The following is a 334864-nucleotide window of genomic DNA, read 5'->3' as shown; positions in this document are numbered from 1 at the left end:
CACAGAAGTTAAGCCCACCAGCGCCGATGGTACTGCTAACGCGGGAGAGTAGGCCGCCGCCAGTTTTTATTTTATTTTTAAAAATCCTTTATCATTACGATAAAGGATTTTTTTTTTGCTTTATACTATACCCAACGAATAAAGCAGATCTAATCCACAACTCAAGAATACCCAAACAATGAGTAATGAGCAATCAGTAATGAGTAATCGGAAATGGTTCTCAAAGTAATATTCATTACAATCCTTTCTATATGATACGCTCTCCTTTATTCTTTATCTGTTTCCTTTATCTAAAATCTATTATCTAAGCGTAAGGCTAAAGCCATTGGATTATTCTTTTTATTACTGATAGGCCTAGGGCATTACTATTCTTTTCCCATAGCCTATTGTCATCCTGTAAGGATCTTTAGTAACTATAAGGCTATGCAGTAAGCTTCCGTAAATAGCTGAATAAAATTACGAATCCCATTGTCTGGATCCCAACGGGATGACAAAGTGTGAGGAGTACTGCACATTAAAGTATCATACAAATGTTTATCATTCATGGTAGATTATTCATTAATCATGAGAAGCAGTTTCCATTATCCATCAAACAAATACATATCCATCAAAATAATTATTTAATTCTATTTTCTAATCTTATTGTTCCCATGCTTTTTTTGTATTCGAATATTTCCTATTTCTATTAAAATTTAATCTTTTTTTTCAAATATGAAAGTATAACTTCAATTATATCAGTGATATTTTAGTATTTGTTCTTATTTTTTATTAGTATACTATTAAATACTGTTAAAATATTATATTTGATTTCAAAATATTAAATATAATTATGAATAGAACTATTGTTAAGGCGGGGCTTCTTTCATCATTATTTCTTTGCTTTACTGGATTGTCTGCCCAGAAGACAGATTCTACTAAGGTTGGAAAAATTGATGAAGTTGTTGTAACAGCCTATGGAGTAAAAAAAGAAAAGAAAACCTTGGGATATTCTTTCCAAGATGTAAAAGGACAAGCCCTCGTTGATGCAAAAGAAACGAATGTTACTAATGCCTTAGTTGGTAAAGTAGCAGGAATGCAAGTAATTAAAGGTGGGTTTGGTCCTGCATCATCATCAAGGATCAATCTAAGAGGTTTTAACTCTCTTACAGGAGACAGCCAACCTCTGATTGTAGTGGATGGAGTTCCATTGAGTAACGGTATGGGGGTAAAAGCCAAGCAGAATAATGGTTATTATAATAACGATTTTTGGAACCCTGATTTGGATATGGGAAATGGGCTGAATGATATTAATGCAGAAGATATAGAAAGTATCTCTGTCCTTAAAGGAGGTGCAGCTTCTGCACTATATGGAGCCCGGGGTGGAAATGGTGTTATTCTGATTACAACAAAAACTGGAAAGAAGAAAGGCGGCATAGGAATTACTTATTCTACCAATTTAGGTTTTGAAACTATTTTTATGAAGCCAGATATGCAGACAAGTTTTGGTCTGGGCCAAAATGGTGTTGTGAATCCTGCTAATAGTGAGAATACAAGTTCATGGGGTCCCGCATTGGACGGAACTAATATGAAGCGATATGATAACCTGAGTAATTTTTTTAAAACAGGAATCAATTCTCAGCATACTTTGAATTTTCAGGAAAACCTGGGAGAAGGGACTAGCTTATATACATCTATGAATTATTTAAATGATAATAGTCAAATTCCTAATTCCAAATTTGAGAGATTCAACTTCATGGCGAAAATGAATTCTGTTTTTGGAAAAGAAAAAAGATGGACATCGGAAGTAAAGGTACAATACATTAGTAGTAAGGCAAGGAATAGACCTGCTGGCGGAAGAGGGGATGGAAATTATTATTCTAATATTCTCTTGATGCCACAGAATATTGATATTCGTGATTATCGTGAAGGACAAACACAAAACAATATAAAATCGAATTGGATTAGCCCCAATGGTATAAACCCTTACTGGTCCGCATATAACAGTCTTAATGCCGATAAAAAAGATCGTGCGCTGTTAAATAGTTATCTTAAATACCAGTTTAATGACTGGTTGAGTGCAGATGTAAGGCTTGGGACTGATTTTTATGCTTTAAATGCAGATGCCAGAGTATGGACAGGTTCATCACGAAGAAACTCTTATTCCACAAGTGAAGAGAAGTTTTATGAGAACAATTATATCGCAAACCTTACTGCTAAAAAAGATAACTTATTTGGAAAATGGGGTGGTTCTCTTGCATTGTATGGACAACTAATGGAGACAAGAACTAAAGCTCTTTATTTCAGTACTCAAAATTTAATTGTTCCCAATGTTTTTAGTGTAAATAATACAAGTGATCTTGCAAGTAGTGCGAATAATGAGGTTGATCTTTGGAAGAAGATTAATTCCGTTTTTGCAGCTTTGGAAATTAATTATGACGGATATTGGTTTATTAATGCTACGTTCAGGAATGACTGGTCTTCAACTTTAAATGTAGAAAACAGATCATATTCTTATCCTTCTTTAAGTACATCTTTGGTTTTAACAGAAATGTTGCATAAACTAAATGGTACAACTTCTAAAGTATTAACGTTTGCAAAGCTTCGTGGAGCTTATGCCGTAACCGGAAATTCTTTAAATCCTTACGAACTATATAATATTTATAAACTTGCGGCTGACCCCACAGGACATGCCGTTTTAGGTAGATTAAAATCTCTATATGATGCCTCTGTACAAGCTGAAAAATTAAAGAGCTTTGAAGTAGGGGCTGATCTTAAGTTTTTTAATAGAGTTTCTCTGGATGTAAGTTATTTTTTTAACACAGCAACAAGACAATTAATTAATCTACCTATGAATCCTCTTTCAGGGTATGAGGATATGAAAATTAATGGCGGGAAACTTGAAAATAGTGGAATTGAAGTAGTGTTGAATACTGATATTTTTAAAAATGAAAACTTTAACTGGAATGTAAATGCCAATTTTTCAAAACTAAAAAGTGAGATAAAAGACATTTATGGCTCTCTTTCTAAATATCCTTTGAGAGGTGGGGGCTATGATAATGTTACATTTTTTGCAGAAGTAGGTCAGCCTTATGGAGCCATTTATGGAACAAAATTTTTAAGAGTGGAGGATCCTAATAATCCTAATTTTGGAAAATTAATTGTAGGAGCAAACGGATTACCCCAGGCTACTCCCGATCAGTATTATTTAGGAGATCAAAATCCGCGCATGTTATTTGGACTTACCAATAGTTTTAATTATAAAAATATTGGACTTTCTTTTCAGATTGATGGTCGTATTGGTGGCAAATTTTATTCAGGTACCCAATCAGCTTTACAAAAAGTAGGACTTGCAGAAGATACAGCTCCGGGAGGAAGAAGAGATAATTTTGTTCTTGATGCAGTAGTACAGCAACCTGGTGGCGGATATGCATCCAATACAAAAGAAATTACACAACAAGATTACTGGGCAGCGGTAACAACAGGAAACTTGGGAATCACAGAACAGAATATTTATGATGCTACGAATATCAGATTAAGAAATATTCAGGTATCATACAGTTTTCCTAAGAATTTATTTCAAAAATTTGCACTTCAAAGTGCCAAGGTTGCTTTCACAGCAAATAATGTATGGATGTTGTATAGTAAAGCAAAAGGTATTGATCCCGAATCAGTATTTGCTATCAACTCCAATGCTGTAGGATTTGAAAATCTTTCATTTCCAACTACCAGATCTTATTTATTCACTATTACACTAGGCTTTTAATATCAATAATAACATTATGAAAAAATATATTTTATCTTTCATAGCACTTGCTACGGTTCTTGCTTCATGTAGCGATTTTGAAGACATGAATAACGATCCTTATGCGGTTGATATTAATAGTGCTGAACCGGAGTATTTCTTGAATAATTCTATCTTGGGTGCTCAACAAGATCCCAATATTGCTGAACGTACTTTTGTTTTGTATTGGAAAACGGCAGCAAGACAACATCTGACCACAGGAATTGCAGGGGGTTCATATGATGACTCCTGGACAGTAGAATATTGGAAAGGAATTTCAGAATGGCTGAATAATGCCAATGCAACTATTGATATCGTCAACGAAAAGAAAGCTATAGGACAGGGTAAACCTTACTATGATAATCTTACCCAGGTAGCTAGAATCTGGAGAGCTTATTTAATGAGTGAATTTTCTGATAATTTTGGTCCCCAACCTATTCAGGCATTTAAAAAAGTAAATCCTGGGTTTAATTCTGAAAAAGAGGTCTATTATTTTATTTTAGAAGAATTAAAGGATGCGGCGGCTAAAATGGATGTTAACCAACCTGCTCCTTCCAATCCCAGTGCTTATGATATGGCCTATGGATTTAAATGGAGCCAATGGGTGAAGTATGCCAACTCCATGAGAATGAGAATTGCCATGAGAATATCAGAGGTGGATCCTGCAAAAGCAAAAGCTGAGTTTGAAAATGCGGCCAATTCTAATATGTTCATCAGTACAAGTGATGATAATTTTAAAGTTAAAGAAGATACAGGGTGGAATCCTTTATCAGGGGTAATGTCCAGAGAATGGAACTCTCAGATTTTATCGGCGACTCTAAATAATATGTACATTGGTTTAGGAGGCGTTAACTCTACAGATCAATTGCCGGCTGCACAGCAGACATCGGTAAAAGCTTCCGATTATATTGGAATAAAATATGATGAACAATTCTCCACATTAACCAATGATCCAAGTGCAGGATACTGGCTGGATGGGCTTCCTAATAAAATAGACCCAAGGGCTTATAAAACATTTTATATTCCTGGAGACCTTACCAACCCAATTTATTCACTTTATCCTACCTATACCAGCCAGGCTACTACCAATAAAGGGGATCTTACGTTTGCGAACGGATCTAAGGTTACAATCAATACAGTAAATACCTGGAATACGACTACAATAGGGAATTGGGGTGTAAAAGGACAGAGAAACGGATTAAGAGGCGTTATTGGGTGTATGCCTGCTTTAGGGAAACAATATAGAGAAGGCAAGAACTCTAGAATTTTCTTTGCAAGCTGGGAAACGTATTTCCTGATGGCGGAAGCTGCACTGAAAGGTTGGTCTGTCCCTATGAGTGATGTAGCTGCTTATAATAAAGGGATCCAGGATAGTTTTGCCTATAATGGAGTATCGCAATTTTATACTCAGTATATTGCTTCAACAGATTATAATCGTGACGGAACTTCTGTTGCTTACACACATGTAACAGAGCCAGGAGCCAGCCATACCATGAACTATAAAGATCCTTCTACAGGCAATATGGTTTCTGTTGAGATTAAATATCCAGTAAATACCATTTACAAAAACGGTTCGGTGAGAAATGATAAGCTTACGAAAATCATCACTCAAAAATATATTGCCAATATGCCTTGGCTTCCGTTGGAGTCCTGGAGCGATCAAAGAAGACTGGGGTTACCTTTCTTTGAAAATCCTGCGATAGAAACACCGTTGGTTAATTTACCTAATCTGAATTCAGGAAATTATATGACAAACTCTATTCAAAATTTCCCTCAAAGGTTGAGATATCCGAGTACCTTCAGGAATACGGATCAAGATGGGTATACAAAAGCCGTACAGTTACTGGGCGGGCAAGATGCAGTGCTTACCCCTCTTTGGTGGGCAAAACACTAAATTGAATCTGTTTTAAAAAGAAACCTTTCCAAATCTTGGAAAGGTTTCTTTTTTTGGATATAATGATAGATGCAACTTTATTTCTTAAAAGTGAGCATTCTCAATTATCCGTTACATTAATTTGCAACGATGGTGAAAACTATTCGTGCACTATAGGTGTTTGCTGGAACCGTTACAGAAACACCGGCTAGTTGCAATATTAAGTTGATATCTGCAAAAGTTATACTATTAGCCAGCCCTAAAACACCACTAAAGGAAAAAGTTACAAAAGTTACATCGGCTGTTTGTGATATTGGAATATAGGTGGTTCCTCCGTTGATACTAGATGTACAAAAGAGACAAACTCCATGTATAGCTGTTGTTCCGCCGGTTCTTTTTGCAGCAAGGGTCAGAGAACTATTCCAGGGATTGGGGGTATAGCGCATGGTCATCTTTGCACCGGAGCTTGAAAGCAGGTTGAGAAAAGAACCCGGCAATGTTCCGGATAGTGTTATTTGATTAGTACCGGGAGTACCAGAATTATCATAAGTTCCTGCATAATTACTTCCAGCCTCGGTAATGACGGGTATACTGGCATTCCAGTTTCCGGAGACATTTACAACCTGTGCCTTTATAAAGCTGCTGCTGAGTATAAGGATAATATAGATCAATCTTTTTATACAGATTTTTCGGAGAAATTGACAATTCATTTTCATACTTCATTTTTTATTCTGTGATGGTATAGACTATGGTAAGGGTTGCATTGGCTCGGGTAGCTAAGTTGGCATAAGTATTGGGAACCAGAGAAATTGTCAGTCGATGCCCGTTATTGGCTCCGTTGCCAGTAAAAGCCCCTCCAATTCCACTTATGATGGTAACCGGAGTGTTGGTTAAAGTAACTTGTGCCGAAGGAGTTCCTAATGTTCCGCCTCCTGCTCCGGAAGCTGCTGCTGCCTGTAATCTGATATCTACTCCCGTAATGAGAGTGCCACTAATAGCTGCTGTAATTTTTCTGGTAAGACCTCCACTGGCAATAGCAGAAGTATAGTTAATCCATTTTGATGTATTGGGCGTTGGATTACCAATTGGGTTTCCAGCTTCAGTAGGTGCTGTGAAGCTTAAAGCAATGTTTCCGGTAGGTTCTATGTCCATTAAGGTAACAACAGGTAAGGTTAAAGTAACATTAGTCTGAGAATATAATAAGCCGGACAAAATAAAAGCTGTTGATAATATGGCGCGTTTCAGAATCATTTCTTATTTTTTATTTCATTATATCCTACTTTTAAGGATTCCTGTTGATACTTGATTTCTATCTGCTGTTTGACGATCTGGATATTTAATTTTTTTATTTCCGAGGGTTTCAAAGTGAATTGAAATTGATCTGTTGAAATTTTATATCGTTTATCAAGTCCATTCCTATAAAGTTTTACCGTCCAATCTCCTGGTCTTAGATAAGTAAAATCAAAATCTTCTCCTACAAAACAAATCTTACGATAAATCTGGCTATCTCCAACTGCTTCTACAATAATACTTTCTTTTTTCTTCTTCCCTTTTTTAGATTGTAGCACTTCATCTGTAAGGCTTTTATTTTCTGTTTCCAAAAGCTGAACCTGCCCTTGTATATTGGCAGCTGTTGTTATTCCGAAATTAAAAACATTTTCTTTGTTGATAAGAGGCAGTGATGCTGGAAAAACTACATTGGGAATGTCATTGATTTCTGTGGTTGAGCGGTCTATCTCAAGAAAATAATTACCAGGAATTACATTCTTAAATACATAATTTCCATCTTTGTCTGTTATGCATAAATAACTGCCCAGCATTAATCTTATGCCTTCAGTCTTTTTTATCCCCAGGTTACCAACATTTCCGGATAAGGATATATATTCAGCAGTTCTTTGTACCGGAATATTAAGCCGCCATGTATAACGCATTGAAAATATAAAATCTTTATCTCCAATTTGTCCCCTTTGCAATGAGTATCTCCCCGAAAGATCAAGCTCATTGCCGGGAAATAATCGTTGATGAAACAGAAGTTCAAACAAGTTTCTGTCTTTAAAATATTCCTCAGGGATGTAGTTGTTTTGGTAAAATAAACTTAAACTGGTTTTATCTGAAAATTTGCTGATGATTCTCGCTCCATAATAAAGTTGTTTTTGATTTTGCAGCTGATATCTGGAAGTGATTGCATAACTGCCAAAGAGACTAAAAGACGTCTTAAATTTTTCAAATGAGAGATTGGCGGCATACAAACTTGAATGGCCATTAAATCCGGTCAGATAATTGTCTGTATTACCAAACTGTCCTTCAAGGTTAATCTGAAATATTCCGATACGCTGATCTATGCTCACTCTGAAGAAACGTTCATAATAATCAAACTGCTTAGGCTCTAAGCGGTCCTGATATTTTTGAAAACCATGATTGATGATGATAGAACCATTGGAGAGATATTTATACTGTATCCCATACTGCAGGTATTTTCTGTAAGGAGCAGCCAGAAATAAGGTATCTCTCTGGAAGTTCTTGGCATCCTGCATATAATTGCCGATAACATTCAGTTTCTTAGTCAGTCTGTATTGAAGGTATCCACTGAAAGTATTGGTATTGGTAAAATATCCTGCAAACCGAGGGCTAGCCTTCATATAGGTTAAATTCCCGTTGAATTTTTCAAAATTCACCTCTGCCTGTGCCATATAAGCTGTTCCTTCAGCTCTTTTTGTTGTACTGTAGGCGAATTCTCCGGAGAGATTAATATGTTTTGAAATTTTGAATTTTCCTTTTGTATAAGGAAGGTGAGCTTCGGAGTTTATGCCTGCATTTCTAGCGTTTGGTTCTTCTTTCATAGGCATTTTATACAGATACCCAACCGAAATTTCAGATTCTTTACGAATTTTAAATGCAGAATAAACATTAAATTCATCTTTAATGTCTCTGAAAAATCTTGGACGGTTATAAAAACCTCCTATACTTAACCTATTGAAATGATACCGGATTTCTGCACCACGGCCATATCTTGCAAACTCAGTTAAGTAGGATGCAGAGTAGGTTTTATCTCCTAAATGTACAAATAGATTATCTCTTTTATAGTTTACAAAATACTCTTCGTACTGAGTAAAAGTATTGAGTTCAATAGGATTGTGTGTAGCTGCATGAAATTCAATCTGATTTTTATTTTCCTTATCCAGTGATCCTTTACCATAGATTTCGCCTTGAAAGCCGTCATTATATACTCCCATATTCTTCATTCCGATAAAGGATAATGATGCTGCAACGGGAAACCTGTGATAGATATCCTGATTGGCAGGCTGTACAGATATGACCTGAGTACTTATGTAGATCGTTTGATCTTCCTTAGGGTTATCTTTTGAATGTACCGAAAGATTTAGGTTTTGAAATTCATTCTGCCCCAGTTCTGGATTAGTAGCTTTATGTATTGTAATGACTTTCGATTCGTTGGGGCTCAGAATAATAGATGGATCGTGGTCAACAATAGCATTTTTACTTTCCAGAATAAGATTTTCTGTGATGTTACCATTGTTTTTTAGAAGAAAAGAAGCACGGATGGTTTCTCCGGCTCTTGTAAATTCTGGTGACTCCAATACTGTTAGGGAGAGCTTTCTGCTTGCGGAAACTGTAATCTTAGATGTTTTTGTGGAAGACAATCCGTTAGAACGGTCTGTAATATTTAATGTAATAAAATATTCTCCTTGTACCGTTTCTGTTGAAATCCGTAATGGGACAAGATATACTGAAGTTTCTTGAGGGGAGATCACAAATTCTCCTTTTTCTAGAATAGGAGTGATAAGTGAACTTGAGGTGATAACAGAAATATCATATACTTTATTCTCAGTCGAATTATTTTGTAGGGTGAATGGAATAGAAGTAGACATTCCCGGTATTAAGCTATCTTTTTTACTGACCAATCGGGTTGGTTGTTGTTGAGAAAAAGCGAATAACGGGAATAGTATAACAATAAATAATGTCCAGGTTTTAATCATTTTTTACTTCTAGTTCCACATTGAGCGCAAAAGCGTTCTCGTCTTCATCCGTTGCTATAACAGTAGCTTTGTACTGAGCGGGTGGCACTTTACTGATATCAATGTAAAAAGTTTTAGAAGTAGAAGGCAGCAGACCCATTTTTAAGCTTGAAAAGGTTCCTATTTTTTCTCCTGTTTTACGGTTATAGATTTCAATGGATGCTGTGGGTTTACAATAAAGATTTCCATTGTTGGCGATCGCTATTTTTACCGTTTGTTTTCCTTCTTCTTTCTCTACTTTGATATTTTCGAATCTAAGGTCCGGTTTGGCCTTTTCCGTATCATAATCTGTAATGACCTGAATAGCATATCGTACCACAGAGGTAATACTCACGCCAGGTTCCTTGTCACTTGGCTTTATATCTTCTACAGGCTCCACAATGATAACACTCCAATAGCTGCCAGGATCTATTACCTGGTTAGGAACGGTAATTTCATAAAGTACTTCTGTCTTTTCTTTAGCTTTCAGCGTTACCAGATTGGTATTGAGTTTTATCCAATCTCCATTACTCCTTTTTTGAGTATGTAATTCTGTGTAATTAATAGTACCATCGGCATGGTAAGAAAAATCCTGTAAAAATAATTTTACAGTCTGTGGGCTGCCGCCCGTATTTTCAATGGCTATTTTTCCTTTATAAACTTTGCCGTTTTCTATCTTATAGGAATGCGTAAGCCCATTAAGAACCACAATGCCGGCATGTAAAAAGCTGAACTGCAAAATCAAAGTGATTAAAAAAAGAATACGCTTTATCATCATATAAAGTTTTGAGGTTTATTATTTAATAATATAAAAACAGGAAGAAACTGGAACACAATTTCTTCTTGTTTTTGAAATACAGAATTGAATATTTAGAATTCTAATTGTCTATTAAGGTATAGACAACAGTAGCTGTAATAGATGGTTTTGCCAATAAATCCGAATAATTTGCTACACCACCAGGTCCGCTTCCAGCAGCCAGTGCGTATGTAAGGTTATGTCCGTTATTAGCACCATTTCCTGTATAAGCACTTCCAATACCGGAAATAATCGTCTGGTCATCAGCACTTAAGGTTAAAAGCCCAGCAGATGTTCCTAAAGCTCCTGCTCCTGCACCTGTAGGAGCAGCGGCTGTTACGTGTACATCTATTCCAGGAATAATAGCATTAAGTTTTACACTTACACTACGGGAAGGTTTAGTATCAGATTTGATAGTGGAATAATTTAGCCACAGCGTAGTGTTGGCTGCACTGGGTAGAATAGGGCTCCCTGCTTCAGTAGGAGCCGTAAATCCTAACGTGATATTTTTCGTAGCAGCAGGTTCAATGTCTACAAGAGCAACTTCAGGAACCGAAATGGTGATCGTATGGCTGTCTGTATTGGAATCCTGAGCACTTAAATTTCCGGATATGGCAGCTGCAAATAAAGACATTGCAACCGTTAATTTTAATTTATTCATGATCTTAATATTAGTTGAGTGAAAGTAATGAAAAATCAATAAATTATGAAATAAATGTATGATAATTTTTATATTATTGATTATTTTTCTATTGTAATGAAATATAATTGAAAAATATTTCACTTTTTATGCGCGAAAAATCCTGTACGTTGGTACAGGATTTATAATGCTTTGTTGAAAGAAATTTTTATGCCCAATGTGGATCTGAAACAGAAATTTTACCTGTTTCTATTCTTCCTGCAAAGTGCCAGCTATGCTCTTCTGAGGTTATTATTACATCATACCAGCCTTTGTATGGGCTTAGGTCAATCACTATTTTCTCTTCCGGTTTCTGGATAGTAATTGTTTTTTTATTTTTTGTATATAGATTTTCCAGAGTAATATTGCCTTTTTTACCGTTTTTAATAATTACCTCAACCTGATTTTTTGAAGTATTATTAATCAAAAGAACCTCAAATGGTGAAGCATTGTTCCCTTTAAACTTTCGGAAGAAACCATTAGGACCAAAAACTTCATAATCATAGGCTCCTGTTTGCGATGCCGGATGAGATAGTTCTTTTCCGGAGTATAAAGCATAAGAAAAATAATAATTATTGTCGTTCAATCGGGTTCTGTCATAAAGATGAAGCGGAACACCGTTTTCTTTTAAATTGGTCATTGTAATTTTACCTGCTTCCAGATTCACATGAAAGTTGTAAGGAAGAGGATTGGAGGGTTTTATTCCCTTCTCCTGAATTTCAAGCAAATCATTCTTCAGCTCATTCTCAGCATACCACTTCAACTGAGGAACAGGTTTGTTTTTTGCGGCATTGATGGTTGTAGCATAATCTTTTTGATCCAGATAATCCATTTGCGGAGCTTTAATATTGGGAGAATTAAAGGCTGAAGTAAGATCACCGCAGATTGCTCTTCTCCATTCACTGATATTGTCTACATGAACATTTTTATTGAATTTTTTCATGATGAACTTCTCCAGAAACTGCAATACAGATGTATGATCTGAAACTTCAGAATTCACAAAACCTCCTTTCGTCCATGGGGAAGCAACAATCATAGGCACCCTGTAACCCAATCCCACCGTTCCTTCTGCTTTTTCATAGTCTTTTAAGGTTGGATCAGACATATATTCCTGATCTTTGCTCACATATTCCACTCCGTTTTTTCCGTTGATATCAACCGGCTGGCTTGGATTTAATGGTGGGGCAAAAGGAATTACATGATCAAAATATCCGTCATTTTCATCATAATTGATAATAAAAATTGTTTTTTTCCACATCTCAGGATTCTTGGTCAGGATATTGAGAACCTCAGAAATATACCATGCACCATACCAAGGGGATCCCGGGTGATCTGAGAAATGCTCCGGAGCTACCAGCCAGGAGACTAATGGTAGTTTTTTCTCTTCTACATCCTTACGGAATTGGAAAAGTACATCGCCTTTCGGTACAACTAGTCTTTCTCCATATTCATCTTTTCCAATTTCCAGATTGTGATAATCAGGATCATTAGCATTGGTAGTAAAGGCTTTTTCGTGGAGATTTTTCTCCTGTTGGGAAAGTTTTGAATAATTATCCGGATGGTATTTCACCTGATCTTCCTGAAGTTCGGTAATGATAGCTTCCAGTCTTTCTTTCTGATTGGGTTTTTTCAGGATTTCCTGCTTCAGCGAAGCAATGATGTTGGGAATATGCTGATAATATCCTTTTGAGAACTTTACATTAAATTTTGAAAACCATTCAATCGGATTATCTGTAAAATTGCTTAACCATGCTTCCTGCTCACCCGATAATCCTTTTGGAAGACTGATTTCATTCTGATAAATACGCCATGAAACATTTTGCTCTTCTAAAATCTCAGGGAAGCTTTTCCATTTGGCTTGTCTGGCTTTATCATAATCAATATCATCATTTACCACATTCGCTTTCGATTTACCATTTTGTTGTTCTCTCAAAGTTCCGGACCAATGGAAAAGCCTGTTCGGAGTAGTCCCCGTCATGGAAGAACAGAAATATTGGTCAAATATGGTAAAAGCATCCGCAAGCTGATAGTAGAATGGAAGATCTTCACGATTGTAATATCCTAAGGTAAGTGGAATATTTTTATAATTTTCATTCCCTGAAGCTTTTGCCTGAAGCCACTGGTCATACTTTCCTTTATTGAAAGCCTGTTGCTGGTTTTCCCATGAATGCGGAAGCGAGCTCATCCAGGTTGATTTAGTATTTCTCAGATCCAGACGGGCCGGAGCTGCATATTTCCCGGTTTTTTCCTTTTGAAAAAAAGCAGAATGCCCATCCTGTTTAATAAAAGTCCTTTTATCCAGAAACCCACGAACTCCTTTAAGTGCTCCAAAAGCATGATCGAAAGAACGGTTTTCCTGCATCAGAATAACAATATGTTCTGCATCATAAAAAGTGGATTGTGCAGCCGGATCTATAGCCAAAGCCTTTAGAATAGCCGGATGTAAAACACTTGAGCTTCCTAATCCAGCCATTAAAATACTTGATTTTTCTAAAAATTCTCTTCTATTCATGATCTATCGTAATAAGAAAGAAACCGCAAGTTAATAGGATTTTCCTGCGATTTCTTTGTTAGGTATAAAAATAAGTCAGATTTCTATTGTAGCCACCAAGGTTTGGAGTTAATATTATCATTTCCTCCATATTGAGCTGTAAGAGCAGCCTTTAAGTTAGCACTGTTGTAATTGTATTCAGACTGCGGATATCTGAATCTGAATGGAGCCGACACACCAGATTGTAAAGGATAATTAGGGTATCCTGTTCTCAGATAGTCATAATAAGAAGTCCATTGTGACTGGTGGAACATAATCATGTATTTTTGAGTGATGATTTTTTCCACCTGTTCCTGTAGTGGAGCAGAAGTATTGTATACTACCAAAGGTGTTGCCAGATACTGATTTACATCAAAACCTGTAAAATACTGCCCCGGATTTTTTACATACGTCTGATAAAAGCTAAAACTTGCTTTGATTGCATTGTCATAATGTGTCTTTGCTGATCCGGAAATCCATCCTCTGGCTGCGGCTTCAGCCAGAATAAACTCCAGTTCTGAATAACTTAAAACTGAAGAAGGTTCATTGGTTGGATCCTTATAAAAACGGTCGTTTACCTTAGAAATATTTTTTGCTGTGATTAATTTAGCATTTTCAGAATAAGTTGAAATAGGGTCTCCACCGTTGTAGCCTGTAAAATCTGTAATGGCTTTTCCGGCTTCTTTAGCTCCGGTAGTCTGAGATGCAAATGTAAATAAACGCGGGTCTTGTCTGTCTTTAAATAGATTAATGAAGTAGTCTGCCATATACAAACTAGATCCATATCCACTGTTGTTGAACATAGAATATCGGCTGTCTGCTGCGTCAGCAAATTTAAGCTCACCATTGTCTGATATAGAGGTCATCAAAGGCTGGCTTCCTGCAATAGAGGCAAATTCTGTTGCAATATTGTAGCTTCCCACCGTTGTTTTTTTAGATAAGGTGATGAGAATTTTCAGGCGGAATGAGTTGATTAATTTCTTCCATTTTGAAGCATCACCGTTGAAAATAATATCCCCTTCAATTTTATCATTGGTGTTAATAAGATCATTTGCTTCTTTTAACTCTGATAAAATTCCGGCCATTACTACATCCTGACTATCATATTTAGGCTGTGTAATACCTGACTCACCTTTTACTGCTTCCGTATAAGGAATACTTCCCACCCGTAAGCTGGTAGTAAAAAAGTGATAAGCTCTTATGAATTTACCGATAGCTATATAATTTTTATTCTTAATCTTGTCTGCCTCCTGCATCATTTTTACCGTGTTCAGAAGCGATTTTGAATACACATCAAAAGAGGCTTCATTCCATTTCATATACTGATATTTATTTTCCCCATCCGTACCAATCATCATTCTGGAAGCATACATATTATCCCCATCCACCTGAAATGTAGCTCTGGAAACATAGGTTAAAAGGTATTTAGGATCAATGCTGGCCTGGTCATTAGGATTTTCATTGATTTTATCAAGATTAGACTCACAGGAAGCTAAAATAAACAGTACTGCTGCAACTACTGATTGTATCAGCCATTTAGCTGTTTTGCCTTTAAGCCCGTTCGTATTGATATTATTTTTCATTGTATTAACTTACTTTTTAATTAAAACTTAAGGTTAAATCCGATTCCGAACCATCTGCTTGAAGGATCCTGAATATCATTCGTAATATCTTCTGTTCTACCTGTTTTGATCTGGAAATCCGGATCCGAATAAAGGTTTTTAGACTTTTTCCACATGGCCAGATTGTAAGCTGAGATATTAGCAGTGAAACCTTTAATCATTCCTTTTGGATTCAGTAATGAAGAGAAGTCATATTCCAATACCACTGATCTTAGCTTGATAAAGGTTCTGTCGAATACATTGGCAAATTCTTCACTTTCATCTTCAGTTACACGGGCCTGGTAAGGATAGTTCTGTGCCCAATCCTGGAAGTTGATAGGCTTGGTATGCTGGGTATAAAGACCTGTTGTGGGGTCATAGTTTACTCCGTTCGGTACAAAATAATACTTTCCAGGATTTGCATACTCAATATCTCTGTAAGCCACGGAATTCGGGTGTTTTCCTCCCCACCACATTTTCTCAACAACCTGAGATCTCATAATTCCACCGATACTTCCGTCAATTCCGATATTTAGGGATACTTTTTTATACTTGAAGGTATTGTTAAAACCAAAAGTCCAGTCCGGGTTGAAATGTCCCAGATTACTTGGGGCATTGGCTCTTGTTGGCATTCCTGATTTAGCATCCAGAATTACCTGTCCGTCCGGAGATTTTTGCCATGTATAATCATAATAGCTGTCCATTCTTTCTCCTAACTTAATATTCTTGTAGTTAGGCATGTTATTATAGATAGAAGTCAGCTTTTGTTCATAGGTACTCCAGTTGATTAATGTTTTCCAGGTGAAATCAGTTGTCTTTATCGGAACAATTCCCAGGGAAATTTCAAATCCTTTTGTTGTGTATTCGTTTCCATTTATATATTGTGAGATAAAACCGGATGATTCAGCACTTGGAAACTCCAGGATGTTGTTATAATCAAGCGTTCTGAAATAAGTAGCATCTAAAGTAATTCTGTTATTGAAGAGACCGGCACTTAATCCCAATTCATAAGATTTTGTCTGCTCAGGTTTTAAAGTATTTTCTACATTTAAAGTGCTAGGATATAGATAAGTTGGGTTACCATTAAAGCTAATACCTTTATTATTCGAATAATAGTTTCTGATGGAATAAGGCTGGAAATCGTAAGCTACTTTCGCCCATGAAGCGGAAAGTTTTAGCATATTGATAGCCTCCGGCATTTTTACCAGATTGGAAATCACAGCACTGATGGATGCAGAAGGGTAGAAGTAAGATCTGTTGGCTTTTGGTAGAGTAGAAGACCAGTCGTTACGCCCGGAAATATTGATGAAGAAAGCATTGTATAATCCAATATCAATAGTAGAATAAGCACTGTAGATTAGTTTTTCTTTCAGATAAGTAAAGTTTTTGAGTGCTCCAATGGAATTCTCAAATGAGTATATTTCTGGGATTCTTAAACCATCTGTAGATCTTTCATTTTTGTTGTTCTTATAGTAAAAAGCAGAACCTCCGGCATTGATTGTGAAATCAAAATTCTCTGATATCTTTTTCTTATAGGTTGCCAGTACATCATAGTTCAGGTTCCATGTTTTCAAATCATTCACTATATATCCGCCACTTCTTGGGGTATTGTAATTGAAATAAGAATAAGGGCTGAATGTTTCAGATTTGCTGTGATTTTCAACAAGGGAAATCTTTCCTTTTACTGAAAAATCTTTTGTTGCCTTATACTCTAATCCCGTTTGGGCATTAATGATGTTGGTTCTGTTCTGATTCTTATAATACTCAGCTCCGAACCATGGGTTATTGTACCATGCATAATTCCAGTTAGCCTGTGCTACCCCTTCTTTTCCGGGAATCCACATGTGATTTCTTAAGGCTTTTCCGTCTACATCAGCCCCCATCCAGATTAGGATAGTATACATGTGCCCACTAGGGTTGTAATCGTAGTTGGGAACGTTAGGAGTAAAAGCTTGATTGAAATTAAATTTTGTATCAAAGATGAATTTTTCTCCCAAATGATTTACAGAAGAGAAATTGATTCCATATTTCTGCAGGTAAGAGTTGGGAACCCTGTCATCATAATTCATGAAATTCCCTGAAAACCTGTAGATGTCTTTGTTATTTCGATAGCTGATCGCGAAATTATTATTGTTGATAATGGCAGGTTTCAAGAAGGTATCCAAATTGTCGTGGTATTTCCAGTCGATTGGAACCCTTTCATATCTTGCTTTATCATTATACTGAGTTCCTGTCACAGCTCCATACCAAGGAATAACCTGTCCGGTTGCTTTATCTCTGATCGGACTGTTCCATTGGGCAATCTTCAGACCGGGAACAAACTTTGGCCCCCAGATCATATCTCCGTCATTCACACCACCATCGGCTCCATCCCAGAATTCATATTTCCCTTGAGAACCATTGCCATATTCGGTCTGGGTTTTTGGAAGATTGGTAAATCCTCCTGTAATCATGGTGTTTTGAGAAAATTCTACAGAGAAGCCTTTCTTTTTAGCACTTTTTGTAGTAATCAGAATTGCTCCATATCGTCCTCTTGAGCCATAAAGAGCAGAAGCCGTTGCTCCTTTCAGTACGTTGATATTTTCTATATTGTTAGGATCTAAATTCTGGAAAACTTCTTTTTCTACAATTACCCCATCAATCACAAATACCAGATTGGAGTTTCCTCTTAAAGTAAATTGTGGAGCCTGCTGCATTCCCGTTGGGTTAGAAACATTCAGACCGGCTACCTGTCCTGAGAATAAATTTCCAATACTTGGGGTGGTAATAGTTTCAAACTGTTTGGTTCCTACTTCCTGGGTAGAATATCCAATTTTTTCCTTTTTCTTGGCAATTCCCAATGCGGTTATAACAACGCCTTCAATCTGTTTCTCATTGGTCTTTTTCAACACAACGGAATACTGTTTTTTTGAAGAAACTTCCACAGTATACACAGAAAAATCAGGGGAAAAGAATTCCAGAATATCTTTGGGGTTCGCTGAAATAGTAAAATTCCCATTTTCATCTGTTGTAGCAGTTTTCCCTGTGTTCTTATCGGTAATATTTACGCCTGAAACAGTAGTGCCATTTTCAGATTTTACGTTTCCGGAAACGGCAATCTCCTGAGCTGTAATATATAAGGGAAGTAAAAAAACTGCAAACGTGGCTAATGTTTTCTTCATTCTTTTTGATTGCAAATTTAGCCCGTCAGTATTACGTGAATTTTAAGTTCATATTAAAATAAAAACACAATTTATGTATATTTTAACAGGAATAATTAATAAAATAGTAAAATGGAGTAGGGTTTTGTAAAGTGATTTTTGTTTCATTACTATGCTGGAAGCTGGATGCCAGAGGTTGGGCGTTTTTTGAACTCAGAAAATAACTGGAACATATGCTATTAGCTTTTAATCATAAGTCTATTATTAAAAATAGTAACCTTATAGCAACTTCAAACTTCCTGCATCCAGCTTCCTTTCTTTTTAAAACCTACTCAGAATTCCCCAATGAATCTTGATATCATTAAATTTGAATGGATTTCCAAACTCATTACCATTCGATAGCTGGAAACTCATCAACCCGATTGGAATGAAGAAATTAAAACCGAGTCCCACACTGTAGAGCTTAGGTTTTACATTCAATGATTTGTTATTGAGCTGTCCATATTGTCCAAAGAGGTCAAAGAAAGCCTGATTGCCGATGAGATACCGATATTCCAGACTTCCGTAATAATAAAAGTCGGCGGCGAGAGAGTTTTCATTAAAGCCCCGCATAGAATTCCAGCCTCCGAAGCGGTAAAGCTCGTTGGCAGAAAACTCAATTTTAGAATCCATCATGGCGCCTTCTGCTTTGATGTTGAGGAAATGGTTCCCTGAAATATGATAATTATGTTCTCCGGAGAAATAAAACTGGTTTTGGGCTGCTTTTATATTTCCTTTGGTATAAGTTGTTGTTAAATAATCGTATCCGGCATTGATTCTTGTTTTGTAAAGAAAAAGATCAATATCGGTGGGCTCGGTCATTTCAAACCAAATCCCGATCCCTTTTTTGTTATAGTCTTTTCCGATAGCGTATAAAGAGTCTATAACAGTTGAGGTTTCTAATGTGGCACGAAGCCCGATTTTGTTACGGTTATTGATATGGTAATAAAATGCAGGAAGGAATTTTACATTGGCAAACGTAGAATCCTGTCTGTAGATGTTGACCTTTGTATTCATCCCCACATTGGATTTAAAAAGATAAGGAATGTCTACCTGGAGATCAAAGTTCTGTCCTTTATCGGGGTTTCTCTGCCAGTATAAATTAACCGTCTCGAAACCATTGAACATATTTCTGAAATTCACATTCATGGTACCATTTAAGGTGAACTTATCCGTTTTATCATTTCCAAACCCAATGACCCCATCAAAGGTATTGGTCTTTTTCTTCTGTAAAAACAGATAAATATTGGTAGAATCTTTGGTGAATAAGGTCTGTGGCTGCCGTTCCAGCATCACGAAAGGATGGCTTTGAAAATTTTTGTTGATGGCCAGCAGGTTTTTTTCATCATAATTCTTTCCCTTGAATTCTTTTTCAAGATTTTTGATGAATCTTTTAGGAACTCTTTCGTACCCTTTTACGACAAATCCATTGATCGTTCTTTTATCATTCTTATTGATATCAAGCTCAATAATAGGATAACCATTTTTCTGACCTTTGTATTTTGACTTTATCCTGCTGAAAGAATACCCATCATCAATATAACTTTTATTGATGCTTTTCTTGGTAGAATCTAAATTCTTCGTGAAAAAATCCCTCTGGATCTTCAGCTTCTGAACAATAGAATCAGAAAGATTTACGTAGGTTTCATTAAGGTTTTTTCCTTTGTCAAAAAAAATCTCTGTACTGTCACCTTTTACTTTTACGTCTTTCAGCTGAGTGAAAAAATAATTATTTTGGGCTAAAGAATCCAGAAATTTTACAGCAGAGGCAGAATCTTTTACTTTTTTCCTAGCCTTTGTTTCTGTATCAATAAGCCAATACTGTTTCTTCTGCGCTTGTGTAAAAACGCAGAACAGGACAAAAAATATTTTTAAAAATAACTTCAATTGGTGATTCCGAATATAAGTTGAAGGCTTGTGAAAAATATAAAAGATTCTTCACTGCATTTCATTCCGTTCAGAATGGCAATGCATTTTATCAATCAACTAGTTTTTATCCAGTTTATTATATTTCTTCATTAAATTCTCGTAAGTTCCCTGAGGAAGAATCCATTTCAAAGGTACTCCGATTTTCTGCCCGAATTTACCAAAATAATAATGAGCTTTCCATTTATTCTTTCCTAAAAGTTTTTCAATGTATTCTGCTACCTCCAATGGTTCAGTTCCGTCATCTACATGGGAATTCATCAAGGCATACACTTTATCGAATACATTTTTATAAGGCTGAGAAACCTGGGCAATCACTCTGTTTTCTGCAATGTTGGTTTTAATATCACCCAAATGCAGAGAGCATACCTCAATATTCCAAGGATACACTTCATACCTCATTGCTTCCGTTACTTTATCCAGAGCAGATTTTGAAGCAGAGTAAAATCCACGGAATGGCAATCCCATTTCACTTCCGATACTGGATACATTGATGATTTTTCCGAATTGCTGTGTTCTCATTGTTGGAAGAATGGCGCTCATCATCTGAACAGGGCCGGCCAGATTAAGACTGAAAAGTTTAAGGATATCTTCCTTGGTAGAATCTTCTACAGCACCTACCATTCCCATTCCTGCATTATTGATAAGAACATCAATTCTGGTTTCGGTTTTCAGTACCTCAGCAATAGCATTTCGAACTGCATTGTTGTCTGTAACATCTGTCGGAATAGATCTGAAATACTGGCTTTCTGTATGTTTTCGGCTTAAACCGTATACTTTGTGTCCTTTTTTACCGAAGTATTCGGCCAAAGCAAATCCAATTCCTGATGAAGTTCCTGTAATGATAATGGTCATTTAATTCGTACTATTTTATGAGTTTTATTTTTCCTATCTGTTAATAATCTGTTTTTGATTATCTGTGAGCAGGGAAAATCTATTTTCAGCAAATGTAAAAAAAGAAAAGGGAAGTATGTTATTTATTAGTCTGGAATACTTCATTGGGAAAGATGTAAATCTGTTGTTTCATTATAGTCTATTGTCTCAGTTGGGTTATAAACTTAAAATAAAGTTAATATCAGTTCTGAATAGAATATCAATAGAATAATTATTTTATTCATTTATAGTATTGAAAATAAGAGGAATAATTTCAGGGTAACGAATCCAGTATTGGTGAAAAACTAAAATTTCTTAATAAAAACATAAGAAAATCTTAATGTAATGGCAGGCAGGGCTGTTCTAATTTTGCGTCTAATTAAAAAGGATGTCATGAATGTATTTAAAATCCCTGTCTCAGTAGCATACTTAACGGGTAGGGTATTACTTATTGGTGCAATTTCAGCTTCACCGATGTTCCTCTCTCAAAAAAAAGACAGCTTAAAAGAAAAATCCATTGACGAGATTGTTGTTGTAGGATACGGAACGCAGAAAAAAAGCAAGGTTTCCGGTGCTGTTGCGGAGGCTTCACTGGATAAACTTACTTCCAGGTCTTTATCCGGAGTAGGAGAAGTTCTTCAAGGAAAAGCTCCTGGAGTAACGGTGGTGAACGAAGGCGGAGATCCTAATGGTTCCCCAAAAGTGAATATCCGTGGTTTAGGAGGGATTAACGGAGAAACTCCTCTTTATGTAGTAGATGGAGTGGTTTTTAACGGAACACCATCCATTAACCCGAATGATATTCAGGATATCTCTGTTCTTAAAGATGCTTCTGCAGCCATTTATGGTGCAAGATCTTCAGGAGGGGTTATTCTTATTACCACTAAAAGAGGAAAAAAGGGGAATCTTACGGTAGATTTTGATGTAAAATACGGAATTAATCAGGCATGGAGATTGAAAGAATCTTTAAATGCTGCCGAATTTCAGGATGTAATGTATCAGGCATTTAGCAATGCAGACAAACTTAGCAATTTACCGAAAGCTTTCAACCCTGCTTTATATCCGGAAGGAAGAATTACCCAAACAGATTGGATGAAGGAAATCTTCAGAACAGGAACCATTCAGGAATATAATATGAACCTTAGTGGCGGAAATGAAAAGTCCCGATACTTTGTAGGGATGAATCATAGAAACCTTGAAGGTATTCTTTTAAATACCCAGGCAAAAAGATATAACTTCAGAGTTAATTCTGAACATAAAGTAAAAGATTGGTTAACCATCGGAGAAAATATGTACTACAATTACTCAGATGGAAATACCGCAGATACCAAGAGTGGTTACACAGGAGCTTTAGTAGCGGCAATGTATTATCCACCAAATGTACCTGTTTATACTCCCTCAGGAGCTTTTTCAGGATTACCGATTGATGTGGCAGGCGGATACGGAGATATGATTAACCCGGTTGCTTATCTTAAAAGAATAAGCTTGAGAAATCCTACTCATGAGATTTTGATTAATCCTTATGCAGAGATTACTTTAGCAAAAGATTTAAAATTCAGATCTAACTTTTCGCAAACCTTTAAACTTGGAAATGTAAAAAACTTTACATACAGGGTTCTTGAGATCGGAAAGATCTTTGATTCCAATAATCTGGAATATCAATCCAACAATTCGTCTACTGCTTTGGCAGAACAGCTCCTAACATATAAAATTGCTGCGGGTAAACATAATTTTGATTTCCTTGGTGGTTTTACTTTCCAGAAAACGATTGAGGAAGGATTCCTGGCAAAGTCTTATGATTTCAGAAGTGAGGCTGAAGTTTTCCAACATCTGCAGAATGCAGCGGATACCAACAAGGAAGTTTCCAGTTATAAATACAAACAGGCTTTGGTATCTTATCTTGCAAGAGTAAACTATGATTATGCCGGAAAATATATTGTGAGTGTATTGGGAAGAAGAGACGGATCTTCTTTGGTAGCCAAGCAGAATCGTTTTGCCAATTATTATGCCCTTTCAGGTGCATGGGTAGTTTCTAAAGAAAACTTTATGCAGGATATTTCATGGCTTTCAAGCTTAAAGCTAAGAGGAAGTTATGGTATCCTGGGGAATCTGGGAGGTATTTCTCCACAGGCGGTAAATCCGCTAATGACCAGAGATAACAATATTATTTTCGGGCAGGATCCTTCTCAGAATATTGCTTATTATGCCACTACACGTCCCAATCCGGATCTGAAATGGGGAAAATCTGAGCAAACCAACTTTGGGGTAGATGCTTCATTCCTGCAAAACAGTCTTTCTTTACAGTTTGATTACTTTGTGAAGAATTCCAAAGATCAGATCTTCAAAGTAAATTTGCCAAGTACATCTACTTATAATGACCAGTATGTAAATGCCGGATTATTTCAGGATAAAGGATATGAATTAGGAATTAATTATAACAGCAAAAAGTCCGGAGATTTCACCTATTCCATTGGAGCAACTTTTAGTCAACTAAAAAATACGGTGAAGCAGTTGGCAGATGTAGATGAGATATTTATCAACGATAATGGAGTGAGGGGAGTGTTGAAACCTACCCGCGTAAAAATTGGAGACCCTCTTTATTCTTTTTATGGCTATAAAACAGACGGAATATTCCAGTCTGAAGCAGAAATTAAAAACTATAAAGATGCAAACGGACAGATGATTCAGCCCAATGCTAAACCGGGAGACATTAAATTCCTGAAAAAGGAAGGAAATACAGGAACTCTCAATAACAAGGATTTTGTAAATCTGGGAAGCCCATATCCTAAGTTCTCTTACGGATTCTCTTATAATATGACATGGAAAAACTTTGACCTGAATGTATTCTTCCAGGGAGTATATGGAAATAAAATTTTCAACGGGTTAAAGTTTATCTCTTTGAATCCCGGGGGAACAGGGCAGAACTACAATATGGAAAGAGATATTCTTAATGCATGGACGCCGCAAAACACCAATACCAATATTCCAAGACTGGCACAGGGAGATCCAAGTGGTAACTATTCCAAAGTATCGGATTTCTACGTAGAAGATGGTTCTTATCTAAGACTTAAAAATCTTACTATCGGATATTCATTACCACAGGAACTTTACAGAAAATTGGATGTGAATAAAGTGAGAATTTACATCACTACTAACAACTTATTCACCATAACAAAATATACAGGTTTCGATCCTGAAGTAGGAATGAATTCTTATGGTGTAGATACAGGTAGATATCCTCAGGCCCGTTCATTCATATTCGGAGTGGAAGTAGGATTATAATTTAAAATCAAAAAAGTAAAAAAATGAAATTTTTCAATAAAATATTTTTAGTATCAGGAATATCCGCCATACTTCTGTCATGTACAGGAGAATTGGATGTTCAGCCGGAAGGAACGCCTACAGAAGCCAGTTTCTGGAAAACAGAAAATGATCTGATTACTGGTGCTAATGCCATGTACAAACCTTTGTTTGATAGTGAGTTTTACGGAAGAGGGCTTTTCTGGTTCATCAATGCAAGTGATGATATGGTTACCGGAAGAATAAGAGGTGAAGCAGACAATGCTAAAAACTTCAGCAGTAACTATATCGCAGCAGGTGATCTTGAAACCCAGTGGAATAAAAGATACAATGTAATTGGGGTAGCTAACCGTGTCATCCGTAATATTGATAATATCCAGACTTCCGTGGCAATTAAAAACCAATATCTGGGAGAAGCTTTATTCATGAGCGGTAGAATGTATTTTGAGTTAGCCTCTAACTATGGTAATGAAAAAGCTGGAATTCCTATTATAGACCGTACTAAAGAGCCGGATCCTAATCCAATCCCAAGAGCGGCAAATGTGAAGATGAATTACGACTATATCGTGGCTGATCTGAAAAAAGCAGCAGAATTATTGCCAAGCCAGGCAGAACTTCCAGCAAAAGATTATGGAAGGCCACATAAAGCAGCTGCATGGGCATTGCTTGCTAAAGTATATCTGTTTATGAAAGATTGGAATAACGCAGAATACTGGGCAAATGAGGTGATGACAAAAGGAAACAGAAATCTTCTGGGTAATTATGCAGATGTTTTCAAGGCTGAAAATAACTTCAGTACAGAATATATCTGGTCTGTTACCAGTACTCCTAAATTTACGGGAGTTGGAAGTATTCTTCCTGGGGTAATGCTTGAAAATAAAGGTTGGGGAGATTATAACGGCTGGGGATATTTTCAGCCCACAAAAGAATTGTATGATGAGTTTGAAGCCGGAGATCTTAGGAGAAATGTAACTATTCTTAAAGAGGGAGATCAGTTTACCTTTAATGGACAGGTAAGAACGTATAGTACATCGAATTCAGCTACAAAAGCTCAGTTTAATAAATATATGGATCCTTTCAAATATCCATTGAAATCTGGACATGTTAATGGAAATGGAGATTATCCTTGTACAGATCTTGCCGTTCCCATTATGCGTTATGCTGAGGTAATCCTTATTAAGGCTGAAGCTTTAATTATGCAGGGTAAATCAGCAGATACGGAGATCAATATGATCAGGAAACGCGCAGGTTTAGCTCCTAAAACGGGTTGTACATTGGCAGATCTGAAACATGAAAGGCGTTGTGAACTTGCCGGCGAGTGGGCAGACAGACACAGGGATCTTGTACGTTGGGGAGACGCACAGGCAACATATGCCAAAGCACTTCACGGAATGGATGGAAAAGAAGTTTGGGCACCAAGAAACTTCAATCCGGCTGTTCATAATGTTTGGGCGGTTCCGCAGGCTGAGATTGTGAACAGCCACGGTGTGATTAAACAAAACGAAGGTTGGTAAAATTGTAACCTTATATATTATCTACTATATCATTGCAGGAACTCTGTGATGATATAGTCTTTTTAAAAGGGAGTATGGAATATTGATGTTTACGGCTATGTGAGCTATTCTATTCATCCTAATAAAAACTATAAAAATTGACGAATGAAATTATCAAAAATATTGGGTTTGCTGGCCCTTGCTGTTTTTTCTGAAAATCAAGCACAGAATTATTTGAATTATAATGTAGGGAATGCTCACTCTCACAATGATTATATGCAGGAGATCCCTTTTTGGCAGGCATATTATGCCAACTTTGGATCCATTGAAGCAGATGTTTTTCTGGTGAAAGGAAAGCTTTGGGTAGCCCATACAGAAAAGGAACTTTCTGCAGACAGAACACTGGAAAATCTTTATCTGGATAATATTTCAAAACAGATAAAACTGAACAAAGGGAATATTTATAAAGATACAAGCAAAAAGCTCCAACTATTGATTGATATTAAGCAGGATTATAAGACCACTCTGGCTGCATTAGTCAATATATTGAAAAAATATCCTGAAATTACGGGTAATTCGGGGGTGAAAATTGTAATTACAGGTGGGAGACCTCAACCAGGAGATTTTAAAAACTATCCCAATTATCTTTATTTTGATGGTGATCTGACTAAAGACTATTCTGCCGATCAGTTAAAAAGAATCGGAATGTTCAGCGCAGATTTACCGGAACTTGTAAAATGGAATGGAAAAGGAATTCCAAGAGATGAAGAAACGGAGAAAATCAAAAAAGCTGTAGATAAAGCACATGCCCAACAAAAACCAATGCGTTTTTATGGCGCTCCTGATTTTCCTAATGCGTGGGTGAACCTGATGGATGTGGGTGTGGATTATATCAATACCGATCATATTCCGGATCTTAAAAAATTCATGAATACCATTCCAAAGAATTTCTATAAAAACACTAAAGAATATGCTACCTACACGCCAACCTATAAAACGGATGGTATCAGCAAAAAAGTAAAAAATGTAATCCTTTTGATTCCGGATGGAACTTCCTTACCACAATATTATGCGGCCTTTACAGCCAATAAAGGAAAACTGAATGTTTTCAATATGAAATCTACAGGATTATCCAAAACCAATTCATCCAATGCCTATGTTACCGATTCAGCACCGGGATCTACAGCATTTGCGACAGGGGTGAAGACTAAAAATACATTTGTAGGGGTAGATGGTACTGGTAAAGCTATTGCACAGATTCCGGATATTATTGCTGCCAAAGGGTTGGTTTCAGGACTGATCTCTACTGGTGATGTAACAGATGCCACTCCGGCAGATTTTTACGCACATTCTGATAACAGGAATAGCTCTGAACCTATTCTGAAAGATTTTGCTGCTTCTAAAGCTAAAATTCTCATCGGAGGACCAACCAGTGGATTGACTCAAGAAACTGAACAAAAATTAAAAGAGGCTAAAGTAGATATTTATCAAAGCCTGAAATCAGCGGAGAAAATCAATAACAGAACTTTGATTATTGATCCTTTGGCTTCACAAAGAATGACTAATGGAAGAGGGAACTGGCTGGCAGATGCTTTTGATGTAACCTTAAATGATCTGAAGAACAATAAAAAAGGATTTTTTATGATGGTGGAAGCCTCACAAACCGATGGTGGCGGACACAGTAACAATATAGAACAATTGGTTACCGAGCTATTGGACTTCGATCATGTGGTAGGGAAAGCTATGAAATTTGCAGATGAAAATAAAGAAACACTCGTGGTAGTTGTGGGAGATCATGAAACAGGTGGTTTAACGCTTTTGGATGGAAGTCTGAAAGACGGTTGGATATTCGGAAATTTCAGTACCAACGATCACACTTCTATTCCATCAAGTGTTTTTGCCTACGGTCCTAATTCCAAAGAATTTACAGGATTGTTTGAAAATACAGAAATTTTCAACAAAATCATGGCAGCTTATGGTATTGAAAAATAGTTGAATACCTATTCTTGGTAATACATGTCGTCGTCTTTAAGGGCGACATTTTTGTTTGTTATTCTCTGATTTAGCAGATGAATAAAAATCGGCGTAATCAGCTAGCATAAAAAAAGCTGCCCCAAAAGAGAGGCAGCTTCATGGTGACAATTTATATTTAACTACACTAAAAATTAGTTTTTACAATCAGCTCTGCCAGTTCAGCATTTACAAAATCAACAGGCATAATCCCATAAGATCCTTTTGTGTTGGTTTGGAAGAATGTTTTAAGTTTCGGATTAATAGCATTGGAAACGCTAGGAATGCTTGGAATTCCGAATATTCCCGGTTTATAACCACTTGTGAAATTGATGAAAAGTCTGTCACTATTGCTGTTTTTAGCTTCATTAAACAGATTGGAAATTCCGTTCCATTTATCATCATTATTGGTTACTTTATAATAATCCTGAACCTTAAGCTGAGCACCTGGATTATTAATCTCAAAAGTTGTATTATCTGCCCATGAAGTAGCATTAATTCCTTTAGCAGTTCCGGCTGAAAATCGTCTAAGTAGTCTGATTTTTCCTCTTACTTCTCCCAGGGTTGGAATGTTTGTTCCAAGATCCCATTTTGAGATTTTTTTTTGGATATAAGAATCAAAAGTACTTTCGAAAGATCTTGTTGTATTGGATGCATTATATTCTTCCTTTACAGACATGATGATGGTTTCAGACGGATGACTTTCAAGAAATGCATAACAGGCATTCAAAACATCATCAAAATTTAAATTCTGATAAATAGCACCATGATGGATCGTAAATGAATTATCAATATGTCTGCAACGAATATCCAGGAATCGAACTCCTGCATTCAGCTGTTCAGCAATACTGAGGTCTTGTGTTTTCGCTGTACCTGTTACTACAGGGGCATCTATGCGCGCTCCGGAATCATGTGTCCCGGGAATTGAAATTTTTGAAATTGAAATATTATCCTGTAATCCAGCCATCCAGCTGTTCATTTCCACAGGAAGCAGAGATGCCGATTTATAGCTTGCTTTGCTCACAGATGTAAGACCTGTTTCATTAGAATCCCTTTCTACCACTCCTTCAGAACAGGAAAAGAAAACCGTTGCAGTGGCAATACTAAGCGTAAAGTTTTTTACATATTTCATTGGGTACTTGAACATAGTTTATATTTTAATTGTATTTAAAATTAAGAATATGTCAAGCAATAAGGAGTTAATTTAACTTTAAAAGATAATTAAGTTGTTGGGTGCGGATGAGGCGGGAAGCTAGGAGCTGGAAGAGGGGAGTGCTCTAAGTCAGTAAGGAGATATGTTTGTTTTATAAACGTTACTGCTAAATCAAATGTTTAGCATATGTTTTATGGAGTAAATGACTTCATGCTTCCCCCTTAAAACACAAAATCTTCCTTCGAATCCGGAATTTTGAACCTATGTTCTCCTATTCTGAAATCATCCATTTTAATAAGAGTCTTAAGTTTATGAATAAATTCCTTGTGAAAGTTTTCCGGTATTTTAGCATTATCATCACATGATGAATACTCTTTGTCTACAATAACTTTTCCTGTAGAAAAATTGACTTCATTGGTAAAATCAAAACCGCAGTTATCTGCAAAATTATCATACGAACCTATCAGATAAAAATCACTATTTTGGAATCTGAAGGTATGTTTATTAATCTGGGTGTGTCTTGAATTGGTGGAAAAATGTTGCTCTACCACCAAACAATTATTTTTTATTTGAATGGTAAGGATATTATCATCAGGATAAAACCCCATTCCGCTTGAATGAAGCAGAGTAGTATTCTCTTTCCAGATCTTAAGCTGGCCCTGTTCGTTTTTCAGAATGTAGAAAACTCTTTTATAATCTTTTTTTCCGGGAGCTCTTTCGTAATCGGATGCTGTTTTATCTGTGTCAAATACAAGAACCGTTTCATCTTTTCCGTCTTTATCCAAATCACCTTTTATCTCAGTCACTTTTTTATAGTTTTTCGGAACAGAAAAATCATTCAGGTTTTGAGCGTAAAAATCTGAAATAATAAAAAGGAAAATAAAAAGAAAAAGTTTTTTCATAACAACATTGAAATTACAGACCTGTGTCATCTTTCTCTACCAATCCTATGTCTTCCAGATTGCAAAGGCAACCTTTAATGCTTTTATAAATTCCTGTAATATCTGTTGATTTTCCTTTGCTGTCTATAACTGTGATTCCTGTAGAAAGTGATCCATCTTCGGCATAGTAAGATTTGAAAAGTGAATAGGTGTAACCATTATTTAAAAAGGTAAGATATTCCAGATCCATTCCTGCATTTTGTTTCCCACCACCTCTGTGATAAGATTTGTATTTGAATTGTTTCCAGCTGTCTTTATTTCTTTCCGAAGGAAATTCCATTTCTACATGGTCTTTACTCCCGAATCGGTACTGAATATATTCATTCCCTTTATCCTTTACCAATGTCATTTTTTTTCCGGCTTTGGTATCAAAGGAATAAATAACTTCTTCATTAGATCTCAGATATTGTGACCAAAGAACGGTAGGAATCAGGAACAATAGTAAGATTAGATATTTCATGGCTATGGCATTTTATATATGCAGTAATTTGGAATAAGGATCATTCACCCATTCTCAAATTACCACATTTTCAAATTAATTAGTCGTTACACTGGCAAGATCTTCCCAGAACATCGGGTAAGATTTTTCCACTACATCTTCATCTTCAATATAAAGCTCTCCAATCAGGCAGTAAGGCGCAAAGCTCATAGCCATCCTATGATCCTGATATGTTTTGATTGAAATTTGATCTTCCGGTTCTCCGAAACTCACTGAGTTAATGGTTAAATCAGTAATTTCTGTTTCAGTACCCAGTTTCTTAAGTTCATTATATAAAGCCTGAAGTCTGTCTGTTTCTTTTACTCGTAATGTTCCCAATCCTGAAATTTCAAAAGGAATTTTTAATGCCGCAGCTGTTACACAAAGAGTTTGTGCAATATCCGGGCAGTTGTTCATATCAAGAATGATTTTTTCAGGGAAAGAAAAATCTGGCTGAGGTTGCAAAGTCAGTTGATGTTCAGCTTCAGAATAGGTTGTTTTAATTCCGAAGAAATCCTCATAAATTTTTGCAATGGCAGAATCACCTTGAGTAGATTCTTTGTAGAAGCTTTTCAGATGAATGGTTTCTCTTCCCAAAGCACAAATAGAGTAGAAGTAAGAAGCGGAGCTCCAGTCACTTTCCACTTCATAGCCTTTTGTGGAAGATTTATGATTAGGTTTGAAAGGTTGTACTTTAATGGTATTGCCTTCAAAGCTGTTTTTAATTCCAAATCTTGTCAGGATATCAAGCGTCATTTCAATATAAGATCTTGAAGTAACCTCACCCACAAGGTTAATCTCCAACCCATTTTCAAGTTTTCCTGCAATAAGAAGAAGAGAAGTGATAAACTGGCTGGAAATATTCGCCGGAACATTTACAGAAGTCTGTGTAATCTTTTTTCCGGTAATTTTTAAAGGGGGGAACCCTTCATTTTCCATATACTCAATTTCAACACCAAGATCTTTCAAGGCATTTACCAGATTTTTGATGGGTCTTTCTTTCATTCTTCCGGAACCGGTAAGGATGGTTGTTTTTCCTTCCTGGATAGAGTAGTAGGAGGTAAGAAAACGCATAGCTGTTCCTGCATGGTGAATGTCCACCACATCCGTAGCCTCAGACAATGCCTTTTTCAGTAGTTGGGTATCCTGAGAATTGGATAAATTCCCGATTTTTATATTACTAAACAGGCTTTCCAGAATCAATAAACGATTCGAAATACTTTTCGAACCGCTAATCTGTATTGTTTTATTTCCTATTAATGTTGATTTTTCTAGCTTCTTCATTATTTCTTCATATTTCAATCCTGATACCAGATTTCAGACCTTTATATCTGTATCTGAAATCCGGAATCTTATTTTAATTTTTCATTATTCTGATGCCGCTCCTTATCGCGGTCAGTTTTGATTTTCATTTTTCTGTCAAAAGCATCCTGTAGATTAACTCCAGTTTGGTTAGCCAGACATAAGGTTACAAAAAGAACATCAGCCAGTTCTTCACCAAGATCCTTATTTTTATCACTTTCCTTTTCGCTTTGCTCACCGTATCTTCTGGCGATGATTCTGGCTACTTCACCTACTTCCTCAGTCAGCATAGCCATATTGGTAAGTTCATTAAAATATCTTACACCAATGGTCTTGATCCATTCGTCAACCTGCTGTTGTAATTGAGTAATTTCCATTATTGATAAGCTCCGATCGTAGGATTAGTAGTTCTTGATTCATTCACAATATCAAACGGAACAGTTCCTGCTACAGTAGTATTGCCTTTTCCTTTGGCGGGAGACGTTGTTTTTACTCTTAAATTCATTTTGGCCATGAAATAGTTCATAAACTGTGGATCTTCATTTTTAATGCTCTGCACCACATTTATATTATTATCGAAGGTAAAGCCTGCTTCGGAAGTACTTGAGTATTTTAACAGACAGTTTTGAATGAAATATTCAAATTGCTGTCCCGGTGTTTGTTCAAACTGAACCGAATTTTCACGATCAGAATATACAATACTGTTGTATAAGTTAAATTGTTGTAAAGCACCTTGCTCTGTCTGCCCGGCAGCGTTTTTCCACTCATTTGTTACGAAAATTCCTTTTCTGTCAAAGGATTCCATAGATTTAGAATAGTTGGTAACTGTAGCATGGGTATAGTTGTGCTTCCCCCCCTTGAAAATCCCGATACATGATAAACCACAGTTATTCATTACTAAATTTTTGGCAGTCACGGTAGAATTTACAGCATACATACCATATTCAAAGAAAGTATGAATGAATGAATTGTTGATATTGGCTGTTGTCTGGTTCATTTCAAGACCTCTGGTTCCGCCAAATAGTCTTGCATGGTTCATATTAAGGATAGAATTGGGTTCCATTTTGATGGAGTTCCAGTTTTTAGAAATCGTATCATAATAAGGATCATTTCTGTCACCACGAAGAATAACCTGTTTGTCCAGAGTTCCGTTAATATTTAAAACTGCATTTGACGAAACCTTCATTCCGCTGTTTTTATGAAAATATACCTTTGTACCAGGGTCTATATCTAAAGTTACATTCTTATCCAGGGTAAGATTTCCGTAGATAATCTTCGCTTTATTATTGGCCCATGTGGTAGAACTTGTAATCACATTAGGATTGGTAGGAGTCTCAATAAAGAACTCCGCATCCTGAACTACCGAGAACAAAGTAACATGCTGTTGTCCGGCAGGACCGGTGAAAATCACTTTGTCTTCAGCAATAGCTTCAGGTCCTGTTGCCTGAGGGGCAATTTCTACATATATATATAGGCTGTCTTTTTTTCTTAGCGGAACATCCTTAAAATCATATCCCGGTTTTCCATCTACATTAATTCTATATAATGAGGTGGCCCCTTTCTCAAGATTTACTCTTGGGATCAGAATATCTTTATCTTCATTATTATATACTTTTACTACATAGGTTTCTGAACGTACCTGATGATAAACCGTATCGCAGAATACTGTGTCTCTTGAAAACCTTAGCTGTTGGGAAGGAGCATCAAAGGTAATATCATCCTTATTACATGATACTGCTACAAGGAGCATCCAGAAAGAAAAAGCCAGTAATAATTTGAATTTCATTGAAATTAATGTTTAGTAAGTTCCAAATTTAACGAAAATACTTTGAATTTCTTATCATGAAAAAAATATTGAATTCAGTATTTGGAAATTAGAAAAAAAGTTGTACTTTTGCAACCTAAAATTAGCAGAGAAATATCCATTACTATTTCGAAAGCAAACTTTAATTTTTTAAAAATAGCATTATGAAAAACGGAATCCACCCAGAAAATTATAGACTTGTTGTTTTCAAAGATATGAGTAACGACGAGGTGTTTCTTTGCAAATCTACTGCAGAAACAAAAGATACTATCGAGTTCGAAGGACAAGAGTATCCTCTAATCAAAATGGAAATCTCTTCAACTTCTCACCCTTTTTACACAGGTAAAGTTAAGTTAGTTGACACTGCAGGTAGAGTTGATAAGTTCATGAACAAATACAAAAAATTCGCTAAGTAATTTTTGTATATTCAAAATATTAAAGCCTTTCAATTTTTTGAAAGGCTTTTTTGTGTTCAATATTTATTATTCTTATAAAATTTCCAGCCAAATATTTAGTCTTCCATTCCCTGTCTATTATCTATCCGTCTATTATCTTTTGTCTTCTCTCCCAACTTCCCCCATCTTTTTGTATTTTTGTTTTTAGGTAGTGAAGGTTTGGCTTTAGGTCCCTGTCTTCTACCTTTTAACCCCTAACTTCTAAAAAATGCAATTAGTATTTTCAGACGCACAATATTGGGAAGACTTTCTTCCGCTTACCTTTACCCGACCGGTTGCAGCCATGCGATGCGGAATTCTTACCTTTTCTGAAAGATGGCAGAGAATTCTGGAGAATACCGAAGTTTCTTATTTTACGGAAATGTATCTTCAGGATAAATTTAAAGCGCCGGAAGAAAAAGAAAGTCTTTTTTTAGTTCCAAACTTTATCCCTACAGCATCTGTTATTCAGCAGATCAAAGATCTTAAGCAGGGGGAAGCTTTAGTCTATGAAGACGAATTGGTAGCGGCGAAGATCAATATGAAAGGATTTTCTCTTCATCAGATAGAAAAAATGACGGACATTAAAGAAGAACTTATCTTCTTTAAAAAACCGAAAGATTTATTTACCTATAACCACCACGCGATTGATTTCGATTTTGACTTACTGACCAAAGGAAGAACTTCTCAGGAATTGTCTTCGACTAATGGTTTTCTGGGTGATAAAAAAGATCTTTTTATTGAAGAAGGAGCTTCCATAGAATTTTCAACGATCAATACAAAAACCGGTAAAATCTATATCGGTAAAAATACAGAGGTGATGGAAGGTTGCCATCTTCGGGGGCCTATTGCACTTTGTGATGATTCTAAATTTAACTTAGGTGCTAAAATCTATGGAGCGACTACCATTGGTCCGCATTGTAAAGTAGGAGGAGAAGTGAACAATATTATTATTTTCGGATACTCCAGCAAAGGACATGAAGGTTTTGTAGGAAATTCTGTGGTTGGCGAATGGTGCAACTTTGGTGCAGATACCAATTCTTCCAATATGAAAAATAACTATGGAAATGTAAGATTCTGGAACTACAGAACCAAAGCTTTTGAAGATACAGGTTTACAGTTTGCAGGCTTGATTATGGGTGACCACTCTAAAACAGCCATCAACACGCAACTGAATACCGGAACTGTAATTGGAGTAGCCTCCAATATCTTCAAACCCGGTTTTCCACCCAACCTTGTGGAAAACTTTTCTTGGGGCGGCTTAAAAGATGATGAAAGATTCAGATTAGATAAAGTCTATGAGGTAGCTGAAAGAGCAATGGCCAGAAGAAAAGTGGCTTTAACGGAAGAAGATAAGGCTATTTTGAAGTATGTTTTTGAGACGTATTAATAAATAAAACCTCCGATTTCGGAGGTTTTATTTATTAATACTATTCAATTTTCCTGATCCATTTCATACAAATGGAAAACAGTACCAGAATAAGAATGTAAAGTTTGTTTATCTCAGTCAATAACTGATAAAAAATAAAAACTTCAAAAATATTTGAAGTTTTTTTATTTTTGATGTAATAGATTGTAAAGACTGGTTGTCTTACCTATAAGAAACAAAACTCATGACCCAAGAAACTTTCAAGAATACGGTGTTTATTCTCAAAGACGAGATGTATCGTTTTGCGAAGCGATTCGTTATGAGTAGTGATGAGGCAGAAGATGTAGTGCAGGATATCATGATGAAGTTCTGGCAGAAGAGGGATGAACTGGAGCAGTTTGGGAACTTAAAATCCTATGCGCTGAAGTCTGTCCGGAACGAATGCCTGAACCGCCTGAAGCATCACGATGTGAAGATAGGCTTTGCGGATATGCAGCTTCACCGGTCGGAACTTTACAGTATGGACGTTGATAACCTTAAAGAATATATTATAGGATTTATTAATCAACTTCCCGAAAAACAGAAGCTGGTGATCCACTTGAAAGATGTAGAAGAGTACGATGTTTCCGAAATTTCTGAAATGCTGGAAATGGAGGAAAATGCAGTAAGGGTAAACCTTATGCGGGCAAGACAAAAAGTAAAAGAACAAATCTCACAACTGATGAGCTATGAAAAAAGATCAATTACAAGATAAATACGACGAAATCTTCCGGGATATAAAGGAAGAAAAAATGGAATGGAGCTTTGATGATTTCCTTCAGCAGGCAGAAAACACAACCTCTGAAGAAAACACAACGCCTATTATTCCTCTTGAAGAAAATAAAAAGCCCTCATTTCCCAAATGGTTCTGGATGGCCGCCAGTGTAACGCTGGTTTTTGGGATCGGATTTTTCCTTAAAACTAATTCCGAAGCAGGAGTTCAGGATAAGGAAAGTATTGTGAAAAATGAAGTATTGAAGCAGAAGTCCAGCTTTATTGAAGAAAACAATAATCACAAGGACCAGGTGGCAGTGAATCATACCGATTCTATTTCAGGGGTTAAAAAAGATTCTATCTTTCAGGAAAATAATGTAGCTGAAAAAGATGTTATGGATGAAATCTTACCGAAAAGAGGAAGACTTAAAAAGGAAAGAAAGCCAAGATATGCAGACAACTCCTCTTTTAAAAATAATACCTCTAAAGATTCTACAGGCTATGAAAATTCTTACGTTATTGTAAACGGTAAAAGAATAGACAATGTAGAAGAAGCTATTAATGTAACAAAATACTCATTCCAGATATTTGCAAATAACGTTAGTGAAAAATTGGCACAGCCTACGGTGGTAGAAGATGATTATTAATCTGAAAAACAGTTGCCATCATTAACTTAAAAAATAAAATTGACTCATGAAAAAACTATTCATAATATTCGCTCTTGCTTTTACCCATTTCTTTAATGTATATGGACAAAAAGATAAATTTGACCAGCTTTTTGATAAATATCAGGAAGTAGAGGGAGTAACTTCCATTAAGATTGCAAAACCTATGTTCGGGATGCTCAGCAGTCTTAATATTGATGATTCCCAGCTGGATCAGATTAAACCGTTATTGTCAAAGATCAACGGACTTAAGATTCTGATTACGGAAAATCCGGAAAAGGGAAATACTGCTGAAGGGCGTAAGGTTCAGACTAACATGTCTCAGTTAAGTAAAGATATTTCTTCTTATTTAAAGAATCTGAACTACAACGAAATCATGTCCGTGAATAATGCCGGAGCTAAAGTAAAATTCCTTTCTGCAGAAGCTAAAAATGGTATTTTGGATGATCTGCTGTTAAGCATCGATGGTGGAAGCGGAGAAAGCATATTTGTAATGCTTGATGGGAAATTGTCTATGGATGATGTAAGCAAGATTATTAACTCCAGTGAGACTAAAAAGAACTCGATTTCCAGCACAAGAAGTAATGCGACTTCAAATAGTAATTCATCTTACCTTAATGGTGAAGCCAGAAATGTAGGTAATTTTTCAGGTATTCAGGTAAGTACGGGTGTAAACGTAATCTTTAAACAGGAAAAACCAACCAGTGTAAAAGTGATTGCCGATTCAGATAAGTTAGAGTATATCATTACCAAGGTGGAAAATGGTGTTTTGAGAATTTATATTGATAATAAAGGAGTAAGAAATCTGAGATTTAAAAATTTAAGTGTTAATGTATCTTCTCCAAGAATGGAAAGTATTGATGCTTCATCAGGTTCTAACCTTACCATCGTAAATTCTATTCAGGAAAAAAATATGAAAATTGATGCTTCATCCGGCTCCAATATTACCGGAGATTTCAAAATTTCAAATGCCGCAACCATTTCAGTATCTTCAGGATCAAACATCAGAGCAGGAATTACAGCCGGTAATATTGGGATTAAAAGTTCAAGCGGTTCTAATATCAGTTTGAGTGGAAAAGCAGATTCAGGAACTATTGATATCAGCAGTGGAGCATTATGTAAAGCTGACGATCTGAAATTTACTTACCTTGAAACGGAAGCAACTTCCGGGGGAAATCTTACCGTAAATGTATCGGATAAATTAAAAGTAAGAGCATCTTCAGGTGGATCTGTCAGATATAGAGGAAGACCGGAAATAGATGCTAATATCAGTAAAACATCAGGCGGACTACTAAGACCAATGGATTAAAATAATCACCATGAAAACGCTCAGAATTATTTTCTTATCACTTTTGATAATAGGTGCCCTTCAGTCTTGTATTGTTTCAGAAAAACCAAATATGGATTTCTTTTCAGACTCTAAGTATGACTTTAAGGAAGCTAAGTTTACAAGTTTTAATGTGCCGTTATTGCTGGCTAAGCCATATATTAAAAAGGCTTTGAAGAAAGAAGGAGAAAGTGAAGAACTTATTAACCTTATTAAAAAGGTTTCGAAAATAAAGGTTCTTACCGTAGAAAATGGGAGTAAAGAAATGCTTAATGATTATGCTAAGTTTTTGAACAATAATCAATACGAAGACTGGGCTACCATAAAACATAACGGCGAAAATGTGAATCTGCGTGTAAAGCAAAAGGGTGAAGCTATTAAAAACATGCTGATTACAGTGAATTCAGATAAGGAATTGGTCTTTGTAGATGTAAAAGGGAGCTTTACTCCTGACGATATTTCAAAAATGATCAATGCCGTTTCAGATAAATAGAAAAATGATTAAAACCTCATATTATTCTTTAATCATCAAGAAAAATTAATTGTCGCAAGTAGTTTCAGACATACTAAATTTATTTTGTAAAGGAAAACCGTTCTTAAAAAGAGCGGTTTTTCGATTTAACTTATTGATTATTAATTTTTATTTAAACTATTAAAAATGATTTTCATATGTCATTAAAATAGCCTAATTTTGCAAAGAAAGTAAAGATGTCTATTCATAACAAAATTGTAGAGACAGCCATCACTTTCGATGACGTTCTTCTAGTCCCTTCTTATTCAGAAGTTTTACCTAACCAGGTTTCATTAAAATCAAGACTTACCGACAAAATAACGCTGAATGTTCCGATAGTTTCCGCTGCAATGGACACTGTTACTGAAGGTGATTTAGCTATTGCCCTGGCAAGAGTTGGAGGTTTAGGCTTTATCCACAAAAACATGACGATTGCCGAGCAGGCAGCACAGGTGAACCGAGTAAAACGTTCCGAAAACGGGATGATCTCAGATCCGGTTACCCTATCAAAAGACTACACTTTAGGACAGGCTAAAGAGATGATGGCTAAGTTCAAAATCTCAGGACTTCCTGTAGTGGATGCTGATAATGTTCTTATCGGAATTATTACCAACAGAGATGTAAAATATCAGGAAAATCTTGATGTGAAAGTAGAGGAGATCATGACGAAAGAAAACCTGATCACTTCAGACAAAGATACCAATCTTGAAAAAGCAAAAGAAATCCTTCTTAGAAGCAGAGTTGAGAAATTACCTATCGTAGATAAGGATAACAAGCTTGTAGGTTTAATTACTATTAAAGATATCGATAATCAACTAGAATATCCAAATGCCAATAAAGACCAGAACGGCCGTCTTATCGTGGGTGCCGGAGTGGGAGTGGGAGAAGATACTTTAGACAGAATTGAAGCTTTAGTGCAGGCTGGAGTGGATATTATAGCGATTGACTCTGCTCATGGGCATTCTAAAGGTGTTTTAGATAAAATTTCTGAAATCAGAAAAGCATATCCAACTTTAGATATCGTAGGAGGAAATATCGTAACCGCTGAAGCAGCTGCAGATCTTATCAAAGCAGGAGCTAATGTTCTTAAAGTAGGTGTTGGTCCAGGTTCAATCTGTACAACCAGAGTAGTTGCCGGAGTTGGGGTGCCTCAATTATCAGCAATTTATAATGTTTACGAATATGCTAAATCTCAAAACGTAGCTGTTATTGCAGATGGTGGGATCAAGCTTTCCGGAGATATTGTAAAAGCTATTGCAAGTGGAGCAGGAGCAGTAATGCTAGGATCCCTGTTAGCAGGTACAGACGAAGCACCGGGAGAAGAAATTATTTTCCAGGGAAGAAAATTCAAGTCTTACCAGGGAATGGGAAGTCTTTCTGCCATGAAGAGAGGAGGAAAAGAAAGATATTTCCAAAGTGAAGCTAAGAAATTCGTTCCTGAAGGAATTGAAGGAAGAGTACCACACAAAGGAAAACTAGAAGATGTGATTTTCCAGTTAACCGGAGGTTTAAGAGCCGGTATGGGATATTGTGGAGCTAAAGATATTGAAGCTTTACAAAAAGATTCCAAATTGGTAATGATTACAGGAAGCGGATTGAAAGAATCACACCCGCATGATGTAATTATTACACAGGAAGCTCCAAACTATTCTTTATAAAGAGTATTCATAATATAGAAAAGACTGTCTTATCATAAGGCAGTCTTTTTTTATTCGATTTTAAAATATCCTATTTATTTTTTTACAAATTTAAACTCATGAGATTGCATCCCCCGGGTTTTGATTTTTAATACATAAACACCTGATGTAAGCTGTGAAACATTCACTTTTGAATCAAATACTTCAGACCTTATAAGTCTTCCGTCAATATTGTAAATCTGTATAACTTGTCCATCATTAATCCCTGAAATTTGGATGAAATCTGAAACAGGATTAGGGAAAACTTGAATTTTACCTTTAGAAACTTCTTGTATTCCAAGTGCGGGACCCTGTACGTCACCGGTCATTGTAGAATTGCCAGTTGTAAGATTTCCATTACAGTCTCCGTTTGTTACAGTTGTATTTTCAATCCAGATTCCGGCATTATTGCCTGGAGGTATGGAGAGAGAGTTATTTCCTGTGGAGTTGTAATAAATTAAAAAAGGGCTAGTAAACGTTCCGTCTCCTTCATCACCAAGAAATTCCCATCTTGTAAGGGTATTGTTCCATTGAATTTTAAACTCACAGTTCCCCAATCCGCTACAAGGCTGCTGATCGTTAATAGGGGTTGTCATATAAATGTTTTTATTAAAAGCATCTACTCCTATTTTGTTGAAGGTAAAATTCTGATCTTCAAACAGATTATGACACCCGTTAAAAGTGATTGTCTGGGCTGAAGCTGAGCATACAAGCACCAGACATAGTAAGTAGAGAAATTTCATAGTTTTTAATTTTGTGATGGATATACTCCGGTTAATGCAATAATACATTTCAGAGTAAGAAATGGTGGTCTGTTTTCGTGAGCCTGATTTCCTCCGGTATTGTTCAGCATTGTACTCTTCATTGTAGTATTTGCTGCTGCATCTGAATATTCTTTATCCAGAACTTTTGTATTGGCAGGAAGGCTTCCAGTAGGGGCATTTTGGTTACCGTCGGTAGTCACTGCATTTACTGTGTGGTTGTGTGCAGGTATTTGTGTTACTGTTAAGGTGACACTTTCAGCACCGCCAATCTGTCCCATCGTGTAAGTTGTTGGTCCTCCGGGAGCCTGCCCATTGTGAACAAGCACTCTTCCTCTCATGTCTGGTAAAGCAAATGTTGTAATACCATTTCCTCCATAAGTAGTTCCTAAAAGGGAAAAAAGAGCTTGATTTTGAGCAATTGGCAGAATTTGTCCATTACATTCAGCCCAGTTCTTTGGGACAAAAGTATAAGGAACAAAAGCTATTTGTCCTAAAAAAGGCTCGCTTGCCTGAGCTTTTAGTGCAGGAGCTAATATACCGCTAAGCACTAATGTGCATGCTAAAAATAAGTTTTTCATGATAATTGATTTTTACTGGTATAAATGTAAAAAGAAAAAACCTTTCAGATTGAACTAAAAGGTTTGAATTTATTAATGGTTTTTGTGATTTCTATAGATATTTTCTCTAGGAATTTAGCAAATCATGATAATTTGTAATATGCAGATAGCCTTCTTCTTTGATGCTTACTTCCAATTGGTGCTTAACTGCAATATCATAGATTTCTTTTGGATACATACTTCCTTTTTCGCTAAGGGTTTTGCTCATATTCTTGAGTAGGTTCAGATGTAGAATGAGGTCTTCTCTCGTTTTTTGTGCGAGTTCCTGCATCAGTTTTTCAATTCTTTCATCTGTAATGTGCTGTTGCATGCGCTGCGGGTATGCCTCCAGATTATAAGCGGCCTGAAAATCTTCTTCAAAACCATATTTTCTGATGAAATCAATGGCCAGGCTTGTTGCCTGTTCCCTGTCATGGCTTCTGCCAATACTGGCATGCTGGTCTCCGAAAATAATTTCTTCAGCAATTCCTCCGGCAAGATAGATTTTGATTTTATTCAGAAGGCTTTCCTTAGTATCATGGATCTGGTGTGGGAAAGTAAAACCGGCTGCATAGCTGCTTGCTACCTTACTTTTAAGCTGTAATGGGGCAAAGCCTGTGTATAGCATGTAAGAGACCGCATGTCCACATTCATGAACACTGATGTTGGCTACAGCATCTTGTTGGTTGGCTTGTCGTATACTGTCAATTCTACCCAGATAAGGAATTTCAATGATTCTTTTACCAATCTTTCCTGCAATAATTTTCTTCTCCTGAAGGTAATTGATCTCGATGTTCTTATCATCATGGATAATGGCTTCAAATAAGAACTTGCTGAGGTTGGTATCCAAAATATCCACAACACTGCTGAATACAGGGCGAACTCCCTGAACCGGAAATACACCGTTCCTGTAGATAAGCTCATTAATAGCTTTATTTATTTTTAAAGAAACTCCGAATTTTGTTTTTGTTTGATGCTTCAGGTTATTGATCTCCCGTTGAATCAGCTTGTGAAAGTCTTCGGTTTTTAATGAAAAATAAATCAGATGAATATTCCCGAATCTGGCTACCTGCTCAGGACGAAATTTTCTGGCTAAAGCATTTTTAATATCAACAACCGTTATTTTTTTAGTGAACGCATGGAAAATATTGGCATCCACATCTGCTTCACTGGTTTCTTTTGACATCTGAAAGGCTTCATCCAGGTTTCCACTGATGATGATAAGCATTTTGCTGTAATCCACAGGTTCATAGATTTTCTTTTCTTTCTGCTTTTTTCGGATCAGTTTAATCATGTCTTCCTCTTTCATATCAATAATGCTCATCACATCATCATCCATGCTGAGGTATTTTTTTAATTCTTTGGCATCCCATAAGTTCAGGTACGGATTTTCATCCAGTTCCGTCTCTCCGTTCAGCTTTCGTCTGTCATTTTCTTTTTTTCGGAAAAGGTAAGAGAATAAATAGTGTTCAAGATCTTCCCGTTCTCTTTTACTCAGGCGTCCATCACTTAAAAGCTCCCAAAAATCAGTGAACTTGGTTTGTGGAACCGGAATACCATCCGGATCTATAGTATTGAAACGCTGGATCTCGTCGAAAAGGGCGATGCTTGGCTTCTCATCACTTAGTCCATTACTTTGTAAGATGTCGGAAACACTTTTACTCCATGAAGTTTCATCCGTATTGCTTAGTTCAATCTCCACAAAACGGTTTTGAAAATCAAGAAAACGAACCATTTTTCTTACCAGGTCGGTTTTTCCTACTCCGGTCATTCCCCATAGATTAATAACCACGGGGCGGGTTAGGATTTCAGGCATTAGATACCAGATCTGAAGATATTCCATGATATCATCGATGATCTTATCTATGCCAATAAACTCTTTTTTAAGATAAGCCTTACAATCGTCCAGCTTTTTCTTTTTCTTCTGGATTTCTTCTTTATCAATAATCATGGATGAAAAATACATTATTTTTTTAGATTATCCTTGAAATCCTCAACCCTGAAATCAGTTAGAGCATTTCCCTTTTCAATTTTTTCTTTAGAATATAATCTGAAGTCGTTTTCTGTTTTTTCTAAAAGATAGTCGTAAGGTCCAACATGAGAAATTAGTTTTACCAGAACCGGTGAGATTTCAAGGCAGATAAATAAGCCCATGATAAAAGTGGCTGCCAATCCTATGATGGCTGAGTTTTTACCGAGTTCGTCCAAAGCCTGAAGTCGGGCAGCAAAACCGTTAAATTTATCTTCAAAGGTTTCTGTAGACTTTCTTTCCGTTTCAAGGTTGGTATATACTTTTGAAATTTCCTGATCCAGATATTCCAGTCTTGGAGCTACCTGTTTTTGATAGTTTTCAAGATCCTGTCTGCGCTGCTCCTTCAATTGTTGTTTGCGCTTAGCATTCGGCCCGAATCCTTCTTTTCCACTGGTTAAACCAGACTCTTTTCCCAAAATTTCCTTTTCAAGTTCTACAGAAGCAGAATCATATGATTGTTGATATAGGGCCGTTTTTTCTGCGATTTGTTTCTTCTCTGTTTCAAAAGGGCCGCTCTGTTGAAGAATTCTTCCGCTCATTTCACCCTGAAGTTGTTTTTTATTTCTTTGAATAATGGTGTTCAGCTGCTTATTCACCTCCTTTTCAAAGATTTTAAGTTCTAAAGGTTTTGAAATAATAATCCCTAAAAATGTAGCAAGGATTAAACGGGGAATAGACATCAGAATCTGATTCCACCAGGTTCCGGTTTTTTTGATGGAAGACACAATATAACGGTCGAGATTAAAGATCATTAATCCCCACAGAATTCCAAACCCTAACGCTGCCCAGATATTATCAAATACTGTATACATGGCATAACCTGCCGATAAAGTAGCAAACACGGCGGTGAAAAGCACAATACCTCCAATACCGGAAAACTTATTCCATTCACTTGGAGTTTTTCTTAAAATATGAATGTTCCCGCCAGAGCACACCATCAGGAACTTCTGGAACCAATTTATTTTATGATTCGTTTGATTTATAGTTTGTTGGTTTGTTTTCATTATAGAAAATTTATACAAATGTAGTATTAAAAATCATACCAATGTAAAAGATAGTATTATGTTTTACCAAGTAATTTAACTGTTGGCTTTAAATACATTGCTGAAATAGTGGTGTTATTAATTAAAAAAAATATTTGTTTTGTGTGTCTTTGTATAAATTTATTATCTGGAAATAAGTGATTTATATGTTTTTTCATGTGGTAGTGAAAAAAATAAGAGTAATTGCTTGGAGAATTTATAAAATATTTTACTTTTGCAATAAGGGGAAGTTAGACAATATATTTATGACCTATGCGGTATAAAGATACAGGCCATTGAAACCCTGTCTTCCCCTTTTAATTAAAAAAACAAATAATGACCAGAAAAGATTTCCTTACACTAGGCTCTCTAGGTGTATTCTATTTGCTATTTCCAAGCAATCTGTATTCCAAAGTTACCTCTAAAAGTTGTTTGGCTGATGATGTTAATGCACTGCTAAAATCTGCCTCCGACTTAAAAAAGCAGCAAAAATTTGAGGAAGCAAAAAAAATCTATCAAAAAATCATCTTGCAATTTCCTAATGAAATAAGAGCTTATGATGGTATGCGTAAAGTCTTATTATCGCAAAAAAATAAGGAATGGGAAGTAATACTGATGTTTAAAGCAGCTTTACTGATAACACCCGATAATATTGAGCTTCAGCAGCGTCTCAACAAAGAATATGTAAATGCTGCGACCGGAAATAAAAAAATAGTAAAACTTATCGGTTCCAGTGGACGCTTATTAACTGATGTTAAAAGGCAATATGAGAACCCAACTCAAAAGAGGTTTAGAAATGTGAATATGCAGGAACAATACTCTAAAGTATGCAGACTGGTAGAGTGGGATGCTGATATTGGAAGCCTTCACAAAAACGCAAAGTTTAAAGCCTATAAAAAAGAGCAGTATCAAAAACAAAAACATAGATTTGATCATCTTACGACAGACGAATTAAATACTGAATTGAATACATTATTGGCAAAGCCTTTTTCTAAAGACAGAGAGCAGCATATTCGTCAACTTTATAATCTAAGTTTTAAAAAAATGCGGAAAGAAAAAAATCCTGAAGCATTAAATAAGGCATTAACCTATTACAATACTGTAGATAAAAAAGATCCTTTATTTTTAAAATATATTCGGGATCTAGCGCGATTCCAGAAAAAACATGATGTTTTAATTCAGATTGAGAATCAAAATAATGCTCTAAAGAAAACATTCTGGTCTGCTTTATCGCTATTAGATGCCTACATGAAAAAAGCAGAGTATCAAAAAAGTGCTGTATCTACTGAAACTATAGGACTTATGAAGTTTTTAGAAGAAAACATAGATGCACCAGATAAACGATTTGAAGTTAATACCCGTAAAATCAAGCTTGATATTATGGGTAATCAACTTGATGCTGCTAAAGACAAAATACTTCTTCAATGTAAAAATATGTATGGTGCTTTCAATACACATATGATTGACCGTATAAATGTTCTGATTGCAAAATACTATTCGAAAAAGGGAGATTCAGAGGGAAAAAAAAGGATATTGAATATTGTGGTTGATCCAAGACAGTATATTGATCATACAGACTCTCTTATTAAATCAATTGCTTTAATGAATCAGAACAGGATCTCCAAGGGAGTTTATAATCAAAATTTACAAAAACTAATAAGCCAGTCATGAAAGTAAAATATACTGCTTCTTTTTTTCTGCTCCTTGTTGGAAAGCTTTTTTATTCTCAGATAATGATTACAGAGGTGTATTGGAATACTCCCTATAATGAAAAACTGAAGTTTACTAAGAAAATTAATGGGGTTCCTAACGGTGAGCTGATTGATGCTATAAAACACCATAGAGGAGAATTTGTAGAGATCTATAATTACAGCGATAGAGATCTAAATCTTAAAAATTGGACTTTAAATGATTATCAGGGTTCATTTCAATTACCAGATAAGATTATTAAAAGTGGGCAGTTTGTGGTAATTGCCTATAGTACTCTTCCTGGCAATACAACTCCTTTTTCAGAGTATTTTACTACCACTGCTGGAAAAGAGGATCAAATCATTCTTCAGGATAAGATTATTATCAGAAATAAGAGAGAAACGTTGTCTCTAAAATATGTTACTAATGATGGAGTAGGAAAAATATTAAGCTCAATGGCATGGGATTTCAGAAGTGAACCTAAACCTAATTTTATTGCAAATTTAGGAGCAAATCCATCACAGTTTTATACTGTCAATTCAATTCAATATCATCCTGATCCAGGATCTACACTGGATCCAAACGTACAACTTGAACCTGATGCCCTAACCTATTATCAAGCAGTTCCTAATCCGTTAGCAGCTAATTTTGTTCCACCTATTCAAAAGTATGAAGAATTAGTTAAAAATATGCTTCAGGAATCTTTTTCTCGTTTGGATTGGGGAGATAATGTTGATGAATTGATTAATAAGACCTGCCCTATTTCAATTGAACAGGTTTCTCAAACCCCAACAACTCCTAATAACCCTGTAAGACAATGTTTTTCATATGATGCTGCCGGAAATTTTGTGAATACAAATTGTGGAAAGAATGTTTTAATTCCTCCAATAGAGTTAATTCCACATGATTTGGAAGAGATAAAGAATAATATTAAAATATTCCCTAATCCTACAAAAGCTTCGGAGCAATATAACGTGACGGTATCATGGTCTGGTCCGGCATTGAATAATATCCAGAGCGTACAGGTTTTTAATTCAACAGGTTCACTTATTCATAATTTTAATTTTACACCAACTCAAGGTATTACTACAATTTCCTTTAGCCTGCAGAATCAGCTTCCAGGAACTTTTGTTGTCAATTTTGTTTTAATTAATGGGCAGGTAATATCTAAAAATGTTTTAAGATGGTAATTTCACAAACAATAAAATTAAAGATATATTCTTTTCTATTCTTCTTTATATCATATCACTCAATATTTGCTCAAGAGAATAAGACTATTGAGATTCCTTTGAAATATAGCACTGATGGTTATGCCGAGAATAATCCTATGCAGAAAGATATAGCTTCTAAAACAACAGGGTCTAATATACTTACACCTTCGGTACAGGCGGAAATGGGTACAAGTGAAACAGGTGCTCTTACTTATACGTTACCTATAGAAGTTTTTAAAGGATTAAATAATTTTCAACCCAATGTAGCTTTAGCTTATAATAGTCAGAATAGCAATGGACAGGCTGGATGGGGTTGGAACATCGTAGGGCTTTCTGCGATTACGATAGGTGGAAAAAGTAAAGAGATTGATGGAATTACCATAGGGCCTCAATATGATGGTAAAGATCCTTATTATCTGGATGGGCAGAGGTTAATAAAAATTAATGAAACTACCTTTGCCACAGAAAAATTTTCAAAAGTTAAAATTACAAAACCTACATCCGGTGAATATAAATTTATTGTTCAGTATACAGATGGTAAAATTGCAAAATATAAAGAGTTAGTTTCTCAACAGTTTTATATTTCTACAATTGTTGATGCTTTTAACAATGAAATACATTATTCTTATCAGGTAGAAAATAATGTTCCGGTCATAACCAAAATATCATATGGAGGCAGTAATGCTGAGGATGATAAATACTTTGTAAATTTCCTTTATAAAGCACGAAAGAGAAATATTCAGATATTTAGAAAAGGAGTTTCTTATCTCACCAATAAAGTCCTTTATGAAATCAATACAGGATCTTCCAGTGTGCCATTATACAGAAAATATGTTCTTTCTCATGATTATATTGAAGATAATAGTGCAGAACGTTTAAGAAATGTGGTTGTAAGTAATGAAAATGGAGAGAATCTCAAGCCACTTACTTTTAATTATAACACTACTACACAAGGGCTAATAGAATGGGGTGCAGGCAGATGGGATGGACTTGTTGGAGCAGCTACTGGTTTAGGAAGTGTTACTGTAGGCGATTTTACCAATAAAAGATATGCATATCCCATTTTTCAGGTTAGGCAGAAGAATGGATATGATATTAGTGATGGAGGCACTTTTTCCTATTCTGTAAATGTTGAGAAAAATAATTCAGGAACAATATTGTATTCTGGAAAAGTTTTGGATCTGAATAACAGAATAACAGAAAAAGATCAATTAATTGTGGTGAACGAGTCTTCTATAGATACCGGGGATTATAACAGTCCAAATTCTGCTGCAAATCAGCAGCTAAAGGACCAGGTTGTCTTTGGAATAAAGAATATGGTGACCGGAGATCTGCGAAAAGTAACAGTTCCTGTAAAGGGAGGACTCGTGGAAGTACAGAACTATATATCACCAGATCCTTATGATCCTTATAGTCAAGGGTCTTATGAAACATCCTATACACGCGATGAAACAAGAAGAGAGTATGTTCAGGCTGATTTTAATAATGATGGACTTATAGATTTTTTAATTATAGAGCCACAAAACCTTAATAGAGGAAATCGTATATATCTGGCAGAAATTGGAAAACAGAATTCCAGTACGGCAATTGATCTTAACCCACTTATTTTAAGTGAAACTTTAGCTTTTCACGGTAAAGATATTTATCCGGTAGAATTTGATGGAGATGGTCTTCCAGAATTACTGGTTGTAGATAAATATAGTGCAAAATATTCGGTTTATAAAATCAACTTTGGAACAAATAGTTTGGATACATTAGTTGCTAATGAACAGCTCTATAATTTTGGAAGTAAAACACCTATTTTTCTTGGGGACTTCAATGGTGATGGTTTAACTGATTTTTTAACTCCACAAGTGGTTTATGAAATCCCTGAAGATGATAATTTAGGATTTAAAATGGGGGAAATCTACTACAGGATGCAGAATGAACCTTTATTTTGGTGGAAGTATACAGGAAATGGAGCAACATATATTAAAAATCAGGAAGATTATACAGAACAAAAAATTGCCTATCTAAAACCATCACAGAATAATTATATAAAGAGAACTACTTTTTGGCAAAAATTCTGGAATGGGCAACCTGATTCATATGAATTTACACGGTATGCAACTAACAGTATAATTATTACAGATTTTAATAATGACGGACGTTCAGATATTATTACTGTTAATAAAATTGGTAAGATAAAATATAATTCGAGTGGAAATTTATGGGATGTACCAGTACACAACTTACCTAATATTTTAACGCGAAGGGTTTCACTCCTTAAATTTGAAGATTTCTATTCAACACTTACTAATAGGGTCAATTTTTATGAGAATAAAAATCTGCAAGGAGGCACATTTAAGCAATTATCTACACTTCCTATAGAAAACCATGCAATTTCTCCACTATCACTTATTGTTGCAGCATCTAGTTTTAATTATCTTAATATATTTAGGTCTGGAATTGATATTTTTGATCCAATTGTACATCAATATAATTCTATTGGGATCAGTAATGATAATTTTTTAGAAAAACAGATTCAGGAAGTAAATAATGGGTCAGATGTTTTACAAAAGGTTTATTATGAGAGTATGGATCTTCCACGAGTTGAGGGAGCCTCTTATGATGAAAGTAGACTGACTTATACTTACAAATCACAAGAGCAGTTAAAATATCCTTATTTTGTACATAAAGCTAATCCAATGCTTTATTTGGTTAATAGGATTCATACTGTATTTGATGATAAAATCCTTACAAAAGAATACCGATATGAAAATGGAATACAGCATCTTGAAGGAAAAGGATTCAGAGGATTTCAGAAAACTTATGCCAGTGATGCTTATGAATCTGAATTGAAGAATGGAAAGTATATTAATAAAAATCCGGTAAAAGCGGTTTTCTGGAATATTGAGACAAGAGATCCGGAAATGGATAATGCTGTTGTAAAATCTACCTATGGTGGTATTAATAAATTTTTTATTGAAAATACAACAATCAATAAAAAGTTTGATAAAGGAAATCATCAGTATCTTATTATGCCTGTGGAAGAGAATTCCAAAGACATTCTTAAAGATGTTATGATCAGTAAAAAATATAATTATGATGAAGCTGATGATCTGAAATTAAAAAGTGCAAGTACAGATTATAATGGAATTGGTTTTTCTGTTTCAAAATTTACATATAAACCGGAATTCTCTAGCGGAGATCATTATTTCTATGGAAAGATGGCATCTGTTGAAAATATAGTTTCTAAAGATGGATTGTCACTTTCTACCAAAGAAGAATCTGATTATTTTCCAAACGGAAATGTTTCAGAGTCCAGAAAATATAGTAACCAGGCTAATATGGCACCTGTTGTCACTTCTTATACTTACGATGGAATTGGTAATCTGAAAACCCAGACATTATCTACCTCAGGAATAGCAGCTCAAACTACCTCGTATGACTATGAAGGAACCAATCGTTATGTGAATAAGACAACGACTCCTGACGGATTATTTTCTACAGCAAATATAAATTCATTCGGAAGGACGGTATCTGAAGTTTCTTCACTTGGTTTATCTACATCTTATCAATATGATAGCTGGGGAAATATAACGGAAATAACAGATTTTCTGGGTAAAAAAACAAACATATGGAAATCTGTTGCAGATGCTTCTTCAGGAGGCTTATATAATCTTCATAAAAAGAGAGAAGGTGGTGCAGAGACCATTGTAACCTTTGATAAGTTTGACAAAGAAATTCAGACCAAGACACAGTCTGTAAATGGCAAATGGGTTATTCAGAAAACAGAATATGATATTTTCGGAAAAAAGATCAAGTCATCTGAACCTTTTTTTGAAGGCGAAACAATAAAATGGAATACGGTAGAATATGATGAACTCAACCGTCCTGTAAAAAATATTGCATTTACCGGAAAGGTAATTACAACATGTTATGAGAAACTAAAGGTTACGGTAGATGATGGTTACAAAAAAACATCTAAAACTGTAGATGCAATGGGACATGTTGTAAGACAGCAGGATCATGGAGGTGTTTTAACCTATTTATACTACCCTAACGGTACTTTAAAGGAAACCAATTATGAAGGCATCAAAACGAGTTTTGAAATTGATGCCTGGGGAAATAAATCTAAAATTAAAGATCCTTCTGCGGGAACTTTTACCTATGAATATGATAATTTAAGCCGTATTATTAAGGAGACAACACCTAAAGGTTATACATTATATACATATGATGATTTAGGAAGACCTCTTACAGAAAAAACGTACGGAAATACAGCTGCAGAGAACACCAATATAGAAAAAAAATACACCTATAATGGGCAGACAAAACTTCCTGAAACCATTACAGGAACAAGCAATGGTAATACATTTACCTATACCACTTATTATGATCAGTATTTCAGAATAAAAGGGAAGAAAGAAGAAACACCTGCTTTTACCTATACGTCATCTACTACATTTGATGCCTTGGGAAGAGCAGATACTGTAGATATTAATACTAAATTTTCAGGATACTATTCCTCTTCATCTGTAAAAAATATATATGATAGTAATGGTATACTGATACAGCAGAATGATGCTGTAAAAAATACTGCGATCTGGCATATATCATCAGTAAATGCAAAAGGGCAAACTACTCAGATGGAGTATGGCAATGGGTATACAATTACCAACCAATATAATCCAAATGATTTTTCTCTTACTCAGATAAAGCATCAGAATACCAACAACGGAACATCAGTTCTGGATATTGATTATAATTACGATGTAAATAAAGGGGTACTCAACTGGCGCAGAAATAATACTTTCGGAAAAAAAGAAGACTTTACTTATGATAAGCTGAACCGTCTCCTTACAGAAGCGGTAAACGGAGTCTTATCTAATGAGTATACTTATGATAAAAGAGGAAGAATAACTTCCAATACAGAATTAGGAAAATATAATTATAACGAAACAGATTATAAATTACAAAGTATTGATTTTAATACCGCAGGGCAGAATGTAAGTGCCCAGAGAGGATTTGCTTCTATTGCTTATAATGCATTCAAAGCACCAATAAAAATAAGTCTTGCGGGTAAAGAAGATCTGAATTTTGAGTACAATATTCTGAAAACCCGTTACTCCATGTTTTCTAATTCAGGAAAACAAAAGTTTTATACCTCTGATTTTGCTGTAGAATTTACAAATATTCCAAATAAAGGTGCTGGAACACTTGAGATAACAACATATATCACAGGGGATCCTTATTCTGCTAATTATATAAAGAAAGATTATATAACATTAGGAGGGTCAGTAGACCGCTCGGAAAACTATTTCCTGCACAGAGATAATCTCGGAAGTATTCTTGCTATTACCAAAGCAGATGGAGCTACTGTTGAAAAACGTTTCTTTGATGCCTGGGGGAATCTTAAAGAGCTTGTAGATGTAAACGGGCAAAAAATTACAGATGCAGTACAGCTTGCTTCAGGAGATATATTTTTAGATAGAGGGTATACAGGACATGAGCATTTGTGGAAAACCGGGCTTATCAATATGAACGCCCGTCTGTATGATCCTGTTCTCAGAAAGTTTTTAAGTCCGGATAATCTGGTTCAGGACCCGTTCAATACGCAGAGTTATGACAGATTTGGATATGTTTATAATAACCCTTTATTGTATGTGGATGTAGACGGAAATGAAGCGATAACCTTAGGTGTAGCTGTTATTATTGGTATCGCAGTTGCTATTACAACAAAAGCAATTATGAACATGATCAACGGCATACCATTCTGGTATGGAATGGGGAAAGCTGCAGTCATGGGAGGAATTTCAGGTGCTATCAGTTTTGGAATAGGATCGGCTGCTACCTCTACTTTTGGAACCATTGTGAGTGTAGGTAAGGCTCTTTTTGAAGCGGGTGCTCATGCTTTAACCAGTGGAGTAATGGCTTCTATAGGAGGTGAGTTTGGAGGAGCCGCTTTTATGAGCGGAGCGATTTCTTCCTTAATGTCTAGTGGAATACAGGCTTTAGGTACTAATTTTGGATTAAGTAAAACATCAAATAAGACTGTTTATAATAATTTTGGAAAAGAATATATGAAAGCGGTTATGGTTACTACCGGAGGACTAAGTGGCGGTATTTCTTCTACCATTGCAGGTGGAAATTTTTGGGATGGGTTTAGACAAGGTATTATCACCGCAGGATTAAACCACGTGGCGCATTTAACAACAGATTTTATACAGAGAGAAACGAGACAAGGAAACTTACAAGCTATAAAAAAACAATATCCTAAATTCTATGAAGTTCTAGAAAAATTACCACAGTTTTTAGAAGCCAATCCTAAAGTATTATCTACTTTGGCTGAAGATACAGGATTTACAAAAGAACAAGTTTTAAACTTTTTAGATATTAAAAGTCCTGAAGGACAGGTTATTGCTTTAGCTCAGATGAAAAATTTAGGGCAATCAGCCTATCCGAAAAGTTATATCAATGCAGATTTGGTAAAAACATTTGAAACTTTACAAACTCCCGCATATATACAAGGTACTTCATTCTTATTAGCGGTAACAACTTTACACGAATTTGTTCACTGGGGAAGAGCCTATAATATATTATCTAGTGATGCTCCACGTGGTCAAGATTATGGTAATTATTGGGAGCAACGAACTTTTGGAATGATAACTGGAATAAACCAAGCAACAATTAATTTATCATATAAATATGGATGGAAGTTTTAAAGTTTTAAAAATTAGTATCTTGTTATGTCTTTTTGTAGGATGTAATACTATAAACAAACAAGAACAGATAGGAAGAAATATCATCAATGATAATGCAGATTTATTCATTTCTAATTTATACAGTTCGCCAGATAAAACAGTTCCTATTATCATAATAAAAAAAGTAGGACATAGTGATTTTTTTGCAGAAATGTGCCAATCTTTAGAAGGGTTGAGCGGCTCAGAGTCCGTAAATAATTGCAAAAAAGATTTTTATGAAAAAATAAATAAAGAAGGATTTACGATAAATGAGAATACTAAATATTTGCAATTTGATATAGATAAATTCACATCTAAACAAACTGTTAGATTTGAGAATAATGAAAAAGATATTAAAGAAAAAGAATATATAGAAGTAATTTTTTCAAATATATATATTGATAATGAAAAAGGAAAAGCATTCATAATAGTTCAAGATATAGATCTATTTAATGGAAGATATGGAGGCAAAACTGATGTTTATTTTTTTGAAAAGAAAAACTCTAAGTGGTTTTATATGAAAAAAGAGATGTTGCTTACCGCATAATTAATATGGCTAATCACCAGTGGACTTAATCACCTAGGGCATTTAGCTGGTGCAGCAATAGAGTATAAAAATAGATTAAATAGATTTTTAATCGAAAATGGGATTATGTCATATGATCCTGCTACTGAAGAAAGCCTGAAAAAAATAATTGCATTATTTACGACTGATGGTCAATGGGTAAATAGATATGGAGCGACTGAGGCTTTAAAAATAACAGAATTTTGGGCTCATAGTACAATTGATAGAATGACTAATTCGAGTATGAAAGATTCACATGCGTTTGGAAGATATTTTCCATCTTTGTACTTTTTCTCATTGACATCAATTAAACCATAAGTTATTATGAAAAATATAGTATTAAATTATCTTATTCTAATAGTTATAGCTATTAATCCAGATGATTTTGAATTAAAAATATTAACTAAAAGAGTTGAAAGTAAATTTCTGAAAATTGAGATGAAAAATAATAGCGACATACCTTTAATTTTCTATTATGGAGATTACTATACAGAGTATACTGTTGTTAATCAGGATAAAGTAGAAATTCCTAGCCAACCTCTTAGTATTTATTCCGGTGAGGATTATTTGGATTATCAATATGATTATAGTAGTTCTTTAATAAAAAAAACAATGAACAATTATAAACTATCATTTAAAGAAGCATTAATGTATTTACATTATAAAAATAGTTATAAAATTATATTACCTAACGAAGCTCAAATCTTAGATTTACCGATCATTTCTAAGAATGCTATTTCATCATATAAAATAGATTCTACAAAATGTATATATATTACTTCAAATACAACTTTTTCTAATAAATTTCTTCCAGAGCTAATCAAAGATTCTTTACGAAAAAAGAATATTTTAATAATTAATCCTAATATTAGTTTAAAAAAAATGGATATTAACATTTCTAAGTTTTTTAGAGAAAAAGAAAATAATTATATAAGATAGTTTTTTCACCAAAGTCTGCATAACAATGATAAGAAAATCATAACATCTCATAAAGGTTTAAAGAAGTAGTATTGTCTTAAAAGAAAGTGTATAGTGATGAAATAATATATATCTAAAGTTTGCTTTTCTCTAAAAAAATATTAAACTTCTCATTATATAAAAATGTAAACTTCCCTAAAAATGTATCCATTTAAATTTAGAGTTTTTGATTAAAAAAACTTTAAATTTAAATATGAAAAAGAGTAAGTATTCAGAGAATCAGGTTTTTGGGATTCTCAAAGAACAGGAACATGGTAAGAGTGTCATAGAAATATGCCGTGAACATGGCATTACTCAAGGTACTTTTTATCGTTGGAAGAGTAAATATTCTGGTATAGAAAGTTTTGATATTTAAAGACTTATAGATCTGAAGTCCGAAAATTCTAAGTTTAAGAAACTTTATGCAGAACGTTGTTTAAAGATTGAAGCTTTAAAAGATGTTCTGTCAAAAAAGTGGTAAAGCCTTCTGGACAGCGTGAAATTGTCAACTGTTGATAACAATAAATTATTAGATCTGGTCATAAATAATACTGTCTGTAATTCTCCTGCTTGGGGAATAACGAATCCTATTAATGGGAAAATTATACTAGCACCAAGACTATTGGACACCATAGAGGATAATTTTACAGCTGCATCTGTAATTATTCATGAACAATCATTACTGTAATTTCCAAATGGAGGCTTTTGCAAGGAAATAGCTACATTGCACAAGAAATGAATGAATTATCCGCATATAATAAAGCTGCACAATGGACAGGCTCTATGGATAAACAGGGATATAGACATGCTGAAAATATTTCATGGTATTTTTTCCAGTTATTAAGACGTTAAATTAAAATTATGAGAAAAATATTTTTATTACCATTTTGTTTTTTATTTATCTTTTGTTCTAATCAAATGAAACTAAATAAAGGAAAAGAAATCGATATATTTTTAAAAGAAGGAATATATAATCTTAATACTGAAAATAAAATAAAGTATAACATTATAAATAATACGAATAATTTCTATATCATTGACCCCAATGGGTTTTACGGTTCATCATATACTTTAGAAAATGGAGAAAAAATGATTCCAATTAGGTACTTCAGTAAGGGATATTATAACCGTTTTAATGACAATGATTGCAAAAAAGATTTGATTATTTTAAAGCCTAAAGAATCTAAAAATGTTGCATTAAGTTTAAATGGAGATGATAATAGTTTATATAATTATACAAAAGGGAAGGTATATGCATATCATGTGAGCTCTCTTCATAATAAATACAATGCAACAATTTTTGGCTGTAATCAATATATAGATAATTTAGAAAAAAAAGGTTATAAAGTACTACAAGATAGTATTGTTGCTAAAATACCCATAGTTCCTTAATTGTAATTAAAGGGTATAAAATTTATGATGGGATGTTAAAAGGTAAAGTAAAACTTATATCTAATAGATAGCTTTATACTCATGCTTCTAAAGCATGCGTAAGTAATGAAATAGACGATGCGGATACTAATACTTTTGGTATCCGCTTTTTTAATAGTTAAAATAGCTTTATGTGGAATAGTAAATTGAAAACCAAGATTAAAGGATAGTATCTCTGGTTTGGATATATTTAGGTAATAATATAAAAAAGTAATAGTTCCGCTAGATTGGATGACCTGGCAGTAGAATCTGTTATTAATGAATTTATATTAAGGTGATTAATCTAAAAATTATTTCTATTTTAGAATTACTTTTGAGCTAAGAGCGAATAAACGTAATATTTTATTTTTACGTGTTATAATAGATATTGGGTTAATTTATTTTTCAAACTGTACAAGCTTATGAAATCAATTATTATCTCCTTTTTTGTTCTGATATCTATTTCCTGTTTTGGGCAGGAAGTCAATACAAAATATATCTATAAACTGAATCTTGATAACATCAATACAGGAGAAGCTATTTTTGAAATCACAAATCCTGATAAATGACCAATTAAAGTTCCGGAGCAGATTGACAATAATGCCTTGGTGCTAACTGCATTTCAAAAAAGTGATACTGAAGATGGAGTATATGATGATATGGATTTTCCAAGGAATCATTTTGACTGTTTTACAGAACCATGTTTTCCTTACAGTTTTTTACTGAAAAAGAATGAAACAAAGCAATATAAATTCAGCCTGCTAAGCAGTACTTATTCTCTGGGAAAAAAAATGGTATCGTTTTATGGTTTCCTTAGAAACAAGAGTTTGTAAAAACTGTGATTATATAAGTAGCGATTGGATCTATTTTAAAAAATGATTTTAATTAAAATTCAGAAAATAAAGTATGAAACAGATCCTGCTCCTAATAGTTTTTATGATGTGCTTAAGCTGTACCCCAAAAGGAGTAACTCTTAACTTTTGCGATTCAGTATATGATGCAAATAAAAACTCCTGCCTTGTGGTCAGAAATAATACAGATGTAAAATACATTTTTTATCCGCTTTCATTTATTAATAATGCAGGATGGGGATATTTAGGGGGAAGTATATTAATAACTGATAAAGAAAGTAAAGAACCTACCGTAAATACAGTTTATATTGATAGAGAGCAGCCGAGAGGAAAAGAAATGGATCAATTTATATGTAATGCACACAAAGATTCTTTACTATGGAAAAAACTTTTGGCTCAGGGTGTTAAGATTGATTATTGGGGAACAAAGACATTTAAAGTCATTACAAAATCAAAATTTGTTTTGGCTCCCGATGATCAAAAAGAAACTCTCAAAGAAAATTTCAATTTTTAAAAAGGACCTTGAGTCTTCAGGTAGTTATTATACTTTTGATAAAAAGAAGGAATATTTTATTCAGATAGAATTAAATTTTGACAGTACTGAGATAAAAAAATACTTACCAAAGAACAGTTAGACTCTTTGAAAAAAAACAATATTAAAATATTTCATGGTGTTTTAAAAACAAAGAAAATTCCATTCATATTAGATTAAGTAATTTTGTGATTGTCCATCAAATTATCTACTTCAACCGATCCGGATTCTGTTTCAAAAAGCTCTCCCAGCCGGAATAGGACTTGGTATCGGCTATTGTTCCTGAATTAAAATGATGGCATACAGCAACAGCAAGGCCATCCGAGGCATCTAAATATTTTGTTGGAAACTCCTTTAGATTAAGAAGATTCTGAAGCATTCCTGCTACCTGTTCTTTGCTGGCATTACCATTTCCGGTGATGGCCATCTTAATTTTTTTAGGGGAATATTCAGTGATGGGAACATTTCTATATAGGCTTGCAGCCATAGCGACGCCTTGCGCACGCCCTAATTTCAGCATACTCTGTACGTTTTTTCCAAAGAAAGGTGCTTCAAGAGCTACTTCGTCAGGGTGATATTCGTCAATTAATGCCAATGTCTTTTCAAAAATATATTTTAGTTTGGTCTCATGATTGGGGTATTTTTTCAGGATAAGTTCATGAATAGAAACCATCTCCATTTTACCTTTTTTAACGGAAATAAGACCAAATCCCATAATAGTTGTTCCGGGATCAATACCTAAAATTATCTTCTCTGCAATCATTGGGGTCAAAGATAGGACTTTATAAAATAATAATGGGGTAAAGACGAAGAGATGATAGATGAATAGATAATAGAGATAGGTTGCTATCTGTAGGAATTGGGGGAATAAAATAGGAAAGGTTTTATATTGTTTCTGTAAAGGTTTTCTCCGCAATAGGAACCCATTTTCCATCATGTCTTAATAATAAAATTTTATCAACTAGAAATTTCGTTTTGTATTCTTTGTGTTGATATTTTTCCCAGGCTTTAAGATAATTTTCCCAACTCAAATCTCTGTAGCCTACAGTCATATGAGGAGTGAAAGAATATTTTGCAAACCTAAACTGTTGTTTTACCCTGTTGTAAAGATCTGTTAAGTGAATATTATCTTCAGGATGCACAAAGATCACCGGATTTTTGGGATTGGGGAAACTCCCGAAGCCATTCAATTCCATTTCAAATGGTGGAAGATTGGTATTAATTTTCTGAAAAGCAACGTGAATATCTTCCTCTAATTCCGGTTCTCTGGAGAAAGGTGGAAAAAGAGTAATGTGAGCATCATTTTTTAATGCTTTGGAGTTATGGAAAGAAATAGCCAGATCTTGTTTAAACTCCTTTATCTGCTCAATGATTTCCTCAGGCGGATAGATTGCTATGAAGTACATCTTTTTCATAAGTATAAAAATAATTTACTGTATTCAAAGCCCAAAAAACTAATGTCCTGATCTAAGCTGATTAAGGGTGCTTTCAAGATGGTCTGTAATCTTCTTCACTTCAATATGCGGTTTGAAGACTAAACCTTTTCCTTTTTCTTCATCTGCAATATTAGAAAGAATAATAACAGAAGTCTTCGTTTCAGGATAATAGATATTCAGTGAAGGAGAACCTTTTATATACCCACTGTGAAAATAAGAATTGGGCTTGCCGATGTTCAACATGATTCCGTAGGCATAGCCCATTTTTCCAAAGATTGCATGGCGTCTTTCTGCACTTTTTGCCATGAAGAGTTTAAGCATTTCCGGTTTCAGAATTTTTCCGCCATACAACGCATTGTTCCATGTATGAAGATCCTGAATGGTAGAAAGAATTCCACCGGCAGGAGTACCTATTTCCTTTCCGCCTAATCTTTTAGGCATATTGGGAACTTCCTCGAACTTACTGGCATTTCCCAAATAAGCTGATGCGAAATTACTTCCTTTAAAAACATCTCCGGTTGAAGACTGAGTCATACCTGCCTTTTTGAATAGTTCTAAAGCATTGTCATCATATGATTTTCCGGATACGGTTTCTACGATTTTTCCTAAGGCATTAAAACCGTCGTTGGAGTAGAAAAAATCTGTCCCGCTTTTAAACATCAGTTTTCCTCCCATCATATTAAGCCCTGAAGTATGGTTCAGAAGCTGATGAATCGTAATATTTTCATATTCCTTGATCTGGAACTCCTTTACATATTTAGAAACTTTATCCGTAACATCTAATTTTCCCTGTTCCATCTGAAGCAAGACCATAACGGCCGTGAACTGCTTGCTTACAGATCCTATCGCAAAAATGGTACTGCTGTCTATTTTAACTTTTCTCTTAAAATCCGAATACCCGTTTTCCTTTCTGTAAAGAGGAAGAGAATCTTTAAAAACGGCTATACTTCCATTAAAATGATACTTTTTGAATACAGAATCAATCTGCTGCTCTAAAAGTGTTTTCTGAAAAGCGGTGATGGTAGAATCAACAATTGCTTTTTTATCAACGGGAGGTGGTGGAGTTTCTGTTTTACATGATAATACTAAAAAACAAAAAGAAATAAGGAACATTAAATTTTTGATCACGGGTGTTTATTTTTTTGAGATTAAAATTGATACTCTTAAAGATACTGAAATTTTTAAGAGCGTTGTAGGATGCAAAATGCGTGCTAAGAAGGGAAAATTCGGGTATTTAATCTATATTTAATGGTTCTTTGAAGACTATTCAATACATTTGAATAAATTATACATTATCCCACCATCATGAAAGAACATCTGAAAAATGATTCAGTAAACATAAGCCATCTATTAGATATTATAAAAAAGCAAGGAGCAGAATATCTGAATTCTCTTGCAGACAGACCTACATCCGTCAACAATCCTTTTGTAGCGGAACCGGTAAGCCTGCCGGAGTATGGTTATGGAACCGAAGACGTAATCAATATATTCAACGAAAGGTTTGAATCTATCATGGTAGCATCTTCCGGCCCAAGATATCTGGGATTTGTAACCGGAGGCACTACACCGGCATCTATTGCCGGAGACTGGCTGACTACCATTTATGACCAGAATACCCAATCTACAAAAGGACAGGGAGATATTTCTGCAAATGTAGAATTTGAAACCATCAAACTTATTCTGGAGCTACTGGAACTTCCGGATAATTTTCTGGGTGGCTTTGTCACTGGTGCAACAATGTCTAATTTTACCTGTCTGGCAGTTGCCCGCCAATGGTTAGGGAAAGAAAAAGGGCGAGACATTGCTAAAGAAGGAGTTTCTGAAACAATGAAAGTTCTGACTGCAACTCCTCATTCATCCTCTGTAAAGTCACTGTCTCTTTTAGGAATAGGCAGCAATAATATGATCATGGTTAAAACTGATGGAAATGATCGTGAAGCTATTTCTATTAACGATCTTGAAGAACAGATCATACAACTGAACAATGAACCGTTTATACTTATCTCCAGTGGTGGAACCGTAAATACTGTTGATTTTGATGATTTCATGGAGATCAAAAAACTGAAAGAAAAATATAACTTCTGGTGGCATATTGATGCTGCTTTTGGCGGCTTTGCAGCTTGTTCAGAACATTATAAACACCTTGTTGAAGGTTGGGAACATGCCGACAGTATTACGGTAGACTGTCATAAATGGCTGAATGTTCCTTACGAAAGTGCCCTGTTTTTAGTAAAGGAACAATACAAGACTTTACAGGTAGAAACTTTTCAGAACTCCAATGCTCCTTATTTGGTAGATCCTTTGGCTGACTTCAATTATTTAGATTTTCTTCCTGAGAACTCAAGACGGCTAAAAGCTCTTCCGGCATGGTTTTCTTTAATGGCTTATGGAAAAGAAGGCTATAAGGAAATTGTAGAAAATAATGTTGCATTGGCCAGAAATTTTGGAAGACTTATTGAAAACAGTAATGATTTTCAACTCTTAGCGCCGGTGCGTCTCAATACGGTATGTTTCACCCTGAAAGATGATACAAAGCAGGACGAGGTAGGGAAATTTCTTAAAATGCTTAATAGTACAGGGAAAGTTTTTATGACACCCACTTTCTATAATCAGCATAAAGGGATCCGGGCAGCTTTTGTTAATTGGAAAACCAATGAAACAGATGTTCAGCTGATCTTTGAAACGATGAACAGCACCATTACACAGTTAAAGTAAAATTGTATTGCGACGTATGCACGAATAAACTCATTGTGCATTGATATTCTATGTTTTGATGTGGTTTAGAAATTCTAAACCACATAAAGACAAAGGCTTATAAGTTTGTAGGATTCATTTTATTGGTTCATTTGTGGCTAAAAATATCATTTATAGATTATTTTGGAATCAGGTCGCAGAACCAAAAAATATATTCTTCATCTTGGTCTTCCGGGTTAGACTTTGGTTTTGGATATGTTTTTTTCACGGTTTTTCCAATTTCAAACTGAACCGGACTTCTAAAAATCGGCCCATCAAAAGTAAACGTATGAAATTCCCCATTTTCTCCACAAGGATCTACATTTTCAGGGAGATCATTAAGGAACTGCTGGTCAATAATTCTTCCTGCAAAACTTTTGTCTAAATACGTTCCATTCACACAGGTTACAATTGTTTTGAATCCCAATTTTAGAAATTCCCGGATGAGGTCTGAGGTATTTTGTTTCCAAAGAGGAAATATAGCCTGCATTCCAATGGTGCTTAATTGTTTTTCTCTATATAAACGGAGGTCTTCCAGAAAAATATCTCCAAAAATAGAATGGGTAATACCCTGAGCCTGTATTTCAGCCATTGTTATATTCATGATTTCCTGATATTCTTCCATAGATGGCTCCTTTGGAAGCTCCATTTTAGTAAGGGGAATGCCAAGAAGAGAGGCCTGCTGTTCCAATAGAAGAACATGAACCCCATGCATAGAAATCCTTTGAAACTCTTTATTGATGCTGGTTAATAGAGTTTCTACTTCATATTGATTTTCCTGTACTATTTTATAAAGAGCCAACGCAGAATCTTTTCCGCTGCTCCAGTTGAATAAGGCTTTAGGCTTCATTACTCTAAGTTTCTGTTAATACTGCAATTTTATGACAAAATTTGTAACATTTCAGTGATTTATAGAGTCTAATTAGTATAATAGACTTGAAAACACTCAAAATTAGACAGATTTAAAATAAAACACATGAAAAATCTATTGGTTGGGACAGCTGTCCTATTTTTCACTGGAATCGCGACACCTTTATTTTCGCAAAAAGCGGAAGCTCCAAAATTTGTAAGCAACACAGAGGGAGTAAAAGAATACACGCTGGGTAATGGGATGAAAGTTCTTTTAATTCCGGACGCTTCACAAAGTAATATGGTGGTGAACATTATTTACAATGTAGGCTCTAAGCACGAAGGTTATGGAGAAAAAGGAATGGCCCACTTACTGGAGCATATGTTATTTAAAAGCACTAAAAAATTAGGTGATATAAAGAAACAATTGTCAGATAAAGGAGGGGATGCCAATGGTACTACCTGGTATGACAGAACAAATTATTATGAAATTTTCCCTTCAAGTGATGAAAATCTGAAGTGGGCTTTAGAAATGGAAGCCGACAGAATGGTGAATGCTACTATTCTTCAAACAGATCTGGATAAAGAATTCTCTGTAGTAAGAAATGAATTTGAGATTGGGGAGAATAACCCAGGGTCAGTTCTAATGGAGCGTATTGTATCTACTGCTTATTTATGGCATAACTACGGAAACAGTACCATCGGAAGTAAGGAAGATATTGAAAGAGTAAAGGCGCCAACCCTTAGAAAATTCTATGAAAAACATTATCAACCGGACAATGCTACATTGGTTGTAGCAGGTAAATTTGATGAAAAGCAGGCTTTGAATTATATTTCCCAATACTTTGCTGTGATTCCGAGACCTTCAAGAGTTTTAGATCAGACTTATACTGTTGAGCCGGCTCAGGATGGAGAACGTTTTGTAGAGTTGAAGCGTTCGGGAGACAGTAAAATTGTGGGAGCATTATATCATACAGCACCTTATGCAGATAAAGACTATGCAGCATTAGATGCGTTATCAGAAATTTTAACAGCAGACCCTTCAGGGTACTTATATAAAGCAATGATTGATTCTCATAAAGCAGCTTCTGTTTATTCTTATCAACCAACGGTAAGAGATGCCGCATTTATGTATTTCGGTTTGGAAGTTCCCGCTGATAAAGATGTAAAAGCAGTGGAAAGTGAGTTCAGAACAGAGCTGGATAAAGTTTCAACCATTAAGTATACAGAGCAGGATGTTACAAGAGCAAAGGCTAAAATTTTAAAGCAAATTGAGAACACAAAAAATAATACCATCAATTTTGCAATTGGACTTACGGAGATTGTAGGTGCTGGAAGTTACAAATTAGGAATGCTGTATCGTGATAATGTTGAAAAATTAACTTTGGCTGATATCCAAAGGGTTGCTGATAAATATTTTAAAACCAATAACAGAACGGTAGGAGTATTTGTACCTGCTAAAGATGAAAAAAGAGTTAAAAACCTTGAATATTCTGATGACCAGATTGCTAGCCTGACTAAAGATTATAAGGGAAAAGCGTTAGAAAAAGAAGTAGCTCCTTTTGAAGCAAGCGTTAAAAACCTAAAAGCTAATCTTACGGAAGGGAAATTAAGCAACGGGATGAAATATGGCGTTATCAAGAAAGAAATTAAAGGCGGAAAAGTATTGGGAAGTTTCCGTTTCCCTGTAAGTAATGCTAAAGACTTAGGCGGGAAAGTTCAGATAGGAGCTTTAATGGCTCAGGTTATGAAAACAGGAACTAAATCTCATACCAAAGAGCAGATTCAGGATATGCTGGATCAGTGGAAATCTTCCATCAGTTTCTCATTCAAAGGGCAAACGTTATCTGCTAACGTAAATACATACAAAGAGCATTTACCGAAAGTAATGGATCTGATGAAAGAAATCCTTACAGAATCTAACTTCCCGGAAGCAGAATTAGCAAAAACTGTTAATGAATACAATACCTATCTGGAAGGTTCTTTAAATGATCCACAGGCATTAGCATTTACAGAAATTGGAAAAATTACAGAAAACTATCCTAAAGAAAGTATTTTCTATACTCCATCTTTCAAAGAGCAGATTGAGGCTAATAAAACAATCAAAAGACAGGAACTTGTAGATTTTTACAATAAAATTATTGGAAGTAATAATGGAGTAGGAACCATGATTGGAGATCTGGATTCTAAAACAGCGTCTACTTTAATGGAAAATACATTCGGGAAATGGAACTCCAAATCTAACTATGAACAAATTAAGCCTGAGCTTTTTGCGACTAAAAAAGAAGATAAGATTTATTTAACTCCGGATAAAGAAAACGGAGCTGCTGTAGGTAAGATTAGCTTCTCTATGGATAGAAATAGTCCTGATTATCCAGCGCTGTTGATTGCTAATGAAATGTTGGGCAGTGGAGGATTCATGACGGCAAGAATCCCTATGAGACTTCGTGAAAAAGAAGGAATCAGTTATGGCGCAGGTTCATATATGGCGGTTCCGGCAGATAATAATGTGGCATCTTGGGGTTGGTATGCATTCTTTAATCCAACTAAGAAAGATGCAGTAAACAAAGCATTAAAAGAAGAAGTAAATAAAGCTGTAAAAGAAGGATTTACTGAGGAAGAATTTAAATCTAACCTAACTTCTTGGTTAACTTCAAGAAAAACAAGTTTAGGGAATGAGAGTACATTGATGGGACTTGTCAACTCTCAGCTTCAGTATGGTATTCCTTTAGAAGATTATGATACATTGGAAGCGAAAGTTTCGGCTTTAAAAGTAAATCAAGTGAATGATGTTATTAAAAAATATATTAGTGAAGATAAGCTGACTTCTGTTTTTGCAGGAGATTTCAACAAGAAATAATTCCCAATATATATAAAGTAAAACCGCAGAATCATCTGCGGTTTTTTACTTTTTAAGAAAGTCTCACTGCTTATATGGCTAAAAATAACTTCCAGCCTCCCTATCCCAGTTTAACATCTATCTCTTATTCTGAACTTCTCTGATGGGAATAAAATCACCATTGAAGTAATCAATTTTTATTTCAAAAGGAGTAATGGGATTGCTGGTGAATGATACTCCAATGCTTCCTCCATAGGGGAATGCAGGGGCAACCATTAGATTGGATGCATTTGGGTTTGTTTTTATTTTTCCAACAAAATAATAATCGTTGTCTCTCTTTTCAGCTTTTGTAAATAGGTTTTCTATGGAAAGATAAATGTATAGCTCACCTTTATAGATAATGGCGTAGATGTCATCTTTTTTGATTTCCTTTTCTTCACCATTTACCGTTTCATAGATTCTTACAATTTTCGGGGCATTCCCATAAAACTTTACTCGAGAAAGGTCTTTGTTAGGCTGCTGATTTTTTAAGGATTGATAATCATTGTAAACCCCATCTTTCAATTCAGAAGTATGGAAGATGCTGATAGATTCCTTAGAAATTCTATCAAAGTCTTTAATTTGCTCATAAGTGTAGTGTTTATCAGAACTGTTTTTTTTAGAAGCATTTGTAGCGATAAAATCTACAAGAAATTCACTTCCTTTCTGCAGAATTTCTTTGGTAACATCAGACTTGGCTTTATGGTCTATAACCTGATTGGCCTGGTCTAATAAAGAATAAGTGCCATCTTCATTTTTTGAGAATAAAAATGCCTGAAAATAACAATAGCCATGAACAGCCATTTCAGCAAAGGACAATTGTCTGAGATATAAAACTAAAGTTCCGTTTTCTGCATTTTCCCCATTGAGGCTATTTAAGACCTCTTGAAATTGGTCGGAAAGAGGTTTAGAAGCAACTAAATTAGCAGGATTATTTAAAAGTCCCTTTCGAACAGTTCCTAATGAAGTGGTATCAACCCTGCGGTCAATCAGCTTTATGGTTTTATAGTAACTCTTCTCCAGTTTTTTTGTAGGAAGGCTTATGGTAAATTCTTCAGATTGCTTTTGTGCTGATATCATTACCATAAAGCACAGAGCAGATAGAAATAAAAGTCTGTTGAAATAGTTTTTCATTATTATTGTTTTTTGTGATGGGATAAGGTAGGAACTTATCGCCGATAGGCTACAATAGCTCCGTTTTCAAAGTAATAATCAGAACCAAATAATTCTTCTGCGTAGATCTCCGGTAGAAAATAGGAATCGATCTTATTTTCTTTTTGGTATTGTTCAAACTCTTTTCTCGTAATTTCTTCACCATCCAAAAAATAAATGAAGTCCTTATTTTTAGGAAGAAAAGGAATCCTTTTTGTCTGATCCAGGTTAAGATTCAGAGTATCATCTTCCTTAATATGTTTCTTATTAACAAAAAGAAAATATTTATTAGCATTCAGCTCTCCATTTTGAGGGTCTGTTCCTTCAAAAACGAATATGTTATTCATCCTGACATTATCAACCGGAATATTGATATAGTTCTTAAATGCATGCTCGGATTTGAATCTTTTAAATGGGGTAAGAATGGCAATAGATTGATATTGGATGGGGTTTTCTGCATCTCCTGAAGGCTTTACTTCCAATTTTCTGGTTATTACAGGTTCAGGATAATCATAGTCTCCATCTCCTGATCTGGGAGAGATCCAAACCATTCCCTGAATTTCCGCAACACCCAAGGTATCAATCTTCCTTTTTTGTGCGTTGAGGTTTGAGGTAAATAAAATGGAGAGAAAGATTCCACCGGCTATTTTTCTAAAAGGAAGCTGAAAAAAATGGTATTGGGTTTTTGCTTTTTCTTCCGGAATATATAATCGATTTGCCTGAATTCTTCCACAAACAGATGGATTGGATTGTAATAATATTTTAATCTCATCATCCGTTTTAGCCGCAAGGTCATATACTTTCTTTGAACAAAGATCACAAAAGCTTCCACCGGGAATTTCCTGCATATTTTCCCGGGCAGCGGAGCAAGGCTCTTTAATTTGAAATTCCTTTTTCATGAGTGTTAGTTTTGTTAGATTAAAAATACAAAAAAACCTCAAAGAAATTCCTTGAGGTTTGAATTATAATTTTACAGTTAGTGACATGTCTACATATTTCTTCTGTACTTACCACCCACTTCAAATAAAGCATTGGTGATTTGTCCCAGAGAACAGTATTTCACGGCATCCATCATTACATTAAATAAATTCTGCTGATTGATGGCTGCATGTTGTAATGTTTTTAAGGCAGTTTCTGACTTGTCTTCATTAGATTTTTGGAAATTATGAAGGGTTTCAATCTGAACCTGCTTTTCCTCCTCAGTTGAACGGATAACTTCCCCCGGACGAACCGTTGGTGAACCATCTTTTCCTAAGAAAGTATTTACTCCGATGATGGGATACTCTCCGGTATGTTTCAACCATTCATAATGCATAGATTCTTCTTGGATTTTTGAACGTTGATACATGGTTTCCATGGCACCAAGAACACCACCTCTTTCAGTAATTCTGTCGAATTCTGCATAAACAGCTTCTTCAACTAAATCCGTTAGTTCTTCAATAATAAATGAACCTTGCAGCGGATTTTCATTTTTAGCCAATCCTAATTCTTTATTAATAATCAGCTGAATTGCCATTGCTCTTCTTACAGATTGCTCAGTGGGAGTTGTAATGGCCTCGTCATAAGCATTGGTGTGAAGTGAATTACAGTTATCATAGATGGCATAAAGTGCCTGAAGTGTAGTTCTGATATCATTGAAATCAATTTCCTGAGCGTGAAGCGAACGTCCTGAAGTTTGGATGTGGTATTTTAACATCTGGCTTCTTTCGTCTGCACCATATTTCAGTTTCATAGCTTTTGCCCAGATTCTTCTTGCTACACGTCCGATCACTGAATATTCAGGGTCGATACCGTTAGAGAAGAAGAAGGATAAGTTTGGCGCAAAATCATTGATATCCATTCCTCTTGACAGATAGTATTCCACATAAGTGAAACCATTAGCCAGTGTAAATGCCAACTGAGAAACCGGATTTGCTCCAGCTTCTGCAATGTGATATCCTGAAATTGAAACCGAATAGAAGTTTCTTACTTTTTCTGTGATGAAATATTCCTGAACATCCCCCATTAATCTTAAGGCAAATTCAGTAGAGAAAATACAGGTATTTTGAGCTTGATCTTCTTTTAAAATATCTGCCTGAACAGTTCCACGAACAGTTGCAATAGTTTTAGCCTTAATTTCAGCATAAGCTTCAGCAGGAATCACTTCATCTCCCGTTAAACCTAATAGTTTTAACCCTAAACCATTATTGGAAGGAGGTAATTCCCCGTTATATTTTGGTCTTTCTAAACCTTTATCATCGAATTTTGCTTTTAAAGCTTTCTCAACATTAGCTTCAAGCTTGTGTTCAGCAATATATTTCTCAACATTCTGGTCGATGGCAGCATTCATAAAGAAAGCTAATAACATCGGTGCAGGTCCGTTGATGGTCATAGAAACTGAAGTCATTGCATTCACCAAATCAAATCCGGAATACAATTTTTTAGCATCATCCAACGTCGCAATAGAAACTCCTGCATTTCCAATTTTACCATAAATATCTGGTGGAAGAGCAGGGTCTTGTCCGTATAAAGTTACAGAGTCAAAAGCTGTTGATAAACGTTTTGCATCCATTTCTGCCGAAACATAGTGGAATCTTCTGTTGGTTCTTTCCGGTCCGCCTTCTCCGGCAAACATTCTGGTTGGATCTTCTCCAGTTCTTTTGAAAGGATAAATTCCCGCAGTGTATGGAAATCCTCCCGGAAGATTTTCCTGACCTTTCCATTTAATCAAATCACCCCAATCAGTATATTTGGGCAATGATATTTTTGGAATTTTTAAATGAGATAAAGATTCGGTTGAAGTCTCAACCTTAATTTCTTTTCCACGAACGAAATAAGAATAAAACTCAGCTTTGAAAGCCTGTTTCGTATCATCCCAATTTTTCAGGAAATCAATATTCTCCTGTTGAAGATCTTTTTCTGCTTTCTGATATTCAGCATCTAAAGTTTCATTTGAAAGGAAACTTTTTACGCCTTCAATGTGATACATTTTTCTTGCTAATTCAGCCTGTTTTTCAACGTTGGCGTCGTATTGCCTGTTGTTTTCAACGATTTCAGAAAGGTAACGTACTCTTTTTGGAGGAATAATCGTTACTTCGTCTGTAATTTCCTGCTCTACAAAACCTCGCAAGTTTAAATCAGAATATTTCTCATTAACTTTCTCAACTAATCGGTTGTATAACTCAGTGGTTCCGTGGTCGTTGAACTGAGATGCTTTTGTTGCATACACCGGCATATCATCTAATGGGCTTTCCCACAACAAATGGTTTCTCTGGAACTGCTTTCTTACGGCCTGAAGTGCATCTAAAGCACCACGTTTATCAGACTTGTTTAAAGCAACCAAATCTGCATAATCCAACATGTCGATTTTTTCCAACTGTGTAGAAGCTCCATATTCAGGAGTCATCACGTACATGGAAACGTCTGCAAAATCTGATACTTCCGAACCTGATTGGCCAATACCGGAAGTTTCCAAAATAATCACATCAGGATAAGCCAGTTTCAATACATTTAAAGCAGAATGAATGAACGGAGAAACGGAAACGTTGTTTTCTCTCGTCGCCATCGAACGCATATAAACTCTTGGATCATTGATTGCATTCATACGAATTCTGTCTCCCAAAAGCGCTCCTCCGGTTTTCTTTTTCGAAGGGTCAATCGAAATGATGGCAATTTTTTTACCTGGATTTGAACGTAGAAAGCGTCTTACCAATTCGTCTGTCAAAGAAGATTTTCCGGCTCCTCCTGTACCCGTAATACCAATAATTGGGATATTTAAATCTTTTGATTTCTCATCAATCGCTTTTACCAATTCAGGTTTTTCGTCTGAAAAGTTTTCAACGGCAGAAATGATTTTAGCAATGCTTGTAGAATTTTCAAAGCTGATTGAATCTAAATCACTTGCTGTAACCTCTTTTCCTGTTGCGAAATCTGATCTTTTCACTAAATCGTCGATCATTCCCTGTAATCCAAGTTCGCGGCCGTCATCGGGAGAATAAATTCTGTCGATTCCGTAAGACATGATATCTTCGATTTCTTCAGGCAGGATGACACCACCGCCACCACCAAAAATTTTGATCTGTGGTGAGTTTTTTTCTCTTAAAAGGTCATAGATATATTTGAAATATTCATTGTGACCTCCCTGGTATGAAGTTAATGCAATCGCATTGGCATCTTCCTGGATCGCTGTGTTTACAACTTCCTCAGCTGATTTGTCATGTCCTAAGTGAATCACTTCACATCCAGTTCCCTGAATGACACGACGCATAATATTGATTGCAGCATCATGTCCGTCAAATAATGACGCTGCTGTTACGATTCTTACCTTGTTGGTTGGAGTATATTTTTGGGTTTCCATAAAAATTCTAGAAAGTTTCTAAGTTTTCAAATATAATAATAAAAAAACAACCTCGTGTTTGATTTTATAATATTGATTATCATTCGCTTGTGTGGCGTTATTTAATAAAATGATTCCGTTTTTAGGTTTAAGAATTTGAAAGGCGAAAGGTTCGGTGGTTGCAGAATCAAAAATGACTTACAGATTTCGTTTAGAAATTGACATATCCTTCATTAATCTGATATCAGTTAAAGTAACTAAAAACTTATGACTGGAAGCTGGAAGAAGGAGGCCAGAGGTTATTTTAGTTATACTGACTACAGTTACAACTAAATTACCTTAAATAAGAGAAACAGCGATTGTTTATGAGCTTCATAACTTCCAGCTCCCAACTTCAAACCAACCTAAATCAGGAATTTTTATCCCGAACTGAGATTCATTACTCAAATTAAAATCTCTACTTTTGCATCATATTTTACAGACATGCAAAAAGCTTTGATATATTTCGCGTTGGGGACCGTAGTAAGCTTCCTTATCAATTATTTCCTTTTAAGTTCAGATAATATCGGTCTGGAATTTTATTATGCCGTTGCTTTTGGAGCTGCCTGGGGTATTGCTTATTATCTGGATACTCCGGATTTTACACTGCCTAAAAAATTAGGACTATCTTTTGTAGTGATGGCTATTCTGGTGCTGACAGGAACTTTAATTTTTAAACTTGAACTGGCCATTCCATCCATTCTGAAGTTTTCCATGGTGTTTGTAGCCTATTATGTAATAGCAAGTTTTAGGGCAACTAAGTCATTAAGAAAATAAAAAAAGAGGCAGTCAAATTTGACTGCCTCTTTTTTATTTAATGAATCGTCATGAAGCTTACCAGAGCCAGGCCTACAAGTAAGAACATGAATGCGAAAAAATTTATGGCTAATAATATCATACCCACTATAATGCTTACCAATCCGTGTGCACGATAAACCCGTCGGTGAGCAATAAAGAAATATCCCATACTGTATATGGTAATGATAGTCATTACTAAATAAAGAATTGCGTTTAGAGATTTAATTTCTGTTAGTTTTGTCACTTTTCCAAACAGGAATATCAATAAAATGGTAAGTAATAAGAAAGAGAAATAATGCAGGGTGAAAATTCCATGGTCAAAATACCACCATTTTTTCTTATTGTGAAACACCCATAAGAAGAATGCAAACAAAGGAAGATAAATGAAAAGAGCTTTAGGAAGATTGTGAAATGATTTTTCTATCATATTGTTTAATAGCTCTTTTTTGGTAATACCGTGGTCTTTTAATTCGAAGTATTTATGAACAATTGGTTTCTCTACAAAATCAAAGAATTTCGGATTTTTAGCCATAGCTGAATCATAGGACTTTTTTGTTTTATAGTTTCCATCACCGGAATCTATTGTTTTGTTCATATCCAGCATTGTTTCCAGATTGGCAGAATCAGGAATCATTTCTAGTTTTTCAATAGCAAGAGAATCTTCTTCAGTCAGTATTTTTTTAGCTTTTATACTGTCTATTATTTTCTGTGTTCCAATAGCTTTAGTAGGTTTCATAATTTTTACAAGACCTGTTTCACCTTGTTTTTCATTATGTTTTTCACTGGATCCTATATTTACCATAGGAAATAGTGCAAATACAAAAAATGTAATAAAACTGATAAAAATATAAAGTTTTACAGGAGGTACAAACTTTTGTCTTTTACCATCAAGATAAGTGGTTGTAAGTTTTCCAGGGCTGAAAAGTAAATTTTTTACGGTTCCCCAGAACTGACCATCATAATGGGTGAAATCTTCAATAAAATGGGTGAACAGAAAATAGAAAGGCTGCCGTCTTTCTGTATTTTCCTGTCCGCATTGAGGGCAGAATCTTTCCTCTACTTGATGCCCACAGTTCAGGCAGGTTTTGTCTTCTCGGATCTTTCCGTGGCTCATGGTACTTGTTTGTGCGACAAAGATAATTATTTCGGGAAATAAACAATTATATCGATAGGCTTTTGAGGAAATCTTTAAAGAAAAGTTAAAATTGAATAAAATAATTATTAGTGAACGATTAAGTTCGTTATATAAAATAACTGTGTAAGTTGTATTCTAAGGAATCTCTGCTTGTAAGATAATATTTTACATTTGAAGGAAGCTATGTAATGGCTGATTCAGTATTTATTGCTGGCAAAAAAGTGTTGCTTGCAATTGAAATCAATAACCATATAAACTATGAAGACTATATCTAAATTGAAGATTGTCAATTTAATATACGGGATAATTATTCTAACTGTTTTTATATCCATGTTGATATATGGATTGAGTAAGCCTTTGCAGTTTTCAGACTGTAAAATAGAGGTGGGGCTGGATAAGATGTCCTGTCATGATATAATGTGGATATTCTATGGGTATTCAAAAGGATTTCCTGTTATTCTGGGAGCTTTTGAAGTACTTAGAGCGATTCTGACTTTATTTAACAGGACAAGGATTTTTGGATGTTTTCTATTATCAGCAATGTTGATCAACATAATCATCCAGGATTATATATATGAAATCCATGCACTGGGTACAGCCATCTACTATCAGGTTCTCATTATTGGAATCCTAATGTTTTGATTCGGCCAAATTAAAAGAAGTGATCCGTGTATTATTCAAGCCTGATAAAAGAGGGTTTTCTTTTGTGACAGTGGGAATAGCCCTTGTTTTCATCTTTTTATTGAAATTTTTTGGAAACAATTTTTTTTAACTAAGGCTTCCTTTTATTGATTTCAAAAATATTATCCTATTGAATATCTGAATGCCGTTTTAGAGAGGAAAGGTAATAAAGAAAGAGTTGAGGGAATAGACTCTTGCTTTATCATCTCTGTGTTTTTAGAACCTTCTAAACGTTTTTTTTCATCGCCACAACATTTTACAAGTTTTATGCCAAAAGTATAAATAGTGTTAAAATCTATTGCTAGAGGGCTGATTATCCGATATTCTATAGATTAAATGAAATATGTTTTTGGGTTACAAAAATAATTTGTACCTTTGCACACCCTTTTAGGGGTAAATTATGTTTAATCTTTAACTAAAACGTGTGAATACATTAAGTTACAAAACTGTTTCAGCGAACAAAGCTACTGCTAATAAAGAATGGGTTGTGGTAGACGCTGAAGGACAGCCGTTAGGAAGACTAGCTTCTACGGTTGCAAAGATTTTGAGAGGTAAGCACAAAACGAACTTTACACCTCACGTAGATTGTGGTGATAACGTTATCGTTTTGAATGCTGGGAAAATTACGCTTTCCGGAAACAAGTGGGCTGATAAGACTTATATCTGGCATACAGGATACCCTGGTGGACAGAAGTCTATGACTGCGGCTGAACTTCAAAAGAAAGATTCTTTAAAGGTATTAGAGAAGTCTGTAAAAGGTATGTTACCTAAAAACAGATTAGGTGCTGCTATCCTTAAGAACCTTTATTTATATGAAGGAACTGAGCACAAACATGAAGCTCAACAGCCTAAAACAATTAATGTTAACGAATTTAAATAATTAATTATGTCTATAGTTCACAAAATCGGAAGAAGAAAAACTTCTGTAGCAAGAGTTTATGTAAGACCAGGTTCTGGAAACATTACAGTAAACGGTAAAGATGCTAAAGAATATTTCTCTACAGACGTGATGGTTTACAAATTAAACCAACCGTTCATCCTTTCTGAGACTGTTGGTCAGTATGACGTTACCGTAAACGTATTCGGTGGTGGTAATACAGGTCAGGCAGAAGCTATCAGATTAGGTATTTCAAGAGCTTTATGCGAAATCAACGCTGAGTTCAGATTAGCATTAAAGCCAGCTGGTTTACTTACAAGAGACGCAAGAATGGTGGAAAGAAAGAAGCCAGGTCAGAAAAAAGCAAGAAAGAGATTCCAATTCTCAAAACGTTAAGATTTCTCGTTGGCAGATGGCTTATGGCTATTGGCTACAGGAATGTATTAAATTTTTTTTAAACTTAATCTCGGCGAAAAGCCAATTGCCAAAAGCAAAAAGCAAACCGCCAATTGCCCGTTACGTTTAGCATCCAAACGCTTCTCCCATCTAAAGAAGTTGTTGATTGTTTAAAAGACGGAAAGTAAACTAACAAAAACAGAAAACATGGCAAAAGCAAATGTAAAAGACCTTTTAGAGGCTGGCGTACACTTCGGTCACATGACTAGAAAGTGGAATCCAAATATGGCTCCATACATTTTTATGGAGAAGAACGGTATTCACATTGTAGACTTACATAAAACAGCAGTTAAATTAGATGAAGCGTGCAGCGCTTTAGAAAAGTTAACTTCTGCAGGTAAAAAAGTTCTTTTCGTAGCTACTAAGAAGCAAGCGAAAGAAGTGGTTGCAAAACACGCTTCTGAACTTAATATGCCTTATATTACAGAAAGATGGCCTGGAGGTATGTTAACGAACTTCGTTACTATCAGAAAGGCGGTAAAGAAGATGAACTCTATCGACAAAATGAAAAAAGACGGTACGTTCGAAACTTTATCTAAAAAAGAAAGATTACAAGTTGACAGACAAAGAGCTAACTTAGAGAAAAACTTAGGTTCTATCTCTGACATGGTTAGACTTCCTTCTGCAATTTTTGTAGTTGATATCTTAAGAGAACACATCGCGGTAACTGAAGCTAAGAAACTTGGTATTCCAGTTTTCGGTATCGTTGATACAAACTCTGATCCTAGAAAAGTAGATTTCGTTATCCCAGGAAACGATGATGCTTCTAAATCTATCGATATGATCTTGAGCATTGTTTCTGATTCTATCAAAGAAGGTCAGTCTCAAAGAAAAGCTGATAAAGAAAAATCTAAAGAAGAAGGAGAAAAAGTATCTGCTGATACAGATGCTGATTTCGATGCAGAATAATTAAAGATTTTCTTTAATATAGGAAAAACGCTGGATTTCGGTCCAGCGTTTTTTTGTTTTATATAGGGGTTCACAGATTTTGCTGATGACGGCAGATTAATGAGGTATTTTATAATCCCATGCAAGCCTCAATAATGATTTTAAATAGTGGTTACGATGTTCTTTTGGTATGGATAGAGAAATGTATAATAGCGCTATGATATGACAGAAATTAATTACATTTAGAGTGTCGGAAAAATATTTATAAACAAAGCCCCCACAAGTTACTGTGAGGGCTTATTTTTAGTTAGATACTTTGATATTGTATGAACTTGTAATAAACTTTGTAGACTGATAAGATGAGTTACACAACATTCCCGATAGCCTGTAGCTTTGATTTTTAGGAACCATTACAGCTCCGATTTTTCCAGCTCCAATTGGAACCTTTTTAAAATATCCGTTACCACTGATGGTAAGAACCATATTGCAGCGAGATGAATTTTCTACCGAAAGGGAGGTTCTGGGATTGGTAGGATCTGCTTCGTTAAGAAGATCTGTAAGAACTTCAGCTGTTTCAGATTTGTAAGTCTTCATCAGTTCATTATATTCTCTCTCTGTATTAGCTGCACTACTACCGCTGGAGTTAGTAGGATAGGGATTTCTAATGGGATAACCACCATAATTAACACTACAACTGGTAAGGATCATTGAAATCCCGGTAAGAACTAATAACTTTTTCATACCCGCTTATTTTTTTGCTTTTCTTTTTCTTAATGGTTTATCAGGTGGAGCTTTTATCACAGAGACTTGTTGAGTTCCTGGCTGGCCCGGATTGTCTATGGTTACAAAGATACTTCTTTTTATATCTTTCTGAGAGAAGTACTTCATATCACAAACATTACTGTTCAGTGTATAAAAGCCTTTATTCACGATAATGAAGTTTTCTCCGTGAGCGGGAACTGCAAGATTATAGTACTCTTTTCCTTCTATCCTGAGAACAATATTACAGTCTGAATTATTCTTAAATAAAAGAATAGATTCTTTTTTGGTAACATCTTCATTAAGCATTGTATTTAAGAGCTGTACGGTTTTCTCCTTATGCTTTGCAGATGTTTCGGCAATTAAGCGCTTAAATTCTTCCGCTTCATTAGAATTGGGATCTTTCATAGCGTTTTTGGGAATATCTGCAATAACAGGTCTGGCCTCCATGGGTTTGGCAGCATGTGCTCCCTTCGTCCACTCAGAGTTTTTTAAAGCAATAAGTTTAGGTTTCAGCACACTCTTTTTAGGATCGTCAGGGTGTGCGGTCTTAAGATATTCTTCAATTTCCTTGATATTTACGCTTTTTAAGATGTCTTTACTGCTTTTTTGTGCGTATGTAAAGCCGGGGGTAAGGAAAGTGAAAAATAAAATCGTCAAAATTTTTTTTTTCATCAATAGTGTTTGTTTATTTCATCAGTTGATCCGGAATTTTATATAGGTTATTGTTTTTCCTTTCGCTGAGAATAGTTCTTCATAATACGTTTTGATGTCTCTCAAATGTTCTGTATTAGGATCATATTCCGGGGCTCCGTAGATATCATGATGAGCTGAAATGATTTCATGTCCTGCTCCCTGTAAATATCCCAGTGTATACCCGTGAAGGAATTCCGAGTCCGTTTTCAGGTGGATAATTCCTCCTGGTTTCAGGAATTTTTTATAACGGGCTAAAAAGTCCGGGTGTGTCAATCTATGTTTTGTTCTTTTATATTTAATTTGGGGATCCGGGAAGGTAATCCAGATTTCATCCACTTCATTTTCAGCAAAGAAATATTCTACAAGTTCAATCTGTGTTCTTAAAAAAGCCACATTGTTCATATTGTTTTCCACAGCCTCTTTTGCTCCAAACCAGAATCTTGCTCCTTTAATATCAACCCCAATAAAGTTCTTTTCAGGAAATGTTTTGGCCAGTCCAACAGAATATTCTCCTTTTCCACAGCCTAGTTCCAGAACAATTGGGTTGTTATTTTTAAAGAAATTCTCTCTCCATTTTCCTTTAAGTTCAAAGCCTTCTAAAGCCTCTTCTCTTGTAGGTTGAATTACATTCGGTAATATCTTGTTTTCTGCAAATCTTGCTAATTTATTCTTGCCCATGAGTCATTTATAAAATGACTGCAAAAGTAATAAAATTTACACAGAATTGAGGCCTTTTAAAGCTAAAAGACCTATGGTGAAACTATTATATTGTTTTGATTATTTTGCTGTTGCGCTGCCTAAGGCAACCATGATTGGTTTTTGAATGGTTTTTTGTGATGCATATTGTGCACCACAAACCAAACTTGTAAAAAGATACTGGCCTTTTTCCACTACAATTGAGTTGTCTTTATGAGCTGGAACAGCGAGCCTGTACTTTGTATTTCCTACTCCTTCCATTCTTACAATAATATTACAGTCAGATTGATTTTGAATGAGAACAATACATTCTTTAGCATTGGGATCATTATCAAATAAAGAATTAAGGATTTTGACGGTTTTGTTTTGATGCTCAATGGGAGAGATATTCATCAGCATATTGAATTCCTCTGCTTCTGCATTGGGAACAGCTGCATTGGCTGCTGCGTTAACAACAAAAGTATTGTTTGCGTTGCTGGGTGTATAAGTTTCTGTTGATTTTTTGGCTGCAAGTTCAGCTTTATATTTGGCGATCTGTTTCTGTTTGATAATGGCATTCATTTCATCAAAAGTGATCTTGGTGGAAGGGCGCCTTCTTAATAAGGCCAGCATTTCCTGCATATCTTTTACTTTTTGATCTTCAGGATGGGCATTTTTGATGTATTCCTTCATCATTTCCATAACCCGGGGCTTCAATACAGATCTTCGGGGATCATCAGGATGAGCATCTCTTAAGAATGCGTTGATTTCATAGATATTATTGCTTTTCAGAATTTCGCTGTAATCTTTTCCCTTCTTTTGGGCAGACACGCCGAAAAACAAGACCGTGGCAAGAAGTAAAAGTATTTTTTTCATTAATATAATATTAAGTTAAAAATTTGGTACTTTTTCTTAATTTGTGTTTGGGTCAATTAGTCTTTACTAGGATAACGAAATAGTATTGTTTTTATTTTAAACACGTGATCGTGATATAAAATTAAGCATATTTTTGAATATAAACGAAATGTATTCTGTAAAATGTGAATGATTGATAATGAATGATTCTGTTTGCCATAAAAAAATCCATGTAAAGCTACATGGATTTATATATATTTTAATTGTTATTTTTCGGTTTGTTGAGTTTGTTGGGGAGCTACAACTTCCTGAAGATGCGAGTTCCTTAATCTCTTCTGATAGATAGGCATATACTTTTCAATAGGAATTTTTATAGCTTCAAAGTTTCCTGCCAGTATATAAGGCTGTATATTTTCCGAAGTATATACAAATTGTAAAAAGTTATCAATTAGGTTTTCCGGAATCTTAAACTTCGCAAAATAATCTTTTCCTAAATAGTTTTTAACCTGAGTGACCGAGCTATTCATCCTCTCATAAGCCTGATAACGCTGCTTTTTCTTTCTTTCGCCGGAAAGCATATCATAAATACTTTCAAGGCTGAAAGTAAGACCTCCATCCCTTAATCCTGCAACAGGAAGCTCCGGAGGTGTTCCATCTCCCTTAGGCTCAGGAAGTCCGATAACTTTTTTAATGGCCAGTGCTTTATCTTCTTTTCTGAGAGAGTTTACATCATATCTGAGGTTTCCTGTAGGCTTGAATCTGCTGAGTACAATTTCCTGGATCTCATAATAAGCTATTTTCAGTTCTACAAGATTTTTCTGCGCTAATAACTGAGGGGTCATCTTAATATCCTTTCTTTCCGTAACAATGGACGTAAAACGAATAACATCTCCGGGGTTAGCCGGGACATTGAAATTACCGTTGTAGTCAGCAAGTACAGTTTTTTGTGTATTGAGATTGGTAACATATACCTGGTTAAGATAAAGGATGGAGTTATCTCGTAGAAATACCTCCCCGGAATATATTTGAGCATTGATTTTTGCCAGAAAAATCAGTAGCAACAGAGTAAACAGTTTCTTCATATAATTGGCAAAATTACATAGAAATACAGCAATTTGTGCTTAGTTAGATAAGGAATAGTGGTTAAAGTTATATTAAACTTTAGTATTCAATTGTTAATGAATGTTATAAATATATTTCCGACCCGGATACGATCCGGGATATATAATAAAAGGTTGAAAAAAATTACTCTCTTTCAACCTTTTATATGTTTTATCTGTGTCTTACCAACAACCAGCTTGAATGCTTTATTGAAACCGTGGATCCGTATTCTGTCCAGCTGATAAAGTACCAATAAGTGGCTGTAGGAGTATATCTGCCTCCAACTTTTCCATCCCAGATATACCGGTTCTCACGAGTTCCTCTGAAAAGTTCTGCTCCGTATCGGTCAAAGATCCTGAATACAAGATTATCGTGGGACATTAAGGCGGAATAATCTATCGTTTCGTTGAGTCCATCTCCATTGGGAGTAATGGTATTGATAAGGTTAATAATCGCAAATTCCTTTTTCACTTCTGCGCACATTTTAGAGTCTCTTACCACCACATAATGGGCGCCTCTTGGTACATCATAGAAAATATTTGAAGTCTGCCATATCACCCCATCCAAAGAGTATTCATAAGGTGGGGTACCGCCACTAGCACCAATTTTCACTGTTGTGCCATCAATTTCAATGGAAGTGATGATTGGGATTGTGTATTCAGTAACATTCACACTCTGTTTGTAAGTACATCCGTTAGAGGTAAGTTCCACCCAATAGCTTCCGGCAGATACATTAGTAATGGAAGGCGTAGTTGCTCCTGTACTCCATAAGTATTTATCAAATCCTGGCCCTGCATTCAGTGTTGTTGTCGTTTTAGGGCAAATCATCTGATCTATAAGAAGGGCTGATGTTTTAGGGATTTTAATGGTGATTTTAATAGAAGCCACTTCCGGACAACTTCCATTTTTTTCAAAACGGATATAAAACGTTTGTGGTGTTGTAATATTTACTGTTGCCGCTAATGGGTTGGTATTGTTCTGGGCATCAGCTAAGCTTCCATGAAAAGTAAAAGTAACATTCGGATCCACAATAAACATAGGAATAAACTGGGCAAGGTTTACTGTTTTTATCCCATCCAGATCATCATCACATACATTTTCTGTTACGGATTGGCTTGCTAGCTTTATTTTGTCACCAATACTGAATTTTAAAGGTTTAATAACAGGAGGACATCCGTCAGGAGAATCTACTCGGATGTAAATTGTAGTAGTTGTGGTATAACTCCAGTTATTGGGAAGGGTGATAGTGTTTCCTGCATTGGCATCTGCTAAATTTGCATAGTATCTAACTGTAAAATAATTAGGATTGTTAAGGATAGTTGGTGTAATGTTAGAGAGAATGATGTTTACAGTTCCATCAAAATTATCATCACAGAATGTACCATTGTAATTATCTGGTACTGTAGCTTTATTATAAAGAGATAGTGTTATTTGAGCAATGCTTTTACACCCAAGTGTGTTTTTGAGTACAGCATAAATGGTGGTACCATTTGCTGCTGAATAAACATTAGGAGCAGTAATTAGAGCTGCCGGGTTTTCTGTTTGCGCATCTGCCAGGGTAGGATAATAGGTTTTAGTAACAGGGCTGTTTGTAGTTACACTGGCAGTTGTAAGGTCAAATGTTCCTTTTCCATTTACATCGCAGGCAAATAATACTGCATTGGTAGGAATAATAGCTTTAATATTGATGTTTACAGTTACCGTTTCGCAATCAGGAAAGTCAGGGTCATTTCCACAGAAAGTATAGGAAAATGTATCACTTCCTGCTGTGCCGGGAGTATTGACGGTATAGGTAATGATTCCGGTGGTAGGATTTATCACTGCTGTACCTAGCGCTGGCGGAGTGGTGATGGCTACAGTAGAGGGTACAGGTATTTGTGATGAATTACTGAAGGTTGGAGTAATGATTTGCGAAGTACATACATCATAAGCTGTAGCAGTCAGTTTTGTACAATTTGTTACTTTAAACTGTTCAGTAACCAAAGGAGCACAGCTTCCCATTGTTACAGAGCAGGTATAATAACCGGATTGTGTAGGAGTGATGGAGGAATTGTTTGCTCCTGAAATTGCTATTCCGTTTCTATACCATTGGTAGGTGTCATAAATAATGGGATCTACAGTAAGTTCAATTCCAGGAATACAAGATCCTCCGGATTTTAAAATAACGGGTTGTGTAGGAAAGCCTGCGAAGAAACCTCCATATCCCACGGCATCACTCCCAGCTGTGATTCCTGCAGTAATGGCTTTACTGGAAACTATCGTTATAGTTCCTGTAATATTGGGAATTCCATAAGTAACCCAGTTGTTGGTGCCTGTCATATTGTAAGGCCCTGTAGAGGCAGGTGGAGTACCTCCATTTACGGTAACTATAGCTCCTTTTTCTGTAATAAGATTCAGTTTTGTGGGAATATTAAGAACTCCGGATGGGTTTATATTGGAATGAACAAAATTTTCGTTGATAAAACCCAACTCGTTAATTTGTTTGGGAAGATAACAGTTTAAAGCAGGAATAAAATTGAAACCTCCGGTAGCCACTTCACTCACTGTATTTGAATCTCCTGCTAAAATCTGGTAAACATAGGCATTCTTAGATGTTTTGATATATAAATTGTAATGACCACCTCCCTGAAGACTGTACTTAGTATCAGGAATAACAAAATATTTTCCGGTATTCAGTGTAGCGATAGGTAATAATTCATTATTTACGTAAATCTGGGTATTGTCCTGGGTAGCAATAACTACGGCTCCTTCCATATTGGCTCCAATACTTCCGTTGCCTTTAACGAGAGCAAATTCACTTCCGAGCCTGTCAACAGGTACGGCCTGATCCATTAAAATATCAGAACTGGTGGGGAAATTTCCCGCATACTGGCCATTGAAGTTTCCATTGGTGACATTAATCGGTTTATTTGAGGTGATTTTAGCTCCTATAAACCCATCGAAGTTTCCGGGACTATTTCCAATACCGTCAAGAATATAGGATTGTCCTTTGTTTAAAGCGATGTTTATGGTAGGATTGGTTGCTCCTGTAGTCCCGTTTGAGAACTGTACAAGCGGACTGTAGCCCGTAATGGTAACAGTTGTATTATCTTCTGTTGCCAGAATGCTGGTCATAAAATTCAGGATATCATTATTTACACTGATAGGAACCGATGCTGCAAAGAAGCTTTTTCCCGTTGAAGGAATTCCTTTAGAAGTAATAATTTCTGCATGATTAAATACTGAAAATCTTAAGTTCGCATAAAATGGAAATTCTGCCTTCAGATACAATCCTTTTGTGGTAGGAGTAAATAAATCTGTCTGCTGAGTGGTGATGATATAATTTCTTAAAACATCAAATTTCTGCGGATTATTTTTACTGATATTTACTGTTCCGATCAGAACATTATTGTTATAGATATTCACCGGAAACGGAGTTGTTCGGCTGGTAGACAAATAGAGTTTCTGATAAGGAGAGGGGGCGCCAGACCTGTCTATCATTGGAGCAAACCAATGTTCCCTGTCTAATTGCGCAAAAGTAGAGGCGAATATATAAAATATAAATAAAAAAGATAGAATTTTCTTCATTCAGTGATGGTATTTATCACAAATTTAATAATAAAAAGCATTGATATATTGAAAATGTAATAAAAAAACCACGATTTTAAAATCGTGGTTTTGAATGTTATAAATCTGGATGATTATTCTCTGTTTTTTACCATAATCCAGCCAGTATATTTTATTTCTGTTTTTTCTTTGTTAGATTCATTCCATGAAACGTGATACCAGTATGTACCTGTTACAAGCTTTTTGTCGAAGTGTCTTCCGTCCCACTTGTAATTGTTGAATTTATTTCCGGTAAATATCATATTTCCGTATCTGTCATAGATGACAAAGCTAAGGTTCTCTTTATAACCAAGATCACTATAATCGATATAATCATTGATGTTATCTCCATTAGGAGTGATAGCATTCAATAAATTAGGAACTGTAACTTCTGCCGAAATAGGGGTACAGTTATAAGCATCTTTTACGTAGAATCTATGCTGGCCTCTGCTTAATCCTGTGAAAGAATTAGAATCTTGCCAGTTGGTAGTTCCATCCACAGAATATTTGTAAGGAGCTTTACCACCTGCCACAATTACTGTAGCGGTTGTGTTATTAATTTCAATTTGTTGAATAACAGGATCCTGTGCTTTTCTTACTCTTACTACCTGTGTAAGGAAGCATCCGTTTTTCTCAAGAATTACAGTGTATTCACCTACACCTACGCCTCTGATTCCTGAGCTAGTTGCTCCTGTGCTCCATTGATAAGAATCATATCCAGTACCTGCTTCCAGATCTGTTTTATCATCAATACAGATATATTTATCTACAAGGATAGGAGATTTTTTGATAGGAAGTGGAACAAGCTCAATTTTAGCAGTAGCAGTACACCCTTGGTCAGTAGTAATCTTCACATATACAAATCCTCCTGTTGCAGGATAGTTAGCTGCAGCTGTGGCTGAGATTTCATTGATTCCTGCTGTAAGATCCTTTAATGTGCGGTAATATTTTTTTATGGCATTTCCGTAATCTGTAACGTTAGCTTTTGTCAGGTCAAAATAAGCATAAGGTGCTACATCATACCAACAAGCTTTAATAGTGGCATCCTTCACAATGAAAGGTACAACGATCAGATCCAGGGTAACTTCTTCACAGTCCATAAAGTCTGCAGAATCACCACAGAATGTATACACAATTTTATCTGTTCCTTCAAAATTAGGTTTTGGGGTATAAGTAATTGTACCGTCTGGATTTATTACCGCTGTTCCATTAGCAGGAGGGGTAAGAATCTTTATCGTACTTATTACCGGAGTCTGTGTTGACGAAGTGAACGTTGGAGTAATGATCTTGGTAGAACAAGCCGGTTCTTCTTTAGTAGTCTTCTTTAAACAGTTAGTTACTTTATAAGGAGCTGTTACAATTGATTGACATGCTCCCATTGTTACCTTTACAGTATAATAACCAGGTTGTGTTGGCGAATAGGTAAAAGTAGTTGCACCAGAAATAGGAGCGTCATTAAGAAACCACTGGTAGGTATCATAACCTTCCTCTACTTGCAGAATAATTCCAGGAACACAGTCTCCTGATTTTTTATTAATAAAAGGGGTTGATGAAAATCCTGCAAAATATCCGCCATATCCAGCTGAACTGTATCCTCCGTTAATTCCGGCAGTTACTGCTTTATTAGAGGTAATGGTAAGGTTTGGGGGGAAGTTCACTACTGAATAGGTTACCCATTGAGAATTTCCTGTTAAAGGATAGGGTCCCTCAGCTGCTGTAGGTGGAACACCATTTACCATTACAGTAGCTCCAGCTTCAGTTAATATATTAAGCTTTAATTTGATAGTAGAAGTACCGATGCCTGGCATTTCATTGATTTTACCAATTTCATCAATTTTTCTTGGTAAGAAACAGTTCAATGGTGGAATATAATTGAATCCATTGGTTGCATCACTATTATCAATTCCAATAAATTGATAAAGGTATACATTCTTGGATGTGGAAATAAACATGTTAGAATGAGCTCCACCAGATTGAGATGCATAGCTTGGCTCATTGATTCTATACCAACCACCCTCATTTAGAGTGGCAACAGGTGTGCCTGATCCGTTGATGTATACTTGAGTATTATCTTCAGTGGCAATGATAAGACCTCCTTCCATATTGGAGTCTGGCTGTGTAGATCTGGTCTTTACCATTGCAAATGTATTTCCTAATTTGTCTACAGGTACAGCCTGGTCAAGAATAGGATCAGAACCATCTAGCGTAGCATTAGGATCGGTAAGAGGTGTTGGGGTTGAAAAATTACCATTACAGCTACCGTTGGTAAGTGTTACTGGTTTACTTGTTTCAATTTTAGCACCAATGAAACCTTTGCTATTAGCAACTGCATCCTCTACTTTTCCTGCAAAAATAAAAGATTGCCCTTTATTTAAAACAAACGAATGGCTGAAACCAGGAGGATTACCGTTAACAAATTTCAGACCTGGGGTTTTCCAGGTTACGGTAACAGTGGTATTGTCTTCAGTGGCAAGAATTCCTGCTGTAAAATTATCTGTGCTGGCACCTGATGATGTAGGTGTTCTTGTATTGGGGCTGGTCGCCACATAAAACTTAGTACCGATACCCGCTCTACCCTTACTGGTAATAATTTCACCATGGGAACCGTTGGCAAGTCGTAAACTACAATAGAAAGGTCTTTCTGCTTTTAAATAAAGCCCTTTTGAACCTACAACAAAAGCATCGGTAGTACCGTCAGCAGAGATAAGGGTTTCATCCACATCAAATGTTTTGGGGTCTCCTTTAGCGATGGTAACGGTACCGATTACGATATTGTTACTGAGTATTTGTACAGCAAAAGGGGTGGTAGAATCGGTAGATAGATATACCTTATTTTCGAAACCTCCAACAGGGTTCGTATAATAAGGAGCTATCCAGTGTTCAGTATCCCTTTGCGCAAAGAGAGTATTAATGGTAAAAAAAATTAATACCAAACTGAGTAGAATTCTTTTCATGTGTATGGAATTAGGATTTCTACAAAATTAAAATAAAAAATCAAATACCTTTAATAAAATGTAAATAAATGTTTGAAATTATTCTCTATTTTTAATTAAAAGCCATCCTGGATATGAAACTGGTAATTGGGTATCTGGTTCAATCCATTTTATGACATACCAATAAGTTCCTGTAGGGAGACTTCTTCCATTTGATTTTCCGTCCCAGATATAATTTTTGTCAGAAGATTTATATACTGGGTTTCCATATCGATCAGAAACTTCTATGGATACATTCTGCTTTATTCCTAATTCTGAATAGTTCAGGATATCATTAATACCATCTCCATTTGGAGTAATGGTATTGATAAGGTTAACAATCAGGAAGTTTTTGGTTACGTGGCGGCATCCATCCGAACCTAGTACATATACGGTATGAGTACCTCTGGATAATCCTGTAAAAACATTGGAAGACTGATAATCAAAGCCATTTAATGAATACCTGTAAGGAGGAGTTCCGCCTGTTACATAAACAGTTGCTGTAGTACCGGAAACCTCTATTTTAGAAATAACAGGAGACTGAGCGGTGTTAACTTTTACATGTTGACGGTATACGCAACCGTTAAATCCAAGATCTACATAATAACTTCCGGCAGAAGCGCTAATACTTGGGGTGATTGCTCCATTGCTCCATAAGTACGATGAAAAGCCAGGCCCTGCATCTAAAAGAATTTTTTCATTGGAACAAACGATCTGATCCTGAAGTGTGGCAGATTTTTTAGGTGTTTTTAAAGAAAGTGTTAAAATACCCATATTAGAACATGCTGTATTACTTTGGAATCTTATATAGAAGACGCCTCCTGCAGAAGTAATAACTTGTGATGCCGAGATGGGATTAGTTCCAGCCTGGGCATCGGCTGCGGAAGCGTGGAATGATAAAATAACAGCCGGATCAACGGTAAACAAACCTTTATAATCATTCAGGTTTACAGGTTCAGAACCGTTAATATCATTATCACAAACATCAGCGTTAGCATTATTTGTAATCAAAGGAACTTTATTTCCTATGGTAAAATTGATCTGTCCAAAAACCGGCGGACAACTTCCTGTATTCCCTGTTGCTCTTACATACACTGTTGTATTCGCTGTATAAGTCCAGTTGGTAGGAAGTGTATTGTTATTTCCAGCAATGGCATCAGCCTGGTTAAGGTAATATTTTACAGTAGAAATAGCTGAATTGGCAACTATTTGTGGCGTAACATTATCAAAGTTGATATGTACACTTCCATCAACATCATTTCCACAGCTATTAGCATTGAAATTAGTAGTGTTGATAACAGGTATAGGGAATGTATTTAAGGTAATAGTAGCTACTTTTGAACATCCATAAGAGGTTACATTGGCATATACATTTCCGGCAGGTCCTGTGTAATTCAGCGGATTGGCAATAGGACCTGTTAAATTAGCATTGGTGAAATAATCAACTGTAAATCCGGGAGTTGAAGTGATGCTAGCAGCCTTCAGGTTGTAAGTTCCGTTTCCATTAGCATCTGCACAGGAAAATTGAACATCATTTGTAACTTTCAGTACATGAGTATTTACTACAATTTTAAAATATTCAAAGGCAGCAGGATTACCATTTCCTTGAATATAATAAGTAAATGTATCAGTGAAATCTGTAGTCATACCCGCATTTGGAGTATAAGTAATTTGTCCTGTTGTTGGATTGATGGAAACAGTTCCATTGATAGGTTGCGCCATAATACTTGTATTGGCCGGAACTACAGATTGAGTTGAATTGCTAAATGCCGGGGTAATTACTTTTGTGTTACATGAACCAATATCATAAGTTGTGGTTGTGATAGGTGGGCAAGTTGCGTAATCATATTCTGCCGTAAGTCTGGTTTCACAGTTGTTTTTGGTGATTTCACAGGTATAGATCCCGGATCCGTATAAGTCTGGATTGATAGTAGGGGTTGTAGTACCAAGGATTTCCACACCGTTACGATACCATTTATATAGATCATAACCAGGCTCTACCTGTAAAAGCACACCGTTATAGCAGTCTCCTGTTTTAGTAATCACCGGAATGGACGAGAACCCTGCAAAGTATCCGCCATATCCTACCGCTCCGTTTCCTGCTGCAATACCTGCAGTGACAGGTTGGGTTGAATTGACCGTAATGTTACCTGTCACTCCCAATATGGAATAAGTTTCCCAATCTGGGTTTCCCGTTACGGAATAAGGACCGTTTCCTGCAGCAATCGGATTTCCGTTTACTGTTACAATTGCTCCTTTCTGTGTAATGATATTCAGTCTTGTGGTGAAAGAATCACTTCCAATTTTGTTGATAATTCCTATCTCGTCTATTTTTGTTGGCATGAAGCAGCTTACAGGAGGGATAAAATTCATTCCTCCCGAGGCAAATTCATTTCCACTTACTGCTCCTGATAACAACTGGTATACATAAACGTTCTTAGTAGCAGAAATATTCATGTTATAATGACCATTTCCCTGATTTATATATTTATTACTGGAAACAAGATAATGCTTCCCTGCATTAAGGATAACAGGTGATCCGGTTCCGTTAAAAGTAATCTGTGTATTGTCTTCTGTAGCAACAATTACTGCACTTTCCATTTGAGAAGTAACCCCTCCGTTACCTTTTACCATTACAAAGCTCTTTCCCAGTCTGTCTACCGGAACAGACTGATCCATCAATACATCATTATTGGTTACATTTACGTAAGCACCGTTAAAATTTCCATTCGTAACTGTGATGGGTTTTGTAGATGTAATCTTGGCTCCAATCAGACCCGTTTTATTTATATTCTTTTGAGAACTTACAACATCAAGAATGTAAGACTGGCCTTTATTGAGAGTAAATATTTTCGTTGAGGAAGTAGTTCCATTTGAAAAAAGAAGAGAAGGATCATACCCTGAAATTTCCACTGTGGTATTGTTTTCGGTTGCGGTAACACCAATAGTAGAATTCATATAGGTGGCAGAACCTGCAATAGGAGCCATGCCAGCATAGAAAGTAGTCCCCAAAGCTGCTGCTCCTTTGGAAGTCAGGATTTCAGCCTGATTTTGAAGTGAGAATCTGTAATTCGCAAAGAACTTCTTAGCTCCCTTCACGTTAAGCCCCATAGAATTTGGGGTGAATAGCTGAGACTGAGAAGTGGCAATTAAAAAATTATTCGGTACTGATACTGATATAGGGTTGTTTTTGCTTACCTGTACTGTAGTGTAAAGCGTATTATTATTGAAAACCTGTACGGAAAATGGAGTGGATTCGTCTGTAGATAGATACAAAAATCCTTGAAGTTGGTTAACATTAGCTTTTGCTGCCATTGGAGCAAACCAGTGTTCTGTATCCAATTGGGCATTAACTAATAAACAAAAAAAAGTGCAAAAAGCGAGTAGAAATTTTTTCATGCGTTACTATAAGGGCCGCAAATCTAAGTATTAATAATCACAATTTTATACAAAAAAAACTTGGTTTTCTGGTTTACTGTATAATTGTTGAATATTTAAAATTTACGTCATTTAGTGTTCATATTTGCTAATGTTTTTTCATAAAAAATCCCGATGAAAATTCACCGGGATTATATATTTTAAAAAGTTGAATTATAAGCTTACTCTTATAAATCCTGTTACTTTTAGATCTGCATTTACAGATTTTACATAGTCAGCAACTGAGATACTAGAATCTTTAATGAAATCTTGGTGTACCAAAGTGTTGTCTTTGTAGAATCTCTGCATTTTACCTTTCAAGATATTGTCGATAATGTTTGCAGGCTTACCTTCTTCAGTAAGTTTGTGTCTTTCGATCTCTAATTCTTTGTCAATAGTTTCTTGAGAAACTTTAGTTTCGTCAAGAGCGATAGGGTTCATCGCAGCAGCTTGCATAGAAACAGATTTAGCAACTTCATCAGCTCCGTCTACTTTTGCAGAAAGTGAAGTGATAGCAGCAATTTTGTTTCCAGCGTGGATATAAGCTCCTAGGAATGGTCCTTCGATTCTTTCGAATGTACCAATTTCGATTTTTTCACCGATAACACCTGTCTGCTCAATTAATTTTTCAGCAACAGTCATTCCGTGGAAATCTGTAGCTAATAATTCTTCTTTAGTAGCAGCGAAGATCGCCATTTCAGCTAATTCGTAAGCTAGCTCGATGAAAGCTTCGTTTTTACCAACGAAGTCAGTCTCACAGTTTAAAGAGATAATAGCACCTAAAGTGTTATCTTCATTTACTCTTGCGATTACAGCTCCTTCAGTAGATTCTCTGTCAGCTCTATTAGCAGCAACTTTTTGTCCTTTTTTTCTAAGGATATCTACCGCTTTTTCGAAATCTCCTTCAGCTTCAACTAGAGCTTTTTTGCAGTCCATCATACCTGCACCTGTTTGGTTTCTTAATTTAGCTACGTCTGCAGCAACTGGTGTATAAGACATAATATCTATTATTTTTTATTTAAGATTAGTATTAATTTTTAGCTTAATTTTAAAGCAGTGCAAAGATAATGATTTTAATGATAAACTAAAAAACGACTTTTCACGTTATTAATATATTTAATACTATTTTAAAGATTTGATTAATGAAAAAAATCTTCCTTCTCCTTTTTATATGCATTTTTTCCCTTGGTTTTTCTCAGAAAAAGAAAAAAACAAAATCTAAAGCTGTTGTGGAAAAAGAAACCGTGATTATTTACACGGAGCAGGAAGCTGAAATCTCAAAAGAGACAAGAGTGATTGCAGGCTTCATTAAGCAAAACCCTGGACATGCCCGAACTGACTTCTTTAAAAAAAGGCTGATGGAAATTATCATGGCAGATAATTCGCCTGAAGCTAAACCTACAATAAAACCGATCAGTAAAGAGAAAATTGAAAATATTGTTAAAAATAATGAGCTGAACAGTGGTAAAGTAATAGCAGCTAATAAAGCATCCACTGCAAATAATACTAAGAATACAGATAAAGTAAATAATGCCATCAATGCATTGAAAGAAGAAAGGCTGGCAAACTATGCTTCGACGGGTGCTGTAAAAAGCGCTGGTTCTTCAGCTAAATCGGAACCTAGCGAAGCAAATAAAAAAACAGCAGCCATGCTTACCCATATTTTTAATAATGATATTAATAAAAATGAGGCTTATATCAATATTAAAAACAGATCAAGCTGTAATCTGATCGTGAAAATAAGTGGTAAAAAATATTATAATTTAAGTGTTCCTGCCAAAGGAGAAAACTTTATTTTGATTGATAAAGGAGAATATGTTTTGACTACAATGGTATGTGATGCAAAATATTCTTCACTGAAGAAAATAACTCAGGATGTAGAGATTGCTCTCAATGTTGCTGATTAAAGAAGAAGAAAACTAAAATAAAAAAGGTTAAGAAATTTTCTTAACCTTTTTTATTTTTTATCCTTTAAACTGACCCATCGCAATGAATTTATCCTGTCTCTGGGTTTCAAGCTCCTGTCCTGTAAATTTGGAGAAAGCTTTGATATTTTGTAAAATTGAATTTTTCAAGTTCAAATAAGTGGTCTCCTGATCGTAGTGAGCACCTCCAAGCGGTTCCTCAATAATTCCGTCAATGAACTTCTCTCTTAAAGCATCCTGTGGAGTAAGGTTTAATGCATTAGCTGCATCTTCCTTGTGATCCCAGTTTCTCCATAAGATAGAAGAGCAACTTTCTGGAGCAATTACTGTATACCATGTGTTTTCTAGCATGTATACTTTATTACCTACACCTATTCCTAATGCTCCACCACTTGCTCCTTCTCCAATGATGTAAGTGAAGATCGGAGTCTTAAGCTGAACCATTTCAAAAATATTTCTTGCAATAGCTTCACCCTGTCCTCTTTCTTCAGCTTCTAATCCTGGATAAGCTCCCGGTGTATCCACTAAAGTTACTACAGGAATGTTAAATTTCTCAGCAAGCTTCATTAGTCTTAAAGCTTTTCTGTATCCTTCAGGATTGGGCATCCCAAATCTTCTGTGCTGTCTTTCCTTTGTAGTTCTCCCTTTTTGAGTCCCTATAATCATCACTCTCTGACCATCTAGGGTAATCAATCCTCCAATCATTGCCGGGTCATCAGCGAAATTTCTGTCTCCATGAAGTTCTAAGAAACTGCCTTTGTCTGCCATCCCATGAATATAGTCCAAAGTATAAGGACGATCCGGGTGGCGGGACAGTTGTACTCTTTGCCAAGGTGTAAGATTGCTATAGATTTCTTTTTTCTTTTCTAAAATCTTATCCTCAATCTGGCTGCATGCTAATTTTACATCAACACCACTTTCTTCTCCTACTAAAGAACACGTCTGGTATTGGTCCATCAATTCTTTGATAGGAAGTTCGAAACTTAAATATTCCATTTCTTGAAGTAAATTAAATCTTTCAAATGTATGAAAAATTATGGTAATTCTATTTAAAATTATTTATAGCATTGCTTATTCTGGCGATACTTTCCTCTTTTCCAATGATTTCCAGAATGTCCGGAACATCAGGCCCTTTCAATTCTCCTACTAAAGATAAACGAAGTGGCATCATTACTTTACCCATTCCCAAATCTTTGTTTTCCGCAAAATCATGCATAGCTTGCTTTAATGTCTCTGCAGCAAAGTCTGTAGATGCAAATATTGTAGCTAATTCTCCTAAAATAGCAGATGTTTCGTCATTCCATGCTTTTTTAGATGCTTTCTCATCGTAAGAGGTTGGAGCTTCAAAGAAAAACCTCCCGTTTTCATAGATGTCTTTCGGAAAAGTAGCTCTTTCCTTCATCAGAGGAATTACTTTTAATAGCTTTTCATCTGAAGCATTGGAAAGATCAAGGCCTGAATTTTTAATCAGGTGAAGAAGCTCTTCATCTGATTTCATCTGAATATACTGATGGTTGAACCATTCAGATTTTTCTTTATTGAATCTGGCACCTGCTTTGTGTACTTTATGAAGATCAAATTCTTTAGCCATTTCATCCAAAGAAAGAACTTCTTTATCATCTGCCGGAGACCATCCTAATAATGCTACCATATTAATGAATGCATCAGGAAGATATCCGTTTTCTCTGTATCCTTTGGAAACAATTCCTGTTGCAGGATCTTTGAAATCAAGCGGGAATACCGGGAATCCGAATTTATCCCCGTCTCTTTTACTTAGTTTTCCTTTTCCTTCCGGTTTCAGAATTAAAGAAAGGTGTGCAAATTGTGGAGCTTCCCAACCCATTGCTTCGTATAATAAAGTATGTAATCCCAAAGATGGTAACCATTCTTCACCACGGATTACGTGAGAAATTTCCATTTCGTGGTCATCAATGATGTTGGCGAAGTGGTAAGTTGGCATTCCGTCATTTTTTACCAGAACTTTATCATCTAATGTATTGGTGTTTACAGCTGATTTTCCACGGATAATGTCTTCAAGATTCAATATTCTGTCTACAGGCATTTTGAATCTTACCACATAAGGAGTTTTTTCATCCAATAATTTCTGAACTTCCTCTTCAGAAAGAGCAAGACTGTTTCTTAAATGGTTTCTGGTTTTATTATCATAAGAGAAAACATCTCCTTTTACTTCGTATTCTGCACGAACAGCATCCAGTTCTTCTGCCGTATCGAAAGCGATGTAAGCATAATCTGTTTTTAAGATCTGCTCTGTGTATCTGTCATAGATATCTCTTCTTTCAGATTGTCTGTAAGGGGCAAATTTTCCTCCTTTCTTAGGACTTTCATCAGGGATAATTCCACACCATTCTAAAGCTTCCTCAATGTATTCCTCAGCTCCTTCTACATATCTTGCGGTATCTGTATCTTCAATTCTCAATACAAATTCTCCCCCTTGATTTTTTGCAAAAAGGTAATCATATAATGCAGTTCTTACGCCTCCCAAATGTAAAGGTCCGGTAGGACTTGGAGCAAAACGTACTCTTACTTTCTCCATTTCAATTTTAATTTTTGCAAATTTACTTAAAATTATGCGTTTAGGAGATGATTTCTGACCGTGTATTTTCCGATTTTTACTTTTAAACCTGTTGTACATTTAGCATAAATTGATTTTTATTTTCTAAATCAGAAAGTTTTAGGCTTCTAATTTATTTACCGGATTTGTAAGGCTGCAAGTTTTTGTCAGTTCTTTTTTCATTTTTTTCTAAATGGACAAGAGGGATATTAAAATAAATTTCTGAGTTAAGCTTCAATTATTTTTGTTGAAAGAAATCCAGAGTCAATGCTTTTTGTTGAAATTTCTTTGAAGTAGAGAAAAGAAATTCGTTAATATTTTGTATTAAGAAAAAGGAAAGTTCTTACCATTGAATCTTTGTTAGCTGTGCGAGGTACTTTTGGAGGATAGATAGCAAAAAAATGATTTTTATTATATATCTTTATATATTAAAATATATCAATTAAATCATGAGAAAAAATTTATTTGTAATGTTTGGTCTATTTGCAAGTATTTGCATTATGGCCCAAAGTTTTACACGAGGTACTAATTTGATAAAAGATAGAAGGTATGAATCTCAAAATGGACAGTATTTTCTGACTTTTCAAAATGATGGAAATTTGGTGGTTTACAATCGTAGAAACCAACCGAAATGGGATTCTAAAACACAAGGCGAGGGTACGAGAGCAATTTTTCAGGACGATGGCAATCTTGTAGTTTATAATTACTCAGGAAATGCTGTATTTAGTACAAATACAGTTAATAAAAATGCGACCAGTCTTGAAATGCAGGACGACGGTAATCTGGTAATTTATAATAGAAGAAGAAATGCATTGTGGTCTTCTAATGATAATTCTAATGGAAATTCTAATTGGAATTCTAATAATACCGGAAGCTATAGTAGAGGTAATATTTACAAAGGATTTAGATTTGTAAAAGGCGAAAAGATATATTCTGAAGATTATAACTATTACTTAATTTTCCAAACAGATGGTAATTTAGTAATGTATAGTAATGGAAATAAAAAAGATATCTGGTCTACTGCAACGGCAGGAAGAGGGCGAAGCGCTATTTTTCAGGACGATGGAAATCTGGTAGTTTATGACTCTTCAAATAGGTCTGTATACAGTACAGGGGTAAGTTCATCAAATATTGATAGACTTTCAGTTCAGAATGATGGTAATATTGTGATATACAACAATAATGGCAGTATAGTTTGGGCAAATAAAAAATAAATATAGAAAATAGACTGACCGAAAGGTCAGTCTATTTTTTTGTTCGAACTTTATTGTAGTTTGATGAATATATTTTATTTCACAGGTTTTACTTTTTACAAAAACTAATTTTGTAACCTCATGAAATTATCTTTTCCCATATATTGATCCAATCTTTTGTTTCATTTTCCAGGGAATAATTTTCTAAAACAAATTGTGATGCTTTTTTACCCTTTTCAAAAAAGAGATTTGAATTTTTATTATATTCTAAGGCATAATTTTCTATTTTTTCAACGAAATCAATAATATTACCTTCCTCGATTCGGCAAGAAAATTCTTCTTTGAAATATTCTTTACCACCTTGCCCGGTATATCCGATTACGAAACATCCACAAGACATTGCTTCTATAGGAGGGAGTCCAAAACCTTCTCTATGATTGAAGCTTAAGAAAAAAACAGATTCTTTTAAATGTTGTGCAACTGCTTGTTCATCCATATTATCAATCGGGAAAAACTCCCAATCATTCAATTTTTTTCGTGCCTTTAAAATATTAATAATTTGCAAAGAATCTTCAGAAAGTTTCCTTGGCATAAAAGCAATTTTCCGCTTTTTTTTATCACCAAAATTAAAAACCTGAGTATCAATTCCTAAACGAATTCTATATAAATTATGTGAAGGAAATACAGTGTCAAAATACCTTTGTGCATTTTCAGATGCTACAATAGTTCCAATACAATTTTTATTTAAATAAGGATTCTCTTCACTATAATCATATCCATAACCCTGGAAAGTGTAGTAGCAATTTTGGTTAAGTATTACATACTGATTATTGGGAATGGTTTTATGAAATGATTTCCCATATATTTCCGGAAAGACAAATAGAGCATCTTTCTCTATTTGGTGTGAAAAAAAACGGTGAAATAATAGTTTTAATTTTTCATAAAAACTATTTTTATGATTTTTAGAGTTACTGCTATTTTCTATATTTTTTATAAGTTCATAATGATAAGAAATTTTTGTGAAAGGGTACCAAATGTTATCTTTTTTCTTCTTTTTTTTAAGTAAGACAGCAGCATTATAACCATGACTGTTCAGAATATTTACATATTTATAAATTTGTTTTATACCTCCAAACGGTACAGAAACTGATGGGCAAATAAAATATATTTTTCTTTTTTTCATAATAAAATGAATGCTTTTTTTGAATAAATGTCATGAGTAATTCTTTTCGCGTAAATATGTTTTTGCTAAAGAAAAGTCTCTCTTTTTAATACTTTGTGTGCTGGTTTTCTTTGCTTATTATTATATATTACCGTATTCCTTAAGCACGGAAGCGGTTTTGTTATGTATTATAAAACTCCTGAGCGAATGCCATTTCGATCCACGTTTTTATTAAAGTTGTATCTAGCAACAATCCTATCAGCATCATGATAAATATAATTAACAGATGTGAAATATTCGGGTAATCCAAAGGTAAAAGATAACAAACTTATTACTATCATAATTTGTAATAAATGCTTAATTTCGTTTCCTTAATTACTAAGGTCCGACAAAATAATAAATTTAAAATGGGAATTAAAAGATTTTTTAAAAATAAAATAAGGGATAATAAATTCATCAAAAACAAAAGAAAAATTGGAATTAAGCATTTAGACCTTGACTTTTTTAGAAATTATGAATTTAGTTTAAAGACTAATTCCCACAACCCTGAAGTTTCTATTATTATTCCTGTCTATAATCAAATCAGATATACCCTCAACTGTCTTTATACGATTGAGCAATATGATAAAAATATTTCCAAAGAAATTATTATTATTAACGACAACAGTTCAGATGAAACGTTGGAGTTTTTAAATAAAATTCAAGGGATTACGGTTATAAATAATACTGAAAATCTAGGCTTTCTAAGAAATGTAAATAAAGGAATTCAAGCGTCAAACGGGAAATATATCTATTTATTAAATAATGATACCGAGGTTCAGGAAAATTATTTAAGCTCACTGATCAATGTTTTTGATACCAAAGAAAATGTAGGAGCGGTGGGTTCAAAAATGATTTTTGCCGATAATACTTTACAGGAAGCTGGCTGCCTGATTTTCAAAGGCTGCGAAATTGTAAACCTGGGAAGGTTTAATTCCATTGACCATCCTTCATTTAATTTTTTAAGAAAAGTTGATTATTGCTCAGGATGTAGTTTGTTGTTTAAAAGAATTGATACAACAGGAAATTTAAATCTTCTGGATGAGGAATTCTTACCGGCCTATTATGAAGAAACAGACTTTTGTCAGCGGTTAAAATATGTACAGGGATTGGATATTTACTACCAGCCAAAATCTGAGATTTTACATTTTGAAAATATAAGCTACACAGGAAAAGACAGTAACAAAGAGATATTGCTTGAAAAAAATGCTAAGAAATTTAAAGAAAGATGGAACTCAAGGTTCGAGGGAGATAAGTTTTTAGAAATTAATAATAAAAAGCATTTAAATGTTTATAAAAATTATCAGAAGCCTACTATTCTTTTTCTGGAGGAGTCTATGCCTAAATATGACCAGGATAGCGGTTCGAGGAGACTGGATGAAATTTTTAAAATCCTGATAGCCCAGAATCATAAGATCTTATTGGGAATTCCGGAATTTAATGATACTGATAAAAAATATATAGAATATTGTGAATCTCTTGGAATAGAGGTATTCCAGGATTATGTTACGCCCAAAAATAAGATCGTTAAAATTAATGACCAAATCATTGAAAAGTTACCTCTCATTGATTTAATATGGATTTTCAGACCCCACGGTTTTAAAAATTGGCATAAGGTTCTTAAAAAACATATCACAAAACAAAAACTTATCTACGATATGGTGGATCTGCATTACTTGCGTGTTGAAAGAGAGAGAGAGTATATGCCGACTACTCCGAAAATGGAGAAGAGAAACCAAAAGACTAAAGAGCTGGAATATTCAGCAATGCGAAACTCTGATGCTGTGGCAGCGATTAGTGATGTGGAGAAGGGGATTGTCTCTCAAAATGGAATAGATATCAATAAAGTACACGTGGTAAGTAATTTCCATACGGTAGAGCAGGTTAATAAAAACGGATTTGCAGATAGGAAAGGATTATTATTTATTGGAGGGTTCAGGCATCTTCCTAATTTAGATGCATTGAAATTTCTTGTTGAAGATATAATGCCTTTGGTATGGAAAAAAGATGATACTATTTTTGTAAATGTAATTGGACCTGAGTTATCAGAAGAACTTACAAATAAATATAATTCGGATAAAATCAGGATATTGGGGTATCAGGAAACTGTTGATGAATGGTTTGATTCATCCAGGGTATTTGTAGCTCCTTTACGATACGGAGCAGGAGTTAAAGGTAAAATAGGTCAGGCTCTGGAATATGAGCTCCCCATTGTAACAACACCAATAGGAGTGGAGGGTATGAATCTTCAGCATGATACGCACGCACTGGTAAGTGATATTAATGATGCAGAAACCTTTGCCAATAATATTCTGGAACTTTATTCTAATGAGAGACTTTGGAGTACACTTAAAAATAATTCAAAGGAGGCTTTACATCCTTTTTCGAGGGAAGTACAAGGGAAAAATGTTCTTAATTTAATAGCAAGTTTATATAAAAAATAAGCTCTGTGAAAATAAAATAAGATTCGGGATTGAAGATTTATAATGTAGAGTACAATGCAGCGCTTCATCATTATCTAAAAACACATTAATGATATGTGTCTGGTGTACAGTTTTCGCGAAAGAAATGCAAAAGAAATTAGAAGCTATTGGATTTGAAGTGAAAGTTAATAAAAAGAGAAGTATTGTCGAAGGAATTTTAGGAGATAATAATATTGTCTTTATTTCAACGAAATTATAAAAATGAAAAGGAGATTTTAAAATCTCCTTTTGTTTTTGAAAATATTCAGAATAAATAAAATCTGTGATCTTACAGGATACTTGGCCTTGATCAATTTTACTTTTTCAGCATATATTTTTTCAATTTCTTTGATGTTATTTTTTATAATTTCATGATGATGCGGCTGAGACTTAAGATAAAGCTGATTCTTTTTATAACTGCTGGTCAGACGCTTTATATATTTTGATAGCCCTTTAAAATCTTGGATGAGCCCAAATGTACGTTTAAGAAATAATAAAGACCGGTCATTTTTATCAAAAAATACACCTCCAATTTGTTGATGGTTATGAATCCTGTAGTAAAAGAGTTTTTCATCAAGCATTGCGAAAGAATCTTTTTGAACAGCAATAAAAGCAATCCATTCATCATGATGAAGACCTTCAGAGTCCGGAATGGGCATAATTTCCTTTAAAAAAGACTTTCGTAAAGACATTGATGCTCCTGTTGCAATATTGGTTACTTTAGAAAGAGTTTCCTTTATACTGAAGTTTTTATCAGCTGATTTGGCAATAGTGGGAAGATCCCAGAAAGAATACATTTCCTTTCTTTCACCATCATCGGTAATGCAATAACCATTTGTAGCTATTACATTGATATTTTCATGTTTTTTAAAGTAATCTAAATGTATCTTAACTTTATGGTCAACCCATATATCATCCTGATCACTTAGGAAAATAAATTCATTGTTACACAGAGAAATGGCTTTTTCAAAATTTTTTACACTCCGAAGATTATTTTTATTAGTATAGATTTTGAAAATGCTGGGGTATTGGTCCTGGTAAGAATTTAAAATAGAAATAGTAGAGTCTGTAGAGCCGTCATCACATATAATAATTTCATCTATTGGAACGGTTTGGTTCAGAATAGAATCGAGCTGATATTTTATATATTTTTCTCCGTTGTAGGTACAAAGAGCAACTGAGGTTTTCATGGAGACTTATTTATTAGATTGACTGAATAAAATTTGGATCCAATTACTAAACGAATATCTCTGATAAATTTCTTCAGAAGATTCACTATAATCCTCTGCCAGGAAATTGGTAATTTCAGACATATTATCATCATTCAGCAGAAATATATTACTAGGATTATAAAATCTATATCCCTTCACTAATTCATTATTAGTAATTAATTTTTTTCTGTACCCTACAGCCTCAAAAACCCTGAAAGAAAGTCCTTTATGAATAGTGTTTTGAAAGTCAAGAATAATTTTTGAAGCTTTGGCATTTTTCATGTTTTCCTCAAAACTCATTCCGGTTCTTGTGAAATTTATAGGATATTCCCGATACTTCTTGATATGCTTTTCTTTAGTATAGATTACATTGATATTGGTTTTCAGGTTTTTTTCCTGAAATAATATAGAAAGATTGCAAAGCTCTTCAATACGATCCTTCATAAAAGTTCCTACGAAGAAAAGATCCTGTTTTGCCTCCTGCTTTTCGGACAAATAATCAAAATAAAAATTGTGGATATGCTTTGTCTGCGGATATCTTATGGTGTCTCTTTCATCAAATACAAAAAAGCTGTCAAAATATTTTATAGTATTTTCAGCCAAAGGAAACCTCTGCATTCCGTCCCACTGGTAAGCCACTGTATAAGTACTTTTTTCCTGAATTTTGGACAGAACATTCTTACTGAAAAGGTCAGGGCGTACCACAAGGGCATAATCTGCATGGCTGATTTTATCAAGAAAAAACAGCTGGGGTTGTTCCTTTTTTTCGGCTAACATTTTGGCTTTAAAGGTCCTGTTGTTGCTGAATGCCTTTTTATAAATATGAATTAAAGACTCTTCTGCACTCAGTTTTACTTGCGAGCAATCATGCTCTACAGTAAAAACTTTAAAACCAAGATACTCAAGATTTTTTTTAAAAACCTTTGGTAGCCCAAAATGATTAGGGACAGCTAATATGATACTTTTATCTTTAAAGTCGTTCATTGTTATATTGAATATCCTGCTTTAGAAAAATAAGGTCTCCAGAAATCTTTCTCCTTATTCCATCTATGGCAGCCAAAAGGAAGTTCTCCTTTATTGATGTTCATTGCTTTCTCCTGTTTATTCTCAATTGAGAAGAGACAGGCTTCTTTATAATTAGGTTTAGAAAAAATTATACCATTTCTTTCAGGCTCGATACTAAAAAACACGTCTTCGGCGTAAAATTGACCTGTATTTTCAGGTTTTAAGTAAATTTGTACTACCTTCGGAAGGTTTTCAAGAACTTCTATAAACTTTTCTCTTTTTCTTAAAGATAGTCCTCCATTCCCTACAGTATTATAAAGAAGAGATTTATCTTTTTGCCATTTCCCATTCCCTTTAAAGTTGGTCATTCCTTTAAACTTAGCAATGGTTTTATCAAAAAATAATTTTAAAAAAGGAATATGTTCCGAACTCCGTATCCAGGGAGCACCAATATAATCGTAGTTTTTTTTGCACCAATTTATAAGATCATCTTTAAATACAAAACAGTCAGATTGATAAATTAGTATATATTTTTCTGAAAAACTTTTATAAAAATTTACGTCCATCATGAGTTGATTGTATCCAAAAATATTTTTGAAATAACGGTCATCAAAACCAATGAATGAAGCATTGAAATCTTTATAGGCATCAAGAGGAAGACTTTTAGGATGTATAAAAGTGATTTTGTAACTTCCTAAAATATGAAATACCTGACTGAATGAAATCAAATCATCACGATCAGGTATTTCTTTATATATTGGAATAATAATATCTACCAAAGTTTATTTTGTGAAGGCTAAAATTGTTTTTTCAATAATTTTTACACAATCCAATAATTGCTCTTCTGTAATTACCAATGGTGGTGCTAATCTGATGATGTTACCATGTGTTGGTTTTGCAAGTAATCCGTTTTCTTTTAATTGTAAACAAAGATTCCATGCAGTAGAACTTTCTGGAGTATCATTGATTAGTATAGCATTTAACAGTCCTTTTCCTCTTACTTTGGTAATAAGATCTGTCTTTTCAATAAGTTTATTGATTTCAGCTCTGAAAAGCTGACCCAGTTCTTCTGCTCTTTCAGATAATTTTTCATCAGCTACAACATCTAATGCTGCTACGGCTACTGCACAGGCAATTGGATTTCCTCCGAATGTAGAACCGTGTTGTCCTGGCTTAATCACATTCATGATTTCATCATTCGCCAATACTGCAGATACTGGATACATTCCTCCTGAAAGTGCTTTTCCTAGAATTAGAATGTCTGGCTGTACATTTTCGTGATGACAAGCAATCAGTCTTCCTGTTCTTGCAATACCTGTCTGTACTTCATCCGCAATGAAAAGAACATTATATTTTTTACATAGTTCAGAAGTATTTTTAAGGAAATTCTCATCCGGAACATATACTCCTGCCTCACCCTGAATAGGCTCTACAAGGAATGCAGCAATATTTTCTGCCTCTCTGCTTAATACTTCTTCCAATGCTGCAATATCATTGTACGGAATTTTGATAAAGCCCGGTGTAAAAGGTCCATAATTTTGGTTAGCATCCGGGTCGTTGGAGAAAGAAACAATAGTGGTTGTTCTTCCATGGAAGTTATTTTCACAAACGATGATTTTTGCTGCGTTTTCTGAAATTCCTTTTACTTCATAACTCCATTTTCTAGCCAATTTTACAGCGGTTTCTACTGCTTCAGCTCCAGAGTTCATTGGTAATACTTTATCAAACCCGAAAAGAGTGGTGATTTTCTGTTCGTATTCTCCTAATTTAGAGTTATAGAATGCTCTTGAAGTTAAGGCTAACTTTTGAGATTGCTCTACTAAAGCTCCTACGATTTTAGGATGGGAATGTCCTTGGTTTACAGCAGAATATGCTGAAAGAAAATCATAATATCTTTTGCCCTCTACATCCCAAACGAAAACACCTTCTCCGCGGTCCAGAACTACTGGCAGTGGATGATAATTGTGTGCTCCATGTTTGTCTTCAAGGTCAATAAAATATTGTGAGTTTTTTGTTTGTTCTGCTGTTGACATATTGTTGGTTTTTTACAAATTTACATAATATTAATGAGATTAATAAACAAAAGTAGAGTCGTGCTAAAGGCTGTAATTAAAGTGTATTTTGAGGCTAAATGAGCTTATAGCGGAAATGTTTTCTTAACGGATAAACTGTTGTAGGTATTCTATCTTTTAAAAAGTAGGTTAAATATGGCTACAAATCATACATTTTTTTAAGGAATCAGATTTTTTCTCAAATACTTTCTCTTCGTCTTTATTTTCAATTTTTTTGGATGAGCTGAAATAGGTAAGCATGAAAACAGCGGCAAAACTAAGCACAAAATAGAGTAGAATGGTACCTGTAATTCCGATAAATATCCATTTTAATGTCTTGTTCATGATTTATTTTTTTTACACAAACATTTTTTCTTATAAATAATAAGCAAAAAACTCTCTAAAAACAGAATAAAAGTCCCTTACCTCAAAATAGGCAGGACTTGAACTTTCAATATTTTTAAAATGGTGTTCCCTGAACAGTTTTTTGATTCTGGTCTGATGATAAAACTGTGATACAGAGATAACATTTTTATACTGTAAGCTATCAGCGATTTTTATAGTATTGAGAACGGTCTTCTCTGTATTATCCCCAAAGTTATCCACAAGAATATTATGAGCAGGAATTTTATTTTTGATCAGATATTTTTTCATTTCGGTACCTTCCCAATAGCCTTCCTTACCCAAACCACCGCTTACCAATATATTTTTAATCTGTTTTTTCTGATACAGTTCAATGCTTTTATCCAGTCTTGCTTGCAATCTTGGGGAAAGGCTTCCGTCTTCATTTACTTTATTCCCGAAGACTACGGCAAGATCAGCTTTTTGTTTAGGATCTGTAAGACCATCATAAGTAATATACAGAGAATGAATGATAAACCAGGAGAGGGCTGCAACCAGAATAGATTTTAAAATTTTGTTCAGCATATCTTTGAATGTATACAAAAATAAAAAACTGCCTCATATTGAAGCAGTTTAAAGTTTTTTATTTTAAGATAATCTTAGTGATTATCATATTTTCTATCCATTACAAAATCTTCCATAAATTTTGTAGTGTAATTTCCTGCAAGATAATCTTCGTTATCCATCAGTTGTCTGTGGAAAGGAATGGTAGTTTTTACTCCTTCAATATAGAATTCCTCAAGGGCACGTCTCATTTTTGCAATAGCTTCCTCACGGGTTTGAGCCGTTGTGATAAGCTTGGCAATCATAGAGTCGTAGTTAGAAGGGATTGTATATCCGGAATACACGTGAGTATCTACTCTGATTCCGTGTCCGCCAGGGATGTTTAATCCTGTGATTTTTCCTGGAGACGGTCTGAAGTCTGCATAAGGGTCTTCAGCGTTGATTCTACACTCGATTGAATGTAATTTAGGATAATAGTTGATTCCTGAAATAGGAGTTCCTGCAGCAAGAAGAATTTGTTCTCTGATTAGGTCATAATCAATTACCTGCTCAGTAATAGGGTGCTCTACCTGGATTCTTGTATTCATTTCCATGAAATAGAAATTTCTGTGTTTGTCTACAAGGAATTCGATAGTTCCTACTCCTTCGTATCCGATGAATTCAGCAGCTTTTACAGCAGCGTTACCCATTTTCTCACGAAGTTCGTCAGTCATGAACGGAGAAGGTGTTTCTTCTGTTAATTTCTGGTTTCTTCTCTGTACGGAACAGTCTCTTTCAGAAAGGTGACAAGCTTTACCGAATTGGTCACCAGCAACCTGAATCTCAATGTGTCTAGGCTCTTCAATCAGTTTTTCCATATACATACCTCCGTTTCCAAAGGCCGCTACAGCTTCCTGAATGGCAGACTCCCAGTGATCTTTAAGGTCTTCAGCTTTCCAAACAGCTCTCATCCCTTTACCACCACCGCCGGCAGTTGCTTTAATCATTACAGGGTATCCTGTTTCTTCAGCAACTTTTACAGCGTGCTCATAAGATTCGATCAAACCGTCAGAACCCGGTACACAAGGTACACCAGCAGCTTTCATGGTAGCCTTAGCATTTGCTTTGTCTCCCATTTTTTCAATCTGCTCTGGAGAAGCTCCAATGAACTTAATCCCGTTCTTCTGGCAGATTCTTGAGAAGTTAGCATTTTCAGATAAGAATCCATAACCTGGGTGAATTGCGTCAGCGTTTGTAATTTCCGCAGCAGCAATAATGTTAGGGATTTTAAGGTATGAGTCTTTGCTCATCGCAGGGCCAATACAAACCGCTTCATCAGCAAATCTTACATGAAGACTGTCTTTATCTGCTGTAGAGTATACCGCAACAGTTTTGATCCCCATTTCTTTACAAGTACGTAAAATACGCATTGCAATTTCGCCACGATTGGCTATTAATATTTTTTTGAACATCTCTCCGAAATTTTAAATTATAAATTTTGAATTTTAAATTATTTTAAATGAAAAAAGATTCATCTAAAATTTATAATCTTTAATCTAAAATTCCTTAAGATGGATCTACTAAGAATAATGGTTGGTCGTATTCTACAGGAGTAGCATCGTCAACTAAAATTTTAACGATTTTTCCACTGATTTCAGATTCAATCTGGTTGAATAACTTCATTGCTTCAATTACGCAAACTACTTTACCAACAGAAACCTCGTCACCTACATTTACGAATACGTCTTTATCCGGAGATGGTTTTCTGTAGAATGTTCCAATCATTGGAGATTTGATTGTTACATATTTGCTATCATCAGATGCAGCGTCAGCTTTCTCTGCAGGAGCAGCAGCCGGAGTTGCAACAGGGGCCGGAGCAGCTACCGCTTGTGGAGCCGTGTGATATACTGCAGGCTGTGCATAAACAGCTTCGCTTCCAGCTAATGGAGTTTTAATAGTGATTTCGAAATCCTTAGTCTTGTATTTTACTTCTGAAACTTCAGCCTTAGATACAAACTTAATAAGATTCTGTATGTCTTTAATGTCCATAAATTTGATATTTGATTTGATGTCAAAGATACCAAAAAAACGCAAAAAACAACAAAAAACCGCCAAATTTTATCAAAATTGGGCGGTTTTTGTATTAAAATGAGGCTTTTTCAATGAAAAGCAACTCTTAGTTTTCTTCAGTAGCAGCTACTTCTTTTTCCAATACTACTTTACCTCTGTAGTAAAGTTTTCCTTCATGCCAGTGAGCTCTGTGGTATAGGTGAAGCTCTCCTGTTGTTGCATCTTTAGCTAATTGAGGAACTACAGCTTTGTAGTGAGTTCTTCTCTTATCTCTTCTTGTAGACGATTGTCTTCTCTTTGGATGTGCCATTTTCTAATAACTTTTTTAATTGATGAGCGATGAGATTCATCATCTCATCATATTTAAATTATTCTATTTAATTATTGTCTCTTAATTTTCTTAAAGCCTCCCATCTAGGGTCACTTTCATGTTCTTCTTCTTCAGCTTCCTCAATATCTTTCGGACTGAACTGGTCAAGAATTTTGATATCTTCATCACTTACATTCGGTGAAATCTTTTTCATCGGGATAGAAAGCATCACATTTTCGTAGATCAAATGAGCTACGTTGAAAGCATGCTCTGCAGTAGGAATCGTAATAACATCTTCATTGCTGTCATCGTATTCTTCCCCGAAATTCACCAGAATCTTGATTTCATTCTCAATAGGATAGTCGAAGTCTTCATTTGTAATATCACAAACCAATTCAACCAAACCTTTTATCTTAATCTCAAACTCCAGAAAAGTAGTGTGTTTGTCTAATAAGACATTCACTCCTATTCTAGGATTTGTAAATTCCTGCTCAGTGTCAAATAATTGAAAGAACGTTTTATCTATCTCAAACTTGAACTCGTGTTTTCCGTTTTTAAGTCCGGAAAAGCTTACGTCATAGTTTCTTAACTTGTCCATAAAATGAGTGTGCAAAAATATGCATTTTTTTTATAATAACAAATAAAATCTAAAACAAATTAATTTAAAATTTGTTTTAACGGATTATCCTTCAGTTTCCTCAGGTAGATCCTCATCAATTCCATTATCAACAGCCATTTTTCTAGGCTGAAGGCGGGTGCTCATCAGTTCACTATATTCACTTCTGTTGTTGAAAATCTTAATAGCAGTGAAGATAGCTTCCGTAAAACTCTGTTCATCAGCGATATTTTTCCCCGCAATATCATAGGCAACTCCATGATCCGGAGAAGTTCTTATAAAAGGAAGCCCTGCCGTATAATTTACTCCTTCTTCATAAGCTAGTGTCTTGAACGGAGCTAATCCCTGATCGTGATACATTGCTAAAACCCCATCAAAGTTTCTGTATTTGTTCGGTTGGAAGAAACTGTCTGCCGGGAAAGGTCCGAATGCCAGAATTCCATTATCTGAAAGTTCCTGAATGGCCGGGCTGATGATTTCTATTTCTTCAGTTCCGATAACTCCGCCATCTCCTGCATGTGGATTCAACCCTAATACTGCAATCTTCGGTTTCTGAATGCAGAAATCTTCAATAAGCGTCTGATTCAATACCCTGATCTGTTTTTTGATTTTCTCTTTGGAAATATTCTCTGCAATCTTCGCAATAGGAATATGATGGGTAGATACGGCTACTTTAAGATCTTCAGTTACCAGAAACATCAATCCTTTTTTACTGAATTTTTCTTCAAAATATCCAGTGTGTCCGGCATGCTTAAAGCCCATTTTTACCATTTCATCCTTGTTGATAGGAGCTGTTACCAGAACATCAATATCTCCTTTCATTAAAGCTTCAGTTGCTGCTTCCAAAGAATCAATCGCCATTTGGGTAGACTCTTCAGTAGGTACTCCCAGTTCAACGTTGACATTTTCCTTGGTAAGATTTACCATGTTCAGCTTGCCGGGCTGTGCCTGAGAAGCTTCATTTACATAGTTGAAATTAAGATTCAGCTTGAAAATGTTTTTCTGATAAGTGAATAATTTCCCCGAACCAAAAATTACAGGAGTGAAAAAATCTGTAATGGTTTTGTCTTTCAGAGACTTCATAATGATCTCCGGACCGATGCCATTGAAATCACCGATTGAAATTCCTACTCGTACTTTATGGTTTTTTGGGCTCATTTTGATTATCTTTGAAGATTATAATTTACAAATTTAGCAAAAAATAATATGTTCACAGGAATTATTGAAGCAGTTGGTGTTATTGAAAAGATTGAAGAGAAAGGAAGCAACATTGATTTCACCCTGACATGCCCTTTTACAAACGAACTTAAAATTGATCAAAGTCTTGCTCACAACGGATGTTGTCTTACTGTGGTTGAGATTAAGGACAACCAATATGTAGTAACAGCCATCAGCGAAACACTTGAAAAAACCAACCTTGGAAAATGGGAAGTGGGAAGTGTTGTCAATCTTGAGCGTTGCATGAAAATGGATGGAAGACTGGATGGTCACATCGTTCAGGGACATGTTGATAAAACAGGTGAGGTAGTAGGAATTGAAAATAAAGACGGAAGCTATTTTATTACGATGAAATATGAAGGTGACGGAAATTTTGTAACCGTGCCTCAAGGTTCTATTACCGTAAATGGAATCAGTTTAACCGTAGCAAAAAGTGAAGATACTCAGTTCTCGGTAGCTATTATCCCTTACACATGGGAATTTACCAATATGAAGCATCTGAAAATTGGTGATAAAGTGAATCTGGAATTTGACATCATTGGTAAGTATATTGCTAGGTTAATTAAAAAGTAGGATGTCGTTAAATAAATATAAAGGATATAGTTTAAGGAACCGTGTGTTTTTTGGTTTCTTATTGGTATGCTTTTTAAGTGTTGTGGCAACATCACTGGTTCCTTATTTTGTATTGAGGAATAATTCTCTGCAACAGAGTAACATCGATATGCAGGAGAAGACCAATGCAGTAATGAGATATCTGGATTATGCCGTAAGCCGCACATTGGTAGAGACCAAAGATCTGCCGAAGGTTTTAGGGAATAAGATCTTTGAGATCGCAGATATCAACCAGCATGATATTGTTATTTATGATCTGAAAGGAAATTATGTACTTTCCAATAAAGATGAAAGTCTGATCGATCAGAAAACACTTTCTATGGAAATTATCAACAAAATCCTGTCCACGGATGCAAGAGTTGATATGACAAGATATGATGCTGCCAAAGATGCAAAGCTTACCTCGTCATATCTTCTGTTGAAAAACAATGAACTGGAGCCCATCGGTATTGTTTATATTCCTTTATATCATAACGAATCTGCTTACCTGGAAGTATTACATCAGTATGTAAAATATATTCTTTTAGTAGATATATTTCTTATCCTGTTTAGTATATGGATAAGCTGGGTGACTTCTAATAGTCTGGCGAAAACCATTACGAAATTCTCTGATATGATTACGCGTATTACATTGTTTGAAAATGAAATGCGTCCTATCAGATATTATAAAAATGACGAATTGAATGCTCTGGCAAGAGCGTATAACAGAATGATTCTGCAAATTCAGGATCAAAAAGAAAGGCTAAGGTTTAAAGCATCTGAAGAAGCGTGGAGAGAGATGGCAAAGCAGGTTGCCCATGAAGTGAAAAACCCGCTTACTCCTATGAAGCTTACTATTCAGAATTTTGAAAGAAAATTTGATCCCGAAGATCCGAATATCAAAGAAAGAGTAAAGCAGATGAGTAAAACAATGGTGGATCAGATTGATCTGATTGCTACCGTGGCTTCTGCATTCTCAGAATTTGCCAAGCTTCCTGAGAAAAATAATGAAGTTATCAATCTGAATACAGAAGTAGAAGATATTCTTCGTGTATTTAATGATGACAGTATCTTCATGCATGCCAACAAGAGTAATATTATGATTAATATGGATAGAATTTATCTTTCCAGAATCATTACCAATCTTGTTACCAATGCCAAGCAGGCAGAAAGTGATGAGAGAAAATTAATTATCAATGTAGATGTGGAACAGCATCAGCGAAGAGTGATTGTCTCTGTTCAGGATAACGGTGTCGGTATTCCAGAAAGTATGTATGAAAGAATTTTTGAGCCTAATTTCACCTCTAAAACCAGCGGAATGGGACTTGGATTATCCATGGTAAGAAAGATGATTGAAGACTATAAAGGAGAGATCTCAGTAAAATCAGAAGTTGGGAAAGGGTCTACATTCATCATTACATTGCCTACCAATTTATAGTGAAGCCTTTTATATTTAAGCAATTTGAAATCCAACAATCCAAAGACGTCTTCCGGGTAGGAACAGACGGGGTTTTGCTTGGTGCCTTAGCTAATGTTGAGTTTGCTTCTCATGTTTTGGAAGTAGGTACTGGAACAGGGTTGATCTCATTGATGTTAGCTCAAAGGAATCTGCAGGCAGATTTTTTAGGATTGGATATTAATGAAGACGCTGCTGCCCTTACAGAACTTAATTTTGAAAATGCCCCTTTCCGTGCGAGGCTGAAAAATATTCATCAGGATTTTAAAACTTTTGATACCGAAGAAAAGTTTGATCTGATCGTTTCAAACCCACCTTACTTTGAAGAATCCGGATCTGATAAAGATAAAATTGCTCGCCAGACGGTAGAGTTGAATTTCAGACAGCTTATCGCTCAATCTGTACAACTATTATCTGAACACGGACTTCTTTCAGTAATTATTCCGGTGGAGGCCGGAGCAATCTTTATTTTAATTGCTGAAGAAAATAATCTGTTTCTGAACAGAAGAGTTCATATCAAAGGCATTGAAAATTCCAAAACAAAAAGATTGGTGCTGGAGTTTTCTTTAACGAAAAAAAATCTTCTGGAATCTGAATTTATTATAGAAAAAAGTCCGAGGAAATACTCGGACCAATATCTTGAACTCACTAAAGAGTTTCATGTTTTTAAAGAGGTTGGAAATTAGAAAAAACGGTTCTGTGATTTCTAAATCTTTTTGTTCTTATTCAAATAATTCGGCAGTATCTAGTACGGATACTTTTCCATCTTCACATCTGATTGCTTCACCAGGGAAGTTCTGAATCATATGATAATCGTGAGTTGCCATTACTACAGCAGCGCCATTTTCAAGGGCAACCTGCTTTAATAAAGTCATAATTTCGTTAGAGGTTTCAGGGTCAAGGTTTCCTGTTGGCTCATCCGCAAGAATAAGGTCTGGGTGGTTAAGAAGGGCTCTTGCGATAGCGATACGCTGCTGCTCTCCTCCGGAAAGTTCATGTGGCATTTTATGCTTTTTGCTCTTCATGTTCACACTTCCCAATACTTCATTGATTCTGTCTTCCATTTTTGTTTTATCGTTCCAGCCAGTAGCTTCCAAAACGAATTTTAAGTTCTTTTCAACAGTCCTGTCGGAAAGTAATTGAAAATCTTGGAATACAATGCCTAATTTTCTTCTTAGGTTAGGAATGTCAGATGGTTTTAGTTTTGCCAGCTCAAATCCTACCACGGATCCGTGTCCTGAAGCTAATGGAATATGTCCATAAAGCGTTTTCAGAAGGGAGCTTTTTCCGGAACCTGTTTTTCCAATAAGGTAGCAGAATCTACCCTTTTTAATATTTAGATTTACATCAGAAAGAACAGTAAAGTTTTTTTGGGCAATTTTTGCATGCTGTAAACTTATAATATTGTCTCCGGAGATATTTGTATGTGGCATAATTTAATTTTAAAGGCTATTTCTAACAAAAAATTTTCAATCTTTAAAAATAGAAAAAAGAAGTCTATTTGACTCTAATTTTAATAAATTTTAACAACAAAAAATGCCTGAAAAGAAACTTTCCAAGCATGTTTTGTATATGATAATAAAAAGATTATCTCTTAGCGCGTGCAGCACTTACAGTTAAACTCTTTCTGCCTTTAGCTCTTCTCGCAGCCAAAACTCTTCTTCCATTTGGCGTAGACATTCTTTCTCTGAAACCGTGTTTGTTTCTCTTTTTTCTTTCTGATGGCTGGAATGTTCTTTTACTCATTACTATATGTTTAAATCGTAATTAATCTATTAATTTTCAGGTTGCAAAGATATAGAAATTTTTATAAGATACAAATTTTAATAATCTTTTTTTGAAAATATTTGGAATGTTTTTTAATCAAATACTTACAAAGCTTGATTGGAAACCAAATTCCAGATGCAAAAATAATATTTAAATGATTTATATAAAAGCTCTATCTTTGAAAACTTAAATTTTAACGAAAATAAACACAAGATGTTTACACCAGCAGAACTTTTAGAGATCAATACATTACTAACACCTGAAAACAAAATAGTTATTCTTACCCACTATAATCCGGATGGTGATGCTATTGGTTCCAGTCTGGGATTGAAACATTATTTAAAGGCAAAAGGAATTTATGCTGAGGTTATTGTACCTAACGATTTTCCAAAGTTTCTGAAATGGATGCCGGAATCTAAGAAAGTGATTATTGCAGAATATAAAAGAAAACTGGCTGCTGATATGATTGCAGCAGCAGATGTTATTTTCTGTCTTGATTTTAATTCGCCTTCAAGAATCGGATTATTGGGAGACTGGCTGATAAAGGCTCAGGGAAAGAAAATCCTTATTGACCATCACCAACAGCCGGAGTCATTTGATTTTGTGTATTCAGATACGGTAATTCCTGCTACTTCACAGATGATTTATCATTTCATTGAAGCTATGGAAGATGAGAAACTGGTGAATCAAGATATTGCAGAATGTTTATATACCGGAATTATGACGGATACAGGAGGTTTCCGTTTCCGCTCAACAAGCGCTAATACCCATAGAATTATTGCTAACTTAATTGAAAAAGGAGCAGATCCTGCGATGATTACTTCCAATACCTGGGATACGAATACGGTTTCCCGTCTTCATTTGCTTGCCTTGGTTTTAGGAAGAATAGAGGTGGTGAATGATGGTAGTGTGGCTATTTTAAGCCTTACAAGAAACGAACTTAAAGAATTTGGTTTCCAGAAAGGAGACACAGAAGGTTTCGTAAATTATGGATTAAGTATTGCCGGAGTGAAAATGTCTGCATTCTTTATGGAAGATCTTTATGAAGATTTTATCAAGATCTCATTCAGAAGTAAAGATGATGTAGATGTAAACCAATTCTCCAGAAAATACTTTAACGGTGGCGGACATATTAATGCAGCAGGTGGTAAATCCAATGACTCTCTGCCGGGAACTATTGAGATTTTCAAAGCAAGACTGATCGAAGAAAATTTGTAAAAGAGAAGCAAGCTAAAGAGAAGCAAGTAAATCAACTTTGATAGACTCTCAAACCCTTTCATACTAAGACCTCAAACCTTAGTATATCCCTTTTCCTCAAGTTCCATACAAGTATATTCGTATACCTGTTGAAACATTTCATCTATATACTTCTTGTTAAAAAGACTGAATTTCGTCATTTTAGGCGGGTCTAGAAATATATTGCAGTATTTTACTTTGGAATAGACTGATTTTGCAATGGCTAAATGGAGAATCCTGTCAAATTCTTTCATCAGGCTCATCTTATTGAGTTCATCATAACTTATTGAATTGACATGAGAGGCAATCAGAAAATCACATTTATCCATAATGGGTTCAATGGGAAGATTGTCAAGAACACCGCCATCTACGTATATTTTCCCACCCATTCTTACCGGAGGCAGGATAAAAGGAACACTTGATGAAGCCAGAAGTGGTGTGAATAGCTCACCTTCAGAGAAGAAATCAACAATGCCATGCGTCATTTCCGTTGTGGCAATGTAAACAGGGATTTTCAGGATGTTAAAATTGTCTTCTGGGAAATAGTCTCTGAAAAGTTTTAGAATAAAATTAGAACTAAAAATTCCATTTTTTGATAATTTCAAGGCAGACCGTGAAAAAAAAGAAGTTTGCTTTACGATTTCCATCATTTCGCCCGGCGTTTTTCCAAACGAATAAAAAGCAGCAATAATAGAGCCTGCACTGGTTCCTGAAATAATATGTGGTTTAAGGTTATATTCTTCCAGTGCTTTCAATACGGCGATATGCGCAATTCCACGCATTCCTCCGCCTGAAAGTGTAAGTCCGATAACCGGAGGTTTCGGAGGTGTCTTTTTTTTAAACGAGAATATTCCCATTGAGAAAATTATACCTTACTAATATACAGGATTTTTCTCAATGTCTATGGTTCATCACATTTGGAATCAACCTTAATGAAAAGTGCATTAAATTCATTGTTCATCTTTTCATCATGAGAAACTCTCTGTATTTTATCATTAGCACAATTACCCCAGCCAAAAGTAATCAGGTCAATGATTGCATAGTCTCTATTGTCTGTGGAGTTGAGTTGCTCATTATACTCATCCATTACATGTTGTGGATTGCCGTTAGTTTTGCTCATTTCTTCTCTGAGTTTTCTCCACTCTGCAAACATTTGGTCATCAGTAGAATTTAAAGCTTTTGAAAAAGTTTTACATTTGTTGTCTTTAAGCAGAATTGCTGGATTGGAGTAGGCTTGAACCTCAATTTTCAATTTCTCATAATATTGAATAAGTTCTTCATATCTTTTCTTTTTAATATCCTGCCAGTAAGGGGTATTTACAACCTTCAGGTTTTGAATCTGAGCTTTTCTTTCTGTAAAATCCTTATCAAGCTTTGCCAGAATTTTATCATGATTATTTCTTATTTCCGTAAGACTTTTAAGATTGTAGACAGATTGGGTGTCAAGCAAAGAACCGCTTAGCTCAAACCAGAGTTTATAAGTACCTTCAATTTCTTCTTTGGAGTATTTATTACTATCAAAATATCCTTTGTTATCACATAATTCTGTTACAAACTGAAATACTTCCTGTTTAGGCAGATCGGAGGCTAAAGTGTCTGTTTTTTTGGATGATACCTGAGCAGAGTCTGTAGGCTTGGCGTTGGATGTTGGCTGTTTATCCTTTTTGCAGCTTAAGAATGCAAGAAGAAAGATAGAAGTGATGGCAATTCTCATGTTTTTACAATACTAATTTCTTCGGAAGATTGTGAAGGAGTTCCGTGTTAATGATTTCGGCACAAATGCCCGGTTTTTCCCAATGACCATTGTGGCCACAATCTAATATGTAGGATTTGATATTCGTTCTGTCCGGAAGATTTTTAATTGTAGTCTCTGTTTTTACTGCATTATCATGTTTGCCGGCCAGAACCAGAATTTTGGCTTCCAGATTTTGCATGATATGTTTTTTATCCGTTCTTTCCACCATACCTTTTACACAGGCAAGAGCTCCCATATTGTTGGTAGAAAGTGCGGTTTCCAGTGCGGTTTCAATTTTCCCTTCCAGAATGTCTCTTTCATTAGGATTGAATAGATTTGGAACTCCTGCTCTGGCATAATGGGAGAAAGCATCTTTAATAATCCTATAGCTTTTGATACGCTGTTGTTTTTTCTCTTCATCATCAGCAAAATAAGTAGAGAAGAAAAGGGTTACACTTTTTAGGGATTCAGGGTATTTTTCTGCAAAAGCCAGAGATGCATATCCACCCATAGAGTGTCCTAATAGATGAACTTTTTCTAGATTTTGAGCATCTAGAACTTTTTTTACTTCATCAGCCATAAGTTCCATGGTGTGAATTTCCCCCAGTATCTCAGATTGTCCGTGCCCGGGAAGATCAATTTTTAAAAGGGAGAAATCTTTGGAAAGATGAGGTTCCATATCACTCCAAATGGATAGGTTTTCCATAAAACCGTGGAGGAGTACTAACGTTTCTTTTCCATTTCCTTTTCTTTCAAAGTTCAGCATGATTCCAAAATTTTAGTGGTTAACCTTTCAAATGTAAACAAAAAAGAGCATTTTAAAAATGCCCTTTCTCTTTTATTGAGTTAATTCTTTATAAACCTTTGTTTCCCAAGGTTTGATATCCGTTACTCCATAACGCTCTTTTTTAGAGATAGCCAGATTATCCAACATATCTACAAAATTTTTGTAGTTGGCTTCATCAGTAGGTTTGATTATTACTGTAAAATTTTCCGGTTTAGGAGCGTTTTTATAGGCTTCAGAAATAATTTTTGAAACTTTTATTCCGCTGAAATCTGTTTCTTGTAGGTTGCTTGTATTTAAATCGGTCGCATTGCTTTGATGATAAAAAATACGATTGTCTTTTCCCAAAATAAATGTAATCTGATTTTTATCTCCAATTACAGTTTCAATTGGTCTGGGATTAGGGTCTTTCGCGGGAAGTCCCAAATCCATCACGTTGGGTTTTGTAAAATTGGTAGTGAACATAAAGAAAGTGATCAGCAGAAACCCCAGGTCTACCATAGGAGTCATGTCTACTCTGATTAATTTTTTCTTTTGCTTGCTGCCTTGCTTTTCTTGTGCAATAACTTCTGCCATAATTCATATTTTAAATTGTTAAACGGTATTTGATGAAAACTTTGAAAACCCGATCGTGATTTTGAAAAATTGATACAAAGTTGATGCCTAAAATTTAAAATATGTAATGAATTTTCATTTTTATTGAGTGGTTGTACTTAAATGATGTTAAAAATCATTGTTGAATATGTTGAATCTGAATAATTTGCTTTAGTTTCGAAAATGAAAAACTCACACCGGAGAAGTGTGAGTTTTAAAATTTTATATAAAATTATTTATTTGCTTTTTTTGAAGTAATTAACTCCACATTCCAGGAACTTTTTAAAATCATCCTTCGGCATATATCCGGAAACAGGAGTGTTGATAACTTTTCCGTCAGGAGTGATTAACACGTAGTGAGGCTGGGAATTGTTATTGAAGTTAACCTGTTGGAATAAACTCCATCTGTCCCCAATTGTTTTCACCTTTTTGATCTGTCCGTCTCCAAGATCAATCTTTGTTTTTTGATCTTCAGGAAGCTCTTCTTTGTCATCTACATATAAAGAAGCTAAGACAACATCGTTCTGAAGAATCGGTAAGATATCCGGTTCGCTCCATACAAACTCTTCCATTTTTCTACAGTTTTCACAACCGTAACCCGTGAAGTCAATTAAGATTGGCTTGTTTTCCTTTTTTGCAATTTCTATCGCTTTAAAGAAATCATGTTCCGGATGCATTCCCAAAATACCATCTTTTTCATCGTGGAAATAGCTAACATTCAATGGAGGCAGAATGCCACTTAATAACTGAAGTTTTGGACGGTCAGATGGAATTAATCCTTGGATCAGATAGATTACAAAACCAAATCCTAATACTCCTAATATTTTTCTGGTGATTGAAACTTTAGGTTTTTTATCATCATGTGGAAACTTGATTAATCCGAATAAATATAAAGCCAATCCTAAAGCTACAATAATCCAGATGGCAATGAATAGTTCTCTTTTTAAGAAGAAAGTCTTCGATACAAGGTCTGCTTTTGATAAGAATTTTAAAGCTAGAGCCAATTCTACGAAACCTAAAACCACTTTTACCGTATTCATCCATCCTCCAGATTTTGGAAGACTTTGTAATGCTTGTGGGAATAAAGCTAATAATCCAAAAATAATAGCCCATGCTAATCCAAATCCTGCCAAAGCAAATGTCAATAGCATTGGTACATTCGAAGAACCGGTTACAGCGCTTCCTAGTAAACTTCCTAAGATAGGTCCTGTACAAGAGAAAGAAACAATTACCAGCGTTAATGCCATAAAGAAAATACCGATGATACCACCAGCTTCCTCAGCTTTTGAAGACTTATTGGCAATAGAGCTAGGTAAAGTAATATCATAATACCCGAAGAAACTTCCGGCAAAGAAGATAAATATAATAAAGAAGGCAATATTCAGCCATACACTTGTAGAGATCTCATTGAAGATGTTTCCTGCAATTCCATCAATAATGTGGAAAGGAATACTCAATAAAACGAAAATAAGAAGAATGAAAAACCCATAGATCAAAGCATCTCTTTTACCTTTTGCCTTATCCTTACTTCCTTTGGTGAAGAATGAAACCGTTAAAGGAATCATCGGGAAAACGCATGGTGTCAATAAGGCGATTAGACCACCAATGAAACCTAAGAATAAATAAGTCCAGTAGTTTTCATCTACCTTTGTGGAAGCCGTTCCGCAATCTGTTAATGGTTTTTTGAAATCCAATGTTTCAATTTTCAGCTGCTTAGGGTCCAGTGTTGAGGTTTCAGCAATAGTAACCTCTGTTTTAGTTGGATTTTCAGTAACTGTTTCAACAGCTTTTACAGAATCTTTTGCTGGTTTTGCTGTTTCTTCAGGAGTAGCTTCTTCCGTTGCTCCTTTTGGAGTAACCTTTTGATTAAATTCTAAAGTATTCGGTGCAAGACAAACTCTGTCATCACAAGTCTGATATGTAATTTCAGAAGTAACATCCGCCGGTTTTGTAGGATCCTTTAGCTTGAATTTCTGTTTGAAACCAGCACTATTGGAATAAAAAACAATAGTTCCCCCGAAAGCTTCAGAGAATTCTTCGTGTTTCTTACCTACTTCGGTGAATTTTCCGATCAGTTCAATATTCTTTCCTGAAACTTTGTACTCAGTAGGAATTCCTGTGTCTTCAGGAAGGTCTTTGGAGTAAATGTGCCATCCTTTTTCCATGGTGGCATTCAAAACCGCTTCATACTGGTTGTTGCCCAGATCGTTGATGGTAAACTTAAACTTTACAGGATTTTTAATCTGTGCATTAATTCCTGTTGCTAAAAAGAGTAGAATTAATAAAAGCCAATTTCTAAATTTCATTTTTCGTTTCATTAAAAATTTTGAGAATACGCTCTGTTTTCTCATCCTTTGCATATCTTCTATCCTGTCTGAAAGGAATGATTCCAAGTACGGAATTCTTACCGTCAGACAATATCCAAATTTTTTGCCTCGCTAAAATAGATAATTTTTCGTCCCTAAAAAATTTAGAAACTTTCTTTTTCCCCGAAAAACCGGTCGGGTAAAACTCATCACCTTCCTTGTGTTTTCTTAAATGCAGTGGAAACTGAATTTTTTCAGCATCAAAATCCCATTCCATATTTTTATTGATTCCATCAATGTCTTCCATAGAATCCTGAAGGTTGATACTGATCTGGTTTCCTGAGAAATCAAAACGGTCAATCAGAGTGATTTCTTGTATGTTTTCAGTTTCTTTGTTTATTTCAATAAAGATTAATTCATCTCTGTTAACAATCAGCTGATATTCTTTTGAAAAAAAAGAACTATTGTTTTCTGCCTTAAAAATTTTGGGGATTTCTTCTTCCTGATTGAACCCATATTTTTTTAAAATCTCAAACTTAACAAAATCGCTTTCCTGATCCAGCTTTTCCTTTGATAAAGTTTTGTGGTCTTTGTTAAATACGATAAGTTTATTTTCTATCTCCTGAATCTGTTTTTGAATAAAATCTTTAGTCTGGTTCAGGTATGAAGAACTTTTTTTAAAGTTTTCCAGAAAATGATCGTTAGTTTCCTGTAATTTCGGAACAATTTCATTTCTGATCTTGTTTCTCAGATAATCACTCTTTTTATTGGAAAGATCTTCCCGGAATTCAATATTGTTTTCTTCTGCAAATTGATAAATTTCCTGTTTGGAGAATTGTAAAAGCGGACGAAGAATATGATTGTCATTAGCAGGAATGCCACTCAAACCATTAATTCCTGCAGCTTTGGAAAGATTGATGATAAATGTTTCCAGCTGATCGTTCAGATGATGGGCAGTAACCAGAAATTCCAGTTTTTCCTTTTCCTTAATTTCCTTAAAAAAAGCATACCTAAGTTCTCTTGCCCAAAGCTGAATAGAATTTTCCGGTTTTTTATCTTTTTCCGAAACTTCATATAGATGGAACCTGATATGATTTTTCTCACAAAAATCCTGTACCACTTTTTGATCCAGATCCGAATCTTCACCCCGGAGTTTATAATTGATGTGAGCTATCTGAAATGAGTACTCTGAATTCTGTTTTTCATTCCTCAAACCCTGGAACAGGGAGGCTAGAACCATAGAGTCAGCACCTCCGCTCACGGCTAAAAGATAGCTGTGATTTTCAGTTTGGTGAATAAGATTTTCTAATTGTTTTCTGAAACTTGATTTTTTCAACATAGGTGTTGAGAATTTCTTTTATACAAAGATAATCCATATAATTCAATTGAATTTCCCTAACTTTGAGTTGTCTAAAAATGATTACGTATGAAGATTTTTAAAATTTTAGCGGTTTCTGCAATGGCGTTGGGGATGACCTCTTGTGTGAGCAAGAAGCAGTATGATGCCTTAAGCACAAACTATAAGCAGTGTATTGAAAATATAGGTGAAAGACAAAGAGAAATTCAGGATTTGAAATCTCAGAACTCTGCATTGACAGGTGAAAATAATTTATTAAAAAGCCAACATGATGCTTTAAAATCATCACTGGATGCATGCCTTTCCAATACAGGAAAAAGCTCTGCTAATATTGACAAGCTTGTGGGAGAAATCAATGCTTCCAATTCATATATCAAGCAGTTAATTTCCAGCAATGCTAAAAACGATAGCTTAAACCTTGCGTTGTCTAACAAACTGAAGAGATCTTTAGATAATGTATCAGATGAAGATGTACAGGTGAAAGTATTGAAAGGAGTGGTAATGATCTCCCTTTCAGACAAAATGTTATACAAAACAGGAGATTATAATATTTTACCAGCAGCTCAAGAGGTGCTAGGTAAGGTAGCGAAAGTAATCAATGACTATGATAAATATTCAGTATTGATTGAAGGAAATACAGATAATGCTTCGTTGAATTCTGCAAACCTGCCAAGAGACAACTGGGATCTTTCTGCATTAAGAGGTACCTCTGTTGCTAAGGTTCTTCAGACTCAGTTCGGAGTAGATCCTGCAAGAATTACAGCAGGAGGTCGTTCCGAGTACAACCCGAAAGCTACTAATATGAGCGTTTCCGGAAGAGCAGAAAACAGAAGAACAGAAATCATCATTATGCCTAAGCTGGATGAGTTTATGAAGCTAATGGATATTACTCCAAAGAAATAATGAAACTATAATAAAAAATAAATCCCGAAGAAATTCGGGATTTATTTTTTTAATCAAATTAATTCTTCTTTTTTCAAAAGAGAAATAATTCTCCGTAAAAAATGATTGGATATTTCAGTCTTGTTTTTTTTTGCAGAAGACTGTGTACTTCCTTTTGGAGGTACATTTTTTTGATTCTCATGGTTAGTTTGTGGTTGATCTTCTGCAATCATTTTGTTTTCTAGTGTTTTTACCCCTTCGTTCTCTTTGCAAACTTAGAATTAATACTACAGAAAAAACATCCGTATTTTCCCGGTATTTTGTATGGGATTTTTCCCTAGTGTTAGATTATTGAATTCTCTAAAATACTTTGTTTTAAATATAATTATCTGATTAATAAAAGAAATCGTATATTTAAATCTCTATATAGGGAGATAAAAACAGAGGTATCCGAAAATCTTAAAGAGTAGGAAATTAATACTAAACAAAATAATTATGAAAAATTCAAAAAAACTTTCAAGAGAAGAAATGAAAAATGTACAAGGTGCTGCCTTAGCTTGTAACCCGATGATAATTTGTCAAAAAACCAGTGACTGCTGCCCGGGATGGGTATGTGCTTCAAAAGGAAGATATTGTGTGGCTTTATAATGATTTTCTCTACCTCAGAGAAAATATATCTAAGAAAAGAGAGATTAGTTTCTCTCTTTTTTGTATCTTATATTGAACGAAGCCCAGGGTCAAAAAAGTTTTAAAATCCCTAAATTTGTTTAAATTAAAATGGTATGAGTTTTTTTGAAGAAAAGAATCCTGAAATGGATAGATATTTGGAAGCACACGCTTCCTCAGAATCCGAAATTCTGAAAAAGCTGAGAAGAGAAACTTATCAGAAAACTACACAGCCTCATATGATTTCAGGATATCAGCAGGGAAGATTGCTGACGATCATCTCCCAGATGCTTCAACCTAAAAGCATTCTTGAAATCGGTACATTTACCGGATATGCTACTTTGTGCCTGGCTTCAGGATTGGCAAAAGATGGTAGAATAACTACCTTGGATGTGAATGAAGATCTGGCTTATCTGCCGAAGAAATATTTTGAATCCAGTGAATATGCTGCTCAGATTGATTTTAAACTTCAGGATGCCAAAGAGTTTTTAAAAGAAACAAATGAGTTTTTTGATTTAATTTTTGTAGATGCCGATAAAGAAAATTATGCCGAATATTTCAAACTGATAAAACCTCATACAAAGTCGGGATCAGTAGTGATGTTTGATAATGTTCTTTGGTATGGGAAGGTGCTGGAAGAAAATCCAAAGCTGAAATCTACACAGTCTATTCAGGAATTGAATGATTTAGCGGCAAAAGACGAAGATTTTGAAAATCTTATTTTACCTTTGCGTGATGGAGTCAACTTCCTTCGCAGGAAGTAATTAAAAGAAAAGAGTAAGAGATTTAGAAATGACATTATTGCTTAGTTTCTAAATCTCTTAATTTTCCTAATTTCTAAATGAATAAAATGAATAAAGGAATTTGTATCGTAACAGTAGCGCCGGTTCGTGCGGAAGGTTCTGATAAGGCTGAAATTGTTACAGAAATATTGTTTGGAGAAAGTGTAGATATTTTAGAAGTGAATAAAAACTGGACTAGAATAAAAATGCACTATGACGGCTATGAAGGATGGATGGATACCAAGCAGCTAAAAACAGTAACAGATGAAGAACTGGCCAATAGAAAAGTGACTGTAGTGACGGAAGATTTTTCTTCTGTATTGATGAAAGACGGTAAAACTTTACTATCAATGGGGTCTGAAGTGGACTTTCCTGTGGTAGCCTCAAGAAGAAGCCATGATGTGAGGGAAAGTGTTGCTCTTACTGCTAAAGAATTCCTTAATGTGCCTTATTTATGGGGTGGTAAAAGTTTTTTTGCCGTAGACTGCTCCGGATTTACTCAATTGGTTTACAAAGTTCATGGTATTAAGATTCCAAGAGATGCTTCGCAGCAGGCAGAAGTAGGAGAGGCTCTTACTTTTGTAGAAGAAACCAGGCCCGGAGATCTTGCCTTCTTTGAAAATGCTGATGGGAAGATTATCCATGTGGGTATAATGCTCGAGAATCAGAAGATTATTCATGCCTCAGGAAAAGTGAGAATTGATACTTTGGATTCTACCGGAATCTTTAATGAAGAAATGAATAAGCATACTCATAAATTGAGAGTTCTTAAAAGTGTTATTTAAAACATGAAAACTTCCAGCATGTTATTAATTGTGAATACTCTTTTACTGGTTGTAATATGGGTTTTCATTTCGGGAAAGTAAAATAAAGTCTAACGACTAGATCTATCAGAATTGAATTTACTTTATAATATATTTATCAGTCTTCTCATTTTTGGAATGAAGGTTTTCTCATTATTTAATGATAAAACTAAAAAAGGCGTTGATGGAAGAAAACAGTCTTTGGATAAGGTTAAATCTGCTTTTTCAAAAACAGATAAGGTGATCTGGATGCATGCCGCCAGTTTAGGCGAATATGAACAGGGACTGCCTGTGTTGGAGAAACTTAAAAGTCAATTTTCCGATCATAAAATTCTGATAACGTTCTTTTCTCCGTCAGGATATGAAAATGTAATTAAAAAGAAACATATTGCAGATGTGATTTGCTATCTGCCGTTTGATAAAAAGAATACTGTAAGAGAATTTATATCCCAATTTGATATTAAACTATTTTTTACGGTGAAGTATGATTATTGGTATAATCTGCTTGAAGCACTTAAAGAAAAAAATGCAAAGATCTATGTGATTTCTGCCTTGTTCTATGAGAGGCAGTCGTTTTTTACCTCTTACGGAAAATGGTTTGTAAAGGAGCTAAAGGAGAATGTAGATTGGTTCTTTCATCAGACTCAATTTTCACTTGCTTTGGCTAAAAGCGTGGGCTTGGTAAAATCTTCTGTAACTGGAGATACCAGGTTTGACAGGGTAAAACAACTAAGAAACCGTAATAATCATGTGGATTATATTGAGGATTTTATAGGTGGTCATAAAGCAATTGTTTTCGGGAGTTCATGGCAGGCGGAAGAGAAAATTGCAGAAATGGTTTCTCGTAAAAATAATGCGGTCAAAATAATTATTGCACCTCATGATTTGAAGAGAGTAGAGCATCTGAAAAATATCTTTCCCGATGCTTTATTATATAGTGAGATCAAAGATTCCCTACCTGTAAATTTAAACTCTCAAATCTTAATTATTAATAGTATAGGATTGTTGTCTAAACTGTATTCCTATGCTGATGCAGCAGTTGTTGGTGGTGGGTTTCATGATGCAGGACTTCATAATATCCTTGAGGCTGCCACATTCGGAGTTCCGGTTATCTTTGGAAATCATTATAAAAAGAATCCTGAAGCAGATGATCTTATCAACAAGAATGGCGGTAGATCTTTTGCAGACGAATATACTGCAGCAGAATTCGTTTTATTCCTCGCTAATGAAGATAATGAGGAAGAGCTTGCAGAAATGTCTGAGAATGCGGTGAATTTCGTTGATGAGAAACCTAATTCTACAGAGATGATCCTTCAGGAAATTCTATCTTAAGAATCCCTGGCTTTTTATATCCTTCATGATTTGTTCAATGTTGTCAGGAATGTTGTCAGATTCAAACCAGTTCAGATCAAGACCATTATTGATACATAGCTTTTGCAGATAATGGTTTTCGGATATTTTTTGCTGTATGGTTTTTAAAAGGTCATCAAATTCCATCCAGTAATCTTCATCCAGCTTCTTAATTAAGGTTAGGGATTTGAATATCTTATTGATGATATAAATGTAAAGTTTATAAACATTATCAAACCGCTGTCTGCTCAGATCATTATTGTAATCTAAAATCTTATCAACCATCAGCAGATTCAGTGAAACTTCTCCGAATTTGTCCGTTGTTATTTTGATATGCTCAGTGATTTCTGCACTTATTTTTCGGATAATGGTCAGGAAATATTTAGTATTACCAATATATTTCGAGGCTAAAATAATTTTTTCTTCTACATTTTCTTCCATTGCATTTCTCTTATCATCGGTATTTTCCGGATCAATAAGTTCGAAATACAGTTTCTTTGATAATAATTTATCCTTTCTCAGAAGCCTGAAAATAAGTTTATCCTTTTCTGTGCTGGAAAAAGCACTCAGCGCTGCTTTAAATTCTTTTGAATACTCCATTAATTAAATATTTTTGAATATTTCAGGAATCCGTTAACAGCCCAGTTTGCTGTATAATACAATGATTTTAAAGTGGAGAATCCCATAAAATCTTTATATACCAGATATTGATCTTTAATGATGTTTTTTTTCTTTCTGGAAACACTGTTCTCACGCATTCTATACTTCGCCATTGTTTTGTTGATAGGCATACCTTCCGGAATTACTTTAAGGAGATTTAGCCACATGACGTGGTCCTCGCGCTTACTTTTTACCGGAAATAGAAACTTTCCAACCCTTTTGGTATCATACATCGTAGAAACAGGAGCCAGTCGGCATGTCTTCAACAGATTAGAAAATGTAACCACTTTATCTGCAAGAAAATCTTTTAATATAGGTTGAAGATGCTCATCACACCTTGAATAATTACAGTATACAAGTTCAGCATTGTGTTCATGCATATAATTAGTCATGGTCTCAAGGTATTCAGGATACCAGTAGTCATCAGAATCCAAAAAGGCAATATATCGGCCTTGGGCTCTTTCAAGGCTATTATTTCTTGCATTTCCTGCACCACCGTTTTTCTCCAGAATCTGAAGCTTGATTCTCGGATCATTATATTTCCTGATAATTTCAACCGTATTGTCTTTAGAAAGGTCATCAGTAATCAGCCATTCCCAGTTTTCATAGGTTTGGCTAAGGACAGATTGTATCGTTTCCTCTATAAAATCAGCAGAATTGTAGCAGGGAGTGATAATGGAGACCAGGTCTTTCATTCGTGTGGTAAAATATTATGTAAAATTATAAAAATCTTTTTTCATACAGGTGCCATGAAGCAATTCCTACTCCAATAACAACAAACATGCATAGAATGCTAATGATATAAGGATTGTAGTTGGCAAAAAGGCCCAAAGTTGCAAATACTCTGATGATAGGGAAGTGGAAGATATAAATTCCGTACGTGAAATCCCCATATTTTCCGAAATTATTCAGGAACTTGAAGGAGTAGGCAATATACAGAACAATAATACTAATCATTATGGGTGAGAAAAGCTTTATTTCAAAAATAAGATCAATCCAAACCGTAACGATAGCAGTGATGAAAAGAATATTTTTATATTGAATAAACTTATCAAAGTGAAAATACAGAAGCATTCCGCCGATAAAATAACATAATGAGCCAGGAAGCTGTCTGGAAAGTGCTGCTTTTCCGGCCATTTCGAAATAATTCAGATAAACCAGAGAAAGAAAATACAGTACGATCAGGCTAATGGTACGGTATTTATTGTTTTTCCCAAACAGTAAAAACATGAGCGGAACGGCTATATAAAAGCACATTTCGATCTTAAGCGTCCATAGTGCTCCGTTTACAGCCTGGTTTCCAAATACACCCGGAAGCCACGGAGCCTTAAAGTTGAGGAATATTGAGTTCCAGAACAGGTATTTATAAACCTGTGTATTACCAAAATATTCAGAGATAGGTAGGGTGCTTACCAAGCTTAGGAGGGTAGCACAAAGAAATACAACAAGTAAGTAAGCAGGAACAATTCTATTGAATCTTTTTTTTGCATAACTTTTTAGACTGGAAGACCTTTCGTAGCTTCTTGCAATTAAGAATCCACTTACAATGAAAAACGAGAAAACTGCGAGTTCAACAGGGCTATGTGTTAAAAAAGAAAGCTTTTCAGAAGCACTTAAAGCACCCAAATGTCCCACAAATACAATAAAAGCGAGGAGAACACGGATGAAGTCAAAATTGTTTTTCGTTATATCTTGCATTTTTTTTCTTTACTACAAAAATAACTTTTTTAATAAAACAGAGGTGTTTTCGAATGTTCAATATTTGTTAAATAAAGGCAATATGGTCTCTTTTAGTTTTAAAATATGTATAAATAAAAGCTGATAAAATAATTTTTCATAAAAAATAGTAATATAAATCAAAAAAATTATAATTTTAGCCCTTGAAAAAATTGATCTATGAAGAAATTAGCACTACTATTTTTTGGTTTATCATTATTGGTAACCACCGGATGTAATAATAGCAACGAAATTGTTATAGAAGAACCGATTATTGGATTCTGGCAACCGCAAAAAGAGGTGGTTACTACTGTTGAGGTAGGTGAGCAACCAATTTCAGATGTGATTACTTATACCGACTGTCAGAAACAATCCAGATGGTGGTTCAGTACAGAGACAACCGGGAAAAGAATAGATGTGGAGGATCCTATTACGGGAACGGCTTGTAATATTTTACCTGATAAAAACTTTACCTACTCGTATGACAAGAGCAGTAAGGCTCTTCAATTGAAATATCAGGGAGTGGTAGCGCCAGAAAATACAAAAGTTGTTACCCTGGATGCAACTACGCTCAACTTATCAATAAGAGTAGAAACCGAAGATCCTACAATATACAAAACAAGAACTGTTACGTTTAAAAGGGTAAGCCCTAAACCTTAATAGTATACTTCAGGATATAGTAAATAAAGGTCTCATCTTCGGGTGGGACCTTTCTGTTTAACGGGGAATTGCAATTCATCATAAATTAAATTTCTATTTCCTTTAAAATCATTATTTTTGTGAGTCTTGTTTAAAAGAAAAACAATTCAATATTAAAGTCTAACATATAACATATATATAAAGTGTTTTACGATCATCAGCAGATAGAAAAAAAGTGGCAGAAATACTGGGAGGACAATCAAACCTATAAAACCTCCAATAATACCGATAAACCTAAATTTTATGTACTCGATATGTTTCCGTACCCATCCGGAGCAGGACTTCACGTAGGACATCCACTGGGGTATATTGCGTCAGATATCTATGCGAGATATAAAAGACACCAAGGGTTTAACGTTCTCCATCCGGTAGGTTATGACAGCTTTGGGCTTCCTGCTGAGCAGTATGCAATCCAGACAGGGCAGCATCCGGCAATCACTACAGAACAAAATATCAACAGATACGAAGAGCAGTTAAGAAAAATCGGATTCTCATTCGATTGGAGCAGAGAAGTAAGAACTTCTGATGCATCTTATTATAAATGGACACAGTGGATCTTTATTGAACTGTATCATTCTTGGTATAATAAAAATACAGATAAGGCAGAAGCTATTGATACCTTAATCCAACATTTTGAACAAAAAGGTACAGAAGGCTTAAATGCCAATCAAAATGATGAATTAAATTTCACTGCAGAAGAATGGGCTAGTGCTTCCGATATTGATAAAGAAGATATCTTATTAAACTATCGTCTTTCGTACAGAGCAGAGACTACTGTAAACTGGTGTCCTGCATTGGGAACCGTTTTAGCGAATGATGAGATAAAAGACGGGAAATCTGAAAGAGGAGGATTCCCTGTATTCCAAAAGAAAATGATGCAGTGGAGTATGAGAATCTCTGCATATTCTGAAAGATTACTACAAGGTCTCTCTACATTAGACTGGCCACAACCTTTGAAAGATTCTCAGGAATACTGGATCGGAAAATCTCAGGGAGCGCAGGTTCAGTTCCAGGTAGAAGGTCATGATGAGGTTGTTGAAGTTTTCACAACAAGACCTGATACCATTTTTGGAGCAACCTTTATGGTATTGGCACCGGAAAATCCTTTAGTAGATACTATTACTACAGCTGCTCAAAAAGTAGAAGTAGATACTTATATAGAAGAAACTTCCAAAAAAACCGAGAGAGATAGAATGTCTGACGTGAAAAACGTTAGCGGAGCTTTCACGGGAAGTTATGCAATTAATCCGTTCAGCGGAGAAAAAATGCCAATCTATATTTCAGATTATGTATTGATGGGCTATGGAACGGGAGCAGTAATGGCAGTTCCTGCACATGACGAGCGTGATCACAGATTTGCAAAGAAATTTAATTTAGAAATTAAAAAAGTTGTAGAAACAGAAGAAGACGTTCAGGAAAACTCTTTCGATTCTAAAGACTCTGTTTGTGTAAACTCAGATTTCTTAAACGGACTAAGTTATAATGATGCCAAGTCAAAAATAATTTCAGAAATTGAAACGAAAGGTATCGGTCACGGAACTACGAATTACAGACAGCGTGATGCCATTTTCTCAAGACAGCGTTATTGGGGAGAACCGGTTCCTATATATTATAAGGATGGAATGCCATACACGTTGCCAGTTTCTGCGTTACCATTGGAACTTCCTGAAGTTGAAAAATATTTACCAACTGAAGATGGAGATCCACCATTAGGAAATGCTAAAACATTTGCATGGGATGAGGTAAACCAGAAGGTGGTTTCTACAGATTTAATTGATGATAAAATTATTTTCCCATTAGAATTATCTACAATGCCGGGTTGGGCTGGAAGCTCTTGGTATTTCCTTAGATATATGGATCCACAAAATGATGGAGAGTTCTCTGCAAAGAATCTTTCAGACTATTGGGGACAGGTAGACTTATATATAGGAGGTAGTGAGCACGCAACCGGTCACTTATTGTATTCCCGCTTCTGGAATATGTTCTTAAAAGACAGAGGGTATATCAATCATGATGAACCTTTCCAGAAATTAATCAATCAGGGAATGATCTTGGGGATGAGTGCATTCGTGTACAGAATTGACGGTACTAATAAATATGTATCTAAAAATTTAGCGAGCGAATACCAGACTCAACAGATCCATGTTGATGTAGCCTTATTAAAGGGAACATCTGATGAATTGGATACTGAAGCATTCAAAGCATGGAGACCAGACTATGCAGATGCAGAATTTATTTTGGAAGATGGAAAATACATCACAGACCGTGAAGTAGAGAAAATGTCCAAGTCTAAATACAATGTAGTAAACCCTGATGACATCTGTGAAGAATATGGAGCTGACGGATTAAGACTGTATGAAATGTTCTTAGGACCATTAGAGCAATCCAAGCCTTGGAATACACAAGGGCTAAGTGGAGTATATGGTTTTCTTAAAAAATTCTGGAACCTTTATTTCAACGGAGATGTATTTGAAATTTCTGAAGAAGAACCTACAAAAGCGGAATATAAAGTTTTACATACCTTAATAAAGAAAGTAGTTTACGATATTGAAAACTTCTCTTTCAATACTTCAGTATCATCATTTATGATTGCTGTAAATGAACTTCAGAAATTAAAATGTAACAAGCGCAATATTTTAGAACCTTTAGCCGTTATCATCTCTCCATATGCACCGCATATCTGTGAAGAATTGTGGAGTTTATTAGGACATGATACATCTATCGAATTCGAGAAGTTTCCGGCATTAAACGAAGATTATCTGATTGAAGATGAAATTGAATATCCGGTAAGCGTAAATGGTAGAATGAAGTTCAAAATTTCTCTTTCAGCTCAATTATCTGCTAAGGAGGTAGAAGATTTGGTGATTTCAAATGAGAAAATGCAACAGATTTTGGAGGGTAAAACTCCTAAAAAAATCATTGTAGTCCCTCACCGTATTGTGAATATCGTAATTTAAAAAAAAATTAACATTGGGAAATTAAAAAAAATGGGTGTCTTATTTTTATGATTTTTTAACTCAAATGTTAAATTTGGAAAAAATAAATAAAATAATTAAGAATAATTATTATATCGAAATCGTATTAAATTTTCTTTATCAAAAAAAAGCAAAATGTTTAATTAAGACTCTTGCATTTTAATTAATTTTGCCTTTAATTTACACCCTGTAAAATTTTAAAACAATATAATTTAGTTAAATATGGAAATGAATGTTTCAAAAAATGATGAGCAAGTAGTTGCTAGAAAGGCAGGAGGTTTAAATCCAGCTGTTATTATTCCTATTCTATTTGCTATAGGAGTATGTATTTATTTATTTGTTCTTGGTAGCCCAGGAAACTTTAAAGACGCAGACAAACTAGGAAGTGGATCTGTAGCTTTTTCAAGCATTGAAGGAAAAGACATTCACCCAGAGTCGTTTTTAGGTATTATCTACAAAGGAGGGGTTATTGTACCAATCTTGATTACTTTCATGATTACAGTAATTGTTTTCTCTTTTGAAAGATATTTCGTTCTTGGTAAAGCTGCTGGAAAAGGAAACTTAGATAACTTCGTAGTACAAGTAAGAAGCTTACTAAACCAAAACAAAATTGACGAAGCTATCGAAGAGTGTGACAGACAACAAGGTTCTGTTGGAAACGTAGTAAAAGAAGGTCTTACTACTTACAAAGCTCTAGCTCACGATAACACATTAAATAAAGAGCAGAAAATGGTAGCGCTTAACAAAGCTATCGAAGAAGCTACAACTCTTGAGATGCCAATGCTTGAGAAAAACATGATGATCCTTTCTACTTTAGGTACAGTTGCAACGTTAGTAGCACTACTAGGAACGGTAATCGGGATGATCAAGGCGTTCTTTGCATTAGGTTCAGGAGGTGGTACACCAGATGCTGCTGCTCTATCTACAGGTATCTCTGAGGCCTTGATTAACACGGCATTAGGTATTGGTACTTCAGCTATCGCTATTATCCTTTATAACTTCTTTACATCTAAAATTGATGGATTAACTTATAAGATCGATGAGATCTCTATGAGCATCCAGCAGTCTTTCGCTGAATTCAACTAAGAATTTGCAAGATATTTGCATTAGCAATTAAAAGAAGTTTAATTAAAAATATTTTATAATAATGGCGAGAGTCAAACCTAAAAGACATGGAGTAGTGACGGACATGACCGCAATGTGTGACGTTGCGTTCCTACTTCTTACGTTCTTTATCTTGACCACTCAGTTTAAAAAACCTGACGTGGAGCAGATCAAACCGCCATCTTCAATTTCGGAAAAATTGCTTCCTGATGCTAGTTTAATGACTATCAACGCTACTCCGGATGGAAAATTCTATTTCCAACCAGTAGAAAACGCATCAGAAAGAGTTGCTCTTTTGGATAAAATGGGAAAAAAGTATGGTATTACTTTTGACAATAACCAAAAAGCTGCATTCCAGAAAGTTCAGGCAATTGGAGTTCCAATGAACCAACTAAAAGGTTATTTGGACATGCCTGCAGATGAGCAGAAAAATTATAAGAGTCCTACAGGTATTCCTATGGACAGTACAAATAAGCAGTTAATTGACTGGGTAAAAGAAAGTTTGAGCGTTAACCCTGACTACAAGTTAGCAATTAAAGGAGACGTTACAACTCAATACCCTAAAGTTAAAGGCCTGTTTGAGGGTTTAAGAGATATTGATTTTCTTAAATTTTGGTTGATTACATCACAAGAAGGTAAACCTAACGAATAATATCGATAGAAATGGCAGAAGTACAAGTACAAGAGAAAGGCGGCAAGGGCGGCAAGGTCCGTTCCAAGAAGCAAAGTACCAGAGTCGATATGACTCCGATGGTGGACTTGGGTTTTCTATTGATTACCTTCTTTATGTTCACAACTACATTCAGTAAACCGAATGTTATGGACTTAGGTCTTCCGGCAAAACCAAAGCCAGATGCTCCTAAACCTCCACCAACAGAAATTAAACTTTCTAACTCAATTTCTATCTTATTAGGAAAAGGTAATAAAGTGTTTTGGCACCAGCAGGATGCTACTTCCTTGAATGACCAAACTCTTATGGAAACTAGTTTTGATAGAGAAGGAATTAGAAAAGTAATTCAGCAGGCAAAATCTAGAGCTGCAGATCAAACGAAATTTACCGTGATCATTAAGCCAACTGACGATGCTGTATATAAGAACTTTGTTGATATTCTTGACGAAATGGCAATTACTAAGAGCGAACAATACGGGGTTACCGATGTGAAAGCTTGGGAAAAAGCTGTTTATGATAAGAAAGTAGGAGGTGCTGCTGCACCGGCTGCTACAAAGTAATTTAACCATAAAATTGTTATATCTAATCTATGGCAGATGAAAATGTATACGGTCAGAATCTTACTCTAGACGAAATCGTATTTGAAAATAGAAACAAGGAATATGGTGCCTATGATCTTAGACATCAGTATCCGAGACTTTTAACAAAGTCATTTATTATCGGAACAGCATTATTCCTTTTGGCAGCTTTATCGCCGTTCATCTATCTTACGATCAAGAATCTTACAGCTCCGCCTAAGCAAGAAGTAAAGGCAGAACTTGTAGATATCCTTGAAGAAGAACCGATTATTGACCAGCCTAAAGAAGAAGAACCACCTCCACCACCTCCACCACCAAAAGAGGAGGAGAAAATTGAGGTAATTCAGAACGTTGTTCCTGAGCCTGTAAAAGCTCCGAAGATTGAAACTCCACCACCACCAATTTCTAAGCAGTTGGAAACTACAACTGGTTTGAATAATCAGGAGGGAGTTAAAGCTCCGGCTTATACACCACCACCGCCACCACCATCTACAGGTACTAAAGCTAGTACAGTAGAAGTGAAAGCGAATAACCCTAACGAAATCTACAAAGATGTAGACCAATCTGCAGAATATCCTGGAGGTATGGGTGCATTAAGAAAATTCTTAGGAGAAAACTTCGATACTTCATTAATGGAAGGAGGTGAAGGTACCCTTAAAGCTAAGCTTAAGTTCGTTGTAGAAAAAGATGGAACTGTTTCTGCAGTTACTATTGAAGAGAAATCTCCAAATAGCGACTTCAACAATGAAGCAATTCGTGTAGTTAAGAAACTTAAAAAGTGGACTCCTGCTAAGAGAAATGGGGAAAGCGTAAGATCTTACTATAGCGTACCATTTACTATGAACTTTGAATAATTAGACTTATTTATTCAGAATATAAATAAAAAGAGAAGCATATGCTTCTCTTTTTATTTTTTTTGGTATTTTTGTTACATGATGTTCAATTGGTTATCCCTGGTTACGGGATTGTTTTATATCGTTTTAGGAATTGTAGTCATTATCTATAAATTCTTTTTTACTATTTTGGAGCCTGCTATTGCTTATGCTTTAGGAGCAGTGCTTGTTATATATGGTATATTCAGAATCTATAGGGCTGTTTCTAAAATCAAAAAATCTAAAGATGAAGAATAGTTTTAAAATTGCACTTGTCTTTGTAATAGGTATTATGATGACAGGCTGCAAAAAAGAGGATAAATCTCCTTCCTATAATAAAGGTGATCTTACGATTTTTACAGATGAATCTTTTCAAAGTGTTACAGAAGCATTAGCGGATGGTTATATGATTAATTATCCTGAAACGCGTATTAAAGTAGAGACAAAAAAAGAAGATTTAGGCTTTTTGGATCTATTGCATGGCAATGCTAAGGTAATTGTAATGTCTAGAAACCTTAATCCCGAAGAAATAAAAACTTACGAAGAAAGAACAGACCTGAAGTTTCTTCCTGCTAAATTTGCAGCAGATGCTGTCGTTTTTGTAGTTCCAAAAGACTCACCAAAAGAAAGTATTTCAATGGATGAGATCAATAGTGGACTTCTTTCAGATAGCAAAGATTTTATTTTCGACGGAACCAACTCCAGTAATCTGAACTTTGTGGCTGAGAAATTAAAAAAACAGCCTAAAGAGCTTAAGTATTCCATTATTCCTGGAAATCAGAAGATTATTGAGGTGCTGGGAGAATATCCTAATAAAATAGGTGTTATTGGACTTAATACTTTTAGCCGTCCTTATGATAAAACTTCTGAGAAGCTGAGAGAAATGGTTAAAGTTCTTCCGGTGGTGGATAAAGGAAAAGCGTACAATGCAGATTTTGACGGACTCCGTTCTATGGAATATCCGTTTACAAGAGTTCTTTATTTTCTGGAAAACGAGGGCAATTTCAATATTGCTAACGGATTTATTAGATTTTCATGTACTCATTTAGGACAGAAAATTGTTCAAAAAGAAGGTTTACAGCCTTACAATCTGTACAAAAGAGAGGTGCAGATGCGTTAAAAATGATTAAATTCACAATTTACCCTTATACAAAATATTTTGGTCTGAAAATTGTGTAGCATATAACTCAATTATTAGAAAATATAAAATGAAAGATATAATGAATATGAATGTAAAGAAGATTGCTTTTGGAGCAGCCGTGGTATTTTTTACCGGTTTTGCCTCTGCACAGACATTGCAGGATGGTATTAACAGTATAGACAGTGATAAATTTGCTCAGGCAAAAACGAACTTCACTGATATGATCGCTAAAGAGCCAACAGCTGAAAATTATTTCTATTTAGGAAATACTTTCTTAAAGCAAGGAGAACCAGATTATGCAAAGGCTACTGAAAACTTTAATAAAGGATTGGCTGCAGATGCAAAAAGCTTTGTTAACAAAATTGGTTTAGCTACCGTAAAGCTTGGAAAAGGCGATAAAAGTGCTGTTGCTGAAATTCAAAAAATCGTAACCGATTCTAAAGAGAAAGATGCTGAAGTATTATTTAGAGCAGCAGAAGCTTTAACTTTATTTGAAAAGAACAGTTCTCCGGATCTTGCTATTCAATTCCTGACTAAAGCAATTGAAAAAGCTGAGAAAAAAGGAGTTCCTGCACATTACTATTATACATTAGGAGATGCTTACAGATTGAAAAGATCTCCAGGTGATGCTATGAGTGCTTATGACAAAGCATTACCATTAGCTAAAAATAAAGCTTCTGTTTATACAAGAATGGCTACATTATGGATGGCTGCTCAGATATGGCAGAAAGCTAAAGAAAGTGTAGATAAAGCAATCGCTGTAGATCCTACTTATGCACCGGCATACAAAGCATTGGCTGGATATGATATCAGATACCAACAAAATGCTAAGGCTACACAAGACCTTATCAACTATACAAAATATGCTGACGAAGATCCGTATACTCAATTAGAAATTGCAAAATTATACTTCACTAACGAAGATTATGTAAATTCTAAAGCTGTATTGGATAAGATTTTTGATAAAATTGATGATCCTATTAAGTTTAAATTAAGAGCTTATCAGGCTTATGCAGATGGAAATTATGCAGATGCAAAACAGAATATGGATACTTTCGTTGCTCAGGCTGACAAATCAAGAGTATTGCCTGCTGACCAAGGTTTACAAGGACTTATCGCTGCAGGATTAGCAAAAGACGAAAAAGATGCTGCTAAAAAATCTGCTCTAACAACAGAATCTCAGCAAAAAATTGCTATTGCTAAAGCGGCAAAAGACGAAACAATGAAGTGGGATTTAGAATTGGCAAACATTGCTGGAGGTGGTGGTGCTTCTCAAGCAGAAGCTGATAAAGGACCTACTAACCCTGCTATCGAAGCATTGAAGAAACAAGTAGCTGCTAACAACCAGGATTCTGATGCTTTATTCAAATTAGCAACAGCTTATCAGGATGCTAAAAACTGGAACGGAGCAATTCTTACGTGGCAGAAAATGTCAGCACTTCTTCCTGATTGGGCACCGGCTTATTACAGCCAGGGGTATTCTTACCAACAGGCAGGAAACAATGATGCTGCTAAATTAGCTTATGAAAAGTTCATCAGTACTGTAAAGCCTGCTGAACAGGAAGCTAACAAGCAGACTCTTGCTTACGCTTACTTTGCGGTAGCTTATATGAGTAAAGATTCTGATGTGGCAAAAGCAAAAGATTATGTTGCTAAATCTTTACAGTTAGATCCAACTTATCAGGATGCTGTAAAATTAAACGCAGAGATCAACAAGTAATTTAAAATTTAAATTATAGATATTAAAACTTCCCATTCGTAATGTTTGGGAAGTTTTTATTTTAAACCTTATCTTTGATACTATGAAAACAGATATACTTGCTTTTGGTGCACATCCTGATGATGTAGAATTGGGATGCGGAGGAACAATTGCCAAAATGGTTGCTGAGGGAAAAAAATGTGTTGTGGTAGATCTCACAAGAGGAGAACTCGGAACAAGAGGTACAGATGAAACAAGAAAATCAGAAGCGGCAGATGCTGCAAAAATCCTTGGGCTCTCCGCAAGAGAGAACCTGGGAATGAAAGATGGATTTTTGGTAAATTCTGAAGAATACCAAATGAGGATTGTAAAAATGATCCGCAAATACAGGCCGGAAATCGTCTTAGCTAATGCAATTGACGATAGACATCCAGACCATGCAAAAGGAGCGAAATTAGTATCAGATGCGTGCTTTTTGTCCGGGCTGAGAAAAATTGAGACGGTAGTGGAGGGAGAAACTCAGGAAGTGTGGAGACCCAAGCATGTTTTTCACTATATTCAGTGGAAAGATATCAAACCGGAGTTCGTTATAGACATTTCAGAGTTCCTGGATAAAAAGATTGCTTCATGTATGGCTTATAAAACTCAGTTTTATGACCCAACTTCTAAGGAACCTCAAACCCCAATTACTACAAAAGACTTTTTTGAAAGTTTAACGTACCGTGCCCAGGATTTAGGTCGATTATCGGGAGTTACTTATGCTGAGGGATTTACGTCAGAAAGATTAATTTCTTTGAAAAATTTTGACGGAATTGTTTGGTAGTTGAGGAAATTGTCCTATATTTGCACTCAGAAAACGGTGATTGTAGCTCAGTTGGTTAGAGCGTCGGATTGTGGTTCCGAAGGTCGGGGGTTCGAGACCCCTCATTCACCCAAAGAAAGTACACTTTTTGAAAGTGTACTTTTTTATTTTATACCAGTTTGAGTAAAAAATATTTCTTTTTTTTCCCTTTTTTCATAATAACTTTTTCCCTTGCTTCGCTTATATTCTTCAGGTCATAGGTGGAAAATGGTTTTTTCGTAATTCTTTAAACAGATTCTGGATATAGTCATCAAAACTTTTATATTTGGTTGACTAATCATGAGATCATATCTTTTTAAACTACTTCGCTTCAAAAACTAATTATTATGAAAAAACTTTTTACAATCATTATTGTCTTATTGGCAATGAAATTTTATTCTCAGTCGAGTCCCCAGTCCTATTACAAACGCATGTTTGATGCTAAGGGGTTCAATATATGGTTGAGTAGTTCAGGCAGTTCAAACCAACTTGAGTTTGCATGGGCTGTGCCTGCTCATATGGAAGCGTTGGTATTGATGTATGAAAAAACTAAAGAAAAGCCATATGCAGAAACGCTAATAAAATGTATGGGAAATACTATCAGCAGAAGGAATGATCTTAGACATCAGATTGGTCTGGCTCCAATCTACGATCATCAAGGAAACTTAGGTGCGGCTTGGTCAAATAATCATTATAATAAAAAGGCGGATTCAGGAAAAGCTTATTCCCACTTGGTTCATAGCACTAATATCATGTATCCCATGGCTAAATTTGCTGGAATAATTAAAAATGACCAATCACTTCAAAGTTTAGTTGCAGACACAGTTGCAGGTAGCCGTTATTATGGGATGAACTATAATGCTATTGCAGATGATCTTATACAACGGATAAAAGAAACACTTTTTTATCACAAAGATCAATGGCATACTGAACCTATTCCTAATTCTAGCGATCGTATAGGCTATTATAAGGAGCGAAATGCACCCGATGAATTAAATTATCCGAATGTAATTTTACCCTTTAATATGCAAAGCTCTGCTGGAAGAGTACTGGTACATATGTTTAGAGCAACAAAGGATAGTATTTATGTGACACAGCTTAATCAAATTGCCAACTTTATAAAATCTAATACCCATTTTAATCCTCTTCTGGGTTCAAATATCTGGACCTATTGGAAGTTTGATGATTTACGGGAAGATGTATCCCATGCTAATCTGACGGCAAGTTTCCCTTACGAATGTCATAAGTATGGTATTGTAAAAGATGGAATTCCTATTTACACCACTTCTGATATGGAAGCTTATTATAAAACGTTTACAAAAGATATCTATATATCTCCTTTAGTCATAAAAAACGGAGTCAACTATAATGACGAAAACTGGGATATAAAGGATGATGAAATAGTACCGCCAAATCCACCTACTCGTCCCAGATACGGAACCTATCCTGCTTATATGTGGCTTTATTTATCAGAATATGATGATCAAACGTTGTATCAGACGGTAGCTGATCTGCAGGCTGCTAAACATTATTATGACAGTATAACTGTAGATGAATCTTCTATAACATTGGCACTAATGTCAAATTTTGAAAATTTAATTGTACCTGTCAATACCGACCATAAATATGGAAGAAATTCTGATTGGAGAGGAGTTGCGAAGGGCAATTTTGATGGAGATAATGAAGAAGAATTTGTGGTTATCAGAAGTATTGATGGGATGATGGAAACTTTGGAACCTTATAATAAAGGTTTTCGTCCGGTTACCAACAATAAAATATACAGTGGTTCCAATAATTGGAAAGGTCTGGCTGCAGGGGACTTTTTTGGAGACAGTAAAAGTGAGATTATTGCATTAAATGATCATGCAGATGCTAATGAAAATGGTTTTTATGTTTTAAAAATTGAAAATAACAGCCTAGTCGAACAGGCCAGATATACAGGATATGGAGCCCAATCGGAATGGGCGGGTATTACCGCCGGAAATTTTATCAGTGGGGGTAAAGATGATTTTATTGCAGTTAGGAATTTTGATAAAGAAATTTTTGTCTACCAGTTTAATGGAACAAGCCCTCAATTAGTTCATGCTAATCCCCTCAATTTGTCGGCAAATTCTAAAATCAAAGCAATTGCATCTGGTAATCTTGATAGTGATGCAAAAGATGAGATCGTATTGCTTGTTGATGCTGGAGCTGCTGATTCTTTGTATAATGGGATACATGTTTATGATGTAGATGATAATGGTGTATTGACAGAAATTGCCAAATCTACGGAATGGGGCCCAGATTCAGATTGGAAGGGACTAGCTGTAGGAGACCTTGATGGTGATGGAGTGGGAGAAATTGTTGCTCAGAGGAATTTTGATGGGTTCTATAGGGTCTTTCAGTTAAATGGAAATGGTTTATCTAATGATGGTGCTGAAAACTTTCCTATTATGCAGATTGAGGATAATATTATGTGTTTGGGGAAGTTTGATTCAAGCTCCAAAAATGAAGAATTGGTTACCCTTAGAAAAGATGGTGGTATCGTTATGTTTTCTTCTACCAAGGTTGTAAATAATGAAAATAATAGTAGTAGAGAAAATAAAAATTCAGATCCTTGTCAGGATGAACTTCCAAGCCAGTTATTTAGTTTTCTGAAGCCATGATTCGCTATCAGCGGAAGTGTAAAATATATAATAATATCAATTGGAACGGGCTTTTGCCCGTTTTTTTAATATAATAAGTCTTTAAAAGGTTTTAGCTAAAAGATACTATTAAAACGATCAGATTGAAAATTTTCACTGCTTTTCTTGATATTCGTCATAAAAACTCAATTTGATACAATATGATTTTTAAATTTCACTATATTTAAACACACTAAGTTCAAATATGGATATAAAAGTCACTGTAAAACAGTTGGGCAGGAAGCATCCTGTTCTTTCGGAACAAAAAATTGAAATCGCTTACGAAGATTCAGTTATCTCTTTAGAAAATTTATTAAAGCTAATCGTTGAGCAGCAGGTCGCAGAGTTTAATGCCAAATCATTTGACGTTGAAGATGAAGATTTTCCTAAAAATCCAGCATATAATTATCTGAACATTCTTACAGATACCGGTAAGGTAGGCTTTGGAAGTATTTATAACCTTAAAAAAGCAGACGTGCAAAAAGCAAAGGATAATGCCATTCAGGCATTTGAAGATGGGATGTTCGCGGTTTTTTATCATGATGAACAACTTGAAAGCCTTGACCAAACAATAGATTTGAATCTACAACACCCATTTACCTTTATCAGGCTTGCATTTCTTGCAGGCAGTTATTGGTAATCAAACTATATTAACAAACAAAATACATGGAAATCACAGAAAAATTAGAATCGAAAAAACTCATTCAAAACTTTTATGAAAAACAGCGGAAAGACTTATTGGAACATTCGGAGCAGGGTGTTCCGTCTTCACTTTTTCCGGATAGACCAATCCTTACAAAAGAAGTAGCAGAATTAGGCAGATTGCTGAAGGGTAAACCTAATTATTTTGAAAGAATAAATTTAGGTTCAAAAGAAGCTGAAAAACTCAAAGAATATATCAAACCTGATATTTGGGAAGATCAGGATTACTATAACTTATTAGTTTATCTCTTTGGAGAAAATGCTGAACTTGTAAAAGGTACATGGAATAAGATGCCCTACAAAATGTATCAGAATAGCTATTCAAGACGTTCTTTCCGCGCTCCTCATCGTGAAGATTATATACTGCTTAACCAGGTTAACTTTATACGGGAGCTAATGATATTCCCTTGTATTTATTCTTATAACGGCGACCAGAATTTTGATTTGTCTTTAGAAGAACAGATTATTTATGATAATGAATTTATCCACAATTCAAGTCGTTTTTACATTTGGTCTGCAGCAATAGATGCTGGAAATGCAGCAATCTATCAATTGATTGAAGATATTATTTTCAATAAAGATCCGGAAGGAAAAGTTTCCCTGAATATTATTAAAGCTTTACTCAATAGCAAACAGAAAAAATGTTGGGAACTGGTAGAAAAACTTTTACTGGCAGCACAGAGACAGGAAGGCTTACGTCAAACCATACTAGAGGCTTTGGATGAAACAAGTGTTGGTGCATTGGAGTACATGATCAATGTGATTATTGACCAAAAGCTCACTCGTTTCTCGTCTGTTGTAAGAGCTATAGATACATGGACCGGCTTGGGCTGGGAGGCAGAAAAAGAATCTGTAGTAAAAAATATTCTGTTATCGGCAGACCATTACTTTAAAAATCCGGGAGAGATTCCGGAAGCGATGAAAAGCAAGAATAATAATGAAGTGTATATGGCACTTTGGGTACAAGGGGTAAAGGATGTTGAAAAAACGGTTCCTTATCTGCATCAGCTTTTTGATATGGGTGATGTGGAGAAGAAATGTCTGGCTATTAAATTTGCCATAGAAACTGCAGATCCTTATATTCAGATGCCATTGTATTATAAAGCAGTTTTAGAAGGGAATATTGAAGTATTAGCTTTTGCTGGCTATCCAATGTCTATGCTGTTAAGTAACAATACAGATTCCAAATTCTTTATCAATAATCCAGATTATCCGGACTTTTTTGAAAAACTGCATGAACTGACATTAAAGACAGAAATAAAAGAGAAAAAATTTGAAGGGAAAATATTCTCATGGCTGAATGCAGCATTCAAAAAAAGTGACCTGTATGCGTCTATGTTTTATCTGGTTGGAGAAGATAGTGATAAACTTGATATTGTTCTTTCTTATTTTGATCAGTTTGATCTTTCATTGCGGGAGTTATTAACCCGAAATATATTACGTGAATTTTACTGTTATTCTTTGTCGTATGCAGTAGGAAAAAAGAAATTGAAAGTAACTGCTTTTCAAAAAGAGTTTGCTTTTAAGATTTTGAAAGATAGGGGAGAAGCTTTAATTGCGTCGGGAATCAATGTGTTGCTGCAAGATCCTTTAAATAAAGAAGAAATCATGGTTTTCTTTGATCTCTTTAAAAGAAAAGGAGGTGTCCTTCGAAAAAAACTTATAGAACTTGTTATTCAGCAGAATGATAATGTTATTACTCCATTAGTTGAAGAATTAATGGGAAAAGGGGATCTGGAGCAACGCGCAGCCTCATTAGATATTATGCTTCAGCTTCAAAAAGAAAAAAGAGTATCCGCTCAGATTGCCAACTGGACAAAACAATATGCTGAAAGATCAAAAATAACGGAAAGAGAGCAGGGATTACTGGATCAGATTAATCCATCCGGAGATAATACCGTACTTTCTGAAGAAAATGGCTATGGTTTTTATGACCCTAATGTTGTATCAAAGTTTGATCTACCAAAAGTAGAATCGGATTCAATATATTCACAGGCTACTAAAAATGATAAATATGGGTTTACAAAGCCTATGGATGATATAAAAGTTGAAATAAAAAAGCTTAATGATCTATTCTTACAGTATAAAGATCACGAATACGAATCTGATGAATGGGATGGCTCTATAACCACTTTACTGATGGGGAATACTTTCCGTCAGATCAAAAGGAATACAGAAGGTTTTACCAAGGAACAATTAGCAGCAAACTATCCCCTGCATGAAGTTTGGGAGCAATGGTATCTGAATTCAGGTTTACAGCCGAGAGATCTGTTTTTATTGACATTGGCTGAAAGCTGTGACAGAAAAATTTTCAGGGATTTTATGGAGGATTATGTATTCTATTACAAAGATCTTTTAATAAACCCAATGAAAGGGAGGTTTGCATGGGAGAATCCAATCATTATCATTCTGAATTCATTAAAAGAAAAATTTATATTCGAAGAACGAATAGATTTCGCATTAGATGCTGCCAGTACGCTCTTTGCCAATCTTCCTGAAAGCGTTATTAACTATAAAGGAAAAGATAGTAATGATTATTATTACCAGGACCAGGGTAATGGTTGGCAAAAGCTTGATTTTTTCATGCCTTTCTTGTATGCTATTCCCAGAGTAGGCCTTACCGATGAACAGCATATCAAGCAATGGAATTTATACCGATGGATGCAGTATAACGGATTGAAAGAAAACATTAGCAAATCTGTTCCTAACTTCTATTTCTTCTGTAAAGCTTATGAATTAAAACTCATTACAAAAGAAGAGTTATATGAAGGAATTCTGACTGCTGATTCTGCGATCAGAGAACTTACAACCGTTAAAACCAATTATTATAACAAGGAAAAATATCTGGAGCTATTTCCTTTTCTGAGACCTATGATTACCGAAATACAGGATAAGTTCCTTGATATAGAACTCATCCGGGGAGATTCCAATACAGCTGTTTCTCATTTTGTACAACAGTTTCAGACCATATATGGAGCCAATCGTTTTGCTCAGATTCTGAAAGCGCTGGGTAAATCAGGGTTATATGCTAATTATATATACAACTATGGTAATGAAAGTATGACCAAGCAAAAGCTCTTCTCAAAATTAATTTCAGAATGCTATCCTTTAGAAAGTGATACACAGAAGGTGTTTGATGAAATCATGAAGAAAGAGAAGATTTCAGAGCTCCGATTGATTCAGGCAGCAGTATATGCACCGCAATGGCAGCCATTGGTGAGTAGTTATTTAGGTTGGAAAGGACTGGATTCAGCAATTTGGTGGATGCATGCTCATACTAAAACCGGTGCTTATGAAGAGCAGAATGCAAAACTAGAAAGTGAGGTGGCAAAATATTCATCAGTAGATATCCAGGAATTTAAAGATGGAGCTGTGGATAAAGACTGGTTTACAAAAGCCAATAAAGAACTTGGTAAAGCCCGTTGGGAAATGTTATATGAGTCTGCAAAATATATATCGGATGGGAACGGTCACCGAAGAGCAAGACTTTATTCCGATACCTTGTCCGGAAGCTTAAAGATCAAAGAAGTTACGGCTAAAGTAAAAGAAAAACGTGATCAGGATTATCTTCGTGTGTATGGACTGGTTCCCTTAAGCAAAACAAATCCAGAGAAAGATGTATTGAGCAGATATGAGTACATTCAGCAGTTTAAAAAAGAAAGCAGGGAGTTTGGTTCTATGAAACAATCGAGTGAAGCTCTGGCAATCCGTGTCGCCCTTGAGAATTTGGCTAGAAATGCCGGGTATCCAGATCCGATAAGACTTACCTGGGCAATGGAAACCAAACAAATTCAAACTCTTTTATCTAAAGAAACCCAAGTGACTATTGATGGGGTAACTGTGGGCTTAATGATAGAAGATAACGGAAAAGCAGAGCTGGTAGTTTTTAGAGATGATAAACAGTTGAAATCTATTCCGCCAAAAATTAAGAAGGATAAAGCCATTGTGGAATTAACCAATAACCGCAAAATTATGCGGGAACAGTGGACTCGTTCTAGAAAAGGATTGGAAGAAGCCATGATAAGAGGTGACGAATTTTTCTTAAAAGAAATTAAAACCCTTTTTGAACACCCTGTTATTGTTAAGCATTTAGATAAGTTGGTATTTATTTCCAATGATGATAAAATAGGTTTCTATCATGACGGAAGCCTTGTGAATGTGCATGGAGAGATTCAGGAATTAAATAAAGATAACACTTTACGTGTTGCACATTGTGTAGACTTGTATGAGCATTCCGTATGGAGCGAGTATCAGCATCATTGCTTTAAAGAAAAACTGATCCAACCCTTTAAACAGATATTCAGAGAACTCTATGTTCCTACACCTGATGAATTGAAAGAAAAATCTATTTCCCGTAGGTATGCAGGACATCAGATTCAGCCAAAACAGACATTGGCGTTGCTTAAAACAAGAGGCTGGAAGGTTGATTATGAAGAAGGATTACAGAAAGTGTATCATAAAGAAGGCTTCCAGGTGAAACTTTATGCAATGGCAGATTGGTTTTCACCTGCAGATATAGAAAGTCCAACCCTGGAAACAATAGAATTTCATTCATTAAAGGATTACAAGAATATTCCTTTTGAGGAAATTAATCCAAGGCTATTCTCGGAAGTAATGCGGGATGTAGATCTGGTGGTTTCTGTAGCACATGTAGGAAGTGTAGATCCTGAAGCCAGCCATTCATCCATGGAAATGAGGGCGGTATTGATGAAGGAAACTGCACGTCTGTTCAAGCTGGATAATGTGAAAATTGAAGGCTCGCATGTACTGATAAAAGGACAAATGGCAGAATACAGTGTACATTTAGGAAGTGCGATTGTTCATCAGACTCCGGGAAGATATTTATCCATTCTTCCGGTACATTCCCAACACAGAGGAAGATTATTCCTGCCTTTTGCGGATGATGATCCAAAATCAGCAGAAGTATTATCTAAGGTTTTGTTGTTAGCTAAGGATAATGAGATACAAGATCCCACCATATTATCGCAGATAAAACGAGAGTATGTATAAATTAAAAACAAAACGGTATGCTTTTAAAGCGTACCGTTTTTTGTATATAAATTGAATAAATAATTATTGTTAGCTGAAGGAAAATTTCTAATCTTAAAGACATAAAAAAAGCATCCTTTTCAGATGCTTGTGTTTTTAGATATTCTTTTTTAAACTTCGTCGTCAGAATCTATAGTGTAAGATCTGCTTTTGAAATCTTTGTCATGTTTTTCTGAAATTACATCCTCACCCTTTTCATTAATGATGAAATCTGTGGACTCATTAAACATCTCCTGAAAACTCTTAAAATCTTCCTTGTAAAGGTAAATTTTATGCTTCTCGAATGTAGCTTCCCCATTCTCTCCGAAATTCTTCTTACTCTCAGTGATTGTAAGATAATAATCTCCCGCTTTCGTCTCGCGCACATCAAAGAAATAAGTTCTTCTCCCTGCTTTTAACACCTTAGTGAAAATCTCATTTTCATGGCGTTCCTTGTATTCACTCATTGTTAGATATTTTTTAATCTTGTTAAGAACAAATATAAAAGAATTCTTTTAATCACAAAATTTTTTTTATGATTTATTTAACAATTAGGAATGAAACAGCTATGCAGTTACAGAATTGGTAATTTCGGTAAGGTTGATAATCTGGTGTGCTTTTTGAGCGCTAGACTCTCTGTGTGTGATAATTATGGATGTCGCATTACCAATTTTTTGTTCAATGTTTTCAAGGATATTCTGCTCTGTTTCGGTGTCTAAAGCAGACAGAGAATCGTCAAAAATAATGATATTTGGGTCCTTAATCAGGGCTCTGGCAATGCAAATTCTTTGCTTTTGTCCCCCCGAAAGCATCACCCCGCGTTCACCAACAAGTGTTTTATATTGTTCCTTAAACTCCACAATATTTTTGTGAACATCTGCGATCTGAGCATACTCAATTACTTTTTCGTGTGATGGATGATCTATGGCAAATCCGATGTTGTTTTCAATAGAATCGGAGAATAAATAGCTTTCCTGAGGAATGTATCCGATGAAGTTTCTGTAGTTGTGCAGATTATGTTCTTTCAGATTTTTTCCATCAATCAGAATTTCTCCTTCAGTAGGATCTATCAGTCTGCATAAAAGAAGAGCAATGGTAGACTTTCCACTTCCGGTTTTTCCCATAATGGCAAGGGATTCTCCGGCTTTAATTTTAAAACTTAAATTATCCAGTGCTCTGATCCCTGTATTGGGATACACATAAGAGACATTTCTGAATTCGATTTCCCCTTTAATAGGATACGTTTCAAAATTGGTATTAACAATCTCAGATTTTTTATCCATAAATTCATTGATCCTTTGCATAGAAGCTTCAGCTCTCTGATTCACGGAAGTTACCCAGCCTACCATAGAGAATGGGAAGATTAGGGTATTGATATACATGAAGAAATCAGCAATTTTACCAATGCTTAGCTCTCCAGCAATATATTTTGTTCCTCCAATCCAGATAACGGCAACATTCAATAAGCCGATAACAAACAAGATAATGGTAAAGAAATAAGCTTCTGTTTTGGCAAGATCCAATGCTTTGTTCTGGTAATCGGTTACTTTAATTCCGTAGTTTTTTTCAATGTATTTTTCTCTCGCGAAAAACTTTACAACACGAATTCCTGAAAAGCTGTCCTGCACAAAAGTTGAAATAGCAGACTGGCTTTTTTGCATGATCTTCGACTTTTTATTGATGATTGAGCTTACTTTATAAATAGCAAAAGATAAAATAGGAAGTGGAAGTAAAGTCCACAAAGTCATGGAAGCATCTGTTTTTACCATATAAATTGCCGTAATCAGAACAAGAACAATAAGGTTGGCCACATACATTACGCCTGGACCAAGATACATTCTTACCGCCACAACATCTTCACTTAATCTGTTCATTAAATCTCCGATGGTAGTCTGTTTATAATCCGTTAAAGATAAATCCTGATAATGTCTGTAAATCCTATTCTTTAATTCATACTCAATTCTTCTGGAGGCCACAATAATCGTCTGTCGCATCATAAAAGTGAAGAATCCGGTTAAAAGTGAACAGCCTACAATGATTCCAACATAGATAAGCACCTGTTGATTGAAACCGAGGTTTCCGCTTTTGGTAAGTTCATCTACAGATTTTCCTACAAACTGAACTTTATATATATTGAAAAAATTACTGGCAATGATAAATAATACCCCCCAAAACAAAAGTATTTTGTGTTTCAAAAAATAGGGGTTTAAGGTTTTTAGAGCTTTCATATAGTTTTACAAAATTACAAAAATGTCATCAGACTACGAATTCCATCAATTTTAAATTTTGTATCTTTGCACTCATTAAAAAGCTCTTTGAATGTTAGGAAGACGACAAATTCGTGAAAAAGTAGTACAGGCGGTGTATTCATACTACCAGAACCCTGTAAAATTTGATGTTTTAGAGAAAAACATGTTCGCTGGAATAGAGAAAATCTATTATCTCTATATCTATCAGCTTAATTTTTTAGTAGGACTTAAAGACTTAGCAGAACATCAGATTGAAATCGGGAAGAACAAGTATCTTAAAACCGATGCAGACATCAATCCTAACCAAAAATTCATCAACAACCAGGTATTGCTTAAGCTGGAGGAAAATCCAGAAAGATTGTTCTTCACAGGTCAGCACAAGCAGCTGAAATGGGATATGCATGATGATTTATTGGTAAAGACCTTCCAAAGAATTACTGCGGGAAAACGTTATCAGGATTTCATGAAAGAAGAAGGATATTCTTTTGAAGAAGATCAGAAGTTTATCGGGAAATTATTTTTAAGATATATTGCTGAAAATGATGATTTCCACGATTATCTTGGAGATAAAGAACTTTCATGGTATGATGACATCCATATTGCCAATTCCATGGTACAGAAAACAATTGGATTCCTAAGAGAAGATGAAGAAAGCAGAACTTTAATCAAAATGATTAAAGATGAAGACGACAAGAGTTTTGCAGCTAAATTATTGAAAGATACCCTGAACAACTGGGAAAACAACGAGAAAAAGCTGGAAGAAAGATTGGAAAACTGGGATCTTGAAAGAATTTCCCTGATGGACAAAGTGATCTTGTCAACTGCTATTTCAGAGCTTGATAACTTCGCCTTCACGCCTTCAAGAGTAATTATTAATGAATATATCGAGATCGCAAAAGTGTTTGCTACAGACCGTTCGAATATCTTCATTAATGGTATTTTAGATAAATATTGTAAAGATCAAAATAGAATATAAAATGAAAAAGACGTTATCAATTATCGCCTTGTCAATTATAGGCTTTGGATTAGTTTCATGTAAGAAAGAAAACAAAGAAACTCAAAGCCCTGAAGCTGTAGCTACTGATTCTACAGCTGTAGGAACTCCAGTAACAGCTGACTCTGCTGCTACATCTGTAACAGGAGAAGCTCCTGCGGCACCAGTTTCTAACCAACCATCTACTTCTATCGCTTTATCTGAAAGCAACTTCGATTTTGGAAAAATTAAAAAAGGAGATAAAGTAGAGCACGTTTATGAAGTTACCAATACAGGAAAAAATCCATTGGTGATTTCTGAAGTAAAGCCTGGATGCGGATGTACTGCTCCTGATTTTACAAAAGAACCTATTATGCCTGGTAAAAAAGGAAAAATTACATTGCATTTCGACTCTTCAAGCTTTGATGGCAACGTTCAGAAGTATGCAGATGTTTTTGCAAACGTAGAAAAGTCTCCAATCAAATTAACGTTCACTGCGAACATTCAACCATAATTTTTAAAATATGTTGACATTATTTTTACAGGCACAGCCACAGGGTTCTTCATCTATGATGCTGATCATGATGGGTGTGATGTTTGTAGGGTTTTATTTCCTGATGATTAGACCTCAGATGAAGAAGCAAAAGCAGGAAAAAAACTTTCAGGAAACCCTTAAAGTAGGAACTAGAGTAGTCCTTACTTCTGGTCTTCACGGAAGAATTGCTCAGGTTCAGGATGACGGTTTTGTAATCGAAACATTATCCGGAAAACTGAAATTTGAAAAAGCAGCTGTCTCCAGAGAAATGACAGAAAGCCGTTTCGGAGATAAAGCAAAAACTGCTGATAAACCAGCGGATAAAAAAGAGACAGAAACTGAAGAAAAGAAATAATTTAATTCAGTCTGAAAATATTTAGCTGCGGCGGGTGAACGAAGTTCACCCGCCGCAATTTTTTTATATAGCTTTCATTTATTATAAGCAGAACATTACAATAAATATCAATGTCATTGACTACATCTCGTAAACAATGGCTTTTTATTCTGAAAATAAGATACTACATAAACCGATTTGTGAAAGCATCAGTAAAATTAATATTCAATAAAAAATTATCTTTGCCATATGAATCAAAACACAAGCAAAACTGTTCTCATTTTAGGAGCCAATTCAGATGTAGCAAAACAATGCATTATCCAATACCTTGAAAAAGGATTTTCTGTAATGGCGGCTTCCAGAAATACAAAATCACTGGAAGATTTTATTAGATCCAATAATCTGGATCAGAATAAAGTGACGGTGCTGTATTTTGATGCTGCAGATTTTGATTCTCATCAACAGTTTTATAACGAACTTGCTGTAAAGCCTCATATCGCTGTGTATTCTGCAGGTTTTCTTGTGGATAATCAAAAGGCTTTGAGAGATTTTAAAGGAGCCAAACAAATGATGGAGGTTAATTACATGGGCGGAGTGTCTATTCTGAGCATTATTGCTATGGATGAAAGCAATAAAAATCTGGAAAGAATCATCGGACTATCTTCATTATCCGGAGTAAGAGGAAGAAAAAGTAATTTTGTTTACGGAAGTACCAAGGCTGCATTCACTCAATATCTGGCGGGATTAAGACAGGAGCTAGCATCCAGAAAAATAACTGTTAATGCCTTAGTGATAGGCTATATTCGCACAAAGATCAATGAAGGGCTGGAACTTAATGAGTCCTTAATTATGGAGCCTGATTATGTAGCGAAATACATTGTGAATGCGGGGAATTCCTTTACCATTGTTCCTAATTTTAAATGGAAAATTATTTATCATATCCTGAGGCTTTTACCAGAAAGCTTAGCAGCAAAATTACCATAATTCTTTAATTTTTACGGTTCAAAATTTATTTTCAGGAAAGATTTTTTTTCTGAAAAAGAGACTTCGGTATTTTTTTTGTAATGATAGCCCCGAATTATTCTTCCTGGCAAGATTCAATTTCTAAAATAATCATTGAGTAAGCAGAAATAATCTGTTCTGCTGTCAATCTATTGTAATGCATATAATTATTGATTTTAACTTCCAAAGAGTTAAGGTTGATTTTTTCTGAAAAAAAATATGTTTTCTATTCAGATTCATTTTAAAATTTTGTACTTAAGGAAAGAATATCTGTAATGGTATATAAAAATAAGTAGTATAAAAAATGGACGATTTACAATTGAACAACATTCAAAAACATTGGGATACCTTGATAACTTCAGCCATTTCATGGGCTCCGAGAATCTTTACTGCAGTTATTTCTGCATTATTGATTTACCTGATCGGGTCATGGATGATAAGGATGATTAAGAAACTTGTTGCAAAAGGTTTCAAAAAACGTAATATGGAAGCTTCTTTACAGCACTTCCTTCTTAATATTATCAATTGGGGACTTAATATTCTTCTCTTCATTGTAGTAGTTACACAATTGGGAGTGCAGACTTCAGCCTTTGTAGCCATGATTGGTGCTGCAGGTTTGGCTGTAGGTCTGGCTTTGCAGGGTTCTTTGACCAACTTTGCAGGTGGAATTCTGATTCTGTTATTAAAGCCATTTAAAATAGGAGATTTTATTTCCACCAATTCAGGAGTTTCAGGAACAGTGGAGGCTATTGATATTTTTCATACAAAACTGATTACACCACAAAATCAATTAATTATTATTCCTAATGGAGTGGTTTCCAACAATAGCATTACCAATTTTACACAGTTAGGAACAAGAAGAACATCATTGGATATCGGAATTGCTTATGATGCAGATCTTAAACATACGAAAGAAGTTTTGATGAAAGTAATTCAAAAGAATCAATATGCTCTTTCTGAGCCAGCACCTCAGGTAGTGGTAACAGCACTTGGTGATAGTGCAATTAATTTATCAGTAAGAGTGAGTGCTACTATTGAAAACTTCTGGAAAATGAATGAAGATCTTATTATTGATTGTAAAGAAGCCTTAGACCAGGCCGGAATCGGGATTCCTTTTCCTCAGAGAGATATACATGTTTACAATAAATAATTATCTGTCAAGATTTAAAATTATAATAAAAACTCCTGTATTACTTAAATGCAGGAGTTTTTTTATAAGAATTATTCTTTATTTTTCTTGCTTTGAGTATTGTTCAAGGAAACTTGTGAAAGTTTTATAATCACTTCCTTTAAAGTCTGTTTCGGTAAAAATAAAATTAAGATTGTTATTAAGAATACTTAGAATAAGGTATTTATCAACGAATTTATAGCTGGTTTTACTCCAAACGGTACCTATTGTACTCAATGAATTCTCCATCGTAATATTCTCTTTATCAAGAATTATAAAACTGGTATTCTCATTTTTTCGTTTAAAATCATTGATTTGTTCTTCAATAGATTGATAAAACTTCTTTTTTTTGGTAAAATATTGATAAAGAAGTAAGAAAATATAGCCAAGGAAAATAACTCCTGCATATCTAAAGACAGTAGAAGCAGGATTATTCTGAATAAAATTTAAAGAAGAAAATCCAAGTGACAGAAATAAGATAGCATAAAATATTGCTTTTTTAAGTTCTGTAAACCCTTTTTTCCATGTATGGTGAAAGAAAAATTTTTGGTGCTCTCGTTCCCTATTTTCATTAAAAGGAACTTTCAGTTTAATAGATTCATCCATTGGTTAAAGTTTTGAGAGTAAAAGTATAGAAATTAATCAATATTCTATTCTTTACTTCAATGTCTTTACTATACAAATCTCCTTTCCTAAAAAGGTTTTAAGCTGTTTTTTCTGTTTTTTCAGATTATTATGAGCTGTCAATTTGTTTTTTACCAAATGGCAATTGTTTTTACATTCTACTTTTATACCTTTATCTTTCCACAATCTGTGGATAAAATAATATGGAAGAACTTTTTAATTACATCCAAAAATTTGGATTGCTGAATGCACAGGATGAGTTTCTAATTGCAGAAGGTATTCAGGAAATTTCTGTAAAAAAGGGTGAGATTTTTGTAGAAGCAGGGAAAGTAAGCCAAAAGATTGCATTTGTAAAGAAAGGGGTATTTCGTTCTTTGTATTATAATAAAGAGGGAGATGATTTTACCCGTTATTTTATCTATGAAGGCCGGTTTATCGGAGATTTTCAAGGATTTACAGATCAGCTTCCTGCTCATGAATATATAGAAGCTATTACGGATGCTGTTTTACTTGTTATTGATCTCAGTCATTTTAAAATATTAGAGGAGAAAATTGCAATATGGCCTGTCTTATTTGCCAGAATTCATGGGTTTGTTGCGGAAAATAAGCTTAAAGTCGCAAGCATTATGCTCAATCAGGATGCAAAATCCAGATACATTCACTTTCTAAATCATTATCCGGGACTTGCCAATAGAGTTCCACAGTCTATGTTAGCTTCTTATCTTGGGGTGACTCCTTCTTCATTGAGCAGGATCAGGAGGAATATTAATGAGTAATGCGGTCTCTTAAAGTAGAAAATAAGTGTAAGGATTAGAATGTAACTTCTATAGATCTTATTTTTCTAGCAAAATTAAATATATGAATTGGTAATAGTCAATGGGGATAGGCTTTAGCCCCTTCGTTCAGTCATTTTAAAATCTTCCATCGGCTTTAGCCAAAACCCAGTCAATACGATTCATATTAAAAATACAAGGCTAGAACCAATTCTTGTCTCCTATTTATAAATATCTCTCTTGTATATTCACACCAATACGTTTTTGTCAAATGGCAATGGCCTCTTTTTCAAACTGCCATAGCTTTGTACCATAAAAATAATGATATGGATATTGTATTAGGACTTCAATGGGGAGATGAGGGAAAAGGAAAGTTTATTGATCTTATCAGTGAAAATTATGATATTGCAGCCCGCTTCAATGGCGGTTCGAATGCTGGACATAGTATTGAAAGAAACGGGAAAAGAATAACCCTTAAAATGATTCCTTCAGGAATTTTTATGCAAAGAGTGCAGAATGTTATTGGGACAGGAACTGTTCTTGATCCGATAAGCTTTAAAAATGAAATTCTGAATTTAAAGAAGTTCGATGAAGCCCTTCAGCCTGAGAAAAATCTTATTATTTCTAAAAAGGCTCATTTTGTATTACCTACTTATAAGCTTCTGGATGTTTTCATGGAAGAAAGTCCGGCTTACACCACTATAGGAACAACAAAGAATGGTATTGCTCAGGCCTATTCAAATAAAATTTTAAGACAGAATGTAAGAATTGGGGATATGTATTCACCGGACTTTAAAGAAAGGATAGAGCGTATTCTGGAAAGAGATTACCAGTTTTTGTCTGAAGGTGGGATGGAATTACCATCTTTACAATCAATTCGTGAAGAGTTTTTTGATGCGGTTGAGTTTTTAAAGCAATTCAATTGTACAGAAACTGAACTATTCCTGAATAGAGCTGTAAAGGATGGAAAAACTATTTTAGCAGAAGGATCCCAGGCTGCATTGTTGGATATCGATCATGGAACATATCCTTATGTAACCTCTTCTTCAACAACTGCTTCCGGGGCTTGCAGCGGATTGGGAATTTCTCCGAAAAAGATCGGTGAGATTTATGGTATTGCCAAAGCGTACTGTACAAGGGTAGGAAACGGAATATTTCCAACGGAGTTGTTTGATGAGATGGGTGAGAAAATCAGAACAAAGGGCAATGAGTTTGGTTCCAACACTGGTCGTCCGAGAAGAACCGGATGGTTGGATCTTCCTGCTTTACGATATGCTGTAATGATTAATGGGGTTACTCAATTGGTTCTGACTAAAGCAGACGTTTTAAGTGGATTAAAATCAGTTGCAGTCTGTACTCATTATGAATTGGAAGACGGAACTATTGAAACTACTGCCGGAACCCTTCCTGAAAATGCAAAACCAATATTCAAATGGCTGAATGGCTGGGAAGCAGATTTTTCAGTAATTAAAGATCCTTCAGCGCTTCCAAAAGAGGTAAAAGATTTTCTTACTTTTCTGGAAACAGAACTTGAAATTCCTGTGGGCTATCTTTCTACAGGGCCGGGAAGAGAAGAGATGTTGAAGATGAAATAATTTTCCCGACAACTATTGTTGATCTGTAAAAGGAATTTTGTTTTTTATATAATTGAATTTAGAAGTCGTTATGATTCCAATCGTAGCATCAGTTGTATACTTCTTCGAGACAATAATGTACTTGTTCTCCTCGTAACAATGTTGAATAACTTCAATAGGAATTAACTCATTATTTTCAAAGGTAATATATCCTGGATAAGACTCACAATGAAAGCGTCCGGGATCACCTTCAAATTTTATAAAAAGGTCAGCGGCATCTTCCTGAGCGAAGGGGAACCCGTTGACTTCTACTAAAGTAATCTTATTTTCTTTCAGCATTCTTTGGAAATCATGTTTTATAAGTGCTTTACTGCCTATAGTACAAATAATAGTTAATGAAAGAAATACTCCAAATATGGATAGATATTTTGAAGATTTTTCTTTAGCATCATTTATTGTGTTGGGAGGATAGTATATTACTTTTTTTAATAGTACCAGTATTATAGATATCACAATTCCTAAAGCTGATACATAGTTAATTAAAGAAAGGAGCTGAATAAGGGTTTTCATAATAAAAAAGCGGGGCAAATGCCCCGCTTTAAATTTATGCTTTTAAATCTAATTTTAACTCTAATTCATCGAGCTGTACATCAGCAATAGAAGCTGGCGCATCAATCATAACATCACGTCCGGAGTTGTTCTTAGGGAATGCAATATAATCTCTGATTACTTCATTTCCATCCAGAATAGCTACTAAACGGTCAAATCCGAATGCTAGCCCGCCGTGTGGTGGAGCTCCGTATTTAAATGCGTTCATTAAGAATCCAAACTGAGCTTCCGCTTCTTCTTTTGAGAATCCTAACAGGTCAAACATTTTTGATTGAAGATCTCTGTCAAAAATTCTGATAGATCCACCTCCGATTTCGTTACCGTTAAGTACCATATCGTAAGCGTTGGCTCTTGCTTTTCCAGGATCAGTTTCCAATAAATGGATATCTTCTGGTTTTGGAGAAGTGAAAGGGTGGTGCATTGCGTGGTATCTTTCAGAGTCTTCATCCCATTCCAATAGAGGGAAGTCAACAACCCAAAGTGGTGCAAATACGTTGCCTTTTCTTAATCCCAAACGGTTACCAAGCTCCATTCTCAATGCAGAAAGCTGAGCTCTTACTTTGTTCTCGTTTCCGGAAAGAATCAACATTAAATCTCCTTCCTTAGCCCCGAACTTTTCGATGATCTTTGTTAAATCTTCTTCATTATAGAATTTATTTACTGATGAGGTCTTCACGCCGTCATTCTGGAATTTAGCCCAAACCATACCTGAAGCCCCGATCTGTGGACGTTTTACCCAATCCACAAGCTCATCAATTTGCTTTCTTGTATACTCTGCACATCCTTCTACATTGATTCCGACAACCAATTCTGCTTCATCAAATATTTTAAAGTCTTTTCCTTTTACTAGCTCGTTAAGTTCTACGAATTCCATTCCGAAACGGATGTCCGGTTTATCATTTCCGTATTTCTGCATTGCCTCTGCATATGTCATTCTTGGGAAATCACCGAATTCCTGCCCTGTAATATCTTTAATAAGAGTTTTAGTCATTCCTTCGAAAACGTTCATTACATCTTCCTGTTCTACAAAAGCCATCTCACAGTCGATTTGTGTAAATTCCGGTTGTCTGTCTGCTCTTAAATCCTCATCACGGAAACATTTTACAATCTGGAAATATTTATCCATTCCACCTACCATCAAAAGCTGTTTGAAAGTTTGTGGAGACTGTGGCAATGCATAAAACTGTCCTGGGTTCATTCTGCTTGGAACCACGAAGTCTCTTGCTCCTTCCGGAGTAGATTTAATTAAAACAGGAGTTTCTACTTCAATAAAACCTTCATCTGATAAATAATTTCTTACCTTTTGAGCCATTTTGTGACGGAAGATCAACTTATCTTTTACCGGATTTCTTCTGATATCCAGATAACGGTATTTCATTCTTAATTCCTCTCCACCGTCTGTTTCATCTTCAATAGTGAAGGGAGGAAGCTGAGAATCATTTAGGATCGTTAATTTTTCAACTAAAAGTTCAATTTCTCCTGTAGGAATATTAGGATTCTTACTTACTCTTTCAATAACTCTTCCGGTAGCCTGGATAACAAATTCACGGCCTAATTTTTTAGCTTCTTCCATCAGTTGTGCAGAAGAACGCTCCTGATCAAAGACCAGCTGGGTAATTCCGTAACGATCTCGAAGATCTACCCAAATCATAAATCCTTTATCACGGATAGTCTGTACCCATCCAGATAGTGTAACTTCTTCATTCAGATTTTTCAGAGATAGTTCTCCGTTGGTGTGTGATCGAAACATAATTATTTGTTTAAAGTTCAATGTTTAAGGTTCTATTTTGAACCCTGAATTTTTCGTTGGCAAAGATAAGATTTTTGCAGGTTTTATAAATAAAAAAACTTCTGATTAATTTTTATTGCCAATTGCTAAGACTTACTACAAACCAGATTTGTATTTTTGAGGATATATAAATTATAAACAGAGCAATGACTAAATATATTGACTTTTTTAAAAAAGCCTTTCGTGGAGAAGAAACCGATTTTACGAAGATAAATATCAGAAGTGCTGTTCTGCTTCTGGCCATTCCGATGATGCTGGAAATGGCTATGGAGTCGGTGTTTGCATTGGTAGATCTGTATTTTGTGGGGCATCTGAAAGAGAGTGGTTTCGCGATTCAGACTGTAGGGCTTACAGAGTCTGTGCTTTCCATCATGTACTCTATTGCAATTGGAATGAGTATGGCGGCAACAGCAATGGTATCGAGAAGAATTGGGGAGAAAAACCCGGAACAGGCTTCCCGAAGTGCAGCCCAGGTATTGCTGGTGTCATTTGCGATAACGCTTGTTTTAAGTATTCTAGGTGTTGTTTATGCGGAAGAAATTCTGATCCTGATGGGATCAAGACCGGAAGCCGCTGCTTATGGAAAAGACTTTACGAGAATTATGATGGGAAGCAGTACAATCATTATGCTTTTATTCCTTATTAACGGGATTTTTAGAGGAGCGGGAAATGCAATGATTGCAATGAAAAGTTTATGGATTGCCAATATTGCGAACATTATTCTCTGTCCTCTTCTGATTAAAGGCTTTGGACCTATTCCAGCAATGGGCCTTACCGGAGCAGCTTTGGCAACTACTATTGGGAGAAGTATTGGGGTGATCTACCAACTGTACCATCTTTTGGTGGCAGATACACAAATCCGGATTAAACTCCCTTATTTTAAAGCAGATTATAGTTTAATTAAATCTATCATAAAAATTGCTACTCCCGGAATTTTTCAGTTTGTGATCGCTTCATGTAGCTGGATCTTTCTAGCAGAACTGGTAGCCACTACAGGTGGTGAAAATGCTTCTGCAGGTTATCAGACAGCCCTAAGGTTAATGATGTTCTTTATACTTCCAGCCTGGGGATTAAGTAATGCAGCATCTACATTAGTGGGACAGAATATGGGAGCGAATGAAATGGTAAGAGCAGAGCAGTCTGTCATGAAAACAGTGAAATATAATGTGATCTTCATGTTGATTGTAAGCTTAATATTTGTGCTTTTCGGTAATTTTTTAGTGAGTTTCTTTACTCAGGAAATAGAAATTAAGAATTTTGCTAAAAATGCGCTTCATATTATGAGTATAGGTTTTGTTTTCTATGGAATCGGAATGGTAATGATTAATGCATTCAACGGAGCAGGAGATACCTGGACACCAACATGGGTGAATCTTTTCGGATTCTGGCTGTTTCAGATTCCTTTAGCTTTTTTCCTTTCAAAATATCTGGAAATGGGACCAAAAGGAGTATTTATTTCAATCCCTGCAGCAGAAACGCTGATTACCATAGTTGCTTTTATTCTGTTCAGAAAAGGAAAATGGAAAACGATTAAAGTATAAGAGCAGGAAGCGGGGAGATGGAAGTAGGAAGTTTAAAATACAAATGGTCATCTTTTCATATAATAGATTTATCAAAGGAATTTAGAATTAATGACTGGCAGTACTCCCATCTTCCAGCTCCCATTTTCCTTTCTTATGAAAATTTAACAGCTTAAATGGTTGGATATTAATGATGTATTCCCTAAATTCGTAATAACAACAAATACTTATTACTATGGGAAAAGGAGACAAAAAATCAAGAAGAGGTAAAATTAATTCCGGAAATTACGGAAAAAGAAGACCAAGAAAGGCTTCAAAATCTTTTGCAGCATCTGAAGATAAATCTAAAAAGTAATGATATAAAAAGGGCGGAAAAAATTTTCTCCGCCCTTTTTTATTAAAAATTAAATTAATTATTTTCCAAAAATATTTCCAAGGATGTTTCCTAGCCCGCCACCTTGTTGCTGTTGGTTTCCGCTACCACCCAGTACACTTCCTAAGATATCATTCAAAGGATTTCCTGATGATTGAGCTTGTCCATTGCCCAAAACACTTCCGAGGATGTCATTTAATGGGTTAGATTGTTGAGACTGTGCCTGATTAGAGGCATTTCCTAAGATGCCTCCCAAAAGATCACCTAAACCTCCTGCTCCAACATTACTTTGTTGTTTTTGTTGGCCGATATATCCCATAACAACCGGTGCCAGCATTGCAAGAATAGGTCCTATCTTATCTATTGAAATTCCAGTATTTTGTGATAACTGATTTTCTACTGTGCTCTTTTGTCCACCAAAAATATGGTCAAGGATAGATCCACCCTCAGCCTGTCTGGCTTCAATTTGTGAAGGATCGTTTAAGATGCTTCCGTTATGATCTTTGTCTAAAGCACTGTTTAACGCTTCAGCTTCCTTGGCATCCTGAGATTTATTTCTTAGGTAAGAAATGATAAGAGGAGTGGCTACTGCTAATAAAGCAATTACCTGATTTCTATTGATTCCGAATTTGTTTTCAGCCTGTTCAGCAACCTGGTTGCTAGTGTTCCCTGTAAGTAGGTCTATTAAGCTCATTTTTTGTGTTTATTAAAGTATTAATTGATTCAAAGTTATCAAAAAATATGTCTCACAAAATTTTTCGGATTCATAATTATTGTTAAAGTTTTCTGATCTCTGTTTTAGAAGACTTTACTCCTTTTTTAATGAAAGATATGGTTTAATTAAAAAAAGAAATTAATCAACAATAAAGTATAAAATTACGAATTCATTCTTAGTTCTTTACGATGGGAACATTAGAACATGCTTCTCCGAACATCAGAGATTTTACAATAGGTTTTAGCTGTTCTACCAGTTCTATATATGCATTTTCAGGAATTTCCTTATCTGAACATCCTTTTACCAGAACTCTTTTTCCTCTCATATCTCCGAAGTCATAAGTCTGGATTGCATTATGCATTAGGATAACTTCCAAATCCTCGCGGTTTCCAAACACAATTTTTTTAGTGACATCAGTTAATTTTGCAGTAAGTACAAAATAAGCCCAAAGCGGAATAATCGTGTCTACAGAATTGTATATATAGATGTATGAATCTTTATATTCTTCCACGTTGATGGCTTCCACCTTTTCACGGAAATCTTTTTCTTTCAGGATCATTTCCTGAAAAAGAAAATCTTTAAGGTCAATACCTTTTCTTTCCCCTTTTGGAAGTAAAGTGGTAAGGTCAAAATTCACAAGGCCGCTTTCAGCAACTTTATTTCGGATTTCAAATTCTTCTGACATTTTTATCATTATCTTTGAACAAATTTACGAATTAAGATCAATATACATTTTAATTTGTTCTCTATCCTTACTATAGAGATTGCCCATGATTCGAAAGAGCAGGCTGTTTCTGATGGTTATTAAAACAAATAAAGATTTCGAAAGAAATGAAATATTACATTATTGCAGGAGAAGCTTCCGGTGATCTTCATGGAAGCAATTTGATGAAATCCCTCAAACAAAAGGAGCCAGAGGCGGAATTCAGGTTTTGGGGCGGTGATCTGATGAAAGCTCAGGGCGGGACACTGGTGAAACATTATCGTGATCTGGCATTCATGGGATTTCTGGAAGTAGTCATGAATCTGAGAACGATTTTAAATAATATTAAATTCTGCAAAGAAGATATTCAGAACAACAGACCTGATGTTTTAATTCTGGTAGATTATCCTGGCTTTAATCTAAGGATAGCTAGATTTGCTAAAGAATTGGGTATTAAGGTTGTTTATTATATTTCACCACAGCTTTGGGCCTGGAAAGAAGGTAGAGTAGAGATTATCAAGAAATATGTGGATGAAATGATGGTCATTCTTCCGTTCGAGGAAGACTTTTACAGAAAACATGGGGTTCATTCACACTTTGTAGGGCATCCTTTATTGGATGCAATCTCTGATTTAAAGGAAATCAGTATTGATGGTTTTAAAAAAGAAAATGAACTGAACGAAAAGGAAATTATTGCACTTTTACCGGGTTCAAGAAAACAGGAAGTGGAGAAAATGCTTGAAATCATGCTTTCCGTAAGGCCGCACTTTAAAGACTATCAGTTCGTAATTGCCGGAGCACCAAGCCTGCCTAAGGAATTTTATGAGAAATATGTGGATGATAATGTACACTTTGTTTCGAATAGAACGTATGATCTGTTGAGATGCTCCAAAGCAGCTCTGGTAACCTCCGGAACTGCTACTTTAGAAACCGCTCTGCTGAATATTCCTGAAGTGGTATGTTATCGTGGAAGTGCTGTTTCTTACGCCATTGCCAAAAGATTAGTTAAAAATATCAACTATATTTCGTTAGTGAATCTTATCATGGATAGAGAAGTGGTGAAAGAACTTATCCAAAGTGATCTCAATACTAAGAATCTGGTGGATGAGCTCAATAAAATTTTAGAAGGAGGGAAAAGAGAACAGGTCCTGAATGACTATAGCCTTTTGAGAGAAAAGCTTGGTGGCAAAGGGGCCAGCGATCATGCTGCTGAGGTGATTTTAAAAGTCTGAGACGAATTCCGGAAATATAATTCCTTCATTACCATGAAACATCTAAAGAATTTTCTATTATTAATTGCCTGTACAATTTTTTCAATAAGTTTTGCTCAGAAAGAAGCTGTATTGAAAGATAAAGTTCAGATATTCTATTATGGTTGGTATGGAAACCAGAAAACTGATGGCGACCTGCAGCATTGGAATCATGAAATTATCCCTCATTGGAGCAACCCTAAATGGAATAATCTCGGAAATTACAAAGGAGGGGAAGATATTGGGGCCAACTTTTATCCGGCATTGGGTAATTACAGTTCTAATGATAGAACGGTCATAGAAAAACACATGAAGATGATGAAAGAGGCTGGTGTAGGTGTTGTGGTGGTAAGCTGGCTGGGAAAAGATTCTTTTACCGATAAAAGTGTGATGCAGTATCTGGATATTGCTGACCGTTTTAATTTAAAAATAGCCTTTCATATAGAACCGTTCTATAAATCTGTTACAGAACTTAAAGATCAGCTTTCTTATCTTGTGAAAACATATGCTCATCATCATGCCTTTTACAAAAAAGATGGAAAACCTTTGTATTATGTATATGACAGTTATAAAATAGCTCCGGAAGAGTGGTCGAAACTGCTTTCTAAAAACGGAGAGAAAACAATACGTAATACAGAATTAGATGGCTATTACATCGGTTTATGGGTAGAGAAAAATGATTCAGCTTTTTTTGATACTTCCGGTTTTGATGGTTTCTACACTTATTTTGCCAGTGAAGGTTTTGTTTTTGGAAGCACAACTTCTAATTGGGAGTATATGGCTCAATATGCAAAAGATCATCATCTTATTTTTATCCCATGCGTGGGCCCAGGCTATTCAGATACTAGAATCAGACCTTGGAATGAAGCTAATTTTAAAAGCAGAGAAGATGGAAAATATTATGAAAGAATGTTTGATGCAGCCATTAAAATTAACCCTGAATTTATAGGAATTACTTCATTTAACGAATGGCATGAGGGAACACAGATAGAACCTGCAATTCCTAAAAAGATAAAAGGATTCATCTACGAAAACTATGGAAAAGATCCATGGATGTACATCAAAGAAACAAAGCGTTTAGCAGATAAGTTTTTGAAAGGAAAGTAAAACTTTTTATCTAAACGTAATTTCATAGCAAAAAAATAAGCGCCCTGTTAATCTCTTTGAAGATAGCAGGGTGTTTTATTTAGTAATTACAGTGATAACAATCAGATGCTCAATTTCTTATCTTGGTGATATATTTAATTGGAATTGAATAAGGAACCCCTATTGATCTTAGTTATATGCTTTATCCTTGGAATTTTTTTTCAGGATTATTTCTTATTGGGAAAAGAAGGGATTTATGGTGTGGCTATCATTGAAACTGGAATTTTAATTTCTATATTCTTCAATACTTATTTTTTACATAAAACCAGGGTTATTTTGTTTGGGGCACTTTTCTTCGGAATGGGTTTAGTTTTTCATTTCTTTAATAATCCTTCTCCAAAAGTTAATATCTCTGCGAATAAAAGGGAGACAATTATTTTTAAAATTTCCCAGAAATTAAATTCAACAGAAAAATATAAAAAGTATGAAGGAATAGCTCAACTAGGAAAAAAAAGTTTTAATTCAATTATTTATATTCCGAAAAATCATAAAGAATTAGATTATAAGAATTATTATAAAGCTGAAGCCTATATCACACAGCCTCGGCAGCCCCAATACGATTTTCAATTCAATTATGCGAAATATCTTAAACGAAAGGATATTGACTATCAAATTTATCTTTCGAAAGATTTTTCTGCTGTAGAACGGAATGATTTAAGTTCTGCTGAACAAATCCGGCAATACAGACTCAACGTTTTACAGAAAATAGATAAAACAGATATGTCCGGAACTACTCAGACATTTTTGAAAGGAATTATCCTGGCAGACCGAACAGAAATGGATATGGGTACTGTACAAGATTTCAACCGATCTGGGCTGGTGCACTTATTAGCTATTTCCGGAACTCATATTGTGATTATTTTCGGACTTTTTTATTTTTTAATGGTCCGTTGTATTCCTTTGCAATTCAGGAAATATTCAATTATTTTAAGTTTGATGTTTATTTGGTTGTTTGCTTTATTTATCGGCTTTGGAAATTCGGTGCTTAGGTCATGTATCATGTTAAGTGTGTATTTTATTTTTGTCTTATTACAGAGAAAACCAGATTTACTGCACTCGTTGGCATTGTCAGCATTTGTTATTTTAATTCTTGACACTCAGCAGCTTTTTGATGTGGGTTTTCAGCTTAGTTTTTTGGCGGTATTAGGAATTTTTTGGTTGAATCAGCCACTTTTAAAATATTTTCCAAGAGCAGATAATTATTTAAAAAAACTAATCTTTAATACCATTACAATATCCTTGTCAGCCCAGTTGGCAACGCTTCCGTTGGTCCTGTATTATTTTCACCAGTTTTCATTTGTTTCGATTATTGCCAATATTATTATTGTTCCTTTTTCTGAAGTGATTATTGTGTTTTCATTTTTGATGACCTTTCTTATTGCCTTTGGTCTGGATTTCAGTTTTATTAATAAATTGTATGATGGAGTTATACAAATACTTCTGAAGGTTATTCACTGGTTTGCCGGAGCAGATATGGTATTAATTAAAAGTATTCCGATGAATCTGATTGAAGTATTAGCCATCTCAATGGCAATATATTTGTTAAGAGCATTGATTTTAAAAATAAACTTTAAAAATTCAATGAATTTCATAATCACTATTTTGGTGTTCTTGATGATAAGAATCGGATGTAATATTGTTGAAAATCAGAAGGAAGAAGTACTTTTGTATTCCTTTCATAAGAATAAAATCCTCTCCATAAAGAAAGGAAATAATGTCTGTTTTTGGATTCCTGATAGGGTAGATAGAGAAAAGGTTTTACAATATATCATTGAACCTTATTGTTCTTTCAGAAGAATAGATCAATTTGAAATAAAACGGATTCCTTTTTCAACTAAAAAAATAGTTTTTGGAGATCAGATTTATGATATGGAATAAAGATTTATGATTTTTTTGTTTTCCTTTATTAACAACATGCAGGGCTCTTATTTAGAAAGGTTACAAACTGTCTAATTGTGAGATTTCTCACTTTTCGATATTGTTAACATTTCTTAATTTTGTGGGAAATTCAAATTTAAACTTATATGGCAGGTTTAACGAGTTCTACGATAGGTAGAAAATACGCTATGGCATTATCAGCTATGTTTTTGCTGGTTTTTCTTATACTGCATTTGACAACCAATTTGTTATCAGTTCTAAACAGGGATGCATTTAATACAGCATCTGAGTTTATGGGCTATAATCCTTTTGTGCAGTTCTTAATGCAGCCTATTCTTGGTTTTGCAGTAATATTCCATTTTGCGATGGGATTTGTATTGGAGATCAAGAATAATAAAGCGCGTCCAATAAAGTATGCATCAAACAATGCTGCTGTAAATTCTTCATGGATGTCCAGAAATATGATTATTTCGGGGGCAGTTGTGTTGGCTTTCTTGGCGCTTCACTTATATGATTTCTGGTTACATGAAATCAATTATAAGTATGTAGAGGGAATAGCTCCTGATTCAGAACGTTTCTGGCCAGAGCTTCATGAGAAGTTTGCTGACCTTTGGAGAGTCGCTTTATATGTGATCTCTTTTATACTATTGGGCTTACACTTAGCTCACGGATTTCAGTCTTCATTCCAGTCTATCGGAGCAAGACATCCAAAATACACGCCTGTGATTAAGGCTTTCGGAACATGGTATTCTATCCTTATTCCGGCAGGATTTATCATCGTGGCAGTTTTTCATTTTATAACTCAATAATATCAATATACTAGTATGAGTAAATTAGATTCAAGAATTCCAGCGGGTCCTCTTAAAGACAAGTGGAAAAATCATAAAGATCATATGAACCTTGTTGCACCAAACAACAGAGATAAGATTGATATTATTGTTGTAGGTACAGGTTTAGCAGGAGGTTCTGCTGCAGCTACTTTAGCTGAGCAAGGATATAATGTAAAAGCATTCTGCTATCAGGATTCTCCAAGAAGAGCACACTCTATTGCAGCTCAAGGAGGGATTAATGCAGCTAAGAATTACCAAGGAGATGGTGACTCTACCTACAGATTATTCTATGATACCATTAAAGGTGGTGACTATAGAGCAAGAGAGGCTAACGTTTACCGATTAGCTGAAGTTTCTGCAAATATTATTGACCAGTGTGTTTCTCAGGGAGTTCCTTTCGGTAGAGATTATGGCGGTCAGCTAGATAACCGTTCATTTGGTGGGGTTCAGGTAAAAAGAACGTTCTATGCAAAAGGACAAACAGGACAACAGTTATTATTAGGTGCATATTCTTCAATGAGCCGTCAGATCGGTAAAGGAAGAATCAAGATGTACAATCGTCATGAAATGCTTGACCTAGTAATTGTTGACGGAAAAGCAAGAGGAATTATCGCAAGAAACCTTGTAACAGGTGAAATTGAAAGACACTCTGCTCACGCAGTTGTTATTGCTTCAGGAGGTTATGGAAACGTATATTTCCTTTCTACCAATGCAATGGGATCTAACGTTTCTGCTGCTTGGAAAATCCATAAAAAAGGAGCTTACTTCGCAAACCCTTGCTACGTACAGATTCACCCTACTTGTATTCCGGTTCACGGAACTCAGCAGTCTAAATTAACTTTGATGTCTGAATCATTAAGAAACTCAGGAAGAATCTGGGTTCCTAAAAAGATTGAAGATTCAGTAGCCATCAGAGAAGGTAAATTAAGACCTGAAAACATTAAAGAAGAAGATAGAGATTACTATTTAGAAAGAAGATATCCTGCATTCGGTAACCTTGTACCGAGAGACGTTGCTTCAAGAGCAGCTAAAGAAAGATGTGATGCTGGATACGGAATCGAAAATAATGATACTCAGGAAGGTGTTTACCTGGATTTCTCTACAGAGATCATGAAAAAAGGTAAAGAAGCCGCTATTGAAAAACATATTCACAATCCTACAGATCAGCAGATCTATGATCTTGGTAAGAGCTGGGTTGAGGAGAAATATGGTAACCTATTCGTAATGTACGAAAAGATTACTGCTGATGATCCTTACAAAACTCCAATGAAGATCTATCCTGCAGTTCACTATACAATGGGTGGTGTATGGGTTGATTATAACCTTCAGTCTACAATTCCGGGATGTTTCGTAATTGGTGAAGCAAACTTTTCTGATCACGGAGCTAACAGACTTGGAGCATCTGCATTGATGCAAGGTCTTGCAGACGGATATTTCGTATTACCTTATACAATCGCAGATTACCTTTCTGCAGATATCAGAACAGGAGCAATTCCTACCAACTCAGCAGCGTTTGACGAAGCTGAAAAAGAAATTAAAGATAAAGTTGATTTCTTCATTAATAATAAAGGAACTCATTCAGTAGACCACTTCCACAAGAAATTGGGACACATTATGTGGAATAAAGTAGGAATGGGTAGAACTCCGGAAGGGTTAAAAGAAGCAATCAAAGAAATTGAAGAAGTAAGAAACGACTTCTGGAAGAACGTAAAAGTTCCTGGTGAAGGAGAAGGAATGAACACTGAGCTTGAAAAAGCATTCAGAGTAGCAGACTTCCTTGAATTAGGACAATTAATGGCTATCGATGCGCTAAACAGAGAAGAATCTTGTGGTGGTCACTTCCGTTGGGATCACGCTACTCCGGACGGGGAAGCGGAAAGAGACGACGTAAACTTCAAATACGTTGGAGCTTGGGAATATCAGGGAGCAGATATCAATGCGGAAGTGTTGCATAAAGAAGAACTGATCTACGACAACATCGAGGTTAAAACTAGAAGTTACAAATAATCTCCAACCTATAAATATAACATTATGAGTGCAAAAAAAGGCTTACATCTTACGCTGAAAATTTGGAGACAAAAAAATAATAAATCTAAAGGTCAGTTTGAGACCTACAAAATATCAGATGTATCTACAGATTCTTCATTTTTGGAGATGTTGGATATCCTGAACGAAAATTTAATTAACGAAGGTAAAGAACCTATCGCTTTCGATCACGACTGTCGTGAAGGTATCTGCGGTATGTGTTCTCTTTACATCAACGGTAGAGCCCATGGTCCTGATACAGGTATTACTACCTGTCAGCTTCACATGAGAATGTTCAAAGATGGAGAAACTATCGTTATTGAACCTTGGAGAAGTGCTGCTTTCCCTGTTATTAAAGACTTAATGGTAGACAGAAGCGCATTTGACAGAGTAATGGCCGCAGGTGGTTTCATTTCTGTGAACACTTCAGGAAATACATTGGATGCTAACGCTATTCCTGTTCCTAAAGAAGATGCAGACAAAGCAATGGATGCTGCTGCCTGTATCGGATGTGGAGCTTGTGTGGCTACATGTAAAAACGGATCAGCAATGCTATTCGTGGGAGCTAAAGTTTCTCAGTATGCATTACTCCCTCAAGGTAGAGTAGAAGCTAAGAGAAGAGTTCTAAACATGGTGAAAGCTATGGACGAAGAAGGATTCGGAAACTGCTCAAACACTGGTGCTTGTGAAGTTGAGTGTCCTAAAGGTATTTCTCTTGAGAATATCGCAAGAATGAACAGAGAATACATGTCTGCTCTTGTAGATCAAGGATAGAATTGATTCAAAATACTTAAAAATCGCCCTCGTTTCGGGGGCGATTTTTTTTATATAGGCTGTTTAGCTGTTAAAGTTTGTTAACTTATTAACAGATCTTAGGTTTACTTTGCTGAATAAGTATATATTTGGAGGGCAGTTGAGTGATGTAAAAGTACATCATATCCATTGTTTTTACCAGTAAAAAATTGATTGATAAAATAATTGAACATCACTTTCTACTGGTAGTAATAAAATTTTTAAAAAAAATTATCAGTGTGAATTAACATGCCCTAAAAAGCGTATTTTTGTGTAATATTAAAAATTGAAATGAAAAAATATCTTTTATTGTTTATCATTGCGATCTTCGTGATGTCTTGTTCAAAAAAAGTAGAAGTAAAAGGAAAAATTACAGGAAGCTCACCATTAGAAAGAATCGAATTTGTAGAAGCTTCCGGAGTAGGAACACTACCTTTAATTAATATCGGTCTTGATAAAGAGGGTAACTTTTCAGGAAGCTTTGAAGCTCCTAAAGACGGAATGTATGTTATCAATTATGCTAACAAACAAAACCTGATCTACCTTGAAGGAGGACAAAAAGTAAATATCTCAGGAAATGCAATGACATTCCCTAACGAATATGTTATTACAGGAGATGCTAAAAAGAATAACGATTTCCTTACAGCCTCTCAGAAGTTCTTAGGCGAATATGGTAATAAAATTGACCTGAGACAATTAATGGCCGGAGATGAATCAGCTTTCGTTAAAGGGATGCAAAAAGTAGAAGCAGACATCAATAAAAATGTTGATGATCTTGCAGCTAAAAATAATCCTAGCAAAGCACTTTTGGAATGGAAGAAAAACGATATTAAAGTAACCGTTCTTAACCTTCTTGCCAATTATGAAATGTCTCACGGTGCTATGGCAGGTAATCCGTCTTATAAACCTTCCAAGGCTTTAACGGACTATCAGGCTAAACTGGATAATGATAAAGAGGCTATGGTGAAAACTATTCCACTTTACAGACAATATCTTCTTGTGAAAATGACTCCTGATTTCCAGAAATATGCAGAAGCAAACAGTAAAAATAAAACTGGAATTACCACTTCAGAAATGTTTGCTAAATATTTAAGCACTAAAAAAGATATTTCCCAAACAGCGAAAGATTATCTTTTAGCATTTGTAATGGCTCAGGCTGATATCCATCCAACTACTACAACTGCAAATATTGATAAAATCAAAAAATTAATTGATACGGATATCAAAGACGCTACCATCAAAAATGATCTGTTAAAAATGCAGATGGCAATTACAGGTCTTAAAATCGGAGAAGTAGCTCCGGAAGCTGCTTTAGTAAAACAGGATGGAAAAGCATACAAGCTTTCTGAAAATAAAGGAAAACCTTATATGCTATTCTTCTATGCTTCATGGAATCCTTATATTGGAGAAGCTACAGTACCGGTTTTAAAAGAAGTTGTTAATTTCTACAAAACCAAAATGAACTTTGTTTTTGTAAACGTAGATGATACAAAAGATCAGTTTATTAAAACTAGCAATTCATTATTAAAAGGTATTCAAGGAGTAAATGTATACGGAGAAAAAGGAATGGAGTCTGATATTGCTAAAAAATATGGAGTATACGGATTTAAATTACCTTGCTTTGTTATTGTTGATAAAGATGGAAAAATTGCCAGTAGATCATTTGTAAACCTTGGTGAGCAGGAACTGGTAACTATTTTAGATAAACTAACAGGGCTTTCAGCTCCAAAAGTAGATCCAAATGCACAGGTGCAGCCACAATTGCAGATTGATCCTGCTGCACAACAGCAAGCAAATCCTCAGCCAGCACCTACAAAATAATAAACTTTAATATAGATCAGAACCTTATCCTCGGATAAGGTTTTTTTTATTGTATTTTTGCAAAGTGAAACTTTTAAAGTTTCGATTAGGAAAAATAGAAAATTTTAGAATGAGCAGAAAGAATAAGAAAAATTTAGTTCTTGAAAATATAAAGCTGTTAACTGCCGGAGCAAAAGGAGTGGCAATCGGGAAAACGGAAGATGGTAAAACAGTATTGGTTTCAGGGGCAATTCCGGGAGATATTGTCAATGTAAGAGTGAAAAAAGCCAAATCCAAATATTATGAAGGAGAAGCGGTAGAGGTCTTGGAAAAGTCTCCTTTCAGAACAGAACCAAAATGTGTTCACTTTGGAACTTGTGGAGGATGCAAATGGCAAAATATGAGCTATGAAAAGCAGCTTGATTTCAAACAGGAAGAAGTATATAACAATATCAAAAGAATTGGTGGGATTGAAGATTTTGAAACCGTATCAATCCTGGGCTCACAAGAGCAATATTTCTATAGAAACAAAATGGAGTTTTCTTTCTCCAATGCAAGATGGCTTACTCAATATGAAATCAGCTCTGAGGAAAATTTTGGAAGTAAAGACGCCTTAGGATTCCATATTCCAGGAATGTGGAGTAAGATTTTAGACCTTAAAGAATGTTTCCTGCAGGAAGATCCTTCTAATGCCATCAGACTGGCAGTAAAAGAATATGCTGTTGAGAACGGATTGGATTTCTTTGATGTAAGAAACCATGAAGGATTCCTGAGAACCTTAATGATGAGACAAAACTCTAAAGGAGAATGGATGGTATTATTCCAGCTTTTTAGAGAAGAAAAAGAAAACCGAGAGAAGCTTTTTGCATATATCCTTGAGAAATTTCCACAGATCAAAACATTGGTGTATGCTATTAATCCAAAAGCCAATGACTCTATCTACGACCTGGATATTAATGTATATTTTGGTGAAGGATATTTAATGGAAGAAATGGATGGCCTGAAGTTTAAAATCGGACCGAAATCATTCTTCCAGACCAATTATAAGCAAGCGTTGGAATTATACAGAAAGACACTTGAATTTGCAGACCTAAAAGGTGATGAAGTAGTATATGACCTATATACCGGAACAGGAACCATTGCTCAGTATGTGGCAAGAAACGCAAAACAGGTAATCGGAATAGAATCTGTTCAGGAAGCTATTGATGCAGCTATTGAACATGCTGAATTAAATGGTCTTACCAATACAACTTTCTATTGTGGAGATATGAAAAATGTCTTTAATGATGAATTTATGGAGAACCATCCAAAAGCAGACGTTTTGATTACTGATCCGCCAAGAGATGGTATGCACCAAAAAGTAGTTGAGCAAATCTTAAAATTAGCTCCGGAAAAAGTAGTCTATGTAAGTTGTAACTCAGCAACACAGGCTAGAGATCTGGCATTGATGAAAGAACATTATACAGTAGTAAAAATATTACCGGTAGACATGTTCCCACAAACTCATCACGTAGAAAATATAGCATTGCTGGTTAAAAAATAATTTAATTAAATTTGAGTTTAAATCTTAATATGAAATGCCAGTTCCATCTGACTAAAAAAAATATACAAATGAAATATTTTAAATTTCTCATAATGCTTTGCCTGGTGGGAATGTTCTATTCCTGCGGGAGTGATGATGATATTTGTGAAAGCGGTGAAGGAACTCCAAGAATGAAGGTTGCCTTCAGATCAGCAGAATCTGGTAAAGAAACAACGCTTGACTCATTATCTGTAGTGGTAGACTATGGTTCTGGAAAGGTAGATCTTGGATGGCAGACAAAAATAGATTCAAGGCTTATTCCTTTAAGAGTAGATAATTCGCCTTATACGGATATTTACTTTAAAACCTCTACTAAAAGCAAAGAAGCAAAAGTAAGAGTTAAATATACCACTCAGGCAACATATGTGTCTCCGGGATGTGGCGCTAAAAAGACATATGAGAATGTAAGCTCAGAATTAATAACTCCTGATCCTGTTCAAAGCGTGGAAAACGGACAAAATCAAATATTGAATGAAGACAAGACTAATCTTTACCTTGTTTTGTAGCCTGTTCGGGATCTTAACGTGGGCACAGGAAGAAAAAAAGAAAGAAGTAAAAAAAACTCACTGGAAATATGAACCTAATTTTATGGTTGGGTTCGATGTATTGAATGCCGGAGTAGGATTTTTTTCAGACAGAAAACTATACCAGGGATTTATTTCTTCCAAAATTAATGGAAGTGTTCATGCCATTGCAGAAGCAGGGTTTGAAAAAAATATATACCAGAAAAATGGTTATGATGCTAAAGCGAATGGCCCTTTTGTTAAACTTGGTGCATTCTATATGCTGGCTAAGGATAAAGAAAATGAATTCAATGGGTTTTATGCAGGCGGAAAAGTAGCTGGATCATTTTATAATCAGGAATATATGGCTATTCCTGTTAGAGGGTATGGCGGAAGTAGCTCTTCAGTAGCTTTTCCAGCATCATCACAATCTTCTTTCTGGCTGGAAGGAACTTTGGGAGGAAGAGTGCAGTTATTTGACTCTAATTTTTATATAGATGTCAATTTACAGCCGCGTTATTTAGCTTATACTTCTAAACAGGATAATATTTCTCCAATGATTATTCCGGGGTTTGGAAAAAGCTCTTCAAAATTTAATATGGGATTCGCGTGGAATATCGCCTATAAATTCTAATGAATATTCAATAACGAATTTATTATTTATCATATCAATAAGCCTTGGGAAATTTCCCAAGGCTTATTTGTTTTTTATATACGGATTATCATTAAGGGAGCTGTATCATGTTGGAAACATTTTAAATTAATCCTTTAAAGTTGTCAGCATGAATTAATAAAAAGAGGTTAGTTTCAGAATTTAGTTTAATATATAAATAGTCTCGTAAGTATTATGAAGGTTTACCGTAAAAAATATTCTTAATATATAATCTGGTAGATTAAATCATAAAAAAATAGAATTGATAATAATAATAAAAATGACTCTTAAACGTTAAAAATAAATGGAGTTATAGTTGTAAAAAGTAATAATATTTTATAAAGTATTTAATTCGTTAAAAATTAATATTGGTGCTAAATACTAGTGAATTTGTATTATTTTGTTTTATTTTTTATTTTCAATCATATAGGTTAATGTTGTTTAATTTTTTCAAAAAAACATTTTAATGAATATATTATAATGAAAAAATGATTAGATTTGTGTAAATATTAAAATATTAGCTTATGGAATAAAATTATTTTTTTTACTACAGATTTTCTGTAAATCATGAGGTTTTAGAATTGTGAATCAGCCTCATAAAATTCGAAATACTATAATTCTTAATTATCGTTATCATTATTAAATTTTAAAAAATATGAGTGGACTTTTACTCTGTAAAATGAGCCGGCCTTTTAAGGTGCTCATTGCATTGCTCTGTATGGTCATCGGATTGTCCATACAGGCACAAACCATTACAATTGGTACCGGAACATCAACCCAAAAGTATCCTTTAGGGGTTAATTATGGTTTTGAACGTTCCGCTGCAATTTACACCGCTGCAGAAATTGCAGCAGCAGGAGGAACAGCAGGAAGTATTCTATCCTTAGGATGGAATTCTACCGCAGCTGTAAATCTTGCAAGACCAGTAAAAATTTATATAAAACCAGTAGGAACTACTACAGTCATGACATCGCAAAACTGGGGTACTGCAACTTCCGGAGCTACTTTGTTGTTTAGTGGAACTACCGGGCTTATACCCGCAGGATGGTACACCATTCCTTTGCAGCTTCCTTTTACTTATAATGGAGTAGATAACCTTATGGTACTTGTTGAAACCAATTATGGAGGGGGGGGAACTAGCAGTGGTGCATCCAAGCTTACCTATTCTAATGTTACGAATGGGCATATGTATATTCAGACTGATACGAATCCACCAACCACTCAAACTGGTACGTTGACTAATAACAGGCCGGATATTCAGCTTACTTTTGGTACACCACCAGCATGTTTACCGATGCCTCCAGGTGGGTCATTAAGTACAGGAACAATTACTGCAACAGATGCTGTAATAAATTGGACTGCTTATGTACCAGCTCCGGCACAAGGGTATGATATATTTTATAACACAACGAACGTGCCACCAGTAGCAGGGTCTACACCTAATTTAACGGTTCCGCCGGGAGCGCCTACTGCTACTATCAGTCCATTAACTCCATTAACAACTTACTATGTGTGGGTAAGGGCAAAATGTAGTGCAACTGAACAAAGTGAATGGTCTACATCGCTAGCTTTTGCTACACCAGCAACTTGTCCGGCTATGCCTTCCAGTGGATCTATAACAATGGGGACGATTACACCTACTACAGCGGTGATTAATTGGACTTCATTTGGTTACACACCGGCAGAAGGATTTGATATCTATTATAATACCACCGGAGCTGCACCTAACGCGAATACTCCGCCAATGCAAAATGTTCCATCAGGGTTGACGGCATTATTAAGCCCTTTGCTTCCTGATACAACCTATTATGTATGGGTAAGAGCAAGATGTAGTGCAACAGACCAAAGTACTTGGAACATTACTCCAAAACCATTTGTAACACCACCTACATGTCTGCCGGTTCCCGTTGTTGCCCCCGCAGTAACAGCAGGCTCAGTAGTATCAATGACATCTAATAGTGCAGTTGTTAACTGGCCAGCATCACCTTCTGCACCAGCAGGTGGGTATGAGGTTTATTATAGTACGACTAATACTCCACCAGTAGCTGGTACGCCGGCTTCACCAGGAGCTGTTGTTTCTGGAACTACGGCTACTTTATCTCCTTTAGTTGCTGGGACTACTTATTATTGGTGGGTAAGAGGAATTTGTTCTCCTACCGACAAAAGTAAATGGGTTCAAGGACCTCAGTTTGAACTAGGACAAATAGGTTTTGGTACTGCTGTTAAAAGTACTGAGCTTCCAGTGAATTCAAACTGGGGATATAATTATTCTCAGCAAATTTATAAAGCTTCGGAAGTATTAGCGGCTGTTGGAACGGCTAAATTCATTACTGAACTTAAATTCTATGTAGAAAATCCTGCTCCTGATCAGCCTAAATATAATGAGTGGGTTGTTTACATGGGGAATACGACACAGAATAATTTTGCAACAACATCAAGCTGGGTACCATTCTCTTCATTGAAACAGGTTTGGTCAGGAACTTTACCAACTATGACGTCAGGAACTTGGGTTACTATACCGTTGACAAGTCCTTTACTCTGGGATGGAACAAGTAATATTGTGGTTGCTGTAGACGAAAATGTACCAAACTATTCATCAACTCCATATGCTACTTGGAGAGCTTTCGCCGGAGGAACTCCTGAAAGAGGACTGCAGTATAGAAATGATAGTACTAATCCTGATCCTGCTTCTCCACCATCAGGTACCAAGCAGGCAAATATTCCACAGATTGTCCTTAAAGCTATAGAGCTGGTAGCATGTACAACAGCACCTCCTACTAATATTAAAGTAAATAGTATTACAGCAAGTACAGCTATTGTTTCATGGACACCTTCTATAGGAGCTACTTATAAATTACAATATAGACCATCTGCGGGTGGACCTTGGAAGGTAATTGATATAACAACTCCATTAACAAGCAGCTGGCCATTGTTTAATTTGACAGATGGAACTCAATATGAGGTGCAAATTGCAACGATCTGTAGTGGTACACAAGGGGCATTCTCTTCAAGTACTCTGTTTTCAACACCGGCTCTTACTTATTGTACTAATGTTCCTGGTAACGGTACACCAAGCGGATATATCAGTAAGGTAGTAGTTACTCCAACAAATGGTCCGTTAATGGCTAGTAATTCAGGATATGATGGCTATAAAGACTATTCTGCTGATCCTACAAGATTGGTTACTTTTGTTAGAGGTACATCAGGCAATAAAATCAGTATTACAAAATTCTGGCCTGGAAGTACATCCAGCTATGGAGTAGGAGTATGGATTGATCTAAACAGAAATGGTGTTTTTGAACCAGCTGAAAGAGTAGTGAATGCAACAAGCAGTACTACCAATCCTGTTGGAACAGCCGCCGCTGGCTTTAAAATAGAACTTCCTCCTAATATTGCTACTTATGATGGTACTCTTCTTACCCGTATGCGTGTCGTAATGATGGATGGTACTGTTAATGCTCCATGTGGATCATTTGGATCATTTAATGTAGGAGAAGTGGAAGACTATGCAGTAAGACTGATTGATCAACCAGTATGTACAACGGCTCCGCCAACAAACATTACAGTTTCAAACGTTACTGATATAAGTGCTACATTCTCTTGGTTAGCTGCTACAGGAGCAACCTATAAATTACAATATAGAAAAAAACAAGGTCCTGGTAATACATGGATTACGGTTAATCCAGTACTGGCTCCTGGAAATATCTATACAGTACCAACTACAAGTCCTTTAACAGAACAAACTGAGTATGAAGTTCAGGTTGCTACAATCTGTAATGGTGTATCAGGTTCTTTCTCTGCATTAGTGCCATTTAAGACATTGCCATTACAGTATTGTCCTGTAACGGGTAGTGGAGATAACGATCATATTTCAAATGTTACGGTTGTTTCTTCTAACTCAGGAGTGCCGCCTATGAGCAACACTACTGTTCAGAATTCTTATACCAGTTATTCAACTCCGGCAACCCTTATTACTTTAGATGCAGGTTCTAATGATAACAAAATTATTGTTGCAAAAGGATGGACCGGATCAACAGGTAATGATGCAGTAGCAGTTTGGATTGACTTTGACAGAAATGGACAGTTTGATGCTGCTGAAAGAATTCTTGGTTCTGCAGCGAGTACAACTACACCAGTTACTACATTGTTTAATGTTCCTAACGCACCTCCTGCTTATATAGGACAATACACAACTACAATGAGAGTTGTATTGAAACGTTCAACAGGTACTACTATTCCTACGGCATGTACCAATGCTATTGACGGAGAAGTTGAAGATTATGCTGTAAGAATCAGACCATGTAGTAATGTAGCTCCAGCTTTACCTACTTTTAGTACTGTAACTCATACAACAGCTGTCGTTAATTTGACAGGTGGTGCTAATACAGTAACTTATTTGGTACGATACAGAGTAGCAGGTACCGGTACATGGACACAAGTATATGCTTCTGCAGTATTAGGAAACGTTCCGCTTACTCTTATAGGATTAAGCCCGGCAACAACTTATGAAGTTGAAGTCGCTGCAGTTTGTGGAGGGACAACAGGTACACCTACAGCAATTAAGACATTTACAACAAGATGTGATCCTACGCCTCCAACAATAACAATAAGCAATATTACCCCAACAAGTGCTTTGATTACTTGGAACCCGGTAGTAAATAGTGCTATTTATAAGATGAGATGGAGAAAAGTTGGTGCTCCAGCTTGGAGTGCTGATATCAATCTTCCAAGCTCAGGTAATACATACCAGTTAAATAACCTGGAATCATTTGTTACTTATGAGGTTCAGATTGCCAATCAATGTGCCGGTGAGCCTGACTGGAATGATTTCTCAAATTCTAAAGTATTTACAACGGTAAGAATATGTGAAATTGCACCTCCAGGATTAACGATTACACAATTATTACCTACATCTGCAGAGATTACATGGGATGCGTATCCAGGAGCAACATATCTCCTTAGATACAGAAAAGTAGGTATTCCAAGCTGGACAGAAGTTCCTACAGCAGTTAATACTATTATCCTGAATGGACTTGTAGAAATGACGAAGTATGAAATGCAGGTAGTAAACATCTGTAACGGAACACCAGGAACGTATACCCCGCCTTACTACTTTACAACACCTACGGTAATTTACTGTAAAATGGAATCAGAAAATTCAGCAGGTGAGTATATTTCCAAAGTAACTGTTATTCCAAATGGAAAACCAAAAATGGAAAAAGAATCAAAAGGATCAAGCTATACAGATTATACAGGAGATCCTAAAGCATTGATTGAGTTAATCCAAGGTTCTACAGATAATGAGATCATTATCGAGAAAAAATGGTTAGGAAAAACTTATAATGAAGGAATTGCAGTTTGGATTGATTTCAATAGAAATGGGGAGTTTGATATTTACGAAAAAATATTTACTTCAGCTCCAAATACAACAACTCCTGTATCAGGTAAATTTAGTGTACCGGCAGATGCTTTTGTAAGTACAACAGACTACAAATATGTTGTAATGAGAGTGGCAATGGAAAGAGATGGTATTCCTGTAAACTGTGTAAATGTTAAGAATGGAGAAGTGGAGGACTATACGGTAAGAATTTCTAAACCGGGAGTGCCTAATCCAATTAACCAGACAGATATCCTGATCTATCCTAACCCTGTAAGTTCAGTATTGTATGTGAAAAATATCAGCAAAAAAGCTAAATATAAAATTTACAATGCTGCAGGACAGATTATCGTTGAAGGTATTTTATTAAATAATGAAATTAATGTAACCAAATTGATTAATGGAGTTTATGTAATAGATATCGATGACAATGGTAATACTGCTCAAAGGAAATTTATTAAAGAATAAATAATCTAAATTTCAAATAGAATAAGCCTTCATTTCTGAAGGCTTATTTTTTTTTGCTCAAATTTTTAATTGCTAATAAAATAAATCAACAATTGTTGAAATTTTTACTAAAATATGTATTAATTGTTTAATTTTTCAATCAATATAATGTTTTATTAGTGATTTTATATGTGGTTGGTGTTTTTATGTTGTTTGTTGATAATGAAATGAGTAGGTTTGTGAGATTAATACAAAGTTTTGAGAAATATTATGAAGAAAATTTTTACTTCTTTCTTTTTCTTTAGTTTGTTGGTAATGCTCCATGCCCAATGGACTCCTACGACATTCAAAGGAAAAGCAATTCGGGAAAACTCACAAGCTAAAAGCTTTTATTCTTTGGACATTTCCCTGTTAAGATCTCAATTAGAGAATGCACAGGAAGCAGGTCGGGATGCAAAACCGGTCACCATATCTTTGCCCACTCTAAGTGGGAAAATTGAAAAATTTACGGTGTATAGTTTCCCGGTTATAGTAAGGGAATTAGCAGATCAGTATCAGTTGGGTTCTTATGTGGGAATAGGAATAGATGATCCTTCAAAATATTTACGCTTTAGCCTGGCACCTAATGATTTTCAGTCCATGATTATATCTGGTGAAGGATATGAATTTATAGAACCTGCTAATGGAGATAAAACAATCTATGAAGTACATCCGAAAACTGAAGGTGGAAAAAATGGTTTTGTGTGTTCAACTGTGGAAAAAGAAATAGATAAACAGGAAATAGAAAAATTATATAAAGCAGGAAGTTCCTTTGCCAATCAATCAAATAATTTTGCTAAATCTGCTGACAGAAAGTATAGAACATTGAGACTGGCGATGTCTGTTACAGGAGAGTATACTCAGTTTCATGGAGGAACAGTAGCAGGTGCTTTAACTGCTATTAATGCTACACTTACCAGAGTGAATGGAGTTTTTGAAAAGGATTTTGCACTTCATTTAAATCTACAGAATTATCCGAATGTAATTTATACAAATCCAAATACTGATCCATATACAGGTGTACCCACCGGAGGGAATGCTCCCAATTCCTGGAGTACAGAATTACAACAAACCTTAACTGCTAATGTTGGAAATGCCAATTATGATATAGGTCATTTATTTGGGGCAACTGGTGGAGGTGGAATGGCTGGCTGCATAGGTTGTATCTGTTTGGATCCGGGGTCTTCAAATCCATCAACAGGGAATGGTAAAGGATCAGGATATACTTCTCCATCAAATGGAGGGCCACAGGGAGATACATTTGATATCGATTTTGTTGCTCATGAAATAGGGCATCAATTAGGGGGCAATCATACTTTTATGTATCAGTTTCAGACACCAAATGTGCAGTTTGAGCCAGGATCTGGAACTACCATTATGGCTTATGCCGGGATAGCAAATGGAAATGCTGCAGGGGCGGGTATTTTTCCTTCTCCTGGAGGTACATTTGATATACAGCCAAATAGTGATGCCTATTTTCTTAGAAACAGTATCAATCAGATTCAGACTGTTTTAACTACAGGAACATGTGATATTGAAACGCCAATTACCAATACTCCTCCGGTAATTGGAACGCTCCCAACATATAATATTCCGAAAGGAACAGCTTTTGTTTTAACAGCTTCTGTTACAGATGCTGAAAATGATCCCATGACCTATACCTGGGAGCAGGCAGATGCAATGATTAGTGGCGGGCCTTCCATTGATAATATTAATTTAGGAAATACAACTACCGGTGCATCGTTCAGATCATTGATGCCATCTACAGTTCCAACTCGCTATTTTCCCAGACTTTCTTCAGTATTGGCAGGAACATTACATGATTCAGGTGCCTGGGAAGCGGTATCTACTGTAGCAAGAACAACAACCTTTTCTCTGACTGTCAGAGATAATCATCCTGTTGCAAACCAGCAACAGACACAGAGTGCGGTGCAAACCATTATTGTTGGTAACAACGGTCCTTTTATTGTAAATCCTACCACTGTTTATAATAATGGTCCAACAAACGTAACATGGAATGTTGTAGGTACCAATGTGGCACCTTATAATGCTGCCAATGTAAAAATAGATTTTACAACCGATAATGGAGTAACATGGAATGTAGTTTCTGCTTCAACACCTAATGACGGAAGTGAATCTTTAGACTTTAGTTCCTTTCCTTTAATAGTTGGTGGTATTGCTAAAATCAGAGTAAGTGCCATCAATAATGTTTTTTACGCAATAGGTAACGCTCCAATAGATACACTGCCAATCTGTACTTCTAATCCTCCGGGAGGGGTAGTGGCTAATACAGTAACACAAAATTCTGCAACAATCACCTGGAATGCCTCATTTAATGCTACCTATATTGTACAGTATCGAATTGCAGGAACTACTGCGTGGACAACTTATACACCAAACCCTATTACAAATACGGTAACGCTTACAGGGTTAGCAGCAGGAACACACTATGAAGTGCAGATCGCTAATATCTGTTCAGGGGTAACCGGAAATTTCTCAGCACCTATGGTCTTCATAACCCCTTATTGTACAGCAACCTCGAGCAATACAGATAATGGCTATATCTCAAATGTAACAGTAGCTGCTACGAGTTCTTATACCATGAGTAATACCTCCGGAGCCAATAATTATACGGATTATTCTGCAAATGCTGCAAAGCTGATTACTGTGGTTAGAGGAACTAACAATAATACAATTTCGGTTTCCAAATCCTGGCCTGCCGCTATGAGTGACAAAGCTGTAAGTGTTTGGATCGATTTTAATAAGAATGGTACTTTTGAAACGACTGAAAGAATTTTAAATATATCTAATAATACAGTAACTCCTGTAACAACAACATTTCAGGTGCCTGCAGGAGCTTATGCAGGGCCGCTTACAACCCGTATGAGGGTTCTTCTGAGAGACGCTAATAATCCCAATCCATGTACATCTTTTACGAATGGTGAAGTTGAAGATTACGCAGTGAAAATTATTGATATGCCAACATGTACCAATGCAGCACCATCTAATATTACGATCACTAATCTTACCCCTAATTCAGCAAATGTATCATGGGCTGCAACTACAGGTGCTGTATATGTTTTAAGACACAGAAAAATTGGAAATCCAACATGGACGACCATAGATCCTGTACCAGCCCCTGGAAACAACTATACTATTTCAGGGTTAACAGAGCAGACCCAATATGAAGTTCAGGTGGCTACTAAATGTAACGGAGCTGCACAAGGGCAATTCTCTCCTTCACAGCAATTTACTACTCCTGTATTATCATATTGCCCAATGACAGGTACCGGAGCGAATGATCATATTTCAAATGTAACGGTCACTCCGGTAAACCTTGGATTGCCGGTAATGAATAATAACTCTGCGCAAACCAATTATATAAGTTATACAACTCCGGCTACTCTGATAACGCTTGAAATAGGTTCTACAGATAATAAAATTTCTGTTGTTAAAAGTTGGACCGGATCTACAGGAAATGTAGCTGTTACAGCGTGGATTGATTTTAACCGAGATGGCACATTTGATAATTCAGAAAGGATTCTTAATGCGGCGGCAAGTACAACTGCTGTTGTCGATGCTAAATTTGGAGTTCCCGCAGGAGCTTATTCCGGTCCATTAACAACTACAATGAGAGTAGCCCTGAAACGAAGCAATGCGCCTGTAATGTGCCAGAATGCAGTGGATGGGGAAGTAGAAGATTATGTAGTACGATTAAGACCATGCAGTACGGATACTCCAACAGGTCTTACTGTTAATACAATAACTCATAATTCTGCAATCATTAATTGGACTGCAGCAGCGAATAATCTTACTTATCTTTTACAATATAGAGTACAGGGAACTCCTACATGGACTGATGTATACATGACCAGTGTTACACATACATTGAATAACCTGTTGCCTTCTACTACTTATGAAGTACAGGTTGCAGCAAATTGTGGAAAAACACCGGGAATATTTACTGCTGTCAGTACATTTACTACAAGATGTGATCCTGCTCCTCCAAGTGTTACAGTGGGTAATATTACAACTCATTCTGCAGTGGTTACCTGGAACACGGCAGTAGTGAATGTAAAATATAAACTGAGATGGAGAAAAGTAGGGGTTACAGGTTGGCCTAATCCTGAAATTAATCTTCCTGCTGCACCTATAAATAACTATACATTAGCAGGGTTAGACCCATATACTACCTATGAAATACAGATTGCCAATCAATGTATCAATGAGACCATCTGGAATTCTTATTCAAACTCTGTAGTATTTACAACAGAAAGAACCTGTGAACTTCCACCACCAGGATTAACGATTACTCAGCTATTACCTACATCAGCAGACATCAAATGGGATCCTTTCCCGGGATCGACTTATATTCTCAGATATAGAAAAGTGGGTATTCTAAGCTGGACTAGTATTCCGGTGGCTACCAATAGTTATACCTTAACAGGATTGTTGGAGCTTACAAAATACGAAATGCAGGTTGCCAACGTCTGTAACTGGACAACAGGAACATTTACATTGCCTTACTACTTTACAACTCCTACAATAACGTATTGTAAAATGACCTCAGGAAGTGCTTCAAGCGAATATATTGCTAAAGTTACTGTAAGGCCGAATGGTAAATCGGTGATGGAAAATGCTTCAGGAGCTTCAACGTATACAGATTATTCCGGAGTTCCAAAGACCTTTATTGAATTAATTCAGGGATCTACGGATAATGAAATCATTATTGAAAAAAAATGGATAGGAACCAGCCGTGATGAAGGAATTGCTGTATGGATTGACTTCAACAGAAATGGAGAATTTGATATTGATGAAAGAATATTCACTTCCCCACCTAATACAACAAGTCCTGTTACAGGTAGATTCAGTGTGCCGGCAGATGCTTTTGTGAGTACAACAGATTACAAATATGTAGTGATGCGGGTAGCGATGCAGAGAGATGGAATTCCGGTAAATTGTCTGAAATTTAATAATGGGGAAGTAGAGGATTATTCTGTAAGAATATCCAGAAAATATACTCCTAATCTTCTTAATCAAACGGATATTCTCATCTATCCTAACCCTGCAAGTTCGGTGTTGTACGTAAAAAATATCAGCAAGAAAGCAAAATATAAAATCTACAATACAGCAGGGCAGATTGTTGTAGAAGGGATTATATTGAATAATCAGCTTAATGTCAGCAGGCTTATCAATGGTGTGTATGTAATAGATATTGATGATAATGGAAATACCGCACAAAAGAAGTTTATTAAAGAATAATATATTGAAAAAAGCCCTCAGAAATGAGGGCTTTTTGTATTTAAAAGTTTGTGAAAATTCTAACGGTTTTTATTCAATAGCAAAAATGATCTTTTCAGTCTGTTCTTTCAGCTCTTCCAGATTGGTATTATTATAAATGATACAGTCTGCCATTTTAATTTTATCCCTTTCAGGCATTTGTTTTTCCATAACAGCTTCTACCTCACGGTAGGTTTTGTTATCCCTATCCATCACCCTTTTGATTCGGATGTTATCCTCTGCTGTTACCAAAAGAGATTTATAGCATTGTCTGTTAAGTCTTAACTCAAATAATAACGCAGTTTCTTTAAACACGAGATATTTGGTCTGCTGCTTTACCCATTGTTCAAAATCAATACGTACAGCAGGGTGAATAATCTCATTTAATTGCTGAAGAAGATCTTCATTACTGAAAACCTTACCTGCTACAATCTTTCTGTCGTATAGGCCGTTTTCATCATAAGATTCTTCGCCCAGAAGTTCTTTGATCTTAATTTTCAGCTCTTCATTATCATTGACAATATCTTTCGCCCGGTCATCAGAATAATAAACCGGAAAACCGAATTCTTCAATAAATTTAGCAACTGTAGTTTTTCCTGAACCAATTCCTCCGGTTAGCCCAATAATCTTGGGTGCGGGTGGCTCGGCCTGTTGGCCCTCTGAATGTAATTCCTCCATAATTAAAAATTAATAACCAAAAACATCATTAAAACTGAACGTTTCGTCAAGTCTTACTCCTTTTTCAGTCATTTTTAGACTAGCTAGCTCATTGTGAGCATCATGTTCAAAGAATAATAAATACTCATTATCCACACACTGTTTAAGGAATTTTCCTTTTTCTTCCAGTGTTAAAAGAGGTCTTGTATCATATCCCATCACATATACCTGATTGATATGGCCTGCAGTAGGAATAAGGTCAGCTGCAAAAACAATCGTTTTTTCCTGATACTGAATGACCGGAAGCATTTGCTTTTCCGTATGTCCGTCTACAAAGATAACATCCATTTTCAGATCCGGAGCAAAACCATAATTTCCGGTAGTAGGAAGCGGTAAAAAGTTGAGCTGTCCACTTTCCTGTATAGGCATAATGTTTTCCTTTAGAAAACTTGCTTTTTCTCTTGCATTAGGCTCTGTAGCCCACTGCCAGTGGTTTTCATTCGTCCAGAACTGTGCGTTTTTAAAAGCAGGTCTGTATCCTGTTCTGTCATCATTCCATTCTATAGCGCCGCCACAGTGGTCAAAGTGAAGGTGAGTAAGGAATACATCTGTGATATCTTCCTTTACAAAACCATATTTTTTTAAATTTTTATCTAAAGTATCATCTCCCCAAAGCGAATAATGCCCGAAGAATTTATCATCCTGTTTGTTGCCCAGACCACAGTCTACAAGGATCAATTTTTTTCCATCCTCTATAAGCAGGGAACGGGTTCCCAGTTCGATTAAGTTTTTTTCGTCTGCCGGATTGGTTTTTTCCCACAAACTCTTTGGGACGACACCAAACATAGCACCGCCGTCCAGTTTAAATTTTCCACATTGTATTGGATATAACTTCATATATATTTTGATTTATTTCTTTATTAATTTCATTTTCTCAGCAATTTTCTGAGCTTGAGCATCCGATTGTTCCAGATGCGAAATGATATTGTTAAAATCACTCTCCTTCCGGTTCTGAGATAGCTTTTGTTTGATGAATATTTCCGTTGGAATCACTTTAATCCCAAAAGCTCCCTTCATTTCCTTTTCCACAAATTCCTGTCCCATATCTTTTACCATCATAGGGCACTGTTGGAATTTTTCATATTTTGAGGTTAACTTTTCTAAATGAGTATACAGCTCATCATGATTCATCAACTCCACTTTTCCATAAATCTGTACCGCTTCATAGTTCCATGTAGAAACATTGATGTGGTCGTACCAGCTGCTGGATATATAAGTATGGGCACCTAAAAAGTCACACAACACTTCATCTCCGTTTTTTAGGCTTTTGGCCTGTGGATTAGCTCTGGAAATATGAGTTTCAATATAAGAATTTTCCGGATCACTTTCATTCAACATCATCATGGAATGGGTAGCACGGATTTTATCAACAGAAGAAATGAGCAATGCAAAGGAATTTTCCTTGATGATTTCTCTCATCACATCCATATCTTCACTTCTGTACAATTTAGGAACAAACATAAATTAGCAACTATTCTTTATAACTTTAAACTCAAAACTTTAAACCAGAAAGCCAGAACTTTATACTAAAAAAGCTCTCCCGGATTCCTTGGCCTTGAAATACTTAAATGCTGATAAGCTTTATCAGTAACCTCTCTACCTCTCGGGGTCCTGATGATAAACCCTTCCTGAATCAAAAACGGTTCATATACTTCCTCCAACGTTTCAGGATTTTCTCCGATGGATGTTGCCAAAGCTGAAATTCCCACGGGTTTTCCTTTAAAGTTTTCAATCATGACACGCATGATCTTATTATCCATTTCATCCAATCCAAACTCATCCACGTTGAGAGAATTTAAAGCATATTTCGTAATATTGATCTCAATTTCACCATTCCCTTTAATTTCAGCAAAGTCACGCACCCTTCTCAGTAATGCGTTGGCAATTCTTGGGGTTCCACGGCTTCTTCTGGCAATTTCAATGGCAGCATCTTCATAAATCACTACACCTAAAACTCTTGCACTTCTCTGAATAATTACAGACAACAGTTCAATAGAGTAGTATTCCAGTCTGCTTTGAATACCGAATCTTGCAAGCATTGGTTTGGTCAGCATTCCGCTTCTGGTGGTTGCCCCCACTAGCGTAAAAGGATTCAGTCCGATTTGTACACTTCTTGCGTTAGGACCTGTTTCCAGCATGATATCAATCTTGTAATCCTCCATTGCTGAATACAGATATTCTTCCACAACCGGAGAAAGACGGTGAATCTCATCAATGAAAAGAACATCATTTTCCTCAAGATTGGTCAATAAACCGGCTAAACTTCCAGGTTTATCCAATACAGGACCGGAAGTAATCTTACAGTTTACCCCAAGTTCATTGGCAATAATATTGGCTAAAGTTGTTTTTCCCAAACCTGGAGGACCATGTAAAAGAACATGGTCTAGCGCACCACCACGTCTTTTGGCAGCAGTAACAAAAACCTCAAGATTTTCCAGCGTCTTTCTTTGTCCCGCAAAATCTTTAAAGCTTTGGGGACGAATTTGTTCTTCCTGCATCAACTCCTCCCGAGAGTAGTTTTCCTTATCTGGATGTAAAAAATCTGGCATTAATTCATTTCATTTACCTCAAAGATAGCAAATTTAGGCTAAGATTGAAATGAAGATTGAGAAAAGGTGAATTTGAAACTGAGATTAAGATAAAGCCTGAGGTTTAGACTGAGACTAAGAGCTAAATTGAGATATTTTAAGTATTTTTGAGAGGAAAATTAAAAGTTGATTGATTTCATTTTGAACATGCCGTTTGTTGTATTCAAATTGCAGATAGAGATTATTCACTTTCTAACCTTTAACCTAAATAAATGAAATTAATAGGCCCATTTAAGCAGGTTGTAACACTTGCCAATCTTCCATTAAGAGGAAAACTTACTGACGAACAATTAGAAATTATTGTAGATGGAGGAATAATTGTTGAAAATGATACCATTCATAGAATTGGTGATTTTGAAACTTTAAAAAATGAAAATTCAACAATAGAAATAGAAACCATTGAAGGGGAACAGGTGGTTCTTCCTGCTTTTGTAGATTCACATACCCATATTTGCTTCGGAGGAAACCGTGCTAATGATTTTGCGATGCGTAATGCAGGAAAAACTTATCTGGAGATTGCTGAAAGTGGTGGTGGAATCTGGAGTTCTGTACAACATACAAGAAATGCTTCAGAAGAAGAATTATTGAAAACATTGCTGGAAAGAGTTAAGTTTCTTGTTGATCTGGGAATTACAACCATTGAAGTAAAAAGTGGGTATGGATTAGATGTGGAAAACGAATTGAAGATGCTTCGTATCATCAAAAAGGCTCAGGAATCAACAAAGGCTACTTTAGTTCCTACATGTCTTTCTGCTCACTTAAAACCAAGAGATTTTGAAGGCAGTAATCCGGAATACCTAAACTATATACTTACCGAAATTCTTCCCAAAGTAAAAGAAGAGAACCTTGCCAAGCGTGTAGATATCTTTATTGAGAAATCAGCCTTCCAGCCTGAAGAAAGCAAAGAGTTTTTGCTTAAAACTAAAGATTTAGGTTTTGAGATAACTGTTCATGCAGACCAGTTTACACCGGGAAGTTCAAGAATTGCAGTAGAAGTAGGAGCCAAATCAGCAGACCACTTGGAAGCAACCATTGATGAAGATATAGATTTTCTTGCCCAGTCTGATACTGTTGCTACAGCACTTCCTGGAGCAAGCTTAGGATTAGGTGAAAAATTTACACCAGCAAGAAAACTATTAGATGCAGGAGCTATTGTAGCCATTGCAAGTGACTGGAATCCGGGATCGGCACCTATGGGAAATTTAATTACACAAGCTTCAATTTTAGCTACATTCCAGAAGTTGACAACAGCTGAGGTACTAGCAGGAATGACTTACCGTGCTGCTTATGCTCTTAATCTTGAAGACAGAGGAAAGCTGGGGACAGGTAAAAAAGCAGATTTTGTGACTTATAAAACCAATAATTTTCAGAACGTTCTTTACAATCAGGGAAGCCTTAAGGCTGAAAACGTTTATATTGATGGAAAGAAGGTTGATTAAAATATAAAAAATTAATCACAATGGAAGAAAAGCAGAATTATAAAAGTTTTTGGGAGTGGTTTTTAACAAAGGAAAAAGATTTCTATAAGATTGTTGAAAAAGGTGGTCAGGAAGCTATTGAAAAAGATTTTTTTGATAGTATAGCTCCCAAGCTCAGCCAGATTAATGAAGGATATTATTTTCTGACCGGGATGAGCGAAGATTCCACTGCAGAATTGATTCTTACTGCAGATGGAGAGATCAGGAATGTTGTTTTTATTGAAGAACTTATTGCAACAGCTCCTAAACTCGATCATTGGAAGTTTACTGCGTTAAAACCCGCAATGGATATAAAGAATGTAAACGTCACAATGGGTGATTACACGTTTACAAAGGATAATATTTTTTTCTACTCCAACGAACAGGAAGAGTATCCTGATGAGATTGATTTGGTTTTTGTTTACGAAGGAAATACCGAAAATAAAGATGCTATCACAACAGGTATTTGTATCTTTTTAGATAACTTTTTAGGAGAATTAAATTTTGCCACTCAGATTGATACGTTTATTGTAGTTGGAAGAGACCAGGCCAAAAAAGAACTTGTTCCCATTGAAAAGCTGAAAGACTTCCTTTCATGGAGAGAAAGGGAATTTACAGAAAAATATCAAAGTGTAATACGAGCTGAGGTTGAAGATGAATTTTCTATTCTCAGAGCTTCTTTGGATGATGAAAAGCCTCTTATTGCCTGTATGAATCTTCCTTTACTGAATTATGATGCAAAAGCTTCTTATCCATGGATCTCGGTGCTGAAATTTCATTATAACGGAGAGAATAATGACGGGCTTCCTGAAAAAGAAGATTTTGAAAAACTAGGTGATATCGAAGATAAAGCAGTTGAAGAATTAAAAGAGAAAGGATATTTGTATATAGGCAGGGAAACTGCAGATAACATCAAGGAAAGCTATTTTGCAGGAAAGGATTTCAGAGTGATCTCTAAAGTTTTTAAAACCATAAAAGACAGCAATCCTGAATATAAAATCTCATTCAGTGTCTTTAAAGATAAATACTGGCAGTATTTTAAATATTATAATAACGCTGTTTAATATTTATTCAATACAATACATTCAAAATAAAAAATGTGGGAGATTCTTTCTTCCACATTTTTTATGGATAATATCCAGAAGCTTAGAAAGAATCAATGAATTCTTTGTATAATGTGTAAAAGGAGTTTTTTTATCTAAACAATATTAATTAGTTTTACTGGATAGAATGATGTGACTAAAATTGAATTTTAAAGGATTATGTTTCAAAATATTTGGCAGGGTAGATTAGATGGAGAAGAACTTCTTTTCCACAGGCTATTTCAGAGAGTAAAAGAAGAACAGAATTATGACAATATTTTAACGAATGATTTCGTTTTGCATGGTTTTGCTGTGGACGAAGGAGTCAGGAGGAATAAAGGTCGTCAGGGTGCTAAGGATGCTCCCAACCTGATCCGGAAAAATATGTCTAATTTTCCTGTGACTCTTCCCAATTTCTCAATGCTGGATTTTGGAAACGTTACCTGTGAAGATGGTAATCTGGAGAATACTCAGAATAACCTTGCCAAGAATGTCTCAAAAGTCCTATTGAAAGGCGGGAAATCCCTTGTTTTAGGAGGCGGACATGAAGTAACCTATGCTCATTATTTAGGCATTAAGACAGCCTTTCCGGAGCAAAAAATAGGAATTATCAATATCGATGCCCACTTTGATAACAGGCAGCCGGAAAAAGGAGTAGGACCAAGTTCAGGGACAGGATTCTGGCAAATTGCTCAGGAAGGGCCTATCAATTCCCTTCACATCGGGATTCAGAGAAACTCTAATACTTTAAAACTCTTTGATACAGCGCATCAGTATGGAATGAAGTATATTCTTTCAGACGAATTATTCTTTGAAAACCTTCCATCCGTTTATCAGCGTATTGATGACCTGTTGGAGAATGTAGATTTTGCCTATCTCACCATTTGTATGGATGTTTTTAATGCATCTATCGCTCCGGGGGTTTCAGCTTCAGCTTATAATGGTATCTTTGCAGACGCAACCTTTATGCATTTTTACAGGCATATCTTAAAAAATAAAAAACTGGTTGCACTGGATGTAGCAGAAGTTAATCCGTCGTTCGATATTCAGGACAGAACGGCAAGACTGGCAGCTTGTCTGGTGAATGAATGGCTAATGATTTAATAAGATAAAGCTATATTCTTCCGATAGAGAAAATCATTCTTTTATTGACCCTTAAGGAATAGAATTTGCTGACCTTATCGTGCTTTTAAAATAAAAGCGCTCATAAATTCATTAGCTGAATTTAAAACAGAAATTATATTATGGAACAATTAATTGAAAGCAAGCTTATTAAAGCAGATGAAGTGTTTTCAGTGTGGCGAAAAGTGCCGTTTGAAGAAAAGCAGAAGTTAATCGCAAAAGCCGCAGAAATATTAAAAAATAATTCAGAAAAATTTGGAAGGATCATTACTACTGAGATGAATAAGCCCATTTCAGAATCTATTGCTGAGGTGGAGAAATGTGCTTTAATGATGAATTATTATGCCGATGCTGAAAATATCCTAAAACCTGAAAAAATAGAATCCGAATTTGCATATTCCGAAGTTCATTACGCTCCAAAAGGAGTAATCCTGGGAGTAATGCCTTGGAATTTTCCTTTCTGGCAAGTGTTGAGGTTTGCTGTTCCTGCAATGTTGGCAGGGAATACAGTGGTTTTAAAACATGCTTCAATTTGTTTCGGAAGTGGAAATGCAATAGAAGAAGTGCTTTTGGAAGCAGGTTTTCCCGTAGGTGTGTTCCAGAATCTTGAAGTTGGACACAAAGCCGTAAAAGAAATCCTTGAACATGAGGCTGTAAAAGGGGTAAGTCTTACAGGAAGTGGAAAAGCAGGTGGAGAAGTAGCTTCCATTGCTGGTTTAAATATCAAAAAATCTTTACTTGAGCTAGGAGGAAGTGATGCATTTATCATTTTTGAGGATGGAGATCTTGAAGCAGCTGCAAAAGCAGGCGCGAAATCAAGACTTCAAAATTGCGGACAAACCTGTACTGCAGCTAAAAGATTTATCCTTGATGAAAAGATAGAAGATCAATTTTTACCCCTCTTCATTGAAGAATATAAAAAATACGAAATCGGAGATCCTTTCAATAAAGAAACCAAATTAGCTGGGATGGCAAGACCAGACTTAGCGGATGAGTTGGAAGCTCAATTCAATAGAGCGTTGGAAAATGGTGCCGAAATCATCCTTCCTTTGGAAAGAGTTTCAGAAAATGAATTCAAACCCGGTTTAATCAGAGTTCAGGAAGGTAATCCAATCCTAAAAGAAGAGCTTTTCGGTCCTCTTGGAATGGTGATGATTGCAAAAGATGCTCAAGAAGCATTACAAATCGCTAATGATATTCCTTTCGGACTTTCAAACTCAGTTTGGACTCAGAATAAAGAGCGCCAGTTATTCTTTATCGAAAATCTTGAATCAGGTACAGTTAATATCAACAGAATGACCAGTTCTGACCCGCGCTTCCCTTTCGGTGGCTCCAAGGCTTCAGGATATGGAACAGAACTTTCTTTACTGGCTTTAAAAGAGTTTGTAACAGCAAAGACGATCGTAGGTAACTAAAAACTATATAAATTTGATTTGAGGAATCTCAGAGATTTTTCACTTACCTTATAAAAACAAAAACTCCTGAAAATTAATTTTCAGGAGTTTTTGTATGCTTTGACAAAAAGTAATTTTGCTTATTGCTTATTGCTTATTGCTTATTGCTTATACTGTCGTTAATCTCAAAGTATTGGTCTTACCACCTTCATAAGACGGTGTCGCATTGATATTGATAACGAAATCACCCGTTTCGATATAACCGTAGTTATGTGTTAACATATTTACCTGAATAATCGTCTCATCAGTAGACTTCTTCATATCGTAATAGTAAGCGTGAACACCCCAAAGAAGATTCAGCATAGTAATTACTCTTTTGTTTCCACTGTATACAATAATCTGAGAGTTTGGTCTGTGAGCTGCAAGCTGGAATGCTGTATATCCCGAGTGAGTCAACGTTACAATCGCAGAAACGTTTGTTGTTTTTGCAATTCTTACTGCTGCAAGACATACCCTGTTGGTAATAAATCTCTCATCAATACAGTTATAGTCCTTTTCAATCGGTTCGTTTTTGTGTTGGTAGAAGTGAGTGGTTTCAATGTTTTTCACAATTTTAGCCATGTTTTCTACCACCTGTACCGGATATCTACCTACAGAAGTTTCACCTGAAAGCATTACCGCATCAGCACCGTCCAATACAGAGTTAGCCACATCATTTACTTCCGCTCTGGTTGGTGTTAAGCTGTTAATCATCGTTTCCATCATCTGAGTCGCGATAATTACTGGCTTAGAATAGAATCTTGCTTTCTCTACCAGATTTTTCTGGATAGCAGGAACTTCTTCCATTGGAACTTCAACTCCTAGGTCACCACGGGCAACCATTAGTCCGTCACACTCCAATAAGATTTCTTCAATATTTTTAACCCCTTCAGGCTTTTCAATCTTCGCGATAATCGGAGTTTTGAATTTACCGTTTGGATGTTTTGCAATTAATTCTTTCAGGTCAATGATGTCTTGTGCATGACGTACGAAAGAAAGAGCAATCCAGTCTACTTCCATGTCCATCATGAAATTAGCATCCTGAATATCTTTTTCCGTTAATGCAGGAAGAGATACCTGTGTATTAGGAAGGTTAACACCTTTTTTAGAACTTAGAGGACCTCCTTGGATTGTTTTAGCCTTTACAGTATCTACTTCGTTGGTTTCAATAACCTCCAATACCAGCTTACCATCATCGATAAGGATTCTCTCCCCAACTTTTACGTCCTGTGGAAACTGTTGGTAAGTCATGTATACCTTAGTAGAATCTCCCTCTATCTTTTCATTGGTGAAGGTAAGAATATCACCAGGATTCAGGTAAGAACCTTCTTTTACAACACCTACTCTTAGTTTAGGCCCTTGAAGGTCACCTAAAATACCCACCGAATAACCGTACTCGTTGTTTAGTTCTCTAATTATTTCAATATTCTTTCGAACTAAGTCGTAATCTGCATGGGAAAAATTTATTCTGAAAATATCAACACCTGCCTTCATTAGATCTAACATTACCTCCTTCGATGATGAAGCAGGCCCTAGTGTTGCAATAATTTTTGTCTTCTTTAAATACTTATTCATAATACTGGATAATTTGATAAAGTTCCTCTTCAGAACTCAGTGTATAATCTTGAATCGGAAACACAAGATTTTCAGGGAGCAAAATTACGGAAAAATCAGGAAACTGTTCCGAACTATGCAAAATATATTCTACATCTACCTGATTATTTAATAAAAATTTAATGTTTTCTTCTTCTGTAAAGAGCTCGGTTTGAACTTTTTTTTGTTTACTTTCAGAAGATTTATTGGAAATAAAGGTGAAACAGGTCTTGGAAAACTTGTGATAGGCCTCAAACCTTGGAAAAAGATAATCATAATAATCTCCATGAAAGACCATGTCTTTTTTTCTTGAGAAACTGAGATTATTAAGTTGATTTATTTTATAGAAAAACTCATGAGCAGGTATATCTTTAGCTAATCTTACCAATCCTATGGCAATATCTTCAAATTCTATATCATCAAGATCATAAAGTTTTTGAATTTCCAAGTATATTTTCTTTTTTATTTAAAATATAAAAAGCCCTTTGTGCTGCCTTTTCTTCAGCCTTTTTCTTGGAGGTTTCTGTTGCATTGGCAATCTTTTCATCTCCAAGCCATACATGACAACGGAACATGATTGCTTTATTAGCCTGTATTTCCTCGCAGGTTTCGTACTTTATATTTACCTTCTTCTTCTGGCTCCATTCGAGAAGGAGACCTTTATAGCTGACAATTTTATTCTCAAGTTTGTTAATCTCGGAAGGTGTTAAAAGTTTTTCCAGAATGATTTTTTTACAAGCATCATAGTGGAAATCCAAATAAACAGCACCAATTAAGGCTTCAAATAAATTTCCGGAGATATTTTCACCTAGAGCTGAAGAATTATTCTGCTTTTGCAGAAGATCTGTAAGCTTAAGGTCTTCCCCTAATTTATTAAGATTTTTCCTATTAACAATCTTAGATTTCATTTGGGTCAGATATCCTTCATTAGCCTGAGGATAAGTCTGGAACAAATGACAAGAAATAATTGTACCCAAAACAGAGTCTCCCAAAAATTCAAGCCTTTCGTAATTACTGTCTTGATTTTTAGAAGAATTTTTTAAAGAAAAAGCCTCTCGGTAAAGAGCAATATTTTGTACCTCTGTACCTAAAACTCGTGTAAGCTCGGTACTGAGAAAATAATCTCTTTCCGTTAATTGTCTTTTTCTTTTTTTGAGAAGGAATTTAGAAAAGTATTTCTGTAACTCCATTCATTGAATTTAGATTTTCTTAAATAGAACGCAAGCGTTATGCCCGCCAAATCCAAAAGTATTGCTCATGGCTACTTTTACATCTTTCTTCACAGCTGTATTAAACGTAAAGTTTAGTCGGCTGTCTATCTTTTCATCATCAGTAAAATGGTTGATGGTAGGAGGAACAATACCATGAATAATAGTTCCTAATGCAGCAATAGCTTCAATAACACCGGCAGCTCCTAAAAGATGACCTGTCATTGATTTTGTAGAATTGATCTGAATGTCAAAAGCATGCTCGCCCAATAATTTCGAAATTGCGTTGGATTCTGCGATATCTCCTAATGGAGTAGAGGTACCATGCATATTGATATGATCTACTTCATCAGCAGTTAAACCTGCATCTTCCAAACAGTTTTTCATTACCAGATAAGCGCCAAGGCCTTCAGGATGTGGAGCTGTCATATGATATGCATCTGCACTCATACCGCCTCCTAATAATTCTGCATAAATTGTGGCACCACGTTTTACAGCGTGCTCATATTCTTCAAGAACAATACATCCAGCACCTTCACCTAATACAAATCCATCTCTGTCTTTGTCGAAAGGTCTTGAAGCTGTTGTAGGATCATCATTTCTTGTAGAAAGTGCCATCATTGCATTAAATCCACCAACACCACTTGCTGTTACGGCTGCTTCAGAGCCTCCGCACACAATAACGTCTGCTTTTCCCAATTGGATAAGCATCTTGGAATCAATTAAAGCGTTAGCTGAAGAAGCACATGCAGATACTGTTGTATAATTCGGTCCATGGAAACCATATTCAATTGAGATTTGACCAGGGGTCATATCTGCAATCATTTTAGGAATAAAGAAAGGATTGAATCTAGGAATGTCCGTATTGGCCCATCCTAAAACTTCCGTTTCAAATGTTTCCAGACCTCCGATTCCGGAGCCCCAAATTACACCCACTCTGTTTTTATCTACATTATCTTCAATAATACCAGAATGTTCTACAGCTTCTCTAGCAGCAACAAGTCCCAATTGAGTATTTCGGTCCATCTTTTTAGCTTCTTTCTTATCGAAATGCTGTAATGGATCGAAATTTTTCACCTCACAAGCGAACTTGGTTTTAAAGTTTGTGGCATCAAAAAGAGTAATCGGAGCGGCTCCGCTCTCACCTTTTACAAGATTTTCCCAGTATTCTTTTGCATTATTTCCGATTGGTGTTATTGCTCCAAAACCTGTTACAACTACTCTTTTTAATTCCATAAACTTTGTTTAATTTCTTTTTTGTTGAAGAATATTATTTATTTACTACTTCTTCGATGTAAGCGATAGCGTGCCCTACAGTAGTAATTTTTTCAGCTTGATCATCAGGGATTTGAATGTTGAATTCTTTTTCAAATTCCATGATTAACTCAACTGTATCTAGTGAATCTGCTCCTAAATCGTTAGTGAAGCTAGCTTCAGGAGTTACTTCTGTTTCTTCAACGTCAAGCTTATCAGCGATGATAGCTTTTACTCTTGATGCAATGTCTGACATAGTAAATTATTTTTTTTAATTGTTAGATGGTGCAAATATATAAAATTCTTGACGATAAAACATTTTTTTACTCTTTTTTGTGGAGAGATGGCTTTCATTTTAGATCCTAAAAGTTTAGTGTTTTAGTTTTCAGCTATTTAGATTTAATTGTATATAAGCTGTTTATGTTTAATTACAGGTAAGTTGCTCTCTTTCTCAGATCAGTTGTTTTAAATAGAGAATAGTTTTTGCCAATATTGGAAAGATATTAGATAAAAACAAGCCTCTTTTTTCCTATATTCCTGTTACTTTACGTTTTTCTTGCAGTTCGTTTCTTATAAAGTTGTATCTATAGTGATTTTAAGGGAAATGGAACTTAATGACAGAGAGTATAGAAAAGTATTTCGGAGTGGGGATATTTATCTTGTCTGAAAAAATCAACTCTTAAAATTCTTGAAAAGCCAGACAAGGAGATCATCTTTAAATCTGTATCCATAAGGTTTTATGATTAGATCTTACAACAGATGAAAGCTAATGAATGTTTTGTAATAGAAGTGAAATTAAGCCCCTTGTTTTTAGAGAGTTGTCAAATGCTGCCCATTTGATTTATTTTCCAAAAGATCCTTATATTATAATAAGGATCTTTTGGAAAATAAATCACCTGACCTGGCTCTGTTGAAACAGAGAGAAGCGGTATTACTTTTATTTGGATATGATTACTCATTAAAAAATATTGTGTATGATATTTCTGAGCCTTATAAGATTAATCTTGATGAGTTCATGATGAAAAATTATCATTTTAATGTGAAACCTGAGCAGTTTGCTTATCTTAATTAGGAAGAAGTCTTGCCACTTTTAAAAGAGATTTTAAAAAAAATGGAACGACACCCGGAAAATGGCTTCTTCAAAAAAGATTACAGGAAGCACAATATCTCTTGGAAAAAGGGAAAAAGCTTTTGAAATTTATCTCGACCTTGGATTTGAAGATCTCCCTCATTTTTCAGTTACCTTTAAAAAACAGTTTGGTTGTCACCTACTAAATGGTCAGTATAATATCTATTTTATTATTAATCAATTTGTTATTGTTTTTACTATTGTAGATAGTATGCCATTAGAAATATGCAAATTAAGCAGAAGTTCAAGGAGTGCTGTTTGTAGGTAAAACTACCTTACCAGTCCGGATAGAGGTTTTTGCGCCTCACAAAATAATACTTATTACGGTTATAAATTACATGAAGTGTGTACCATAGATTGGATTTTCACTGATTTTGACTTAACACAGGCCTCCGCGCATGGCCTTCATTATTTAAAAGATATAAAGCAGCTGTATCAAAATTGTACAATATTAAGGGAGAAAGGCTATCTAAGCATTGATCATCAAAGAGACTTATTTACTTATAACCAGATTAATATTGAAGTACCTATGCGAAAAAATCAATATGGATATCAGCCACATCCTTATGCTTTTAGATAATCAAGAAAGTGTATCGAGACCTTATTCTCTCAATTATGTGATCAATTTATAATTAGAAGAAACTAGGCTAAATCATTCGATGGATTCAAAAACAGAGTATTATCTAAGATAATGGCCCTGACTGTTATACAATGAATTAATAAGCTAAACAATATAAACATTAACAATTTAAAAACTGGAATTGCTTAAATGCACCACGGATTTAATTAACACTGCTTGAGTGTTATGCTGTGTATGTACTACATAAATACAACATGTCTGTAAGAATTATACCAAATCACCTTGAAAGACAAATGGCAATCATTGTCCACAGAGATTAATTTATCATATCAATTTTATTAAGGTAGAAGTCTCTGTTTTTGTCATTATAAATGATATTATATGTTTTTTTTAATAAGAAAAACCAATTTTAGTGATATAATTTGAATTCTGATCTAATTTTAAATTATTAATATTAACATATTGTTTTTCAGTTGATTGTGTTGTTGATGTAGATTTGAGATAGTGTGTTTTTTGCATGTTATTTGAATTTACAATTTACTTTGCATCAAGAAAATAATTTAGATAATCAGCTTATATTATCGTAACCCAATGTGATTATTTATAGGAAAAAATAATCTTTTTCCAACACAAATAATGTTATACAACATATATCAAATTATAAGTCAATTAACTAATTGAAAAACAATAATTTAAACAACAATTTAGATGAAAAAAAAGATTTTATTAACCACAACAATTGTTATTTCTTCCATTGCATATGCTCAGGTAGGAATTAATACAACAACACCTAAAGCAACACTAGATGTGATAGCAGCACCTTCAGATCTTACAAAAACAGACGGATTTATAGCACCCCGATTAACCGGAGCTGAACTGAAGGCGAAAGATACGAATTATGATATCCCGCAAACCGGAACTATTGTTTACGTTACGCAAGCATTATTGCCTGTAGATACGACAACAAAGACTGCAAATGTGACTAATATAGGGTACTATTATTTTGATGGTGTTATATGGCAGACTTTAAAAGGTTCAACAGCGGGAGAACCCTGGAGAGTATCAGGAACTACCAATGAAGCCATTAGTAATGCTCAAAACATTTATCAGACTGGAAAAGTAGCTATTGGCACAAATCCAGGAGCAACACCTAATAGTAATCTTAATGTTTTTGAAAATAATAGTTCAGGAGGAACTGGTTCTTCTTTTGGTATTCAAAATCAAATGGTTTCAAATAAACAAGGAGCGAAATCTGGAATTGATACGGAAGTACATGATATTGCAGTAAATGGTGGAGGTACTCTATATGGTATTTCAAACTTAACTCGCAGCTCAGCAATTGTAGGTGATTTGTCGATTAGTGATATGAGGGCGGTCAGTAGTGTTGCCTCACCTTCTGCTGGTAGCGGAAAAACGGCTAATATTAGCTGGCTATATGGGTATAAGAATGATATAAGATTGAGCGGAACTGGAACATTCAATATTCCTCAGGTACGGGGACTTATTACTCAATTTTCACCCAACATTACCGGAACTTTTAATTCAACTTCATCAATAGAGGTTATAGGATCTTATACTGACTTTATAGGATCTGGAACCTATAATATTTCAAGATTAGCTGGATTGGCAATTACTACGGGTAATAATAACGGGACAAAAAATATTCAGAATTCCTTTGGGGTTTTCATCGGTCGTTATCGGTTTACTGGGGATACTGCAGCAAATGCCTATAATCTGTATTCTCAGGGAGCAGATACCAAAAATTATTTTGAAGGAAGAGTTGGTATTGGGATTAGTGCCCCATCTGCACCACTTCACGTTGTAAAACAAGCTTCAGATCTTACTCCGGCATTAATTGAAGGTTGTAATGACTTTGCAGATAATGCGGCCGCGATTTCTGCAGGCTTACCAATTGGTGCATTATATAGAACTGGAGATTTTGTAAAAGTAGTGCACTAATTCTGTGTTATCTCCTAACTACTTAAAATATATATTGATTAATATTGGTTGTGTTTTTCATAATAATGTCTTTAATAACAGTCATCTTGGTGGCTGTTATTAAAAGATATTGAACTCAGATGTGATGGTTAAAGTAAATAATAAAAAGAAAGTTGACTATTGGATGTACTTCTATGTTTTTAGTATTATAGTAGTGTTGTCAATATTTGTTATCGTGTATTTACTTCGTATGAGTTTCCTATACTTATATAGTATTCAATCTATTGCTATTCTATTAATTCTTTTTCTCTTATTTCTCTTGCTTAATATCAGATATATTGAATTTGAGAACTCCGGAGCTGTATTAAGCATAAAAGAATATCATCCGATAAGTATAACAATGCTGCCAAAACTTTACAGACAAGTGGAAATCCCATTAACTGAGATTTATTCCACGGAAATCCAAAAAAAATCACAGAAATTATTACTTTCTATTAAAAGTAATACTACCGGAAAAATTATAACCAAGGTTTTTATACTGCAATATTTAGGTGATGATAATTTACAGAAGATCAATGACTCTCTAAAATACTCATCCTTGTAATTTTTTAAAAGAAAAATATGGAAAGCTTTAGGAATATACATATAGGAAACTGTATAAACAGACGCATAAAAGAAACAGAAACAGATATTTCAAGAATATGCAATTTTTTTAAACTACCAGAAACAGTTATTCAAGAAATGCTTGTTCAAGAATCTATAGATTCGGAATTCCTTCTTAAGTGGAGTAAGGTATTGGATTACGATTTTTTTCGTTTATACTCTCAGCATTTGATTTTATATTCCCCTCCAACTTCTTCAAAATATCAAGTGAAAATAAAAAACAAAAAATATACTTCACTTCAGTTTAAAAAAAGTTTATATACTCGGGAGATTATTGATTTTATTCTGGAGCAGTTGACATTAAAAGAGAAAACAGAGCAACAAATCATCAGTGATTATAAAATCCCCAAAAGCACACTGCATAGATGGAAAATCAAATATAAAAAATAATATGAGGCCTGATTACAAACGTATTTACAACGATATAATAATAAAGAAGTATCCGCAGAAAAAAGAAGAGTGCCAATTCATATTGCAAAAAGAAGAGCTGTCTCTAATGGATGTTATAAAGCTAAATCAAAAAATATTTTGTAAAAAAGAAAACAATATTGGCAATCAAAAACATCGCTCTTATGACAAATCTTTTATTATAGAAGTCCTAAGTTATCAGAAAAAAGTCAGAATTACTAATAAAGAACTATCTGCTCATTTTAAAATCAGTAGAAATACGATTACGAAATGGAGAAAAATATTTCAGGTATAATTTTTTTTAATAGCTTTAGAATTTATTTGTTAATATGGTAAATAGGAGATGGTGTAGGTGAATAATGGTGTTTCTTTTCAAACTATTATAATAAGACTAAACTACTATGCTATTAAAAAAAATACAGCTTTTATTTTTAACGGTTTTTGTTTTCGTAAGCTTTTTAGGACAAAAATATACTCTCAAACAAATAGATAGCCTGGGACAGAACGCGGCTTATAATATTGCAGATAAAAGGATAGCTTTACAACAGCTTTTTAAATATGATGCTCTTGTCAATAAAAAAGGTAGCGAAAAAAATAAAATTCGTATTATGTTTTATATTGCAATTGTTTATAGTGAGCTTGGAGAATTTGAAAAGTTAATAGAGTATTCATTAAAAATGGAAGATTGTGCTCATAAACTCAATGATCCTTTTAATGAGATATTTGCTATTCGTATGAGAGCAATATCTTATTCATCTCTGGGAGTTTTTAATAAAGCTGAAAGTCTTTTTAAACAAGCACAAGAAAAAACTTCAATATTAAAAGGTGATAAATTATTTGCAGAAAGAGGATTATTGTTTGGTGATTTAGCTTATCTCAAAAGGGAAATGAGAGCTCCTAATGATACTATATTAGCATATCGCAGAAAAAGTTTGAATTGCTATGAAAAAATTCAAAACAAAGAAAAAAGAGAGGTTTCATTAACTTCAGCATATTCTAATGTTGGATTTGATTTTTCAGAAGCAAATCAACCTGATTCGGCTCTTTATTATTGTCACAAAGCACTAAAGCTTTCCATTTCAAGAAAAGATACTGTAAGGCAGGGCTCTATTTCTGGGAATATAGGACGTGTTTATTATGAAAACAATAATCAAGATAGTGCACTCTTTTATCTAAAAAAAGCTTTGCCTCTAATGGAGCAAAATAAATCTTATTTATTAAAAAATGTTTATGATGACCTTGCTCTTGTTTACGAAAAACAAAAAGATTATAAAAATTCTTTGTACTACAGGAATAAATATAAAAAACTTGATGATAGTCTACGTAATACCGAAAAGAAAGCTGTCAATAAAGAATCCATACAGGCTAATGAAAAAAACAAACAGCAAGCCAATCGATTTTATTTTATTTTAGGAGGTGTTTTAGTAATATTATTAATCATTATATATTTTGCTACAAGGTATTTTATAGGGTATCAGAAGGAAAGAAAAGAAAAAAAACAAAAAGAAGCAGTAATTTCCGATCTGGAAGATAAAGTAAATGATGCTTTTGAAGAGGTAATTCAGTTGGCGAAGTCAGATGATCCTGCTTTTCTTCCCAGATTTAAAGAAGTTTACCCTGATTTTTACAAAAAATTATCGGAAACATATCCTTTTCTTACTTCTGGACAACTTAAATTTTGTGCATTACTTCGTCTGAACTTCTCCACTAAAGAAATTGCTCATTATAACCATTTGACGATTCGGGGAATTGAAATCAAAAAAAACAGATTGAGAAAACAGTTAGATATTTCATCTTTTGAAGATCTTAATAACTGGATGATGAAATTCTAAGCAATAAAATAACAAAAAAAAGAACTTCTAAGACGAAGTTCTTTTTTTATTATGAGTGGAGTTGGAGGGATTCGAACCCTCGTCCAAACAAGCAATACATAAGCTTTCTACATGCCCGAAGATAAAACAGACCCATTGTTTTATGCTTATCTTTTAGAGTTCGGATACAATTTTGGGAACAATTTTGAATCGAAAATTTATGGCATCAGTTAGTTTTTTTAATAGGGGTAAAGTTGAAAACAAGTACAGTACAATTTGGGTACGATTAAGAGATAAGGAGATAGATGTAAAAGTGCCTATCTCACACTTAAAGTGTAAACCAAAAGATTGGAAAAATGGTAAATGTGTGATAAGTTCACGAAATACAGATATTGATTTAGGTGAATTGAATATAGAACTTATTAGACTTGAGACAAAAATAATTTCAGATTATACAAGTTTTAAACCTGAAATAGATGTAAAAGGTTGGCTTGAAGCTACTGTCTGCCCCCAAAAGGTTGTTTCAGAAAAAGATGAACCACAATCTGACAATGTACTTTTATTTATAGATGATTACATTAGCTTGAAGAAAGCTATTGTAAGTGAATCAACTATTAAGAAAGCAAATGTTGTTAAGCAATTGATAAAACGCTATTGCGATGACGTAAGAGCAAGAAAGAAGACATTTAAACATTTGAAGTTTTCTGATTTAGACAATTCCTTTAGAATTGATTTTGAGAAGTATTGTTTGCGAGAGAACTATAAAACATCAACTACTTACCGAAATCTCAAATTTCTGAAGATGATTTGTAGGGTTGCTGAGTCTCTTGATTTAGAAGTTCATAAGCATGCTTTTTTGTGGACTTTTGATATTGAAAAAGCTTCTAGGAATGTCCCTAAATCTATTTACTTGACTTTTGATGAATTGGATAAAATTGAACGAACAATAATGCCTAATGAGCACCTAGACAATGCAAAAGATTGGCTTCTTATAGCTTGCTATACAGGACAGAGAGTTAGTGATTATTTAAGGTTTAATTCCAGTATGATTATACACGATGATGAAAATCAAGCATACATTGAGTTTAATCAAATTAAAACGGGAACTAAAATGCAAATTCCAGTACTGCAAAAAGTTCAAAATATTCTACTGAAAAGAGAAGGAGAATTTCCACGTAAAATATCTGATGTAAATCTTAATCTATACATTAAAGATGTTTGTGAACTAGCTGGTATAGATGAGGTCTTATATAACGGAAAGGTTATGACAATTGAAAGGGAAGACAAAAGTAAGATAACACGAAAGGTATTTGGAAACTATCCAAAATTTCAGCTTGTAACTTCTCACATTGGGCGTAAAAGCTTTGCTACAAATTTCTACGAGAAAATTCCAATAACCTACTTATTAAACTTTACTGGGCATAAGACGGAAAGGCAATTGCTAGCTTATATAAGTAAAACTGATGTTGAAAAAGCAAAGTCAACAGCAAAAATTTTTAAAAGTTTAGGTTTCTAAATCAATCGTAGTTTTACTACACTTTTTGAATTTTTTCAATATTTGTATATGTGGTATTATTCATTTATCTATATTTGGTGATATAAACACAAATACCACAGTATTAATGAGAAAGAATATTTCCAATTCTGAAAAGATTTCAGAGAACCATATAGCAGGCATTAACCGTGTGGTTAAACTTGATATTGTGGTTGAAGGGAAATCTATCAGTCATTTTAAACACTTCCGTTTACAGCAAAGTGCCAGAACACATCACTATTTTGAACTGACTTTAGCTCATGATTCATTAGGTGAGGTACAGAACCATAATCTTGAAGAAGCTCAACAATTTTTAGGAAAACGAATTACGGTAACTTTCAAATATAAAGACTACGAAGATGAAACTCCTGAAAGAACATTTGTAGGAGTGATTACAAAAGTTGCATTTAGCCAGGAGCAAATGAGCCTTGGTAATATTGTACTTAAAGGATACAGCCCCACAATTCTGATGGATTCAGCTCCTCACACTCAGAGTTTTGGAGGGAGTCAATCTGTAAATACTTCCATCATAGCTGACAGAATAATCAAGGAAGCATTAGGAACGAGTAAATTTGACTTTAGAATTGAAACCCAGAATAAAGGTTACATCAATTACAGTGCACAGTATTGCGAAACACATTACAATTACCTGACAAGATTGGCAGAAGCTTACGGTGAACAGTTTTACTATGATGGGTACATACTACATTTTGGAAAACTCCCTCCATCTGAAAAGCCTATACAGCTTATCTATGGAAGCAATGTTACAGATGTACAGGTAGAATTAAAAGCAGTACATACAAAACCTGAATACTTTGGCTATAATAGTAGTAGTCATGCTAAAATGCTGGGCTCTAATGATAACATTAAACACTTAGGGAATTTATCAGCCAAAGCCTATGAGCTAAATGACAATATTTTTAAAACAAGGTCTCTTACTCCTACCCCTGTCAATGCAAATATGTTTTTAGATGTGGATGATTCCCAAAAAAGCGCAAGAGGAAGTAAAGCTGTAGAAGTCTTTACCATATCTGGAAGTACAACTGTTCCTTTTTTATATATAGGCTGTGTAGCAGACATAGACATGAGAAATCAGGACGGCAATGAGACCTCTCACTTCACTACATTGATGATGACAGAAGTAAGCCACGAGATTGATGCAAGAGGCTATTATACTGGAAGTTTTGAAGCTATAGCTGAGGGAACAGGCTTTATGCCTAAACCAGTGTTTATAATGCCTAAAGCAGAGCCACAGGTGGCAACTGTAATTTCTAATATAGACCCTTTGAATCAAGGCAGAATACAAGTGCAGTTTGACTGGCAGTTAAATGATACAACCCATTTTATCAGAATGATGAGTCCAGATGCTGGTGGCACCGATGCAGTAAGTCAGAATAGAGGCTTTGTGGCCGTTCCAGAAATAGGAGACCAAGTAATGGTCAATTTTGAATACCATAACCCAGATTTTCCCTTTGCAATGGGTGGAATGTTCCACGGTGGTGTAGGCTTGGGAGGTGGTATGGATAACCGTGTAAAATCCCTACAGACCAGAAGTGGGCACAGATTAGTGTTTACAGAGGATGAAAGTATCTTATTGACTGATAAAAGTGGTAACGAATTGAGATTTGATACAAAGGGAAGCAATATCAACATTACTGCTCCTGAAACCATAACCATAAAATCAAAGAACCTGAAGTTTGATATTGAGGAGAATATTGAAACCAAAGCAGGAAAGAATATGGATACCAATGTCGGGCAAAATATCAAGATTATTGCAAAACAAGAGATAAGCCAAGACAGTGGTAAGAAAACTATTATCAATGCTGGAACTAATACTGAAATATCAGCAAAAGCCCACCTAGACCTATATGGTAAAGAAAAATTCATTGGATATACAGATGGACAGACAGAATTTGGAGCAAAGGACAGAATGCATGTGTATGGGGCTAACTCATTATTGACTGCTAAAGATAAGATTGAGTATAAAGCCCCTCAAATGAACAAGCTTCCTCAAAATGGGGAGTTTGATTATACTAAAGAGAAACAAATTGTAAGTGCTCAATGGATGGATGCAGATATGAATAAAGAAATTACAATGGCATCTTATGATGAAGAAATAAGTTTATTGGTTTATACCAGAAACTATGAAGAAGGAGAATCAATTACACTAACTGTATATGAAGTTGATGATAAAGACATAAATAACGGGGAAAAAGAAATAACTCTTAAGGGTAATGTTAAAAAAGATGGCTTTGCAGAGCTAAAGAGAAGTGTAAAAGTAGAAAAACAACAAGCTTAATTCTAAAGTAATGGGAGATACTAAAATATTGGCTATACGTGAATTGAAAGATACTAAACCTGTTAAGATTGTCCAGAGAGAAATCTATTTAACCTTTGATGATGGAATACAGGCAGGAACAGAAGAGGTCTTACAATTACTAAAGGAAAAAGGAATCAAAGGAACATTTTTCTTAACAGGGATACATTTATATTACTTTATTGAGAAGAGTAAGGATAGAAAAAAAGCTTTAGATATATTAAAAGATATATATGAGAATCATGTTATAGGTAACCATAGCTATTCACATGTAAATGATTTTTATAAAAATGCCTATAAGGAAGGGATTAAATATAAAGGAGATGGAAGTAAGCCAGAAGATAAAAGAAGTGTGTTTACTGATTTTACAAAATGTAAAGAGCAAATTTTGTATTACTTAGATGAAATTTATGGAAAAGGAGTTATAAAGAATAGGAACGTTCCTTTATCTAAAAACCAGACAATCCCTCTGGCCAGATTTCCAGGTAGAAATACTTGGCACACTAAAGAATTTGTAGATATTGATTCCGATAATAGTAAGGATACAAAAGATGAGGCTAAAGAATTATTTGAAAAAAGAGGCTATCAAGTGTATGGCTGGGACTGTGAATGGAATATAAAGAGTTGGGATTTTAAAAATGCTTCTGTTGCAAAGGTTCAGGAAAAAGTTAATAATAAAACTATGGATTTTGGAAACGATGATGATATTCACCCCTACTATGATATGTACTCGAAACAATATATTGGATTTGATAGGGTTTCAGAATCTTGGGAGACTGTTCGTGATGAACTATTAGATATGTCCTATTATGGGGGATTATGGGATGCTGTTGGAAAGAAAAATGGGAAAGTTATTTTGTTAATGCACGAAAGAGCATTCAGAAATGGAAAATTAGTTAATGGAGTTGTAGATTTGAAAAACAAAGATGAAGTAAACAAATTGGGGCAACTCATTGATTATTTTCAAAAACGAAAAGCAGATTTTAAAACATTAGATAAATACTAACTATGAAAAAGATATTTTTAAGAATATTATTACTTCTTTGTACTGTTTTATTTTTTGTAGGATTGTATTTTTATCCGTTTGAAACTAATAAACAGTGTGGGGAGCTCTCATTATGCTGGGTTAAATTTGGTGTATATGAGTATGATTATGACTCAGAGGTAGGTAAGGCTTATTTTGGTAAAGATATCCAGTTTTATAGAAAGGTTGGAGGTTTCTGGGAGTATGTGGGATTGAAAGAAATAGATTGTCATAAAAAACAATAAAATCATGTCTCAATATATAACAGATACCACCCAGCTAAAATGTGATAAAGGAGCTTCACCAACTCCACTCACGGTAACAAGTCAGTCTTTTATGAAGATTGAAGGAAAACTACAGGCGACAGAAGAAGATAAACAACCTAATGCTAACATAAAACCTTTTGGAATGTGTAGTGTTTTAAGGTCTTCCTGCTCACCTTCACCCATTAAGTGGGAGAATACTTCTGAATTTGAAATTGAAGACAAAAAAGAGCTCTTAGATAGCTCTACATGCCAGTGCTCTGTCGGAGGTAAAATATCAGTTGTAAAGTCAGCTCAGAGTTTTGTTGAGGAGTAAAAAAACAGTCTGGTTTTTTAGCTGAAAAAAATCTTCCATTTGTAATGGGAAGTACAATGAATATCAGTGACTTAAATAAAAAACAAAGTTCCGAAGTTGTTACAGGTATACGAATATTAAAATTCCCTCTAAAAATGAGGGAATTATTCTTTCAAAAAACACCATAAAAGGTTTATGCCTGTCTTTCGATTTATAAAGAATTTTGCTCGGTTACACAAATCTTACAATTTGGAATAGACTGAATCTCTTTAAAGTATTTGTCATATCTCCTGTTTAATGGAACCATTTTTACAAAATCTTTCATTTCAGTAGTGGCTAGCTCATCAAATCGTTTTTCCAGAATTTCACCCAGAGATTTACCAATTAATTCTTTTAGATGAGGATTGATAAAATAATTGATTGTGAACTTTCCAGTTTCATCACAATTTAACCCAATCTTACAAAACGGAGTTATAAATTCCTCACATCTAAAGCAGTTTCCTAAGTTTGGGATTTCAGTATGATTGCACTCGATTCTGGCTCTTAAATCCTCAGTCTCTAAAAGGCTTTGAATTTCAATTAAAAATCCCTTTAATTTATTATAGTGCTCTTTTGTTGTTTTGTTGGATTTTTGAGTCTCTAAAGTGGTAAATTTGATAAGCTTTGAATTATGATAATTCTCTTCAAAAAAATGAGCAAACAAATCTGGATTCAAATCAGGTATTTCTTTCTTCGTTTCCAGAAAAACAAAAACTACAAGTTTCTCAATATATTTACCCGTTGAAAACCTACATTTTGCAAGTGCTGTTTTGTTTTCCAGAATTTGGGTACGAGTTGGATAAACTTTGTTATTGGTTACATTCCCTTTTTTATCAATCCCATTCCAAGCCAGAAAATCTAATACAACCTTTTGAAAAGGTACAGAGTTGATAAAATTGTAACGGAGAACAGTGATAATATCACTTTCGTTATTATCAGTTGGAAACAACCAATTAAATTTATCATGAAATCTATTCCTTATCATAATTGTTCGGTTTTCTCTGATTGGTTACAATGGCTCCAATTATTCCTATACCAACGAAGAGAATAACAATAATAAGAACTGTATTATCACTACCATTATTGCTGTTTTTTTGGTAGCCAGTGTCTTTCTTAATGTAGCTCCCATCTGGTTGCTGATTATAATAATCATCAACATTAACCCTTTCTCCTTGAAAAGAAGGTCTATTGTCATCTGGTGAACTGAATGGGTCAACATCACTATTTTGAGTGTTTGTTTGTACGTTTCCAGACTGATTATAGCTTCTGTTTTCAGGAGCTGGTGCAGGTTGGTAAACATCTTCAAATTTTGCTACTTCGAGGTTTTCAACCATTTCCTGAGACTTTTCTAACTTTTGCCCAATTTTACTGGGTTTATTGTTTTTCAAAATCTCATCAACAGCCCTTACACTCTCACTTTGAGTTTCTTTCATACCAATTACTGGGTCAATTCCAGAGGCTGACTGGTTGTAATAGTCTTGCTGGGTTTGTGCATTGGTAAGACCTGCAAACAACAGTAATGATAATAATAACTTTTTCATATTCAATGATTTTAAAATTATTATTCTTTGTCTAAAGTAATGTTATTAATACCATTAATCCATTGAATTTTAGTGGCATTAACCTTTTTGAACTTGTAAGAACCACTAGAAGCACCTACTGTAATAACAAAGTTATAATCGATATCTGTTATTGTCTCATCCACCTTTGCTGTTTGTCCCGCAGATTTTGTCTGTTCTAATACCGTTTTGTAGCTCGTATAAGGCGTAAGCAATATAAAGTCTTCATTTGAAAATTTGAAATACTGGGTTGTAGTTCCAGATATAACCCATGTTCCAATTATCCAGCTTGGGGGTGAGAAGAATTTACTTTGTATAGGATTGTTTTGTTGTGGTGGTGTGTTGTCTTCGTTGTTAGAGCAACTAAGAGCGAAGAGAGAAAGTGCCAGAAATGACAATAGTAAAATCTTTTTCATAAGTGAAATCTTTAAAAAATATCACTCAATCCCGAAAAGTGAAAGGTTATAAAATGCAGAAAGCACGGGATTAAACCATACTTGCAAGGGGAGGCTCTGACAAAGCCAAACAACACAAATAGGAATAACCCGTGCCATATAGCACGAGTCATAAACTATTTATTCTGTGTTGTTTTTTGAACTGTCAGATTCCCCAAACAAAATAAAAGCTATGCTTCTTTTTTTCGATAATGTTACTGCAAACATACAAAAAATGTATATTTATTGTTCAATAAAATAAACAATCATGGAAGAAAACTCAGTATTTGCTTCAGATAAAGAGTATCTAAATTATGACATGCAGAACAGTGTTATTACTAATGAGTATGTTAAATTAGCTGAAGAAAAAAGTAAATTATTATCAAAAACGATTTAAAAAAAATTATTGCTGAAAACAAACTAATACTACAAAATGATTTGAATGCTAATTTCGAATCATTTTATGAAAAAGTTGTCGAGCATGCAGGTAATTCAATTATGGCTGACTATATTAAAGATAAACCTTTTGAGGTTAAAATTTTTGTTAGAAGTTATTTTTGTTCCACAAACCGTCATCTGGATAACTATGATAACGAAGTAAAAGATTTATTATAGAATTAAAACCCAACTATTATTGGGTTTTAATTTGTTTTTTAGCGTTAAAAAACGACTGTATATTTGCTGTCTCACCTCCGTACTCCTCTAATAGTATTTCTGAAAGATATTTTCTAATTGTAGTTGGAGAAACCTTGGTCTCTTCCTGTATGTCTTTAATTTTAAACTTTCTTCCCTCACTGAGTAACCCAGCAAAAGAATCGCTTACTAACTGCTTTTTTTGTACCCCTCTGTGTTTATTAATATAGATTCGAACAAGGCTCCGTTTTTGATTTGCATCTAATATTAGTGTAGGGTCAAAGAAGAACCTTTTTTTAGCATTATCTATAGGTAACCATTTTTCTCTTTTATCCAGGATAGTTTTACATATACTTTTTATTTCACTATCATTCATTGTTGGTCTACAGCATGATTTATTTACTATTCTCATGAATTCGATTAATCTTCCGCTTTGTATATTAGGATTTAGAGCAAGTATCTTAATTGCAATGCCTGATAGGATATGATTTCTTTTTCCATTATTAATATTTCTAGGAATTTTAACTGTAGCATAATAAAGTTTTTCCTCTTTTAAGTCACAGACCCCATTTTCATCGTAAATTATTTGAATTTTGGATTTCTTCTCTTCTAAGTTATCATATCTGATACGGTTATTTTTATCATTCCATTGATAACTATTAATAAAACTATATTTGGTAATGGAATGATTATTTTCTTCCTGAATATCAATAGCATCATCGGTAGACAGAAAACTACAGTCAATAGCCTGCGCATGCTCATTATAATATATATCTGGGTCAAAAGAAAGAATATTGAGTCTATTTATATTATTAGTCTTAGGGTCAAAAGGGATTTGTAGTTTCTCTGCTATCCATACAAAAGCCTCTTTAAAGTTAGATTTATTCACTCCTAATACCTTAACAAGACAACCGAAGCCTGTGCCACTTACACTTTTCCAGTGGGCTGTAAAGTATTCGGAATTAAACTGAAAGTTTAAATCATTATCAATGTCAAAATAGATGTAGCCAGTAGACTGAATTACGCTTTCTAATTTCTTACAACCATTAGTAGTAAAGTTCCAGAGAATGGATGGAATATAAGACTGTTTTATGTCATCATATTCTTTTGTTCCTTTTTCTAAGGTTTTAAGTTTTAGAATTTCTTTAATTTCAGGTCTTGAGCTATCTTTAATATACTTTATTACCTGCTGTAGATTTTCAAATGTTGAGTTTGAATGACTTGTTTTTACGTTTGCGAATTTTCTGAACATATCTGTGTTTTTATAAATTTTACAGTTACAAAAATAGTTCAGTTTTTGAGGGATTTTTGAGGGATTTTTATACTTTATTTTGGGTTAATTTGTTGTATTTCAATTTGTTATTTAGATTATTGTGGGATATTGTTTTTATTGGTCTAAAATATTGACGAGAGCTGTAATTTCTGAACCTTTTTTTACAACTCTTGAGGCAACATCTTTATTTAAATCGCTTATTCCATTAGAGATTTTTTTAGAATTGAAACTAACTTTATCTTTCCCGTTTGTAGTTACTAAGAATCTTTGAGAAATTAGGTCATAAAAAATCATAGGTTTCGAAGAAAATTTCTCTTTGAGAAATCGTATTAGATAGTAGAAATCAGGAAGAGAATTAAGTTTCAGTTCAATTTTGGTTTCTCCTGCATAATTAATTTTTAGAATTTCAAAAAAATCATTTTGTGAAATGTGCTTGTTAAATAGGTCGTATGATTTAAACTCATTGTACAGTTTTTCAACAAAAGCCAAGTTCAGACCAAAGATAGTTCTAAGGTTGTCAACTTTAACTACAGAAGTGATATGCTTACCATATTCATTTTTAAGCATATTTATGATTCCTGTGTGTGCATCATTGATTATATTAATAGTAATCCTTTGAATGTTATTTAAAGGTATAGAAAAATCCTCTTTATCATTTAATTGTTCTGAAAACCGAGAAATGCAATTCTCTAAAGATAAGATTGTATTTTCATAGTATATCTTTTGACTCAACTCTGTATTATAATCTCTAAAGTGATTGGCAACAGTTTTAATGAAATCACACTGATAGAATTCTATTTCTGAAACTAATAAAGCTTTATACTTTTGAATGATGTAGTCGATGTCGTACTGAGAGATAAATTGGTCATAATTTATAGCAGAAAAATCATAATGTTCTGAATCTCCCTCAATAGCTTCGTCATCTATTAATAGGTAATATTTTTTATTAAGTTCGACTTCATTATCCTGAAAGTTTATTTTAGAGATAATAAAATTATTTACCTTTTCAAGTGTATTTATAAAAATCATATTGCAAATTACTGATTTATAATTTTCTTAACCTTTTGAACAGTTCCTAAGCTAACGTTGCATAGCTTGGCGGTATCTCTCAAAGATTGTCCTTTCTTTAGATACTTTACAACCTCTTTATACTTATCTAAAACCTGTTCATCACTTTCAACCGAACCTTTTACCCTACCTTTGTAAACCCCCTTAGCTATGGCAAGTTTTATGCCCTCTTGTTGCCTTTCCAGTAAGGTTTCTCGTTCCATCTGGGCTATGTTTGCCATCACTGAAATGATTAGTCTAAAAGCTGAATTTATCTTACCATTAACTAAGCTTTCAATGCCCAAGTTATCGACTTTCAAAATAATTTTTTTGTCATTTAGAAGTTCCAAGGTAGTGAGAATGTCAAAAAGATTTCGTCCTAATCGGTCAATTGAATTTACAGTTATGTAATCTATTAAACCAGCTTCTATGTCTTCAAGCATCTTTTTTCCCTCTGGTCTTTGGCTGAATGGTGTAGCCCCACTAATGATGTCAATGTAAAGTTTTTCATTAGGGTGGCTTTTCTGTAATTGTCTTGCTGTATTCTGGTTTCCAGTAGAAACTCTAATATATCTTGCTTTCATTTGATTATGGTATAAAGCACCCTGATGACAGGGTGCAGGGTTGTTATTAATTTCTGAAATAATGACCATTTGAACATGAATAGTCAAACATGAAATTATATGCTGTTTTCTGCCAGTCTATGAAGATGTATGAGGGCAGATTTTCGGGAATGCTGCCATCTTGTTCTAACATTTCTTGTGCAAAGTCTTCATCTGAATTAAATTCACCAGAATAAGAATCCGAAACCTTATCTAAAAGCTCCTCTGTATCTTTACAATAACTACCAATGCAATCTACGTAGGCTTCAATGATTTCAAATTCTAAGCCTGAATTGTTTATTTTCTCTGCAATTTCGTAAATGTCCTCTGAAATGTGACATTCACTTATTAACCCTTGATTGATAAAGAATTTTGGGAATTCATAATCCTGAAACATAAATTCGGGGTCTCCTTCATCATTGTGAAGTTCTTTCATAGCCTCGTAAAGTTCATTGTAATCCGAATAATCTGAAAGGTTGAGCCACTCTCCAAAGATGCTTCCTTCGTTGTACTTTTTGTAGCTCCCTACGTAGATACTACAATTGTCAAGACAATTTTGTAAATTTGCCATGTTGATGAATTTTAATTTAACGGTTGAACATTTATTAACGTTTGCCTTGATGTGCTCCAACACATTCAAGGCTTTTTTTTATTTATTCAAATGTACAACATTTTTCTAACTGTACCAAATTTAGGATATGTGTTTTTAGTACATTTTATAACTTTTATATCATGTTATTAACAAACTTTTATTGTATCACGTTTAGACTTTAGTCTAAATATATTATTTGTCTAAAAAATAAATTTCAGGAAATTTATAAATATGAGTTCTGTAAAGCTCATAACAAAAAACTCATGTTAAAAAATGGGGGGAGTATACAAAGAAAAAAGAAATGATGGGGGGGTGTTTTCTATATAACTACTGTAGTTACTTAAACTCAAGATATTTCATTATACTAGGTGTGAATAATTTATAAAACATTCTTAGAATGAAACAAATCAACCGCTATTACTCTTCTTCCAATTCATCACTATTATCGAATGAAGTTTCCTGTTCGCTATCTAAATACTCATCTGAAGTATTATATTCAGGGCTGTAACTAGGAGTAGTACTGTATGAGCAATCGCCTTTGTTTAATAAAGTAATGTTATAGTCATACCCAGCATCACTAGTAAAAGAGCAAGAGCCACTTGATATATCCTGTGGAGTAAAATGTGAATCATCTAGCCAACCACCGTTTGGCCAATTGATTTTAACCAGTTCATCGTTTTCAACTTCTACAGTCAAAGTATATGTACTCGAAGTACCTGTATTGTAATAGTAGTAATCAATTTCAGCACAGTAAGTGCCATTCATAGTTGAGTCACCATAATTAGATTCACTCTCGCTAGCTTCTGTAGTATAATAGTTACTTACAGATGAATTTTTGCTTCCCTTGGAGCATGAATATAATGCAAAAATTATTATAAAAAAATAAACTCTCATGGCTTGGTTATTAGTTATTATAAATTATTTCTTTAATATCTTTATGTCATTTTTTAATTTTTCAAACATACTTTTTAATTTATAGAAAACCAAAATTGGGGTTTCTAATTCCTTTGCATTTACGTTTCCAGCAAATTCCCCATATAGCTAGAATATTTTTCCAGTCAATCATAAAATTAATAGAATGCAAGAGCAAGAAATTAGATTGCCAGACATAAAATGATTTATTTCAAATGTACTTGCAGAATAGTATTGTACTTATTAAAACTTGTAATATTTAACTGCAAGTATAAAATGTTTACTGATACTGAAATATGGATTTTTTTTTTATACATATAGTAATTCGTAAAAAGTAATTTATAGGGTAGGTGTGTAACTAGAATTACCCTGAGGAAATTATCTAGTAAATCTAATTTATTAAAAAAAATATTATAATTTAATTCTATATTTGAATATAAACTAACTACCATGAAAATTAAATCCATTGATGAAAAATTTAATGAATGTTGCTATATCTTATCTAAAGAAGATATTTATGAATTTGACAAAAGAGATAATGGTGCAATAAATAATGTTATTTCAAGGATTAACAAGCATTGTTACGGTGTAAATCTATACGAGGGTGACCCGACATTTGCTGAGATGTACTATATTAATCATGATTCAGATTTACGAGGTGATTTAATACGTTTAGATATACGAGACCCAGATTATTTTCATTTGTTGTTACAATTTTGCATTTTATTATCTGACAATTACCAAGAGTTAGATGAAATTAATGCTTTCAATATTTTTCAAACAAAATTGCGCGGATTTCTTGAAAAACTAGGATTTTTTACTGTTACTGATTTTGAACTTGCCAAATATAAGGATAGGAATTTAGCAATGATGGCAAAATCTCCAATTTTCCACGTAAGAACTATTGATAAAACAGAGTTCTATCAAATGCTTTTTAATTTTGACTCAAGTCAATCTGATAATGAGGATTGTGATTATGTTTATTTGATGGTTAACGAGGACACTTCGCTAATCAAAATAGGAACAAGTAAAAAACCTCAGTATAGAGAAAAGACCCTGCATTCACAAGAGCCTAAAATAAATCTTATTGCTAAATGGAAATGTGACAAAAAGATTGAGCGACAGCTTCATGAAATGTTTGCAGATAAACGAGTTCGTGGAGAGTGGTTTAGATTAACATTTAGAGATTTAAAGAGAATTGAAGATTTTATGTCTATCAATATTCAAACTTAAATATGAATATGTTAAGATAATGACATTCTAAATATTTTATCACATATTAAGCTAAAATAATACATGAAAAAAATAAAAAAACTGAAATTACATAATTTTAGAAAATTTAAAAATTTAGAGATAGATTTTGATGATGACCTCAATCTGCTTATAGGAGATAATGAGGCTGGAAAATCATCAATTTTAACAGCTATTGACCTAGTGCTAAGTGGAAGTAGAACAAAAGTAGAGAATATTGGATTAGAAAACTTGTTTAATAAAGATATTATTAGGGAGTTTTTAAGTTCTGAAAGAAATAATAATTATTTACCTAAACTGTTTCTAGAATTATATCTTGATGAACAAAATAATGACAGAACATCTGGGAGGAACAATAGCGATAATGTTGAATCTGATGGATTAAGACTTAATATTTTTCCTAATGATGAATATTCGAAATATATTAAAGAGATTCTAGAAAATCCAGATTGTGTATTTCCTTTTGAATTTTATACAATATCCTTTACTACTTTTAGTGACATTTCATACAATAGTTTTGTTAAACATTTAAAGCATATATTTATTGATAACTCCTCTATGAACAATGAGTATGCGATGAAAGAATATGTAAAAGATATTTACAATAGTTCATTGACTAATACACTTGAAAAATATAAGCATCATCATCAATACAGGCATCATAAAGAACAATTTAAAAAAAATGTTTTAAAGGATTTAAATGATAGAATTGGTGACTATAATTTTTCGTTGAAGAATAACTCTAAATCAAATTTAGATAATGACTTAACAATTTATGAAAATGAAATTTCTATAGATAATAAAGGAAAAGGGAAACAAGCTATTATTAAAACTGAATTAGCACTAAGTAGAAATGTTCAAGATTTAGATGTGTTGTTAATTGAAGAGCCTGAAAATCATTTAAGTCATGTAAATACAAGATTATTAATTGAAAAGATTAAAGATTCTAATAGTAAACAAATATTCATAACCACTCACAGTAATTTGATTTCTACAAGATTAGACTTGAGGAAATCAATACTTTTAAATAGTACAGATAATAAAGCTATAAAGCTAACCTCACTTCCAAAAGAAACAGCCCAGTTTTTTATTAAAGCACCCGATAATAATATTTTAGAATTTATACTTGCACGTAAAAATATTTTGGTAGAAGGAGATGCTGAGTTTATGCTGATAGACAAATTTTCACAAAAACACCTTAATAATAATTTACATCGTTTGGAGATTAATGTTTTATCTGTGGATGGGACAAGTTTTTCTCATTATTTAGAAATAGCAAAACTTCTAAATATTAAAACCTGTGTTATTACTGATAATGATGGCCAGACTAAAGGGGAAATGGATGAAAATTTTGCAAAATATGCTTCAGAAAATATCAAAGTTTATTTTGATGTAGATACAGAAAGAAAGACTTTTGAAATTTGTTTATATCAAGATAATACTGCTTTATGTGATAAACTATTTATAACACCAAAAAGGAAATTGTCTATCCAAGATTATATGCTTAAAAATAAAACAGAGTCAGCGTATAAATTGTTGCTTGATGGGAGTAATATAGAAGTTCCTACTTATATTAAAGATGCATTAAGATGGATAAGTCAATAATTCTTTCTGTTGCTGGTTCTGGAAAAACATATTTTCTTGTAGAAAAAACTAATCTTCATCAAAATTTTTTGTTGATTACTTATACAAATAGTGGAGTTGAAAGTATAAGAAGCGAAGTAATAGCAAAATATGGTTACTTACCCAATAATATTAGAGTATTAAATTTCTTCTCTTTCTTATATACTTTCTGTTATAAACCATATTTAAGCGACAAGTATAATGTTAAAGGCATCACTTGGCAATCGCCAAAAAGTATATATGATAATGGTTTTACAAATAAATTTAGATTTTTGTATGGTAATAGGCTATCTAAATTGATTAATACAGAATGTATAGAAGATGTTAAAAAAAGAATTGAAAAATATTTTGATTCTGTATTCATTGATGAAATTCAAGATTTTGCATCGAGTGATTTTAATTTTATTGTTAATTTAATAGAAGGTAATTATAACGTAAACCTTGTAGGGGATTTTTATCAACATACTTTTGATACCAGTAGGGATAAGAATATCAATAAAAATTTATATAAGAACGAAGTTAATTTTCTAAAATACTTTGAACAAAAAGGATTTAGTAAAAATACGGAGTCTCTTGTAAAAAGTAGAAGATGTAGTAAAAATGTGTGTGATTTTATTAGGAATAAGTTGGGTGTTAATATTGAATCATTAAATGAATTTGATACTGAAATAAAATTGCTGGAAAATGAAAATGAAATCCAAGATGTAGTTTCTAATAACCAAATAGTAAAATTATTTTTAACAAGACACTATAATTACAGGTGTATTTCGAATAATTGGGGAAATTGTAAAGGTTTAACTTTCGAAAATGTTTGCGTAGTAATTAATAATGAAATATTGGTTCAATTTTATAATGATAAATTTATTTTTAAATCTAATATTACAAAAAATAAATTTTATGTGGCTTGCTCAAGAACTAAAGGAAAATTATATTTTGTATCGGATAAAAAAATGAAGTTATATAAAAAATAATTATACCTCTTAATTTAATAAGATATAAATTCTATATATCATTCATCTGATATTCTAAATAAGTTATTTTATAATGTTTTCTGCTATTGTAAGTTTTTAAACAAACTAAAGATTAAATTCTCATTTCTATGAAGATAATTATTGCAGTTACGGTTTTCCGTAGTCTAAATAACACACAAATTTATATTTTTAACAGTTAACAACATTAGATTGTCAATGTTTTGCGTATGCGAATAGTTTGATTTGAATGATAGTGCTATTTGTCAAATTCTTAGAGATAATTAATTACATATATTTGTTAATATGAACTTTTAAAATTAATAACTGAATGGGTGAAAAATCGAAATTTATTGGTGAAACTGGTGAAAAAACAGTTGAAAATTTTCTTAAATTAATTGGCTGGGAAACAGCTTCAAAAGGAATTGAGTTTGCATGTATAAAAAATGAAGAACATAAGAAAGACCGTACGCATGGTTTAGACTTCTTTTTTTCCTATGCATCTCCTTTAGTTGATGGTGTATTGAAAAAAATATCGATTTCAGTAAAGTTTACAGATAATCAGTATAGCAGTTTACCTTCTAAGTTTAAGGAGTATTTTTTTGATTTAGTCACAAGTATGGAATGTTTTAGATTCTCAGAACAATCAAAAAATCTTTTATCTTCCGTAACATCACCATATACTACTTCTGAAAACATAGGTCTTTTATTTTGGCTTTCAAATGAAAATAGTGTACATGATGAGATTATTCCTAAGCTAAGTTCTGTTCAGCTACCTAATACATTTAACTATGATAGTTTTTACATCGTAGATAATAGAAGAATGGAGTTTGTTTTTACTAGTATCACTTTTGCACAAAATTACAGTCAATCTTCAGAATTGTTTTTTTTCTATCCCGATACAGGGAAAAATATTAATCCAACAATAAAAAGAAACTTTGGGAATATATTACCAATAGAATATATTAACGGAAGTATTTTACCCATTAGGCTTGAAAATAATCAAGATTCTTCAACAAAATTAATCTTGAGCACTATTGATAGTTTTAATATTGAAGATTTGAAAAGACTAATTTCATTATCGCAAGATTTAACAAAATCATGGCCTAGTGATGTGATAATAGCTTTTCCTGATTTTAATGTTGCAAGACACACTCAAGATGTGGCAACTGCAAAGTCTTCTTTTGAAGATATAAAGTTTATAAAAAATGTAAAAGTTGTATCTTATTATTCTGATTCTAAATCATTACAGGCATGAGGCATGAACATAAAGAAATAAGCAAAATATTGCCATACGGAGAGTTGCTTAGAGGTTTCGCAAATCAAGGATATTTGGTGAAATCAGATTTAAAACGTTTTTTAAGAGATAGAGGAATCTTTTTCAATACTTCTGAAAAGGAATTTTTGGTACCCTGTGTTTCGACTTTATTATTAAGTCCTTCAGAATTTGATGAATTAAGGGAATATCAAAATACAAAAGAAGATAATTATAAAAAAAATACAAGCCGAATAAATTGTAGCTCGGATTTTAAAATAATGGACGCTCTTGATAATATTAACTTTGCAAATATTATTCCTAAAGAAGGTGTCAGTTTCCGACTTTTTAAAGAGCCTACTATTACAATAAATCCTTACAATAAAGATAAGGCGACTATCGAATATGAAATAGAGCGTAATGATTTAAACAAAAGTTGGTATGAATCAACAAATATTTTCAAGGGGGAAATTGAAATTGAGAAAATTTCGGATACTGAAATTAAGCTAACTAAATCTTATACGTCTAATGAAAGTAATTTTGTTGGAGAAAATATTTTAAAGTGTACAATCAGTCACTTTAAAGAGAAAAAGATTGTTGAGAAGGAGCAACAATTAAAAAAAATATTATTTAGTGATTTTGAAAATGCTGATAGAATTGTCTTTTTTTATCGTTTATCTGCAAATATGCAAGATTCAGTATTTCAGTTTAAAGATATTGTAAATTTGGAGTTTAGACCCGAAATAGGTAAAAATTTACCTTCGGAAATAGAGTGGATGTTAAATAAAAGTGAACTAAAAATTAGAGGGAAGCAAATCCACGATACATTTTTTATAAAAGATAATAAATTTCACGAGAATTTACAGTTTTGGGAAATTGAGTCCTCATTTACATTTAAATTAGAAAAGTATGAAGGTACTTGTAATATTGTTTTTGGATTTAGAGATTATCTGATAAAAGGAGATAATGCTGAATTTGAATTGAATATTTCTAATTTTAGTTTATATAATGGTTCTGAATATTCTAGCAAGGATAAGTTGCTGATAAAAAATAAGTTACTTAGGCAAATTGAAAAAAGTAAGGATTTAGTATATACTAATTTCTTAAATTATATTAAAGAAAAAGGAGTTGCATTAAAATAAGTTTACTTTGTCATGGATATATCAAACCCAGTAATTATTTTAGATGATACTGTAAAAGATTTAGAATTATTTAAATCTAAGAATGAATTTAAGATATGTAAACCTGAAATCTTCAAATATGGAATAATGGTTGAAGAGGTTCCTGGACACATTAAGGAGGCTGATTTTGATTATCTTCAGAGTAAACTCCCTGCTTATTTTCAACTTTATTCAGACTTTATTAAAGTAGAATCAGAAAGAATTTGTAATCTTTCAAAAGATGATAGAAAGAAAAAATTAATTTCAGAAATAGTAGGTGTTTCGTTTGGAATTAAATATACTGTTGAATTGTTAAACACTTCTCCTAATAAATTTAAAAAAATAGGAGTTCCCATTAAAGGAAAATATTTAGACTACTCTGTTATAGATGGTAACAAAGAATATGAGCTTGAAACAAAAGGAACGGTAGGTAATTCATATGTTCCATTTAAAAATGACATTTTAGCAAAAAAAAGTAGCCAATCAAATAAAAAGGTTTTCTTAAGATTTGGAACAATTGCAATGATAAATAATAGCAATGATTCTAAAAAAACAAAGTGTGTTATTGTTGACGACCCTCCAAATGAGGATAATCTTATTAATGATAATGATACTTTTGAAACTCAACTTTTTAATTATGGTGTATTTTTGAGTTACATTTTGGATTCAAAGTATTATAATAAATATATAAAACCTTTAAGAAATAGACAACTTAGGAGAGTAAGAATTAATCAAAAGAAATTTTTTACAACATATACTTTTGAAGGAAAAGAATTTTATGGTGAATGTTTTGACTATAGATTGATTCGTGGTGAATTAGATACATTTAAATATTCTGATAATATTGATAACTTATTAGAGGCAAAGACTGAACAGTACGGTAAGAATAAATTTTTTATAGGTTTACATTTAGATGTGATAAAAGCTATTAATAAAAAGAATATAAATTATTTAAAAAAATATAAATCTGAATGGACCTATCAAGAAAAGGAAAATTTGCTAAAGTTTCTAGATATTGATGGCATTTTGATTGTAAAGTCTGTCGATGGAGTAGATGAACAATTAGAGCATAAATTTCCTGAAGAAGAAGTTGCTAAAAGGTTAAAATATTCATATAATCAGCAGCTTGGTTTAACTCATTTATGTGGTGCCCCTTGTAGAAGTAGAGAAATAAAAGGTAAGCCATGTGAGATTAAAACCTTTCGAGAATTCTGTCATTTTCATAGGTGATTTTTCTTCAATATGATTATAACCGCCTATGTTTATTAGATGAATTAGTAATTAATTAATTTGATAGTTATAATCAAATTGAATAACTTTAAAATAGATTAAGTATTATGACAACATATTAAAAACTCAACCAAATGGGTTAAGTTTTTAATGTATGTATTCTTAGTGATTAATTTTTATTTGAAAGTATTATTTCCCTCACGCATAAAAACTATTCCTATCTTAATATCTAATAGGTTTCCTTTACACAAACCGTATAGAGCTTTGATAATGATTACTTCTTTTTATTCAACTCTGTTGTCAATAGGGTTGTCATTGATTGTAGAACAACTGCACGGAGTATAATGTTTGATTATTTGAAAGAAACGAGCATTATTTCAAGGCTTAAATAACTATTTTATATATTTGTATTCATAATTAAATTGTATTCCGTTAATCAGAAGATTATGTAAAAATGTTTGGGAACAATTTCGGACACAAAAACAAAAGAGAGAAAATGTAATTATTTAGAAATAAATAAGTTACATCTTCTCTTTAGCTTAAAAAGTGGAGTTGGAGGGATTCGAACCCTCGTCCAAACAAGCAATACATAAGATTTCTACATGCTTATTCTACTATTGGTTTTCGACGGAAAGCAGAGAGTAGACACCCAACTTCCAGCTTATCTTCTAAAGTTTTCGAGTTTCAGCCGAAGCATCTGAAACCTTATTCCCGCATTCCTATATCCCAGAATCAAACGCCGCAGAACAGAGCATTTGTGGAATATCTTGCTTCCTTACTATCTTCAGGAAAACGCTTGATCTACTATACTTCGATATTAAGCTGCAAGAGCGAACTCTTCGTTGCCAGTTAAAGTTGTGTAGCAAGGGATTATAGAGATCGCGCTACGGTTCTCTGCATGCTTACTTACCCATTGGTCTTGCTGTCGAAACCAGTCAACCCCATGAATAAAGTGAATGCAAAGATAGAGCTTTTTGTTTATATTTCATTACTATGGATAATTTTAATGAAAAGAAGGTGTGAAATAAATGTATTGAAGATATTAGAGCTTGAATATTTTAGTTATTGTGGATAAAAATATTATCATGTGATAATAGCCATTAATACTTAGTTTTTTTAAATAAATGAGATTGATTGATGATTGTTTGTAGTAATATATTTTGTGATGTAAAAAAAAATGTCTAGTTTTGCAATCCAAAATGAGATGTAAAATATGTTAATAATTCCAGTAAAAGATGGTGAATCCATCGACAGAGCTTTAAAAAAATACAAGAGAAAATTTGATAAAACAGGTACTGTTCGTCAATTAAGATCTAGACAAGCTTTTATCAAGCCTTCTGTAACTTTGAGACAATCTAAGTTGAAAGCTGCTTACAAACAAAGAGCACTTAGCAAGGAAGAGCAGGCTTAAGATTTTTTTCTTAACCATATATTAATTCACTTCTTAAATTCTTATATTTGAGGAGTGAATTTTTATTTTTATACCCTATGATGCTGGAAAAGTTTTTAGAATATTTACAATTCGAAAAAAGATATTCTCCCCATACGATTACAAGCTACAAAAAAGACCTTGAAGACTTTTCCCATTTCTTTCTCCGAACAGAATCTTCCGAAGATATTTCTAAAGCCGATAAAAAGATCATCAGAAACTTTATCGTTGATTTAAGCGAAAATAATATTTCCAAAAGAAGTATCAATAGAAAACTCTCATCACTCAGAAGTTTTTATCTTTTCCTCTTAAAGATAGGCGAAATTAAGGTTTCTCCTACCGAGGGGATCTCTTCCCTGAAATTTTATGCAGAAAAGCAGATTCCTATGTCTGAAGAGGAAATGACAGATCTTAATGATAGGATTTTCGAACAGCAGCATAATGTCCTGGAAAAATGCATTATGGAAGTGCTTTATCAAACCGGGATGAGAAAAGCTGAGCTTTGTGGCCTGATATTTGAGAATGTTGATATAATAGGAAATGAATTGAAAGTAATAGGAAAGGGGAATAAAGAAAGAGTAATTCCTATTTCTGAAGATCTGTCTGAGCTTCTCAAAAGCTATTTGGAAATAAGAAATCCACAGGCAGAATATCAATCCTGTTTTTTTGTCAATAAGAAAGGGAAAAAACTCAATGAAAAATTTGTTTATGTTGTAGTTAATAAGTACCTTAGTTTTATAACAACAAAAGAAAAAAAAAGTCCTCATATCCTTCGTCATAGCTTTGCTACTCACGTGTTGGACAATGGGGCGGAGATCTCCAAAGTAAAAAAAATATTAGGGCATTCCAGTCTTGCCAGTACTCAAGTCTATACGAATGCTAATATTGAACAATTGAAAAAAGTGTTTAATCAAGCTCATCCTCGAGCATCAAAAAAAGAAGAATTATGAAGATCACAGTTCAATCAATTGGTTTAACTCCACACGAACCACTAGAATCACACATCGAGAAAAAAGTAGGTAAACTAGATACATTCTATGATAAAATTCAAGAGTGTAAAGTATTTCTAAAAGTAGAAAATAACGCTGATAAAGTGAATAAGACAGCTGAGATTATTTTGGCGGTTCCGGGTGACGATATCGTAGTAAAGAAGACTTCTGCAAGTTTTGAAGAAAGTTTGGACCTTTGTGTTGATACAGCTAAAAAGCTATTAATCAAGAAAAAAGAAATGGCGTAGAAAAAAAAGTTAAAAAAAGTTTATAAAATATTTGAGAATTCAAAAAATCCGTTCTATATTTGCACTCGCAAAAAAGGAACAGCGATCTTTTGAATTCTTTTTTATTAAATGCCTCCATAGCTCAGTTGGCCAGAGCACGTGATTTGTAATCTCGGGGTCGTGGGTTCGAATCCCTCTGGAGGCTCAATTTAATATAAAATATCTGGGGAGATTCCAGAGTGGCTAAATGGGACTGACTGTAACTCAGTTGCTTCGGCTTCGTAGGTTCGAATCCTGCTCTCCCCACTATATTTTTTAAAAAAAAGTTTGCAAGATTAAAAAATAATTCTTAGTTTTGCACAGCGTTTACCAATGGTTTTGGAAACAAAATTGCGGAAGTAGCTCAGTTGGTAGAGCGTCAGCCTTCCAAGCTGAATGTCGCGGGTTCGACCCCCGTCTTCCGCTCAACAAAAATCAATATTAAAGTTGATTTTTTTAACACTGAAATTTGTAGAGTAGAGTTTCTCAATCACTTTCAGTCTAATAGTTAAATTGCCTCCATAGCTCAGTTGGCCAGAGCACGTGATTTGTAATCTCGGGGTCGTGGGTTCGAATCCCTCTGGAGGCTCAATTTAATATAAAATATCTGGGGAGATTCCAGAGTGGCTAAATGGGACTGACTGTAACTCAGTTGCTTCGGCTTCGTAGGTTCGAATCCTGCTCTCCCCACTATATTTTATATTAGAAAAAAGTTTGCAGAATTAAAAATTAATTCTTAGTTTTGCAAAGCGTTTACCAATAATTTTGGAAACAAAATTGCGGAAGTAGCTCAGTTGGTAGAGCGTCAGCCTTCCAAGCTGAATGTCGCGGGTTCGACCCCCGTCTTCCGCTCAATAAAAATCACGCTATTCAGTGTGATTTTTTTACTTAATGCCGACTTAGCTCAGCGGTAGAGTGCTTCCTTGGTAAGGAAGAGGTCACGGGTTCAAGTCCCGTAGTTGGCTCTTGAATCTCCCGAATCTCTTCGGGAATTTTTTTTTGGACTAAATTCTAAATACTACTCATTGATGAAAATACTAACTTTCTAAAAAAAGGAATTTATTAAATCAATATTAGATCAAACAATCTTAAAATAAATAATCCGATTTTAGAATTATAGAGAGCTAGTAAAGAAAAAAAGTTATACAGTTGTTTAAAAATTAGTAAAGAAATTCCGTTTTTAAACTGCTAGAATATAAAAGCTAAATCCTGAATTTTCATAGTTGGAAAATCCTAGAGTATCCTATTCTCCTTAAGTTTTGTCACCGTTCGATAATCATCATAAAAATTTTCGCTAAATTCGTGTAAAATAATTTTTGATGAATATTCTTTTATTAGAAGACGATCTTATTCTTTCTGCAGAACTTTGCCGATTTTTAGAATCCAATAATTTCACCTGTGATAAAATCTATGATGGAGAGACTTTTCTTCGTCAGATTAAAAATAATTCCTACGATCTATATCTACTCGATATCAACGTTCCCAAAATAAACGGGCTGGATGTCTGCCAGACCATTCGTTCTTTTGATAAAAGCACACCTATCATTATCATATCAGCCTATGGAGACATTTCTGATAAAAAAGATGCCTTTACCCGATTGGCTGATGATTACTTGGTAAAGCCTTTCCAGTTTGAAGAACTTCTTTTAAGGATCAATTCCCTGTTGAGAAGAAAAATGCCTTCAGATACTTCCGATCAGGATATTATCAGAGTAGATGACCTTATCATCAACAAAACGGAACAGAAAGTGTATCGTAGTGGAAATGAAATAACGCTTACCTTAAAAGAGTTCCAGTTATTGGTTTATCTGGCAGAAGCGCAGGGTAGAACTGTTTCCAAACAACAGATTACTGAACATGTATGGGAACATAACTTTAATACCAATACCAATACGGTAGAGGTGTACATCAATTTCTTAAGAAAAAAAATCGATAAAGATTTTAAAATAAAATTAATCCATACCCGTTCAGGTTTCGGATATTACTTAAGTCCATTATAAATGTCTTTAAAAAGAAAGATAGCCTTAACAATCAGTATCGCCTTTTCATTGCTTTTTGGAATGGTGATGGCGGTCATTTATTTATCTTTCAACGATTTCAGAAGAGATGAATTTAAAGAAAGATTCAGACAGAGACTGGAATTTACTACCCACTTTATTTCAAAGTCTAAAGATTTTGAGGAAGAGGCACCCATTTTTTTCAATGAAAACTCAGATAATATTCTTTTGAATGAAAAGATTTTAATCTTTAATGAACAGAAAGAACTTATCTACAGCACCATTAAAGACCGAAATGTAACCTGGGACAGCGCAATGCTTAAGGAACTGGATAAAAAGAAGATTATTTATACCGAAAAAACAGTTCCGGAGATTTATGCTGCACTGAGAAACATTAATGGGGAGAATTATTATATCCTTACCAGCGCCTTTGATACGAACGGAAAATCAAAGTTGGGTTTCCTGAAATACCTTTTGATTACTGCTTATGCCATGAGTACACTTCTGATAGGATTTTTCAGTTATTACTTTGTAGAGAAGTTTCTTCGTCCTTTAGAAGATCTGAATAAGGAGATTTCAGAAGTAACGGCCCATAAATTAACCACTCAGATTCCAGTACAGGACTCTAATGATGAAGTGAATGTTCTTGCAAAATCTTTCAACACAATGATTGTACGGCTTAATGATGTATTTCAGTCGCAAAAGGATTTTACGGCGAGTGCTTCCCACGAAATCAGAACACCTATCACCAGAATGGCCTTTCAATTGGAAAACCTGATTAAATTTGAAAAACATTCTCCAAAGACGCTGTCTTCATTGCAGCAAATCCAGCGGGACGTATACCAATTGTCAGATTTAACAAATTCACTATTGTTACTTACGAAATTTGACAAAGAAAATATTCAAAGTATTTATGAGGATGTGAGAATAGATGAAGTAATTTTTGAAGCCTTTGAAGGAGTGGAGAAAAGTTATCCTGATCTTAAACTGGATTTTCTCATTGCTGAAGAAACTTCTGAAAATGCTTTTCTTACCATTAGCGGCATCCAATCATTATTAGTGATTGTCTTTATTAATTTATTTAAAAATGCGGCTGTATATTCTGATCATACAGAAGTGAAATTATTAATAACTGAAACAAGTACTAATCTTAGTGTTGATGTGATTTCCCATGGTGATATCATTTCAGAAGACGAACAGGTTAAGTTATTTGAAGCTTTTACAAGAGGAAATAATGCCCAGAATATTTCAGGTTCCGGTTTAGGGCTAAGAATTGTTAAAAGAATTTTGGAATATCATGATGCTGAAATTATGTATTCTTCTCCTGGTGAGTACATGAATAAATTTACTGTAATTTTTAAAAAATAAATTTTCAGAATTATTTACTATTCAAAAACTGTTACAATTTTTGTTAAACTTTGGATTGAATTTTCTAGAAAAAAATCAACCATTGGAGAGAAATTTTAGGTATCAAACTTCTTTAATCCCATTCGAAATAGCCTGTTTAATGCGATTTTAATATTTTTTTAAGCCTCATTTAAGTTTCTTTTAATCACATCCGAGCAATTTTGTAATTCAAAAAGAAAATAATGAACAGAATTGCAGTGCTGTGCCTGGCCGTTTCCTCATTCATGGCGGCACAACAGCAAATGTCTCTTTTGGATTGTGAAGAAGCTTTCCAGAAGAACAATCTCCAGCTGCTCGCCGAACAATACAACATCAATATAGCTGATGCTGATATTCTGCAGGCTAAAATCTGGGAATTGCCACAGTTGAGCGGACAATTCAATGCTTACAACCCTCAGGATAAAAAAATTTTTGATGTAGGACATTCAAAAGGAGCAGGTATTACCCAGTTAATTTATATGGGTGGTAAAAAGAAAAATGAAATTGCTTTTGCGAAATCTAACAAAGAATTGGCACAGCTTCAGTTTTCCCAACTTCTTGTTGATCTGAGAGCGCAACTTCGTACCACTTATTTTAACCTTTACTACGAAAAATTAAAGCTTGAAAATACCGATAAACAATTAGGGTATATGAATGACCTGTTAAGTGCCTATCGTGTACAGTCAGCCAAAGGAAATGTTTCCCTTAAAGATGCGGTGAGGCTGCAAAGTCTGGTTATTCAGCTGAATCATGACAAGCTTGAGATCAATAAAAACATCCTTGGATTTGAACAGAATTTAAAAGTTCTTACCGGAATTTCAGAAGATATAGAGCCTTTGATGCCTGAATCTGAAGCCAAAGAAGCGCTGGCTACACAGCCTTTTGGAGATGAAGAAGAACTCAAAAGTAAGGCGTTGGAAAATAATGCAGATTATCGATATAATTTAAAGTTAATTGATAACAGTAAACTTTATGCTCAATGGCAAAAATCATTGAACGTACCGGACATTAACGTTGGAGCTGCTTGGGATCAGGCAGGAGGAACTTTTAATAATGAAGCCAATCTGACATTGGGAATTCCTTTACCATTATGGAGAGTGAATCAGGGAAATGTAGAAAAAGCCAACTATGCTATCCAGCAGAACCAAAAAAATGCAGATCTTCAGAGACTGACCCTTGAAACAAAGGTACAGGCCGCTTATAAAACCTGGAAAGCGCAATACGATCAGCTTGCGGATATCAAAACAACAGATCTTCAGAATATGGAGCTGGTGTATAATGGGATGGTGGCCAACTTTAGAAAAGGAAATGTCAATCTTATTGAATTTACAGATTTTATGGACAGTTACCGGGAAACGGCACTTCAAATTTATGATATGAAGAATGAGATCATGCAGGCAGCAGAACAACTTAACCAATTAGTACAAACGAAAATCTTCTATTAAACAATGAAAACTTATATTATCTCTGTATTAATGATTTTATCATTGATGGCCTGCTCAAAAAAAGAGGAAGAGAAAACCAATCAGGCAAAAAAAGGGTTCGAACTTAGTAATACCATGCTGAATTCTATTTCCCTGGCAAAGGTTGTAAAAAAGAATATAGAAGATGAATATAACTTTTATGGGAAAATCTCTGCAGACAAGAATAGCTATATAGACGTTTATCCACTGGTAGGCGGAAATGTGATGAGTGTAAATGTAGAGCTTGGAGATTATGTTAAAAAAGGTCAGGTATTAGCAACCATCAGAAGTACAGAACTTGCCGAAATTCAAAAAGATGTGAGCGATGCTAAAACTGACCTTGTGGTTGCTAAAAATAACGTTAGGGTTGCCAAAGAACTTTATGAAGGAAAACTGAATACGGAGAGAGATGTGCTGGAAGCTAAAAGCCAGTTACAAAAAGCAGAAGACCAATTACAGAGAGCAGCAGCGGTAAGCACTGTTTATAATGTGAAATCAGGAAATATATACAGTGTAGTAGCGCCTATTAACGGATATATTGTTCAGAAAAGTATCAATAAGGATATGCAGCTGAGAAGTGACCGGAGTGATAATATTTTCGACGTAGCTAATACTACCAATGTATGGGCCATCATGAATGTTAACGAATCGGATATCGAAAAGATCAGCCTTGGAATGAAAGCGCAAGTATCTACACTTTCTTATCCGGACAAAGTTTTTGATGGGAAAATTGATAAAATATTTAAAATCATCGATCCACAAACCAATGCCATGCAGGCAAGAGTAGTCTTGGATAATGCTAATGGATTATTGATTCCGGATAGTAAAGCCACCATAAAAGTTTCCAGCCTGGAAAGTAATACAATGTTAACAGTTCCTTCTAAAGCTGTAATTTTTGACGATAACAAAAGTTTTGTAGTTGTTTTTAAATCCAGAACTGATGTGAAAATAAGAGAAGTCAAAGTACAGAAACAGGTAGGTGATGTTACTTATATCGCAGAGGGTCTTAAAGAAGGAGAAGAAGTAATTACCAATAATCAGCTTTTGATATACCGTTCCCTGAACAGCTGAAAATTATAGTGATTTAAAATAAATTCTTTCAACGGCTTTTTTAGGTCATCAATGTATCTATCATGAATAAATTCATAAAAAATATAATCGGATTTTCATTAAAGAATAAAGCATTTACCTTTATCTGGGTGGCTATTTTAGCGGTTGCCGGATTTATAAGTTTCAAAAACATGCCTATTGAAGCTTTTCCGGATGTTACCAATACCCAGATTGTAATCATTACCCAATGGAATGGACGTAGTGCAGAAGAAGTAGAACGTTTTGTTACTACACCCATAGAATTGGCAATGAGCCCGGTTCAGAAGAAAACCAGTGTGAGAAGTACCACTATGTTTGGACTTTCCATTGTTAAAATTCTGTTTGATGATGGGGTGGATGATACTTTTGCCAGAAATCAGGTCAATAACCAATTAAGAACCATTAGCCTTCCTGACGAGGTAGACCCTGAAGTGCAGCCACCCTACGGGCCAACCGGAGAAATTTTCAGATATACACTGGAAAGTAAAACAAAAGATTCCCGTACATTACTTACTCTGCAAAATTGGGTGATAGACCGTGCCCTAAGAGGTGTGCCCGGAGTTGCGGATATCAACGTTTTCGGTGGACAGGACAAAGTATTTGAATTAAGTATTGATCCCAGAGCACTGGATAAATATAACCTGACGCCGCTTCAGGTATATGATGCCGTTACCAAGAGTAACCTGAATGTTGGAGGAGATGTAATTGAGAAAAACGGACAGGCTTATGTGGTAAGAGGAATAGGGTTGGTAAAATCTATTACTGATATCGGAAATATTACCATTCAGAATGACAGTGGAAACCCTGTTCTGGTAAAAAATGTAGCAGAAGTTCATGAAAGCTCCATGCCTAGAGTAGGGCAGGCAGCTCTGAATCATCACGATGATACTGTCGAAGGAATTGTGGTGATGAGAAAAGGGGAGAACCCAAGAGAAGTTCTGGTAGGGGTAAAAGCTAAAATTAAAGAACTGAACGAAAAGATTCTTCCGAAAGATGTAAAAATGGTGACTTTCTATGATCGGGATAACCTGATGGATTTCACTACACACACGGTAATGCACAACTTAATTGAAGGAATTGTATTGGTAACCGTAATCGTTCTGATCTTTATGGCGGATTGGAGAACTACATTAATTGTTTCTATCATCATTCCTTTATCCTTATTGTTTGCCTTTTTATGTTTAAAACTGGCGGGGATGAGTGCCAACCTGCTTTCTTTAGGAGCTGTAGACTTCGGGATTATTATTGACGGAGCCGTCGTCATGGTGGAAGGCCTCTTTGTAATGCTCGACCACAAAGCACATCGATATGGAATGGAAAAATTCAACAAACTGGCAAAAGGAGGTTGGATTAAACAAACCGGAACCGGTTTGGGAAAAGCAATCTTCTTCTCTAAGTTAATTATCATTACTTCCTTAATCCCGATCTTCTCATTCCAGAAAGTGGAAGGGAAAATGTTCTCGCCTTTAGCTTTTACTTTAGGATTTGCACTGATAGGAGCATTGATATTTACGTTAACGCTTGTTCCGGTACTTTCTCACATCCTTTTAAATAAAAATGTAAGAGAGAAAAATAATCCGTTTGTTAATTTCTGGGACAGAATGGTGTTAAAAGGCTTCAACGTAACCTTTAAACATAAAAAGATGAGTATGATTGTAGCCATCTCATTCCTTGCAGTGACATTATTCTCCGGGAAATTCCTTGGAACCGAATTCTTGCCACAACTTAATGAAGGTTCTCTTTGGATTACTGCAGAAATGCCAATGAGCTCATCATTGAAAGAATCTCTGAAGACTGCGGATCTTCTGAAGAAAGACATTATGAGTTTCTCTGAAGTAACGGATGTTCTGGCACAAACGGGAAGAAGTAATGACGGTACAGACCCGAACGGATTCGGATTTGTGCAGTTTGCCGTAAACCTTAAACCAAGAGAAGAATGGAAACGAAAGATCACCTACGATGAACTTATTAATGAAATTGATCAAAAGCTGAGAAGCTATCAGGGGATTACATTCAATTATTCTCAACCGATCTCAGATAACGTGGCAGAGGCCGTAGCCGGTTTTAAAGCAGAAAACGGAATTAAGATCTATGGAGATAATTTAGAAACCCTGGATAAATTAGCGCATGAGGTTTTATCAAAAATTAAAGATGTTGAAGGAGTAAAAGATCCTGGGATCATTAAAAATATCGGTCAACCGGAAGTTAGTGTGGTATTAGACAGAGATAAAATGGCTGCTTACGGAGTGATGCCGGTAGATGCACAGGCTGTACTGGAAATGGCCTTTGGAGGTAAAACCGCTTCTGAAATGTTTGATGGAGAAAGAAAATTCCCAATCCGTCTCCGTTATTCCCAGGAATACAGAACCAATGAAAATGATATTGCAGCTTTAATGGTGCCTACCCAGGATGGAGCAAAAATCCCTTTAAAAGAGATCAGTACTATTGTTAAAGATAACGGAGCTGCCTTTATTTACAGAGATAATATCAAAAGATATATCGGAGTAAAATTCTCAATCCGTGACCGTGATTTGGGAAGTACCATTGCAGATGCTCAGAAGAAAGTAACAACTATTGATTTTCCGGATGGATATTCTGTAGGTTGGACAGGGCAGTTTGAAAACCAGCAGCGTGCTTCACACAGATTGGCACAAGTGGTTCCGGTAAGTATCCTGATGATCTTTTTCCTTCTGTTTATCCTGTTTGGAAATATGAAAGACTCTCTTCTGGTATTGGCGAATGTTCCATTTGCCCTGATCGGAGGTATTATTGCTTTACATGTTACCGGAATGAATTTCGGAATTTCTGCAGGGGTAGGAATGATTGCACTTCTTGGAATATGTATACAGAATGGAGTGATTTTGATTACAGAATTCCATCAGAATGTTAAAAACGGACTGGATATAGATAATGCCATACTAAGTGGAGTAAAATCAAGAACAAGGCCTGTAATTATGACCGCGCTTATGGCGTCTATAGGATTGATGCCGGCAGCCTTATCTACAGGGATTGGGTCTGAATCTCAAAAGCCTTTAGCTATTGTAATTATTGGTGGATTGATAACTGCCACTGTACTTACGCTGCTTATTTTTCCGATCATTTTCTGGATTTTTAACAGGATTAAAAGGGTAAATCACATCTGATTATCTTTCATTTTATATATTAATTGAGCCTGAAATATTCTGTATTTCAGGCTTTTCTGTAAAAGGTACGGTAAAAGGTTTCAGAAAGATTTTTTCAATCCGGAAAAATGTGTAAATTTGCAGTCTCAATGCATCGAAATATAAGGTTTGTCCTTCATTGGATGAGAATATTGAAAGTTTTTTGAATAAAAAGTTTTTGGTATTTAAAAATTCATTATATTTGCACACCGAAAATTTGAAAAACAATAAATAAATAATTTTAAATCATGGCAAAGGAAACGTTTAATCGTAACAAACCACACTTGAACATTGGTACTATTGGTCACGTTGACCATGGTAAAACTACTCTTACAGCTGCTATTTCTGCTGTATTAGCTAGCAAAGGTCTTGCTGAGAAAAAAGACTTCTCTTCAATTGACTCTGCTCCAGAAGAAAAAGAAAGAGGGATCACTATCAATACTGCTCACATCGAGTACGAAACTGTAAAAAGACACTATGCTCACGTTGACTGTCCAGGTCACGCCGACTATGTTAAGAACATGGTAACTGGTGCTGCTCAGATGGATGGAGCTATCGTAGTATGTGCTGCAACTGATGGTCCAATGCCTCAAACTAGAGAACATATCCTACTTTGCCGTCAGGTAAACGTACCTAAGATCGTTGTTTTCATGAACAAAGTTGACATGGTGGATGATCCAGAATTGTTAGAGCTTGTTGAAATGGAACTTAGAGATCTTTTAGCTACTTATGACTTTGATGGAGATAACTCTCCAGTAATCCAAGGTTCAGCTCTTGGAGCACTTACTGCAGCTACTAACGGTGACTCAGAAGATAAGTGGTTCAAAACTGTTGAAGCATTAATGGATGCAGTTGATGAGTGGATTGATGAGCCAGTAAGAGATACTGATAAGCCATTCTTGATGCCAATTGAAGACGTATTCTCTATTACAGGTAGAGGTACTGTAGCAACTGGTAGAATCGAGGCTGGTGTAATCAACACTGGAGATCCAGTTGATATCGTTGGTATGGGTGAAGAAAAATTAACTTCTACAATTACAGGAGTTGAGATGTTCAGAAAAATCCTAGACAGAGGTGAAGCTGGTGATAACGTAGGTCTATTGTTGAGAGGTATTGAAAAAACTGACATCAAGAGAGGTATGGTTATCGCTAAGAAAGATTCTGTGAAGCCACACAAAAAATTCAAAGCATCTGTTTATATCCTTTCTAAAGAAGAAGGTGGACGTCACACTCCATTCCACAACAAGTACCGTCCTCAGTTCTACGTAAGAACTACTGACGTTACAGGTGAGATCTTCTTACCAGAAGGTGTAGAAATGGTAATGCCTGGTGATAACTTAGAGATCACTGTAGAATTGTTACAACCAATCGCTCTTAACGAGGGTCTTAGATTCGCGATCAGAGAAGGTGGTAGAACAGTTGGTTCAGGTCAGGTTACTGAAATCTTAGACTAATCATCTTAAAATAAATAAAGCTTCCGAAAGGAAACTCTCGGAAGCTTTTTAACTACGGGCATCGTCCAATGGTAGGATACCGGTCTCCAAAACCGTTGATCAGGGTTCGAATCCTTGTGCCCGTGCAAATATAAATTATGAGTTCATTTGTCGATTTTTTAAAAGGTTCTTATAACGAATTCAGACATAAAGTTGAATGGCCAAAATGGGCTGACCTTCAGTCTTCTACAATTGTAGTGACTATTGCGACAGTGATTCTGGCATTATTTACATTTGGAGTTGATGAATTGTTTTCTAAAGCAATCAGTAACATCATTGGAATGCTAATCAACTTGTTCAATTAATTATAAAAGTATTTTCCCAAAATGAGCGAATTGAAATGGTATGTGCTGAAAGCTATCAGCGGACAGGAAAATAAAGTGAAAAACTATATTGAGACAGAAATCAAACGTTTAGGGTTTGAGCAGTACGTTACTCAAGTGGTTATTCCTATGGAAAAGGTTATTCAAATTAGAAACGGTAAAAAAGTTCCTAAAGAAAGACCTTACTATCCTGGATACTTAATGATTGAAGCTGAGCTGATGGGAGAGATTCCTCACGTTATCAAAAACATCCCTGGAGTTATTTCTTTTTTAAGTTTAACAAAAGGTGGAGATCCTGTTCCAATGAGAAAATCAGAAGTGAACAGAATGCTTGGAAGAATGGATGAACTTTCAGAATTTGCAAGCGATGTTGAGATTCCATATGTAGTAGGAGAAAACGTAAAAGTGATCGATGGTCCTTTCAACGGATTCAATGGTACAATTGAAAAGATTCTTGAAGACAAAAAGAAAATTGAAGTTTCTGTATTGATCTTCGGTAGAAAAACTCCAATGGAACTAAGCTACATGCAAGTAGAAAAAGTATAATATTTACTATATAAAATATAAAAAGACTGCTATTAAGTGGTCTTTTTTGTTTGTACTACTATCCCGCAATTATGGAATATAAGTGATGAATAATAGGATATCTATGTTGGCTGAATTTAGGAGTGTAGATAATGCCAATAACTTACTAAAAGAGTACTGAGCTGCTCCTTATTCCATCCTTTGGCTTATCCATACTCTCTATATTATAATGAATGCAATGTATCAAATTTGAGTGTCTCTTACGATGTTTCTTTCTGAAATAATTCATTATTGAAAAAAAGTAGCCAGTTTTTGTTTGTTTTATTTAATTTTTTATAAATTTTAAATGATTTTTTTATTAAAAATATAAATAATGAACTTTTGTTAATTGCTTCTATATAAGACTTTATATGCATTTAATATTCACTTTCAGGGGATAATGTGTGTTTTCCTTTGTATTTAACGAGATTTCTGATAAAGAATTCACTTTTGATGGCATACTTATTGTAACTTATTCGGCTATCAACCTATAAAACTTATTGTTTTTCTCATTCAGTGCACTATTTACAGATGCACAGTATATTTTTTGTGTTTTTAAATTAAAAACCTGAAATGTGATTAATGAGGTACGGTGAATAGAAATTTATAGCAAACACATAACCGAAAAATGACAAAAACTATTTCGATGATCCTTTCATTAGGTTCAGCAGTATTTATTAATGCTCAAGTTGGAATTAATACTTCAAAGCCGGAAAAGGAACTTACTGTGAACGGAACGATGAAGACGTCTGGTATTGTTTTCAAAAAACCAATAGAAAAATTGGGAGCAGATGAAAATTATACTTTTATTATCAAATCTCCGGCACCGGAAAATAAAATTACGGCTTACAATGATTCCTTTGTCCCGAATTCCCCGGCTCCCATCAATATCATTCAGTTTAAAATTGCCTGTGATCCTGCAAATAAGGACTGGGTAAGGGAGTTTGATACAAAAATCAATTCTAGTAAATTTCTGGTAGTAATTTCTTCATTCGGATTTACTCAGCCTGTAAGAACGAATACTGCAGACTGGCTAACCCCGGTTCCTCAGATATTTGCCTATTCAACAGGCGGAACTTGGAAGCTAAAGGCTGATTACGAAGGATTTTCTCCAACTTCAAATTTACCCACCGGAGAATGGACTTTAAATTTGTTGGTGTATGACAGATCTTATGCAAAAGAACTCAACTCAACTCAGGATCTCAGATCTTCTACAACCGGTGCTGCGGCAACTCCATTAATTCAATAAAACAATAAAATGAAAAAAATTATATCGCTACTCTTTGTAGCTGCTGCCACGTTAGGTTTGAAAGCTCAGGTAGGAATTAATACTGTAAATCCAAAAGGTACTCTGGATGTAGAAGGTGAAACTCTGGTAGAATCTTATTTAATTGATACTGAAAATGCAACAGCAAGAGGAAATTATTTACTTCTTACCCGCTCAAAAGATTCTTCTCCCGTAGGAAAATTGAAGCTTCTTGATATTACACTTCGAAATGTAGCACCAGTAAATATGTATACTGTAGTGTTGAAAAATGTAAAACAGGATGAAGTAATTAACCTGAATACAGGTTTAGATGCTGACAAATATGTGGTGGCAATTACAGGAGCTGTTTTTAGTGATGCTGTTTCTGCTACAACAACAGCTACTTCAAGATTGTATGGTGCTTACTCTACTGAAGTGACTAAAGTACAGCAGGGAGGAAAAAACTATCAGGCTATTAACTTAAGTTTTAAAGGGGCAGGTACTGTGAATGCACAAAACGGAAGCTGGACATTGACGTTAAATGTATTTGAAAAATCTCTGGTAAAAGACTGGGGAACATTCGAAGGTTCGGTATCAGCAGCAGCTTCTTATTCCGGAGTATCAACTAACACGCCTCTTGGGCTTCAATAATAAAACATGATAAGAAAGATTTATATTACAATGATGATAGGACTGGGCGTATTCTTGAATGCTCAGACCGGTAAAGTAGGAATCAAAACAGATAAACCTACGGAAACACTGGATGTAAACGGAAAAACATATACCAATTCCTTGTATCTAAGAAATCCAGGAGAACCTACAATGACTGGGGGAAGTTTTCTGGCAACATCGGAAAATGCATTGCAAATCTATGATCCGAATTTAGAAAGTAGTGGGTTATTCAATTATATCAAACTTAGCCTTACCAACGTGTCAGGAGACGGAATTACAGATTATGATACTAAAATAGACGCCAATAATTTCCTGGTTGTGCTTCATAATTATTCTTTCAAACTTAGTAATGGTATTACTAACGTGATGCTTGATTATGGGAACAATGGAGTGAATGATAATAAGCAAGGATCTCCTGATGTAGTAGCATTTAAAAGTAACGGAACCTGGCATATCAAGGCAAAATTTACAGACAGCAGAATTATTGCCAATACATCTGCCGGCCCAGTAAGAGATTATAACAATTTTACAGTAGATCTTTATTTGATGGCCTATAAAAGATTGATCACAAAGCACAATATTAATGATGTTAATGCTGATCTTGGAGGAACTAACGGTTCTGCGCAAACGATTAATAAACCATCCGGTTTTTAATATAGCAAAAATACATTTGATTTTAAGAAACCAGACTATTGAAAACGATAGTCTGGTTTCTTATTTAAATTAAATAATGTGCTGTTTTGGGTATTATATAATTTATTTTATAGGAGATAGCAACAAGAAAATGATTAAATCCTTTTTTATAAACAGTTTATCTGATGTTTACGGAAAGTGAATGGAATTAAATTTAATTTTTTTTTATATTATTTTTTTTAAAACTTTTTAAAAATCAGCAATATCCGTTTGTAGTTTCAAAAATATTTTATACTTTTGCAGTCCAAAAAGTAGGTTTGTCATAAGTGAGTGCGATAACCTACTGAATAATAAATGCTTCCAAACTCATTAATTATTCAAATTTAAAAAACAAACAATGGCTAAGAAAGTCTTTAAAATGGTAAAACTTCAGGTGAAAGGTGGCGCAGCTAACCCTTCTCCACCAGTAGGTCCAGCATTGGGTTCTGCAGGTGTGAACATCATGGAGTTTTGTAAGCAATTTAACGGAAGAACCCAAGATAAGCCAGGGCAAGTTTTACCTGTAGTAATTACAGTATACGAAGACAAATCTTTTGAATTCGTTATTAAAACTCCACCTGCAGCAATTCAGTTAATGGATGCGGCTAAGATCAAGGGAGGTTCTGGTGAACCAAACAGAAACAAAGTAGGTGCTGTAACTTGGGAACAAGTAAAGAAAATCGCTGAAGATAAAATGGCGGATCTTAACTGTTTTACAATGGACTCTGCAGTTTCTATGGTTGCAGGTACTGCTAGATCTATGGGATTAAGAGTAACAGGAACTAAACCAACTTTTAACGCTTAAAACTATTAGAAATGGCAAAATTGACTAAAAAGCAAAAGGAAGCTTTAAGCAAAGTAGAAAAAGGAAGAATCTATAACCTTGAAGAAGGTTCAGCTCTTGTAAAAGAAGTGAACACTGCAAAGTTTGATGCTTCTGTAGATATCGCTGTAAGATTAGGTGTAGACCCAAGAAAAGCAAACCAAATGGTAAGAGGTGTTGTATCTCTTCCTCACGGTACTGGTAAAGATGTTAAAGTTTTGGCTTTAGTAACTCCAGATAAAGAAGCAGAAGCTAAAGCTGCTGGTGCTGACTATGTAGGTCTTGACGAATATTTACAAAAAATTAAAGATGGTTGGACTGACGTTGACGTTATCGTTACGATGCCAGCTGTAATGGGTAAATTAGGTCCATTAGGTAGAGTATTAGGTCCAAGAGGTTTAATGCCTAACCCTAAATCAGGAACTGTAACAATGGAAATTGGTAAAGCAGTAACTGAAGTGAAAGCAGGTAAAATTGATTTCAAAGTAGACAAGTATGGTATCATCCACGCTGGTATTGGTAAAGTATCTTTCGATGCTGCTAAGATCAAAGAAAATGCGCAGGAATTGATCTCTACATTGATCAAAATGAAGCCAACTGCTGCTAAAGGAACTTATGTGAAGTCTATCTATTTGTCTTCTACAATGAGCCCAGGTATTGCAATTGATACTAAATCTGTTAACTAATAATAATCCTTAAGACAATGACAAAAGACCAAAAAGTTGTAGCAATACAAGAGATCAAAGATTTGCTTCAGGATGCAAAAGTAGTATACGTAGCAGATTTAGACGGTTTGAACGCTGGTAAATCTTCTGATTTTAGAAGACAAGCTTTCAAGCAAAATATCAAAGTAAAAGTTGTAAAAAATACACTTTTGCAAAAAGCAATGGAACAAATTGAAGGAGTAGATTACTCTGAAATGTTCCCATCTTTCAAGGGAAACTCAGCATTAATGATTGCTGAAACAGCTAACGCTCCTGCGAAACTTATCCAAGGATTCAGAAAGAAAGAAGAAAAGCCAGCTTTAAAGTCTGCTTTTGTTCAAGAAACTTTCTACTTAGGTGACAATAACCTAGATATGTTGGCTAACATCAAGTCTAGAGAAGAAATGATCGGTGAAATCATCGGATTACTTCAGTCTCCAATCCAGAGAGTTGTTTCTGCTCTTCAAAACAAACCTGAAACTGTAGAAGCTAAAGCTGAAGAAGCTGCTCCTGCCGTTGAAGAAACTCCGGCTGCTGAAGCTCCAGAAGCTGCTGCAGAAAGCACTGAAGAAACAAGTGCTGAATAATTATACTCAAAAAATTAAATAAATAATCAACAAAAACATTACAACAATGTCAGATTTAAAAAATTTAGCTGAAACGCTAGTAAACCTAACTGTAAAAGACGTAAACGAATTAGCTGCTATCCTTAAGGATGAGTACGGAATTGAGCCAGCTGCTGCTGCTGTAGTTGTTGCTGCAGGTGGTGCAGGTGAAGCTGCTGAAGAAAAGACTGAATTCGACGTAATTCTTAAGTCTGCAGGTGCTTCTAAATTAGCTATCGTTAAATTAGTAAAAGATTTAACTGGTGCTGGTCTTAAAGAAGCTAAAGATATCGTAGACGGTGCTCCTGCTCCATTAAAGCAAGGTGTATCTAAAGACGAAGCTGAAGCTCTTAAGAAGCAATTAGAAGAAGCTGGTGCTGAAGTAGAATTGAAATAATTTCAATTTTATATAAATATAAGAAGCCTGAGCAATTTGCTCAGGCTTTTTTGTTGTTAGTATGAAATAAAATATGCACTTTATTTACAAATGTATTTGAATATTTTTATAGTGTATAATCTTATATTTTATTATTATTGTTTATTTGATAATTATTGACGTTATATTTTAATTTATTTCATTGTATTGAGTGATTTATGTAATTTTTTTTTATTAAAATGTTGTTTTGTTTGAAAAAGTATTATATTTGTACTAATAAAAAAACACAACAATTGGATAGAAATTATTTTCTTTCCTATGGTCAAATAGCATTTCTTCTGCTATTGTCGGCTATAGGAAAACTAAATACAAACATTATGTTTGTCGAAGTAGGCAAAACCGAGTTGCTGCACTATACAGATATTAATAATACTGACCTTTACCCATATTTATTTGGCGCATTTTCACAGGAGCTTGTGAGTTCACTGGAATGTAGTGTTTATCATCATGCAAACATTAATGATGATTTTCCACATACTGCTTTTGAAAACTCTTTACAAAGTAATGTGCCAATTGTGAATGGCAAAAATTATTTTCTTTTATCTATGAGTGAGCTAAAGTCTATTTTTGTCTGGAATAAATGGAGAGTGGTAAGTTTTGCTGTTCATACAGATGTATTGGGTATAATAAAGCAGGTTAAGAGGTTTTATATCAACTCTGTTAAACTCATTGATGGTTTTAAATTTATCATTAAGATCCCTGATAAACTGATTAGTGCCTCTATAAAATAATATTTCTGATTTTTTACGGTTCCTTGCGGAGTTTCATTTACAATTTTAAATGAAATAGTTATTGAACTGTCCTTTCTAAAAAAAACAAATACAAAAAAACAACAAATATCAACTAAGAATGAAAAACAAATTATTCACTCTAGCACTTTTATCTGTCGGGTTTTCTATATCTGCACAGGTTGGGATTAATACAGGGCAGCCTCAGGCTAGTCTTGACGTGATGGGTTTTCCATCAGATACTAATAAACTTGACGGTATTATTGCCCCAAGACTTACAGGAGTACAGCTGAAAGCTAAGAACTATACAGTTGCTCAAACAGGAGCTATAGTATATGTTACTGCTGCAGAAACAGCTCCTACCGGACAAACTGTAGATGTTATAACACCCGGTTACTATTATTTTGATGGTACAAAATGGGGGAACTTAAATGCAGATTGGCGTACAGTAGGAAATAGTGGTACAGCAGCTACCTCTTCAACGTTAGGAAAAGATATTTCTAGCGGGAATTATCTGGGAACAAGTGATGGGCAAAACCTGGTATTGGCTACTCAAAAAAATGTAAAAGCAATACTTGATGTAAACGGAACGCTGCAAGGTGGAAATGCTAATGATGCAGCAGGACCTTATGCTGCTTTTTCCTGGGGGTCAAACAATACAACCAATTCAACATCATCCAATATTGCCATTGGAAGGAATAATACTGCTACTGCCATTAACGCTAATTTCCCGGCTTTAGCTATTGGGGCCAATAATTCTGCTACCAGTGGGGCAAAGATCATTGGAAATTTAAATACGGCATCAGGAGCTAATCATCTTGTATTTGGGAATTCTAATACCATAAGTGGTGTAGCAGGACTTACATTAGGGAATCAACATATCAACAAAGGCGGAATAGCTATAGGGAGTGGAAATACAGTAGACCCAAATAGCATTGCAGTGGGCTCTGCAAGTTCAGCTACAGCAGGACAATCTATAGCAATTGGATTTTCAGCGATGGCAGGATCCGGTCAATCGGTATACGCTAATAAATCACATACTTTTTTTAATATAACAAACGGAACAGATACAATTGTTGGAATTAACATGATTCCTACGGCGGATACTGCAACGGGAGCAGCGCTTCAAATGAAGGGTATTGCTGCATCCGGAACAACCTGTTCCAGTAAGGAAGAAGGAGCAATCCGATATAATACAACTGCAAAAAAACATGAAGGTTGTGATGGAACAAACTGGAGAGCTTTTTATTAATTGAAAAATAAACACAAACTTTATAAAACAATAAAAAATGACCAAAAAATTATTCGAAAAACTAGCTGTAGTGCTTATGACATTCGTGATGTCTATCACGGTACTGGCACAACAGGGTTATGAGCCTATCCGTGGGATGGGTGTGGATGCCAAACCGGTAAACAATTCCGGAATTTGCTTAGCATGTTATAACGGAAGTATGAATCCGGTGGTGGATGCCAGTCTGGATAACAGTGTTAATATGGGGAATTTTGCTTCTTTAATAAGTGGAAACGGAATCTCTGTGAAAAATAACAATACAGTTTATCCTGCCGGTTATATTACCGGATTTAATGTGGATCTTGGAACAAGCTTTATTACGATTGACCTTTTAAGCTCATTAAGAATCAGTACTTATAAGAATGGAGTTCTTCAGGAAACCACTACAAACAGTACGCTTTTATCAGTACCGGCATTCGGGGGAAGCAAGAACAGAATATTCTTACATTTTAAGACTTCCAAAGAGTTTGATGAAGTGAGATTGTACCAAACCAATGTTCTTTCTGTATTCAGTGCACTGAATGTGTATTATGCATTTGCATTTGATCCGGCCAGAGTACCGGTAGACAACAATGGAATTTGTGATGATATCATTGCAGGAAGTGGTGTAGATGGTAACGTGTCTGGAAGCAGCAGTTTCCTTGCTCCGCTTTCTTATGTTCAGAACAAAGAGAATATAGGTGACGGAAATAAAAATTCTTTCGGGAAAATAGTTCTTCCTATAGGATTATTAGGCTCTTACTCAGTAGGTGTTTTAGATAAAAATCAGGTATATCCTGCAGGAAACAGAACTGGATTTGTAATTGAGCCTGACGATCAAGGGAAGTTATTAAGCGCTGAATTTTTAAAAAATATTACGATTGAAACCTATTTATTTGGAGAAAAACAAGAGTCCAAACAATTATCAGATGGAGGTGGATTGATTAATATTAAAGTTCTAGGATACGGTTCAGGGAAACAAAAAGTAACTTTAACAACCACCAAACCTTTTAATGAAATAAGATTAAAAATTACTCAGACAGTAGGGTTCAACTTGGGAGCACTTAAAGTATATTACGCTTTCGAAGAGCCGATTTCTTGTGAATGTGATGATAAAATTCAGACTAGCGGTTCAGCGGTACCTGGAAATTTAGTAACAGGATCAAGCTGGACGTCAGGGCCTGGATTCTTAGGGATTATTTTAGCTAAAATGACAAATCCGGAAGCTATTGTGGATAACAATCCATCCAATTATGCAACAGCAACAGTTCCAGCTGCATCTATCTTCAGTATTTTCTCGGCATTTGCAACAGTAAGCAGTAATACTATATTGCCTGCTAATACAATGACCGGATTTACTGTGGAAAAAGCAGGAAACCTTCTTGGGGTAAGCGTACTTGAAAATATTACGGTAACATTATATAATGGAAACTCTGTAACAGATACTTTTACAAGCTCGGGAAGCCTTATCAGTGGGAATTTCTTTACTACGGATTCCAATAAATTTTATGTAGGTGGAAAGGCTACAAAACCTTTTAACAGAATGAAAATTACCTTCAACAGTGGTACAGCTGTTCGTATTCCTCAGAATTATTATATCTATAATGCATTTGCCAGTAAAGATGATGATAATGATGGAGTTCCAAACTGCTTCGACCGTTGTCCTAATGGTGATGACAGTATCGATAATAATGGTAATGGTATTCCGGATTGTGCAGAAGGATGTACAGTAGTGAATGATAAATCGCCAACATTAGATACAGATGGTGACGGTGTTGTAGATGCTTGTGATTTTGACTCTGACAATGATGGCATTCCGGATTCAATAGAAGATTTTGATAAGAATGCTAAATTTGAAGATGATGATTTGGAAGGAGATATCTTAATTACTCCTGTCTTGGGAGATGCTATTCCAAATTATCGTGATTTGGATTCTGATAACGATGGAATTTTAGATCTATTTGAATCAGGTATTCCAGTCTCAGTGATTAACCAGATCGATGCAGATCATAATGGTATTATTGATAGTGGTGTTGCAGTAGGTAAAAATGGTTTAGCAGATGTATTGGAAACATATCCGGATTCCGGAACTTTAAAATATCCAATTAGAAATGTAGATGGAGATAATACTCCTGATTTCCTTGATATTACTTCTGACGGTTCAGACTTTGATCTGTATAAGATAGGAAAAGGTAACCTTGATACATTGGGTGGAGGATTTATCTCTACAATTAATGATGGTGATAAAGATGGTATTCAGGCAGTAGTAGATACAGACCTTGTGAAGAGAGGAGCACCGAATTCTCCACTTTCACCATATGCTTCATTGTTGAAAAATGCATTGACAACTACAGCAAAAGCTGCCGGAACTTCAGAAATAAAAGAAGCTGCTAATGATGTGAAGATTTACCCTAACCCTGTTAAAGCTGGAGAAAGCCTTATGGTGACAGCTTCAGAAGAAGGAACTTACACATTGTTCTCAGCGGAAGGAAAAATGGTGAAGTCTGATAAATTCTCTGCACGTACAGGTATTGATACTACTTCATTGCCTACAGGAATTTATATCATTAAGATTGAAACCAAATCAACAGTGAAATCTTATAAGGTTATTGTAAAATAATTTTGTAACTTCATAATAAGGCGAAGGCTGCTCGTTTCGGGCAGCCTTTTTATTTTAACAGCTTAAAAATGAGACGATTTATTTGTAATTGTGGATAACTTTTTGTATATTTGCCCCTCTTTTGGCGCGAAACATTGTTTGTAAATTTATAAAATACTGAAAATCAACTCTTTCATTGTGTAATAACATGGAGGGGATTTCGTGTTTATAGATATTACGGGTAATACCGTCTCAAAAGTAAGAAAAATATTTTGCATTACGCTGTGAAAAGATATACCAGTGTTGCAGTTAGAAAGAGCCAAGTACAACGTTAAAAGATCCTAAGGTCCTTCGTGAAGCGCCAAAAACACTTTTACCTTTTTACTTTTACCTTGTTTCTTGTTCTTTTCTGATATTTTTAAATGAATCAAAATATTTTTTTAACCCTTTCTTAAAAGTTTTATGAGTAAAACAAAATCAACAACTCAAGGAAATCCGAGAATTAATTTCTCATCAGCGAAAGGAAAAATTGTAACTCCAGACTTCTTGGACATCCAAATCGAGTCTTTCAGAGAATTTTTCCAGCTTGATACACTTCCTGAAGCCAGAAAGACAGAAGCTCTTTACAAGACTTTCCAAGAGAATTTCCCAATTACGGATTCAAGAAACCAATTCGTATTAGAATTCTTAGACTATCTGGTAGATTCTCCACGTTATTCAATTGATGAGTGTGTGGAAAGAGGACTTACTTATTCAGTTCCTCTAAAAGCAAGACTTAAACTGTACTGTACTGACCCGGAACACGAAGATTTCCAAACAGTGGTTCAGGATGTATATTTAGGTCCGGTTCCTTACATGACGCCAAGTGGATCTTTCATCATCAACGGTGCTGAAAGAGTTATTGTTACGCAGCTTCACCGTTCACCTGGTGTATTCTTCGGACAAACTTACCACGCTAACGGAACCAAACTTTACTATTCAAGAATTATCCCTTTCAAAGGATCTTGGATGGAATTTACAACGGATATCAACAGCGTAATGTACGCGTATATCGACCGTAAGAAAAAATTACCATTAACAACTTTATTAAGAGCTATCGGTTATGAATCTGATAAGGATATCCTTCAGATCTTCGACCTTGCCGAAGAAGTGAAAGTTTCTAAAGCGGCCCTTAAAAAAGTAGAAGGGAGAACATTGGCTGCGAGAGTATTGAACACTTGGTTCGAAGACTTCGTAGACGAAGATACAGGTGAGGTAGTTTCTATCGAAAGAAACGAAATCATCTTGGATAGAGAAACGATCCTGGAAAAAGAACACTTAGATCTTATCTTGGACGCTGGTGTGAAATCTATCTTGATCCACAAAGAAAACAGCAATGAATTCTCTATTATCCAGAATACATTACAAAAAGACCCTACTAACTCTGAGAAAGAAGCAGTAGAGTACATCTATCGTCAGTTAAGAAACGCAGATCCACCAGATGAGGAAACTGCAAGAGGAATCATTGAAAAATTATTCTTCTCTGAGCAGAGATACTCTTTAGGTGAAGTAGGACGTTACAGACTAAACAAAAAGTTAGGTCTTAACATCCCAACTACAACTGAAGTTCTTACAAAAGAAGATATTATTGCAATCGTAAGACACTTAATTGAACTGGTAAACTCTAAAGCGGAGGTGGATGACATCGACCACTTATCAAACAGAAGAATTAAAACTGTTGGTGAGCAATTAGCAGGGCAGTTCGGTGTAGGTCTTTCAAGAATTGCAAGAACAATCAAAGAGAGAATGAACGTTAGAGATAACGAAATCTTTACTCCACTTGATCTTGTTAATGCTAAGACGTTAACATCTGTTATTAACTCATTCTTCGGTACCAACCAGCTATCTCAGTTCATGGACCAAACCAACCCACTATCAGAGATCACTCACAAGAGAAGATTATCTGCACTAGGGCCTGGTGGTTTATCAAGAGAAAGAGCAGGTTTCGAGGTTCGTGACGTTCACCATACTCACTACGGAAGAATTTGTCCGATTGAAACTCCGGAAGGACCAAACATCGGTTTGATTTCATCGTTAGGTATTTATGCAAAAATCAACAACCTTGGTTTCATCGAAACTCCATATAGAAAAGTAGAAGGGGGTAAGATTGATCTTAACGCTGCTCCTATTTATCTGAATGCAGAAGACGAAGAAGATAAAGTAATTGCTCAGGCAAACGTTGAATTGAGTGATAATGGAGACTTCTTAACAGACAGAATTATTGCAAGATTGGATGGTGACTATCCAGTAGTTGAGCCTGCTCAGGTTAACCTTATCGATGTAGCTCCAAACCAGATCTCAGGTATTTCCGCTTCATTGATTCCTTTCTTGGAGCATGATGATGCGAACCGTGCATTGATGGGATCTAACATGATGCGTCAGGCCGTTCCTCTATTGAAGCCACAGGCTCCAGTTGTTGGTACAGGGCTTGAGCAACAAGTTGCAAGAGATTCAAGAATCTTAATTAACGCTGAAGGTACAGGTACTGTAGAGTACGTAGATGCTGACAGAATCGTTATTAAATATGAAAGAAGCGAAGACGAAGATTTAGTACAATTTGAGTCTGCTACTAAAACATACAAACTTACTAAGTTCAGAAAAACCAACCAGAGTACAACAATTACCCTAAGACCAAACGTAAGAGTAGGTGATGTAGTGGAGAAAGGACAAGTACTTTGCGACGGTTATGCTACTGAAAAAGGAGAATTAGCTCTTGGTAGAAACTTAGTAGTAGCGTTCATGCCTTGGAAAGGGTACAACTTTGAGGATGCAATCGTAATCAACGAAAAAGTTGTACGTGAAGACTGGTTTACTTCCATCCACGTAGATGAATATTCACTAGAAGTTCGTGATACTAAATTAGGTATGGAAGAACTTACAGCAGATATTCCAAACGTATCTGAAGAAGCTACCAAAGATCTTGACGAGAACGGTATGATCAGAATCGGTGCTGAAGTGAAGCCTGGAGATATCATGATTGGTAAAATTACTCCAAAAGGTGAATCTGACCCGACTCCTGAAGAAAAACTTCTTAGAGCAATCTTCGGTGATAAAGCTGGTGATGTAAAAGATGCATCATTAAAAGCTGACTCTTCATTAAGAGGAGTTGTTATCAACAAGAAATTGTTCTCTAGAAACATTAAAGACAAAAAGAAAAGAACTGAAGAAAAACTTAGACTTGAAGAAATTGAAAACACTTACAAGGCTAAATTTGATGAGTTGAGAAATACTTTAATTGAAAAATTAAATACACTGGTAAGTGGTAAAACTTCTCAAGGGGTACAAAATGACCTTGACGAAGAAATCATCGGTAAAGGTGTGAAATTTACTCACAAGTTATTAACTTCAGTTGAAGATTATGTAAATGTTAGTGGTGCAGACTGGACAGTAGACGCTGACAAGAATGAATTGATCAAACAATTAATTCACAATTACAAAATCAAATATAACGACATCCAAGGAGTTAAAAACCGTGAGAAATTTGCTATTTCAATCGGAGATGAGCTTCCAGCAGGTATCATGAAGTTGGCTAAAGTTTACATCGCTAAGAAACGTAAACTGAATGTAGGAGATAAGATGGCAGGACGTCACGGTAACAAAGGTATCGTTTCAAGAATCGTTCGTGAAGAAGATATGCCATTCCTGGAAGACGGAACACCAGTAGATATCGTATTGAATCCACTAGGGGTACCTTCTCGTATGAACATCGGTCAGATCTATGAAACAGTTCTTGGATGGGCTGGTCAGAAACTGGGAATGAAGTTCGCTACACCAATCTTTGACGGAGCAACTCTTGATCAGATTACTGAGTACACTGAGAAAGCAGGTCTTCCTAAATTCGGTCACACTCACCTTTATGATGGTGGTACCGGAGAAAGATTTACACAGGCTGCTACAGTGGGTGTTATCTACATGCTGAAACTAGGACACATGGTTGATGATAAAATGCACGCACGTTCTATTGGTCCTTACTCATTGATTACTCAGCAGCCGTTAGGAGGTAAAGCTCAGTTCGGTGGTCAGAGATTCGGAGAGATGGAGGTTTGGGCACTTGAAGCATTCGGTGCATCTAACATCTTGAGAGAGATCCTTACTGTGAAGTCAGATGACGTGATTGGTAGAGCAAAAACTTATGAAGCAATTGCAAAAGGTGAATCGATGCCTGAACCAGGTATTCCGGAATCATTCAACGTATTACTTCACGAGTTACAAGGTCTTGGATTAGACGTAAGATTGGAAGAGTAAGATATCAGATGTCAGACACAAGATGTCAGACTATGGCACTCTAAGAATTTTATAATCCTTGAATTTGGAATGATGATTTCGTCTGAAATCTGAAATCTGAAATCTAAAATCTAAAAAAAATTATGTCAAATAAAAATAAATCAAGTAGATTTAATAAAATAACCATCGGTCTAGCTTCACCGGAGTCTATTTTACAAGACTCAAGAGGGGAGGTTTTAAAGCCGGAAACTATTAACTACAGAACTCACAAGCCTGAAAGAGACGGGCTATTCTGTGAGAAAATTTTTGGTCCTGTAAAGGATTACGAATGTGCTTGTGGTAAATACAAGAGAATTCGTTACAAAGGGATCGTTTGTGACCGTTGTGGAGTAGAAGTTACTGAGAAAAAAGTAAGAAGAGAGAGAATCGGGCATATCAACCTTGTAGTTCCAATTGCACACATTTGGTATTTCCGTTCATTACCAAACAAAATCGGATACCTTCTTGGAATTCCTTCTAAGAAATTAGATATGATCATCTACTACGAAAGATATGTAGTGATTCAACAAGGTATTGCTAAGAAATTAGACGGTTCTGATTTTGAGAACATGGAATTCCTTACAGAAGAAGAGTACCTTGATATCATGGAAACTCTTCCTGTAGAAAACCAGTATCTTGATGATTCTGATCCAAACAAATTCATCGCCAGAATGGGTGCTGAAGCTGTAGAAGATCTATTAAAAAGAATTGATCTTGATGCATTGTCTTTCGACTTGAGACACAAAGCTCACAATGAAGGTTCTAAGCAAAGAAGAACTGAAGCTCTTAAGAGATTGAACGTTGTAGAAGCATTAAGAGGTGCCAATACAAGAATGATCAACAGACCAGAGTGGATGATTATGCGTGTACTTCCTGTTATCCCACCAGAACTAAGACCATTGGTTCCGTTGGATGGAGGACGTTTCGCAACTTCTGACTTAAATGACCTTTATAGAAGAGTTATCATCAGAAATAACCGTTTGAAGAGATTATTGGAGATCAAAGCTCCTGAAGTAATCTTGAGAAACGAGAAGCGTATGCTTCAGGAATCAGTAGATTCATTATTTGATAACACAAGAAAATCTTCTGCAGTAAAATCTGAATCAAACAGACCATTGAAATCACTTTCTGATTCATTGAAAGGTAAGCAGGGTCGTTTCCGTCAGAACCTACTAGGGAAAAGGGTTGACTACTCTGCGCGTTCGGTAATTGTTGTAGGTCCAAACTTACAGCTTCACGAGTGTGGTATTCCTAAAGATATGGCAGCTGAATTGTACAAACCATTCATCATTAGAAAACTAATTGAGAGAGGAATTGTAAAAACAGTAAAATCTGCGAAGAGAATTATCGATAGAAAAGAACCAGTAGTTTATGATATCCTAGAAAACGTGATGAAAGGTCACCCGGTACTATTGAACAGGGCACCTACTCTTCACAGACTTGGTATTCAGGCTTTCCAACCTAAGATGATCGAAGGTAAAGCTATCCAACTACACCCGTTAGTAACTACGGCCTTCAATGCCGATTTCGATGGTGACCAGATGGCGGTACACTTACCGTTAGGACCAGAAGCAATCCTTGAAGCTCAGTTATTGATGTTAGGTTCTCAAAACATCTTGAACCCTGCAAACGGTTCTCCAATTACAGTACCATCTCAGGACATGGTTCTTGGTCTTTATTTCATGACTAAAGAATTGAGCTCTACAGAGGATATGAAAGTAAAAGGAGAAGGTCTTGCATTCTATTCTCCTGAAGAAGCGGAAATTGCTTATGCAGAAGGTAGAGTTTCATTAAATGCTAAGGTAAGATGTAGACTACCAGTTAAAGAAGATGGAGTAATCGTAACAAGATTGATCGAAACTTCTGTAGGTAGAATCTTATTCAACCAAATCGTACCTAAGCAGTCAGGATATATTAATGAGCTTCTTACTAAGAAATCATTAAGAAACGTTATCGGTAAGATCCTTGCTGATACGGATTTCCCTACAACTGTGAAGTTCTTGGATGCAATGAAAGATCTAGGGTACTCAAACGCATTCAAAGGAGGTCTATCGTTCTCTCTTGGAGATATCGTAGTACCTGTAGAGAAAAAGCAGATGATTGCTACTTCAATTGAAACTGTAGACGAAATTAGAGCTAACTATAACATGGGTCTAATTACCGATACAGAACGTTATAACCAGGTAATCGACGTTTGGACTAACACCAACGCCGGATTAACTGAAATGATCATGAGCAGAATGAAAACTGACCAAGGTGGTTTCAACTCTGTATACATGATGCTTGATTCTGGGGCGAGGGGTTCTAAGGAGCAGATCCGTCAGTTATCAGGGATGAGAGGATTGATGGCGAAACCGCAAAAAGCTGGTTCTACCGGTGCGGAGATCATCGAAAACCCGATCCTTGCAAACTTTAAGGAAGGTCTTTCCATCTTGGAATACTTTATCTCTACCCACGGTGCTCGTAAGGGTCTTGCGGATACCGCTCTTAAAACTGCCGATGCTGGTTACTTAACCAGAAGATTGGTAGATGTTGCACAGGACGTTATCGTTACAGAAGATGACTGTGGAACGCTGAGAGGAACAGAAGTTACTGCACTTAAGAAAAATGACGAGATTGTTGAGAAAATCTCTGAAAGAATCTTAGGTAGAGTATCTCTTCACAATATTTATGATCCTGAAAGTGATGAATTAATTGCTGAAGCTGACCAAGTAATTACTGAGCAATTAGCTAAGAAAATTGAGGCAGCAGGATTAGAAGCTGTTGAAGTACGTTCACCACTTACATGTGAAGCTAAAAAAGGTATCTGTGCGAAATGTTACGGTAGAAACTTAGCAACAGGTAAGATGATCCACATGGGTGAGGCAGTAGGTGTTATCGGTGCACAGTCAATTGGGGAACCAGGAACTCAGCTTACGTTGAGAACCTTCCACCAAGGGGGTACCGCAGGTAACGTTTCTGAAAATCCATCTATTGTTGCAAGAAGAGACGGTATCGTAGAAATGGATGAAGTAAGAACTATTACTTCTGAAGATGAAAACGGTAATACAGCTGAGGTTGTAGTTTCTCGTTCAACAGAATTTAGATTGGTTGCTGATAATGAGTCTAAAACTCCATTAATGGTAGCTAACGTACCTTACGGATCTATATTATCTGTTAAACCAGGTGATAAAGTGAAGAAAGGAGATACTATCTGTAGATGGGATCCGTATAACGCGGTTATCATTGCTGAAACTTCAGGTAAGGTAGAATACGAGGATATCATCCAAGGTATTTCATTCCAACTTGAAATTGACGAACAGACAGGATTTGAAGAGAAAGTAATCTCTGAATCTAGAAATAAGAAAGCCGTACCTACCCTTAAGGTGGTAGACTCTAAAGGTGTTGAGCAAAAAGCTTACAACTTACCGGTAGGAGCCCACTTAATGGTAAACGATGGTGAGAAAATTAAGGCTGGTAAAGTCCTAATCAAAATCCCAAGAAAATCTGCGAAAGCAGGGGATATCACCGGAGGTCTTCCGAGAGTTACCGAATTATTCGAAGCAAGAAACCCTTCAAACCCAGCAGTTGTTACTGAAATCGACGGGGTAGTTTCTTACGGAAAAATTAAGAGAGGTAACCGTGAATTGATCGTTGAGGCTAAAACTGGAGAAAGAAAAATTTATTTAGTTAAATTATCTAACCAGATCTTAGTACAGGAGAATGACTTCGTTAGAGCTGGTTCGCCACTTTCTGACGGTTCAATCACTCCAGACGATATCTTAAGAATTAAAGGTCCAACAGCTGTTCAGGAATACTTAGTAAATGAGATCCAGGAAGTTTACCGTCTACAAGGGGTAAAAATCGACGACAAGCACTTCGAAATCATCGTAAGACAGATGATGACAAAAGTATCTATCGTGGATGGAGGTGATACTCAATTCCTAGAAGGAGCTCTTGAACATAAGTATGACTTCTTGGAAGAGAACAACAGAGTGTTCGGTCTTAAAGTAGTGGTTGATGCTGGTGATTCTAAAGAATTCAGACCAGGTCAGATGATTACTGCAAGAGAATTAAGAGATGAAAACTCTAAATTGAAACGTGAAGATCAAAGGTTAGTAGAAGTAAGAGAAGCTCTTCCTGCTACTGCAACTCCTGTACTACAGGGTATTACAAGAGCAGCACTTCAAACGAAATCGTTCATGTCTGCAGCATCGTTCCAGGAAACCACTAAGGTTCTTAACGAGGCAGCAGTTGCTGGTAAAGTGGACGCTCTGGGTGGTCTTAAAGAAAATGTAATTGTAGGACACAGAATTCCTGCAGGTACAGGTCTTAAAGAGTATCAGAATGTTATCGTAGGTTCTAAGAAAGAATTCGAAGACCTTAACTAAAATTAATGATTTGAAATTTGGGGTTTGAAATTATTTTTATATTTTCACAATCTCAAATTTCGAATTTTAAAAACATAATTTATAACAATGGACAACAATCAAAATCCACAAGACGGAAACATCAACATCGAATTAAACGAAATGGTAGCTGCTGGTATCTATGCTAACTTAGCGTTAGTAAACCACTCTCCATCTGAATTTGTAGTAGACTTTATTCAGTTGATGCCAGGTGTTCAGCAGGCTAAAGTAAGATCAAGAGTAATTCTTGCTCCACTTCACGCTAAAAGAGTATTAAGCGCTCTTCAACAGAACATCGCTAACTACGAGCAGCAGTTCGGAGAAATCAAAGAAGTTGAGCCTTTCGTATTAGGAGGAAACAACGTACAAGCTTAAGATTTTTCTTACAATAAAATAAGAATGCCCTGGTTTTTTACCAGGGCATTTTTTATGTGATATTTTGGAGGGAATGAATATCGATTTAAAGGGTAGTTTATTAATTCATCAATTTGTTCTTTTTATATTTTTTGTGTTTTTCGGAATACTTTTTCACATTGATTTTAAAAATGTAATAAATTTAATGTTGATAGGCTTTATTAATTTTAAATATAAATTGGCAATATGTTCTTGATGTAATATAAGTAATTTGATTTTATGTAATTATATTTACGGATAATTTATGAAAACTGAAAAACGTTTTATTGTTATTATGTGTTTTTGCATTAAAATAAATTCAATAGAAAATATATTTATAAACCAATTTGAATAAAAAACTATTTTTTATCTTTTTATGTATTCCGGTGATCATGTTATTTAATAATATGGCTTACAAGGTTGTTTTTCATGTGAAAAGAAAACTATATGAACATACACAGTATAATATTACCCGGCATCCTTTAAAGAAATCACAAACTGTATGCTTTACAGAAGATGATCTTGTAAAAGCAGAATGGAAAGAAGATAAAGAATTTGTACTTAACGGATTTTCTTATGATGTAGTTCGGGTGAGCAAGAGTAATGGGAAAAAACTCTTTTTCTGTTACCTTGATAAAAAAGACATTATCATCAACTCATTGGTGGATCTTTCGAAAAAATTAACCGTTAAAAAAAGAAATCTGAGAACTCAGATTGATCTTCCAGGCCATAAGAAAGTTCTGCTTAAAACATCCCGTTTTACTATTCTCGCTGGGAAGGGATTTTCCATTTTTTTAACGCTGGATTTAAGTACAATCCCCAATCACTATTACCTATTAGAAAGTACTCATTATTTATCCATTAGTATTCCGCCTCCGGAGAATCACTTTGTCTAAAGTGAATATAATATTAATGATAACTAATTTTTAAATAATGAAAAAATATATATGCATAGCAGCAATGTTAGGTTGCGCTATCACTCATGCTCAACAGGTGCAGGAAGGATCAATTGATGAAGTAAACATTCTTGGTAGAAAGAAAATAAAACAGGAACGTGCAGAATTCAAAAGACATGGACAATCTGTAGAAACGCTTTCCGAAGAAGATCTTAACAGGAATAACCCTGCAGCAATTGACCAAACATTGTCAACAATGCCAGGGCTTCAGGTAGATAAACGAACCAACTTCGGTGGACAAAGACTTGTGCTTCGTGGATATGGAAACGATCAGAAGTTTAATAACTGGGGAGTGAAAGCTTACTGGAATAATATGCCGCTAACCAACGCTGAAGGAGTGACTGTCCTTGATGATGTTGACTTCGCTTATGTAACCAATGTTGAAGTTATCAAAGGTCCGGCAGCAACAATGTACGGTGGCGGAGTTGGAGGAGCAGTCCGTTTTTATACCCGTCCTGATTTTACGAAAGGAGTATCTATTTCTGAAAACGCCATGTTCGGAGCATTTAAAACATTCCAGTCAAGAACACAATTGAATGTTTCTGATGAGAATTACTCTGTAAGTGCAGCATACGGACACCTTGAAACGGATGGATACAGACCAAATGGTGGCGGATTGAAAAATTTCTTTAATGTGAATGGTACTGTTAAGCTCGGGAAAAAAGATCAGTTAAGTTTCTTTGCAAGCCAGGCTTATTCCTATGAGCATACTTCAGGCCAGATTTCATACGATGATTATTATGCGGGAATTGATAATGGGAATCCTGCCTATATCCGAAAAAACTCAGGAACGAAAATAAAATCAACAAGAGTAGGATTGAGTAATATGGTAAGTCTTACTTCTAATTTAAGAAACTATACCACTTTATTTTATTATAATGCAAATACGGAAAGTGTTTCAGCTGGAGCCTATGGAGTTACAAGCTCTCCGAATGTAGGATTGCGTTCCACTTTTACATTAAAGAATGAGTTTAAGGATTTTGAAAACCGTTTAGATTTTGGAGCAGAAATACAAAATTCAGTATCTACTACTTCAAGCTATCGATTTACCGGTTCTGAAACTGAACCTTTGCAGACAACAGGGATGAGTGGAGCTTCCTATTTTAAATATAATAACAATCAATCCACTTACTTTGTGATAGACTATCTTACCTATAAACCTTGGGGATTAACGTTATTGGCTGGTTTAAGTGCTAATAGAACAAATTATGATAGAAAAGATCTTTATGCATTACCAGGTTTGATCGCCGGCCGTAAAGACCAGTCATTCAACAAGAAATATGACATGGCATACACCCCTCACTTTGCTTTACAGAAAGAATGGAAGTATCAGATCTTTAATTTGAGCTATAGTGAAGGGTATAATTCTCCTACCGCAGCTTCATCATTTATTACTGCTACAAACATGACGAATGATGATTTAAAACCTGAGCGCGCAAGAATGTTTGATTTCAGTGTACATGGGCTTTTACTCAATACAAAGTTAGATTATCGTATTTCTGCATTTAGAATTGACTATTCTGATAAACTTACACAACTGGTTATCCCTAATAGCATTACTCCGGGGCAAACCTACTGGACTAATACCGGAAGTCAGAAAAATACGGGACTTGAGTTTAGTGTCGGATATCAGTACAGATCAGAGAATTCATTTATTGAAAGAGTGGTTCCGTTTGTAAATCTTTCTTATTACGATGCTAAGTATAAGGATTTTACAACAATAGTGGGAGGAAGAAAGGAAACTTATGATCACAAAACTGTTGTGGGAGTTCCGAGAAATAAATATGCTCTAGGCTTGGATATTTATACTAAGCCAGGTTTTTATCTTTTAAATACCTTTAATTATCTGGGACAAGTGTATACTGATTTTAAAAATGAGAAACCACCAGTAAAAGGTTTTGGGTTGCTAAATGCAAAATTAGGATATAAAAAGACCTTTGGTAAGTTTGATGTAGATCTTTATGTGATGGGAAATAACCTTACCAATCAGATCAATTATACTTTTTTATTCTTAGGAAATAATATCAATGATTCTGATACCGGTAGTGGTTACCCTAAAGGAGTCAGTACAGATCTTAATCCGGGTCCTAATAAATCTTACTTCTTTTATGGATTCAATGTGAAATACAGATTCTGACCTTAAAAATAGGACCTTACAAAAACTGTTTCATTTTTATGGAACAGTTTTTTTTATCACAAATTGTTAATACAGTGAATTATTTTATGGTAAATATTCACATAAAGGAGTTTTTGGATTGTTTTTATTTATTAATAATGAAAATTTTTTGTTTTTTATTAAATAGTTAATCCTGTTTTATATATTTGTTTCAAAATATTGAAGGAAAAAGGATATGAATAATCAATTTATTATTCAGAAATTCGGGTTCTTAGGAAACGATTTTCTGGATGAGTTTCAGAAGCATGCTGTTTTAGCAGATATAAAATCAAAGACTGAAATAGTGAGGGAAGGGCAGAAAAATAAGTATGTCCCTTTTTTGATCAAAGGATCCATAAAAGTTTTTACACTTAACGATGGAAGAGAGCTTATCTATTATTATATCAGAGAAAGTGATAGCTGCCTGATGACCTTTTCATCTATTTTTACGGATTATATAAGCAGGGTATATGCTGTTGCAGAAGAAGATTCCGAAGCATTGTTGGTTCCTGTTTCCATTATACATGAATGGCTGTTGAGGTTTCCTGAGATTAATAAATTATTTTATCGTGAATATGACAGGCGATTTTCAGAAGTAATGAACATGGTGAACGATGCTGTTTTTCACCGCCTGGATAAAAGAGTTCTTAATTATATCAAGCAGCAAATTTCCGTCACGGGGCACAATCCCATAAAAATTACTCACAGGGAAATTGCCAATAATCTTGGAACTTCCAGAGAAGTGGTAAGCAGGGTTTTGAAAAAAATTGAAAGTGATGGAGAGATTCTGCAAACAAAAGAAGGGATTAAAGTGGCTGTAAATGAAAATGTTAGATTAGTCTAATTTATATTGTTTTAAAACTTTTATATTTATGATTGATAAAAACTATTTTCTTGGTGACTTTTATCACATATTTTTGAATTGATAAGACGATAGATTTGTTATATCATAATTTAATGCGAATCGTAATATGACAAAAGCTCTCTTATTTTTGTCGGTACTTTCATCAGTTTTTGCTTTTGCACAGGAAGATCTGCTGAAAGATATTGATACTGTAAAAACCAATACAGATACCTCACAACCTGCATTCAAAGCCTTGCAGATTGTGACCGGACAATCCACTAAACTTGCTGCCAAAAAAGAATGGTATATGATTGTTGCCCATCGGTTTGGCGATGTAAGCGCCGGGTTTAAGGATTTTTTCGGACTGGATAATGCTTCTACTAAACTGGGGGTTATCTACGGAGTTACAGATGCCATATCTTTAAGCCTGTCCCGGGAAACCAATATGAAAACTTTTGAAGGTGGCATTAAGTATAGATTGGTAAAACAAAATGAGAGCTTTCCGGTAGATGTTGTTGGCTATCATGTAATGGGTGCCAATACAGCCATGGATAAAGATACATATCCACATCTTAGATTCAGTGACAGACTGTCTTATCTTACACAGGCTCTCATTTCTAGAAGATTTAGTGATAAATTTTCATTACAGTTTACCCCTTCATATGTACATAAGAATCTTTATGAACCTACTATAGAAGATAAAAACCAATTTCTTGCCGGTCTTGGTGGCCGATATAAAATCTCAAAAAGAATTTCTGTAAATGCAGAATATTTTGTGAATTTCGACAATCACAGTTTTTATAAAAATCCCTTGTCATTAGGTGTGGATATAGAAACCGGGGGACATGTTTTTCAGCTTTTATTTACAAACTCCCAGATCAATTCAGATATCGGATATCTTACGAATGCATCCGGAAATTGGGGAAAAGGACACATTTTCTTTGGGTTTAACCTTTACAGAGTTTTTTAATATGAGAAAAGTAATATACCTCCTAGTCATATCATTTGCAGCAACCATTATTGCATGTGAAAGCAGAACCTATGAAGAAATTTCAGAAAATACCCCTGTCATATTACCTGTAAAATATACAACAGATATAAAGCCGATTATTGATAATAACTGTATTGGCTGCCATTCTGCAGGAAGTTTTAAACCCTTAGCGACTTACGACCAGGCAAAGAATAATATAGACGGGATTTTAGACAGGATTCAAAGAGCAAACGGAGACCCACAGAAAATGCCTAAAGGTGGTTCATTATCTGCCACTCAGATTAATACTTTCATTAAGTGGAAAGCTGATGGATTAACCGAAAACTAAAAATATTTGATATGAAAAAACTAACACTATTAAGCGTAATCCTGTTTTTTGCCGGTTACGCTTCAGCCCAGAAATACAGTTCCAAAACCGGTAAACTAACATTTGAAGCATCAGTACCTCTTTTTGATGATATTTATGCTCAGGATGATGCCAATCTGGTTATTCTTAATGCTGACACCGGAGAAATGGCATCTGTTTCTGTTGTAAAAAACTTCCATTTTAAAACCAAATTAATGGAAGAACATTTTAATGAAAGCTATGCAGAATCTGCTAAATTTCCTAAAACCACATTTAAAGGAAAAGTTATAGGCTTCGATAAGTCAAAACTTACTGCCAGTCCACAGAAATATACGGTTCAGGGAACTTTAAACTTTCATGGAGTAGATAAAGCGATAACCTCTGTAGCTTCAATGTATGCAAAGGATGGAAAGATTTATATGCAGGGAAGTTTTGTAGCAAAACCGGCAGATTATAAAGTGACCATACCTAAAGTGGTTACTAAAAAAATTGCCGAAAATGTAAATGTTGAATATAATTATATACTGATAAAATGAGAAACCTGATTATAGCAGTAAGTATATTTCTGGGATCTTTTTTATTGGCCCAGGAGAAAGCAAAATCAATATTTGATATTGCCAGAAGTGGAACGGTTTCCGAAGTAAAAGAGCTGATGAAGCAGAATCCTGATATCATCAATCAACCCAATGAAAATGGGTTTTCACCTCTTATTCTCGCTTGCTACAGAGGAAATATAGAAGTAGCTGAATTTTTAATAGACCATGTAAAGGACGTAAACTATAAAAGCAGAGAAGGAACAGCATTGGCAGGTCTTTCTGTGAAATACAACAAAAAGTTGGTTGAAGATTTACTAAAGAAAAATGCAGATCCCAATATTGCAGATGATACAGGTTCTACACCGCTATTTTGGGCAGTAAAATTCGGGAATAAAGAACTCATTGAACTTCTGCTTAAATATAAAGCTGATAAATCAATAAAAGATTCAATGGGGATGACCCCTTTTGAATATGCCTTACAGACTCACAAGGAAGAAATTATTAACATCTTAAAAAAATGATATGAAAAAAACTTTACTTACATTAAGTATAGCCCTTGCCAACTTTGCATGGGCTCAGTTTTCGTCAGGAACGGTAGCTCTTCCGGTTACCGGTATGACGGTGAAATTAGATACAACCCCTACAGGAGTAACACTCACATTAACCGGGGAGAGCAATTCCATGCTTGGAATTGGGTTTGGAACTACAGGTATGGGTTCGGGGTCTGATGGATTTATTTATAATTCTACAGCGAACAGAGATTATACATTTATAGGAAAGACAATGCCCAACGCAGATCCCAGCCAGGATTGGACGGAGACATCAAATACAGTATCCGGAAGTATTAGAACTATTGTAGCAACAAGAAGTCTTTCCGGAGGGGCTGGTGATTTTGCAATTCCGAATGCTGCAGGAACAATTAATATCTTTTATGCACGTAAGAGCGACAATATCCTAGGATATCATGATGCAGGAAGAAGTTATGCAACTTTAACAATGACTTCCAGTACTCTATCAACAAATGAAGTTGCTGCTGCTAACAAGAAGGTCAGTCTTTATCCTAATCCAGCTAAGACCACTGTAAATTTCAAAAATATTGATAGGATAAGTGCTCTTGATGTTTATGATGCAACAGGTAGAAAAGTGAAATCTGTAAAACCGGATGGCGAAAATATCAGTGTTGAAGATCTTAAGCCGGGAATTTATTATTTTGAAATCAAATTAAAAGATGGAAATCTGTCTTATGAAAAGTTAATCAAAGAATAAAAAAACACATCCAAATATTTTTAACCATACCTCTGACTTTTCAGAGGTATTATTCTTTTATGTATTGATAATAAATTTTAATATCCTTTATTTAAGGGTGTTGCCTGGTTTTTTTTATATTTGTGTAGTAAGCGGATGCCCATGAAAGTTACTTGTGAAAAATACAATCCATTCTGGAAGAATCAGTTTGAATCCATTAAAAATGAACTCGAAAAAAGCATTGGCTTTTTACATCCTACAATAGAGCATATTGGAAGTACTTCTGTAGAAGAACTATCAGCAAAACCCATTATAGACATTATGATTGGGGTGAAAGATGAGTCCGAACTCGATAAATTTCCCCTATTATTACAAGGAAAGGATTATGTGTATTATGAAAAGTACAATGAAGATATGCCGTATCGCCGCTTTTTCATTAAGTTGACAGCTAAGCCTCAGAACCTGGGATTTCCGGAAATTATTCATTCGGAAGATGAAATTCCGGGAGAACTTCACAACCATAATCTTCGGATAGCCCATATCCATACCATTCCTGTTTCATCTGAGCATTGGCTTCGCCATATTGCATTCCGGGATTATCTTCGTGCCCATCCTGAAGTAAAAGAAGAATATCAGCAATTAAAAGAAAAGCTTAGTACAATGGAATGGTTGGATGGCAATGATTATAATGATGGAAAAGATCCGTTTATAAAAAGAGAAGAAAAGAATGCTGTTCAGTGGTATTTAAATAATCAGAAACCTTAATACTTTGTTCAATGAGAAAAGACTTAAAAGAGATAGCCAGTCAGTTTGCAAAATCCACAATACTGAATGATTTTATAGAATATGGTGGAGTTGCTGCAGCTATTGAAACAGCAGATGGAAATGTATACACAGGAATCAGTATTGATACAGCATGTTCCATGGGATTTTGTGCTGAACATAGCGCTGTAGCAGAAATGCTGAAGAACGGAGAACGTTATATCAAAGCTGTAGTTGCAGTAGGAAATGATGGAAATGCAGTTCCTCCTTGTGGACGTTGCAGAGAATTGATGAGCCAGCTTTCCAAACAAAATCTGAATGCCATAATAGAAGTGAAAAACGGAGTATTTGTAACCCTGAAAGAATTAATGCCTTACGACTGGAAAGAAGATCTTGACAGAGAATGGTAATTGTAGAATGATAATTTTAAAATAAAGATCCATGGAGTTTAAAACCTTAGCCAATGTTGAATTAGATGAGCTTTTAGCAGTATTCAATCTTTCTTTTTCCGACTATATTGTTCCTTTTCATCTTACAAAGGAAGTACTTTCGGCAAAAATTGTTGCTGAAAAATTAGATATGAATATTTCAGTAGGTGCTTTTGAAGAAGGGAAATTAGTAAGTTTTATTCTTCAGGCTGAAAAGCTGGAGAATGGGCAGAAAATTATTTATAATGGCGGAACTGGGGTAATACCCGAAAGCCGAGGAAAAGGATTGGTAAGAAAAATGTATGATTTTATCATTCCTGTTTTAAAAGAAAAAGGTGCAGATATATTGCTGCTTGAAGTCATTGAAGAAAATGTTGCAGCGATAAGGGCTTATAAAAATTTAGGCTTTAGCATCGTAAGAAAATTGCTTTGTTTTAAAGGGAATATCAATTCAGAGGCAGAAAGCTCTACAATCACAATAAAAGAAATGAAGGATTTTCAATGGGATAATCTACTTTCTTTCTGGGATATTGAACCTTCATGGCAGGGATCTATTTATGTATTGAATCCTATGCCGGATACTTATAAAACACTGGGAGCGTATTCGGAAGGAAATTTAGTAGGATATATCATTTACAATCCTGGTGCAAGAAAGGTGCTTCAGATTGCGGTACATAAAGATTATAGAAAGCAAGGGATAGGTTCCGGACTTTTTACGGCTATTGCTGATGGGAAAGCCATCGCTATCAATAATGTAGATGATACTTCTAAAGAAACAGATGTATTTCTTGATAAAAAAATAGGCCTTCAAAATTGGTTATCACAATTTGAAATGATACGCAGGATTTAATCAATACTTTCATATACATTAAAAAATAAAGAGGTTTTAATATACTTTTAATCTCTTAAACTTTTAAGGGAGCAGTAGAGAATGTAACTTTGCCGAAAATTTTTAAATAATGAAGCGAGGAATACACTTTTTACTGCTGTTTCTTTCCTTAACAGTTTTTGCTCAGCAAGGAACTACAGATACAGCTCAGGTAGTAGTTGCAGGCCGCCTGAACAGCATTGAAGCCCAGTCGAAACCTTATATTATCATGATTTCTACCGATGGTTTTCGATATGATTATGCTAAAAAATATAATGCCGAAAATCTGCTGAAACTTTCTGATAACGGAGTAAAGGCAGAAGCTATGATTCCAAGCTATCCGAGTATTACTTTTCCCAATCACTGGAGTCTTATCACCGGACTTTATCCTTCTCATCATGGTTTAATTGATAACTTTTTCTATGATTATAAGAGAAAGGAAACGTATGCAATGAGTAATAAAAAAAATGCAGAAGACGGAAGCTGGTACGGCGGAATTCCACTTTGGGGATTAGCTGAGAAACAGGGAATGGTATCTGCATCCTTAATGTGGGTAGGATCTGCCAGCGATGCAGGAGGAATGAGACCTACCTATTACTATCCCTATCATGAAAAATTTACACCATACGAAAAAGTAGAAAAGGTTGTAAACTGGCTGAAGCTGCCTGAAGATCAAAGACCCCATTTTATCTCATTATACTTCCCGGAAGTAGATGGAAGCGGACATCACTTTGGTCCGGATACCAAAGAAACAGAAACTGCTGTTCATCTGATTGATCAGGCCATTGGAGATCTTGTCCAGAAAGTAAATGATTTAGGATTAAAAAATGTCAACTTTGTTTTTGTTTCAGACCACGGAATGATTAAGGTTGATGGTGGAGCTCCTTTGGAAATTCCAGCTCTTCTTTTTGATAAAAACAGATTCGATTTTTACAATTCCCAAACCCTTTTAAGAGTATATGTTAAAAATCCGGATGAGGTAAAAGCTGTTTATAAAGAATTAAAAGCTCATAAAACAGAGGACTACGAAGTGTATTTAGATAAAAAATTACCAAGATACCTGCATTTTGCTGCAAGAGATGATAAGTACAACAGGATAGGTCAGATTCTTCTCCTTCCTAAAGCTCCGAAAATATTTTTGGAAAAAGGAAAGAAAACTTCCGTAGGGAAACATGGATACAATCCAAGAACAGTTCCTGAAATGAAAGCAACTTTCTATGCCTGGGGACCGGAGTTTAAAAATAATATGGAAATTGGAGAATTTACCAATATCAATATTTACCCTTTGGTTGCTGAGGTTTTAGGATTAAAGATTGAACAACCTATTGATGGAAAACTGAAGGTTTTAGAAAAAATATTAAAAGAGAAGAAATAGAATAATTTTAATTGGATACTATCGCAATGCAGAAGTTTATTGCGATTTTTTTATAAATTTTCAGATAAGTTTCGGCGCACCTTTGGTGCGCCGAAACTGTTTATATTACAATGTTTTTCCGATAATAAATATATAAGTATTAATTAAAACAATTATAGATTAGATTATTGATGATCTTTAGGTTAATTTTTTACCATTACTATATTGATTTTTTTTATATCTTTAAAAGTGAATTATTTCGAGTTTTATGAAAATCTTTACCAGTATAATAATAATGCTCTTGATTTGCTGTAAATCCTCTGTTAAAACGGGTTTTGTAAGTAATGATATGGAAAATAAGTACGCCAGAAAATTGAGCCCGGATAATCGGTTTATTCTTTTTTATCAGTTTGAAGATAACCCTCTTGAGCCTGGAAGGTGGCTTACCTATTATGTAAAAGAAGCCAAAACGAATATTTTTAAAAAAGATAAAACAAAAATCCTTGCAGATTCCATTTATTGGAAACCTGATAACGTTCTTGTCATCATACCTTACCGTAAAATGATAAAAACAGAACTGGAAGTAGACGAAAAAGAAAATGACAATCAAATTTTAATACCTATAAGATAACCACACATGGAAAAAAACTACATCAGAAATGGGGCAATTGTAATAAGCGCTGTTTTTTTATTGAATGCTTGTCAGCATTTCAATACACAAGCAGATACAAGCCGCCCGCCGTCGTCCAATGCAGACGGAATAGTTAAGCAGAAAGAAAAAGAATCAGCGGAACAGGATAAAATTAAAGTTTCAGCTGATAAAAAAGTCTATGCTCAGGTACAGAAAGAACAAAACCTGAAAAAGATACTTGCTTATAATGATCCGAAGTTTAATAAAGTTTTTGAAAACATTGGTGATGGAGCTGAAGAAATTCAGCTTAGAAAGGAATTGTTGATGAGTATGGCAAAACCTGGAGAAATGGTCATGGGACACCGTGCCGATAAAAAATTAAGAGAACAGGAAACAGGAGTTAAAGAGAAAAAAGGGATTGAAGAGATGGCAGAGTACAGACGTCAGATCACAATGCCGATTGGTACCAATAAAATGCTTTATGAAGATGGGAATTTGCTGAAAGAATATAACAAAGCGCTTAACAGTGCTACTCTTAAACAAGCTAAACAGAAATCTTCCATTGCTGCTAAAAACGGAGCTTATTCTATCAACAACGTTGTGTTTACAGAAAGAGGTCCTAATAATATTCCGGGGAGAGACAGGAGTATCGTAGTCTCACCTCTGAACCCTGATAAATGGTATGTAGGATCAGTAGGTGGTGGAGTCTGGATTACTGACAACGCCGGAACAACCTGGAAAAATACTACAGATTTTGCCGTTCCTAACCTGGCTACTTCTACGATTGCCATTTCTCCGCAAAACCCGAATGTTGTTTATGCTGGAACTGGAGAGCCATTTGGTAATTTAGATAAGATTACAGGAACAGGTCTTATAAAATCTACAGATGCAGGAGAGCATTGGACAAGATTACAGAATACTGCTGCTTTTGGTGATGTAGGAAGGTTATTGGTAAACCCAGCCAATTCAAATAACCTGTTAGTAGCTACTTCAAAAGGGATATACGTAACTCAGGATGGTGGAACTACATGGAATCAGACCTTTACAGGGTCAACTGTCAATGGAACTGCTTATGTTTCTACCCAAGATCTTGTTGCAACCAGCGATTTCAGTGCTATATATGCTTCTGTTAATACTTTAGGCGTTCTTAAATCTACAGATGGAGGGACTACCTGGACAAAAGTATTTGATGCACTGGCTCTTAATAAAGCAATAAAAAGAATTGAGATTGCTGTATCTCCGGTTAATCAGAGTAAAATTTATCTGAGCTGCCAGGAAGGTGCAACTACAGGAATATATATGTCTGCCAACGCAGGAACCAGCTTTCAGGCTCTAACTTATAAAACCGGAAACAGTAAGGAAATCCTTGGAGATCAGGGATGGTATGATAATGCCGTTACAGCCCATCCGTTTAATGAAAATATTATTTATGTAGGTGGAGTTTCTGTGGCAAAGGTTACCGTAGATACTACGGATAACTCATACAATGTACTTTCCATTGCAAGTGGCTATAATACAGCCTACCTTAACACGGCTGTGCATCCTGATCAGCACGGTATCGTTTGTCAGGTTAATCCGGCAAACCCTGCACAATTTAGATTATTGTTGACTAATGACGGTGGAGTGTATTCCACGCAATATAAAACAAACCCGGGAGAAACTCAGGGAGATTGGAGTAACCCTGTAACAGGGCTTAATACAACACAGTTCTACGGTGCAGACAAAAAGAACGGGGCAGATGCTTATGTCACAGGAGCTCAGGATAACGGATCATCAGCTACCATTACAGCTCCTTCCTCAAGCACTTCAAACTACTTATCTTTATTGGGTGGAGACGGCTTTGAGGCCCTTTGGAACTATAATAAGCCTAATGAAATGATATTTGGTTCTCAGTACAATAACTTTGTAAGAACAGAGCAGGGAGTAAGTACCACAGGCCGTTTTACAGCCAGAAATGCAGACTATGGATCGACATCATCTCCATTCTATTCAAAATTAGCCAACGCTAATAATAACCCGGATGTTGTATTTACAGTGTCCTCTAAAGGGGTTTGGAAATCTCCGGATTTCGGTAGAACATGGGGGTTAACAACCTTTACAGCAGCCAACAACGGAACATGGAATGGAAATGCTTCATTTGCCACTGTTAAAGTGTCTGTAGCAAATCCTGATGTAGTTTGGGCCGGTTCTGCTGCTTCAGGAGGAACGGGAACAACGTATAAGATCAACGTTTCAAAAGATAATGGATCTACCTTTACTAAAACAACAGGTAATCTGCCAACCACAGGTAACTATTATATCAGTGGAATTTCTCCATCAAATACAACGGAAGCCAGAGCATATGTAATGTTCTCCGTAGCCGCTCAGCCGAAAGTGGTAAAAACCAATGATTTTGGTGCAACATGGACAGATATTTCAGGGTACAGTACAGGATCTACCTCTACAGGTTTCCCGGATGTTCCTGTACATAGCTTAATTGAAATGCCATTTGATGATAAAATCCTTTGGGCAGGAACAGATATTGGTATATTTGAAACCGTAGATAGCGGTGCAACATGGTCTCTTGTAACCACTATGCCTCCCGTTTCTATCTGGAATATGAAAATTGTGAATGACCAGGTGGTTCTTGCTACCCACGGTAGAGGAGTCTGGACAGCCACTATTCCTGAACTAGCAACCTATGTGATGCCTGAATATGTAGCACGCCCAATTATAAAAAGTGTAAATCAGGTAGCTATTCATGATACAAAAGCCAAAGCCGTCTTTAATTATACAAATCCACAAATTACGAGTCTGAAAGTGTATGTTGATAATACTTATGTATCAACAATTTCCAGCACTCAGCCTAATACCGATTATACATTTACTACAACATCCACTTTATCTGAAGGGATTCACTCTATTTCAGTTACCGGAGTGTATGCTAACGGAACCAAGGAAACAATCAAGGATACAAAATCTTTGGATATTATCAACTTTAACAGTGGAGCATCTGCTATTAATGTTCCTGCCTTTACTACCAATGATGTGTATATTGGAACTGGCAAATTTGTAGTAGATAATGTATCTAATAAATTTACTTATAATGTGTTGAATAATGTTGGACATCCATATGCAAATTCCACGAATTATCAGACTTATATAAAAACTCCGGTGATTATAGGACCTGCATCTGCAATGACAATGAGACATATGGCCCTTACAGAAGCAGAATATGATTTTGCTTATGTAGAAGGATCTAAAGATCTGGTTAATTGGACTACCCTGGGCGTTTATGATGAAAAATCATTCAGTAACTGGAACAATGGTGGAGCTGCTCTTCCGGCAGCTAGTGTGAACGAAACATTATTCCAGAACAGTTCTTTAAATTTAGGAGCATTTGCCCCTGGTGATGAAATTGCAGTAAGACTTCGCTTGGTAAGTGATCCGGAGGTTGCTTCTTATGGATGGCTTATTAAATCTATAGTTCCTACTTCTTCTCTTGGAGTAAAAGATATTGTGAAATCAGAAGAAGGAATCAGGTTGGTACCTAACCCGGCAGATGATGTTACAGGTATTATGCTTCCTTCCAATAATAAAGGCGATGTAGATGTTTATGTGTATGATGCTTCCGGCAGACAGGTAATGTCTCTGAAAAAGCAAAAAGGGCCAAAAATTGATATGGATGTAAAAAGTCTTACAAAAGGACTTTATCTGGTACTTGTAAAAACAGGTACAGAGAATAAAGCTCTGAAATTGATTAAAAACTAATTATTACCCTTATTTTTAAACAGGCAGACCTTTAAAAGTCTGCCTGTTGTTTTCTAACAATTTTATGAGTACTAAAATTTCAGTTTCCTGTTATCAACCTCCAGTCTAAAACTTAGAAGCAAATTCTTTAGCGAAATCTTCCAGTTTAATCTTTCCTGTAACAGGAGAGCCATGCTCAATAAAATCTTTTTGTACGGTTCCCGTTTTCATTCCTAGCCCCATTTCAACATACAATTCAGCCATATCCTGTGGTAAACCAGCCTGCAGCATTCCGTTTAAAGAATCTTTATCTGAGAATTCCACCCAAGGAAGAGCAGGTTTTTCAATAGAAGCACCCAATACTTTGGCAAAATCAGAAGCTTTTCGGGAGTCGCTTATAATATATCGGATATTTTTTCCAGTCTCATTTTTCACCAATTCCTCTGCAGCTGCTTGGGCAATATCTTCTGGATGTACCACTGGAATTTCTGTGTTTTCAGGATAATTACCACCAATAATTCCTGCATTTTTAATCAATGGAATGTCATTGTAGAAATTAGTATAAAAATAACCTGCTCTTAAGAAAGTAAATGAGGTGTTGTCAAGCTCATGATAAAGCTTTTCGATATGATGAAGCCCTTTGATAGGTCCGTTTTCTACAGGAGATCCGGCTCCAACACTGCTTAACATTACCGCTCTTTTTACTCCGGCATTTTTTAATGCTTCAGCATAATTCTTACCAGCATTGATGGTATTCTGAACAATATTCTCAGCACTGATGGCAGGTGGTGTCATCACAAATACTGCATCTGCTCCACTAAATGTCCGGGTTAAGAAATCAACATCTGTAATAGACCCGATAGCAGGTTTTGCTCCTAAAGATTCAATGTCTTGTTTTCGTTCTTCATTGCTGCTGATAACAGTGATATCATGTCCTTGTTCTGCCAATTGCTTTGTTAAAGGTTTAGCAACGTTTCCTAGTGATCCTGTGATTATAATTTTCATATGTAAATTTTTATTGTTTTTTATTGGTCATCTGTAATCGCTGAATATTAATTACTTTGTATGAATAGATTAAGTGTCTGCGATTTCATAATAAATATTTTTTTATTTCCTGAGACAAAGTTATATTTGTACTTACTTTTATACAAGTACTTACCCTAAAGTATGTAACTATGACAGCAATTAAAGAAAATTCAACCATTCAGGAGAATAAGAAGACTGTACAGGATTGTCCCGTAATGTATGTTATGGAAAGAATTGGCGGATTCTGGAAACCTATTATTCTGTTTAATCTTTCTACAGGAGAGAAAAGATACAGCGAATTGAAAAAAGCCATTCCTGCGGTAACGGAAAAAATGCTGATTCAGCATCTTAAACAATTGGAGTCAGATGGTCTCGTCATCAGAACAGCAAAACCTGTAGTGCCGCCTCACGTTACATATAAACTGAGTGAAGCAGGTAATGAACTTGCTCCTGTTATTGATGCAATGGCGGCATGGGCTTTTCATGATATGGAAAGGAATGATAACAAAGGTGCTGATGGAAACAAATATATGATAGATAAAAATCAGAATAGCTTTGGCCAAAACCTTGAACAATAAAAAAGAGGTTCTTCAATTTGAAGAACCTCTTTTTGTTATATCCTATAGACAGATTATAATGACTGCATGTCAATCACGAAACGATATCTTACGTCACTTTTCAGCATTCTTTCATAAGCTTCATTAATATCCTGCATCTTAATCATCTCAATTTCCGAAACAATATTATGTTCCCCGCAGAAATCTAATAATTCCTGAGTTTCAGCAATACCACCAATCACTGATCCTGCTACTGATTTTCTTCCCAAAATCATCGGAACTGTATTCAAAATAGGCTCCAGACCACCTAGATATCCTACAAGAACATGTGTTCCGCTGATATTTAAAGTAGTTACATAAGGATTCACATCGTGCACATAAGGAACTGTGTCAATAATCACATCAAATTTCCCTTTTACAGACTTCATCTGTTCTTCATCTGTAGAAATAATAACATGATCGGCTCCTAATTGTTTAGCATCTTCAGTTTTTCCGGGAGTTCTTGAAAATAAAGTTACTTCAGCACCTAAACCTTTTGCAAGTTTAATGGCCATGTGCCCCAATCCACCTAAACCAACAACGGCTACTTTAGAATTTGGACCTACATTCCAGTGTCTCAAAGGAGACCATGTTGTAATTCCAGCACAAAGAAGAGGTGCTACAGCAGCTAGATCAAGGTTTTCCGGAACTTTTAAAACATGATGAGAATCTACCACTACCTTTTGGGAATACCCCCCAAAAGTATGACCTCCCGTATGCTTGTCTTTTCCATTATAGGTACCGGTGAATCCGTTTTCACAATATTGTTCAAGATCATGTTGACAGCTGTTGCAGTGTCCGCAAGAATCTACGATACATCCTACACCTGCAAGATCACCTACTTTAAATTTAGAGACCTCACTTCCTACCTTTGTAATTCTTCCTACAATTTCATGTCCGGGAACAGCAGGGTAGATCGTTCCGCCCCAGTCGTTTCTTGCCGTATGAAGATCAGAATGGCATACTCCGCAATATAGAATTTCAATTTCTACATCTTTGGAGGTTACCTCTCTTCTTTCAATATTCATTTCTTTCAGGTCTGCTGTGATAGACTCAGCCCCATAAGCTTTTACTGTAAATGTATTCATTTGATTATTTATGTTATTTGAATTAATAAGTTGATGCTATAAATTGTTATATTCTTCATCCGTTACAGGTTCCAGCCATTCCACAATCCCATTCTGTGTATTGGTATTGATTGCAATATGAGTGAATTCGCTGTTAGGGGCAGCCCCATGCCAATGAATTATATTCGGAAGGATATTTACGATATCTCCGGGATGTAAGATCTGTGCAGGGCTTCCTTTTTCCTGATAATATCCGGTTCCTGAAGTTACGATTAAAATCTGTCCGCCACCGTGGGAATGCCAGTTATTTCTGCATCCGGGTTCAAAGACTACATTTCCGATCTGGCAGTTGAGCTGATCTGCATTAGGTTTCAGAATCTGAACCCAAGCCTTTCCTCCGGAAAAATAATCCGATGGAGCTTGTTCACCCTTTGGAAAAATATTGGTATTAAAAGTTTTCATAACGGTACAAAATTCGAAACTTTCCGGTAAACTGAACTTATACAGATTACCGAATTACTTACCAATTTTACATACACGATATCTGTTATGCAGGAAATTGGTAATTTTGAACTGTAAAAAATATACTTCATGGAAAATCAGGAGGTTGAAATCTATAACAGCGTTTCGGAATATAATAAAATGGCCAATCATGAAACATTGCATCCATTGGTAAATGTGATTGATTTTTCCAAATCAGATCCCATCTGCCAGTACAGAAGAAAATTTGGTTTTTATACCGTTTTTCTGAAAGATGTGATGTGTGGAGACATGCAGTATGGAAAACATAGCTACGATTATCAGGAAGGCACATTGGTTTTCATTGCACCTGGGCAGACGTATGGGATTTACAATCAGGGAAAGTCTGTTCAGCCGGCTGGTTTTGCATTGATTTTCCATCCCGATCTTTTAAAAGGAACGAATCTTGGAAAAAATATAAAAGATTATAATTTCTTTTCCTATGATGTGCATGAGGCATTGCACCTTTCAGAAAAGGAAAGAGAAATTATTCTGGACTGTTTCAAAAATATAAAACATGAACTTGGGCAATCCATTGACAAGCACAGTAAGTCATTAATTGTAAATAATATTGAACTGTTTCTGAATTATTGTATGCGTTTTTATGACCGACAGTTTATCACCAGGGACCATATCAATCAAGGAGTGATTGGGAAATTTGAGAACCTTGTTGATGTGTATTTAAAATCGGATGACCCTAAAAATATAGGTTTTCCTATGGTGAATTACTTTGCAGAAAAACTGAATCTCTCAGCGAATTATTTCGGAGACCTTATCAAAAAAGAATTAGGAATTTCCCCTCAGGAACTTATTCACAATAAACTCATCGATATCGCTAAAGAACAGATCTTAGATCAAGGAAAATCAATTAGTGAGATTTCCTATGATCTGGGCTTTAAATATCCACAGCACTTTACAAGATTATTCAAAACCAAAGTAGGCGTTTCCCCAAGTGAATATAAATCCTTGAATTGAGTTTAAATGCAAATATTTTTCACAAGCATCACCAATTTATTGGTGGAAATTCGTGTATTCATTTGTGTTATTAGTGTTTATTAATCATATAAATTTTCTGTTCTCAAAAAACAGAATTATCTTTAGTGTAAAGTTTTTACAGTTTAAAAAATGAGCTCACAACATATAGAAACGGTGGTTCTCAATACCAAATTTGGAAAAATTACAGCGTTCAAAGAAAATGGAGTCATCAGGGCAAAGAGTATTCGGTATGCCTGTTCCGAAAGATTTCAAAGACCTGTTCCGGTAGAGCATTTTATTTTTGACAGCAGACTCAAGGATAAAACTCCGGTCTGTCCACAGAAACTCAGTCCGCTTGTGGAAAAAATGATTGGTGTAACACCTGTTGAAGAATTTGAACCGGATGAATCTACCCAATATCTTTCTATAACCCGGCCTGAAAATATCAACGAAAAAGATAAACTTCCGGTGGTTGTCTGGATTCATGGAGGCTCTCATGAAATTGGATGTGGCGATCTTCCGACTGCAGACCCTGCAGAATGGGTAAAAGAACAGCATATCATTGTTGTTACAGTTTCCTATCGCCTGGGACTCTTTGGCTTTTTAGGCGGCGATGAAAAAAGACCTCCTAATTTAGGACTTTTGGATATGATTGAAGCTTTGAAATGGATTAAAACCAATATTGCAGACTTTGGAGGTGATCCGGAAAATGTAACTCTGCTTGGTCAGTCTTCAGGTGGTGATGCAATTGCCCATCTGATGATATCTGAAGGGGTAAACGGACTATTTCAGCGGGTCATTATTCAAAGTGCTCCTCTTGGATTACGTCATAAAAGACAGAAAATGTCAGCTGAGTTTTTGATGAAAACAGAAGAGATTAAAGATGAGGTTGATGTTTATAAAATGATGGATAATTATGGAAAATTAGTTCCTTCTGTCATTAAATATGGCCTGAAGGCAGCCATGCCTTTTGGTACTCAGTATGGATTTCAGCCTTTATGCAGCGAAGAAGAATCTGTTGGGAAATGGAGAGAAAACGCAAAAAAATATGATGTGCTGATTGGTTTGAATAATGATGAAACAGCATTCTATCTCAAAACTTCAGAAGCTTTAAATAAATACTTTGGAAAAGGATGGGGACTGAAAATCATGGATAAAACGGTTGAAAAAACTACAGAATTCATCTATGGAACTCCCGCCAGACAATTTGCAGAAAATCATGCAAAAGGTGGCGGAAATGTCTATTTATTCAGAATACATTCCAACCTAAAAGAGAATGCTATTGGAGCTCCTCATTGTATTGATCTTCCTTTAATTTTCGGCAACGAATCAGCCTGGAAATACTCAGAAATGCTGAAGAATATTCCCTGGGAGCGTATTCATGAACATGGAACAATGCTCAGAGCACTTTGGGCTGAATTTGTCAGAACCGGGAAAATTTCAGATCAATCGGGACGACCGGAAATTCTAAAAATAGAAAAAATAGAATCGTAAATAAATGTGAGGAAATACTTCTTAATTTTAATACTATTGTGTTTATTTTGATGATTTAATTGTCTTATTTGGTTGTTTTATAGTTGGTTATAAATTGTAATGAAGTTTTTTTATTATATTTATAAAACTAAATTCTAAAATATTAAACTATGAAATCAACAAAACTTCAAAACGCAAGAAAAATTAACAGAGAGGAACTTAAACACTTAAAAGGAGGAATCATTATCAGAGACAGAGTATGCTGTTTTTATAACGAAGACAATTACTGTTGTGAGTGGGCTCAGGATCCATGGAGTTGCCGTGGCATTAAATGCTAATATTCTGTATCATACAAAAGTGAAGCGGCTGTATCAAAAGTCATAAAGCATTCTGAGAGAAACGAAGAATCTCTAAAAACTTAAAGATTAATATTCTTTATCATGTTCAGAATCATGCTTTTGAGACAGTTGCTTTTATATACTATTTTTATTCAGCAACCCAGACGCTTACATTTCCGGCAGGAACAGGAAAATCTCCCCAGCCATTTTCATCAATGCTTATTTTATTTTTGAACCTTTTTAATAGATCTTTAAATTTCTTTCCTGCATAATGTTTTCCAACTTCCATAGGTTTATTATAAGAATCCTTATTGCTGAGCACTACAGCACATCCTGAGTGCATATCATCTCCGTCACGTACCCACCCGAGACAGTTGGAGTCCTCAAAATAGTCCCGTTGCTCACCATAGGCATGATCTTTTCTTGCCTTTAGAAGTTCTTCAATACCATCTACTTTCGGCATAAATATTTCCTGATCATTTCCTTCTCTATCTTTATCAATATAATGAGTTCCATATAAATCCGGATAAAAAACACATGGATAACCATCTTTTCGCAATAAAATTAAAGCATAGGCAATGGGCTTGAACCAAGGTTCTACCGGAGCTTCAAGAGCCTGAAGTGGTTGAGTATCATGATTGGCAACAAGACTTACGGCATGGAGTGGATCAGCCTGCGTAAGAGTCTCATCAAAAATTCTACTGAGGTCATAAGATGCACCTTCTTTGGATGCATTATGAAAATTATTCTGCAGTGAGCTGTCAAAAAGGCTCATGCAGCCTTCGGTGACTTCAATATATTTTTGAAGCAGATGAAGATATCCGGGAGCCCAATATTCACCCACGGCAAAAATATTTTTCTCAGAATTGGAGCGGAGTAGGGTAAGCCATTCCTTATAAAAATCAAAAGAAATATGTTTTAAAGCATCAAGACGAACTCCATCAAAATCGGTTTCATCAAAATACCATTTAGCCCAAGTGTTAAGTTCTTCCCGTACAAAAGGATTTCTGTGCTCAATATCATTATACATCAGGTAATCATAATTTCCTTTCTCATCATGAATCATTTCCTCCCAATCGTCACCATATTCAGACCGTATTTTATAAATATGAGATTCCATACCTTCTGCATAATCTACACCACTGAAACAGGTGAAGTTCCATTCAAAATCAGAATACTTTTTTCCTCTTCCGGGAAACGTAAACTTAGTATAGGATTCTATTTCTAAAACATCAGAAATCACTTTTTCCCTGTTGTTTTCATCCACCTTTACTACTTTGAATTTTTCCAGTTCATCGCCTCCTGCCTTATGACCTAATACAATGTCTACAATAACTTCTATATTTTGTCTTTTTAAAGCTTCAATGGCTTTTAAATACTCTTTTTTAGTGCCATATTTAGTAGGGATGGTTCCTTTCTGATCAAATTCTCCAAGGTCATAAAGATCATAGGTATCATATCCTACCGAATATCCGCCATTGGTTCCTTTATAGGCAGGAGGAAACCATACAGAAGTTATTCCCAGTTTAGCCAGATATCTCGCCTGTTTTTCGGCTTCTTTCCATAGTTTTCCATCGCCTTCAGAATACCAGTGGAAAAACTGAATCATTGTTGGGTTCATATAATTTGCTGATTTGGTGAATACAAGTTAGCAAAAAAATATTACCTATTCATTTTCGAATTCTTTAAACGGGATTTTTAGTTGAACGGAAACGAGTTTTTTTTCTTCCGTATTCAACTGGGAAAGAGACAACCCAAGCAAGCGAACCGCTTTATCAAAAGGACGAAGCTCCCAAAGTTTTTTTCCTGTATTGAAATATTCTTCCGGAGACGTAAAATACTCTTCTCTGGTTATACTTCTTGTGAAAAGCGAAAAATCCTTATACTTAATTTTTAAGGTTAAAGTTCTTCCAAGAATATTGTTTTTCTGTAACCGCTGATGGAGTTCCTGGCTCAGACTTTCCAGTTTTTCATTGATTTGCTGTTCGTCAAAAAGATCTTCAAAAAAAGTTCTTTCTACGGCTACACTTTTCTGAATCCGATGAGGTTTTACTTCAGAAGTATGAATGCCACGAACTACATTGTAATAATGCTTTCCGGATTTTCCGAAGATTCTTACCAGATCTTCCAGGGATCTTTTCTTTAAATCTTTGCCTTTATAAATGCCTAAACTAAACATTTTGTTAGCCGTAACCTTTCCAACTCCATAAAATTTTTCCACAGGTAATTCTTCAAGGAAGCTTTCCATTTTATCAGGATGGATGGTTTTCTGGCCATTAGGTTTGTTGATGTCGGAAGCTACTTTGGCCAAAAATTTATTGACAGAAATTCCTGCAGAGGCAGTAAGACCTGTTTGTTCAAATATTTTCTGACGAATCTCTCTTGCAATCTGATTGGCAGACTCTATTCCTTTTTTATTTTCGGTGACATCAAGATAGGCTTCATCCAGAGATAATGGCTCTACAAGATCAGTATACTCATAAAAGATCTCGCGGATCATTTTTGAAATCTCCTTATATCGGGCAAAGCGAGGCGGAACAAAGATCAGATCCGGACATTTCTCTTTGGCTGTTTTACTGGGCATGGCAGAGCGAACTCCGTATTTCCGGGCCTCATAACTTGCTGCAGCTACTACACCCCGGTGCTGGCCCCCTACAGCAATAGCTTTTCCTTTCAATGCAGGATTGTCATGCTGCTCCACAGAAGCATAAAATGCATCCATATCCACGTGAATAATTTTACGAAGTGGCAAAGAAAAATCCATATTACAAAGATATGGATTCCTGTATTTATAGAAGGAAAGCTAGAAGCTGGAAGAGGAAAGTTAATAAGGTCGATAGGGAAAAGTATGACCAATTGATTGAAAAGTGATTAAATGGTAGAATAGTAATAAATAACATGTCAATCACTCCCATCTTCCAGCCTCTATCTTCTTACCCTTTCAGTCTCATGGTAAGAAGATGAGGTTCAAAACCCGCTTTTTCATAAGCTTTTACAGCTGATTCATTTTCAGCATACACATCCAGTCTCACTTCTGAGATATTTCTGGACTTTGCCCAATTAATCAGTTCATCGGTAATTATTTTATTAATTCCTTTTCCTCTGTACTCGGGTTTCACATACATAAATCCTAAGTAAGCATAACTTTCAAACTTGTAGTAGTTTTTTTCAGTCTGTTTGATGAGTGCGTAGCCTGAAGCTACAATTTCATCATTTTCTTCTACAACAATTAAAGTAGCATCCGGAGATTTAATAAAATGGCTTAAATCATAATAATGGATTTCTCCATCAATCAGTGTACTGTTAAAAGGTCTTTCTGCAGAAACAATTCCCTGCTCAAAAGTTAAAAGGATCTCTAAATCCTGTACTGTGGCTTCTCTTGTGATCATGGTGTAAAAAGTAAGTGAAGTTTAAACATTCCAATTTTATAGGATGTTTAAACTTCAAGTTTTTTTTAAATTAAAAAATTATTTTAAAAGTTTATCTATGGTTTGCTGAATCTCAGGATCTTCCGGAGAAATAGCATAATATTTGGCAATAGCCGATTTCTGATCGATAATCATATATCTTGGAATCCAGTTCAGGTCTACATAATTATTGAAATCATTTTTCCAGCCTGATGCAAACCAATAGTTATCTTTTTCCTTCATATTGAATCTTACAAGGCTCTTATCGAATCCTTCTTTAGATCTTTCCAGAGATAAGAAAACAAAGTCAACATTAGGGTTGTTTTTTTCTAAGAGTTCAGCTTTTGGTAATGCCTGAAGACAGTCTCTGCACCATCCGGCCCAAAAGTCGATGACTAAAACTTTTCCTTTATGCTGATCCAGAATTTCCTGGATGGTAATTGTTTTTCCTTCCTCATCTTCCAGCTTTTGCTTTAGGGCTTCTTTGGAAAATCCGGTTTTAAGAGCAGTAGGAACTTTTTGTGAATAGCTTAAGCCAAACAGACCTGCCATAAAAATGAATAACAGCTTTCTCATTTTACAATTTCATTTACACAAAACTAAGGAATGTGTTGCAATCTGAGTTTGATTTTTTATGAATTAGGAAAAATTTATATTATTGAAGATTTCTATTGATAGTTTTTAATTAAGCCTTTCACTACTGTAATTACATTCGGCATGGCTTTATTGGCTGCATTCAAAACTTCTTCGTGAGAAACGGCGAAAGCAATATCCGGTCCGCCAAGATCGGTAATCACGGAAATACAGAATACATCCATTCCCATGTGTCTGGCAACAATTACTTCAGGAACGGTGCTCATTCCCACCATATCACCGCCAATGGCTTTAATCATTCCATATTCGGCAGGCGTTTCAAAAGTAGGGCCTTGCAGGGCAACGTAGATTCCCTGATGGATTTTAATATTATTTTCTGCGGCAGCCTGTTCTGCTGCTGCAATCATTTTTTTGTTGTAAGGTTCGCTCATATCCACAAAACGTGGGCCTAGTTCATCAATATTTTTTCCACGAAGCGGATGTTCAGGCATCATATTGATGTGATCCTTTAAAATAACGATGTCTGCAATACTATAATCAGGATTTACTCCGCCACATGCATTGGAAAGAGTAAGATTTTTAATTCCCAGTAAATGAAAAACTCTGATAGGAAAAGTTACAGTTTCCATAGAATGTCCTTCATAATAATGAAAACGGCCACTCATCATCAGTACTTTTTTCCCTTCCAGAATTCCGTAGATCAGCTTTCCGGTATGTCCGGCTACTGTAGTCTGGGGAAAATTGGGAATGTCTTTGTACTCTAAAATATGGATCGGTTCTACTTCATTTTGCAGTTTCCCAAGTCCGGATCCTAAAACAACAGCAAAATCAGGAGTGTCCTGAATGATATTTCTAATGAAATCAGCTGTCTCATGAATTTTTTCTAACATAATCTAAGATGATTTGATTGAATTCTTCCTTCTTATCAATAACAACATTGATAGGCCAGTAGTAAACAATTTCTCTAAGATAATCAAAAGTTTTCAGACGGACGTAATCTTTCTCTGTGGTTAATATCAGCTTATATTCTCCTAATTTCTTATACTCCGCAAGGATTTTTTTAATATCATCATCCGTGAAATTATGATGATCTCTGAATTTCAGATGGGTAACTCTTTTCGAAAATTTCGCCAGGTGTTCCAGAAGTGGTTTAGGATTCGCAATTCCGGTAATTAATAAAATATCGTAATAGTTCAGGTTGTTATCCGGAAGCATTTTATCTTTTCCGTATACATTCTCGTCATAACCAATGGATGAAAAGAATACTTTTTGGTTATAAGAAGGTCTGATCCTTGAAATATAATACCTTTTGGTTTCCTCCGTCAGTTCATCAGGACATTTGCTGACCATGATGATATCTGCTCTCTTGGCTCCGGCTCTGGATTCTCTAAGGTCTCCGGCAGGAAGAAGATAGTCTTTAAAAAACGGATCGTTAAAATCGGTCATCAAAATATTGAATCCTGCTTTAATAGCACGGTGCTGCATCGCATCATCCAATATCAGCGCTCCAAGATCCATATCTTCGATCACTTTTTTGGCTCCGGGAACTCGTTCTTCTGAAACAGCAATCACAAAACGGTTTTTGAAACGTTCAAAAAGCTGCATGGCTTCATCCCCTACAATTTTGTAGTTGCTCTCATAATTCGTTACTTCATAGCCTTTAGTAAGCCTTCCGTAGCCTCGTGAGAGGACTCCGGTTCTGTAATGTTTGGATAAAAACTGAGCAAGATACATCACCATTGGTGATTTTCCGCTTCCGCCCACAGAGAGATTCCCGACATTGATTATCGGTGTCTTGAATTTTGTCGATTTAAAAATCCCCAGATCATACATTGTGTTTCGGATACCCGTTACCATATGATAAGCAAGGGAAAAAGGATAAAGGTACCATCTTTTCATACGAATGCAAAAATAGGAATTTTCATAAGCATAGGAGTAATATTCTCAAAGACTTTTCAACAAATATTTCGTTAAATTAAAGTATTTTTGTGGAGTTATACCAATACATTGAGATACTTTATAGAATTTTCTTACAACGGAAAGAATTATTTCGGCTATCAGATACAGCCGGACGCTATTTCCGTGCAGGAAGAATTGGAAAAAGCACTTTCCACCATTTTAAGAGAAGAGATTAAAACAACAGGGGCCGGAAGAACTGATACTGGTGTTCATGCCAAAAAAATATTTGCACACTTTGATACGGATCAAGAGCTGAGTGATGAACTTCCACGCAGGCTGAACAGTTTTCTTCCGCCAGATATTTCCATTAAAAGAATTTTTAAGGTGAAAGATGATTTTCATGCCCGTTTTGATGCAACGTACCGAACGTATGAATATTATATTTCGCTTTCGAAAAATCCGTTTACTCAGGAATCTGCGTGGCAGCACTGGAAAAGGCCTCTGGATATTGATAAAATGAACGAAGCCTGTAAAATTCTTTTTGAATATGAGGATTTTACCAGTTTTGCCAAATTAAAAACCGACAATAAAACGAATATCTGCAAAATGTATAAAGCAGAATGGGAACAGAATGGAACGGAACTGATGTTTACCGTTTCTGCCAACCGTTTTCTGAGGAATATGGTTCGTGCTATTGTTGGAACAATGGTAGAAATAGGTACCGGAAAACTGAAACCTGAAGAATTACGAAAGGTTATTGAGGATAAGCATCGAAACTCTGCCGGAACTTCTGCCCCTGCCCACGGATTATATCTGGTGGATGTAGGCTATGAATTTTAAATAAAAACTAAAAAAACTATAATCATGTTATCAATTTTTATTCTTATTGGAGCCTACCGGTATTATGCACGGTTAGCTGAAAAATTCGGAAAAGTAAAATGGCAGCTGGGACTTTTGGCTATCGGAGTTTATCTGGGTACTCAGATTGTTTTGGGGATGTCTTACGGAGTTTACTTAGCTTCTACAGATCCGGATGCTGCAAATAATATGAATTATACAGGGTTTTCTGCAGCTAATCTTGTGGGCTGGTTAATTTCTCTGTTGGCTGTTTGGGGAGTTTATCTGCTTCTTGAGCAAAAATATAGTAAAGAAAATCTGAAAAAGCCGTCTATTGAGATTCAGAAAATAGGGGAAGCTTCTGAAGATTCACAAAAATAAAAATAAGTTTTTTAAATGATTGAATAACCTCAGTACAAACAAAGTTATCCACAAAAGATATTCATTCTGTAAATGATAGGTATCTTATATTTTCTATGGTGATTTATAAAAGTTGTACAGGTTGGCAACTTATAAAATCTTATTTTTGCATAGAATTTTAATTCTTTTCTTCTATTCGTATAATGAAAAAACAAGATACCTGGGGAATTGTTAAAAGGCTGTTCTTTATTGGAATGAAATTTCGTTCTTGGTTCATCCTTACCTTAATCATCTCCGTAATACTTTCAATTGTTTCTACCTACAGGCCATATCTTACTATGGAAGTGGTAGATAATGATATCACAAAGCTGCAGGATAAAGCCGTGATGATGAAGCATATCTATATCCTTGTGGGATTGGTGTTTGCTGAAACAATTCTGAACTTTTTTCTGGTTTATTTCTCTAATTTCATTTCACAGAATGTAATTCGTGATATCCGTGAAAGACTCTATTCCAAACTGATTTATTTTAAAACATCATTTTTTGATAAAACACCAATTGGTCAATTGGTAACCCGTGCCGTAGGGGATGTGGAAACAATTGCTACCGTATATACAGACGGTTTCCTGATGGTTTTCGGAGACATTCTAAGAATTGTATTTGTTTTGGTGATGATGTTCAGCACAAATGTTCACCTGAGTTATATTACACTGGCAATTCTGCCTTTAATGGTTGTAATTACCAGATTCTTTCAGAAAAGACTGAAGAAAGCTTTTGGTGACGAAAGAACATGGACAGCCACTCAAAACTCATTTGTACAGGAAAGACTGGCGGGAATGCCGATCATTCAGGTGTTCAACAGACAGGAATCTGAATTTAAAAAATTTGATGATATTAATATTACCCTGAAAGGAGCATTACTGAGAACTGTTTTCATCTTCTCATTATTCTTTCCGGTAGTAGAACTTATTTCTTCACTATTTATAGGGTTTATCCTGTTTTATGGTGGATATATTACGATCAGTGCCGGGGTGGTGATCGCTTTTATTCAATATATTTCAATGCTGATCCGTCCTTTAAGGCAGATTGCAGACCGTTTCAACAATATCCAGAGAGGAATTGTAGGAGCGGAAAGAGTATTGGGATTAATGGATGAAGAAAATTCGATGACCAACACAGGAACCGTGAAAAAAGACCATTTTGCCGGTAAAATTGAATTCCAGAAAGTGCATTTTGCCTATGATGAAAAGCAGGAAGTATTGAAAGGTATTGATTTTAAAGTGAATCCGGGAGAAACTGTTGCCATTGTAGGAGCAACGGGTGCCGGGAAATCTACGATTATCAGCCTGATTACAAGATTGTACGATATCAATTCCGGAAATATCCTTATTGATGATGTGGATTTGAAAGATTATGAACTGTATAATCTGAGAAGTCATATTGGAGTGGTATTGCAGGACGTATTCCTGTTCCACGGAAGTATTTTTGAAAATCTTGCTTTCGGTGATGATAGTATTACCCTTGAAAAAATAAAAGCCGGTGCTAAAGAAATTGAAGTAGATCAGTTTATTGAACAGCTTCCGGGTGGATATGATTATGTTGTGAGTGAAAGAGGTTCATCTATTTCTTTAGGTCAGAGACAATTATTGTCGTTTCTGAGAGCTTATCTGTCTGATCCTAAAATTCTGATTCTGGATGAAGCTACTTCTTCTATCGATCATGAAAGTGAAAAACTAATTCAGAGAGCTACGGAAAAAATTACTAAAAACAGAACGTCTATTATTATTGCCCACAGGCTTTCCACCATTGAAAAAGCAGATAAGATTATTGTAATGGAGCATGGTAAAATTGTAGAAGAAGGGAAGCATCTTGAACTTTTGGATAGAAATGGTTACTATGCTACTTTATACAAAGCCCAGCTGCGTCATGAGGTGGAACTGGAGGAAGAAAAAGAATCAAAATAAAAGATTATTTAAAACCATAAAAAAAAGAGAGCCGAAAGCTCTCTTTTTTTGTTATTGAAGTGATTAGAATTGCAATTTTTTGGTCATTACCTTTCCATTCTTTAGAACCACATTCACAGTGATAATGGTGTTCTTTTGATTGATAGGTAACCTGAATTCTGAAGTGTTGATATCAACTTTGTCAGCCAATAATTTTCCTGATGCATCATAGATATGTAATGAAGAAATTCTGGAATCACTCTTTACATACACAGAATTTTCATCCTTAGTGATAAATGAATTGTTCTTTGAATTCACATCGTTTACAGCCAATGATGCCTGTGGTACTATGGTTACAGAATAATCTTCTACTTGCCCATATTTTGGTGTGTAACATGATGTAATGACGATGCCTGCATCACCAATAACCCTCATTCTTAAAGGAATATTCAATACAGCATTGGATGGCGGAGTTACAGAAGCGGTTGCCAATGAACCATTTGTTATTCCTGTTTGATCCAAAATAAGTTCTGTAGTCTCATTAAACTGGCCATCATTGTTATAATCAATATATGCTTTTATAGTGTGGTTATTGCTTGTTCCCGGAGCAACAGTGATTGTGGTTGCCGTATTGGTGGGAATTGTCGTTTTGCTGGTTCCCAGGCAGTAGCTTCCGGTAAAGTTTTCATAGAAATTATTGATCGCCTGTTTGTAATTGTTGGAGGAGTTATTGATACTTCCGAACTTTACTGCAGTGATTCCGATATTATAATTTCCAGGAGTACTTATTGTTGTTGGAGTACAAGCATTGGTAAGGGATACATTATTATTAGGGGTTGTATTGGCAGCCACCGGAGAGTTGATTAAAGATTGTCTGAACTTAAGAAGCTGCGCTGTTGCCCGATCAGTTTGTCCCTGTGTAAACAAATCTCTAAAACAGAAAGTATAAGCCATCACATTTCTTTCTCCGCCGGCGTATATCTGGCTGGTACATGGATTGATTTGTCCGGTCTGGCAGTTTCTTGGAACAGAAGAATGATAAAGGCTTTTCATAGGCTCGGTGTCACATACCAAATCACCATTCAGAGTACAGTCGGTATTTACAGGGCAATCTCCTGTAGTAACATTATAACCTTCGTGAGTATGTCTTAAACCTAAAGCATGACCAAATTCGTGAGCCAGCGTCTGTGCATTCACTGCTGAAGCACTGGTAGCCATAAAAGAATAATCATTGCTTCCGCCCGGATAATAAGCATATCCATTCAATGCTCCAGCATTTGATGTTAGTTTTTTAACAACATAGATATTGTAATACTTGCTGGTATCCCATTGCCCCATGGCAGTAATTTCTGTTGCAGGGACTGCATTGGTAGTGTTGTCATCATTTACTCCGCCACTTACGTATTTTGGAAGCGCAGAAGCATCAATTCTATTAATTCCATTGGTAGGATTACAATTAGGATCTATCTTCGCGAAAACAAATTTTACCGGTAAGGCAGAACTTGTAGCGGCCATTCCACTGGATGTACTTCCTGCAAAAACACCATTGGTATAGTTTACCCAAGCAATAATGTCAGCATCAGACTTGTTATTAACATTTCCTATCGGGCTTCCGTCTCCTACGACGTGTACGACAATGGGAATTTCATATACCTGGTTTAGACCATTCTTTGCGGTCAACTTCCCGGTTTTTATCATTTTGGATAATTCCAGGTTGAAGGCATCATCCTGAATCTTTTCATTTGGGAACTTTGCATAATGTTTTCTCATTAATTCATCAGTTCCACACTCTATAAATTCTACACTTTGTGAATAAAAGTGAGAAGATAAAGTTGTTGTAATAAGCAGAAATAATAGTTTTTTCAAAATTATTTATTTAAAGTGTTGTTTTTATCCACCAAAAATAAATAAAAAAAATATAAAGATCAGTGCTTTTTAAAACTGCAGAAAATAAAGTTTTGAGTCGTTTCGAAAGGGGTTGTGTGATCTTCAGTAATACATTGTATCATTTCAAAATCTTCTTTAAATTTTTCAGAAAGAGATTCCTCATCATATTGCTGAATATCCAGTCCGCTGCATTTGGCAGGTCCGTTTTTGGAGAAAGTACCCAGAACCATAAAGGTGGTTATATTTTTTTCTGCAATATCAATGTATTTTGAGACCTGCTCTGGAGTAGTCAGAAAATGGAAAGCTGCCCTGTCATGCCAGATATCATAGGTTTCTGTAGGCTCAAAAGCTGTAATGTCAGTAGCAATCCAGTTTACTTTATCAGCCTTGCTTCCCAGTCTTTGTTGGGCTTTTTCCAGAGCTTTAACCGAAATATCTAATACTGTAATGTTTTCGTAGCCTTCTTCAAGCAGAAAGTCAACCAGATTGCTGTCTCCACCGCCAATGTCTATGACTTTAGCCTCTTTTCCTAACCCGAAGGAATTAATAAAATCAAGAGAAGTCTGAGGTTTTTTCTGAGTCCAGCTTACCTGATCCGGGTTTTTAGTCTCGTAAACATTTTCCCAGTGTTTTTTATTGTCGGAAGAATTCATTAGTCTTTTAACTGATTATTTATTTCTTCAAATTTATTAATTAATTCGTCAATTTTCCCCTGTTGTTTTTTTATTGTTTTGGGTCTGATATAAAACCAGTTGACGCCTATCCATAATAAAGTCGCAGCGTACACCAAAATTCCGGAAAAGGATGACATTTTTAAGGTATATTCATACATATAAAGACATATTCCTAAAAACAGCATGATGAAATACAAGTTAAGCATGGTGGTCTGCATAAACTTCTGTTGATTCTTTACCACATATAAATTTTGAAGATACTCACTGTTGGATTGTGTGTTATCAATTTTATAAAACACTGTAAACATTCTGTTGTAGGCAGACAGAAAAATAACCATAGCCAGAATCACAAGTACGATTCCAATTTTTGTACTGATAAGTTGAGGCTGGTAACGATACCATATAAAAGTAATACACAAACAGGTTGCAATCAATAGAAGATTGGTAAGGATCAGTTTACGAAGATTTTCATTTTTAAACTTTTTCAGTCTGTTAAGAAGTTCTTCTATATTGGGCTTTGGAGATGTCTGTTGTTTCCAGATATTTTTAAAATCGATATTAGTATCCATCGTTTCTAAACTTTTGTGTTAATTTTTCTTTGATTCTGTGAATTTTTACCCGGATATTAGCTTCCGAGAGTCCTGTGATCTGAGCTATTTCTGCCTGTTTTACTTCTTCAAGTTCCAGAGAGATGATAATTCTGTCTGTCTCCGGGAGCTCTGAAATAAATTGGTACAGCAGCTGTATCTGAGGTTCCATGGATTCCTGTTTTTTCTCTTCCAGATTGATGGGGAGATCTGCTTTGGAAAACTTTTTTTCCTTTTCAATCCGCCGGAGACAATTGTTGGATGCAATTCTGAAGATCCATGTTCCGATGCTGGATTCATTTCTGAATTTTGGAAGCTGCTGCCATACGATAATGAATGTTTCCTGAGCGAGATCCTGAGCAAGATCGGTGTCATTCACATATCCCATGCATAGGCGGAAGATCTTTTGCCAGTAGAGCTCGTATATATCTTCAAATACCATTATTTTGAAGATAAAAAGTTATTAAGCTGATTGAAATACCATTCTTTATCATCATACATAATGAAATGCAATCCTTTTGTAGAATATTGAAAATTAGCATTTTTAAGATGAGTATACTGTGCTTCAATCGAAGGTTTCATAAATACAAAATAAGATTCCAGAAGAATAAGAGAAGGACATTGTATGTTCTTGATGGTTTCTCTAAGATCAGTATTCGAGAAGTCACAGTACATTGTAGCAAATGTTTTTCTGTCAGATTTCATGCTCCAGTCAATTACGGTATTCTGCATAGAAGTATCTGCCAGAAGGCGTGGAATAGATTGGGCCTGCATTTGTCGGAATTGTTCATCGGTCATTGCTGTCAATTTATTAATGGTTGATGAGCAGTCGTTGTTTTCTTTAGACGTAAAATTAGGGTTGGAGATTGCTGCCAGACAAGGTAAAGTATCTACAATCACAATTTTCCCCACCATTTCAGGATAGTTTGCTGCAATAGCCAAAGCAAGACCACCACCCATGCTGTGTCCAATGATAACGGGCTTTTCAATTTTATTATTCTTTATATAAGCAGCAATTCCCTTTTCCCAATCTTTGAAGCTGGCATCAGCATCAGGTTTTGCTCCTGCAAACCCTGCCATGGTTAATGTATAGCAAGTGAAATCTTTTTCAAACTTTGCAGTCGTTTCGTTCCACACCTCTCCTGAAGAGGCAAATCCGGGAATCAGAATTAAAGACTGTTTTCCCTTGCCGGATTTTTTTACTTCAAACGGGTATTTTTTTTCCTGACCAAATATATTACATACTGCTGCAAAAAATAACATGATGATAAGAAGGAATGTGAATTTTTTCATGATTTATAAAGTTTTAAGGTTTATTTGTCTTTTAGAGACGAACCTTTTTAAAATGTTACACTATTTTTTAATTTTTTTTGAAAAAATATTTTTTCTACTTTGAATACCTTTACTGTAAAGGAAAGTAGGGTACATGAATTTTTTATAAATAATTTTTATGTGGCTAAAGTTTTTACAATGGATATGATAAAAATCATAAATACTACGATATGTAGGATATTTATTAATTTTCCCTCTCTGGTTAGTGATTAATTAGGGTTGTGAAATGAATTGGATTTTGGTTATTTTTATGAATAAAATAAAAAAATAATAACTTAATGGTGTTTATATTTGAAAAAATTATTAATTTTATTGAAAGTTTAAGTCGCTACCCCGGGAAGTGATGGGGTAGGCAGACAAAAATGGAATTTTTAACGAAAAACTAAAAAATATAAATGAGCAGTAGTATCCAAGATGAATTTAAAGGCTTTAAAGACGAGTTAAAAAAACTTAATATTGAAGTACAGAAAGTAGTAAAAGTAGGAAACGGCAGCATGGATTTTCATGAAGTTTTCTACAAATCACCGCGATATGAAGAGGTGAAGACTGTGTATGTTCAGCGCCATAATCTGGACAGTATCATAGAAAAATTTAAACAGGCTTATCATTAAAATATAACGGGCACCGCAGATTTTCTGCGGTGCCCGTTTCTTTATAAATAGATTTAATGATTAATCTGGAAATACAAAATAATAATGGGAAATATTCTTGAGTAAATGATCTTTCTAATTGACTTAGGAATCAGGAGCGTTAAGAAAATTAAAAAGTAGTCTGTTAAAAAACTCCCACTGTTTGAGCATGGCTGGTAAATTGAATCGAAGTAATATCGGTTGATCTATGTGAGTTTGGAAATTTTAGGAATACATTTTAATTTTTAGTGGATGATTTCAATCTTGAATTTTTGTATACTTTTGCTTCAAGGCAGAAGTATAAATAAAAATTAATCTTTATCCAGTGTTGAAGAATTCCTGGTATCCTTCATACCAATATACACCACAAGAGAAAAAAAGATGCAGCCTGTAATATACCAGTAGAAATATTCTTCAGATCCAATCTTTTTGAACCAAAGTGCAATATATTCTGCCGTTCCTCCAAAAACAGCTACTGTAATAGCATAAGGTAAACCTACGCCCAGAGCCCTGATCTCAGCAGGAAAAAGTTCTGCCTTTACCACTGCATTAATAGATGTATAGCCGCTTACAATGATAAGTGCAGCCATAATGAGAAAAAAAGCTGCCCATATTGAAGTTGTTGTGCTGAGCGCTGTTAAAAGAGGAACAGTACATAAAGTTCCCAAAATACCGAATCCTAAAAGAAGCGGCCGCCTGCCGATTCTGTCAGATAATCCTCCAAAAACAGGCTGTAGGCAAGCAAATATAAATAAGGAGATAAAAGAAATAAGAGTAGATTCTTCCTTGGTAAGATGTACTGTATTCACTAGAAATTTCTGCATATAAGTGGTGTAGGTATAAAAGGCAAGCGTTCCTCCTAAAGTAAGTCCTACAACAGTCAGTAAAGCTCTGGGATGCTTCAAAAGTTCCTTTACACTTCCTTTCTTTTTCTCATTGATCTCTTTTTTATTTTCAAAAGCTTCAGTTTCATGGAGATTAGCCCGTAAATACAATGCAATAATAGAAAGTGCAGCACCAATCACAAAAGGAATTCTCCAGCCCCAGTCTTCCAGTTGAGCTTCTGTTAATAATAATTTCTGCAGAATAAGTTGGATTCCTAATGCTATAAGCTGTCCACCAATCAAGGTTACATACTGAAAACTGGAATAAAATCCTCTTCTGTCCTGTGTTGCCATTTCGCTGAGATAAGTGGCTGAAACTCCATATTCTCCACCTACACTCAATCCCTGAAGTAATCTGGCAAGGAGCAGCAATGCCGGAGCAAAAATTCCTATAGATTTATAAGTTGGAGTAAGAGCAATAAGAAGTGAACCGAAAGACATCAAGAGTACAGATAATGTCATCGCTCTTTTTCTTCCGATCTTATCGGCAATACTTCCGAACATCCATCCGCCAATAGGCCGCATAAGAAATCCGACGGCAAAAATACCTGCAGTATTCATTAATTGGGCATTCAGGTCAGAATCCGGAAAAAAGGAATTGGAAAAATAAATAGCAAAGGCGGCATATGCATACCAGTCATACCATTCAACAAGATTTCCGATGGAACCACCTATAATAGCTTTAATCCTTTGGCCTGTGGTGATGGAGGATGAGTTCATATATCAATTATATTGTAAGGCTCAATATACAAATTTTGAGGATTTCTCATTCGTCAGAAGTCGAAGATTCTGCATTAAAGCCAATAACGATGAATGTAAAATGATATATCAATGCTTTATTTATATTCATGGGAATCATGTATTAAAATCTATACCCCAAAGAGAGCCCACTCCTGAAGCCTGCCCATGGCCCGTCTACTTTTATGTTTGCTCCATTGGCATTGGTTTCCACGGTATATTTTACAAACGGAATATCCAGATTTTCGATCTCTTTTTTTAATTGTTCCTGCATATCTGGAGTAAGAGCATAATCTGAGGTCATTGTAAAATCACCTTTTCCACTTCCGTAATGAGCACCTGCAATCCAGAAATCAAGGATGAGGTTTTGACTTCTGGTAAGGAAGAACTGTACTCCTATCATAAGTCCGCCACTATTTCCTTTCGTATTTCCTTGACCTTTCAACGGAATTTGATAAGTGATCCCATTGGGCCCGTTATAATCATAGTAGAAATCAAAGGTATTGGAAGAAACATCGGAATATCGGTAATAAGGAGCAAAATAAAATCCTTTTCCGTAACCTTTTCCAATATAAAACCTTGGTTCAATGGTGAAATTGGTAGCTTTTACTTTTAGATTTTCAAATCTTTTTTCATCTTTATCTTTCAGGAAGGCATTAATGAAAGGGACCTTTCCTTCCGGCATGGTTCCAAAACCAATATTCAGGGAAAACCATTGGTTAAAAGCACGTTCATAAGACAGATTGATATTTCTGAATGCGTAAGCAGTAACGTTGGTCTTGATGATATTCATCTTTTCGGACGAAAGGTTCTGGTTCTCCTGTGCTTGAAATACTGAAAACAGGAGACATGAGGTGAATAGGATTACTTTTTTCATAATCTTATATTTTGTGATGTTAAAAAATAGCAGCAAAAAACGGGCTGAATTTAACATAATAATTCAGATTCAAAGAAAAAAATGCATAAATCATTGATAATAATGGTGTTTTTTTTATTTAAAAATTAAAATCATGTAATGGATTTTAAGAATTGGTTGTCCTAAAAGTATAATCCATTTCTGATATGAAAAAAACAATATACACTATTTGCTTTCTTTGTGGAACTCTGGCTTTTTCGCAGGAAATAAAAAAAGATACGGTGAATACCTCTGGAACGAAAGAACTTCAGGAAGTTATTGTAAAAGCACAGCGCAAAAAACAGTTTGCTGATAAGGCTGTGTATACTTTTGATAAAGAAGCGCTGGAAAGGGCCCGGTATGCAAAAGATTTATTGAGTACGCTTCCGGAACTGCAGCTGGATCCGGTTTCCAATACCATTACAAGTACAAAAGGAGGCTCTGCTTTATTTCTGATTAACGGAGTGGAGGCTACAGATATGCAGATCCGAAGTGTTGCACCCAGTGAAGTGCTGAAAGTGGAGTATTATGATATTCCGCCGGCAAGATGGGCAACCAGAGCCGATATTGTAGTGAATATTCTGACAAGATCTACGGAAACAGGATATGTTTTTGGAGCTGAAGGATCTTCGGCATTGAATACAGGTTTTGTAAATGCATCTGCTTACGCTAATTATACAAAAGGCAAGAATGATATAGGACTGGAATATTCTATTAATTTAAGAGATTATACAGACAGAAGGGTCAACAGTATCTATGATTATCAGCTGAATGGTCAGCATTACCGGTCTGATGAGGACAGAAAAGATCATTTCGGATACACTTTTCAGACGGTAGCATTACGTTATACCCGGTTGGCTCCTGATGATTATGCTTTCCAGGTAAAGCTGAATATGAATATTTTCAACCGTTTTTCAAAAGGAACAGGACAAAGTATTTTTACGGTAGACAATGCTTTTGAAGAACACGCTATGTTTAAAAATAATGGCTCAGAGTATGTAACTCCGAAGCTGGATATTTATTATTCTAAAAAAATTGGAACTAAGGATGAACTGAGCATTAATGCTGTAGGTTCCGATTATACAACTCATTCTTCAGAAACTGCTAAAGAATGGGTAATGGGAACCGGCCTTTCTGTATATGATAATGATATGGTTTTAAAAGCAAAGCAGACAAGTTTTGTAGGAGAGTTGGCGCATACCCATGATTTTACAGCCGGGAAACTTTCGTCAGGATATCGTATTTCAAACTCTTCAATATCCAATGATCTGAATAATCTTTCAGGATATTCTCAGTATAAAGTTACTTATCTGGAGCAATATCTTTACAGTGAATTTGCAGGGAAAATAGATAAGTTCAGCTATCGTATTGGAATAGGACTGACGAATATTCATAATAAAAGTGCAGAAAACACTTTTGATGAATGGTCATTTACTCCAAAAATAGTATTGGCTTATCAACTTAATAATAATCAAAGTCTCCGTTTTACAAGCAGTTATAAACCTATAAGTCCCTTGAGCAGTGCGCTTAGTAGTAATATTGTGCAGTTGGCTCCCAATATTGTACAGAAAGGAAATCCTTTTCTTAAGTCTCAACAGAAATGGACTAATAATCTGACCTATTCATTGAATAACAAGTATTTTGATTTTAATTTGAATATATCTTATTCTTACACAGATCGGGTCATCAATCAGTACTATATTTTGGATAATACTTTCGGAGATTATGCACTGACTTATGAAAACGGGCAGTATTCTCGCCAGGTGGGAGCTCTTATTTCAGGTTCTTATAAGCCTTTTGGGAATAATCTGTTGGTGATAAAGGCTAATTTAGCTCCTACTTTCGAAATGGTAAAGACCAGTACCGGTGCGGTGATTAAAAATGATTATTTGGGAAATTATTTTGTGCTGTCTTCAGAATATAAAAACTTCTCGGCACAATATCAGTTCAACATCCCGACATATAGTCTTAGCGGAGCTTTTCTGAATACCAATGAAAACCAGAATAATATTTTTATTCGCTATAAACATAAAAACTTTACTTTTTCCACAGGGATGTACTGGATGGGAATGCCATCTGAATATAAAACAAAAAGTTTATCTGAAAGCTTAGTAGACTATCAAATTCATACACAGATCATGAACAATAAATCCATGTTTGTACTGGGAATAAGCTATGATTTTTCTAAAGGAAAGAAAACTGAAATCCAGAAGAAACTGAATAATGATACTGCTCCGGCTGCTACTTTTTAAAAGGGCTGGAAATGGATGGTACTTTAAAGCATAAAGCGAAATATAATCATTCTTTAAGATCTTTATCATGTTTAATGTTCCGCTCGAATCAAAAAAAATCCTCATTCAAGCAGATGAATGAGGGTTTTGTATTAACTCAATAAAAAACCGTCCAACAAATGGTGGACGGCTATTTTGTGCATTAAATGGTTTTAAGTCTAGTTGCTCATAATCATTTTTCTATAAGCGTAAATATCTTCAATGGTTACTACGCTCATTCCTTTTTTTATAGCAAAATCTACGATTTCCGGGAGTCTTGCCATGGAACCATCTTCATTGGTCAGTTCGCAAAGTACAGCATCATCACCAAGATGAGCCATTTTTACAAGGTCTACACTTCCTTCCGTATGTCCACGTCTTTCAAATACTCCATCTTTTTTAGCGATCAGAGGAAATACGTGTCCAGGGCTTGCAATATGCTCGGCAAGGGCATCTGCGGCAACAGCTGTTCTGATGGTTGTTACACGGTCTTTTGCTGAAACTCCGGATTCTACTCCTTCTCTGGCTTCAATGGAAATGGTAAATGCAGTTTGATTTTTTGAATTGTTGTTTTCCACCATCGGACGCAGGTTCAGGTGCTTACTTTTTTCCTCGGAAATGCATAAGCAAACGATACCGCTGCATTCGCGGATCAAAAGAGCCATATCCTGTTCTGTAATAGTGGAAGCGGGAAAGATGATGTCGCCTTCGTTTTCGCGGTTTTCATCGTCTACTAAAAGAATACCTTTTCCCTGTTGTAATGTTGAAAGTGCTTTTTCTACACGTTCTTTGGAGGTTGCTCCGAATTGTTCTAATAATTTTTCCATGTTATTTTACTTTTAAAAGTTAAAATAGTCTTCGGTACATGGAAATGAAATACGATACCGTAAGGGCCTGGGAAGGACCTTACCGTACGTCTCATTTTCTTCTCCCATCCAGACTTTAACTGTCGGTTTTGGAATTTCACCAAATCAGTCCCTTCAAATGAAAGGAGTCGCGGACTGTAACCGCCGGTAGGGAATTTCACCCTGCCCCGAAGAAAACTTATACTAAGTTTTACTGTATGTATTAATTTAAATTTTTTATTTCATTGAATACATTTAATGCACAAGGTGCTAATTTCGGGAAGTTTTTTGATATAGAAAAGAATTTTTTGATTGGATTTATCAATGATGAGTTGGTTTCTAAAATAAAAACCACTCACAAGTAGGAGTGGTTTTGTTAGTGTTTTTTGATATGAATGGATTTTATTGAATCTGTTTTAATTGTTCATCATATAATCCAACTAATACACTGTTTCCGTCTTTGTCTGTTTTGATCCCGCCGTAAGCGGCTTTGTTATATTTTTGAGCGTGTCCTTCCTGGAAAAAGAAAGATTCTGCACCAATATTGATGTTCCATTGATTGGGTGAAGTGTATTTGATGAGGTATTCACCAGCTTTCAATGGGGTTACGTCTTTTTGAAAACGAGCCCGCTGAGCCACACCTTTTGGATCAAGTGTTACTACACAATATCCACGGCTAGGGATCTTTTCCGCATTAATATTACTGGAAATATCATATCGTAAGCTCATATAATCTCCCTGCATTAGTGATCGCGGATCCACGGGAGCTAGCTTTAATAAGATGGGTTGTCCATTCTTTAGTAAAGTCTCTTTTTCCACCACTGAATAATTGAAATAGATCAATAAGAGAACAAGATTGACAATGATGATGAACCATTTATATTTTTTCATGGGCTGACAGTTTTTTGTGGGTAAAGAAATAGATTGCCAAAAAGATAATTCCTGAAGTAAACAGAAGTATGGATTTGGTTAATAGGGTGAATTGAAGATCATAATAAAACCTTCCGATAAAGGAAACCAAAGCAATGATGGCTAAAACAAATCCGGTTTTGTAGTTGACTAAAAAACTTAGCAAAATGATGAGAATAGCTCCCGGTATAGTTGGTGTTAATAGAGTGGGCAATAAAAATAAAACAGTAAGTCCATACATAAGAATCTTGTAAGTGATATCGGTAACCTGTAATGTTTTAAACAGATGAGAAACAACATAAAGAATGGTTATCAGAATGACAACAGATGGTATCAGGTCATAATAGTAAAACTCTTCATTGTCAATGCGGAAAAAAGATTTGAATCCTAAAAATGCAAGGGTAAACATGAAGGAAAATACCATTCCCGCGCGAATAGGATCATAGAGTTGAGATAAAACCTTGTTCTTGGTTATTATTTTTGCTTCCCACAGGAATAGAAAAGTGGTGATAACTGCCTGAAGTATAATTACCGCAGAGGGCAGGTTATAGATATGATTAATCTGAACAAAAGCAAATATACTTCCGTTGATAATTAATATGGAAATAAAGGAAAGAATATAGCTTTGTACCAGAAATAGAACACATAAGGCTAGGGCAATGAATACTGGATAGATAATATCACCTTCTGTAGAGAGCGCAATGCCAAGAAGAGAGAAACCGGTAATGAAAAAGGAAACACTCAGGGTATCTACAATTGTTTTACCAGATATTCTGCTAATAAGTGAAGATCCTGCAATACAGATAACTCCGAATATTCCCATTCCTATTTGCGATTCGAAAACCTGAACCATAAAAATAAAGCCTAAAAACGCAAGACAGGCCATAATTCCACCAAAAATGGACAATATTTTGATAGAAAGCGATTGATGATTGGTGCTTTTTTCTTCATAGGCAGCCATCATTGCTTCTTCATCAAAACGAATCTCCCTGTCACTTGCTAAATGAAGATGATCCATCAGTTCTTTTATATTTTCTTTATTTTTCATTTTTCCATTTTTTTTGAAGGTTCATCAGGTTTTTAATGATAAGGGTGATGCTCGCGATAACGAAAACGAATACTAATAAGAATATACCTTCATTTATTATACCTTCATCGTCTCCTATTCTAAACAATAAAGAACAGATAATAATGACAAGACTTAAAGGAATAATGGCAAAATAAAAGCTGTTTTTTGTTTTGAAACCATACCAGATTCCTAAGGTGTAGGTTGTAATGCTGAGTGGAATTAAAAAAGCTAATAAAGTTTTGTGGCTGTCTACAAAATCAAGACAAAGCCCAAAGGTTGATATACTGACAACAGCTAGTGATAAAATGTTGGTAAACCAATTGGGAATGCTGAGTTTCTTAGAATGAGAAAGCAGGATAGAACCTATTAAAATGGCAGCATTAAGAACAAAAAGTAAAAGAATAATGATGCTGTCATTCCAGTCTTTGGCTACCTGCTCTGAGTATAAAATGAGCGTAGTATTAATTAAAACTACATAAAGAAGCCATAAAGGAGCAAAGTCTGCTATGATAACCCAAAGTGTGATAAAAATTGTCCATGCTAAAAAGAAATCATAAGCATCTGCGCCGGTTTGATAGACCTGCCCGAATACGGCAAACAGTACTCCTACCAGCGCAGCTGCTCCGGTGAGAATGATATTCCTGATGTTAGTATTGATTTTGGGAAATAATGCCAAGCCTGTGGTGGCAATGATTAAGGACTCAGTTAACCCTATTTTTGTAAACTTTGGTAATTCTGCCCAATTATAAGCAAAGAAGAAAATAATTCCGGATACCGTAAACCCGATTCCAAGGCTGATAAGAAATAGTTTAAGAAATTTTTGCCATGCCTCCCGGCTGCTGTAAATATTGTTTTTAAGAAGAGTATTGATCTCCTTTTCGCTGAGGTTACTATACCTGCTAAGGATTTGAATGTCTTCTTTTTGTATGTTTTTCATTGAAGGTAGGTTAAGTATTGAAGGTGTGGCTTCCCTTAATAAGTTGCTGTTTGTTGTAATGAGCTGCAGCGTTTCTTAAGTGTCACAGGAAATATGATCCCATTCCTGATCCATATAATTAATCAACCAGTTGAGAGCATAATGTCTTTCATAGACAATTCCGGGATGTACCTGTGTCATTTCTCTGTTATTGATTCTGGCATCTACACAGGCCCAATCGTATCTGTAATATAAATCGTTGGCATCAAGAATTTCAGATTTTGAACGGATCTCATGGTTGGCATTAATAAAATCATTCGGATTTCTGTCTCCGCCTACAGGATATTTTTCAAAAGGAATATCATTGAGGTCACATAATTTATCAGGAAAAGGTAATGTATCTACTATTTTTAAAGCCCATAGTAAAACCCAAATACATTCACATTTCCAAGTTTCCTGAAATTTTTTGTCTTCTGTAGGTTCAGAGATAAAGTCTTTTTCGTTAGGAGTAACATATTCCCAAAGATTATACTCTATCATATAATCTATAGCGGTTTCTGAATCTATCGTGTTAAAAGCAATAAAATTGGTGATTGCAAGAATAGCAACCCGTGCTGCTATTTCTTTTGGAGTTTTCAATGTAGTTTCCTCTTCAGATTCTATATGCGGCAGGTTAAAATTGATTTTAATGCCTTCTTTTTTAAGAATTTCTTCTGTTCTTTCTTTTCTGGTCATTTGTTTTGAATATGATTGCTAGTTTAAAATAATATTTAGTGATGAATTAGGGTGAACTAAAATTATTCCCTTAATATCTTTTCCATTTTTTTTCCTTTACCCAGTTCATCAATCAGTTTATCAAGATACCGGATATTTCTCATCAGTTCATCTTCTATTTCCTCTATACGATATCCACAGATAACACCTTTGATTAATGAAGTATTAGGATTTATTCTTGGAGCCTGTTCAAAAAAAGTTTTAAAGTCACTTCTCTTTTCCAACTGTTCCTGAATACCTTGTTCATCATAACCGGTTAGCCATTGGATAATTTCATGAACTTCGGATTTTGTCCGCCCCTTTTTCTCAGCTTTTTGAATATAATGTGGATAAACACTGGAAAAAGCTGTGTTGAATATTTTTGTATTCTGCAAGGTTTTTTATGAATGTTTAGTTTAATTTTTTTAACACTCCGTCTAGAATGATATTGAACTCTTCCGGTTTTTCAAGCATAGGATAATGACCAACTTCTGTAATGGTTACATAGTCATAATTCTTTAAATACTTACGGTTGCTTTCAATATTGGTAGGTGAAGCATCCGAATTAATAGCGATTACCGGAATCTGAACCTGTTTTGCAATACTTTTGAAATCAGTTTTGTATAAAGGTTTGAGTACATTGATCACCTTTTCCGGCTCATTTTGAAGGAACTCATTTTGCAATCTTTCTTTCACGGCAATAGGTGTTTTTTCTACAAAAAGATATTGGGGAAGAAAGTTTTCTACAGCATATTTAAAATCTGTTCTGTAACGAGTAAACATGATTTCTTCTGCCTGTTCTTCAGTAAAAGATTCATCCAGGTTTTTCAAAGTATCTACCAGAACAAGAGCTTTTACTTTTGGAATCTTTAATGAGGCCTCAAGAACGTAAGCTCCACTCATTGAATGTCCTATCAGGATGATTTCCTGAGAATCTATAGCATCAGCTACGGCTTTTATATCGTCAGCATATCGGGAACTGGTCCAATCTTTTCTGGAAGAGTCAGATTTTCCGTGTCCGGCAAGATCCAGCTGGATAACATGATAATTGTTGGTGAAATATTTTTGTTGATCGGTCCACCATTCGGTGTTTCCGAGCCAGCCATGGATAAGAATTATTGCTGTATTTCCGTTTCCGGATTCCTTATAATGGATTTTTTGGCCATCTGAAGAGACTGCATATTTTTCCATAGAATTATATTTTATGTTGAGGTGTAAACAATTTAAGGAAACTAAGGTACGAAAAGCCTATAGAAAGTGAAGCTATTTCTTTTTGCAGCGTTTGTTTTATATCTGTTCTTTTATTACAGTTTGAATAAGCTGATCGTATAATCAAGTAAGCTTTGGTCCCCATATTCGCCATGTCCCGGAATAACAATTTTTACATTGGGATATTCCTTTTTCACATTTTCTACAGTGGCAGACCATGTTGAAACATTGGCGTCCCCCAAATACCCTTTGCTTGCTTCCAGTTCTTTTAGCAGGCAGCCTCCGAATAATATATTTTCACTGGGGAAATAGCCTACAACATTATCTTTTGTATGACCTTCACCGAAAAACTTTGCCGTGACTTTTTCATTACCGATTTTTAAAACTAAAGCATCTTTGAAACTGTTTTGCGGAACAACAAAATTATTTTCTTTGGCTAATTCAATCGTTTTAATGTACGAATACGAAGGGATATTGTGGTTATGGAATGCCTGTAAACCACCTGCGCTGTCATCGTGAAAATGAGTCGGGATAACCGCATTAATTTTTGAATGCAGTGTTTTGCTGATCCATTGGATAAGCTCTTCTGAACTTTTATCATTTATTGGAGTGTCAAAAACAATGGTTTCACTACTGTTTTTCACAATGAGTCCATTACAGGGAACATTTCCGAAGTCATTAGTTTGTTTAAAAGAGGTATGGACAAATGAATTTTCTGAAATCTGTGTAATGATGAGGTTTTCAGATTTATAAATTTCCTTTGCTGCAAAGTTGTTTGAGTGTTGAGAACCGCAACTTAAGATGATAAAAGAAAATAAGATGATGAATAAGCTTTTAATGATTCTCATTGTTCTGTTTTTTATAGGTATGTTTTTGCTTGATATTCTGAAGTTTAAATTACAAAATATTAACTGACGGGAATGAATAGGTATTTATTTTTTTTGCCCCCAAAAAAAAATTATAAATTCAATAAAAACATTCACCCACTTATCCTTTGGTTCTTCATCAGGATTGGAATGAAGGGTTTCGAATCCATGGTCATAATCCGAAATATGCTGTGAAAAACTCTATTGGAAAAAAGAAAAACAGAATCCCGGATCATAATTTTTCATGCTCTTTTGCAGGTGGATATTAGTATATGATGTAAAAACAGAAGTTTTGTATAAAAATAGTTCATGAAAAAGATCCCTGAAAAGGATGAGGCTTTTCAGGGATTGTTGAAGGGGGACAGGTTGCTTTTATTTCTGTGTTTCTGATTTGATATTAATAATAATTACTGCATAAGAGTTTCCGGAAGTGTCTTTTATTTCACATTTGAAGTAGATGAGGTTCCTTAAAAATTTTTGCTGGAAAACTTCAACCTGAAATTCTGTTCCTATAGGCATTGCTTTAGAGGCATAGCCTTCCAGGCTGTCAATTTCATAAATGTCCCGGTTTCCTAAAAAGTTGAAAATTTCTCTCAGTACGCAGTTGGCAATGAAAACAAAAGGAACAATCGGATAATTTTCAAAATGACCTTTACATTGGTTAAGGGTAAAAGGCATGATGGATATGGTTAGCTGATAATGGTCTTTAGTTTTGTTTATTTTACCTTCCGGAAGTTTTTCATCATAGGTTCCAATAGGAGTGTCATTGAAAAAATCTTTATAGAAAAGTCTGAATGAATCCTGACTGATGATGTAATAATCCAATTCAAAAGAATATAGGATTTCTCCGGATTGTTTGTCTTTTACATTCAGGCAGGATTTACCCTTTCTTTTGGATTCCAGATAACTTCCACCTGTAATGGTGATGGTGTCGGGTATAGGTCTATAGGATAATTTTCTGATCCTTAATTTTTCTCCCAGAAAATAGATCTTTTCTTTGGAAGAATTATTCAATAGCTTGTAAAGGCTGCAGCTTCCCAGTGAAGCTAATATTTTTAACAGATGGGTAAGGTTTTCGTTGCTGAAATCCTGGCCGGATATTTCTGTTTCTATGGTGTGGCCATTGAAAATAATATTTTCAGGAATATTAATGTAAGGAACTGTTTCCCCAATGTAGGGAATGATGCTGTTTTTGATGTCAGTTGTTGTCATTGAATGAGGGAATTAAATTGTTTTCTGTGTTTTGTGGATAACTTATTCAGAGATTAAGGCTGTGAATGGCTAATCTTTGTCAATAAAATATCGACGGCTCTTTATCTATACATCGATTGGGAATAGGGAAGATGTATAGAAGTTGTTAGATTTTAATTTATGAAATCTGTATTTCTTTCATTTTTTTAGGATGATCGTGTTTTGTATTTCGTCTCATGGTGATTTGTTTTTCTTTTTAAAATTACAAAAAATCTATTTATAAATAATTATGATTAGATAATTGTGGTGTATTTTATTGTTGAAAGTAACTAAATTTTTACACTGGATAAAACATTATATAGGGTATTGAAAAAGTTATCCACATAAAGTTATTCACAATTTTTTTTGTATGTGGAGGACTTTATGTGGATATTTTTTTATTTAATGTATTGAATTTTAGTATTTTGTTGTGTGATTTATAAGGGGTTTTAAAAGTTATCCACATTTGTTAATTGCTGATTGAGTGATTGTGGAAAAGTTATCCACATGTTTTTCTATTACTCCTGTACACAATAGTTTTTCATATTCTCTCGATGAAAAGAATGGTGGTAAAAGCGGAAATTTTTGTTTATTTTAAAATTGTAGATTCTTACAAGCGTTCTATATATTTTTCGTAACCACTTTTTTCCAAAAGATCACGAGCACTTAAATGATAGACATCCTTCCAGGAATCCGGGCCGTTTTTTTCAATATATTTTTCAATAATCTTGAATCCCAGCCAATAATTCATAGATTTTGGAGCCTCCGGAAAAAGTTTCAGCTTATCATTTCTCAATAATGGATTATTCCCTGAGCTATCATCAAAATAAGGTTTTAATTTTGTGAATATTTCCTTTTCATGGTTGAGATACCAGTTCCAATTCTCCTTTGACATATTTTCAACGGCTTCATATTTTTCCATTTTTCGGTTAAAGAAGACATAAGTGAAATAGCAGGCAAACCCTTCATCTATTGCCTGGCTCAAAGCAGATTGGCCATTGCTGTCAGTATTTCTGAAATGTTCATATACCAGATGATTCAATTCATGGGGAAGAGCCTTTTCAAGAGAGTAAAGAATATCTACCTCTTTATTGTTAAGTTCTAATGCAAATTGCTCAGCATTGCATCCACCAAATGAAATTCCGGTGATAGGAGTGAAGATTAAACTTATTTTAGCCTTAGGTTTATAGGGAACCAGCTTATTGAATTGGGTAAGGGTTTTCTGAAAATGTTTTTTAAGGTCAATACTTAAAATAATATTGGCTTTGTCTTCAAACTCTTGTTCATTTTTTTCATACAATGATTTATTCCAGGCGATCATGCCTTTAGGATTGTTGAAAAGATGAGCATTTTCATCCCCAAAAATTACCCCATAGCAGCTGTCCCATAATTTTTTATGAGGCAGATAAACATTTTTAACGATCCTTACAGAATCATATTGCTGATTTTTATGAGCAAGAAGCTGATGCTTGAACAGGTTTTTAATGACAATATTCTCAACCTTCACAATATCGGCAACTTTTTCTAATCTGTTATAATCAAATTTTTTATCAGTAATAGCGGATGGTGTTCTTGTAGAGCAAGAAAACACAACACATACTGATAAAAACAGAATGCTATTTTTCATGGTTTATTTTTGAACTAAAATATTATAAAAAAAGAATAGAAGGAAAATGTATTACCCCAATCGTTGAATTTCCCTTCTGAACGGTATTTCTGAAAGATAAACCATGAAAAAATAGAGTTAGATTAACTTGCTGGATAATACCCATCAAGATTTTCAAGGATGTGATTGGGTATGAGCTCAAAAAGTTGTCCTATTTTATTATTTTTAAAGCTCAAAAGACTTATTCTTTGTCTTTGTAAATATTCCAGAAGTTGAAATCTGTCATAGGAGCATCTGTGATTCCTACGTTACGGCCCATTGTTACAATTTGTCCTCTGTGGTAGGTTCCATGAAGAATTACATGTTGGATGTATTCATATTTTGAAAAATCACATTGAAACCATTGAGATTCTATTTTTACATTTTTTGAAAGGTCTTCTTCAGATAAACTTTCCACATAATCGACCAGCTTTTGTGAATTATTTTTTAGGTTTCTGAAAACTTCTTCTTTGCTGGTTTCTGCGGTGGTTTTAGCAAAATCGAAATCGTTGTTTTCTGAAATATGGCTCCACCAATATTCCTGAGTCTGCCAGATGTGGTGCAGGGTTTTTAGAATAGTAGGAAAGCTGGAAATAGTCTCCTGATTAAGCTGTTCATCAGATTTTGTAGATAACCAGTCAATGTATTTATTGACTACCCAATTGTTGTACTGAACGGTTTTGCTGATTAAAGTTTTTAGGTTCATAATATTAATATTTTGTGGTTTAAAATAGAGAATTAAAGTCCAAAATGGCGGTCATAACTAGTGTTTTCAGGGTTAACGAGGGCTTTGTTGCTATAAGTAGCAGTTTCAAATTCATTGATATTGACGGACAGAAATGAAACGTCAGGAAGTAATTCCGTAAGCTGGGTGCTTATTAGCTTTGAGAGATTAGCTTTTTGTTCAGTACTGCGACCCTGCATAATGTGCCCAAAGACATGCAGGAATTTTTTTTTACCCTCTCCCAGTCGGTAATATTGATAAGGTTGCAGTCTTACCTTAATGTCATTCACTGCAAACAAACCTGTTGATTCAGCCACGCTGTATACGGCATCCATGATTTCGTCCGGAGTTCTTTGTTGGAGAATATCCTGCGAGCATTCTATGATGAAATGAGGCATAAACGTTTTGTGATATGATTTTTATCATGTAAAAATAAGAAAAATATGAATTCCTGTTTCAAATAAAAAAAAACATTCAACATAGAATGGTTTTATGATATCAATTTTACAGAACAGATTTTTTAATGCTATACTGAGGTTTTATAGGATCAGACATATCCAATACAATATCATACTGGTCATCTTCCGCTATCGGAAAATCATAGGCATTAAGAGCAACGGTTTTTCCATCATTATTTAAGCCAAGGTTATATCCCCAATCATTATCAAGCCTGAATTTCAGGTTTCCTTTTTTGAGATGAAAATTGTTGAGGAAATAAAGGGTTGGATTTTTTTGATCTACCAGCAATGGGGTATCTTTTCCTTCCCAGCCGCCTGGAGTGGCATTTCCAATGATTCCCCAAAGATAGTGGGTTGTTTTTCTTGTTCCTGTTTTTACACTTCCGTCGCGGAATTTAACTGTTAATGAATTCATTTTTCCTGTTTCGTCAGGTTTAAAGTTGAATGTGAATTTGTCATCTAATTGAAATAATGTAGTGCTAACAGGGAATAATGAACAGGCAGGATATCCTTTTTCCCTGAAAATAACTTGTCCATCCACAACCGTTACATAGAAATCAGTAGCTCCTGTAGAGTAAATTCCTTCCAGATTTTTTAATTGTTGTGGATTCATTTTTGCGATTGCAGGAATTTTGTAAGGCTTGTTGTATAGTATATTTTCAATCTTTGGAATAATAGTATCTGTGTGTGATAAATCAGAATTCGACATCACAATAAGGCAGATGTCATCTTCCAATATTCTATAATACCTGCTTCGATAACCTGGGCCACCACCATCATGCCCCACTCTTTTTTTACCATTAATCATTGATATTTGAGAACCTAATCCATAATGATCTTTAAGATAAGGAGTAAACATTTTATCAAGGGTTTCTTTCTTCAGAATTTTATAGTTTTTAAGGGCTTCATTGAATTTGAAGAGATCCTCAACGGTAGAATACATGGCCCCGGCAGCAAAAGGGTGATCGGTTTTAAAACGTAAGGCTTCATTGGAAGTATTAGGTGATAAAAATTCATATCCAAAAGCTTTGTTCTTGTCTGTAACTGTATTAAATTGAAAACCAGTGTGATTTATTTGCAGAGGTTTCAGGATATAGCTTTCAATAGCTTTTTCATAGTCTGATCCGGTTACTTTTTTGATGATATATCCCAGAATATAATATCCTGAATTGGAATAATCCCATTGTTTACCCGGAGAAAAATTCAATGGTTTTGCAGCAATGAACTTCATGAATGTTTCTTCATTTACAGTGTTTTCGGAGTCAGTATCATTGGGGATTCCGGAGGTATGGGCAAGAAGATTGGCTATCGTAATGCTGTCTCCTTTGGGAAAGTTCGGGTAATATTTGGAAAGTTTGTCGTTAATAGATAATTTTCCTTCTTCTTCCAGCTTCAGAATAACTGTAGCGGTGAACATTTTTGTGGTGGAAAAAATCCGGTAAAGGCTATTATTGGTGTTTTTTTCTTTTTTGGGACCGTTTCTATAGCCATAACTTTGTTCAAAAATGATTTTTCCTTTTTCAGCAACAAGGACAGTACCGCTGAATTGATCTGCTTTGTCATATGCCGCTAATAATTGTTCCAGCTGTTTTGCTTTTTGTGAAAAAAGAGGATTGACTGCCGAGAGTATAATGAGGCAGGCTAAAATAGTTCTCATGTAATTTTTATTATAAAACAATTGAAAGCAGCATCGTGTTACATTTGATTGTAAGAAAAGGAAGAGCTATTTTGTTGTCTGGGCTAATAGTTCAAAGCACAGATGATCAACAGATTCATTGATTGAAGCAACATTGGAAAGAATAATGACAGCTGTTTGATTCTCCATATTAAGAGTCATTGAAGAAGAATATCCGCCGGTTCCACCATTGTGAAACAGGACTTCCTTATTGTTTTTGGTGGTAATAATATGCCAGCCTAAACCGATTTTTGTTTGATCATTAACGGTAAACGTGGGATTTCTGGTTAAAGCCAATTCTTTATGTTTAGGATTAAATTGGGCATTTACAAATTTTACAAGGTCTCCGGCAGTGGATAAAATCCCACCGGCACCGAAAAGGACATCCCAATCCCAGTTGGAAACAAGCTCTCCATTGATATTATGTCCTTTGATAAGCGTTTCACCTAAATTCTGGGAAGTGGTAAAAGACTGAGTCATTCCATATTGATCAAAAACCGTTTTTTGCAGTAAGTTTTGAAATGTAGTTTTTTGTGACAGTCCTAGGGTATATCCCAATAATCCTGCGCCGAGATTAGAGTAAGAAAAATTTTTAGATATTGTATGATCAATGGTCATTAAATTTTTAAGATAATCCTCAAGTTCTGGTGTATGATATCCCTGATATGGATTATTTAAATTTAATAAATTCAGGTTTTGGGGTAGGCGAGGAAGTCCGGACGTATGATTTGCAAGCTCTTCAAAGCTGATCTTTCTATTCTCTTTAAATGGGAATGAATAATATGAATTGATAGGATCCTTAAGCTTAATTTTATTAGATTCTACGAGAGAAGCGAGAACAGTAGACGTAAATACTTTTGAAATAGAACCGATTTCAAAGATCTTATTTTGATTTTCAATGGGCTTTATCGAGTTATGATCTTTAATAATACCATAATAATCTGTTTTTCCATTTTGAATGACTGCAATGGAAAGCTGAGTGTTTTCAGGAAATTTGACTGCTGTAGAATAAATAGCTTCTGCTATTTCTTTTGGATAGGAGCTAAGGACATTGATTATTTTCTTCGGGTCTTCATAAGGTTTAATAAATAGACCATTGATTTTATGTTGAGAATCTAATGAAATGTTAACCATCAGAATTCCTTTTTCAAATTGGGTTTTATAAGCTGCATACGTTGATTGTTGATAGCCCATGAATTCTGTACTTTTCACATTTCCGACTTGATTCTTCAGGCCAGACAAAAACTGTTTATTCTTTTCAATGGGCAATGATTGTTTCATTTCGGAGGAAAAGCTGTTGAAAATTTCATCGTATTTTCCGGTGTTGAAGTTTTTCTGAAATTGTTCAAAACTAACGATATAGTTTTCTGTTTGAGCAGTTAGGTGGCTGCTCAGGATCATTAAAATCAAGATATAAAATAGCCTTTTCATGGGAATCGTTTTAGAGGTCTAATATAAATCCTAATGACTTAGAATTACAAAAAAAATAAAACTTATTTAGCTAATTTCATAAAACTTTGAGCATTGATAGGCATCATAAGGCTTTATAATATTTCTTTTTATTTTTGAAATACAGCGGCTGTGTTTAGATTTATCAGTTTTTATCATTATTTAATACCATACTTTTTTTATTCTGTCAGCTATTTCATCTGCTTTCTCTTTTGTAACCCAGTCAATAATTCTTATTTCACCATCCTTATTCATTAATACAACAGAATAAGTAGCATCTGCCCATGAAAAATGATAGCGGGTACCTAACTGAGTCTTTTCTATTCTAAAGTCTAGCGTCTGAATATCTTTAATTTCCTGTTTCAGAAATGTTTTTGAACTTGTAAATAATTTATTTTTATATCTTACACTTATAGAATCAGGCTTAATACTGAGAATTGTTTTTCCAAAAGTATTCCAGAGCCAGAAATATAAGAAAAGGGTAAAAAATGCTGCAAAAGGAATTACTTTAGTGATATAGCTGAATATAGATAAGAAATAGGTTTCTTCTATAGACATCAAAGGCATTAGAATTAAAATGATAAACATACATACTACTAAAGCTATGCCCATGATAAGGGTTACCAACCAATTGGTTCTGTTTTTTATTTCAATGATAACTGACATGTTTCAAATCCTTTTCGAAAATTAATGCAAACAGAGAAAATATTGATGCTGTTAAAAACCTGTTATAACTTTTCAAAATATTTCCCCTTAAACTGATATCTGATCTTCTTGGCTGTCACTTTAGAATCTGCCTGTATTAAAGGAATACTGATGATTTTATTTTTAGAGTTGTATTCAATATCATAATCTCTACCTTCATATTGTCTGTTGGCAGAGGCAGTAAGGTCTACTTCGTAACCCAGCTGATTTTTGATACCGCTTTGGGTCCTGATGAGTTGAGCTTTATCATTCAGTTGTCCGTTATCAATGGAAAAAACTTTGATAGCATGGTAACTCATGCCGGAACTTAGTATGGCTTTACTTTGAGTAAGGTAATATTTTTTGTTTTCGGAGATGATATCATTAATCTGGTAATAATAACATCCCGGATCACCTTCACCCTGGCTCTCTACTGCCTTAGAATATACTTTTTTATCTGCTTCATATTGGTATACATTTTTGAAAAAATGCATGGTTCCGCCTGTCCAAGTATCCCATGAATAAATCCGGAATTTACCATCTTCTGAAGTTGCAACAGAGAGTCCGATTTTCTCTAAAGATTTAAAATCATGATGGAGGGTCTGAGGATGTAAAGAAGTATATCTGACTAATAAATTTTCAAATTTTATGTTGGCAGAAGCTAAAGAATCATAAGACTTTTCATGATCTCTGCCTTCGGAAGACCAATAATTAATCTTTTGAAAGGCATCATTCAGCTGTTTTTCAATGGAGGATATATTTTGTCCGAATAAAAAATGAACATTAAGTAAAAATAAAAATCCAAGTATATTCTTTGTTTTCATGGTATGAGTTTTAATAGGATTAAAAAGTTAAAAATCTAGCTTCAGGTGCTATTTTCTGCATTTTAGCTGAAATACATTTCCCTCAGGATCCGTGCCGTCACACAACCAGAAGTCATAGTTTTCAAAAGTTTTAATAGCTCTCATCTCAACTTTTTTTGAGAGCAGTTCATTTCTTACTGATTCAATATCTGTATCCACTTCAAAAACAAGTTTGGTATTGTTATCAAATTGGTAACCGGTTTCTATTTTTTCCAAATACTGATCTCCGATTTTATGAAGCCCAATATTGATAGTTCCTGCATTCATCAAAACCCATGCAGTACCTTCTTCGATCACCTTCAGGTTAAAGTTTTCAACATAAAAAAGCTTGAGTAGATCAGTATTTTGTACATACAGAATGATGGAGTCTAGTTTTATATTCATGAGTAAGGATCGTGTTTTATTATAAGATTACAGTTTATGGAAGATAAATAAGTTGTACAACACCGGATTTAAAAACATGGGTTTCAATAAGTTTTAAATTTAACCTATCTTTTACATCTTCAAAAAGAGGTTTTCCGTTACCTAAAGCAACCGGGTGCACAGAGATTCTGTACACATCAATCAGATTATTTTGAATGAAAGTTTTGATAAGACTTGCTCCACCATACAGCCAGATATCTTTTCCACCTTGTTTTTTTATGTCTGAAACTTTTTTTACAAGATCAGAATGGATGAATGTAGCCTTTTCATCTTCCCGATTTTGGCTTGAAAACACGAATTTTTTCTTTGCATGAATGGTTTTCCAGAATTTCAGTTCTTCCGGAGCTGCATTTTCATCAGGTTGATAATTTCCCCATGCATCATAGCTCACTCTTCCATAGAAAATAGTATCGATTCCTGAGATAAAACCATCAAAATCCATATCCTCATCCATGATGCACCAATCGATTTCTCCGTTGGGCCCTTCAATAAATCCGTCTAAGGTTGTTGCCAGGTCTAATATGATTTTTTTCATGTTTAATAGGAAATGATAGGGTTAATCTTTAGATAAAGTTTAAGAGAAAGGTAAGTATATTTTACCTGTTATGAATGATTTATTGAATGAAAATAAATTCTATTGAGACTCTGTAATTCCTATCACCACTCCAAAGTCTCCATCAGTCTGAATCCAGTTTTTTTCTGGAAGATAGGCTCTGGACACATAGCCATCGAGATATAAAGCATTTTTGCAGCCCATTTCCTTAAAAAGTAGGGCGAGACTATAGAAATTAACTTCTTTTTTAGACATTGCAAAAATAATCTCTCCATTTTCCAAAATACCAACACCATTTCTGATATTCAGATTTTTAGAATCTTTTTGAAAGATAGGATTTATCTTTCCCTCAGTTAATAACATTGGTCCGGATTGAGTGGCATACTGGACTGACTTATTTTGTCTGAATTTTTTAGTTTCAATAATGCCGGGTTGATGGTTTTGGGTGATATAAAATATTCCATTGGGCTGAAGGTAGAAATTTCCGGAACCTTGCAATGTGTCTATAGATTTTAGAGTTTGGAAGTTTTCAATATACAGTCCTTTTGGGGTATTATCTGCTTCAAACATTCCACCGTTCATGGCGAAAACTAATTTTTCATTTTTGGACTCTGTCTCATTTTTAAGATTGTGAATGCTTTTTAGAATTTCATTTTTACTGTTCTTCCAATATAGTTTTACAGTCTGCTTTTTAGGATTCACCTGATACATGACAAAGTTATTTTCATGCTGTATTTTTTCTTTACAGGAGATGAAAAGTAGGAGCAGAAGGAAAAGTGAAAAATTATGTTTTATCAGCATTTGGAAAGGAGTTTATAAAATCTTATTAGTTTTTTGTGGAGGTGCTGCTATTTATTTTTTTTCATACTTTTTAAAAAGAGCATTATCATACGGGATGAACATGGATAACTCTTTTGCATCCCAATCACCACCTTCAGAGGTCTGATAGAAATCATAAGAATTATCCAGGAAATTTTCCCCATCAGGAGCTTCCTGCCAATCATTTTTTTCTCTGTTGTACAATAAGATCATACAGCTTACACAGCTGTAGTTTTTTCCTTTATCTGGATTTTCATAACATTTTCCGATTTTGATACTTAGCCTTTGATTGATGATAACATCTGTCAAGCGTCTTTGGGTAAATTTGATAAGCGCGATTTGAGCATCTTCATCATCCGGACTTTTTTGGGCCGGAATTAAATTTTCAAAATGAGCATTCTCAATTTTTTTTAATTCTTCCTTTTTAGCACTTTCAGGTAATAAATCGATATTATAAGGATGGAAATCTTTTACAGGTACAGCCACAGCGGATGTTTGAGATGACCCGGCTGGATTATCTGCCAAAATTTTCTGATTGGTTTCATAATTTTTCCAGTCTTCTTTGCTATAGGTTACATATTGTTGAACTTTATAAAGAAGAGTTTCTCTTTCATTGATTTGTATAAAATTGCTGGCTATGAGAAATAATACAAGGACTCCGAGAGTGATTCCTATAATTTTAAATGCTTTTTTCATGTTTATTAGTCATTTTTTAATCTTTTTATTGAGCCTGTAGCCTTATCCAGTTCAGGATAAAGAGTAAGACCAATATTCCTGTAATATAAAACTGTACTTTGTTAACTTTTTTTGCGCCAAATTGCCAGACACAAATTCTGTCTGTAATGATGAGGAGAACAACTGGAATCAGTCCCAATAATATATACATTCCTGCCAGTCCATCTGCTGCGGAAACACGGGTGAAGGCTGTATAAGAAAAAAATAATCCCACAAGAAGAGATAATATCCCTAGGATGAGGAATAAAGTAAGTTTACTGGCCATTTTTGGTGCTGTTTCCATGATTGGTGCTGATGAATTTTACTATAAAATTAAGGCTTTTGCTGGTAGCCATATTGTATTGCAGCCTTAAGAACCTCAATGTTGATGTCTTTCAGGGCTTTAAACTTAATACAATATCCTGTTACACTTGCTTTCCCTATTTCTGCTCCAAAGGTTCTGGCCAAATAGGTTTTATCGTCTATTCCCATAATATAAACAGATATTCCGATGGTATTGGCGCTCATTCCGATCTGATAAAACTCTTTGGTTTTATCCTCTGCATATTGAATGATTAGGAGTCCATATCCGATATTCGGATTGGAAACGGTTTTGCCTTCATCGTTTTTACCGTCCAAAAACCACAATTTACTATCCGGCATAAGTTCCAGTATGAGACGATGAAGCTCTTGCATGTCATTACATTTGGGTTCAGGCTGGTTATTGATGTACTCTAAAATTTGTTCCTGGATGTTCATATCAAATACGGATTGCTTGTGTAAATTTAGGTGAATGGTTGTTTATTTATTCCATTGCAGCTCAATATATTTTGTACAATCATTTTTCAGATCGTTGTAGCCTTCAAGCAAAAATACTGAACCCCCATTTTTCGCAAACTCATTGATTATTTTGTAAATCTCTTTTTTTCATAAGTGGGCAGAATCGCATCACGATGATAGTCTAAGGCTAACATTAATTTTTTAATGATCTGGATTATAATTTTGTTTAAGATAGCGCATCATTAATCTGACTCCACTGGTTGTTTCTTCATTAAAAGAATTTGTGAAAATAATATAGGCGATATTATTGGTCTTATCCATATGAACCAAGGTATAATAAGTTCCGGCTGTTCCCGAGTGGTTAGACCAGTGTATATTTTTTTCGGTGATGTTGTACCAGCCCATGGAATACTGAGGAAAATGATTGTGTATGTATTGATAGGTAGATGTTTTCAAATAGTTATTTTTCCCTTTCAACCCTTTTAGGTTCATTTGAATGAATTTGATATAATCAGGCAACTTGATATTAAGATCTCCTGCAGGTTCAGTGTAATCCAGGTGATAATCTGTTGTAGAAGGAATGGGAAGGAGCTGTCCGTTTTCAAAGGAATGCCCCCATGTGTCTTTTGCTTTTTGATTTTCGGGCCAGGATAGTTTAATATTAAGTTTAAGGTCGGTATTAAAAACTTTATCCATGAGTTCTTCCCAGCTTTTTTGGGTAACTTTTTCTACCATTAAAGCAGCCAATGTGTATCCTGCATTTGAATAAACATAAGGATGATCACTGTCTGGAACAGATGGGGCTAATGTAAGAACGAATTTTCCAAATTGTTGTCTTTTTACAGCTTTGGTGCCTTCGAAGTTAGGGATCTGAGGATCATTCTCTCCTTGGAAAGGCTGGATAAAAGCGCGATGTGAGAGAAGTTCTTCTAATGTTATATTGTAATATTCTTTTCTTGATTCATTTTTCCATTCAGGGAAGAGGTCGAAAAATTTGGTATTCCATTCAAGCTTTCCTTTTTCAACATATTTTGCAATCAAAAAGGCTGTCATTGCCTTGGTATTGGATCCTATATGAAACCGGTCATTTAAAGTGGCTGAATCTTTGAGATTTACGGCATGAAATCCAAGGGTACCTATATTTTTTATATTCTTTTCATTAATTACGGCATAACTTACTTCAGGAATATGAAAGGCCTGTCTTATAGAATCAATATATTTCTTGCTATTTTGTGAGAACATTAATTGATTAACGAAAAAGAAAATAAGGATGAACCTATATCTGCACGCCATATTCTGCATAGTTGTACCTATTGATTATGAGTTTGAAATATACAGTTTTAATTTATGCAGATTGAAACTTTTCAGAATTATTTTTTTGAGGAAGACTCTATTTTTCGCTTTTCAAAATAGCGGTAATGGCGTCGGAAATTTCAAATAATTTTCCGTTGTAATTATTTCCCAGCAGGATAATGGTTAGCTTTTCATTCAGGTCAGAAACCAAAAGAGCTTCATAGTTTCCCGCTCTTCCATCATGAGAATGCGCAACTAATTTTTTGGTTATAAATTTGGCCTCTCCCAAAGAGGATTGAGTATCCGGCAGATTAAAATGTTGTCCCAATTCAAACAATGAATTTTCATTGATTAATTTTTTTGAATGAAGACAATTTGCAAATTTCAGCAAATCAGTGGTCGTTAAGAAAGTTCCGCCAACCAAAAAATCTGGTTTATCTTCTGTTAATTTGTTATTAAATCCTTTGGCGATAAATTTTTCAACAACAATAGGTGTGATTTCAGACGAATTCATTTTACATGGCCTGAAAATATGTTTACTTACATAATTTTTGTAAGTCATTCCAGTAATTTTTTCAACAATAAACTGTCTTAGGAAAACATTGTTCATGTTGTAATCGTATTGAGTTCCTGGAACAAAATCAAGGTTGTCTATCAATTTTAAATCATCAAAAACATCCTTATTACTTTTAATTTTTTTCCAATTTACGTTGGGTAGTCCGCTTGTGTATTGCAATAAATTTCTTATTGTGACTTCATTGGCCCATTTCGGTAATTCCGGAATATATTTGGAGACAGGATCTTCTACTTTCAATTTCCCCTGTTCCTGTAGCTGCAATAATGCTGTTCCACTAAATTCTTTGGTAATGGATCCAATATTAAATCTGTAATCGGGTGTAAGTTTTTTCGTTTTTGAAGCATCAGTAAAACCGAAGGCGGTATTGTAAATGACCTTATTGTTTTTTGAAACCAGAATATTTCCATTAAAAACTCCTGCTTGATTGGCTGACTTCAGTAAAGAGTCTATTTGAGCTATTTGCTTCGTCTGGGCAAATGTATGATTGGCTAAAAGTAAGAGAGTGGTGAAAATTATGACGAGTTTTTTATAGTAGTACATGTTTTAAATTTTGCTTTGCTTACTTGTTTATTCTTTTGAAATTGAAACTATGCTCCCATATTGAAACCATTCATAAAGAAAATATCAATATCATCTTTATCTTCAATTTCAGGGATACTTTCCCCTGTTGGCAGCTGATTGTGTTGGAAACATTCATACAAATCATTCATCAGAAACCCAATGGATGTTTCAATGGCTAATTCATTATTCAGATTTTCCACTGTTTGCCAGAATATTTCATAATATTTAGGGTGAAGATATCTGGTATCAATGAATCTTACAATACTATCTGAATCATAAGGATCTTCTGAAAATACTCTAAAAAAACAATATCCACTTTCTATGTCATCTTCTGTGGGAAGAATAAAATGTAACCACTTTTTTAAACATCCCTCATCACCATTTTCGTTCAGTCTATTCATAATGATTTTGAGTGTCAGATCATAGCGAGACCAGCGTGCAGACCAATTTTTTCCATTGGGAAGGGTAATAAATCCTGATGCCATATTGGTGGGTTGTTATCGTTTGTTTAGTATGAATTATTAACTTAAATGGAAACTATTAATAATGTGGTAATCCTCCGTCGGGAAGTTGCATTTCACTTTTTTCTTGTTTGACGAAATTTCCTGTTTCACCATCATATTCGAAGATCAGTAGTTTTAAGATATTATTTTCGTCGCCTAAAAACTTAATCACTTTATAGTTTACTTTTTTTGTTTTTTCATCATAAAAAGAATGAATACCAAACAGAGATTTATCTTTGAAAACATCGAAATTAAAATCTTTTTTTACTGCTAAAATAATATCATGATATTTTTTTTTAGGTGTGGGAATGTTTTCATCATAAGGAATATTGTCATAATCTATTTGTTCAATGATATTACCATTCATATCAAACCTCGTTTCAATACCAATAGGAGTTTGAAGCATTTGACTCACTCCACCAATATTTTCTACCCTAGACTTTATATTTAAATTTGGATGAAATTCATAAACGATATAATAATTATCAATGGTCTTTATTATTGAAGAAATATGATTTTTTTGATAAGACATATTTATTGTGGAATCATTTCTTTTAAATTGAATGAAATTTTGATTTCCATATGTTTTGATTTCACAGTCGGAGTAACAGGATTTCTTAATAAGCTTTTTGTATTCAGCCAAATTAAACTGACTGATTTCAGTATTTTGGGAAAAAAAGTAACCCGTAAAAATAAATAATAATAAAATTGAATAATATTTCATTGTTGTAATTGGTGAAGAAGTGATTTATTTTACAGCAAAAATCCGCCAACTAATTTTACATATACTTCTCTATTACCGATTTTATAAACGGTGAGTAAGCTTCCATCTGAAAGTTGTTTCGTTTTTTGACTAAATTCAGCTCTTGGTCCAGATGTAGCTAGTTTTTCAAGCTGTTGTAAAACTTCTGCAGGTGTTAAAACACAAATAGGGGTCTCCTCACTTTTCCCATCTCCGCTTTTTTCTATTGTTTGAATGATTAAGTTCTTTTGTTGAGAACATAATTCTTTTTTCTGATTTTCATCCAATGCCTGATAAATATTCATCATCCTATCCAATAAATTTTTATGTAGAGGATTGATTGAATATTTTGATTCTGCTTCAGTAACTATTTTTTCTGCTTTGCTTTTTGATAATCTTTTTTGAGCTGGTTTCCAGAATGTGTCAGATTCACGATTATAATTCACAAAGGTATAATCCATTTTCACAAACTTACTTCCGTAATACAGTTGATTTAATTGGTCTTGAGTTAGTTCGGAAGGGTTTGTTTTGAATAGGTCTAAAAGTTTATAAAAATTTTCCTGTGGATTTTCGGTGACGTTTTTTTTAATCAGGTCAGTATTTATTTGGGTATAGAATGTTTGAAATATTAAAATTAAAATACCTGAAAGGATATATTTTCTCATCTATTTGATTTTAAATTAAAGGTTCTCCATTAAGATCCGTTGTCAGCACTTCACTCATATAATCAAAAAAAGGACGCATAGCCAATAATGTTTGCAGTGCTTCTTTTTGAAAATGGTCTGCGAAGACCTCTTTATCGGTAAACTTTCGCATCACTACAAATTGTTTTTTCCTGATTAAATCTATGGCAGGATGATTTTTATCAAAGCCTCGCGGAGCTGTTTTTACAGCATCACCCTGGAGTTCTCCGAAATATTTTACAAAAGTTTCATTAGAAGTGATTTTTTCGATTTCTTTAGTGCTGATTTCAAATTCTTTACGGATACGAAGTAAATCCTTAGCTTCAGGTCCCCAAAAACCACCTCCTACAAAACTATTGCCAGGCTCCAGCTGAATATAATATCCGCCCCTCAACATGGGCTTTGAGCGGGAATATCCCACACCAAAATTAGTTTTGTATGGCGTCTGATCCTTGGAAAAACGAATGTCTCTGTAAATCCTGAAAATATGAATTCCTTTTAACTTATCATATTCCTGAAGCTCAGTGTAAATCTGATTAAAAAAAGATTTATTTTCTTTTACAATCAAATCATATTCTGATTTATGCTGTGCAAACCATTCCCGGTTGTTGTTTTCATTTAATTGTTTGAGAAATTCGAATGTTTTTTTCATATTTTGATCAGTGTTCTTATTTATTTTCTGATAGTAATTTTAGGGAAACTAAATAATCAGTATCAAAGTCAATGGTTCTTATTTTCTCTTTTGTAAATTCTCTGTTTTCTCCCCAATTTGCTTTCAAATCAATCCAGGTTAAAATAATTTTCTGATCCGTAAGCTTTTTTAATTTTCCAGGATAGATTGCATCACCTTTTTTCTTAGCCAAACTGAATATTTCAAAGTTTTTGTTTATACTTTCAATAATTGAATCAAAATTTTTCAGTGATATTTTATGTGCTTTCTTATTAACCAAAATACCTTTTAATTTCATCGCTTTTTCTACAAATTCAGTATCATCATTTATTGTGATATTTTTGACATTATAATTTTTTACAGCAGAATATCCATCCAAAATAAAATCAACAGGGTTGGCTTTGATTAGAAACCAATCTTTGCTGTAGTTAATTAAAATTCCTTTTTGGGGTTCTTTATCTTCAAATTCAATAATAATAAGCTTATTTAATAATTTTTTCATGAGTATGATTATTTGTAAATATGACAGCAAGTTAGTTAAAAAGAGGAGAAGAGCTTAGATTGGGTTCCACTTTCTGAAAGTATTTTATCTCTTCCATGAATGTTTCATTGTCATGTGCTTGTAGATTATTCTTCGTTATCCAAAGTCTCCTGATGTTATAGATGTGAGCAAAAATAGAATAAAAAACCACTCTGAAAATCAAAGTGGTTTAGCAACAATAAATTCTTTATAAATAGGAGGATATTTAGCTTTCCATAGACATATAATCCAATTGCCCATTTTGATCTGTATTGATGACAACCAGATAATCGGTGACCTCTTTTCCGATTGAATAATCTAAAATAGCAAAACCGTCTTCATTGTCAGGATAAAGTCCAATTCTAACTAATTCTAATTTTGTTAAAAGTTGTTGCTCCGGTTCTACTGTTGAATCTTCAAAGTTGATAAGCGTTGAAAGTTTGTCCTGCTCAACTTCTTCAAGATGGTGTTCCAAATATAATTTTACAGTATCACCGTCTTCATTGTGATAGTCTTCCAGAATATAATTTTTAGCCAGTCTATTAAATGGTTCAATATTTTCAAGATAGTTTTTTATTTGATCTAGCTTTGCTGCATCAGTATTCTCACTTTCAAAATTTAAATCTATTTGAATTTCATTCCCATTGAAATTAATGGTAACATCATAATATTCTTCTATGTTGTCTGTTGAAAGTTGCCCAAAATAGGGTAATGTGTATTCTGCCATGATTATTTTTATAGTTAATAGGTGTATTTATTTTTTAAGTTTATTTTCAAACTCAATTTTTTTGTCTGATAAAAATAGAATTTATTCTTTCAATATAGTCTATTTCTTTTGTGAAATCTTTGTCATATGCTTATTGCTAAAGGAATAAAGAATAAAGAGTTCAAGAATGGCTCATTATCTGAAGTCAGATGACTTTGAATATTTTTATTTGTGTAAAGTAGGAAGATTTTGCGCAGTAGAGGTAGGGCTAACTTGTTCTTCTAGCATTTCTTTTATTTCTTTCAACATTTTTTCTTTTATAATATATGTTTTCGCAAATTTATTGTTGAGATACATGTTAAAATTCATTGTTGTTTTCCAAACTCCGGTTCTGTCTTGTTGATCTGTAAATGTGGGAAAAAGATTGATTAAACAAAGAATATTTCGTTTTAATGATCTTGATAATGATGGTTTGTGAGCAAAATCATCAACTACAATTAACCTAAATATTTTTTTTCCTAACGTTTTTCCAAATATTGTTTCGCAGATTGCTCCGTATACTATAACTATTGCAATTGAGGTGAGTAAACTTTGAAGGACTGTAAGGTTGAAAAGAAAAATTAAGATTAAAATAAACGGGAGTATATCAATAATTTTTGCAAATAATCTTTGTGTTTCACTATTCTTAAAATATGGATTGTATTTGAAATCATATTCGTATTCTTCAAAAATTCTATTGCCATAATTATCAACTATTCTTGATGGCCTATGAATGATTCTGTGAACTTTTAATTCTGATATCCTCAATGGTTATGATTTATGTATAAGTTTTTTATGAAGTAAATTTACAAAAGAAGACAAATTGAAAAGTGTTTTTGAGTGTAAATTGTTGATGCTTTTTAACTTTCGCTATCCGAAGTATGCTGACTTTGAATGATTACTTAAGACACGAGGATGATGCTCGTGCTAGCGAGGGGGTTATTTATGTTTACGGTTTTCTTCTAATAATTGCCTAATGTCTTGATCATACTTTTTTTGTACATCTGCTATGGTTCCGTGATCTGTTTCTGCATCATACTTTCTCTGAAAACTTATACATTCATCACCAATTAATTTGTTGATCATTTCAAATTTTGCATTGAAATCTTTTGAACTTTTTATTTCCTTATTAATGAGATGCTGCAATTTATATGCGAAAATTTGAGCTATATCAAAATGCTTTTGTTCGTGATTCAATATATCATCAGTATAAAAAGCTTCATTTAACCACGATTCTGATGTATTGAATGTGGCATAAGTTCTGATTTTCATATTCCCTGTCCATATTGAATTTGGAAGAATTTCATAACCAATATTATATGCTGTTCCAGCGTGATTTATTGTGTTGTCAGGTATTTTCCCTTGAAAGTCATTTTTGTGTAATTTAGTAATAGGGCTCCATTCTATGATCTGTGAAGAAGCGAAAATACCAAGACATAGTATAAGTATTGTTAATTTATATTTCATTTTAGGATTATTTTATAGTAACGTTGATCATGGGATCAACATGATAAAAGAAAGTAGGGTTGTTCTATTTGCATCTTAATATTTTTTCAATACAATAGGAGCTATATTTTTTTAAGTCAAAGTATCCTGTTTACTACACAATATCTCACAAAAATACTTGATATTTCTCTCCCTGATGTGTTTTTTGTTTTGCATGTTTGTGTACATTATAGAAACAAATATAGGTGAAAATTTATTTGTGCAAAGTCCCTCTGCTACTGCACGAATCCTTTCGTGTGGCTATATTATTATAAATTCTAATAATATAATTTAAAAGCCAAAGCGATTCATAGTTACAGAAAGTACATTTTAATTAATATCTGCCACTTGTATGCTTTTAATAGCTGAGCTGGTGAGAGACGTTGTACCTCCGCCGATGATGTATAATTTATTGTTATATACTTCCGCTGCAGCGTGTCTTCTGGGAGTCATATTGGATGACAACTGATGTAATGTATTGGTTGTAGTATCAAAATAGGCCAGAAAACTTTGATTATTCACACCACCTACAATAAAAATCTTATTACCGGATACGGCTAATGAGTGTCCGTATATACCAGCAGGCATCGTATATTGATTGACCCAGAGATTGGTTTTGAGGTCGTAGACATTAATCAGTCGGGATGGGGTACCATTAAAACCTCCAATGACATATAGCTTATCATTAACAATTTTGCCTTTTGTTTCTCTGGCTGTAGGCATATCGGGTAATGGATGCCATGTATTGGACGCAATATCATAATACTGGAATTTATCAGAGAATACAGTGCTTTTGGCTCCGCTTAATCCGCTGCCGCCAAACACATATATTTTGCCATTATAGATGGCGGAACCTGCATTGCCTGTATAGGAACGATTAACAGCTCCTTTCGTTATAGTATTGGTGGCAAGGTCTACAATTTCAAGATGGCTATTTCCCCAACCGTTAAAAATATAGATTTTATTATCGTAAGTCTCTGAATTAGCAAATTTTTTGGTGAGTAAAGTAGAATTGAGAACACTCCATTTGTTGTCCGTAATATTATATTTCTCAATATACTTCGCGTCACCTCCTTTTTCCTGATACCCATTGCTCACATATATATTATCATTTACTATTACACTGGTTACCGCACCTCTACCTGCAGACATATTAGCGAGACTTTTAAAATGAAGTGTTTGTGAATGGGCTAAGAATGAACCCAACAGTGAAAGGAATAATAATTTTGTTTTCAATGGTGTTAATGCTTAATATTTATTTAAGTTTCTTTAATTGAATAGTGTGGTTTAAAGATAGGAAAAGTTGAAGAGAATTTTCTAAAACTATCTTTAGCCCAATGAGCATAAAGTTATTTTTGTTATAACCAGAATGGTTTCACTTACATTCTGCATTTCATCATCACTCGCTACCGCACGAATCCTTTTGTGTGATATTATAAATTAAACATTCCAATAATATAATTTAAAAGCCAAAGGAATCAGTAAACGTCATTCCCAACTATCGTCAACCCTCTTTTTAGCTGCTTCTTTTTTGTCAAACAATTTGATAAAATTAAATATCTTCGTCATTTCTGTTGTCAAAAATTTATAAAGAATTAGATGTCCATTTGTTGTTCCCTGCTAGACTTTCCACGGTGTCAATTTTCCAAATTTGTCCTTGTTTAACTACGATATATTTTTTCGACGTTGCTATGTTTTTAATTTTTGCCGTTTGTATTTCTACTTTATTTTTTGTTAATTCTGTACAAATTACAATTTCAGAGCTTGAGTTATAAGTCCCACCATAGAAAAAATAACCTGTATGTTCCCTTTGATATTGTCTATTTTTTGAAGTGCAATATTTGTTGTAAATGCTCTGCAAAACTTTTCTTGCTACACTATCCATTTTTGTGAGTTCATCTAATTTAGTTCGGTTTGTTTTCACCAAATTATGGCAGTCGTTAGCCCATTTGTTATAAACTTTTACGAACTCAATAACGGTGTCCATTGATGTTCTGTCAGGGTCTGGTAAAGTATTTTCTATGTATTTGTCGAAATCCATTTTGTTAAGTGATGTCTGGTCTAAAGTTACAGCTAACCTCCAAATTTACACATTGTGGAAATATTATAGACCTATAGCTATTATGTATTATTACAACTATAGAACTACACTACTGTTTATTCTTTTCTACTCATTTAAAATATCTAAATATATTCTCTTAAGGGTAAATTATATTTTACATTAAGATAGCAGAAAACCGCCCTACAAAAGGAGAGCGGTTTTATAAATTAAACATTCCAATAATATAATTTAAAAGTCAAAGCCACACGATACAATCGTGCGGTAGCGTGGGGGCGCCTACGTTTTGCATTTCATTATCAGGTATAATTACCCCCTTAGGTAAGGGGGGAGAGGGGGTTGCATAAAGGGTTATAGGCAGTTATCTAACAGCCTACAGGCTATACCGAAGGAAGTAAAACCACTTACGTAAGCGGTTAAAGCTACTTATGGAAGGGTCTAAAGTGACTTTGTAAAGTAGCTATAAGAGGTTAGGAAGGGGCTGGAGACCCTTTATGAAGTGGTGATAGAGGGTTATAGAAGAGGTTGGAGGTACCTCATTGTACTAAATCTGACTCTGGATTATTTATTTTTACGCAAAGTCGAGAGACTTAGCGGAGCAGGGGCACATCGGTTTGTTATTAAAAATAAATCCGAAGCCTTATGACTTCGGATTGTTTATGAGTACAAAGCTGAGAGATCTTTCCTAGCTAGTTTAATATTTTACTGATGTTTTTTTATTATTTTAAAAACTTAAGACAGCCTTTATTCACTACTTTTCCACCGCCTCGTATGGAGGTTGCTACATCATCGTTTACGACTGCCTCTTCATATTTTGAACCATTATATTCTTTGTGGAATGTGTAATAATTATACCATACTTCGTCTCCTTTTTTTGAAACTACAGCTGCATCATAAGCTTTTCTAAGGATCACACCAGTGTATTCTTGTCTGATGATCTTCATTTCATTGCTGGTTAAGATTACTTTGAATGCATTAGGGGCACCATCCTTATAGAATTTTTTTATAGCCCTAAGTGTTTCTGCTTCCATCTTTACATCCTTGAGGGCTGCTTTTGGAAAACAATCGGATTCATTGAATTTTATTTCCTTGGGTACAATGACTTCAATCTCACCAGTAGCTACCGGTTTATACTGAAACTCGGAACCACTCCCAAAGGTCTTTAAAGGAACCTGTACTATCTTTAGTGTATGCTTCCCTGGGGTCAATAAGTCTTGTCTGCCCAATAATTCCTGAAAAGGAATTTCTCCCACCCATAGGGTTTCCGTACCGTCGTTGAGGCTATGTTTCATTGATAAGGTTTTCCTTGTTATATCCTCTTCATTTAAATATTCATCTCTCCCTGAAGACGCTATGAACTGACCATCAAAATAAAGGTTTGATATCAATCTGGTCTGGGAATCAAAAGAATCTTTCCATCCATTAATATCCTTGGTCTTCATGCCACTTTCTACCAATTGCAATAATATACTGTTTGAAATAGAGTGCTCATAGAATCCTCGGAGAAATAGTTTGTCTCCTAAGGTAAATGTTGTTATATATGCTGAAGAGGGAAGTGCTCGTTCGGTTTTAGTATTGGAAAACAAAACTTTTCCAACATTCTTTTTGTAGATTTCATTGAAGGCTTCAGGTAACTTTTCTTCCTCAAAAAGTTGCAGTTTTGCCTTTTCTTTTTCAATTTTTTTCAAATCCTGAGCGTGACTTGCTAACGAGAACGTTAAAAAAGTCATTAAGATCAATTTCTTCATTGTTCTTTTAAGTTTTATATGGTTATTTTGTTTAGATTTTTCAAATTTATATATAGTTTTGATTATGATGGTATTTATTTGTTTATATTTTTTATGATATCTTATTGTTTGTTGTAAATTATTTATTAGTAGTGTTCTGTGTTGTCACTCTAGACGGGTTTTATATTTCCAATATTTTCGTTTCGGTATTTTCACACCTTGTTTTTAAGCTTTTAATTTCTGCTTCAAATTCGTTATATATATCCTCAATTTCTCCGGGGTAAAAATGGAGCCAGCGACTGTGATTTCTATATGCTTCCTGTCCATCAGCCAGTTTTTTATTTCTTTTGGATTCGTTGGGTATTAAAATTTTGTTGATGGCTAATTCGTGCAGTTTTAACATTTCAGAGAGGGTATCAAAGTCTGTAATACTTAATCCCGTATTACAGATTAAAATATTGTACTCTGAATTCATGATCTCGTCAGAAATGTATTCAAGCTTCTTGAGTTGATATTCTTTTGACGAATGATATTCATACTTTTCAGGCATATCAAAACAATTTATAATTTTAAAGTTTACATATTCAAAACTGTCTAAATCTGATTCCGAAATCTGTAAGGTTAAAATTATGGATATCTTCTTTTTTGATTCTGAGAAGTATTTCTTTATGAAATTCATGGTTGTTTCTATATTTTGGTAACGGATTTTAGTCTTAGTTCGTAAGGTTTTAAGAGTTCAAAATCACGGTTTGTTATTGAGTAAGTTCTTTTTTAGGATGACTTGTTTTGTAGCTCAAAGTTGGGAGACTTCTCGTATTAGGTCTATCTATTCCCTTGTTCTAATCTAGAATTTATAATGGTATAAAATCAGTTCCTAAGCTATTTTCATTCATACCAACATATGAATAATGTTTAGGTAGATACCAGCTGATTGCTTGCATAACACTTCTGTAAGTATTTTCATCTTTAAAATGATGGGGTGTTACATTGAAAACAAGATCTTGTGAAACTCCTGTTCCATCCTTTTTCTGCCGCATCATGAGCAATGTTTTAGGAGTAACTATGCCATTAGCCTTCAGAAAATCTGCAAGGAGCTGTCTGGTCTGTTGAGGTAAAAGAATTTCTGATGGCTGACCTACCATTACTTTCTCATCTTCCGTAATTGTTTCGGTGCGTGTTCCATTTGAGAAATCGGATGCTGTTGTTGTATAAAAGGTTTTATTCAAATAAAAATTCAGAATATCACCGTAAGATAAAACCCAATCTGCTCTATTTTCGGTTGGATTGATTACCACGCCAAAACCTGATGATAATAAGAAATCATCCTTCATATTGTCAATAACATAACATTGAAAAGGCTGGTTAGGTTCTGGTAAGAAAAGTTGAAAATAAGGAAACCCATCGGGCCCTGTAACAACTTGCGGATCTCCGCAGCGGAAACTTGCATGACCGATATTTTCTAAGAATGTTTGCTGCCACTTTTCGTCTCTTTCTACTGGAGGTATTTGAATAAGTTTGTATAAAATATCGGTTTTGTCTAAATCGCCGAGATAAGATTCGGTTTCTTTTTGTGCTGCTTGTTCTTCAGTCTGTATTTTTTCTTTTTTCCTGAAAAGGTCAAATAGTCCCATAAATTAGTTTTCGTATACGGTTATTTCTCAAAGATATAAAAGTTCCGGCTATGCTAAAATAATGGATAACGAAAAACCGTTCTGAAAAGAACGGTTTTAGTATTATAGATTAAACATGTTAATAATATAAATTAAAGGTGAAAGCCAAACGATACACTTGTGCAGTAGCGAGGAGATTTTGTGCAGCGAGTAGCAAGACTACCTTTATTCTTTTCCTCTCCTTTCAATAATAAGGTACGCTGCATCCAGTATTTTAATCAGATGAATGTATGGGTTTATCATATTCCTTTGCGGTAAGTTATGATGGATAATTTTGCTCTCTGAAGTCTCCTAACTTTGGAGTTTTTTTTTAAGATCTATTTTTATTTTATCGGCTCAAAGTCAGGAGACTTTGAGTATCGGGGTGTTTCCAAGGTAATATTAGCTTAATTAAACAAATCTACCTGTGCCTCTGATGAGAGATACCCTTTATCACCAAGCAAGATATAATCAGACAACTGTTCTTTAATGTCCTTCAAAAAGTGAATATCATGAATAATAGATGCCGGACTTAGGTCTATACTTTAAAAAACACCGTTCACAGAACAAACCGCGTGAAGTTGTAGCCATAAAAGGACATTTGCTGTGATGCGCAAAAATCTCTGTTTGGATAACAATACTGTTCATCTTTACATATTTTAGAGCGTACGCTTAAAAATAATTTCTATTTTTACAATTAATTTTTAACCAAAAATGGTCAATCTATTTTGGATTATGACACAAAAATAGAAATGAAAATAAAAAAAATATTATTTAGCATATTAACCGCTCTTGTATTAATGATATCAATATTCCTTTATATGAATAGGGATAAATTTGTCTATGTAGGTTCAGTAGATATTATTGAAGTCGATTGCAGCAAAAAAATTCAAATCTTGAGCGAAGTTTTTGAAAGTGACCAAAGGATTAGAAAATCAAATGAACTCATCAAATACGCTAAAGAAGATCACAGGAATCAGGAATTAGTGATTAGCATTATTGAAAAGTGTGGTATGCCGACATTAAAGGAGGTGGATCAAAAACACATGGATGCAATCTGGTTGGGTCTGCAACATAGTACTAAAGAAATCAGAAAAAAGTATTTTCCACAAATAGAGAAAGCGGTAAAAAATGGAGACTTATCTAAACAGCAATATGCATTGATGAAAGATAGGATGTTAATGGACGAAGGAAACCCCCAAATATATGGTTCACAAATAGAAAATGGTAAATTGTATAAATTAGAAAATCCTGAAACTGTAAACGAAAGAAGAAAAGAAATGGGATTGGAACCAATAGAGGATTATTTAAAGTATTTTAATATTCAGTTCAATCCGAATTAACAACACAACATGTAATCACGTAGACGACTTTGCTCTCCGAAGTCTCCTGACTTTGGAGCCCTTTTTAAGGTCTATTTTTATGTTATCGGCTCAAAGTCGAGAGACTTTGCATAGCTGGGTCACTTTTATATTTTCCCTTTCCTTTCAACAATAAGGTACGCTGCATCCATCATTTTAATCAGATGAATGTATGGGTTTATCATATTCCTTTCCGGTAGCTTGTCATAAATTCCCATTGAAAAATAGACCATTCCGGAAATAAAATAATCAAATTCTTTGATGCTGTATTCTTTGAATGCTTTCTTAAATACCAACAGTGGATTTTGATATTCTTTCTCAGAAAGTAAGCCAAGAACCAACGGAGAAACATCTTCCACCTTAGTATTGACTATATATTTCTTTTCCTTCAGTATGATGAAGTATCCTGTACGGATGAATGCACGCATCGCCTGATGAAATTGATAAATGACAGAAGGTTCTTTTTTTATCCAGCTATTTCTTTTAAGGGCATAGCTCATAACGCTGTTTAAAAGCTCTTTGGTCGCTGTCAGATCATTGAGCTGAAAAAATGTTTCCATCTGTTGTAAGCCATAATGCTTGTTCCGGCCTTTCCCAAGCCGGGATTGAAAGTCTGTTCTGTTTTTTTTCATGAGTGTGTATTTTTTGTTGTACGATTTTACCCAGCAGTAAATAAGTAAGCCCTGCAATGCCTGAACTTCCTGTCTATACAAGCCGAATGAATATGATAGAATTTGTGTTTTTCTAAAAGCCCTAAAGCCGCAATGGATTGTACACCCCATTGTACCGTATCATGATACTTTATGTGATAAAGCAGGCTTAGAAAAAGATGATTGTAGAAAAGCAGAACAGCATGAAAATAAAAACGGCATGAGACTCTACAATATCCGACTTGAGGTACTGGTATACCGTGCAACAGATAAGAGAGCTCACGCCTAGGTCGTGAGCTTCTTGCTTATCTTCTCGTTGCTTTTAAATTACCAGTTTTCAAGTCGAGATTCTAAGCAATAGCTTCTATATTTCTTTGAAGTATCGCAAAATTACTCTAATGAGTAATCTTTTCCAAATATAAGAAATTTTCATTTTGTTACAAGATCTTATAACAAAATTTGTAAAAAAAATTACGCCCTTTGTATAAAGTGCTAATAAATGGACGTTTTACAAGATGAAATACTAAAAAGATTTGGAGAACATGTCAAAGATTTAAGACTTAAATCTGGACTTACCCAAGATGATGTTGTCCTAAATAGTTCCAAAATTACTAAAGGTACAGTAAGCGATATAGAAAATGGAAAAAGAAACTTTGCATTTACTACATTAATTGATTTGGCCAGAGGTTTAAACGTATCGCCTAAAGATTTATTGGATTTCAAAATAGATGAGAAACATTAGATTTGTCCTTAGTTAGAATATAAAATAAGCTCCGAAGTTTGAAGATTTCGGAGCTTATTTTTAAATAGATTTATTTTATTAGCTCAAAGTCTCCTGACTTTCAGCAACTGGGGAGTGGGAGTATTTTACCTTGGGATAAAAGAGCTATATTGTTCTTTGCTACACGAAGTCTCTGACTTTTGATTATTTATTATGAAGTTCTTTAATCTTTGAAGCTACAAATTTATCTAAATTTATTAAAGAGCTACCATTTTCATTAAAAAACTCACTAATATCAAAATATATTGATTTTGTTTTGTTGTTTAATTCTATTGTAAAAACATCATAAAATAATTTTTCATTATTTACTTTAATCGTTTTCAAGGCTTGGACTATAATTTTATGTTTCGGATAATATTTATTTATCCACAGATATTCAGCATTTACACCTAATTCATGTGTAGATGCATTTACTTTAACGATATCAAAAAGGGTTGTTTTTTTTTTATATTCAAAAGTTATTAATTCATCCTTTCTTTGAACTTTAAATTCTTTTTTCTTAAAAAACCAGTCTTTAATTTGGATTACGCCGTCACGAAGAGGAGGAATTGCACTTATACATATAACCAGTAAAACAAAAATACTTATAAACCAGTTATTTAATAAAAAGTTTGTAATTGTTTCATATATTGTAATTTTATCCATAGTTCAATAGTTTTGAATGAATTGTTCTAAATTAAAAAATTTCATTTAAAATTATTTAATTTCTTTATCTCCTGACTTCTGATGATTTATTTTATTTGTAGGAGGTCTTAAGATTATGTGCAATTGAAAAACTTTAGTCTATCTGAGTTGATAATATATTAAATTCTTCATCAATAATTATTGGAACTTTTAATTCTGTATTAATTAATTCAGATGCACTGCTACCGCACGAATCCTTTCGTGTGGCATTATAAATTAAACATTCCAATAATATAATTTAAAAACCAAAGCCACGAGATATAATCTTGCGGTAGCGAGGATATCATCTAATTCAAGTAATTGATATTATCTCTATCCAATATCCAATACAATAATTGTAGTTCATTGTTTTTGATTTTTATAAGAAATTCTGCTTCATCAATTGAATTTGCTAACAAAAAATTAATTTCTGAATCGTAAATTTTCTCGAATATTTCAAGTAATTTTTTTTCTTTATCACTTAGAAATTGACTTGTTGAGTTTCCTTTTATAGCTTTAAAATGTATGTAAAGAGCTACAAGATTTTTATTTAATTCCTTAACAAGTTCTTCTCTATGGTCAGAAAAATATTTTTTATATTCTTTCTCACTAGATTGTTCATGAATGATAGATGTAATTATATTATCGATGTCATCAATATTATATAATGTTGAGCCAACATATATTTGACTATGGTGCTCATCTTTTAATCTAATTAATTCCTTTTTTACTTTTTCTTTAATCTCAGGTAATTCTTTTTGTGATTTTAAAATGGTTTTATCAAGTTCTTTAATAATTTTTTTGTTTTTTTCTGAGGTTTTAAAATTTTTGTTTTCTGAAATAAAATTGATTATAAACGTTTTTGGAAAATTAGCTCTAATTTCTTCTTCTTGATCTTTAATTTTTCTAGCTTCTAAATAATCCTGTTTCTTTACTGCTTCTCGTTTTCTTTCAATTAAATTTTTTAGACCTTCAAATTCTTTTAAATGATTTTCAAGTACAGGTATATATATGGAACCATATTTTTGTCTTAAATAGTCTAAATTTTTGGGTGATTTATGTGAACTAGTTTTAAGTTTTAGAATAAAGATACCTCCCTCATGACCAACATTTGACAAAGGTGCAAAAGTTGGAGTTTGACTTTTACTCGAATCAAAGTTTACAATGACACTTGTAGCTATGTTACTTAATGGACAATCATTTATTGAGTTACTTTGTAATTCTTCAATTAATACTTTAGCAAATGGGCTTAAGTGTCCTTTTGGGCCATCACTTACAGGTTCAATACTTCCCGAAGAAAAACCTATCCTTGATTTTTTTTTATCAAGGGCTTCTATTCCACCACCACGGAGAGGTGCTTGAAACATAGCACCAGAAAAGCAAGAGTCTGAGATTATACTAATATGATGAGCCTTGGAAACTTTTATAAATGTCATCAAGTCATTTAAATTGAACCAAGTTGATGAATCACTATGATCGGAGTCAGACGGTTGCCAATATGTAGAATTTAAAGCCTCATCATATTGACCATGGCCAGAAAATAACAATAGTACATTTTCGCTTTCAAGGCAATCTGAAAAGTAAAATTTTAACTTATTAAATAAGTTTTTTCTAGTTGTATCGGTTTTTTCGAAAATAAATTCAATATCATCAAATTGATATTTAGTAGTTAAGACTTTTAAGATGTTTTCAAGATCATTTTTGCAATTTGATAGATTATTTAACTTCTTATCATCATATTCAGTGATTGCAATAGCTAAAATTTTATTATTCATTGTTATATAGTTTTTTAATTTATATAGTAGCTAAGACTATATCATTCTTATCGT

The 334864-nt window shown here is 34.9% G+C and carries 288 protein-coding genes, 9 tRNA genes, 1 other RNA gene and 1 riboswitch; of the genes, 155 read left to right on the top strand and 143 right to left on the bottom strand.

The genetic code is table 11. The features are described from left to right. The first annotated feature begins 829 nt into the window (after positions 1-829). Together J2772_RS11225 and J2772_RS11220 are read left to right on the top strand one after the other, a co-directional pair. Complete coding sequence (locus tag J2772_RS11225; RefSeq protein WP_209916630.1) at positions 830-3742, top strand: SusC/RagA family TonB-linked outer membrane protein; 2913 nt, start codon at positions 830-832, stop codon at positions 3740-3742. A 16-nt stretch (positions 3743-3758) separates the two neighbouring features. After that, positions 3759-5654 carry a SusD/RagB family nutrient-binding outer membrane lipoprotein gene (locus tag J2772_RS11220; protein ID WP_209916628.1) on the top strand — a complete coding sequence of 632 codons (1896 nt, stop codon included), beginning with the start codon at positions 3759-3761 and terminating at the stop codon, positions 5652-5654. Between the two features lie 116 nt (positions 5655-5770). On the opposite strand, the gene J2772_RS11215 is transcribed toward J2772_RS11220, so the two are convergent. The 10 genes from J2772_RS11215 to J2772_RS11170 form a co-directional block, all read right to left on the bottom strand. Further along, a complete protein-coding gene (locus J2772_RS11215; RefSeq protein ID WP_245365206.1) occupies positions 5771-6343 on the bottom strand; it encodes a hypothetical protein in 573 nt (190 codons plus the stop codon). Between the two features lie 16 nt (positions 6344-6359). Then, complete coding sequence (locus tag J2772_RS11210) at positions 6360-6884, bottom strand: hypothetical protein (protein WP_209916624.1); 525 nt, start codon at positions 6882-6884, stop codon at positions 6360-6362. Further along, on the bottom strand, positions 6881-9628 hold the full coding sequence (locus J2772_RS11205; RefSeq protein ID WP_209916622.1) for a hypothetical protein: 2748 nt from the start codon (positions 9626-9628) through the stop codon (positions 6881-6883). Before J2772_RS11205 ends, J2772_RS11210 begins: the two co-directional genes overlap by 4 nt. After that, a complete protein-coding gene (locus tag J2772_RS11200) occupies positions 9621-10421 on the bottom strand; it encodes a WxL protein host-binding domain-containing protein (protein ID WP_209916620.1) in 801 nt (266 codons plus the stop codon). The genes J2772_RS11205 and J2772_RS11200 overlap by 8 nt, the downstream gene beginning before the upstream one ends. Positions 10422-10524: 103 nt before the next feature. Continuing rightward, a complete protein-coding gene (locus J2772_RS11195) occupies positions 10525-11103 on the bottom strand; it encodes a hypothetical protein (protein ID WP_209916618.1) in 579 nt (192 codons plus the stop codon). Between the two features lie 187 nt (positions 11104-11290). Then, positions 11291-13633, bottom strand: a complete 2343-nt coding sequence (locus J2772_RS11190; RefSeq protein WP_209916616.1) for a phosphocholine-specific phospholipase C — start codon at positions 13631-13633, stop codon at positions 11291-11293. Between the two features lie 83 nt (positions 13634-13716). Then, the gene (locus tag J2772_RS11185) at positions 13717-15234 is read right to left on the bottom strand and encodes a SusD/RagB family nutrient-binding outer membrane lipoprotein (RefSeq protein ID WP_209916613.1); all 1518 of its coding nucleotides are present in this window, start codon (positions 15232-15234) and stop codon (positions 13717-13719) included. A gap of 20 nt (positions 15235-15254) precedes the next feature. Next, on the bottom strand, positions 15255-18413 hold the full coding sequence (locus J2772_RS11180; protein ID WP_209916611.1) for a SusC/RagA family TonB-linked outer membrane protein: 3159 nt from the start codon (positions 18411-18413) through the stop codon (positions 15255-15257). 300 nt (positions 18414-18713) lie between these two features. Continuing rightward, positions 18714-20318, bottom strand: coding sequence for an autotransporter assembly complex protein TamA (locus J2772_RS11175; protein WP_209916609.1), 1605 nt, complete (start codon positions 20316-20318; stop codon positions 18714-18716). A 99-nt stretch (positions 20319-20417) separates the two neighbouring features. Beyond that, on the bottom strand, positions 20418-21212 hold the full coding sequence (locus J2772_RS11170; RefSeq protein WP_209916607.1) for an SDR family oxidoreductase: 795 nt from the start codon (positions 21210-21212) through the stop codon (positions 20418-20420). 411 nt (positions 21213-21623) lie between these two features. Between J2772_RS11170 and J2772_RS11165 the strand changes: the two genes are divergently transcribed. From J2772_RS11165 to J2772_RS11155, 3 genes are all read left to right on the top strand, one after another. Then, positions 21624-24512, top strand: a complete 2889-nt coding sequence (locus tag J2772_RS11165) for a SusC/RagA family TonB-linked outer membrane protein (RefSeq protein ID WP_209916605.1) — start codon at positions 21624-21626, stop codon at positions 24510-24512. Between the two features lie 23 nt (positions 24513-24535). Beyond that, complete coding sequence (locus J2772_RS11160) at positions 24536-26044, top strand: RagB/SusD family nutrient uptake outer membrane protein (protein ID WP_209916603.1); 1509 nt, start codon at positions 24536-24538, stop codon at positions 26042-26044. Between the two features lie 144 nt (positions 26045-26188). Then, positions 26189-28015: an alkaline phosphatase gene (locus J2772_RS11155; protein ID WP_209916601.1), complete on the top strand. Its 1827-nt coding sequence runs from the start codon at positions 26189-26191 to the stop codon at positions 28013-28015. A 166-nt stretch (positions 28016-28181) separates the two neighbouring features. On the opposite strand, the gene J2772_RS11150 is transcribed toward J2772_RS11155, so the two are convergent. From J2772_RS11150 to J2772_RS11125, 6 genes are all read right to left on the bottom strand, one after another. Further along, positions 28182-29180, bottom strand: coding sequence for a phosphatidylinositol-specific phospholipase C (locus J2772_RS11150; protein ID WP_245365205.1), 999 nt, complete (start codon positions 29178-29180; stop codon positions 28182-28184). Positions 29181-29407: 227 nt separating this feature from the next. Continuing rightward, positions 29408-30088 (bottom strand): hypothetical protein, encoded by a 681-nt coding sequence (locus J2772_RS11145; protein WP_209916599.1) that lies wholly within the window; start codon positions 30086-30088, stop codon positions 29408-29410. Positions 30089-30101: 13 nt separating this feature from the next. Then, positions 30102-30587 (bottom strand): hypothetical protein, encoded by a 486-nt coding sequence (locus tag J2772_RS11140; protein ID WP_209916597.1) that lies wholly within the window; start codon positions 30585-30587, stop codon positions 30102-30104. A gap of 75 nt (positions 30588-30662) precedes the next feature. Further along, on the bottom strand, positions 30663-31889 hold the full coding sequence (locus J2772_RS11135; protein ID WP_209916595.1) for a 3-phosphoshikimate 1-carboxyvinyltransferase: 1227 nt from the start codon (positions 31887-31889) through the stop codon (positions 30663-30665). A 68-nt stretch (positions 31890-31957) separates the two neighbouring features. Then, complete coding sequence (locus J2772_RS11130; RefSeq protein ID WP_045501245.1) at positions 31958-32284, bottom strand: nucleotide pyrophosphohydrolase; 327 nt, start codon at positions 32282-32284, stop codon at positions 31958-31960. After that, positions 32284-33693, bottom strand: a complete 1410-nt coding sequence (locus J2772_RS11125) for a hypothetical protein (RefSeq protein WP_209916593.1) — start codon at positions 33691-33693, stop codon at positions 32284-32286. Before J2772_RS11125 ends, J2772_RS11130 begins: the two co-directional genes overlap by 1 nt. Before the next feature lie 182 nt (positions 33694-33875). Between J2772_RS11125 and J2772_RS11120 the strand changes: the two genes are divergently transcribed. From J2772_RS11120 to guaB, 7 genes are all read left to right on the top strand, one after another. After that, positions 33876-34127 (top strand): type B 50S ribosomal protein L31, encoded by a 252-nt coding sequence (locus J2772_RS11120; RefSeq protein ID WP_027375398.1) that lies wholly within the window; start codon positions 33876-33878, stop codon positions 34125-34127. A gap of 247 nt (positions 34128-34374) precedes the next feature. Then, the gene (locus J2772_RS11115) at positions 34375-35535 is read left to right on the top strand and encodes a GlmU family protein (RefSeq protein ID WP_209916591.1); all 1161 of its coding nucleotides are present in this window, start codon (positions 34375-34377) and stop codon (positions 35533-35535) included. A gap of 223 nt (positions 35536-35758) precedes the next feature. Beyond that, positions 35759-36268 carry an RNA polymerase sigma factor gene (locus J2772_RS11110; RefSeq protein ID WP_089737897.1) on the top strand — a complete coding sequence of 170 codons (510 nt, stop codon included), beginning with the start codon at positions 35759-35761 and terminating at the stop codon, positions 36266-36268. Then, a complete protein-coding gene (locus J2772_RS11105) occupies positions 36243-36914 on the top strand; it encodes a hypothetical protein (protein ID WP_209916589.1) in 672 nt (223 codons plus the stop codon). The genes J2772_RS11110 and J2772_RS11105 overlap by 26 nt, the downstream gene beginning before the upstream one ends. A gap of 46 nt (positions 36915-36960) precedes the next feature. After that, positions 36961-38241 (top strand): DUF4252 domain-containing protein, encoded by a 1281-nt coding sequence (locus J2772_RS11100; RefSeq protein WP_209916586.1) that lies wholly within the window; start codon positions 36961-36963, stop codon positions 38239-38241. A gap of 10 nt (positions 38242-38251) precedes the next feature. Further along, the gene (locus tag J2772_RS11095) at positions 38252-38752 is read left to right on the top strand and encodes a DUF4252 domain-containing protein (protein ID WP_209916584.1); all 501 of its coding nucleotides are present in this window, start codon (positions 38252-38254) and stop codon (positions 38750-38752) included. A gap of 215 nt (positions 38753-38967) precedes the next feature. Then, on the top strand, positions 38968-40428 hold the full coding sequence (gene guaB / locus J2772_RS11090) for an IMP dehydrogenase (RefSeq protein WP_209916582.1): 1461 nt from the start codon (positions 38968-38970) through the stop codon (positions 40426-40428). A gap of 74 nt (positions 40429-40502) precedes the next feature. Here guaB and J2772_RS11085 read toward each other — a convergent pair whose 3' ends face one another. From J2772_RS11085 to J2772_RS11070, 4 genes are all read right to left on the bottom strand, one after another. Beyond that, a complete protein-coding gene (locus J2772_RS11085; protein WP_209916571.1) occupies positions 40503-41189 on the bottom strand; it encodes a T9SS type A sorting domain-containing protein in 687 nt (228 codons plus the stop codon). 5 nt (positions 41190-41194) lie between these two features. Continuing rightward, positions 41195-41788 (bottom strand): phage tail protein, encoded by a 594-nt coding sequence (locus tag J2772_RS11080; protein ID WP_209916569.1) that lies wholly within the window; start codon positions 41786-41788, stop codon positions 41195-41197. Positions 41789-41894: 106 nt separating this feature from the next. Beyond that, positions 41895-43772, bottom strand: a complete 1878-nt coding sequence (locus tag J2772_RS11075; RefSeq protein ID WP_209916567.1) for an AAA family ATPase — start codon at positions 43770-43772, stop codon at positions 41895-41897. Beyond that, positions 43772-44842 (bottom strand): DUF4407 domain-containing protein, encoded by a 1071-nt coding sequence (locus tag J2772_RS11070; protein WP_209916565.1) that lies wholly within the window; start codon positions 44840-44842, stop codon positions 43772-43774. The genes J2772_RS11075 and J2772_RS11070 overlap by 1 nt, the downstream gene beginning before the upstream one ends. 354 nt (positions 44843-45196) lie before the next feature. Here J2772_RS11070 and J2772_RS11065 point away from each other — a divergent pair, with 354 nt between their 5' ends. The 10 genes from J2772_RS11065 (at position 45197) to J2772_RS11020 (ending at position 58782) form a co-directional block, all read left to right on the top strand. Then, the gene (locus J2772_RS11065) at positions 45197-46531 is read left to right on the top strand and encodes a tetratricopeptide repeat protein (protein WP_209916563.1); all 1335 of its coding nucleotides are present in this window, start codon (positions 45197-45199) and stop codon (positions 46529-46531) included. Beyond that, on the top strand, positions 46528-47739 hold the full coding sequence (locus J2772_RS11060; RefSeq protein ID WP_209916561.1) for a lamin tail domain-containing protein: 1212 nt from the start codon (positions 46528-46530) through the stop codon (positions 47737-47739). Before J2772_RS11065 ends, J2772_RS11060 begins: the two co-directional genes overlap by 4 nt. A gap of 137 nt (positions 47740-47876) precedes the next feature. After that, entirely contained in the window at positions 47877-54467 is a 6591-nt protein-coding gene (locus J2772_RS11055) for an RHS repeat-associated core domain-containing protein (RefSeq protein WP_209916559.1), read from the top strand. Then, positions 54451-55032 carry a hypothetical protein gene (locus J2772_RS11050; protein WP_209916557.1) on the top strand — a complete coding sequence of 194 codons (582 nt, stop codon included), beginning with the start codon at positions 54451-54453 and terminating at the stop codon, positions 55030-55032. Before J2772_RS11055 ends, J2772_RS11050 begins: the two co-directional genes overlap by 17 nt. 105 nt (positions 55033-55137) lie before the next feature. Continuing rightward, entirely contained in the window at positions 55138-55368 is a 231-nt protein-coding gene (locus J2772_RS11045; RefSeq protein ID WP_209916555.1) for a hypothetical protein, read from the top strand. A gap of 6 nt (positions 55369-55374) precedes the next feature. Continuing rightward, complete coding sequence (locus J2772_RS11040) at positions 55375-55989, top strand: hypothetical protein (RefSeq protein ID WP_209916553.1); 615 nt, start codon at positions 55375-55377, stop codon at positions 55987-55989. Between the two features lie 232 nt (positions 55990-56221). Then, positions 56222-56383: a transposase gene (locus J2772_RS11035; RefSeq protein ID WP_209916551.1), complete on the top strand. Its 162-nt coding sequence runs from the start codon at positions 56222-56224 to the stop codon at positions 56381-56383. 485 nt (positions 56384-56868) lie between these two features. After that, positions 56869-57399: a hypothetical protein gene (locus J2772_RS11030; protein WP_209916549.1), complete on the top strand. Its 531-nt coding sequence runs from the start codon at positions 56869-56871 to the stop codon at positions 57397-57399. Between the two features lie 440 nt (positions 57400-57839). Then, positions 57840-57986 (top strand): hypothetical protein, encoded by a 147-nt coding sequence (locus J2772_RS11025; RefSeq protein WP_209916547.1) that lies wholly within the window; start codon positions 57840-57842, stop codon positions 57984-57986. A 337-nt stretch (positions 57987-58323) separates the two neighbouring features. Next, positions 58324-58782, top strand: a complete 459-nt coding sequence (locus J2772_RS11020) for a hypothetical protein (protein ID WP_209916545.1) — start codon at positions 58324-58326, stop codon at positions 58780-58782. A 226-nt stretch (positions 58783-59008) separates the two neighbouring features. On the opposite strand, the gene ruvC is transcribed toward J2772_RS11020, so the two are convergent. From ruvC to J2772_RS11005, 3 genes are all read right to left on the bottom strand, one after another. Then, positions 59009-59563, bottom strand: coding sequence for a crossover junction endodeoxyribonuclease RuvC (gene ruvC / locus J2772_RS11015; protein WP_209916647.1), 555 nt, complete (start codon positions 59561-59563; stop codon positions 59009-59011). A gap of 121 nt (positions 59564-59684) precedes the next feature. Continuing rightward, positions 59685-60215 carry an RNA 2',3'-cyclic phosphodiesterase gene (gene thpR / locus J2772_RS11010; RefSeq protein ID WP_209916543.1) on the bottom strand — a complete coding sequence of 177 codons (531 nt, stop codon included), beginning with the start codon at positions 60213-60215 and terminating at the stop codon, positions 59685-59687. Positions 60216-60254: 39 nt separating this feature from the next. Then, positions 60255-61364 (bottom strand): serine hydrolase domain-containing protein, encoded by a 1110-nt coding sequence (locus tag J2772_RS11005; protein ID WP_209916541.1) that lies wholly within the window; start codon positions 61362-61364, stop codon positions 60255-60257. Positions 61365-61541: 177 nt separating this feature from the next. Here J2772_RS11005 and J2772_RS11000 point away from each other — a divergent pair, with 177 nt between their 5' ends. Next, a complete protein-coding gene (locus tag J2772_RS11000; protein ID WP_209916533.1) occupies positions 61542-62951 on the top strand; it encodes a pyridoxal phosphate-dependent decarboxylase family protein in 1410 nt (469 codons plus the stop codon). Positions 62952-63108: 157 nt separating this feature from the next. Here the strand turns inward: J2772_RS11000 and J2772_RS10995 are convergent, their stop codons facing one another. Further along, entirely contained in the window at positions 63109-63819 is a 711-nt protein-coding gene (locus tag J2772_RS10995; protein ID WP_209916531.1) for a diphthine--ammonia ligase, read from the bottom strand. Positions 63820-63945: 126 nt separating this feature from the next. Between J2772_RS10995 and J2772_RS10990 the strand changes: the two genes are divergently transcribed. Then, entirely contained in the window at positions 63946-66678 is a 2733-nt protein-coding gene (locus tag J2772_RS10990) for a M16 family metallopeptidase (RefSeq protein WP_209916529.1), read from the top strand. Positions 66679-66795: 117 nt separating this feature from the next. On the opposite strand, the gene J2772_RS10985 is transcribed toward J2772_RS10990, so the two are convergent. The 3 genes from J2772_RS10985 to J2772_RS10975 form a co-directional block, all read right to left on the bottom strand. Further along, the gene (locus tag J2772_RS10985) at positions 66796-67830 is read right to left on the bottom strand and encodes a hypothetical protein (RefSeq protein ID WP_209916527.1); all 1035 of its coding nucleotides are present in this window, start codon (positions 67828-67830) and stop codon (positions 66796-66798) included. A 35-nt stretch (positions 67831-67865) separates the two neighbouring features. Next, positions 67866-68747, bottom strand: a complete 882-nt coding sequence (locus J2772_RS10980) for a hypothetical protein (protein WP_209916525.1) — start codon at positions 68745-68747, stop codon at positions 67866-67868. Positions 68748-68836: 89 nt separating this feature from the next. Then, positions 68837-72184 carry a methylmalonyl-CoA mutase family protein gene (locus J2772_RS10975; protein WP_209916523.1) on the bottom strand — a complete coding sequence of 1116 codons (3348 nt, stop codon included), beginning with the start codon at positions 72182-72184 and terminating at the stop codon, positions 68837-68839. Positions 72185-72646: 462 nt separating this feature from the next. On the opposite strand from J2772_RS10975, the gene J2772_RS10970 reads away from it, so the two are divergent. Then, entirely contained in the window at positions 72647-72979 is a 333-nt protein-coding gene (locus J2772_RS10970; protein WP_209916521.1) for a hypothetical protein, read from the top strand. Positions 72980-73016: 37 nt separating this feature from the next. Here the strand turns inward: J2772_RS10970 and J2772_RS10965 are convergent, their stop codons facing one another. Continuing rightward, positions 73017-74114, bottom strand: coding sequence for a DUF3667 domain-containing protein (locus J2772_RS10965; protein ID WP_209916520.1), 1098 nt, complete (start codon positions 74112-74114; stop codon positions 73017-73019). A gap of 279 nt (positions 74115-74393) precedes the next feature. Here J2772_RS10965 and J2772_RS10960 point away from each other — a divergent pair, with 279 nt between their 5' ends. From J2772_RS10960 to rpsB, 4 genes are all read left to right on the top strand, one after another. Further along, a complete protein-coding gene (locus J2772_RS10960; RefSeq protein WP_209916518.1) occupies positions 74394-74777 on the top strand; it encodes a hypothetical protein in 384 nt (127 codons plus the stop codon). A gap of 463 nt (positions 74778-75240) precedes the next feature. After that, positions 75241-75696: a 50S ribosomal protein L13 gene (rplM, locus tag J2772_RS10955; protein WP_027375420.1), complete on the top strand. Its 456-nt coding sequence runs from the start codon at positions 75241-75243 to the stop codon at positions 75694-75696. Between the two features lie 6 nt (positions 75697-75702). After that, positions 75703-76089 (top strand): 30S ribosomal protein S9, encoded by a 387-nt coding sequence (gene rpsI / locus J2772_RS10950; RefSeq protein WP_047373582.1) that lies wholly within the window; start codon positions 75703-75705, stop codon positions 76087-76089. Between the two features lie 207 nt (positions 76090-76296). Next, positions 76297-77058, top strand: a complete 762-nt coding sequence (rpsB, locus tag J2772_RS10945; RefSeq protein WP_045501217.1) for a 30S ribosomal protein S2 — start codon at positions 76297-76299, stop codon at positions 77056-77058. A gap of 282 nt (positions 77059-77340) precedes the next feature. Here the strand turns inward: rpsB and J2772_RS10940 are convergent, their stop codons facing one another. From J2772_RS10940 to tsf, 9 genes are all read right to left on the bottom strand, one after another. Further along, positions 77341-77778: a DUF6759 domain-containing protein gene (locus J2772_RS10940; RefSeq protein WP_209916515.1), complete on the bottom strand. Its 438-nt coding sequence runs from the start codon at positions 77776-77778 to the stop codon at positions 77341-77343. A 6-nt stretch (positions 77779-77784) separates the two neighbouring features. Further along, positions 77785-78471 (bottom strand): DUF6759 domain-containing protein, encoded by a 687-nt coding sequence (locus J2772_RS10935; RefSeq protein ID WP_245365204.1) that lies wholly within the window; start codon positions 78469-78471, stop codon positions 77785-77787. A gap of 21 nt (positions 78472-78492) precedes the next feature. Beyond that, positions 78493-79170, bottom strand: a complete 678-nt coding sequence (gene trmB / locus J2772_RS10930) for a tRNA (guanosine(46)-N7)-methyltransferase TrmB (RefSeq protein ID WP_209916513.1) — start codon at positions 79168-79170, stop codon at positions 78493-78495. Between the two features lie 99 nt (positions 79171-79269). Further along, complete coding sequence (locus tag J2772_RS10925) at positions 79270-80043, bottom strand: DUF6759 domain-containing protein (RefSeq protein ID WP_209916505.1); 774 nt, start codon at positions 80041-80043, stop codon at positions 79270-79272. Between the two features lie 245 nt (positions 80044-80288). Then, on the bottom strand, positions 80289-81104 hold the full coding sequence (locus tag J2772_RS10920) for a hypothetical protein (RefSeq protein ID WP_209916503.1): 816 nt from the start codon (positions 81102-81104) through the stop codon (positions 80289-80291). Positions 81105-81294: 190 nt separating this feature from the next. Next, positions 81295-84690 (bottom strand): T9SS type B sorting domain-containing protein, encoded by a 3396-nt coding sequence (locus J2772_RS10915; protein ID WP_209916501.1) that lies wholly within the window; start codon positions 84688-84690, stop codon positions 81295-81297. A 113-nt stretch (positions 84691-84803) separates the two neighbouring features. Continuing rightward, a complete protein-coding gene (locus J2772_RS10910) occupies positions 84804-87662 on the bottom strand; it encodes a gliding motility-associated C-terminal domain-containing protein (protein ID WP_209916499.1) in 2859 nt (952 codons plus the stop codon). A 78-nt stretch (positions 87663-87740) separates the two neighbouring features. Beyond that, positions 87741-91022: a gliding motility-associated C-terminal domain-containing protein gene (locus tag J2772_RS10905; RefSeq protein ID WP_209916497.1), complete on the bottom strand. Its 3282-nt coding sequence runs from the start codon at positions 91020-91022 to the stop codon at positions 87741-87743. Positions 91023-91271: 249 nt separating this feature from the next. Then, positions 91272-92096 (bottom strand): translation elongation factor Ts, encoded by an 825-nt coding sequence (tsf, locus tag J2772_RS10900; RefSeq protein WP_068944942.1) that lies wholly within the window; start codon positions 92094-92096, stop codon positions 91272-91274. 143 nt (positions 92097-92239) lie between these two features. Here tsf and J2772_RS10895 point away from each other — a divergent pair, with 143 nt between their 5' ends. After that, the gene (locus J2772_RS10895) at positions 92240-93004 is read left to right on the top strand and encodes a DUF6759 domain-containing protein (protein WP_209916495.1); all 765 of its coding nucleotides are present in this window, start codon (positions 92240-92242) and stop codon (positions 93002-93004) included. 57 nt (positions 93005-93061) lie between these two features. Here the strand turns inward: J2772_RS10895 and J2772_RS10890 are convergent, their stop codons facing one another. Then, on the bottom strand, positions 93062-94018 hold the full coding sequence (locus J2772_RS10890; RefSeq protein WP_045501208.1) for an acetyl-CoA carboxylase carboxyltransferase subunit alpha: 957 nt from the start codon (positions 94016-94018) through the stop codon (positions 93062-93064). A gap of 49 nt (positions 94019-94067) precedes the next feature. Then, positions 94068-95576 carry a glutamate--tRNA ligase gene (gene gltX, locus J2772_RS10885; RefSeq protein ID WP_209916493.1) on the bottom strand — a complete coding sequence of 503 codons (1509 nt, stop codon included), beginning with the start codon at positions 95574-95576 and terminating at the stop codon, positions 94068-94070. A gap of 467 nt (positions 95577-96043) precedes the next feature. On the opposite strand from gltX, the gene J2772_RS10880 reads away from it, so the two are divergent. After that, positions 96044-96808: a hypothetical protein gene (locus J2772_RS10880; RefSeq protein WP_209916491.1), complete on the top strand. Its 765-nt coding sequence runs from the start codon at positions 96044-96046 to the stop codon at positions 96806-96808. 118 nt (positions 96809-96926) lie between these two features. Here the strand turns inward: J2772_RS10880 and J2772_RS10875 are convergent, their stop codons facing one another. Beyond that, positions 96927-97970 (bottom strand): glycosyltransferase, encoded by a 1044-nt coding sequence (locus J2772_RS10875; RefSeq protein WP_209916489.1) that lies wholly within the window; start codon positions 97968-97970, stop codon positions 96927-96929. A gap of 386 nt (positions 97971-98356) precedes the next feature. On the opposite strand from J2772_RS10875, the gene J2772_RS10870 reads away from it, so the two are divergent. Then, positions 98357-100432, top strand: coding sequence for a glycosyltransferase (locus J2772_RS10870; protein WP_209916488.1), 2076 nt, complete (start codon positions 98357-98359; stop codon positions 100430-100432). An 88-nt stretch (positions 100433-100520) separates the two neighbouring features. After that, the gene (locus tag J2772_RS10865; RefSeq protein WP_209916486.1) at positions 100521-100670 is read left to right on the top strand and encodes a hypothetical protein; all 150 of its coding nucleotides are present in this window, start codon (positions 100521-100523) and stop codon (positions 100668-100670) included. 16 nt (positions 100671-100686) lie between these two features. On the opposite strand, the gene J2772_RS10860 is transcribed toward J2772_RS10865, so the two are convergent. The 11 genes from J2772_RS10860 to pdxA all read right to left on the bottom strand — a co-directional run bounded on the left by J2772_RS10860 (position 100687) and on the right by pdxA (position 109756). Further along, positions 100687-101640: a glycosyltransferase family 2 protein gene (locus J2772_RS10860; protein ID WP_209916484.1), complete on the bottom strand. Its 954-nt coding sequence runs from the start codon at positions 101638-101640 to the stop codon at positions 100687-100689. Positions 101641-101646: 6 nt separating this feature from the next. Beyond that, positions 101647-102645 carry a hypothetical protein gene (locus J2772_RS10855; protein WP_209916482.1) on the bottom strand — a complete coding sequence of 333 codons (999 nt, stop codon included), beginning with the start codon at positions 102643-102645 and terminating at the stop codon, positions 101647-101649. Between the two features lie 2 nt (positions 102646-102647). Further along, the gene (locus J2772_RS10850) at positions 102648-103445 is read right to left on the bottom strand and encodes a DUF5672 family protein (RefSeq protein WP_209916480.1); all 798 of its coding nucleotides are present in this window, start codon (positions 103443-103445) and stop codon (positions 102648-102650) included. Positions 103446-103448: 3 nt separating this feature from the next. Beyond that, a complete protein-coding gene (gene rocD, locus J2772_RS10845; protein WP_209916478.1) occupies positions 103449-104699 on the bottom strand; it encodes an ornithine--oxo-acid transaminase in 1251 nt (416 codons plus the stop codon). A 168-nt stretch (positions 104700-104867) separates the two neighbouring features. After that, entirely contained in the window at positions 104868-105062 is a 195-nt protein-coding gene (locus J2772_RS10840) for a hypothetical protein (RefSeq protein WP_209916476.1), read from the bottom strand. A gap of 30 nt (positions 105063-105092) precedes the next feature. Further along, positions 105093-105644 (bottom strand): YdcF family protein, encoded by a 552-nt coding sequence (locus J2772_RS10835; protein WP_209916473.1) that lies wholly within the window; start codon positions 105642-105644, stop codon positions 105093-105095. A gap of 74 nt (positions 105645-105718) precedes the next feature. Beyond that, entirely contained in the window at positions 105719-107074 is a 1356-nt protein-coding gene (gene accC, locus J2772_RS10830; protein ID WP_047098781.1) for an acetyl-CoA carboxylase biotin carboxylase subunit, read from the bottom strand. Between the two features lie 94 nt (positions 107075-107168). Next, positions 107169-107651: an acetyl-CoA carboxylase biotin carboxyl carrier protein gene (accB, locus tag J2772_RS10825; protein ID WP_045501197.1), complete on the bottom strand. Its 483-nt coding sequence runs from the start codon at positions 107649-107651 to the stop codon at positions 107169-107171. A 127-nt stretch (positions 107652-107778) separates the two neighbouring features. After that, on the bottom strand, positions 107779-107982 hold the full coding sequence (gene rpmF / locus J2772_RS10820; protein WP_002976251.1) for a 50S ribosomal protein L32: 204 nt from the start codon (positions 107980-107982) through the stop codon (positions 107779-107781). Between the two features lie 67 nt (positions 107983-108049). Next, positions 108050-108580 (bottom strand): YceD family protein, encoded by a 531-nt coding sequence (locus J2772_RS10815; RefSeq protein ID WP_209916471.1) that lies wholly within the window; start codon positions 108578-108580, stop codon positions 108050-108052. Positions 108581-108664: 84 nt separating this feature from the next. Further along, positions 108665-109756 carry a 4-hydroxythreonine-4-phosphate dehydrogenase PdxA gene (pdxA, locus tag J2772_RS10810; RefSeq protein ID WP_209916469.1) on the bottom strand — a complete coding sequence of 364 codons (1092 nt, stop codon included), beginning with the start codon at positions 109754-109756 and terminating at the stop codon, positions 108665-108667. A 48-nt stretch (positions 109757-109804) separates the two neighbouring features. Between pdxA and J2772_RS10805 the strand changes: the two genes are divergently transcribed. From J2772_RS10805 to J2772_RS10795, 3 genes are read left to right on the top strand one after another with little or no spacing between them, the layout of a single operon-like run. Beyond that, the gene (locus J2772_RS10805) at positions 109805-110389 is read left to right on the top strand and encodes a riboflavin synthase (RefSeq protein WP_209916467.1); all 585 of its coding nucleotides are present in this window, start codon (positions 109805-109807) and stop codon (positions 110387-110389) included. 1 nt (position 110390) lies between these two features. After that, positions 110391-111845, top strand: a complete 1455-nt coding sequence (locus tag J2772_RS10800; protein ID WP_129054162.1) for a sensor histidine kinase — start codon at positions 110391-110393, stop codon at positions 111843-111845. Beyond that, the gene (locus J2772_RS10795; protein ID WP_209916466.1) at positions 111845-112549 is read left to right on the top strand and encodes a tRNA1(Val) (adenine(37)-N6)-methyltransferase; all 705 of its coding nucleotides are present in this window, start codon (positions 111845-111847) and stop codon (positions 112547-112549) included. The genes J2772_RS10800 and J2772_RS10795 overlap by 1 nt, the downstream gene beginning before the upstream one ends. Before the next feature lie 36 nt (positions 112550-112585). Here the strand turns inward: J2772_RS10795 and J2772_RS10790 are convergent, their stop codons facing one another. Continuing rightward, a complete protein-coding gene (locus J2772_RS10790; protein ID WP_045501191.1) occupies positions 112586-113296 on the bottom strand; it encodes a cell division ATP-binding protein FtsE in 711 nt (236 codons plus the stop codon). Between the two features lie 154 nt (positions 113297-113450). Beyond that, positions 113451-113609 (bottom strand): 50S ribosomal protein L34, encoded by a 159-nt coding sequence (gene rpmH / locus J2772_RS10785; RefSeq protein ID WP_034701860.1) that lies wholly within the window; start codon positions 113607-113609, stop codon positions 113451-113453. Positions 113610-113843: 234 nt separating this feature from the next. On the opposite strand from rpmH, the gene J2772_RS10780 reads away from it, so the two are divergent. Then, a complete protein-coding gene (locus J2772_RS10780) occupies positions 113844-114848 on the top strand; it encodes a DHH family phosphoesterase (protein ID WP_209916464.1) in 1005 nt (334 codons plus the stop codon). A 71-nt stretch (positions 114849-114919) separates the two neighbouring features. Here J2772_RS10780 and J2772_RS10775 read toward each other — a convergent pair whose 3' ends face one another. The 6 genes from J2772_RS10775 to tilS all read right to left on the bottom strand — a co-directional run bounded on the left by J2772_RS10775 (position 114920) and on the right by tilS (position 121624). Then, complete coding sequence (locus J2772_RS10775) at positions 114920-115723, bottom strand: patatin-like phospholipase family protein (protein ID WP_209916462.1); 804 nt, start codon at positions 115721-115723, stop codon at positions 114920-114922. A gap of 44 nt (positions 115724-115767) precedes the next feature. After that, entirely contained in the window at positions 115768-116580 is an 813-nt protein-coding gene (locus J2772_RS10770) for a hypothetical protein (RefSeq protein ID WP_209916460.1), read from the bottom strand. A 4-nt stretch (positions 116581-116584) separates the two neighbouring features. Next, on the bottom strand, positions 116585-117367 hold the full coding sequence (locus J2772_RS10765; protein WP_209916458.1) for an alpha/beta fold hydrolase: 783 nt from the start codon (positions 117365-117367) through the stop codon (positions 116585-116587). 72 nt (positions 117368-117439) lie between these two features. Continuing rightward, on the bottom strand, positions 117440-117961 hold the full coding sequence (locus J2772_RS10760; protein WP_209916456.1) for a biopolymer transporter ExbD: 522 nt from the start codon (positions 117959-117961) through the stop codon (positions 117440-117442). A gap of 254 nt (positions 117962-118215) precedes the next feature. Further along, positions 118216-120285, bottom strand: a complete 2070-nt coding sequence (locus J2772_RS10755; RefSeq protein WP_209916454.1) for a protein-disulfide reductase DsbD family protein — start codon at positions 120283-120285, stop codon at positions 118216-118218. Further along, on the bottom strand, positions 120275-121624 hold the full coding sequence (gene tilS / locus J2772_RS10750) for a tRNA lysidine(34) synthetase TilS (RefSeq protein WP_209916452.1): 1350 nt from the start codon (positions 121622-121624) through the stop codon (positions 120275-120277). Before tilS ends, J2772_RS10755 begins: the two co-directional genes overlap by 11 nt. Before the next feature lie 87 nt (positions 121625-121711). Between tilS and J2772_RS10745 the strand changes: the two genes are divergently transcribed. The 5 genes from J2772_RS10745 to J2772_RS10725 all read left to right on the top strand — a co-directional run bounded on the left by J2772_RS10745 (position 121712) and on the right by J2772_RS10725 (position 126107). Beyond that, positions 121712-122545 (top strand): OmpA family protein, encoded by an 834-nt coding sequence (locus J2772_RS10745; RefSeq protein WP_209916450.1) that lies wholly within the window; start codon positions 121712-121714, stop codon positions 122543-122545. Between the two features lie 474 nt (positions 122546-123019). Next, the gene (locus tag J2772_RS10740) at positions 123020-123172 is read left to right on the top strand and encodes a CCPGW family putative bacteriocin (RefSeq protein ID WP_209916448.1); all 153 of its coding nucleotides are present in this window, start codon (positions 123020-123022) and stop codon (positions 123170-123172) included. 134 nt (positions 123173-123306) lie between these two features. Further along, positions 123307-123954, top strand: a complete 648-nt coding sequence (locus tag J2772_RS10735; protein WP_209916445.1) for an O-methyltransferase — start codon at positions 123307-123309, stop codon at positions 123952-123954. Between the two features lie 86 nt (positions 123955-124040). After that, the gene (locus J2772_RS10730; RefSeq protein ID WP_209916439.1) at positions 124041-124757 is read left to right on the top strand and encodes a C40 family peptidase; all 717 of its coding nucleotides are present in this window, start codon (positions 124041-124043) and stop codon (positions 124755-124757) included. Between the two features lie 111 nt (positions 124758-124868). Further along, on the top strand, positions 124869-126107 hold the full coding sequence (locus J2772_RS10725; protein WP_209916438.1) for a 3-deoxy-D-manno-octulosonic acid transferase: 1239 nt from the start codon (positions 124869-124871) through the stop codon (positions 126105-126107). Here J2772_RS10725 and J2772_RS10720 read toward each other — a convergent pair. From J2772_RS10720 to J2772_RS10710, 3 genes are read right to left on the bottom strand one after another with little or no spacing between them, the layout of a single operon-like run. Then, complete coding sequence (locus J2772_RS10720; RefSeq protein ID WP_209916437.1) at positions 126099-126725, bottom strand: deoxyuridine 5'-triphosphate nucleotidohydrolase; 627 nt, start codon at positions 126723-126725, stop codon at positions 126099-126101. The genes J2772_RS10725 and J2772_RS10720 overlap by 9 nt on opposite strands. Beyond that, positions 126725-127480: a glycosyltransferase family 2 protein gene (locus J2772_RS10715; RefSeq protein ID WP_209916436.1), complete on the bottom strand. Its 756-nt coding sequence runs from the start codon at positions 127478-127480 to the stop codon at positions 126725-126727. Before J2772_RS10715 ends, J2772_RS10720 begins: the two co-directional genes overlap by 1 nt. 25 nt (positions 127481-127505) lie before the next feature. Beyond that, on the bottom strand, positions 127506-128483 hold the full coding sequence (locus J2772_RS10710; RefSeq protein WP_209916435.1) for an acyltransferase family protein: 978 nt from the start codon (positions 128481-128483) through the stop codon (positions 127506-127508). 198 nt (positions 128484-128681) lie between these two features. On the opposite strand from J2772_RS10710, the gene J2772_RS10705 reads away from it, so the two are divergent. The 14 genes from J2772_RS10705 (at position 128682) to J2772_RS10640 (ending at position 147455) form a co-directional block, all read left to right on the top strand. Further along, positions 128682-129161 carry a lipocalin family protein gene (locus tag J2772_RS10705; RefSeq protein ID WP_209916434.1) on the top strand — a complete coding sequence of 160 codons (480 nt, stop codon included), beginning with the start codon at positions 128682-128684 and terminating at the stop codon, positions 129159-129161. Positions 129162-129343: 182 nt separating this feature from the next. Next, positions 129344-132157: a leucine--tRNA ligase gene (gene leuS / locus J2772_RS10700; RefSeq protein ID WP_209916433.1), complete on the top strand. Its 2814-nt coding sequence runs from the start codon at positions 129344-129346 to the stop codon at positions 132155-132157. A gap of 240 nt (positions 132158-132397) precedes the next feature. Then, a complete protein-coding gene (locus tag J2772_RS10695) occupies positions 132398-133261 on the top strand; it encodes a MotA/TolQ/ExbB proton channel family protein (RefSeq protein ID WP_129059660.1) in 864 nt (287 codons plus the stop codon). Between the two features lie 61 nt (positions 133262-133322). Beyond that, entirely contained in the window at positions 133323-133931 is a 609-nt protein-coding gene (locus J2772_RS10690) for an ExbD/TolR family protein (protein WP_123909906.1), read from the top strand. An 11-nt stretch (positions 133932-133942) separates the two neighbouring features. After that, entirely contained in the window at positions 133943-134509 is a 567-nt protein-coding gene (locus J2772_RS10685) for an ExbD/TolR family protein (protein ID WP_209916430.1), read from the top strand. A gap of 29 nt (positions 134510-134538) precedes the next feature. Continuing rightward, positions 134539-135381 (top strand): energy transducer TonB, encoded by an 843-nt coding sequence (locus J2772_RS10680; RefSeq protein WP_209916428.1) that lies wholly within the window; start codon positions 134539-134541, stop codon positions 135379-135381. A 78-nt stretch (positions 135382-135459) separates the two neighbouring features. Next, entirely contained in the window at positions 135460-135657 is a 198-nt protein-coding gene (locus tag J2772_RS10675; protein ID WP_181575119.1) for a DUF308 domain-containing protein, read from the top strand. Then, positions 135647-136519: a PstS family phosphate ABC transporter substrate-binding protein gene (locus J2772_RS10670; RefSeq protein WP_209916426.1), complete on the top strand. Its 873-nt coding sequence runs from the start codon at positions 135647-135649 to the stop codon at positions 136517-136519. The genes J2772_RS10675 and J2772_RS10670 overlap by 11 nt, the downstream gene beginning before the upstream one ends. Before the next feature lie 88 nt (positions 136520-136607). Beyond that, positions 136608-138260: a tetratricopeptide repeat protein gene (locus tag J2772_RS10665; protein ID WP_209916424.1), complete on the top strand. Its 1653-nt coding sequence runs from the start codon at positions 136608-136610 to the stop codon at positions 138258-138260. Between the two features lie 82 nt (positions 138261-138342). Next, complete coding sequence (gene bshB1, locus J2772_RS10660) at positions 138343-139062, top strand: bacillithiol biosynthesis deacetylase BshB1 (RefSeq protein WP_209916422.1); 720 nt, start codon at positions 138343-138345, stop codon at positions 139060-139062. 35 nt (positions 139063-139097) lie between these two features. Continuing rightward, a tRNA-His gene (locus J2772_RS10655) sits at positions 139098-139173 on the top strand. A gap of 254 nt (positions 139174-139427) precedes the next feature. After that, positions 139428-141725 (top strand): FG-GAP repeat domain-containing protein, encoded by a 2298-nt coding sequence (locus tag J2772_RS10650; RefSeq protein ID WP_209916420.1) that lies wholly within the window; start codon positions 139428-139430, stop codon positions 141723-141725. A gap of 223 nt (positions 141726-141948) precedes the next feature. Then, a complete protein-coding gene (locus tag J2772_RS10645) occupies positions 141949-142383 on the top strand; it encodes a hypothetical protein (protein WP_209916418.1) in 435 nt (144 codons plus the stop codon). Between the two features lie 26 nt (positions 142384-142409). After that, complete coding sequence (locus J2772_RS10640; RefSeq protein WP_209916416.1) at positions 142410-147455, top strand: DUF4132 domain-containing protein; 5046 nt, start codon at positions 142410-142412, stop codon at positions 147453-147455. 149 nt (positions 147456-147604) lie between these two features. On the opposite strand, the gene J2772_RS10635 is transcribed toward J2772_RS10640, so the two are convergent. Then, on the bottom strand, positions 147605-147940 hold the full coding sequence (locus tag J2772_RS10635; RefSeq protein WP_002976288.1) for a DUF3276 family protein: 336 nt from the start codon (positions 147938-147940) through the stop codon (positions 147605-147607). Between the two features lie 99 nt (positions 147941-148039). Then, positions 148040-149701 (bottom strand): ABC transporter ATP-binding protein, encoded by a 1662-nt coding sequence (locus J2772_RS10630; RefSeq protein WP_209916414.1) that lies wholly within the window; start codon positions 149699-149701, stop codon positions 148040-148042. Positions 149702-149792: 91 nt separating this feature from the next. Between J2772_RS10630 and J2772_RS10625 the strand changes: the two genes are divergently transcribed. From J2772_RS10625 to J2772_RS10605, 5 genes are all read left to right on the top strand, one after another. Further along, positions 149793-150698: a transcription antitermination protein NusB gene (locus J2772_RS10625; protein WP_209916412.1), complete on the top strand. Its 906-nt coding sequence runs from the start codon at positions 149793-149795 to the stop codon at positions 150696-150698. 1 nt (position 150699) lies between these two features. Then, positions 150700-151209, top strand: a complete 510-nt coding sequence (locus J2772_RS10620; RefSeq protein WP_209916410.1) for a DUF1573 domain-containing protein — start codon at positions 150700-150702, stop codon at positions 151207-151209. Between the two features lie 10 nt (positions 151210-151219). Next, a complete protein-coding gene (gene yajC / locus J2772_RS10615; RefSeq protein WP_209916409.1) occupies positions 151220-151585 on the top strand; it encodes a preprotein translocase subunit YajC in 366 nt (121 codons plus the stop codon). Between the two features lie 228 nt (positions 151586-151813). Beyond that, positions 151814-152548, top strand: coding sequence for an SDR family NAD(P)-dependent oxidoreductase (locus tag J2772_RS10610; RefSeq protein ID WP_209916408.1), 735 nt, complete (start codon positions 151814-151816; stop codon positions 152546-152548). Positions 152549-152870: 322 nt separating this feature from the next. Continuing rightward, positions 152871-153716, top strand: coding sequence for a mechanosensitive ion channel family protein (locus tag J2772_RS10605; RefSeq protein WP_209916407.1), 846 nt, complete (start codon positions 152871-152873; stop codon positions 153714-153716). 78 nt (positions 153717-153794) lie between these two features. Here J2772_RS10605 and J2772_RS10600 read toward each other — a convergent pair whose 3' ends face one another. Then, positions 153795-154340, bottom strand: a complete 546-nt coding sequence (locus J2772_RS10600) for a hypothetical protein (protein WP_209916406.1) — start codon at positions 154338-154340, stop codon at positions 153795-153797. 221 nt (positions 154341-154561) lie between these two features. On the opposite strand from J2772_RS10600, the gene J2772_RS10595 reads away from it, so the two are divergent. Both J2772_RS10595 and J2772_RS10590 read left to right on the top strand, forming a co-directional pair. Further along, positions 154562-155134, top strand: a complete 573-nt coding sequence (locus J2772_RS10595; protein WP_209916404.1) for a Crp/Fnr family transcriptional regulator — start codon at positions 154562-154564, stop codon at positions 155132-155134. Between the two features lie 323 nt (positions 155135-155457). Beyond that, positions 155458-156726 (top strand): adenylosuccinate synthase, encoded by a 1269-nt coding sequence (locus tag J2772_RS10590; RefSeq protein WP_209916403.1) that lies wholly within the window; start codon positions 155458-155460, stop codon positions 156724-156726. A gap of 12 nt (positions 156727-156738) precedes the next feature. Here J2772_RS10590 and J2772_RS10585 read toward each other — a convergent pair whose 3' ends face one another. Continuing rightward, on the bottom strand, positions 156739-157044 hold the full coding sequence (locus tag J2772_RS10585) for a hypothetical protein (RefSeq protein WP_209916401.1): 306 nt from the start codon (positions 157042-157044) through the stop codon (positions 156739-156741). A gap of 265 nt (positions 157045-157309) precedes the next feature. Beyond that, positions 157310-159064: an aspartate--tRNA ligase gene (aspS, locus tag J2772_RS10580; protein ID WP_209916400.1), complete on the bottom strand. Its 1755-nt coding sequence runs from the start codon at positions 159062-159064 to the stop codon at positions 157310-157312. Between the two features lie 185 nt (positions 159065-159249). Here aspS and J2772_RS10575 point away from each other — a divergent pair, with 185 nt between their 5' ends. Together J2772_RS10575 and J2772_RS10570 are read left to right on the top strand one after the other, a co-directional pair. After that, on the top strand, positions 159250-160644 hold the full coding sequence (locus tag J2772_RS10575; RefSeq protein WP_209916398.1) for an MATE family efflux transporter: 1395 nt from the start codon (positions 159250-159252) through the stop codon (positions 160642-160644). Positions 160645-160858: 214 nt separating this feature from the next. Further along, on the top strand, positions 160859-160978 hold the full coding sequence (locus J2772_RS10570) for a 30S ribosomal protein THX (RefSeq protein ID WP_209916396.1): 120 nt from the start codon (positions 160859-160861) through the stop codon (positions 160976-160978). Between the two features lie 58 nt (positions 160979-161036). Here the strand turns inward: J2772_RS10570 and J2772_RS10565 are convergent, their stop codons facing one another. Together J2772_RS10565 and J2772_RS10560 are read right to left on the bottom strand one after the other, a co-directional pair. Then, positions 161037-161690: a DUF937 domain-containing protein gene (locus J2772_RS10565; RefSeq protein WP_209916394.1), complete on the bottom strand. Its 654-nt coding sequence runs from the start codon at positions 161688-161690 to the stop codon at positions 161037-161039. Positions 161691-161886: 196 nt separating this feature from the next. Continuing rightward, complete coding sequence (locus J2772_RS10560) at positions 161887-162396, bottom strand: DUF2480 family protein (protein WP_209916392.1); 510 nt, start codon at positions 162394-162396, stop codon at positions 161887-161889. A 146-nt stretch (positions 162397-162542) separates the two neighbouring features. Here J2772_RS10560 and lpxB point away from each other — a divergent pair, with 146 nt between their 5' ends. The 12 genes from lpxB (at position 162543) to J2772_RS10500 (ending at position 185997) form a co-directional block, all read left to right on the top strand. Continuing rightward, on the top strand, positions 162543-163646 hold the full coding sequence (gene lpxB / locus J2772_RS10555; RefSeq protein ID WP_209916390.1) for a lipid-A-disaccharide synthase: 1104 nt from the start codon (positions 162543-162545) through the stop codon (positions 163644-163646). A gap of 33 nt (positions 163647-163679) precedes the next feature. Then, the gene (locus tag J2772_RS10550; protein ID WP_209916388.1) at positions 163680-164771 is read left to right on the top strand and encodes a glycoside hydrolase family 99 protein; all 1092 of its coding nucleotides are present in this window, start codon (positions 163680-163682) and stop codon (positions 164769-164771) included. Between the two features lie 162 nt (positions 164772-164933). After that, positions 164934-166688, top strand: a complete 1755-nt coding sequence (locus J2772_RS10545) for a ComEC/Rec2 family competence protein (protein WP_245365203.1) — start codon at positions 164934-164936, stop codon at positions 166686-166688. Between the two features lie 146 nt (positions 166689-166834). Continuing rightward, the gene (locus J2772_RS10540) at positions 166835-167497 is read left to right on the top strand and encodes a succinate dehydrogenase cytochrome b subunit (protein ID WP_209916385.1); all 663 of its coding nucleotides are present in this window, start codon (positions 166835-166837) and stop codon (positions 167495-167497) included. A 15-nt stretch (positions 167498-167512) separates the two neighbouring features. Next, positions 167513-169525: a fumarate reductase/succinate dehydrogenase flavoprotein subunit gene (locus J2772_RS10535; RefSeq protein ID WP_209916383.1), complete on the top strand. Its 2013-nt coding sequence runs from the start codon at positions 167513-167515 to the stop codon at positions 169523-169525. Between the two features lie 24 nt (positions 169526-169549). After that, on the top strand, positions 169550-170317 hold the full coding sequence (locus J2772_RS10530; protein ID WP_045501147.1) for a succinate dehydrogenase/fumarate reductase iron-sulfur subunit: 768 nt from the start codon (positions 169550-169552) through the stop codon (positions 170315-170317). A gap of 309 nt (positions 170318-170626) precedes the next feature. Further along, positions 170627-172156 carry a TlpA family protein disulfide reductase gene (locus J2772_RS10525; protein WP_209916381.1) on the top strand — a complete coding sequence of 510 codons (1530 nt, stop codon included), beginning with the start codon at positions 170627-170629 and terminating at the stop codon, positions 172154-172156. 109 nt (positions 172157-172265) lie between these two features. Then, positions 172266-173678 (top strand): 23S rRNA (uracil(1939)-C(5))-methyltransferase RlmD, encoded by a 1413-nt coding sequence (gene rlmD / locus J2772_RS10520; RefSeq protein WP_045501145.1) that lies wholly within the window; start codon positions 172266-172268, stop codon positions 173676-173678. Positions 173679-173746: 68 nt separating this feature from the next. Continuing rightward, positions 173747-174223 carry a DUF6452 family protein gene (locus J2772_RS10515; protein WP_209916379.1) on the top strand — a complete coding sequence of 159 codons (477 nt, stop codon included), beginning with the start codon at positions 173747-173749 and terminating at the stop codon, positions 174221-174223. Continuing rightward, the gene (locus J2772_RS10510) at positions 174189-174854 is read left to right on the top strand and encodes a DUF6048 family protein (protein WP_209916378.1); all 666 of its coding nucleotides are present in this window, start codon (positions 174189-174191) and stop codon (positions 174852-174854) included. The genes J2772_RS10515 and J2772_RS10510 overlap by 35 nt, the downstream gene beginning before the upstream one ends. 673 nt (positions 174855-175527) lie before the next feature. Then, positions 175528-180717: a fibronectin type III domain-containing protein gene (locus J2772_RS10505; protein ID WP_209916376.1), complete on the top strand. Its 5190-nt coding sequence runs from the start codon at positions 175528-175530 to the stop codon at positions 180715-180717. A 249-nt stretch (positions 180718-180966) separates the two neighbouring features. Beyond that, positions 180967-185997 carry a GEVED domain-containing protein gene (locus J2772_RS10500; RefSeq protein ID WP_209916374.1) on the top strand — a complete coding sequence of 1677 codons (5031 nt, stop codon included), beginning with the start codon at positions 180967-180969 and terminating at the stop codon, positions 185995-185997. 69 nt (positions 185998-186066) lie between these two features. Here J2772_RS10500 and coaE read toward each other — a convergent pair whose 3' ends face one another. The 4 genes from coaE to ruvB all read right to left on the bottom strand — a co-directional run bounded on the left by coaE (position 186067) and on the right by ruvB (position 189281). Then, the gene (gene coaE, locus J2772_RS10495) at positions 186067-186693 is read right to left on the bottom strand and encodes a dephospho-CoA kinase (protein ID WP_209916372.1); all 627 of its coding nucleotides are present in this window, start codon (positions 186691-186693) and stop codon (positions 186067-186069) included. 9 nt (positions 186694-186702) lie between these two features. Continuing rightward, entirely contained in the window at positions 186703-187569 is an 867-nt protein-coding gene (locus J2772_RS10490) for an MBL fold metallo-hydrolase (protein WP_209916370.1), read from the bottom strand. 12 nt (positions 187570-187581) lie between these two features. After that, complete coding sequence (locus tag J2772_RS10485) at positions 187582-188193, bottom strand: FMN-binding negative transcriptional regulator (protein ID WP_209916369.1); 612 nt, start codon at positions 188191-188193, stop codon at positions 187582-187584. Between the two features lie 65 nt (positions 188194-188258). Further along, positions 188259-189281 carry a Holliday junction branch migration DNA helicase RuvB gene (gene ruvB, locus J2772_RS10480; RefSeq protein WP_045501139.1) on the bottom strand — a complete coding sequence of 341 codons (1023 nt, stop codon included), beginning with the start codon at positions 189279-189281 and terminating at the stop codon, positions 188259-188261. Between the two features lie 251 nt (positions 189282-189532). On the opposite strand from ruvB, the gene hutI reads away from it, so the two are divergent. The 4 genes from hutI (at position 189533) to J2772_RS10460 (ending at position 194396) form a co-directional block, all read left to right on the top strand. Beyond that, complete coding sequence (gene hutI, locus J2772_RS10475) at positions 189533-190759, top strand: imidazolonepropionase (protein WP_209916366.1); 1227 nt, start codon at positions 189533-189535, stop codon at positions 190757-190759. 20 nt (positions 190760-190779) lie between these two features. Further along, a complete protein-coding gene (locus tag J2772_RS10470) occupies positions 190780-191841 on the top strand; it encodes a DUF695 domain-containing protein (RefSeq protein WP_209916364.1) in 1062 nt (353 codons plus the stop codon). A gap of 198 nt (positions 191842-192039) precedes the next feature. Beyond that, entirely contained in the window at positions 192040-192963 is a 924-nt protein-coding gene (gene hutG, locus J2772_RS10465) for a formimidoylglutamase (RefSeq protein WP_209916362.1), read from the top strand. Between the two features lie 140 nt (positions 192964-193103). Further along, complete coding sequence (locus tag J2772_RS10460; RefSeq protein ID WP_209916360.1) at positions 193104-194396, top strand: aldehyde dehydrogenase family protein; 1293 nt, start codon at positions 193104-193106, stop codon at positions 194394-194396. A gap of 147 nt (positions 194397-194543) precedes the next feature. On the opposite strand, the gene pyk is transcribed toward J2772_RS10460, so the two are convergent. The 5 genes from pyk to J2772_RS10435 are packed head-to-tail and all read right to left on the bottom strand — an operon-like array spanning position 194544 to position 198725. Further along, complete coding sequence (gene pyk, locus J2772_RS10455) at positions 194544-195989, bottom strand: pyruvate kinase (protein WP_209916358.1); 1446 nt, start codon at positions 195987-195989, stop codon at positions 194544-194546. Beyond that, the gene (locus J2772_RS10450; RefSeq protein WP_209916357.1) at positions 195982-196455 is read right to left on the bottom strand and encodes an IPExxxVDY family protein; all 474 of its coding nucleotides are present in this window, start codon (positions 196453-196455) and stop codon (positions 195982-195984) included. The genes pyk and J2772_RS10450 overlap by 8 nt, the downstream gene beginning before the upstream one ends. Beyond that, positions 196433-197197 carry a ribonuclease III gene (rnc, locus tag J2772_RS10445; RefSeq protein WP_209916354.1) on the bottom strand — a complete coding sequence of 255 codons (765 nt, stop codon included), beginning with the start codon at positions 197195-197197 and terminating at the stop codon, positions 196433-196435. Before rnc ends, J2772_RS10450 begins: the two co-directional genes overlap by 23 nt. A 9-nt stretch (positions 197198-197206) precedes the next feature. Beyond that, the gene (gene fabF, locus J2772_RS10440; RefSeq protein ID WP_209916352.1) at positions 197207-198451 is read right to left on the bottom strand and encodes a beta-ketoacyl-ACP synthase II; all 1245 of its coding nucleotides are present in this window, start codon (positions 198449-198451) and stop codon (positions 197207-197209) included. 34 nt (positions 198452-198485) lie between these two features. Then, positions 198486-198725: an acyl carrier protein gene (locus J2772_RS10435; protein ID WP_002976354.1), complete on the bottom strand. Its 240-nt coding sequence runs from the start codon at positions 198723-198725 to the stop codon at positions 198486-198488. 624 nt (positions 198726-199349) lie between these two features. Between J2772_RS10435 and J2772_RS10430 the strand changes: the two genes are divergently transcribed. The 10 genes from J2772_RS10430 to J2772_RS10380 all read left to right on the top strand — a co-directional run bounded on the left by J2772_RS10430 (position 199350) and on the right by J2772_RS10380 (position 210452). Beyond that, the gene (locus tag J2772_RS10430; RefSeq protein ID WP_209916350.1) at positions 199350-199541 is read left to right on the top strand and encodes a hypothetical protein; all 192 of its coding nucleotides are present in this window, start codon (positions 199350-199352) and stop codon (positions 199539-199541) included. Between the two features lie 1345 nt (positions 199542-200886). Continuing rightward, positions 200887-202137: a hypothetical protein gene (locus J2772_RS10420; RefSeq protein ID WP_209916348.1), complete on the top strand. Its 1251-nt coding sequence runs from the start codon at positions 200887-200889 to the stop codon at positions 202135-202137. Between the two features lie 600 nt (positions 202138-202737). Then, positions 202738-203169: a transposase gene (locus J2772_RS10415; RefSeq protein WP_209916346.1), complete on the top strand. Its 432-nt coding sequence runs from the start codon at positions 202738-202740 to the stop codon at positions 203167-203169. A 1-nt stretch (position 203170) separates the two neighbouring features. Further along, on the top strand, positions 203171-203482 hold the full coding sequence (locus tag J2772_RS10410) for a helix-turn-helix domain-containing protein (RefSeq protein WP_209916344.1): 312 nt from the start codon (positions 203171-203173) through the stop codon (positions 203480-203482). Between the two features lie 106 nt (positions 203483-203588). Further along, positions 203589-205019 (top strand): tetratricopeptide repeat protein, encoded by a 1431-nt coding sequence (locus J2772_RS10405; protein WP_209916342.1) that lies wholly within the window; start codon positions 203589-203591, stop codon positions 205017-205019. Positions 205020-205218: 199 nt separating this feature from the next. Next, the gene (locus J2772_RS10400) at positions 205219-206514 is read left to right on the top strand and encodes a phage integrase SAM-like domain-containing protein (RefSeq protein ID WP_209916341.1); all 1296 of its coding nucleotides are present in this window, start codon (positions 205219-205221) and stop codon (positions 206512-206514) included. Positions 206515-206620: 106 nt separating this feature from the next. Continuing rightward, complete coding sequence (locus J2772_RS10395; protein ID WP_209916339.1) at positions 206621-208831, top strand: type VI secretion system Vgr family protein; 2211 nt, start codon at positions 206621-206623, stop codon at positions 208829-208831. Positions 208832-208841: 10 nt separating this feature from the next. Then, positions 208842-209855 carry a polysaccharide deacetylase family protein gene (locus J2772_RS10390; protein WP_209916337.1) on the top strand — a complete coding sequence of 338 codons (1014 nt, stop codon included), beginning with the start codon at positions 208842-208844 and terminating at the stop codon, positions 209853-209855. 2 nt (positions 209856-209857) lie between these two features. Beyond that, positions 209858-210118: a hypothetical protein gene (locus tag J2772_RS10385; RefSeq protein ID WP_209916335.1), complete on the top strand. Its 261-nt coding sequence runs from the start codon at positions 209858-209860 to the stop codon at positions 210116-210118. A 4-nt stretch (positions 210119-210122) separates the two neighbouring features. Then, positions 210123-210452: a DUF4280 domain-containing protein gene (locus tag J2772_RS10380; protein ID WP_209916334.1), complete on the top strand. Its 330-nt coding sequence runs from the start codon at positions 210123-210125 to the stop codon at positions 210450-210452. Positions 210453-210642: 190 nt separating this feature from the next. Here the strand turns inward: J2772_RS10380 and J2772_RS10375 are convergent, their stop codons facing one another. Genes J2772_RS10375 through J2772_RS10365 form a run of 3 tightly spaced genes read right to left on the bottom strand, consistent with a single transcriptional unit; the run spans position 210643 to position 212427 of the window. Further along, the gene (locus tag J2772_RS10375) at positions 210643-211455 is read right to left on the bottom strand and encodes a hypothetical protein (RefSeq protein ID WP_209916331.1); all 813 of its coding nucleotides are present in this window, start codon (positions 211453-211455) and stop codon (positions 210643-210645) included. After that, positions 211442-212011 carry a hypothetical protein gene (locus J2772_RS10370; RefSeq protein WP_209916329.1) on the bottom strand — a complete coding sequence of 190 codons (570 nt, stop codon included), beginning with the start codon at positions 212009-212011 and terminating at the stop codon, positions 211442-211444. Before J2772_RS10370 ends, J2772_RS10375 begins: the two co-directional genes overlap by 14 nt. Positions 212012-212031: 20 nt before the next feature. After that, on the bottom strand, positions 212032-212427 hold the full coding sequence (locus tag J2772_RS10365) for a hypothetical protein (RefSeq protein ID WP_209916327.1): 396 nt from the start codon (positions 212425-212427) through the stop codon (positions 212032-212034). A 304-nt stretch (positions 212428-212731) separates the two neighbouring features. On the opposite strand from J2772_RS10365, the gene J2772_RS24300 reads away from it, so the two are divergent. After that, positions 212732-212860 carry a hypothetical protein gene (locus J2772_RS24300; protein WP_262899064.1) on the top strand — a complete coding sequence of 43 codons (129 nt, stop codon included), beginning with the start codon at positions 212732-212734 and terminating at the stop codon, positions 212858-212860. A 234-nt stretch (positions 212861-213094) separates the two neighbouring features. Here the strand turns inward: J2772_RS24300 and J2772_RS10360 are convergent, their stop codons facing one another. The 5 genes from J2772_RS10360 to J2772_RS10340 all read right to left on the bottom strand — a co-directional run bounded on the left by J2772_RS10360 (position 213095) and on the right by J2772_RS10340 (position 217504). Further along, a complete protein-coding gene (locus tag J2772_RS10360; RefSeq protein ID WP_209916325.1) occupies positions 213095-214348 on the bottom strand; it encodes a hypothetical protein in 1254 nt (417 codons plus the stop codon). A gap of 135 nt (positions 214349-214483) precedes the next feature. Then, a complete protein-coding gene (locus J2772_RS10355) occupies positions 214484-215398 on the bottom strand; it encodes a hypothetical protein (protein ID WP_209916324.1) in 915 nt (304 codons plus the stop codon). 8 nt (positions 215399-215406) lie between these two features. Next, a complete protein-coding gene (locus tag J2772_RS10350; RefSeq protein WP_209916321.1) occupies positions 215407-216000 on the bottom strand; it encodes a recombinase family protein in 594 nt (197 codons plus the stop codon). 46 nt (positions 216001-216046) lie between these two features. Then, positions 216047-216589 (bottom strand): antirestriction protein ArdA, encoded by a 543-nt coding sequence (locus J2772_RS10345; RefSeq protein ID WP_209916319.1) that lies wholly within the window; start codon positions 216587-216589, stop codon positions 216047-216049. Positions 216590-217027: 438 nt separating this feature from the next. After that, positions 217028-217504 carry a hypothetical protein gene (locus J2772_RS10340; RefSeq protein ID WP_209916317.1) on the bottom strand — a complete coding sequence of 159 codons (477 nt, stop codon included), beginning with the start codon at positions 217502-217504 and terminating at the stop codon, positions 217028-217030. Positions 217505-217972: 468 nt separating this feature from the next. On the opposite strand from J2772_RS10340, the gene J2772_RS10335 reads away from it, so the two are divergent. From J2772_RS10335 to J2772_RS10310, 6 genes are all read left to right on the top strand, one after another. Beyond that, positions 217973-218755: a GIY-YIG nuclease family protein gene (locus J2772_RS10335; RefSeq protein ID WP_209916315.1), complete on the top strand. Its 783-nt coding sequence runs from the start codon at positions 217973-217975 to the stop codon at positions 218753-218755. A 63-nt stretch (positions 218756-218818) separates the two neighbouring features. Beyond that, a complete protein-coding gene (locus tag J2772_RS10330; RefSeq protein WP_209916313.1) occupies positions 218819-220378 on the top strand; it encodes an ATP-dependent nuclease in 1560 nt (519 codons plus the stop codon). Continuing rightward, positions 220363-221367, top strand: coding sequence for a DNA helicase UvrD (locus tag J2772_RS10325; protein WP_209916311.1), 1005 nt, complete (start codon positions 220363-220365; stop codon positions 221365-221367). Before J2772_RS10330 ends, J2772_RS10325 begins: the two co-directional genes overlap by 16 nt. Before the next feature lie 328 nt (positions 221368-221695). Next, entirely contained in the window at positions 221696-222622 is a 927-nt protein-coding gene (locus J2772_RS10320) for a hypothetical protein (protein WP_209916309.1), read from the top strand. Next, the gene (locus tag J2772_RS10315) at positions 222619-223761 is read left to right on the top strand and encodes a hypothetical protein (RefSeq protein WP_209916306.1); all 1143 of its coding nucleotides are present in this window, start codon (positions 222619-222621) and stop codon (positions 223759-223761) included. Before J2772_RS10320 ends, J2772_RS10315 begins: the two co-directional genes overlap by 4 nt. A 12-nt stretch (positions 223762-223773) precedes the next feature. Beyond that, positions 223774-225009 (top strand): hypothetical protein, encoded by a 1236-nt coding sequence (locus J2772_RS10310; protein ID WP_209916304.1) that lies wholly within the window; start codon positions 223774-223776, stop codon positions 225007-225009. 544 nt (positions 225010-225553) lie between these two features. Here J2772_RS10310 and ssrA read toward each other — a convergent pair. After that, positions 225554-225952, bottom strand: a transfer-messenger RNA (tmRNA) gene (ssrA, locus tag J2772_RS10305). Between the two features lie 270 nt (positions 225953-226222). Here ssrA and rpsU point away from each other — a divergent pair. The 46 genes from rpsU (at position 226223) to J2772_RS10075 (ending at position 272873) form a co-directional block, all read left to right on the top strand. Continuing rightward, positions 226223-226420 carry a 30S ribosomal protein S21 gene (rpsU, locus tag J2772_RS10300; RefSeq protein ID WP_045501128.1) on the top strand — a complete coding sequence of 66 codons (198 nt, stop codon included), beginning with the start codon at positions 226223-226225 and terminating at the stop codon, positions 226418-226420. A gap of 80 nt (positions 226421-226500) precedes the next feature. Further along, on the top strand, positions 226501-227388 hold the full coding sequence (locus J2772_RS10295; RefSeq protein WP_209916642.1) for a tyrosine-type recombinase/integrase: 888 nt from the start codon (positions 226501-226503) through the stop codon (positions 227386-227388). Beyond that, entirely contained in the window at positions 227385-227675 is a 291-nt protein-coding gene (locus tag J2772_RS10290) for an HPF/RaiA family ribosome-associated protein (RefSeq protein WP_209916302.1), read from the top strand. The genes J2772_RS10295 and J2772_RS10290 overlap by 4 nt, the downstream gene beginning before the upstream one ends. A gap of 110 nt (positions 227676-227785) precedes the next feature. After that, positions 227786-227859: transfer RNA gene (locus J2772_RS10285), tRNA-Thr, on the top strand. Positions 227860-227879: 20 nt separating this feature from the next. After that, positions 227880-227960: transfer RNA gene (locus J2772_RS10280), tRNA-Tyr, on the top strand. Positions 227961-228046: 86 nt separating this feature from the next. After that, positions 228047-228119 (top strand) — tRNA-Gly (locus tag J2772_RS10275). Positions 228120-228208: 89 nt separating this feature from the next. Then, a tRNA-Thr gene (locus tag J2772_RS10270) sits at positions 228209-228282 on the top strand. A 20-nt stretch (positions 228283-228302) separates the two neighbouring features. Next, positions 228303-228383: transfer RNA gene (locus tag J2772_RS10265), tRNA-Tyr, on the top strand. An 89-nt stretch (positions 228384-228472) separates the two neighbouring features. Then, positions 228473-228545: transfer RNA gene (locus J2772_RS10260), tRNA-Gly, on the top strand. A gap of 41 nt (positions 228546-228586) precedes the next feature. Next, a tRNA-Thr gene (locus tag J2772_RS10255) sits at positions 228587-228658 on the top strand. A gap of 354 nt (positions 228659-229012) precedes the next feature. Continuing rightward, entirely contained in the window at positions 229013-229693 is a 681-nt protein-coding gene (locus J2772_RS10250; RefSeq protein WP_209916300.1) for a response regulator transcription factor, read from the top strand. Beyond that, positions 229694-231058 (top strand): ATP-binding protein, encoded by a 1365-nt coding sequence (locus tag J2772_RS10245; RefSeq protein WP_209916298.1) that lies wholly within the window; start codon positions 229694-229696, stop codon positions 231056-231058. A gap of 221 nt (positions 231059-231279) precedes the next feature. Next, a complete protein-coding gene (locus J2772_RS10240) occupies positions 231280-232521 on the top strand; it encodes a TolC family protein (protein ID WP_209916296.1) in 1242 nt (413 codons plus the stop codon). A 3-nt stretch (positions 232522-232524) separates the two neighbouring features. Further along, positions 232525-233610 carry an efflux RND transporter periplasmic adaptor subunit gene (locus tag J2772_RS10235; protein ID WP_209916295.1) on the top strand — a complete coding sequence of 362 codons (1086 nt, stop codon included), beginning with the start codon at positions 232525-232527 and terminating at the stop codon, positions 233608-233610. 62 nt (positions 233611-233672) lie between these two features. Next, positions 233673-236771 (top strand): efflux RND transporter permease subunit, encoded by a 3099-nt coding sequence (locus J2772_RS10230; protein ID WP_209916293.1) that lies wholly within the window; start codon positions 233673-233675, stop codon positions 236769-236771. A 266-nt stretch (positions 236772-237037) separates the two neighbouring features. Beyond that, a complete protein-coding gene (tuf, locus tag J2772_RS10225) occupies positions 237038-238243 on the top strand; it encodes an elongation factor Tu (RefSeq protein WP_045501120.1) in 1206 nt (401 codons plus the stop codon). Between the two features lie 54 nt (positions 238244-238297). Next, positions 238298-238368, top strand: a tRNA-Trp gene (locus J2772_RS10220). Between the two features lie 12 nt (positions 238369-238380). Next, positions 238381-238587 (top strand): preprotein translocase subunit SecE, encoded by a 207-nt coding sequence (gene secE, locus J2772_RS10215; RefSeq protein WP_002976410.1) that lies wholly within the window; start codon positions 238381-238383, stop codon positions 238585-238587. Between the two features lie 21 nt (positions 238588-238608). After that, the gene (nusG, locus tag J2772_RS10210) at positions 238609-239151 is read left to right on the top strand and encodes a transcription termination/antitermination protein NusG (RefSeq protein WP_045501118.1); all 543 of its coding nucleotides are present in this window, start codon (positions 238609-238611) and stop codon (positions 239149-239151) included. 646 nt (positions 239152-239797) lie between these two features. After that, on the top strand, positions 239798-240418 hold the full coding sequence (locus J2772_RS10205; protein WP_209916290.1) for a hypothetical protein: 621 nt from the start codon (positions 239798-239800) through the stop codon (positions 240416-240418). A gap of 9 nt (positions 240419-240427) precedes the next feature. Beyond that, complete coding sequence (locus J2772_RS10200; RefSeq protein ID WP_209916282.1) at positions 240428-241066, top strand: hypothetical protein; 639 nt, start codon at positions 240428-240430, stop codon at positions 241064-241066. Positions 241067-241072: 6 nt separating this feature from the next. Next, complete coding sequence (locus J2772_RS10195) at positions 241073-241741, top strand: hypothetical protein (RefSeq protein WP_209916279.1); 669 nt, start codon at positions 241073-241075, stop codon at positions 241739-241741. A 376-nt stretch (positions 241742-242117) separates the two neighbouring features. Continuing rightward, a complete protein-coding gene (gene rplK / locus J2772_RS10190) occupies positions 242118-242564 on the top strand; it encodes a 50S ribosomal protein L11 (RefSeq protein ID WP_045501113.1) in 447 nt (148 codons plus the stop codon). A gap of 11 nt (positions 242565-242575) precedes the next feature. Further along, the gene (gene rplA / locus J2772_RS10185) at positions 242576-243268 is read left to right on the top strand and encodes a 50S ribosomal protein L1 (protein WP_045501112.1); all 693 of its coding nucleotides are present in this window, start codon (positions 242576-242578) and stop codon (positions 243266-243268) included. Positions 243269-243285: 17 nt separating this feature from the next. After that, positions 243286-243873 carry a 50S ribosomal protein L10 gene (gene rplJ, locus J2772_RS10180; protein WP_209916277.1) on the top strand — a complete coding sequence of 196 codons (588 nt, stop codon included), beginning with the start codon at positions 243286-243288 and terminating at the stop codon, positions 243871-243873. A 46-nt stretch (positions 243874-243919) separates the two neighbouring features. Next, positions 243920-244288, top strand: coding sequence for a 50S ribosomal protein L7/L12 (gene rplL / locus J2772_RS10175; protein WP_076390710.1), 369 nt, complete (start codon positions 243920-243922; stop codon positions 244286-244288). Positions 244289-244518: 230 nt separating this feature from the next. After that, the gene (locus J2772_RS10170) at positions 244519-245058 is read left to right on the top strand and encodes a hypothetical protein (protein ID WP_209916275.1); all 540 of its coding nucleotides are present in this window, start codon (positions 244519-244521) and stop codon (positions 245056-245058) included. 118 nt (positions 245059-245176) lie between these two features. Then, complete coding sequence (locus tag J2772_RS10165; protein ID WP_209916273.1) at positions 245177-246307, top strand: hypothetical protein; 1131 nt, start codon at positions 245177-245179, stop codon at positions 246305-246307. 37 nt (positions 246308-246344) lie between these two features. Continuing rightward, positions 246345-248945: a T9SS type A sorting domain-containing protein gene (locus J2772_RS10160; protein ID WP_209916271.1), complete on the top strand. Its 2601-nt coding sequence runs from the start codon at positions 246345-246347 to the stop codon at positions 248943-248945. Positions 248946-249386: 441 nt separating this feature from the next. Beyond that, positions 249387-253208 carry a DNA-directed RNA polymerase subunit beta gene (gene rpoB, locus J2772_RS10155; protein WP_209916268.1) on the top strand — a complete coding sequence of 1274 codons (3822 nt, stop codon included), beginning with the start codon at positions 249387-249389 and terminating at the stop codon, positions 253206-253208. A gap of 122 nt (positions 253209-253330) precedes the next feature. Continuing rightward, on the top strand, positions 253331-257596 hold the full coding sequence (rpoC, locus tag J2772_RS10150) for a DNA-directed RNA polymerase subunit beta' (RefSeq protein WP_209916266.1): 4266 nt from the start codon (positions 253331-253333) through the stop codon (positions 257594-257596). An 87-nt stretch (positions 257597-257683) separates the two neighbouring features. Further along, complete coding sequence (locus J2772_RS10145) at positions 257684-257989, top strand: DUF3467 domain-containing protein (protein ID WP_027375539.1); 306 nt, start codon at positions 257684-257686, stop codon at positions 257987-257989. A 425-nt stretch (positions 257990-258414) separates the two neighbouring features. Further along, positions 258415-258903 carry a hypothetical protein gene (locus J2772_RS10140; RefSeq protein ID WP_209916264.1) on the top strand — a complete coding sequence of 163 codons (489 nt, stop codon included), beginning with the start codon at positions 258415-258417 and terminating at the stop codon, positions 258901-258903. Positions 258904-258940: 37 nt separating this feature from the next. Beyond that, entirely contained in the window at positions 258941-261100 is a 2160-nt protein-coding gene (locus tag J2772_RS10135) for a TonB-dependent receptor (RefSeq protein ID WP_209916242.1), read from the top strand. Between the two features lie 214 nt (positions 261101-261314). Continuing rightward, positions 261315-261962, top strand: coding sequence for a Crp/Fnr family transcriptional regulator (locus J2772_RS10130; protein ID WP_209916240.1), 648 nt, complete (start codon positions 261315-261317; stop codon positions 261960-261962). Positions 261963-262089: 127 nt separating this feature from the next. After that, complete coding sequence (locus J2772_RS10125; protein ID WP_209916238.1) at positions 262090-262932, top strand: DUF5777 family beta-barrel protein; 843 nt, start codon at positions 262090-262092, stop codon at positions 262930-262932. A 1-nt stretch (position 262933) separates the two neighbouring features. After that, the gene (locus J2772_RS10120) at positions 262934-263281 is read left to right on the top strand and encodes a hypothetical protein (RefSeq protein ID WP_245365202.1); all 348 of its coding nucleotides are present in this window, start codon (positions 262934-262936) and stop codon (positions 263279-263281) included. An 11-nt stretch (positions 263282-263292) separates the two neighbouring features. Then, positions 263293-263835, top strand: a complete 543-nt coding sequence (locus J2772_RS10115; protein ID WP_209916234.1) for a YceI family protein — start codon at positions 263293-263295, stop codon at positions 263833-263835. Next, positions 263832-264356 carry an ankyrin repeat domain-containing protein gene (locus J2772_RS10110; protein ID WP_209916231.1) on the top strand — a complete coding sequence of 175 codons (525 nt, stop codon included), beginning with the start codon at positions 263832-263834 and terminating at the stop codon, positions 264354-264356. Before J2772_RS10115 ends, J2772_RS10110 begins: the two co-directional genes overlap by 4 nt. Before the next feature lies 1 nt (position 264357). Beyond that, entirely contained in the window at positions 264358-265101 is a 744-nt protein-coding gene (locus J2772_RS10105; protein WP_209916229.1) for a T9SS type A sorting domain-containing protein, read from the top strand. A gap of 141 nt (positions 265102-265242) precedes the next feature. Then, on the top strand, positions 265243-265845 hold the full coding sequence (locus J2772_RS10100) for a GrpB family protein (RefSeq protein ID WP_209916227.1): 603 nt from the start codon (positions 265243-265245) through the stop codon (positions 265843-265845). 11 nt (positions 265846-265856) lie between these two features. Then, positions 265857-266252 carry a cytidine deaminase family protein gene (locus tag J2772_RS10095; RefSeq protein WP_209916225.1) on the top strand — a complete coding sequence of 132 codons (396 nt, stop codon included), beginning with the start codon at positions 265857-265859 and terminating at the stop codon, positions 266250-266252. Positions 266253-266283: 31 nt separating this feature from the next. Further along, positions 266284-267120, top strand: coding sequence for a GNAT family N-acetyltransferase (locus J2772_RS10090; RefSeq protein WP_209916223.1), 837 nt, complete (start codon positions 266284-266286; stop codon positions 267118-267120). Between the two features lie 109 nt (positions 267121-267229). Then, positions 267230-268513 carry an ectonucleotide pyrophosphatase/phosphodiesterase gene (locus J2772_RS10085; RefSeq protein ID WP_209916221.1) on the top strand — a complete coding sequence of 428 codons (1284 nt, stop codon included), beginning with the start codon at positions 267230-267232 and terminating at the stop codon, positions 268511-268513. 328 nt (positions 268514-268841) lie between these two features. After that, positions 268842-269123 (top strand): hypothetical protein, encoded by a 282-nt coding sequence (locus J2772_RS10080; protein WP_209916219.1) that lies wholly within the window; start codon positions 268842-268844, stop codon positions 269121-269123. Positions 269124-269129: 6 nt separating this feature from the next. Continuing rightward, positions 269130-272873, top strand: coding sequence for a T9SS type A sorting domain-containing protein (locus tag J2772_RS10075; RefSeq protein WP_209916218.1), 3744 nt, complete (start codon positions 269130-269132; stop codon positions 272871-272873). Between the two features lie 105 nt (positions 272874-272978). Here the strand turns inward: J2772_RS10075 and J2772_RS10070 are convergent, their stop codons facing one another. Further along, entirely contained in the window at positions 272979-273857 is an 879-nt protein-coding gene (locus tag J2772_RS10070) for an NAD(P)H-binding protein (RefSeq protein WP_209916215.1), read from the bottom strand. A 170-nt stretch (positions 273858-274027) separates the two neighbouring features. Here J2772_RS10070 and J2772_RS10065 point away from each other — a divergent pair, with 170 nt between their 5' ends. After that, positions 274028-274456: a winged helix-turn-helix transcriptional regulator gene (locus J2772_RS10065; RefSeq protein WP_209916213.1), complete on the top strand. Its 429-nt coding sequence runs from the start codon at positions 274028-274030 to the stop codon at positions 274454-274456. Between the two features lie 53 nt (positions 274457-274509). Here the strand turns inward: J2772_RS10065 and J2772_RS10060 are convergent, their stop codons facing one another. Together J2772_RS10060 and J2772_RS10055 are read right to left on the bottom strand one after the other, a co-directional pair. Beyond that, entirely contained in the window at positions 274510-275562 is a 1053-nt protein-coding gene (locus tag J2772_RS10060; RefSeq protein WP_209916211.1) for an NAD(P)-dependent alcohol dehydrogenase, read from the bottom strand. A gap of 36 nt (positions 275563-275598) precedes the next feature. Further along, positions 275599-276003: a cupin domain-containing protein gene (locus tag J2772_RS10055; protein WP_209916208.1), complete on the bottom strand. Its 405-nt coding sequence runs from the start codon at positions 276001-276003 to the stop codon at positions 275599-275601. Positions 276004-276132: 129 nt separating this feature from the next. On the opposite strand from J2772_RS10055, the gene J2772_RS10050 reads away from it, so the two are divergent. From J2772_RS10050 to J2772_RS10040, 3 genes are all read left to right on the top strand, one after another. Then, entirely contained in the window at positions 276133-277035 is a 903-nt protein-coding gene (locus tag J2772_RS10050) for a helix-turn-helix domain-containing protein (protein ID WP_209916206.1), read from the top strand. A gap of 150 nt (positions 277036-277185) precedes the next feature. Further along, positions 277186-278529: a carboxylesterase family protein gene (locus tag J2772_RS10045; RefSeq protein ID WP_209916204.1), complete on the top strand. Its 1344-nt coding sequence runs from the start codon at positions 277186-277188 to the stop codon at positions 278527-278529. Between the two features lie 149 nt (positions 278530-278678). Then, complete coding sequence (locus J2772_RS10040) at positions 278679-278846, top strand: hypothetical protein (RefSeq protein ID WP_167356252.1); 168 nt, start codon at positions 278679-278681, stop codon at positions 278844-278846. A 148-nt stretch (positions 278847-278994) separates the two neighbouring features. On the opposite strand, the gene J2772_RS10035 is transcribed toward J2772_RS10040, so the two are convergent. The 6 genes from J2772_RS10035 to lpxK form a co-directional block, all read right to left on the bottom strand. Continuing rightward, on the bottom strand, positions 278995-280467 hold the full coding sequence (locus J2772_RS10035; RefSeq protein WP_209916202.1) for an alpha-amylase: 1473 nt from the start codon (positions 280465-280467) through the stop codon (positions 278995-278997). A 45-nt stretch (positions 280468-280512) separates the two neighbouring features. Beyond that, positions 280513-281610 (bottom strand): DNA polymerase IV, encoded by a 1098-nt coding sequence (gene dinB, locus J2772_RS10030; RefSeq protein WP_209916200.1) that lies wholly within the window; start codon positions 281608-281610, stop codon positions 280513-280515. A gap of 169 nt (positions 281611-281779) precedes the next feature. Continuing rightward, entirely contained in the window at positions 281780-282235 is a 456-nt protein-coding gene (locus tag J2772_RS10025; RefSeq protein ID WP_209916198.1) for a GNAT family N-acetyltransferase, read from the bottom strand. Positions 282236-282313: 78 nt separating this feature from the next. Beyond that, positions 282314-282829 carry a TlpA family protein disulfide reductase gene (locus J2772_RS10020; RefSeq protein ID WP_209916196.1) on the bottom strand — a complete coding sequence of 172 codons (516 nt, stop codon included), beginning with the start codon at positions 282827-282829 and terminating at the stop codon, positions 282314-282316. Positions 282830-282921: 92 nt separating this feature from the next. Next, positions 282922-283737, bottom strand: coding sequence for a purine-nucleoside phosphorylase (locus J2772_RS10015; RefSeq protein ID WP_209916194.1), 816 nt, complete (start codon positions 283735-283737; stop codon positions 282922-282924). Continuing rightward, the gene (lpxK, locus tag J2772_RS10010; RefSeq protein WP_209916193.1) at positions 283718-284746 is read right to left on the bottom strand and encodes a tetraacyldisaccharide 4'-kinase; all 1029 of its coding nucleotides are present in this window, start codon (positions 284744-284746) and stop codon (positions 283718-283720) included. Before lpxK ends, J2772_RS10015 begins: the two co-directional genes overlap by 20 nt. 87 nt (positions 284747-284833) lie before the next feature. Here lpxK and truA point away from each other — a divergent pair, with 87 nt between their 5' ends. The 3 genes from truA (at position 284834) to J2772_RS09995 (ending at position 287907) form a co-directional block, all read left to right on the top strand. Continuing rightward, positions 284834-285586, top strand: coding sequence for a tRNA pseudouridine(38-40) synthase TruA (gene truA / locus J2772_RS10005; protein WP_245365201.1), 753 nt, complete (start codon positions 284834-284836; stop codon positions 285584-285586). A gap of 24 nt (positions 285587-285610) precedes the next feature. Beyond that, positions 285611-285964: a hypothetical protein gene (locus J2772_RS10000; protein ID WP_209916191.1), complete on the top strand. Its 354-nt coding sequence runs from the start codon at positions 285611-285613 to the stop codon at positions 285962-285964. Positions 285965-286146: 182 nt separating this feature from the next. Next, positions 286147-287907, top strand: coding sequence for an ABC transporter ATP-binding protein (locus tag J2772_RS09995; RefSeq protein WP_209916189.1), 1761 nt, complete (start codon positions 286147-286149; stop codon positions 287905-287907). 63 nt (positions 287908-287970) lie between these two features. On the opposite strand, the gene J2772_RS09990 is transcribed toward J2772_RS09995, so the two are convergent. Genes J2772_RS09990 through J2772_RS09970 form a run of 5 tightly spaced genes read right to left on the bottom strand, consistent with a single transcriptional unit; the run spans position 287971 to position 292327 of the window. Next, positions 287971-289752 (bottom strand): M43 family zinc metalloprotease, encoded by a 1782-nt coding sequence (locus J2772_RS09990; protein WP_209916187.1) that lies wholly within the window; start codon positions 289750-289752, stop codon positions 287971-287973. A 59-nt stretch (positions 289753-289811) separates the two neighbouring features. Next, positions 289812-290426 carry a class I SAM-dependent methyltransferase gene (locus J2772_RS09985; RefSeq protein ID WP_209916185.1) on the bottom strand — a complete coding sequence of 205 codons (615 nt, stop codon included), beginning with the start codon at positions 290424-290426 and terminating at the stop codon, positions 289812-289814. After that, the gene (locus tag J2772_RS09980) at positions 290426-291016 is read right to left on the bottom strand and encodes a hypothetical protein (protein WP_209916183.1); all 591 of its coding nucleotides are present in this window, start codon (positions 291014-291016) and stop codon (positions 290426-290428) included. Before J2772_RS09980 ends, J2772_RS09985 begins: the two co-directional genes overlap by 1 nt. After that, positions 291006-291476 carry an RNA polymerase sigma factor gene (locus J2772_RS09975; RefSeq protein WP_209916181.1) on the bottom strand — a complete coding sequence of 157 codons (471 nt, stop codon included), beginning with the start codon at positions 291474-291476 and terminating at the stop codon, positions 291006-291008. The genes J2772_RS09980 and J2772_RS09975 overlap by 11 nt, the downstream gene beginning before the upstream one ends. Then, entirely contained in the window at positions 291476-292327 is an 852-nt protein-coding gene (locus J2772_RS09970; RefSeq protein WP_209916179.1) for an alpha/beta fold hydrolase, read from the bottom strand. Before J2772_RS09970 ends, J2772_RS09975 begins: the two co-directional genes overlap by 1 nt. A 434-nt stretch (positions 292328-292761) precedes the next feature. On the opposite strand from J2772_RS09970, the gene J2772_RS09965 reads away from it, so the two are divergent. Then, entirely contained in the window at positions 292762-292977 is a 216-nt protein-coding gene (locus J2772_RS09965; protein ID WP_209916177.1) for a hypothetical protein, read from the top strand. A 329-nt stretch (positions 292978-293306) separates the two neighbouring features. Here J2772_RS09965 and J2772_RS09960 read toward each other — a convergent pair whose 3' ends face one another. Together J2772_RS09960 and J2772_RS09955 are read right to left on the bottom strand one after the other, a co-directional pair. After that, on the bottom strand, positions 293307-294599 hold the full coding sequence (locus J2772_RS09960; protein ID WP_209916174.1) for an MFS transporter: 1293 nt from the start codon (positions 294597-294599) through the stop codon (positions 293307-293309). Between the two features lie 142 nt (positions 294600-294741). Beyond that, positions 294742-295494: a DUF3575 domain-containing protein gene (locus J2772_RS09955; protein WP_245365200.1), complete on the bottom strand. Its 753-nt coding sequence runs from the start codon at positions 295492-295494 to the stop codon at positions 294742-294744. Positions 295495-295679: 185 nt separating this feature from the next. Here J2772_RS09955 and J2772_RS09950 point away from each other — a divergent pair, with 185 nt between their 5' ends. Then, positions 295680-297764: a TonB-dependent receptor plug domain-containing protein gene (locus tag J2772_RS09950; RefSeq protein ID WP_209916171.1), complete on the top strand. Its 2085-nt coding sequence runs from the start codon at positions 295680-295682 to the stop codon at positions 297762-297764. A gap of 197 nt (positions 297765-297961) precedes the next feature. Here J2772_RS09950 and ribB read toward each other — a convergent pair whose 3' ends face one another. The 37 genes from ribB to J2772_RS09765 all read right to left on the bottom strand — a co-directional run bounded on the left by ribB (position 297962) and on the right by J2772_RS09765 (position 329562). Further along, a complete protein-coding gene (ribB, locus tag J2772_RS09945; protein WP_209916168.1) occupies positions 297962-298609 on the bottom strand; it encodes a 3,4-dihydroxy-2-butanone-4-phosphate synthase in 648 nt (215 codons plus the stop codon). 92 nt (positions 298610-298701) lie between these two features. After that, positions 298702-298827: riboswitch (FMN riboswitch) on the bottom strand. Positions 298828-299029: 202 nt separating this feature from the next. Continuing rightward, positions 299030-299518: a GDYXXLXY domain-containing protein gene (locus J2772_RS09940; protein ID WP_209916166.1), complete on the bottom strand. Its 489-nt coding sequence runs from the start codon at positions 299516-299518 to the stop codon at positions 299030-299032. After that, positions 299505-300584: a DUF4401 domain-containing protein gene (locus J2772_RS09935; RefSeq protein ID WP_209916164.1), complete on the bottom strand. Its 1080-nt coding sequence runs from the start codon at positions 300582-300584 to the stop codon at positions 299505-299507. The genes J2772_RS09940 and J2772_RS09935 overlap by 14 nt, the downstream gene beginning before the upstream one ends. After that, complete coding sequence (locus tag J2772_RS09930) at positions 300574-301542, bottom strand: DUF2157 domain-containing protein (protein WP_209916162.1); 969 nt, start codon at positions 301540-301542, stop codon at positions 300574-300576. The genes J2772_RS09935 and J2772_RS09930 overlap by 11 nt, the downstream gene beginning before the upstream one ends. 75 nt (positions 301543-301617) lie before the next feature. Beyond that, on the bottom strand, positions 301618-302256 hold the full coding sequence (locus J2772_RS09925; RefSeq protein ID WP_209916161.1) for a DUF4272 domain-containing protein: 639 nt from the start codon (positions 302254-302256) through the stop codon (positions 301618-301620). Between the two features lie 62 nt (positions 302257-302318). Then, entirely contained in the window at positions 302319-302669 is a 351-nt protein-coding gene (locus J2772_RS09920) for a DUF2200 domain-containing protein (RefSeq protein WP_209916159.1), read from the bottom strand. Between the two features lie 16 nt (positions 302670-302685). Continuing rightward, a complete protein-coding gene (locus J2772_RS09915; protein WP_209916157.1) occupies positions 302686-303465 on the bottom strand; it encodes an alpha/beta fold hydrolase in 780 nt (259 codons plus the stop codon). 113 nt (positions 303466-303578) lie between these two features. Beyond that, a complete protein-coding gene (gene blaCHM / locus J2772_RS09910) occupies positions 303579-304331 on the bottom strand; it encodes a CHM family subclass B1 metallo-beta-lactamase (RefSeq protein ID WP_209916154.1) in 753 nt (250 codons plus the stop codon). 390 nt (positions 304332-304721) lie between these two features. After that, entirely contained in the window at positions 304722-305561 is an 840-nt protein-coding gene (locus J2772_RS09905; RefSeq protein WP_209916153.1) for a hypothetical protein, read from the bottom strand. Between the two features lie 628 nt (positions 305562-306189). After that, positions 306190-307206 carry a DUF2268 domain-containing putative Zn-dependent protease gene (locus tag J2772_RS09900; protein ID WP_209916151.1) on the bottom strand — a complete coding sequence of 339 codons (1017 nt, stop codon included), beginning with the start codon at positions 307204-307206 and terminating at the stop codon, positions 306190-306192. A gap of 220 nt (positions 307207-307426) precedes the next feature. Further along, positions 307427-307930 (bottom strand): DinB family protein, encoded by a 504-nt coding sequence (locus J2772_RS09895; RefSeq protein WP_209916149.1) that lies wholly within the window; start codon positions 307928-307930, stop codon positions 307427-307429. 32 nt (positions 307931-307962) lie between these two features. Continuing rightward, positions 307963-308346 carry a 5-carboxymethyl-2-hydroxymuconate Delta-isomerase gene (locus J2772_RS09890; protein WP_209916147.1) on the bottom strand — a complete coding sequence of 128 codons (384 nt, stop codon included), beginning with the start codon at positions 308344-308346 and terminating at the stop codon, positions 307963-307965. Between the two features lie 106 nt (positions 308347-308452). Next, positions 308453-310063, bottom strand: coding sequence for a serine hydrolase (locus J2772_RS09885; RefSeq protein WP_209916145.1), 1611 nt, complete (start codon positions 310061-310063; stop codon positions 308453-308455). 66 nt (positions 310064-310129) lie between these two features. After that, the gene (locus tag J2772_RS09880) at positions 310130-311512 is read right to left on the bottom strand and encodes a serine hydrolase (RefSeq protein WP_209916143.1); all 1383 of its coding nucleotides are present in this window, start codon (positions 311510-311512) and stop codon (positions 310130-310132) included. A 180-nt stretch (positions 311513-311692) separates the two neighbouring features. Continuing rightward, the gene (locus J2772_RS09875; protein WP_209916141.1) at positions 311693-312196 is read right to left on the bottom strand and encodes a hypothetical protein; all 504 of its coding nucleotides are present in this window, start codon (positions 312194-312196) and stop codon (positions 311693-311695) included. Between the two features lie 62 nt (positions 312197-312258). Further along, on the bottom strand, positions 312259-313038 hold the full coding sequence (locus tag J2772_RS09870; protein ID WP_209916138.1) for a hypothetical protein: 780 nt from the start codon (positions 313036-313038) through the stop codon (positions 312259-312261). Between the two features lie 48 nt (positions 313039-313086). Next, entirely contained in the window at positions 313087-313461 is a 375-nt protein-coding gene (locus J2772_RS09865; protein WP_209916136.1) for a VOC family protein, read from the bottom strand. A gap of 34 nt (positions 313462-313495) precedes the next feature. Further along, on the bottom strand, positions 313496-314035 hold the full coding sequence (locus J2772_RS09860; protein ID WP_209916134.1) for a dihydrofolate reductase family protein: 540 nt from the start codon (positions 314033-314035) through the stop codon (positions 313496-313498). Positions 314036-314134: 99 nt separating this feature from the next. Further along, entirely contained in the window at positions 314135-314854 is a 720-nt protein-coding gene (locus J2772_RS09855; protein ID WP_209916132.1) for a phosphodiester glycosidase family protein, read from the bottom strand. Between the two features lie 51 nt (positions 314855-314905). Continuing rightward, the gene (locus J2772_RS09850) at positions 314906-315568 is read right to left on the bottom strand and encodes a hypothetical protein (RefSeq protein ID WP_209916130.1); all 663 of its coding nucleotides are present in this window, start codon (positions 315566-315568) and stop codon (positions 314906-314908) included. Positions 315569-315593: 25 nt separating this feature from the next. Beyond that, on the bottom strand, positions 315594-315890 hold the full coding sequence (locus tag J2772_RS09845; protein ID WP_209916128.1) for a hypothetical protein: 297 nt from the start codon (positions 315888-315890) through the stop codon (positions 315594-315596). A gap of 29 nt (positions 315891-315919) precedes the next feature. Further along, a complete protein-coding gene (locus J2772_RS09840; RefSeq protein WP_209916126.1) occupies positions 315920-316345 on the bottom strand; it encodes a DUF1801 domain-containing protein in 426 nt (141 codons plus the stop codon). A 222-nt stretch (positions 316346-316567) separates the two neighbouring features. After that, complete coding sequence (locus tag J2772_RS09835) at positions 316568-317668, bottom strand: serine hydrolase domain-containing protein (protein ID WP_209916124.1); 1101 nt, start codon at positions 317666-317668, stop codon at positions 316568-316570. A gap of 88 nt (positions 317669-317756) precedes the next feature. Continuing rightward, complete coding sequence (locus tag J2772_RS09830) at positions 317757-318776, bottom strand: serine hydrolase domain-containing protein (RefSeq protein ID WP_209916122.1); 1020 nt, start codon at positions 318774-318776, stop codon at positions 317757-317759. A 47-nt stretch (positions 318777-318823) separates the two neighbouring features. Then, positions 318824-319282 carry a hypothetical protein gene (locus J2772_RS09825; RefSeq protein WP_209916121.1) on the bottom strand — a complete coding sequence of 153 codons (459 nt, stop codon included), beginning with the start codon at positions 319280-319282 and terminating at the stop codon, positions 318824-318826. Positions 319283-319337: 55 nt separating this feature from the next. Further along, positions 319338-320024, bottom strand: a complete 687-nt coding sequence (locus J2772_RS09820; protein ID WP_209916119.1) for a hypothetical protein — start codon at positions 320022-320024, stop codon at positions 319338-319340. A gap of 29 nt (positions 320025-320053) precedes the next feature. Further along, on the bottom strand, positions 320054-320707 hold the full coding sequence (locus J2772_RS09815) for a DUF4919 domain-containing protein (protein WP_209916117.1): 654 nt from the start codon (positions 320705-320707) through the stop codon (positions 320054-320056). Positions 320708-320717: 10 nt separating this feature from the next. After that, positions 320718-321377, bottom strand: a complete 660-nt coding sequence (locus J2772_RS09810; RefSeq protein WP_209916116.1) for a DUF2461 domain-containing protein — start codon at positions 321375-321377, stop codon at positions 320718-320720. Between the two features lie 16 nt (positions 321378-321393). Next, entirely contained in the window at positions 321394-321897 is a 504-nt protein-coding gene (locus tag J2772_RS09805) for a hypothetical protein (protein ID WP_209916114.1), read from the bottom strand. A gap of 244 nt (positions 321898-322141) precedes the next feature. Continuing rightward, positions 322142-322642, bottom strand: coding sequence for a DUF2004 domain-containing protein (locus tag J2772_RS09800; RefSeq protein ID WP_209916112.1), 501 nt, complete (start codon positions 322640-322642; stop codon positions 322142-322144). Between the two features lie 204 nt (positions 322643-322846). After that, a complete protein-coding gene (locus tag J2772_RS09795) occupies positions 322847-323428 on the bottom strand; it encodes an RDD family protein (RefSeq protein WP_209916110.1) in 582 nt (193 codons plus the stop codon). 171 nt (positions 323429-323599) lie between these two features. Then, positions 323600-324127 (bottom strand): hypothetical protein, encoded by a 528-nt coding sequence (locus J2772_RS09790; RefSeq protein WP_209916107.1) that lies wholly within the window; start codon positions 324125-324127, stop codon positions 323600-323602. 348 nt (positions 324128-324475) lie between these two features. Next, positions 324476-325381 (bottom strand): Kelch repeat-containing protein, encoded by a 906-nt coding sequence (locus tag J2772_RS09785; RefSeq protein ID WP_209916105.1) that lies wholly within the window; start codon positions 325379-325381, stop codon positions 324476-324478. 349 nt (positions 325382-325730) lie between these two features. Then, the gene (locus tag J2772_RS09780) at positions 325731-326186 is read right to left on the bottom strand and encodes an NTF2 fold immunity protein (RefSeq protein WP_209916103.1); all 456 of its coding nucleotides are present in this window, start codon (positions 326184-326186) and stop codon (positions 325731-325733) included. 737 nt (positions 326187-326923) lie between these two features. After that, entirely contained in the window at positions 326924-327952 is a 1029-nt protein-coding gene (locus tag J2772_RS09775; RefSeq protein WP_209916101.1) for a hypothetical protein, read from the bottom strand. Between the two features lie 160 nt (positions 327953-328112). After that, the gene (locus J2772_RS09770) at positions 328113-328481 is read right to left on the bottom strand and encodes a hypothetical protein (protein ID WP_209916099.1); all 369 of its coding nucleotides are present in this window, start codon (positions 328479-328481) and stop codon (positions 328113-328115) included. A gap of 301 nt (positions 328482-328782) precedes the next feature. Continuing rightward, on the bottom strand, positions 328783-329562 hold the full coding sequence (locus J2772_RS09765; RefSeq protein WP_209916097.1) for a hypothetical protein: 780 nt from the start codon (positions 329560-329562) through the stop codon (positions 328783-328785). Positions 329563-330332: 770 nt separating this feature from the next. Between J2772_RS09765 and J2772_RS09760 the strand changes: the two genes are divergently transcribed. Next, a complete protein-coding gene (locus J2772_RS09760) occupies positions 330333-330923 on the top strand; it encodes a DUF6624 domain-containing protein (RefSeq protein WP_209916095.1) in 591 nt (196 codons plus the stop codon). Positions 330924-331048: 125 nt separating this feature from the next. Here the strand turns inward: J2772_RS09760 and J2772_RS09755 are convergent, their stop codons facing one another. Next, positions 331049-331573: a hypothetical protein gene (locus J2772_RS09755; RefSeq protein WP_209916093.1), complete on the bottom strand. Its 525-nt coding sequence runs from the start codon at positions 331571-331573 to the stop codon at positions 331049-331051. Between the two features lie 517 nt (positions 331574-332090). Here J2772_RS09755 and J2772_RS09750 point away from each other — a divergent pair. After that, entirely contained in the window at positions 332091-332333 is a 243-nt protein-coding gene (locus J2772_RS09750; RefSeq protein ID WP_209916091.1) for a helix-turn-helix domain-containing protein, read from the top strand. A gap of 183 nt (positions 332334-332516) precedes the next feature. Here J2772_RS09750 and J2772_RS09745 read toward each other — a convergent pair whose 3' ends face one another. Next, complete coding sequence (locus J2772_RS09745) at positions 332517-333017, bottom strand: hypothetical protein (RefSeq protein ID WP_209916089.1); 501 nt, start codon at positions 333015-333017, stop codon at positions 332517-332519. A gap of 326 nt (positions 333018-333343) precedes the next feature. Beyond that, positions 333344-334810 (bottom strand): caspase family protein, encoded by a 1467-nt coding sequence (locus J2772_RS09740; RefSeq protein WP_209916087.1) that lies wholly within the window; start codon positions 334808-334810, stop codon positions 333344-333346. Between the last annotated feature and the right edge of the window lie 54 nt (positions 334811-334864).

The organism is Chryseobacterium jejuense (genome assembly GCF_017877355.1).
Classification (GTDB): domain Bacteria; phylum Bacteroidota; class Bacteroidia; order Flavobacteriales; family Weeksellaceae; genus Chryseobacterium; species Chryseobacterium jejuense_A.
This window is presented reverse-complemented; position numbering and strand designations above follow the sequence as displayed.

Excerpts from the sequence above, each read along its gene's own strand:
- J2772_RS11225 (WP_209916630.1), top strand. The coding sequence starts at position 830 with ATGAATAGAACTATTGTTAAGGCGGGGCTTCTTTCATCATTATTTCTT.
- J2772_RS11220 (WP_209916628.1), top strand. The coding sequence starts at position 3,759 with ATGAAAAAATATATTTTATCTTTCATAGCACTTGCTACGGTTCTTGCT.
- J2772_RS11215 (WP_245365206.1), bottom strand. The coding sequence starts at position 6,343 with ATGAATTGTCAATTTCTCCGAAAAATCTGTATAAAAAGATTGATCTAT.
- J2772_RS11210 (WP_209916624.1), bottom strand. The coding sequence starts at position 6,884 with ATGATTCTGAAACGCGCCATATTATCAACAGCTTTTATTTTGTCCGGC.
- J2772_RS11205 (WP_209916622.1), bottom strand. The coding sequence starts at position 9,628 with ATGATTAAAACCTGGACATTATTTATTGTTATACTATTCCCGTTATTC.
- J2772_RS11200 (WP_209916620.1), bottom strand. The coding sequence starts at position 10,421 with ATGATAAAGCGTATTCTTTTTTTAATCACTTTGATTTTGCAGTTCAGC.
- J2772_RS11195 (WP_209916618.1), bottom strand. The coding sequence starts at position 11,103 with ATGAATAAATTAAAATTAACGGTTGCAATGTCTTTATTTGCAGCTGCC.
- J2772_RS11190 (WP_209916616.1), bottom strand. The coding sequence starts at position 13,633 with ATGAATAGAAGAGAATTTTTAGAAAAATCAAGTATTTTAATGGCTGGA.
- J2772_RS11185 (WP_209916613.1), bottom strand. The coding sequence starts at position 15,234 with ATGAAAAATAATATCAATACGAACGGGCTTAAAGGCAAAACAGCTAAA.
- J2772_RS11180 (WP_209916611.1), bottom strand. The coding sequence starts at position 18,413 with ATGAAGAAAACATTAGCCACGTTTGCAGTTTTTTTACTTCCCTTATAT.
- J2772_RS11170 (WP_209916607.1), bottom strand. The coding sequence starts at position 21,212 with ATGACCATTATCATTACAGGAACTTCATCAGGAATTGGATTTGCTTTG.
- J2772_RS11165 (WP_209916605.1), top strand. The coding sequence starts at position 21,624 with ATGAATGTATTTAAAATCCCTGTCTCAGTAGCATACTTAACGGGTAGG.
- J2772_RS11160 (WP_209916603.1), top strand. The coding sequence starts at position 24,536 with ATGAAATTTTTCAATAAAATATTTTTAGTATCAGGAATATCCGCCATA.
- J2772_RS11155 (WP_209916601.1), top strand. The coding sequence starts at position 26,189 with ATGAAATTATCAAAAATATTGGGTTTGCTGGCCCTTGCTGTTTTTTCT.
- J2772_RS11150 (WP_245365205.1), bottom strand. The coding sequence starts at position 29,180 with ATGTTCAAGTACCCAATGAAATATGTAAAAAACTTTACGCTTAGTATT.
- J2772_RS11145 (WP_209916599.1), bottom strand. The coding sequence starts at position 30,088 with ATGAAAAAACTTTTTCTTTTTATTTTCCTTTTTATTATTTCAGATTTT.
- J2772_RS11140 (WP_209916597.1), bottom strand. The coding sequence starts at position 30,587 with ATGAAATATCTAATCTTACTATTGTTCCTGATTCCTACCGTTCTTTGG.
- J2772_RS11135 (WP_209916595.1), bottom strand. The coding sequence starts at position 31,889 with ATGAAGAAGCTAGAAAAATCAACATTAATAGGAAATAAAACAATACAG.
- J2772_RS11130 (WP_045501245.1), bottom strand. The coding sequence starts at position 32,284 with ATGGAAATTACTCAATTACAACAGCAGGTTGACGAATGGATCAAGACC.
- J2772_RS11125 (WP_209916593.1), bottom strand. The coding sequence starts at position 33,693 with ATGAAATTCAAATTATTACTGGCTTTTTCTTTCTGGATGCTCCTTGTA.
- J2772_RS11120 (WP_027375398.1), top strand. The coding sequence starts at position 33,876 with ATGAAAAACGGAATCCACCCAGAAAATTATAGACTTGTTGTTTTCAAA.
- J2772_RS11115 (WP_209916591.1), top strand. The coding sequence starts at position 34,375 with ATGCAATTAGTATTTTCAGACGCACAATATTGGGAAGACTTTCTTCCG.
- J2772_RS11110 (WP_089737897.1), top strand. The coding sequence starts at position 35,759 with ATGACCCAAGAAACTTTCAAGAATACGGTGTTTATTCTCAAAGACGAG.
- J2772_RS11105 (WP_209916589.1), top strand. The coding sequence starts at position 36,243 with ATGAAAAAAGATCAATTACAAGATAAATACGACGAAATCTTCCGGGAT.
- J2772_RS11100 (WP_209916586.1), top strand. The coding sequence starts at position 36,961 with ATGAAAAAACTATTCATAATATTCGCTCTTGCTTTTACCCATTTCTTT.
- J2772_RS11095 (WP_209916584.1), top strand. The coding sequence starts at position 38,252 with ATGAAAACGCTCAGAATTATTTTCTTATCACTTTTGATAATAGGTGCC.
- guaB (WP_209916582.1), top strand. The coding sequence starts at position 38,968 with ATGTCTATTCATAACAAAATTGTAGAGACAGCCATCACTTTCGATGAC.
- J2772_RS11085 (WP_209916571.1), bottom strand. The coding sequence starts at position 41,189 with ATGAAATTTCTCTACTTACTATGTCTGGTGCTTGTATGCTCAGCTTCA.
- J2772_RS11080 (WP_209916569.1), bottom strand. The coding sequence starts at position 41,788 with ATGAAAAACTTATTTTTAGCATGCACATTAGTGCTTAGCGGTATATTA.
- J2772_RS11075 (WP_209916567.1), bottom strand. The coding sequence starts at position 43,772 with ATGTATTTTTCATCCATGATTATTGATAAAGAAGAAATCCAGAAGAAA.
- J2772_RS11070 (WP_209916565.1), bottom strand. The coding sequence starts at position 44,842 with ATGAAAACAAACCAACAAACTATAAATCAAACGAATCATAAAATAAAT.
- J2772_RS11065 (WP_209916563.1), top strand. The coding sequence starts at position 45,197 with ATGACCAGAAAAGATTTCCTTACACTAGGCTCTCTAGGTGTATTCTAT.
- J2772_RS11060 (WP_209916561.1), top strand. The coding sequence starts at position 46,528 with ATGAAAGTAAAATATACTGCTTCTTTTTTTCTGCTCCTTGTTGGAAAG.
- J2772_RS11055 (WP_209916559.1), top strand. The coding sequence starts at position 47,877 with ATGCAGAAAGATATAGCTTCTAAAACAACAGGGTCTAATATACTTACA.
- J2772_RS11050 (WP_209916557.1), top strand. The coding sequence starts at position 54,451 with ATGGATGGAAGTTTTAAAGTTTTAAAAATTAGTATCTTGTTATGTCTT.
- J2772_RS11045 (WP_209916555.1), top strand. The coding sequence starts at position 55,138 with ATGTCATATGATCCTGCTACTGAAGAAAGCCTGAAAAAAATAATTGCA.
- J2772_RS11040 (WP_209916553.1), top strand. The coding sequence starts at position 55,375 with ATGAAAAATATAGTATTAAATTATCTTATTCTAATAGTTATAGCTATT.
- J2772_RS11035 (WP_209916551.1), top strand. The coding sequence starts at position 56,222 with ATGAAAAAGAGTAAGTATTCAGAGAATCAGGTTTTTGGGATTCTCAAA.
- J2772_RS11030 (WP_209916549.1), top strand. The coding sequence starts at position 56,869 with ATGAGAAAAATATTTTTATTACCATTTTGTTTTTTATTTATCTTTTGT.
- J2772_RS11025 (WP_209916547.1), top strand. The coding sequence starts at position 57,840 with ATGAAATCAATTATTATCTCCTTTTTTGTTCTGATATCTATTTCCTGT.
- J2772_RS11020 (WP_209916545.1), top strand. The coding sequence starts at position 58,324 with ATGAAACAGATCCTGCTCCTAATAGTTTTTATGATGTGCTTAAGCTGT.
- ruvC (WP_209916647.1), bottom strand. The coding sequence starts at position 59,563 with ATGATTGCAGAGAAGATAATTTTAGGTATTGATCCCGGAACAACTATT.
- thpR (WP_209916543.1), bottom strand. The coding sequence starts at position 60,215 with ATGAAAAAGATGTACTTCATAGCAATCTATCCGCCTGAGGAAATCATT.
- J2772_RS11000 (WP_209916533.1), top strand. The coding sequence starts at position 61,542 with ATGAAAGAACATCTGAAAAATGATTCAGTAAACATAAGCCATCTATTA.
- J2772_RS10995 (WP_209916531.1), bottom strand. The coding sequence starts at position 63,819 with ATGAAGCCTAAAGCCTTATTCAACTGGAGCAGCGGAAAAGATTCTGCG.
- J2772_RS10990 (WP_209916529.1), top strand. The coding sequence starts at position 63,946 with ATGAAAAATCTATTGGTTGGGACAGCTGTCCTATTTTTCACTGGAATC.
- J2772_RS10985 (WP_209916527.1), bottom strand. The coding sequence starts at position 67,830 with ATGAAAAACTATTTCAACAGACTTTTATTTCTATCTGCTCTGTGCTTT.
- J2772_RS10980 (WP_209916525.1), bottom strand. The coding sequence starts at position 68,747 with ATGAAAAAGGAATTTCAAATTAAAGAGCCTTGCTCCGCTGCCCGGGAA.
- J2772_RS10975 (WP_209916523.1), bottom strand. The coding sequence starts at position 72,184 with ATGGAAACCCAAAAATATACTCCAACCAACAAGGTAAGAATCGTAACA.
- J2772_RS10970 (WP_209916521.1), top strand. The coding sequence starts at position 72,647 with ATGCAAAAAGCTTTGATATATTTCGCGTTGGGGACCGTAGTAAGCTTC.
- J2772_RS10965 (WP_209916520.1), bottom strand. The coding sequence starts at position 74,114 with ATGAGCCACGGAAAGATCCGAGAAGACAAAACCTGCCTGAACTGTGGG.
- J2772_RS10960 (WP_209916518.1), top strand. The coding sequence starts at position 74,394 with ATGAAGACTATATCTAAATTGAAGATTGTCAATTTAATATACGGGATA.
- rpsI (WP_047373582.1), top strand. The coding sequence starts at position 75,703 with ATGTCTATAGTTCACAAAATCGGAAGAAGAAAAACTTCTGTAGCAAGA.
- rpsB (WP_045501217.1), top strand. The coding sequence starts at position 76,297 with ATGGCAAAAGCAAATGTAAAAGACCTTTTAGAGGCTGGCGTACACTTC.
- J2772_RS10940 (WP_209916515.1), bottom strand. The coding sequence starts at position 77,778 with ATGAAAAAGTTATTAGTTCTTACCGGGATTTCAATGATCCTTACCAGT.
- J2772_RS10935 (WP_245365204.1), bottom strand. The coding sequence starts at position 78,471 with ATGAAAAAAAAAATTTTGACGATTTTATTTTTCACTTTCCTTACCCCC.
- trmB (WP_209916513.1), bottom strand. The coding sequence starts at position 79,170 with ATGGGCAAGAATAAATTAGCAAGATTTGCAGAAAACAAGATATTACCG.
- J2772_RS10925 (WP_209916505.1), bottom strand. The coding sequence starts at position 80,043 with ATGAAAAAAATACTTTTACTTCTTGCCACGGTCTTGTTTTTCGGCGTG.
- J2772_RS10920 (WP_209916503.1), bottom strand. The coding sequence starts at position 81,104 with ATGAAGAAACTGTTTACTCTGTTGCTACTGATTTTTCTGGCAAAAATC.
- J2772_RS10915 (WP_209916501.1), bottom strand. The coding sequence starts at position 84,690 with ATGAAGAAAATTCTATCTTTTTTATTTATATTTTATATATTCGCCTCT.
- J2772_RS10910 (WP_209916499.1), bottom strand. The coding sequence starts at position 87,662 with ATGAAAAGAATTCTACTCAGTTTGGTATTAATTTTTTTTACCATTAAT.
- tsf (WP_068944942.1), bottom strand. The coding sequence starts at position 92,096 with ATGTCTTATACACCAGTTGCTGCAGACGTAGCTAAATTAAGAAACCAA.
- J2772_RS10895 (WP_209916495.1), top strand. The coding sequence starts at position 92,240 with ATGAAAAAAATCTTCCTTCTCCTTTTTATATGCATTTTTTCCCTTGGT.
- J2772_RS10890 (WP_045501208.1), bottom strand. The coding sequence starts at position 94,018 with ATGGAATATTTAAGTTTCGAACTTCCTATCAAAGAATTGATGGACCAA.
- gltX (WP_209916493.1), bottom strand. The coding sequence starts at position 95,576 with ATGGAGAAAGTAAGAGTACGTTTTGCTCCAAGTCCTACCGGACCTTTA.
- J2772_RS10880 (WP_209916491.1), top strand. The coding sequence starts at position 96,044 with ATGAGAAAAAATTTATTTGTAATGTTTGGTCTATTTGCAAGTATTTGC.
- J2772_RS10875 (WP_209916489.1), bottom strand. The coding sequence starts at position 97,970 with ATGAAAAAAAGAAAAATATATTTTATTTGCCCATCAGTTTCTGTACCG.
- J2772_RS10870 (WP_209916488.1), top strand. The coding sequence starts at position 98,357 with ATGGGAATTAAAAGATTTTTTAAAAATAAAATAAGGGATAATAAATTC.
- J2772_RS10865 (WP_209916486.1), top strand. The coding sequence starts at position 100,521 with ATGATATGTGTCTGGTGTACAGTTTTCGCGAAAGAAATGCAAAAGAAA.
- J2772_RS10860 (WP_209916484.1), bottom strand. The coding sequence starts at position 101,640 with ATGAAAACCTCAGTTGCTCTTTGTACCTACAACGGAGAAAAATATATA.
- J2772_RS10855 (WP_209916482.1), bottom strand. The coding sequence starts at position 102,645 with ATGAACGACTTTAAAGATAAAAGTATCATATTAGCTGTCCCTAATCAT.
- rocD (WP_209916478.1), bottom strand. The coding sequence starts at position 104,699 with ATGTCAACAGCAGAACAAACAAAAAACTCACAATATTTTATTGACCTT.
- J2772_RS10840 (WP_209916476.1), bottom strand. The coding sequence starts at position 105,062 with ATGAACAAGACATTAAAATGGATATTTATCGGAATTACAGGTACCATT.
- J2772_RS10835 (WP_209916473.1), bottom strand. The coding sequence starts at position 105,644 with ATGCTGAACAAAATTTTAAAATCTATTCTGGTTGCAGCCCTCTCCTGG.
- accC (WP_047098781.1), bottom strand. The coding sequence starts at position 107,074 with ATGTTCAAAAAAATATTAATAGCCAATCGTGGCGAAATTGCAATGCGT.
- accB (WP_045501197.1), bottom strand. The coding sequence starts at position 107,651 with ATGGACATTAAAGACATACAGAATCTTATTAAGTTTGTATCTAAGGCT.
- rpmF (WP_002976251.1), bottom strand. The coding sequence starts at position 107,982 with ATGGCACATCCAAAGAGAAGACAATCGTCTACAAGAAGAGATAAGAGA.
- J2772_RS10815 (WP_209916471.1), bottom strand. The coding sequence starts at position 108,580 with ATGGACAAGTTAAGAAACTATGACGTAAGCTTTTCCGGACTTAAAAAC.
- pdxA (WP_209916469.1), bottom strand. The coding sequence starts at position 109,756 with ATGAGCCCAAAAAACCATAAAGTACGAGTAGGAATTTCAATCGGTGAT.
- J2772_RS10805 (WP_209916467.1), top strand. The coding sequence starts at position 109,805 with ATGTTCACAGGAATTATTGAAGCAGTTGGTGTTATTGAAAAGATTGAA.
- J2772_RS10800 (WP_129054162.1), top strand. The coding sequence starts at position 110,391 with ATGTCGTTAAATAAATATAAAGGATATAGTTTAAGGAACCGTGTGTTT.
- J2772_RS10790 (WP_045501191.1), bottom strand. The coding sequence starts at position 113,296 with ATGCCACATACAAATATCTCCGGAGACAATATTATAAGTTTACAGCAT.
- rpmH (WP_034701860.1), bottom strand. The coding sequence starts at position 113,609 with ATGAGTAAAAGAACATTCCAGCCATCAGAAAGAAAAAAGAGAAACAAA.
- J2772_RS10780 (WP_209916464.1), top strand. The coding sequence starts at position 113,844 with ATGTTTACACCAGCAGAACTTTTAGAGATCAATACATTACTAACACCT.
- J2772_RS10775 (WP_209916462.1), bottom strand. The coding sequence starts at position 115,723 with ATGGGAATATTCTCGTTTAAAAAAAAGACACCTCCGAAACCTCCGGTT.
- J2772_RS10770 (WP_209916460.1), bottom strand. The coding sequence starts at position 116,580 with ATGAGAATTGCCATCACTTCTATCTTTCTTCTTGCATTCTTAAGCTGC.
- J2772_RS10765 (WP_209916458.1), bottom strand. The coding sequence starts at position 117,367 with ATGCTGAACTTTGAAAGAAAAGGAAATGGAAAAGAAACGTTAGTACTC.
- J2772_RS10760 (WP_209916456.1), bottom strand. The coding sequence starts at position 117,961 with ATGGCAGAAGTTATTGCACAAGAAAAGCAAGGCAGCAAGCAAAAGAAA.
- J2772_RS10755 (WP_209916454.1), bottom strand. The coding sequence starts at position 120,285 with ATGAAATTTAGAAATTGGCTTTTATTAATTCTACTCTTTTTAGCAACA.
- tilS (WP_209916452.1), bottom strand. The coding sequence starts at position 121,624 with ATGTTGAAAAAATCAAGTTTCAGAAAACAATTAGAAAATCTTATTCAC.
- J2772_RS10745 (WP_209916450.1), top strand. The coding sequence starts at position 121,712 with ATGAAGATTTTTAAAATTTTAGCGGTTTCTGCAATGGCGTTGGGGATG.
- J2772_RS10740 (WP_209916448.1), top strand. The coding sequence starts at position 123,020 with ATGAAAAATTCAAAAAAACTTTCAAGAGAAGAAATGAAAAATGTACAA.
- J2772_RS10735 (WP_209916445.1), top strand. The coding sequence starts at position 123,307 with ATGAGTTTTTTTGAAGAAAAGAATCCTGAAATGGATAGATATTTGGAA.
- J2772_RS10730 (WP_209916439.1), top strand. The coding sequence starts at position 124,041 with ATGAATAAAGGAATTTGTATCGTAACAGTAGCGCCGGTTCGTGCGGAA.
- J2772_RS10720 (WP_209916437.1), bottom strand. The coding sequence starts at position 126,725 with ATGGAGTATTCAAAAGAATTTAAAGCAGCGCTGAGTGCTTTTTCCAGC.
- J2772_RS10715 (WP_209916436.1), bottom strand. The coding sequence starts at position 127,480 with ATGAAAGACCTGGTCTCCATTATCACTCCCTGCTACAATTCTGCTGAT.
- J2772_RS10710 (WP_209916435.1), bottom strand. The coding sequence starts at position 128,483 with ATGCAAGATATAACGAAAAACAATTTTGACTTCATCCGTGTTCTCCTC.
- J2772_RS10705 (WP_209916434.1), top strand. The coding sequence starts at position 128,682 with ATGAAGAAATTAGCACTACTATTTTTTGGTTTATCATTATTGGTAACC.
- J2772_RS10695 (WP_129059660.1), top strand. The coding sequence starts at position 132,398 with ATGGAAATGAATGTTTCAAAAAATGATGAGCAAGTAGTTGCTAGAAAG.
- J2772_RS10690 (WP_123909906.1), top strand. The coding sequence starts at position 133,323 with ATGGCGAGAGTCAAACCTAAAAGACATGGAGTAGTGACGGACATGACC.
- J2772_RS10685 (WP_209916430.1), top strand. The coding sequence starts at position 133,943 with ATGGCAGAAGTACAAGTACAAGAGAAAGGCGGCAAGGGCGGCAAGGTC.
- J2772_RS10680 (WP_209916428.1), top strand. The coding sequence starts at position 134,539 with ATGGCAGATGAAAATGTATACGGTCAGAATCTTACTCTAGACGAAATC.
- J2772_RS10675 (WP_181575119.1), top strand. The coding sequence starts at position 135,460 with ATGATGTTCAATTGGTTATCCCTGGTTACGGGATTGTTTTATATCGTT.
- J2772_RS10670 (WP_209916426.1), top strand. The coding sequence starts at position 135,647 with ATGAAGAATAGTTTTAAAATTGCACTTGTCTTTGTAATAGGTATTATG.
- J2772_RS10665 (WP_209916424.1), top strand. The coding sequence starts at position 136,608 with ATGAAAGATATAATGAATATGAATGTAAAGAAGATTGCTTTTGGAGCA.
- bshB1 (WP_209916422.1), top strand. The coding sequence starts at position 138,343 with ATGAAAACAGATATACTTGCTTTTGGTGCACATCCTGATGATGTAGAA.
- J2772_RS10650 (WP_209916420.1), top strand. The coding sequence starts at position 139,428 with ATGAAAAAACTTTTTACAATCATTATTGTCTTATTGGCAATGAAATTT.
- J2772_RS10645 (WP_209916418.1), top strand. The coding sequence starts at position 141,949 with ATGGATATAAAAGTCACTGTAAAACAGTTGGGCAGGAAGCATCCTGTT.
- J2772_RS10640 (WP_209916416.1), top strand. The coding sequence starts at position 142,410 with ATGGAAATCACAGAAAAATTAGAATCGAAAAAACTCATTCAAAACTTT.
- J2772_RS10635 (WP_002976288.1), bottom strand. The coding sequence starts at position 147,940 with ATGAGTGAATACAAGGAACGCCATGAAAATGAGATTTTCACTAAGGTG.
- J2772_RS10630 (WP_209916414.1), bottom strand. The coding sequence starts at position 149,701 with ATGAAAGCTCTAAAAACCTTAAACCCCTATTTTTTGAAACACAAAATA.
- J2772_RS10625 (WP_209916412.1), top strand. The coding sequence starts at position 149,793 with ATGTTAGGAAGACGACAAATTCGTGAAAAAGTAGTACAGGCGGTGTAT.
- J2772_RS10620 (WP_209916410.1), top strand. The coding sequence starts at position 150,700 with ATGAAAAAGACGTTATCAATTATCGCCTTGTCAATTATAGGCTTTGGA.
- yajC (WP_209916409.1), top strand. The coding sequence starts at position 151,220 with ATGTTGACATTATTTTTACAGGCACAGCCACAGGGTTCTTCATCTATG.
- J2772_RS10610 (WP_209916408.1), top strand. The coding sequence starts at position 151,814 with ATGAATCAAAACACAAGCAAAACTGTTCTCATTTTAGGAGCCAATTCA.
- J2772_RS10605 (WP_209916407.1), top strand. The coding sequence starts at position 152,871 with ATGGACGATTTACAATTGAACAACATTCAAAAACATTGGGATACCTTG.
- J2772_RS10600 (WP_209916406.1), bottom strand. The coding sequence starts at position 154,340 with ATGGATGAATCTATTAAACTGAAAGTTCCTTTTAATGAAAATAGGGAA.
- J2772_RS10595 (WP_209916404.1), top strand. The coding sequence starts at position 154,562 with ATGGAAGAACTTTTTAATTACATCCAAAAATTTGGATTGCTGAATGCA.
- J2772_RS10590 (WP_209916403.1), top strand. The coding sequence starts at position 155,458 with ATGGATATTGTATTAGGACTTCAATGGGGAGATGAGGGAAAAGGAAAG.
- J2772_RS10585 (WP_209916401.1), bottom strand. The coding sequence starts at position 157,044 with ATGCTGAAAGAAAATAAGATTACTTTAGTAGAAGTCAACGGGTTCCCC.
- aspS (WP_209916400.1), bottom strand. The coding sequence starts at position 159,064 with ATGTTTCGATCACACACCAACGGAGAACTATCTCTGAAAAATCTGAAT.
- J2772_RS10575 (WP_209916398.1), top strand. The coding sequence starts at position 159,250 with ATGACTAAATATATTGACTTTTTTAAAAAAGCCTTTCGTGGAGAAGAA.
- J2772_RS10570 (WP_209916396.1), top strand. The coding sequence starts at position 160,859 with ATGGGAAAAGGAGACAAAAAATCAAGAAGAGGTAAAATTAATTCCGGA.
- J2772_RS10565 (WP_209916394.1), bottom strand. The coding sequence starts at position 161,690 with ATGAGCTTAATAGACCTACTTACAGGGAACACTAGCAACCAGGTTGCT.
- J2772_RS10560 (WP_209916392.1), bottom strand. The coding sequence starts at position 162,396 with ATGTCAGAAGAATTTGAAATCCGAAATAAAGTTGCTGAAAGCGGCCTT.
- lpxB (WP_209916390.1), top strand. The coding sequence starts at position 162,543 with ATGAAATATTACATTATTGCAGGAGAAGCTTCCGGTGATCTTCATGGA.
- J2772_RS10550 (WP_209916388.1), top strand. The coding sequence starts at position 163,680 with ATGAAACATCTAAAGAATTTTCTATTATTAATTGCCTGTACAATTTTT.
- J2772_RS10540 (WP_209916385.1), top strand. The coding sequence starts at position 166,835 with ATGGCAGGTTTAACGAGTTCTACGATAGGTAGAAAATACGCTATGGCA.
- J2772_RS10535 (WP_209916383.1), top strand. The coding sequence starts at position 167,513 with ATGAGTAAATTAGATTCAAGAATTCCAGCGGGTCCTCTTAAAGACAAG.
- J2772_RS10530 (WP_045501147.1), top strand. The coding sequence starts at position 169,550 with ATGAGTGCAAAAAAAGGCTTACATCTTACGCTGAAAATTTGGAGACAA.
- J2772_RS10525 (WP_209916381.1), top strand. The coding sequence starts at position 170,627 with ATGAAAAAATATCTTTTATTGTTTATCATTGCGATCTTCGTGATGTCT.
- rlmD (WP_045501145.1), top strand. The coding sequence starts at position 172,266 with ATGAGCAGAAAGAATAAGAAAAATTTAGTTCTTGAAAATATAAAGCTG.
- J2772_RS10515 (WP_209916379.1), top strand. The coding sequence starts at position 173,747 with ATGAAATATTTTAAATTTCTCATAATGCTTTGCCTGGTGGGAATGTTC.
- J2772_RS10510 (WP_209916378.1), top strand. The coding sequence starts at position 174,189 with ATGAAGACAAGACTAATCTTTACCTTGTTTTGTAGCCTGTTCGGGATC.
- J2772_RS10505 (WP_209916376.1), top strand. The coding sequence starts at position 175,528 with ATGAGTGGACTTTTACTCTGTAAAATGAGCCGGCCTTTTAAGGTGCTC.
- J2772_RS10500 (WP_209916374.1), top strand. The coding sequence starts at position 180,967 with ATGAAGAAAATTTTTACTTCTTTCTTTTTCTTTAGTTTGTTGGTAATG.
- coaE (WP_209916372.1), bottom strand. The coding sequence starts at position 186,693 with ATGGAGGAATTACATTCAGAGGGCCAACAGGCCGAGCCACCCGCACCC.
- J2772_RS10490 (WP_209916370.1), bottom strand. The coding sequence starts at position 187,569 with ATGAAGTTATATCCAATACAATGTGGAAAATTTAAACTGGACGGCGGT.
- J2772_RS10485 (WP_209916369.1), bottom strand. The coding sequence starts at position 188,193 with ATGTTTGTTCCTAAATTGTACAGAAGTGAAGATATGGATGTGATGAGA.
- ruvB (WP_045501139.1), bottom strand. The coding sequence starts at position 189,281 with ATGCCAGATTTTTTACATCCAGATAAGGAAAACTACTCTCGGGAGGAG.
- hutI (WP_209916366.1), top strand. The coding sequence starts at position 189,533 with ATGAAATTAATAGGCCCATTTAAGCAGGTTGTAACACTTGCCAATCTT.
- J2772_RS10470 (WP_209916364.1), top strand. The coding sequence starts at position 190,780 with ATGGAAGAAAAGCAGAATTATAAAAGTTTTTGGGAGTGGTTTTTAACA.
- hutG (WP_209916362.1), top strand. The coding sequence starts at position 192,040 with ATGTTTCAAAATATTTGGCAGGGTAGATTAGATGGAGAAGAACTTCTT.
- J2772_RS10460 (WP_209916360.1), top strand. The coding sequence starts at position 193,104 with ATGGAACAATTAATTGAAAGCAAGCTTATTAAAGCAGATGAAGTGTTT.
- pyk (WP_209916358.1), bottom strand. The coding sequence starts at position 195,989 with ATGAATAAGTATTTAAAGAAGACAAAAATTATTGCAACACTAGGGCCT.
- rnc (WP_209916354.1), bottom strand. The coding sequence starts at position 197,197 with ATGGAGTTACAGAAATACTTTTCTAAATTCCTTCTCAAAAAAAGAAAA.
- fabF (WP_209916352.1), bottom strand. The coding sequence starts at position 198,451 with ATGGAATTAAAAAGAGTAGTTGTAACAGGTTTTGGAGCAATAACACCA.
- J2772_RS10435 (WP_002976354.1), bottom strand. The coding sequence starts at position 198,725 with ATGTCAGACATTGCATCAAGAGTAAAAGCTATCATCGCTGATAAGCTT.
- J2772_RS10420 (WP_209916348.1), top strand. The coding sequence starts at position 200,887 with ATGAAAAAAAAGATTTTATTAACCACAACAATTGTTATTTCTTCCATT.
- J2772_RS10415 (WP_209916346.1), top strand. The coding sequence starts at position 202,738 with ATGGAAAGCTTTAGGAATATACATATAGGAAACTGTATAAACAGACGC.
- J2772_RS10410 (WP_209916344.1), top strand. The coding sequence starts at position 203,171 with ATGAGGCCTGATTACAAACGTATTTACAACGATATAATAATAAAGAAG.
- J2772_RS10405 (WP_209916342.1), top strand. The coding sequence starts at position 203,589 with ATGCTATTAAAAAAAATACAGCTTTTATTTTTAACGGTTTTTGTTTTC.
- J2772_RS10400 (WP_209916341.1), top strand. The coding sequence starts at position 205,219 with ATGGCATCAGTTAGTTTTTTTAATAGGGGTAAAGTTGAAAACAAGTAC.
- J2772_RS10395 (WP_209916339.1), top strand. The coding sequence starts at position 206,621 with ATGAGAAAGAATATTTCCAATTCTGAAAAGATTTCAGAGAACCATATA.
- J2772_RS10390 (WP_209916337.1), top strand. The coding sequence starts at position 208,842 with ATGGGAGATACTAAAATATTGGCTATACGTGAATTGAAAGATACTAAA.
- J2772_RS10385 (WP_209916335.1), top strand. The coding sequence starts at position 209,858 with ATGAAAAAGATATTTTTAAGAATATTATTACTTCTTTGTACTGTTTTA.
- J2772_RS10380 (WP_209916334.1), top strand. The coding sequence starts at position 210,123 with ATGTCTCAATATATAACAGATACCACCCAGCTAAAATGTGATAAAGGA.
- J2772_RS10375 (WP_209916331.1), bottom strand. The coding sequence starts at position 211,455 with ATGATAAGGAATAGATTTCATGATAAATTTAATTGGTTGTTTCCAACT.
- J2772_RS10370 (WP_209916329.1), bottom strand. The coding sequence starts at position 212,011 with ATGAAAAAGTTATTATTATCATTACTGTTGTTTGCAGGTCTTACCAAT.
- J2772_RS24300 (WP_262899064.1), top strand. The coding sequence starts at position 212,732 with ATGGAAGAAAACTCAGTATTTGCTTCAGATAAAGAGTATCTAAATTAT.
- J2772_RS10360 (WP_209916325.1), bottom strand. The coding sequence starts at position 214,348 with ATGTTCAGAAAATTCGCAAACGTAAAAACAAGTCATTCAAACTCAACA.
- J2772_RS10355 (WP_209916324.1), bottom strand. The coding sequence starts at position 215,398 with ATGATTTTTATAAATACACTTGAAAAGGTAAATAATTTTATTATCTCT.
- J2772_RS10350 (WP_209916321.1), bottom strand. The coding sequence starts at position 216,000 with ATGAAAGCAAGATATATTAGAGTTTCTACTGGAAACCAGAATACAGCA.
- J2772_RS10345 (WP_209916319.1), bottom strand. The coding sequence starts at position 216,589 with ATGGCAAATTTACAAAATTGTCTTGACAATTGTAGTATCTACGTAGGG.
- J2772_RS10340 (WP_209916317.1), bottom strand. The coding sequence starts at position 217,504 with ATGAGAGTTTATTTTTTTATAATAATTTTTGCATTATATTCATGCTCC.
- J2772_RS10335 (WP_209916315.1), top strand. The coding sequence starts at position 217,973 with ATGAAAATTAAATCCATTGATGAAAAATTTAATGAATGTTGCTATATC.
- J2772_RS10330 (WP_209916313.1), top strand. The coding sequence starts at position 218,819 with ATGAAAAAAATAAAAAAACTGAAATTACATAATTTTAGAAAATTTAAA.
- J2772_RS10325 (WP_209916311.1), top strand. The coding sequence starts at position 220,363 with ATGGATAAGTCAATAATTCTTTCTGTTGCTGGTTCTGGAAAAACATAT.
- J2772_RS10320 (WP_209916309.1), top strand. The coding sequence starts at position 221,696 with ATGGGTGAAAAATCGAAATTTATTGGTGAAACTGGTGAAAAAACAGTT.
- J2772_RS10315 (WP_209916306.1), top strand. The coding sequence starts at position 222,619 with ATGAGGCATGAACATAAAGAAATAAGCAAAATATTGCCATACGGAGAG.
- J2772_RS10310 (WP_209916304.1), top strand. The coding sequence starts at position 223,774 with ATGGATATATCAAACCCAGTAATTATTTTAGATGATACTGTAAAAGAT.
- rpsU (WP_045501128.1), top strand. The coding sequence starts at position 226,223 with ATGTTAATAATTCCAGTAAAAGATGGTGAATCCATCGACAGAGCTTTA.
- J2772_RS10295 (WP_209916642.1), top strand. The coding sequence starts at position 226,501 with ATGCTGGAAAAGTTTTTAGAATATTTACAATTCGAAAAAAGATATTCT.
- J2772_RS10290 (WP_209916302.1), top strand. The coding sequence starts at position 227,385 with ATGAAGATCACAGTTCAATCAATTGGTTTAACTCCACACGAACCACTA.
- J2772_RS10250 (WP_209916300.1), top strand. The coding sequence starts at position 229,013 with ATGAATATTCTTTTATTAGAAGACGATCTTATTCTTTCTGCAGAACTT.
- J2772_RS10245 (WP_209916298.1), top strand. The coding sequence starts at position 229,694 with ATGTCTTTAAAAAGAAAGATAGCCTTAACAATCAGTATCGCCTTTTCA.
- J2772_RS10240 (WP_209916296.1), top strand. The coding sequence starts at position 231,280 with ATGAACAGAATTGCAGTGCTGTGCCTGGCCGTTTCCTCATTCATGGCG.
- J2772_RS10235 (WP_209916295.1), top strand. The coding sequence starts at position 232,525 with ATGAAAACTTATATTATCTCTGTATTAATGATTTTATCATTGATGGCC.
- J2772_RS10230 (WP_209916293.1), top strand. The coding sequence starts at position 233,673 with ATGAATAAATTCATAAAAAATATAATCGGATTTTCATTAAAGAATAAA.
- tuf (WP_045501120.1), top strand. The coding sequence starts at position 237,038 with ATGGCAAAGGAAACGTTTAATCGTAACAAACCACACTTGAACATTGGT.
- secE (WP_002976410.1), top strand. The coding sequence starts at position 238,381 with ATGAGTTCATTTGTCGATTTTTTAAAAGGTTCTTATAACGAATTCAGA.
- nusG (WP_045501118.1), top strand. The coding sequence starts at position 238,609 with ATGAGCGAATTGAAATGGTATGTGCTGAAAGCTATCAGCGGACAGGAA.
- J2772_RS10205 (WP_209916290.1), top strand. The coding sequence starts at position 239,798 with ATGACAAAAACTATTTCGATGATCCTTTCATTAGGTTCAGCAGTATTT.
- J2772_RS10200 (WP_209916282.1), top strand. The coding sequence starts at position 240,428 with ATGAAAAAAATTATATCGCTACTCTTTGTAGCTGCTGCCACGTTAGGT.
- J2772_RS10195 (WP_209916279.1), top strand. The coding sequence starts at position 241,073 with ATGATAAGAAAGATTTATATTACAATGATGATAGGACTGGGCGTATTC.
- rplK (WP_045501113.1), top strand. The coding sequence starts at position 242,118 with ATGGCTAAGAAAGTCTTTAAAATGGTAAAACTTCAGGTGAAAGGTGGC.
- rplA (WP_045501112.1), top strand. The coding sequence starts at position 242,576 with ATGGCAAAATTGACTAAAAAGCAAAAGGAAGCTTTAAGCAAAGTAGAA.
- rplJ (WP_209916277.1), top strand. The coding sequence starts at position 243,286 with ATGACAAAAGACCAAAAAGTTGTAGCAATACAAGAGATCAAAGATTTG.
- rplL (WP_076390710.1), top strand. The coding sequence starts at position 243,920 with ATGTCAGATTTAAAAAATTTAGCTGAAACGCTAGTAAACCTAACTGTA.
- J2772_RS10165 (WP_209916273.1), top strand. The coding sequence starts at position 245,177 with ATGAAAAACAAATTATTCACTCTAGCACTTTTATCTGTCGGGTTTTCT.
- J2772_RS10160 (WP_209916271.1), top strand. The coding sequence starts at position 246,345 with ATGACCAAAAAATTATTCGAAAAACTAGCTGTAGTGCTTATGACATTC.
- rpoB (WP_209916268.1), top strand. The coding sequence starts at position 249,387 with ATGAGTAAAACAAAATCAACAACTCAAGGAAATCCGAGAATTAATTTC.
- rpoC (WP_209916266.1), top strand. The coding sequence starts at position 253,331 with ATGTCAAATAAAAATAAATCAAGTAGATTTAATAAAATAACCATCGGT.
- J2772_RS10145 (WP_027375539.1), top strand. The coding sequence starts at position 257,684 with ATGGACAACAATCAAAATCCACAAGACGGAAACATCAACATCGAATTA.
- J2772_RS10140 (WP_209916264.1), top strand. The coding sequence starts at position 258,415 with ATGGCTTACAAGGTTGTTTTTCATGTGAAAAGAAAACTATATGAACAT.
- J2772_RS10135 (WP_209916242.1), top strand. The coding sequence starts at position 258,941 with ATGAAAAAATATATATGCATAGCAGCAATGTTAGGTTGCGCTATCACT.
- J2772_RS10130 (WP_209916240.1), top strand. The coding sequence starts at position 261,315 with ATGAATAATCAATTTATTATTCAGAAATTCGGGTTCTTAGGAAACGAT.
- J2772_RS10125 (WP_209916238.1), top strand. The coding sequence starts at position 262,090 with ATGACAAAAGCTCTCTTATTTTTGTCGGTACTTTCATCAGTTTTTGCT.
- J2772_RS10120 (WP_245365202.1), top strand. The coding sequence starts at position 262,934 with ATGAGAAAAGTAATATACCTCCTAGTCATATCATTTGCAGCAACCATT.
- J2772_RS10115 (WP_209916234.1), top strand. The coding sequence starts at position 263,293 with ATGAAAAAACTAACACTATTAAGCGTAATCCTGTTTTTTGCCGGTTAC.
- J2772_RS10110 (WP_209916231.1), top strand. The coding sequence starts at position 263,832 with ATGAGAAACCTGATTATAGCAGTAAGTATATTTCTGGGATCTTTTTTA.
- J2772_RS10105 (WP_209916229.1), top strand. The coding sequence starts at position 264,358 with ATGAAAAAAACTTTACTTACATTAAGTATAGCCCTTGCCAACTTTGCA.
- J2772_RS10100 (WP_209916227.1), top strand. The coding sequence starts at position 265,243 with ATGAAAGTTACTTGTGAAAAATACAATCCATTCTGGAAGAATCAGTTT.
- J2772_RS10095 (WP_209916225.1), top strand. The coding sequence starts at position 265,857 with ATGAGAAAAGACTTAAAAGAGATAGCCAGTCAGTTTGCAAAATCCACA.
- J2772_RS10090 (WP_209916223.1), top strand. The coding sequence starts at position 266,284 with ATGGAGTTTAAAACCTTAGCCAATGTTGAATTAGATGAGCTTTTAGCA.
- J2772_RS10085 (WP_209916221.1), top strand. The coding sequence starts at position 267,230 with ATGAAGCGAGGAATACACTTTTTACTGCTGTTTCTTTCCTTAACAGTT.
- J2772_RS10080 (WP_209916219.1), top strand. The coding sequence starts at position 268,842 with ATGGAAAATAAGTACGCCAGAAAATTGAGCCCGGATAATCGGTTTATT.
- J2772_RS10075 (WP_209916218.1), top strand. The coding sequence starts at position 269,130 with ATGGAAAAAAACTACATCAGAAATGGGGCAATTGTAATAAGCGCTGTT.
- J2772_RS10070 (WP_209916215.1), bottom strand. The coding sequence starts at position 273,857 with ATGAAAATTATAATCACAGGATCACTAGGAAACGTTGCTAAACCTTTA.
- J2772_RS10065 (WP_209916213.1), top strand. The coding sequence starts at position 274,028 with ATGACAGCAATTAAAGAAAATTCAACCATTCAGGAGAATAAGAAGACT.
- J2772_RS10060 (WP_209916211.1), bottom strand. The coding sequence starts at position 275,562 with ATGAATACATTTACAGTAAAAGCTTATGGGGCTGAGTCTATCACAGCA.
- J2772_RS10055 (WP_209916208.1), bottom strand. The coding sequence starts at position 276,003 with ATGAAAACTTTTAATACCAATATTTTTCCAAAGGGTGAACAAGCTCCA.
- J2772_RS10050 (WP_209916206.1), top strand. The coding sequence starts at position 276,133 with ATGGAAAATCAGGAGGTTGAAATCTATAACAGCGTTTCGGAATATAAT.
- J2772_RS10045 (WP_209916204.1), top strand. The coding sequence starts at position 277,186 with ATGAGCTCACAACATATAGAAACGGTGGTTCTCAATACCAAATTTGGA.
- J2772_RS10040 (WP_167356252.1), top strand. The coding sequence starts at position 278,679 with ATGAAATCAACAAAACTTCAAAACGCAAGAAAAATTAACAGAGAGGAA.
- J2772_RS10035 (WP_209916202.1), bottom strand. The coding sequence starts at position 280,467 with ATGAACCCAACAATGATTCAGTTTTTCCACTGGTATTCTGAAGGCGAT.
- dinB (WP_209916200.1), bottom strand. The coding sequence starts at position 281,610 with ATGGATTTTTCTTTGCCACTTCGTAAAATTATTCACGTGGATATGGAT.
- J2772_RS10025 (WP_209916198.1), bottom strand. The coding sequence starts at position 282,235 with ATGATCACAAGAGAAGCCACAGTACAGGATTTAGAGATCCTTTTAACT.
- J2772_RS10020 (WP_209916196.1), bottom strand. The coding sequence starts at position 282,829 with ATGAGAAAGCTGTTATTCATTTTTATGGCAGGTCTGTTTGGCTTAAGC.
- J2772_RS10015 (WP_209916194.1), bottom strand. The coding sequence starts at position 283,737 with ATGTTAGAAAAAATTCATGAGACAGCTGATTTCATTAGAAATATCATT.
- lpxK (WP_209916193.1), bottom strand. The coding sequence starts at position 284,746 with ATGAAAAGATGGTACCTTTATCCTTTTTCCCTTGCTTATCATATGGTA.
- J2772_RS10000 (WP_209916191.1), top strand. The coding sequence starts at position 285,611 with ATGTTATCAATTTTTATTCTTATTGGAGCCTACCGGTATTATGCACGG.
- J2772_RS09995 (WP_209916189.1), top strand. The coding sequence starts at position 286,147 with ATGAAAAAACAAGATACCTGGGGAATTGTTAAAAGGCTGTTCTTTATT.
- J2772_RS09985 (WP_209916185.1), bottom strand. The coding sequence starts at position 290,426 with ATGAATTCTTCCGACAATAAAAAACACTGGGAAAATGTTTACGAGACT.
- J2772_RS09980 (WP_209916183.1), bottom strand. The coding sequence starts at position 291,016 with ATGGATACTAATATCGATTTTAAAAATATCTGGAAACAACAGACATCT.
- J2772_RS09975 (WP_209916181.1), bottom strand. The coding sequence starts at position 291,476 with ATGGTATTTGAAGATATATACGAGCTCTACTGGCAAAAGATCTTCCGC.
- J2772_RS09970 (WP_209916179.1), bottom strand. The coding sequence starts at position 292,327 with ATGAAAAAATTCACATTCCTTCTTATCATCATGTTATTTTTTGCAGCA.
- J2772_RS09965 (WP_209916177.1), top strand. The coding sequence starts at position 292,762 with ATGAGCAGTAGTATCCAAGATGAATTTAAAGGCTTTAAAGACGAGTTA.
- J2772_RS09960 (WP_209916174.1), bottom strand. The coding sequence starts at position 294,599 with ATGAACTCATCCTCCATCACCACAGGCCAAAGGATTAAAGCTATTATA.
- J2772_RS09955 (WP_245365200.1), bottom strand. The coding sequence starts at position 295,494 with ATGAAAAAAGTAATCCTATTCACCTCATGTCTCCTGTTTTCAGTATTT.
- J2772_RS09950 (WP_209916171.1), top strand. The coding sequence starts at position 295,680 with ATGAAAAAAACAATATACACTATTTGCTTTCTTTGTGGAACTCTGGCT.
- ribB (WP_209916168.1), bottom strand. The coding sequence starts at position 298,609 with ATGGAAAAATTATTAGAACAATTCGGAGCAACCTCCAAAGAACGTGTA.
- J2772_RS09940 (WP_209916166.1), bottom strand. The coding sequence starts at position 299,518 with ATGAAAAAATATAAATGGTTCATCATCATTGTCAATCTTGTTCTCTTA.
- J2772_RS09935 (WP_209916164.1), bottom strand. The coding sequence starts at position 300,584 with ATGAAAAATAAAGAAAATATAAAAGAACTGATGGATCATCTTCATTTA.
- J2772_RS09930 (WP_209916162.1), bottom strand. The coding sequence starts at position 301,542 with ATGAAAAACATACAAAAAGAAGACATTCAAATCCTTAGCAGGTATAGT.
- J2772_RS09925 (WP_209916161.1), bottom strand. The coding sequence starts at position 302,256 with ATGACCAGAAAAGAAAGAACAGAAGAAATTCTTAAAAAAGAAGGCATT.
- J2772_RS09915 (WP_209916157.1), bottom strand. The coding sequence starts at position 303,465 with ATGGAAAAATATGCAGTCTCTTCAGATGGCCAAAAAATCCATTATAAG.
- blaCHM (WP_209916154.1), bottom strand. The coding sequence starts at position 304,331 with ATGAGAATCATTAAAAGCTTATTCATCATCTTATTTTCTTTTATCATC.
- J2772_RS09905 (WP_209916153.1), bottom strand. The coding sequence starts at position 305,561 with ATGACAACAACTGACATCAAAAACAGCATCATTCCCTACATTGGGGAA.
- J2772_RS09900 (WP_209916151.1), bottom strand. The coding sequence starts at position 307,206 with ATGAAAAATAGCATTCTGTTTTTATCAGTATGTGTTGTGTTTTCTTGC.
- J2772_RS09895 (WP_209916149.1), bottom strand. The coding sequence starts at position 307,930 with ATGAACCTAAAAACTTTAATCAGCAAAACCGTTCAGTACAACAATTGG.
- J2772_RS09890 (WP_209916147.1), bottom strand. The coding sequence starts at position 308,346 with ATGCCTCATTTCATCATAGAATGCTCGCAGGATATTCTCCAACAAAGA.
- J2772_RS09885 (WP_209916145.1), bottom strand. The coding sequence starts at position 310,063 with ATGAGAACTATTTTAGCCTGCCTCATTATACTCTCGGCAGTCAATCCT.
- J2772_RS09880 (WP_209916143.1), bottom strand. The coding sequence starts at position 311,512 with ATGAAAAGGCTATTTTATATCTTGATTTTAATGATCCTGAGCAGCCAC.
- J2772_RS09875 (WP_209916141.1), bottom strand. The coding sequence starts at position 312,196 with ATGTCAGTTATCATTGAAATAAAAAACAGAACCAATTGGTTGGTAACC.
- J2772_RS09870 (WP_209916138.1), bottom strand. The coding sequence starts at position 313,038 with ATGAAAACAAAGAATATACTTGGATTTTTATTTTTACTTAATGTTCAT.
- J2772_RS09865 (WP_209916136.1), bottom strand. The coding sequence starts at position 313,461 with ATGAATATAAAACTAGACTCCATCATTCTGTATGTACAAAATACTGAT.
- J2772_RS09860 (WP_209916134.1), bottom strand. The coding sequence starts at position 314,035 with ATGAAAAAAATCATATTAGACCTGGCAACAACCTTAGACGGATTTATT.
- J2772_RS09855 (WP_209916132.1), bottom strand. The coding sequence starts at position 314,854 with ATGCTGATAAAACATAATTTTTCACTTTTCCTTCTGCTCCTACTTTTC.
- J2772_RS09850 (WP_209916130.1), bottom strand. The coding sequence starts at position 315,568 with ATGAAAAAAGCATTTAAAATTATAGGAATCACTCTCGGAGTCCTTGTA.
- J2772_RS09845 (WP_209916128.1), bottom strand. The coding sequence starts at position 315,890 with ATGGAAACAGCACCAAAAATGGCCAGTAAACTTACTTTATTCCTCATC.
- J2772_RS09840 (WP_209916126.1), bottom strand. The coding sequence starts at position 316,345 with ATGAACATCCAGGAACAAATTTTAGAGTACATCAATAACCAGCCTGAA.
- J2772_RS09835 (WP_209916124.1), bottom strand. The coding sequence starts at position 317,668 with ATGCAGAATATGGCGTGCAGATATAGGTTCATCCTTATTTTCTTTTTC.
- J2772_RS09830 (WP_209916122.1), bottom strand. The coding sequence starts at position 318,776 with ATGTACTACTATAAAAAACTCGTCATAATTTTCACCACTCTCTTACTT.
- J2772_RS09825 (WP_209916121.1), bottom strand. The coding sequence starts at position 319,282 with ATGGCATCAGGATTTATTACCCTTCCCAATGGAAAAAATTGGTCTGCA.
- J2772_RS09820 (WP_209916119.1), bottom strand. The coding sequence starts at position 320,024 with ATGAAATATTATTCAATTTTATTATTATTTATTTTTACGGGTTACTTT.
- J2772_RS09815 (WP_209916117.1), bottom strand. The coding sequence starts at position 320,707 with ATGAGAAAATATATCCTTTCAGGTATTTTAATTTTAATATTTCAAACA.
- J2772_RS09810 (WP_209916116.1), bottom strand. The coding sequence starts at position 321,377 with ATGAAAAAAACATTCGAATTTCTCAAACAATTAAATGAAAACAACAAC.
- J2772_RS09805 (WP_209916114.1), bottom strand. The coding sequence starts at position 321,897 with ATGAAAAAATTATTAAATAAGCTTATTATTATTGAATTTGAAGATAAA.
- J2772_RS09800 (WP_209916112.1), bottom strand. The coding sequence starts at position 322,642 with ATGGCAGAATACACATTACCCTATTTTGGGCAACTTTCAACAGACAAC.
- J2772_RS09790 (WP_209916107.1), bottom strand. The coding sequence starts at position 324,127 with ATGAAATATAAATTAACAATACTTATACTATGTCTTGGTATTTTCGCT.
- J2772_RS09780 (WP_209916103.1), bottom strand. The coding sequence starts at position 326,186 with ATGGATTTCGACAAATACATAGAAAATACTTTACCAGACCCTGACAGA.
- J2772_RS09775 (WP_209916101.1), bottom strand. The coding sequence starts at position 327,952 with ATGAAGAAATTGATCTTAATGACTTTTTTAACGTTCTCGTTAGCAAGT.
- J2772_RS09770 (WP_209916099.1), bottom strand. The coding sequence starts at position 328,481 with ATGCCTGAAAAGTATGAATATCATTCGTCAAAAGAATATCAACTCAAG.
- J2772_RS09765 (WP_209916097.1), bottom strand. The coding sequence starts at position 329,562 with ATGGGACTATTTGACCTTTTCAGGAAAAAAGAAAAAATACAGACTGAA.
- J2772_RS09760 (WP_209916095.1), top strand. The coding sequence starts at position 330,333 with ATGAAAATAAAAAAAATATTATTTAGCATATTAACCGCTCTTGTATTA.
- J2772_RS09755 (WP_209916093.1), bottom strand. The coding sequence starts at position 331,573 with ATGAAAAAAAACAGAACAGACTTTCAATCCCGGCTTGGGAAAGGCCGG.
- J2772_RS09750 (WP_209916091.1), top strand. The coding sequence starts at position 332,091 with ATGGACGTTTTACAAGATGAAATACTAAAAAGATTTGGAGAACATGTC.
- J2772_RS09745 (WP_209916089.1), bottom strand. The coding sequence starts at position 333,017 with ATGGATAAAATTACAATATATGAAACAATTACAAACTTTTTATTAAAT.
- J2772_RS09740 (WP_209916087.1), bottom strand. The coding sequence starts at position 334,810 with ATGAATAATAAAATTTTAGCTATTGCAATCACTGAATATGATGATAAG.